This is a genomic window from Stenotrophomonas sp. Ste96, from assembly GCF_024519495.1.
GTDB classification, from domain to species: domain Bacteria; phylum Pseudomonadota; class Gammaproteobacteria; order Xanthomonadales; family Xanthomonadaceae; genus Stenotrophomonas; species Stenotrophomonas bentonitica_A.
Map to the genome: position 1 here is coordinate 1047989 of NZ_JALJRX010000001.1, position 445804 is coordinate 1493792.

At 67.5% G+C, this 445804-nt stretch carries 372 protein-coding genes, 2 tRNA genes, 1 other RNA gene, 2 pseudogenes and 1 riboswitch; of the genes and pseudogenes, 156 read left to right on the plus strand and 221 right to left on the minus strand.

Annotation, left to right across the window (positions count from 1 at the left end; all coding sequences use genetic code 11):
- Positions 1-115 precede the first annotated feature (115 nt).
- Together OC373_RS04840 and OC373_RS04845 are read left to right on the plus strand one after the other, a co-directional pair.
- A complete protein-coding gene (locus OC373_RS04840) occupies positions 116-940 on the plus strand; it encodes a hypothetical protein (RefSeq protein WP_172838071.1) in 825 nt (274 codons plus the stop codon).
- Between the two features lie 351 nt (positions 941-1291).
- Positions 1292-4297, plus strand: a complete 3006-nt coding sequence (locus tag OC373_RS04845; protein WP_070425732.1) for a TonB-dependent receptor — start codon at positions 1292-1294, stop codon at positions 4295-4297.
- Positions 4298-4438: 141 nt separating this feature from the next.
- On the opposite strand, the gene OC373_RS04850 is transcribed toward OC373_RS04845, so the two are convergent.
- Positions 4439-5041, minus strand: a complete 603-nt coding sequence (locus OC373_RS04850; protein ID WP_019185113.1) for a TetR/AcrR family transcriptional regulator — start codon at positions 5039-5041, stop codon at positions 4439-4441.
- Positions 5042-5180: 139 nt separating this feature from the next.
- Here OC373_RS04850 and OC373_RS04855 point away from each other — a divergent pair, with 139 nt between their 5' ends.
- From OC373_RS04855 to OC373_RS04865, 3 genes are all read left to right on the plus strand, one after another.
- On the plus strand, positions 5181-6104 hold the full coding sequence (locus OC373_RS04855) for an alpha/beta hydrolase (RefSeq protein WP_261997169.1): 924 nt from the start codon (positions 5181-5183) through the stop codon (positions 6102-6104).
- Positions 6101-8578, plus strand: coding sequence for an acyl-CoA dehydrogenase (locus OC373_RS04860; RefSeq protein ID WP_019185115.1), 2478 nt, complete (start codon positions 6101-6103; stop codon positions 8576-8578). Before OC373_RS04855 ends, OC373_RS04860 begins: the two co-directional genes overlap by 4 nt.
- Before the next feature lie 63 nt (positions 8579-8641).
- Positions 8642-9112, plus strand: coding sequence for a hotdog fold domain-containing protein (locus OC373_RS04865; RefSeq protein WP_070425734.1), 471 nt, complete (start codon positions 8642-8644; stop codon positions 9110-9112).
- Positions 9113-9197: 85 nt separating this feature from the next.
- Here the strand turns inward: OC373_RS04865 and OC373_RS04870 are convergent, their stop codons facing one another.
- On the minus strand, positions 9198-9554 hold the full coding sequence (locus OC373_RS04870; protein ID WP_019185117.1) for a DUF1304 domain-containing protein: 357 nt from the start codon (positions 9552-9554) through the stop codon (positions 9198-9200).
- Positions 9555-9585: 31 nt separating this feature from the next.
- Positions 9586-10920: an MFS transporter gene (locus tag OC373_RS04875; RefSeq protein ID WP_070425735.1), complete on the minus strand. Its 1335-nt coding sequence runs from the start codon at positions 10918-10920 to the stop codon at positions 9586-9588.
- A gap of 200 nt (positions 10921-11120) precedes the next feature.
- Between OC373_RS04875 and OC373_RS04880 the strand changes: the two genes are divergently transcribed.
- The 4 genes and pseudogenes from OC373_RS04880 to OC373_RS04895 all read left to right on the plus strand — a co-directional run bounded on the left by OC373_RS04880 (position 11121) and on the right by OC373_RS04895 (position 15269).
- Complete coding sequence (locus tag OC373_RS04880; RefSeq protein WP_261997170.1) at positions 11121-12686, plus strand: choline dehydrogenase; 1566 nt, start codon at positions 11121-11123, stop codon at positions 12684-12686.
- 189 nt (positions 12687-12875) lie between these two features.
- On the plus strand, positions 12876-14270 hold the full coding sequence (locus tag OC373_RS04885; protein ID WP_019185120.1) for a serine hydrolase domain-containing protein: 1395 nt from the start codon (positions 12876-12878) through the stop codon (positions 14268-14270).
- Positions 14271-14532: 262 nt separating this feature from the next.
- A pseudogene (locus tag OC373_RS18875) lies at positions 14533-14988 on the plus strand (hypothetical protein); the annotation flags it as partial.
- Between the two features lie 89 nt (positions 14989-15077).
- Positions 15078-15269, plus strand: a complete 192-nt coding sequence (locus tag OC373_RS04895) for a hypothetical protein (RefSeq protein WP_070425738.1) — start codon at positions 15078-15080, stop codon at positions 15267-15269.
- A 643-nt stretch (positions 15270-15912) separates the two neighbouring features.
- On the opposite strand, the gene gcvH is transcribed toward OC373_RS04895, so the two are convergent.
- The 8 genes from gcvH to nudE form a co-directional block, all read right to left on the minus strand.
- Positions 15913-16308 (minus strand): glycine cleavage system protein GcvH, encoded by a 396-nt coding sequence (gene gcvH / locus OC373_RS04900; RefSeq protein WP_019185123.1) that lies wholly within the window; start codon positions 16306-16308, stop codon positions 15913-15915.
- Between the two features lie 97 nt (positions 16309-16405).
- Positions 16406-17518 carry a glycine cleavage system aminomethyltransferase GcvT gene (gene gcvT, locus OC373_RS04905; protein ID WP_070425739.1) on the minus strand — a complete coding sequence of 371 codons (1113 nt, stop codon included), beginning with the start codon at positions 17516-17518 and terminating at the stop codon, positions 16406-16408.
- Between the two features lie 86 nt (positions 17519-17604).
- Positions 17605-18036 carry an NfeD family protein gene (locus OC373_RS04910; RefSeq protein ID WP_070425740.1) on the minus strand — a complete coding sequence of 144 codons (432 nt, stop codon included), beginning with the start codon at positions 18034-18036 and terminating at the stop codon, positions 17605-17607.
- A gap of 1 nt (position 18037) precedes the next feature.
- Positions 18038-19000, minus strand: a complete 963-nt coding sequence (locus OC373_RS04915; protein WP_070425741.1) for an SPFH domain-containing protein — start codon at positions 18998-19000, stop codon at positions 18038-18040.
- 93 nt (positions 19001-19093) lie between these two features.
- On the minus strand, positions 19094-19417 hold the full coding sequence (locus OC373_RS04920; protein WP_070425742.1) for a YnfA family protein: 324 nt from the start codon (positions 19415-19417) through the stop codon (positions 19094-19096).
- The gene (mazG, locus tag OC373_RS04925) at positions 19414-20226 is read right to left on the minus strand and encodes a nucleoside triphosphate pyrophosphohydrolase (RefSeq protein WP_070425743.1); all 813 of its coding nucleotides are present in this window, start codon (positions 20224-20226) and stop codon (positions 19414-19416) included. The genes OC373_RS04920 and mazG overlap by 4 nt, the downstream gene beginning before the upstream one ends.
- A 16-nt stretch (positions 20227-20242) precedes the next feature.
- Positions 20243-21046 carry a 3'(2'),5'-bisphosphate nucleotidase CysQ gene (gene cysQ, locus OC373_RS04930; protein WP_070425744.1) on the minus strand — a complete coding sequence of 268 codons (804 nt, stop codon included), beginning with the start codon at positions 21044-21046 and terminating at the stop codon, positions 20243-20245.
- Positions 21043-21591 carry an ADP compounds hydrolase NudE gene (nudE, locus tag OC373_RS04935; RefSeq protein WP_070425745.1) on the minus strand — a complete coding sequence of 183 codons (549 nt, stop codon included), beginning with the start codon at positions 21589-21591 and terminating at the stop codon, positions 21043-21045. The genes cysQ and nudE overlap by 4 nt, the downstream gene beginning before the upstream one ends.
- A 50-nt stretch (positions 21592-21641) precedes the next feature.
- On the opposite strand from nudE, the gene bioA reads away from it, so the two are divergent.
- Both bioA and OC373_RS04945 read left to right on the plus strand, forming a co-directional pair.
- Positions 21642-23033 carry an adenosylmethionine--8-amino-7-oxononanoate transaminase gene (bioA, locus tag OC373_RS04940; RefSeq protein ID WP_070425746.1) on the plus strand — a complete coding sequence of 464 codons (1392 nt, stop codon included), beginning with the start codon at positions 21642-21644 and terminating at the stop codon, positions 23031-23033.
- Positions 23024-23758, plus strand: a complete 735-nt coding sequence (locus OC373_RS04945) for a 16S rRNA (uracil(1498)-N(3))-methyltransferase (protein WP_070425747.1) — start codon at positions 23024-23026, stop codon at positions 23756-23758. Before bioA ends, OC373_RS04945 begins: the two co-directional genes overlap by 10 nt.
- 94 nt (positions 23759-23852) lie before the next feature.
- Here the strand turns inward: OC373_RS04945 and OC373_RS04950 are convergent, their stop codons facing one another.
- The 7 genes from OC373_RS04950 to pilG all read right to left on the minus strand — a co-directional run bounded on the left by OC373_RS04950 (position 23853) and on the right by pilG (position 35830).
- Positions 23853-24326, minus strand: a complete 474-nt coding sequence (locus OC373_RS04950; protein WP_070425748.1) for a chemotaxis protein CheW — start codon at positions 24324-24326, stop codon at positions 23853-23855.
- Between the two features lie 30 nt (positions 24327-24356).
- Positions 24357-25664: a chemotaxis protein CheB gene (locus tag OC373_RS04955; RefSeq protein WP_070425749.1), complete on the minus strand. Its 1308-nt coding sequence runs from the start codon at positions 25662-25664 to the stop codon at positions 24357-24359.
- Entirely contained in the window at positions 25630-32343 is a 6714-nt protein-coding gene (locus OC373_RS04960; protein WP_261997171.1) for an Hpt domain-containing protein, read from the minus strand. Before OC373_RS04960 ends, OC373_RS04955 begins: the two co-directional genes overlap by 35 nt.
- Before the next feature lie 94 nt (positions 32344-32437).
- On the minus strand, positions 32438-34474 hold the full coding sequence (locus OC373_RS04965) for a methyl-accepting chemotaxis protein (RefSeq protein ID WP_019185136.1): 2037 nt from the start codon (positions 34472-34474) through the stop codon (positions 32438-32440).
- A 43-nt stretch (positions 34475-34517) separates the two neighbouring features.
- On the minus strand, positions 34518-35048 hold the full coding sequence (locus OC373_RS04970) for a chemotaxis protein CheW (RefSeq protein WP_019185137.1): 531 nt from the start codon (positions 35046-35048) through the stop codon (positions 34518-34520).
- Positions 35048-35410, minus strand: a complete 363-nt coding sequence (locus OC373_RS04975) for a response regulator (RefSeq protein WP_019185138.1) — start codon at positions 35408-35410, stop codon at positions 35048-35050. Before OC373_RS04975 ends, OC373_RS04970 begins: the two co-directional genes overlap by 1 nt.
- Positions 35411-35428: 18 nt before the next feature.
- A complete protein-coding gene (pilG, locus tag OC373_RS04980) occupies positions 35429-35830 on the minus strand; it encodes a twitching motility response regulator PilG (protein WP_019185139.1) in 402 nt (133 codons plus the stop codon).
- A 259-nt stretch (positions 35831-36089) separates the two neighbouring features.
- Here pilG and gshB point away from each other — a divergent pair, with 259 nt between their 5' ends.
- Both gshB and OC373_RS04990 read left to right on the plus strand, forming a co-directional pair.
- Entirely contained in the window at positions 36090-37040 is a 951-nt protein-coding gene (gene gshB, locus OC373_RS04985; protein ID WP_019185140.1) for a glutathione synthase, read from the plus strand.
- On the plus strand, positions 37037-37924 hold the full coding sequence (locus OC373_RS04990; protein WP_070425750.1) for an energy transducer TonB: 888 nt from the start codon (positions 37037-37039) through the stop codon (positions 37922-37924). The genes gshB and OC373_RS04990 overlap by 4 nt, the downstream gene beginning before the upstream one ends.
- A 106-nt stretch (positions 37925-38030) precedes the next feature.
- On the opposite strand, the gene tsaB is transcribed toward OC373_RS04990, so the two are convergent.
- The 4 genes from tsaB to mrcB all read right to left on the minus strand — a co-directional run bounded on the left by tsaB (position 38031) and on the right by mrcB (position 43858).
- Complete coding sequence (gene tsaB, locus OC373_RS04995) at positions 38031-38741, minus strand: tRNA (adenosine(37)-N6)-threonylcarbamoyltransferase complex dimerization subunit type 1 TsaB (protein WP_261997172.1); 711 nt, start codon at positions 38739-38741, stop codon at positions 38031-38033.
- A 5-nt stretch (positions 38742-38746) separates the two neighbouring features.
- The gene (locus OC373_RS05000; RefSeq protein ID WP_261997173.1) at positions 38747-40804 is read right to left on the minus strand and encodes an ATP-dependent DNA helicase; all 2058 of its coding nucleotides are present in this window, start codon (positions 40802-40804) and stop codon (positions 38747-38749) included.
- A 69-nt stretch (positions 40805-40873) separates the two neighbouring features.
- Positions 40874-41401 (minus strand): hypothetical protein, encoded by a 528-nt coding sequence (locus OC373_RS05005; protein ID WP_261997174.1) that lies wholly within the window; start codon positions 41399-41401, stop codon positions 40874-40876.
- A gap of 15 nt (positions 41402-41416) precedes the next feature.
- The gene (mrcB, locus tag OC373_RS05010) at positions 41417-43858 is read right to left on the minus strand and encodes a penicillin-binding protein 1B (RefSeq protein ID WP_261997175.1); all 2442 of its coding nucleotides are present in this window, start codon (positions 43856-43858) and stop codon (positions 41417-41419) included.
- A gap of 96 nt (positions 43859-43954) precedes the next feature.
- On the opposite strand from mrcB, the gene OC373_RS05015 reads away from it, so the two are divergent.
- Positions 43955-46054 carry a glycosyltransferase gene (locus tag OC373_RS05015; protein WP_261997176.1) on the plus strand — a complete coding sequence of 700 codons (2100 nt, stop codon included), beginning with the start codon at positions 43955-43957 and terminating at the stop codon, positions 46052-46054.
- On the opposite strand, the gene OC373_RS05020 is transcribed toward OC373_RS05015, so the two are convergent.
- Positions 46051-47616, minus strand: coding sequence for a hypothetical protein (locus tag OC373_RS05020; RefSeq protein WP_261997177.1), 1566 nt, complete (start codon positions 47614-47616; stop codon positions 46051-46053). The two genes, OC373_RS05015 and OC373_RS05020, sit on opposite strands and share 4 nt — an antisense overlap.
- A 29-nt stretch (positions 47617-47645) precedes the next feature.
- Positions 47646-49799, minus strand: a complete 2154-nt coding sequence (locus OC373_RS05025; RefSeq protein ID WP_261997178.1) for a bifunctional (p)ppGpp synthetase/guanosine-3',5'-bis(diphosphate) 3'-pyrophosphohydrolase — start codon at positions 49797-49799, stop codon at positions 47646-47648.
- A gap of 132 nt (positions 49800-49931) precedes the next feature.
- Here OC373_RS05025 and OC373_RS05030 point away from each other — a divergent pair, with 132 nt between their 5' ends.
- Entirely contained in the window at positions 49932-50444 is a 513-nt protein-coding gene (locus OC373_RS05030; protein ID WP_070425757.1) for a hypothetical protein, read from the plus strand.
- A gap of 45 nt (positions 50445-50489) precedes the next feature.
- Here OC373_RS05030 and hrpA read toward each other — a convergent pair whose 3' ends face one another.
- Positions 50490-54593: an ATP-dependent RNA helicase HrpA gene (gene hrpA / locus OC373_RS05035; RefSeq protein WP_261997179.1), complete on the minus strand. Its 4104-nt coding sequence runs from the start codon at positions 54591-54593 to the stop codon at positions 50490-50492.
- 96 nt (positions 54594-54689) lie between these two features.
- On the opposite strand from hrpA, the gene OC373_RS05040 reads away from it, so the two are divergent.
- The 6 genes from OC373_RS05040 (at position 54690) to OC373_RS05065 (ending at position 61265) form a co-directional block, all read left to right on the plus strand.
- The gene (locus OC373_RS05040; protein ID WP_019185151.1) at positions 54690-55241 is read left to right on the plus strand and encodes a Dps family protein; all 552 of its coding nucleotides are present in this window, start codon (positions 54690-54692) and stop codon (positions 55239-55241) included.
- Between the two features lie 159 nt (positions 55242-55400).
- Entirely contained in the window at positions 55401-57206 is a 1806-nt protein-coding gene (recQ, locus tag OC373_RS05045; RefSeq protein WP_070425759.1) for a DNA helicase RecQ, read from the plus strand.
- A 94-nt stretch (positions 57207-57300) separates the two neighbouring features.
- The gene (locus OC373_RS05050) at positions 57301-57696 is read left to right on the plus strand and encodes a CopL family metal-binding regulatory protein (RefSeq protein WP_261997180.1); all 396 of its coding nucleotides are present in this window, start codon (positions 57301-57303) and stop codon (positions 57694-57696) included.
- A 104-nt stretch (positions 57697-57800) separates the two neighbouring features.
- A complete protein-coding gene (locus OC373_RS05055; RefSeq protein ID WP_070425760.1) occupies positions 57801-59594 on the plus strand; it encodes a copper resistance system multicopper oxidase in 1794 nt (597 codons plus the stop codon).
- Complete coding sequence (locus OC373_RS05060) at positions 59591-60652, plus strand: copper resistance protein B (RefSeq protein WP_261997181.1); 1062 nt, start codon at positions 59591-59593, stop codon at positions 60650-60652. Before OC373_RS05055 ends, OC373_RS05060 begins: the two co-directional genes overlap by 4 nt.
- Before the next feature lie 100 nt (positions 60653-60752).
- Positions 60753-61265, plus strand: a complete 513-nt coding sequence (locus OC373_RS05065; protein ID WP_261997182.1) for a GNAT family N-acetyltransferase — start codon at positions 60753-60755, stop codon at positions 61263-61265.
- Between the two features lie 18 nt (positions 61266-61283).
- On the opposite strand, the gene OC373_RS05070 is transcribed toward OC373_RS05065, so the two are convergent.
- Complete coding sequence (locus OC373_RS05070; protein WP_070471280.1) at positions 61284-61580, minus strand: zf-TFIIB domain-containing protein; 297 nt, start codon at positions 61578-61580, stop codon at positions 61284-61286.
- A gap of 152 nt (positions 61581-61732) precedes the next feature.
- Here OC373_RS05070 and OC373_RS05075 point away from each other — a divergent pair, with 152 nt between their 5' ends.
- From OC373_RS05075 to OC373_RS05085, 3 genes are all read left to right on the plus strand, one after another.
- Positions 61733-62497 carry a CPBP family intramembrane glutamic endopeptidase gene (locus OC373_RS05075; RefSeq protein ID WP_261997183.1) on the plus strand — a complete coding sequence of 255 codons (765 nt, stop codon included), beginning with the start codon at positions 61733-61735 and terminating at the stop codon, positions 62495-62497.
- 122 nt (positions 62498-62619) lie between these two features.
- Entirely contained in the window at positions 62620-63018 is a 399-nt protein-coding gene (locus tag OC373_RS05080; RefSeq protein ID WP_019185159.1) for a response regulator, read from the plus strand.
- A 109-nt stretch (positions 63019-63127) separates the two neighbouring features.
- Entirely contained in the window at positions 63128-63793 is a 666-nt protein-coding gene (locus OC373_RS05085; protein ID WP_019185160.1) for a DUF3011 domain-containing protein, read from the plus strand.
- Positions 63794-63814: 21 nt separating this feature from the next.
- Here the strand turns inward: OC373_RS05085 and OC373_RS05090 are convergent, their stop codons facing one another.
- Positions 63815-64483: a lysozyme inhibitor LprI family protein gene (locus tag OC373_RS05090; RefSeq protein WP_261997184.1), complete on the minus strand. Its 669-nt coding sequence runs from the start codon at positions 64481-64483 to the stop codon at positions 63815-63817.
- A gap of 277 nt (positions 64484-64760) precedes the next feature.
- Here OC373_RS05090 and OC373_RS05095 point away from each other — a divergent pair, with 277 nt between their 5' ends.
- Positions 64761-66236 (plus strand): S41 family peptidase, encoded by a 1476-nt coding sequence (locus OC373_RS05095; RefSeq protein WP_261997185.1) that lies wholly within the window; start codon positions 64761-64763, stop codon positions 66234-66236.
- Between the two features lie 65 nt (positions 66237-66301).
- Here the strand turns inward: OC373_RS05095 and OC373_RS05100 are convergent, their stop codons facing one another.
- The 19 genes from OC373_RS05100 to aspS form a co-directional block, all read right to left on the minus strand.
- Entirely contained in the window at positions 66302-66904 is a 603-nt protein-coding gene (locus OC373_RS05100; RefSeq protein ID WP_261997186.1) for a DUF922 domain-containing Zn-dependent protease, read from the minus strand.
- 98 nt (positions 66905-67002) lie between these two features.
- Positions 67003-67078: transfer RNA gene (locus tag OC373_RS05105), tRNA-Lys, on the minus strand.
- A gap of 72 nt (positions 67079-67150) precedes the next feature.
- Positions 67151-67816 (minus strand): 7-cyano-7-deazaguanine synthase QueC, encoded by a 666-nt coding sequence (queC, locus tag OC373_RS05110; protein WP_261997187.1) that lies wholly within the window; start codon positions 67814-67816, stop codon positions 67151-67153.
- A 75-nt stretch (positions 67817-67891) separates the two neighbouring features.
- On the minus strand, positions 67892-68590 hold the full coding sequence (queE, locus tag OC373_RS05115; RefSeq protein ID WP_046272627.1) for a 7-carboxy-7-deazaguanine synthase QueE: 699 nt from the start codon (positions 68588-68590) through the stop codon (positions 67892-67894).
- Positions 68591-68722: 132 nt separating this feature from the next.
- A complete protein-coding gene (gene ybgF, locus OC373_RS05120; RefSeq protein ID WP_046272626.1) occupies positions 68723-69529 on the minus strand; it encodes a tol-pal system protein YbgF in 807 nt (268 codons plus the stop codon).
- A 3-nt stretch (positions 69530-69532) separates the two neighbouring features.
- Positions 69533-70048, minus strand: coding sequence for a peptidoglycan-associated lipoprotein Pal (pal, locus tag OC373_RS05125; protein ID WP_019185217.1), 516 nt, complete (start codon positions 70046-70048; stop codon positions 69533-69535).
- A 64-nt stretch (positions 70049-70112) separates the two neighbouring features.
- The gene (gene tolB / locus OC373_RS05130; protein WP_046272625.1) at positions 70113-71432 is read right to left on the minus strand and encodes a Tol-Pal system beta propeller repeat protein TolB; all 1320 of its coding nucleotides are present in this window, start codon (positions 71430-71432) and stop codon (positions 70113-70115) included.
- Between the two features lie 215 nt (positions 71433-71647).
- Positions 71648-72709, minus strand: a complete 1062-nt coding sequence (gene tolA, locus OC373_RS05135; RefSeq protein ID WP_019185219.1) for a cell envelope integrity protein TolA — start codon at positions 72707-72709, stop codon at positions 71648-71650.
- A complete protein-coding gene (gene tolR, locus OC373_RS05140; RefSeq protein ID WP_019185220.1) occupies positions 72699-73127 on the minus strand; it encodes a protein TolR in 429 nt (142 codons plus the stop codon). Before tolR ends, tolA begins: the two co-directional genes overlap by 11 nt.
- Positions 73128-73150: 23 nt before the next feature.
- Positions 73151-73930, minus strand: a complete 780-nt coding sequence (tolQ, locus tag OC373_RS05145) for a protein TolQ (RefSeq protein WP_019185221.1) — start codon at positions 73928-73930, stop codon at positions 73151-73153.
- Positions 73931-73940: 10 nt separating this feature from the next.
- Entirely contained in the window at positions 73941-74384 is a 444-nt protein-coding gene (gene ybgC, locus OC373_RS05150; RefSeq protein WP_070425772.1) for a tol-pal system-associated acyl-CoA thioesterase, read from the minus strand.
- Complete coding sequence (ruvB, locus tag OC373_RS05155) at positions 74374-75414, minus strand: Holliday junction branch migration DNA helicase RuvB (protein WP_261997188.1); 1041 nt, start codon at positions 75412-75414, stop codon at positions 74374-74376. The genes ybgC and ruvB overlap by 11 nt, the downstream gene beginning before the upstream one ends.
- 222 nt (positions 75415-75636) lie before the next feature.
- Positions 75637-77487: a potassium transporter Kup gene (locus tag OC373_RS05160; protein WP_167390318.1), complete on the minus strand. Its 1851-nt coding sequence runs from the start codon at positions 77485-77487 to the stop codon at positions 75637-75639.
- A 123-nt stretch (positions 77488-77610) separates the two neighbouring features.
- The gene (gene ruvA, locus OC373_RS05165; RefSeq protein WP_046274332.1) at positions 77611-78201 is read right to left on the minus strand and encodes a Holliday junction branch migration protein RuvA; all 591 of its coding nucleotides are present in this window, start codon (positions 78199-78201) and stop codon (positions 77611-77613) included.
- A 10-nt stretch (positions 78202-78211) separates the two neighbouring features.
- Positions 78212-78733, minus strand: coding sequence for a crossover junction endodeoxyribonuclease RuvC (ruvC, locus tag OC373_RS05170; RefSeq protein ID WP_019186142.1), 522 nt, complete (start codon positions 78731-78733; stop codon positions 78212-78214).
- Positions 78734-78862: 129 nt separating this feature from the next.
- On the minus strand, positions 78863-79594 hold the full coding sequence (locus OC373_RS05175) for a YebC/PmpR family DNA-binding transcriptional regulator (protein ID WP_019186141.1): 732 nt from the start codon (positions 79592-79594) through the stop codon (positions 78863-78865).
- Positions 79595-79677: 83 nt separating this feature from the next.
- Positions 79678-80310 (minus strand): alpha/beta fold hydrolase, encoded by a 633-nt coding sequence (locus tag OC373_RS05180; RefSeq protein WP_026070240.1) that lies wholly within the window; start codon positions 80308-80310, stop codon positions 79678-79680.
- Positions 80311-80420: 110 nt separating this feature from the next.
- Positions 80421-80954, minus strand: a complete 534-nt coding sequence (locus OC373_RS05185; protein WP_046274331.1) for a GNAT family N-acetyltransferase — start codon at positions 80952-80954, stop codon at positions 80421-80423.
- A 171-nt stretch (positions 80955-81125) separates the two neighbouring features.
- Complete coding sequence (gene aspS / locus OC373_RS05190) at positions 81126-82883, minus strand: aspartate--tRNA ligase (protein WP_070425774.1); 1758 nt, start codon at positions 82881-82883, stop codon at positions 81126-81128.
- A 219-nt stretch (positions 82884-83102) separates the two neighbouring features.
- Between aspS and OC373_RS05195 the strand changes: the two genes are divergently transcribed.
- Positions 83103-84005, plus strand: a complete 903-nt coding sequence (locus tag OC373_RS05195; protein ID WP_315985452.1) for a DUF3011 domain-containing protein — start codon at positions 83103-83105, stop codon at positions 84003-84005.
- Between the two features lie 83 nt (positions 84006-84088).
- On the opposite strand, the gene OC373_RS05200 is transcribed toward OC373_RS05195, so the two are convergent.
- On the minus strand, positions 84089-84724 hold the full coding sequence (locus OC373_RS05200) for a hypothetical protein (protein ID WP_261997190.1): 636 nt from the start codon (positions 84722-84724) through the stop codon (positions 84089-84091).
- 163 nt (positions 84725-84887) lie between these two features.
- Between OC373_RS05200 and OC373_RS05205 the strand changes: the two genes are divergently transcribed.
- Together OC373_RS05205 and ggpS are read left to right on the plus strand one after the other, a co-directional pair.
- Positions 84888-86156 carry an MFS transporter gene (locus OC373_RS05205; protein ID WP_019186136.1) on the plus strand — a complete coding sequence of 423 codons (1269 nt, stop codon included), beginning with the start codon at positions 84888-84890 and terminating at the stop codon, positions 86154-86156.
- Positions 86153-88465 (plus strand): glucosylglycerol-phosphate synthase, encoded by a 2313-nt coding sequence (ggpS, locus tag OC373_RS05210; RefSeq protein WP_019186135.1) that lies wholly within the window; start codon positions 86153-86155, stop codon positions 88463-88465. Before OC373_RS05205 ends, ggpS begins: the two co-directional genes overlap by 4 nt.
- A 173-nt stretch (positions 88466-88638) precedes the next feature.
- Here the strand turns inward: ggpS and blaL2 are convergent, their stop codons facing one another.
- Positions 88639-89541 carry a L2 family extended-spectrum class A beta-lactamase gene (gene blaL2 / locus OC373_RS05215; protein ID WP_261997191.1) on the minus strand — a complete coding sequence of 301 codons (903 nt, stop codon included), beginning with the start codon at positions 89539-89541 and terminating at the stop codon, positions 88639-88641.
- Between the two features lie 205 nt (positions 89542-89746).
- Here blaL2 and OC373_RS05220 point away from each other — a divergent pair, with 205 nt between their 5' ends.
- On the plus strand, positions 89747-90607 hold the full coding sequence (locus OC373_RS05220) for a LysR family transcriptional regulator (protein WP_261997192.1): 861 nt from the start codon (positions 89747-89749) through the stop codon (positions 90605-90607).
- A gap of 107 nt (positions 90608-90714) precedes the next feature.
- On the opposite strand, the gene OC373_RS05225 is transcribed toward OC373_RS05220, so the two are convergent.
- Positions 90715-92571, minus strand: a complete 1857-nt coding sequence (locus OC373_RS05225; protein WP_070425778.1) for an ABC-F family ATP-binding cassette domain-containing protein — start codon at positions 92569-92571, stop codon at positions 90715-90717.
- A gap of 344 nt (positions 92572-92915) precedes the next feature.
- On the opposite strand from OC373_RS05225, the gene OC373_RS05230 reads away from it, so the two are divergent.
- Positions 92916-95309, plus strand: coding sequence for a TonB-dependent receptor (locus OC373_RS05230; RefSeq protein ID WP_026070238.1), 2394 nt, complete (start codon positions 92916-92918; stop codon positions 95307-95309).
- Between the two features lie 261 nt (positions 95310-95570).
- Entirely contained in the window at positions 95571-97274 is a 1704-nt protein-coding gene (gene ybaL, locus OC373_RS05235) for a YbaL family putative K(+) efflux transporter (RefSeq protein ID WP_019186130.1), read from the plus strand.
- Positions 97275-97280: 6 nt separating this feature from the next.
- On the opposite strand, the gene OC373_RS05240 is transcribed toward ybaL, so the two are convergent.
- The 4 genes from OC373_RS05240 to OC373_RS05255 all read right to left on the minus strand — a co-directional run bounded on the left by OC373_RS05240 (position 97281) and on the right by OC373_RS05255 (position 103845).
- Positions 97281-98162 carry an AraC family transcriptional regulator gene (locus OC373_RS05240; protein WP_261997193.1) on the minus strand — a complete coding sequence of 294 codons (882 nt, stop codon included), beginning with the start codon at positions 98160-98162 and terminating at the stop codon, positions 97281-97283.
- Positions 98163-98411: 249 nt separating this feature from the next.
- Positions 98412-99713, minus strand: coding sequence for an aminotransferase class I/II-fold pyridoxal phosphate-dependent enzyme (locus OC373_RS05245; protein ID WP_261997194.1), 1302 nt, complete (start codon positions 99711-99713; stop codon positions 98412-98414).
- A gap of 124 nt (positions 99714-99837) precedes the next feature.
- Entirely contained in the window at positions 99838-102423 is a 2586-nt protein-coding gene (clpB, locus tag OC373_RS05250; RefSeq protein ID WP_261997195.1) for an ATP-dependent chaperone ClpB, read from the minus strand.
- A 105-nt stretch (positions 102424-102528) separates the two neighbouring features.
- Positions 102529-103845, minus strand: a complete 1317-nt coding sequence (locus tag OC373_RS05255) for a retropepsin-like aspartic protease (protein ID WP_261997196.1) — start codon at positions 103843-103845, stop codon at positions 102529-102531.
- A 114-nt stretch (positions 103846-103959) separates the two neighbouring features.
- Between OC373_RS05255 and OC373_RS05260 the strand changes: the two genes are divergently transcribed.
- The gene (locus OC373_RS05260) at positions 103960-104670 is read left to right on the plus strand and encodes a glutathione S-transferase (RefSeq protein ID WP_261997197.1); all 711 of its coding nucleotides are present in this window, start codon (positions 103960-103962) and stop codon (positions 104668-104670) included.
- Positions 104671-104830: 160 nt separating this feature from the next.
- On the opposite strand, the gene OC373_RS05265 is transcribed toward OC373_RS05260, so the two are convergent.
- The 4 genes from OC373_RS05265 to OC373_RS05280 all read right to left on the minus strand — a co-directional run bounded on the left by OC373_RS05265 (position 104831) and on the right by OC373_RS05280 (position 110001).
- Positions 104831-106429, minus strand: a complete 1599-nt coding sequence (locus OC373_RS05265) for a membrane protein (RefSeq protein WP_046273848.1) — start codon at positions 106427-106429, stop codon at positions 104831-104833.
- 204 nt (positions 106430-106633) lie between these two features.
- A complete protein-coding gene (locus OC373_RS05270; protein ID WP_261997198.1) occupies positions 106634-108355 on the minus strand; it encodes a thiamine pyrophosphate-dependent enzyme in 1722 nt (573 codons plus the stop codon).
- Between the two features lie 249 nt (positions 108356-108604).
- On the minus strand, positions 108605-109483 hold the full coding sequence (locus tag OC373_RS05275; protein ID WP_261997199.1) for an SH3 domain-containing protein: 879 nt from the start codon (positions 109481-109483) through the stop codon (positions 108605-108607).
- A 35-nt stretch (positions 109484-109518) separates the two neighbouring features.
- Positions 109519-110001 carry a DUF3574 domain-containing protein gene (locus tag OC373_RS05280; RefSeq protein WP_261997200.1) on the minus strand — a complete coding sequence of 161 codons (483 nt, stop codon included), beginning with the start codon at positions 109999-110001 and terminating at the stop codon, positions 109519-109521.
- A gap of 254 nt (positions 110002-110255) precedes the next feature.
- Here OC373_RS05280 and OC373_RS05285 point away from each other — a divergent pair, with 254 nt between their 5' ends.
- The 4 genes from OC373_RS05285 to otsA all read left to right on the plus strand — a co-directional run bounded on the left by OC373_RS05285 (position 110256) and on the right by otsA (position 116866).
- Positions 110256-112706 carry a TonB-dependent receptor gene (locus OC373_RS05285; protein ID WP_261997201.1) on the plus strand — a complete coding sequence of 817 codons (2451 nt, stop codon included), beginning with the start codon at positions 110256-110258 and terminating at the stop codon, positions 112704-112706.
- A 172-nt stretch (positions 112707-112878) separates the two neighbouring features.
- The gene (gene otsB / locus OC373_RS05290; RefSeq protein ID WP_261997336.1) at positions 112879-113637 is read left to right on the plus strand and encodes a trehalose-phosphatase; all 759 of its coding nucleotides are present in this window, start codon (positions 112879-112881) and stop codon (positions 113635-113637) included.
- An 86-nt stretch (positions 113638-113723) separates the two neighbouring features.
- On the plus strand, positions 113724-115505 hold the full coding sequence (locus tag OC373_RS05295; protein ID WP_261997202.1) for a glycoside hydrolase family 15 protein: 1782 nt from the start codon (positions 113724-113726) through the stop codon (positions 115503-115505).
- Positions 115502-116866 carry an alpha,alpha-trehalose-phosphate synthase (UDP-forming) gene (gene otsA / locus OC373_RS05300; protein WP_019183949.1) on the plus strand — a complete coding sequence of 455 codons (1365 nt, stop codon included), beginning with the start codon at positions 115502-115504 and terminating at the stop codon, positions 116864-116866. The genes OC373_RS05295 and otsA overlap by 4 nt, the downstream gene beginning before the upstream one ends.
- 71 nt (positions 116867-116937) lie before the next feature.
- On the opposite strand, the gene pgeF is transcribed toward otsA, so the two are convergent.
- Both pgeF and rluD read right to left on the minus strand, forming a co-directional pair.
- Positions 116938-117717, minus strand: a complete 780-nt coding sequence (pgeF, locus tag OC373_RS05305) for a peptidoglycan editing factor PgeF (protein ID WP_070425788.1) — start codon at positions 117715-117717, stop codon at positions 116938-116940.
- Entirely contained in the window at positions 117717-118712 is a 996-nt protein-coding gene (gene rluD, locus OC373_RS05310; protein WP_019183947.1) for a 23S rRNA pseudouridine(1911/1915/1917) synthase RluD, read from the minus strand. Before rluD ends, pgeF begins: the two co-directional genes overlap by 1 nt.
- Before the next feature lie 116 nt (positions 118713-118828).
- On the opposite strand from rluD, the gene OC373_RS05315 reads away from it, so the two are divergent.
- Positions 118829-119713 (plus strand): outer membrane protein assembly factor BamD, encoded by an 885-nt coding sequence (locus OC373_RS05315; protein ID WP_026069896.1) that lies wholly within the window; start codon positions 118829-118831, stop codon positions 119711-119713.
- A 140-nt stretch (positions 119714-119853) separates the two neighbouring features.
- Complete coding sequence (locus OC373_RS05320) at positions 119854-121065, plus strand: lipase family protein (protein ID WP_070425789.1); 1212 nt, start codon at positions 119854-119856, stop codon at positions 121063-121065.
- 26 nt (positions 121066-121091) lie between these two features.
- On the opposite strand, the gene OC373_RS05325 is transcribed toward OC373_RS05320, so the two are convergent.
- From OC373_RS05325 to sucC, 3 genes are all read right to left on the minus strand, one after another.
- Positions 121092-122726 (minus strand): NAD+ synthase, encoded by a 1635-nt coding sequence (locus OC373_RS05325; protein ID WP_019183944.1) that lies wholly within the window; start codon positions 122724-122726, stop codon positions 121092-121094.
- 310 nt (positions 122727-123036) lie between these two features.
- Positions 123037-123912 carry a succinate--CoA ligase subunit alpha gene (gene sucD, locus OC373_RS05330; protein ID WP_019183943.1) on the minus strand — a complete coding sequence of 292 codons (876 nt, stop codon included), beginning with the start codon at positions 123910-123912 and terminating at the stop codon, positions 123037-123039.
- Between the two features lie 21 nt (positions 123913-123933).
- Complete coding sequence (gene sucC / locus OC373_RS05335) at positions 123934-125103, minus strand: ADP-forming succinate--CoA ligase subunit beta (RefSeq protein WP_070425790.1); 1170 nt, start codon at positions 125101-125103, stop codon at positions 123934-123936.
- 333 nt (positions 125104-125436) lie between these two features.
- Here sucC and OC373_RS05340 point away from each other — a divergent pair, with 333 nt between their 5' ends.
- The gene (locus OC373_RS05340) at positions 125437-127050 is read left to right on the plus strand and encodes an ATP-binding protein (protein WP_070425791.1); all 1614 of its coding nucleotides are present in this window, start codon (positions 125437-125439) and stop codon (positions 127048-127050) included.
- A gap of 70 nt (positions 127051-127120) precedes the next feature.
- Positions 127121-128506 (plus strand): sigma-54 dependent transcriptional regulator, encoded by a 1386-nt coding sequence (locus tag OC373_RS05345; RefSeq protein ID WP_046273839.1) that lies wholly within the window; start codon positions 127121-127123, stop codon positions 128504-128506.
- Positions 128507-128598: 92 nt separating this feature from the next.
- Here the strand turns inward: OC373_RS05345 and pilB are convergent, their stop codons facing one another.
- Positions 128599-130329 (minus strand): type IV-A pilus assembly ATPase PilB, encoded by a 1731-nt coding sequence (gene pilB / locus OC373_RS05350; protein ID WP_019183939.1) that lies wholly within the window; start codon positions 130327-130329, stop codon positions 128599-128601.
- A 126-nt stretch (positions 130330-130455) separates the two neighbouring features.
- A complete protein-coding gene (locus tag OC373_RS18880) occupies positions 130456-130845 on the minus strand; it encodes a prepilin-type N-terminal cleavage/methylation domain-containing protein (protein WP_315985450.1) in 390 nt (129 codons plus the stop codon).
- 361 nt (positions 130846-131206) lie between these two features.
- On the opposite strand from OC373_RS18880, the gene OC373_RS05360 reads away from it, so the two are divergent.
- Genes OC373_RS05360 through coaE form a run of 3 tightly spaced genes read left to right on the plus strand, consistent with a single transcriptional unit; the run spans position 131207 to position 133959 of the window.
- Entirely contained in the window at positions 131207-132466 is a 1260-nt protein-coding gene (locus OC373_RS05360; protein ID WP_261997203.1) for a type II secretion system F family protein, read from the plus strand.
- A 7-nt stretch (positions 132467-132473) separates the two neighbouring features.
- Complete coding sequence (locus tag OC373_RS05365) at positions 132474-133337, plus strand: A24 family peptidase (RefSeq protein WP_046273837.1); 864 nt, start codon at positions 132474-132476, stop codon at positions 133335-133337.
- A 10-nt stretch (positions 133338-133347) separates the two neighbouring features.
- Positions 133348-133959, plus strand: coding sequence for a dephospho-CoA kinase (gene coaE, locus OC373_RS05370; RefSeq protein ID WP_261997204.1), 612 nt, complete (start codon positions 133348-133350; stop codon positions 133957-133959).
- Positions 133960-134062: 103 nt separating this feature from the next.
- Here the strand turns inward: coaE and OC373_RS05375 are convergent, their stop codons facing one another.
- The 4 genes from OC373_RS05375 to rimK all read right to left on the minus strand — a co-directional run bounded on the left by OC373_RS05375 (position 134063) and on the right by rimK (position 137853).
- Positions 134063-135385, minus strand: coding sequence for a HAMP domain-containing sensor histidine kinase (locus OC373_RS05375; protein WP_172838036.1), 1323 nt, complete (start codon positions 135383-135385; stop codon positions 134063-134065).
- Positions 135386-135389: 4 nt separating this feature from the next.
- Entirely contained in the window at positions 135390-136067 is a 678-nt protein-coding gene (locus OC373_RS05380) for a response regulator transcription factor (protein WP_019183933.1), read from the minus strand.
- 153 nt (positions 136068-136220) lie between these two features.
- Positions 136221-136709: a hypothetical protein gene (locus OC373_RS05385; protein ID WP_254427764.1), complete on the minus strand. Its 489-nt coding sequence runs from the start codon at positions 136707-136709 to the stop codon at positions 136221-136223.
- Positions 136710-136959: 250 nt separating this feature from the next.
- Positions 136960-137853, minus strand: coding sequence for a 30S ribosomal protein S6--L-glutamate ligase (gene rimK / locus OC373_RS05390; protein WP_019183931.1), 894 nt, complete (start codon positions 137851-137853; stop codon positions 136960-136962).
- 478 nt (positions 137854-138331) lie between these two features.
- Between rimK and OC373_RS05395 the strand changes: the two genes are divergently transcribed.
- From OC373_RS05395 to OC373_RS05415, 5 genes are all read left to right on the plus strand, one after another.
- On the plus strand, positions 138332-138478 hold the full coding sequence (locus OC373_RS05395; protein ID WP_261997205.1) for a hypothetical protein: 147 nt from the start codon (positions 138332-138334) through the stop codon (positions 138476-138478).
- Between the two features lie 266 nt (positions 138479-138744).
- Positions 138745-139902 carry an FtsX-like permease family protein gene (locus tag OC373_RS05400; RefSeq protein WP_261997206.1) on the plus strand — a complete coding sequence of 386 codons (1158 nt, stop codon included), beginning with the start codon at positions 138745-138747 and terminating at the stop codon, positions 139900-139902.
- A 37-nt stretch (positions 139903-139939) separates the two neighbouring features.
- Positions 139940-141118, plus strand: coding sequence for an FtsX-like permease family protein (locus OC373_RS05405; RefSeq protein WP_261997207.1), 1179 nt, complete (start codon positions 139940-139942; stop codon positions 141116-141118).
- Between the two features lie 136 nt (positions 141119-141254).
- The gene (locus OC373_RS05410; RefSeq protein WP_261997208.1) at positions 141255-142307 is read left to right on the plus strand and encodes an efflux RND transporter periplasmic adaptor subunit; all 1053 of its coding nucleotides are present in this window, start codon (positions 141255-141257) and stop codon (positions 142305-142307) included.
- Positions 142304-143005, plus strand: a complete 702-nt coding sequence (locus tag OC373_RS05415; protein WP_261997209.1) for an ABC transporter ATP-binding protein — start codon at positions 142304-142306, stop codon at positions 143003-143005. The genes OC373_RS05410 and OC373_RS05415 overlap by 4 nt, the downstream gene beginning before the upstream one ends.
- Before the next feature lie 122 nt (positions 143006-143127).
- Here OC373_RS05415 and OC373_RS05420 read toward each other — a convergent pair.
- A tRNA-Gly gene (locus OC373_RS05420) sits at positions 143128-143201 on the minus strand.
- Positions 143202-143325: 124 nt separating this feature from the next.
- Complete coding sequence (locus tag OC373_RS05425; protein WP_261997210.1) at positions 143326-145155, minus strand: autotransporter domain-containing protein; 1830 nt, start codon at positions 145153-145155, stop codon at positions 143326-143328.
- Between the two features lie 206 nt (positions 145156-145361).
- Here OC373_RS05425 and thiS point away from each other — a divergent pair, with 206 nt between their 5' ends.
- The 4 genes from thiS to OC373_RS05445 are packed head-to-tail and all read left to right on the plus strand — an operon-like array spanning position 145362 to position 149001.
- Positions 145362-145562, plus strand: a complete 201-nt coding sequence (gene thiS, locus OC373_RS05430; protein ID WP_019183928.1) for a sulfur carrier protein ThiS — start codon at positions 145362-145364, stop codon at positions 145560-145562.
- Positions 145563-145600: 38 nt separating this feature from the next.
- Positions 145601-146395 (plus strand): thiazole synthase, encoded by a 795-nt coding sequence (locus OC373_RS05435; protein ID WP_019183927.1) that lies wholly within the window; start codon positions 145601-145603, stop codon positions 146393-146395.
- A complete protein-coding gene (trmB, locus tag OC373_RS05440; RefSeq protein ID WP_019183926.1) occupies positions 146395-147129 on the plus strand; it encodes a tRNA (guanosine(46)-N7)-methyltransferase TrmB in 735 nt (244 codons plus the stop codon). The genes OC373_RS05435 and trmB overlap by 1 nt, the downstream gene beginning before the upstream one ends.
- 24 nt (positions 147130-147153) lie before the next feature.
- Positions 147154-149001: an SLC13 family permease gene (locus OC373_RS05445; protein ID WP_019183925.1), complete on the plus strand. Its 1848-nt coding sequence runs from the start codon at positions 147154-147156 to the stop codon at positions 148999-149001.
- A 42-nt stretch (positions 149002-149043) separates the two neighbouring features.
- On the opposite strand, the gene OC373_RS05450 is transcribed toward OC373_RS05445, so the two are convergent.
- Positions 149044-149391: a Rieske (2Fe-2S) protein gene (locus OC373_RS05450; RefSeq protein ID WP_261997211.1), complete on the minus strand. Its 348-nt coding sequence runs from the start codon at positions 149389-149391 to the stop codon at positions 149044-149046.
- Positions 149392-149570: 179 nt separating this feature from the next.
- On the opposite strand from OC373_RS05450, the gene OC373_RS05455 reads away from it, so the two are divergent.
- From OC373_RS05455 to OC373_RS05470, 4 genes are all read left to right on the plus strand, one after another.
- Entirely contained in the window at positions 149571-149846 is a 276-nt protein-coding gene (locus OC373_RS05455; protein ID WP_019183923.1) for a hypothetical protein, read from the plus strand.
- Positions 149847-149954: 108 nt separating this feature from the next.
- Positions 149955-150662 carry a fumarylacetoacetate hydrolase family protein gene (locus OC373_RS05460; RefSeq protein ID WP_261997212.1) on the plus strand — a complete coding sequence of 236 codons (708 nt, stop codon included), beginning with the start codon at positions 149955-149957 and terminating at the stop codon, positions 150660-150662.
- Between the two features lie 57 nt (positions 150663-150719).
- A complete protein-coding gene (gene mscL, locus OC373_RS05465) occupies positions 150720-151133 on the plus strand; it encodes a large-conductance mechanosensitive channel protein MscL (RefSeq protein ID WP_019183921.1) in 414 nt (137 codons plus the stop codon).
- Between the two features lie 216 nt (positions 151134-151349).
- Entirely contained in the window at positions 151350-152771 is a 1422-nt protein-coding gene (locus tag OC373_RS05470; protein ID WP_261997213.1) for a M28 family peptidase, read from the plus strand.
- A gap of 309 nt (positions 152772-153080) precedes the next feature.
- Here OC373_RS05470 and OC373_RS05475 read toward each other — a convergent pair whose 3' ends face one another.
- From OC373_RS05475 to OC373_RS05505, 7 genes are all read right to left on the minus strand, one after another.
- Positions 153081-153860 carry a TrmH family RNA methyltransferase gene (locus tag OC373_RS05475; protein ID WP_237740307.1) on the minus strand — a complete coding sequence of 260 codons (780 nt, stop codon included), beginning with the start codon at positions 153858-153860 and terminating at the stop codon, positions 153081-153083.
- A 52-nt stretch (positions 153861-153912) separates the two neighbouring features.
- A complete protein-coding gene (locus OC373_RS05480) occupies positions 153913-155430 on the minus strand; it encodes an alanine/glycine:cation symporter family protein (protein WP_019183918.1) in 1518 nt (505 codons plus the stop codon).
- 129 nt (positions 155431-155559) lie between these two features.
- Complete coding sequence (locus OC373_RS05485; protein ID WP_019183917.1) at positions 155560-158685, minus strand: efflux RND transporter permease subunit; 3126 nt, start codon at positions 158683-158685, stop codon at positions 155560-155562.
- Positions 158682-159770: an efflux RND transporter periplasmic adaptor subunit gene (locus tag OC373_RS05490; RefSeq protein ID WP_046273176.1), complete on the minus strand. Its 1089-nt coding sequence runs from the start codon at positions 159768-159770 to the stop codon at positions 158682-158684. Before OC373_RS05490 ends, OC373_RS05485 begins: the two co-directional genes overlap by 4 nt.
- A gap of 248 nt (positions 159771-160018) precedes the next feature.
- Positions 160019-162076 (minus strand): TonB-dependent copper receptor, encoded by a 2058-nt coding sequence (locus OC373_RS05495; RefSeq protein WP_261997214.1) that lies wholly within the window; start codon positions 162074-162076, stop codon positions 160019-160021.
- 70 nt (positions 162077-162146) lie between these two features.
- Entirely contained in the window at positions 162147-162680 is a 534-nt protein-coding gene (locus tag OC373_RS05500) for a hypothetical protein (protein WP_261997215.1), read from the minus strand.
- A 176-nt stretch (positions 162681-162856) separates the two neighbouring features.
- Positions 162857-163840 carry a LysR family transcriptional regulator gene (locus OC373_RS05505; RefSeq protein WP_261997216.1) on the minus strand — a complete coding sequence of 328 codons (984 nt, stop codon included), beginning with the start codon at positions 163838-163840 and terminating at the stop codon, positions 162857-162859.
- Positions 163841-164078: 238 nt separating this feature from the next.
- On the opposite strand from OC373_RS05505, the gene cysK reads away from it, so the two are divergent.
- Both cysK and OC373_RS05515 read left to right on the plus strand, forming a co-directional pair.
- Positions 164079-165038: a cysteine synthase A gene (cysK, locus tag OC373_RS05510; protein ID WP_019183911.1), complete on the plus strand. Its 960-nt coding sequence runs from the start codon at positions 164079-164081 to the stop codon at positions 165036-165038.
- A 238-nt stretch (positions 165039-165276) separates the two neighbouring features.
- The gene (locus OC373_RS05515; RefSeq protein WP_070425804.1) at positions 165277-165876 is read left to right on the plus strand and encodes an O-acetyl-ADP-ribose deacetylase; all 600 of its coding nucleotides are present in this window, start codon (positions 165277-165279) and stop codon (positions 165874-165876) included.
- Here the strand turns inward: OC373_RS05515 and OC373_RS05520 are convergent.
- From OC373_RS05520 to gap, 8 genes are all read right to left on the minus strand, one after another.
- Positions 165767-167197, minus strand: a complete 1431-nt coding sequence (locus OC373_RS05520) for a M1 family metallopeptidase (protein ID WP_261997217.1) — start codon at positions 167195-167197, stop codon at positions 165767-165769. The two genes, OC373_RS05515 and OC373_RS05520, sit on opposite strands and share 110 nt — an antisense overlap.
- Before the next feature lie 127 nt (positions 167198-167324).
- Positions 167325-168329, minus strand: coding sequence for a class I fructose-bisphosphate aldolase (locus OC373_RS05525; RefSeq protein WP_019183908.1), 1005 nt, complete (start codon positions 168327-168329; stop codon positions 167325-167327).
- Positions 168330-168480: 151 nt separating this feature from the next.
- Positions 168481-169947, minus strand: a complete 1467-nt coding sequence (pyk, locus tag OC373_RS05530) for a pyruvate kinase (protein ID WP_019183907.1) — start codon at positions 169945-169947, stop codon at positions 168481-168483.
- A 213-nt stretch (positions 169948-170160) separates the two neighbouring features.
- Complete coding sequence (locus tag OC373_RS05535) at positions 170161-170802, minus strand: HAD-IA family hydrolase (protein WP_019183906.1); 642 nt, start codon at positions 170800-170802, stop codon at positions 170161-170163.
- Positions 170799-171974, minus strand: a complete 1176-nt coding sequence (locus OC373_RS05540) for a phosphoglycerate kinase (protein ID WP_019183905.1) — start codon at positions 171972-171974, stop codon at positions 170799-170801. The genes OC373_RS05535 and OC373_RS05540 overlap by 4 nt, the downstream gene beginning before the upstream one ends.
- A 155-nt stretch (positions 171975-172129) precedes the next feature.
- Positions 172130-173485, minus strand: coding sequence for a DUF3999 domain-containing protein (locus OC373_RS05545; protein ID WP_261997218.1), 1356 nt, complete (start codon positions 173483-173485; stop codon positions 172130-172132).
- Entirely contained in the window at positions 173482-176151 is a 2670-nt protein-coding gene (locus tag OC373_RS05550; protein WP_261997219.1) for a DUF2339 domain-containing protein, read from the minus strand. The genes OC373_RS05545 and OC373_RS05550 overlap by 4 nt, the downstream gene beginning before the upstream one ends.
- Positions 176152-176330: 179 nt before the next feature.
- Positions 176331-177332 carry a type I glyceraldehyde-3-phosphate dehydrogenase gene (gene gap, locus OC373_RS05555; RefSeq protein WP_046273181.1) on the minus strand — a complete coding sequence of 334 codons (1002 nt, stop codon included), beginning with the start codon at positions 177330-177332 and terminating at the stop codon, positions 176331-176333.
- A gap of 200 nt (positions 177333-177532) precedes the next feature.
- Between gap and OC373_RS05560 the strand changes: the two genes are divergently transcribed.
- Positions 177533-178162 (plus strand): OmpW family outer membrane protein, encoded by a 630-nt coding sequence (locus tag OC373_RS05560; RefSeq protein WP_070471189.1) that lies wholly within the window; start codon positions 177533-177535, stop codon positions 178160-178162.
- A gap of 123 nt (positions 178163-178285) precedes the next feature.
- Here the strand turns inward: OC373_RS05560 and OC373_RS05565 are convergent, their stop codons facing one another.
- Positions 178286-178987, minus strand: coding sequence for an aspartate/glutamate racemase family protein (locus OC373_RS05565; protein ID WP_261997220.1), 702 nt, complete (start codon positions 178985-178987; stop codon positions 178286-178288).
- Between the two features lie 121 nt (positions 178988-179108).
- Here OC373_RS05565 and OC373_RS05570 point away from each other — a divergent pair, with 121 nt between their 5' ends.
- Together OC373_RS05570 and OC373_RS05575 are read left to right on the plus strand one after the other, a co-directional pair.
- Positions 179109-179924 carry a S1/P1 nuclease gene (locus tag OC373_RS05570; RefSeq protein WP_261997221.1) on the plus strand — a complete coding sequence of 272 codons (816 nt, stop codon included), beginning with the start codon at positions 179109-179111 and terminating at the stop codon, positions 179922-179924.
- Between the two features lie 10 nt (positions 179925-179934).
- Entirely contained in the window at positions 179935-180747 is an 813-nt protein-coding gene (locus tag OC373_RS05575) for an MBL fold metallo-hydrolase (protein WP_261997222.1), read from the plus strand.
- Between the two features lie 32 nt (positions 180748-180779).
- On the opposite strand, the gene OC373_RS05580 is transcribed toward OC373_RS05575, so the two are convergent.
- The 3 genes from OC373_RS05580 to OC373_RS05590 are packed head-to-tail and all read right to left on the minus strand — an operon-like array spanning position 180780 to position 182885.
- On the minus strand, positions 180780-181352 hold the full coding sequence (locus OC373_RS05580; RefSeq protein ID WP_261997223.1) for a hypothetical protein: 573 nt from the start codon (positions 181350-181352) through the stop codon (positions 180780-180782).
- Complete coding sequence (locus tag OC373_RS05585) at positions 181349-182527, minus strand: TonB family protein (protein WP_261997224.1); 1179 nt, start codon at positions 182525-182527, stop codon at positions 181349-181351. Before OC373_RS05585 ends, OC373_RS05580 begins: the two co-directional genes overlap by 4 nt.
- Positions 182520-182885, minus strand: a complete 366-nt coding sequence (locus tag OC373_RS05590) for a BlaI/MecI/CopY family transcriptional regulator (RefSeq protein WP_026069888.1) — start codon at positions 182883-182885, stop codon at positions 182520-182522. The genes OC373_RS05585 and OC373_RS05590 overlap by 8 nt, the downstream gene beginning before the upstream one ends.
- Positions 182886-183002: 117 nt before the next feature.
- Between OC373_RS05590 and OC373_RS05595 the strand changes: the two genes are divergently transcribed.
- Both OC373_RS05595 and OC373_RS05600 read left to right on the plus strand, forming a co-directional pair.
- On the plus strand, positions 183003-183560 hold the full coding sequence (locus tag OC373_RS05595; RefSeq protein WP_046274000.1) for a flavin reductase family protein: 558 nt from the start codon (positions 183003-183005) through the stop codon (positions 183558-183560).
- Between the two features lie 31 nt (positions 183561-183591).
- Positions 183592-185544, plus strand: coding sequence for an acetyl-CoA hydrolase/transferase C-terminal domain-containing protein (locus OC373_RS05600; RefSeq protein ID WP_261997225.1), 1953 nt, complete (start codon positions 183592-183594; stop codon positions 185542-185544).
- A gap of 198 nt (positions 185545-185742) precedes the next feature.
- Here the strand turns inward: OC373_RS05600 and tkt are convergent, their stop codons facing one another.
- The 13 genes from tkt to OC373_RS05665 all read right to left on the minus strand — a co-directional run bounded on the left by tkt (position 185743) and on the right by OC373_RS05665 (position 201425).
- The gene (gene tkt / locus OC373_RS05605; protein ID WP_261997226.1) at positions 185743-187752 is read right to left on the minus strand and encodes a transketolase; all 2010 of its coding nucleotides are present in this window, start codon (positions 187750-187752) and stop codon (positions 185743-185745) included.
- Positions 187753-187903: 151 nt separating this feature from the next.
- On the minus strand, positions 187904-189247 hold the full coding sequence (locus OC373_RS05610; protein ID WP_070425818.1) for a dicarboxylate/amino acid:cation symporter: 1344 nt from the start codon (positions 189245-189247) through the stop codon (positions 187904-187906).
- 67 nt (positions 189248-189314) lie between these two features.
- On the minus strand, positions 189315-191018 hold the full coding sequence (locus OC373_RS05615; RefSeq protein ID WP_261997227.1) for a BatD family protein: 1704 nt from the start codon (positions 191016-191018) through the stop codon (positions 189315-189317).
- On the minus strand, positions 191015-192769 hold the full coding sequence (locus OC373_RS05620) for a tetratricopeptide repeat protein (protein ID WP_261997228.1): 1755 nt from the start codon (positions 192767-192769) through the stop codon (positions 191015-191017). The genes OC373_RS05615 and OC373_RS05620 overlap by 4 nt, the downstream gene beginning before the upstream one ends.
- Positions 192766-193773, minus strand: a complete 1008-nt coding sequence (locus OC373_RS05625; protein WP_261997229.1) for a VWA domain-containing protein — start codon at positions 193771-193773, stop codon at positions 192766-192768. The genes OC373_RS05620 and OC373_RS05625 overlap by 4 nt, the downstream gene beginning before the upstream one ends.
- Entirely contained in the window at positions 193770-194231 is a 462-nt protein-coding gene (locus tag OC373_RS05630; protein ID WP_261997230.1) for a DUF4381 domain-containing protein, read from the minus strand. Before OC373_RS05630 ends, OC373_RS05625 begins: the two co-directional genes overlap by 4 nt.
- A complete protein-coding gene (locus OC373_RS05635; RefSeq protein ID WP_261997231.1) occupies positions 194228-195151 on the minus strand; it encodes a DUF58 domain-containing protein in 924 nt (307 codons plus the stop codon). The genes OC373_RS05630 and OC373_RS05635 overlap by 4 nt, the downstream gene beginning before the upstream one ends.
- Positions 195152-195156: 5 nt before the next feature.
- The gene (locus tag OC373_RS05640) at positions 195157-196179 is read right to left on the minus strand and encodes a MoxR family ATPase (RefSeq protein ID WP_026069886.1); all 1023 of its coding nucleotides are present in this window, start codon (positions 196177-196179) and stop codon (positions 195157-195159) included.
- Positions 196180-196317: 138 nt separating this feature from the next.
- Positions 196318-198306, minus strand: coding sequence for a type IV pilus secretin PilQ family protein (locus tag OC373_RS05645; RefSeq protein ID WP_261997232.1), 1989 nt, complete (start codon positions 198304-198306; stop codon positions 196318-196320).
- Between the two features lie 20 nt (positions 198307-198326).
- Positions 198327-198863 (minus strand): pilus assembly protein PilP, encoded by a 537-nt coding sequence (locus tag OC373_RS05650; RefSeq protein WP_019183883.1) that lies wholly within the window; start codon positions 198861-198863, stop codon positions 198327-198329.
- Complete coding sequence (locus OC373_RS05655; protein WP_019183882.1) at positions 198860-199534, minus strand: type 4a pilus biogenesis protein PilO; 675 nt, start codon at positions 199532-199534, stop codon at positions 198860-198862. The genes OC373_RS05650 and OC373_RS05655 overlap by 4 nt, the downstream gene beginning before the upstream one ends.
- Complete coding sequence (locus OC373_RS05660; protein ID WP_261997233.1) at positions 199531-200367, minus strand: PilN domain-containing protein; 837 nt, start codon at positions 200365-200367, stop codon at positions 199531-199533. The genes OC373_RS05655 and OC373_RS05660 overlap by 4 nt, the downstream gene beginning before the upstream one ends.
- Positions 200367-201425 (minus strand): pilus assembly protein PilM, encoded by a 1059-nt coding sequence (locus OC373_RS05665; protein ID WP_019183880.1) that lies wholly within the window; start codon positions 201423-201425, stop codon positions 200367-200369. The genes OC373_RS05660 and OC373_RS05665 overlap by 1 nt, the downstream gene beginning before the upstream one ends.
- Before the next feature lie 223 nt (positions 201426-201648).
- Between OC373_RS05665 and OC373_RS05670 the strand changes: the two genes are divergently transcribed.
- Entirely contained in the window at positions 201649-204078 is a 2430-nt protein-coding gene (locus OC373_RS05670; protein ID WP_261997234.1) for a penicillin-binding protein 1A, read from the plus strand.
- A gap of 186 nt (positions 204079-204264) precedes the next feature.
- Positions 204265-204912: a hypothetical protein gene (locus tag OC373_RS05675; RefSeq protein ID WP_019183878.1), complete on the plus strand. Its 648-nt coding sequence runs from the start codon at positions 204265-204267 to the stop codon at positions 204910-204912.
- 25 nt (positions 204913-204937) lie between these two features.
- On the opposite strand, the gene OC373_RS05680 is transcribed toward OC373_RS05675, so the two are convergent.
- Entirely contained in the window at positions 204938-205702 is a 765-nt protein-coding gene (locus tag OC373_RS05680; RefSeq protein WP_261997235.1) for an alpha/beta hydrolase, read from the minus strand.
- Positions 205703-205797: 95 nt separating this feature from the next.
- On the opposite strand from OC373_RS05680, the gene OC373_RS05685 reads away from it, so the two are divergent.
- Positions 205798-206574 (plus strand): helix-turn-helix transcriptional regulator, encoded by a 777-nt coding sequence (locus OC373_RS05685; protein ID WP_070425828.1) that lies wholly within the window; start codon positions 205798-205800, stop codon positions 206572-206574.
- A gap of 65 nt (positions 206575-206639) precedes the next feature.
- Here the strand turns inward: OC373_RS05685 and OC373_RS05690 are convergent, their stop codons facing one another.
- The 10 genes from OC373_RS05690 to OC373_RS05735 all read right to left on the minus strand — a co-directional run bounded on the left by OC373_RS05690 (position 206640) and on the right by OC373_RS05735 (position 217263).
- Positions 206640-207005 (minus strand): NirD/YgiW/YdeI family stress tolerance protein, encoded by a 366-nt coding sequence (locus OC373_RS05690; RefSeq protein ID WP_261997236.1) that lies wholly within the window; start codon positions 207003-207005, stop codon positions 206640-206642.
- 202 nt (positions 207006-207207) lie between these two features.
- A complete protein-coding gene (locus tag OC373_RS05695) occupies positions 207208-208485 on the minus strand; it encodes a citrate synthase (protein WP_019183874.1) in 1278 nt (425 codons plus the stop codon).
- Positions 208486-208801: 316 nt separating this feature from the next.
- On the minus strand, positions 208802-209062 hold the full coding sequence (locus OC373_RS05700) for a type B 50S ribosomal protein L31 (protein WP_019183873.1): 261 nt from the start codon (positions 209060-209062) through the stop codon (positions 208802-208804).
- 112 nt (positions 209063-209174) lie between these two features.
- The gene (locus OC373_RS05705) at positions 209175-210110 is read right to left on the minus strand and encodes a nucleoside hydrolase (protein WP_019183872.1); all 936 of its coding nucleotides are present in this window, start codon (positions 210108-210110) and stop codon (positions 209175-209177) included.
- Positions 210111-210276: 166 nt separating this feature from the next.
- The gene (recG, locus tag OC373_RS05710; protein ID WP_261997237.1) at positions 210277-212388 is read right to left on the minus strand and encodes an ATP-dependent DNA helicase RecG; all 2112 of its coding nucleotides are present in this window, start codon (positions 212386-212388) and stop codon (positions 210277-210279) included.
- Between the two features lies 1 nt (position 212389).
- Complete coding sequence (locus OC373_RS05715) at positions 212390-212782, minus strand: RidA family protein (RefSeq protein WP_019183870.1); 393 nt, start codon at positions 212780-212782, stop codon at positions 212390-212392.
- Between the two features lie 229 nt (positions 212783-213011).
- Positions 213012-215171, minus strand: coding sequence for a bifunctional (p)ppGpp synthetase/guanosine-3',5'-bis(diphosphate) 3'-pyrophosphohydrolase (locus OC373_RS05720; RefSeq protein ID WP_070425831.1), 2160 nt, complete (start codon positions 215169-215171; stop codon positions 213012-213014).
- A 157-nt stretch (positions 215172-215328) separates the two neighbouring features.
- On the minus strand, positions 215329-215628 hold the full coding sequence (gene rpoZ / locus OC373_RS05725) for a DNA-directed RNA polymerase subunit omega (RefSeq protein ID WP_005410877.1): 300 nt from the start codon (positions 215626-215628) through the stop codon (positions 215329-215331).
- Between the two features lie 112 nt (positions 215629-215740).
- The gene (gene gmk, locus OC373_RS05730; protein ID WP_046274013.1) at positions 215741-216406 is read right to left on the minus strand and encodes a guanylate kinase; all 666 of its coding nucleotides are present in this window, start codon (positions 216404-216406) and stop codon (positions 215741-215743) included.
- A complete protein-coding gene (locus tag OC373_RS05735) occupies positions 216403-217263 on the minus strand; it encodes a YicC/YloC family endoribonuclease (protein ID WP_019183867.1) in 861 nt (286 codons plus the stop codon). The genes gmk and OC373_RS05735 overlap by 4 nt, the downstream gene beginning before the upstream one ends.
- Positions 217264-217383: 120 nt before the next feature.
- Between OC373_RS05735 and rph the strand changes: the two genes are divergently transcribed.
- From rph to pepQ, 7 genes are all read left to right on the plus strand, one after another.
- On the plus strand, positions 217384-218112 hold the full coding sequence (gene rph / locus OC373_RS05740) for a ribonuclease PH (protein WP_261997238.1): 729 nt from the start codon (positions 217384-217386) through the stop codon (positions 218110-218112).
- Positions 218109-218498, plus strand: coding sequence for a VOC family protein (locus OC373_RS05745; protein WP_261997239.1), 390 nt, complete (start codon positions 218109-218111; stop codon positions 218496-218498). The genes rph and OC373_RS05745 overlap by 4 nt, the downstream gene beginning before the upstream one ends.
- Positions 218495-219088, plus strand: a complete 594-nt coding sequence (gene rdgB / locus OC373_RS05750; protein WP_261997240.1) for an RdgB/HAM1 family non-canonical purine NTP pyrophosphatase — start codon at positions 218495-218497, stop codon at positions 219086-219088. The genes OC373_RS05745 and rdgB overlap by 4 nt, the downstream gene beginning before the upstream one ends.
- Entirely contained in the window at positions 219088-220305 is a 1218-nt protein-coding gene (hemW, locus tag OC373_RS05755; RefSeq protein ID WP_261997241.1) for a radical SAM family heme chaperone HemW, read from the plus strand. The genes rdgB and hemW overlap by 1 nt, the downstream gene beginning before the upstream one ends.
- Positions 220306-220539: 234 nt before the next feature.
- Positions 220540-222978 carry a DUF1631 domain-containing protein gene (locus OC373_RS05760; RefSeq protein WP_070425834.1) on the plus strand — a complete coding sequence of 813 codons (2439 nt, stop codon included), beginning with the start codon at positions 220540-220542 and terminating at the stop codon, positions 222976-222978.
- Positions 222975-223325, plus strand: a complete 351-nt coding sequence (locus OC373_RS05765; protein WP_019183861.1) for a PilZ domain-containing protein — start codon at positions 222975-222977, stop codon at positions 223323-223325. Before OC373_RS05760 ends, OC373_RS05765 begins: the two co-directional genes overlap by 4 nt.
- An 82-nt stretch (positions 223326-223407) precedes the next feature.
- On the plus strand, positions 223408-224736 hold the full coding sequence (gene pepQ / locus OC373_RS05770) for a Xaa-Pro dipeptidase (protein WP_261997242.1): 1329 nt from the start codon (positions 223408-223410) through the stop codon (positions 224734-224736).
- A 71-nt stretch (positions 224737-224807) separates the two neighbouring features.
- Here pepQ and OC373_RS05775 read toward each other — a convergent pair whose 3' ends face one another.
- Together OC373_RS05775 and OC373_RS05780 are read right to left on the minus strand one after the other, a co-directional pair.
- Complete coding sequence (locus OC373_RS05775; RefSeq protein ID WP_261997337.1) at positions 224808-226133, minus strand: aminopeptidase P N-terminal domain-containing protein; 1326 nt, start codon at positions 226131-226133, stop codon at positions 224808-224810.
- Positions 226134-226140: 7 nt separating this feature from the next.
- On the minus strand, positions 226141-226689 hold the full coding sequence (locus tag OC373_RS05780) for a UPF0149 family protein (RefSeq protein WP_019183858.1): 549 nt from the start codon (positions 226687-226689) through the stop codon (positions 226141-226143).
- A 165-nt stretch (positions 226690-226854) separates the two neighbouring features.
- On the opposite strand from OC373_RS05780, the gene OC373_RS05785 reads away from it, so the two are divergent.
- The 8 genes from OC373_RS05785 (at position 226855) to OC373_RS05820 (ending at position 230939) form a co-directional block, all read left to right on the plus strand.
- Positions 226855-227076, plus strand: coding sequence for a TIGR02449 family protein (locus OC373_RS05785; protein ID WP_019183857.1), 222 nt, complete (start codon positions 226855-226857; stop codon positions 227074-227076).
- Positions 227073-227372 (plus strand): cell division protein ZapA, encoded by a 300-nt coding sequence (locus tag OC373_RS05790; protein ID WP_019183856.1) that lies wholly within the window; start codon positions 227073-227075, stop codon positions 227370-227372. Before OC373_RS05785 ends, OC373_RS05790 begins: the two co-directional genes overlap by 4 nt.
- A gap of 130 nt (positions 227373-227502) precedes the next feature.
- A non-coding RNA gene (gene ssrS / locus OC373_RS05795) (6S RNA) lies at positions 227503-227687 on the plus strand.
- A gap of 79 nt (positions 227688-227766) precedes the next feature.
- A complete protein-coding gene (locus tag OC373_RS05800) occupies positions 227767-228366 on the plus strand; it encodes a 5-formyltetrahydrofolate cyclo-ligase (protein ID WP_070425836.1) in 600 nt (199 codons plus the stop codon).
- A gap of 13 nt (positions 228367-228379) precedes the next feature.
- On the plus strand, positions 228380-228856 hold the full coding sequence (locus OC373_RS05805) for an EVE domain-containing protein (RefSeq protein WP_261997243.1): 477 nt from the start codon (positions 228380-228382) through the stop codon (positions 228854-228856).
- A 27-nt stretch (positions 228857-228883) separates the two neighbouring features.
- Positions 228884-229531 carry a ribose-5-phosphate isomerase RpiA gene (gene rpiA, locus OC373_RS05810; RefSeq protein WP_261997244.1) on the plus strand — a complete coding sequence of 216 codons (648 nt, stop codon included), beginning with the start codon at positions 228884-228886 and terminating at the stop codon, positions 229529-229531.
- Positions 229532-229578: 47 nt separating this feature from the next.
- Positions 229579-230031: a DUF192 domain-containing protein gene (locus OC373_RS05815; RefSeq protein ID WP_070425839.1), complete on the plus strand. Its 453-nt coding sequence runs from the start codon at positions 229579-229581 to the stop codon at positions 230029-230031.
- 62 nt (positions 230032-230093) lie between these two features.
- Positions 230094-230939 carry a tetratricopeptide repeat protein gene (locus OC373_RS05820; protein ID WP_019183851.1) on the plus strand — a complete coding sequence of 282 codons (846 nt, stop codon included), beginning with the start codon at positions 230094-230096 and terminating at the stop codon, positions 230937-230939.
- 29 nt (positions 230940-230968) lie between these two features.
- Here OC373_RS05820 and OC373_RS05825 read toward each other — a convergent pair whose 3' ends face one another.
- Complete coding sequence (locus tag OC373_RS05825; protein WP_037553342.1) at positions 230969-231160, minus strand: rubredoxin; 192 nt, start codon at positions 231158-231160, stop codon at positions 230969-230971.
- 72 nt (positions 231161-231232) lie between these two features.
- Between OC373_RS05825 and thiE the strand changes: the two genes are divergently transcribed.
- Both thiE and hemL read left to right on the plus strand, forming a co-directional pair.
- Positions 231233-231865 (plus strand): thiamine phosphate synthase, encoded by a 633-nt coding sequence (gene thiE, locus OC373_RS05830; protein WP_261997245.1) that lies wholly within the window; start codon positions 231233-231235, stop codon positions 231863-231865.
- Positions 231866-231880: 15 nt separating this feature from the next.
- Positions 231881-233170, plus strand: coding sequence for a glutamate-1-semialdehyde 2,1-aminomutase (gene hemL, locus OC373_RS05835; protein ID WP_261997246.1), 1290 nt, complete (start codon positions 231881-231883; stop codon positions 233168-233170).
- A gap of 59 nt (positions 233171-233229) precedes the next feature.
- Here hemL and azu read toward each other — a convergent pair whose 3' ends face one another.
- Entirely contained in the window at positions 233230-233688 is a 459-nt protein-coding gene (gene azu, locus OC373_RS05840) for an azurin (protein WP_070425842.1), read from the minus strand.
- A 113-nt stretch (positions 233689-233801) separates the two neighbouring features.
- Here azu and OC373_RS05845 point away from each other — a divergent pair, with 113 nt between their 5' ends.
- On the plus strand, positions 233802-234413 hold the full coding sequence (locus tag OC373_RS05845; protein ID WP_261997247.1) for an HAD-IA family hydrolase: 612 nt from the start codon (positions 233802-233804) through the stop codon (positions 234411-234413).
- Positions 234414-234445: 32 nt separating this feature from the next.
- On the opposite strand, the gene OC373_RS05850 is transcribed toward OC373_RS05845, so the two are convergent.
- A complete protein-coding gene (locus tag OC373_RS05850) occupies positions 234446-235675 on the minus strand; it encodes an acetylornithine transaminase (RefSeq protein WP_261997248.1) in 1230 nt (409 codons plus the stop codon).
- 65 nt (positions 235676-235740) lie between these two features.
- Between OC373_RS05850 and OC373_RS05855 the strand changes: the two genes are divergently transcribed.
- Positions 235741-236613, plus strand: a complete 873-nt coding sequence (locus OC373_RS05855) for an ion transporter (RefSeq protein WP_019183844.1) — start codon at positions 235741-235743, stop codon at positions 236611-236613.
- Positions 236614-236653: 40 nt separating this feature from the next.
- Here OC373_RS05855 and OC373_RS05860 read toward each other — a convergent pair whose 3' ends face one another.
- Both OC373_RS05860 and OC373_RS05865 read right to left on the minus strand, forming a co-directional pair.
- Positions 236654-237619, minus strand: coding sequence for a YiiG family protein (locus OC373_RS05860; protein ID WP_261997249.1), 966 nt, complete (start codon positions 237617-237619; stop codon positions 236654-236656).
- A 90-nt stretch (positions 237620-237709) separates the two neighbouring features.
- Positions 237710-238528 (minus strand): NAD(P)-dependent oxidoreductase, encoded by an 819-nt coding sequence (locus OC373_RS05865; RefSeq protein ID WP_070425847.1) that lies wholly within the window; start codon positions 238526-238528, stop codon positions 237710-237712.
- A gap of 116 nt (positions 238529-238644) precedes the next feature.
- On the opposite strand from OC373_RS05865, the gene OC373_RS05870 reads away from it, so the two are divergent.
- Entirely contained in the window at positions 238645-239316 is a 672-nt protein-coding gene (locus tag OC373_RS05870) for a hypothetical protein (protein WP_070425848.1), read from the plus strand.
- Positions 239317-239336: 20 nt separating this feature from the next.
- Here the strand turns inward: OC373_RS05870 and OC373_RS05875 are convergent, their stop codons facing one another.
- Positions 239337-239999, minus strand: a complete 663-nt coding sequence (locus OC373_RS05875; protein WP_070425849.1) for a phosphotransferase — start codon at positions 239997-239999, stop codon at positions 239337-239339.
- Between the two features lie 102 nt (positions 240000-240101).
- On the opposite strand from OC373_RS05875, the gene OC373_RS05880 reads away from it, so the two are divergent.
- Positions 240102-242105 carry a bifunctional DedA family/phosphatase PAP2 family protein gene (locus tag OC373_RS05880; RefSeq protein WP_261997250.1) on the plus strand — a complete coding sequence of 668 codons (2004 nt, stop codon included), beginning with the start codon at positions 240102-240104 and terminating at the stop codon, positions 242103-242105.
- 51 nt (positions 242106-242156) lie between these two features.
- Here the strand turns inward: OC373_RS05880 and OC373_RS05885 are convergent, their stop codons facing one another.
- The 3 genes from OC373_RS05885 to OC373_RS05895 all read right to left on the minus strand — a co-directional run bounded on the left by OC373_RS05885 (position 242157) and on the right by OC373_RS05895 (position 245009).
- Positions 242157-242735: an LON peptidase substrate-binding domain-containing protein gene (locus OC373_RS05885; RefSeq protein WP_261997251.1), complete on the minus strand. Its 579-nt coding sequence runs from the start codon at positions 242733-242735 to the stop codon at positions 242157-242159.
- Positions 242736-242747: 12 nt separating this feature from the next.
- On the minus strand, positions 242748-244112 hold the full coding sequence (gene mpl, locus OC373_RS05890) for a UDP-N-acetylmuramate:L-alanyl-gamma-D-glutamyl-meso-diaminopimelate ligase (protein WP_261997252.1): 1365 nt from the start codon (positions 244110-244112) through the stop codon (positions 242748-242750).
- Positions 244113-244445: 333 nt separating this feature from the next.
- Complete coding sequence (locus OC373_RS05895; protein WP_261997253.1) at positions 244446-245009, minus strand: adenylate kinase; 564 nt, start codon at positions 245007-245009, stop codon at positions 244446-244448.
- A gap of 141 nt (positions 245010-245150) precedes the next feature.
- On the opposite strand from OC373_RS05895, the gene OC373_RS05900 reads away from it, so the two are divergent.
- Positions 245151-246407, plus strand: a complete 1257-nt coding sequence (locus tag OC373_RS05900) for a 6-phosphofructokinase (protein ID WP_261997254.1) — start codon at positions 245151-245153, stop codon at positions 246405-246407.
- 96 nt (positions 246408-246503) lie between these two features.
- Here the strand turns inward: OC373_RS05900 and OC373_RS05905 are convergent, their stop codons facing one another.
- The gene (locus OC373_RS05905) at positions 246504-247007 is read right to left on the minus strand and encodes a hypothetical protein (protein ID WP_070425853.1); all 504 of its coding nucleotides are present in this window, start codon (positions 247005-247007) and stop codon (positions 246504-246506) included.
- 341 nt (positions 247008-247348) lie between these two features.
- Between OC373_RS05905 and OC373_RS05910 the strand changes: the two genes are divergently transcribed.
- Positions 247349-249376 carry a sodium-translocating pyrophosphatase gene (locus tag OC373_RS05910; protein WP_019183833.1) on the plus strand — a complete coding sequence of 676 codons (2028 nt, stop codon included), beginning with the start codon at positions 247349-247351 and terminating at the stop codon, positions 249374-249376.
- 69 nt (positions 249377-249445) lie between these two features.
- Here the strand turns inward: OC373_RS05910 and OC373_RS05915 are convergent, their stop codons facing one another.
- The 6 genes from OC373_RS05915 to OC373_RS05940 all read right to left on the minus strand — a co-directional run bounded on the left by OC373_RS05915 (position 249446) and on the right by OC373_RS05940 (position 253440).
- Complete coding sequence (locus OC373_RS05915; RefSeq protein ID WP_261997255.1) at positions 249446-250264, minus strand: DUF5694 domain-containing protein; 819 nt, start codon at positions 250262-250264, stop codon at positions 249446-249448.
- A 141-nt stretch (positions 250265-250405) separates the two neighbouring features.
- Positions 250406-251134 carry an energy transducer TonB gene (locus OC373_RS05920; protein WP_070425855.1) on the minus strand — a complete coding sequence of 243 codons (729 nt, stop codon included), beginning with the start codon at positions 251132-251134 and terminating at the stop codon, positions 250406-250408.
- Positions 251131-251556: a TonB system transport protein ExbD gene (gene exbD / locus OC373_RS05925; protein ID WP_019183831.1), complete on the minus strand. Its 426-nt coding sequence runs from the start codon at positions 251554-251556 to the stop codon at positions 251131-251133. Before exbD ends, OC373_RS05920 begins: the two co-directional genes overlap by 4 nt.
- Before the next feature lie 9 nt (positions 251557-251565).
- A complete protein-coding gene (gene exbB / locus OC373_RS05930; protein WP_261997256.1) occupies positions 251566-252297 on the minus strand; it encodes a tonB-system energizer ExbB in 732 nt (243 codons plus the stop codon).
- A 113-nt stretch (positions 252298-252410) separates the two neighbouring features.
- Positions 252411-252803, minus strand: a complete 393-nt coding sequence (locus OC373_RS05935) for a YbaN family protein (RefSeq protein ID WP_046274323.1) — start codon at positions 252801-252803, stop codon at positions 252411-252413.
- Between the two features lie 49 nt (positions 252804-252852).
- Positions 252853-253440: a biliverdin-producing heme oxygenase gene (locus OC373_RS05940; protein WP_070425856.1), complete on the minus strand. Its 588-nt coding sequence runs from the start codon at positions 253438-253440 to the stop codon at positions 252853-252855.
- A 165-nt stretch (positions 253441-253605) separates the two neighbouring features.
- On the opposite strand from OC373_RS05940, the gene OC373_RS05945 reads away from it, so the two are divergent.
- Positions 253606-253863 carry a DUF2789 domain-containing protein gene (locus tag OC373_RS05945; protein WP_019183827.1) on the plus strand — a complete coding sequence of 86 codons (258 nt, stop codon included), beginning with the start codon at positions 253606-253608 and terminating at the stop codon, positions 253861-253863.
- Positions 253864-253956: 93 nt separating this feature from the next.
- On the opposite strand, the gene OC373_RS05950 is transcribed toward OC373_RS05945, so the two are convergent.
- From OC373_RS05950 to OC373_RS05970, 5 genes are all read right to left on the minus strand, one after another.
- Positions 253957-256872, minus strand: a complete 2916-nt coding sequence (locus tag OC373_RS05950; RefSeq protein ID WP_261997257.1) for a TonB-dependent receptor — start codon at positions 256870-256872, stop codon at positions 253957-253959.
- Positions 256873-257062: 190 nt separating this feature from the next.
- On the minus strand, positions 257063-258007 hold the full coding sequence (locus OC373_RS05955) for a FecR domain-containing protein (protein WP_261997258.1): 945 nt from the start codon (positions 258005-258007) through the stop codon (positions 257063-257065).
- Between the two features lie 135 nt (positions 258008-258142).
- Positions 258143-258643, minus strand: a complete 501-nt coding sequence (locus OC373_RS05960; RefSeq protein WP_046274129.1) for a sigma-70 family RNA polymerase sigma factor — start codon at positions 258641-258643, stop codon at positions 258143-258145.
- Positions 258644-258747: 104 nt separating this feature from the next.
- A complete protein-coding gene (locus OC373_RS05965) occupies positions 258748-259224 on the minus strand; it encodes a hypothetical protein (RefSeq protein WP_261997259.1) in 477 nt (158 codons plus the stop codon).
- Positions 259221-259754: a hypothetical protein gene (locus OC373_RS05970; protein WP_261997260.1), complete on the minus strand. Its 534-nt coding sequence runs from the start codon at positions 259752-259754 to the stop codon at positions 259221-259223. Before OC373_RS05970 ends, OC373_RS05965 begins: the two co-directional genes overlap by 4 nt.
- Positions 259755-259980: 226 nt before the next feature.
- Between OC373_RS05970 and ppa the strand changes: the two genes are divergently transcribed.
- Both ppa and OC373_RS05980 read left to right on the plus strand, forming a co-directional pair.
- Entirely contained in the window at positions 259981-260517 is a 537-nt protein-coding gene (gene ppa / locus OC373_RS05975; protein WP_019183821.1) for an inorganic diphosphatase, read from the plus strand.
- A 153-nt stretch (positions 260518-260670) separates the two neighbouring features.
- A complete protein-coding gene (locus OC373_RS05980; protein ID WP_070425860.1) occupies positions 260671-261789 on the plus strand; it encodes an HDOD domain-containing protein in 1119 nt (372 codons plus the stop codon).
- A gap of 56 nt (positions 261790-261845) precedes the next feature.
- Here the strand turns inward: OC373_RS05980 and OC373_RS05985 are convergent, their stop codons facing one another.
- The 6 genes from OC373_RS05985 to thiC all read right to left on the minus strand — a co-directional run bounded on the left by OC373_RS05985 (position 261846) and on the right by thiC (position 271391).
- Positions 261846-262046, minus strand: coding sequence for a hypothetical protein (locus OC373_RS05985; protein ID WP_237393565.1), 201 nt, complete (start codon positions 262044-262046; stop codon positions 261846-261848).
- Between the two features lie 178 nt (positions 262047-262224).
- On the minus strand, positions 262225-265083 hold the full coding sequence (locus tag OC373_RS05990) for a TonB-dependent receptor (protein WP_026069877.1): 2859 nt from the start codon (positions 265081-265083) through the stop codon (positions 262225-262227).
- Between the two features lie 69 nt (positions 265084-265152).
- Entirely contained in the window at positions 265153-266034 is an 882-nt protein-coding gene (locus OC373_RS05995) for a helix-turn-helix transcriptional regulator (protein ID WP_019183817.1), read from the minus strand.
- Positions 266035-266147: 113 nt separating this feature from the next.
- Positions 266148-268487 carry a winged helix-turn-helix domain-containing protein gene (locus tag OC373_RS06000; protein WP_261997261.1) on the minus strand — a complete coding sequence of 780 codons (2340 nt, stop codon included), beginning with the start codon at positions 268485-268487 and terminating at the stop codon, positions 266148-266150.
- A 251-nt stretch (positions 268488-268738) separates the two neighbouring features.
- Positions 268739-269416 carry an ion channel gene (locus tag OC373_RS06005; protein WP_019183815.1) on the minus strand — a complete coding sequence of 226 codons (678 nt, stop codon included), beginning with the start codon at positions 269414-269416 and terminating at the stop codon, positions 268739-268741.
- 97 nt (positions 269417-269513) lie between these two features.
- Complete coding sequence (gene thiC / locus OC373_RS06010; protein WP_261997262.1) at positions 269514-271391, minus strand: phosphomethylpyrimidine synthase ThiC; 1878 nt, start codon at positions 271389-271391, stop codon at positions 269514-269516.
- 113 nt (positions 271392-271504) lie between these two features.
- Positions 271505-271606: riboswitch (TPP riboswitch) on the minus strand.
- Between the two features lie 287 nt (positions 271607-271893).
- Here thiC and OC373_RS06015 point away from each other — a divergent pair.
- A complete protein-coding gene (locus OC373_RS06015) occupies positions 271894-273462 on the plus strand; it encodes a BCCT family transporter (protein ID WP_019183813.1) in 1569 nt (522 codons plus the stop codon).
- 212 nt (positions 273463-273674) lie between these two features.
- Here the strand turns inward: OC373_RS06015 and ggt are convergent, their stop codons facing one another.
- A complete protein-coding gene (gene ggt / locus OC373_RS06020; RefSeq protein ID WP_261997263.1) occupies positions 273675-275393 on the minus strand; it encodes a gamma-glutamyltransferase in 1719 nt (572 codons plus the stop codon).
- Between the two features lie 658 nt (positions 275394-276051).
- On the opposite strand from ggt, the gene ilvC reads away from it, so the two are divergent.
- From ilvC to gdhA, 9 genes are all read left to right on the plus strand, one after another.
- On the plus strand, positions 276052-277026 hold the full coding sequence (gene ilvC / locus OC373_RS06025) for a ketol-acid reductoisomerase (protein WP_261997264.1): 975 nt from the start codon (positions 276052-276054) through the stop codon (positions 277024-277026).
- Positions 277027-277065: 39 nt separating this feature from the next.
- A complete protein-coding gene (gene ilvG, locus OC373_RS06030; RefSeq protein ID WP_046273524.1) occupies positions 277066-278799 on the plus strand; it encodes an acetolactate synthase 2 catalytic subunit in 1734 nt (577 codons plus the stop codon).
- Positions 278783-279037 carry an ACT domain-containing protein gene (locus OC373_RS06035; protein ID WP_019183810.1) on the plus strand — a complete coding sequence of 85 codons (255 nt, stop codon included), beginning with the start codon at positions 278783-278785 and terminating at the stop codon, positions 279035-279037. Before ilvG ends, OC373_RS06035 begins: the two co-directional genes overlap by 17 nt.
- Positions 279038-279151: 114 nt before the next feature.
- Positions 279152-280249, plus strand: coding sequence for a threonine dehydratase (locus OC373_RS06040; RefSeq protein ID WP_070427460.1), 1098 nt, complete (start codon positions 279152-279154; stop codon positions 280247-280249).
- A 2-nt stretch (positions 280250-280251) separates the two neighbouring features.
- Complete coding sequence (locus OC373_RS06045) at positions 280252-281799, plus strand: 2-isopropylmalate synthase (protein ID WP_037553334.1); 1548 nt, start codon at positions 280252-280254, stop codon at positions 281797-281799.
- 40 nt (positions 281800-281839) lie between these two features.
- Positions 281840-283261: a 3-isopropylmalate dehydratase large subunit gene (gene leuC / locus OC373_RS06050; protein WP_026069872.1), complete on the plus strand. Its 1422-nt coding sequence runs from the start codon at positions 281840-281842 to the stop codon at positions 283259-283261.
- Entirely contained in the window at positions 283261-283839 is a 579-nt protein-coding gene (gene leuD, locus OC373_RS06055) for a 3-isopropylmalate dehydratase small subunit (RefSeq protein WP_019183806.1), read from the plus strand. The genes leuC and leuD overlap by 1 nt, the downstream gene beginning before the upstream one ends.
- Positions 283829-284890, plus strand: coding sequence for a 3-isopropylmalate dehydrogenase (gene leuB / locus OC373_RS06060; RefSeq protein ID WP_070425867.1), 1062 nt, complete (start codon positions 283829-283831; stop codon positions 284888-284890). The genes leuD and leuB overlap by 11 nt, the downstream gene beginning before the upstream one ends.
- Before the next feature lie 110 nt (positions 284891-285000).
- Complete coding sequence (gene gdhA / locus OC373_RS06065; RefSeq protein ID WP_070425868.1) at positions 285001-286344, plus strand: NADP-specific glutamate dehydrogenase; 1344 nt, start codon at positions 285001-285003, stop codon at positions 286342-286344.
- An 11-nt stretch (positions 286345-286355) separates the two neighbouring features.
- On the opposite strand, the gene OC373_RS06070 is transcribed toward gdhA, so the two are convergent.
- From OC373_RS06070 to OC373_RS06080, 3 genes are all read right to left on the minus strand, one after another.
- Positions 286356-287432: a hypothetical protein gene (locus OC373_RS06070; protein ID WP_156785694.1), complete on the minus strand. Its 1077-nt coding sequence runs from the start codon at positions 287430-287432 to the stop codon at positions 286356-286358.
- A 202-nt stretch (positions 287433-287634) separates the two neighbouring features.
- Entirely contained in the window at positions 287635-290799 is a 3165-nt protein-coding gene (locus OC373_RS06075; protein ID WP_070425870.1) for an efflux RND transporter permease subunit, read from the minus strand.
- Positions 290800-290803: 4 nt separating this feature from the next.
- Entirely contained in the window at positions 290804-291949 is a 1146-nt protein-coding gene (locus OC373_RS06080) for an efflux RND transporter periplasmic adaptor subunit (RefSeq protein WP_261997265.1), read from the minus strand.
- A 121-nt stretch (positions 291950-292070) separates the two neighbouring features.
- On the opposite strand from OC373_RS06080, the gene OC373_RS06085 reads away from it, so the two are divergent.
- The 5 genes from OC373_RS06085 to mgtE all read left to right on the plus strand — a co-directional run bounded on the left by OC373_RS06085 (position 292071) and on the right by mgtE (position 297578).
- On the plus strand, positions 292071-292736 hold the full coding sequence (locus OC373_RS06085; protein WP_261997266.1) for a TetR/AcrR family transcriptional regulator: 666 nt from the start codon (positions 292071-292073) through the stop codon (positions 292734-292736).
- 131 nt (positions 292737-292867) lie between these two features.
- Positions 292868-293515 carry a protein-L-isoaspartate O-methyltransferase gene (locus OC373_RS06090; RefSeq protein WP_261997267.1) on the plus strand — a complete coding sequence of 216 codons (648 nt, stop codon included), beginning with the start codon at positions 292868-292870 and terminating at the stop codon, positions 293513-293515.
- 16 nt (positions 293516-293531) lie between these two features.
- Positions 293532-294893: a TolC family outer membrane protein gene (locus OC373_RS06095; protein WP_070425874.1), complete on the plus strand. Its 1362-nt coding sequence runs from the start codon at positions 293532-293534 to the stop codon at positions 294891-294893.
- A 458-nt stretch (positions 294894-295351) separates the two neighbouring features.
- Positions 295352-296020: a hypothetical protein gene (locus OC373_RS06100; RefSeq protein ID WP_070425875.1), complete on the plus strand. Its 669-nt coding sequence runs from the start codon at positions 295352-295354 to the stop codon at positions 296018-296020.
- 175 nt (positions 296021-296195) lie between these two features.
- Complete coding sequence (gene mgtE, locus OC373_RS06105) at positions 296196-297578, plus strand: magnesium transporter (protein ID WP_070425876.1); 1383 nt, start codon at positions 296196-296198, stop codon at positions 297576-297578.
- A gap of 57 nt (positions 297579-297635) precedes the next feature.
- On the opposite strand, the gene waaA is transcribed toward mgtE, so the two are convergent.
- Positions 297636-298934 carry a lipid IV(A) 3-deoxy-D-manno-octulosonic acid transferase gene (gene waaA, locus OC373_RS06110; RefSeq protein WP_070425877.1) on the minus strand — a complete coding sequence of 433 codons (1299 nt, stop codon included), beginning with the start codon at positions 298932-298934 and terminating at the stop codon, positions 297636-297638.
- 95 nt (positions 298935-299029) lie between these two features.
- Between waaA and OC373_RS06115 the strand changes: the two genes are divergently transcribed.
- Positions 299030-299953, plus strand: coding sequence for an LpxL/LpxP family Kdo(2)-lipid IV(A) lauroyl/palmitoleoyl acyltransferase (locus OC373_RS06115; RefSeq protein WP_070425878.1), 924 nt, complete (start codon positions 299030-299032; stop codon positions 299951-299953).
- Positions 299954-300009: 56 nt separating this feature from the next.
- On the opposite strand, the gene OC373_RS06120 is transcribed toward OC373_RS06115, so the two are convergent.
- From OC373_RS06120 to OC373_RS06130, 3 genes are read right to left on the minus strand one after another with little or no spacing between them, the layout of a single operon-like run.
- Positions 300010-301332: an O-antigen ligase gene (locus tag OC373_RS06120; protein ID WP_070425879.1), complete on the minus strand. Its 1323-nt coding sequence runs from the start codon at positions 301330-301332 to the stop codon at positions 300010-300012.
- Positions 301313-302425 (minus strand): glycosyltransferase, encoded by a 1113-nt coding sequence (locus OC373_RS06125; RefSeq protein ID WP_070425880.1) that lies wholly within the window; start codon positions 302423-302425, stop codon positions 301313-301315. Before OC373_RS06125 ends, OC373_RS06120 begins: the two co-directional genes overlap by 20 nt.
- 15 nt (positions 302426-302440) lie before the next feature.
- Positions 302441-302638, minus strand: coding sequence for a zinc-finger domain-containing protein (locus OC373_RS06130; protein ID WP_019183790.1), 198 nt, complete (start codon positions 302636-302638; stop codon positions 302441-302443).
- 387 nt (positions 302639-303025) lie between these two features.
- On the opposite strand from OC373_RS06130, the gene OC373_RS06135 reads away from it, so the two are divergent.
- Positions 303026-306382 carry a GH92 family glycosyl hydrolase gene (locus tag OC373_RS06135; RefSeq protein WP_070425881.1) on the plus strand — a complete coding sequence of 1119 codons (3357 nt, stop codon included), beginning with the start codon at positions 303026-303028 and terminating at the stop codon, positions 306380-306382.
- 8 nt (positions 306383-306390) lie between these two features.
- Positions 306391-307077 carry a basic secretory family protein gene (locus tag OC373_RS06140; RefSeq protein WP_237393566.1) on the plus strand — a complete coding sequence of 229 codons (687 nt, stop codon included), beginning with the start codon at positions 306391-306393 and terminating at the stop codon, positions 307075-307077.
- A gap of 424 nt (positions 307078-307501) precedes the next feature.
- On the opposite strand, the gene OC373_RS06145 is transcribed toward OC373_RS06140, so the two are convergent.
- Positions 307502-309796 (minus strand): NADP-dependent malic enzyme, encoded by a 2295-nt coding sequence (locus OC373_RS06145; protein WP_019183787.1) that lies wholly within the window; start codon positions 309794-309796, stop codon positions 307502-307504.
- Between the two features lie 199 nt (positions 309797-309995).
- Positions 309996-311345, minus strand: a complete 1350-nt coding sequence (locus tag OC373_RS06150) for a dicarboxylate/amino acid:cation symporter (protein ID WP_070425883.1) — start codon at positions 311343-311345, stop codon at positions 309996-309998.
- Positions 311346-311609: 264 nt separating this feature from the next.
- Here OC373_RS06150 and OC373_RS06155 point away from each other — a divergent pair, with 264 nt between their 5' ends.
- Together OC373_RS06155 and OC373_RS06160 are read left to right on the plus strand one after the other, a co-directional pair.
- Complete coding sequence (locus OC373_RS06155) at positions 311610-312776, plus strand: porin (protein ID WP_261997268.1); 1167 nt, start codon at positions 311610-311612, stop codon at positions 312774-312776.
- A 56-nt stretch (positions 312777-312832) separates the two neighbouring features.
- A complete protein-coding gene (locus OC373_RS06160; protein WP_261997269.1) occupies positions 312833-315496 on the plus strand; it encodes a PAS-domain containing protein in 2664 nt (887 codons plus the stop codon).
- On the opposite strand, the gene OC373_RS06165 is transcribed toward OC373_RS06160, so the two are convergent.
- Positions 315493-316143 (minus strand): response regulator transcription factor, encoded by a 651-nt coding sequence (locus tag OC373_RS06165; RefSeq protein WP_070425885.1) that lies wholly within the window; start codon positions 316141-316143, stop codon positions 315493-315495. The genes OC373_RS06160 and OC373_RS06165 overlap by 4 nt on opposite strands.
- 111 nt (positions 316144-316254) lie before the next feature.
- On the opposite strand from OC373_RS06165, the gene OC373_RS06170 reads away from it, so the two are divergent.
- Entirely contained in the window at positions 316255-317556 is a 1302-nt protein-coding gene (locus tag OC373_RS06170) for a citrate:proton symporter (protein ID WP_070425886.1), read from the plus strand.
- On the opposite strand, the gene OC373_RS06175 is transcribed toward OC373_RS06170, so the two are convergent.
- From OC373_RS06175 to OC373_RS06185, 3 genes are read right to left on the minus strand one after another with little or no spacing between them, the layout of a single operon-like run.
- Positions 317484-318623: an ABC transporter substrate-binding protein gene (locus OC373_RS06175; protein ID WP_261997270.1), complete on the minus strand. Its 1140-nt coding sequence runs from the start codon at positions 318621-318623 to the stop codon at positions 317484-317486. The genes OC373_RS06170 and OC373_RS06175 overlap by 73 nt on opposite strands.
- On the minus strand, positions 318620-320017 hold the full coding sequence (locus OC373_RS06180) for a sensor histidine kinase (RefSeq protein WP_235318946.1): 1398 nt from the start codon (positions 320015-320017) through the stop codon (positions 318620-318622). Before OC373_RS06180 ends, OC373_RS06175 begins: the two co-directional genes overlap by 4 nt.
- Entirely contained in the window at positions 319992-320693 is a 702-nt protein-coding gene (locus OC373_RS06185; RefSeq protein ID WP_261997271.1) for a response regulator transcription factor, read from the minus strand. Before OC373_RS06185 ends, OC373_RS06180 begins: the two co-directional genes overlap by 26 nt.
- 156 nt (positions 320694-320849) lie before the next feature.
- On the opposite strand from OC373_RS06185, the gene OC373_RS06190 reads away from it, so the two are divergent.
- Genes OC373_RS06190 through phbB form a run of 3 tightly spaced genes read left to right on the plus strand, consistent with a single transcriptional unit; the run spans position 320850 to position 324166 of the window.
- Positions 320850-322031 carry a porin gene (locus tag OC373_RS06190; RefSeq protein ID WP_261997272.1) on the plus strand — a complete coding sequence of 394 codons (1182 nt, stop codon included), beginning with the start codon at positions 320850-320852 and terminating at the stop codon, positions 322029-322031.
- Between the two features lie 40 nt (positions 322032-322071).
- On the plus strand, positions 322072-323400 hold the full coding sequence (locus OC373_RS06195) for a CitMHS family transporter (protein ID WP_070427462.1): 1329 nt from the start codon (positions 322072-322074) through the stop codon (positions 323398-323400).
- Between the two features lie 25 nt (positions 323401-323425).
- Complete coding sequence (gene phbB / locus OC373_RS06200) at positions 323426-324166, plus strand: acetoacetyl-CoA reductase (protein ID WP_019183776.1); 741 nt, start codon at positions 323426-323428, stop codon at positions 324164-324166.
- Positions 324167-324387: 221 nt separating this feature from the next.
- On the opposite strand, the gene OC373_RS06205 is transcribed toward phbB, so the two are convergent.
- From OC373_RS06205 to rsgA, 3 genes are all read right to left on the minus strand, one after another.
- Complete coding sequence (locus tag OC373_RS06205; RefSeq protein WP_261997273.1) at positions 324388-326679, minus strand: TonB-dependent receptor; 2292 nt, start codon at positions 326677-326679, stop codon at positions 324388-324390.
- 177 nt (positions 326680-326856) lie between these two features.
- Positions 326857-328110, minus strand: coding sequence for a flavohemoglobin expression-modulating QEGLA motif protein (locus OC373_RS06210; RefSeq protein ID WP_026069868.1), 1254 nt, complete (start codon positions 328108-328110; stop codon positions 326857-326859).
- Between the two features lie 19 nt (positions 328111-328129).
- Positions 328130-329236 (minus strand): ribosome small subunit-dependent GTPase A, encoded by a 1107-nt coding sequence (gene rsgA / locus OC373_RS06215; protein ID WP_019183772.1) that lies wholly within the window; start codon positions 329234-329236, stop codon positions 328130-328132.
- Between the two features lie 176 nt (positions 329237-329412).
- Here rsgA and OC373_RS06220 point away from each other — a divergent pair, with 176 nt between their 5' ends.
- The 5 genes from OC373_RS06220 to OC373_RS06240 all read left to right on the plus strand — a co-directional run bounded on the left by OC373_RS06220 (position 329413) and on the right by OC373_RS06240 (position 332807).
- A complete protein-coding gene (locus tag OC373_RS06220; RefSeq protein ID WP_019183771.1) occupies positions 329413-330687 on the plus strand; it encodes a pyridoxal phosphate-dependent aminotransferase in 1275 nt (424 codons plus the stop codon).
- Entirely contained in the window at positions 330687-331307 is a 621-nt protein-coding gene (locus OC373_RS06225) for a GDSL-type esterase/lipase family protein (protein WP_261997274.1), read from the plus strand. The genes OC373_RS06220 and OC373_RS06225 overlap by 1 nt, the downstream gene beginning before the upstream one ends.
- 17 nt (positions 331308-331324) lie before the next feature.
- The gene (locus OC373_RS06230; protein WP_261997338.1) at positions 331325-332008 is read left to right on the plus strand and encodes a class I SAM-dependent methyltransferase; all 684 of its coding nucleotides are present in this window, start codon (positions 331325-331327) and stop codon (positions 332006-332008) included.
- A gap of 68 nt (positions 332009-332076) precedes the next feature.
- Positions 332077-332448, plus strand: a complete 372-nt coding sequence (locus OC373_RS06235) for a hypothetical protein (protein ID WP_046273503.1) — start codon at positions 332077-332079, stop codon at positions 332446-332448.
- Positions 332449-332483: 35 nt separating this feature from the next.
- On the plus strand, positions 332484-332807 hold the full coding sequence (locus OC373_RS06240) for a hypothetical protein (protein WP_046273502.1): 324 nt from the start codon (positions 332484-332486) through the stop codon (positions 332805-332807).
- A gap of 30 nt (positions 332808-332837) precedes the next feature.
- On the opposite strand, the gene OC373_RS06245 is transcribed toward OC373_RS06240, so the two are convergent.
- Entirely contained in the window at positions 332838-333614 is a 777-nt protein-coding gene (locus tag OC373_RS06245) for a polysaccharide deacetylase family protein (RefSeq protein ID WP_261997275.1), read from the minus strand.
- A 58-nt stretch (positions 333615-333672) separates the two neighbouring features.
- On the opposite strand from OC373_RS06245, the gene grxD reads away from it, so the two are divergent.
- A complete protein-coding gene (gene grxD / locus OC373_RS06250; RefSeq protein ID WP_261997276.1) occupies positions 333673-334599 on the plus strand; it encodes a Grx4 family monothiol glutaredoxin in 927 nt (308 codons plus the stop codon).
- Positions 334600-334675: 76 nt separating this feature from the next.
- Here the strand turns inward: grxD and OC373_RS06255 are convergent, their stop codons facing one another.
- The 4 genes from OC373_RS06255 to OC373_RS06270 all read right to left on the minus strand — a co-directional run bounded on the left by OC373_RS06255 (position 334676) and on the right by OC373_RS06270 (position 340233).
- Positions 334676-335215, minus strand: coding sequence for a DUF924 family protein (locus OC373_RS06255; protein ID WP_019183764.1), 540 nt, complete (start codon positions 335213-335215; stop codon positions 334676-334678).
- Between the two features lie 52 nt (positions 335216-335267).
- The gene (locus OC373_RS06260) at positions 335268-336044 is read right to left on the minus strand and encodes an AMP nucleosidase (protein WP_019183763.1); all 777 of its coding nucleotides are present in this window, start codon (positions 336042-336044) and stop codon (positions 335268-335270) included.
- A gap of 66 nt (positions 336045-336110) precedes the next feature.
- Complete coding sequence (locus tag OC373_RS06265) at positions 336111-336485, minus strand: hypothetical protein (protein WP_261997277.1); 375 nt, start codon at positions 336483-336485, stop codon at positions 336111-336113.
- Positions 336486-336651: 166 nt separating this feature from the next.
- A complete protein-coding gene (locus tag OC373_RS06270) occupies positions 336652-340233 on the minus strand; it encodes an autotransporter serine protease (RefSeq protein ID WP_261997278.1) in 3582 nt (1193 codons plus the stop codon).
- Between the two features lie 252 nt (positions 340234-340485).
- On the opposite strand from OC373_RS06270, the gene OC373_RS06275 reads away from it, so the two are divergent.
- The 5 genes from OC373_RS06275 to OC373_RS06295 all read left to right on the plus strand — a co-directional run bounded on the left by OC373_RS06275 (position 340486) and on the right by OC373_RS06295 (position 345360).
- The gene (locus tag OC373_RS06275) at positions 340486-341892 is read left to right on the plus strand and encodes an amidohydrolase (protein WP_070425916.1); all 1407 of its coding nucleotides are present in this window, start codon (positions 340486-340488) and stop codon (positions 341890-341892) included.
- Positions 341889-343169 (plus strand): amidohydrolase family protein, encoded by a 1281-nt coding sequence (locus tag OC373_RS06280; protein WP_261997279.1) that lies wholly within the window; start codon positions 341889-341891, stop codon positions 343167-343169. The genes OC373_RS06275 and OC373_RS06280 overlap by 4 nt, the downstream gene beginning before the upstream one ends.
- 72 nt (positions 343170-343241) lie before the next feature.
- Positions 343242-343874, plus strand: coding sequence for a DsbA family protein (locus OC373_RS06285; protein WP_156785804.1), 633 nt, complete (start codon positions 343242-343244; stop codon positions 343872-343874).
- A gap of 90 nt (positions 343875-343964) precedes the next feature.
- On the plus strand, positions 343965-344909 hold the full coding sequence (locus tag OC373_RS06290; protein WP_046273496.1) for a DegV family protein: 945 nt from the start codon (positions 343965-343967) through the stop codon (positions 344907-344909).
- Between the two features lie 112 nt (positions 344910-345021).
- Entirely contained in the window at positions 345022-345360 is a 339-nt protein-coding gene (locus tag OC373_RS06295; protein ID WP_026069862.1) for a hypothetical protein, read from the plus strand.
- On the opposite strand, the gene OC373_RS06300 is transcribed toward OC373_RS06295, so the two are convergent.
- The 4 genes from OC373_RS06300 to OC373_RS06315 form a co-directional block, all read right to left on the minus strand.
- Positions 345333-346838: an efflux transporter outer membrane subunit gene (locus tag OC373_RS06300; protein ID WP_261997280.1), complete on the minus strand. Its 1506-nt coding sequence runs from the start codon at positions 346836-346838 to the stop codon at positions 345333-345335. The genes OC373_RS06295 and OC373_RS06300 overlap by 28 nt on opposite strands.
- Complete coding sequence (locus OC373_RS06305) at positions 346835-347890, minus strand: HlyD family secretion protein (protein WP_261997281.1); 1056 nt, start codon at positions 347888-347890, stop codon at positions 346835-346837. The genes OC373_RS06300 and OC373_RS06305 overlap by 4 nt, the downstream gene beginning before the upstream one ends.
- Before the next feature lie 17 nt (positions 347891-347907).
- A complete protein-coding gene (locus OC373_RS06310; protein WP_315985453.1) occupies positions 347908-349422 on the minus strand; it encodes an MFS transporter in 1515 nt (504 codons plus the stop codon).
- A gap of 207 nt (positions 349423-349629) precedes the next feature.
- Positions 349630-350544 (minus strand): LysR family transcriptional regulator, encoded by a 915-nt coding sequence (locus OC373_RS06315; protein ID WP_261997283.1) that lies wholly within the window; start codon positions 350542-350544, stop codon positions 349630-349632.
- Between the two features lie 148 nt (positions 350545-350692).
- On the opposite strand from OC373_RS06315, the gene OC373_RS06320 reads away from it, so the two are divergent.
- Positions 350693-351139 (plus strand): universal stress protein, encoded by a 447-nt coding sequence (locus OC373_RS06320; protein WP_261997284.1) that lies wholly within the window; start codon positions 350693-350695, stop codon positions 351137-351139.
- Positions 351140-351259: 120 nt separating this feature from the next.
- On the opposite strand, the gene fghA is transcribed toward OC373_RS06320, so the two are convergent.
- The 5 genes from fghA to OC373_RS06345 all read right to left on the minus strand — a co-directional run bounded on the left by fghA (position 351260) and on the right by OC373_RS06345 (position 355079).
- A complete protein-coding gene (gene fghA / locus OC373_RS06325; protein WP_070425922.1) occupies positions 351260-352090 on the minus strand; it encodes an S-formylglutathione hydrolase in 831 nt (276 codons plus the stop codon).
- Between the two features lie 48 nt (positions 352091-352138).
- Positions 352139-353248, minus strand: coding sequence for an S-(hydroxymethyl)glutathione dehydrogenase/class III alcohol dehydrogenase (locus tag OC373_RS06330; protein WP_019183748.1), 1110 nt, complete (start codon positions 353246-353248; stop codon positions 352139-352141).
- Between the two features lie 55 nt (positions 353249-353303).
- The gene (locus OC373_RS06335; RefSeq protein WP_019183747.1) at positions 353304-353579 is read right to left on the minus strand and encodes a metal/formaldehyde-sensitive transcriptional repressor; all 276 of its coding nucleotides are present in this window, start codon (positions 353577-353579) and stop codon (positions 353304-353306) included.
- A gap of 95 nt (positions 353580-353674) precedes the next feature.
- Positions 353675-354091: a hypothetical protein gene (locus tag OC373_RS06340; protein ID WP_261997285.1), complete on the minus strand. Its 417-nt coding sequence runs from the start codon at positions 354089-354091 to the stop codon at positions 353675-353677.
- A 103-nt stretch (positions 354092-354194) separates the two neighbouring features.
- On the minus strand, positions 354195-355079 hold the full coding sequence (locus OC373_RS06345) for a LysR family transcriptional regulator (RefSeq protein ID WP_019183745.1): 885 nt from the start codon (positions 355077-355079) through the stop codon (positions 354195-354197).
- Positions 355080-355185: 106 nt separating this feature from the next.
- Here OC373_RS06345 and OC373_RS06350 point away from each other — a divergent pair, with 106 nt between their 5' ends.
- Entirely contained in the window at positions 355186-356244 is a 1059-nt protein-coding gene (locus OC373_RS06350) for an NAD(P)-dependent alcohol dehydrogenase (protein WP_019183744.1), read from the plus strand.
- 63 nt (positions 356245-356307) lie between these two features.
- On the opposite strand, the gene OC373_RS06355 is transcribed toward OC373_RS06350, so the two are convergent.
- Complete coding sequence (locus OC373_RS06355) at positions 356308-357672, minus strand: glutamate--cysteine ligase (protein WP_046273486.1); 1365 nt, start codon at positions 357670-357672, stop codon at positions 356308-356310.
- Between the two features lie 207 nt (positions 357673-357879).
- On the opposite strand from OC373_RS06355, the gene OC373_RS06360 reads away from it, so the two are divergent.
- The 3 genes from OC373_RS06360 (at position 357880) to OC373_RS06370 (ending at position 360488) form a co-directional block, all read left to right on the plus strand.
- A complete protein-coding gene (locus OC373_RS06360) occupies positions 357880-358578 on the plus strand; it encodes a VIT family protein (protein WP_261997286.1) in 699 nt (232 codons plus the stop codon).
- Between the two features lie 3 nt (positions 358579-358581).
- The gene (locus OC373_RS06365) at positions 358582-359415 is read left to right on the plus strand and encodes a helix-turn-helix transcriptional regulator (RefSeq protein ID WP_019183741.1); all 834 of its coding nucleotides are present in this window, start codon (positions 358582-358584) and stop codon (positions 359413-359415) included.
- A 95-nt stretch (positions 359416-359510) separates the two neighbouring features.
- Positions 359511-360488 (plus strand): MBL fold metallo-hydrolase, encoded by a 978-nt coding sequence (locus tag OC373_RS06370; RefSeq protein ID WP_261997287.1) that lies wholly within the window; start codon positions 359511-359513, stop codon positions 360486-360488.
- Between the two features lie 153 nt (positions 360489-360641).
- Here OC373_RS06370 and yihA read toward each other — a convergent pair whose 3' ends face one another.
- Positions 360642-361265, minus strand: a complete 624-nt coding sequence (yihA, locus tag OC373_RS06375; protein WP_019183739.1) for a ribosome biogenesis GTP-binding protein YihA/YsxC — start codon at positions 361263-361265, stop codon at positions 360642-360644.
- Positions 361266-361420: 155 nt separating this feature from the next.
- Between yihA and OC373_RS06380 the strand changes: the two genes are divergently transcribed.
- The 7 genes from OC373_RS06380 to betA all read left to right on the plus strand — a co-directional run bounded on the left by OC373_RS06380 (position 361421) and on the right by betA (position 370035).
- Entirely contained in the window at positions 361421-362218 is a 798-nt protein-coding gene (locus OC373_RS06380) for a c-type cytochrome (protein ID WP_261997288.1), read from the plus strand.
- Positions 362219-362347: 129 nt separating this feature from the next.
- Positions 362348-362992 (plus strand): thiol:disulfide interchange protein DsbA/DsbL, encoded by a 645-nt coding sequence (locus OC373_RS06385; protein WP_019183737.1) that lies wholly within the window; start codon positions 362348-362350, stop codon positions 362990-362992.
- Between the two features lie 122 nt (positions 362993-363114).
- Positions 363115-363942: a thiol:disulfide interchange protein DsbA/DsbL gene (locus OC373_RS06390; protein WP_070425927.1), complete on the plus strand. Its 828-nt coding sequence runs from the start codon at positions 363115-363117 to the stop codon at positions 363940-363942.
- Between the two features lie 50 nt (positions 363943-363992).
- Positions 363993-364730, plus strand: a complete 738-nt coding sequence (locus OC373_RS06395) for an endonuclease/exonuclease/phosphatase family protein (RefSeq protein WP_172838073.1) — start codon at positions 363993-363995, stop codon at positions 364728-364730.
- Between the two features lie 122 nt (positions 364731-364852).
- Positions 364853-366832 (plus strand): choline BCCT transporter BetT, encoded by a 1980-nt coding sequence (gene betT, locus OC373_RS06400; RefSeq protein ID WP_019183734.1) that lies wholly within the window; start codon positions 364853-364855, stop codon positions 366830-366832.
- Positions 366833-366866: 34 nt separating this feature from the next.
- Positions 366867-368339: a betaine-aldehyde dehydrogenase gene (gene betB, locus OC373_RS06405; RefSeq protein WP_261997289.1), complete on the plus strand. Its 1473-nt coding sequence runs from the start codon at positions 366867-366869 to the stop codon at positions 368337-368339.
- A 25-nt stretch (positions 368340-368364) separates the two neighbouring features.
- Positions 368365-370035: a choline dehydrogenase gene (gene betA / locus OC373_RS06410; protein WP_019183732.1), complete on the plus strand. Its 1671-nt coding sequence runs from the start codon at positions 368365-368367 to the stop codon at positions 370033-370035.
- Positions 370036-370199: 164 nt separating this feature from the next.
- Here the strand turns inward: betA and OC373_RS06415 are convergent, their stop codons facing one another.
- On the minus strand, positions 370200-371078 hold the full coding sequence (locus OC373_RS06415; protein WP_261997290.1) for an EamA family transporter: 879 nt from the start codon (positions 371076-371078) through the stop codon (positions 370200-370202).
- A 72-nt stretch (positions 371079-371150) separates the two neighbouring features.
- Between OC373_RS06415 and OC373_RS06420 the strand changes: the two genes are divergently transcribed.
- Positions 371151-371630, plus strand: a complete 480-nt coding sequence (locus OC373_RS06420; protein WP_261997291.1) for an Lrp/AsnC family transcriptional regulator — start codon at positions 371151-371153, stop codon at positions 371628-371630.
- Positions 371631-371636: 6 nt separating this feature from the next.
- Here the strand turns inward: OC373_RS06420 and OC373_RS06425 are convergent, their stop codons facing one another.
- The 3 genes from OC373_RS06425 to OC373_RS06435 form a co-directional block, all read right to left on the minus strand.
- Positions 371637-372674 carry an alpha/beta fold hydrolase gene (locus OC373_RS06425; protein WP_261997339.1) on the minus strand — a complete coding sequence of 346 codons (1038 nt, stop codon included), beginning with the start codon at positions 372672-372674 and terminating at the stop codon, positions 371637-371639.
- 41 nt (positions 372675-372715) lie between these two features.
- Positions 372716-373567, minus strand: a complete 852-nt coding sequence (locus OC373_RS06430; protein WP_070425932.1) for an AraC family transcriptional regulator — start codon at positions 373565-373567, stop codon at positions 372716-372718.
- 96 nt (positions 373568-373663) lie between these two features.
- Positions 373664-374143: a VOC family protein gene (locus OC373_RS06435; RefSeq protein ID WP_261997292.1), complete on the minus strand. Its 480-nt coding sequence runs from the start codon at positions 374141-374143 to the stop codon at positions 373664-373666.
- A gap of 372 nt (positions 374144-374515) precedes the next feature.
- On the opposite strand from OC373_RS06435, the gene fhuE reads away from it, so the two are divergent.
- On the plus strand, positions 374516-376681 hold the full coding sequence (gene fhuE / locus OC373_RS06440; RefSeq protein WP_261997293.1) for a ferric-rhodotorulic acid/ferric-coprogen receptor FhuE: 2166 nt from the start codon (positions 374516-374518) through the stop codon (positions 376679-376681).
- A gap of 261 nt (positions 376682-376942) precedes the next feature.
- Here the strand turns inward: fhuE and OC373_RS06445 are convergent, their stop codons facing one another.
- From OC373_RS06445 to OC373_RS06455, 3 genes are all read right to left on the minus strand, one after another.
- Entirely contained in the window at positions 376943-377569 is a 627-nt protein-coding gene (locus tag OC373_RS06445) for a LysE family translocator (protein ID WP_261997294.1), read from the minus strand.
- Positions 377570-377783: 214 nt separating this feature from the next.
- Positions 377784-380657 (minus strand): TonB-dependent receptor, encoded by a 2874-nt coding sequence (locus OC373_RS06450; RefSeq protein WP_261997295.1) that lies wholly within the window; start codon positions 380655-380657, stop codon positions 377784-377786.
- Between the two features lie 112 nt (positions 380658-380769).
- Positions 380770-381006 (minus strand): hypothetical protein, encoded by a 237-nt coding sequence (locus OC373_RS06455; protein ID WP_261997296.1) that lies wholly within the window; start codon positions 381004-381006, stop codon positions 380770-380772.
- A 66-nt stretch (positions 381007-381072) separates the two neighbouring features.
- On the opposite strand from OC373_RS06455, the gene OC373_RS06460 reads away from it, so the two are divergent.
- Both OC373_RS06460 and OC373_RS06465 read left to right on the plus strand, forming a co-directional pair.
- Positions 381073-383049 carry a transglycosylase SLT domain-containing protein gene (locus OC373_RS06460; protein WP_261997297.1) on the plus strand — a complete coding sequence of 659 codons (1977 nt, stop codon included), beginning with the start codon at positions 381073-381075 and terminating at the stop codon, positions 383047-383049.
- Between the two features lie 59 nt (positions 383050-383108).
- Positions 383109-384329, plus strand: coding sequence for a multifunctional CCA addition/repair protein (locus OC373_RS06465; RefSeq protein ID WP_261997298.1), 1221 nt, complete (start codon positions 383109-383111; stop codon positions 384327-384329).
- 56 nt (positions 384330-384385) lie between these two features.
- On the opposite strand, the gene OC373_RS06470 is transcribed toward OC373_RS06465, so the two are convergent.
- The 7 genes from OC373_RS06470 to OC373_RS06500 form a co-directional block, all read right to left on the minus strand.
- On the minus strand, positions 384386-385429 hold the full coding sequence (locus tag OC373_RS06470) for a S41 family peptidase (RefSeq protein WP_261997299.1): 1044 nt from the start codon (positions 385427-385429) through the stop codon (positions 384386-384388).
- Positions 385430-385588: 159 nt separating this feature from the next.
- On the minus strand, positions 385589-388420 hold the full coding sequence (locus OC373_RS06475; RefSeq protein ID WP_261997300.1) for an autotransporter domain-containing protein: 2832 nt from the start codon (positions 388418-388420) through the stop codon (positions 385589-385591).
- A 279-nt stretch (positions 388421-388699) separates the two neighbouring features.
- A complete protein-coding gene (locus OC373_RS06480) occupies positions 388700-389767 on the minus strand; it encodes a heparan-alpha-glucosaminide N-acetyltransferase domain-containing protein (protein ID WP_261997301.1) in 1068 nt (355 codons plus the stop codon).
- A complete protein-coding gene (gene nagA / locus OC373_RS06485; protein WP_046274269.1) occupies positions 389764-390912 on the minus strand; it encodes an N-acetylglucosamine-6-phosphate deacetylase in 1149 nt (382 codons plus the stop codon). The genes OC373_RS06480 and nagA overlap by 4 nt, the downstream gene beginning before the upstream one ends.
- On the minus strand, positions 390912-391940 hold the full coding sequence (locus tag OC373_RS06490) for an SIS domain-containing protein (RefSeq protein ID WP_046274268.1): 1029 nt from the start codon (positions 391938-391940) through the stop codon (positions 390912-390914). Before OC373_RS06490 ends, nagA begins: the two co-directional genes overlap by 1 nt.
- A gap of 6 nt (positions 391941-391946) precedes the next feature.
- The gene (locus tag OC373_RS06495; RefSeq protein ID WP_261997302.1) at positions 391947-393014 is read right to left on the minus strand and encodes a LacI family DNA-binding transcriptional regulator; all 1068 of its coding nucleotides are present in this window, start codon (positions 393012-393014) and stop codon (positions 391947-391949) included.
- 42 nt (positions 393015-393056) lie between these two features.
- Positions 393057-394349 carry a sugar MFS transporter gene (locus tag OC373_RS06500; RefSeq protein WP_261997303.1) on the minus strand — a complete coding sequence of 431 codons (1293 nt, stop codon included), beginning with the start codon at positions 394347-394349 and terminating at the stop codon, positions 393057-393059.
- Between the two features lie 414 nt (positions 394350-394763).
- On the opposite strand from OC373_RS06500, the gene OC373_RS06505 reads away from it, so the two are divergent.
- From OC373_RS06505 to OC373_RS06515, 3 genes are all read left to right on the plus strand, one after another.
- The gene (locus tag OC373_RS06505; protein WP_019186015.1) at positions 394764-395735 is read left to right on the plus strand and encodes a glucokinase family protein; all 972 of its coding nucleotides are present in this window, start codon (positions 394764-394766) and stop codon (positions 395733-395735) included.
- Positions 395736-395890: 155 nt separating this feature from the next.
- Positions 395891-398596, plus strand: a complete 2706-nt coding sequence (locus OC373_RS06510; protein WP_261997304.1) for a TonB-dependent receptor — start codon at positions 395891-395893, stop codon at positions 398594-398596.
- A 93-nt stretch (positions 398597-398689) separates the two neighbouring features.
- The gene (locus OC373_RS06515; protein WP_261997305.1) at positions 398690-401026 is read left to right on the plus strand and encodes a family 20 glycosylhydrolase; all 2337 of its coding nucleotides are present in this window, start codon (positions 398690-398692) and stop codon (positions 401024-401026) included.
- A gap of 138 nt (positions 401027-401164) precedes the next feature.
- Here OC373_RS06515 and OC373_RS06520 read toward each other — a convergent pair whose 3' ends face one another.
- Together OC373_RS06520 and OC373_RS06525 are read right to left on the minus strand one after the other, a co-directional pair.
- Positions 401165-401554, minus strand: a complete 390-nt coding sequence (locus OC373_RS06520; protein ID WP_102789397.1) for a hypothetical protein — start codon at positions 401552-401554, stop codon at positions 401165-401167.
- 1 nt (position 401555) lies between these two features.
- Positions 401556-402740 carry a class I SAM-dependent methyltransferase gene (locus OC373_RS06525; RefSeq protein WP_070427469.1) on the minus strand — a complete coding sequence of 395 codons (1185 nt, stop codon included), beginning with the start codon at positions 402738-402740 and terminating at the stop codon, positions 401556-401558.
- Positions 402741-402796: 56 nt separating this feature from the next.
- Here OC373_RS06525 and OC373_RS06530 point away from each other — a divergent pair, with 56 nt between their 5' ends.
- Positions 402797-403534, plus strand: coding sequence for a pteridine reductase (locus tag OC373_RS06530; RefSeq protein WP_019186020.1), 738 nt, complete (start codon positions 402797-402799; stop codon positions 403532-403534).
- A gap of 102 nt (positions 403535-403636) precedes the next feature.
- Here the strand turns inward: OC373_RS06530 and folK are convergent, their stop codons facing one another.
- On the minus strand, positions 403637-404128 hold the full coding sequence (folK, locus tag OC373_RS06535; RefSeq protein WP_070425947.1) for a 2-amino-4-hydroxy-6-hydroxymethyldihydropteridine diphosphokinase: 492 nt from the start codon (positions 404126-404128) through the stop codon (positions 403637-403639).
- Positions 404129-404212: 84 nt separating this feature from the next.
- Between folK and OC373_RS06540 the strand changes: the two genes are divergently transcribed.
- A complete protein-coding gene (locus tag OC373_RS06540) occupies positions 404213-404947 on the plus strand; it encodes a 20S proteasome subunits A/B (RefSeq protein WP_046274261.1) in 735 nt (244 codons plus the stop codon).
- On the opposite strand, the gene OC373_RS06545 is transcribed toward OC373_RS06540, so the two are convergent.
- The 4 genes from OC373_RS06545 to OC373_RS06560 form a co-directional block, all read right to left on the minus strand.
- On the minus strand, positions 404948-406462 hold the full coding sequence (locus OC373_RS06545) for an ATP-binding protein (RefSeq protein WP_019186023.1): 1515 nt from the start codon (positions 406460-406462) through the stop codon (positions 404948-404950).
- A 4-nt stretch (positions 406463-406466) separates the two neighbouring features.
- Positions 406467-406907, minus strand: a complete 441-nt coding sequence (locus OC373_RS06550) for a response regulator (protein WP_019186024.1) — start codon at positions 406905-406907, stop codon at positions 406467-406469.
- Positions 406904-408724: an ATP-binding protein gene (locus OC373_RS06555; protein WP_261997306.1), complete on the minus strand. Its 1821-nt coding sequence runs from the start codon at positions 408722-408724 to the stop codon at positions 406904-406906. The genes OC373_RS06550 and OC373_RS06555 overlap by 4 nt, the downstream gene beginning before the upstream one ends.
- Before the next feature lie 207 nt (positions 408725-408931).
- The gene (locus tag OC373_RS06560; RefSeq protein WP_019186026.1) at positions 408932-409309 is read right to left on the minus strand and encodes a BON domain-containing protein; all 378 of its coding nucleotides are present in this window, start codon (positions 409307-409309) and stop codon (positions 408932-408934) included.
- 170 nt (positions 409310-409479) lie between these two features.
- On the opposite strand from OC373_RS06560, the gene OC373_RS06565 reads away from it, so the two are divergent.
- Entirely contained in the window at positions 409480-410520 is a 1041-nt protein-coding gene (locus OC373_RS06565; protein WP_070427470.1) for an oxidoreductase, read from the plus strand.
- A gap of 94 nt (positions 410521-410614) precedes the next feature.
- On the opposite strand, the gene gnd is transcribed toward OC373_RS06565, so the two are convergent.
- The 7 genes from gnd to OC373_RS06600 all read right to left on the minus strand — a co-directional run bounded on the left by gnd (position 410615) and on the right by OC373_RS06600 (position 418003).
- Complete coding sequence (gene gnd, locus OC373_RS06570) at positions 410615-411517, minus strand: phosphogluconate dehydrogenase (NAD(+)-dependent, decarboxylating) (RefSeq protein WP_070425949.1); 903 nt, start codon at positions 411515-411517, stop codon at positions 410615-410617.
- Positions 411518-411520: 3 nt separating this feature from the next.
- Positions 411521-412804, minus strand: a complete 1284-nt coding sequence (locus tag OC373_RS06575) for a hypothetical protein (RefSeq protein ID WP_070425950.1) — start codon at positions 412802-412804, stop codon at positions 411521-411523.
- A 22-nt stretch (positions 412805-412826) separates the two neighbouring features.
- Entirely contained in the window at positions 412827-413453 is a 627-nt protein-coding gene (locus OC373_RS06580) for a DUF2242 domain-containing protein (protein WP_261997307.1), read from the minus strand.
- Between the two features lie 128 nt (positions 413454-413581).
- On the minus strand, positions 413582-415759 hold the full coding sequence (locus tag OC373_RS06585; RefSeq protein WP_046274257.1) for a carboxy terminal-processing peptidase: 2178 nt from the start codon (positions 415757-415759) through the stop codon (positions 413582-413584).
- A 238-nt stretch (positions 415760-415997) separates the two neighbouring features.
- On the minus strand, positions 415998-417011 hold the full coding sequence (gene lipA / locus OC373_RS06590; RefSeq protein ID WP_261997308.1) for a lipoyl synthase: 1014 nt from the start codon (positions 417009-417011) through the stop codon (positions 415998-416000).
- Between the two features lie 18 nt (positions 417012-417029).
- Entirely contained in the window at positions 417030-417737 is a 708-nt protein-coding gene (gene lipB / locus OC373_RS06595) for a lipoyl(octanoyl) transferase LipB (protein WP_046274256.1), read from the minus strand.
- Positions 417725-418003: a DUF493 family protein gene (locus OC373_RS06600; RefSeq protein WP_019186034.1), complete on the minus strand. Its 279-nt coding sequence runs from the start codon at positions 418001-418003 to the stop codon at positions 417725-417727. Before OC373_RS06600 ends, lipB begins: the two co-directional genes overlap by 13 nt.
- 193 nt (positions 418004-418196) lie before the next feature.
- Between OC373_RS06600 and OC373_RS06605 the strand changes: the two genes are divergently transcribed.
- Complete coding sequence (locus tag OC373_RS06605) at positions 418197-419261, plus strand: lipid A deacylase LpxR family protein (protein ID WP_019186035.1); 1065 nt, start codon at positions 418197-418199, stop codon at positions 419259-419261.
- Between the two features lie 109 nt (positions 419262-419370).
- On the opposite strand, the gene OC373_RS06610 is transcribed toward OC373_RS06605, so the two are convergent.
- The 9 genes from OC373_RS06610 to OC373_RS06650 form a co-directional block, all read right to left on the minus strand.
- Positions 419371-420585 carry a D-alanyl-D-alanine carboxypeptidase family protein gene (locus tag OC373_RS06610; protein WP_046274253.1) on the minus strand — a complete coding sequence of 405 codons (1215 nt, stop codon included), beginning with the start codon at positions 420583-420585 and terminating at the stop codon, positions 419371-419373.
- A 106-nt stretch (positions 420586-420691) separates the two neighbouring features.
- Positions 420692-422014, minus strand: a complete 1323-nt coding sequence (locus tag OC373_RS06615) for a septal ring lytic transglycosylase RlpA family protein (RefSeq protein WP_070425953.1) — start codon at positions 422012-422014, stop codon at positions 420692-420694.
- A complete protein-coding gene (gene mltB / locus OC373_RS06620; RefSeq protein ID WP_261997309.1) occupies positions 422011-423156 on the minus strand; it encodes a lytic murein transglycosylase B in 1146 nt (381 codons plus the stop codon). Before mltB ends, OC373_RS06615 begins: the two co-directional genes overlap by 4 nt.
- A gap of 598 nt (positions 423157-423754) precedes the next feature.
- Entirely contained in the window at positions 423755-424855 is a 1101-nt protein-coding gene (gene rodA, locus OC373_RS06625) for a rod shape-determining protein RodA (protein WP_019186039.1), read from the minus strand.
- A 166-nt stretch (positions 424856-425021) separates the two neighbouring features.
- Positions 425022-426134, minus strand: coding sequence for a rod shape-determining protein RodA (gene rodA, locus OC373_RS06630; RefSeq protein ID WP_019186040.1), 1113 nt, complete (start codon positions 426132-426134; stop codon positions 425022-425024).
- Positions 426131-428185, minus strand: coding sequence for a penicillin-binding protein 2 (gene mrdA / locus OC373_RS06635; RefSeq protein WP_261997310.1), 2055 nt, complete (start codon positions 428183-428185; stop codon positions 426131-426133). Before mrdA ends, rodA (OC373_RS06630) begins: the two co-directional genes overlap by 4 nt.
- A gap of 1 nt (position 428186) precedes the next feature.
- Positions 428187-428672 carry a rod shape-determining protein MreD gene (gene mreD / locus OC373_RS06640; RefSeq protein WP_261997311.1) on the minus strand — a complete coding sequence of 162 codons (486 nt, stop codon included), beginning with the start codon at positions 428670-428672 and terminating at the stop codon, positions 428187-428189.
- Entirely contained in the window at positions 428669-429796 is a 1128-nt protein-coding gene (mreC, locus tag OC373_RS06645; protein WP_261997312.1) for a rod shape-determining protein MreC, read from the minus strand. Before mreC ends, mreD begins: the two co-directional genes overlap by 4 nt.
- Positions 429797-429949: 153 nt before the next feature.
- A complete protein-coding gene (locus tag OC373_RS06650; RefSeq protein WP_019186044.1) occupies positions 429950-430996 on the minus strand; it encodes a rod shape-determining protein in 1047 nt (348 codons plus the stop codon).
- A 275-nt stretch (positions 430997-431271) separates the two neighbouring features.
- Here OC373_RS06650 and OC373_RS06655 point away from each other — a divergent pair, with 275 nt between their 5' ends.
- Entirely contained in the window at positions 431272-432210 is a 939-nt protein-coding gene (locus OC373_RS06655) for a carbohydrate kinase family protein (protein WP_070425958.1), read from the plus strand.
- 217 nt (positions 432211-432427) lie between these two features.
- On the opposite strand, the gene OC373_RS06660 is transcribed toward OC373_RS06655, so the two are convergent.
- From OC373_RS06660 to OC373_RS06670, 3 genes are all read right to left on the minus strand, one after another.
- Positions 432428-433000 (minus strand): HAD family hydrolase, encoded by a 573-nt coding sequence (locus OC373_RS06660; protein WP_083279925.1) that lies wholly within the window; start codon positions 432998-433000, stop codon positions 432428-432430.
- A gap of 35 nt (positions 433001-433035) precedes the next feature.
- Positions 433036-433767 (minus strand): hypothetical protein, encoded by a 732-nt coding sequence (locus tag OC373_RS06665; protein ID WP_046274248.1) that lies wholly within the window; start codon positions 433765-433767, stop codon positions 433036-433038.
- Positions 433768-433861: 94 nt separating this feature from the next.
- A complete protein-coding gene (locus tag OC373_RS06670; RefSeq protein WP_261997313.1) occupies positions 433862-434908 on the minus strand; it encodes an MBL fold metallo-hydrolase in 1047 nt (348 codons plus the stop codon).
- A 131-nt stretch (positions 434909-435039) separates the two neighbouring features.
- On the opposite strand from OC373_RS06670, the gene OC373_RS06675 reads away from it, so the two are divergent.
- Positions 435040-435660, plus strand: a complete 621-nt coding sequence (locus OC373_RS06675; RefSeq protein WP_261997314.1) for a TetR/AcrR family transcriptional regulator — start codon at positions 435040-435042, stop codon at positions 435658-435660.
- 71 nt (positions 435661-435731) lie between these two features.
- Here OC373_RS06675 and OC373_RS06680 read toward each other — a convergent pair whose 3' ends face one another.
- The 3 genes from OC373_RS06680 to ubiE all read right to left on the minus strand — a co-directional run bounded on the left by OC373_RS06680 (position 435732) and on the right by ubiE (position 439452).
- The gene (locus OC373_RS06680) at positions 435732-437672 is read right to left on the minus strand and encodes a M1 family metallopeptidase (RefSeq protein WP_261997315.1); all 1941 of its coding nucleotides are present in this window, start codon (positions 437670-437672) and stop codon (positions 435732-435734) included.
- A gap of 83 nt (positions 437673-437755) precedes the next feature.
- Positions 437756-438622 carry a GGDEF domain-containing protein gene (locus tag OC373_RS06685; RefSeq protein ID WP_070425963.1) on the minus strand — a complete coding sequence of 289 codons (867 nt, stop codon included), beginning with the start codon at positions 438620-438622 and terminating at the stop codon, positions 437756-437758.
- Positions 438623-438690: 68 nt separating this feature from the next.
- Positions 438691-439452 (minus strand): bifunctional demethylmenaquinone methyltransferase/2-methoxy-6-polyprenyl-1,4-benzoquinol methylase UbiE, encoded by a 762-nt coding sequence (gene ubiE / locus OC373_RS06690; protein ID WP_261997316.1) that lies wholly within the window; start codon positions 439450-439452, stop codon positions 438691-438693.
- A gap of 79 nt (positions 439453-439531) precedes the next feature.
- Between ubiE and OC373_RS06695 the strand changes: the two genes are divergently transcribed.
- From OC373_RS06695 to OC373_RS06710, 4 genes and pseudogenes are all read left to right on the plus strand, one after another.
- Entirely contained in the window at positions 439532-439984 is a 453-nt protein-coding gene (locus tag OC373_RS06695) for a nucleoside deaminase (RefSeq protein ID WP_019186053.1), read from the plus strand.
- Positions 439985-440238: 254 nt separating this feature from the next.
- On the plus strand, positions 440239-440517 hold the full coding sequence (locus OC373_RS06700) for a hypothetical protein (protein ID WP_261997317.1): 279 nt from the start codon (positions 440239-440241) through the stop codon (positions 440515-440517).
- 62 nt (positions 440518-440579) lie between these two features.
- Positions 440580-440912 (plus strand): hypothetical protein, encoded by a 333-nt coding sequence (locus tag OC373_RS06705; protein WP_019186055.1) that lies wholly within the window; start codon positions 440580-440582, stop codon positions 440910-440912.
- Positions 440913-440988: 76 nt separating this feature from the next.
- Positions 440989-441286, plus strand: a pseudogene (locus OC373_RS06710) (low affinity iron permease family protein).
- Between the two features lie 39 nt (positions 441287-441325).
- Here the strand turns inward: OC373_RS06710 and OC373_RS06715 are convergent.
- Together OC373_RS06715 and smeE are read right to left on the minus strand one after the other, a co-directional pair.
- Positions 441326-442726 (minus strand): efflux transporter outer membrane subunit, encoded by a 1401-nt coding sequence (locus OC373_RS06715; RefSeq protein ID WP_261997319.1) that lies wholly within the window; start codon positions 442724-442726, stop codon positions 441326-441328.
- A partial coding sequence (gene smeE / locus OC373_RS06720) for a multidrug efflux RND transporter permease subunit SmeE (RefSeq protein WP_261997320.1) occupies positions 442719-445804 on the minus strand: 3086 nt, incomplete at its 5' end. The genes smeE and OC373_RS06715, both read right to left, overlap by 8 nt.

Consider the following 445804-nt stretch of genomic DNA (forward strand, 5'->3'; position numbering starts at 1 on the left):
TGTTAAGAAATCATAAACGCCCTAGGATCAATGTCCCGCTTCGGCGGGAACTTGTGTTCACTGCGCTTGTCTGAGAGTTCCCATGCATCCCCTTCTGCGTCTACCGCTGGCCCTGATGATCGCCCTAGGCGCGATCCCGGGCGCGCATGCGCAGGCCAAGGGCAAGCAGGACGGCACGGTGCTGCCGGTCTGGAACAAAGGCAGTGGCAAGGTCGAAGCGCTGCTCTACCTGGAACCGACCGGCGAACAGGCCGCAGGGGCCCGCTGGCATTTCGGCCGCAGTTCGCTGGACGCGGCCTTCGGCCTGTCCTCGGGTGACTCGCTGGGCCTGCTGTGCAACAGCAGCCGCGGCACCAGCATCAGCGGATTGGCCAGCCATTGCATGCTGGCCACCTTGGGCGATGAAGAAGACAACACGCTCAGCCGTCGGGTCAGCGGCACCGCCGCGTTCAACCGCCCCGGCGGCCGCGTGGGCATCACCGCCGGCAGCGGCCGTGACACCCTGCCGGCCTGGCTGGCCGGCCCGAACAAATCGCCCTCGCTGCGCGCCGAACAGAACGATCTGACCGTCTTCGGGCAGAAGAACATCGGCCGCGAAGGCTTCGTCTCCATCGGTGGCACCTATGCCAAGGCGCGTCTGGTGCCCATCGCGGACGCTTCGCCGGCGATCGTCGACCGCTGGGACAGCAAAAGCCTCACCATCGGTGCCGGCTATGGCAACTTCAGCGGCAACATCATTGGCCGCGTGGTCGATGTTCCCGGCCAGCCGGGCAAGTGGGAAGGGCTGGGGGTCGGCCTGACCTGGCGCACGCCGTGGAGCGGTCAGCTCACCGTGGGCGCCGAGAACGTGGTCACCCGCGGCAAGAACCCGTTCGCCCCCCGCAACGAGAGCACTGACGAGGGCACCGTGCCCTATGTGCGGTACGAGCAGGATCTCTGACCTGTCTTTGCGACGACCCGTCAATACACGTCACCCGAAGGGCGCCTCCATGAGGCGCCTTTTTTCGTTTGGGCTGGGTGTCAAGGGCACGCACGGCCCATTCAGGGTGAATTTTTTTTAACAAAAATCTTAACAAATGAGACGTTTTAGGCTGTAGATATCGCTTAGAGCCTTACGCTGCAAAGGCTTTGCCGAATTTCACCTAAATCACATGGAACATTAACGGCTCTTTAATTTTTAGTTGCACGTGGTTACTATCGAGTCAGCTTCACGGATTGGGAACGCCTTTCGTCCCCGCGCTGAAGCCCATCCCAACACGTTGCACCCAAGTCAACTTGGAGAGAGAGCCCAATGAACCGCAACAGCAACAAACTGCGCGACGCCGTCGTCCTCGCGCTGATCGCCAGCGCTGCCGGCACCGGCAGCGCCGTCGCTCAGGAAGCCACTGGCACCACCAATCTGGACCGCATCTCGGTCACCGGTTCGCGCATCCGCCAGGTTGACGTGGAAACCGCCCAGCCGGTGCTGACCATCTCGCGTGCGGATATCCAGAACCAGGGCTTCAGCTCGGTCGGCGACATCCTGCAGAACATCTCCGCCGCCGGTAGCCCGAACTTCAGCCGCTCCTCGCCGCTGACCTCCAACCAGGAAGCCGGTGGTCAGTACATCGACCTGCGCAACCTCGGCGCACAGCGCACGCTGGTGCTGGTCAATGGCAAGCGCCTGGGCATCAGCCCGGATGGTTACCAGGACATCTCGATCATCCCGACCTCGATGGTCGAGCGCATCGACGTGCTGAAGGACGGCGCCTCGTCGATCTACGGCTCGGACGCAATGGCCGGCGTGATCAACATCATCACCCGCAAGAACTTCGATGGCCTGGAAGCCAACGTCTACAAGGGCCAGTACAGCCAGGGCGACGGCGAGAAGGAAACCTACGACTTCGTCATGGGCTTCTCCGGTGACCGCGGCTCGCTGACCGTCGGCGCCGAGTACCACAAGGAAGAAGGCGTGTGGGCCAAGGATCGTCCGTTCACGGCCGACACCTACCCGGATTGGGATCCGGCTTCCTCGCTGACCCCGGTCGGCCAGTACGGTAACTACAACCGCTTTGCCAACCAGTTCAACCGCAACGCCGCGGGCGCACTGGTGCTCAACGCCCAGGGTAACCCGGTCCGTCGCAGCGCCGCCTGGTCGGTCGCCAACCAGGGCAGCGATGCCATCGGTGCCAACGACTTCCACCCGCAGACCGCTGCGGACCAGAGCCGTTCGTCCGATCAGATGCACCTGCTGACCCCGCTGGAGCGTCGTTCGCTGTTCGTCAGCGGCAACTACGACATCACCGACAACGTCCGCTTCACCACGGACCTGTCCTACACCAAGCGTCAGTCGCAGCGTCAGATCGCCGGTTATCCGCTGCAGTCGTCCGCCTTCGGCGTGCCGATGGCCGGCGCGGTCTACCAGACCAACCCGGATGGCAGCCGCACCCTGGTCAGCAACGGCAGCTACTTCAACCCGAACGGCAATCGTGACTTCTACCAGGCCGACGTTGCGAGCTACGTCGATGCCAATGGCGACCCGCTGTTCCTGCAGACCAACGACGTCGACTTCCGTCGCCGTGGCTGGGAAGTTCCGCGTACCACCGATTCGACCCTGACCACCTGGCGTTTCGCCGCGGCACTGGAAGGCTCCTTCGAAATCGGTGACCGCTTCTTCAACTGGGATGTCGGTGCGCTGTACAACGAAAACGACAGCCTGCTGATCAACAACGGCAACTTCTACATCCCGGCCGTCGCCGCGGCTGTGGGCCCGTCGTTCCTGAACGCCGCCGGCCAGGTCGTCTGCGGTACCCCGGGCAACGAGATCGCCGGCTGCGTGCCGTGGAACCCGTATGCCGGTTACGGCGCAGGCAGCGAACAGTACTCGCTGGGCGATCCGAACGTGCAGAACTACCTGTTCCGCGAAGAGCACGCCACGGGCAAGACCAGCACCCACAACTACTTCGCCAACCTGTCCGGCACCATCGTGCCGCTGCCGGCCGGCGATCTGGGCTTCGCGATCGGTTACGAATACCGCAAGGAAAGCGGCGCCTTCAACCCGGATGCGATCGCCCAGTCGGGTGACTCGACCAACCTGGCGTCCGGTCCGACCAAGGGTTCCTATGCCCTGGATGAGTTCTACCTGGAATTGAACATCCCGATCCTGGCGGATCTGGCGTTCGCCAAGGAACTGACCCTGGACGTGGCCACCCGTTACTCGGACTTCACCAGCTTCGGTGACACCACCAACAACAAGTTCGGCCTGAAGTGGCGTCCGATCGACGACCTGCTGGTCCGTGCCACCTATGCCGAGGGCTTCCGCGCCCCGACCATCGGTGACCTGTACGGCGGCACCTCGCAGACCTTCCCGACCAACTTCGTCGATCCGTGCGACAGCGTCTACGGCGACGTCCGCGGCAGCGCACGCTGCGTCCAGGATGTCGGCCAGGGCTACCGCCAGCTGTCGCAGGGCTTTGTCCCGACGACCGGCCGTGCCGCACAGAGCCCGGTGCCGTTCAACTCCGGCTCGAACCCGAACCTGACCCCGGAAACCTCCGAGTCCAAGACGGTCGGCTTCGTGTACAGCCCGAGCTACGTCACCGGCCTGAGCGTGGGTGTGGATTGGTGGAGCATCCGCATCGACAACACGATCGTCAGCGACAGCCCGAACCTGATCATGGAAGACTGCTATGTCCGCCTGATCGAATCGCGCTGCTCGATGTTCAGCCGTGACCCGAACAACGGCAACATCGTGGGCACCCTGAACTACGGCAACCGCAACGCCGGTTACACCGAAACCGAAGGCTTCGACTTCGACATCAGCTACAGCCGTGATACCGATTTCGGCCGCTTCTCGGCCAAGTCGGCCACCACGTACGTGGGCAAGTACGAAGAGAAGTCCACGGACGATGCCGACGCCGTGCCGGCACAGAACAATGGCTTCGGTGCATTCTTCCGCGTGCGCTCGAACCTGGGCCTGGGCTGGAGCATGAACGACCTGTCGGTCAACTGGAACCTGCGTTACTACTCCGGTACCAAGGAAAACTGCCGCTTCGCCACCCGTTGCACGCTGCCCAACTACAGCGCACCGGACACCTTGGGCGTGATCTCGCCGAAGACCGAGCTGGGTGCAGTGACCTTCCACGACGTGCAGGTGTCCTATGCCACCCCGTGGAACGCCACCGTCGCCGTGGGTGCCAACAACGTGTTCAACAAGGTCGGCCCGATGATGACCTCGCAGCCGAGCTCGAACTTCTCGTACTACGGCGGCTACGACATCGGTCGCTTCCTGTACATGAAGTACTCGCAGAAGTTCTGATCGATCCACTGATCAACAACGTCTGATCCAACGGCCCCGAAAGGGGCCGTTGTTTTTTTGTGGCGGTGCCCGCGTCCGGCAAACGGCGCGCACAGAAAAGGCCGCGTTTCCGCGGCCTTCTGCATGCCTGTCACGGGCCGGTCAACCGAGCGGAATCAACGTCTCGATCACGTGCTCCACATAGGCTTCGAAATCCTCGCGGGCCTGCTTGGGCTGCTGCAGCTGCAGCGACAGCTGCAGGAAACCCACATAGGCCGCGTAGGCCAACCGCGCACGGTGCTGCGCATCGGTACGGCTCAGGCCGGCCTGGCGGAACGAGGCGACCAGATACTCCAGGCGCCGGTGCGAAACACGGTCGATGACCGGGCGCACCATCGGGTGATCGAGCGCCTTGAGCAGTTCGCTGTAGATGATGTGCGGCTGCACTTCATGCGCGACCACCTGGAACAGCTGGCGCAGGCGTACGCGCGGATCGGTGACATCGGCCAGGCTACCGAAGACCTGCTCCTGCTCGAACAGTTCCCAACGCTCCAGCGCCGCCTGCAGCAACGCGTCGCGCGAGGGGAAGTGCCAGTAGAAGCTGCCCTTGGTGACACCCAGACGCCGCGCCAGCGGCTCCACCGCGACCGCGCCCACGCCTTGTTCGGCAATCAGATCCAGTGCGGCCTGGGCCCAGTCTTCGGCACTGAGGCGGCTGTTGCGGCCGGCACGTGGCTCGCCGGCGGAAGCTTCGGGTTCATTCATAGGTGGATTTAACCATACGCCGGGGTTGGTTGCAGTATGTGAATCGGTGAAACGCCGCTTCACGCCTGCTGGCACAAGGGATACACACACCATACTCCTAAGTATTGACATCGCACAGGGCAGGTCCATACTAGCGAGTATGGTCACTCCTTCTTCTTCTACCCTGCCGCGTTTTGACGATGAGCGACTGACCGGCGCACATGACACCGTGCTCGCCGCGACCCGCTCACCCCCGGGACGTCGCGGCACCGTGATGTTCGCCCACGGCTTCGGCCAGACCCGGCACGCCTGGAATGCCACCGCGAGCGCCCTGGTCGAGGCCGGTTACCAGACCCTGGCCTACGACGCACGCGGCCACGGCGATTCGGACTGGAACCCGGCCGACCTTGCCTACCACGGCGAACAGTTCGCCGATGATCTGATCGTGCTGGCCGGCGAACAGCCGCAGCCGCCGATCCTGATCGCCGCGTCGATGGGCGGCCTGTTCGGCCTGCTCGCCGAGTCACGCTGGCCCGGCCTGTTCTCGGCGATGGTCCTGGTTGATATCACCCCGCGCTGGGATACCGCCGGGGTCGAAAAGATCCTGATGTTCATGACCGCGCACCCGGACGGCTTCGCCTCGCTGTCGCAGGCGGCCGATGTGATTTCCGCCTACGTGCCACACCGTCCGCGCAAGTCCGAAGATTCGCTGCGCGCATTGCTGCCCGAGGACGGCCACGGCCGTTGGCGCTGGCACTGGGATCCGCGCCTGGTCGCCGAGCTGGCGCGTGACAGCGAACGACACCAGGACGCGCTTGCCGATGCGGCGCGCCAGGTGAAATGCCCCCTGCTGCTGGTCAGCGGTGGCCGCAGCACCCTGGTCACCCCGCAGACGGTGGCCGAGTTCCTGGCGTTGGTGCCACATGCACGCCACGTGCAGCTGCCGGAGGCCACGCATATGGTCGCCGGTGATGACAACAACGCCTTTACCGCTACTGTGTTGGACTATCTGGACGTGTTGCCCTCGGCCTCCGCCGTCGCATCGTCCGCCATTACCGAGCACGTCACCGGAGCACGCTCATGAGCATTGTCGTTCCCTTCCTCGTCGTCCTGTTGGCAGGTGCGTTCGTCGCCTACCACCGGATGCGCCTGATCACCTGGACGATCATCAGTGTGGTGCTGCTGGCCGCCTGCTGGTTCATCCCGTACGTCAACCAGACCGCCACGATCGTGGCTGCGGCCATCGTCGCGGTGATCGCCGTCCCGCTGCTGCTGCCCTTCATCCGCAAGCCGCTGCTGACCGCACCGATGATGAAGGTGTTCCGCAAGGTGCTGCCGCCGCTGTCGCAGACCGAGCGCATCGCGCTGGAAACCGGCTCGGTCGGTTTCGAAGGCGAGCTGTTCACCGGTGACCCGGACTGGAACATCCTGCTGAACTACCCCAAGCCGCAGCTCACCGCCGAGGAACAGGCCTTCCTGGATGGCCCGGTCGAAGAGCTGTGCAGGATGGTCAACGACTGGGAAATCACCCACGTTTACGCCGACTTGCCGCCGGAACTGTGGAGCTTCATCAAGAAGAACAAGTTCTTCGGCATGATCATTCCGAAGGAATACGGCGGCCTGGGCTTCAGCGCGCTGGCCCACCACAAGGTGATCCAGAAGCTGGCCTCGGTGTCGAGCGTGGTCAGCTCCACCGTCGGCGTGCCGAACTCGCTGGGCCCGGGCGAACTGCTCAACCATTACGGTACCCAGGAGCAGAAGGACCAGTACCTGCCGCGCCTGGCCGATGGCCGTGAAGTGCCGTGCTTCGGCCTGACCGGTCCGTTCGCCGGTTCGGATGCGACCTCGATTCCCGATTACGGCATCGTCTGCAAGGGCGAGTGGAACGGCGAGCAGGTGCTCGGCGTCAAGCTCACCTTTGACAAGCGCTACATCACCCTGGCCCCGGTGGCCACGCTGATCGGCCTGGCCTTCCGCATGTACGACCCGGATGGCCTGATCGGCAGCACCCGGGACATCGGCATCACCCTGGCGCTGCTGCCGCGTGACACGGCCGGTGTGGAAATCGGCCGTCGCCATTTCCCGCTCAACTCGACCTTCCAGAACGGCCCGATCCGCGGCAAGGATGTCTTCATCCCGCTGACCCAGCTGATCGGTGGCGCCGAGAAGGCCGGCAAGGGCTGGAACATGCTCAACGAGTGCCTGGCCGTGGGCCGCTCGATCACCCTGCCCTCCACCGCCAGCGGTGGTGCCAAGGCCGGTGCGGTGGTGACCGGTGCCTATGCCCGCATCCGCAAGCAGTTCGGCCTGTCGGTCGGCCGCTTCGAGGGCGTGGAAGAGGCGCTGGCCCGCATTGGCGGCAAGGCCTATGCGATCAGCGCGCTGTGCCAGGCCACGGCCGCTGCGGTGGACCGCGGCGACGTGCCGTCGGTGCCGTCGGCGATCGCCAAGTACCACTGCACGACCATGAGCCGTGAAGTGATCTCCGATGTGATGGACGTGATCGGCGGCAAGGGCATCATCCTGGGGCCGCGCAACTTCGCCGGCCGCAGCTGGCAGGCCGCGCCGATCGCGATCACGGTCGAAGGCGCCAACATCATGACCCGCAGCCTGCTGATCTTCGGCCAGGGTGCGATCCTGTGCCACCCCTGGGTGCTGAAGGAAATGAAGGCCGCGCAGGATCCGGACACCCGTGCCGGCCTGCAGGAATTCGACCGCAGCCTGTTCGGCCACATCCGCTACGGCATCTCCAACGCCGTGCGTTCGTTCTGGTTCGGGCTCACCGGCGCCCGCTTCGGTGCCGCCCCGGGCGATGCCTACACCCGCCGTTACTTCCGCAAGCTGGACCGCTACTCGGCCAACCTGGCGCTGATGGCCGACATTTCGATGATGACCCTCGGCGGCAAGCTGAAGTTCAAGGAGTCGCTGTCCGGCCGCCTGGGCGATGTGCTGAGCCACATCTACATGACCAGCGCCATGCTCAAGCGTTACCACGACGAGGGCGCGCCGGCGGCCGACCAGCCGCTGCTGGCCTGGGCCTTCCATGACAGCGTGCACAAGATCGAAGAATCGCTGTCGGCGGCGCTGCGCAACTTCCCGATCCGTCCGATCGGTTGGCTGATGTGGGCGCTGATCTTCCCGTTCGGCCGCCGTGCCGAGGCCCCGGGCGACCGCCTGGGCCACCGCGTGGCCGCGCTGCTGATGGCGCCCAACGAAGCCCGTGACCGCCTGGCCAGTGGTGTGTTCCTGACGCCGTGCGAGAACAACCCGGGTGGCCGCATCAACAGCTACCTGTCCAAGGCGATCATGGCCGAGCCGGTCGAGCGCAAGTTCATCAAGGCGCTCAAGACCAAGGGCATCGAAGCGCTGGACTTCGCTACCCAGCTGGACGAGGCCGTGGCCGAAGGCGTGATCACCCAGGATGAGCGCACCCTGCTCGAAGAGCTGCGCACGCTCACCCTGGAAACCATCACGGTGGACGACTTCGATCCGGAAGAACTGCGCTCGGCGGGCTACTACAAGCGCCAGCAGACGGACGCGCAATCCCAGGCCGCGTGATCCCGGCCACCAGGTAAACGACAACGGCGGACTTCGGTCCGCCGTTTTTTTAGGAGACTCCCGATGTCCGCTCCCCTGCTCACGCTTTACCGCCGCATGCAGCGCTGGCCTGCCGGCGGCTGGCTGTTCTCGCGCGCGGTGTGCTTCAAGGCGCCCTACTTCGCCAGCATCGCCCCGCGCATCACCGCGCTCGAGCCGGGCCGCTGCGAAGGGCGCATCGCGCACCGGCGCAAGGTCGCCAACCACCTCGGCACGGTGCATGCGATCGCGCTGTGCAACCTGGCCGAACTCACTGCGGGCCTGATGGTGGACGCTTCGCTGCCCAAGGGCATGCGCTGGATCCCGAAGGGCATGGAGGTGCAGTACCTGGCCAAGGCGACCGGCACGCAGCATGCCATCGCCACGCCGGAGCAGCCGATCGTGGCGGCCGAGGCGGGGTACGCGCTGCCGGTGAAGGTGCAGGTGCGCGATGACGCCGGCACGGTGGTGTTCCAGGCGCGGATCGCGATGTGGGTGTCGCCGGTCAGGCGATGAGCATTGGCGCAGCCACCCACGGGGTGGCGCTACGTTCGATCCGTCTGTCGCAGGGTAGCGCCACGCCGTGCGTGGCTGGCGCCTGTCAGGCCGGCACCATCCACCATGCCGCCACGGCCAGGATCGCCGGCACGGCCTGGATGAAGAAGATCCGCTTGTTGACGCTGTAGGCGCCGTAGCAGCCGGCCACGATCACGCAGCCGAGCATGAAGTTCACCAGCATCGGCAGGTGATCGAACAGCCCCCACAACAGGCCGGCAGCGAGGAAGCCGTTGTACAGGCCCTGGTTGGCCGCCAGCACGCGCGTGGTCTCGGCCTTCTCCGGCGTGTTGCGGAAGGTCTTCAGGCCCAGCGGCCGGGTCCACAGGAACATTTCCAGGACCAGGAAGTACACGTGCAGCAGGGCGACCAGCAAGGTCAATGACAGCGCGATCCAATACATGGGTCAAGGTTCCTGGAAGACTCCGGAGAGCTTACTCCGGTCGCTCGCCGGGCAGCTTCTTTTCTTCGCGCAGCAGGCCCAGCGCGGCAATCGTCATCGCCCCGGCCACCACCAGCCCACCGACGAAGACAATGTGCGAACCGAACAGGGACAGCCCCTTGTGCACCCAGGCGAACGTCAGGTCGCCGCCACGGTAGACCACGGTGTCGATCGCCGCGCCGGCCTTGTAGCGCCACTGGCGGTCCACACGGGTGTAGATGGTCTCGCGCGCGGGCTTGGCCAGCGAGAATTCGCTGGCGCGGGTCATCACCTGCACCATCGCCACCATCAGCGGCAGCGGCGAGGCGGCCAGTATCGAAAACCCGATGATGATGGCGACACCCGGGATCAGCAGCGCCGGGGCGATGCCGTACCGCGACAGCAACCAGCGGGTGAAGCCGAGCTGCACGATCAGGGTCAGCGTGTTCACCGCCAGGTCCACCCGCGAGAAGAAGGCCGTGCTGGACGCGGCGTCGGGATACAGGCGGCGCACGATCGAGGCCTGCTCGTTGTAGAGCATCGTGCCCACGCCCACGCCGAACAGCACCAGCACAGCCAGCCAGCGCAACAGCGGCTCACGCACGATCAGCTTCAGACCGTCGAGCACGCTGCCGCCCATCGGGGTTTCACCCGACACCAACTTCTGCTCCTGCTCCCGTGCCACCGCCCACAACCGCAGCCGCCAGATGCAGACCAGGCAGGCACTCAGAAAGCCGGCCGAGACCAGCATCAGGTTGGCAATACCCACCCGCTCCACCAGCGCCGCCGTGATGATCGGCCCCAGGAACGCACCGAGCGTGCCTGCCGCGCCGATGTAGCCGTATACCTCGCGTGCCTGTGCGTTGGAGAACACGTCCGCCATGAAGCTCCAGAACACCGCCACCGCAAAGAGGTTGAACACGGCGGCCCAGAAGAAGAACGCCATGCCGCGCCCAGGCACGCCACTGTCGAACAGCAGGTAGAAACCCAGCAGGGAAATGATGAAGAAGACATACACCGCGGGCAGGAATACCCGCCGCGCATAGCGGCTGACCAGCGCGCCGTACAGCGGCTGCAACACCAGCATGATGAAGAACACCCCGGTGAACAGAAACTGCAGCACGAAGTCCTGCACCGCAATGCCATGCGCGCTGAACCAGTCGATCAGCACGGGCGGGAACACCGCCTTGGCGTCGGCCGAGGCAGCCATTGCCTCGCGCACCGGGCGCAGTACGTAGTAGCCGCTCAGCAGGCAGAAGAAGTACAGGCACGCCCAGATCAGGGGCGGCGACTGCCGCAGCGCCCCGCGCAGGCCCGATTGCACCGGTGCTGTCGCGGCAGCACTCATCGCACCCACTCCCGGTTTGGGCGGCGTGACAACGGCGGCATCGTGGAAACTCCGGGCAGGGAAGCGCGCAAGGTAAACGATGCACCGCAACATCGCCAGCGTTGGGCGCGGCCACCTGCGCAACGCTGCGTGGCCGATGCTGCAGCCCCTGCGCGGGGCAACCTGCCTTATGCTCGGCGGGCACCCCGTCCAGGAGCGGCATGTACGACTACATCGTCATTGGTGCCGGCTCGGCCGGCTGCGTGCTGGCCAACCGGCTCAGCGTAGACCCTGCCTGCCGGGTGCTGCTGCTGGAAGCCGGCCCGCGCGACACCAACCCGTTCATCCACATGCCGGCCGGGTTGGCGCGGCTGGTCAACAACCGCCGCATCAACTGGAACCTGGACACCGAGCCCGAGCCCGCGCTCGGCGGCCGTCGCCTGTGGTGGCCACGCGGCAAGGTGCTGGGCGGCTCCAGCTCGATCAATGCGATGTGCTACGTGCGTGGCGTACCAGCCGACTACGATGGCTGGGAGGCCGCCGGTGCCACCGGCTGGGGCTGGGAGCAGGTGCTGCCCTGGTTCGTGCAGGGCGAGCGCAACAGCCGCGGTGCCAGCGCGCTGCACGGCGATGCCGGTCCGCTGTCGGTGTCCGACCTGCGCCACCACAACCCTCTCTCGGCTGCCTTCATCGCGGCCGCGCAGCAGGCCGGCCACGCCCATAACCCCGACTTCAATGGCCACCAGCAGCTCGGTGTGGGGCTGTACCAGGTCACCCAGCGCGAAGGCGCGCGCTGCTCGAGCGCGGACGCCTACCTGCGCCCGGCGCGCCACCGGCGCAATCTGACGGTGCTGACCGGTGCCCACGCCGTCGCGCTGAGCTTCGACGGCACCACCGCCACCGGCGTGCACTATCGGCGTGGCGGGCAGCACCTGCATGCACGCGCAGGGACCGAGGTGATCCTCAGCGCCGGCGCCATCCATTCCCCGCACCTGCTGATGCTGTCCGGCATCGGCGAGGCGGACACGTTGCGCTGCCACGGCATCACGCCGCGGGTGGACCTGCCCGGGGTCGGCCGCAACCTGCAGGACCACCTGGACATCTGCACCGTCGTGCACACCGGACCAGGCGTCAGCTACGACCGCAGCAGCGAACTGCGCATCGCCATCGACTACTTCCTGCGTGGCCATCGCGGCGCCGGCACCAGCAACCTGGCCGAGGCCGGTGGTTTCGTGCGCTCATCGCTGGCCACCGATGCCCGCGCCGACGTGCAGTTCCATTTCGTCCCGGCAATGCTCGACAACCACGGCCGCCACCGCCTTCCCGGCGACGGCTACACCCTGCATGCATGCCCGCTGCACCCCCGCAGCCGCGGCCGCTTGCGGCTGCGCGACGCCGACGCACGCTCAGCGCCCCGCATCCATGCCAACTACCTGGGCGATACGGGTGGCCATGACCTGAAGATGATGCTCGAATGCGCGCGCCTGGCGCGCACGATCCTGGCCCAGCCCGCCTTCGACCGTTGGCGCGGCACGCCCGTGTTTCCGTCGCACAGCAATCTCGATGACACCGCGCTCGAGGCGTTCATCCGGGCCAAGGCCGAGACCGTCTATCACCCGGTCGGCACCTGCGCGATGGGGCAGCATGCCCAGGCCGTGGTCGACCCGACCCTGCGCGTGCACGGCACCCGGCGACTGCGGGTAGTGGACGCTTCGGTGATGCCCACCCTGATCAGCGGCAATACCAACGCGCCGACGATGATGATCGCCGAGCGGGCCGCCCACTAGATCCGGACCGCCGCGGCAGGCTGAACAGGGGTGCGCTGGCCGCCCTCCCGTGCCCGCGACCGATCGGCACCGGGATCGGCAAAACCCGCACGTTTTCAATGCGATACGCATTCATCTTCGATTCGTTTGTGCAATCACGAAAAGCGGCGCTAGAATCGGTCACAGCAGTCGCGCACGGGCACCCATACGATGAACCAGAACAACAGGCGCCGACCGATCCGTTCGGCGGCAACCGGGTTGTTGGGCATGTTGATGCCCATCGCCATGTCTTCCACCGCGCAGACCCCTGTCGCCTCGCCCGCCGCATTGCCGGTCAACATCGAGGAGTCGGCGCCGACCGCGGCACCGCACACCCAGCCTGCAGCGTACCGCACGACCCCGGCCGGCCTGAAGGTGCAGCCGCCCGCGCCGGGCTTCAACGTCGCTTCGATCGAATCGATGGCGCAGCAGCTCACCTACGGCGAGCGCGTGCCCGGGATGGCCGTGGCCATCGTCCAGGGCGGCCGCGTGCTGAGCGCGCGCGGCTACGGCGTCACCGACGTCAACAACCCGCAGCAGGTCGATGCCCACACCGTGTTCCGCCTGGCCTCGCTGTCCAAGGCCTTCGCCGGCACGATGGCCGGGCTGCTGGTCAACGACGGCACGCTGCGCTGGGACAGCAAGGTCACCGACTACGTGCCCGGCTTCCAGCTCAGCACGCCCGAGGCGACCGAGCGCCTGACCGTGGCCGATCTGCTCAGCCATCGCGTTGGCCTGCCGTACAACGCCTACGACCGCGACGTTGAAGCCAACGCCGAGTACTACACCCTCACCCACAAGCTGGCCGCCACCTCGCTCAAGTGCCTGCCCGGCGACTGCTATGCGTACCAGAACGTGGCCTTCAGCCTGATCGGCGATGTCGTCTACGCCGCCTCCGGCAGCTTCTACGAACAGTCCGTCGAGCGCCGCCTGTTCAAGCCGCTCGGCATGGACGATGCCAGCCTCGGCCTGGCCGGCATCCAGGCCAGCTCGCGCTGGGCCCGCCCGCACGTGCGCAGCCGCAACGGCTGGGTCGCGCTCACGCCCAAGCCGACGTATTACCGCCTTGCTCCGGCCGCCGGCGTCAACGCCAGTGCCAGCGACATGGCGCAGTGGTTGCTGGCCCACACCGGCCACCGCCCTGACGTGCTGCCGGCCCCCTTGCTGGCCACGCTGCACGCCAGCCTGATCAGCACCCCCGGCGAAATGCGCTCGGGCTGGCGCCGCGAGCGCCTCAACTCGGCCGGCTACGCCCTCGGCTGGCGCACCTTCGATTACGCCGGCCACGAGGTGATCTTCCATGCCGGTGCCGTCCAGGGCTATCGCGGCCTGGTCGCCCTCGTGCCCGAACGTGACCTCGGCATCGCCATCATGTGGAACGGCGAGAGCAGCCTGCCCAGCGGCCTGCTGCCGACCGTGCTCGACCAGGCGATGGGCCTGCCGACCCAGCGTTGGCTGGACGTGGACACCGATTTCGGCAGCGACAACCTCATGGCCGAAGACGCCGCCCCGCAGGGCAAGCGCAAGGGCGTCTCGTCGAACCGCGCCGTCGCCTCCCCGCGCTGATCCGCGCGCACAGTGGCATCGAGAAAGGCGGCCGGATGGCCGCCTTTTTCATTGTTTCCGTTTGCCTTGCCCATAAAAAAACTCCTTCCCCGCTGGGCTGCCAGGGAAGGAGTCTCAGGTACGGCTATCGGGAAAAACTCAGATCAGCGGTGCCGGGGTTGCCGGCAGAGCGACCGGTGCGGCCTTCTTCTTGCGAACGGCCGGCTTGCGCTTTGCAACCTTCTTCACCGCCTTCTTCGCCGATGCCTTCTTGGCCGGAGCCTTGCGGGCAGTCGCCTTCTTGGCGGTGGCCTTCTTGGCTACCTTGCGGGTGGCCTTCTTGGCAGTCTTCTTGGCAGCCTTCTTCGGAGCGGCTTTCTTGGCTACCTTGCGGGTCGCCTTCTTGGCCGTCTTCTTTACCGCCTTTTTCGCGGTCTTCTTGGTGGCTGCCTTCTTTGCAGTCTTCTTGGCGGCCTTCTTCGCCGTCTTCTTCACTGCCTTCTTCGCGGTCTTCTTGGTCGCAGCCTTCTTTGCCGTCTTCTTCACGGCCTTCTTCGCCGTCTTCTTCACGGCTGCCTTGCGGGCGGTCGCCTTCTTGGCCGCCTTCTTCACCGTCTTCTTGGCAGCAGCTTTCTTGGCTACCTTCTTGACGGCCTTCTTGGCAGTGGCCTTCTTAGCGACCTTCTTGGCTGCCTTTTTGGCGGCCGGCTTTTTCTTCGCAGCTTTCTTGGTTGCCATGGGATGGCTCCTCGTCAGTGATCTATGGAGTGGAAACGCCCAGGTAAAGCAAACCCGCCGTTGCTGCGTTGCGGGGACCGCCGTCGCGTCATGCGCGTCGTGACGGATACGGTGACACCCGCCGCATCTGGCCAGGCAGGTATCGAAGAGGAAAGGAACTTGCGGTTCGCCGGAGGAAGCGAAGCCATCTCCACCGTCATGGGACGCGAGGTGGATGTCCAGGTTGTGCTTCGCGACTTGATGTCGATTCTGCTCACTCTGTTCGCAGGCAAGGTCTGCTGAGGCGAAACCTAATCACGCTTTTTTTGACTGTCAACAACCCCGGCGAAAAATTTTCACACCGGCGCCTTGCCTCGCCCCCCTCGCTGCGCCCGCGTGCGACCTGCCAAACGCACGATGCCGCCGCCGGCGCGAACGCCCTGCGCCCGCACACGCTGACAACACTGAAAAGAAAAACACTTAAAAGAAGCACTTTCGTGTCGCGACATCGCAACATCGCGGTGCATGCCATTGCGTGCCCGCGCGTGCAGCCTGCTCGACCACGCACCTCGCCAGCCTCCCCGTGCGCCCCTTAAACGGACCGGAAAACTTTTCACATCTGCGCGCACTTTTTTCGACCCGATTCGCGCAACTGCGCAAACTTTTGACCGCCCTGGCACCGGCGCGTCCGTCCGCGATGATCGACTTCGAGCGTCCGTGCGCGTCCATATCGATGCCACATCGGTGCGCGATCGGGTGCGCGGCGCGGACCCGATCACCGGCTGCATCGGCACCGAACCGATCGTCATGAGCCCGTGGTCGCGATCGCGTGCCGCCGCGCGCGCACTGCAATCCTCACGTACTGCTAACGCCGTTCGCGTGCGCCCGGCGAACGGGCAAAAAAAAACGGCCGCACCAGGCGGCCGTTCTTCAGCGGCGGCGACGATCAGTGATCGTCGTTTTCCAGCAGCTCGGCGTAGTCGTCCGGACCCAACAGGTCGTTGACTTCTTCCAGGCCGGCCACTTCGACGACATAGATCCAGCCGTCGCCGTAGGCGTCTTCGTTGATGGTTTCCGGCTTGTCGCTCAGGGCCGAATTGACCTCGACCACCGTGCCGGTGATCGGGCTGTACACGTCCGAGGCGGCCTTGACCGACTCGACCACGGCAGCCTGCTCGCCGGCCTTGACCTCCTGGCCAACCTCCGGCAGTTCAACGTAGACCAGGTCGCCGAGCAGGCCCTGGGCGTGGTCGGAAATACCGACGGTGACGCGGCCATTGCCTTCAACGCGCGCCCACTCGTGGGACTTGAGGAATTTGAGGTCGCCGGGGATCTCGCTCATGGGACTGCTCCGAGGAATATCAGGGGGGTCAAGAAACGGGGGTAGTGTAACCAACCGGCGCGGATGCGGAGGCATCCGCGCCGGGTAAAGCACGGCATCAGCCGTCGATCAGCACACCGGGCTGGGGCTGGCCTTCGCGCACGAACGGGAACTTCACCACGCGCACCGGAACCTGCTTGCCGCGGATATCCACGCGGACCTCGCCCAGTTCGCCGCCCGGCACGCGGGCGAACGCGATGCCCTTGCCCAGGGTCGGCGAGAAGGTGCCGGACAGGATCTCGCCCTCGCCGCCGGCGGTGAGTACCACCTGGCCGTGGCGCAGTACGCCCTTCTCGTCCATCACCAGGCCGATCAGCTGGCGGGCGTTGCCGGCCGCCTTCTGCGCTTCGAGCACGTCGCGACCGATGAAGTGGCGACCTTCGTCCAGCGCCACGGTCCAGGCCAGGCCGGCTTCGTACGGGGTGATCTCTTCGTCCATGTCCTGGCCGTAGAGGTTCATGCCGGCTTCCAGGCGCAGCGTGTCGCGCGCACCCAGGCCAGCCGGACGCACGCCGGCGGCGCTCAGGGCATTCCAGAAGGCGACCACGGCGCTCTGCGGCAACAGGATCTCGAAACCGTCCTCACCGGTGTACCCGGTGCGGGCCACGAACAGCGCGGTGCCATCGGCGGTGGTGGTTTCCAGCGCGGCGAAACGGCCCAACTTCTCCAGCGCGGCGCGGTCGCCCTCGCCGAGCAGGCTGATCACGCGCTCGCGCGCGGTCGGCCCCTGCACCGCGATGATGGCCAGGTCTTCGCGCTCGATCACCTCCACGTTGAAGGCCGCGGCCTGCTGGCGGATCCAGGCCAGGTCCTTTTCGCGGGTGGAGGCGTTGACCACCATGCGGAAGAAATCGTCGGCCATGTAGTAGACGATCAGGTCGTCGATCACGCCGCCGCGGGCATTGAGCATGCACGAGTACAGTGCCTTGCCGGTGGCCTTGAGCTTGTCCACCGAGTTGGCCAGCAGCGTGCGCAGGAACGGCTTGACCTGGTCACCGCGCAGGTCGACCACGGTCATGTGGCTGACGTCGAACATGCCGGCGTCGCTGCGCACCAGATGGTGCTCGTCCAGCTGCGAACCGTAATGAATGGGCATGTCCCAGCCACCGAAATCGACCATCTTGGCGCCGAGTGCGCGGTGGGTATCGTTGAGAAGCGTCTTCTGGGTCATGACCGGTTCCGGGGGAATGAAGGCAAGACATCCATTATCCCAGAACCGTCTTCACAACGCCTGCGGCGGTGCGGGAAAACCGCGGATCAGGCCTGCTGCACCTTCAGCGTCATCCCTTCCACCGCCACCACCCGTACCGGGCTGCCGGCGGGCAGGTCGGGACCTGCGACAACCCAGAAGGCATCGTCCACCTTGGCCCGGCCCTTGCCGGCGGTGATGGCCTGGTCGAGCACGACCACCCGCCCGATCAGCTGTTCGGCGCGGCGGTTCAACAGCGGCTGGTCGCTCCGGCGATCGTGCGACCGGCCCCAGCGGCGGTAGCACTGGATCGAGACCACGCTGAGCACCACGAACGCGACCACCTGCCACAGCAGCGGGATCTCGGCGAACACCGCCACCAGCACGAACACCGCAGCCGCACCGATCCCGATCCACAACATGAAGGCACCGGGCGCGAGCGCCTCGGCGGCGAACAGCACCAGTGCCAGCGCGCCCCAGGCCACCACTTCCCAGCGCATGTCAGCCTCCGATCCGCGGCGGGACGCCGCGCGTGGTTTTCTTCTCTTCCTGCTTGGCGAACGCTTCGCGTGCCAGCTCGGCGACGCCGGCGATCGAGCCGATCACCCCGCTGGCCTCCATCGGCATCAGCACCAGCTTCTGGTTCGGCGAGGTCGCCAGTTCCTTGAATGCTTCCACGTACTTCTGCGCGATGAAGTAGTTGATCGCCTGCACGTCGCCCTGGGCGATCGCCTCGGACACCATCGTGGTGGCCTTGGCTTCGGCCTCGGCCAGGCGTTCGCGCGCTTCAGCGTCGCGGAAGGCGGCCTCCTTGCGTCCCTCGGCCTCGAGCACCGTGGCCTGCTTTTCGCCCTCGGCGCGCAGGATCTCGGACTGGCGCGAGCCCTCGGCTTCCAGGATCTGCGCGCGCTTCTCGCGTTCGGCCTTCATCTGCCGCGCCATCGCATCAAGCAGGTCGCGCGGCGGCTGGATGTCGCGGATTTCGATGCGGTTGACCTTCACGCCCCACGGGTTGGTGGCATGGTCGACCACGCTCAGCAGCTGGGCGTTGATCACTTCGCGCTGGCTGAGCGATTCATCCAGGTCCATCGAGCCGATCACGGTACGGATGTTGGTCTGCACCAGGGCGATCATCGCCACTTCCAGGTTGGCGACCTCGTAGGCGGCCTTGGCGGCATCGAGCACCTGGAAGAACACCACGCCATCCACGCGCACGGCAGCGTTGTCCTTGGTGATCACTTCCTGGCTGGGCACATCCAGCACCTGCTCCATCATGTTCACCTTGCGCCCCACGCCGTAGACGATCGGGATCAGGAAATGCAGGCCCGGCGACATGGTGTGGGTGTAGCGGCCGAAGCGCTCCACGGTCCATTCGTAGCCCTGCGGCACCATGCGCACGGCCTTGAACAGGATGACAACGGCCACGAAGGCCAGCACAAGCGAGAACAGCATGGTCGGAAACATCAGGTCACTCCCTTTCCCCGGATTCGTAGCACCGAGTATAGCCACGCTGCCTTCACGCCCGCATCGGGGTGCCTGACGCGCCGCAGGTCGGGATCAGGCGCTGCGCGGGGCGAACATGATCACCATCATCCCGGCCAGGCACAGGCCGACGCCCAGCAGGTCCCAGCGGCTGGGGCGGATGCCGTCCACCAGCCACAACCACATCAGCGCGGTGCCGATGTAGACCCCGCCATAGGCCGCATAGACACGGCCGCTGGCGGCCGGGTGCAGGGTCAGCAGCCAGGCGAACACTGCCAGGCTGGCAGCGGCCGGCAACAGCAGCCACGCGCTGCCCTCCCTGCGCAGCCACAGCCAGGGCAGGTAACACCCGACAATCTCGGCCACGGCGGTCAGCACGAACAGCAGCAGCGTTTTCACGGCTTGGGCTCGTCCGCCTTGGCCTGCTGCCAGAGGGCTTCCTGCGCGTCCAGATCGAGCGCGGCCATGGTCTGCCCGGCTGCGTGGGCCTGGGCTTCCATCGCGCGGAAGCGGCGCTCGAACTTCTGGTTGGCCTGGCGCAGTGCGGCGCCGACATCGACCTTGGCGTGGCGGGCCAGATTGGCACAGACGAACAGCAGGTCGCCGAGTTCTTCCTGCAGGCGCGCGTGGTTTTCCTCGACCGGGCCGCGCGCGAATTCAGCGGCGACCTCGTCCAGTTCCTCGCGTACTTTATCCATCACCGGCGCCGGGCCCGGCCAGTCGAAACCCACCCGCGCCGCGCGCGCCTGCAGCTTCACCGCCCGCTGCCATTCCGGCAGGCCGCGCGAGATCCCGGCCAGCGCCGAGGTATCGGTCTGGCCCTTGGCGGCGCGCTCGGCGCGTTTGATCGCCTCCCAGTTGCTGTTGACGTCCTCCGCACCGTTCACCTGGACCTGGGAGAACACATGCGGGTGGCGACGCTCCATCTTGTCGCTGATCGCGCGGGCGACGTCGGCAAACCCGAACGCGCCCTGCTCCTGCGCCATCTGCGCATGGAAGACCACCTGGAGCAGCAGGTCGCCGAGTTCATCCTTCAGGTCATCCAGGTCACCCCGGTCGATCGCATCGGCGACCTCGTAGGCTTCCTCGATGGTGTACGGGGCGATGCTGGCGAAATCCTGCTGCAGGTCCCAGGGGCAGCCCTGCTGCGGGTCGCGCAGGCGCGCCATGATGCCCAGCAGGCGGTCCAGTTCGGGGGTGGCAGGCATCGTTGCTCCAGTCAGGTCAGGCGGGCAGCCACTCGCGCCACGGCAGGCGGGTATCGCCCAGCGCGATGAAGTCACCGTTCAAGAGGGTCTCGCGGCGGTTGTAGCGGAACGGCTTGCCGGTCTCGGCCGAGAGCACCGCGCCACCGGCGGCATGCAGTACGCACTGACCGGCGGCGGTGTCCCATTCGGACGTCGGGCCCAGACGCGGGTAGACGTCCAGCGTGCCCTCGGCCAGCCGGCAGAATTTGAGCGAGGAGCCCTGTGCGAGCACCTCGATATCGCCCATGCGGTCCAGCAGCGCCTGGGTCTGCTCGCTGCGATGCGAGCGGCTGGCGGCGACCCGCAGCGGCGCCGAGGCCGGCGTGCGGGTGCGCAGTACCGAATCGCGCATGCCGTCGCGGCGATAGGCCAGCTCGCCGCGCATGGCGTGCCAGACCTGGCCGGTGGCCGGGGCCAGCACCACGCCGAAGGCCGGTGCGCCCTGGTAGATCAGCGCGATGTTGACGCTGAACTCGTCGTTGCGCTTGACGAATTCGCGGGTGCCGTCGAGCGGATCGACCAGCCAGTACGCCCCCCAGTGCTGGCGGACCTCCCACGGTACCTGCGCCGATTCTTCAGACAGGATCGGCAGGTCCGGGGTCAGCTGCGCCAGCCCGCGCTCGATCACCTGGTTGGCGCCGAGGTCGGCGGCGGTGACCGGGCTGTGGTCGGACTTGATCTCCACATCGAACGGGGTGGCGTAGACGGCCATGATGGCAGCGGCCGCGTCCTGGGCGATGGCGATGACGGTTTCGCGCAGATCCGTCGTGAGTTTGATCATTCCTTCCGTCCCAGCCACTCGCGCGCGATGAACAGCGCCGCCAGCGATCGGCCCTCGGAGAAGTCCTCGCGCAGCATCAGCTGGTCCAGGTCGGCCAGCTTCCACGGCACGACGTCCAGTTCCTCCGGCTCGTCGCCGGCCAGGCGCTCGGGGTATAGATCGCGCGCCACCACCAGCCACGACTGGTGGCTCATGTAGGTCGGCGCCAGGGTCATTGCGCGCAGCACATCGACCCGACGGGCACCGTAGCCGGCCTCCTCCTTCAATTCGCGGTCGGCCGCCTGTTCGGGCGTCTCGCCGGCATCGATGCGCCCTTTCACCAGGCCCAGCTCGTAGCGATGCATGCCGGCGGCGTATTCACGCACCAGCAGCACGGTCTCGTCGTCGAGCATCGGCACCACCACCACGGCGCCATGGCCGCGGGTCACCAGCCGTTCGAAGCGGCGGCGTTCGCCATTGGAGAATTCCAGATCCAGATGCTGGCGCTGGAACGGCCCGCTTTCCTCGTCCGTGATCTGGTGGATGATGGGCAGGCGACGGCTCATGCGAGCATCTCTAGAATGGGTACTGGTGAAAACGTGTTCATGAGCCCGAAATGCTAGCAGACCCAGCCCCCCTCACGCTGGCCGATCAGTGGCGGCAACGCGATCTGGCCGTGCTGTGGCACCCGTGCACGCAGATGCGCGAGCACCCCGACACCCTGCCCTTGCTGCCGATCGCCCGTGGCGAAGGCCCGTGGTTGATCGACCACGACGGCCATCGCTATCTGGACGCGGTGAGCAGTTGGTGGACCAATCTGTTCGGCCATGCGCAGCCGCGCATCGGCGCGGCCATCGCCCAGCAGGCCACGCAGCTGGAACAGGTGATGCTGGCCGGCTTCAGCCATGCGCCGGCGGTGCGGCTGGCCGAGCGCCTGCTGGCGATCGCGCCACGCCAGGCCGGGCGTGATCCGCTGGCCAAGGTGTTCTATGCCGACAACGGTTCGGCCGGGGTGGAAGTGGCGCTGAAGATGGCCTTCCACTATTTCCGCAACCGCGGGGAGAACCACCGCACGCGCTTCGTGGCATTGGAGAACGGCTACCACGGCGAAACCCTGGGTGCGCTGTCGGTCGGCGACATCCCGCTGTACCGGCGGGTATACGCGCCGCTGCTGACCGAGGCACTGTTCGCGCCCTCGCCCGACGCCTACCTGGCCGAACCCGGCCAGAGCGCGGCGCAGCGTGCGCACCAGGCGGCCGATGCGCTGGCCACGCTGTTCGACCAGCACCCGGGCGAGATCTGCGCGGTGATCCTGGAGCCGCGCCTGCAGTGCGCCGGCGGCATGCGCATGCATGACCCGGTCTATCTGCAGCGTGCGCGTGCGTTGTGCGATGCCAACGGTGCGTTCCTGATCGCCGATGAAATCGCCACCGGTTTCGGCCGCACCGGCACGATGTTCGCCTGCGAACAGGCCGGGGTGATGCCCGACCTGCTGTGCCTGTCCAAGGGCCTGACCGGCGGCTTCCTGCCACTCTCGGCGGTGCTGGCCACGCAGGCGCTGTACGACGCCTTCCTGGACGATTCGCGCGAGCGCGCGTTCCTGCATTCGCACAGTTACACCGGCAATCCGCTGGCCTGCGCCGCTGCGCTGGCGACGCTGGACATCTTCGCCGACGAGGACGTGATCGCCCGCAACCGCAGCACCGCTGAAGTGATGCGCACCCTGGCCGCACCGTTCGCCGACCACGCGCATGTCGCCGATGTGCGCCAGGCCGGGATGGTGGTGGCGTTCGAACTGACCCGCAACGGCGACAAGCGTACGCCGTTCCCGGCCGAGGCCAGAATCGGGCTGCACGCCTACAAGGCCGCGCTCAAGCGCGGCGTGGTGCTGCGCCCACTGGGCAATGTGCTGTATTGGATGCCGCCGTACTGCGTGGAGGACGACCATCTGGATCTGCTTGCACTGACCACCCTGGCTGCCATCGACGAGGCCGTCGCATGCGCGTGACCCGGAGCTACATCGATCATCCGCTGACTGTCGGCCAGACCCTGTCGCTGCCCGAGGATGCGGCCAACCATCTGGTCCGCGTGATGCGCCTGCGCGAAGGCGATGGCTGCGTGCTGTTCAACGGCGATGGCCAGGACTACAGCGCGACCCTGGTGGTGGTGGGCAAGCGCGATGCGCAGGTGCGCATCGAGGCCGCCACCGCGCTGGACAACGAATCGCCGTTGCACATCACCCTGCTGCAGGGCATCGCCCGTGGCGAGAAGATGGACCTGATCCTGCAGAAGGCCACCGAACTGGGCGTGCAGGCCTTCGTGCCGGTCAATGCCGAGCGCACGGAAGTGAAGCTTGACGCGGCCCGCGCCGAGAAGCGCCTGGCGCACTGGCACAGCGTGGTGGTCTCGGCCTGTGGCCAATCCGGCCGCGCGCGCGTGCCAAGCGTGGTCGCGCCGCGATCGCTGCAGGACGCCGCCAACGCGATGCCGGCCGAGGCGTTGAAGCTGACCCTGGATCCACAGGGCGAGCATCGCTTGTCGACGCTCTCGGCCGCACCGGGCGGCGTGGTGATCGCGATCGGCCCGGAAGGCGGCTGGTCGCCGCGCGACCGCCAGGCGCTGGCCGCGGCGGGCTTCCAGGGATTGCAGTTGGGCCCGCGCGTGCTGCGTACCGAGACCGCAGGGCTGGCGGCGATTGCGGCGGTGCAGGCACGCCTGGGCGATCTGGGCTGACGATCGCGCTTGCCTGACGCCTCAGCCCCCTTGATTCATCGGGAGCGATTGCCCCCTTGAGTCCAGGGAGCGCGCCGACAGGCGCGGGGACACTTCACCCCGCGACCGGGAAAGCGTCGTCCAGCGCCGCTTCCAGGGCGTCCAGGTCCGGCAGCAGCGCACTCTGCTCACCCAGCAGCACGCGCATGTGCACGCCCTGAGGCAGGGTTTCTTCGGACGCGTCGGCGAGCAGGCCGTCGCGCGGCACCGCGATCAGCTGCGGGAACGTCTGGGTCAGCAGGGCGAAGTACGGGCGGCGCGGATTGCCGCCCAGTGCCTTGAGCACGACCACCTTGTTGTTGGTCACCACCGGCTCGTCGCCCTGCCCGGACAACCGGGCAAAGGACAGCAGCGGCACGTCCCAGCCGTGCCAGGCGATCTGCCCGACCAGCCAGGCCGGCGCGTCGGGCACGGTTTCGACCGGCACCTTGGACATCATTTCGGCGACGGTGGCATTGGGCAGCAGCACGCGTTCGTGCCCGGCCTGGATCAGGACACCGCGGATTTCGTCGTTGCTGGCGTAGCTCATGGAGATTCCTTCAAGGGTGCGTCGGCGCGCCTACGCGTCCACGCCCCAGCGTTCGGCGATGGTGGCGGCCAACTGCGGCGGTTCACCGGCCTGCTGGCCGGCAGCGACCACGGTACTGGCCGCCGTCGGGTCATAGCAGCCCTCGCCGATCTGACCGCCCACCCAGGCCCCGGCGGCCGCCAGGGCGAGCACGGCGTCCACCTGGGCGGCATCGGCGCCGCTGAGCAGGACCACGCCGCTGTGCAAGGCCGGCAGTGTCGCGATCTGGATGCCGGTGGGCTCGGCGATGAAATGCAGCGTGCCCTGGCGCACGACGATGCCGATGTCATCGGGCAGGATGTAGGCCTGCCCGGCTTCCACCGGCTGGGCGTCTTCGGCCAGCAGCACCGGCAGGGCGGACACCCGTGCCATCTGCTTGACCAGATTGCCGTAGCGTCCCCCGTCCAGGCGCATATGCACCAGCACCGCGGTGCTCAGCGATTCGGGCAGCGCGGCCAGCAGGCGGCGCAATGCATCCGGCCCGCCGATCCCGGCCAGGACCAGCACCGCGCCCGTGCAGCCACCGGCGGCTCCCGGCTCGGGCTCGAGCTCGACCAGCGACAGACGTTCGATGTCGAAGCGCTCCGGCGCCGGGCCCGTGTCGCTGCTCGATGGTGAGCCCGTGACCACGGCGTCATCTTCGACCAGCGACCAGCGGCTGTGGTCCCCGATCGCGGTGATCGGGTCCACCGGCGCACTGCTCGCCGCATCGTCCACCTCCAGCGCGGCCAATGCCTCTTCCAGCGACACCGGCTCGCTCAGCTCCGCGGGCACCTGGTACAGGCCATCGGCAGGCACGTCGGACGCCGCATCCTCCGCTTCGCGCAGGTGGAACTCCAGCGGCGCATCGGCATGCAACTGCGCCGGGGTGACCGGCAGGCCCGGTTCGGGCTGCAGTTGCTGGTCCTGTTCCGAGCCCGGCGGCAGCACGTCCTGGTGACCGTGCAGCTTGGCCACCAGATGCCGCGCCCAGCGCTGCGCTTCCCAGCCCTCGCGGCGCGCGGCCAGCTCGGCCTCGTCGAAGATCAGGGTCAGTGACGGCGAGCCCAGCACCGGCTCCAGCCGTTCCAGTGCGTCTTCGATCGCCGGCTCCAGCGCGATCAGCACCGCGCCGGGGTCGGCATCACGCAGGGCCTGGAGCTCGAGCGTGTTGGGGTCGTCCTCCAGCACCACGCGGGCGCCGGCATGGTCGAGCGCCTCGCGCAGCCGCTCACGCGCCGGCCCGGACCGGGCCAGCAGCGCCACCGACAACAGGGCGTGGACATCACTCGCGTGCACGGGCGATCCCCAGCAGGTCATACACGTTGCGCATCAGATCCAGCTCCTGGTAGGGCTTGCCCAGGTAGCGCTGGACACCGAGTTCGAAGGCGCGCTGACGGTGCTTGTCGCCGCTGCGCGAGGTGATCATCACGATCGGCACGCCCTGGTAGCGTGGGTCGGCGCGCATGACACTGGCCAGCTCGTAGCCGTCCATGCGCGGCATTTCGATATCCAGCAGCATCAGGTCGGGCACGCGCTCGTCCAGCCGCTCCAGTGCTTCGATGCCGTCACGGGCAACCGTGACCTCGAAGTTGTGGCGCTCCAGGATGCGGCCGGTGACCTTGCGCATGGTCAGTGAATCGTCGACCACCATCACCAGCGGCACATCGCGGTCGCTGACCTTGGCGGTGGCGGTGATCGGCTTGTGCGGATTGGCCAGGTAACGACGCACCAGTGGCGCGACGTCCAGGATGACGACCACGCGGCCATCGCCGGTGATCGTCGCACCGTAGATGCCCGGTACCGAGGCGATCTGCAGGCCGACCGGCTTGACCACGATTTCGCGGTTGCCCAGCACCTGGTCGATCGCCACGGCCACGCGCAGGTCACCGGCGCGGACCAGCAGCAGCGGCACCTGGGCCTGGCCTTCGGCACGGGCCTGGGCCTGGCCGATCAGGGTGCCCAGATCGTGCAGCGCGAATTCCTCGCCACCGTAGTGGTAGCCGCCGTTGGCGGTTTCGAAACGCTCGCGCGAGATCCGGCCGATACCGCTGACCGAGGCCACCGGCACCGCGAAGGTGGTCTCGCCGATCTGCACGAACACCGCCTGGGTGACCGCCAGCGTCTGCGGCAGGCGCAGGGTGAACGTCACGCCCTGGCCGCTGACCGAGTGGATGTCCACCGAGCCGCCGAGCTGGCGCACTTCGTTGTGGACCACGTCCATGCCCACGCCACGGCCGGCCAGCTGGCTGACCTGGTCGGCGGTGCTGAAGCCGGGCGAGAAGATCATCGCGTCCAGCTCGGCATCGCCCAGTACCGCATCGGCGGCGATCAGGCCACGCTGTTCGGCACGGCGACGGATCGCCCCGCGATCCAGGCCGGCGCCGTCGTCGGCCACTTCCAGCACGATTTCCGAGCCTTCACGGCGCAGGCGGATGGCGATCTCGCCCTCTTCCGGCTTGCCGGCGGCACGGCGCTGTTCCGGGGTTTCCAGACCGTGCGCCACCGAGTTGCGCAGCATGTGCTCCAGCGGCGCGACCATGCGGTCGAGCACGTTGCGGTCCAGTTCGCCGTGGGTCCCTTCCAGGGTGACGTGGACCTGCTTGCCGGTGTCCTGTCCGGCCTGGCGAACCACCCGGCGCAGACGCGGCACCAGCCCATCGAAGGGCACCATGCGCGCGCGCATCAGGCCGTCCTGCAGTTCCGAGCTGACCCGCGACTGCTGCTGGAGCAGCACGTCGTACTGGCGCGACAGATCGTCCAGCACGCCCTGCAGGCCGCCCAAGTCGGCGGCCGATTCGTTCAGCGCGCGGCTGAGCTGCTGCAGCGTGGAGAAGCGGTCCAGTTCCAGCGGATCGAACGTGTGGTGGGCCTGGTCCTGTTCGCGCTGGTAACGGGCCACGATCTGCGCTTCGGTTTCCAGGTCCAGCCGGCGCAGCTGATCGCGCAGACGGGCATTGGTGCGGTCCAGCTCGCCCATGGCGCCGCGGAAGGCCCCGAGCTGCTGTTCCAGCCGCGAACGGTAGATCGCCACTTCACCGGCGTGGTTGACCAGGCGGTCGAGCAGATCGGCGCGTACGCGCACCTGTTCCTGCTGCGGCCGCGGCAGGCCATCCTCTTCGCTGACGGTTTCCAGCGGGACCGGTGCCGACAGCGGCGCTGCGACAAGCGCGGCGATCGCCGCCTCGACCCTGGCATCGCCGGAGGGCAGCGCATCGTTGGCGGTGTCGGCCGGCGCCGGCGCGATGCGGCCCTGGGTGCGCTGCTCGAAGGCGGCAATCAGGTCGTCGGGCATGGCCACGGTGCGGTGCTGCCCGGTACGGGTCAGCAGCTGGTGCAGGCGATCGAACCCGCGTTCCAGCAGATGCACGTCGCTGCGATCGATATCGGTGCGGTTGGCGGCCACGGCTTCCAGCAGCGACTCGATGCCGTGGCCCAGGTCGCCGATGGGATTGATCCCGGCCATGCGCGCGCCACCCTTCAGGGTGTGCAGATCGCGCTGCAGGCCAGCGATCACGTCGCGGTCCTGGGGCGCAGCGCGCAGCTCGCTGATCAGACCATCGCAGTGGTCAAGCAGGTCCTTGCCCTCCTCCACGAAGATATCGACCAGCTCCTGGTCGAGCTGGGTGAAGTCGAGTGCATCGCCCGGCCCGAGGTCGTCGCTGTCGGCCGATGCCGCCGCGAGGACGTCGGCCGGTTCCGGATCGTGGGTGAGGCTGGCCGCAGGCGCGTCTTCCAGTTCGAAGAAGCGGGCCGGGGTGGTCGCGTCGGCCGAGGTATCCGGCGCTGTGGTCTCGATCACGTCGGCGAACGCGTCGGCTTCACCCGTGTTCTCGTCGGTGGCGTCCAGACCCAGCACCCGGGTGTCCAGCGCATCCGGCGCATCGACGACGGTCAGGCCGTCGTCCATCGCCTGCTGCGCGTCCACCACCTCGCCAAAGGCCGGCGGCGGTGGCAGGACGTCGGACAGTGCCTGCGCGTCCTCGTCGCTGTCCTCGTCGCTGCTCTCGTCGCTGCTCTGCTCGCCGTGCTGCTCGCCGTGCTGCTCGCTGTCCTGCTCGCCATAGCTCCAGTTGTCGTTGGCCGCGTCATCCACGGAGGCCGCGTAGACGCTGCCCGGCACAGGAGCATCGGCAGAGGTGTCGGCAGCCGGACCGTCGGGGCCGACCGGGCGCGCCGCTGCCGGATCGGCCTGGGTGTCGGCCTGGGCGTCGGCCGGAGCGTCGGCGTCGGCCTTGGTTTCAGCCTCGGCGTCGTCCTGGCTTGCCGGGGGGGTCGGCTCGGCGAGCTGATCGAAGTAGCGCGAGAGATCCTCGGCCGCGGTCAATTCGGCCGATTCCAGGCCCGCATGCATAGCGGCCGGATCGGTGTCCTCGGCCACCGCATCGGATGCTGCCTGCGCATCGGCGGCATGCGTGCTGTCGGGCAGCTCCGCGTCGAAGTAGGCGGACAGGTCGTCCGTGCCGGTCAGCTCCATGGCGATGAGCGCATCATCGTCGTTGGCCGGCGCGACCGCGTGACTGGACCCGATCACGCTCAGGCCATCGGCGTCGATCTCGGCCTCCAGCTCGTCGATGCCGGTGGTGTCGTCGGCGCGCGCCAACACCGGTGCGGCATCGTCCTCAACCTCATCGCCAATCACTTCGACCGCATCCGTCTGCGCATCGGCGACCGGGGCGAACTGCCCAGGCTCGGCGGCATACGCTTCAGCTGTTTCGCCGGCGTCGGTCGCTTCGTCCAATGCATCCGTGCCGGCGGCGTCAGCCGCCTGGACGGGCAGTTCGTCGTGCTCCAGGTCCAGATCGTCCTCGGCCAGGGCCGGCCAGCGCGCTTCGGGCAACGTATCGGCCAGGGCGACCAGACGGGCCGCCAAGGCAGTCTGCACGGGCACCCGCGGGGCCTCGTCCTGCAGGGCCGCCATGGTGGTGGTGATGGCGGCGCAGGTCTCGGCGAGCGCGTCCATGCCTGCCGCAGCCGGCAGCGCATCGGCCGCAAGCGAACGCTTGAGGTAACTTTCCGCCGCGCCGGTGACGGCCGTGATCTCCGGCACATCGGTCATGGCGAAAGCACCGTTCATCGTGTGCACGGCGCGCAGCAGGCCGTCGGTCACCGGCTGCGGGGCATCGGCAGCCGCATCCAGCCACGCCTGCAGCGTCGCCTGGTGCACCTCGACCTCGGCTTCCAGGATCTCGCGCAGCACGCTGTCGATGTTGGCCGGCGTACTCTCGATCACCGGTGCAGCCTCGGCCGCAACGATCTCCATGACCGTCCGCACCGCGGTGCTCACCGCCCGCTGCAGTGGCACGTGGAAGGTCTCTTCGCCCGCGGCCACGCGATCGGCGATGGCCTGAATGGCCTGCAGATCGGCGGTGACACGGCTGCCATCGCGCAGTGCCGCATTGAGCTGCGGCAGCGCGTCGTAGGCCTGGCCGACCAGCGCAACCACGGCCGGCGAGGCCGGGCGGCTGCCATCGAGCACGCGGTTGAGCATGCCCTCGATCTTCCAGCTGAACTCGCCCAGGGTGCGCGCACCCACCAGCCGGCCACTGCCCTTGAGGGTATGGAACACGCGACGGATCGGGCGCAGGCGGTCCAGGTTGTCCGGCGCGGCGCGCCAGGCCGGAAGCAGGTTGCCCAGGTTCACCAGCTCTTCGTCGAACTCTTCGATGAACACCTCGCGGATGTCCTGGTCGATGTTCTCGCCATCGTCTTCGAAGCCCGCCTCGATGCTGATGTCATCGGCGGACGCGACCATCGCCGGGCTCTCCGCTGCGGCGGCCGTCGGCACGGTCCCGGTGTCGGGGCCTTCCGGGCGGAACTGCGCCGCGGCGGCATCCAGCTCGGCCAGGAAGCGGGTAGCGGCATCGTCCAGCTCGATACGGCCGATCACCGCATCGCGCACCGTGGCGTTCGGCTGCGCTGCATCGGCTGCGGCCTCGGCCGTGTCGACATCGTCGGCGAACGGGTCGAGCGGCGGCGCGGCGCTGTCCTGCGCCGATGCGACGGGAATCTCCTGCAGGAACGTCGGCAGCGCTTGCACATCCACCTCGCCCGGCGTGACGCTGGACGAAGCCGCGGCCCCTGCATCAATGTTGTCGCTGTCGCTGTCGATATCAGTATCGGTATCGGTATCGGTATCGGTATCGATGCCAGTGCCAGTGCCAGTGCCAGTGTCAGTGTCATCGACCTGCAGCGAGAGCACGTCATCGGCGTTGCGCAGGCCGTCATCGAAGGTGAATTCGATCGGCTCGTCGCTCAGCGCCAGCAGCTCGTGCTCGGCGGCCACCGGATCGAACCCGGCGCCGGTGGCCACGAAGGCCGGCATCTCCAGCGTGGCGTCGGCGACGTCGTCGCCCATGCGATCGGCCTGCAGCGCGGGCGGCAGCGAGGCCACCCCCCACGCAGCACCGGGCGGCAGGTCGGCAATGACCGGATCGAGATGGGCAAACGTCAGCCCTTCATCGGCATCGTCCTGCTGGCCCAGCGTCCACTGCGGCGCATCGGCGCTGACCGGCGCGGTGGAGGCATCGAACACCAGCGCCACCGGCGGCGGTGTCACGGGCGCGGCGGCCGCCGGCGGCGGATCGAAGGTGAAGTCCGGCAGCGGCGGCGGCAGGTTGGCCGGGCGCGGTACCTCGGCGGTCACCGCCAGCTCGATCGGCTCGGGGGCCGGCGCGTCCCACGGCGTCAGTTCGATGGGTTCGGGCGCAACCGGCAGCGATTCCGGTCCGGTGTCGGCGGTTGGCTGGTTCGCATCCGGCAGCGGCCAGTAACGCAGCGTTTCCAGGCTGTTGCGGGTGATGTCCAAGATGTCGTCGCGGCCCGGCCGGCGTTCGCGCAGGGCTTCCAGGTAGTACTCCAGGCTGGCCATGGCATCGGCCAGGGTATCCAGCTGGCGCCCACTGGGCACGCGCTGCTTGCCGAGCAGTTCCACCGCGATGTACTGGCGCACGCCCTGCAGGTAGTCGGCCGGGGCCGACAGATCGAGCATGCGCAGCGCGCCGGCCACCTCGCCGAGCAGGCGCGGCACTTCCTGCAGCTGCTGGTGATTCCAGTTGGTTTCGATGAAGGCGACGAAATGCTCACGCGCGGCGGCGAAGTTGGCAATGGCTTCATGGGCCAGCACTTCCACCGTGCGGCGGTTCTCCACCGCGCTGGGATCGTCCTCGCCACTGCCACCGGCGCCCAGATGGGCGACCTGGTCGTCCAGCGAGGCATCCACGTACAGCAGCGCGCCGGCGATATCCAGCAACAGCGTTTCATCGATCTGCTGCACGCCCTCGACCACCTCGCGCAGCGCATCGCGCTGCTGCACGACCACGCCACGGGCCACGCCCAGGCCCATCATGCCCAGCGTATCGGCGACCGCGCCCAGCTCGTTGACCTGGGTCTGCAGCTGCACCGGCGCGCCGCCGGTACGCAGGTGCAGGTCCAGCGCGTCCTTGATCCGCAGCAGCTCTTCCTTGACCGCGTTGCCGACCGTATCGAGCAGCTCGCGGTTGCGGCCGCTCAGGCTGCCGCGCGCGTGGTCCAGCTCGGCTTCGGTGGCACTCGCGCTGTCCGGCGCGAAGGCGAACAGCACGCTCTCATTGATGCCCGGTGCCGCGCGCGCGGAGCGGATGTCGTTGAGCAGCGGCAGCAGCACGATCGGGATGTCGCGGTGGCCGTTCTGCAGGCGCTCCAGGTAATCGGGCAGCAGCACGCTGCCACGCATCAGCGTGGCGCAGGCTTCATCGCGGTCGGGTACGTCGCCGGCGCCGATCGCGTTGGCCAGCTGTTCCAGCTCCTCGGCGACCATCGCCGGGGCGTACAGCTCGACCATGCGCAGGGTGCCCTGCACCTGGTGCAGGTAGCCGGCGCAGAAGCGCATCCGGCTGCCGTCGGCAGGGTCTTCCACGTAGTACTCGACCTCGTTGCGCACCTGGCGCAGGGTCTCGTCCAGCTCCGGCTTGACCCAGCCCAGCGCAGCGTGGCTCATGGCATCGCGCAGCGTGCTCATGCCAGGTCTCCCGGCAGCTCGGCGCACATGGCGTGCGGTGATTTCTCGCGATGCATCATCTGCTTGTTCCTTCCCTCTCCGCCCTGCCCGTGGCTCACGCCGGCAGCTTGAAGTCGGCAACCGAGCGGCGCAGGTCGGCCGCCAGCTGTGCCAGGTGGCCGATCGACTCGGCGGTCTGTCCCGCGCCCTGCGAGGTCTGGCCGGTAATCTGACGGATCACGCCCATGGTGCGGGTGATGTCCGATGCCGCGGCCGACTGCTGCTGGGCAGCGATCGAGATGTTCTTGATGAGGTTGTTCAATGCGTTGGAGACGCGCTCGATTTCGGTCAGCGCGGTACCGGCATCTTCGGCCAGGCGCGCGCCGGAGACCACTTCGGCGGTGGTCTGCTCCATCGAACTGACCGCTTCGTTGGTATCGGCCTGAATGGCCTGGACCAGATTCTCGATCCGTCGGGTCGCACCGGAGGTACGCTCTGCCAGGCGCTGCACTTCGTCGGCCACCACGGCGAAACCGCGACCGGCCTCGCCGGCCGAAGCGGCCTGCACGGCCGCGTTCAACGCCAGGATGTTGGTCTGCTCGGAAATGTCGTTGATCAGTTCCACGATCGAGCCGATTTCCTGCGAGGACTCACCCAGTCGCTTGATGCGTTTGGAGGTTTCCTGGATCTGGTCGCGGATCTGGTCCATGCCCTGGATCGTCTCGCGCACCACGCCGGCACCTTCGGCGGCGATGATCACCGAGCGCTGCGCCACGTCGGCAGACTCGGCCGAGTTGCGCGACACCTGCTCGATGCTCGATGCGATTTCGCCGATCCGGTCCGAGGCGGAGGTGATCTGGTTGGCCTGGTGGCCCGCTGCTTCGGCCAGCTGCATCGCAGTGGCCTGGGTTTCCTGGGTCGACACGGCGACCTTGGCCGAAGTGTCGTTGATCGTGGTCACCAGATGGCGCAGCTCATCCACGGCGTAGTTGATGGCGTCGGCGATGGCGCCGGTCATGTCCTCGGTCACCGAGGCCTTCACCGTCAGGTCGCCTTCACCCAGCGAGCTGATTTCATCCAGCAGCCGCATGATGGCCTGCTGGTTGCGGCTGTTGTATTCCACCTGGGTCTGGTAACGCAGTTCCTGCTCGCGCGAGCGGCTGCGCACGGTGCTGCCGACGAACCCGACGATGGCGATCAGCGAGAACGCGCCGGAGGCCACGCCCAGCCAGAAGTTCGGGAACAGGCGGGTATCGCGCAGCGAGCCGAACGAGGAGAACGCTTCGAACAGCTTCTTGCTGTCGCGCAGCATGTCCGCCGAACCGCCGGTCAGGGCAGCGGCCGACGACTGCGCGGCGAACAGCTGGCGGGAGCTGGCCAGGATCGCGTCGGCGTCCTGCTTCATGGTGTCCCACTGCTTCTGCGACTGCTCCAGCGCGGCCAGTGCCGGGCCGTTGCGGACCGCGGCGATGCCCAGTTCCTCGTTGCCATTGCGCAGTGCGTCGAGCACCTGGGTAAACACGACCGAGTCGCGGGCGAGCGCATCGCCGGCGGCCGCGGCATTGGCGCCGCCGGCGCGCATTTCCGTCACCCGGCGGGCCATCGAGCCGACCACCACCACCTGCTGCAGCGCGTTGTAGACCTGCGAGGACGGGGCGCCGCTGGCCGACATCGCGCGGACCACTTCGTTCAGCTGCGCCTGCAGTGCGGGCACGCCGTTGACGAAGTTGTTGGCGTTGCCAGCCAGGGCCAGCACGGCCGGTTCGCTGGCGACCAGCTGGCCGGCGCTCTTGCCGAGCGGCTCCCAGGTCTGGATCAGCGTGTTCAGCGGCCCGGCGACATTGGTTTCGGTCCCGTAGCGGCCCTTCAGGCCACTGACGGTGCTTTCGATGTCGCTCTTGGTCAGCTTGAACGCGGTGAATGCCTGGGCGTTGCCCGACACCGCTTCACGGCCCTGGTTGGCCAGCTGCTGCGAGAGCACCTGCAGGTTCGCGGCATCGGTACTGGCACTGGCCAGGCGACTGCCCTGCCAGGTCGCCACGCCGGTGTTGACGCCGAACACGATCATCGACACGGCCAGCAGGCCGAGCCAGAAATTGGTGCCCACCGAACCGAACTTGCCGGCCTTGGCGGATTCCGAAGCAGTACTCATCGTTCAACCTCGATCTTCAATACGGAGAGACAGGCGCCTGCGGTCAGGCCGCGGCCTGCCTGAATTCGGGGGTACGCGACAGCAGCGACAGCGAGAACACGCCCCAGTCATGGCCATCGCCATGGAAGGCGCGATCGATGAAATGTGCGTAGCGGCCGGTGGCCAGATCGCCGGCGACGATGTCCTGGTCCAGCTCGAAGCTGCGCTGGCCGAACAGTTCATCGATGGTCAGCGCCACGTCACCGCCGGCCTGGCGCATGATCAGCACGCGCTGGCCTTCCTGCTGCACGGTGCGCTCGCCTTCCAGGAAAAACTTCAGGTCGACCACCGGGAACAGGTTGCCGCGCAGGTTGCCCACGCCCAGCAGCCACGGCTGCGCGCCGGGCACCGGGGTGACCGGCGGCATCGGCACGATTTCCACCACTTCGCGGAAATCCGACACCAGCCGGCGCTTGCCGACCCGGTAACCGACGCCACGCCACAGGTCCTGCGAGAACTGCCGCTCGGGCAGCTGCACCGCATGGGCCAGGCTGCGCCGCTCATAGCCCTGGAGGATGTCGAAAGGAGAACGCATCAGACCACCAACTGGTTGATCCGCGCGATCAGTTCCTCCTCGCGCGGCGGCTTGACGATGTAGTCGGCCGCCCCCTGGCGCAGCCCCCACGCCTTGTCGGTTTCCATCGCCTTGGTGCTGACGATGACCACCGGGATATGTTTGGTGGCCGCGTCGCGCGCCATCGCACGGGTGGCCTGGAAGCCACTCATGCCCGGCAGGACCACGTCCATCAGCACCAGCTGCGGGGACTGCTCGCGCACGAGCTTGAGCCCGTCCTCGGCGTTGTCCGCTTCCAGGACTTCATGACCGGCCTTGGTCAACCATTGCGTGAACACCGCACGGTCGGTCGGTGAATCCTCGATCAGTACGATTCGAGCCATTGTGCCTTTCCCCCCTGGTCAGGCGTTGACGTATGTGCGGATGGCACCCAGCAGTTCTTCACGCGTGAATGGCTTGGTCAGGTACTGCTCCGAGCCGACGATGCGGCCGCGCGCCTTGTCGAACAGGCCGTCCTTGGAGGACAGCATGATCACCGGCGTGGCTTTGAACAGCTGGTTGCCCTTGATCAGCGCACAGGTCTGATACCCGTCCAGCCGCGGCATCATGATGTCCACGAAGATGATCTGCGGCTGTTGGTCGGCGATCTTGGCCAACGCCTCGAAACCATCGGTCGCGGTCACCACCTCGCAGCCTTCCCGCTTCAACAGGGTTTCCGCGGTCCTGCGGATGGTCTTCGAATCATCGATGACCATCACGCGCAGCCCTGCGAGTTCCCCACCCGCAGCCATGTATTCAGTCATTACCTTTCCCCAAGCTCGCGACGCTTGCGCTGATCCCCGGCGCCGCTGCGAAAGCGTATCTATATCCCAATACCGGCGCGCGCTTCAAGCACACCCACCGCGGCCCCGCCGCGAGCGGCCCAGCCGGTGCGCGGCACGCCGCTTTTGCGCAAACCCGGCCCGTTCCCCGGCCGGGCCGGACACTGCGTTCCGGCCCCCGGGGCAGGCATTGCCGGGCCATTGTCGCTACCATCATCGGCCTGCCCGCCAGGTTGCGACCATGCCGTTGAATGTCATCGTGGTGATGGACCCCATCGCCCATATCAAGATTGCCAAGGACACCACCTTCGCGATGCTGCTGGAAGCCCAGCGCCGCGGCCATGCCCTGCACTACGTCAGCCCCGGTGGGCTGGCCCTGCGCGACGGCCAGGCCATCGCCCGCACCGCCCCGCTGCAGGTGCGCGAGGACAAGAACGACTGGTTCACCCTGGGCGACTTCAGCCAGACCGTGTTCGGCCCCGGCCAGGTCGTGCTGATGCGAAAGGACCCGCCGGTCGATGCCGAATTCATCTACGACACCCACGTGCTCAGCGTCGCCCAGCAGGCCGGTGCGATGGTGGTCAACGACCCGCAGGGACTGCGCGACTACAACGAGAAACTGGCCGCCCTGCTGTTCCCGCAGTGCTGCCCGCCGACCCTGGTCAGCCGCCGCAACGCCGACCTGAAGGCCTTCGTGCTCGAACACGGCCAGGCCGTGCTCAAGCCGCTGGACGGCATGGGCGGCCGCTCGATCTTCCGCAGTGGCACCGGCGACCCCAACCTCAACGTGATCCTGGAAACCCTGACCGACGGCGAGCGCACGCTGGCCCTGGCGCAGAAGTTCATCCCGGACATCACCGCCGGCGACAAGCGCATCCTGCTGGTGGATGGCGAGCCGGTGGATTACTGCCTGGCGCGGATTCCGCAGGGCGACGAATTCCGCGGCAACCTGGCCGCCGGCGGCCGCGGCGAAGGCCGCCCGCTGAGCGAGCGCGACCGCTGGATCGCCGCCCAGGTCGGGCCGGAAATGAAGCGCCGCGGCATGCGCTTCGTCGGCCTGGACGTGATCGGCGACTACCTGACCGAAGTCAACGTCACCAGCCCGACCTGCGTGCGCGAGCTCGACGCCCAGTTCGGGCTGAACATCGCCGGCACCCTGTTCGACGCGATCGAGGCCGGCCTGCCGCGATGAGCGCCAGCGTCGCCCCGGTGCCGACGTGGCAGGCGCGCGAATCCCAGCGGCTGGGCGCGACCCTGACGCTGTCGGTGCTCGTGCACGCCCTGCTGATCCTCGGGGTCGGCTTCGCGGTGAGTGACAGCGCCCCGCTGGTACCGACCCTGGATGTGATCTTCAGCCAGACCCAGACCCCGCTGACGCCCAGGCAGGCCGACTTCCTGGCCCAGGCCAACCAGCAGGGCGGTGGCGACCACGACAAGGTGCAACGCCCGCGCGACAACCAGGCCGGGATCGTGCCGCAGGCGCAGGCCGGGCTGTCGCCGGTTCCGCAGCAGCGCCAGGAGGCGGCCAGCGTGCCGCCGCCGCAGACCCGCGTGGTCAACAGCCGCAATGGCACCGACACGGTTGCGGCAGCCCAGCCACAGCCGCTGCCCGAGCAGCCCCGCCCGGATGCGCCGATGACCGCGCGCGAGCAGCGTGACGTGGAGATGGCACGGCTGGCCGCCGAAGTGCACCTGCGCTCGGCGCAGTACGCCAAGCGCCCGAACCGCAAGTTCGTTTCGGCCAGTACCCGCGAATACGCCTATGCCAACTATCTGCGTGCCTGGGTCGACCGCGCCGAGCGTGTCGGCAATCTGAATTACCCCGACGAGGCGCGCGCGCGCCGGCTCGGCGGGCAGGTAGTGATCACCGTCGGGGTGCGCCGCGACGGCACGGTGGAAAGTGCCCGCATCCTGCAGTCCAGCGGCACCCCGCTGCTCGATGAAACCGCGCTGCGCGTGATCACGCTCGCCCAGCCGTTCCCGCCACTGCCCAAGACCGAGGATGCGATCGACATCCTGCAGGTCACCCGCACCTGGGTGTTCCTGCCCGGCGGGGAGCTGCGCGACGACCGCTGATCGCGCGCAAGGTCCAGCCACGCATGGCGTGGCTCTACAAGAACGCCGCGCAGGTCGTGCCACGCCATGCGTGGCTGGGGCTTACGATGCGATGCGCAGCTGGACGCTACGAGGCCGCCTGCTTCGCCGCCCGCGCGGCCTGCTGCTCCACCAGGGTCAGGGCCACGTTGTCGCGCAGATACGCCGGCTCCACCAGCTCCGGGGCCACGCCTTCGCCGCGCTGGAACGCCGGCACCGCCAGCGCAAGCACATCCGACGCACGCGGCAATGCCTGCGCGTCCACGCCGGTCAGCTGATCGGCCAGCCGCGTGGCCAGCACGCCTTCGGCCGCACCAAAGCCAGTCCCCACGCCGAACCAGCGCGAGCCCCCGGGCAACACCACCTGCTCGGGCGCGCAGACGATTTCCTCGCCCTGCAACTGCCACTGCCCGTCGATCCGGACATGGCGCGCGGCATAGACCTCGCCCATGCGCGCATCAATGCTGGCCAGCACTTGATCGGCGTCCGCCGGCGCACGCAGCGCCAGCGCCTGCAGGGTGGAGACCGCGATCAGCGGGCGGTCCAGCGCCAGGGCGATGCCCTGGGCGATGGCGATCGCCAGCCGCACCCCCGTGAACGCGCCCGGGCCGCGGCCCAGTGCGATCGCATCCAGCTGCGAACGGGCCACCCCCGCCTCGGCCAGCAGCGCCTCGGCCCAGGGCAGGCTGAGTTCGGCGTGGCGGCGCGGCGCGATCTCGAAGCGCTCAGCGACCTGCCCATCCACATACAGGGCGACGGAGCAGGCTTCGGTGGCGGTTTCAAAGGCGAGCAGTTTCATGGCGGTCAGAACAGGGAAGTAGGAAAGTCATCGGTCGGCGGTACAGCCCGCGCGGGCGGCGCAGCGACGGGCGCCGGTGCAGGCGGAGCGCCGAGGACGGGCCATTGTGGCGCAAAGAAGGCCTGCACATCGGCCAGCGAGCGGGTGCGACGGAATGGCGGCAGGGAATCCAGGAAGATCCGGCCGTAGCCGCGGCTGAGCAGGCGCGGGTCGCACAGCACCAGCACCCCGCGATCGGTCTCGCTGCGGATCAGACGACCCACGCCCTGCTTGAGCGCGATCACCGCCTGCGGCAACTGCTCGTCGCGGAAGGGATTGCCGCCATCGCGGCGGATCGCGTCCAGTCGCGCCTCGAACACGGGATCATCCGGCGCGGCGAACGGCAGTTTGTCGATCACCACCACGCTCAGCGCATCGCCCACCACGTCCACGCCCTCGCGGAAACTGGCCGAGCCCAGCAGCACCCCATTGCCCGACTCGCGGAACCGCTGCAGCAAGGTCGCGCGCGGCGCCTCGCCCTGCACGAACAGTGGCCACGGTGCATCGCGCAGCGCCTCGGCGGCTTCGCGCAGCGCGCGGTGCGAGGCGAACAGCAGGAACGCGCGCCCGTGCGAGGCCTCCAGCACCGGGGTCAATGCGCGAATCAACGCGGTGCCGAAGCCACGCGCGGCTGGATCGGGCAGATCGGTCGGCAGGTAGCACAGCGCCTGATGGGCCCAATCAAACGGGCTGGGCTGCAGCAGGCTGACCGGATCATCCAGGCCCAGCCGTTGGGAAATATGCGCGAAACCGCCGTCCACGGTCAGCGTGGCCGAGGTGAACACCCAGGCTGCCATCGAGCGTTGCCGATGCTCGCGCAGCGGGCCGGACACATCCATCGGCGTGCGCTGGCAGCGGAAGCCACGCGGGGTCAGCTCGTACCAGAGCACCTCGGCCGGTGGCGGCGCCTGCTCAGGGTCGGTGTCGAAATCCAGCATCGGCGCGTCCTCACCGAGCCAGCGCGACAAGCGGGAGACGGCGTCCATCGCCCGCGCATGGCAGGCATCCAGGCCGGGCGATGCTTCACGCACGCCCGCCAGCGCATCGCGCAGCTGCACCAGTGTGCTCATCGCCGTGTCGAAGCCATCGCGCACCTGCGGCACGGTCAGCGCACGCCACTGGGTGCCGCGCGGCGGCAGCCCATCCATCGCCACGCGCAGGTCGCGCAGGGTCTGCTCGAGTGCGGCAGCCGGCACCTGCAACGCCGCCTGGGCACCGGCCACGCTGCGGCTCTCGGCCAGGCAGTCGCGCGCCAGTTCCTGCCACGGGCGCATGCCGAAGCCTTCACCGAAGAAGTTGGCGGCCAGTTCCGGCAGCTGGTGCGCCTCGTCGATCACGAACGCCTGCGCGCCGGGCAGGATTTCGCCGAAGCCTTCCTGCTTGAGCGCCAGATCGGCCAGCAGCAGATGGTGGTTGACCACCACGACGTCGGCGGCCTGCGCCCGCTGCCGTGCCTGCACGACGAAGCAGTCGTCCCAGAACGGGCATTCTGTGCCCAGGCAGTTGTCGACGGTGGAGGTCACCATCGGGTACAGCGGCGAGTCTTCCGGCAGCGCGTCCAGCTCGGCCATGTCGCCGAATTTCGTGCGTCCGGACCATGCGAGGATCCGCTGGAACTGTGCGACCTGCTCGGGGGAGCTGAAGCGGGGTTCGCCGCGGGCCTGCTGCAACCGATAGCGGCACAGGTAGTTGGCACGCCCTTTCAACAGCGCGCTGCTGTGCCCTACGCCGAGCGCGGCACGCACCCGCGGCAGATCGCGGTGGTACAGCTGGTCCTGCAGCGCGCGGGTGCCGGTGGAGATGATGGTCTTCAGCCCCGACAGCAGCGCGGGCACCAGATACGCGTAGGTCTTGCCGGTGCCGGTACCGGCTTCGGCCAGCAGCACGTCGCGCTGGTCGAACGCTTCGGCGATCGCCGCGGTCAGGCGCAGCTGGGCCGGACGCGGTACGAAGGCATCGAGCTGGCTGGCGAGCGCCCCGCCCTCACTGAGGGCATCGCGGCTGGCGTGGGCAAGTTGGGACATGACGCAATGATAAAGGGTGCCGGTCGATGCCCGGCGCTACGCCGTCACGCATCCGCTTTCGCGCTGCCCTCAGTAACGCATGATCCCCGGCACCGTGCAGCCTTCCAGCTGGGCATGCGCCGAGGCGGCATTCTCTTTTTCCCCCCGGGCCAGGCGAGACTGTTCGATCGTCGCCCAATGGCGACGGCACAGCGGGCCGGTCTTGGAGCCCAGCTCGACCGACTTGCGGGCGAAGGTTTCGGCAGCCGCCCACTCACCCTGCAGCAGCGCGATTTCGGCGCGGTCCTGCAGCACCGATGGATCCGAGGCCATGATCGCCAGCGCCTGGTCGAGCGCGGCCGCGGCCCCGGCAAGATCATTGGCCTGGCGGCGGGCCAGCGCGGTCTGGCGCAGATCTTCCACTTCACTGTCGCGCAGTGGCTGCACGGCCAGTTCCTTGTCATCGTTGCCGGCGGCGGCATCCACGGCCGCCAGGCGCTGGGCCGGCGTAGTGGTATCGACGGGCGCCTTCACCACCGGCGGCGGGGTGACGCAGGCGGCCAGGGCCAGGCAGAGCGTGGCCAGCGAAGCGGAACGGATCAGGAGTCGGGTGGTCATGCAGGCTGGCCTTGATCAGGGTTGACGGGCGGGGGGGGTGGCCGGTGCATTCTGCGCCGGTTCGGGGGCGGGCTCGGGCTTCTTCTCCAGGCCGAACCAGCTGCGCCAGCCACCGCCTTCGCTCTGCTCGCCGCCCTCGCCTTCGGGCAACGCGCTCGGCGCGGCGCACGGTACATAGGCAGGGGTATACCCCACCACGAACGGGAAACGACGCGCGCCCGGGCAGCCTTCATCGGTGGTGGCGGTACCGCCGGCCTCCACGTACTGCCAGTCCAGGCCCTTGTTGCTCACCTTCAGGGGCGCGCTCGGCAGGCGCTGGAAGATCCCCGACCAGACCCGCATCGAGCCGGTCGCGCCATACAGCCCGGCCTGCTGATTCTGGTCATTGCCCATCCAGATCACCGCCAGGTGGTCGCCGGTGTAGCCGGCGTACCAGCTGTCGCGACCATCATTGGTGGTGCCGGTCTTGCCCGCCGGCTGCAGGCGGCCCAGCCCATCGGCGTTGAGGCGCTGCGCGGTACCGCTGGCCACGACCTGCTGCAGGCCGATGCTGATCAGGTTCGCGGCGATCGAGTCGCCCTCCTGCGCCGGCGCCGGGGTCTTGTCGTAGCGCTTCATCAGCTTGCCCTGCGGATCGAGCACGCCACGCACCGCATGCAGCGGCTGGATTTCACCGCCGGAGGCCAGGAACTGGTACAGCTGGGCCATCGCATACGGGCTCTGATCGGTGGAGCCCAGGATCACCGCTGGATTGGGGTCGGCCTTGATCCCGGCCAGGACGTGGATCAACTGCGTAACCCGCTCCGGGCCGACCTGCATGCCCACCCGCACCGTGGCCTGGTTGTAGGAATGGGCGAGTGCGTCGATCAGGCGGACCGTGCCGTGACTGCGGTTGTCCGCGTTGCCCGGCGACCATTGCTTGCCGCGGCTGAGCTGTACCGTCACCGGGGAATCGTCGACCCAGCTGGACAGCGAGTAGCGGTCCGGCTGCGCCAGCGCCAGCAGGTACACGAATGGCTTGAGCAGCGAACCCACCGGACGCTGCGCCTCGATGGCGCGGTTGAAGCCCGGCTCGGACACTTCGCGGCTGCCGACCACGGCCAGCACATCGCCGTTGTGGACGTCGGTCAGGACCAGGCCGGCCTGCAGCTCGGGGCGACGCTTGCTCTCCAGCGATTTGATCGTCTTGGTGACCGCACCTTCGGCATACGCCTGGGCAGACGGTGCCATGCCGGTCATCACGCTCAGCCCGGCGCCCTGCAACACGGACTCGGGATAGTCGTGGCCAAGCTGGCGGCGGACCAGATCCACATAGGCCGGGAAGCGGTTGGCCGCGATCAGCCCCGGCGTCTTGGGCACGCCCAGCGGCGCTTCGACGGCACGCTTGTACTCGGCATCGTCGATCAGATTGGCTTCGCGCAGCTTGCCCAGCACGAAGTTGCGGCGGTCCAGCGCGCGTTCGGGATTGCGGCGCGGGTCGTAATAGGACGGGCCCTTGACCAGGCCGATCAGCAGCGCGACGTGCTCGGTGTTGAGCGAAGCCAGATCACGGCCGAACCAGAATTCCGCACCCGAGGACATGCCATGGATGGCCTGGCTGCCGCGCTGGCCCAGGTAGACCTGGTTGAGGTAGGCCTCCAGGATGGTGCGCTTGTCGTAGCGCGCCTCCATGATCAGCGCGTACAGCACCTCGTTGAATTTGCGGGTGACGGTCTGCTCTTTGCCGATCCCGAGCAGGCCGCTGCGGGCCAGCTGCTGGGTCAGCGTCGAGGCACCCTGGCGGCTCTGGCCGCCGGAGCGCACGGTCACCCACACCGCGCGGGCGATACCGCTCAGATCGATACCGTGGTGGCGGCTGAAATCCTTGTCCTCCACCGCCTGCAGGCCGGTGACCAGCAGCTCGGGGGTTTCCTCGATGCGAACCAGCCGGCGCTCTTCCTGCTTCTGGCCGTACAGCGTGGCAATACGGGCCGGATCCAGGCGCGCGGCCTTGAGGGCCTTGCGGCTGTCGGGATCGCGCAGCGAGGCGATCGACCCGCCGGACAGGCTCAGCTCGACGCGGCGCGGGGCGACCCGGCCATCCACATCGTTGTAGCCACGGCTGGAAATGACGAAGCGCCCGCCTTCCTGCGTGTAAGTGGCCGGCGACTTGCCGATCCCGTCATCGCGGTAGGCCGACGCCGCCAGCTCGGTCTTGAGCGTGGCCGCATCCATGGCCACACCCGGCGCCAACGCCAGTGGGCGCGCATAGACACGGGTGGGAATCTGCCAGCGCAGCTCGCCGAAGCGCTGGGTGACCTGTTGGTTCAGGTACACCGTATAGGGGATCAGGAAGCCCAGCCCCAGCGCGACAGCCGCCATGCCCCAGGTGATCAACCGGCGCCGCCACAGCGGGCCGCGGCTTTCGGTGTCGTCGTCGAACTCGTCGATGTCGTCGGAATCGTAGCGTCGGGGCACGGGGATGCGAGAATATGAAGTCCGGCGAGTCTAACGCAGCCACCGCGAGCGGCGCGTTCTCCCGGGTTCCCCCGCTTAAGCTGGAGTTGCAACGGGATGTCGATGTCCTTGGCCGATGCTCGCTATTTCCTGAACCGCATGCTCGGCCTGTTCCGTCGCAGTCTGGCCAGCCTGCGCACCCGGGGCTGGCGCGCCACCTGGCAGCGCATCCGGGTCCATACCCAGGCCGTGCCCGCCCCGCGCGGCGCACCGCTGTTCCTGCCGGAGGCCACACCGTTCGCGCCGTTCACGGTGCCGGCCAGCGAGCGCCCGGTGGTCAGCATCATCATTCCGGTCTACAACCACGCCGGCCACACGCTGGCCTGCCTGCGGGCGCTGGCGGCCCACCCGCCGCAGGTCGACTGCGAGATCCTGGTGGTGGACGACGGCAGCAGCGACGAAACCACCGCCTGGATGCCGCAGGTCAGCGGGCTGCGCTATGAGGTGCGGCCAACCAACGGCGGTTTCATCGAGGCCTGCAACGATGGCGTGGCCCGCTCGCGTGGCCAGTACGTGGTGCTGCTCAACAACGACACCGTGCCGCAGCCAGGCTGGCTGGATGCCCTGCTCGCCACCTTCGCCCGCGTGCCGCGTGCCGGCCTGGTCGGTGCGCAGCTGCTCTACCCCGATGGCCGCCTGCAGGAATCCGGTGGCGTGATCTTCCAGGACGGCAGCGGCTGGAGCTATGGCCGCTTCGAGTCACCCGAGGATCCGCGCTACAGCGCGCTGCGCGATGCCGACTACTGCTCCGGCGCGGCGTTGATGATCCCCCGCGCCTTGTGGGACCAGCTTGGCGGCTTCGATCTGCGTTACAAGCCCGCCTACTACGAAGATACCGACCTGGCCTTCGCCGTCCGCGAAAGTGGCCACCGCGTGCTGGTGCAGCCGGCCAGCCGCGTGGTGCATGACGAGGGCACCAGCAACGGCACCGATACCGGCAGCGGGGTCAAGGCCTACCAGGTCCGCAACCGCGGGGTGTTCGCGGCGAAGTGGGCCAAGGCGCTGCAAGCGCAGCCGAGCGTCGGCAGCGTGCCCTCGCCGGCCCTGCTCCATCGCGCCCAGCGCCAGGTCCTGATCCTGGATGAAGAAGTGCCGCAGCCGGACCGCGACTCGGCCTCGCTACGCCAGTACAACCTGATCCGGATGCTGCTCGACGAGGGCGTCCATGTGGTGTTCGTGCCGACACGTCGCGAGCATGCCGGCGCCGCCACCGAGGCGCTGCAGGCGCTGGGCGTGGAGGTCTGGTACGCGCCCTACCTCGACGGCGTGGCATCGTGGCTGCGGGCCAACGGCGCCCGCTTCGGGGTGGTGATGATGGTGCGCTATCACGTCGCCCACGAATGCCTGCCGCTGCTGCGCAGCTTCGCGCCGCAGGCGCGCACCGTGTTCGACACCGTCGACCTGCATTACCTGCGCGAGCGCCGTGGTGCGGAGATCGCCGGCGATGCAGGCCTGCTGCGCAATGCCGAGCGCACCCGCGCACGCGAGCTGGCGGTGATGGATCAGGTCGATGTGACCGTGCTGGTCAGCGCAGCCGAACGCGAGCAGCTGCGCATCGATGCGCCGGGCGCGACGGTGGAACTGATCTCCAACCTGCATGAAGTTGCAGGCGCGGGCCCCGACTGGGCCGAGCGCCGCGACCTGGTGTTCGTTGGCGGCTTCCGTCATCCGCCAAACCTGGATGCCATGCAGTGGTTCATCGGCGAGGTCTTCGCGCGCATCCGCGCGCAGCTGCCCGATATCCGGTTCCACTGCATCGGCGCAGCCGTGCCCGATGCGCTGCGCGAGCTGGCCGCGACCCAGCCCGGTGTGGACATCCATGGCTTCGTGCCGGACGTGGTGCCGTACATGGACGGCGTGCGCATCGCCGTGGCGCCGCTGCGCTTCGGCGCGGGGGTCAAGGGCAAGGTGAATCTCAGCATGGCGCACGGCCAGCCCGTGGTCGCCACCACCTGCGGCGTGGAAGGCATGCACCTGCGCGATGGCGAGGATGTACTGGTGGCCGATGATGCCGAGGCGTTCGCCCAGGCCGTGGTCCGGCTGTACCAGGATGAGGCCCTGTGGCGCCGGCTCTCCACCGCCGGGCTGCAGAACATCGTGGACCACTTCTCGCTGGATGCCGCCCGCGCCACCGTACAGCGGGTGTTCCTGGCCTAGGCTCCCGCGCCGCCACCGGCACTGCGCAGGCGTTCGGCAAATGCCGGCAGCTCGGGCAGGTCCGGCTGCCAGCGGCGCGCCTGCACCAGCGCCTGTTGCGCGAAGGTGATATCGCCCGAGCCAAGCCGCTCACTGCCGATCGCCAACCAGCGCTGCGCCAGCCGGCGCCTTGCCGCAGCCTGGCCTGCGTCGCTGGAGGACAGGGTCTGCCAGGCCTCGAGACAGGCTCCGGCCCCTAGTACCCGGTTCTCGCGCAGGCGATCCTCGAAACACTGCCGGCTCGCTGGCAACAACCGCTGCGCCGCCGCGCGAACACGCGGGTCCTGCGGCGCAACCCCCTGGGCCTCACGCAGCGCGTCGTAGGCACTGCGGCCGGGGGGATCCAGGAAATTGCCACGGCCCTCGGCCTCTTCCAGGCGCGTGAGCAGGCCCTGCAGCGTGCGTTCGCGCTGCGCCCGCGGCACCGCCGGGGTCTTCAACGCGGCCTGCGAACGACGCGCCTGCTCGATGGCATGCCGCGCCGTCTCCAGCGCGCGCGTGGAAGCGCCCAGCGTTTCAGCCTGCTGCACCGCCTGGGCCGCTTCGTCGAAGCGGAAATTGCCGGCCAGCCGCGTCGCACGCAAGAGCTGCGCATCAGCTACCTGCTGCTGGCCGCGGTGTGCGGCAGGATCGTCGGGCAAGGCGGCAAGCACCGCGGCGAAGGCCTCCGCCGCAGCCTCCAGTTTCTGTCGGCGCAGCGCGGCTTCGCCTTCGCGCTGGCGCCGCTCCAGTGCGTTGTTCAGTGCCTCCTGGGTGGCCGGCAGATCGACATGTCCGGCGTCGAAGCCCCGGGCACTGCGCACGCGTTCGGCCGCGCGTGCAACATCGCCGCGGCCGGCCGCCGTGCGCGCCTGCTGGAGGAGGTCGGACAGCGCATCCTCACGCCCTTCCAGCGCACGCACCTGGTTGGGCAAGAGCGTGAGCACCTGCTGGAACAGCGGCAGCGCGCTGTCCGGGCTGCCATCGAGCCGTTGCGCCTGCAGGGCCGCTTCGGCGCGGCCGAGCAAGGCGCCGATCCCCGCGCGTGCCTGGTCGTGCGCGCGCAGCTGCTGCGCCACCGCGTCGGCTTCGCGCTGCGGTACCTGCAGCTCGCGCGCCAGGGCCAGCGCTGTTGTCGCGGCCGCCGGGTCGCCGCGTTCCAGTGCAGCACGCGCCTGCTGCAGTGCCGCCTGGCCGGTACGGGCCAGGCCGGTGCGTGCCTGCAGCCGGTCGTTGTCCAGCGCCAGCGCTGCTTGATAGGACTCACGTGCGCCGCTGCCGTCGGGCAGGGTCAGGCGGCCTGCGGCCAGCGCGCGATCACCCTGGTCGAGCAGCTGCTCGATCTGCGGTTCATTCCAGAACCAGTTCGCCAGCGGCCGGCGCAACAGCGCCAGGGCCACGAACAGCAGCACGGCGATCAGCAACGCCCAGCGCCAGATGCGCTTGGCGTGGCGCGCCTGCACCCACCACCAGCGCCCCTCGCGGCGCACCCGCCGCAGCGCCTCATGCGCGGCATCATGCCTGTCATCGTCGTCCCGGCTCATGCCGCGAGCCTAGCGTGGGGCACGTGAGCTCAGCCTAGACGCCGGGCTTCGCTGACGCCGGGCAGTGCGTCCAGCTTGCCCAGCAGGGTGGAAAGCTGCCCGTAGTCGCTGACCTTCAGCCGCAGCCGCAGGTGCGCCCGGCCGCTGTTGCGGACGTTGTCGCTGTGGATGTCCAGGACGTAGGCATCCTCCTGCGCGATCAGGTTGGTGATGTCCTTGAGCAGCCAGCGCCGGTCGACCGCATCGACCACCACGTCCACTTCATAGCCACCGCCGGCCTGGCCCCACTCCACGGGAAGAATGCGCTGCGGGCTGGCTGCGGCCAGCCGGGCCAGCGCCGCACAGTCGGTGCGGTGCACGGTGACGCCACGCGCCCGCGTGAGGTAGCCGACGATCGGTTCGCCGGCCACCGGCTGGCAGCAGCGGGCCAGCTGCACCAGCAGGTTGCCCACGCCCTGCACGGTGAAGTTGGCACTGCGCACGCTGTCGCGCCGCGCCGTGGGCCGCGGCATCGCCGGCACCGCCGGCTGGCTGGCGGCCCGTTCGGCTTCCAGCAGCGCGCGGCTGACCTGGTTCGGCCCCGTGTCGCCCAGCGCGACCTGGATATAGAGATCGTCGACGCTGTCGGCGTGGAATTTCTTCACCGCGATGGCAAGGTCGGCATGCTGCAGGCCGAGCCGCTTCAGCTCGCGCTCGAGCAGTTCGCGGCCGGCCTGCACATTGCGTGCGCGGTCCAGCTTGTGGAACCAGCCGCGCACCTTTTCACGCGAGCGGTTGCTGGCCAGGAAGCCACTGGAGGCCAGCAGCCAGTCCCGCCGGGGGTCGGCCTCCTTGCCGGTCAGGATCTCGACGCGGTCGCCGCTGCGCAGCCGGTAGGTCAACGGCACGATGCGGCCATTGACCTTCGCGCCGCGGCAACGGTGCCCGACCATGGTGTGCACGTGGTAGGCAAAATCCAGCGGCGTGGCGCCCTGCGGCAGGTCCATCACCTCGTCCTTGGGGCTGAGCGCGTAGACCCGGTCCTCGGTCAGCTCGGCATCCAGCGCGCCGGCCAGCTCACCGCCGTGCCCCTCCTGGGATTGCTCCAGCAACTGGCGCATCCAGGTGATCTTGCGGTCGAAGGCCTTCTCCGCGCCCTTGCTGCCTTCCTTGTAGCGCCAGTGCGCGGCCACGCCGAGCTCGGCCTGGGCGTGCATGTCGTGGGTCCGGATCTGCACTTCGATGGTGCGACCTTCCGGGCCGACCACGGCGGTATGCAGCGAGCGGTAATCATTGGCCTTCGGGCGCGCGATGTAATCGTCGAACTCGCTCGGCACCGGCGCCCACAGCGCGTGCACCACGCCCAATGCGGCGTAGCAGGCGGCCACGTCGTCCACCATCACGCGTACCGCACGGATGTCGTAGAGCTGCTCGAACGCCAGCCGCTTCTTCTGCATCTTCCGCCAGATGCTGTAGATGTGCTTCGGCCGGCCGCTGACCTCGGCGCGGATGCCCTGCGCCAGCAACTCGCGCGACAGCGCCTTTTTGACGGCCTCGACATAGCGCTCGCGCGCCAACCGGGTTTCGTCGACCTCGCGGGCGATGCGGCGGTAGGTCTCCGGTTCGAGGTGGCGGAACGCCAGGTCTTCCAGCTCCCACTTCAACTGCCAGATGCCGAGCCGGTTCGCCAGCGGCGCGTGGATGTCGCGGGTGAGCTGGGCCAACGCGCGCCGTTCCTCCTCGGGCAGGCGATCGGCACCGCGCATGCGGGCCAGCTGGCGGGCGAGCAGGATCGGCACCACGCGCAGATCGCGGATGATCGACAGCAGCAGGCGACGCAGCCCCTCGCTGTTGCGACCGGCCTCTCGCCCGGCGTGCAGCGCCCAGACCTGGTCGGCCGCGTCCAGCCCGTCCAGCAGGCCGACCACCACCGGCTTGAGCGCACCGACCGGCAACGCGTCCAGCCCGGCGCGCAGCCACGGCAGATCGAACAGCAGGGTGGCCAGCAGCGCCGACTCGTCGGCCGACAGCAGCGACAGCGCATCAAGCGTGTCGGCCAGCACCGGCCAGCCCGCGCGCATTTCCAGATCGGCCTCGGGCTGCTGCCAGCGCTGCAGCAACGCCTCGCGCAGTTCGGTCGGCAGCGAAGCCACCGAGGGTCGGTTCAACAAGGCATCCAGGCCGGGGGCAGAAGCGCGGTTCACAGCATCGTACAGACAAGACAGAGGCCATCTACACTAGCGCCGCAGCGCCCCCCCGACAATCGCCGTCGCCTGCATGTGCACATGCCCGGGCGCTGGCACTACACTGCGGCCATCCCTAGGAGAGACCCTGCCATGCGCTTTTCCCGTCTGCGGTTGTTGGCCTGCGCGGCCATTGTGATGAGTGTGTCGCTGCCGGCGCTGGCCCAGCGCGTGGTGGAAGGCGATCTGCAGCAGCAGATGTCGCCGGCCGAGTTCAAGGCGGCCGGGCTGGAGAAACTCACACCGCAGGAACTGACCGAGCTCAACAACTGGCTGCAGGGCAAAGTGGCCGCCCTGGCGGCCGACGCACGCGAGCAGGCCCGCGAAGAGGGGCGCCAGGAAGTCATCGTGAAGAACCACGGTTTCTTCGATTTCGGCACCAAGGAGCCGATCAAAAGCACCTTGACCGGTGCGTTCCGCGGCTTCGGCAAGGGCCAGCGTTACGTGCTCGCCAACGCGCAGGAGTGGGAGCAGATCGACGACGCCCAGGTCGGTGGCGTCCGCCGCCAATCGCCCGAGGTCAGCATCGCTCCCGGCCTGGGCGGCGTGTGGTACATGCAGGTGCAGGGCGTCAACACCCGCGCCAAGGTCCGCCGCGTCAAGTAATCCGTACCTGGTTCCCCGTGCCGCACCGGCACGGGGCTTGCCGGATCAGGCCTTCTGCAGCGCGGCCACGCGCTGGGCCAGTTTCTTGGCCGAAATGCCGGTACGCGCCCCGAGCTCCTGGGCGAACAGCGACACCCGCAGCTCCTCCAGGTCCCAGCGCAGGTCCTGCCACTGCGGCCGCTGGCGCAGGCCGCGCGCGTCGGCCTGCGCCAGCGCCTCCACGAACGGACGCAGCTCGAGCATGCGGGCCTGATCACGCGGTGGATCACGCTTGGCACGCTCGGTGCGCAGGATCATCGCGCGCAGATAGCGCGGGTACTGCGCCAACGCGTCGGCCGGCGTGTCACGCAGGAACCCGGGATGGACCAGCGCGGCAAGCTGCTGCTCCATGTCATCGAGATTGCCACGCGCCCACCCCATCAGCGGCGCTTCCAGCTGTGGTTTGAGCTCGGCCACGTGGGCGAGGATGTTCTCGGCCAGCTTCAGGCGCGCCATCGCCTCACCGAACAACGCCTTGCCCGCCTCGGCACTGCGTTTGGCGAACGCGGCAGGGTCGCGGATATCACCCAGCCCGTCGGCCAGCACGGCATTCATCGCCGCGTCGACCAGATCGCCCCGCAGCCGCTCCTGCGATTCGATCGCGGCGTACAGCAGCCCGGTCTTGGGCGGCACCGGCAATTGCTTGCGCGCCTGCTTGGCCTTGTCGGCCAGCGCGATCTCCATCAATCGACGAACCCCGAGCGGATGCTGCTCGAGCGCTTCGTTGCGGTCGGCGAAGATCTTCAGCGCTGCGGTCTCACCCTGATCGACCAGCGCCGGATACGCCGGCACGCCGGCTTCGCCGGGCACCTGCAGCGGGATCGGGGTGGCCGGGAAATCGCGTAGCCCTTCCGCGGCCAGCGCACGCCCTGCGCGTGCGGCGAAGGCCTCACCGGCCTTGTCGCCGAAGCGCGCGCGCAGCGCCTCCAGATCGCGCGAGGTCGCCAGCACCTTGCCGTCCGCATCGCGCAGGCGCAGGTTCATGCGCAGGTGCGGCTCCAGCGAGGCTTCGTCGAAATCGGTCGCGGCCAGCTTGGCACCCGTCGCGCGCGAGAGGAACCGCGCCAGTTCGCCCCGGATGTCATCGGCGGTCGGTTCGGCGAAGGCCTCGGCAAACGCGCGGCCAAAGTCCGGTGCCGGCACATAGTTGCGGCGCATCGCCTTGGGGAGGCTGCGGATCAATGCGGCGGCCTTGTCAGCGACGAAACCCGGCGCCAGCCACGACAGCCGCGCCGGATCCAGCGCGTTGAGCAGGTGCAGCGGCACCTCCAGCGTCACACCATCGTCCTCGGCACCGGGTTCGAAGGTGTAATGCAGCGCCAGCCGCGCATCGCCCAGCGGCAGGTACCTGGGATAGCGCTCGGCATCGCTGCCTTCGCCCGGCAGCAGATCGGCCAGCGTCCACGACAGCGCCCGGCGCTTCTCCGGCGCCAGTGCTTTCCACCAGGTATCCAGGCCCATCGCCGAATGGATCTCGGCCGGAATCCGGTCCAGGTACCAGCGCGCCTGCCAGCCTTCATCGGCGACGATACCGGCGCGGCGCAGCTTGGCTTCTTCTTCGCGCGCCTGTTCCAGCACCTTGAGGTTGTCGGCGACGAAGCCGGCCCGGGTGTTGATCTCGCCGGTCACCAGGCCCTGGCGCACGAAGATGTCATGCGCCTCGCCCGGCGCGATGCGGCCGTAATGCACCGGTTTTTTCGGGGCCAGCACCAGCCCGAACAGGCTGATCTGCTCCGAGGCCAGCACCTGGCCCTGCGCACGCGACCAGTGCGGATCGAAGTGCTTGCGCAGCAGCAGATGCGGCAGTTCGTTGATGACCCAGTCCGGCTCGATCGCCGCGTTGGTCAGACCCCAGATCTTCTGGGTGTCAAGCAGTGTTGCAGTGAGCAGCCACGGCGGCGGCCGCTTGGCCAGGGCCGAGCCCGGGAACGGCAGGAAGCGACGCTGGCGCGGCGCCAGGAAATCGCCCTTGTCGCTGCGATGGCCGATCTGCGTGGGCAGGCCGGCGATCAGCGCGCGGTGCAGGGTCTGGTACGCCGCGGCGCGCACCTTGTCGCTGAACGCGCTGCGTGCCTCGGGATCGGCACCGTTGCCGGGCGCGGCCTTGTCCTCGGCAGGCGACGGTTCGGATTTCCCTTCGCGGGCCAGGCGCGCGGCACGGTGCTGCTGGCCACGCGTCGCCTTGATCCTGGCCTCGTCATCGCGCGCCGGCGCCGGTGCAGAGGAACCGGCCAGCAGCGGCGCCAACGAGGTCTCGGCCGGCTCTTCATTCCAGCCCAGTTCTTCGCACAGCACGCGCAGTTGGCGATGCAGCTCCCGCCATTCGCGCATGCGCAGGAAACCAAGAAAATGTCGCCCACACCAGTCGCGCAGCTTGGACTGGGTGAGATCTTCGTGGGCCTGGCGGTAGCCGTCCCACAGTCGCAGCACGCCGACGAATTCCGAGCGCCCATCGGCGAACAGCGCATGTGCGTTGTCCGCGGCGGCGCGCGCTTCCGGTGGGCGCTCACGCGGGTCCTGGATGCCCAGGAACGAGGCGATCACCAGCATCGGCCGCAGGCAGCCCTGTGCCTGCGCGGCGACCAGCATGCGAGCCAGTTTCACGTCCACCGGCAGGCGCGCCATCTGGCGCCCGATCGGGGTCAGGCGGCGCTCGGCATCGACCGCACCCAGCTCACCCAGCTGCTGCCAGCCATCGGCGATGGCGCGTTCATCCGGTGCTTCCAGGAACGGGAAATCCTCGATCCTGCCCAGGCCCAGCTGCAGCATCCGCAGGATCACCCCGGACAGGCTGGAGCGACGGATTTCCGGATCGGTGAACTCCGGGCGCGACTGGAAATCCGCTTCGGAATAAAGCCGGTAGCAGATGCCTTCGGAGACACGACCGCACCGGCCCTTGCGCTGGTTGGCGCTGGCCTGCGAGACCGCTTCGATATGCAGCCGGTCCAGTTTCTGGCGCGGGCTGTAACGCTTGATGCGGGCGAAGCCGGGGTCGATCACATAGCGGATGCGCGGCACCGTCAGCGAGGTTTCCGCGACGTTGGTGGCCAGCACGATACGCCGGTTGCTGCCCGGGTTGAACACCAGGTCCTGGTCCTTGACCGACAGCCGCGCATACAGCGGCAGCACGTCGGTGCCGCGGTACTTGCGCCGCTCCAGTGCCTGGTGCGCATCGCGGATTTCGCGCTCGCCCGGGAAGAACAGCAGGATGTCGCCACGCGGATCGATGCGGGTGATTTCATCCACCGCCGCGACCACCGCGTCATTCACGGTGCGCTCGCCATCGCGGCCACCGTCGGCGTCGCCGCCGCCCTCGCCTTCCAGCGGGCGGTAGCGCACGTCCACCGGGAAGGTGCGGCCTTCCACGCTGATCACCGGCGCATCATCGAAGTGCTGGGCGAAGCGCGAGGTATCGATGGTCGCCGAGGTGACGATCAGTTTGAGATCCGGGCGCTTCTTCAGCAGCTGCTTCAGATAGCCCAGCAGGAAATCGATGTTGAGGCTGCGTTCGTGCGCCTCGTCGACGATGATCGTGTCGTAGTTGGACAGCCAGCGGTCACTGCTGATCTCGGCCAGCAGGATGCCGTCGGTCATGAACTTGATGCGGGTATCGTCACCGACACGGTCGGTGAAGCGCACCTGGTAACCCACGGTGGTGCCCAGTTCGGACTGCAGCTCCTGCGCGACACGCGTGGCCACCGCACGTGCGGCAATCCGCCGCGGCTGCGTGCAGCCGATCATGCCGGCGGTGCCACGGCCGGCGGCCAGGCACAGCTTGGGCAGCTGGGTGGTCTTGCCCGAGCCGGTCTCACCGGCGATCACCACGACCTGATGGTCGCGGATCAGCGCGGTGATGGCCTCGGCTTCACGCGCAATCGGCAGCTGCTCGTCCAGAGTGATGGCCGGCTGATTCAGCGCACGCGCTTCACGGCGCTGCACGGACGCCTGCAAGGCCTGCTCGAACGCCGCCGCCAGCCCCGCATCCGCCGGTTTGGCCCGCCAACGCGAGAGCATCCCCAGCAAACGACCGCGGTCGCGGCTCATGGCCCCGTTGATCGCGGCCTGCTGCTGGACCAGGCGTGCTGCATGTGGTTTTTCGATAGCGCTCATCAATCGATTCGTTTAGAACTTTTGTTTACTACTGAAAGGGTAGTTTGATCTATTGTGAAGGCCATCCGATTCATCCCATCCATAAGGAGTTCTCCCATGGCGAAGACGACCAAGACCCCGGCAAAGCCCAAGACGGCCAAGCAGAAACTCGGCGCGGCGGCCCCGTCGGCCCCGAACATTGATATCGGGATCAAGGAGGGCGATCGCAAGAAGATCGCCGATGGACTGTCGGCCTTCCAGGCAGATGCGTTCACGCTTTACCTGAAGACCCACAACTTCCATTGGAACGTGACCGGGTCGATGTTCAACTCGCTGCACACCATGTTCGAGACCCAGTACACCGAACAGTGGGCCGCCCTGGACGACGTCGCTGAACGCATCCGTGCACTGGGCTTCAACGCCCCGGGCTCCTACCGCGAGTTCGCGGCCCTGACCTCGATCGCCGAGGAGCCGGGCCTGACCGACAGCGCGGACTGGCGTGAAATGGTACGCCAGTTGGTCACCGCCAACGAGGCCGTGTGCCGCACTGCCCGGAAAGTGCTGGATGTGGCCGACGATGCCGATGACGCACCGACCGAAGATCTGATGACCCAGCGCCTGCAGACCCACGAAAAGTACGCCTGGATGCTGCGTTCGCTGCTGCAGTAATCCCCCTGGGGGCCTTGCCCCCGCGGGAGTTCCAAGGTTGCGCTGCGGCGCGCCCCCCTTGACTCAAGGGGGGCTGCCTGGTCGAAGGGTGTCCCGCTTACGTTCACATCCGGAATGGGATGACCCGCCTCGGGGCGCCCAGCCCTGTAAACTACGGCGATGTCTTCCCGCCCCGCGCACGACCTGCTCAGCCGCATCTTTGGTTACGACGAATTCCGCGGTCCGCAGCAGGCGATCGTCGAGCATGTCGCCGCCGGCAATGACGCGCTTGTCCTCATGCCCACCGGCGGCGGCAAGTCGCTGTGCTACCAGGTCCCCTCCCTGCTCCGCGACGGCACCGGCATCGTCATTTCGCCGCTGATCGCGCTCATGCAGGACCAGGTCGAAGCCCTGCGCCAGCTCGGCGTCCGCGCCGAATACCTCAACTCCACCCTCGATGGCGAAACCAGTGCGCGCGTCGAACGCGAACTGCTCGCCGGCGAACTGGACATGCTCTACGTCGCGCCTGAGCGCCTGCTCACCGGTCGCTTCCTGTCGCTGCTCTCGCGCAGCCGGATCGCCCTGTTCGCCATCGACGAAGCCCACTGCGTCTCCCAGTGGGGCCACGACTTCCGCCCCGAATACCGCCAGCTCACCGTCCTGCACGAACGCTGGCCCGACGTGCCGCGCATCGCGCTGACCGCCACCGCCGATCCGCCCACCCAGCGCGAGATCGCCGAACGCCTGGACCTCACCAACGCCCAGCACTTCGTCAGCTCCTTCGACCGGCCCAACATCCGCTACACGGTCGTCCAGAAGGACAACGCCAAAAGGCAGCTGCTGGACTTCCTCAAGGTCCACCGCGGGGCCGCCGGCATCGTCTACTGCATGTCGCGGCGCAAGGTCGAGGAAACCGCCGAGTTCCTCTGCAAGGAGGGCCTGAACGCCCTGCCCTACCACGCCGGCCTGCCGCCCGAGGTCCGCGCCGCCAACCAGCGTCGCTTCCTGCGCGAGGATGGCATCGTCATGTGCGCCACCATCGCCTTCGGCATGGGCATCGACAAACCGGACGTGCGTTTCGTCGCGCATACCGACCTGCCCAAATCGATGGAAGGCTATTACCAGGAAACCGGCCGCGCCGGTCGCGATGGCGAGCCCGCCGAGGCCTGGCTCTGCTACGGCCTGGGCGACGTGGTGCTACTCAAACAGATGATCGAGCAGTCCGAGGCGGGCGAAGAGCGCAAAGCGCTGGAACGCTCCAAGCTGGACCACCTGCTCGGCTACTGCGAATCCATGCAGTGCCGCCGCCAGGTCCTGCTGGCCGGCTTCGGCGAGACCTACCCCCAGCCCTGCGGCAACTGCGACAACTGCCTGCTGCCGCCCGATGCCTGGGATGCCAGCGTCGCCGCCCAGAAGGCATTGAGCTGCGTCTACCGCAGTGGCCAGCGCTTCGGCGTGGGCCATCTGATCGACATCCTGCGCGGGGGCGAGAACGAGAAGGTCCGCCAGTTCGGGCATACCGAACTGAGCACCTATGGCATCGGCAAGGATCTGGACGCGCGTACCTGGCGCAGCGTGTTCCGCCAGCTGGTCGCCTCCAGCCTGCTCGAGGTGGACAGCAGCGCCTACGGCGGGCTGCGCCTGACCGATGGCAGCCGCGAGGTGCTCAAGGGCCAGCGCAAGGTCATGATGCGCCGCGAGACGCCCAAGGCGGCCCGCGAGCGCGATCGCAGCGGCCAGCGCACCGGCCTGTCGGTGCTGCCTCAGGACCTGGCGCTGTTCAATGCGCTGCGGGGCCTGCGCGCCGAACTCGCGCGCGAGCAGAACGTGCCGGCCTTCGTGATCTTCCACGACAGCACCCTGCGCAACATTGCCGAACAGCGCCCCACCAGCGTCGATGCGCTGGGCCGGGTCGGGGGCATCGGTGGCACCAAGCTGGCCCGTTACGGCGACCGCCTGGTCGAGATCGTGCGCGAGGAAGGCTGATGCGCCGGGGCGGCCAGACAGACCTTGCTCCAGAGTTGAACCGCGTGTTCAGCCATAGGTGCGACCGTGCGGATTTGGCAGTAAGGTGAGCCCCATGTCCGCCAGTGGCCTGCTCCTGCGAGTCGTCCTGATGCTCAGCCTGTTGCTCAACGGGCTGAACGTGGCCATGGCCGGCCCGATGGCGCTCGCCCTGGCCGAGCCGGCCACCGCAAGCCGTGCCGCACCGCCCTGCCATGATGCACCGGCGGCCGCTCTCCCGCATGACCATCACGCCGTGCCCGGTGCCGCCAGCGGCGTGCAGGCGCCTCACGATGGCGACCACTGCAAGATCAAGGACTGCCTGCGCAGCTGCGCGCAGCAACCCAGCCTGACCGCCCAGGTCGCCTGGCTGGCCACGCCCCCGCCGCTGTCGCTGGCCCCGCTGCCGGCCCCGCATCCGTCGCAACCGACACCGCCGCTGGACCGCATCACCCGCCCTCCGATCGCCTGATCCGCAGCGCTCTGCGAGCGCCTGCCTGATGCCCTGCCCGCATGGCCCCGCCTGCGGGCGTTGCCGGCACCCCGCGTGCCATTCGAATCGGATCCGGAGTTGCAATGTCTTTCCTTAAAACACCCGGCACGGGCACCCCGCCCATGCCGTCACGCCGCCTGTTCGTGCAGGGCGTGGCTGCCGGCGGCGTGGTCGCCGGTCTGGCCGCCACCGGCCTGAGCCCACGCGCCTTCGCGGCCGCCGGCCCCGGCCTGGCCGGTGCCCCGCAGGTGCTCAGCAGCCATGACGTGCAGCTGAGCATCGGCGAATCGCTGGCCAACTTCACCGGGCGCACCCGCCCGGCGATCACCGTCAACGGCAGCCTGCCGGCGCCGATCCTTCGCTGGCGCGAAGGCCAGACGGTCAACATCCGGGTGGCCAACACGCTGCAGGGGCACCCCACCTCCATCCACTGGCACGGCCTGCTGCTGCCGGCCAACATGGACGGCGTGCCCGGCCTGAGCTTCAACGGCATCGCCCCCGGCGAGGCCTACCAGTACCGGTTCACCCTCAAACAGTCGGGCACGTACTGGTACCACAGCCATTCGATGTTCCAGGAACAGGCCGGCCTGTACGGCGCGCTGATCATCGACCCGCTCGAGCCGGCGCCTTACCGCTTCGACCGCGAGCACGTGATCGTGCTCTCGGACTGGACCGATATGGACCCTGGCGCGCTGTTCCGGCGCATGAAGAAGCTCGCCGAGCACGACAACTACTACAAGCGCACCCTGCCCGACTTCCTCCGTGATGTGCGCCGGGATGGCTGGGCCGCAGCCACCGCCGACCGCGGCATGTGGGGCCGGATGCGGATGACGCCGACCGACATCTCCGACATCAACGCCCACACCTATACCTACCTGCTCAACGGCACCGCCCCGGCGGGCAACTGGACCGGGCTGTTCCGCAGTGGCGAGAAGGTGCTGCTGCGCTTCATCAACGGGGGCTCGATGACCTACTTCGATGTGCGCATCCCCGGCCTGAAAATGACCGTGGTCGCCGCCGATGGCCAGTACATCCACCCGGTCAGCATCGATGAGTTCCGCATCGCACCGGCCGAGACCTTCGATGTGATCGTCGAACCCAGTGGACAGGATGCCTACACGATCTTCTGCCAGGACATGGGCCGCACCGGCCATGCCGCCGGCACGCTGGCGGTCCGCCACGGCCTGCAGGCGCCGGTTCCCGAGCGCGACCCGCGCCCATTGCTGACCATGAGCGACATGGGCCATGACATGGGCCATGCCGGAAACGGTATGGCGGGGCACGACATGAAGGGCATGGAAGGTGGCTGCGGCGCGAGCATGGGCCATGGCGCGCACGGCGCTGATTCCAAGGCGCCGCGCCACCCGGCCAGCGAAAAAGGCAATCCGCTGGTGGACATGCAGAGCATGGCCACCGACCCCAAGCTCGATGATCCCGGCATCGGCCTGCGCGACAACGGTCGTCACGTGCTGACCTACGGTGCGATGCGCAGCCTGTTCGACGATCCCGATGGCCGCGATCCCGGCCGCGAGGTCGAGCTGCACCTGACCGGCCACATGGAGAAATTCAGCTGGTCCTTTGATGGCATTCCCTTCGCCAGCGCCGAACCGCTGCGCCTGAACTACGGTGAACGCATGCGCATCGTGCTGGTCAACGACACGATGATGCAGCACCCGATCCATCTGCACGGCGTGTGGAGCGATCTGGAAAACGCCGATGGCCAGTTCCACCTGCGCAAGCACACCATCGACATGCCACCGGGCACCCGCCGCACCTATCGCGTGCGCGCCGACGCGCTCGGCCGCTGGGCCTACCACTGCCATCTGCTGTACCACATGGAAGCGGGCATGATGCGCGAAGTGAGGATCGAAGAATGAGCCGCGCTCCGCTTACCGCGATGTCCACCCTCAGCGCTGCCCTGCTGCTGGCCTTGTCCGCCCCGGCATGGGCGCAGTCGCATGCCGGCCATGCCACGGCACCGATCACGGCCGATGCGCCACCGGCAGATGGCGGGAGCGTCGATCACAGCCAGATGGATCACTCGACGATGGACCATGGCAGCGCCGATCACAGCCAGATGGACCATTCGACGATGGACCATGGCAGCGCAGATCACAGCCAGATGGATCACTCGACGATGGACCACGGCAGCGCCGATCACAGCCAGATGGACCACTCGACGATGGACCATGGCATGCAGAAGCCACCCGCGCTCATCGAGCCGCGCGAACCGATTCCGGTGGTGACACCCGCCGACCGCCTCGCCGCGTTCCCTGCGATCGACCACGGTGCGATGGAGCATGCACCGGAGATCCACAGCATGCTGCTGGTCAATCGCCTGGAACACTGGGACGGCCAGCACGGTACCGGCCAGGCCTGGGAGGCCAGCGGCTGGGTCGGTGGCAACATCAACCGGCTATGGCTGCGCAGCGAAGGCGAGCGCGGTGACGGCCGCACCCAGTCGGCCAATCTCGAGGTGATGTACGGCCGCAGCGTCTCGCCGTGGTGGGACGTACTGGTCGGCGTGAAGCAGGATTTCCGCCCGGCGGATTCGCGCACGTGGGCGGCGTTCGGCATCCAGGGCCTGGCGCCGTACAAGTTCGAGACCTCGGCCACGGCCTACATCGGCGAAGGCGGACAGTTTGCTGCGACGGTGGAAGTGGAGTACGAGCTGCTGCTGACCAACCGCCTGATCCTGCAGCCGCTGGTGGAGGCCACGTTCTCGGCCAAGGACGAGCCGGCGTACGGCAACGGTTCGGGACTCAACAAGGTCGAGGCCGGGCTGCGCCTGCGCTACGAGTTCAGCCGCCGCTTCGCGCCTTACATCGGCATCAGCCACGAGCGGCTGTTCGGCGATACCGCTGATTACCACGAGGCGGCCGGTGAGCGCGCGCGCGATACCCGCTGGGTGGCGGGCGTGCGCGTCTGGTTCTGATCCAGCGGCCGTGACAGGTTCCGGGTGCCCCTGGTACCCGGAACCCCTGCCAGTTGAAGCGATGCCGTAAGCTGCCGGCCCGCTCTGCCTGCCTTGCGCCATGACGTTGACCCTCCGCCGCGCCACCCTTGCCGATGCCGATGCGCTCTCGGCGATCGCCATCGCCACCTACACCGAGACCTTTGGCGATTCGTACCCGCCGCAGGATCTGCGCGATTTTCTGGACAGCCACTACGCGGTCGAGCCACAACGCCGCGAGCTCGCCGACCCACGCAATGCGGCGTGGCTGCTGGAAGACGGCGCACGTGTGGTGGGCTATCTCGCCGCAGGGCCGAACAGCCTGCCGCATGCCGATGCCGCCGAGGGCGATATCGAACTCAAACGTCTCTACCTGCTCGCCAGCCACCAGGGCGGTGGTCACGGCGCGCGCCTGATGGACGCGTTCCTGGCGTGGCTCGATCAACCGCAGCGGCGCACGCTGTGGGTCGGCGTATGGTCGGAAAATCCGGGTGCGCAGCGCTTCTATGCGCGCTATGGCTGCAGCAAGGTCGGCGAATACGATTTTCCGGTCGGCGACAGTGTCGACCGGGAATTCATCCTGCGCCGCGCCTGAGCACGGCACAGGCGCCTGTCAGAAGTCGAACAGGTCCGACAGGAAGCTTTCTTTTTTCTTCTTGCGGTAGCCGTGCTGGTCGCCGTACGGCTGCTGGCCCAGATGGCGGGTGTCACGGTGCTGCACGGCGGCCGGCGGCGGCGGAGCAGCCGCGCGTACCGGGGCCGGTGCTGCGGCACCGGCCGAGCGCTCGATGATCTTGTCCAGCTCGCCACGGTCCAGCCACACGCCACGGCACTGCGGGCAGTAATCGATCTCGATGCCCTGGCGCTCGGACATCTGCAGCGCTTGGGTCTTGCATACGGGGCATTGCATGGGCAGTTATCCAAGGGGCAAAGCCGCACTCTAGCCGGTCCCACCTGACCGTGGTGCAACGCGGCCATGACCGATGGCCCCCCGACCAATGCCCCATGCTGCCCGGCCTGTCCTCGCCAACACTCCACGCATCCCTGGATATGGAGCGTCCCATGCCGTCCTTCCGCCTGCCCACCTGGCTGGCCACCTGCGTGGTCGTGCTGACCCTGGCCGTGTCGATCAATCTGCGCGACCTCGCCGCGTGGCTGGGCACCCCGATCCCGAAGCTGCCGATCCCCTATGGCGGCGCCATCCTCGACAACGGCTTGGGCGTGCTGCTGGTGCTGCTCGTGGCCGCGCTGCTGGTGCGGCCGGGGCAGCGCCTGCACGCGCTGCTCGGGTTGCGCTGGAATGGCTGGCAGGGGCCGGCCCTGGCGCTGCTGGCGACGTTGCCGTGCTGGCTGGGTCTGTGGTGGCTGGGGGGATTCAATCCGACCCAGGATGTGCTCGCCCTGCTGATGCTCGGCGTGCTGTTTCCACTCGCCGAAGAGATCATCTTCCGCGGTTTCGGTTTCATCTTCGCGCACCGCCAGCAGCGTTGGCCGTGGCTGGCTGCCGCGCTGGTCCAGGCCGTGATCTTCGGTGCCATCCACTGGTGGTCGTTCGGCGGTGGCGGCGGCATGGCCCTGCAGGTGTTCGCCATCACCGGCATCGGTGGGCTGGTGTTCGCCTGGCTTAATACTCTGGACGATTACACCCTGTGGAGCGGGCTGGCCCTGCATGTCTCGCTCAACCTGGCCTGGAACGTGTTCGTGATCACCGAGGCCACGGCCGTCGGTTGGCCGGCTACCGTGCTGCGCCTGTCAGCGGCAGGGCTGGCGGTGGCGCTGGTCTGGGCCTGGCACCGTCGCAGGCCCCGGTCCCTCACACCGGCATGAACTACCCGAAGGCAGGCCACGCGGGGGGTTCACCCGGCATTTCGGCGCCGTCCACGGCCTCCTCACCGGCGGCCCGCGATACTTGCGCGCCCCTGTCCGGGGGTAAGCAGGAACCACGCTCCATGTTGTTGTCCAAGCACCATCCCGAACCCCGCGTGCTGTTGATCGAAGACACCGAAGACACCCGCGAACTGAGCCGCATGGCACTGGAAAGCCAGGCCTGCGAAGTTGTTGCGGTCAGTTCGGCGGAAGCCGCGCTGGGGCTGCTCCAGGCCGGCGAGCGCTTCGATCTGGTGTTCACCGATGTCTGCCTGGGTGCGGTCAGCGGCATCGAGGCCGCCCATCGGGTCAAGCAGGAACGGCCCGGGCTGCCGGTGCTGGTCACCTCGGGCCTGGAGCCTTCCGTCGTGGTGCCGCAGCTCGGCCCTGGCATGCATTTCCTGCCCAAGCCGTACAGCATGAGCGAACTGCTCGACGCGATCCGGGCCTGTTTCCAGCAACCGCTGGCCGCCTGCGCCTGAGGCGGCTGATCGGGTTGAATGGCGGGTGATCTTCATCCGGATTTCATGCCCGCGTGCCCATCGTCGGCGTCAGTGAAACGCGCTTCCTTTCCCTGCCGGAATCGACGTCATGCTTTTTCGTACGCTGCTGGCCACGCCCCTGCTGTTGCTGCTTCCGTTCGAGAACGCGCGTGCGGATGATTTCGTCACCTGCGAGAGCCGCGACAACCGCTATCAATCCTGCACCCTGCCCCGCGCCGGCTACGTCACCCTGGACCGCAAGCTGTCCGGTGCGGACTGCCGGCAAGGCCGCACCTGGGACTACGACCGCCGCGAGGTCTGGGTGGATGATGGCTGCCGGGCCTCGTTCCGGGTTCACGGCGGCAGCGACCGTGATGATCGCCACGATGATGACAACCATGACGCCAAGGTCGCCGCCGGCGTGCTGATCGGCGCGGCCATCCTCGGCGCGCTGGCGCACAACGCCAACAAGGATGACGCGCGCTACGACGACGACACCTACCAGGGCGCCCGGCATACGTCCTACGTGCCCGGCTGGATGATCGGAGAATTCGAGGGCTACAACCCGACCTTCAATGCCGACATCCGCATGCGCATCGACAGCGATGGCCGGATGAGCGCGCAGACCCGCGGCCAGACGTTGAATGGCTGGATCAACGGCGGCCAGCTCAACGTCGGCAGCAGCGTGTTCGATATCAGCCAGAGCCGCGACGGGTTCGTCACGACCGAGGTCGGCGACCGGCAGAACGAGGTGCGCTACCGCCGCGTGCGCTGAGCGACGCGGCGGTGGCCGGCATCACCGGGCGATCTGGCACTGCAGCGTGGTGCCGTAGAAGTCCAGGGTGGTCTGGTCGTCGTGGATACGCAGATCGACGCCCTCCCGGCCCCAGCGGCCGCCATTGTTCTCGTCCTTGCTCACGGGCATCGGGAAGACGATCGCCTGATCGTTGCCCCAGCTGACCACGGCCGCGGTCGGGTCGATGTCGTTGTAGAACACCGCCGTCACCGGCTTGCTGTTGTCGTCACAGCGGTACTCGACCTTCGCCGGCACCTGGATGCCGCCGCCGTTGATGGTCAGCTCGACCAGACGGGTCTGATAGGACTCCACCAGGCAGCGCTGGGGATCCACCGCGCGCGAACAGGCATCGCGCCCTTTGATCCAGCCACGCTGTTCGGCCGCGATGTCCAGCTCGTCCGGGCTGGTCTGCACGCGCTTGTAGAGCGCGGCCAGCTGACGGTCCAACGCGGCCAGCCGGGGATCGACGCACACCAGCTTCTCGGCCTCGGACTGTGCCTTGGCGCAATCGAACGATGGAGACTGGGTCGCGGCAGCGGCAGGGTCGGCGGGCTTGGCCGCGGTGGGGGCCTCGGCGGTGGCCGACGGGCCCGCCTGATCGGCGGATTCAGGTTTGGAGCACGCCGCGAGCGCAAGCGCCCCCAGGCTCAGCAGGACGACACGTTTCATGGCACCTCCAACAGCAATCAGCTCAAAGACGGCCTATTGTGCGCGATCGCGTGCGTAGCGGGTGTATGCGGCGCCTCCTCCAGCCGACACGGTCCGCCCGGCGCAAGGATGGGCCCGTGGCGTCCTTCCCTGCGATGCTCGTGGCGCTTCTCCGCCTCGACGTGCAGGTGTGCGCACGGCACCACTGCCACTACCTGCGAGGCGTTCCCTTGACTAAGATCGAGGGTGGACAGTCACGCGGAAGCCGGATGTGCCGGCCCGACTCAGGGAGGATGTGATGGCAATCATGCGATGGATGGCGGGCCTGTTGGCGGCGATGGGCACGCTCTCGGCCAGTGGCGTGAGCGCGGCCGCGGCAGTGGATCGGGATGCCTGGCGGGCAGATTACGCGGTGCTCAAAGCAGCATTGCAGAGCGACTACGCGCACCTGGCCTGGATGGCCTCGCCCGAGAGCGGCGTCGATCTGCCGACCCTTGATGCCCGGGCACAGCGCCACCTCGCCGAGGCACGCAATGACGCCCAGGCCACCCAGGCGCTGCGCAGTTTTCTGGCCGGCTTCCATGATGGCCACCTTGCGCTGCTCGACCGGCTGGATGCAGGCGGCACGTCCCAGCCACCACGGGCTGTCGATCCGCGCACGCTGGGCCCGAGTGCCGGTTGCGCCGCGCTCGGGGTCGCCGATGAAGGCCGGCAGGATTTCAGCCTTCCGCTGGAAACACTGCCCGGCTACACACCCCTGGACGGCCAGGCAGACCCTGCGCTGCGCGCCGGCATCCTCGCGTTGCCCGAGGGACGCAAGGTGGGCGTGCTTCGGCTGCACGAGTTCGATGCGCTGCGCTATCCCGGTCTATGCCACGCGCTGTGGCCACAGCTGCGCCATGCCGATTCCATCGGCGACATGCGCAGCGCGCTGGTGAACGGCTGGGTGGCCATGATCGCCGACAGCCTGCGCCGGTTCCAGCACGATGGCGTCGATGCCGTGCTGGTCGATGTCGGCGACAACCCGGGCGGGGATGACAGTGGCGACACGCTTGCGCGGTTGTTCAGCCCGCGGCCGGTCACGTCGGCCACGCTGCTGGTCAGTCAGTCCGCCGCAGGCAAGCCCTATCTCGACGAACAGTACGAGCGACTCGACGATGCCCTGCGCCGCCATCATCCGGCCGCCACCGCCCGCCGCCTGCTGACGGCGGAGCGCGCCAGCTTCGATGCTTCGCGGCGTGCACTGAGCCTTCCGGCCTGCGACCTGTCCTGGGTGTGGCGGACCCAGCAGCCATGGAACGGCGGCCAGTGCCGCCGCCTGGTCGCGGCAGGCACCTCCGGTGGCCCGCTGCCAAGCCAGGCGGTGGATACGCTGGACGATTTCCTGATCGCCCACCGTCTCGACTGGGCACAGGACCTGCGCGCCCACTGGGGTGCGTGGGACGGGCCGGTCTACGTCATCACCAATGGCAAGACCGTGTCCTCGGCGGAGATGTTTGCCGCGCGCATGCAGGACAACCGCATCGCGCGCATCGTCGGCACCGGTAGTGGTGGCTACGGCTGCGGTTTCATGAGCGGCGCCCCATCGCGCGAGCTGCCCCACTCACACCTGCGCATGCGCATTCCGGACTGTGTCCGGTTGCGCGCCGACGGCACCGATGAGGTGGCCGGCATCGCGCCCGATCTACCGATCACGCCCCGCGCTGGCGAAGGGGCACGCGCACGCGCGCAACGACTGCTGGAGACCGTTGCCGAGGACATCACGCGGCACTGAGCCGCTCGCTGCAGTGCCTCCTGCGCGTTGCGGAAACCCGCAGGACACGGCGGGAATCCTGCGCGCTAGAGACGCGCGCCCTGCGTGGCACCATGCTCGGTGGTCTCGTCGTACTGTTTGTCGCGCGCGGCGTACTCATCGAGAACCGCTTTCCCGATGCGGTTGAGTTCCTCACCGAGCTGCGGGCAGCGCATCCCGCCACCGACGGCGGCGAACCGCCGCTGGATCTCCTCGGCAGCCTGATCGGCATGCGCTGCATGGCCGTCTTCATGTACCCGCAGCGCCTGGCTGTAGCGCGCCCATTCCTGTTGCAACGAGGCGGGCGCCGTGTCCGCGCCGGTCCAGCGCGGCAGCACCATGGTGGCCCTCACCTGCATGCGCACCTTGCCGAGTCTGCAACCTGCACCTCGTGGGGCATAGTCGAAGTTCCACCCCACGTACCAGTCCACGTGGCCGTGATGGCGCACGCCGTCCTTGCCGACGGGCCCGTGCGCGTTCAGTGAGGCGCGCAGTTCCTGCAGGGTGTCGCCCTGCACGTCGTAGTAGGTGATCGTCAGATCCTGCGCGGCGCCCGCATCCAGGGCAATCAGGGCAAGGACCAGTGCAGTGCCAGGCAGCAGCGCGCGGGGACGGAAGGTAGACCGGGGATGTGGGAGCTGGTTGTTCACGACGCGTTCCATGCAGAAGGGACGGGGCCTGATGCGATCCGGGGCGAACCGGAGGCATGAAAAAGGCGACCTCGCGGTCGCCTTGATCATGGATGCAATGGTGGGCCGTGATGGATTCGAACCATCGACCAAAAGATTAAAAGTCTTCTGCTCTACCAACTGAGCTAACGGCCCATTGCATCCCCGACATGACGCCGGGGGTGCGCATTCTAACGCATCTTCGCGCTCATGCGTACCCGTCCGGCATCACACGTAGTGGGTGGGATCCGGTACGCCGGCATCCGTGAAACCCTGCGCGCGCAGGCGGCAGGCGTCGCAGTGCCCGCAGGCGCGGCCCTGGTCATCGGCGTTGTAGCAGGACACGGTCAGGCCGAAGTCCACGCCGAGGCGAACGCCTTCACGCACGATGTCGGCCTTGCTCAGGAACTGCAGCGGCGCGTGGACCTGGATGCCCGCCCCTGCCACGCCCGCCTTGGTCGCCAGGTTGGCCAGCGCCTGGAAGGCCTGGATGAACTCCGGGCGGCAATCGGGGTAGCCGGAGTAATCCACGGCGTTGACGCCACAGAAGATGTCGTTGGCGCCCAGCACCTCGGCCCAGCCCAGCGCGACGGACAGCATGATGGTGTTGCGGGCCGGCACGTAGGTGACCGGGATGCCCTCACCGCCCGCTTCGGGCACGTCGATATCGTCGGTCAGGGCCGAGCCGCCGATGCTGCGCAGGTCGACGTTGACGGTTTTGTGGGCCACCGCGCCCAGCGCGCTGGCGACCGCCGCGGCGGCGTCGAGTTCGGAGGTGTGGCGCTGGCCGTAGCGCACGCTCAGGGCGTGGACGGCGAAACCCTGCTCGCGGGCGATGGCGACGACGGCGGCGGAGTCCATGCCGCCGGACAGGAGGACGACTGCTTTCTTCATGGGGGTGTTTCCGGTGGTTTGCAGGGAACCAGCACGCTGTCCCGCGCCGGGTACATCAGGGAATGCCGAGGCGGCTTACCGGCCCGGCTCGTCATTCCACAGAAGCTTGTGCAGCTGCATCTGGAAGCGCACCGGCAGGCGGTCGGCGACGATCCAGTCGGCCAGCTCGCGCGGGCTGACCTCGCTCTTGCTCGGCGAGAACAACACCATGCTGCGCTCGTTGAGGCGATGCTCACGGACCATGCCACGGGCCCATTCGTAATCTTCGCGGCTGCACAGGACGAACTTGATCTGGTCGCGCTTGGTCAGCAGCGGCAGGTTCTCCAGGCGGTTGCGGGCCATTTCGCCGGAGCCGGGGGTCTTCAGATCGACCACCCGCGAGACGCGCGGATCGACGGCGCTGACATCCAGCGCACCGGAGGTTTCCAGCGAGACGTCCAGGCCGGCATCGCAGAGCTTCTCCAGCAGCACCAGGCAGCGCTTCTGCGCCAGCGGCTCGCCACCGGTCACGCAGACGTGGTGCACGCCCTGGGCCAGCACCTCTTCCACGATCGCGTCGATGTCCCACCAAGTGCCGCCATGGAAGGCGTAGGCGGTATCGCAGTACGTGCAGCGCAGCGGGCAGCCGGTCAGGCGCACGAACACGGTCGGCCAGCCGGCGGTATCGGCTTCGCCCTGCAGGGACAGGAAGATCTCGGTGATCTTCAGTCGCGGCAGCGGGGACTGCACGATCTCACTGGGGAGTGCGGCGGCAGCGGACAGGGTCGTGGTCATGGCGGTGATTCTTGGGGGACGGCTTCGGAAACGACAACAGCCGGGCATGGCCCGGCACGGAAGACCGGGCAACGCCCGGTTGGCGATCAATCATTATACCGGGCCCGGCCGCCTCAGCGGCCCGGGGCGGGTTCAGCGGATCTGCTGACCCAGCCGGATCGACTGCAGACGGTCCTGCGCGGTGCGCGCGGCGTCGGAGCCGGGGTACGTGGACACGACCTGTTCCAAGGTCGCCTGGGCCTGGTCGACCTTGCCTTCGCCATACTGCGACAGGCCGATCTTGAGCAGGCCACCGGACGCCTTGTCATGGGTCGGGTAGCGCGAGATGAGGTCGCGGAACTGCGCCTCAGCCAGCGGGAAATTGCGGGTGGCGTAATAGCTTTCGCCCAACCAGTACAGCGCGTTGGGGGTATAGACACCGTTGGGGTACAGCTCGAGGAAGCTCATGAACAGCTGCGCCGAGTCGTCGTACTTGCCGGCCTTGAGCGAATCGAAGGCGACATTGTAGGCCGTGCGCTCGTCGCCACTGGCAGCCAGGCTTCCGGCATCGCCGTGCACGGAGGGCGGCCGCTCGGAAGCGGCCGTTGCCGGTTTCGGGGGTGCAGCGGGGGCAGTCGCGGCTGCGGCCGGGGCGGCGGGAAGCACGGGGGCTCCACCTTCCAGGCGGTTCAGGCGGCTGTCCAGGTCCAGGTACTGGTCCTTGCCGGTCTGCTTGAGCTGCTCATTGTCGTGCTGCAGCTGCTCGACCTGCGACTGCAGGGCCTGCAACTGGGTACGCAGCTGGTTCAGCTGGTTGAGCATGTCCATGTTGGACTGGTTGTTGTTCGCCTGCTGCTCAAGCGCGCCGACGCGGTCGGCCAGACTCTGGCGCTGCGCATTGGCCGGTGCGGCAGCCACGAGGGCTGCCGCAACGATCATCGATAGAAATCGAAAGCGCATCTATTACTGAGCCGTGTACACGATCTCGACGCGACGGTTCTGCGACCAGCAGGACTCGCCCGACTCGGTGCAGACCGGACGCTCTTCACCGTAGGACACGACGGTCAGCTGCGAAGCCGAACCACCGTTGGCCTGCAGTGCCGAGGACACGCCGTTGCCACGACGCTCGCCCAGGGCCTGGTTGTACGCGCGCGAACCGCGCTCGTCGGTGTGGCCCTGCAGGGTCATGCGCGAGGACGGACGGTCACGCAGGTACTTGGCGTGGCAAGCCATGATGGCCTGGAATTCCGGCTTCACGTCTTCCTTGTCCAGGTCGAAGTACACCACGCGCTGGCGCAGGCAGGAGTCGGTATCCAGATCGCCCGGGCCGTACAGGCCCGAGGTGGACGGGCCGGTCGGAGCGGTGGTGCTGCCGGTATCGACCGGGGCAACAGGCGCTTCCTTGACCTTCTTGGAACAACCGGCCAGGGCGGCCACGGACAACAGGGAGACAAGCAGAACGCGGGTGGTCTTGTTCATGGCGATACCTTTGAGGCTCCTAAAGCCGGATGAGGGATGAATACGGCGAAATCTTAACACTCTGTTAGCGCTTTGTACGGTATGGCGACCAAGAAGGCTCACGAACATCACCGTCGGCCAGAACCAGCCGCTGGCGCACGCGCGCATCGGCCGAAACGGCATACAACACTCCACGACCACCCTCGCGGGCGGCGTACAACACCATGCTCGCGTTGGGCGCAAAGCTCGGCGATTCATCCAGCGATCCTGGCGACAGCGTGTTCCAGCGGGCCGAGCCCGTGCTGCTGTCCATCATCGCGATCTTGTAGGTGTTGCCACTGCCCTGGGCGACCACCAGCTTCTTGCCGTCGTAGGACAGGCTCGGGGTGGCGTTGTAGTTGCCCTGGAAGGTCACGCGCGAAGCACTGCCGCCGCTGGAGGCCACCTGGTAGATCTGCGGGCGGCCACCACGGTCGGAGGTGAAGTAGACGCTGCTGCCGTCCGGGCTCCAGGTCGGCTCGGTATCGATGGCGAAGTGGTTGGTCAGCTGGGTCAGCTGCTTGCTGCCCAGGTCCATCACGTAGATCTCCGGGTTGCCGCTGCGCGACAGCGACAGGGCCAGGCGACGGCCGTCCGGGGAGAACGACGGGGCGCTGTTGATGCCGCGGAAGCTGGTGACCAGCTCACGGGCGCCACTGGAGATGTTCTGGATGTAGATCGCCGAGTTGCCGCGTTCGAAGCTGACGTAGGCCAGCTTGTTGCCGTCCGGGCTCCAGCTGGGCGAGAGCAGCGGCTCGGCCGAGCGCACGATGGTCTGCGGGTTGAAGCCGTCCGAATCGGCCACCATCAGCGCATAGCGCATGGCATCGCCCTTGCCGCTGGCGGTGACGTAGGCGATGCGGGTCCAGAAGGCGCCGCGGACACCGGTGATCTTCTCGTAGATGGCATCGGCCATCTGGTGGGCGACATCGCGCATGGCGTTGCCGCGGGCGGTCATCGCCAGGCCGAGCAGGCGCTCACCCTTGGGCACGTCGTAGAGCTCGTACTCCACGCGGTAGGCACCGGCGCCGGCGTCCATGACCCGGCCGACGACGATGTAGTTCTGCTTCAGCGCGCGCCAGGTGGCGAACTGGATCTCGCTGCCACGGGTCGGTTTTTCGACGATCTGGGCTTCCGGCAGGTTGCGGAACTGGCCGGAACGGTCCAGATCGGCGCGTACCACGGCGGCCACGTCGGTCTGCGGGGCACCGGCCGAACCCTGGTAGGGCATCGGGACGACGGTGATCGGCGTGGCGGAGGCATTGCCGCCAATGATGTCGATATCCAGCCCCTTCTGCTGCGCCATGGCAGCAAAGGGCAACAACAGGGCCGCAACAACGGCAAGCCAGCGAGGCATTTTTTTCATGGAGCGCTCAATAGGGGGGAAACCAGAACGAGGGATAACAGGACCGCGGTGAACAGTTTCGCAATCATGAACCAAGGCAGTGTGAATTCCGAGTCACCGAGCGCACAAATCTCACGGCCCGTTAACCAACCGGCCGGATTCGGCGCGCTCCGCCCCCAACTTGGCCATGAGCCTCTGTACAGCGTGCCGGCGGAACTTCACCGGACCGCCCGGGATCAATCCTGGGCGGTGAAGGTGAAGTTGATCGTGCGCGCGAACACCGATTCGAAACCGCGGTACGGCAACGGCTGGGCATTCAATACGGCGGCCTCGATCGAGCGGCGGCCGGCTTCGTCGAACGGGCAGCTGCCGCTGACCTTGGCCTGGATGACCTGCCCGCCCGGAATCTGGGTGATCGAGACCTGGCAGCGCTGGCCCAATGGCACCGAATCCGGACGCGTCCACTGCGCGGAGACCTTCTGCTGGATCGCGGCGGCGTACTTGGCGCTCAGATCGTCGCTGGTCCCGCCCGCACCGGCCGCCGGCTTGGCGGCACCGGTGGCACCGGCGGTGGAGGCCGAGGCATTGGCGGCACGCGCGGCGGTGACCTGGCGCAGCTTCTGCTCGGCCAGCTTGGCTTCGTTCTCGGCCTGGGCGCGCTTGCGCCGGATCTCGGCCAGTTTCTTGTCGCGCTCGGCCTCGGCCTTGGCGTCGTTGGCTTTCTGTTCCTGCTCGGCCAGCTTCTTCTTCAGCTCCGCCTCTTCCTGCTGCTTGGCCAGGCGCAGCTTCTGCTCGGCCTGTTCCTGGCGCTTGCGCTCGGTCAGGTCGATCTGTTCCTGGCGGCGCTTGGCTTCCTGCTCCTGTTTGGCCTTTTCAGCCGAGATCGCCAGCGCGTTGACCGCTTCCTGGTCGACCGTGTCGGGCTGGGCGATGCGCTCCTGCGCCTGCGACTGCTGCGGCGTCGGCGCGTCCTGCGGGCGCGGCTCGGGCAACGGCTGCGGCGGCGGCACGGTGTCTTCGGGAATGGGCTCGGGCTCGGCGACCGGTTCGGGCAGGTCCGGCAGCGTCTCGGAGGCGCGCAGGGCCTGGCGCGCGGCCGAGGCTTCGGAGGCGGACAGCTGCAGGCTGGCCTCGATGGCCGGATCGCCGGCGGCCGCTTCGGTGGTGCGTTGCGGCGACCACAACCAGGCGGCGATGAAGATCAGGGCCAGCAGCAGGTGCACGCCGAGCGCCAGCGCGATCGGCAGACCCCACTTCTCTTCAGGCTGACGCTGCGGTGGCAGGGCTTCAGCGTGCATCGGTCGCCAGGCCCACCTTTTCCACGTTGGCGCGCTTGATCACGTCCATGGCCGCGACCACCTTCTCATAGGCCACGGCCTTGTCGGCGGCAACGATCACGCGCAGGTTCTTGTCCTGCGAGGAAAGCGCGGACAGCTGGGCCTGCAGGCGGGCGGCATCCATCGGTTCCGGATCCTTGGCCTCGGGCAGCTTCAGGCTGAGCTGGCCATCCAGGCGGACGGAGACGATCACCGGATCCTGCTTGCTCTCCAGCGCCTTGGCCTGGGAGGTCGGCAGATCCACTTCAAAGCTCAGCGTGAGCAGCGGCGCGGTCACCATGAAGATGATGAGCAGCACCAGCATGACGTCGATGTAGGGCACGACGTTGATTTCGGATTTGAGCTTTCGGCGCTTGCGGCGGCCAATGGCTGCGGTCATGGCAGGACTCCTGTGCTGGGCGCTTACTCGTCGCCCGCGGTCTGACGCTGCAGGATCGAGCTGAACTCTTCTGCGAAGGTTTCAAAGCGCACCGACATGCGCTCCACGCGGGTGGTGAAGCGGTTGTAGGCCCACACCGCCGGGATCGCCACGAACAGGCCGATGGCGGTGGCGAACAGGGCTTCGGAGATACCCGGGGCGACCGAGGCGATACCGGCCTGTTCGCCGCTGTTGATCATGTCGTGCATGGTCACCATGATGCCGAACACGGTGCCGACCAGACCCACGTACGGGGCGGTCGAGCCGATGTTGGCCAGCAGCTCGAGGCTGCGCTCCATCTGGTCCACTTCGCGGGTATAGGTGGTGCGCATGGCGCGCTGGGCACCTTCCAGCTGGGCGCGGCCATCCAGGCGGCGCTTGTCGCGCAGGCGGGTGAACTCGCGGAAGCCCGATTCGAAGATCGCTTCCAGGCCACCGACCTGGCGGTTGCGGTCGGTCGCCGAGCTGTACAGCTTGCCCAGGTCCGCACCGGACCAGAAGCGGCTTTCGAACTCATCGGCAGCGCGGTTGGCGGCGTTGAACACGCGCGCCTTGCGGAAGATGATCACCCAGCTGATGAACGAGCCGGCCAGCAGCAGCAGCACGATGATCTTCACCGGGATGCTGGCCTTGACCATCAGGTCCAGGTAGTTGATGCCACCGCCGTGCGCGGCTTGGGCGACAGTCTGCGCCGCGGCGCTGGTGACTTCCTGCGGCAGCGCTTCGGTCACCGTGGCCTGCAGGGCCAGGAGCATTGCGATCATCCGTTGTTCCTCAGTATGCGGATTCTGGAAATTCGAGGTGTTTCAGCGCGGCATGCAGTGCATCGTCCATGCCACGCGGTTTGAAGGTGGCTGCATCGAGCGCGGCGATCTTCACCTGCGCGGTCAGCAGTGTTTCCCCGCCCCGGCACACGGCCTGGGCGAACACCATGCTGGCACGCTTGCACTGCACCAGCGTGGCGGTAACCGCCAGCGCATCGTCCAGCCGCGCCGGCTTGAGGAAATCCATGGTCATGCTGCGCACCGCGAACACCAGGCCATGGTCGCAGCGCATGCGCTCCTGACCATACCCCAATGCGCGCATCCATTCGGTCCGCGCCCGTTCCATGAAGGCCACGTAGCGGGCGTGGTACACGACCCCGCCAGCGTCGGTATCTTCCCAGTAAATGCGTGTCGGCCAACTGAATCGGGGCTCAACCCGGGGATCAACCGACATCCGGGACCTCCGCGAACAGGTCAGCCGGCGGATTCTTCGGCTTCAGGCCCATGTGCCGGTAAGCCTTGTGCGTGCACATGCGGCCCCGGGCGGTGCGGATCAGGAAGCCCTGCTGGATCAGATAGGGTTCGACCACGTCTTCCAGCGTGCCACGCTCTTCGGAGAGCGCGGCGGCCAGCGATTCGATCCCGACCGGACCGCCGTCGAAGTAATCGACCATGGTCCGCAGCAGGCGCCGATCGAGCTCGTCGAAGCCTTCCGGGTCGACCTTGAGCATCTGCATGGCGGCCTGGGCGACGCCCTGGTCGATGTGGCCGGCCGCCTTCACCTGCGCGAAGTCGCGTACCCGGCGCAGCAGCCGGTTGGCGATACGCGGCGTGCCGCGCGAGCGCCGGGCGATCTCGGCCGCCCCTTCGGCGGTGCAGTCGATGTTGAGGATGCTGGCCGAGCGCCGGACGATCTTCGTCAGTTCCTCGGGCGTATAGAACTCCAGCCGATGCACGATGCCGAAGCGGTCGCGCAGCGGCGCGGTCAGCAGGCCTGCACGCGTGGTGGCGCCGATCAGGGTGAACGGCGGCAGATCGATCTTGATCGAGCGGGCCGCAGGGCCTTCGCCGATCATGATGTCGATCTGGAAATCTTCCATCGCCGGGTACAGCACTTCTTCGACGACCGGCGAAAGGCGATGGATTTCATCGATGAACAGCACATCGTGCGGCTGCAGGTTGGTCAGCAGCGCGGCCAGGTCACCGGCCTTCTCGATCACCGGCCCGGAGGTGACGCGCAGCGCGACCCCCAGCTCGTTGGCGATCACGTGGCTCAAGGTGGTCTTGCCCAGGCCCGGCGGCCCGAAGATCAGCACGTGGTCGAGCGCATCGCCACGGGCCTTGGTCGCTTCGATGTAGATCGACAGCTGCTCGCGCACCGGCGCCTGGCCCAGGTAATCGGCCATGCGCTTGGGGCGGATGCTGGCGTCGGTGCCCTCGTCTTCGCGGGTGGCACCGGCACCGATGATGCGGTCGTCTGTCATGCGGCAATTATGCGGCAAAAGGAGCGCGATCCGCGCTCCAGGTAATGCCGGCCGCTGGCCGGCTCCACGCGATGCAGGGGTCATGGGGAGCCGGCCAGCGGCCGGCACTACCGGTTACGCATCGGAGGGGTACACCGAAGGTGCGGGGGTTTTAAGTGGAAGGCGCCCGGGCCCCAAGGTCTGCGCAGCAACCCTTGGGCCGCAAGGGGCGATCCGGCGCAGTCAGATCTCCACCTGCGCGCCCAGTTCCACCAGCCGATTCCCCGGAATCCGGAAGAACCCGGTCGCCGGCGCCGCGTTGCGGTGCATCAGCGCGAACAGCTTGTCGCGCCAGATCGGCATGCCGCGGTTGGCCGTGGCCACGATGGTCTCGCGGCTGGCGAAGAAGGTGGTGTCCATCGGGTCGAAGTAGATCCCGCCGTGGTCGCACGAGCGCATCAGCGCCAGCGGTACGTCCGGGGTCTCCATGAAGCCGAAGCGCACGTAGATCCGATAGAACTCATCGCCCACCGACTCGATCTTCAGGCGCTGGCCCGAAGGCGCGTACGGCACCGGCAGGGTCACCACGTGCAGGAACACGTTGCGCTCGTGCAGCACCTTGTTGTGCTTGAGGTTGTGCATCAGCGCGTGCGGGGCCACCGAGGGGTCGGCGGTCAGGAACACGGCGGTACCCGGCACCCGCACCGGCGGGGCCAGCATCAGGCCCGGCAGGAAGGTGTCGATCCGGATGCCGTCCTTGCGGATCTCATCGCGCAGCAGCTCGCGGCCCCGGCGCCAGGTGCGCATCATGGTGAACAGCACGATGCCCAGCACCACCGGGAACCACGCGCCCTGCAGCAGCTTGGCGCCGTTGGCGATCACGAAGCCCAGGTCGATCACGAAGAAGATCACGCACAGCGGCAGGATCCAGTTGCGCGCCTTCGGCCACAGCGCGCGGGCGACCAGTGCCAGCAGCAGGGTATCGATCAGCATGGTGGCCGACACCGAAATGCCGTAGGCCACGGCCAGGTTGGAGGAGCTGCGGAAGGCCAGCACCAGCCCGATCACCATCACCGCGATGCCCCAGTTGATGCCCGGGATGTAAATCTGGCCGATGGTGTCGTGCGAGGTGTGGGTGATGCGCATGCGCGGGATGTAGCCAAGCTGCATGGCCTGGCGCGAAACCGAGAACGCCCCGGTGATCACCGACTGCGAAGCGATCACCGCCGCCATCGTGGCCAGCACGATCATCGGGTACAGGCCCCACTCCGGCACCGCCTCGAAGAACGGATTCTTCACCGCTTCGGGGTGCTTGAGCACCAACGCGCCCTGCCCCAGGTAGTTCAGCACCAGGCACGGCAGCACGAAGTAATACCAGGCGTGGCGGATCGGCCTGGCGCCGAAGTGGCCCATGTCGGCATATAGCGCCTCGCCACCGGTCACCGCCAGCACCACCGCGCCGAGGATGAAGATGCCGTGCCAGCCGTGCTCCATGAAGAAGCGCAGCGCCCACATCGGGTTGAAGGCCTTGAGCACTTCCGGCGCATCGACGATGTTCCAGATGCCGATCGCCGCCAGGGAGATGAACCAGATCGAGGTGATCGGGCCGAACAGCTTGCCGATCTTGGCCGTGCCGAAGCGCTGTACGGCAAACACCGCCAGCAGCACCACCACGGTGATCGGCACGATGAAGTTGTGCAGCCCCGGGGCCGCGACCTCCAGGCCTTCGACCGCACCCAGCACGGAGATGGCCGGGGTGATCACGCCGTCGCCGAAGAACAGCGAGGCGCCGAAGATGCCCAGGATGCCCACCACGTACGCCGAGCGCGAGCCGTTCCGCAGCGTGCGCTGGGTCAGCGCCATCAGCGCCATGATGCCGCCCTCGCCGTCGTTGTCAGCGCGCATGATGATGGTGACGTACTTGAGCGTCACCACGATGTTCAGTGCCCAGAACGCCAGGGACAGCACGCCCAGCACGGTGTCATGGTCGCTGTTGAGGCCGTAGTGCGGGGAGAACGCTTCTTTGAGCGTGTACAGCGGGCTGGTGCCGATGTCGCCGAACACCACGCCGATGGCGCCGATCATCAGCGCCATGCCGCCGGCCGCCGGCGCGTGGCCGTGCGGGGCCTGGCCGTCACTGTGCTGGGGGGAAGTGGTGGACATGAGGCTCCGGGCGGACGCGGTCGGTATCGGATCAGGAACAGGCGGGCGCGCGGCTCAGCGCAGCGCAGCCTGCAGGGCTTTGCGGATGACCGTGGCGACATCGTCGCCTTCGGCGTTGGCGTCGCGCGCCATGCGTGCAGCCTCGACCGGCTTGTAACCCAGCTGCTGCAGGGCCACGGTCGCCTCGGAGACCGGATCGGTGGCCGGTGCCGCGCCGGCGATGGGTGCCCCGCCGCCGCCGAAGTTGGCCGCGCGGTCGCGCAGCTCCAGCACCATGCGCTCGGCGGTCTTCTTGCCGATGCCCGGGATGCGGGTCAGCGCGGTGATGTCACCGGCCTGCAGCATGCGCGCGAACTCGTCCACGCTGACGCCGGAGAGCACCGCCAGCGCGATCTTGGCGCCGATCCCGCTGACCTTCTGCACATCGCGGAACAGGCGGCGCTCACCCTCACGCAGGAAACCGTACAGCGAGACGCTGTCTTCCTTCTGCGCGTAATGGGTGAACAGGGTGACCTCGCGGCCCAGCTCGGGCAGGTCGTAGAAGGTGCTCATCGGCGCCTCCAGTTCGTAACCGACGCCATTGACGTCGACCATGAGCCACGGCGGCGCCTTGTAGGCCACGATCCCGCGCAGACGACCAATCATGCAGTTTTCCTCATTTCCGGCTCCAGGCCTGGCGCGCATTGACGCCCAGGCGCAGCGCCGTGGCCCGGACATGGGCGTGGGTGATCGCCACGGCCAACGCGTCGGCGGCGTCGGCCTGCAGCTTGGTTTTCAGGTTGAGCATGAGCCCGACCATGTGTTGGACCTGTTGTTTTTCCGCGCCACCGCGACCGACCACGGCCAGCTTGATCTCGGTGGCCGCGTATTCGCTGACCGGCAGGTCGCGCATCACCACGGCCGAGATGGCCGCGCCGCGGGCCTGGCCCAGCTTCAGGGCCGAATCCGGGTTGCGTGCCATGAACACCTTTTCGATGGCCACTTCGTCGGGGCGGTACTCCTCGACCAGGGCGGTCAGGCCCACCACCAGCAGCTTCATCCGCTGCGGGAAGTCGTCCGCGCCCAGCAGCACCAGTGGCAGGTGGTGGACATGCACCACCCTGCCGGCGGCGTCCACATCAATGATGCCCACCCCGGTGCGCTGCGAACCGGGGTCGATGCCGAGGATGCGTGTCATGCGGCACGCACACGGCCGCCCGCGGCCCGGAAGGGACACATGCGGCGGGGATAACAGGGAACGGCTGGAGTCATCATGGTCCGCATTGTCCGCTCACCGGTCGCGCAAAGCGACCGGTGAAGGGCCCGCTCAGGCGTAGGCGTCCGCGCCGAGATCGGCGTTGGAGAACACGTCCTGCACGTCGTCCAGGTCTTCGAGCATGTCCAGCAGCTTCTTGACCTGCAGGGCGGTGTCGCCCTCGACCTTGATGTCGTTGTCGGCACGGAAGGTGATTTCGGCATGGTCCGGCTTGAAACCGGCTGCTTCCATCGCGTCCTTGACGGCGTGATAGCTGTCGGCCGCGGTGAGCACATCGATCGCCCCATCTTCCGGGTAGACCACGATGTCGTCCGCACCGGCCTCGATCGCCGCTTCGGTGACGGCTTCTTCGTCCGCACCGGCGGCGAAGTGCAGCACGCCCAGGCGCTTGAACATGAAGGCCACCGAGCCTTCGGTGCCCATGTTGCCGCCGCACTTGCTGAACGCATGGCGGACATCGGCCACGGTGCGCACGCGGTTGTCGGTCAGGCAGTCCACGATCACGGCCACGCCACCGGGGGCATAGCCCTCGTAGCGGATCTCTTCGTACTCCACGCCTTCCAGCTCACCGGTCGCCTTCTTGATGGCGCGCTCGATCACATCCTTGGACATGTTCGAGGACAGGCCCTTGTCCATGGCAACGCGCAGGCGCGGGTTGTTGTTGGGGTCGCCTCCACCGCCGCGCGCGGCAACGCCGATCTCGCGGATGATCTTGGTGAAAATCTTGCCGCGCTTCGCGTCAGACGCGTTTTTGCGGTTCTCGATGGAGGGGCCTCTACCCATGGGGTGACTCTCGTGCTTCTGTCAGGAACAGGGCGCGAATTCTACCTGATCCGCCGCCCCGCCCGTGTCACCACCCCGCCCGCTCAGGCGGCGTGGGCCGCATCATCGCGCCGGAACCGGCCATCGCGCAGGAAGGCGGCGGTCTGCCGCGCGGCATCGGGCGAGAACACCAGCCCGCTGTGGCTGGCCGGGATCACACAGTGGTCGGCGAGCCCCGGCAGCTGGGTCTCATCCAGCGCCACGGTGCCATCGGAGGCCTCGCCACAGGCGCCCAGCAGGCTGCCCAGCCCATGCGGGACCGAGCCGGCGATCAGCCCGACCTGGGCCCTGCCCTCCCAGGCCGGCAGCCCATCGAGCAGCAGTTCCGAGCTGCGCCCCAGCGCCAGCGACCAGCCGTGATCGCTCAGGGAGCGGGCGGTCACGCTGCCGCGCAGTGGCGAGCCCAGGCAGACCACGCGCGACACTGGCAGCTCCGGGGCGCGCCGCAGGGCCTCAAGGGCGACCAGTCCGCCCAGGCTGTGGCCGACCAGCGAGACCGGACCACTGTCCTTGAGCCGCTCCAGCAGCTGCGGCACTGCCACCTCGGGGCCACCGAACACGCTCGAATACCCGAAGGTATCCACGGTGAAGCCACGGGCGCGCAGGCGCCAGGCCAACGGGCCGACCCAGGCGCGTGCGTTCCAGATGCCATGCAGCAGTAAAACGGGGGGATTCATGATGTCAGCCTCGCCCATTGGGCGGGGCGCCTGCAGAAGGAAACAGCGTCATTAGACAAATGGGCCAGCCAACGGCAGGTGAAGCCGCTGCGGCCATGACGATGTCGTGCTCAGCCCGCCGTGGGCGGGCGGCGCAGGATGAACTCCAGGTCGCGCACGCTGCCGACCGGGAACTCGTAGGTGCCGACCTTGCTGAAGCCATAGCGGGCATAGAACCGTTGCGCGCCGAAGTTCTCCGACCAGACGCCCAGCCACAGCGTGCGCGGGCCTTCCCGTTCCAGCCAGGCCAGCGCCGTTTCGAACAGACGGCTGCCCCAGCCGCAGCTCTGCTGGTCCTTGATCAGGTACAGCCGCTTGAGTTCGCCATCGCCGGGCTGCACCTCGGCATGCGGCAGGCCACAGGGGCCGGCGGCGGCATGGCCCACGGCGACGCCATCGAGCTCCAGCAGCCAGACCGCGTAATCGGGGTGCTCAAGGATGATGCGCTGGCGCTGCGCCGGGTACGCCTCATCCAGGAAGGCCTGCAGGTCTTCGGGCGGGTACAGGGAGCCGAAGGTTTCCACGAACGTGCGCGTGGCCAGCACCGACAGGGTCTGGGCGTCGTCCGGGGTAGCGCGGCGGATGGTATAGCGGCCTGGAGTCACGGCGGGAGCATCGGCATCGGCAAGAACCGCCAATTTACCTGAACGTGGCGGCGATGGCGCCCCACGACCCGCGAACCTGTCGATCCGGGCGGGCTGGATCCGCAGCAGGCACCGACCATCGGTCGGTACCTGCCACGTGTCGACGCCGACCGGGGGCCGGCGCGTCCCGGCTTATTCCTTGGCGGCGCGCGGGCGGACCTGCACGTGCACTTCGGCCAACTGCTCGTCCGGGATCGGCGACGGGGCGCCGGTCATCAGGCACTGCGCGCCGGTGGTCTTCGGGAACGGGATGACGTCGCGGATCGACTCGGTACCGGCCATCAGCGCGGCGATACGGTCGATGCCGAAGGCGATGCCACCGTGCGGCGGCGCGCCGAAACGCAGCGCATCGAGCAGGAAGCCGAACTTGCCCTCGGCCTCTTCGGCACCGATGCCCAGCAGTTCGAACACCGCACTCTGCATGTCCGAGCGGTGGATACGGATCGAGCCACCGCCGATCTCGTTGCCGTTGAGCACCATGTCATAGCCACGCGACACGGCGGTCTTCGCATTCGCGCGCAGGTCGGCGATGTCGTCCACCGCCGGGGCGGTGAAGGGGTGATGCAGGGCGACGTAGCGCTGGGCTTCGTCGTCGTACTCGAACATCGGGAAATCGGTGACCCACAGCGGTGCCCAGCCGGCGGCGACCAGGTTGAAGTCCTTGCCGGCCTTCAGGCGCAGGGCGCCCATGAAGTCGGAGACCTTGTTGTAGCCACCGGCGCCGAAGAACACGATGTCCCCGTTACCGGCGCCGACATGGGCGACCAGCGCGGCGAAGGCTTCTTCGCTGAAGAACTTGGCGATCGGCGAGCTGACTTCGCCGCTCTCGCTGATCTTGATGTAGGCCAGGCCCTTGGCGCCGTACTTGGCGGCGTGCGCGGCGTATTCGTCGATCTGCTTGCGCGACAGGCTGGCGCCGCCCGGGATGCGCAGCGCAGCCACGCGGCCGTCGGCATCGTTGGCGGCCGCGGTGAACACCGGGAACTCGCTGGTCTTGACCAGTTCGGCCACGTCCACCAGCTCCAGCGCGATGCGCAGGTCCGGCTTGTCCGAGCCATAGCGACGCATCGCCTCGGCCCAGGTCATGCGCGGGAAGCTGGCGGCCAGCTCCACGTCCACCACTTCCTTGAAGATGGCGCGGATCATGGTTTCCACGAAGTCCTGCACGTCGCGCTCGCGCACGAAGGCGAATTCCATGTCCAGCTGGGTGAATTCCAGCTGGCGGTCGGCACGCAGGGCCTCATCGCGGAAGCAGCGCGCGATCTGGTAGTAGCGGTCGAAGCCAGCCACCATCAGGATCTGCTTGAACAGCTGCGGGCTCTGCGGCAGGGCGTAGAACTCGCCCGGGTGCATGCGCGCCGGCACCAGGAAGTCGCGGGCGCCTTCCGGGGTGGCCTTGGTCAGGATCGGGGTTTCGATGTCCTGGAAACCGGTGGCGTCCAGGTGACGGCGCAGGGCCTGCACCAGCTTGATGCGGGTGCGCTGCATGCGCTGCATTTCCGGGCGGCGCAGGTCCAGGTAACGGTACTTCAGGCGGGTTTCCTCGCCCGGGTTCTCGTGCGCGTGGAACGGCAGCGGCTCGGCCTTGTTGAGGATGGTGATGGCCGTGGCGATCACTTCCACGCTGCCGGTGCGGAGTTTGTCATTGGCCGCATGCCGCGCACGCACCACGCCTTCGACCTGCAGCACGTCCTCGTAGCCCAGGCTGGCGGCCACGGCGAACACGGCTGCGTTGTCGACTTCCACCGTCACCTGCACGATGCCTTCATGATCGCGCAGATCGATGAAGACCACGCCGCCCTGGTTGCGGGCAACGTCGGTCCAGCCGGCGAGGGTAACGGTTTGGCCAATCAGGGTCTCGTCGACCAGTCCACAGAAGTGGGTACGCATGGGGGTAAAGCTCCGCAGGAGAGTGCCGGCGCCAAGCTGCGCCGGAAAGCCCGTTATTCTGCGGCCGCCAGCCCGGCGGGGCAAATCCGGGCGCCGCGGCCCGGCATCACACGCTCTGAACCGGGGGCATTCCTATAGTCCGCGCACCAACGACCGCACGGGGATGTCGCCATGCAACGCCGTCTGAGCACCGCCTGCCTCACCCTTGCCCTGGCCTGTATGGCCCCGGCCCTGCACGCCCAGATCAGCACCCGGGCCTATGCCCCGGAGAATCTGTCGCAGTTGTCTTCCTCCGACCGCAGCCGGGTCATCACCCAGGAATACGCCGACCAGTCCAATGGCCGCCGGATCCCGGATGACCAGCTGCGCTTCTACCTGGCCCAGGTCAACTCGGGCTGGAGCTTCTCACGCATCAAGCAGGACATCGCCACCTCGCTGCGCGGCAACGGCAACGGCGGCGGCTGGAATGGCGGCGGCAACGGATCCGGCAACAACGGCACGGTCCGCTGCGAAAGCCAGGACAACCGCGAGCGGGTCTGCAACACCGGCTGGCGCAGCGCCCGGCTGTCCCGGCAGATTTCAGGCACGACCTGTACCGAGGGCCGCAACTGGGGCTCGCGCAATGGCACCGTCTGGGTCAGCGGCGGCTGCCGGGCCGAATTCGTCGAGGGACGCGGCAATGGCGGCAACTGGGGCGGCGGTAGCGGCACCGGGGCGACCATCCGCTGCGAGAGCCAGGACAACCGCGAGCGGACCTGCAACACCGGTTGGCGCAACGCGACCCTGGTCCGCCAGATCTCCGGTACGGCCTGCGTCGAAGGCCAGACCTGGGGCGTGCGCAATGGCGCGGTGTGGGTCAACCGCGGGTGCCGCGGCGAGTTCGCCGAGGCGCGTGGCAACAGTGGCGGCAACTGGGGCGGCGGTGGCAACAGCAACTACAGCGTGACCTGCAGCAGCAACGACAAACGCCAGCAGACCTGCGCGTGGGATGACCGCCAGGGGCGCCCGGCACTGGTCCAGCAGCTGTCCGGCACGGCCTGCGTGGAGGGCCGCAGCTGGGGCTACAGCAATGGCAGCCTGTGGGTCAGCGGCGGCTGCCGCGCCCGCTTCGGGGCGCGCTGAGCGGCCCAGCCCTGCACCCGGTGCCGACCGTGGGTCGGCACCTTGCGGCGCCGGCCACCTGCGGCCGGCGTCGGGAGACCGGGTTACGGTGCCGGCGTCTCACTGCCCCACGGCGCCGGCGGCAACGCCACCGGCTTGGTCAGGTCGAACACCACCTGGAAGTGGCGCCCGCCCGGCCGGGTGAGCTCGTAGACGAAGCGCTGGTCGGGGTCCACTTCCATCGCCCAGGTGTTCTGCACGGAGGCCAGCATGTCGGCCTTGCGGAACATCGCCACCGAATCCGAATCCACCGGGAACGACTGGCGCTGCGCGGTCCCCGGCGGCTTGCTGTCACCCCCGTACATCGTGACCGCATCCGGGCTGCCATCCTCGTGGCGGTGATCATGCTTCAGGCGCAGGCCGTTCTCGGTGCGGCTCAGCACCCAGGTGCGCGAGTGGTCGTCGCCGACATGGAACGGGATCCGCAGCTCGTGTGCCGGATCCTCGCAGCCACGCACATGCATGACCAGGCGCTTGCCCTCGAAAGGATCAGGCGCATCGGTGCGCGGTTCGTTGACCGCGATGCGGCCTTCGAACGCCTTGCCGCAATGCGCGGCCACGGCGGACATGAAGGCATCGGACGGTGCCATCGACACCTCGTGCCCGACGGTGTCATTAGAGCCGCTGCAGGCGGTGATCGCCAGCGCAGCGACCAAGGGAAGAAGTTTGACTGCGTTCATGCCCCCCACCCTAACGGGCGCGACCGGGCAGCGCAAACCGCGCGCTTGATGCGACAGAAAGGGTTGCCAACGCATCCGCGCCGCTGCAACCAGCGCTTCATTGCCCCTGTGTTATGGTCGGTCACGTGATTCGTTCGCCTTCTTCCCCACGAAGGACGCACGCGTGTTGCGGCTGACCGCCCTGCTCACCGGTGTGGCGCTGTTGCTGACCGGCAGCGGCCTGCTCGGGACATTGCTGGCGGTGCGCGGTGGTGAAGCCGGCTTCGGTGCCGGCACGTTGGGGTTGGTGATGTCCGGCTATTTCGCCGGGTTTTTCATCGGCACCTTCTTCGCCCCCTCGCTGATCGGCCGCATCGGCCATATCCGTGCGTTTGCCTTCTTTGCCGCCCTCGCCGCCATCGCGGTGCTGCTGCACCCGCTGTGGATCAACCCGGTGGGCTGGGGTGTACTGCGCATCCTCACCGGCATCGCTCTGGTCGGCCTGTACACGGTGATCGAGAGCTGGCTCAACGCCGAGCCCGACCCCCGGCTGCGCAGCCGCGCCTTCTCGCTCTACATGGTGGTCAATCTCTCGGCACTGGCCCTGGGCCAGGTGCTGCTGATGCTCGGCGACGCCGGCGCGACCTCGATGTTCATGCTCACCGCCATCCTGGTCTGCGCGGCGGTGTTGCCGGTCACCGCCACGCGGCTGCGCCCGCCGGAGATTCCCTCGGTGCCGCGCCTGAAACTGGCGCGCCTGTACGCGATGGCGCCGGTGGCGACCGTTGCCGCCGGCCTGTCCGGGCTGGCGATGGGCGCGTTCTGGGGCCTGCTGCCGGTGTACGCCGGCGAGGTCGGCCTGGATGGCAATGGCGTAGCCCTGTTCATGCTGACCGCCATCGCCGGTGGCGCGTTGCTGCAGTGGCCGCTGGGCCATATCAGCGACGGGCATGACCGCCGCACTGGGCTGGTCGCCCTCAGCCTGGCTGCGGCCGGCATCGCCGTCGTGGCGTCGCTGCCGATGATCCAGCTGCAGACCCATCTGCTGTTCGGCCTGTTCTTCTTCTACGGCGGGCTGGCCTTCGCCCTGTATCCCTTCGCCGTGGCGCACATGCTCGATTACCTGCCACGCGAAGACCTGCTGTCCGGGTGCTCCAGCCTGCTGCTGGTGCATGGCGTGGGCGCTGCGCTTGGCCCGGCACTGGCCGGTGCGGCCATGCAACGCTTTGGCGCGCCTGCGCTGCCGTTGTACTTCGCGGTGGTGCTGATGCTGCTGGCGTTATTCACCACCGCGCGCCTGCTCAGTTTCCAGCGCCTGCGCACGCATCCGGTCGGGTTCCGGCTGATGCTGCGCACCACGCCCTCGGCCCTTGAGCTCATGCCCGAGACCGACACCGCACCGCCGGATCCCGATACCCCCCTCCCCTCTGACTCCGATAAGGAAGTGCATTGACTGTTTCGACACCGACCTCCCTCACTCCAACCCGTACACCGCCGGCGCCGCCGGCACCGCAACTGATCCTTGCCACCGATCTGGATGGCACCTTCCTCGCCGGCGATGCCGCCGCGCGCCATCGGCTCTACCGGCTGGTCGACCAGCACCCCGGCATCCGCCTGATCTTCATCACCGGCCGCGGCCTGGAAGCGGTGATGCCCCTGCTCTCCGATCCGGCCATTCCGCGCCCGGACTACGTGGTCTGCGATGTCGGCGCCACCGTCGTCGATGGCCACACCCTGCAGCCGCTGCAGCCCCTGCAATCGATGATCGACGCGCACTGGCCGGGTGAGCAGGTGGTCGCCGCGGCGATGCGTCCGTTCACCGCGCTGCAGCGCCAGGACGTGCCGCAGGAACGCCGCTGCTCGTATTTCTGTGATCCGGACACGCTGGCGCCACTGCGCTCGCAGATCCAGGCGGCCGCACAGGCGCTGGGCTGCGATGTGCTGTATTCGGCCGACCGCTATCTGGACATCCTGCCGCCGGATACCGACAAGGGCCGCACCCTGGCCGCGCTTGCGCGCCTGCTGGAACTGCCGCGCGACCGCATCCTGGTGGCCGGTGACACCCTCAACGACCTGTCGATGTACACCTCAGGTTTCCGCGGGGTGTGCGTCGGCGATTCCGAGCCGGCACTGACCGCCGCCACCGCCGACCTGGACCACACCTTCCACGCGCAGGCACCGGGGTGTGGCGGCATTCTCGAAGCGATCGAACATTTCCACCTGCTTGCCGATGACGATCCCTTCCTGCGCCCGCCGGCGCAGGCACGCGCAGACGGGGCGGACCTGGTGATGGTCTACCACCGCCTGCCCTTCGATGAAGTCATGGAAGACGGCGTGCTGGTGCAGCGTCCGCCGCGCTCGCCGAACGGCATCATTCCCTCGCTGCTGAGCTTCTTCGAAGGCGGCCAGAAAGGCTCCTGGGTGGCCTGGGGCATCGATGAGCCCAAGCGCGGCCCGTTCCAGACCCACCTGCCGGTGGATGCCGAGCGCTACCCGACCCTGACCGCCGCGCGCGTGCCGCTGAGCAAGCAGGAAGTGGACATCTTCTACAAGCGCTTTTCCAAGGAAGCGTTCTGGCCGATGCTGCATGTGTTCTGGGAGCGCGCCAAGTTCCGCGAGGAAGATTGGCAGGTGTTCCTGAAGGTCAACCGCAAGTTCGCCGAGGCCACTGCCGCAGAGGCCGCGCATGGCGCGACGGTGTGGATCCACGACTACAACCTGTGGATGGTGCCGGCCACGCTGCGCGAGCTGCGCCCGGACCTGAAGATCGCTTTCTTCCACCACACCTACTTCCCCTCGGCCGATGTGTTCAACGTGGTGCCGTGGCGCCGCGAGATCATCGGCAGCCTGCTCAGCTGCGATTACATCGGCTTCCACATTCCGCGCCAGGTGGAGAACTTCGTGGACGTGGTCCGCGGTGCGATGCCGGCCGAGCGCCTGGCGTGGGAAAGCTGCGCCCCGCGCTTCCTCACCTACGGGTGCGCGGTTGGCCTGGACACGATGACCACGCGCCTGCGTGTGGGCGATCGCGAAGTCGCTCTGGGTGCACATCCGGTGGGCACCGACCTGCGCCGCATCCACAACGTGCTCGCACGCAGCGACGTGCGCAACGACATCTTCAAGCTGCGCCGCGAGATCGGCGCGCGCAAGCTGGTGCTCTCGGTGGAGCGCCTGGATTACACCAAGGGGACGCTGGCCAAGCTGGAGGCGTTCGAGCGCCTGCTGGAACAGCACCCGGACCGCCAGGGCAAGGTCACCCTGCTGATGATCTGCGTGCCGGCCGCGCGCGAGATGACCATCTACCGCACGCTGCAGAACCAGATCGAGCAGGCGGTGGGGCGGATCAACGGGCGCTTCTCGCGGCTGGACTGGACCCCGGTGCGGTTCTTCGCCCAGGCGCTGCCGTTCGAAGAAGTGGTGGCCCATTACGCCGCCGCGCAGGTGATGTGGATCACCCCGCTGCGTGATGGCTTGAACCTGGTGTCCAAGGAGTTCGTGGCCACGCAGGGGATCGAGGGCAGCAACGGCGTGCTGGTGCTCAGTGAATTCGCCGGTGCGGCGGCCGAGTTGAAGGGCGCGGTGCTGACCAATCCGCATGACCCGGCCGACCTCACCGCCGGCCTGCTGCAGGCGTTGTCGATGCCCGACGAGGAAGCCACCGGACGCATGCGCCAGCTGTTCGGCAGCGTGGAGTACTACGACGTGGATCGCTGGGGCCGGGAGTTCCTGGAGGCCGTGCGCACCAGCCAATCCGAAGGCTGACGCGGGAACGGTAGTGCCGGCCGCTGGCCGGCTCCAAGCGGTGCCGGCTGCGGGCGATGCCGGTTTCATGGGTTGCCGGCCAGCGGCCGGCACTACGGCGTGCGCACCGACCAACGGTCGGTGCCTACCCTGTTCGCGCCGACCAACGGTCGGTGCCTACCGGGCGGTATCGCCTACCCGGCCTGCTGCATGATGCCTTCGGCGATCACGGCCACCTGCCGCAGCACATCGTTGCGGCCGGCATCGTCCACCGTCGCGCCCTGCAGGTAGCTGGTCAGCACCCACGGCGCACCGCCGGCGAGCGGCCACAGGATGGCGATGTCGTTGGTGGTGTCCTCCCCGTTGCTGCCGGTCTTGTCGCCCACCCGCCACGCCTTGGACAACCCGGCGCGCAGCCGCGCATCGCCGGTTTCGTTGTCGATCAACCAATCCGCCAGCTGCTGCCGCGAGGCAGGCTTCAGCACATCCCCGAGCACGAAGCGCTGCAGGCTCGCCGCCATCGCGGCCGGGCTGGTGGTATCGCGCGGGTCGCCGGGAGTGAAGCGGTTCATCTCCGGCTCGAGCCGATCATTGCGGGTCACCGCATCGCCATTGGCACGCAGGAACGCCGTCACCCCGGCCGGTCCGCCGACCACCCCGAGCAGCAGGTTCGCGGCAGGGTTGTCGCTGGTGATCATCGTTGCCCGGCACAGGTCGCGCACGGTGACATCCTTGCCGATGTGTCGCGTCGTCACCGGCGCATGCGAGAGCATGTCCTGCTGGCGCACGGGGATGCGCCGGTCCAGCGGGAGCGTGCCCTGGTCGGCCAGATGCAGGACCGCCGCGGACAACACGAATTTGAACGTACTGCACATCGGGAAACGCTCGTCCTGCCGGTTGCCGGTACGCCATCCGGTGGCGGTGTTGAGCAGGGTCACGCCCAGGCGGCCCCCGCTCGCCACTTCCAGCGCCGCGAAGTCCTTCGCCGCGACGGCGGGTTTCGGCGAGGGCAGCGCGGTCTTGGCCAAGGCGGTGGCGGCCAGCGCCGAGGCGGCGGCCGCGCCGGTCCATTGCAGGAACTGTCGTCGAGCGATCATGGGGTTCTCCTTGGCGAAGGCCCGAGTATTGGCAGGTTGCGCGCCGGCCACCAGCGAGGATTTTCATCGGGAGCCATCAGCTCACCTAATACCATCGTCTGAAGCACGCCTCCCAACCCCACGAAATCCGGTGTATCCGTGGTGATTGGCGTGCCGGCACCGCCCCGCGGTGCGATGATGCATCATCCCTGCTCACGGCTCGCCCATGCTCCGCCCCCAGCTGCCGCTCAATGCCCTGCGCGCCTTCGAGGCCGCCGCCCGGCACCAGAACTTCACCCGCGCCGCGCTGGAGCTGTGCGTCAGCCAGGCTGCGCTGAGCCATCAGATCCGGGCACTGGAGGACCGGCTCGGGGTGTCGCTTTTCACCCGGTTGCCACGCGGGGTCGCCCTGACCGATGAAGGGGCCCGCCTGTATCCGGTGCTCAACGAGGCCTTCGACCGTATCGCGGTGAGCCTGGACCGGTTCGTCGGCGGGCATTTCCGCGAGGTGCTGAGCGTGGGGGTGGTCGGCACCTTCGCCACCGGCTGGCTGCTGCCGCGCCTGGGGGATTTCAATGCGCGCCATCCGGATATCGAGCTGCGCCTGCAGACCCACAACAACCGCATCGATCTGGCCGGTGAAGGGCTGGACCTGGCGATCCGGTTCGGTGATGGCGATTGGCAGGGGCAGGTCAGCGATGCCGTGCTGGATGCTCCTTTCGCGCCGCTATGCGCGCCGGCGCTGGCACGTACGCTGCGGCACCCCCGCGATCTGGCCACGGTGCCGTTGTTGCGCTCCTATCGCAGCGACGAATGGCCGCGCTGGTTGCAGGCGGCAGGCGCGCCGGAACTGGACGCCCGCGGCCCGGTGTTTGATTCGTCACTGACGCTGGCCAGTGCCGCCGCCGCAGGCGCCGGCGTGGCGCTGTTGCCGTTGAAGATGTTCGAGCAGGATCTGGCCCACGGCCGTCTGATCCAGCCCTTCGCGCAGACGCTGGAGCTGGGGCGGTACTGGCTGACGCGGCTTCGCTCGCGCGCCGAGAGTGATGCGGCGCGGCGGTTCCGGGAATGGCTGGACGCCGGGTAGATCCACGCCATGCGCGGATGGCCGAACGTCCGAACGCACCTCATCCACGCATGGCGTGGATCCATACGGGATGCGGCACGACCAGCGTGCCGCATCGCCCGCCCCGATCAGGCGTCCAGCAACTCCATCCACGTCTGCTCGGCCTTGCTGAGCAGGGTGGCAGTGGCTTCGCGATCACGCCCGAGCACGGCCATGCGGGTCGCATCGGCGTAGTTCGACGGATCGGCCAGCTGGCGGTCCAGGTCGGCCAACAGCGCCTCCAGTTCGCCGACCTTGGCTTCAGCGGCGGCCAGCTTGTGCGGGTTGGCGGGCTTGCGCGCGGGCAGCGGCGGGGTCGGCGGTGCCGGCTCCGGAGCCGCCGCGGCCATCTTCTGCTTGGTGCCCTGCGCGGCGGGACGCGACCGCAGCCAGGCCGCGTACGCATCCAGGTCGCCGTCGAACGGCTCCACCACGCCATCGGCCACGCGCCAGAAGGTATCGCAGACCAGGCCGATCAGATGGCGGTCATGGGAGACCATCACGATCGCGCCTTCGAAGTCGGCCAGCGCTTCAGCCAGCGCTTCGCGCATTTCCAGGTCCAGGTGGTTGGTCGGTTCGTCGAGCAGCAGCACGTTGGGCTGCTGGTAGGCGATCAATGCCAACGCCAGGCGCGCGCGTTCGCCACCGGAGAAGCCATCCACCGGTTCGAAGGCGCGGTCACCGGCGAAGTTCCACTTGCCGAGGAAATCGCGGAAGGACTGGTTCGGCGCGTCCGGGGCAAGGTCGCGGAAGTGCTCCATCGGCGACTGCCCTTCGTGCAGCGATTCCACCGTGTGCTGGGCGAAGTAACCGATGCGCAGGTCCGGATGCGCGGCACGCTCACCACTGATCGGGTCCAGCTCACCCACCAGGGTCTTCACCAGCGTGGTCTTGCCGGCGCCGTTCGGGCCGAGCAGACCGATACGCTGGCCGGCCTCCAGGCCGAAGCCCACGTTGTGCAGGATCACCGAATCGGCGCCGTAACCGGCCTCGACATGGTTCAGGCGGATCAGCGAGAACGGCAGCTTGGCCGGCGGGGCGAATTCGATGCGGAATTCGCGCTCGGCGCGCACGGCCTCGGTGCCGGCCAGCTTGGCCAGGCGCTTCATGCGGCTCTGCGCCTGGGCGGCCTTGCTGGCCTGCGCCTTGAAGCGGTCGATGAAGCTCTGCAGATGCGCGCGCTCGGCCTGTTCCTTCTCGTGGGCGAGCTGCTGCTGGCGCAGCTGTTCGGCGCGCTGGCGCTCGAAATCGGTGTAACCGCCAACGTACAGCTTGGCGCCGCCACCGTGCAGGTGCAGGGTGTGGGTGGCCACGTTGTCCAGGAACTCGCGGTCATGCGAGATCAGCAGCAGGGTGCCCGGGTACTTGAGCAGCCACTGCTCCAGCCAGAACACCGCGTCCAGATCCAGATGGTTGGTCGGTTCGTCCAGCAGCAGCAGGTCGCTGGGCATCATCAGCGCGCGTGCCAGGTTCAGGCGCACGCGCCAGCCGCCGGAGAACGAGGAGACCGCACGCGAGTGCGTCTCGGCCGGGAAGCCCAGGCCATGCAGCAGCTTGCCGGCGCGCGCTTCGGCGTCATAGGCGCCGATCTCGGCCATGCGCTGGTGGGCGGTGGCAACGGCTTCCCAGTCTTCACGTGCCGCGGCCGCAGCCTCTTCACGCATGACGGCGGCCACCTCGGTGTCGCCTTCCAGCACGAACTGCAGCGCCGGGTCGGGCAGCGACGGGGTTTCCTGGGCCACGCTGGCGATGCGGATCTTGCCGGGCAGATCGACGTCGCCCTTGTCCGCCTCCAGCTCACCCTTCACGGCGGCGAACAGGCTGGACTTGCCGGCCCCGTTGCGGCCGACCACGCCCACGCGGTACCCCGCGTGCAGGGTCAGGTCGACATTGGACAACAGCAGCCGCTCGCCACGGCGCAAGGCGAAGTTACGAAGGGAAATCATCTTGGGGGTCCATATAACGGAATGGAATGTGCTCGTGAGCACCTTTCCTGCGACGTAATTCTAGCGTTAACGAATACTTGACGGGCCCCGGGATGCGCGGCAGGCCTCGTTTCTCTCTCCCACGATCCTGCCCGCGCTTCCCCGGGACCCTCCTGTCGAATCCCCCGCCTCACGTAAATGGTTGCTGCTGCAACGTTTTTTGCGAAAACGGCAAACATTTGACAAGCGATGAATATCCCGTTAATCCGTCTATTGCGCACCGCAACAACCGCCTTCGCAGACCCGATCCTCGATGTCGTGATGTCGCTTTGGTGCAGCACCGCCACTACCGGAGCCACATCCTGATGAACCGCAAGACCAGTACGCTCGCCGCCGCCGTAGCTGTCGCGCTCGGTATGTCCAGCTTCGCCGCTACCGCCCAGGATGCGCCCGCCCGCACGGCGGCCAACACCTTGGACACCATCATCGTCACCGGCACCCGCGTGGCCGACCGCACCGTGGCCGAGTCGCAGTCGCCGATCGACATCATCACCCCCGAGGCGCTGCAGTCCACCGGCACCACCGAACTGGCCACGGCCCTGGCCCGCGCCCTGCCCTCGCTGAACTTCCCGCGCCCGGCCCTGACCGACGGCACCAGCGGCATCCGGCCGGCGCAGCTGCGCGGCCTCTCCCCGGACCAGGTGCTGGTGCTGGTCAACGGCAAGCGCCGCCACACCTCGGCCCAGATCAACGTCAACGGCAGCATCGGCCGCGGCTCCTCGGCGGTGGACATCAACGCGATTCCGATCGCCTCGATCGAGCGCGTGGAAGTGCTGCGCGACGGCGCCTCGGCGCAGTACGGCTCGGACGCCATCGCCGGCGTGATCAACATCGTGCTCAAGGGCTCGTCCTCCGGCGGCAGTCTGGCGCTGGATGCCGGCCAGTACTCGGCCGGTGACGGCAACAAGTACCAGCTCTCCGGCGATACCGGCATCGGCTTCGCCGACGGCCGTGGCAGCGTGCACGTGGCCGGCCAGATCATCCAGCAGGACGAAAGCAACCGCGCCGGTCCCTACCAGGGCACCACGCCGAACACGAGCAACTTCCCCAGCATCGGCCAGACCACCTTCGTGGTCGGCGATCCGCAGGTGGATGCGACCGCCGCCTCGGCCAACGCCAGCTTCCAGTTCAGCGACCACGTCTCGGCCTACGCCACGGCGATGGCCAGCAACCGTGACATCACCTCGTTCGCGTTCTACCGCTCGCGCAACCACCTCAGCCAGGGCGCGCTGCTGGCGCAGACCTACCCGGACGGGTTCGTGCCGGAGATCAACCAGTACTCCAAGGACCGCTCGCTGGTCGCTGGCGTCAAGGGCGATACGGACAGCGGCTGGAACTGGGATGTCAGCTACAACTACGGCGCCAACAAGATCGATTTCCACACCCGCAACAGCATCAACTACGCGCTCGGCGTAAACAGCCCGCGCTCGTTCTACGACGGCGCGCTGGAGTACACCCAGAACATCGTCAATGCCGATGTGACCAAGACCCTGGACTGGGGCCTGGCCTACCCGGTCACGCTGTCCTTCGGCGGTGAGTACCGCAAGGAGAAGTGGGAGCAATCGGCCGGTGAACTGAATTCCTACACCGGCAGCGGTGCGCAGGGCTTCGGCGGCTTCACCCCGCTCAACGCCGTGGACGCCGACCGCGACAACTACGCCGTCTACGCTGGCCTGGAAGCCGACCTCAGCGACAAGTTCTCCGCCGGTGTCACCGGCCGCTACGAGGACTACTCGGACTTCGGCGACAAGTTCTCCGGCAAGCTCTCCGCCCGCTATGCCTTCACCGACAAGGTTGCCCTGCGCGCCACGGCGTCCAGCGGCTTCCGCGCGCCGTCGCTGGCCCAGCAGAGCTACCAGGCGGTGACCAGCACGATCGTCAACGGCGTGTTCGTCGAACGCGGCACCTTCCCGACCACCAGCCCGGCCGCGCAGGCGCTGGGCGCCAGCCCGCTGAAGGCCGAGAGCTCGACCTCCTACAGCCTGGGCCTGGTGCTGCAGCCGGTGGACCGGCTGTACCTGACCGTGGATGCGTACCAGATCGACATCGATGACCGCATCGTGCTGTCCACCAACATCACCACCAATGACGCCGCCAATGCGCTGCTGTCCAACCTGGGGCTGCCGGGCGTCACGGCGTTCTCCTACTTCACCAACGGCGTGGACACCCGCACCCGCGGCGTGGATGCGGTCTCCAGCTACACCATCCCCTTCGCCGCCAGTTCGCTGGAACTGACCGCGGCCTACAGCTACAACGAGACCGAGGTGAAGAAGTTCATCGCCTCGCCGGCGGTGTTCGGCGCGCTGGGCATCACCCAGTCGCTGATCGGCCGCGATGAGATCGGCCGCATCGAAGACAGCTACCCGCGCGACAAGACCATCCTCAGCGGCACGTGGCGTTCGGACCGCTGGGACCTCAACCTGGCCGCCACGCGCTACGGCTCGTTCACCGTGCGCAACTCGGCCACCGCCCTGCGTGACCAGACCTACGACGCCTCGTGGGTGCTCGATGCCTCGGCCAGCTACAAGCCCAGCGAGAACTGGACCCTGACCCTGGGTGCGGACAACATCCTGGACGAGTACCCCGACCGCACCGTGGACCTGCAGAACTCCACCTGGGGCATGCTGCCGTACAGCAACTACTCGCCGTACGGGTTCAATGGTGCCTACGTGTACGGGCGCGTGACCTACAAGTGGTAACAAGGGGGACTGCCGGCCGCTGGCCGGCACCACCGAACATCGCGGTCACCGCCTGAAAAACGCACATGCCCCGGTCCCCCGGGGCATGTGCGCTTGGGCCACCGAAATGCCGGGATCTGCGCATTCATCGCAGCGCGCCTTCGCTGTCCCGGACAGCACATGACCTGACCACGGGGACATAGCAGCATTGCGAGCAAGGATGTTTGCCCGGACCGGCCGCATCGGTGAAAATCGGGGCACCCCCCATCTTTGCGAGCCCCGATGCACCATGACACCGACCTGATCAACATCGTTGCCGTTGGCCTTGGGCTCGCCTTCATCTTTGGCGCGCTGGCCAACAAGCTGCGTTTGTCTCCCCTGGTCGGTTATCTGATTGCAGGCATCTGCGTAGGCCCGTTCACCCCCGGCTTCGTTGCCGACCAGGCACTGGCCAACCAGCTGGCCGAGATCGGCGTGATGCTGCTGATGTTCGGGGTCGGCCTGCATTTCTCGCTGAAGGACCTGATGGAGGTCAAAGCGATCGCCATCCCGGGTGCGATCGGCCAGATCCTGGTCGCCACGCTGCTCGGCTGGGGCCTGGCCGCGTTGATGGGCTGGCCGGTGATCTACGGCGTGGTGTTCGGTTTCTCGCTGGCCACCGCCAGTACCGTGGTGCTGCTGCGCGCGATGGAAGAACGGCGCCTGCTGGAAACCACGCGCGGCAAGATCGCGATCGGCTGGCTGATCGTGGAAGACCTGGCCTGCGTCCTGGCCCTGGTGATGATGCCGGTGCTGGCCGGCGTGTTCGGCCCCGATGCGGCCAATGAAACCCATACCGTCGGCAGCGTGCTGGCCAGCATCGGCTGGACCTTCGTGCAGCTGGGCCTGTTCGTGGCGGTGATGCTGGTGGTCGGGCGCCGGGTGATCCCATGGATCCTGGAGCGCATCGCCGGTACCGGCTCGCGCGAGCTGTTCACCCTGGCCGTGCTGGCGATCGCGCTGGGCGTGGCGTTCGGCTCGGCGATGCTGTTCGGCGTCTCCTTCGCGCTGGGCGCGTTCTTCGCCGGCATGCTGCTCAACGAATCGGAGCTGAGCCACAAGGCCGCCAACGATTCCCTGCCGCTGCGCGATGCGTTCGCGGTGCTGTTCTTCGTTTCGGTCGGCATGCTGTTCAACCCGGCCATCCTGATCGAGCACCCGTGGCAGGTGCTGGCCACCGCCGCGATCATCATGTTCGGCAAGTCTGCCGCCGCGTTCGTGATCGTGCGTGCCTTCGGCCATCCCACGGGTACCGCGCTGACCATCTCGGCCAGCCTGGCGCAGATCGGCGAGTTCGCCTTCATCATCGCCGGCCTCGGCGTGACCCTGAAGATCCTGCCGCCGACCGGCCAGGCCCTGGTACTGGCCGGCGCGCTGATCTCGATCATGCTCAACCCGCTGGTGTTCGGCCTGCTCGACCGCTGGCTGCTGAAGAACCAGGAAACCACCCCCACTGCGGTGGAGACCGAGCTGCCGCCCGGCCCCTCGCTGGACCTGCACGACCATGCCATCGTGATCGGCTACGGCCGCGTCGGCAGCGCCCTGGCGCAGGTCCTGCGCGACCGTGGCGTGCCGGTGATGATCATCGACGACAACAAGGAGCACGTTGCCGAGGCGCATGCGGCCGGCCTGCCGGGCATCCGTGGCAGCGCGGCCTCTGATCGCGTGCTGGCCGAAGCACACCCCGAGCGCGCAAAGATCGCCGTGCTGGCGATTCCGCAGCCGCTGGAAGCCGGTGAGACCCTGGCCAAGCTGCGCGCGCTCAATCCGGGCCTGACCCTGCTGGCGCGCGCACACAGCGATGCCGAGGTGAAGCACCTGCTCGCCCACGGCGCCGATGGCACGGTCATGGCCGAGCGCGAGCTGGCCTATTCGCTGGCCGAGATGGTGATGTCCACCCCGCCGTACCGCACGATGGGGCAGCAGCACAGCATTCCGGTGGTCTGACCGCCGCTACCCCACCGGCACGCAGATATCGGCGCGCAGGATGGCCTCGGGCACCTGTTCGGGGTCATCCAGGTAGTGGTAGTACAGCTCTGCATCGCGCAGCGTGTGACCACTGTCGGGCAGCCAGTCGCGTAGCAGGGCATCAGTGGCCGCTTCCAGGCCCGCGTAACTGCCCACATGGCGCAGCACGGCATACGTGCCGCCGCCCAGCGTCAACGCACGCAGCGGGGTCGGTAGCGCCTGCGGCGTGCGCCCGAAGCCCATTGCGCAATCGAATACGCATTCCTGCGCCGGCGCATCGCGGTGGTCCGTCCGGGCGATGCCGATCAGCTGCTGCAGCTGCTCGGCCCAGCCCTGCTCGGCGGCCCAGGTGAAGATCTCGCCGAACGCCTGATCCAGATCATCGAAGGCCCCTTGCGTGCGCAGCGCCACCACATCGAAGGGGTCCAGTGTGGTCACCGTAACCTGCAACGGCACCGTCGCGTCTGCGTGATCGCCCGCCGGCAGCGCCAGCCGCTGCTGCCAGTGGCTGCGCAGCCCGGCATTCTCGCGCAGGCTGCTCGGCGTGGCATCCAGCGCCTGGCGACAGGCGCGGGCCAGCGCCTGTGGGCTTTCATAACCGACGTTCAAGGCCACCTCGGTCACCCGGCTGTCCGCCTGGCCGAGCAGCTGCAGCGCCTGCAGCAAGCGCAGGCGCGCCACGGTGCGCCCGGGCGTTTCGCCGGTCAGCGCGCGGTACAGGCGATGGAAATGGAACGGTGACTGGTGCGCGATCGCGGCCAGCGCTTCCAGATCCGGCAAGGGATCGCCAGCACGCAGGCAGGCCTGCAGATGGGCGATGACGCGATCGATACCGTGGCGCTGGCGGACCTGGGCAATGCGGCGCATGGCGGGCTCCCTCTCTAGGTGACGCTCAGCGTGCGTCGTGTCCCACCTTGGCGCGTGGCCGATCTTGCGCAGTTGGGCGATCGTCAGCCGATCCTAACCCTGCAGGTAGAGCCACGCCATGCGTGGCTGCGGCGCCGGAAGAAGAAGCAGCCACGCATGGCGTGGCTCTACCCCATGGCGGAGAATCCCATGGCCGCATGGAAAAACCCCACGGCGGCCGGCCCGCACCGGCCGCCATGGGTCCTGCCCTTACGCCTTGGCCAACGCCTGCTCCAGATCGGCGAGCAGGTCGTCGATGTGTTCGATGCCCACCGACAGCCGCACCGTGTCTTCGCTGACGCCCGCCTTCTCCAGCTCGGCCGCATCCAGCTGCCGGTGCGTGGTCGAGGCCGGATGCGTGGCCAGGGATTTGGCATCGCCCAGGTTCACCAGGCGAGTGAACAGCTGCAGCGCGTCCAGGAAGCGCGCGCCGGCCGCGCGGCCACCGGGCAGGCCGAAGGTCAGCACGCCGGAACCGTAGCCGCGCAGGTACTTCTGCACCAACGCGTGCTCGGGATGGTCGGGCAGCGCGGCGTAGTTGACCCACGCCACCTTGGGATGGCGCTGAAGGTGTTCGGCCACCGCCAGCGTGTTGGCGTTGATCCGGTCCAGGCGCAGCGCCAGGGTCTCGATACCCTGCAGGATCAGGAAGGAATTGAACGGTGAGATGGCCGCGCCGGTATTGCGCAGCGGGACCACCCGCGCGCGGCCGATGTAGGCGGCCGGCCCGAGGGCGTCGGTGTAGACCACGCCGTGGTAGCTCACGTCCGGCTCGTTCAAGCGGCGGAAGCGCTGCTTGTGCTCCGCCCAGGGGAAGCGCCCGGAATCCACGATCGCCCCGCCCAGGCTGGTGCCATGACCACCGAGGTACTTGGTCAACGAATGCACCACGATGTCCGCGCCGAAATCGAACGAGCGCTGCAGGTAGGGCGTGGCGACCGTGTTGTCCACGATCAGCGGCACGCCATGCGCATGCGCGATCTTTGCCACCGCCTCGATGTCGGTGATGTTGCCGCGCGGGTTGCCGATGGATTCGACGAACACCGCCTTGGTGCGCTCATCGATCAGCGCGCCGAACGCCTGCGGATCGCGGTAGTCGGCAAAGCGCGTTTCGATCCCGAACTGCGGCAGCGTGTGCGCGAACAGGTTGTAGGTGCCGCCGTACAGGGCACTGGCCGAGACGATGTTGTCGCCCGCCTCGGCGATGGTCTGGACCGCGTAGGTGATCGCGGCCTGGCCCGAAGCCAGTGCCAGTGCACCGATCCCGCCCTCCAGCGCGGCGATGCGCTGCTCGAGCACGTCCGTGGTCGGGTTCATGATGCGGGTGTAGATGTTGCCCGGCACTTTCAGGTCGAACAGGTCCGCGCCGTGCTGGGTGTCATCGAAGGCGTAGGCCACGGTCTGGTAGATCGGCACCGCCACCGCGCGCGTGGTGGGGTCGGGGCGGTAACCGCCATGCACCGCGATGGTCTCCGCGCGCCACTGTGATTCGGGACTGCCGTGTTCGGACATAGCGCATCGCCTCCAGGTGAGTGCCGACGATACCGAACAAAAAACCCCCGCCGAGGCGGGGGTTCATGCCGAACATGCATGGTGTGAGGCCCAGCGGTTATCAGGCCGCCGGTGCGCGCGGGGCTCAGCCCTTCACGAACACCAGCTTGCCCTCGGCCGCATCGACCCGGATCACATCGCCGTTGAGGAACTCGCCGGACAGGATCTTCTGCGCCAGCGGGTTCTCCAGCTGCGACTGGATCGCACGCTTGAGCGGACGCGCACCATAGACCGGATCGAAGCCGACGTTGCCCAGCAGCTGGAAGGCCTCGTCGCTGACCTCGATGCGCAGGCCGCGTTCGGCCAGGCGCTTTTCCAGGCCCTGCATCTGGATGCGGGCGATCTGCTTGATCTGCACCTTGTCCAGCGGGTGGAACACCACGATGTCGTCCAGGCGGTTGATGAATTCCGGGCGGAAGTGCGCCTGCACCACGCCCATCACCGCGGCCTTCATCTGCGTGTAGGCCTCCGGGCTGTCATCGCTGCTCATGTCCTGGATCTGGTGCGAGCCCAGGTTGGAGGTCATCACGATGACGGTATTGCGGAAGTCCACCGTGCGGCCCTGGCCATCGGTCAGGCGGCCATCGTCCAGCACCTGCAGCAGGATGTTGAACACGTCCGGATGCGCCTTCTCCACCTCATCGAGCAGGATCAGCGAATACGGGCGGCGACGCACCGCTTCGGTCAGGTAGCCACCTTCTTCGTAGCCCACGTAGCCCGGGGGCGCACCGATCAGCCGCGCGACGCTGTGCTTCTCCATGAACTCGCTCATGTCGATGCGGATCATCGCGTCGGCGCTGTCGAACAGGAACTCGGCCAACGACTTGCACAGCTCGGTCTTGCCCACGCCGGTCGGCCCCAGGAACAGGAACGAGCCGCTGGGACGGTCCAGATCGGACAGGCCCGCACGCGAACGCCGCACCGCATCGGAGACCACCTTGATCGCCTCTTCCTGGCCGACCACGCGGTTGTGCAGCACCTCTTCCATGCGCAGCAGCTTGTCGCGCTCGCCTTCGAGCATGCGGTTGACCGGGATGCCGGTCCAGCGCGAGACCACTTCGGCGATCTCCTCGGCGGTCACCCGGTCCTGGACCAGCTTGAACTCACTGGTTTCCACTTCCTGCGCGGCGGCCAGCTGCTTTTCCAGCTGCGGCAGCTGCCCGTACTGGATCTCGCTCATGCGGCCGAAGTCCTGGCGCCGCTGCGCCGATTCCAGTTCCAGCTTGGCCTGTTCGATCTGCTCCTTGATCCGGGTGGCACCCTGCAGCGTCGCCTTCTCCGACTTCCAGATTTCATTGAGGTCGGAGAATTCGCGCTCCAGTGCATCGATATCGGTTTCCAGATCGGCCAGGCGCTGGCGCGAGGCGTCGTCCTTCTCCTTCTTGAGCATTTCGCGCTGGATCTTGAGCTGGATCACGCGGCGTTCCAGGCGATCCAGTTCCTCCGGCTTGGAGTCGATCTCCATCCGGATGCGCGAGGCGGCCTCGTCCATCAGGTCGATGGCCTTGTCCGGCAGCTGGCGGTCGGCGATGTAGCGGTGCGACAGCGTGGCCGCCGCGACGATCGCCGGGTCGGTGATTTCCACGCCATGGTGCACGGCGTACTTTTCCTTCAGCCCGCGCAGGATCGCGATGGTGTCTTCCACGCTCGGCTCGCCCACCAGCACCTTCTGGAAGCGGCGCTCCAGCGCGGCATCCTTCTCGATGTACTTGCGGTATTCGTCCAGCGTGGTCGCACCGACGCAGTGCAGCTCACCGCGCGCCAGCGCGGGCTTGAGCATGTTGCCCGCGTCCATCGCGCCATCGGCCTTGCCCGCACCAACCATGGTGTGCAGCTCGTCGATGAACAGGATCACCTGCCCTTCGCTCTTGGCAAGGTCGTTGAGCACGCCCTTCAGGCGCTCTTCGAACTCGCCGCGGAACTTGGCACCGGCGATCAGCGCGCCCATGTCCAGCGACAGCACGCGCTTGCCGCGCAGGCCCTCGGGCACTTCGTCGTTGATGATGCGCTGGGCCAGGCCCTCCACGATGGCGGTCTTGCCCACGCCGGGTTCACCGATCAGCACCGGGTTGTTCTTGGTGCGGCGCTGCAGGACCTGGATGGTGCGACGGATCTCCTCATCGCGGCCGATCACCGGATCCAGCTTGCCGCTCTCTGCGCGCGCGGTCAGGTCGATGGTGTATTTCTCCAGCGCCTGGCGCTGGTCTTCCGCATTTTCCGACTGCACGGTCTCGCCGCCGCGCACCTTGTCGATGGCGGTTTCGATCTTCTTCCTGTCGGCACCGGCGGCGCGCAGCGCCATGCCCAGGGTGCCGCCGTCGTCGACCGCGGCCAGCACGAACCACTCACTGGCGATGAAGGCATCGCCGTGCTGCTGAGCCAGCTTGTCGGTGTTGTTGAGCAGCCGGTTCAGATCGTTGCCGATCGACAGGTTGCCTTCCTGCCCCGAGACCTTGGGCAGGGCCTCCAGGGTTTCATTCAAACGTTCGCGCAGTACCGGCACGTTGACGCCGGCCTGGGCCAGCAGCGGGCGGGTGCTGCCACCCTGCTGGTCCAGCAGCGCGCTGAACACATGTACCGGTTCGATGATGTTGTGGTCGCGGCCCACGGCCAACGACTGCGCGTCGGCCAGCGCCTGCTGGAAACGCGAGGTGAGCTTGTCCATCCGCATGTTCTTGTCCTCGATGTAAACGGGGCTGGCCGTGCCAGCACTGTCCCTGAGATGCGGTTACGGGGGCGTGTTTCAAGGGTGGATGAGATGCCGATTCAGGCTTCGTCAGGCCCCTGGCGGGCGGCCCAGCAGGGGCGGTTCGGGCGGCAATGGCACCAGGCAGCCGATGCCGGCCGGCAGGTCCAGGGCCACGTCGTAGCCGCCGGTGACGCCGTAGCCGACCCGCCACGACGAGGGAAACAGATCCGGCAACTGGAAGGCGATATCCACCGGAATGTTCGCCAAGGTATCGGCCACCTGCAATGGCGTGCTGGCCGGCGCGTACTCGATGTCCTCCGCGCCGCGCGTGGTGATGACATTCTTGCGCTGGATTGCGGCGGCCGGCACCGACGAGCGTGGCGCACCACGCATCTGGAATGCCCCATTGAAGCCGGTGTCGACCAGCATGAGCATGTTTTCGCGACCGCGGATCGGGTAGCGGGCCTGCTGGAACGGCCCCCACAACGAAGAGGTGAACACCATCCGCCGTGTGCAGGCGGCTGGAGTCTGCGTCCCGAGCAGGGTCAGCGTGTCACGGGAAAGGCGGATCCGTCCCAGCGCGCGCAGCACATCCAGGCCGATCAGGTTGAGCTCGCGCGTGGCTTCGCTGTTGAACGAGACATCGCGCACCCGCTGCCCGCCCAGCTCGATATCGATCGGTGCAGCCAGCCCCGCCTGCTGGATGTCGCCGTCGATGATGCGTGAGACCACGAAGTTTTCGGTCACCGTCAGGCCCAGCGATTTGGCCAGCGCGCGCGTGATGTGCGAACGCGGGGCGCCGGTATCGACGATGAAGGCCGCCTCCTGGCTGACGGGATGGCCGTCGCGCGTGCCGTGCAGGGTAAGCGTGACCGAGGGCAGCTCGTTGCTGAACTGGATCGGCACCGCCACCTCCTGCTCGCGCTCGGCAACGGGCGGCGCACTGCGCGGCCAGGCGGTGAACGCCGCGAATGCCGGGCGGGTGACATCGGGCACTTCGTCGCCGGGCTTGAGCATCGTCACGATGGTGCGCTGGTAGTCCTCGCGCACGCGCAGCATCAGGCTCGCCCATCCAGCGATATCGCCCTCGATCAGCGCATTGCCGGCCAAGGTGGATTCACACAGGAAGGCCAGCCCCTGCAGCGCAGGCGGCGCATCACGGGTTTCGTCCAGGCACTGGCGTGCAGCCCGATTGGAGGCGGCCAGCTCACCACGGACGCGGTGATAGCCTGCCGCACCCAGGTGCCGGCGTGCACCGGATACCCCGCTCATCTCGCGCAGCGTCGTCAGTTCCGCACGCAGCACTGCATCGCTGTAGCCGAAGCCATCGTGCAGGGCCACCGGGTCGGCCGCTACGGCAGCCGGCAACATCGCCACGCACACGCCCATCGCCCACATCCGCATCGCCTGCTCCCATCGACATCCCCGCTCGACCCTAGCACGGGAACCACGCTGCGCTCACGCCTGCTTTCGGCTGCGCGGGCCATGCTGGCCACCGGTTCCGCACGGAGTGGCTGCATGCATTACGAACTGTATTACTGGACCGGCATCCAGGGCCGCGGCGAGTTCGTGCGGCTGGCGCTGGAGGATGCGGGCGCGGGCTACACGGACATGGCGCGGGTCCACGGCGATGCCGTGATGCAGCCGTATCTGGACGGCAAGGTCGAGGGCCTGCAGCCGTTTGCCCCACCATTCCTGCGCACCGGCCGGCAGGTGATCGCCCAGGTCGGCGCGATCCTGGATCATCTGGGACCGGAGCTCGGCCTGGTGCCCGATGCCAGTTCACGGCGGCAGCAGGCCCTGCAGTTGCAGCTGACTATCGCCGATCTGGTGGCCGAGGTGCATGACACCCACCACCCGATCGCGGCCTCGAAGTACTACGACGACCAGAAACACGAAGCCAAGGCGCGCGCGGCGTCGATGCGCGGCGAGCGCATGCCCAAGTTCCTCGGTTACTTCGAAAACGTGCTCAAGCACAACGGTGGGCGTCATCCGCTGCGCGAGCACTCCTATGTCGATCTGTCGCTGTTCCAGCTGCTGAGCGGGCTGGAGTACATGTTCCCGCGCCGCATGCAGGCGCTTTGGCCGACGCTGCCGCAGCTGCGCGCCCTGAAGGACCGGGTGGAAGCCCGGCCCAACATCGCCGCCTATCTCGCCTCGGAACGACGCCTGGCGTTCAACACCAACGGCATCTTCCGGCATTACCCGGAGCTGGATGGCGAGCAATGATGCCGAGGGGCGTGCAGCGGTAGCTCACGACCGCTGGTCGTGAGCAGGTAGTGCCGGCCGCTGGCCGGCTCCCCAGCAGACCTGCCCCATTCGGTAGCTCACGACCGTTGGTCGTGAGCACAATGAAACGAGCCGGCCAGCGGCCGGCACTACGAGAGCGCTACGCGCGTTCCGAAGGCTGCTTCTGCAGCGACAACAGCGCCAGCAATCCGGCCAGCGCCACGTACGCGCCGGTGAACTGCCAGCTGATGATCTTCGGCAGGCCCTCCAGCTGCCACGGCAGATAGATGCCACCGCGCGGATCCACCGAGTGGATCAGGCCGAACAGGGTCAGCACCGCCGCCACCAGCAGGAACCCGGAGGCGCGCAGCAGCTTCCCATCGATCATCGCCACCACCGCCGCGATCCATAGCATCGAGGTGATGATGAAGCCGTTGCCCAGGGTGAAGATCACCGCCAGCTCCGGCAGGCCATGCCCGTCCAGCGTAGTGGTCATCGCCGCGAGCTGTTCCGGGGCTATCCAGCCCGGGGCCTTGATCGCCAGCAGATAGGCCACCGAAGGCAGGAAACCGAGCACCATCGCGCCGGCGTGCTCGCGCGGCGTGGCCTGGAAGGCCTGGGTGGTGATGTCGATCGCCACGTACACGATGATCGGCGCCAGCACGGCCAGCGGCAGCCACTGCACCAGCCCGGAAATCACCCCCAGCATGCCGCCGATGCCCACGAACAGGCCGGTCAGCAGCGTGTAACCGCTGCGCGCGCCCATGTGCTTGTAGGCCGGCTGGCCGATGTACGGCGTGGTCTGCGCGACGCCGCCGCAGAACCCGGCCACCAGCGTGGCGACGGCCTCCACCAGCAGGATGTCGCGGGTGCGGTAATCATCACCGGCCGCACGCGCGCTTTCGGAAACGTTGATGCCACCGACCACCATCAGCAGGCCGAACGGCAGCAGCAGCGGCAGGTAGGTGATCGCGGTCGGCAGGCCATCGATGAACCCCAGTGTCGGCCAGGGCAGCACCACCTGCGGCGGTACCCACTCAGGCACCTTGAAGCCCGGCGCACCCAGGCCGGCCAGGCCGAGTCCGTAGTACAGGATCGTGCCGAACACGAAGGCGACCAGCACGCCGGGCGCGCGGATCGGCAGTTTGCGCTTGGCGATCAGCACGTACAGCAGCAGGCCGAGGGTGACGAAGCCGACGACCGGCGAGCGCAGCGTTTCCAGCAGCGGCAGGAAGCCCATCAGCACGATCGCGATGCCGGCGATCGAGCCGAGCAGCGAGGCGCGCGGCAGCGCGCGGGTCACCGCCTCGCCAAAGAACGACAGGATCACCTTGAGCACGCCCATAATCACCAGCGAGGCCATGCCCAGCTGCCAGGTGGCGATGGCCGCATCGTGCGGGGCCAGGCCCTGGCCCTTGAAGGCGAGGAAGGCCGGGCCGAGCACCAGCAGCGCCATGCCGATGCTGGTCGGCGCGTCCAGGCCAAGCGGCATCGCGGTGACATCATCGCGACCGGTGCGCGCGGCCAGCCGGCGCGCCATCCAGGTGTAGAGCACGTTGCCAACCAGCACGCCGAAGGCGGTACCCGGGAACATGCGGCCGAACACCACATCCGCGGGGAACTGGAAAATGCCGACCAGGGCCATCGCGATGAAGCCGAGGATGGACAGGTTGTCGACCACCAGGCCGAAGAAACCGTTGAGATCGCCGGCGACGAACCAGCGGGGGCGTCCGGTGGGGACGGGAGCGGAGGCGGACATGCGCGGGGGCGGCCATGGGGAGGGGGTAGCCGATGGTAGGGCCTCGCCGCCCCCAGTAACAGGCACACCGATGGAACGCCGGGATGTATGGGTCATCGCATACGCGATTGCCTCCGGGCAGAGCCGGCCGCTGGCCGGCTCCTTCAGAATGCGTCGGGCAATGGCGGGAGCCGGCCAGCGGCCGGCACTACCGGAGCGCGGGGATCAGGGCTTGTTGAGGAAGTTGTTCGCCAGCAGGTCCCGTACATCCCCGACCCGCCCGCTCAGCAGCGCCTTGGCCGCGTACAGGGCAGTACCGGCCACCTGCTTGGCTTCCACCTGCGGCGGCATCACCAGCTCGGTCGGGCTGGTGTGCACGTCCAGCAGCGCCGGGCCAGGGTGCGCCAGGAAATCCTTCACCGCCTGCTCCAGGTCCTCCGAGCGGGTCACGGTGCGGCCGTAGAACCCGATCACCTCGGCCAGGCGGCCGAAGTCGGGGTTCTTCAGGTCGGTGTAGTTGTCCAGCAGGCCTTCGACCTTCTGCTCCAGCTCGACGAAATTCAGCGAGCTGTTGTTGTAGACCACCACCTTGATCGGCAGGTTCTCCTGCACGGCGGTGAGCAGGTCGCCCAGCAGCATCGCCAGGCCACCGTCGCCGGAGAGCGAAATTACCTGGCGGCCCGGGTAGGCCTTCTGCAGGCCCAGCGCCTGCGGCATCGCATTGGCCATCGTGCCGTGCAGCAGGCTGGTCAGCGTGCGGCGGCGCCCATTGACGCGGATATGGCGCAGGATCCAGACCATCGGCGAGCCGCCATCTGCGGTAAAAAGCGCGTCGTCGGCAGCGTGGCGGTCGATCAGGGCGGTGAGATGCTGCGGGTGGATCAGCTCGCCCTCGCCCGGCTGCTCTTCCTTAGCGCGCGTGGCCAGCGCCTTCTCGCGGTGCTCCATGCACTCATCCAGGAAGCTGCGGTCCTCGCGTTCGGGCAGCAGTGGCAGCAGTGCTTCCAGGGTCGGGCCGATATCCCCTACCACGCCCAGATTCACCGGATGCCGGCGGCCCAGATGGCTGCCATCGCGGTCCACCTGGATCAGCGTGGCCTTGTCCGGGTAGTACTGGCCCCACGCGAAATCCGCGCCGAGCAGCAGCAGCGTGTCGCAGGCCATCAGCGTGTGATACCCGGACTCGATGCCGAAGATGCCAGTCATGCCCATGTTGTACGGGTTGTCGTACTCCACGAAGTCCTTCGCGCGCGAGGTATGCGCGATCGGTGCCTTGAGCCGGGCACCCAGCGCGACCAGGGCATCATGCGCATGTTCGCAGCCCGCACCTGCGTAGATGCCGATGCGCTTGCCCTCGCCGATCAGCGCGGCGATGCGCTGCAGTTCATCGTCCGACGGGCGCAGCACCGGCTGGGTGTGATGCACCGAGAATGGCATATCGTGCTTGACCTCCGCTTCGCTGATGTCGGCCGGCAGGATCACCACCGCCACCCCGCGGCGGCTGATCGCCGCCTGGCACGCCAACGTCACCACGCGGCGCGCCTGCTCGGCGCTCTGCACCTGCTCGCAGAACACGCTGCAGCTGCCGTACACCGCCTTGAAATCGACTTCCTGCGGGAACTCCATGCCCAGCTCGGCGGTGACCACCTGGCTGGCGATCAGCACCATCGGCGCGCGGTTGCGGTTGGTCTCGAACACGCCGTTGATGAAATGCAGCCCGCCCGGGCCACACGAGCCGGCGCAGGCGGTGAGCTGCCCGCTGATCAGCGACTCGGCACCGGCGGCAAACGCAGCCACTTCCTCATGCCGCATGTGTACCCACTCGATCTCGCTGTGATGGATGGCATCGGTGACGTAGTTGAGGGTATCGCCGACGATGCCGTAACAGTGACGGACACCGGCGGCCTGGAGGGTCTCAACCACGATCTCGGCAACGCGCTTGCTCATGGGAAACAGCCTTTGGACGGGGGGCTGCAGCGTAGCCATCCAGAGGTGATCGTCCTGTAGGCGCGGGCCTGAATCCCTCACATTGACGGGCCCTTTCAATGGCTTTCAGGCGCAAGCAACCGCGCTGCGCCACCGTGCAGCCGCTCCCTTTCTTCGTAAGAGGCAACATCGAGTTGCGCCTCATTCTCTTGTTGGCGGCCGGCGATCCCCACGGGCCGTGCATCCAGTGCAGGTCAGACCGATAAGCGCTCAGGGATTCGCGTTTACCCAGCCGAGAATGTCGCCCTGGGTCGGGTTGGCGTAGCGCACCTTCACCCAGCCGTCGATTTCATCCAGCAGTTCCACCCGGTCATCGCGCACCAGATAGCGGCGGGTGGCGGTGTCGCCGGGCCGGGCATACAACGGCAGCCGTGCCGGCACCACCTGGCCACTGAAGGCCAGCAGCCGCCGGTCACTGCGTGGGGCCACCAGCCCGTCGGAGATGGCCGTTTCCAGCACCTTGCCGGCAGGATCAAACGTGCTCCAGACCGCCATCGGGCCACTCTCGGCAGTCTGCTTGACGAAGATCGTCGCCTCCAGTGCGTCGCCCAGCATCAGCGCGCGCTCGGCGCGGTACAGATACAGCCGTCCGTCGTGGTAACGGTACAAGTCCACGTACCACATCGAGCCGCTGCGACAGCTGCTGCTCAAGGTGCGGTTGGCGGCGTCCACATCCAGGCCCATCAGCCCGCCGCAACGCGAACGTTGATGCGAGGCCGGTTCCAGCGCCACCAGCTTCTCCTGTCCAGGATTGTAGCGATACACCGCCACCGCTTCGTTGACCATGCCCACTGGCCCACTGACGACCAATTCGGGGTGCCCATCGAAATCGACATCCTCGGCCCTCAGACGCGGTGCGGAATCTTCGTTCACAATCTCGAGCCGAGGGATCGTCTGGCGTTTCCCCGAAGAATTGAACAGCACGGCAATGCTCTGATCGGGCTGAATCTGCACGGTGGCAGCCTGACCTGGTGCGAAGGTGATGCGCAGCGCGGTATCGGGCTCCGCACCATGCGCAGCCACCGGCACGCACGCCGGTAGCATCAGGCCACACAGCTGCGCATAGCGCAGCCAACCATTCCGTTTCATACCCATTTCCTGCCGCGCCACGCGGGCGCCCTGGTTCAGAACGATACTTCAACCGCCTGCTGCGCCCACAGCACCGACTGGTGGCCAGTGGCCTGCTTCCACGCCAGGCGGATCGCCTCGATGTCGGCGCGGCGCTGCGGGGTGTTCTCGTGCAGCACCACCAGCACCTTGGTGCGCAGGCGGTTCGGCTCGGCGGCGCCACGGAACAGCCACTGGCCGTAGGCATCGAACACGGTCAGGCCGTCCGGGAAGCGCGGGGTGACTTCCTTGTCGAGGAAGGCGCGCCACTGCGCTTCACTGATGCCCTCGGTCTGCGGGCGGTCGGCCACGCCGGTTTCTTCGCCTACGCCGAAATAGAGCTCGCTGCGGACCCAGCCGGCCGCAGCGTCCGGGCGCGCGGCGTCGCCCTGCAGGGTCGCCGTGGCGGCGGCTGGCGGGGTGGATTTGGCGGCCGGGGCGGCGGTGGCACAGCCGCTGGTGGCCAGGACCAGGGCAATCAGGATGGCGCGGAACGACATGGACAACTCTCCGGAACTCGGGGACAGGCAGGGGGAAGGAGCGTGCCGGACATCCCGGTCCGGCGCAGATCGCCAATCGCTATCTGCTGATAACCACCCCGATGGGACTTGCGTCACACAGGGACATCACGCGAAGATAATATATCGCTTCATCCGGATGGATTGGTAGTGCCGACCTTGGATCGGCGATGCCGGCTCCTTCCACCACCCCTCCCCCGCCCCTCCCTCCCCCTCGTCGTCCCGCTGGAGTCCGCATGTCCCGTCCGTCCGCGTCGCGCCTTGGCCTTGCCATCGCGCTCGTCCTTTCCTCCCCCCTGCTGGCCCAGGACGTACTTGCGCAGGACGCGCCGAACACCGCCAAAACGCTGGACACCGTGATCGTCACCGGCACCCGTGCCGTTGACCGGGCCGTGCTGGAATCCACCTCGCCGGTGGATGTGCTCACCGCCGAGGACATTCGCAAGGCCGGCGTGGTCAATGGCGAGCTGGGCAGCGCCCTGCAGGCGCTGCTGCCCTCGTTCAACTTCCCGCGCCAGTCCAACTCCGGCGGTGCCGACCACATCCGGGCCGCCCAGCTGCGCGGCCTCTCGCCCGATCAGGTGCTGGTGCTGGTCAACGGCAAGCGCCGCCACAGCAGCGCCCTGGTCAACACCGACAGCAAGATCGGCAAGGGCACCACCCCGGTCGATTTCAACGCCATCCCGGTCAGCGCGATCAAGCGCATCGAAGTGCTGCGCGATGGCGCCGGTGCGCTGTACGGCTCCGATGCGGTGGCCGGCGTGATCAACGTGATCCTGGATGACGCGCCGGAAGGCGGCGCATTCGAAGCGAGCTTCGGCGCCAACCACACCGACCTCAAGCCGATCGACCGCACCCTCACCGACGGCCAGACCAGCTACGCCAGTGCCAAGGTCGGCACCCGGCTGGGTGATGAGGGCGGCTTCCTGCGCGTGGGCCTGGAGCTGAAAAATCACGAAGGCACCAATCGCGCCGGCTTCGACCAGATCCCGCCGTGGGACCAGACCCCGACCAACCTTGCCCTGCAGGGCAAGCGCAACTACGTGCTCGGCGATGGCAAGACCAAGGACCTGAACGCCTGGTACAACGCGCAGCTGCCGTTCGGTGAAACCTCCACGTTCTACAGCTTCGCCACCTTCAACCAGCGCGACAGCGAAGGCGCGAACTACTTCCGCTACCCGGACAGCGACGCCAACTGGGCGCAGGTCTACACGAACGGCTACCGTCCGATCTCCGAGGGCGAAAACCGCGACGTACAGGCCGTGGCCGGCGCGAAGGGCCAGTGGGGCGAGTGGAACTACGATGCGAGCCTGGATTACGGCATCAACACGTTCACTTACCGCCTGCGCAACTCGCTCAACGCCTCGCTGGGCCCGACCAGCCCGACCCGGTTCAAGACCGGTGATTACCGCAATGAGCTGACGGTCGCGAACGTCGACCTCGGCCGTGTGTTCTCGCAGGGCGAGAGCATCACCCACAGCCTTGGCCTGGGCCTGGAAGCGCGCCGCGACCATTACCAGACCCGCCCGGGCGATCCGACCAGCTATGCCGCGGGTTCGTTCACGGATCGCCCGACCGGCTCGCAGGCCGGTGGTGGCCTGACCCCGCAGGATGCGACCTCGCTCTCGCGCGATGTCGCCAGCGCCTACGCCAGCCTGTCCAGCCAGTTCGGTGAGCATTTCTCAAGCGATCTGGCCGCACGCTACGAGCACAGCGATGATTTCGGTGGCGAGCTCACCGGCAAGCTGGGCCTGCGCTACGAATTCACGCCGGCCTTCGCGCTGCGCGGTGCGATCTCAAACAACTTCCGTGCCCCGTCGCTGGCGCAGATCGGCTACGAATCCACGTCCACCGGCTACAACGCGGCCGGCCAGCTGGTGCAGGGCCGCGTGCTGTCGGTGAACAATCCGATCGCGCGTGGCCTGGGCGCCACCGACCTGAAGCCGGAGAAGTCGCTCAACACCAGCCTGGGTTTCACCAGCCGTATCGGCGAGCACTTCGATGTCTCGCTGGACTTCTTCCAGATCGACATCGATGACCGCATCGCACTGTCGGAAAGCATCACCGGTGATGCGCTGACCGACTACGTGCAGCAGCAGTTCGGCGTGGCCGGCCTGCAGAGCGCCAGCTTCTTCGTCAACGCCGCCGATACCCGCACCCGCGGCGCGGAACTGGTGAGCAACTGGCGGCAGTCGCTGGGCGATGGCGAGCTGGTGCTGACCGGCACCTACGCCTACACCAAGACCACGCTGAAGAACGTGCTCGCCACCCCGCCGGGCCTGCTCGCGCTGGATCCGGACTACGTGCTGTTCGGCGTGGAAGAGACCAATACGCTGACCGATGCGACCCCGCGCACCCGCGCCGCGCTGGCCGCCAGCTGGGCCGATGATCGCTGGTCGCTGAGCAGCCGCCTGAGCCGCTATGGCAGCGTCACCCGCGTGTTCAACTTCGGTGATGGCTATATTCCGCGCCAGACCTACGGGGCCGAGTGGCAGCTGGATGCCGAGGTGGAATACAAGATCACCCCGCAGTGGAGCGTGGCGCTGGGCGGGCAGAACCTGACCGACAACTACTCGGATCTGTCCAACGACGATATCTACTACTTCGGCAACCTGCCGTATGACGTGCTGTCACCGATCGGTAGCAATGGTGCGTATTACTACGGGCGCGTGCGGTATACGTTCTGACGGGGTGCAGCCGACCAACGGTCGGCTCTACCGGGTTTGGTGCAGCCGACCGACGGTCGGCTCTACCGGGTTGCTGCAGCCGACCAACCGGCTCTACCGGTGGTGAACGGGGAGGCGGCATGGGGTGATGCCATGACCTGGCAATCACATCCACGCTGGCATGTTGGTCACCATGGCCAACGACTTCCCCCAACGTCCGCCGCCGCCGCTGCTGGACGATGCCTGTGCGCTGTTCCTGGACGTGGATGGCACCCTTATCGAATTCGCGGACGACCCCGAGTCGGTCGCGCTGCTGCCGGATGTGCGTGAAGCGATCGGGCGCATCAGCGACCGCCTGGATGGCGCGGTCGCGCTGATCAGCGGCCGGCCGCTGGCCCAGCTGGACAAACTCTTCGCTCCCCTGAGCCTGCCCGCCGCCGGCCTGCATGGCCATGAGCTGCGCAACCACGAGCAGCGCGCGCAGAGCAGCCATCCCTCCGCCGATACCAGTGAGTGGCTGCACGCCCTGCACCAGCAGGCGATGCGGTTCGCGCATGGCTATCCCGGCGTGCTCGTTGAAGACAAGGGCCGCAGCCTGGCCCTGCATTGGCGTGGTGCTCCGCATGCCGCCAATGACGTGCGTGCGTTTGCCGAACGGCATATCCGCGGGCATGGCGGCTACCGGCTGCAGCCCGGCGACCATGTGATCGAATTCCTGCCTGAAGGCAGCGACAAGGGGCGTGCGATGCGGCAGCTGATGCTGCAGCCGCCGTTCCGTGATCGCATGCCGGTGTTCGTCGGCGATGACCTCACCGATGAATTCGGCTTCGGCGCAGCCAATGATCTGCATGGCTGGAGCGTGCTGGTCGGTGCGCGCGAGCCGAGCGATGCGGTGTTCTCGCTGCCGACGATACGCAGCGTCCACGCCTGGCTTCGCGAGAATGCCTACTGATGCCTTGACCCCAAGGCCCCCTGACGCCGCGCGCAGGTCTCCCCCACCGGTGTGCCGCCGCGGCATGACACGAGACTTCCTGCATCATGAGCGAACCCGATCTGAATCTGGGCGTGGTCGGCAATGGCAGCTTCGGCGCGCTGATCGACAAGCACGCGCGCGTCGTCTGGAGCTGCCTGCCGACCTTCGACGGCGACCCCACCTTCTGCGCCCTGCTTGGCCCCCATCAACAACAGGGCGGTGACTTCGGCATCGAGCTGGAGGACATGGTCGAGAGCGAACAGAGCTACCTGACCAACACCGCCATCCTGCGCACCGTGCTGCGCGACAAGCATGGCGGCGCGCTGGAAATCATCGATTTCGCGCCGCGCTGGCGCCAGAACGACCGCTTCTACCGGCCGGTCAGCCTGATCCGCCAGGTCCGCCCGCTGTCCGGCAACCCGCGCATCATCGTGCGCGCCCGGCCACTAGCCGACTGGGGCGCGCGTGTTCCCGATTCGACCTGGGGCAGCAACCACATCCGCTGGGTGCTGCCCGACCACGTGCTGCGCCTGACCACGGATGTGCCGCTGCGCTTCGTGCGCGACGGCCTGCCGTTCGTGCTCAACCACCCGGTGCACCTGGTACTGGGCGTGGACGAGTCGCTCAACCGTTCGCTCAGCGGCTACGTACAGGAGTCCTTCCAGCGCACGCGCGACTACTGGCGCGAATGGGTGCGCTATCTGTCCATCCCGCTGGAATGGCAGGACGCGGTGATCCGCAGCGCGATCACCCTGAAACTGTGCCAGTACGAAGACAGCGGCGCGATCATCGCCGCGATGACGACCTCCATTCCCGAAGCGCCCGGCAGCATCCGCAACTGGGATTACCGCTATTGCTGGTTGCGCGATGCCGCCTTCGTGGTGCGTACGCTCAACCGCCTCGGCGCCACGCGCACGATGGAGCAGTTCCTGGGCTACATCTTCAACCTGGCCACCGCCGATGGCAGCCTGCAGCCACTGTACGGCATCAGCTTCGAGGCCAAGCTGGAAGAAAGCGAAGTCCCCTCGCTGTCCGGCTACCGCGGCATGGGGCCGGTGCGTCGCGGCAACCTGGCCTGGGTGCAGCGCCAGCACGATGTCTATGGCAGCGTGGTGCTCGCCTCCACGCAGCTGTTCTTCGATCGCCGCCTGCAGGACCCGGGCGATGCACACACCTTCGCGCGGCTGGAGCCGCTCGGCGAGCAGGCCTTCACCCTGCATGACGTGCCCGATGCCGGGCTGTGGGAGTTCCGTGGCCGCACCGAAGTGCATACCTACACCAGCGCGATGTGCTGGGCCGCCTGCGACCGCCTGTGCAAGATCGCGGTGCGGCTGAAGCTGGATGACCGCGCCACCTACTGGCGCGAGCGAGCCGACATCATCCATGCGCGGATCATGCGCGACTCGTGGAGCGAAGCGCTCGGGCACTTCACTGATACCTTCGGTGGCCACCGCCTGGATGCCTCGTTGCTGCTGCTGGCCGACATCGGGTTCATCGATGCCACCGACGCACGCTTTGTCGCCACCGTCGAGGCGATCGGCCGCGATCTCAAACATGGCAACGCGCTGTACCGTTACGTGGCACCGGATGACTTCGGCGAACCGGAAACCAGCTTCACCATCTGCACCTTCTGGTACATCGATGCGCTTGCCGCGATCGGTCGCCTGGACGAAGCGCGCGAGATGTTCGAGATGCTGCTGGAGCGCCGCAATCACCTGGGCCTGCTCTCCGAAGACCTGGCCTTCGACAATGGCGAGGCCTGGGGCAACTTCCCGCAGACCTATTCGCACGTGGGCCTGATCACCGCCGCCATGCGCCTGTCGCGCAGCTGGCAGGAGGCATCATGAGCCGCCTGGTCGTCGTGTCCAACCGGGTCGCCGTTCCCGGTGAATCCCGCGCCGGCGGCCTGGCGGTCGGCCTGCTCGCCGCGCTCAAGGAACGTGGCGGGCTGTGGTTCGGCTGGAGCGGCAAGTCGGTACGCGACAACAGCGGCACGCTGCATGAGCAGGTGGACGGTGACATCCGCTACGTCACCATGGACCTCAACAAGCGCGATGTGGACGGCTACTACAACGGCTTCGCCAATCGCACGCTGTGGCCATTGCTGCACTTCCGGCTGGACCTGGTCGACTACGACCGCGGGACGCGCGAAACGTACCGCCGGGTCAACGCGCTGTTCGCCGAGAAGCTCGCCCCGCTGCTGCGCGAAGACGACATCGTCTGGATCCACGATTACCACCTGATCCCGCTCGCCTCGCTGCTGCGCGAGCGTGGCATCGGCTGCCGGATCGGCTTCTTCCTGCATGTGCCGATGCCCTCGGCGGACCTGCTGCAGGCCATGCCCGACCACCTGCGGTTGTTCTCCAGCCTGTACGCCTATGACCTGGTCGGCTTCCAGACCCAGCGCGATGCGGACCGTTTCCAGTCCTACGTGCGCCTGTTCGGTGGCGGCCGGGTGCTGCCCGATGGCGAGCTGGAAGCACCCGGCGGCCGACGCTTCCGCGCCGCGGCCTTCCCGATCGGCATCGATACCGAGTTCATCGCGCGGCAGGCCAAGGCCGGGGCGAACAAGCCAGCGGTCAAGGACCTGCGCGGCAGCCTGCGCAATCGCCAGCTGGCGATCGGCGTGGACCGGCTGGACTACTCCAAGGGCCTGCCCGAACGCTTCCAGGGCTTCGAGCGCTATCTGGAACGCCACCCGGACCAGCATGGCTCGCTCACGTATCTGCAGATCGCCCCGGTATCCCGTGGCGATGTCACCGAGTACCGGCAGCTGCGCGGCCAGCTGGAACAGATCGCCGGGCACATCAACGGCGGGCATGCCGCGCCGGACTGGACCCCGCTGCGCTACGTCAACCAGAACTTCACCCATGCCACCCTGACCGGCTTCTACCGGGCGGCGGCGGTGGGCCTGGTGACCCCGTTGCGCGACGGCATGAACCTGGTCGCCAAGGAATACGTCGCCTCGCAGGATCCGGAGAATCCGGGCGTACTGGTGCTGTCACTGCTGGCCGGCGCTGCCGATGAACTCAAGCAGGCACTGCTGGTCAATCCACATGACCTCGATGGCGTGGCCGATGCGATCGCCACGGCCGCGACGATGCCGCTGAAGAAGCGCGTGGAGCGCTGGCAGGCGATGATGGACCACCTGCGCACCTACGACATCAATCATTGGCGGCAGACGTATCTTCAAGCCCTGGAAGGGTGACGTCGCCGGGCTACGGGACGCGCGTACGGTAGTGCCGGCCGCTGGCCGGCTCGTCACGATCGTTCAGACGGTCACGGCGCGATCCACGCCAGGGTCGCCATGCGCCCGGTGCGGCGGTCGCGCCGGTGCGAGTAGAACCGCTGCGGATCGGCCAGCGTGCAGTACTGCCCGCCACTGATTCTGGCCGGGTCCAGCCCGGCGGCCTGCAGGCGCCGGCGGGCCAACGCGTACAGGTCGACCTTCCAGTGCCCCGGCCGTGTCGCCACGAATGCCGCCGCAGCGCGCTCGTCGCGCTCCACGAAGGCCTCGAACACGTCCTCGCCGATCTCGTACAGCGCCGGCCCGGCGGCCGGCCCCAGCCACGCCTGCAGCTGCGCGGGCGGGGTCTGCAGGGCGGCCACGGTGGCCTCCAGCATCCCATCGGCCAGCCCGCGCCACCCGGCATGGGCGGCGCCGATCTCACCGCCATCGCGCGCGGCGAACACCACCGGCAGGCAGTCGGCGGTGAGAATCGCCAGCACCACGCCCGGCACCGAGGTCACGGCGGCATCGGCAGTCGGTTCAGCCTCCACACCCGTGGCCGTCGGCGGCGCGGTGAAGCGTCGCACGCCGGTGCCATGCACCTGGCGCAGCCAATGCGGCGCCGAGGGCAGGCCCAGCCCGGGCACCAGCAGGTCACGGTTGCGCTGCACCTGCGCCGGGTCGTCGCCATCGGCCGAGTACCGGTTGCCCATGTTGAACTGGTCGAACGGCGCCACCGAACCGCCCGCGCCGAAACGCAGGGTGGTCAGCGCATGGACCCCGGTCGGGGCCTGCCAGTCGGCGCGCAGCACGGGCACGGTGGCGTCCATCAGCGGCGGTTGCGTTCCTGCTCGGCGAAGCGCTTGCTGTCTTCGCGCAGGGCGTGCAGCAGGGCCTGCATGTCAGCCGGCGGCGGCGCGCTGTTGGTGATCTTCTCACCGGTGATCGGGTGCACGAACTCCAGCGTTTCAGCGTGCAGCGCCTGGCGCTTGAAGCCGCGCAGCTCGGCGACCAGTTCATCGCTGGCGCCCTTGGGCAGCTTCAGCGCACCGCCATACAGCTGATCGCCGATGATCGGGTGACGCAGGTGCGCCATGTGCACGCGGATCTGGTGAGTACGGCCGGTTTCCAGGCGGCACTCCAGCGCGGTGTGCGCACGGAAACGCTCGCGCAGGCGGTAGTGCGTGATCGCTTCCTTGCCGTCTTCGCGCACGGCCATGCGGATGCGGTCGCGCGGGTGGCGGTCGATGCCGGCGGTCGCGGTGCCGCCGGAGACCAGCGCACCCACCACCACGGCCAGGTACTGGCGGTGCACTTCACGGGCGGAGAGCTGCTCCACCAGTGCGGTCTGCGCCTGGATCGTGCGGGCGATCACCATCACGCCGCTGGTGTCCTTGTCCAGGCGGTGCACGATGCCCGCGCGCGGTAGCACCGACAGCGAGGGATCGCGGAACAGCAGCGCATTGACCAGAGTACCGGTCGGGTTGCCCGCGCCGGGATGGACCACCAGGCCGACCGGCTTGTTGATCACGAACACGTGCTCGTCCTCGTACAGGACCTCCAGCGGGATGTCCTCCGGCTCGGCATGGGTCTGGGTGTCGAGCACGACATGCAGGCTGGCCACCTCGCCGCCGCGCACCGGGTCGCGCCCGCGCACGGTGTCGCCGTCCAGCAGGACGTCCCCGGACTTGATCCACTCGGTCAGCTTGGACCGGGAGAATTCGGGGAACAGCTCGGCCAGGACCGCGTCGAAACGCCGGCCGGCGGCGGTATCGGGCACGATGGCCTGGCGGGGGGAATCGGAATCAGCAGGGGTATCGGACATGGGGGAACACCGCAATAGGGACAATTTTGGGGTCCGGCCGACCAGTTTCAGTCGCGGGACAGGCCACTAGGCTATCATCGACCCTTCGTATTCCAGCCGCGTCCCGCCCTGACCCCATGATCCGACGCTCCGTTATGCTGTCCGCGCCCGTCCGCCTCGCCGCCCTGATGCTGGTGCTGCTCTTCGTCGCCACCGGCTGTCACCGCGGCACCAAGGGCAAGAATCCGGATGAAGGCCTGCCGGTCGAAACGCTCTATGAGAAGAGCCACAAGCTCATGGAAGGGGGGAACTGGAGCGGCGCCGAAGCCAGCTTCCGCCGCCTGGTAGCCCAGTACCCGTATGGCCCGTACACCGAGCAGGCCATGATCGAAAGCGCCTACGCGCAGTACAAGGCCGGCAAGCACGATGACGCGGTGTCCAGCGTGGACCGCTTCATCCGTACCTACCCGACCCACCGCAACATCGCCTACATGTACTACCTGCGCGGCCTGGCCAATGGCAACCGCGACACGGTCTTCCTGCGCCGCGTCTGGTCGCTGGACCCGAGCCGCCGCGACCTGTCGAGCCCGCGCCAGGCCTATGCCGATTTCACCATCGTCACCGAGCGCTACCCCAACAGCCGCTACGCCGCCGATGCGCGCCAGCGGATGATCGCCCTGCGCGACGTGTTCGCCCAGTACGAGCTGGACAACGCCCTGTACTACCTGCGCCGCGAGGCCTACGTCTCGGCCGCCGGCCGCGCCAACTTCCTGCTGGAAAACTACCCGCAGAGCGCGTTCCAGTACGACGCCGTGGCCGCGCTGGGCGAGGCCTACACCCGCCTGGGCAACAAGACCCTGGCCGACGATGCCCGCCGCGTCCTCGAGCTGAACCAGCCCGACCACCCGTGGCTGCAGGGCAACTGGCCGAAGTACCCGTGGATGGTCCGCAAGCTGAACCCGTTTGCCGGCGAGAAGTCCGCCAGTACCGGTGAACGCAACGCCACGATGAATCGCAAGTAAGAAAAAAAGGCCCCGAAAGGGGCCTTTTCCGTCAAGGGACGTTTCCCAAGCCGCTCCTTTTGGGACTGGCATCTCAGCGCCAACGATCCGCGCTATTCAGACTGACACCTCACGGCCACACCCGCCCGCAAGGAGTCTGCATGATGCTCAAGATCGTCCATCTGCGCGCCGCATCCCTCGTGTTCGTCTCCGCCACCCTCGGCCTCGCCGCCGGTGCAGCCGGTTCCACTGCGCCGTCGCAGGCAGGCGATCTCATCTCGGCCGAGTCCTATCAGGCCAGTTGGGTGCCTTCCCGTGCCGCCCACGCCTACAAGCTGAGCTATCGCACGCCCGACCACCACGGCCACCTGGCCCAGGGCACGGGGCTTCTGTACCTCCCAGCGGGCACTGCACCCCCCGGTGGCTGGCCGGTCGTCTCCTGGGCGCATGGCACCCAGGGCGTTGCCGATCACTGTGCGCCATCGGTTTCCGGTCCCTTCCAGCCCGAGCGCGATGGCCGCTTCCTCGACCAGTTCCTGGCCCGGGGCTACGCCGTGGCAGCCGCGGACTACCAGGGGCTGGGCAGCCCCGGCGAGCATGCTTATCTCCACGTCGGGACCGCTGCGCGCAACACCATCGACATGATCAAGGCCAGCCGTCAGTACCTCGGCCCGGCGACCCTCGCCCCGCGCTGGGTCTCGGTGGGCCACTCCCAGGGAGGGGCGGCCGCGCTCGCCGCCGGCCATATCGGGCCTGGCTACGGCGGCCCGTCGCTGGAGTACCGGGGTAGTTTCACCACCGGCACCCCCACTGCCGTGGAACTGACCGCACTGGTGATGAAACCTGACAACCTCACAGCCAATCCCGGCGCGCTCAATGCGTACCACGCCTACCTGCTGGACGGTCTGCTGCAGCTTGCGCCACACATCGACCAGGTACTGTCCGAACACGGGCGCGCACGCGTCGCGCTGGCCCGCCAGCACTGCCTGGGTGCCCTGAGCACGCTGCTGGAAGGCGCCAATACCGGCGAGATGTTCAGCGCGCCGCTGTACACCGTGCCTGGCATCTGGACGCTGCTGCACGATTATCTGGGCGTGCCACGGCGCGGCTTCAGCCAGCCATTGATGCTCGGCCACGGGCGCCAGGACCGCGATGTGCCCTATGTCACCACGCTTCTGTATGCCGCTGGCCTGGCGCTGCGCGGGGAACCGGTCGCGTTCCGCGCCTACCCGGTCGATCACCGCGGCACGCTGGACGCAGCGGCAGCCGATGGCCTCGCCTTCGTGCGCGCGCGCCTGGAGGCCGGCGCGCCGGCCTACGACGCGTTGGAAGAAATCACCGCACTGGAAGCGTTGCTGGATACGTCACCGTAGCCGGCAATCGCTCCTCGCCAGGCAGCTCAGCCCTTGTACCCGTTACTGATCGGGTACCGCCGCTCACGCCCGAACGCCCGGCGCGAGACCTTCGGCCCCGGGGCTGCCTGGTGGCGCTTCCACTCGCTGGTGCGCACCAGGCGCAGCACACGGTCCACCACCTCGGCGGCGTAGCCGGCGGCCACGATCTCCTCGCGTGACTGCTCCTGGTCCACGTAGCGGTACAGGATGCCGTCCAGCACGTCATAGGCCGGCAGCGAATCCTGGTCTGTCTGGTTGGCGCGCAACTCGGCCGAGGGCGGGCGGGAAATCACCGCCGGTGGGATCACCGGCGCACCGCCTACGGTGTTGCGCCACTTGGACAGGCCGAACACCTCGGTCTTGTACAGGTCCTTCAGCGGCGCATAGCCACCGCACATGTCGCCGTAGATGGTGGCGTAGCCGACCGCATACTCGCTCTTGTTGCCGGTGGTCAGCAGCAGCCCGCCGAACTTGTTGGACAGCGCCATCAGGATCACGCCGCGGCTGCGCGACTGCAGGTTCTCTTCGGTCACATCCGCCGCCTGCCCCTCGAACATCGGGCCCAGCGCGGCCATCAGGCCTTCGAACACCGGCTCGATCGAGACCGCTTCCAGCGTCACGCCCAGCGCGCGGCACTGTTCGGCCGCCAGGTCGTTGGACATATCCGCCGTGTAGCGCGACGGCAGCCGCACCGCGGTGACGTTGGCCGCGCCCAGCGCGTCCACCGCCATCGCCAGCACCAGCGCCGAATCGATGCCGCCGGACAGGCCCAGCCAGACCTTCTTGAAACCGTTCTTGCGGCAGTAATCCTGGATACCGCGGGTCACCGCACGCCAGGCCAGCGCGTCCATGCTCTCGTCGCCATCGTCGATCCACTCGCGCGGCAGGAAGCGGCGCGCACCCGCGTCGTAATCCACGACCAGCCACTGGTCGGTGAAGGCCGCGGCGGCCGGGTGCACCGTGCCATCCCCATCGGCGACCACCGAGGCGCCATCGAACACCAGCGCGTCCTGGCCGCCCACCACGTTGAGGTAGGCGATCGCGGCCCCGCTCTCACGGGTACGCTCGGCCAGCAGCGCGTCACGCTGGGCGTGCTTGCCGCGCTCGTAGGGGGAGGCATTGGGCACCACCACCAGCTGCGCGCCGGCACGGACGGTGTCTGCCAGCGGTTCGGCGAACCACAGGTCTTCGCAGACCAGCACGCCGACCGGCACGCCCTTCAGCTCGAACACGCAGCTGCCGCCGTCCGGGTCGACATCGAAATAACGGCGCTCATCGAACACCGCGTAGTTGGGCAGCTCGCGCTTGCGGTAGGTGTGTTCGACCTTGCCGTCGCGCAGCACGCTGGCCGCGTTGTAGACCACCGCGCCGGCTGCCTGGGGCCAACCGACCACGGCGGCGATCCCCGTGGTGGCCGCCGCGATGCGCTCCAGCGCCTGCTGGCAGTCGTACAGGAAGCCCGGGCGCAGCAGCAGATCCTCCGGCGGGTAGCCGCTGATCGCCAGCTCGGGGAACACCACCAGCTCGGCACCGTACTCATCGCGCGCCTCGGCGATCATCGCGATGATGTTGTCGGTGTTCTGCGCCACCGCGCCAACCGGGAAATCGAACTGCGCCAGGGCAATGCGGAGCGACGTCATGGGGTTCCAGCCTGTAGGTGTACTGCGCTCATTGTAGTGCCGGCCGCTGGCCGGCAACCACGCATTCGGCGGCAGCACGATGCGGCGCCGGCCAGCGGCCGGGACTACGTGGCGTGCGTATCGAACAACCGTGGGGACCTATCGGTCCGGGTGTCGCCTTGAACGCAGAAAGGCCGCCCGGAGGCGGCCTTTCTGTTTGATGCAGCCGACCAACGGTCGGCTCTACCGGCGGCTGACCAACGGTCGGCTCTACCGGCGGCTGACCAACGGTCAGCTCTACCTACGCGTCGGCCGCGGTGCGGCCGGCGGTTTATTTCACCAGCTTGGCGATGGCAGCGCCCAGGTCGCCCGGCGAACGGACGGTCACGACACCGGCAGCTTCCATGGCGGCGAACTTGCCTTCGGCGGTGCCCTTGCCGCCCGATGCGATCGCACCGGCGTGGCCCATGCGCTTGCCGGCCGGAGCCGAGGCGCCCGCGATGAAACCGACGACCGGCTTCTTCACGTGGTTCTTGATGTACTCGGCACCGGCTTCTTCAGCGTCACCGCCGATTTCGCCGACCATGATGATGCCTTCGGTCTGCGGATCTTCGTTGAACAGCTTCAGGCAGTCGACGAAGTTCAGGCCGTTGATCGGGTCACCACCGATGCCGATGCAGGTGGACTGGCCCAGGCCGACTTCCGTGGTCTGCTTGACCGCTTCATAGGTCAGGGTGCCCGAACGCGACACGATGCCGATCTTGCCCGGCTGGTGGATGTGGCCCGGCATGATGCCGATCTTGCACTCACCCGGGGTGATGACGCCCGGGCAGTTCGGCCCGATCAGCACGGTGTCCGGATGCGAACGGGTCAGCACGTTCTTGACGCGCAGCATGTCCAGCACCGGGATGCCTTCGGTGATGCACACGATGACCTGGATGCCGGCAGCAGCGGCTTCCAGGATCGCATCAGCCGCGTACGGCGGCGGCACGTAGATGACCGAGGCGTTCGCGCCGGTGCTCTGCACGGCGTCGGCAACGGTGTTGAAGACCGGCAGGTCGATGTGGGTGGTGCCGCCCTTGCCGGGGGTCACGCCGCCAACAACCTGGGTGCCGTACTCGATCATCTGAGTGGCGTGGAAGGTGCCCTGCTGGCCGGTGAAGCCCTGCACGATCACCTTGGTGTTCTTGTTAATCAAAACAGACATGGGAATTCCTTGGTGTCGGGATCAGGCGGCGTTCTTGACAGCTTCAACGATCTTCTTGGCGCCATCGTTGATGTTGTCAGCCGGGATGATGGCCATGCCGCTGTCGCGCAGCAGCTGCTTGCCTTCTTCCACGTTGGTGCCTTCCAGGCGCACCACGACCGGAACCTTGACGCCCACTTCCTTCACGGCGGCGATGATGCCTTCGGCAATCATGTCGCAGCGGACGATGCCGCCGAAGATGTTGACGAAGATGCCTTCGACCTTGTCCGAGGACAGGATCAGCTTGAAGGCTTCGATGACACGCTGCTTGTTCGCACCGCCGCCCACGTCCAGGAAGTTCGCCGGCTCGCCGCCGTTGAGCTTGATGACGTCCATGGTGGCCATGGCCAGGCCGGCGCCGTTGACCATGCAGCCGATGTTGCCGTCCATGGTGACGTAGTTGATGTCCAGCTCCGAAGCGATCACTTCGGTCGGATCTTCCTGGGTCTTGTCGCGCATGGCGACCAGGGCCTTCTGGCGGAAGGCGGCGTTGTCGTCGCTGTCGAACTTGCCGTCCAGCGCGTACAGGTTGCCGTCGTCCAGGATGGCCAGCGGGTTGATTTCAACCAGGGCCAGGTCCTTTTCGTTGAACAGCTTGTACAGGTTCACCATGATGTTGGCGAACTGGCCGGCCTGCTTGGCGGTCAGGCCCAGCTTGAAGCCGAAATCACGGCCGTGGTAACCCTGCACGCCTTCAACGAAATCAACGTTGAGCGAGTGGATCAGCTCGGGGGTTTCAGCGGCGACCTGCTCGATCTCCACGCCGCCTTCCGAAGAAGCGATGTAGGTGATGGTCTTGGTGCCACGGTCAACCAGCACCGACAGGTACAGTTCCTTGACGATCTCGCCGGCGGTGGTCACCAGCACCAGGTTGACCGGCAGTTCAACGCCGGCGGTCTGGTAGGTGGCCATCTTGGTGCCGAGCATCTTGGCCGCAGCGGCCTTCACGTCGTCGGTGGTCTTGCAGAACTTGACGCCGCCAGCCTTGCCGCGGCCGCCAGCGTGGATCTGCGCCTTGACCATCCAGGGGCCCTGGCCCAGGGCGTTGGCAGCGTCAACCGCTTCGTCCGGGGTAGCCGCGACCTTGCCGGCCGGAACGGGAATGCCGTACTCGGCAAGCAGCTGTTTTGACTGGTATTCGTGGAAATTCATGCGTCACCGTGGGAATAGGAACGACCGCACGCATCTCCAAGGCTCCCTCACGGGGGCGCCGGTAAGGACCGCGGCGGGCCCACTATTGTGGACGACCCGGCGCGCAGGCGCAAAGAAGTCAGTGGCGAGACACCGGCCAGGCACCGTTTCCGGCGCAATTTCAGACAGTTGCGGCAGGTGCCGGAAACAGCCACCCGGGTCGCCCGCGGCACGCCCGCGCAGCGTGCGGGCACCCGCACGCGGTCCGGCCTTCACACACCCCGCCCCGGCCACCGGCCCCCAAACCCGGCCGGACCCCCTACACTGCCCCCATGCCAGAAGGGGAGTTCCGGCGTGTCACCCAGTGCTTCATTGATCGACCGCATCGAATCGATACCGCGGCGCGAGCTGTATTTCTTCGCGCTGTACCGCCTGCTGATGGCCACCGTCATCGGCGCGCTGCTGTTCAGCCCGCTGAGCGGCCTGGTGGGAACCGCCGACCACCCCCGGCTGGCGACGTTCGTGGCCAGCGGCTATCTGGCGGTGGCCGTGCTGGTGCTGCTGTTCGGCCGCAACGAGCGCTGGCTGCGCACCATCGTGGTGTGGAGCGTGGCCGCCGACATCATCGCCGCCACCCTGCTCGCCCATGCCCTGCCCGGGGCCAGCGCGGGCATCTCGATGTCGTTGCTGTTCAATATCGCCGCCGCCGCGACGCTGCTCCCATTGAGCATGGGGCTGGGCCTGGCCGCGGCCGCCAGTGCCGCCACCGCCGGCGAGTATCTCTGGAAACAGATCGAAGGCGGCGACCCGACCCGCACGCTGGCCGAACTGGCCATGTTCGTCACCAGCTACCTGGCCATCGCCTTCATCAGTTACCAGGTCGGCAACCGCGCCCGCATGAACCAGCAACTGGCCAACCAGCGCGGCGATGAAGTGGCCAACCTGTTCCAGATCAACGAACTGATCATCCGCCGCATGCGCACCGGCGTGATCGTGGTGGACGGGGCCAACCGCATCACGCTGGCCAACGAAGCGGCCTCCACCCTGCTTGGCGATGCCGACGGCAACAGTGGCAGCGGCCGGCTGGAACTGGGCAGTGCCGCGCCCGAGCTGAGCCGCCGGCTGCTGCGCTGGCGCAATGGCTGGACCAATGAAGAGATGCCCCTGCAGCTCTCGCCGGACCAACCCGAAGTGCAGCCACGCTTCGCCCGCCTGCTGGCCGGCAGCGACCTCACCCTGGTGTTCCTGGATGACTCGACCGTGGTCTCGCGGCGTGCCGAGTCCTTGACGCTCTCGGCGATGGGACGCTTCTCGGCCAGCCTGGCCCATGAGATCCGCAACCCGCTGGCAGCGATCAACTACGCCGCGCAGCTGCTGGAAGAATCCACCGATATCGGCGACACCGACCGCCGCCTGCTGCAGATCATCAACCAGCAATGCCAGCGCACCAACGGCATCGTCGAAAGCGTGCTCGGGCTGGCGCGGCGCGAACGCGCCAACCCGGAGAACGTGGACCTGGCCGCATTCGTGCGCCGCTTCGTACTGGAGTACAAGCAGGGCCTGTCGCTGGAAACCGACAGCGTGGAACCGATCATCAGCGAGACCTCGGTGCACGCGCTGGTCGACCCGCGCCACCTGCACCAGATCCTCACCGTGCTGGTCCACAACGCGCTCAAGTACGGCCGCGTGGCCGATGAGCCGGCCCGCGTGCGGCTGCGCGTGGCGCGCCAGGAGCGCACCGCCATCATCGATGTGATGGACCGTGGCCCGGGCATTCCCGAGACGGTCGCCAGCCAGTTGTTCCGTCCCTTCTTCACCACCTCCGAGCACGGCACCGGGCTGGGCCTGTATATCGCCCGCGAGCTGTGCCGCGCCAACCAGGCACGGCTGGAGTACGTCTCGGTGCCTGCCGGTGGCGCCTGTTTCCGGCTCGTGCTGGCCGGCCCGCACACGATGATGGCCGGATGAGCGGCGCATACCTGGTCGCCTCCGTCAAACATTTGTCGCCAATGACCGCCCTCGGCTATCTTCCTTCCTTATGAATGACACCCGCAGCGCCCTCGTCGTCGATGACGAGCGTGACATCCGCGAACTGCTGGTACTGACCCTGGGCCGCATGGGCCTGCGCATCAGCACCGCGGCCAACCTCGCCGAAGCCCGTGAACTGCTGGCCAGCAACCCGTACGACCTGTGCATCACCGACATGCGCCTGCCCGACGGCAACGGCATCGAGCTGGTCACCGAGATCGCGCAGCACTACCCGCGCACGCCGGTGGCGATGATCACCGCCTTCGGCAGCATGGACCTGGCGGTGGAAGCCCTGAAGGCCGGCGCCTTCGATTTCGTCAGCAAGCCGGTCGACATCTCGGTGCTGCGCGGCCTGGTCAAGCACGCGCTGGAACTCAACAACACCGAGCGCCCCGCCCCTGCACCGCTCGCGCCGGAACAGGCCGCACGCCTGCTCGGCGACTCACCTTCGATGGATGTGCTGCGCGCCACCATCGGCAAGGTCGCGCGCAGCCAGGCGCCGGTCTACATCCTTGGCGAATCCGGCGTCGGCAAGGAACTGGTCGCACGCACGATCCACGCGCAGAGCGCCCGCGCGCCCGGCGCCTTCGTGCCGGTCAACTGCGGCGCCATTCCTTCAGAGCTGATGGAAAGCGAGTTCTTTGGCCACAAGAAGGGCAGCTTCAGTGGCGCGCATGCCGACAAGCCCGGCCTGTTCCAGGCGGCGCATGGCGGCACCCTGTTCCTGGATGAAGTGGCCGAACTGCCGCTGCAGATGCAGGTCAAGCTGCTGCGCGCGATCCAGGAGAAATCGATCCGTCCGGTCGGTGCCGCCACCGAGGTACCGGTGGACGTGCGCATCCTCTCGGCCACGCACAAGGACCTGGGCGAACTGGTCGAAGATGGGCGCTTCCGCCACGACCTGTACTACCGCATCAACGTGATCGAACTGCGCGTGCCGCCACTGCGCGAGCGCCGCAGCGACCTGCCCGCACTCGCCGCCTCGATCCTGGCCCGGCTGGCCCGGACCCACGGCCGCCCGACCCCGCTGCTGGCGCCCTCGGCGCTGGACGCGCTGGCCCAGTACCACTTCCCCGGCAACGTGCGCGAACTGGAGAACATCCTCGAGCGTGCGCTGGCGCTTGCCGAGGAAGACCGCATCGGTGCCAGCGACCTGCGCCTGCCCCAGCACGCCCCGCGCTTCGGGGCCGGCAGCGCGCCCGCCACCCAGGAAGAAGCCGTGGTCGACCTGCCGGCCGGCAACGGCGCCCTGCCCTCCTATATCGAACAGATGGAGCGCACCGCGATCCAGAAGGCGCTGGAGGAAAACCGCTGGAACAAGACCCGCACCGCGGCCCAGCTGGGCATCACCTTCCGGGCGCTGCGCTACAAGCTGAAAAAGCTCGGCATGGAGTAGCGCCACCCCATGGGTGGCGGCCCAGCATCCACCAGCCCAGAACCGGAAAGGCCCGCTTGCGCGGGCCTTTCCGTATCAGCCAACCGCGCTGATCAATCCTTGGTGACCCGGTTGATCTCCGCCAGCCCGGTCACCCCGGCGGCGGCCTTGGCCAACGCGGACTGGCGCAGATCGTTCACCCCGGCCTGCTGCGCGGCCTCGGCGATCTGCAGCGCATTGCCACCGGCCAGCACGATCGTGGAGATCTCGTCGGTCATCGGCATCACCTGGTAGATACCGGTACGGCCCTTGTAGCCTTCGGTGCACTCATCGCAGCCGACCGGCTCGAACAGCTTGATGCCCGCGTCCAGCTGGGCCTGGGTGAAGCCCTCGGCCAGCAGCGCGTTGGCCGGCAGCTCCACCGGGCGCTTGCAGTGGTTGCACAGCCGGCGCGCCAGGCGCTGGGCGATCACCAGGGTCACCGAGCTGGTGATGTTGTACGGGGCGATGCCCATGTTCATCAGGCGCGCGATGGTCTGGGGCGCATCGTTGGTATGCAGCGTAGAGAGCACCATGTGGCCCGTCTGCGCCGCCTTGATCGCGATTTCGGCCGTTTCCAGGTCGCGGATTTCGCCGACCATGATGATGTCCGGATCCTGGCGCAGGAACGAGCGCAGCGCCGCGGCAAACGTCATGCCGCGCTTGACGTTCTGCTGCACCTGGTTGACGCCGGGCAGGCGGATTTCGACCGGGTCTTCGGCGGTGGAAATGTTGCGCGTCTCATCGTTGAGGATGCCCAGCGCGGTATACAGCGAAACGGTCTTGCCCGAGCCGGTCGGGCCGGTGACCAGCACCATGCCATACGGCTTGTGGATCGCATCCAGGAACAGCTTCTGCTGCGCCGGCTCATACCCGAGCTTGTCGATGCCCAGTTTGGCGGCGCTGCCATCGAGGATACGCAGCACCACCTTCTCGCCGAACAGGGTCGGCAACGTACTGACGCGGAAGTCGATCTGGCGGGTCTTGGAGAGGTTGAGCTTGATGCGCCCATCCTGCGGCACGCGCTTCTCGGCGATATCCAGCTGCGCCATCACCTTCAGGCGCGCGGCGATGCGCTGGTTGAGCTTGACCGGGGCCTTGGCCACGTTCTTGAGCAGACCATCGATGCGCAGGCGCACGCGATAGTCGTCTTCGTAGGGTTCGAAATGGATGTCCGAGGCGCCCTTGCGGATGGCGTCGATCAGGACCTTGTTGATGAATTTCACGACCGGGGTGTCATCGCCCTTGGCGTCGATCCCCGCATCGGTGGTACCGCCTTCCTCGTCGCCGGCCGAGACATCCAGGTCGCCCATGTCATCGTCGCCGCCGCCCAGCGCCGAGCCCAGGGTGTCCTGGCTGGTCTGCCACTGCTCCAGCGTGCGGCGGATCTGTTCCTCGTCCACCAGGATCGGCTCGACCACCAGGTTGGTGTGGAACTTGATCTCATCCAGCGAATGGGTCGGGTTGCTGGTGCCCACGAACAGCCTGCCACCGCGCTTGAACAGCGGCAGCACGTGGTGCTTGCGCAGCAACTCCTCGCTCACCAGCTTCATGGCGTTGTGGCTGCTGTCGAACGCGGACACGTCCAGCAGCGGCATGCCGAACTCCAGCGCGTTGGCCGCAGCCAGCTGCGCGGCGGTAACGAGCTTCTTCTCCGCGAACCACTGCGGCAGCGGCTGCCGGGCGGCGGTGGCGTCGGCCATGGCGGTGCGGGCGGCGGCCTCGTCCAGCGCGCCGTCCTGGACCAGGCGGCGGGCAATGCCGGTGATGCCGACGAGGTTGGCGGTGGCGGCGACAGTGTTCATGGGGTGGGCTCGATCAGGTCGGATCTAGAGTAGCAACAGGGCGGCATTGTTTGGCCAAAACAGAGATGCCCGCGATTTCTCGCGGGCATCTCTTGAAACTCACTGCACAACATGAAGCCCAATCAATTACGGAGCATTCAAGTTGTCGCAGTCCTTGCCCTTGTACGACTCAGCGCCGGATTCAGCCACGACGCAAGCCCAGGTGATCGGCGCTTCGCCATTGTCATCGATGTTGGGGGTGATGGTCACGGTGGCAGTTTCATCGTTCGAAGCACCAGCCAGTACACCCCGACCACTGCACTTGCCAGTGACGATGCCGGTGCACAGGTCGGCAACTTCGGAGCTGTGGTTCTCGCCAACCTTGATCTTCTCCCCAGCAACGCTGGCAACAGCCTGGGCGATCTTGGCGCGCGCGGTGTAGTTCTTGTACTGCGGCAGCGCGATGGCGGCCAGGATCGCGATGATCGCCACGACGATCATCAGTTCGATCAGGGTAAAGCCCTTCTGGTTCTTCATGTGTACATCCCCTAGAGATAGATAAGGTGTAGGGCACTGGGCCGTCGCCATGCCGGCAAGCCGGTTGAGCGGGGCGGGCGCCCTGTGCGGGTGGATCGAAGCAGGTTGCATGCCAACTGGGCCGGCAATGCTCCCCAGCATTCCCCGGCGCAATGATGGCAGCAATCTTCCGGATTGGAACCCCCCGCGCAACAAATTGCGACGGACCCGGCAATGTGACCGGCCGCGTCACCTTCTGACCCACCCGGTCCCGCCAGCCCATCGCTTCGGGGCACCCCGAAGGACTGCCCAGCGCCAACGGAACCGGCTACCATGCCGCGAGATAGCCCGCCTGGGGATGGCGTGGCTGGGGAGCCAGAAAATGTCTGTCAGCCGTAGTGCGATCAAGAAAGAGCCCGTGGTCCGCAACACCATGGAGCTGCAACCGTTTGTCTGGGTGGGGACCGACAAACGCGGCGTCAAGATGAAAGGCGAGACGCCGGCCAAGAATGCCAATCTGCTGCGCGCCGAGCTGCGCCGCCAGGGCATCACGCCCAACGTGGTCAAGCCCAAGCCCAAGCCCCTGTTCGGGGCGGCCGGCAGTGCGATCAGCACCAAGGACATCGCCTTCTTCAGCCGCCAGATGGCGACGATGATGAAGTCCGGCGTGCCGATCGTCAGCTCGCTGGAGATCATCGGCAGCGGGCACAAGAACCCGCGCATGCGCAAGATGGTGGAGAGCGTCCGCACCGACATCGAGGGCGGCTCCTCGCTGTACGAGGCGATCAGCAAGCACCCGGTGCAGTTCGACGAGCTCTACCGAAACCTGGTCCGGGCCGGCGAAGGCGCCGGTGTGCTGGAAACCGTGCTCGACACGGTGGCCAACTACAAAGAGAACATCGAGGCCCTGAAGGGCAAGATCAAGAAGGCCCTGTTCTACCCGACCATGGTCATCGCGGTGGCCCTGATCGTCAGCGCGATCCTGCTGATCTTCGTGGTGCCGCAGTTCGAAGACGTGTTCAAAAGCTTCGGCGCGGACCTGCCCGCCTTCACCCAGCTGATCGTGGCGGCGTCGCGCTTCATGGTGGCTTGGTGGTGGTTGATTCTCTTCATCGTCATCGGCGCGGTGCTTGGCTTCATCTTCGCCTACAGGCGATCGCCATCCATGCAGCACGGCATGGACCGCTTCATCCTGAAGGTGCCGGTGATCGGCCAGATCATGCACAACAGCTCGATCGCCCGGTTCGCCCGGACCACGGCGGTGACCTTCAAGGCCGGCGTGCCGCTGGTGGAGGCGCTGGGCATCGTGGCCGGCGCCACCGGCAACAAGGTCTACGAGGAGGCCGTGCTGCGCATGCGTGACGATGTCTCGGTCGGCTACCCGGTCAACATGGCCATGAAGCAGGTCAACATCTTCCCGCACATGGTGGTGCAGATGACCGCCATCGGCGAAGAGGCCGGCGCGCTGGACACCATGCTGTTCAAGGTGGCCGAGTACTTCGAGCAGGAGGTCAACAATGCGGTCGATGCCTTGAGCAGCCTGCTCGAACCGATGATCATGGTCTTCATCGGTGTGGTCGTCGGCGGTATGGTGGTCGGCATGTACCTGCCCATCTTCAAACTCGCCTCCGTGGTTGGATAATCAATAAATGGCATTTCTCGACCAGCATCCCGGCCTCGGCTACCCCGCCGCGGTCGGACTGGGGCTGCTCCTTGGCAGCTTCCTCAACGTCGTCATCCTGCGCCTGCCCAAGCGGCTGGAGTGGGAGTGGAAGCGCGATGCGCGCGAAGTGCTGGAAGAGCCGGACATCTACGAGCCACCACCACCGGGCATCGTGGTGGAGCCTTCGCACTGCCCGCACTGCAAGCACAAGCTGTCCTGGTACGAGAACATCCCGCTGTTCAGCTGGCTGGTCCTGCGCGGCAAGTGTCGCCATTGCCATGCCCCGATCTCGATCCAGTACCCGCTGGTGGAGCTGCTGACCGCCGTGCTGGTCGCCGCCAGCGTCTGGCAGTTCGGGTTCGGCTGGCAGGGCTTCGGCGCGATCGTACTGAGCTGCTTCCTGGTGGCGCTGTCCGGTATCGACCTGCGCACCCAGCTGTTACCGGATCAATTGACCCTGCCCCTGATGTGGCTGGGCCTGATCGCGGCCAGCGACAACCTGTACATGCCCGCCAAACCGGCCCTGCTGGGTGCCTTGGCGGGGTATCTGTCGCTGTGGTCGGTGTGGTGGCTGTTCAAGCAGCTCACCGGCAAGGAGGGCATGGGCCACGGCGATTTCAAGCTGCTGGCCGCGCTGGGCGCCTGGTGTGGGCTCAAGGGCATCCTGCCGATCATCCTGCTGTCGTCCATCGTGGGCGCCATCGTCGGCTCGATCTGGCTGTACTCGCGCGGCCGCGACCGGGCCACGCCGATTCCGTTCGGGCCCTATCTGGCCATTGCCGGCTGGATCGTCTTCATGTGGGGCGAGCCGTTGATCAATGGCTACCTGAGCTACGCCGGCCTGCGTTGAGGGCCGCGCGATGAGCCGCTTCGTGATCGGGCTGACCGGCGGCATTGCCGCCGGCAAGAGCGAGGTCAGCCGCCGCTTCGAGGCGCTGGGCATCACCGTGGCCGACGCCGATCTGGCCGCACGCACGGTGGTGGCGCCGGGCAGCGAGGGGTTGGCGCGGATCGCCGCCCACTTCGGGGACGCCATCCTGCAGGCCGACGGCCAGTTGGACCGTGCCGCGCTGCGGGCCCGCATCTTCGATTCGGCGCAGGCGCGCCAGGCGCTGGAGGCGATCACCCACCCGGCGATCCGCCAGCTGCTGCGCGAGAGCTGCGAGCAGGCCAAGGGACCGTACGCGATTGCCGCCATTCCCCTGCTCACCGAGGCCGGCGGCCGCCAGCAGTACCCCTGGCTGGACCGCATCCTGGTGGTGGACGTGCCGGTGGCCGTGCAGCACGCGCGGCTGATGCAGCGCGACGGCATCGATGCCGCGCTGGCCGATCGGATGATTGCCGCCCAGGCCAGCCGCGAGGCGCGCCTGGCGCTGGCCGACGACGTGGTGGTCAATGATGGGCACCCGGACCACCTGCAGGCACATGTGGAGCGGCTGGATCGGGCCTATCGGGAGTTGGCGGCGCGGTAGAACTGGGGGAGCCTACCAACTCGGTGAGAGGAGCCTACCAACTCGGTGAGAGGAGCCGACCAACGTCGGTGGCAGGAGCCGACCAACGGTCGGCTCTACCGTTTCAGGCGGGGGAGAAGGTCAGCGTGGCGATGACGCCGCGCCCGGCGCCCGGCCGCACGTTGACCTGCCAGCCGTAGAGATCGCACAGGCGGCTGACGATGGACAGGCCGATACCCCCACCCTGCGAATGACCCGCATGCGTGCCGCGGTAACCGCGCTGGAACAGCTTGGCGGCATCTTCCTCGCTCAGGCCGGGGCCGCTGTCGATCACCTCGACCGCGTTGTTGCCCACCCGCACGCGCACCGCGCCTTCCTTCGAATACTTCACGGCATTGCCGATCAGGTTGCCCAACGCGACCGAGAGCGCCGATTCCGGTGCATCGATCACCAGATCGTGGTTGCCTTCCAGGATCAGTTCGAGCGGCTTGCCGCCGAGCTGGGCACGGTGCGAATCCAGCAACTGCTCGGAGACCCGCGCGACATTGCTGCTGCCCTGCCCGCGCTCGTTGCGCGAGAGCAGCAGCAGCGCGCCAATCAGATCGGTACATTGCTGCTCGGCACGCTGGATGCGCTGCAGGCGCTGCAACACCTTGGGATCGAGATCCGGGCGGGTCAGCAGCAGCTCCGTAGCACCGCGGATCACGGCCAGCGGCGTGCGCAGCTCATGGCTGACGTCGGCGTTGAACTCGCGGTCGCGCTGCACTACTTCGGTCAGCCGCGCGGAGTAGTCATCCAGCGCTTGGGCCAGCTGGCCCACTTCATCGTCCGGGAAGCGCGGTGCCAGCGGTTCGGGCTCACTGGTGCCACCGCGATACGCACGCAGGCGGGCGGCCAGATCGGAGACCGGCTTCATCACCTTGGAGGCGGACCACCAGCCCAGCACCAGGGACAGGGCGCTGAACACCAGCACGGAGAAGAACAGCGCGCGCTTGAGCTGCTCCTCGCCGCGGATGCTCTCGGTCATGTCATAGGCGAGGAAGAACCATGCATCCGGCGCTTTGCGGACGGCCAGCTTGTAGGAGAACGGTTCGTTGTGCTCGTCCACGCCGCTGAGCTTGTAGTTGCCTGTGGCAAACGCCGCCCACTCCGGACGCTCTTCGCGCACGCGGTCGAACTTGTCGCTGGGGTAGGCGAAAGCACGGATCTGCTGCACGGGGACGGCGGGATTGCGCCCCGGGCTCTCGTAGAACCGGCGCGCGAACTCATCGATGTTGCGGTTCATCACGTCTTCGACGAGCTGATTCTCCACCCGGGCCCGCGCCCAGTTGGTGGCAAACGCAAACAGCGTGGTCAGGCAGAAGCCCAACAGCACGAACGAGACGATGATGCGGCTGCGAAGCCGCCGCCGGTATGGCGCGCGGCGACGCTCCCCCTTCCCCGTCACCGGATCAGGCTTCCGGCGCGGCGATGCGGTATCCGATGCCATGGCGGGTCTGGATCATCGGGACTTCGAAGGGCTTGTCGACCACGGCGCGCAGGCCGTGGATGTGCACGCGCAGGGAATCCGAATCCGGCAGCTCTTCGCCCCAGACCCGGGTTTCCAGTTCCTGGCGGGTGACGACGGCCGGGGAGGCCTCCATCAGCGCCTGCAGGATCTTCAGCGCGGTCGGGTTGAGCTGCAGCAGCTTGCCCTGGCGGCGCACTTCCAGCGTGTCCAGGTTGTATTCCAGATCGCCGGTTTCCAGCACGCGGGTCTGCACGCCCTTGCCGCGACGCGACAGGGCGTTAAGACGCACCTCGACTTCCTGCAGCGCGAACGGCTTGATCAGGTAGTCGTCGGCGCCGGAGTCGAAGCCGGCCAGCTTGTTGTCCAGCGAATCGCGGGCCGTCAGCATCAGCACCGGGGTCTGCTTGCGCGCCTCGTTGCGGAGCTTGCGACAGACCTCGATCCCATCCATGCCGGGCAGGTTGAGGTCCAGCACGATCGCGTCGAACTCATGGACGACCGCCAGGTGCAGGCCGGTGACGCCATCGGCGGCGAAGTCGACGGTGTGACCGCGGTCTTCGAGGTAATCGCCGAGGTTGGCGGCAATGTCGCTGTTGTCTTCGATGACGAGAATTCGCACTGGGACCTCTGATTCGTGGGGGTTCAACGGAAAGAACGGAGCCGCAGGGCAGCGATGGGAACGGGACTGCGCGACCTCACGCTGACCATACAGCGTCGATTCTTAACATTAGACACCGTCGAATGCTGGCGCAGCGTCAAAACACAGCGGTGATCACCTGTCATCTTTGGGTTCGGAAATCCGAAGCTCACGCTTCATCTGCCGGGCGTCTTCCGTCGCCTGGCGGCGCTGGGCCACCGTCATGCAGGTGCGCTGGGGGCGGTTGCTGCCGATCGGACGTTCGCTGCGGCAGACCATGCGACTGTCTTCCTTGGCGTTGGTCATCAAGGTATTGACCACTTCCTGGTCGTTGAAGACCTCTACTTTCTGCGGCGGGGTGAGCTGATCGAATCGCTCACGGCCCGCCATCCTGGTGCGGATACGGTCCAGAGCGGCCTGGACGCGGCTCTTGTCGGCCACGCTCAGCTCACTGTAATCCTCACTGTGCAGCGCGCGCTCGACCTTGGCCAGCTGCTCGGCAACCGGCGCATCGTCGGCAAGCGCCATCGCGGCCTCATCGGGGTTCGCCGGCGGCTTGGCATGGGCACCCAGCGAAAGACAGCCGAGCAGCGCGACAGCGATGATTCGATGCATCTGTGACATCTGCGACTTCCTTATCCACATGAATGAACACCAACTCTACGAGGATGCACTGGGCCCGACAAGTTACTCATGGCAGGGGCCGCAGGCCCTGCGCGGGCAGAAAAAGGCCCGGACAGACGAAGCTGGCCGGGCCTGAAGGTGTTTCCCGATTACCGATCCTGCTGAGGAGGGCAGAGCTGCGGTTCGACAGAGCCTACGCCGGGGTCGATTAAACCGATGTTAAGACCTCGAGCGGCATTGAAATACCCAATCAACCCTTTGTATTTGAAGGCTTTTTCAACGAAGCAACGTGGTCGATGATGCGCCCGGCCAAGTCGGCCTGGCAGATCGCCTCGATCCCCTCCAGGCCGGGGGTGGAGTTGACCTCCAGCACCAGCGGGCCGCGGCTGGAGCGGATCAGATCCACGCCGGCCACGCCCAGCCCGAGCGCCTTGGCCGAGCGCACCGCCACCAGCTGCTCGGCCCGGCTGGCCTTGGCGGCGCGGGCACTGCCGCCGGCATGCAGGTTGGAGCGGAAGTCTCCCTCCGGCGCCTGCCGTTGCATCGCCCCGACCACCTGGTCACCCACCACCAGGCAGCGCAGGTCGGCGCCCTGCGCCTCGCCGATGAACTCCTGCATCAGGAAGTTGGCGTAGAGCCCGCGCAGCGCCTCCACGATGCCGCGTGAGGCGCTGGCCTTCTCGGTCAGGATCACGCCACGGCCCTGGGTGCCCTCGTTGAGCTTCACCACGTGCGGCGGCGGGCCGAGCATCGAGAGCAGATCGACGGTGTCGTCCGGGTTGTCGCCGAACACCGTGACCGGCATGTCGATGCCCTTGGAGGCCAGGATCTGGTGCGCGCGCAGCTTGTCGCGGGCACGCAGGATCGCATCGGAGGGGTTGGGCGTGCGGGCGCCCATCATCTCGAACTGGCGCAGCACGGCCGTCCCGTAGCGGGTGACCGAAGCACCGATGCGCGGGATCACCGCGTCCACCCCGGTGATCGGCCGGCCCTTGTAATGCATGGTGAAGCCATCCGCGGCGATGCGCATGTAACAGCGCAACGGATCGAGGATGCGCACGGTATGGCCCCGCGCACGGGCGGCCTCCACCAGGCGACGCGTGGAGTACAGCTTGCTGTTGCGGGACAGGATGGCGAGTTTCATCGCGGCGCAGGGGCTGGAAAGCGCGAAGCATAGCGCGTGGCGTGTAGGCCGCGATGACGGTGATCAGGTGGCCGCTGGAGGCAGCCAATCGGCGAATGGTTTGGGCCAAACGGTCAGGCGATCCAGGGCATCAGGTCTCACCGCCACGCCCAGCAGTGTGGCGCCTTGTTTTCGACTTTACCTCGCCCATTCGATTTGCAAACGACACGACAAACCTAGTGGAATGATAGCGGAGATGTTTTTTTTGGGAAAAGCCGAGGGTCGAAACAGATCAAAACCGGCTTTATAGCGCCATTGGCACGCCCTGAGAACATCATGAACTCTGCGCCTTGGCGTAGGAAAAATCCTGTTTTTAACCTGTTCCTAAAAATTTGACATTCGTCCTTGTTCCTACATTTTTCTGTGAATACCTTGTGATCGCCGGTCGATCAGGCGGGCAAGTCAGACTCACATCTGCAATACAAAAAGGGGAACAAAAATGAGCAGCAAAATCCGAGCATCTCTGCTGAGCCTTGCCGTTGCTGGTACAGCTGTCTTTGGTTCAACCGCGTCGTTCGGGGCACACGCGGCCGATCTCGTCATCATCATCTGCGATAAATCGGGCTGCATCGTTGTTGAGCGGTAAAACGTAACGCCTGGGGCATCTGCGAACAGATGCCCCAGCCTTTCAGAGACGGCGTCTAGTCAAGGCTTCGGCATTCAATGGCATGAACTAGCAGTCGGTGTTCCGAGCATCCGACAATCACCAAGCCATCTCGACGCTTAATTTTTCGACCCATGCAGCAAAGAATATCGATAACCGCCAAAGCACATTATCGGCATGTATTCACCAACGAACAAAATACCGGCCAATGAAGGATGAGAGTGCGTTCACCATTAGGAAAGCACCCCATGTTGTCAGATTTCCACACGATGTCATGCATTGCCGGAATGCGCGCCGCTGAACAACCCCAGCGCCTGCTTTACCTTGCGGCAACGCTTGCTGTGTGCACGCTCGCGTGGGTGGTTCTCTCCGCATTTTCCTCTCCATTTCTCGCATCGCGTGTTGGAACGGCGGTCAATGCCGAGTTGGCCGTCGCCAATGCACAGACTCAGAACGGCTCGTTTCCGTTGCGTCATGCCCTTCGTATCGAGGAGGTGCCCGGCGTTTCCACAGTGTCCTACTTTGGCCTAGCCAGCCTACCCTGCGGTGATGGGCGCAGCAGTCTGAGCATCAATGCGTATGGCGGATCCGGGGTGGACAGTTTGCTGCGTGGGAGGGGAGCCAGCCAGGAGGTACTGGATCGATGGAGATCCACGCGCAATGGATTGCTTGTGGGTGCCGACGCCGCAGCGCGATGCAATCTGGCGCCAGGAATGTCGCTGAGCCCAAGAGATCACCTGTCCGGCGTGGACGTTCCCGTCACCATCGTCGCCATCCTACCTGGCGGACACGGCGTCCTGGATGATCGCATCGCCTATGGTCACTACGACTACCTTAATCGCCTGATGCCGGACGAGCGAAGCGATCAGGTCCTGCGGGCACGCGTGGTTGGTGGGAACGCCGCAACGTTGGGTGAACTAGCGCAATCAATCGATCTTGCGTTTGCCAGCAGTGATCCCCCATTGCACGCCACTCCCGCCAGCGGCACGGAGTCCGCATTGGGCAGATTTGGACAGGTGCAGGCGTTGCTCGGGCTGATCATGGGGGCCATGGCCACCTGCGCGTTGCTTGTCTGGGTAACCGTGCTGGCACATCTGGTCACCCAGCGACGCCCGGCCATGGCAGTTCTCCAGAGCATGGGATTCGGTCGCGGGCTCCAGTTTGGGGCACTGGTCCTCGAAATGGTTGCAGTGATCACGGCCGGCGCGGTGCTGGGCGTACTGGGCGGCCAGGGCGCGATAGCGCTGCTCAACCCTCGGATTTCCTGGCTGCTCGGACCGTTGCGCGTACCGGATTGGGCCTTTGCATCACTACTGCCTGCACTACTTTTACTCGCAGCCATCGCCCTCGTCTGGCCTGCACTTCAAGTCAGGCGCCTGAGACCCATTGATCACCTCCTAACCTGAGGTCGGGCGTTTCCTTCAACTGCGAGCGAGCTAGACCATGAATACCCTCATGCAGATTGGGCCCTTGTGGACTTTTCTACTCTCCATGCATCGCCGTCGCCCCCGGGACACCCTGCTCATGGGGGCTGGCTTCGCGATCGCGACGGCTGCGCTGGCAGTGATGCTGGCCATTCCGGCCGGCATTGACCGCATTGCCGGACGGACGGGGCAGCCGGATATCGCGCTGGCGCTCTCTAACGGGGCGCTCGACGAGGCCGGCAGCAGCCTGTCGCCGGAACAGGTCGCATTGGTTTCCCACCTGCCGCATGTAGAGCGTGACGCGAGCGGCCGCCCTCTCGTCGCGCCTCAGTTTCTTGCCAACGCCAAACTATCGCGGATAGACGGGCAAACGACCTCGGTACTGATGCGCGGCATCTCCGCCGACACATGGGCGATCATTGAGCCCGCCCGAATCAATGTCCCCGTTAAACCCCGCGAAGGGGCCCGCGAGATGGCGGCCAGCGCCACGCTGGCGGCCCAGTTCCCGGAACTCGGGCGCTCCCACGTCGATATCCAAGGTTCATCCTGGCAGCGGATCGGCGAGTTCAGCGCCGCGGGAAATCTCTGGGAGTCGGAGATCTGGACCGACCTGTCCGCCCTGCAAGCCGCCTACAATCGCGCCGGCCGGGTGTCCTCCGTATGGTTGAAGCTGGACTCGCCGGAGGTGCTGCCCGCATTGCGGGCCGCCGCAACAGATGATCCGCGCCTGCAAGGCGTCCGAATCCTGGGGCAGATCGAGTACTACGAACAGCAGGTCGGATTTCTGACACAGCTGGCCCGCAGCGCAGCGCTGGGCGTGTCCCTGTTGCTGGGCGCAGGTGCCATCCTGGCCACTTCCACCACGCTGGGCATGGTCCTGGAACGACGCCGCAAGGAAATGGCTACGCTCCGGGCGCTCGGCTTCAGCGACACCGCGGTGGGCACTGCGCTGCTGCTCGACCTGCTGGCCATTGGAGCGCTGGCCTCGTCGACTACATTCGGAATTGTCCATGTCTTCCTTGATGGCGCGAGCTTTGGCACGTCCAGTGTCAACCAGGCCTTATACGCCCGCTTTGTCGTCGATGCCGAGGTGATGACCGCGGTGCTTGGCTACGCCTTGCTGGTCGGTTTGGCCAGCGCGGCGATGCCGCTGCGCAAGGTCATGTCAGGCCGACTGGTGGATGCCCTCAGGGAATGAGTCCGCCGCCGTCCGCCATTGTTGCCGCCCGTCAAGGAATTACCGACATGACCACGCCTCCAAAACCACCTCTGGCGATCTGCTGCAGGAGCTCCACATCGAACGGGCAACCCACCCTGCCGCAACACGGCCCCGCTTGGATCGTCGACCTGTCTTCGTCGGCTTTGCCGTGGCTGTAGGCGCCAGCCTTTGCCTCTGGTTCTGGGGACGCACCAGTACGGTTGCGGACGCCGACGTCGTCGCCATCGCTGGAGCGGCTGTTCCTGCGACGCCCACGATCACAAGTGGATCCACGCTAGACGCAAGCGGGTATGTCGTGGCCAGACGGACGGCGACCGTTTCCTCGCAGCTCACCGGAGTTGTCACCGACGTCCTGTTTGAAGAGGGCGACCACGTCGAGCAGGGGCAGATACTTGCCCGACTCGATGCGCGATCAGCCATGGCCGGCCTGGAATCGGCGCAGCGGCAAGTCGCCGCGGCAGGGCAACTCGCGCGCCAGCATGAGATCCTGTTTGCCCAGGCATTGCGCGATAGCCAACGTGCGCTGGAACTTTCACAGAGCGGGCTGGTGTCTCGTCAGGATGCCGAGCAGGCGTCCGCAAAGGCCAATGAGCTGCAGGCCCAAATGCTCTCGCAACGGCGCAACGCGCAGGCGGCACGCGCCTTGGCCGATGTCGCACAGGTGAATATGGACCACGCCGTAATCCGCGCGCCCTTTGCGGGCGTCATTACCTCCAAGGCTGCGCAGGTCGGCGAGATCATCTCTCCGAGCGCTGCCAGCGGCTATACGCGCACCGGTGTCGCGACCATCGTAGACATGAACTCCCTGGAAGTGGAAGTCGATGTCGGCGAGGCCTACATCGGCCGCGTGCGCATCGGCATGGCGGCCGACGTGCGTCTCAATGCCTATCCGGAGCTGTCCCTGCCAGGCAAGGTGATCGCGATCATTCCTACGGCGGATCGCGGTAAGGCTACGGTCAAAGCCCGTATTGGCCTGCAACTTAAAGACCCACGCATCCTGCCCGACATGGGCGCCCGTGTGAGTTTTCTGGTTGCAGCATCAAACTCGTCAGACGTCCCGAACGCACGCAGGCAAGGGGACAGCAATTCCGCAGAACGTATGGCACATGGAGGCCCGCACATCAAAGGTTTGACAAGCACCCCCATCCCCCCCCAGGAGCAGCAATGACGTGTTCGATTTCGCTTAGCGACGTCTCTAAAACCTACCAACGCGGACAACAGCACGTCGACGTGCTCCGTTCGGTGGACCTGCAGGTGGGCAGCGGGGAGTTTCTGGCTCTGATGGGCCCATCGGGGTCCGGCAAGACAACCCTGCTCAATCTTATCGGCGGACTGGATACACCTACGTCTGGCACCATCAAGGTCAATCAACAACGCATTGATCAGTTGACGCGCAGGCAGCTGGCGGCATGGCGAAGCCAGAGCGTGGGATTCATTTTCCAGTTCTACAACCTGATGCCGACCCTGACCGCGTTGCAGAACGTGGCACTGCCTCTGCTGTTGTCGCCCTCAGCCAAAGCCGAGCGCAACCGGCGGGCGGAAATCGCCCTGCAGCTGGTCGGGCTGGCCGAACGCGTCAGCCATCGCCCCACCGAGCTTTCAGGTGGACAGCAGCAGCGTGTCGCAATCGCACGCGCCATCGTGGCTGATCCTGCCTTCCTGATCTGCGACGAGCCCACGGGCGATCTGGACCGTGAGTCCGCCACCGGGGTAATGGACCTGCTGCAACGGCTGAACCGTGAACATGGAAAAACGATCGTCATGGTGACGCACGATCCCAAAGCAGCCGGATATGCGACACGCGTGATGCACCTGGACAAAGGAGAGTTGCTCGAGCCCGCAGGTGCCGATGCCGCGCTGAGCTGACTCTGCGTCGAGGAAATCAAACGGCAGGCTGATGACAGCAACTCGCGCCAAGGCAGACGCGATATCACGGGGATATGGAGCGGGTGAGGAGTAGCCGAAATCCCCCAAATCACAGGAGGATATGGAGCGGGTGAAGGGAATCGAACCCTCGTCAGTAGCTTGGGAAGCTACAGCTCTACCATTGAGCTACACCCGCAAGGCGCAGCGTAAGTTTATTCGGGCGGGGCCCTCAAACGCAACGGGCGGCACTGGGCCGCCCGTTGTTTCACGCTTTCCGGCGCCGTGCGCGGCGCCCGCGAACGGGCACTGCGCACGTTGGATCAGAAGCTGCCGCCGAAGCTGGCGAACAGCGACACGTCACGTGCACGCTTCTGCATCGTGGTGGTGCTCATGCCGATGTTGCTGCTCAGGCCCCACAGGTTCAGGCGCGCACCCAGCACGGCGGTGGCGTAGTTCTTGTCGAACTCCAGGCCCGGCACCTTGTACATGCCCACGTCCGGCATGGACTGCAGCCAGGCGCTGGCCTGCTTGGTGTCCTCAAACTCATGGTCGTAGGTGACCTGCACATACGGCTTGACGTTGCCGCCGTCGAAGCGGGCCTGCCAGCCGACGCGGCCGACGGTGGAATCCGTGTCCTGGTCGCCATAGCCCAGCGCCGAGGCGCTCGGGTTGGACTCGGTGTAGCCGTCCAGCTTGACCTTCTGCCAGATCACGGCGGCGACCGGACCGTGGCGGAAGCCGCCCTCGGTGCCGAACTCGTAGCCGGCGTTCAACGCGGCGGTCAGGTTGCTGCCTTCCGGCGAGCCCTTGTGGATGCGCGTGGCCGGGCCGAGCTGCAGCTTGCGGGTCACGTCGTAATCCAGCCAGCTGTAGCTGAGCTGGCCGTTGACCCAGGCGCGCTCGCCGTACCAGCCGGCGAACAGGCCCAGGGTGGTGTCGGACTGGGTGAAGTCACCCTTGTTGTTGCCGAAATCGGCGTCCATGCGGCCATAGCCGGCGAAGCCGCCGACCACCATGCCGTCACGCGCCCAATCCACGCCGAACAGGCCGGCCGGGGCCATGCCGTCGTACAGATCGGCGTGGGCGTAGCGCTGCATGTCGCCGCGCAGGTTGCCCCACCAGCTCAGGCCGTCGGCCGGACGGCCATCGACGTGCCAGCTGACCTGGTCGGCGCGCGAGCGACCGATGGTCTGCGCCGAGTGGGTCAGGACCTGCTGGTTGCGCGGGGCCTCCAGGATCGACAGGGTGTACTGGCCCAGCATCTCGTGGGTGGCGGTGGTCGGGTGCACGCCGTCGGCGAACACATAGCTGTTGGCCGCGTTGGGGGTGACGTAGCTGGTCGGGTTGCAGGTCAGCGAGGCGGCCGTGGTGCAGGCCGGGCTGGTCGCGTTGACGAAGCCGTACTGGCCCGGGTTGGCGACGATTTCCTGCAGGATGTGGAAGGTATCGACCGGGATCACCTGCAGGCCGGCGGCCTTCAGGCCACCGAACAGGGCGTCGTTGTACGCCTTGGCCAGCGCGGTGCCGGCCGCCATGCCTGCCGGGCCACCGGCGCGGGCGCCCGGAGTCAGGCCGACGTCGGGGATGGTCGGCACCACGATGTACTCGGCGCCGGCCGCCTTCAGCGTGCCGACGATGCCGACCTGGTCGGTGACGGCACCGGTCAGGGTCGGGACCAGCGGTGCGCCGGCCTGGATTGCGAACAGGTCGTTGGCGCCGCCCCACACGGTGTACAGCGCCTTCGGGTCGGCCTTGCCGCCGTTGGCCGCCAGGTACTGCGCGGTCTGGGTCTTGAGCGAGTACACCGGCACGGCCGGGGTACCCGGGATGAGCACCTGGCTGGTGTCCACGCCGACACGGGCGCCTCCGATGGCGTAGTTGTCACCGTTCTGGCCGTTGCCGTGGGCACCGGCGTTGGTGCCGTAGTAGTTGGCGACATGCTCGGCCCAGGTCCAGCCGGGGTTGGTGGTGGACTTGCCGGTCACCGCCTGCACCGCCGCCGGCAGCAGCGGGCGGAAGTAGCCGGAGTCGGTCAGGCTGTCGCCGATGAAGACGGTCTTGGTATACGGCGACTGCGCCATGGCCGGCGCTGCCGCCAGGGCGATGGCCACGGCCATGAGGGAACGGATCGGGCGTTTGCTGAGCAACATGGAAACTCCTTGCAGGTGGGGAAGACGGCGGGACGTACGCCGGCGCACGGTGCCATGTTTCCACTGCACCCGGCCCGCATCACGCTGCGCTGCGGCATGAACGCCCCAGCCCCGCCGCCCGGCCATCGTTGGCCTGGCGCTCGCGGCACTGTTGCCGCGCGGCGCACAGGGTACGCACTGACGGGTGATTGAAGGACAATAGCGTCATGAACATCCAGCTCAACGGCGAAAACCGCCAGCTTCCGCACACCGCGACCGTCCATGACCTGCTGCTCAGCGAGCAGCTGCTCGAGCGCCGCGTGGCGGTCGAGGTCAACGGCGAGATCGTGACCCGCAGCCAGCACGCCAGCCATGGGCTGTGCGATGGCGACGTGGTGGAGATCGTGCATGCGCTGGGCGGTGGCTGAGGCAGCATCGTGACGCGCGATAGGCGATAATTCGGGGCATGAACGCACCTGTCCCCACTGATTCGCTGGTGATCGCCGGCAAGACCTATGCTTCCCGCCTGCTCACCGGCACCGGCAAGTTCAAGGATCTGGAAGAAACCCGCCTGGCCACCGAGGCCGCGGGCGCCCGGATCGTCACCGTGGCGATCCGCCGCACCAACATCGGGCAGAACCCGGGCGAGCCGAACCTGCTCGACGTGCTGCCGCCGGACCGTTACACCATCCTGCCCAACACCGCCGGCTGCTACACCGCCGAGGACGCCGTGCGCACCTGCCGGCTGGCCCGCGAGCTGCTGGACGGCCACAACCTGACCAAGCTGGAAGTGCTGGGCGACCAGAAGAGCCTGTACCCGGATGTGGTGCAGACGCTCAAGGCGGCCGAGCAGCTGGTCAAGGATGGCTTCGAGGTGATGGTCTATACCTCCGATGATCCGATCCTGGCCAAGCGCCTGGAAGAGATCGGCTGCGCCGCGGTGATGCCGCTGGCCGCGCCGATCGGCTCGGGCCTGGGCATCCAGAACAAGTACAACCTGCTGCAGATCATCGAAGACGCCAAGGTGCCGATCATCGTCGATGCCGGCGTGGGCACGGCCTCCGATGCGGCGATCGCGATGGAGCTGGGCTGCGATGGCGTGCTGATGAACACCGCCATCGCCGGTGCACGCAACCCGGTGCTGATGGCCAGCGCGATGCGCAAGGCCGTGGAAGCTGGCCGCGAGGCTTTCCTGGCCGGCCGCATTCCGCGCAAGCGCTACGCCAGTGCGTCCTCGCCGATCGACGGGTTGATCGGCTGATGACCAATCCTTTTGACAGCGCCGGTGCCAAGGCACCGCCCAAGCCCTTCACCATCACCGAAGGCCGCCGCGAGGTCCGCAGTTTCGTGCTGCGCCAGGGCCGCTTCACCCCCGCCCAGCAGCGTGCGTTCGACGACCGCTGGCCGCGTTTCGGGCTGGACTTCACCGGTGAGCCGCGCGATCTGGATGCCACCTTCGGGCGCGATGCGCACAAGGTGCTGGAGATCGGTTTCGGCAACGGCGCGGCGCTGCGTTTCGCCGCCCAGCAGGACCCGAGCCGCGATTACATCGGCCTGGAGGTCCACGCGCCCGGCGTCGGCCGCCTGCTCAACGCGCTGGCCGACGACAACGCCGACCACGTGCGCCTGTACCACCACGATGCCGTGGAAGTACTGGAGAAGGAAATCGCCGATGGCGCGCTGGATGAAGTGCGCATCTATTTCCCGGACCCGTGGCACAAGAAGCGCCACAACAAACGCCGCCTGATCCAGCCCGGCTTTGCCGCGCTGCTGGTACGCAAGCTGCGCGTCGGTGGCCGCCTGCACTGCGCCACGGATTGGGAAGACTATGCCGAGCAGATGTGGGAGGTGCTCGACGCCACCGCCGGGCTGACCAACCGTGCCGGCCCGCGTGGGCAGGTAGAGCGGCCGGAATGGCGCCCGCAGACCCATTTCGAGACCCGTGGCCAGAAGCTCGGCCATGGTGTGTGGGACCTGTTGTACGACCGCACCTGATCCGACTAGGAACCGCGCCACCCCATGGATACCGCGCTGACGCTGACTACCGACATGAAGCTCGTCCTCGGGCTGGTCGGCTTCACGATGGCGATGTTCCTGTTCGAGCGCATCCGCGCCGACGTGGTGGCGCTGGTGGTGCTGGTGGTGCTCGGCGTCACCGGCCTGATCGCCCCGGAAGAAATCTTCGGGGGCTTCTCCGGTAACGCGGTGATGAGCATCATCGCCACCACCATCCTCGGCGCAGGCCTGGACCGCACCGGGGCGTTGAACCGGTTGGCGGCGTGGCTGCTGCGGCGCGGGCATGGCGTGGAGACGCGCCTGCTGATGATGACCACCGCGATCGCCGGCTTGAACTCCTCGTTCATGCAGAACCCCTCGGTGATGGCGCTGTACCTGCCGGTCGCCTCGCGCCTGGCCGCGCGCACCGGGCTGACCCTGCAGCGCCTGCTGCTGCCGATCGCCGCGGCCATCGTGATGGGCGGCGCACTGACCATGGTCGGCAACTCGCCGCTGATCCTGCTCAACGATCTGCTGGCCTCGGCCAACAACAACCTGCCCTCCGGCCTGGCCACCATCGAACCGCTGCGCATGTTCGCCCCGCTGCCGATCGGCGTGGCGCTGCTGATCGCCTCGCTGCTGTACTTCCGCTACTTCGGCGACCGCAAGCTGGTGGAGGAAGAGACGCTGGCCAACGATGGCGTCACCCCCTCGCGCACCGAAAGCTACTTCGCCAAGACCTACGGCATCGAAGGCGATGTGTTCGAGCTGGTGGTCACTGCCGAAAGCCCGCTGGTCGGCATGACCCTGGGCGAAGCGGAGAACGTGCACGACGCGCCGCTGCTGCTGGCACTCAAGACCGGCAATGACACCCGTCTGGCGCCGCCGGCCGAGATGCGGATCTGGGTCGGCAGCGTGCTCGGCGTGATGGGCGCGCGCCAGCAGGTCAGCGATTTCGCGCAGAACCAGTTCCTGCGGATGTCCTCGCGGCTCAAGCACCTGGGCGATCTGTTCAACCCGAGCCGCGCCGGCATTTCCGAAGCGGTGGTGCCGCCGACCTCCGATGTGATCGGCAAGAGCGCCTCGGACCTTCGCCTGCGCAAGCAGCGCGGCATCAGCCTGCTGGCGATCAACCGCGACAAGCAGGTGATCCGCGAGGACGTGCGCAACGTGGCGCTGCGCGCCGGTGACATGCTGGTCTTCCACAGCATCTGGACCGACCTGGCGCAGGCGGCCAAGAGCCGCGACTTCGTGGTGGTCACCGACTACCCCAAGGGCGAGCAGCGCCCGCACAAGTTCAAGATCGCGATGAGCATTTTCGCCATCACCATCCTGATCGCGCTGACCTCCAAGCTGCCGGTGGCGCTGACCCTGATGACCGGCGTGGCCGGCATGCTGCTGACCGGCGTGCTGCGCATGGACGAGGCCTATGCCTCGATCAACTGGAAGACGGTGTTCATGATGGCCGGGCTGATTCCGCTCGGCTGGGCGATGGACAGCAGTGGCGCGGCGGCGTGGATCGCCGGCCACACCATCGACCGCCTGCCCACGGGCATCCCGGTCTGGGTGCTGGAAATCGCGCTGGCGTTGTTGACCACGATGTTCTCGCTGGTGATCAGCCATGTAGGCGCGACGATCGTGATGGTGCCCATCGCGGTGAACCTGGCGCTGGCGGCCGGTGGCAGCCCGACCGCGTTCGCGCTGATCGTGGCGTTGTCAGCCTCCAACAATCTGATGACGGCCTCCAACCCGGTGATTTCGATGATCACCGGCCCGGCCAATTACACCCCGCGCGAGCTGTGGCGCGTCGGCGCCCCGCTGTCGTTGATCTATACGGTGGTCGTGGTGCTGATGATCAACCTGATGTTCTAGGGAGTGCCGGCCGTCAGATAATGAGTGGCCGGCCGTTCGTCGTCATCCCAACCAGACCTGCCCATCGCGCACCTGCACGGGCACCGCGCGCAGGCGATCACCGCGGCACGGTCCAGCTACGCAGTCGCCGTTGTCCAGGGAGAACGAGGCCCCGTGCGCCGCGCAGACGAGGTGGCCTTCCTTGCTCTTCAGGAACTGGCCCGGGGCCCAGTCCAGCCGGCGACCGGCGTGCGGGCAGATGTTCAGCCACGCACGCACCTGGTCGCCCTGGCGGTACAGCACCACCGACTCGCTGTCGCCCTCGATGCTGGCGTCGACCTCGGCGAAGCCCCCGTCGGCAATGGCCTGCAGGGTGATCAGGGCGGTGGCGGTGGTCTCGGGCAGGGACATGGCATCCAGCAGCAGGCAACGGAAACCGTAGTGTCTCACGCGCTCATGTCACTGGCTCCCGGATGAATACAAGTCATTGATTTGCAATGTGTGCGGGGTACGTTTAACGCTTTTTTCACTCAGTCACAAAGGCCAGCACGGATACTCATCCACTGCTGACCTCAGCCAAAAAGAGTGCCATGTACAGCCGTATCTTCCAGTTCAACCAGTTCCGCACCCTGTTCGCGCCGCGCAAGCCGCGCCACCCGCTGGTGCGCGTCGCGGTCGGTCTGTTGGGCCTGGCGATCCTGGCCGCGCTGGTGTTCGTTGGTGTATTCGTGGGCGCGGCGATGATCATCGCCGGCCTGGCATGGAAGCTGCTCGCCCAGCGCAAGAATGCGCGCACCGCTCCGTCGCAGGTCGTGGACGGTGAATACCGCGTGGTCCGCAAGCAGGCCTTGCCGATGTCGCGTTGATCGACGCGCCTCCCTCCTGATGACGGCCGCGCCCTGCGCGGCCGTTTCTGTTTGTGGGAGCGGAAAAACGCTCTAGACTGCGGCGAAACCTCTCCACAGGACGCGCGCATGACCGATGTAATCCCCACGCCCGAGCAGCCCCGCATTCCGGTCGCCGGTGGCGGTACTTTCCCGGTGCGCCGGATCTACTGTGTGGGCCGCAACTTCGCCGATCACGCGCGCGAAATGGGCGCGGCCGTGCCCGCCGCCGATGATCGCGGCCGCCCGATGTTCTTCAGCAAGCCGGCCGATGCGATCGTGGTCGGGCATGACGATGTGATCCCCTACCCGCTCGCCACCCAGGACCTGCACCACGAAGTGGAGCTGGTGGTGGCGATCGGCAGGGACGCGCCTGCCGGTGAACTGCCGGTCGACCAGGCCGAAGCGCTGGTGTTCGGTTACGGCGTCGGCCTGGACCTGACCCGCCGCGATCTGCAGGCGCAGGCCAAGGCCAAGGGCCACCCGTGGGACCCGGCCAAGGGCTTCGATCAGTCCGCCCCGGTGAGCGAGCTGGTGCCGGCCGGCGAAGTCGGCGATCTGGCCGCGCTCAACCTCTCGCTGGAGATCAATGGCGAAGTGCGCCAGCAGTCGCTGCTGGACCAGATGATCTGGAACGTGCCGGAAATCCTGCACGAGCTCTCCAAGCTGTGGGCGCTGCGCGCGGGCGATCTGGTCTTCATGGGGACGCCGTCGGGCGTGGCCGCATTGAAGCCGGGCGACCGTTTCAGCGCACGTCTGGAAAACGTGGCCGAGCGCCACGGCATCATCGCCGGATGACAATCGCTGCGTTACGCTGCGGCGTCATTTGATTCCCCACTACGACAGGAGAGCCCGATGGGTGTACTGACTGAGTTCAAAGAATTCGCCATGCGTGGCAACGTCATCGACCTGGCGGTCGGTGTGGTCATCGGTGCGGCGTTCGGCAAGATCGTCACCGCGCTGGTGGACAAGATCATCATGCCGCCGCTGGGCTGGGTGATCGGCCGCGTGGACTTCTCCGAACTGGCGTGGACCCTGGCCCCGGCGCGCATTGCGCCCGATGGCAAGGAGATCCCGGCGGTGGTGATCGGCTACGGCGACTTCCTCAATACCGTGGTGCAGTTCGTGATCGTGGCCTTTGCGATCTTCATGGTCGTGAAGTTCATCAACCGCCTGGCCCGCAAGAAGCAGGCCGAGCCGGCCGCCCCGGCGGCACCGAGCGAAGAAGTGCTGCTGCTGCGCGAGATCCGCGACAACCTCAAGCAGTAAGACCCCACCCCCAGTAGTGCCGGCCGCTGGCCGGCTCACCCGACACCCTGCATCGCGCGGAGCCGGCCAGCGGCCGGCACTACCTGAAAACCCCGCTTCGGCGGGGTTTTCGCGTTTGGAAAACAGCATTCGCCGGAGCATGACCTCCCGCCCATGTACGCGCCGGACAGACTGGTAAGCTCGGACGCTTCCGCCCCGTTTCCCGGAGTTCGTCCCATGCGTCGCCGCGTCCTTGCCATCGCATCTTCCCTCGCCCTGCTGGCCGCGCCCGCGTTCGCGGCGACCGGTATCACCACGCTGCCCCCCACATCGCTGGCCACCGCCGCCGAGCTGCGCGAGCAGGCCCTGAAGGATGACACCGGCTGGAAGGTCGTCGAGTCGCTGACCACCGAGATCGGCCCGCGCATCGCCGGCAGTGAAGCCGACGCGCGCGCCGTCGCGTGGGCGGTGGCCAAGTTCAAGTCCCTGGGCTTTGACAAGGTCTGGACCGAGCCGGTCACCTTCCCCAAGTGGGAGCGCCGCAGTGAGCACGCCGAAGTGATCGGCAAGCATGCCCAGCCGCTGACCATCACCGCGCTCGGCGGCAGCCCCGCTGGCACGGTGGAGGCGGAAGTGGTGCGCTTCGCCGATCTGGCCGCGCTGCAGGCCGCGCCCGAGGGGTCGCTGAAGGGCAAGATCGCCTTCGTCGATTACCAGATGACCGCCTACCGCGATGGCCGCGACTACGGCAACGGCGGCGCGGTGCGCAGCAAAGGCCCCTCCGAGGCCATCCGCAAGGGCGCGATCGGCTTCGTGATGCGCTCGGCCGGCACCGATTCGCACCGCGTGCCGCATACCGGCATCACCCGCTTCGATGACGGCCTGACCCCGGTACCCGCCGCGGCGCTGTCGGTGCCCGATGCCAACCAGCTGGCGCGCCTGGTTGCGCTCGGCAGCACCACGCTCAAGCTCAGCCTGGATTGCGGCTGGGACGGCAAGGCAACCTCGTACAACGTGATCGGCGAGATCACCGGGCGCAGCCTGCCCAAGGAAGTGGTGGTGATCGGCGGTCACCTGGACTCCTGGGACCTGGGCACCGGCGCGGTGGATGATGGGGCCGGCGTTGGCATCACCATGGCCGCCGGCCACCTGATCGGCCAGCTCAAGCAGGCGCCCAAGCGCACCATCCGCGTGGTCGCCTTCGCCAATGAAGAGCAGGGCCTGTATGGCGGCAAGGCATATGCCGAGGCGCACGCCAAGGACGTGGTGCTGCACCAGCTCGCGGCCGAGAGCGATTTCGGCGCCGGCCGCATCTACGCCTTCAATACCGGCTCGCCGAATCCGGCCAGTTCGCGCGAGGCGACCCGCCAGATCGCCGAGGTGCTCAAGCCGCTCGGCATCGAGTACGCCGCCGACAAGGGTGGCCCGGGCCCGGACGTGGGCCCGCTGGCCGCCAAGGGCGGCGCGTGGGCGTGGTTGGCGCAGGACGGCAGTGACTACTTCCACCTGCACCACACCGCCGACGACACCCTGGACAAGATCGACCCCGCCGCCCTGGCGCAGAACGTGGCCGCTTATACGGTGTTCGCTTACCTGGCGGCCGAGGCCGATGGCAGCTTCGGCAGCGAAGCCAAGCCGACCACGCCGCCGAGCGAGTAATCCCGACACACATGCGGCAGGTACAAAAAAAAGCCCGGTCGCAATGCGACCGGGCTACCGGGATAACGTCACACCCCACGCGGTGAGCGCCGCTAGACCTTCGCGGTCCGGACAAGCGGATCGCCGCGCTGCGGGGGTGTCTCTCCTCATCCACGCAGCACAGCGTCCACCCCGCACTGTGCGCAGTTTTCACTGCATGCACTATGCGATTAATCCGAAAGCGTTGTAGTCACGACGATTTCGGTGAAACCGATCACACCGTGGGTGGCGCGAATGACGCCGCGCTCCCCCCGAAATTGCACGCTGTGGTCAAACGCGACTGCGTCCGTACCACTGCGCCAACAGGACTGCCGTCGCCGAAGCGACGTTGAGGCTTTCCACGACACCGGTACCCGGGATCGAGACCTGATGGTCACAGTCCTGGGCCAGCGCGCGGTCCATGCCTTCGCCTTCGGCGCCCATCACATACACCAGCCGCGATGGCAGCGCCGTGGCGAACAGATCATCGCCGCCCTCCACCAGCGTGGCCGCCAGGCTCAAACCGGCGGCACGCAACTGGGCCATCGCCTCGGGCAGCGCCGGCAGGCGCACCAGCGGCACGGCCTCGGCACCGCCTTCGGCCACGCGCGCGGCCGCACCGGACAGCGCCAGCGTCGAGTCCGGCGGCAACAGCAGCCCGGCCACACCGAAGTGCGCCGCCGAGCGCAGGATCGCGCCGAAGTTGTGCGGGTTGCCCACGCCATCCAGCCACAGGGCCAGCACCGGCTTCCCGGCCGGCAGCGTGGCCAGCCATTCATCCAGCGCCAGCATCGGCGCGCGCAGCACGTCGGCCACCAGGCCTTCGTGATGCGTGGTGGCGGCGAGCTTGTTCAGATCGCCGTCTTCCACCACGCGGTAGCCGACGCGGTTGGCCACGCACCACTTCAGCACCGGCTGCATGCGCGGAATCAGCGCCTCGGTCAGGTACAGCTTGCGCAGCGCCTGCGGGCGATGCTCGAACAACGCCTGCACGGCGTTCCAGCCATACAGGCGCAGCTCGTCGCTGCCACGGCCGGGCGGCGGCGGGGTGCCACCTTCGCGGGGCGGCAGCGGCGTGGCGCGCGGCGGCCGCGAGGACGGACGGCGCGCATTCTTCCAGGGATCATTCACTACGGGACAGCTCCAGCTTGCGGGTACGCCAGAAATCGGCGTTCTTGATGCCCAGGGCATCGGGGTCGAAAATCGGATCCAGGCCGAGCTTCTTCTGACGCTCATAGTCGCGCAGCGCCAGCATCGCCGGCTTCTGCACGATCAGGATCGCGATGATGTTCAACCACGCCATCAGGCCCACGCCGATGTCGCCCAGCGCCCAGGCCAGGCCGGCATTGTGGAAGGCACCGAAGATCACCATGCCGATGATGCCCAGGCGCAGCAGCAGCACGGTCAGCGGGCGCTTGGCGTTGTGGTTGATGTAGCTCAGGTTGGTTTCGGCCATGTAGTAATAGGCCATGATCGTGGTGAAGGCGAAGAAGAAGATCGCGATCGCCACGAAGCCTGCGCCCCAGCCCGGCAGCACGGTTTCCACCGCGGCCTGCGCGTAGCCGGCACCTTCAGCCACGCCGGCCAGGCCGGCGAACACGGGCGCGCCGCCGGCCACCGGCGAGTACACGTTGTAGGTGCCTGCGGCCAGGATCAGGAAGGCGGTGGCGGTGCACACCATCATGGTGTCGAAATAGATCGCGAAGGCCTGCACATAACCCTGCTTGGCCGGGTGCGAGACCTCCGAGGCGGCTGCCGCGTGGGGGCCGGTACCCTGGCCGGCCTCGTTGGCATAGATGCCGCGCTTGACGCCCCACTCCACCGCCAGGCCCATCATGGCGCCGAACGCGGCGTGCGCGCCGAAGGCGCTGCTGAAGATGATGTTGAACATCTCCGGCACGCGCTCGTAGTTGAGGATCATGATGACGATGGCCATCAGGATGAAGCCGGCGGCCATGAACGGCACCACCACTTCGGCAAAGCTGGCGATGCGCTTGACCCCGCCGAAGATGACCACGCCCAGCAGTAGCGCGACCACGATGCCGATGCCCAGCTTGAGCGCCTGCACCGATTCCAGGCCCATGACCTGGCCATCCAGCGGCCCGCACAGGGCGCCACCACGGCAGGCGTTGATGATGCTGTCGGCGATGGCATTGGCCTGCACGCCCGGCATCAGGAAGCCGGCGGCGATGATGGTGGCCACGGCGAAGGCCAGCGCGTACCACTTCAGGCCCATGGCCTTTTCGATGTAGTACGCCGGACCACCACGGTAGCGGCCTTCGGCATCCTTGGTCTTGTAGATCTGCGCCAGGGTGCACTCCACATACGACGTCGAGGCGCCGAGGAAGCCCATCACCCACATCCAGAAGATCGCGCCGGGGCCGCCGAAGGCGATCGCGGTGGCCACGCCGGCGATGTTGCCGATACCCATGCGGCCGGCCATGGACATGGCCAGTGCCTGGAACGAGGACACACCCGCCTCGGATTTTTCACCCTGTACGGTCAGGCGGCACATCTCCACGAACCCGCGGATCTGCATGAACCGGGTGCGGGCACTGAAATACAGGCCTGCGGCAAGGCACAGGAAAATCAGAGCCTTGCTCCAGATGATCCCATTGATGAAATGGACTACTTCTTCCACGCGCTCTCTCCAGTCGGCGGAAACAAAAGGAACGTCCCCGTCGGCTGGGACCCGGTCGATTCTCCACGATCCGCGCCGGGCTGCGTAGTGGCAATTTCGATGAATGGGCGGCAATGCCGCCCATTCCGGTCAGGCATGGCCGCCCACGGAGGGGGTTTCCGCTTCCTGGCGGGCCAGTTCGCGCGCCACCGCTTCGGGCGAACGCGTGTACGGGGCCAGCAGCGAGTAGAAGGCGGGCACCACGAACAACGACAGGAAGGTGGACACGGTCACGCCGAAGATCACCACCACGCCGATCGTGCCGCGGCTGGCCGAACCGGGGCCACCGGCCACCACCAGCGGGATCGCACCGACCACGGTGGCGATGGAGGTCATCAGGATCGGGCGCAGGCGGACCATGGCCGATTCGACGATGGCCTGGTGGACGTTGCGGCCTTCATCGCGCAGCTGGTTGGCGAACTCCACGATCAGGATGCCGTTCTTGGCCGCCAGGCCGACCAGCATCACGATGCCGATCTGGCTGAACAGATTGATCGTGCCGCCGCTGACATACAGCCCCAGCAGCGCGCCGAGCACGCCCAGCGGCACGGTCAGCATGATCACCAGCGGATGGATGAAGCTCTCGAACTGCGCGGCCAGCACCAGGAACACCACCAGCAGGGCCATGGCGAAGGTCAGCAGCACGGCGCTGCCGGCGTTCTGGTACTCGCGTGATTCGCCCTTCCAGCTGATCTGCGCGTGCTGCGGCAGCTCTTCGCTGGCCACCTGCTGGGCCCAGGCGATGGCTTCACCCAGCGGATAGCCCGGGGCCAGGCCGGCATTGATGGTGATCGAGCGCAGCCGGTTGAAGCGGTTGAGGCTGCCGGCCTCGGCCACTTCGCTGAGCGTGACCAGGTTGGACAGCGGCACCAGTTCGCCGCCACTGGCGCGCACGCGGATCGCAGCCAGATCCGACGGCGAGGCGCGGCCTTCGCGACCGGCCTGGACCAGCACGTCGTACTCCTCGCCGTTGTCGACGAAGGTGGTGACGCGGCGCGAGCCCATCATGGTTTCCAGCGCGCTGCCGATCGCGGTGACCGACACGCCCAGATCGGCCGCACGCTGGCGGTCGATGTTCACGCGCATCTGCGGGCGCGTTTCCTTGTAGTCCGAATCCGTGCCGACCAGGCCGGGGTTGTCGGCCATGCGCAGCAGCATGCGGTCACGCCACTGCGCGATTTCCGCGTATTCCGGGCCACCGAGCACGATCTGGAACGGTTGCCCCTGGCTGCGGACCAGGCCGCCACCGACCTGGGTGCGCACGCGCACGCCACGCAGATCATTGAGGTGGGTCTGCAGTTCGGCGGCCACGTCCGGGGTGGAGACATCGCGCTGGCGCCACGGCTGCAGGAACACGCTGATCCGGCCGGTATGCATTTCTTCGCTGGAGCCCCAGCCACCGGGAACGCGCGGGTTGGCACGCACGATCGGCTCGTCCTCGCCGACGAAACCGGAGACGATCTTCTCGACCTGCTGGACCTGGCCGACGGTGTAGTCGAAGCCGGCGCCTTCCGGGCCGTCGATCATGATCTGGAACGAGCCGCGGTCTTCGGCCGGGGCCAGTTCGGAGGGCAGCACCTTGAGCAGCAGCGCGCTGGCCAGCAATGAGAGGATCATCACCACGATGTAGACCCAGGTGCGGGTCACGTGCGCTTCCAGGAAGCGGCCGTACGCGCCCGACAGGCGATCCAGGTTGCGGTTGATGACCCCGTGCAGGCCCTTCGGCGCCTGGCCGGTGTGCGGCTTGAGCAGCTTGGAGGCCATCATCGGGGTGAGCGTCAGCGAGACGAACGCGGACAACGCCACCGCCGCGGCCAGCGCGACGGCCAGCTCACGGAACAGGCGGCCGGTGTTGCCTTCCAGGAAGCCGACCGGCAGGAACACCGCGACCAGCACGGCGGTGGTGGCGATCACCGCGAACGCCACCTGGGTGGTACCGCGTTTGGAGGCGACCAGCGGCGGCTCGCCCAGATCGATGCGGCGCTGGACGTTTTCCACGACCACGATGGCGTCATCCACCACCAGGCCGATACACAGCACCAGCGCGAGCAGGGTCAGCAGGTTGATCGAGAAACCGAAGGCATACAGGGCGATGAAGGCGGCGATCAGACAGACCGGAACCGTGACCGCGGGAATCAAGGCGGCACGGAAACTGCCCAGGAACAGCCAGATCACTGCCAGCACCAGCAGCATCGCTTCGACCAGCGTGGCGTAGACGCGATCGACAGCCGCCTCGATGAAGGTGGTGTTGTCGAAGGCGACGAAGATGCGCGTACCTTCCGGCAGCGTGCTGCTGATCCGGTCGGCTTCGGCGCGCGCTTCGCGGGCGACATCCAGCGCGTTGGCGGTGGAGGTCTTGACGATGCCCAGGCCGATGTTGGGCTCGCCGTTGCTTCGGTAGTAGGCGCGGCGCTCGGAGGAGGCCAGTTCGATCTTGGCCACATCGCCCATGCGCACCACGTAGCCGTCGGCGCCCTTGCCGAGCGGGATACCGGCGAAGTCTTCGGGTTTGACGTAGTTGCGCTCCACGCGCAGGGTGAAATCGCGATCGGTGGATTCGATGCGGCCGGCGGGCAGCTCGACGTTCTCGTTGCGCAGCGCGGTTTCCACATCGCCCACGGTCAAACCACGCGCGGCGAGCTGGTCGCGGTCCAGCCAGATCCGCATCGCATAGCGCTGGCGGCCACCGATGCGCACCTGGGCCACGCCATCCAGGCTGGAGAAGCGATCGACGATGTAGCGGTCGGCGTAATCGCTCAGCTCCAGCGTATCCATCGAGGTCGAGCTCATGTTGAGCCAGATGATGGGATCGGCGTCGCTCTCGACCTTGGCGATTTCCGGCGGCCGGGCCTCTTCGGGCATGCGGTCGGCCACGCGGCTGACCGCATCGCGCACGTCGTTGGCGGCCGCTTCGATATCGCGGTTGGAGGTGAATTCGATGCTGACCTGCGAGCGCCCGTTGGAGCTGCGCGCGTTGATGGTATCGATGCCTTCGATGCCGGCCAGGGCATCTTCCAGCACCTGGGTGATGCGGCTTTCGATGACCGCCGCCGAGGCACCCGTGTAATCAACCGAGACCGAGACGATCGGCGGATCGATCGCCGGCAGTTCGCGCAGGGTCAGGCGGGTGAACGACATGAAGCCCAGCACCACCAGCAACAGGCTCATCACCACGGCGAAGACCGGCCGCTGGATGGAAATATCGGAAAGTTTCATCCGGCGGCGTCCGGTTCCGCGGTGGCAGCGGCGGCCGGCGTGGCCGGTGCAGCCTCTTCGGCCTGGATCTTCAGGCCCGGGCGCAGCTTGCCGGTGCCGTCCACGACGATGCGGTCACCGGCGGCGAGACCATCGCGGATTTCGACCACGCCGCTGCGGCGCGCGCCGGCGGTGATGTCCACGCGCTCCACCACCTGGTCCGGTTTGACCCGGAACACATACGAATCGCGCCCGACCTGCACCACGGCGATTTCAGGAATCACCAGCGCCTGGCGCTCGGGGCGGAACATGCGCACATCCAGCAGCATGCCCGGGCGCAGGGCGTGGTCGGCGTTGATGAAATCGGCGCGCACGGTCACCGCACGCGTGCCCGGATCCACGCGGGTATCGATGGTGGCGACCTGGCCTTCAAAGTTGCGGCCCGGGTAGGCCACGCTGGTCGCGTTGACCTTGTCGCCGGTGCTCAGCGAGGCCAGCTCGGCTTCGGGCACCTGGAAGTCCACGTGCATGCGCTCGATGTCGTCCAGCGTGGTGATCGCGGTGCTGGGCGTGACCAGCGAACCGGCGCTGACCTGGCGGATGCCGAGCACGCCGGCGAACGGCGCGCGCACGCGGCGATCACCGATATCCGACTGCATCTCACGCACGCGTGCATCGGCGGCATCGCGGATGGCGCGCTGGGTATCGAGCGTGGAGCTGGCCACCAGCTGCTGGGCGGCGAGTTCGCGCTGGCGCTTGTACAGCTGGTCCGCTTCCAGGAAGGTGGCCTGGGCCTGCAGCAGCGCCGCTTCCTGGGCCTGCCCGCGCAGGGTCACCAGCGGCGTGCCGGCACTGACCTGCTGCCCGCTTTCGAAGTGCACCGTCTCGATGATTTCGCTCACCTTGGCGGTGACCGTGACCGATTCACGCGCCTTGGCCGTGCCCAGTGCCTGCAGGGTGTCGCTCCATGCCGAGGTCTGCACCACCTGGGTGGTGACCGGTACGGCGTCTGCCTGCCGGCGAGCGGCCTCGTCTTTGCTGCCACACCCAGCCAACGCGACCAGGGTGATGCCAGCGGCGAAGCGCGCTGCGATGCGTCCCAACATGTAATCCATTCCCGGTTGTTTCTCGACCGCCGAGTGTATAGAGGGGTCGAGCCGGGGCATATGTGCCAAGCGTTTACCGGCCTCTTCACATCCGCCGGTGACGGGCGAAAGCCTTTCCGTGCTGGGGCCTGCACCGGATGTATCGCCATGTATCGACGCATGTCGAAATGCGCGGGCGGCGCCGGGTGGTCGCGCCCGGCAGCGCCAGAGGCCGGGCGGGAGGCTTGGCCCCCGCCCGGCCGTGAGGCTCAGTAACGATAGTTCACTTTCAGCCAGGCGGTGCGGCCGGGCTCGTTGATCCGCACCGGGTCGGCCGGGAAGCCGAAATCGGCGCTGCCGGCCAGGTTCAGGTGCTCGCTGTAGGTGCGGTCGAACAGGTTGTCCACGCCGGCACTGACCAGCAGCGCTTCGTTGACCCGGTAGCTGGCGTTCAAGGCCAGGGTAGCGAAGCCGGCGCTGGGGCCCAGGTCGCGGGCGACCACGTTGCCCTGCCCGGCCGCGACCCGCCCCTGGCGGGACACTGCACGCGCCAGCGCCCCCACGCTCCAGCGCTCGCCTTCCCAGGCCGTGCTGAACCGGGCTTCCAGCGGCGGCATCTGCGGCAGCGCGCCGCCGTCGCTGCGGTTCTCGCCCCAGGCGTAGGCCAGTGTGCCGCCGAGCTTCCACTGCCTGGCCAGCTGCCATTCCGCACCCGCCTCGGCACCGGCGATGCGCGCGTCGACGTTGGTGGCCTGGCTGCTGCTGCCCATCATGCCGCCGTCGCGGTAGGTGAACAGGATGTAGTCCTGGAGGCGCCCGGCATACGCCGAGACCCAAGCGTTGAGGCGATCGGTGCGGTACTGCAGGCCCAGATCGAGCTGGGTGGTCTTCTCCGGCTGCACACCGGTGAAGGCGTTGATCGCGCCCACCGGGCCGAGATCCGGCGAGAACAGTTCCCAGTAGTCGGGCATGCGCTCGCTGTGGCCAACGCCGGCGTACCAGGTCAACGCGGGCGCGATGTCGCGCTCGAACCGGACGAAGCCGCTGCCCAGGTTCTCGCGACGGGTCTGCCCGGCGGTCGGATTCGGCATCGCCATCATGCCGGCGGTGGCGCGCTCGTCCTTCACTTCGGCGCGGTCGATGCGCAGGCCACCAACCCAGCGTTGCGCGGTGCCCTCGCCCAGGGTGATCTCGGTGAACGCCCCGAGGTTCTCCAAGCGTGCATCGGTACGCCACGGCTGCTGGCGGTACACGTTGCGACCCATCGCGCTGCGGCTGCGATGACGGCTGTCCTGCGCATCCACGCCGGCCACGATGGCGATGTCCTGCCAGCGCCATTCCGAGGCGATACGGCCACCGGTGGTGCGGCGATCAACGTTGGAGCCCATCGGCATCGGCATGCTGCTGGCCGGGTTCGGCGTGCGCAGCGTGTAGTTGTCCATCACGTGGTCGGCGTCGTTGTAGTACAGGTTGGCCTGCAGCTTGTCCCACGCACCGGGCAGGTTGTCCTTCTCGAAGCGGGCGGCGTAGCTGGTGCGCTTGAACGCGGCACCGTCCATGCCGCGGCCGGCGTAGCGCGCGATCGCATCGCCGGTGCCGGCCGACAGCTCCAGCACGGTATCGGCATCGGGTGTCCAGCCGACCGCGACGTCGCTGTTCCACTTGCGCCACCTGGAGGGCACCACGTCGCCGTTGCCGTCCTTGTAGTCATCCGATTCGGAGCGGTTGCCGTTGACGCGCACATAGCCCGGCGATGCGCCGGCGGTGAGATCGAGCACCTGGTCGTTGCGGTTGCGCGAGCCGACCAGCGCACTGGCGTTGATGTCCATGCCCGGTTGATCGAAACGCGGCGTATCGCGCTCGAAGCGCACCGTGCCGGCCGAGGCACCGGCGCCCCAGCGCACGCTCTGCGGCCCCTTGATGATGGTCAGCCGGTCGAAGGTTTCCGGGGCGATGTAGGACAAGGGGTTGTCCATCCGCGAGGGACACGCGCCGATCAGGTTGCCCTCGTTGCTGACGATGTTCAGGCGCGAGCCGAACATGCCGCGCAGCACCGGATCGCCGTTGGTGCCGCCGTTGCGGACCGCGGCGAAGCCGGGAACCGTCTTCAGGAAATCGGCGCCATCGCTGGCCGGCACCGGCTGCCGCGGCAGGCGCGGATCGGTGACCCAGTGCAGCGGTGAGGACGGCGCGGTGGCGGTGACCACCAGCGTATCGAGGGTGCGGGCATCGTCATTGGCCGCATGCAGCGGTAGCGCGACCAGGGCCAGCGAGAGAGAAACAGACAGGCGCGTCAGTGCGCCCGCGCTGCGGGAAGAAACCGTCATGGTGGAACTCCAGAAAAACACGCAGGCACGCGCCGCCATCACGGCGACACGGGCAGGAAGGGCGGTGGTTTCAGGAGAGTGCGGGCGGGCCGCGCGCGGCGTGGGCCGGCCAGCGCAGGCTGCGAGGCGTGGGGACTGCGCGCAGCACGCGCGGTGCGATCACCGGCATCGCCGGCAACAGCAGGATCAGCACCGCCAGCCACGGCATCAGCCGCGAGGCCATCATGCAGTACTCGCAGGCGTCGCCATGCCCGGCATGCTCGCTCATCGGTGGCGACGATGCGGGGGTGTCGTGGGCGCTTGGCAGGGCGTGCGTCGGCATGGGCTGCATCGCCATGTCATGGCGCGCCATGTCGTGCTGCTGCATGTCGTGGTGGTGCACGTCGCGCTGCGCGATGTCGTGCTGCATGCGGTGCCCCGCGTGCGCATCCGGCGGCGCAGGCAGCGCGTGGGTCATGCCGGTCGGCATCAGCATCACCGGCGCCCCGGCATGCGCCTGCTGCCAGCGGCTGAGCAGCGGCGCCAGCGCCATCAGCAGCGTCGCCACGAAGGCAAGCTGCAGAAAGACGGCATACGGGCGGCGGCGGACGTTCACCCCCGTCATGGTAGCGCCCGACCATGGGCCGGGCAGCTCGAAACCCTGCGACCAACCGTCGCAGTGGCCTTCTCGAAGCACCCCACCGGCCCCCTCAACCCTCTGGAGAAAAGCCCCTTTCTGTTGAAGGGGGCGCGCCAACGGCGCGGGTAGAGGGGGAATGCGCGGGCAGACCATCACCGTCGTCAGACGGTGATGGTCTGCGTCAGCGATTCCCAGGTGGGCGGCAGCGGCCAGTTGGCCTCCTGGTTGCCGTCGATCACCCGGCGCAGGTCGCGGGTGTCGATCTGCGGGGCCAGCACGTGCACCAGTTCCAGCGCGTAGTCGCGCAGTACGCGGTCGCGCGGCAGCACCGCCCAGGCGATGCACTCGTCGATCGGGGCCGGGGCCGGCCAGGCGCGCAGGTCTTCGTCGCTGGCGTTGACCGCCATTTCCGCGAGCAGGCCCACGCCCAGCCCGGTACGCACATAGGTCTTGATCAGGTCCGCATCGAGCGCGGTCAGCGCGATATCCGGGGTCAGCCCGGCGCTGGCGAAGGCGCGCTGCAGCGAGGAGCTCCCGCGGGTGGAGGATTCGTAGCTGATCAGCGGATGGCTGGCGAGCGCCTGCAGATCCGGCGCGGCACCTGGGCGGTCCAGCGCGTGCCCACGTGGCACCAGCACCAGCCGGCGCCAGCGGTACAGCGGAATGGCCAGGCCGGCAGTGGGCTCACCACCGGCGGTGCTGATGATGGCGATGTCCACATCGCCCTGGCTGAGCAGGTCCAGCGCATCGCTTTCGGCGGCCTGCTGCAGGTGCACGCTGACCTGCGGGTAGGCCTGCTTGATCCGCGCCACCGCCGGCGGCAGCACGAAGCGCGCCTGGGTATGGGTGGTGGTGAGCACCAGCTGGCCCTGGCTCTCGCGGCGCTGGTTGGCCGCATAGGTCCGGATATTGTTCGCTTCGCCGAGGACGGCGCGGGCGCGGCCGATCACTTCCACCCCGGCCGGGGTCACCGCTTCCAGGCTGCGGCCCTTGCGTACGAACAGCAGAAAGCCCAGTTCATCCTCCAGCTGCTTGAGCTGCTTGGACAGGCCGGGCTGGGTGGCGTGCACACGGGACGCCGCCAGCGTGATGTTCAGCTCGGCGTCGGCGATGGCGACCAGATAACGAAGTTGGGTCAGCGTCATGGGCGGGCGATACAACGCATGGAGAGGGGGCCATCCGACTGTAGGGCAAATGCCGTCACCAGCTTATAACCAAACGTTGTTTAAGAAGGTAATCAGGTCATTTCGCGCGGTCATATGCCGGCGGTACGGTCTGACCGACCCCGGCCCGGCCGCGAGCGGGCGCCCTGCGCCGCCACCGGCCCGAGCCTCCCCCTGCCGCTCGGCCTCCGGGCGGCAACGACTTTTCCGGAGCATCCCCATGGCCCTGTACGACTCCATCCTGGACACCATCGGCAACACCCCGGTGGTGCGCCTGCACCGTCTCGCCCCCGAGCACGTCACCCTGTATGCCAAGGTCGAGTCGTTCAACCCCGGCGGCTCGGTCAAGGACCGGCTGGCGCTGGCGATCATTCTCGACGCCGAGGCCAAGGGCCTGCTCAAGCCGGGCGACACCATCGTGGAGGCGACCTCGGGCAACACCGGCGTGGCCCTGGCCATGGTGGCCGCCGCGCGCGGCTACAAGTTCGTGGCCACCATGGTGGAGACCTTCTCCATCGAGCGCCGCAAGCTGATGCGCGCCTATGGCGCCAAGGTGATCCTGACCCCGGCCGCCGAGCGCGGCTCGGGCATGGTGCGCCGGGCGAAGGAACTGGCCGAGGAACATGGCTGGTTCCTGGCCAGCCAGTTCGCCAACCCGGCCAACCCGGCCTATCACCGCAACACGACCGCCCCGGAAATCCTGCGCGATTTCGCCGGCAAGCGGCTGGATTACTTCGTGACCGGCTGGGGCACCGGTGGCACCCTGACCGGGGTCGGCGAGGTGCTCAAGGTCGCCCGCCCGGAAACCCGCATCGTCGCCACCGAGCCCGAAGGCGCCGCCCTGCTCAAGGGCGATGAGTGGAAGCCGCACAAGATCCAGGGCTGGACCCCGGACTTCGTGCCGGAGGTGCTCAACCGCGGCGTCTACGACGAACTGCTGACCATCGACGATGCACGGGCGATCGAGACCTCGCGCCGGCTGGCGGCCGAGGAAGGCATTTTCGTCGGCATCTCGGCCGGCGCCACCGTTGCCAGCGCGCTGGACATCGCGGCCAAGGCCGCGCCGGGGTCGGTGATCCTGGCGATGCTGCCCGACACCGGCGAGCGCTACTTCTCCACCCCGCTGTTTGCCGATATCAATGAAGGCTCCGACGACGACTGGCTGGCCGGTCTGCCCTGATCCCGCCGTTGGTCCGGAAGAACGCAACGCCCGCCCTGACCGGCGGGCGTTTTGCATGCGGCGCTTCATCTGCGGTGAAGCGATCCGGCGGCATCGTGTGAAGGTCAGCCAGCGCTCGGGCGGGTCGCACTGCCTGAGACGATGATGACGCAGCCTAGATGTCCTGCCCGGTACCGTGCAGGTCAGGCACGTCATTCCGTTGTATGGACCCGGTAACAGTGAGTAAGGAGCGGTACGCATGAAGATCGAAGTGTGGCAGGGCGACATCACGACCCTGGCGGTGGATGCGATCGTCAATGCGGCCAACGAATCCCTGCTGGGCGGCGGCGGCGTGGACGGCGCGATCCATCGCGCGGCCGGCCCGCAGCTGCTCGACGCCTGCCGTGCCCTGCCGGAGATCCGCCCGGGCATGCGCTGCCCGACCGGCGAGGTCCGCCAGACACCCGCCTTCAACCTGCCGGCAAAGTATGTGTTCCACACCGTCGGCCCGGTCTGGCAGGACGGCCTGCGCGATGAGCCGGCACTGCTGGCCAACTGTTATTGGAAGTCGCTGCAGCTGGCCGAGAAGCTGGACGTGGAATCGATCGCGTTCCCGGCCATCAGCTGCGGGGTGTTCGGCTATCCGCTGCACCAGGCTGCGCACATCGCCGCCACCGAGACCCTGACCTGGCAGCGCTCGCACCGCCAGCCGCGCCGGATCATCCTGGTGGCCTACAACGCGGCGACGTTCAAGGCGTACCAGTCGGCGCTGGCCGCACTGGGGCAGCCGGTGGAACCCTCGACCTCGGCGATCTTCGCGCCGCTGGCGTTGGGGCTGCCGCCGGCGGCGGCGCACTGACACCTTCGCCCACGCCATAGACCCACTGGGCGAAGAACGGCTGCAATGAGCGGCCGGCCGCTGCTTCCATCGCCCGCTGGAAATCGACGGTCGCCACCGAGCGTCCATCGTTGGCCTGCGTGTAGTCACGGATGCCGCGCCAGAACGCGGCCTCGCCCATTTCCACGCGCAGCAGGTGCAGGACGTAGGCGCTCTTCTGGTACACGACCGCGCGGTCATCGCCGCTCGGCGCGCTCCAGTCGGCATACACCAGCGCGTGATCCGCCCCCTTGGCACGCAGCGCCTCCAGCCGCGTGCGCCAGATCGTCACCTGCGCCTGGTAGGCCGCCTCTCCCTGCGCGTGCTGGAGGTAGGCGGCGGTCATGAAGTTGGCCATGCCCTCGTTGAGCCAGAAATGCTCCCAGCCGGCGCAGGTCACCCGGTTGCCCCACCACTGATGCGCGGCTTCGTGCGCCATCAAGGCGGTCTGGGTGGGATCCTCCAGCAGTTGCTGGCCATAGCGCTCGGACATCAGCGACAACCCGGCCATCTCCTGTCCGATCGTGCGGGCCACCAGCGCCTGCTGGTAGTCACCGCGATACGGCAGGCCGGCGCGGTCGGCGAAGAAGTCGAGCATCTCGCCCGTAGCGGTGAACACGCGCTGCAGCTGCTCGGGCGACCGCTGCATGGACAGGAACCGCAAGCCGGTCGCGCCATGGCGCTGCGTCGCTTCCTGATAGCGGCCGGCCGTGAAGCCATAGACATACCCCGGCATCGGCGTCTTGAGCTGCCAGCGATGTTCGATGCGCCCATCGGGAAGGGAGCGCAGCGGCAGCGTGCGGCCGGTGCCGGCGGCCAACAGGCCCGCCGGCAGGGTCACGGACAGGTCCAGCGTGGCGCGCTCGTCGGGGGCATCCACCGAGGGCATCCACTGGCTGGTCGAGAAAATCGTGTAGACCTCATCGCGCTCGGGCGCGAATTCCAGGCCATACGGCGGTTCGCCGTGATAGCGGATCGTCACGCTGGCGGTGGCTCCCCGCGCGAGCGGTTCGGCCAGCGTGATCTGCACCTTCGCCGCGTGCTGCTCGAAGGCCAGCGCGCGATCCCCCTGCATCACGGCTGTCACCGTGAGCGAACCGCTGTCCAGGGTCACTGCGCGCAGTTCCTGCTCGGCTCTGAACCGCAGCGTCTGCTGCCCGGTGACGCGCTTGTTGGCGATGTCGGGCACCAGCGCGACGTCGTAATGCAGTACATCAAAGCCGCGCGGCGCCACTGCGTACGCTGGTGCGCTCCCCAGCAGCCATGGCACTACGCACAGCGAGACACAGAGACGTACGACCATGGGATCCATCCACGCGAAGATGGATCGCATCGTGCCAGAGCACGCGTGCATGTGCGCACCACTGCCCCGCCCAAACAAAAACGCCGGCACAAGGCCGGCGTTTTCGTTGACGGTGGTCAGGCGTGCATCAGCCGTTCCACTTGCCCAGGGCGGCCTGGCCGTTTTCCTTGGCGCGATCGTAGATCGTCTGCTGCGCCTTGGCGACGTTGGCCTTGGTGTCCTTGGCCCACAGCTTCAGCGCGGCCTGCTGCATGGCGCGGCCGTAGGAGAAGCTCAGCGGCCACGGCAGGTTGCCCATCTGGTTCATGGCGTTCAGATGCGCGGTGGACTGCTCATCGCTCTGGCCACCAGACAGGAACACCACGCCCGGCAGGATCGCCGGCACGGTGCTCTTGAGGCACATCACGGTCGACTCGGCCACTTCCTCGACGTCGGCCTGCTCTTCGCAGCCCTTGCCGGAGATGACCATCGAGGCCTTCAGGATGGTGCCTTCCAGCAGCACGTTCTGCTGGTACAGCGCGTCGAACAGCGAACGCAGGGTGGCTTCGGTGACTTCGTAGCAGGTCTCGATGTCGTGGTCGCCGTCCATGATCACTTCCGGCTCGACCATCGGCACCAGGCCACATTCCTGGCACAGCGCGGCGTAACGGGCCAGCGCGTGGGCGTTGGACTCGATGCAGGTACCCGAGGGGATGCTTTCACCGATGTTGATGACCGCACGCCACTTGGCGAAGCGCGCACCCAGCTTGTAGTACTCCTGCAGGCGCTCGCGCAGGCCGTCCAGGCCTTCGGTGACCAGCTCGCCCGGGCAACCGGCCAGGGCATGGGCGCCCTTGTCGACCTTGATGCCCGGGATGATGCCCTGGGCGGCCATGTACTTGGCGAACGGGACGCCGTCCTTGGTGGACTGACGGATGGTCTCGTCGTACAGGATCGCGCCGGAGATGTGCTCGTTCAGCTTGGGCGTGGTGAGCAGCAGTTCGCGGTAGGCGCGACGGTTCTCCTCGGTGTTCTCCAGGCCGACGCTGGCGAAGCGCTTGCCGATGGTGCCGGTGGATTCGTCGATCGCGATGATGCCCTTGCCCGGGGCGACCATGGCCTGTGCGGTTTCAGCCAGCTGTTCGATGCTCATGTACTTCCTGTGGCGGGTGCGGGAAAACGCCAATTATAGACCCCGCCTCCCGTGAACTGACCGTCCACGGAATCTGGAAACGATTCCATCTGAAACGACGAACCCGCGCGGCCGTAAAGCCACGCGGGTCCGGGTGTTGCGCGGGGGGCGGTTAGAGCTCGCCCAGGCCGCTGGCACGGCCGTCTTCGCCCACTTCCAGCAGGCGCAGCGTGTTGGTGGCGCCATGGGTTTCCATGTGCTCGCCACTGGTGAAGACCACGCGGTCGCCGCCCTGCAGCTGGTTCGCTTCGAACAGCAGGCGGATGCTGCCGCGTGCGGCTTCGCGCGGGGTCAGGCCGCGGCTGTCGAAGTTGATCGGGAACACATCGCGCATCAGCGCCATCTGGCGGCGCGCGCCGTCATGGCGGGTCACCGCGAACACCGGGGCCGAGGCACGGAAGCGCGACAGGTAACGCGCGGTGCCACCGGATTCGGTCATCGCCACGATCGCGCGCACGCCCACGTGCTGGGACAGGAACATGGTGGCCATGGCGATTGCCTGGTCGGCACGTTCCAGGTTGCGCGGCGAGGCGCCGAAGTCCGTCTCGGTCTGGAACTGGCGTTCGGCACCCAGGCAGATGCGGGCCATCGCTTCGACCGCCTTGACCGGGTACATGCCGGCGGCGGTTTCGGCCGACAGCATCACCGCATCGGTACCGTCGATGACCGAGTTGGCCACGTCCAGCACTTCGGCGCGGGTCGGGATCGGGCTTTCCACCATCGACTGCAGCATCTGGGTGGCGGTGATCACCACCTTGTTCTGCGCCAGCGAGGCCTTGATGATCTTCTTCTGCAGGCCCGGGAGTTCGGCATCGCCGATTTCCACGCCCAGATCACCACGCGCCACCATCACCACGTCACTGGCGTCGACGATCTCTTCCAGGTTGTCGATCGCTTCGGTGCGCTCGATCTTGGAGACCAGCGCGGCGTAGCAGCCGTGCGACTCGGCGATCTCGCGCGCATCGTTCATGTCCTGCGCGTTGCGGCAGAACGAGACGGCGATGAAGTCCACGCCGATCTTGGCCACGATGCCGATCAGTTCCTTGTCACGCTCGGTCAGCGCGCCCAGCGACAGGCCACCGCCCTGCTTGTTCAGGCCCTTGCGGTCGGACAGCACGCCATCGTTGAGCACGGTGTTGATGATGCGCTCGCCCTGCACTTCGGTGACCTGCAGCTGCATCAGGCCATCGTCGAGCAGCAGGATGTCACCGGCGGTCACGTCCTGCGGCAGGCCCAGGTAGCTCACGCCGACCTGGGTGGTGTCGCCGGCCGGCGCATTCGGCGAGGCGACCAGGTCGAAGCGGTCACCGGCCTTGAGCTTGATCTTGCCTTCGGCGAAACGCTCGATGCGGATCTTCGGGCCCGGCAGGTCGGCCAGGATGCCCACTTCCACGCCCACGCGGGCGGCCGCGGCACGCACATCGGCGGCGCGCTTGGCCTGGCCGGACGGGTCACCGTGGCTGAAGTTGAGGCGAACCACGTTCACGCCGGCGCGGAAGAGATCCTCCAGCACGCCCGGCGGGTCGGTGGCCGGTCCGAGGGTGGCGAGGATCTTGGTGCGACGCTGACGCTCAATCATGGTTAATGGGCTCCCGTTAAAGGAGCGAAATTAGCACACCCTTCATGTCCCATGAATACGTTTACAGCATTGGCGCAGTTGGGTTTCGCTGTTGTCCTGCAGACAGCGCGAGACGACCGGGCGGACAGCGCATTGGCTGCCCGCCGGCCAGCGCCAGCCCCGGCGGGGCTTTGCGCAGGACATGCGGCGGCGTACGGGACGCCGCCGGATGCTTCAATCGATCAGCGTGAGCAGCTCATCGGGGGCCTGCGCCAGGTGCGCCGCACCGGCCGCCGTGAGTTCTTCGGCACCGCCAAAGCCCCACAACACGCCGATATTGCGCAAGCCGTGATGACGCGCGCCTTCGATATCCATGCGCCGGTCGCCGATCATCCAGCACTGGGCCGGGGTCAACGACAGCCGGTGCAGGGCCTCGGCGACCAGCTGCGGCTTCTCGCTGCGGCTGCCGTCCGGGGTGGCCCCGATCACGTCCTCGAAGCAGTCGCCGAACGGCAGGTGCTCGACGATGCGCCGCGCGTGCGGCTCGTTCTTGGCGGTGACGATCGCCAGCCGGTGGCCGCGATCCTTCAACGCCTGCACGACCTGGCCGATCCGCGGGTAGACCTCATGCTCGCGCCAGCCGACCACGTCGAAGCGCTCGCGGTAGTACGTCACCGCCTGCTCGACCTGGGCCGGGTCAGTGAACAACGGCGCGAAGCTGGTCCGCAGCGACGGCCCGATCCAGCGCCGCAGCTCGGCCTGCGGCGGGACCGGCTGGCCCATCTGCGTGAGCGCATGCGCCACGCACTGGGTGATCCCGACGGCCGAATCGATCAGCGTGCCGTCGAGGTCGAAGAACAGCACATCGCGGCTCACGAGCCGCGGGCCTCCAGCGCGGCGACGGCCGGCAGGGTCTTGCCTTCCAGGAACTCCAGGAAGGCGCCGCCACCAGTGGAGATGTAGCTCACCTCGCCCGCGATGTCGTACTTGTCCACTGCGGCCAGGGTGTCGCCACCGCCCGCGATCGAGAACGCCGGCGAGGCGGCGATGGCACGGGCCAGCGCTTCGGTGCCATGGCTGAAGGCCTCGAACTCGAACACGCCGACCGGGCCGTTCCAGACCACGGTGCCGGCCTTGGCGATCAGGCCCGCATAGTGCTGGGCGGTATCCGGGCCGATATCCAGGATCAGGTCATCCTCGGCCACGTCGGCGACGGCCTTCACCGTGGCTTCGGCGTCGGGCAGGAACTGCTTGGCCACGACCACGTCGGTCGGCAGCGGGATGTCGGCGCCACGCGCCTTGGCATCGGCCACGATCTTCTTCGCGGTGTCCAGCAGGTCCGGCTCATACAGCGATTTGCCGACCGAATGACCGGCGGCCGCGATGAAGGTGTTGGCGATGCCTCCGCCGACGATCAGCTGGTCGACCTTGCCGACCAGGCTGGAGAGCAGCTCCAGCTTGGTGCTGACCTTGCTGCCGGCCACGATCGCCAGCAGCGGCTGGGCCGGGGCAAGCAGCGCCTTGGCCAGCGCGTCCAGTTCGGCCATCAGCAGCGGGCCGCCGGCAGCGACCGGAGCGAAGCGGATCACGCCATGGGTGGAGGCCTGTGCACGGTGCGCGGTGCCGAAGGCATCCATCACGAACACATCGCAGAGCGCGGCGTACTTCTTCGCCAGCGCTTCATCGTCCTTGCCCTCGCCCACATTCATGCGGCAGTTTTCCAGCAGCACGATCGAGCCCGGCGCGACCTGCACGCCGTCCACCCAATCGCGCACCAGCGGTACCTCGACACCCAGCAGCTGCGACAGGCGCAGCGCCACCGGCGCCAGGGATTCGGCCTCGCTCCACACGCCTTCCTTGGGACGCCCCAGGTGCGAGGTCACCATCACGGCAGCGCCCTTCTCCAGGGCCAGCTTCAGCGTCGGCAGCGAGGCGGTGATGCGCTGCTCGGAGGTGATCTGGCCGTTGTCGATCGGCACGTTCAGATCCTGGCGGATCAGCACGCGCTTGCCGGAGAGATCGAGGTCGGTCATGCGAACAATGGACATAAGCAACTCTTTGGCTCTGAAGAAGGAAAGGCGCCGCGCGGCGCAGACCGTCATTGTCCCGGCTGGCGCGGTGCATCGCAAATCCAGTGAGAAAGGCGCAGTAGCGAGTGTTGGTCGTCGCGCGCGCGCAGGCCGTACCGACCAATGATCGGTCCCTACCCGTTCCGGTGTGGCTGGCGCAGCAGGCTGAGCGCGAACCCGCCGACGATCAGCACGCCGATCACCAGCAGGGCCCACAGCAGCCACTGCTTCCAGTCGCGCTGCGGGGCCAGCGCAGCATCGCCGGCGAGCACTTCCGGTGCGCCGTGCACGGTGGCCTGTGCCGGCTGCCACTGTGCGCCATGCTGTTGGCGCAGTTGGGCGATCACGGTGGCGACCGGCGCGTCCTGGCGCTCGGCGCGCACGCTGCCGGCGGCCACCGCATACGGCGGCTCGCCCTGGCTGAGGAACACCAGCGTTTCGGGCTGGTAACCGAGCTTGAGCGTTGGCGCCGGCATCGACTGCGGCTGGCCCGCGATCAGTTTCCAGTAACGATCGCGCGTGCTGCGCGTCAGCGGCTGGGTCTGGGATTGGCGGCGGTCGGCGGCGTCCTGCAGCTGATAGGCCACCCACGGGCCTGCGCGCACCTGCCATGGCTGGTCGGCGTCATCGCGGCTCAACAGCGTCCACTGCACCACGCTGTTGTCGGCGGTGGCGATGTCGGCCTGCGCGATCGGGAAGCGCCCATCGAGTTGATATTCAAACTCGCCCGGCTTGCCGGCGGTACCGCTCAACGATTGCCAGCGCCAGGCGATCGCCTGCGCGGTCGGCACCAGCTCGGCCTGCACGGTGGACAGCGCCGGCAACGCATCCGCGCCGATCGGCAGGATCCGGAAATACTTGGCCTGGCGCGCGATCTCGATGCGGCGCTGCTGCAGGCGGCGGCCTTCGTGCTGCAGGTCGACCAGCGGCACATCGTCGGCGATGCGCAGCCAGTCGCGCAGGTCGTTGCTCATTTCCACCCGCACGCGCGCCTGCAGGGGCGCCTGGGCCTGCCAATCCAGGCGCAGTGCCTGCACCCCGGTCTTGAGCGCACTGGCATCGATCAGCCAGCCCGCCGGTTGCCCGGCCGCCCCACCCGGTCCCAGGCGCGCTTCCACCCGGCGCACGCTGCCATCGGTGTTGCGCTCGGTGAGCAACTGCAGGTCATCGCCTGAGGTGCCCGCCATGGGGGGCAACGGGAACCAGGACAGCGTCTGCCATTGCGGTGCCTGGGCCAGCGGCTGGTCGGCCGCGAGCAACGCCGAGGGCAGTGCCTGACCTTGTGCATTGAACACCTGCACATCGGCCAGGCGTGGCGACACCGCGGTGCGGTACACCCCGTCATCCAGGGTCAACCGATATGCACCAGCCTGGGGTTGCGCGAGCTGCAGCGGCCATTGCTGGCGGTACGCCTGGCGGTCATCGGCCGTCTGCGCCAGCGCCGGCAGTGCGAATACGGCAAGGAGGATCAGCGGGCGGAAGGTCTTCAAGGGTGCGGCTCCACGGCAGGGTCCGGCGCGCGGGGCGGCGCCGGTGCCAGATAGCCCACGACCGTGCATAGCAGGCCGTAGGCGATGAAGGAAGAAATGCCGAGCAGGTTGCCCAGATGCTGCCGGTCGATCAGCACCAGCTTGGCCAGCACCACGCCCATCAGCACCGCACCGACCAGCCACAGCGCGCGCTGCCCGCGGCGCGAGCCCCATACCCAGCTGATCACGCCGAGCACGCTCCACACCACGGTCAGGCTGGTCTGGGCAAGGGTGGAGGACCACAGGCGTTCGTTCCACGGCACCCCGCCCCAGTGATGCACGGCGTGCAGGGTGATGCTGGTCAGCGCGACGAAGCCGGCAATGGCCAGCAGCGGAATGCGGAGGGCGCGCAGGCTATCGGGCGCGTGCGCGGACCACAGCCAGCGCGCGGCCAGCACCAGCACCGCCAGCTGCGCCAGCTCCACCGGGTTGAGCAGCGGCAGCCACGGCAACGGCGCGGCGCTGGCCGGAACCAGCAACAGGCCGGCCCAGCTCACGCCCAGCACGGCGAACAAGGTGATCTGCAGCGGGGTGCGCATCGGGTCGAAGCGCTCGCCCAGCGGCACCGTCAGCCAGCGCCAGCGCAACAACGCGACCGCGGTGACCAGCAGCCACGGCAACAGCATCAGGGCCAGGCCCCAGCCCTGCGCCAGCGCAAAGCGATCGGCCAGCCACAGGGTGGCCAGCGACACCACCGAGGGCCACAGCAGCCACCATAGAAACTGCGCCGCCAGCGAGGTGCGGTCGTCGCCCCCGCGCAGGCACCACAGGCTGCGCACGCCCAGCAGCGCGAATACCGCCCAGGCCAGCGCGCCATAGCCGGCGAACGGTTGGTCATGTACATCGGCCTGCCACAGCGCCAACGGGAAGGCGGCCAGCACCATCGCCAGCGTGGTCAGCACCAGCGCACGCGCCGGCCAGCGGCGATGCATCTCGGCGGCCAGCCAACCGGTCACGGCTGCGGCGATCAGCAGCGCATCGGGCTCGGCGCGGTGGGTGACGAAGCGCAGGATCTCGTGACTGAGGCTGCCCAGCCACCACAGCAGGCCCCACAGGTAGTACACGATGGCCGGCGCATCGCGCTGCGCGCGGCGGTAACTGAAGGCAGCGGCAAAACCGGCCAGCGCCAGCAGCAAGCCACTCATGAAGGTCGGGTTGGCGATGGCGGTGGCATCCAGGTGCCAGTAGTCCGCGCCCACGACGAAGCCGAACGCGGCCCCCAGGGTCAGCACTGCCCCGGTGACCTGCGGCAGCCAGCGTTGCTGGCGCAGGCCCAGCCAGGCCAGCGCGGCACCTTCCAGTGCGAACACACTGGCGGTGGCCCGTGCAGACAGCGCCAGCGGCACCGCCAACGTGGCGAAGCCGACCGCGAGTACCGCGTGCGACTGGCCGAGCGCAGCGTAGCGCTCACGCTTGATCAACGCCCACGCCAGGCCTGCATACAACGCAGCCAGTGCCAGCGAACACAACGCCAGCAGCAGGCGGTCGTCATGCAGCAGGCCGGCCTGCAGCGAGAAGGCGATCAGCGGCGTGCCGAACACCAGGCTGCCATCGATCAGGTCGCGCTTTTCCGCACTCTGCCGGCGCGCATAGAGGATCGGGATCAGCAGATAGAAGGCGAAGAACAGCAGCAGGAACGGCTCGGTGCTGGCGAACTTGTCGGCGCTGTACTGGAGCACGCCCCAGGCCGTCCCGATGCCGAAGGTGAAGGCGAAACCGAGCAGGTTCAGGGCGCGCCACGGGCGCCACCAGGCAATCGCCAGGATCGCTGCATTGAGCACGGCGTAATACGAGAACAGCGCGACATGGTTGCCGCTGCCGGTGGACAGCCAGATCGGCGCCATGAAGCCGGCCAGGATGCCGAGCACGGCCAGCGTGCGCGAGTTCTGCACCACCGCCAGCACGCCCATGCCGGCGATCAGCAGCACGCTGAGCACGAAAGCGGGCGCGGCAGGCATCAGGTCATAGCGTTTGAACGCGGCGAAAATGGTCAGCAACAGGATGCCGATCGCCCCGCCCTGCAATGCCAGCGCGAACATGCGCCGGGTATCGCGCTGCACCCAGCCGAACACCAGCCCGGCCAGCGCCGCCACGGCGATGGCGGCCAGCCGCAGCTCGATCGGTGCATTCAACCAGCCCTGGTCGCTGGCGTACTTGAGCAGTGCGGCCACGCCGGCCAGCAGCACCAGCATGCCGATCTTGACCGGCACATTGCCTTCGGTGAACCACTGTTTGAGGGTGCCGACGAGCCGCTCGCCGATGCCGGGGCCCTGCGGTTCGGGCGGGGCGACCGGCTGCGCGGGCGGGGGCGGCAATGGCGGTGGTTGCGCCACGTCGATCACCGGTTCGCTCCTCGGCTCCAGCGCCTCGGCGGCCGTCGTGGAGACAGGCGCAGAGGTGGCCCTCGCGGCGCCGACGGTGTCGACCGATGCCAGGTCGGTCCAGTGCAGCGACGTTTCCCGCTCCGCCGGCGCCGGCGCCGGTGAAGCCTCCCAGGCGGACCCGGCGGCGCGCTGCTCCAGCGCGGCGACGCGTCGGCGCAGCCCGGCGATCATCACCAGCGCCACGATCAGCAGCAGCGGGATCGCCAGCAGTACCAGCACCAGCAGGACAATCAGAGCTTCCATTCCAGGCCATCCTCAAGAGGTCGCCACGGCTGTACCCGGTAGGCACAGTGCCGGCGGCACGCGGGCCATGCTAATGGATCGGCGGCAGGCGCGGGATCAACGCCCCGCAGCGCCTGCCTGAAACGACAGACCCCGGCACGGGGCCGGGGTCTGTGGATTGACGCAGGGGACGCGCGGGCTTACGCCGCGACGACCTTGACCATTTCCAGGCACTTGTTGGAGTAGCCCCACTCGTTGTCGTACCAGGACACCAGCTTGACGAAGGTGCCGTCCAGCGCGATACCGGCATCGGCATCGAACACCGAGGTGTGGGTCTCACCGCGGAAGTCGGTCGCCACGACCTTGTCTTCGGTGTAGCCCAGGATGCCCTTCAGCGCGCCTTCGCTCTGTGCCTTCACTTCAGCGCAGATCTCGGCGTAGGTGGCTTCCTTCTCCAGCTCGACGGTCAGATCGACCACCGACACGTCCGAGGTCGGCACGCGGAAGCTCATGCCGGTCAGCTTCTTGTTCAATTCCGGGATCACCACGCCGACGGCCTTGGCCGCACCGGTGGAGGACGGAATGATGTTTTCCAGGATGCCACGGCCACCGCGCCAGTCCTTGTTGGACGGGCCATCGACGGTCTTCTGGGTGGCGGTCGCGGCGTGCACGGTGGTCATCAGGCCACGCTTGATGCCCCACTTGTCGTTGATGACCTTGGCCAGCGGAGCCAGGCAGTTGGTGGTGCACGAGGCGTTGGAGACGATCGCCTGGCCGGCGTAGGTCTTGTCGTTCACACCGAACACGAACATCGGGGTGTCGTCCTTCGACGGTGCCGACAGGATGACCTTCTTTGCGCCCGCGTCGATGTGCTTCTGCGCGGTTTCCTTGGTCAGGAACAGGCCGGTGGATTCGATGACGACGTCCACGCCGACCTCGTCCCACTTCAGGTTGGCCGGATCGCGCTCCTGGGTCAGGCGGATCTTCTTGCCGTTGACCAGCAGGTCGTTGCCGGAGACTGCCACGTCAGCCTTGAAGCGGCCATGCACGGAGTCGTACTTCAGCATGTACGCCAGGTAATCCGGCTCCAGCAGATCGTTGATGGCGACGATTTCGATGTCATTGCCGAAGTTCAGCACGGCCGAACGCAGCACGTTGCGCCCGATGCGACCGAAACCGTTGATGCCAACCTTGATTGCCATGTTCACAAGCTCCTGCAGCCGCGACGGTGCGGCGCCGATGGAAAGGGGTGTTCATTCTAGCAGGGCCGGACCCGGGCAGGCCCGCGCAAGCCGAATGGGAACCGGTTACAACGGCAAATACCCGGATTGATCCGGATCAAGGCGCGCAACCGCGCGGGCGGCAAAACTGGCCCCATTCCAACCCGCCACGAGACCGTCTCATGCGCAAGACCTCCCCCCTCCTGCTCACCAGCCTGGCCGCCGCCCTGGCGCTGGCCGCCGCCCCGGCCATGGCCCAGTCCAAGGGCGACTGGACGATCGGTGCCGGCGTGCACCAGGTCGCCCCGAAGTCCAACAACGGTTCGCTGGCCGGCGGCACCCTGAAGGTCGATGTCGACAACGACATCAAGCCGACCATCACCGGTGAGTACTTCATCGCCGACAACCTCGGCATCGAGATCCTGGCCGCGCTGCCGTTCAAGCACGACATCAACATCGCCGGCCTGGGCAACGTGGGCAGCACCAAGCACCTGCCGCCGGTGGTGTCGCTGCAGTATCACTTCAACAGCGCGGGCAAGGTCTCCCCGTTCCTGGGTGCCGGCATCAACTACACCACGTTCTTCAGCGAGAAGACCGGCGGCGCGCTGGCCGGCAGCAAGCTGAAGATGGAGGATTCCTGGGGCCTGGCCGCCCATGCCGGCCTGGACTTCGCGATCAATGACAAGGGCTCGCTGCGCGTCGATGTGCGCTGGATGGACATCGACAGCAAGGTCAAGCTCGATGGCGAAAAGATCGGCACCGTCAACATCGACCCGCTCGCCTACGGCGTGTCGTACGTGTTCAAGTTCTGATCGGCGGATCAGAACCCAACCAGGCAACACCCTCGCAGCAAGACAGTTTCCCCGGCTTCGGCCGGGGTTTTTTTTGGACAGGCGCGGCGGTCTGGGGGTCACTGCGGGGCGTGACGCTCGCCGTTACGCTGCGGAAAGCAGATGCCGGGCCGCGGCCTGCGCATGCAGCGTGGTCGTATCGAACACCGGCACGGTTGCATCCTGCGCGCCGACCAGCAGCATGATCTCCGTGCAGCCCAGGATGATGCCCTGCGCGCCGCGATCCACCAGCCGCTGCATGACCGCGCGATACCTCTGGCGCGATGCCGGCAGCACCTGCCCCTGCACCAGCTCCTCATAGATGATCCGGTGCACTGCCGCGCGGTCGTCGGGCTCCGGGACCAGTACCTCCAGGCCATGCGCGTGCGTGAGCCGACCCTTGTAGAAATCGTGTTCCATCGTGAACGCGGTGCCGAGCAGGCCAATGCGCCGCAACCCGGCGCCCTTGATCGCTTCGGCCGTCGGGTCGGCGATGTGCAGCAGCGGAATCGCGATCGCCGCCTGCACCGCATCCGCCATGCGGTGCATGGTGTTGGTGCAGATCACGATGGCAGTGGCTCCGGCGCCCTGCAGGCGTTGGGCCGCATCGATCATCCGCTGCGTGGCACTGTCCCAGTCGCCGGCATGCTGCAGCGCCTCGATCTCGGCGAAATCGAACGACCACAGCAGGATCCGCCCGGAATGCAGCCCGCCCAGCGTGTCGCGCACCTGCTCGTTGATCAGGCGGTAATAGTGGGCCGAGCTTTCCCAGCTCATGCCGCCGATCAGGCCAACGATGTGGGCCATGGGGTCGCTCCTGCGTCCGCCCGATGCCGGGCACCCGCCGAGCCTAGCCGAACCCGAGCGGCACTGCAGCCGGCCAGATCGCGGCAAGCCCGCGCGTGGCCAGCCCGCTAGAATGCCGCGGATGAAAATGCCTTCCCTGCTCCCGGCCACCGCGCTCGCGCTGGCCCTCACCCTTGTTTCCACCGATGCCCTGGCCTGGGGCGCGCAAGGCCACCGCCTGGTGGCGCGGATCGCCGAGACCCGGCTGACCCCGCAGGCCCAGGCCGAGGTGGACCGTCTGCTCGCCGCCGAGCCGGATCCGACACTGCATGGCATCGCCCCGTGGGCCGATCAGCTGCGCGCCAAGGACCCCGGCCTGGGCAAGCGCTCGGCCGGCTGGCACTACGTCAACATCGGCGAAGACGATTGCCACTACGAAGTGCAGAAGCACTGCAGGAACGGCAACTGTGTGGTCGAGGCGCTGAAAGCACAGACCGCGATCCTCGTCGACCGCAGCAGGTCCGATGCCGAACGCGCGCAGGCACTGAAGTTCGTGGTGCACTTCGCCGGTGACATCCACCAGCCGATGCATGCCGGCTACGGCCATGACAAGGGCGGCAACGATTTCCAGGTGCAGTTCAACAACCGCGGTACCAACCTGCATTCACTGTGGGACAGCGGCATGCTGAATGAGCAGACGCTGGACGACGACCAGTACCTCAAGCGCCTGCTGGCCCTGCCCAAGCCGGTGTTCGCAACGCGCTCCAACATCGATGCCGATGCCGTGCAGTGGGCCGAGGCCAGTTGCCGGATCGCGATTGCACCTGGCGTTTACCCGAACAAGCGTACGCTGGCCCCGAGCTATGCGGCGACCTATCGCCCGGTCGCCGAGCGCGAGCTGCGCCTGGCCGGTGAACGCCTGGCGGTGCTGCTCAACGACACCCTGGGCAATCGCTGAGGCCATCACCATGTCACTGCACGTCGCCAGTTTCTTCCATCCGGACAGCCACACTTTCAGCTACGTGGTGCATGACCCGGCGACGTTGCAGGCGGCGGTGATCGATCCCGTGCTGGATTACGACCCGGACACCGATGCATTCGGTGCCGGGCCGCTTCAGCCGCTGCTGGCCCACGTAAGCGCGCACGGCCTGCAGGTACGCTGGCTGCTGGACACCCATGCCCACGCCGACCACGTCAGCGCCGGGCGCTGGCTCAAGCGCCAGTGGCCGGACGCGACCCTGGCCATGGGTGCGGGCATCGTGCAGGTGCAGCGCACCTTCGCACCCCGTTACGCGCTGGAGGTGCCGACCGACGGCTCGCAGTTCGATCATCTGTTCGCCGATGGCGAACGCTTCACGCTCGGTGATATCGACGCCGAGGTGATCGCGGTGCCGGGCCATACCAGTGACAGCGTGGCGTATCGGATCGGCGATGCGCTGTTCACCGGTGATTCGCTGTTCATGCCTGACGGCGGCACCGCCCGCTGCGATTTCCCGGGCGGTGACGCGGCGCAGCTGTACCGCTCGATCCAGCGGCTGCTGGCCTTGCCGGACGCGACCCGTGTGTTCATCTGCCACGACTACGGCCCCGGTGGCCGCGAGGTCGCCAACGAGACCACCATCGGCGCGCAGCGCGCGCACAACATCCACCTGCATGACGGCATCAGCGAAGCCGAGTTCGTGGCCACCCGCCAGGCCCGGGATGCCACGCTGGCCGAGCCTAAATTGATGGAACCCTCGGTGAAAGCGAACATCCAGGGCGGTGCCGTTCGCGGCGGATAGGCATCTCACCGCGTCGTGGGCGCACTGCTTCGCTATTTCGCCGGCGTCCCGCTGCGCACGGTCGCCTTGCCTTTCACGATTTCGAAGGTGAAGGCATACAGCAGGCTCACCGCGACAGGTTCGATGCGCGCGGCACCCTTGCAATCGCCCTGATCCGCTGGAACCTTCCCCTCCGCGAAGTGACACACCGCTGCGGGCACGTACTGCCAGGCCGCCACCGCATCCTGCGCGGACTGCAGCAACGGCGCATTCTCAGGGGCATTGCCAGCGGCGCATTCGTCGCGGTCCTGCACCGGCAGACTTCGCTCCACGCGACCCTGCGCATCGATGACCAACTGCAGGCACACCGTCGTGGGCGCAAGCTCACTGCGCGGATCGCGAGCGCCCAGCACGGGGTCCGGACCTGCATTCAGTTGCGGCATCCGGTAACCCTCTGCAGCCTTCAGCTGATAGCTCGCGACCTGTGCAGCCCCCGTGCCGGTGGTCGGATCCAAGCGCTGGTGACCCACGTTCTCCGCCCGCGTGTCCACTGACGTAAGCGTCTCATGGGTGGCACAGCCAGCCATCAACAGCGCCGCCACTGCCAGGACGGATGACTGCCTCATGGCGTTGGCACCTCATCATCCATGGCGTAGGTGACCGGAATCTTCAGCGCCGAGGCCACCGCCTTGCCATTCCGGATCGCCGGTTCGAAGGTCCACTGTTTCGCGGCAGCGACCGTCGCGTCATCGAATACACCCGCCGGGCTCGCCTGAAGCACGCGCACATTGGTCGCCCTGCCTTCGGTATCCACGTCCACCCTGACCACGACCTTGCCGACGATGCGCTGCTCGGCCGCCGCTTTCGGGTAGGACGGCGGCGGCATCTTGTGCGCGATCGCATCGCGATCAGCGGCGACCGCGGTGCCCTGGCCCGCCCAGGCCACCGTGCCCAGACCCACGCACAACCCGACCACCAGCACCTGCCCGGTCAACCACGGCAATGTCTTCCGCTTGTGTTCCTTCAACATGGCAATCCGCTCCTTCAACATCGGTTGGCTGCGCCAGTGGCAGGCCATCGGGGCAACCGGGTGGACCAACTGCGCCTTGAGCAGCGCGTTGGCGTAGAGCCGGCGCAGTGCCGGATGCGGATCGACCGTGCGGGCGTCGCAGGCCAGTTCCTGGTCACGCAGGAAGCGGCGCGCCGCCCACGGCAGCAACGGGTGGAACCAGAACACGCACCGCAGCGCGGCCAGCGCGGCGTTTGCCCAGGGATCGCCATGACGACGATGGCTGTGTTCGTGGCGCAGGATCAGCTCCTGCTCGGCGGGGCTGAAGCGCTGCTCGAAGTCCGGGCTCACCACGATGCGCGGCCGCCACAAGCCGACCAGCGCCGGCAGGCCCGGATCGCCACTGGCCTGCCAGCTGCCATCCGCGCGCGGTTGCAGCGCGCCCAGGGCATGCTCGAAGCGGCGCTGCGCGCGCCAGCTGATGCCGACCATCGCCACCGCGCCCAGCAACCACACCGTCAACAGCAGTAGCGGCCACTGCGAGGCGTCGGTGGGCACGGCCGGCGCGCGCAGGGCCGAAGCCATGACCATGACCGGGTCCGTTTCAGTCATCGGCAGCCGTGGCAGTGGCAGGTAGGGCGCGACCAGCATCAACGGCAGCAACCACCAGCTGCGGTAAGCCAGCGCTGCGCCTCCGAGGCGCAGCAGCAGCGGCCTGGCCGCGGCCAGCACCAGCGTCGCCAGCGACAGCCACACGCTGGCCTGCAGCAGTCCATCAAGCAGCTCAGTCATGGCCCAGCTCCCGGATCAGCTGCTTCAGCTCGGCGATGTCCTGCGCGCTCAGCTCCCCGCGCTGGCTGAAGTGCGCCACCAGCGGCGCGACGCGACCGTCGAAGACCCGGTCCAGGAAGCCCTCGCTCTGCTCGGCCACCCAGGCCTGGCGCTGCAGCACCGGCGAGTACAGATAGCGGCGCCCATCACGGCTGGCGCTGATCGCGCCCTTGGTCAGCAGCCGGTTGAGCAGGGTCTTGATGGTGGGCTCGGCCCAGTCGCGGCTGGCCAGCGCGGTCACCACCTCGTCAGCGCCCAGCGGATGGCTGCGCCACAACACCTCCATCACCACCGCTTCGGCTTCACTGATCTGGCTCATCATTTACACCCGTAATCGACAAACCGATTACGCCCGTAATCAACCTGGGTGTCAACCCTTCGACAGCCGGTTCATGCAGCCGCTGCCAGCATCGGCGCACGCCCCACGGAGCCCTCGATGAGACGCTACCGAAAATTCGACTACCCGGTCGACGATGTGCGCCGCTTCCTGGAGCCGGGCCCGATCGTGCTGATCAGCTCGGCCTGGAAAGGCCAGCGCAACATCATGACCCTGGGCTGGCACATGGTGCTGGAGTTCACGCCCTCACGGCTGGCCACGATGATCTCCAGCGGCAACCACAGCTTCGAGCTGATCCGCCGCAGTGGCGAATGCGTCATCAATGTGCCCACCGCCGAGATGCTCGATACGGTGGTGGGCATCGGCAACAGCAGCGGCGCGGAGATCGACAAGTTCGACCACTTCGGCCTGGAGGCGGTGGCCGCCACGGAGGTCGCCGCCCCCCTGATCGCCCAGTGCCACGCCAGCTTCGAGTGCCGGCTGGCAGACCGCAGCCAGATCAAACGGCATGGCCTGTTCATCTGGGAGGTCGTCAAAGCGCACGTCGCGCGCTCCCCGAAAGTGCCGCGCACGGTGCATTACCGCGGCGATGGCCAGTTCATGCTTTCCGGCGATGAAGTCTCGCGTCGCCGTCTGTTCAAACCGGAAATGCTGTAATGACCCGCATGATTTCGCAGGATAGCGCCGCATGACCGAACACCTGACCGACCTGGACGCCGCCGTCGAGTGGCTGCTGCAGCGGGTCGATGGCCCCCTGCGCATTGGCGCCCCGCTCGCACTGGGCAAGCCGCACCGGCTGCTCAACGCGCTGTATGCCCGTGTTGAACACGATGCCTCGCGGCCGCTGCAGCTGTATACCGCGCTGTCGCTGAATCCACCGCGTGGCGGCGCCGGGCTGGAAGCGCGCTTCATGACGCCCTTCGCCGAGCGTCATTTCGGTGCGGAGTTCCCGCGCCTGGCCTACGCCGATGCCATGGTGCGCGACCAGCTGCCGGCGCATGTGCAGGTGGAAGAGTTCTACATGCAGTCCGGTGCGCTGCTCAATTCCTCGCAGGCGCAGCGCAGCTACACCAGCCTCAACTACACCCATGCCGCCGATGCGGTGGCGCAGCGCGCGCCGCATGCGATCGTGCAGAAAGTGGCGATGCGCGCGAACGACCGGCGCCTGTCGCTGTCGTGCAACAACGACATCACCCAGGACACGCTGGATGCGATGGTCGCGCGCGGGCTGCCACGCCCGTTGATGATCGCCGAGATCGATCCGCAGCTGCCCTACCTGGCCGGTTCGGCCACGGTGGATGTGTCGTTCTTCGATCTGGTGATCACGCCACCGGGGCCCTACCCGGACCTGTTCGGCCTGCCGCGCCAACCGGTGAGCGATGCCGACTATGCGATCGGCCTGTACGCCAGCACGCTGGTGCGCGATGGCGGCACGCTGCAGATCGGCATCGGTACGCTGGCCGATGCGCTCAGCCATGCGCTGGTGCTGCGGCATACCGACAACGCCCGCTACCGGCAGATCCTGCAGGCGCTCGATCCCGGCCTGGCCAGCAACCCCACCGTCCTTGAGTGCGGTGGCCTGGAGCCGTTCGAGATCGGCCTGTACGGTTGCAGTGAGATGCTCAACGAGGGCTTCCGCCGGCTGGTCCAGACCGGGGTGATCCGGCGCAAGGTGCACGACGATCTGGCGCTGCTGCAGCGGATCGAGAACGGCACCGCCTGGACCACCGACTACGCCACGCTCGAGGCCGAGGGCGAGTATCTGCACGGCGCGTTCTACCTGGGCTCGCCGGAGTTCTACCAGTGGCTGCGCGACCTGCCCGAGGAGGAGCGCAGCGCGATCGGCATGCGCCGCATCAGTGAGATCAACCAGCTCTACGGCGGCGATGAAACGCTGGAGCGGATGCAACGCCGCGATGCGCGCTTCTTCAACTCCTGCATGATGGCCACCGCGCTCGGCGCGGCCGTTTCCGATGCGCTGGAAGACGGCCGTGTGGTCTCCGGCGTGGGCGGCCAGTACAACTTCGTGGCGATGGCCCATGCTCTGCCCGGTGCACGCAGCGCGCTGATCTTCCGTGCCACCCGCGAGGACAAGGGCACGCTGCAGTCCAACGTGCGCTGGAACTACGGGCACACCACGATTCCGCGGCATCTGCGCGACCTCTACATCAACGAGTACGGCATTGCCGACCTGCGCAACATGACCGACGAGGACTGCGTGATCGCGATGGCCGCGATCACCGATGCGCAGTTCCAGGCCGCCTTGCTGGACAAGGCGAAAGCCTCGAAAAAGCTGGCCGCCGGGTTCACTGCGCCCGACGATGGGCGGCGCAACACCGCGGCCGAAGTCAGCGCGGCACTGGCGCCATTCCGCCAGTCCGGCCTGCTGCCGGACTATCCGCTGGGCAGTGATTTCACCGAAGTCGAGCAGCATCTGGTCAAGGCGCTGGGCTGGCTCAAGCAGAACACGCAGACACCGATGACCAAGCTGCGCACGGTGCTGTCTGCGCTGACGCAACCGGCCGGCGATGGCGACCAGGCCTATCTGCAGCGGATGGGGCTGGAAGCGCCGAAGTCGTTCGGCGAACGCATCGAAGCGCGGTTGGTGCGCTTGGGCTTGGCGCGCACCGCAGCCGGGTGATGGAGATCCACGCCCTGCGTGGATGCGTGGTGATCACGCGTCAGCCATGGTCGAGGGTTGCGCCGACAGCATCCACGCATGGCGGGGATCTACCCTCGATCAAGGATGGCGTGGTGTTTGCCCTTCAACAAACGAAAAGGCCGGGGAATCTCCCCGGCCTTTCGCGTTGCAGCTACCGGGCATCGCCCGGCGCCACGATCAGTTCGCCAGCTGCGCCTTGGCCGCGGCCACGACGTGCTCGGCGGTGATCCCGAAGTGCTTGTACAGCGCTTCGGCCGGGGCCGAGGCACCGAAGGTGTCGATACCGACCACCGCACCGTCCAGGCCTACGTACTGGCGCCAGAAACCGGTGACGCCGGCTTCCACGGCCACGCGGTTGCGCACGGCGTTGGGCAGCACGGACTCGCGGTAGGCGGCGTCCTGGCGCTCGAACACGTCGGTGGACGGCATCGACACCACGCGGGTCTTGATGCCGGCGGCATCCAGTTCCGCCTTGGCGGTCACGGCCAGGCCCACTTCCGAACCGGTGCCGATCAGGATCACGTCCGGCACGCCGCCTTCGGCGTCGGCCAGCACGTAGCCACCGCGCGCGATCTGCGCGACCTGTTCGGTGCTGCGCGGCTGGTGCGGCAGGTTCTGGCGGCTGAAGACCAGGCAGCTCGGACCATCCTTGCGGGTGATCGCCGACTTCCAGCTGACCGCCGATTCGACCGCATCGCACGGGCGCCACACATCGTTGTTGGGGATGTAGCGCAGCGAGGCCAGGTGCTCCACCGGCTGGTGGGTCGGGCCGTCTTCGCCGAGGCCGATCGAATCGTGCGTGTACACGTGGATGGCGTGGGCCGGGATCAGCGCGCTCATGCGCACGCCGTTGCGGGCGTAATCGCTGAACACCAGGAAGGTGGCGTCGAAGGGAATGAACCCGCCATGCAGGGCCAGGCCGTTGGCGATCGCGGTCATGCCGAACTCGCGCACGCCGTAATAGACGTAGTTGGCGTTCGGGTCATCGGTGGCGACCGACTTGCTGGCCTTCCACAGGGTCAGGTTGGAGTGCGCCAGATCGGCCGAACCACCCACCAGCTCCGGCAGCAGCGGCGCGAACGCTTCGATCGCCAGCTGCGAGGCCTTGCGCGAGGCGATGGTCTGGCCGTCGGCCTGGACCTGGGCGATGTAGGCATCGGCCTTGGCAATGAAATCGGCCGGCAGCTCGCCGTGTGAACGACGGATCAGCTCATCGGCTTCGGCCGGGTACTGCGCGGCGTACTTGTCGAACTGCTGCTCCCACTCGGCCTGGCGCAGGGTGCCGGTACCGCCGGCACGCCAGCCGGCGTAGATCTCTTCCGGGATCTCGAACGGGCCGTACGGCCAGCCCAGCTGCTTGCGGGTCGCTTCCAGCTCGTCCTTGCCCAGCGGGGCGCCGTGGCTGGATTCCTTGCCGGCCTTGCCCGGCGAACCGAAGCCGATGGTGGTGCGGCAGCAGATCAGGGTCGGCTTGTCGAACTGCGACAGCGCGCTGTCGATGGCGGACTTGATGCTCTCCGGGTCGTGGCCATCGACGCCGCGCACCACGTTCCAGCCATAGGCTTCGAAACGCTCGGGGGTGTTGTCGGTGAACCAGCCATCGGTGTTGCCGTCGATGGAGATGTGGTTGTCGTCCCAGAAGCAGACCAGCTTGGACAGGCCCCAGGTGCCGGCCAGCGAGGCGGCTTCATGCGAGATGCCTTCCATCAGGCAGCCGTCGCCCAGGAACACCCAGGTGCGGTGGTCGACGATCTCGTGTTCGGGGCGGTTGTAGCGCTGCGCCAGCAGCTTCTCGGCCAGGGCGAAGCCCACGGCGTTGGCCAGACCCTGACCCAGCGGACCGGTGGTCGTCTCCACGCCGGGGGTTTCATGGTGCTCGGGGTGGCCGGCGGTCTTGCTGCCCAGCTGGCGGAACTGCTTGAGCTGCTCGATCGGCAGGTCGTAGCCGCTCAGGTGCAGCAGCGCGTACTGCAGCATCGAGCCATGGCCGTTGGACAGCACGAAGCGGTCGCGGTTGAACCACTTGGGATTCTTCGGGTTGTGACGGAGATAGTCGTTCCAGAGCACTTCGGCGATGTCGGCCATGCCCATCGGCATGCCGGGATGACCGGACTTGGCGGTTTCGACCGCATCAGCGGCAAGGAAGCGGATGGCGTTGGCCAACTGGCGGCGGGTAGGCTGCGTCATGGTTCTGTCGGAGTCGGGAGGCTCCCGCGGAGCTGCGGGCAGCCCATTGTCCCACAGGTGATCGGCGGGGTCAGGCCGAAGACAGGCCAGGCCCTTAACGACGACGCCCCGCACAGGGCGGGGCGTCAGGGCAGCTCGGGCCTGTGCAGGCTCAGTCGCGCGGGGCCGGCGCAGGGGCCGGGGCCACCGTGGCCACGACCGGACCATCGTCCACCTCGCCCTTGGCCACCAGGGTGGTCAGGGCCAGATCGCCGGTGACGTTCAGCGCGGTACGGCACATGTCCAGGAAGTGGTTCACGCCCAGGATCAGGCCGATGCCCAGCGGGTTCACGCCCACCATCGCGCAGATCATGGCCACCACCGGCAGCGAGCCGGAGGGCACGCCGGCGGTGCCGATGCCGCCCAGGATGCAGACCGCCATCACCATGAACTGCTGGCCGATGCTCAGGTCCACGCCGAAGAACTGCGCCAGGAAGATCACCGTCACGCCCTCGAACAGCGCGGTGCCGTTCTGGTTGGCGGTGGCGCCCACGGTCAGCACGAAGCGCGAGACCTTCTGCGGCAGGCCCATCTGGTCGGCCACGCGCAGCGCGGTCGGCAGGGTGGCGTTGCTGGACGCGGTCGAGAAGGCCATCACGGTGGCCTCCTGGGTGTCGCGGAAGAACGCAAGCGGCGAGCGGCCGGACAGCCACACCGCGACGCCGTAGGTCACCACCATGTGCAGGCCCAGCGCCAGCACCACCACGCCGACGTAGGCGCCCAGGCGGATGATCAACTCGAAGCCGAACAGCGCGGCCAGGTTGAACATGAAGCAGGCCACCGCGTACGGGGCCAGGCGGATGACCAGGTTGATCAGGGTCATCGAGATTTCGAAGATGCCTTCGATGGCGCGACGCAGCGGGGCGACCTTTGCCTCGTCGGTCAGCACCATGCCGATGCCGAACATCAGCGCGAAGAACATCAGCGAGAGGATGGCGCCATTGCTGGAGGCCGCCTCGACCACGTTGCTCGGCACGATCGACAGCAGCATGTCCATGCCCTTGGGCGTGCCATGGATGCCAGCGACGATTTCCTTGCTGCGCTCGGCATTCTCGGTGAGCATCTGCGCGGCCACGACCGGGTCCACGCCTGCGCCGGGCTTGAGCACGTTGACCAGCACCAGGCCGATGCCCACGGCGATGCCGGAGAGCAGGATGGTGTAGGCCAGCGTCTTCCAGCCGATGCGGCCGAGGGCGCGGATGTCGCCCATCTCCGACACGCCCATGATCAGCGCCGAGAAGATCAGCGGCACGATCAGCATGAAGATCAGATTGAGGAACAGGCCCGAGGCCGGCGTGGTGATGTAGTCCATCACCCATTTGGCTGCGGCCTGCAGGCCGTCGATACTGCCACCGAGCGCATGGACGGTCAGCCCGAGGACCAGGCCGATGATGAAGCCAATGCCCATTTTCCAGTGCAAAGGCAGTTTCTGCCGGGTCGTTGCGGCCTCAGTCATGGAGCGGCGTTCCTCGAAAAAATGAAATCAGCTTAGCAAAGGCGGCCGCCCTGACCGACACGCCTTTTTATGAATGCGCAGATGGGTACAGCGGCGCCAGGCCATTGTTCTGCGTGGCCGCAGGGGGCCGCCAGTGCGGTCCGTCATGGAAGGCGCGGCGCAGATCCTGTCGGGCCTGGCCGACATCGCCGCCCTGCCCGCCCCAGCGGACCTGCTGCATCTGGACCAGCGCCGCCCGCTGCTGTGCGTCGTCGAGGCGCTCGAGCACCTGCTCGAACGTCTGCACACCGCCCATTCCCGCCAGCACCGCGATGATCTCGTCCAATCCGCCGGCTTCCATCGCCCGGCGCAGGTCGGCGCGGGTGTACGGACTCCCCGACGCGGTGATGGATACGACCCCCTCGGTGCCCCGCACGACCGCCGGCCGCCGCCGTCGGCGCCAGCCCCAGGCCAGGGTCAACAGCCACAGCACGGCCAGGCCGGCCGACAGGGCGATCCAGCCCCAGGGACGTGGCGCGGTCTGCGCAGGCGCCAACTGCAGATCGGTGGACGCCGTGGCCGGCTCACCCGGCAGGGCCGAGGTGGTGTCCACCGGCAGGGGCGCTGTCGCACTGCCGCCCACGCCGGCGGCGATATCCAGCTGCAGGTCCGGCAGGCTCGCGTTGCGCGGCTGACCGGCCGCCACGTCCCACCACGCCATGCGCAGCCCCGGCACCGTCAGCGCACCGGCCTGGCGCGGCACGATCGCGAAGCGCCGGGTCAGCGTGAGCTGCGGCGTGCTGCCGTTGAAGGTTTCATCGAACTGCGGCGGCTCGGCGAAGACCTGCGCACCTGGCCCGACATCGGGCACCGGCAGCTCCGGGAACTGCGCCTTGGTCGCGCCCTCGGCCACGGCCTCGACCACGATGGTGGCCGCTTCTCCGGCACGGCCGGTGGTGGGCGCGGCGGTGTAGCGCAGGCGCAGCCCATGCAGCGGCAGCCACGGCTGCGGGGCAGACGCGGGCTGCGCCTGGACCTGCAGCGTGCGCTCGGCCGACGCGGCGCGCAGGCGGCCATCGCCACCGAACATGTCGTTGAAAAAGCCGCCCGCGCTGCGCCCGTTGAACTGGGCCGCCGGCAGCACCAGCGCTCCGCTGCGCTCGGGGATCAGCAGGAAACGACGTTCCACCACGTTGTAGCGGCGGCCATTGACCTCGCGCACCAGGGTGCGGTCTTCGCCCACCCGCTGCAGCGATGCACCGGCCGGCGTATCGAGCACCAGTTCACCGCTGAGCAGTTGCGCGGCGTAGAACAGGCGCACCACCACGCCGACACTCTGCTGCACGTACGGCGTCGGATCATCGACCTCGGTTTCCAGGAACACGGCGGCATTGCCCGTGGCCGCGGCGGGGGCCGATGCGCTGCTCGCACCGACCTGCAGCGTCAGCGGCTGCGTACGGCTGCTGCCAACCTGCAGGGCAGGAACCTGCAGCGTGCCGCTCCGCTTCGGGCTGAGCGCCACCGCGTACAACGCGCGCGAGGTCATCGCGCCATTGCTCCACTGCACCTGGCGGCTGCTGGTCTGGCTGCTGAGATCGAAGTCGGTCCGCAGCGGTGCATAGTCCGGCGCACCACCGCCCGCATCGGATTCAATGTTGAGCGTGACGGTGTCGCTGTCGGTGATCTGGTCACGATCAAGCCATGCCCGGGTCTGTGCCTGCGCGGCCAGGCTCGCGCACAGCAGCAGGACGAGCCCGGCGCGCAACCAGCGCTGTATCGTGGAGTGTGTCATCGCCCTTCCCGTTTCCTGCGTTCGTTTTCCAGCTGGAACTTGGCCCGCAGCAGGCTGCCCGGATCATCCGGTACCCGCCGCATCCAGGCCTCGACCGCCTGCTGCTGCTCACGCTGCTGCGGGGTGCCACTGACCTGGCCCTCGGCCTTGTCGTTGCCGTCGTTGTTCCCTTGGCGCTGCATCGCCTGCTGCATGCGCTCGCGCTGGGCGGCGTCGGCCTCGGCCTGCGCCTGGCTGTCGGCGGCCTGCGGTGACTTCTCGCCCTGGGAGCGGCCATCCTTCGGATCACCGGACGAGGGCGGCGGTGACTGCCCCGGTTGGCCCTGGTTCTGCGGCGGCGAACCGTCACCCTCCTTGCCCTGTCCCTGCTGCCCCTGATTCGTGCCTGCGTCGGGCTTTTCGGGCGGGTTCTTTCCGTCCTTCTGATCGTTGTTCTGGTCGTTGTTCTGCGGCGGCTTGCGCTTCCGGGCGGCGTCGACCGCGGCGCGGTTGGCCACCGCATCGGCCATGCCGGGATGCTTCTTCAAGGCGCGGTCATAGGCTTCGATCGCCGCGTCGTACTGCCCCTGGCGCGCCAATGCGTTGCCGAGGTTGTACCAGCCGGCGTCGGTGTCGATGCCCTCGAACTGCTGCTGCGCGGCCTTGAAGTCGCCCTTGCGGTACGCATCCACGCCGCTGGACAAGCGTTGCTGATCGACCTGGTCGGCGCGTTGCCACCACGTTCCTTCGGCGGCGTGCGCCGTCGTGGGCAGCGCCATCGGCACTGCCGCCATCATCACCAGCACCGCCAGTGCGCCTCGCCGCCGGAACGCAAACAGGGCCAACACCATCAGCGGCGGCAGCAGCCAGAAACCTTCATCGCGCCAGGTGCGGCCCTGTCCTTCGCGGCTGTCATCGGCACTGACCCGCGGGATCAACACGTCCAGCGCGGCCAGATCCTTGTCGTCGGAGGCGATGCGGGCATAGCGACCGCCGCCGCGGCTGGCGACGCCGCGCAGGGTGCCCTCTTCCAGCCGCGCGGGCACGATCTGGCCTTCGCCATTGCGGTAGGCCGCGCCCTGCGGCGTACCCAGGCCGAGCACGGAGACCACGAAACCCTGCGCGCGTGCCGAGGCCGCCGCCTGTTCTGCATCGGCATCGGCGCGATCGGTCAGCAGCAGAATGTCGCCACCGCGTGCGCCGGATTGCTGCAGCAGCTTCACCGCCGTTTCCAGCGCACGGTCCGCGCGCTGGCCATCGCGTGGCATCACGTCCGGTGCCAAGGCATCCAGGTACAGGGCGACATTGGCCATGTCGTCGGTCAGCGGCGCCACCGTGTAGGCGTCATCGGCGTACACCAGCAGGGCGACTTCACCGCCCTGGCGTTCGCGCAGCAGTGTGGCCAGTTTGGCGCGTGCCTGGAGCAGGCGCGACGGTGGCAGATCGGTCGCGGTCACCCGAGAAGAGAGATCCAGCGCAACCACCAGCGGCGACGGCGTCTGCCACAACGGTTGGGCGACCTGCCGCCACGAGGGACCGGCCAGGGCCACGATCGCGATCACCGTACCGGACAGCAACAGCACCAACCCACCCCAGGCGCGACGGTCGCGGCCGACCAGCAGGTGGCGCAGCAGATGCGCATCCACGGTCTGCCGCCACACGTTGGCCCGGCGCCGGCGCAACCACCAGATCGCCACCAGCAGCGGCAGCGCGAGCAGCGCCCACAGGGCCTCGGGGCGCATGAAATGCAGGGCGTTCCAGCTCGCGCTCATATCCAGCGCCTCGGCAGCAGCCAGGCCAGGCCGGCCAGCAGCAACGCCAATGCCAGCGGCGGCGCGTAGCGCTCGATCCGCGGCCGCACCGCCGGGCCCGTCGATTTGACCGGTTCCAGCCGCTCCAGCTCGGCATAGATGCCGGCCAGCTCATCGGTATTGCGCGCGCGGAACGAGCGGCCACCGGTGAGCGCGGCAATCCTGTTCAAGGTCGCCTCGTCCACCGGGTCGTCGCCCGGCGCGATCTGCACGCCGAACAGACTGATGCCGCCATCGCCGCCGAAGGCCACGGTGTAGACGCGCACGCCTTCGGCCTGGGCGAGTTCGGCCGCGCGCAGCGGTTCGAGGACGCCGGCATTGCTGACGCCGTCGGTGAGCAGGATCAGCACGCGCTGGCCCTGGGGTTGTTCGCGCAGGCGTTTGACCGCCAGCGCGATCGCATCGCCGATCGCCGTCTCGCGCCCGGCCAGGCCGACCACGCTGTCGCGCAGCTGGTCACGCACGCTGGTGAGGTCGGCGGTCAACGGCGTGAGCGTGTAGGCGCGCTCGCCGAAGATCAGCAGGCCGACACGATCGCCGACGCGGCGGTCCAGGAAGTCGGCGAGCACCGCCTTGGCCGCGGTCAGCCGCTCGACCACCTGGTTGCCGAGCATCATGTCCGCCTCGCTCATGCTGCCGGACACATCCACTGCCAGCATCATCTGCCGGCCCTGCTGTGGCGGCGCCACTGCATCGCCGAGCTGCTGCGGCCGCGCGGCGGCCACGCACAGGCAGGCCCAGGCCAGCCACAGCAATGCACGCCCCAGCCGTGGCCCCGCACCGCCCGGGGCAGCACCGAGCGACTGCAGCTGGTCGGCGGCATAGGGCACCCGCAGCGCGGCGCCCGCGCCGGGGCGCGACGGCCACCAGCGCATGAGGATCGGCAACGGCAGCGCCAGCAGCATCCAGGGCCAGGCCAGGCTGTCGACCCAGCTCAACCACGTCGGCAGCGTGATCGCGATCATCGGCGCCGCTCCGTAAGCAGCGACAGATAACGGCGGCGCGCGAGCACGCGCAGCCGCTGCACCGCCTCGGCATCCACGCTTGGCCGATAGCCACCGTCCAGCAGCAGCGCGCCGTCGCCGTCGGAGAAGGCGCGGCTGTTGTTCTCATCCAGGAACGCCAGCCACGCCGGCCCCTGCAGACGCTCCGCGCCTGGCTGGTACCGGCGCGCCGCACGGCGCAGCAGGGAAGCGATCGCAGCAACCTGCAGTACCGGCGAGCCGGCGTGGTCGACCTCGGCATCGAACAGCTCCAGCCACCGCTGGCGCGCGCGCCGCGCACGCCACTGCCAGACCCAGATCGCGACCACCACCAGCACGAGCGCGGCGAACACCAGCCACCAGCCCGGTGCGGGCGGCCACCATGGCGGTGACGGCGGCAGCTGCACATCACGCAGCGGCAGCGACGCGGCCGCGCTCATGCCACCACCGCGGTCGGCAGCGGGCTCAACCAGCTGTCGCTGGCGTCATCGGTAGAGACCACGTGCACCTGGATCCGGCGTGCGGACAAGGTGGTCTGCAATGCATCCAGTGGCGCGACGAATCGTTCGCGCCAATGCTCGCGCACCGCCGCATTGCCCAGATCAAGCAGGACGCGACGTCCCTGCGAGAGGAAGGGCAGCGCATCGGCGGGAGGTGCCCGTTCCAGCGGATCGACCAGCAGCATCACCACCACTTCGTGGTGCATGGCCAGCGCAGCCCAGCGGGCAACGGTGATGGTGGAGGCGCGCGCCGGATCGGCCAGCACGACCACGCGTGCGCCAGGACGCAGCAACCGGGCCGCCTGCTCCAGCGCACGATCCAGCCCGGCATCTTCGGCAGGCGGTTCGGCATACCAGCGGGTCAGGGCATCCAGCACGCGCAGCACCCCGCGGGTGCCACCGGCCGGTGCGATCGGCGGTTCCTGGGTACTGCCCCGCACGGCGGCGAGGCGATCGCCCTGGCGCTGCGCCAGCCAAGCCGCGACCGCGCCGACGCGTGCGGCCTGCACGGATTTGAAGCGGACCCGGGTGCCGAAATACAGCACCGGATCGGTGTCGGCGACCAGCAGTGTCAAACGTTCGCGCTCGGCCTGGAACAGCTTGGTGTGGGCCCGCCCGGTGCGCGCGGTGACCCGCCAGTCGATATGCCGCGCATCATCTCCCGGCACGTAGTCGCGGGACTCGGCGTACTCCATGCCCCGGCCACGCGCCGGTGACGGCGCACTGCCGGCATGACCGAGGCGGCCACGGCGTGCCGGCGGTGCGCGATGCGCACTGCGGCGCAGCGCCACCAGCTCGGCCAGGCTCGGTCGCAGGCCATCGCCCTCCAGCGGCGTGGCCGTATGCACGGGGGTCTCCATCGCGCTCAGGGCGCCGGCACGCGGGCCAGCAGCTCGGCGACCAGGCGCTCGCCATCCCAGCCTTCGGCGGTGGCTTCATAGCTGGGCAGCACGCGGTGGCGCAGTACATCCGGCGCCACGTTGCGCACATCGTCCGGGGTGACGAAGTCACGCCCGGCCAGCCAGGCGCGCGCACGCGCACAGCGTTCCAGCGCGATCGAGCCACGCGGGCTGGCGCCCCAGGCGATGCGCCGGGCCAGCGCCGGGTCGTAGCGGGCGGCATCGCGCGAGGCCAGCACGATCTCGATCAGGTAACGCTCCAGCGCCGGTGCCACGTGCAGCGACAGCACCGCCTTGCGCGCGGCGAACACATCGCTCAGCGGCATGCGGGCCGGCGCGGCGGCCGGCGTGGACAGCGCCTCGCGGGCGCGCTCGCGGGCCAGGCGCAGGATTTCGGTCTCCGCATCCGAATCGGGATAGCCGATCCGCACATGCATCAGGAAGCGGTCCAGCTGGGCTTCGGGCAGCGGGAAGGTGCCTTCCTGCTCGATCGGGTTCTGCGTGGCCATCACCAGGAACAGCGAGGGCAGCGGATAGGTATGCCGGCCCACGGTGACCTGGCGCTCGCCCATGGCTTCGAGCAGCGCGGACTGCACCTTGGCCGGGGCGCGGTTGATTTCGTCGGCAAGCAGGATGGGATGGAAGATCGGGCCGGGCACGAACTCGAACCGCCCTTCCTGCGGGCGCCAGATTTCGGTACCGGTGAGGTCGGCCGGCAGCAGGTCCGGGGTGAACTGCACGCGCGAGAAATCCGCATCCAGCCGGGCGGCCAGGGCACGGATCGCGGTGGTCTTGGCCAGGCCCGGGGCGCCTTCAACCAGCAGGTGGCCATCCGCCAGCAGTGCGGTCAGCAGGCGCTCGACGAGCGCGCTCTGGCCGACGATTTCGGACGACAGACCATCGCGCAGCGCGCGGAAGGCATCGTGCAGGCGGTCGTGCTCCACCGGAGCGGGCGTGGGGGTATCGGGCATGGGGGGCGGCAGATTCATGGCATCCATGTGACCTCCACGGTGGGCAGAGGTTCCATCGCCATGATGGCAGGACAGCGCTGGTTACGACATCAAGATTGGCTGAACGCAGAAAGGGCCGCACGCGGCGGCCCTTTCGTCATTGCATGCGGGTGCGTATCAATTCACGGCCGGGGTGGTCCGGGACACGCGCAGCACCTTGGGGGTCACGAACACCAGCAGTTCGGCCTTGTCCTTGTTGCGGCTGCGCTTCTTGAACAGATTGCCCAGGAACGGCACGTCGCCCAGGAACGGTACCTTGTTGACGCTGTTGCGGTCGGTGAACTCATACACGCCACCGATCACCACGGTCTGGCCATCATCGACCAGCACGGCGGTGTTCACCTCCCGGCGGTTGATGGTCGGCACGGTGCCGTAGCCATCCAGGACGATGTAGCTGTCCACTTCATCCTTCTTGACCGCCATGTTCAGGAACACGCGGTTGTCGTTGGTGATGGTCGGGGTGACCTTCAACTCCAGCACCACTTCCTTGAACTGCACGTTGGCCTGGGCCACACCGCCGGCACCGCCACCGCTGATGGTGACGTAGCCGATTTCCTTACCCTGCTTGATCACCGCTTCGCGCTGGTTGGTGGTCACCACGCGCGGGTTGGAGATCACTTCGCCGCGGGATTCTTCCTGCATGGCCGACAGTTCGACGTCCAGCAGATAACCGGCATTGAGGATCGACAGCGCCAGCGAGCCGGGGCTCTTGAGCGCGTCCACCGGCAGGTTCCAGTTCAACCCGCTGTTGATGGTGGACGGTGCACGGACCGGGATCGCGCCGGTGCGGCCTCCGGCCACCCACTCGTTGATGGCCTTCTGGTACTCGAAATCCTTGGCCGCACGGTCGTTGATGTTCTTGCCGTTCTGTCCGAGGTCGCCGCTGAAGTACACGTTGTCGCGGCTGCCGCTGATGCCGAACTTCGCGCCGAGCTCGCGTGCGAAGGTATCGGTGGCGATCACGATCCGGCTTTCGATCAGCACCTGGTCCACCGGACGGTCGATCACGTTGATCAGCTCGCGCATCCGCGCGATCTTCTTCGGGATGTCGCTGATCATCAGCGTATTGGTGCGCTCGTCGGCCACGATCCGGCCACGCGAGGACAGGAAGCCACTTTCTTCCTGCGAATTGCTGCCGCTGCCACTGCCGCCGCTGCCGCTGTTGCCGCCGCCGATACCCTTGGCCTCGGTCAGCGCTTTGAAGATCACCGCAGCGTTGTGGTAGTTGATCTGGATGTAATCGGTGACCAGGTCCTCGCGATTCTCGATCGCGATGCGCGCGTCTTCCTTGTCCTGCTCGAACTTGGCCAGCTCCGGCTGCGGTGCAACCCAGATCACGCCGCCATCGCGGCGCTTGTCCAGGCCCTTGGCGCGCAGCACGATGTCCAGCGCCTGGTCCCACGGTACGTTGATCAGGCGCAGGGTCACGTTGCCCTGCACGCTGTCGGAGGCGACCACGTTGAGGTTGGATTCCTCGGCCACCAGCTGCAGCACGGTACGTACCGGCACGTCCTGGAAGTTGAAGGTCACCGGCTTGCCGCTGTAGCCGCGCTGGGCGACGGACGCCGCCGCCTGGCTGACCGTGGCGGCATTGACCGCACCGGTTGCCGGGGCCGCCTGGCGCGGGCTGATCTCCACCACGTACTCGTTGCCGCTCTGGTAGGCCAGCGATTCGAACGCGGTGTTGGTGTTGAGCACCAGCTGGGTGCCGCCGCCATACGGCTTGGCGTCGATACGCTGCACCGGGGTGGCGAAGTCGGTCACGTTGATCGGCTTCTGCAGGCTTTCCGGCAGGCGCACATTACCCACGTCGATGACGACGCTGTTGCCCTGGCTGCGCAGATCCGGGCTGGCGCCCTGACCGTCAAACTGCAGGATCAGCCGGCCGGCGCCATCGTCGCCGCGCTTGAAGTCGATCTTGGACACCGACAGCGAGGCCGGCGCAGTCGCCGGCGCGGTGGTGGCCGCCGGTTTGGGCACGGCGCCGCTGGGCGTGGCCGCCATCAGCGTGCCGTTGGCCACCATGAGCGCGACTCCCAGCGCGCACAGGTGGATCAGCTTCTGCCGCCGGACCGGACGCAGCCGCAGGGCGTTGGAAAAGGTCATCGTGCTATCCCCATAATCATTCATTGATCTTCAAGCGCGAGCGTTGCCGGCCGTTCCAGCCAGCCACCCGCGCCATCCGGCACCAGTTCAATCAGCTCAATCCGGTCCTCGAAGACCCCGGTCACCCGCCCGTCGCTCTGCCCCAGATAGACGCCCGGACGCACCCGATAGGTGACCTTGTCCGGTGCCATCACCAGCACGACGAGTCCGCCCCCACGGCCGATCGAACCCACCATGTCCAGGCTGTCCAGCGGGAAATCTTCCAGCGGCTCCTTGCGGCGGTTCGGATCCGGACGCAGCCCCGATCCCCCTTGCGGATTGGTCCAGGCGTCGGTGAACGGGTCGCGCATCCCCTGCGCGGAATACTCAAACGTCTCGAACTGCTGCATCACCGGCAACGGTTCAAGCGGCGGTGCCGGGCGTGCACGCACGTCGGCCACCCACTTTTCCAGGTTCGGTGCATCGCCGGGCGTGCTGGTCACGCCGCGGGCGCAGCCGGCCAGCAGCACCACGCCCAACAGGCCGCATACCCGTGCGGTCGGGTTCAAGCGGCTCATTTCCGGCCTCCCTTGGCGGCCTTTTCCTGCTCGGCAGCGGCTTTCTCCTGGGCTTCCATCTCCACGTCATCCAGGTAACGGTAGGTCTTGACCGTTCCGGACAACTCCAGCGCACCGCTGCGGGCGGTGATGCCGGTCTTGGGATCCTTGGGCTTCAGGTTGATGTCGTGCATGGTCAGGATGACCACGCGCGGCAGCGAGGCCACGCCACTGACGAAGGCACCGAACTGGTGGTAACTGCCCACCATGCGCAGGGCGATCGGCTTCTCGGCGTAGAACTCCTTGGGCTGCTCGGCACCGGGCTGGAACAGCTCGTTGGCCAGCCCGCTGGAGAGCGCCGTCTGCGAGATGTCGATGATCAGGTCCGGCATTTCGGTCTTGCTGGGCAACTGGCGCAGCATCTGCTGCAGCACCTGCTCCATCTGGGTCAGCTGCTGCTTGAGCGGCTCCAGATTGACGGCACGGCCCTGTTCTTTCTCGAACTCGGTGCGCAGCTCGGCTTCCTTGTTGACCAGGGCCGAGAGCTCGTCGCGCTTGCCGCTGATCAGCAGGAACCAGCCCATGACCACGATGAACAGCGCAAGGACGACGCAGAACACGACCTTGGCCTGCTGCGGCCAGTTGCCGATGTTGTTGAAGTCCAGCTCTTTGAGGTTGATCTTCTGGCTCATTGCTGGCTCCCCTCCGGCGCATTGGCAGGCGCCGGCGGAGGTGCGGGCGGCGTGGTCGGAACAATGCGGCTACCGGCCGGCTTGGCCGGTGCGGCTGCGTCCGGAGCGGCGGACCCTGCCGGTGCGGCGGCCGGATCCTGCGATGGCGCGGCCGGGGCGGCGGACAGCGGGGCGACCGGGGCAACCGGCGCGGCGGCGGATGGTTCTGTGGTATCGACCACCGGACCATCCGCGGACAGGGCGGCATCCCTCTGTGCGGGCAGGTTCACCTTGACCACGAACATGTACGGCAGGGACTTGATGTCCAGCAGCTGCCCGGGGGCGGTGGAGGTCTTCTCCTTGTCCGGCGCCTTGGCCTCGATGATCGACAGCTCCGGGTTGGTCATCCAGCCCGAGCTTTCCAGGTTGCGCATGTAGGCACTGACGCGCGCATTGGACTGCGTGCGCCCTTCCAGGGTCAGCACGTCGCCTTCCTGCTTGAGCGTGGTCAGCACCACCCCGTCCGGAATGGTCCGCACCAGCGCATCGAACAGATGCACCATCTGCGAGCGCTTGGCCTGCAGTTCCTCGATCACGCCCTTGCGGGCCAGCAGGCGGTCCTTCTGGCGGTCCAGGCGTTCGATTTCCTTGTTCTGCTCCTTGACCTTGTCGATCTCGGCCTGCAGGAAGGTGTTGCGATCCACCTGCCCGCTGACCTGGCGGTCGTAATAGAACCAGATCAACAGCGACAGCAGCAGACCGCCGATGGCGGCGGCACCGAGCATGGCGTAGAAGTCGCGCTGGCGTTGCTTGCGCCGCTCGGCGCGCCAGGGCAATAGATTGATGCGCGCCATCAGTCAAAGCTCCTCAGCGCCAGACCGGTGGCGATCATCAGCGCCGGGGCGTCCTGGGCCAGGGCGTGTGCCTGCACCTTCGGGCCCAGGGTCATCTGTGCCAGCGGGTTGGCCACCACGGTGGCCACGCCCAGCTGCTCTTCCACCATGTCCGGCAGGCCGGTCAGGGCCGCGCAGCCGCCGGCGAGCACGATGTGGTCGACCCGGTTGAACTCGCTGCCTGCATAGAAGAACTGCAGCAGGCGACTGATCTGCTGGACCGTGGCTTCCTTGAACGGCTCGAGCACTTCCATCTCGTAGCTTTCCGGCAGCCCGCCCTGGCGCTTGGCCAGGCCGGCCTCTTCATAGGTCAGCCCGTAACGGCGCATCACTTCGTCGGTCAGCTGCTTGCCGCCGAACACCTGTTCGCGGCTGTACAGGCTGCGGCCGCCACGCAGGACATTCAGGGTGGTCATGGTGGCGCCGATGTCCACCAGCGCGACCACGCCATCACTGGCCACCGGCAGCTCGCTGGCGACCAGGGCAAAGGCGTTCTCGACCGCGAAGGCCTCCACGTCCATGACCCGCGCCACCAGCCCGCCCAGCTCCAGTGCCGACTGGCGCAGCTCGACGTTCTCTGAACGCGAGGCGGCCAGCAGCACCTGGACCATTTCCGGGTTGTTCGGAATCGCACCCAGCACTTCGAAGTCGAGGTTCACTTCCTCGATCGGGTACGGGATGTAGTTGACCGCCTCGAGCTCGACCTGGGCTTCCATGTCGTTCTCGTCCAGGTCGGCGGGCATCGGGATCAGCTTGGTGATCACGGCCGAGCCGGCCACGGCTGCCGCCGCATGGCGTGCCTTGGTTCCGGAGCGGTTCACGGCACGTCGAATGGCCTCCCCGACCGCTTCGACCTCCACGATGTTCTTTTCCACGACCGCATTCGGCGGGAGTGGTTCCACAGCGTAATGTTCCACGCGGAAACGATTGCCGCTGCGGGATAACTGCAACAGCTTTACTGCAGTCGAGCTGATATCGACGCCGATAAGAGGCGACTGGCTTTTTGGGATAAGCCCCACGGTTTCTCCCCTGCCGATGGGCACTTGGACGCAGAACCTGCGACCGCGCATTAATAACGTTTTTTTTGCAAATCGCAACCGTCAAGCTGTAAAACGGGCATCACTGCTCGTTTCACGCGTCCCCAGACGGTGATCGACTGCTCTCCCCGGGAACACCCCCAGCCGTTCCCTTGCGTAATCTATACTCTGCGACCACGAAATTCGCAATCGGAATCTGTCACTGATGACACGTCTTCGCCGTTGGCTGCGCTGGATGCTGGTCGCGTTCCTGGTCCTGGCATTGATCGGCGCCGCGGTTGCCGGCGGCCTTTACTACGCCGTCTCCTCCAAGCTCCCGGACGTGCAGACCCTGCGCGACGTCGAGATGCAGGAGCCCATGTACGTCTATGCCAGCGATGGCAAGCTGATGGCGGTGTTCGGCGAGACCCGGCGCACCCCCATCACCATGAAGGACGTCCCCGAGCGCCTCAAGCAGGCCTTCCTGGCCACCGAGGACGCGCGCTTCTACGAGCACGGCGGCGTGGACTACAAGGGCATCGGCCGCGCGGTGTGGCTGCTGGCCACCACCAACGACAAGCGCGTGCCCGGTGGTTCGACCATCACCCAGCAGGTGGCCCGCCAGTTCTTCCTGAGCTCGGAGTACAGCTACACCCGCAAGCTGGCCGAGATCCTGCTGGCGCGGAAGATCGAGAGCGAGCTGAGCAAGGACGAGATCTTCGAGCTGTATCTCAACAAGAGCTTCTTCGGCAACCGCGCCTACGGCGTGGCCGCCGCGGCCGAGTTCTACTACGGCAAGAAGCTGGGTGAGCTGGACCTGGACGAAATGGCCTCGCTGGCCGGCATCCCCAAGTTCCCCTCCAGCGGCAACCCGCTGAGCAACCCCGAGCGCGCCCGCGAGCGCCGCGACTTCTATGTGCTGCAGCGCATGGCCAGCCTGGGCTTCATCTCCCAGGCCGAGGCGGACGCGGCCAAGGCCGTGCCGATGCACGCCACCGCGCATGAGCCGCCGCTGCAGGTGGAGGCCCCGTACGTGGCCGAGCTGGTCCGCCAGGAAATGATCGCCCGCTTCGGCGGCGACGTGGTCAACAAGGGTTACCACGTGACCACCACGATCAACGCCGAACTGCAGACCGCGGCCAACCTCTCGGTGCGCGACGGCCTGCTGGCCTACGACCACCGCCACGGTTGGCACGGCGTGGAGCAGCACGTGGAGGTCCCGGCCGACGCCGATGCCGCCGCGCTGGCCACCAAGCTGTCCGGCATTCCGGCGCAGACCGGCCTGCTGCCGGCGATCGTCGCCGCCACCGCGGCCGATGGCAGCGCCACCGTGGTGCTGGGCAACCGCAGCGAAGTGGTGCTGCCGGCCAACGCCGCGCGCTGGACCAGCAAGACCCCGGCCAAACTGGTCACCCGCGGCGACATCGTACGCGTGCGCGCCGGCGAGAAAGAAGGCGAGTGGCTGCTCGACCAGATCCCGCGCGGCCAGGCTGCGCTGGTCTCGCTGGATGCCGAAAACGGCGCACTGAAAGCGCTGGTCGGTGGCTTCAGCTTCTCGGGCAACAAGTTCAACCGCGCCACCCAGGCGCGCCGCCAGCCGGGCTCGAGCTTCAAGCCCTTCATCTACGCGGCGGCCTTCGACAAGGGCTTCAACCCGGCCTCGATCGTGCTCGACGCCCCGGTCGTGTTCCGCGACCGCCGCGGCAAGACCTGGTCGCCGCAGAACGATGGCGGCGGCTTCCGTGGCCCGATGCGCCTGCGTGAAGCGCTGGTGCAGTCGCGCAACCTGGTCTCGGTGCGCCTGCTCGACGGCATGGGCGTGGACTACGCGCGCAAGTACATCAGCGAATTCGGCTTCGCCGAGGCCGAGCTGCCGCCGAACCTGTCGATGTCGCTGGGCACCGCGTCGCTGACCCCGCTCTCGGTGGCCCGCGGTTACGCGGTGTTCGCCAACGGCGGCTCGCGGGTCGATACCTGGCTGATCGATCGGGTCACCGACCGTGATGGCGTGGAAGTGTTCAAGGAAAACCCGGCTGTTGCCTGCCGCGATTGCGCCGGCAACAGCGGCGTGCCGGTCAGCCAGGTGGTGGACGGGTTCAACTTCGGCTCCGCGCCGGCGGCAAACACCGCACCGGCCAAGCCCCAGCAGGCGACCGCCGCTGCCGAGGCACCGGCCCCGGTGCCGGTCAACCCGGATGCCAAGGTCGCGCCGCGCGCGATCGATGCGCGTACCGCCTACCAGCTGAACTCGATGATGCGCGACGTGGTCCAGCGCGGCACCGGCACCGCGGCCAAGGTGCTCGGCCGCGAGGACGTGGGCGGCAAGACCGGCTCGACCAACGATCACCGCGATGCCTGGTTCTCCGGTTTCGGTGGCCCGTACGCGACCACCGTGTGGGTCGGCCGCGACGACTTCCGCTCGCTCGGCTACCGCGAATACGGCGGCCGCGCCGCCCTGCCGATCTGGATCGAGTACATGCGCGTGGCGCTCAAGGACACGCCGATCGCGCAGAACGAGCCGCCGTCGGGCATGGTCCAGGCCACGCTCAACGGCGCCACCGAGTGGGTCAAGGTCGAAGACATGGAGAAGCTGGAGGAGTACGACTTCAACAGCCACACCCCGCAGGCCGACGACGCCGCATTCGATATCTTCTGACTGCGTGCGCCGGGTACGCCCGGCGCCCCCTCCTGCGTATCGTCCGCCCCATCGCCCCGGTAGAGCCACCCCATGGGTGGCTGCACGCAATCCCTGATCGCAGGCACAGCCACGCATGGCGTGGCTCTACCCGCCTGTCACATCGCCGGTGTACATTGCCGTGCAGGTCGCCAAGGAGTACCGGTCATGCATCGAGCCCGTCAGCATGCAGCCACGCAGACCCGTGAGCGCCGCCACCAGTTGGCGCATGAGGCCGCCCGCCTGATGGCCGAGGGCGGCATCCGCGATTACCACCAGGCCAAGCTCAAGGCCGCGACACGGCTCGGCATCCATGACGATGCCTCCCTGCCCCGCAACACCGAGATCGAAGACGCCCTGCGTGAGTACCAGCGCCTGTTTGCCGGTGCCGACCATGGTGCGCAGCTGCGCCAGCGCCGCGAGGCCGCCCTGCGCGCGATGGAGTTCCTCAAGGCGTTCTCGCCGCGCCTGTGCGGCCCGGTGCTCGACGGGACCGCCGATGCCAACAGTCCCGTGCAGCTGCAGGTGCACAGCGACGATGCCGATGCGGTGCAGCGCTTCTTCGACGAACACGGCATCCCGGCCGAATCGCGTACGCGCCGGCTGCGGCTGGACCGCGAGCGCAGCCTGGATGCACCGGTCTGGATCTTCAGTGCCGAAGCGCTGACGTTCGACATCGCCGTGCTGCCCTACGATGGCCTGCGCCAGCCGCCGCTCTCGGCCATCGATGAAAAGCCGATGCGGCGTGCCTCGGCGGCGCAACTGCGCGAGCTGCTGGCCGACAGTGAGATCGAGGGGTACCTCGGCAGCCGCTGAGGTCCCCCTGCTCCGGTGGGCCAGGTCAGGCATCGCCGAACGGGGCGAGAAACCGCTCGATGGCCGTGACCAGGGCCAGCGGGGTTTCATTCATCGGGTAATGCCCGGCGTTGCCCAGCACTTCGAGGGACGCGTGCGCATAGCGGCGCAGGTACGTCCGCTCCATCAGCGCAGCGTTGAACACCGGATCGTGCTCGCCGACCAGCACCTTCACTGGATGTCCGCCCACGATCCCGGCACTGAAATCGGTGTCGGCCCACGCCGGGAAATAGGCTGCGAACGCCTCCGCCGAGGCGCGCTGCATCGAGTACTGCGCCTTCCAGTCCAGCCATGTGCCGGGCAGCCGCCCGCCGGTGCTGCGATCGATGATGCCGCGACGGATCTGCGCACTGCCCGCTGCCGCCTCCAGCAGTCGTCGCGTCGGCGGCTCATGGGCGATGCCCCCACAGGGTACCGGTGCAACCGCGACCAGCGCACGCACACGGTCCGGTGCGAGCACCGCGATGCGCTCGATGGCCATGCCACCCATGGAATGGCCGATCACGCTGAAGGTGTCGATGCCCAGCGCATCGGCCAGGGTGAGCGCGTCCGTGGCGATCTCCTCGATCGTGAATTCGCCGCGCGCATCGTGCATGCCACCGTAGCCGCGGCAATCCATGAAGACGTAGCTGAACACATCGCCGGACAGCCACGGCTCGATCGGCGCGAACGCATGCGCGTCGCCGAACCAGCCATGCAGCACCAGGACAGGGTGCGCGCCGGTGCCGACGCGGTGAAAGGTATTGGCCATGGCTGCAGCATCAGGAAGGAAGCGGGGGGGTGATGCTAAGCCGGCCGCGCATGGCCCGCCTTCGATGCCAGGTCAATGACGATAGAATCCGGGCCATGCGCAACGCCCTGCTCGATCCCTACGAAGACCTCCCGCGCGCCGTGGTCGTTACCGCGAACGACCATGCCGCCGGATCGGTCTTCCCGGCACACGCGCACCGGCGCGGCCAGTTCGCTTTCGCCTCGCGCGGCACCATCAGCCTGAGCACGTCCGAGGGGCACTGGCTGGTACCGCCGCAGCGCGCATGCTGGGTACCCGCGGGCATCACGCATGCGATGACCATGCGCGGCCCGGTCACGATGCTCAATGTGTTCGTGGCCGCCGAGGAAGTCGCCGCGGTCCAGTTGCCTGCGCGCTGCGGCGTCTACGGCGTCTCGCCGCTCCTGCGGCATCTGCTGGACGATGCAATCGACCTGCCGGCGATGTACGACCAGCGCGGTCGCGCCGGCCGGCTGATGCAGCTGCTCGTCGCAGAAATGGCCGCCATGCCGCGCCTGTCCCTGCATGCACCGCTGCCCTGCGAGCCGCGCCTTGTCCGCGCCTGCCAGCAGGTATTGGACCGGCCTGCGATCACGACGGGCCTGGACCAGATCGCCGCCGACGCCGGCATGAGCCGGCGTACCTTCACGCGCCAGTTCCGCGTGGAAACCGGGGTGAGCTTTGCCGAATGGCGCCAACAGGTCTGCCTGCTCGCCGCGATTGAACGGCTGGGTCACGGCCAGCCGGTCACCCGGGTCGCACTGGACCTGGGCTACGCCAGCCCCAGTGCGTTTTCATCGGCGTTCCGGCGCGTGCTGGGGACATCGCCCAGCCGCTACGCTCACACCCGCTGACACGCGGGACTGCAGGCAGAACGCCCCGGGGTGCGGGGCGCCAGGCAGTCCGGCGGTTCAGCGGCTCAGCGCGGGCCGACGATGCTTACGTGCTCCACATCGATATCGGTGGGCTTGAAGCGATGCGTATCCACTTCGCCGTGCAGCTCCACCACCGTCGTCGCGCTCACCGCCTGGTGGGCGGGCAGATCCTTGTCATCGATCTCGACATCGATCTCGCCGGTGGCGTCCTTGAAGCGATAGCGCTCGTGCCCGATCTTGGCGATCAGCGCGCCGCGCAGCACGACGGGCTGGTCGTCACGCTGGCTGCGGGCTTCCGCCACCGTGGTGACGGCGCTGGTGGCGCCCGGGCCGGTGTACTGGGCATGCGCACCGGGACTGAACACACTCACCGGTACGGCGAGGGCAAAAAGGGCAATCAGACGGTTCATCTGGACTCCATGCTGTGGGGGTATGACCAAGGGTGTACCTCGACGGCCGTGACGCCCATGCAACATGTACGAAAAGAGGTGTTTGCGACGCGAAGAGTCAGAAGCGGTTCATGCCACTGATCCAGTGGTCACCGTCCGGCACCGCCGGGAAAAGAAAACGCCCCGCGATGCGGGGCGTTTTCATCATGACCTGCGGGGGCGATCAGCCCTGGTAGTCACGCACGTCGCTGCCGGTGTAGACCTGGCGCGGACGGCCGATCTTCATTTCCGGATCAACCTGCTGTTCCAGCCAATGGGCGACCCAGCCGGAGGTACGGCCCAGGGCGAACATGACGGTGAACATTTCGGTCGGGATCTGCAGCGCCTTGTAGATGATGCCGCTGTAGAAATCGACGTTCGGGTACAGCTTGCGGGCGACGAAGTAGTCATCCTGCAGCGCGGCCTGCTCCAGCTTGACGGCCACGTCCAGCAGCGGATCCTGCACGCCCAGCTGTTCCAGCACCTTGCCGGTCATCACGCCGATGACCTTGGCACGCGGGTCGAAGTTCTTGTACACGCGGTGGCCAAAGCCCATCAGGCGGAAGCCGGAGGTCTTGTCCTTGGCCTTGAGCACGGCCGACTCGACGTTGTCGGCGGTGCCGATTTCTTCGAGCATCTTCAGCACGGCTTCGTTGGCACCGCCGTGGGCCGGACCCCACAGCGCGGTGACGCCAGCGGCGACCGACGCATACGGGTTGGCACCGGTCGAACCGACCAGGCGCACGGTCGAGGTCGAGGCGTTCTGCTCGTGATCGGCGTGCAGGATGAACAGCAGATCCAGTGCCTTGACCACGTCCTGGTTCAGCTCGTAGGTGCCATCGGCCGACTCGAAGGTCTGCTTCAGGAAGCGGCTGACGTAATCCAGCGAGGTGTCCGGCTTGTTGGCCGGCAGGCCCTTGCCGTGGCGGTAGATCAGGGCCGACAGGGTCGGCACCTTGGCGATCAGGCGCACGGCGGCGTGGCGACGCTGTTCGGCGTCGGACAGATCCAGCGAGGCGTGGTAGATGCCCGACAGCTGCGCGATGGCGGCGGTCAGGATGGCCATCGGATGGGCATCCTTGGCGAAGCTGCCGATCAGCGTGTTGATCGACGGATCCACATCGGCCTCGGCGGCCAGCTCGTCGGTGAAGGCCTTCAGCTGCTCGGCGCTCGGACGCTCGCCGTTGATCAGCAGGTAGGCCACTTCGACGTAGCTCGACTTTTCCGAGAGCTGCTCGATGGGATAGCCGCGATACAGCAGCACGCCCTTGTCACCGTCGATGTAGGTGATGGCGGACTTGCAGCTGGCGGTGGCGGTGAAGCCGGAGTCGTACGTGAAGAGACCGGTTTCCTTGGTCAGCTTCGAGATATCGACGCAATCGTTGCCGAGCGTGGGTTTGATGACTGGCAGAACAACCGACTTGTCGCCGGCGTTGAGCGTGACCTGATCAAGATCGGACACTGTGTGCGCTCCTCGAGGGAAGGCGCCCGCCCAAGCGCATGGGTCAGGCACGTGAAGGAAGTCCACGATCGTTATCGTGGATCCCGCCATTATCGCACAGCAACATTTTCGACGCCCTAGGACGGAAGTCGTAGACGCAGGTTCCGGGTCGCGGCAAAGGCGCTGTTGCAGTCGTCCCAAGGCATGGCGCCCGATCACGGACACAGCGTTCCGTCGGCGGGGCACACGGGCCTCACCTGGCGTTCAGCAATCCGGAAACAACAAAAAACAACGGCCGCCAAGGCGACCGTTGTTTTCATGCAGCTGCGTTGACAGCTCAGGCCGCGGTCGGCGCCGGCTTGCCGAAACGCTTCTGGAACTTGTCGATACGGCCGCTGGTGTCGATCACCTTGTGCTTGCCCGTGTAGAACGGATGCGAAGCCGAGGAGATTTCAACCTTGACGAGCGGGTACTCGTTGCCGTCTTCCCACTTGATCGTGTCCTTGGTGGACATGGTCGAACGGGTCAGGATCTTGAAATCAGAGGTAACGTCGTGGAAAACCACGTCGCGGTAAGCAGGATGAATATCGGCCTTCATGGGCGCGCACCGTAATAAGGGCTGGTGGTCAAGAGCGGCATTATAGTCCCGGCCGCCGCAAAGGGCAAGCCGGGTCCATCAACCGTGCGAAAGGTCCGCCGCAGCGGCGTCGTCAGACGCCGAGTGCCGCCCTCACCTGGGCCTCGAAGCGACCCTGGTCGTAGGCCATCAGCAGCTGGGTGTTGTCAGGCTGCCCGGTCTGGCGGTTCCAGTCGACAATGGTAGCACCCCGGCTGTGCACGCCGGCCAGTTCCACGTTCAGGGGACGCGATTCGACCCGCAGGGCACCCTCGGGCTGCAGCGCCCAGGCCATGGCCAGGGCATCGGCAGCGAACCAGCGCTCGCCACGGCTGTCTTCGGACCACAGGCGGGTCTGGCGCGAGATCAACTCGTAGAAGCGGGCCTTGTCGGTATCGGCCGCCAGCCACTTCTCGACATCCGCATGCAGCAGGCCGTGGGCGACCGTGGCTTCCCAATCGGCCACTTCGATGTGCGGGAAGCCGGTGAACACCACGTGCGCCGCTTCGGGATCGAAGGCGATGTTGAACTCGGCCGCCGGGGTGATGTTGCCGTGGCAGGTCACCGCCCCGCCCATCACCAGGAAGCGCTTCACGCGCTGCGGCAGGGTCGGGTCGAGTTTCAGGGCCAGGGCCAGGTTGGTCAGCGGGCCGAGCGCGACCAGGAACAGTTCACCGGCGTATTCGTGCGACAGGCGCAGGATCGCCAGCGCGGCATGCTCGGCCTCGGCCTGGCGCTTGGCGGCCGGCAGGTTCACATCGCCAAAGCCGTCGGCGCCATGCACGTGGGCGGCATCAACGGAGGGGTGCAGCAGCGGATCGGCGGTACCGGCGTAGACCGGCACATCGTCGCGGCCAGCCACTTCGCACAGTTTCAGGGCATTGCGGACCGTGTGGTCCAGGCCAACGTTGCCGGCGGCGATGGTCAGGCCAACGATATCGTGGCGCTCATCGGCGAAGGCCATCAACAGGGCCAGGGCATCATCGACACCCGGGTCGGTGTCGATCAACAGCGGAATCTTCTTGCTCATCGTTGCCGTCTTGATAATCGGCAAGGGACTTTCGCACCCTGCCATGACAAATACAAGGCGGGGGGGGCTCGGGCGCAGGCAGGTACCGACCGTTGGTCGGTACAGGGTTCAATGGTGCCGCGTCGATCGGCCCGCCCACGACCGGATGGGCCGTTTCGGCGCTGCTTTACGCCGACGCGTAGCGCACGGCCGTGCCGATCCAGCGCCGCACCACCTGGTCGGCCACGTCAGGCGCCTCCGCCAGCAGCCGCTCGGCCAGATCATGCACGCCCGGCAGCAGGTCCGCATCGCGGGCCAGATCGGCCATGCGGAACCCGGCCAGGCCGGTCTGCCGCGTCCCCAGCAGTTCGCCGGGGCCACGCAGTTCCAGGTCCTTCTCCGCGATCAGGAAACCATCGTTGGTCTGCCGCATCGTCTCCAGCCGCTCGCGCGCCATGTTCGACAGCGGCGCCTGGTACAGCAGCACGCAGCGCGACACCGCCGAGCCGCGCCCTACCCGGCCGCGCAGCTGGTGCAGCTGGGCCAGCCCGAGGCGCTCGGCGTTCTCGATGATCATCAACGACGCATTGGGCACGTCCACGCCCACTTCGATGACGGTGGTGGCGACCAGCAGATCGATTTCGCCGGCCTTGAAGGCAACCATCGTGGCCAGCTTCTCGCTCGCCTTCAGCCGCCCGTGCACGAGCCCGACGCGCACACCGGGCAACAACGCCTGCAGCGATTCGAACGTGGCCTGGGCCGGCGTGGCATCGAGTTCTTCGCTTTCTTCGATCAGCGTGCAGACCCAGTACACCTGCTGGCCTTCGCGGCACGCCACCGCGATGCGTTCGATCAGCTCCGGGCGACGGTCGTTGTTGAGCGCCACGGTCTGCACCGGCGTGCGCCCGGGGGGCAGTTCGTCGATGGCCGACACGTCCAGATCGGCGTACTCGGACATCGCCAGGGTGCGGGGAATCGGCGTCGCCGTCATCACCAGCTGGTGCGGCACGCTGCGTCCGTCGGCGCCCTTGTCGCGCAGGGCCAGGCGTTGATGCACACCGAAGCGGTGCTGCTCATCGACGATCGCCAGCGCTAGGTCCTTGAACACCACGCTTTCCTGCATCAGCGCGTGCGTGCCGACCACCACCTGCGCCTCGCCCGAGGCGACCTCGGCCAGCACCTTGGCGCGCGCCTTGCCGGTGACCTTGCCGGCCAGCCATGCGGTGCGCACGCCCAGCGGTGCCAGCCAGGCGCGAAGATTGTTCATGTGCTGCTCGGCCAGCAGTTCGGTCGGCGCGGCCAGCGCGACCTGCTTGCCCCGCTCCACCGCCAGCATCGCCGCCAGGGCGGCGACCACGGTCTTGCCCGAGCCGACATCGCCCTGCACCAGCCGCAGCATCGGATGCGCCTTGGCCAGGTCCTTGCGGATCTGCTCGAACACGCGCTGCTGCGCACCGGTCAACTGGAACGGCAGGCTGTCGCGCAGCTGGGCCACCAACGCGCCCTGCCCGCGCAGCGACGGCGCGTGATGGGCCTGCAGCGCCATGCGCTGACGCCGCAGGCTGAGGTGATGTGCCAGCAGTTCTTCAATCGCCAGCCGGCGTTGCGCCGGATGCCGCCCCGCGGCCAGCGCCGCCAGATCCGCATCCGGCGGTGGCCGGTGCACCGTCAGCAACGCACTGCGCAGCGAGGGCAGGCCCAGCCCGGACAACCAGCCCGCCGGCAGCAGTTCCAGCGTGGATTCTTCCGGCAACCGGTCCAGCGCCAACCCGATGAACCGGCGCATCGTCGCCGGCCCGACCCCTTCGACCGCCGGATAGACCGGATCGAGGCTGTCACCGAGCTCGTCATCGTCATTGCTGCCCATCACCCGGTAGCTGGGGTGGACGATCTCCAGCCCGAGATGACCGGGCTTGGCGGTGCCGTAGCAGCGGATGCGCGTGCCCACGGCGAACTGCGAGACCTGCTGGGCGCGGAAGTGGAAGAACCGCAGCACCAGCGTGCCGTAGGAATCATCTTCGATGGCGACCTTGAGCACCGGCCGACCACGGAAACCGCGCTCGACCGCACTCACCCGCCCTTCCACCTGCGCCGCCACGCCCGGCTGCAACCGGGCGATGGTGGTCAGCCGGGTCCGATCTTCATAGCGCAGCGGCAGGTGCAGCCACAGATCCTGCAGCGAGGACAGGCCACGGGCAGCCAGCTTGGTCGCCACCGCCGGCCCGATGCCGGAGAGCATCGACAACGATGCCTCCCCGGCCGCGGCCAGCGCCGGTGCGGGAGCCCGTGACCGCGCCACGTCAGGCCTGGTCGAGCACCATCACCGCATCGACTTCGAAGTTGGCCGCCTTCGGCAGGCCCGACACTTCGATGGTCGAACGCGCCGGGAACGGCGCCTTGAAGTAGTCCTGCATCACCGCATTGACCTTGGCGAACTCGCCCAGATCGGTCAGGTACAGGCCCAGGCGGACGATCTGGTCCAGCGAACCGCCGGCTTCTTCGGCCACGGCCTTCAGATTGTCGAACGCACGGCGGGCCTGCGCCTCGATGTCGCCGGCACCAACGATGTCACCGGTGGCCGGGTCCAGCGGGATCTGGCCGGAGAAGTACACGGTATTGCCGGCGCGCACGGCCTGCGAATACGGACCGATCGCGGCCGGGGCGTTGGCGCTGGTGATGATCTGGCGGGACATGGGAGCTCCAGGGAACAAAAGTGGGCCCACCATTGTACCGCCGAAGCCGAGGCCCGAAGCCGCAATCCCTGGTAGAGCCGACCGTTGGTCGGCTGGCCGGAGAATGACGAAGACGATTGGTCGGCTGGCCGGAGAATGACGAAGACGATCGGTCGGCAGGCCGACCATATCGATCATCGCCGCATGGCGTGCAGGCAGCCGACCAACGGTCGGCTCTACGGAACGCGGCTTATTGCCTGCGGACCGATTGCACGACCGACAACCGCCGCAACCTGCGCATCACTTCCGCCAGATGGTTCCGGTCACGTACCTGCACGTTGAAACACAGCACCGCCGCATTGAAATCGCGATCCAGGTAATCGACCCGTTCGATGTTCGAATGGCTCTGCGCGATCGCCGCCGCCAACTGGGCCAGCACGCCGGTCCCGTTCTCCACTTCCACGATCAAGGACGTGTCGTAATCACCCGACACCGTCGTATCCCACCCGATCGGCACCCAGCGCTCCGGCGACTTGCGCAGCTCGGCCAGGTTCGGGCAATCCAGACGGTGCACCACGATGCCCTTGCCGGCGGTGTGGTAGCCCATGATGTCGTCACCCGGGATCGGCTGGCAGCAGTTGGCGAAGCTGACCACGCCGCGCTCGCTGCCATTGATCAGGATCTTCTCCTGCGAATGCTTCGAATGCGCCCCACCGCGCAGCTCGGCATACGCCATCAGCGCCTGCGCGGCCTGGTTGGGCATCCAGTTGCCCAGCGCCACTTCGGCCAGCAGGGCCTCCAGGCGGGGGTAGCGGTGTTCGGCCAGGAATGCATCCAGGCGCCCCTTCGGCAGGCGCTCCAGCGAGCTGTCCATCGCCTCCAGCGCGCGGTCGAGCATGCGGTGGCCCAGCTGGACCGCGTCTTCGTGCTCCAGCTGTTTGAGCTGGTGGCGGATGGCGGTGCGCGCCTTGGAACTGACCACGAATTCCAGCCACTGCGGCTTGGGCGTGGCCGAGCGCGCGGTGATCACTTCCACCGTCTGGCCACTGACCAGCTTGGTGCGCAGCGGGACCAGCTTCTTGTCCACGCGCGAGGCCACGGCCATGTTGCCCACATCGGTGTGCACCGCGTAGGCGAAATCGAGCGCGGTGGAGTTGCGCGGCAGGGCCAGGATCTTGCCCTTCGGGGTAAACAGGTAGACCTCGTCCGGGAACAGGTCCACCTTGACGTTGTCCAGGAACTCCAGCGACGAACCGGCGGCGCGCTGGGAATCGATCAGTTCCACGATCCAGGCATGCGCACGGCTCTGCGCGCTGTTGGGCGAATCGCCACCGAACTTGTACGTCCAGTGCGCCGCCACACCGCGCTCGGCGATCAGGTCCATCTCTTCGGTGCGGATCTGCACCTCGATCGGCGAACCATATGGCCCGAACAACACCGTGTGCAATGACTGGTAGCCGTTGGCCTTGGGGATGGCGATGAAATCGCGGAAGCGACCGTCCAGCGGCTTGAAGGTGGCATGCACCGAGCCCAGCGCGTGATAACAGTTGGGCACGTTGCGCACCACCAACCGGAACCCGAACACATCCATCACCTGATCGAAGGATTTGTTCTCGTCGCGCATCTTGTTGTAGATGCTCCACGGCGTCTTGATGCGGCTGACCAGGCGGTGCTCCAGCCCTTCCTTGGCCAGGCGCTGGCTCAACTGCACCTCCACCTGCGCCATCGCCTCGCGGCGGACCACCGGCTGGCTGCGGATGTGCTTTTCCAGGATGGCGTGGCGCCACGGATACAGCGCCTTGAAGCCCAGGTTCTGCAGCTCGCTCTTGACCAGGCTCATGCCCAGCCGCTGCGCGATGGGCGCGTAGATTTCCAGCGTCTCGCGCGCGATCCGGCCACGCGCCTCGCGGCTCTGCGCGCCGAGGGTACGCATGTTGTGCAGGCGGTCGGCGAGCTTGATCATGATCACGCGCAGGTCGCGCGACATCGCCAGCAGCATTTTGCGGAAGCTCTCGGCGGCCGCTTCCTGGCGGTCGCGGAACTTCAGCTTGTCCAGCTTGGTGACACCGTCGACCAGCTCGGCCACGGCCTCGCCGAACTCGGCGGCCAGCTCTTCGCGGGTCAGCGGGGTGTCTTCGATGGTGTCGTGCAGGATCGCCGCGATCAGCGCCTCCACGTCCAGGCCGAGCTCGGCCAGGACCTGGGCCACGGCGACCGGATGGGTGATGTAGGGCTCGCCCGACTTGCGGGTCTGGCCGGCATGCGCGGCGGCGCCTACTTCCCAGGCGCGGCGCAGCAGCGGCAGTTGGTCGGGCGGCAGATAGTGCGCTGCGCGCTCAAGCTGGAGGACATAATCGGGTACGGCCGCGCCGGCGGGCGTGGCGACCTTGGCAGTGGGGCCTGGGTTCATGCTCAAAGACTATGCCAGCGGCGTGATATCGGCAAACCCCTGAACAGGGAGTTTCACCTGCAACAACACGCCTGCACCGGATCCACCGGCGGCCCAAACGAAACAGCCCGCCAAACGGCGGGCTGTTCGCAGCAACAACAACGAACGCGCGGGGCGATCAGTCGTCGTTCTTGGACATGTCTTCGTCGGCGACGACTTCGGCAGCGGCCCATTCCAGTGCTTCACGCTCGGCACGCTCGCGCTCGGCCTTCTCGACTTCGTCGATCAGGGCGTTGTCGATCTTGCGGGCGGCAATTTCGCGCAGCGCCAGCACGGTCGGCTTGTCTTCGGTTTCGCTGTTGTCCAGGGTGGCCTGGACGCCATTGGCCAGCTGACGGGCGCGCTTGGACGCCATCATGACCAGTTCGAAACGGTTGTTCACGACTTCCAGACAATCTTCTACGGTGATGCGGGCCATGCGGGCTCCCGGCAGCCGGTGAGGGCTGCTCAATCGAATGAGGGAAAGGGGACGGATTGTACCGGCCGGGACTGGACAAAATCAAGCCAACCGGCTAGCACCCCGTCGAGAATCAGTCGGTTGTGGCCGGGTCCTGGGTCAGCAGGGCCTGGATGAGGCCCGCGTGGCGGACCTTCTGGGCCTCCCGGCGCAGGCGGCTGGCCGTGAAGATCGCGCACAGCTCGTCCACCGCGGTCTCAAAGACCTCGTTGACGATCACGTAGTCGAAGTCGTTGAAGTGCAGCATCTCTTCACGCGCGGCGGCCAGGCGCTGGGCGATCACCGCCTCGCTGTCCTGCCCGCGCTTGCGCATCCGGTCCTGCAGCGCCTGCCTGGAGGGCGGCAGGATGAACACGGTGACCGTGCCCGGCACCAGCTGGCGGACCTGCTGGGCGCCCTGCCAGTCGATCTCCAGCAGCACGTCCTGGCCAGCCGCCAGCTGCGGCTCGACCGACTGCCGCGCGGTGCCCTTCCAGTCGCCATGCACCCAAGCATGCTCGAAGAAGTCACCGGCGGCGATCATCTTTTCGAACTCGGCGGCGCTGACGAAGTGGTAGTGCTCGCCGTTGATCTCACCCGGGCGGGTAGCGCGCGAGGTGAACGAGATCGACAGCGCGATCTGCGGGTCACGGGCCAGGGTGGCGTTGACGATGCTGCTCTTGCCGGCCCCGGAGGGCGCGGCCACGATGTACAGGGTGCCGCGCGCGGGCTCGGCGGCCGGAGGGGTTTGGCTGCTCATTCGATGTTCTGCACCTGTTCGCGGATCTGGTCGATCAGCACCTTCAGCTCGACGGCGGCATTGGAGGTACGGCTGTCCACCGATTTGGAGCCCAGCGTGTTGGCCTCGCGGTTGAATTCCTGCAGCAGGAAATCCAGGCGGCGGCCGACCGGCTCGCGCTGCTTGAAGACCCGGCGGATCTCGGCGATGTGGCTGCCCAGGCGGTCCAGTTCCTCATCCACGTCCAGCTTCTGCAGCCACATCACCAGCTCCTGCTCGGCACGGCCGGGATCGACCGGGTGCGGCAGATCGGCCAGGCGGGCCGACAGCTTGGTGCGCTGGCCTTCACGGATCAGCGGAATCAGCGTGGTGACCTCCGCGGCGATGCGCTCGATGCTGTCCACGCGCTCCTGGATCGCGGTGGCCAGCTTGTCGCCTTCACGCTCGCGCGCGGCCACGAAGCCATCCAGGGCGGTATCCAGCAGGGCCAGGGCCTCGGCATGCAGGGCGGCCGCATCCACTGCCTCGCCCTGCATCACGCCCGGCATCTGCAGCAGTTCGGTGAAGCTCACCTGCAGGCTGGGGAAGCCGGAGGACAACCGGGTGGCCAGCTCACCGAGCTGGCCCAGCAGCGCATCGTTGACCACCAGGGCACCGGTGACGTCCGGCGCACGCAGGCGCATGACCAGATCGATCTTGCCGCGGCTGCAGCGCGAAGCGACGCGCTCGCGCAGTTGCGGCTCCAACGCACGCAGTTCTTCAGGCAGGCGCACGCCGACCTCCAGGAACCGGTGGTTGACCGAGCGCAGCTCACAGGCCAGCGTCCCCCAGCGGGTGGCGCGCTCGCCGTTGGCGTAGGCGGTCATGCTTCGAATCATGCGGGTTTCCGGTGCTCTCAAAGTGCAAATGGTACCCTAGCGGTCTCCTTAGAGCCTCCTCGCCCGCCGGTCTCCGGCCCGGGCGTGGCCCCGCATCCCCCGTCTTACCGGAACTTGAGCATGACTGATTCCCGTCCCAGCGGCCGCCAGGCCGACCAGCTGCGCGAAGTGCGCATCGAGCGCGCCTTCACCCGTCACGCCGAGGGCTCGGTCCTGGTCAGCTTCGGGCAGACCCGCGTGCTGTGCACGGCCAGCGTGGAAAACCGCGTGCCGGGCTTCCTGCGTGGCAAGGGCGAAGGCTGGGTGACCGCCGAGTACGGCATGCTGCCGCGTTCGACCCACACCCGTAACGACCGCGAAGCCGCCCGCGGCAAGCAGGGTGGCCGCACGCTGGAGATCCAGCGCCTGATCGGCCGTACCCTGCGTGCCTGCATCGACCGCGGCGCGCTCGGCGAGCGCACCATCACGCTCGATTGCGACGTGCTGCAGGCCGATGGCGGCACCCGTACCGCGGCCATCACCGGTGCCTACGTGGCCCTGGTGGATGCGGTGAACTTCCTGATCAAGCGCGGCGACATCAAGCGCAACCCGATCTTCGGCGCGGTGGCGGCGGTGTCGGTCGGCGTGTACCGCGGCACCCCGGTGCTGGACCTGGACTACGCCGAAGACAGCGATTGCGATACCGACATGAACGTCGTGATGAACGACGGCGGCGGCTTCATCGAACTGCAGGGCACCGCCGAAGGCCATGCCTTCCGCCGCGATGAGCTGGATGCGCTGCTGGTGCTTGCTGAAAAGGGCATCAAGGATCTGTTCGCCGCCCAGCAGGCGGCCCTGGCCCAGGCATGAACCGTCGCATCGCCCTGACCACCCTGGTGGTGGCCGACTACGACGAGGCGATCGCCTGGTACACCGGCGCGCTGGGCTTCAGCCTGCTCCAGGACATCGACCAGGGCGACAAGCGCTGGGTGGTGGTCGGTCCGACCGACGGCAACGCGGCAGCCCTGCTGCTGGCACGCGCCAGCAACGACGAACAGCGCGCGCGGATCGGCAACCAGACCGGCGGCCGGGTCGGTTTCTTCCTGAACACCGATGATTTCTGGCGCGATCACGCGGCAATGACCGCGCGTGGCGTGGTCTTCCTCGAAACCCCACGCGAAGAGGTCTACGCGACGGTCGCGGTGTTCCGCGATCTGTACGGCAACACGTGGGACCTGCTGGAGCCCAAGCAATGAAACTGGTACTGGCCAGCGGCAACGCCGGCAAACTGAAGGAACTGCAGGCCATGCTCGGCGGCCTGCCGCTGGAGATCGTGGCGCAGGGTGAACTGGGCGTCAGCGACGTGCCGGAAACCGGCCTGACGTTCGTCGAGAACGCGCTGATCAAGGCACGCCACGCCTGCCAGAGCACCGGCCTGCCGGCGCTGGCCGACGACTCCGGCCTGATCGTGGACGCGCTCGACGGCGCGCCCGGCCTGTACAGCGCGCGCTATGCCGGCAGCCCGACCAACGATGCGGCCAACAACGCCAAACTGCTCGAGGCGATGCGCGAGGTGCCGGCCGAACGCCGCACGGCCCGCTTCTACGCCGTGATCGTGCTGCTGCGCCATGCCGATGATCCGCAGCCGCTGATCTGCGAAGGCAGCTGGGAAGGCGTGATCCTCGACGGACTGCGTGGCAGCCACGGCTTCGGCTACAACCCGCTGTTCCTGGACCCGGTGCTGGCCCAGACCGCGGCCGAAATGGCGCCGGACCTGAAGAACGCGATGAGCCACCGCGCCAAGGCCCTGCAGCTGCTCAAGCAGAAACTGCCCGCCCTGCTCTGATGTCACACGACCACTGCTCCCACCTGCCCGGCGAAGCCTGCGCCGGCGATCACGATCACGCCCCGCGGCTGGTGACGCCGCCGCTGGCGCTGTACGTGCATCTGCCGTGGTGCGTGCGCAAATGCCCGTACTGCGATTTCAACTCGCACGCGGCCAAGGGCGAACTTCCGTTCGATGCCTACATCGACGCACTGATCCGCGACCTGGACCAGGATCTGCCGCTGGTCTGGGGACGGGTGGTGAGCAGCGTGTTCTTCGGTGGCGGGACGCCGAGCCTGTTCCCGCCCGAAGCGATCGACCGCTTCCTGCAGGCCGCCTCGGCCCGGCTGCGCTTCGCGCCGAACCTGGAAGTGACCCTGGAGACCAACCCGGGCACCGCCGAGCATGGCCGTTTCGATCGTTACCGCGCCGCCGGGGTGAACCGGATCAGCTTCGGGATCCAGACGTTCAACGACGAGGCGCTCAAGCGCCTGGGCCGCATCCACGACAGTGGCGAGGCCGAGCGCGCAGTGAAACTGGCGCAGGACGCCGGCTACGACAACTTCAACATCGACCTGATGTACGCGCTGCCGCAGCAGACGCTGGCCCAGGCCGAGCATGATCTGGAGCGCGCCTTCGCGCTGAAGCCCACGCACCTGTCGCATTACCAGCTCACGCTGGAGCCGAACACCGTGTTCTTCGCGCGGCCGCCGCAGGGGATTCCCGACGAAGATTCAGCGTGGGACATCCAGGAGCACTGCCAGCGCCTGCTGGCCGAGGCCGGCTACGCGCAGTACGAAGTCAGCGCCTACGCCAAGCCGGGCCGGCAGAGCCAGCACAACCTCAACTACTGGCGCTTCGGCGATTACCTGGGCATCGGCGCCGGTGCGCACGGCAAGATCAGCAGCGGTGCCGAACAGCACGTGCTGCGCCGATGGAAGCACAAGCATCCGCAGGCCTTCATGGACACTGCCGGCACCCTGGCCTCGATCGGTGGCGACGATGTGATCAGCGCCGAACGCCTGCCGTTCGAGTACATGCTCAACCTGCTGCGCCTGCACGAGGGTTTCGGGCTGAAGGATTTCGAATCGCGCACCGGCCTGGACCGCGCGCAGATCGCCGCGCCGCTGGGCGTGGCCGTGGCCAACGGCTGGATGACCGTCAGCGGCGATCGCGCCACCCCGACCGAACTGGGCCGGCGCTTCACCAACGATGTCGTCGAGCTGTTCCTGCCCTGAAGGCACGACACCCCCCTGCAGTGCCGGCCGCTGGCCGGCTCCCCACATCCCCCTGTAATGCCGGCTGCTGGCCGGCTCCCCACACGCCCCGGTAGTGCCGGCCGTTGGCCGGCGCCAGACCTCCCGACGGGCCGTTATGGCAGGCATCCGGCGAAACCGTTAGATTCCGTGTTCTCAGGGGAGCTGGAAGCACATTGGATGTCTGCGCCCGCACTTTCGTCGTCCCAGCCCGACATGACGCGCTTTACGGACGTGGCCGCACCACCGCGCGTGCGCCGCCTGCTGGCCGCGTTGCACGCGCTGGCGGTACAGACCCTCACCACACCGCTCAGACTGACCATCGTGGAACTGGAGCGCGAGCTGTTCCGCGACGCCGAGCGCGCGCGCAACAGCCAGATCCAGGCCGACATCTTCGCCCAGGCCCGCCAGCTGCACGAGGTCAACGCGCAGTTCGGCCCGCGCTTCCTGGACGCCCTCGGTGACCGCCTGGCCACCCTGCGCGGGCCGCGCCATACCCAGCGCATCGTGCCAACCGAGGTGTCCGTGTCGGCGACCGCGCTGACCCTGGTCAACGACACCGACGTGGACCGCGACATCGTGCTGGTGGACATCATCCGCCGCGAGGCCCAGCGCTCGGCCACCGCCCTGCAGCTGTTGGGCCAGCGCTTCGGCGTGCTTGCCGCCGGCCCGGCCTTCGATGTCGATGACCTGCCGTTCGGCCCGCAGGCCTTGTGCCGGATCGTGCGCGAGCTGGGCGAGCAGTTCGCGCTCGGGCTGGAAACACAGCTGGCGCTGTACCGCGTGTTCGACCGCCAACTGCTGGAGCGGCTGGGCGAACTGCTGGAGCGCGCCAACATCCTGCTCGCGCACGAAGGCGTGCTGCCCGGGCTGGTCTACACCCCGTACCTGGCGCGCTCGGCCACCACCCGCCGGATCATCACCGGGCCCGAGCGCGGCCTGCCTGGCGCGCGCGGCGGCGCCGCTGCCGCGCGGCCCTTGACCGCCTGGAACGGCAGCGCCCCCAGCGCGGGCTGGGCGGCGATGACCCAGGCGGCAATGGCGCCGCCGGCCGCGGGGCCGGCCCATGGCATGTCCAACGGCGACGCAGCAGCGCCAGGTCCAGCAGCCGCCGCGTCTGCATCGGCGCCAGCCACCAGTGCCCCGCCTGCGGCGACCGATCTCGGCGCACCGGCTATGTCAGCCCTGCACCAGATGCTCGGTGCCGCCCGCCAGGCGCACGCCGCAGGCACCGTGCCGGGCGGCGATGCCATGGCCGCTCAGGCTGTCGCCGCGACGACCGGCGCGCCCACGCCCGCCGCCGACAACGCGTTTCTCGCCCCGGACGCCCCCCCGGCATTGGCGGTTCCCGCCGAAGCGGTGCATGCCACGCTGGCGCGCCTGCAGAGCCAGGCCATTCCCCCCGGCGGCGGCCGCCGCAGCATGGCCGACCTGCACAACGCCCTGCTCGCCCAGGTCCGCGCCGACCATGGCGCGCACGCGGCCCTGACCGTCAAGGACAGCGACACCTTCGACCTGCTCGACATGCTGTACGGGCAGATCCAGCGCGAGGTGCGGCCCGAGGCCGTGGCCGCCGACCTGCTGACCCGCCTGCAGGTACCGGTCGCCCGCGCGGCCCTGACCGATCCGGCCTTCTTCGTGCGCGACCAGCACCCGGCGCGGGAACTGCTCAACGCCGTGGCCGAGGCCGGTGCCAACTGGCTGGGCGAGGAGGATGTGGACCCGCTGCTGGTGCAGAAGCTCGGCCACGCGGTCGATCAGGTGGTGAACGACTATGACGGCGATGTGGCGGTGTTCGACACCGCCAACGAAGAGATCCAGCAACACTTTCGCGCGCTGGCCCACAAGGCCGAACTGGCCGAGCGTCGTCATGTCGAAGCCGCCCGCGGCAAGGAGCGACTGGAGGCGGCCAAACAGCAGGCCAGCGCCAGCATCGAGCAGCTGTGCACGCAGGCCGCGCCCCCGCGCTTCGTGCAGGCGCTGCTCAAGCAGGCGTGGTCGGATGTGCTGACCTTGACCCTGCTGCGCAACGGCGAAACCTCGCCGCAGTGGCAACAGCGCCAGCAGGAAACCACCCGGATCGCCGAGGTCACCTGCCTGGCCCCGGGCGCAGGCGCGCGCGATGACGCGCTGGGCAACGAGGTCGAGGCCGCCCTGCTGCAGGTCGGCTATCACCAGGATGAAGCAGCCGCGATCGCGCGTCGCCTGTCCACGCCGGGCGGCGAGGACGACAGCAGCTCGCGCACCGAACTCACCGCGCGCCTGCGCGCGCGCACCCGGCTGGGCGAACAGGCCGACGCCGGCGACCCGCGCAAGGTCGCCCCGCTCGCGCGCAGCACCGCAGAAGACGATTGTTACCGCCAGTTGCGCACACTGCCGTTCGGTACCTGGTTCGAGTTCACCACCAACCAGCAGGGCGACGTCCGCCGCCAGCGGCTCTCGTGGTACAGCCTGATCACCGACAACGCCCTGTTCGTCAATCAGCGCGGGCAGAAGGTTGGCGAGCATTCGCTGGACGCACTGGCCCGGCTGATGGCACACGGCCAGGTGCGGATCGTCACCGAAGACAAGGGCCGGCTGATCGACCGCGCCTGGCAGGCCACCCTGCGCACGTTGCGCTCGCTGGCCGGCAGCCCCGTGGAGAACGCTGGATGACCACGCCCGATACCCGCCGCGCACCGCGCCGCCAGGTGACCGAGCTGGTGCCCGTCACCGACCTGATGGCCGAGACCGTGATCGGCCGGCTCGGCAATGTCTCCGAAACCGGGATGTTGATGCTGGCCTCGGTGCCGATGCACGAGGACGCGCTGTACCAGCTGCACTTCGCCATTCCCGGCCCGCAGGGAGAGCCACTGCGGATCGACGTGGGCGTGCACCTGCTGTGGAGCGAGCAGACCCATGCGCCGGGCCAGGCCTGGGTGGGTTTCCGCTTCCTGACCCTGGCACGCGACGCACGCGAACAGCTGCGCCACTGGATCGCCGAGGAAACTTCGGCAGTCTGAGCGCCGGTTCCGGCACAGCGCCCGCGGGCGGATTGCGGCAGAATCCAAGGCTGCATTCCGCACTGCCAGCGAGCTTCATGCCATGAACCAGCCAGACCTCGGCGCCCTGTATTCCCACCACGCCAGCGTCATGCGCCAGCGCGCCGACGAAGCGCTCGCGCGTGGCGGCTTCGATCATCTGGTGATTCCCAGCGGCACCCAGCATTACCAGGCCTTCGATGATCGCGACTACCCGTACGCGGTGAATCCGAACTTCAAGGCGTGGCTGCCGCTGACCAAGCTGCCCAACAGCTGGCTGGTGTACACCCCGGGCCAGCGCCCGAAAGTGATCTTCTACCAGCCGTTCGACTACTGGCACGTAGTGCCGGATGCGCCGAACGGCTGGTGGGTCGAGCATGTCGATATCGAGATCATCCGCAAACCCGACGATGCGCTGGCACTGCTGCCCAAGGACGCGGCCCGCTGCGCGATTCTCGGCGAGCCGCAGAGCGCGCTGGGCGCGTTCGTGCCGAACAACCCGGCGCCGGTCATCGATTACCTGGACTGGCAGCGCGGCTACAAGACCCCCTATGAAATCGCCTTGATGCGCGAAGCGCAGCGGTTGGGCGTGCGCGGTCATCGTGCCGCCGAGGCGGCCTTCCGCGCCGGCGCCAGCGAATTCGAGATCCACATGGCCTACTGCCGGGCGGTCGGCCAGGATGCCAATGAGCTGCCGTACGGCAACATCATCGGCCTCAACGAGCATGCCGCAGTGCTGCACTACACCGACCTGGGCCGCAGCGCGCCGACCCCGCTGCGCAGCTTCCTGATCGACGCCGGCGCCAGTGCCTACGGGTACGCCAGTGACATCACCCGCACCTATGCGGCCAGCGGCCACGACGAATTCCAGGCCCTCATCGACGCGGTGGACGCGGCCCAGCAGACGATGGGCGCGGGCGTACGCGCCGGGGTGGATTACAAGCAGCTGCACATCGATGCGCACCTGTCGCTGATGGGCATCCTCAAGGACTTCGGGGTGCTCAACGTCTCGCCGGAAGCAGCGTTGGCCACCGGCGTGAGCGCGGCCTTCTTCCCGCACGGCCTGGGCCATCTGATCGGCCTGCAGGTGCACGACGTGGCGGGTTTCGCGGCCAGCGACCGCGGTGGCCGAATCGAGCGCCCGCAGGGTCACCCGTACCTGCGCATGACCCGCGCGCTGGAGCCGGGCATGGTGGTCACCATCGAACCGGGCGTGTATTTCATCGACATGCTGCTGGACGAAGTGAAGCAGGCCGGCCACGGGGCCAGCATCAACTGGGACCGCGTGGACTTCTTCCGCCCGTACGGCGGCGTGCGCATCGAGGATGAAGTGCTGTGCACCGAAGGCGATGCCGACAACCTGACCCGCCCGGTGTTCGCGGCCGCCAGCTGATCCGACATGCAGGTGCCGACCCACGGTCGGCACCTGCGCGACATCGCGGTAGTGCCGGCCCCTGAAGCGGATCAGCGCTTGGCCATTTCGTCTTCAATCTCATCGGCACTGCGCGCCAACGCAGCGGTGAGCACCTGATGGCCGTCCTCGGTGATCAGCACATCATCTTCGGTACGAATGCCGATACCGCGCCAGCGCGCTTCCACGCTGCGGTCGTCCGGTGAGACATACAGCCCCGGCTCGATGGTGAACACCATGCCCGGCTCCAACATCCGCGAATCGCCCGCCAACCGGTAATCGCCGACGTCGTGCACGTCCAGGCCGAGCCAGTGCCCGGTCTTGTGCCGATAGAAACGCTGGTAATGCGCTTCGGCGATGTTTTCTTCCAGCGTGCCCTTGAGCAGGCCCAGCCGCAGCAGCCCCTCGGTCAGGGTTTCCACCGCAGCCAGATGACCGGCCTCATAGGCATTGCCCGGGCGCGCCTGCGCCAGTGCCGCGGCCTGCGCGGCGCCGACCAGGTCATGCAGCGCGCGCTGCTCGGCACTGAAACGGCCGTTGACCGGGAAGGTACGGGTGATGTCGCTGGCGTACCCGCGGTACTCGGCACCGGCATCGATCAGGACCAGCTCGCCGTCCTGCGCGCGCGCGTTGTTGTCGCGGTAATGCAGGATGCAGCCGTTGGCACCGGCACCGACGATGCTGCTGTACGCCGCACACGCATCATTGGCGCGGAACACCCGCTCCAGGTCGGCCTGCAGCTCGTACTCGTGGATGCCCGGCCGCGCCGCGTGCATCGCGGCGCGATGCGCCTGCACGCTGATATCGGCAGCGCGCTGCATCACGGCGATTTCCGCCGTGGATTTGAACAGCCGCTGTTCGTGCAGCAGGTGGCCCAGTTCCAGGAATTCATGCGGCGGCTGCGCGCCATGCCGCACCTGCGAACGCACGCGGTTGACCCAGCCGATCAGCTTGAGATCGAACTCGGCATCGCGGCCGAAGTGGTAGTACACCCGCGAGCGCCCTTCCAGCAGGCCGGGCAGGATGTCGTCCAGATCGTCGATCGGGTACGCATCGTCCATGCCGTAGTGTGAGACCGCCCCTTCCTGGCCGGCGCGCGCGCCATCCCAGGCTTCACGGTCGGCGTCGCGCTCGCGGCAGAACAGGATCACCTCGCCATGGCGACGGCCCGGGATCAGCACCAGCACGGCCTCCGGTTCCGGGAAGCCGCTCAGGTACCAGAAATCGGAGTCCTGCCGGAACGGGTAATGCGTATCCAGGCTGCGCACCCGCTCGGCGGCGGCCGGCAGCACCAGGATCGCGTCGTCGCCGGCCATCTCCATCAACTGCTGGCGGCGACGCGTGTATTCGGCGGCGGAGATGCCGGTCAGCTGCCGGATATCCATCTCAGTTCAGGCGCTGCCGATGGCGCGCCGCCATGACGCAGTCGCCGTGCAGGAGCAACACCGCCACGCGGATGAACTCCTCGATCTCGGCCAGCGCGTCTTCGTCATCGTCGTTGCCGCTTTCGAAGTCTTCGCTGGAGGCCTGCGCCAGTTTGGCCAGATCGGTCAGCGCCTCGTCACCCTCTTCGGACAACGCCGGGCGGTTCTGCCCGGAGCCCAGCCCGAACCCGCCCAGGAACGCACGCGCCCAGGTGAACAGGGCATCGGCCTGGGTGGCGGTATCGCTGGCATCGCTGAGCAGCAGTTCGAACGCGAAATCGCGGTCTTCCAGCTGCGCCACGCTGGCATCGAGCAGGCGTGCCAAGGCATCGCCCTCGGCCGGGGTCGGCAGGTTGTCATCGGCCAGCACGCGGGCGGGCCATTCACGCACCGGCGCACCGCCGGCAGACAGCCAGCCGCACAGGCCACCGTGCAGTTCAGCGGCGCTGGCGCCCAGGCCCAGGGCCTGGCTGGCCTGGTTTACGTCGTCGACACTCGGGAGTTCGGTCATCTTGGGGCTACGGTTTGTGAGCGCCACAGTGTACCAATCCACCCGTGTCCGCCGGGTTGCGATGGCCGTCCCCGCGGCCGGCCCCGGCACCCTGGGGGCGACCGCCCCCAGGCCCCGTCATTATTCGCTTGACCGCCCCGTCCGCCCTTGCCTATCGTGCCGGTCATGGAACCCGCCGACGCCATCGCCCAGTTGCAGGCCTTCGCTGCCCGCGTGGAGGCGTTGCTTGAGCGCAACCAGCGCCTGGCCGACGAGAACCGCAGCCTGCGCCATCAGCAGGAACAACTGGTGGCCGAGCGCTCCCAGCTGCTGGCCAAGAACGAGCAGGCCCGCTCCCGGGTCGAAGCGATGATCACCCGCCTCAAATCCCTGGAGCAGCACACATGAGCCAGACCGAACCGGTCAGTGTCCGCATCCTGGACCGTGAATACACGGTGGGCGTGGGCGCGGAGGAACGGGAGAGCCTGACCGCCGCCGCCCGGCTGCTGGACGCCAAGATGCGCGAGATCCGGGGCAGCAACAGGATGGCCGCGGTGGACCGCGTCGCGGTGCTGGCCGCGCTGAACCTGGCCCACGAGCTGCAGCAGCTGCGCGATGAGCACGCCCGCCAGGCGATCGCGCTGCAGCAGACGCTGAGCGATCTCAACCGCCGCCTGGATCGGGCGTTCGACAGCGCCGGGTGATCCACGGGCGTGGTTCCACGCCATTCGATTGCACACCTGCATCGCGTGGTCTTCATCGATCTGAATTGATGTGCAATTCGACCGACGAACGGACTGGTCGAATTGCCCAGGAAGGCTATAATCCTCGTCGCGTTCTCTGCTGTGAACGACGGCGTGTGCAAACATTCGCCTTGTCCCTTAATTACGACCACGGGTGCGCGACGGCGCCGGGAGTGCAAGTCCGCCTTGTAGCGGGAAGCCCGATGGAACCCCAGCGTACCCACTTGAACCCCGGGTTCAAGGTCGTTTCGCATGCATCGTCACGGCGGAGAATGCAATATTCCAGCAAGAGCGGCGTTCCCCTGGGACGTCGCTCTTGTTTTATCCGCTTCCCCCGCACGCTCCGGACCCAGGCATGACCGACCCGCGCTCCGCACTGCGCCAGCAGCTGCGCCAACGCCGCCGCGATCTCCCCGCCGCCGTGCGCCTGGCCGCCGCCGAGCAGTTGGCCGATGCCCTGCTCGCCCTGCCGTTCGCGCCTGCCCAGGGGCATGTTGCCGGGTACTGGGCGATGGATGGCGAGATCGCACTGCACCGCTGGCAGATGCAGTTGCCCGCCGGCCTGACCTACTGCCTGCCGGTGCTGCACGAGCAGACGCTGCGCTTCGCGCCATGGCGCCCGGGGCAGGCGCTGACCGCCAACCGCTTCGGCATTCCCGAACCCGACCTTTCGCTGGACGACACCCTCGCGCCGGAACAGATGGCGCTGGTCGTCGCGCCGCTGGTCGGTTTCGACGCGCAGGGCCGCCGGCTGGGGATGGGAGGCGGCTGGTATGATCGCAGCTTCGCATTCCGCCACCAGCGCCCGGCGCCGCCGTGGCTGGTCGGGGTCGGCTTCTCGGTCCAGCAGGTCGATGACCTGCCGGTACAACCGTGGGACGTCGCGGTGGATGCGATCTGCACCGACGTCTCCACCCTTGTCTGCGTACCGACCAACGGTCGGCACCGACCGTAATCAAAGACTCCGCATGACCGCACGCAAGCGCTACTGGCTGATGAAGTCCGAACCGGACGCCTTTTCCATCGATGATCTGCAGCGCGTGGGCCGCGAGCCCTGGAACGGCGTCCGCAACTACCAGGCGCGCAATTTCATGCGCGATGGCATGAAGGTCGGCGACGGGGTGATGTTCTACCACTCCAACACCAAGGTGCCGGGCATTGTCGGGCTGGCCACGGTAGCCAGCGAGGCCTACCCGGACGACACCCAGTTCGACCCCGGATCCGATTACTACGACCCCAAGGCGACCCGCGAAGAACCGCGCTGGATGCTGGTGGACGTGGCGTTCGAGCGCAAGCTGCGCGACACCATTTCGCTGGACGAGATCAAGCTGCACGCCGATGCGCTGGGCGAAGGGTTCCCGCTGACCGCGCGCGGCAACCGCCTCTCCATCCTCCCGGTGACCGCCGCGCAGTGGAAGCTGCTGCTGTCGCTGGAAAAGCACTGATTCCCTTTCCTCCAAGAGTTGCCCGCCATGTCCGAAGCCAAACGCCTGGCCGCTGAAAAAGCCATCGAATACGTCGAAGACGGCATGATCGTCGGCGTCGGTACCGGCTCCACCGTTGCCTACTTCATCGACGCCCTGGCCAGGATCCAGCACCGCATCAAGGGCGCCGTCTCCAGCTCGGACCAGAGCACCGCGCGCCTGAAGCAGCACGGCATCGAGGTGCTCGAGCTCAACCACACCGGCAACCTCTCGCTGTACGTGGACGGTGCCGACGAATGCGACGGAAACAAGAACCTGATCAAGGGCGGCGGCGCCGCGCTGACGCGCGAGAAGATCATCGCCGAGGCCAGCGAGCGCTTCGTGTGCATCATCGACCCGAGCAAGCAGGTCAAGGTGCTGGGCAGGTTCCCGCTGCCGGTGGAGGTGATCCCGATGGCACGCAGCCTGGTCGCCCGCCGCATCCTGGACATGACCGGCGGCCAGCCGGCCTGGCGTGAGGGCGTGGTCACCGACAACGGCAACGTGATCCTGGACATCCACCACCTGGAGATCACCGATCCGGTCAAGCTGGAGCGCGAGCTCAACCAGCTGCCCGGCGTGGTCAGCGTCGGCCTGTTCGCGCGCCGCCCGGCCGATGTGGTGATCATCGGCGGCGAGCCGCCGGTCGTGATCTGACCCCCGTGGCCGGCGCCCGCGCCGGCTGCCCCCAACGAGGCAATCCCATGTCCCTGTCGCGCCTGCTGCCCCTGCTTCTGCTGCTCACCCTGGCCGGCTGTGCCAGCACCAACGCCCGTCACTGGGTGGAGCTGGACGGCAACCGCTACCACGTTGAACTGGCCACCAATGACGACACCCGCGCCCGCGGGCTGATGTTCCGCGACCAGATGCCGGAGGACCACGGCATGCTGTTCATCCATGAACGCGAAGAGCTGCAGGCGTACTGGATGAAGAACACCAAGATCGCCCTGGACATCCTGTACTTCGATGCACAGCGCCGCCTGGTCAGCCAGCAGCGTGACGTGCCACCGTGCTCGGCCGGTGACCGTTGCCCGCCCTACCCCAGCAGCGAGCCGGCCCGTTACGTGCTGGAACTCAATGCCGGGCAGGCCGAAAAGATGAAGCTCAAGGACGGTACCGAACTGAAGTTCGGCCCCGGCATCGCCGACGGTAAATAAAAGGGACCCGATAAACGCGCCGCGCCCTTGAATCGCGGCGCGTTTGTCGCCAGTCTTGTCCCATGCAGGGGCAGATCACATTGCCGACGTGGGAATCGCTGGCCGAGCTGGATGACGAGGCGCTGCCTTTGTTGCCGACCGCGCTGCTGATCGCCCGGGACGAATACCCGGACCTGGACCCTGCCGTCTACGACGCGGTCCTGCAGAGCCACGCCGACCACCTGCGCACCGAGATCGCCACGATCGACATGTGGCCGCTGAAGATCGCCGCGGTCAACCGCCATCTGTTCGACGAGCTGGGCTACAGCGGCGACCATGGCGAATACTACGACCCGCGCAACAGCTATCTGAACCAGGTCTTCGAGCGCCGCCTGGGCAACCCGATTTCACTGGCGCTGGTGCAGATGGAAGTCTCGCGCCGGCTCGGCATCCCGCTGGACGGGGTGTCCTTCCCCGGCCATTTCCTGGTGCGCCTGCCGCTCAACGACGGCGTGCTGGTGATGGACCCGTTCAACGGCGGCCGCCCGCTTGGCGTGGAAGAACTGCGCGAACGCGCCCGCTCGCACCTGGGCGGTGAAGTGCCCGACGACGATGTGCTGGCACAGATTCTGGACCCGGCCCCGGCGCGCGCGATCCTGATGCGGATGCTGCGCAACCTGCATGGCGTCTATGTGGAACGCGGTGAATGGGACCGTGCCGCGCGCAGTGCCGACCGCCTGCTGAAGCTCGCTCCGGAACAGGACGATGCCCTGCGCGACCGCGGCATGGCCTACCTGCAGCTGGACTACGAGGCGGGCGCGCGCAACGACCTGGGGCTGTACCTCAAGCGCAATGCCAAGGCCAGCGACGCCCAGTACGTGCGCGAGAAGCTGGTCAGCCTGGGTGGCGCGGTGCCGCGCCTGCATTAAAGGCGCCATGACACGGCGCCGGCCCGGCCTCAGTCGACTTCGACCATCTCGAAATCGTCCTTGGTCACGCCGCAATCCGGGCACGTCCAGGTATCGGGAATGTCTTCCCAGCGCGTGCCCGGGGCGATGCCCTCTTCCGGCAACCCGTCTTCTTCCCGGTACAGGAAGCCGCAGACAACGCACATCCAGGTGCGGAAGGTGGTGGCGGTAGCGTCGGTCATCGGATAATCACGGCAGGACAAGAGCTGACAGCGCTCATTGTCCCACTCCCGTTGCGCTACCGGTAGCCATTGATGAATCACGCTTCAGCCCCCACGCCGCCCCGCGGCGTCTACCTCATCACCCCCGACGAACCCGATACCGCACGATTGCTGGCGCGCACCGCGCCGCTGTTGGCGGCCGGCGCCACCTGGCTGCAGTACCGCAACAAGACCGCCGATGCCGCCCTGCGCCTGGAGCAGGCGACCGCGCTGCAGGCGCTGTGCGCGCCGCACGGCGTGCCATTGATCATCAATGACGACCCGGCGCTGGCCCATGCCGTGGGCGCCGCTGGCGTGCACCTGGGCGGCACCGACGGCGACATCGGCGCGGCGCGCGCCCTGCTGGGCCCCGACGCCATCATCGGCGCGTCCTGCTACGACCAGCTGGCCAATGCCGCGCGTGCCGTGGCCGAAGGGGCCAGTTATGTGGCCTTCGGCGCGTTCTTCCCCACCACCACCAAGGTCACCGCCAGCCGTGCCACGCCGGACCTGCTGCGGCAAAGCGCCGCACTGGGCGTGCCGCGGGTGGCGATCGGCGGGCTCAGCCCGGACAATGTGGGTCCCATCATCGCGGCCGGCGCCGACCTGGTGGCCGTGGTCAGCGGCATTTTCGCCGTCCCCGACCCGGTTGCCACCCAGCGCGCCTTCCTCGCCCAGTTTCCGTAAGACCCAGGACACCCCATGAACCACGACCAGTCCCACGCCCTGTTCACCCGCGCCCAGAAACTGCTGCCGGGCGGCGTCAACTCGCCCGTGCGCGCGTTCAAGTCGGTCGGCGGCGAGCCGTTCTTCGTGCAGCGTGCCGACGGCGCGTACCTGTACGACGTGGACGGCAACCGCTACATCGATTACGTCGGCTCCTGGGGCCCGATGATCGTCGGCCACAACCACACCGCGGTGCGCCAGGCGGTCAAGCAGGCGATCGGCAACGGCCTGTCCTTCGGTGCGCCGTGCGAAGCGGAAGTGACCATGGCCGAAACGCTGACCCGGCTGGTGCCGTCCTGCGAGATGGTGCGCATGGTCAACTCCGGTACCGAGGCCACGCTGTCGGCGATCCGGCTGGCGCGCGGCGCCACCGGCCGCACCCGCATCGTCAAGTTCGAAGGCTGCTATCACGGCCACGGCGATTCGTTCCTGGTCAAGGCCGGCAGCGGCATGCTGACCCTGGGCGTGCCGACCTCGCCGGGTGTCCCGGCTGGCCTGAGCGAACTCACCCTGACCCTGCCCTACAACGATTTCGAGGCCGCCACCGCGCTGTTCGCCGAACAGGGCGAGCACATCGCCGGCCTGATCATCGAGCCGGTGGTCGGCAACGCCAACTGCATCCCGCCGCGCGAGGGCTACCTGCAGCACCTGCGCGCGCTGTGCACGCAGTACGGCACGGTGCTGATCTTCGATGAAGTGATGACCGGCTTCCGCGTGGCCCTCGGCGGCGCGCAGGCGCATTACGGCGTCACTCCGGACCTGACCACCTTCGGCAAGATCATCGGCGGCGGCATGCCGGTGGGTGCCTATGGCGGCCGCCGCGAGCTGATGTCGCAGATTTCCCCGGCTGGCCCGATCTACCAGGCGGGCACGCTCAGCGGCAATCCGGTGGCGATGGCCGCGGGCCTGGCGATGCTGGAACTGGTGCAGGAACCGGGCTTCCATGATCGCCTGAGTGCCACCGCTGCGCGCCTCTGCGCCGGGCTGGAAGCCGCGGCGGCCGAGGCCGGCGTGGCGGTGACGACCACCCAGGTCGGCGCCATGTTCGGCCTGTTCTTCACCGACCAGAAGGTGGAAACCTACGCCCAGGCGACGGCGTGCGACATCACCGCGTTCAACACCTTCTTCCACGCGATGCTGGAGCGCGGTGTGTTCCTGGCCCCCTCGGCCTACGAGGCCGGCTTCCTGTCCAGCGCCCACGACGACAGCATCATCGATGCGACCATCGAGGCCGCGCGCGAAGCCTTCAAGCTCGTCAAAGGCTGATGGGAGGCGGTAGGTGACGACCGTTGGTCGTCACGCCGTCCACCGGCCGGCATCGGCGCTCAGCCGAACAGAAAACGGCCTTTCATCATCGCGAAGTGCCCCGGGAACGAGCAGAAGAACGTGTAGTCGCCGCCCTTGGCCAGCTTCGCGGTCGAGAAGGTGACGCTGGTGGTCTGCCCGCCCCCGATCACCGGGGTATGCGCCAGCACACGCGCATCGCCCTTGGGCAGGTAGCTGTCGGCCAGGGTCGTGCGCATGCCGGCCATCGCCACCGGCTGGTAATCCGCGGTGCGGGTCAGCACCCAGTTGTGGCCCATCGCGGTCGCGGCAAGCTTGCCGGTGTGGCGCAGGGTCAGCTTCACCTGGGTGCAGTCCGCCGCAACCTTGATCTCCTTCTGGCTGAAGCTCATCTGGTCGGTGCTGTCGATGGCGATCGCGCAGACGCGCGCATGGGCGGCCGGGGCCAGCATCAGGCCGGCAAGCAACACGGGGGCAAGCAGTTTCACGGCGATCTCCATCGAACAGTCCACGCGATTCTAGAGTCCGTGCCCACGCCCGGCCTGCGACGCGATGTCGCAGCAAGCGCCCCGACTGCGGTACGGTCAGCGTTGGACCCGGACAAGAGTGCGCGATGACCGATGCCGTGGAGGAGCTGCTGCTGGATTTCGATGGCGTGCTGGTGCGCCATGCGCGGCATTTGCGCGTGCGTCACCTGGCCGCCAGCACCGGCTGCAGCGTCGCACAGGTGCACGCCGCCCTGTTCGACAGCGGCCTGGAGCAGCAGCATGACGCCGGCCTGGACAGCACGCTGTACCTGCAACAGTTGGGCGCGGCATTGGGCGGCACGGTGAGCATCACGCAGTGGCAGGACGCCCGCATCGCCGCGTCCATGCCACAGGCCGGGGTCATCGAACGCATCGAACAGGTTGCACGCCGCATGCCGATCGCGATCCTGACCAACAACGGCGCGCTGATGGTGGACACCATCCCGCGCATCCTGCCCACCCTGGCCGCTGCGCTGCGCGGGCGCATCCTGTGCAGCGGCGCGCTGGGCGCTCGCAAGCCGGACCCGGCCGTATTCGTGCAGGCGATGGCGCTGTTGGGCGCACGCGCCGGGCGCACGTTGTTCGTCGATGACCTGTTCACCAACGTGCGCGGTGCGCGTCAGGCAGGATTGCGGGCGGAAACCGCCACCGACAGTCGCAGCATCGGCAAGGTGTTGAAGCGGTACGGCCTGACGTAGGGCCGACCAACGGTCGGCTCTACCGCTGTTGGTTATCGCGAGGCGATGAAGGATTGCACCGCCGCGCGCAGGCGCTTGAGGCCTTCGGCGATTTCTTCATCGGTGATGTTCAGCGACGGCACGAAACGCAGCACGGCCGGGCCGGCCTGCAGGGTCAGCAGGCCGTGTTCGGCGGCGTGGTCGAGGATGGGACCGGCCTGGCCGGCAAAATCCTTGTCCAGCACCGCGCCCAGCATCAGGCCGCGGCCGCGGACCTGGCTGAACACCTTGAACTCGTCGTTGATCCTGCCCAGCCCATCGCGCAGCGCCTGCGACTGACGGCTGACGTTGTGTGCGATCTCCGGCGAGGACAGCTTGCGCAGCGCCACGCGCGCGACGGCCGCGGCCAGCGGGTTGCCGCCGAAGGTGGTGCCGTGGGCACCGAACTGCATCACCTCGGCCACCTTCGGGCCGGCCAGCATCGCGCCGATCGGGAAGCCGCCGCCCAGCGCCTTGGCCAGGGTGACGATGTCCGGCTTGATGTTGTCCTGCCAATGCGCGAACAACGTGCCGGTACGGCCCATGCCCGCCTGGATCTCATCGAGCACCACCAGCGCGTTGTGCTGGTCGCACAGCTCGCGCACGCGCTGCAGGAAGCCCGGCTTGGCCGGCATCACGCCACCCTCGCCCTGGATCGGCTCGAGCATCACCGCGGCCACATCGCCGGCGGCCATCGCGGTTTCCAGCTGGACCTCGTCGTTGAAGTCGACATAGCGGAAGCCACCGGGCAGCGGCTCGTAGCCTTCCTGGTACTTCGGCTGGGCGGTGGCGGTGACCGCGGCCAGCGTGCGGCCGTGGAAGCTGCCGCGGAAGGTCACGATCACGCGCTGGTGCGCCGGGCGGCCCAGCGAAGAGGCCCACTTGCGGACCAGCTTGATCGCCACCTCATTGGCTTCGGCGCCGGAGTTGCACAGGAACACGCGCTCGGCGAAGCGCGAGGCGGTGACCAGCTCCTCGGCCAGGCGCAGCGGCGGCTCGCTGTAGAACACGTTGCTGGTGTGCCAGAGCTTGCCGGCCTGCTCGATCAGCGCCGCCTTCAGGTCCGGATCGTTGTGGCCCAGGCCGCACACGGCGATGCCGGCGGCCAGATCGATGAACTCGCGGCCCTGGTTGTCCCAGACGCGCGCGCCCTGGCCGCGCTCGAGCACCACCTGGCGCGGTTTGTAGACCGGCAGGTAGTAATGCGACAGGGACAACAGCGGATCGGTGGCAGCGGCGGTCATGGCAGTCAGGGGCTCAGGAAAGATCCCATTCTCGCGCTTTGGGCCGGTGGGGCACAATGCGGCCCATGCGACCGTTCACCGCCCCCCAGCTCAACCCCGCCACCGAGACCGGCTGGCGCCGCCAGTGGTTCGACATCATCTACCGCCACGACACCCGGCCCTCGCGCAATTTCGACCTGCTGCTGGTCTACGCGATCATCGCCAGCGTGGTGGTGGTCATGTTCGACAGCGTGCAGCGCTTCCATGCGGCCTACGCCGACTGGCTGTACGTGCTGGAATGGGGCTTCACGATCGTATTCACCGCCGAGTACCTGCTGCGGCTGGTGGTGGTCAAACGCCCACTGCGCTACGCATTCAGCATCTGGGGCATCATCGATCTGGCCTCGATCCTGCCCACCTACCTGTCGCTGTTCATCCCCGGCGCGCAGAGCCTGCTGGTGGTGCGCGCGCTGCGCATCCTGCGGGTGTTCCGGATCCTCAAGCTGACCCGCTACATCGAAGAAAGCGGCGTGCTGATGGAATCGCTGTGGCGCAGCCGCCGCAAGGTGCTGCTGTTCCTGTTCACGGTGATCACCATCACCATCATCGCCGGCACGATGATGTACGTGATCGAAGGCCCCAACCACGGCTTCACCAGCATCCCCAGCAGCATGTACTGGGCGGTGGTGACCATGGCCACGGTGGGCTTCGGCGACATCGTGCCGCAGACCGTGCTCGGCCGCTTCGTCACCTCGGTGCTGATCCTGATCGGCTACAGCATCATCGCCGTGCCGACCGGCATCTACACCGCCGAACTGGCCAACACCATGCGCGATGCCGAGCATGCCGCGCGCCGTGATGCGCGCGGCTGCCCGCATTGCGGGCTGGAAGGCCACGAACCGGACGCCGTGCATTGCCGCCATTGCGGCGAAAAACTGCCACCGGTCTTCAACGTCTGATGCGTGCGGCGGGCCGCCTCGCAGCCCGCCGCGCGATCACTCAACGCGCGCCGCTGGTCCGCGCCAGGCGGTTGCTCATGTCGACCAGGTCGTTGTAACTGACCAGCAAGGCTTCGGCCGAGCCCTGCGGGTTGCTGATCCGCCCACCGCTCTCCATCAGCATCTGCTCGCTGCGGGTATACGGCTTCTTTGACTCGACGCGCTCGATGCGGCGGCCGGCATCGCGGGCCAGTGCATCGGCGGCGCGCTCCACGTGGCCCCACATCGCATCGCCCTTGCCGATCTTGTCATCCTGCGCCTGCTGCAGCAGCGCCTGGAACGCCGCGAGCTGGGTGCGTGCCACCGCCAGATCGGGCGTCTCGCTGTTGAGCAGCTGCGTGAGCTGCTTGCCATCACCGAGAATCTTGATCTGGTAGTACGCCATCGAGCGGCCTTCGGAAGCTTCAATCTCCTTGAGCTGTTCCGCACGCCGTTCGTCTTCGCGCTTTTCCAGCGCGGCATCCAGCGCGGTGCCTGCGTCGAAGAAGGCCATGTAGGCCTTCATCAGCGGGGCATGCTGGCTGCGCATCCCGGCATGGTCATCGCGCAGGTAGTCCTCGCGGCTGTAGTAACGGTCGGCCTGCTCGATCAGCGCGTACAGGTCGACGAACGTCTTCTGGTAAGCGCTCGCCGCCGGATCCAGCTCGGGCTCGGCCGGCGTTATCGCCAGCGCGGCGACCATCGGCGCATTGCACGCTTCCACGCGATGCGAGAGCACCGTGCCCGGCCCACGCACCTGCTTCTCATTGCCGGTCGGGCCAGCCTCCGGATCCTGCATCCAGCCGATGTACTGCTGGAAGCCTTCGTGGATCGGCTGTTCAACGGCGTTGAAGCAGGCGATGTAGGCGTTCACCTTTTCCACGCCCTGGGTATCGGCAACGCTGCCCGGGCCCTTGCTGCAGGCGCCGAGCAGGCTGATCAAGGCGATGGCGGCGGCGAGCGGTGCGGTCCGTGTGCGGAATGACATGCATGTGTCCATACGATTTGGGGCCCGCACCATAGCAGCCCGGCCTGTGCAGCGTTTGTCATCGCGCACGCGACGCGCACCGCGCACGCGTCAATCCAGGAACAGATCGGGCATCAACGGACGCGACGGATCGACGGCATAGCCACTCAGATCGGTAATGCCGGCCTGCGCCAGCACCTCGTCATCAAGCAGGAACTGCCCACTGAAGCCGGCCGCCTCGCGCGTCAGCACTGCGTGTGCGGCATCGGCAAGGATGGCAGGCGTGCGGCAGCCGCCGATGTCCACGCCGGGAATCATGTTGATCGCGTCAGTGGCGATCACGGTACGCGGCCACAACGCATTGACCGCCACGCCCTGTGGGCCGAACTCCGCGGCCAGGCCAAGCGTGACGAAGCTCATGCCCATCTTCGCCAGCGTGTAGCCGGTATGCGGCGCCCACCACTTCGGGTCCAGGCTTGGCGGCGGCGCGAGGGTGAGAATGTGTGGATTGGGTGCCTGCAGCAGGTGCGGCAGGCAGGCCTGCGCGCACAGGAAGCTGCCGCGTGCGTTGACCTGCTGCATCAGGTCGAAACGTTTCATCGGCGTGTCCAGCGTGCCGCGTAGCCAGATCGCGCTCGCGTTGTTGACCAGGATGTCGATGCCACCGAAGGTATCCACGGTGGCGGCGACGGCCGCACGCACCTGGTCTTCCTCGCGGATGTCGCACTTCAGCGCCAGTCCCTGGCCGCCGGCGGCGGTGACCGCCTCCGCTGCGCTGTGAATGGTGCCGGGCAGCTTGGGGTTGGGCACCGAGGACTTGGCCGCGATGGCGATGTTGGCCCCGTCCCGTGCAGCACGCAGTGCGATGGCCAGGCCGATGCCGCGCGAGGCGCCGGTGATGAACAGGGTCTTGCCTTGCAGACTGGCCATGCGCGGATTCCTTCGATGCGATTGCAGTGAACCGGCATTATGCCGCCCCGGCGCACACACCGGATTCATGCGCCGCGTCGATACTGGGCGTTCACGTTCTGCATGGAATGAGCGACATGACGGCGATCCGCCTTCCCCTGACCGCGCTGGCGCTGGTACTGGCCATGGCTGCCTGCCAGCCCGCCGGCGACCCGTCCACCGCCCCTGTGCAGGCGGCCGCCACCGTTCCCGGTACGGCCGGCGGCACCTCCCCCTTCAGCGAAGCGGCGATCTGGGACGGCGAGGTGGACGCCTGCCGTGGCCAGGCGCCGGTTGCCGATGATTGCCTGTCCAAGGCGATGCAGGCGGCCAAGGCCAGCCCGCAGGCGATCGCCGCGGCCCATCAGCTGGGCGCGCAGGGGAATCCCGGCTACGTCAGCGCATGGCGCGAGCAGGACGGCGTGGGCATTGCCACCATCGAGTACCCGTTCCGTGCCAATACCAATGAAGGCACGCTGCTGGTCGACAGTGCCGGGCATACCGTGGATGTGGATGCGGATGTCCTGCCGGAGATGTCGCGCGCCGATGCAACGGTCAAACCCTTCCTTGATGCGCACCCGGACGCCTCACCGTTCGCCCCCGCCGAGGCCAGCGGCAGTGAAGCGCTGCCCAACGGCGGGCTGCGCCTGATCTACAGCACGCCGCTGCGCACCTGCCATGCCTGCGCGGACGAGGGCATGCTGCGGGTCGCCTACGAGTTCGACGCGCAACGCCGCTTCACCGGCAAGCAGATCCTCGACCTGCGCTGAGCGCCAGGCATCGGCCCCTGCTACGGCTTGGGGCCCTGCCCTTCGTTGTCTTCCCAGTGCAGGATCCTGCGGGTGACGAAGCGGTAGACCGGCTTGCCGGTGCGGAACCAGAGGTCACGCACCCACGAGGTGCGCTTGAGCAGCCGCTTCTCCACCGGCGTCAGCGACGGCCGGCAGTACATGCGCTTGTGCTTGAGCAGGTGGCGCAGGTCCTCGCGGGCCAGCAGGCGCATCCAGCGTGAGCGCGGATTGCCGATCACCGCCAGCTGGAAATCGATCAGGGCCGGCGAGCCGTCTTCGCGCACCAGCCAGTTGGCTTCCTTGGCCAGGTCGTTGTGCGCGATGCCGTGGCGATGGACCTGCTGCAGCAGACGGCGCGCCGCACGGAAGTAGGCCACGTCGCCATGCGGCGGACGCTGGTACATCGCATCGCCGGCCATGAAACTGCGGTCCAGCCAGCGCCCGTTCCAGCCCAGCAACCGCGGCGTGGCGGGCATCCCATCCAGATGCGCCAGCGCGCGCGCCTCGCGCCGGGCCAGCCACCATGCCGGCAGGCGCAGCCACCACGGGGTGGCCTCCAGATCACGGCGCACGAAGCGCTGGCCGTCCTGCTCCATCAGCAGGATGCGGCCGAAGCTGTCGGCTTTGAGGGCGGTCGGGGCGGGATCGGCAGGGCGTGTCATGGCGCCATTCTAGGCGGCTGATCGCGTTCATTCACTGCAGATGCCGCACATTGCCCGCCGCTGGCCGGCAGTCAGTCACTTTGCCCCCCCTATAATCCTCCGATGGACTCGTCATGGATCGATGCCACGCTTGCGTGGATCTCAGCTCACCCCGTGCTTGCCGGTGCGGTCATTTTCCTCATTGCCTTCTGCGATGCGGTCATCGTGCTGGGCGCAATCGTGCCCGCGTTGCCGCTGCTGTTCGCCGTGGGTGTGTTCATCGGCCTGGGCCAGATCTCCGGGCCGTACGCGGTGGCCTGCGCAGCGCTGGGCGCGTTTGCCGGCGACGGCATCAGCTACTGGGTAGGCCGGCGCTGGGGGGATCGCCTGCGCGGCTTCTGGCCCTTCAGCAAGTATCCGCAGCTGCTCGACCGCGGCGAGACGATGTTCCGCCGCAACGCGTTCAAGAGCATCCTGGTGGCGCGCTATGTCGGCGCGATCCGCCCGTTCGTGCCGGCCATCGCCGGCATGATGAAGATGCCGCTCTCGCGCTACTTCCAGGCCAGTGGCATCGCCAGCCTGTCCTGGGCGGTGCTGTTCCTGGCCCCCGGCTGGGTGCTCGGCGAGGCGTATGACGCGGTCGCCGCCGTCGCCGGCCGGCTGGTGATGGTGCTGGGCCTGCTCGGCGTGATCATGGGCCTGGTCTGGGCGATCGTGCTGTACGGCTACCGCTGGTCGGCCTCGCGCATGGACAGCTGGCTGGCCATGCTGTTGAACTGGTCGCAGCGCCATCCAACGCTGGGCCGTTACTCGGTGGCGGTGTTCGATCCCCAGCGGCGTGAATCGGTGCCGCTGGCGATGCTGGCGGTGATGCTGCTGCTGCTTGGCTGGGGCTGGTTCGCCCTGTTGATGGCGGTGGTCGCGCATGGCGAACCGCTGCGGGTCGATCTGGCCGTGCACCACGCCATGCTGGCGCTGCGCAATCCGCTGGCCGATTACCCGATGGCCGCGCTGGCCTCGCTGGGCGCCTGGCAGGTCCTGTTGCCGGCCACGGCCGCCGGCATGGGCTACCTGGTCTGGCGCCGGCGCTGGATGGCGGCCGGTCACTGGCTGGCCGCGCTGGCCTTCGGCCTGGCCCTGTGCAAGCTGCTCGGCGCAACCGTGGATGTGGTCCGGCCGCCGGATGCGAGCAGCGGCTTCGGCTTCCCGTCGGTCTCGGTAACGATGGCCACGATCACCTTCGGCTTCTTCGCCGTGCTGATCGCGCGCGAACTGCCCGGCCGCACCCGCGTGTGGCCCTACCTGCTGTCGGGCATCATCGTCAGCCTGATCGGCTTCGCCCGCATCTACCTCGGCGCCCATTGGCTGAGCGATGTGATCGGCGGCATGCTGTTCGGCCTGTTCTGGCTGCTGGTGCTCGGCATTGCGTACCGCCGCCGCTTCAACCGCTCGTTCTGGGTCAAGCCGGTGGCGTGGCTGTTCTACGGTACCTTCGCCGTGGCCGCGCTCTGGTACGCCCCGCGCAACATCCCGGTGAAACTGGCGCGCTTCGAACCGGCGCAGACGAGCCCGGCGCCGCTGGATGCCCAGGCCTGGTGGACGACCGAGTGGCAGCACCTGCCCTCGCGCCGCAATGAATTCGATGACGACCAGCGCTGGCCGCTGGATGTGCAGGTGGCCGGCCCGCTGGCACCGCTGCAGCGCCGCCTGGAGAGCCAGGGCTGGCGCGTACAGCCGCAGGCCGGCTGGGAGCAGGCGCTGTTGATGCTCGACAAGTCATCGGACAAGGACAAGGTGCCGGTCCTGCCAGCCACCCTGGACACGCAGGTCGAATCGCTGCTGATGCTGCGGGCCGGCAATGCCCCCAACGAGATGTTCGCATTGCGCCTGTGGCCGGCGCCGGCGCGTCTGTCAGCGCCGGTGGATGAGCCGTTGTGGCTCGGCAGTGCGCAGACCCTGCACTACCAGCAGCACTTCAATCTGATCGGGATGTGGCGCCCGATGCGTGGCATCGACCCCTCGCTCAATGCGGTGCGCCAGGCACTGGATGGCCTGCCACAGCAGGTCGACACCCATCCGGATACGCAGATGCCGGTGCTGCGCTTGCGCATTCCCGCGGCCGAATGAGGCAGCGCCGGGATCATCCCGGCCGTTCGTGCAGCGGGGCCTCGCCCCGCGTTACGGCATCCAGTCCAGCAACGCCTGCAGGCGCTGGTGCGGGTCATCGTGCTGCAGCAGCTGCAGGCGCTGCGCATCCTGCAGGGGCAGCAGCTCAGCCAGGCGCCAGCCGACCCAGCTGGCCTGCTCCATCTGCGCCGGGCTGACCGGAGCAAACGCGGCACCGGCCTGTTCGATGATGTGCTCAAGCACGGTCGCCATCAGGGCATGTTCGGGCTGCAGCTCATCGTCGCTGTCGGCCGCACACCAGGTCACCTCGGCAATGATCAGCCCATTGTCGCGCACGCGCGTGCGATCGACATGGAAGCGACGCTGGCCACGCAGGCGCAGCACCAGCACGCCATCGGCGCCCACGTCGAAATCCTCGATCCGCGCCTCCACGCCGTAGGCGGCCGGCACCGCAGGGGCGCCGGTTTCCTCACCGTCCAGGATCATGCAGACACCGAACGCGGTACCGGCGCGGCTGCATTCGCGCAGCATGTCCAGGTAGCGCCGCTCGAACACGCGCAGGCCCAGCGCGGCGCCGGGCAGCAGCACGGTGTGCAGCGGGAACAGGGGCAGTGACGCGGTGTCGGTCATGGCCAGGCCCGCTCAGGACGGCTGCAGCTGTGCCAGGAAGCGCCGCGGCGCGCCGTCGAAGCCACCATTGGACATGAACACCACGTGGTCGCCGGGCATGGCGATCGCGTCCAGGCGCGACAGCAGCGCATCGGTATCCGGCACGGCATACGCGTCGCCTCGCACGGCGGCGATCACGCCGGCCGCATCCCAGGCCAACTCCGGGCGGTGCAGGAACACCACGGCATCGGCACCGTCCAGCGACGGGGCCAGCGCCTGCGCATGCGCGCCCAGCCGCATGGAATTGCTGCGCGGTTCCATCGCCACCACGATGCGGGCTTCACCAACCCTCGCACGCAGGCCCTCGAGGGTGGTGCGGATCGCGGTGGGGTGATGCGCGAAGTCATCGTAGACGGTGACATCGCGCGCCTGGCCGATCACTTCCAGCCGGCGCTTGACGCTGCGGAACGCGGCCAGCGCCGGCATCACCGTGGCCAGTTCGACACCTACCGCATGCGCGGCGGCCAGCGCCGCGAGCCCGTTGAGCACGTTATGGCGACCGAGCAGCGACCAGCGCACTTCACCGATGCGCGCGCCGCGATGGTGCACCACGAACACGCTGCCGTCGGCCTCCACCAGCTCGGCGTGCCATTCCAGCGCAGGATCGAAACCGAAGCGCTCCACCGGCGTCCAGCACCCCATCGCCAGCACCTCGGCGAGATAGGCATCTTCGCCGTTGACGATCAGGCGCCCGCGCGCGGGCACGGTGCGGATCAGGTGATGGAACTGGCGCTGGATCGCGGCCACGTCCGGGAAGATGTCGGCGTGGTCGTATTCGAGGTTGTTGAGGATCGCCACCAGCGGCCGGTAGTGCACGAACTTGCTGCGCTTGTCGAAGAACGCGGTGTCGTACTCGTCGGCCTCGACCACGAACTCGCGGCCGCTGCCGATGCGCGCGGAGACGCCGAAATCCTCCGCCACGCCGCCGATCAGAAAGCCCGGCTCACGCCCGGCGCTGTGCAGCAGCCAGGTCAGGATGGTGGTGGTGGTGGTCTTGCCGTGCGTGCCGGCCACAGCCAGGGTGTCGCGGCCCGGCAGCACCTGCTCGGACAGCCACTGGGCCCCGGAGATATAGCGCTGGCCTGCATCCAGCACGGCTTCCACGGCAGGGTTGCCGCGCGAGAGCGCATTGCCGATCACCACCTCGTCGCAGTCCGGTGCCACGCTGTCGGCGCGGTAGCCCGGATCCAGGGCGATGCCCAGGCGTTCGAGCTGGGTGGACATCGGCGGGTAGATCGCCTGGTCGCTGCCGCGGACCGTATGGCCCTTCTCGCGTGCCAGCGCGGCCACGCCGCCCATGAAAGTGCCTGCAATACCAAGAATGTGGATCGTGCTCATGCCTGCGATTGTCGCCGATCATCACCGTCGATGGACATCGCCGTCAGATAACTCCTAGTCGAGTATCAGAGAAGTCCATCACGGTGTCAGGGAAATCCCGATAGCGCCGTACTGTGAAGACGGACACAATTCCATGGGCCAGCCGCAGCACCCCATTGGTCCTACTCCCCAAGAGGCCATCCCCAGGGGGGCTCATGCTGCGGGGCTCTGAGCAAGCCCGCTCGCTGGCACCTTCAAACCACACGCCTGGTCCCTTCGGGGGCCGGGCGTGTGTGTTTCAGGCACTGGGCAGCGCACTGCCCGTGCGGTGCCGCCGTAGCGGCACCGACCGGATCAGGCCTGGATCGCGGCGCGGATGCGCGCTTCCACGTCGTTCAGTTCACCCACGCCATCAACGCGTGCGAGCGTGCCACGGCCGGCATAGAAATCCACCACGGGCGCGGTCTGGTCGTTGTAGACCTGCAGGCGCTGACGCACCGATTCGGGGTTGTCATCGGCACGGCCCTGCTCGGCGGCGCGGCCGGCGATGCGCTCGACCAGCAGTTCGGTCGGCACGTCCAGCTGCACGACCGCATCCAGCGGCTGGCCGATCTTGGCCAGCAGGCTGTCCAGCGCATTGGCCTGGGCCACGTTGCGCGGGTAACCATCCAGGATGAAGCCCTTGGCCACATCGTCCTGGCCCAGGCGCGTCTCGAGCATGCCCAGCAGGATGTCATCGGACACCAGGTTGCCGGCATCCATCACGGCCTTGGCCTGCTTGCCCAGCTCGGTCCCCGCCGCCACTTCGGCACGCAGCAGGTCGCCGGTGGAAATGTGCGCAATCGAAAGATGTTCCTTCAGGCGCGTCGCCTGCGTCCCCTTGCCCGAACCGGGCGGTCCCAACAGAACCAATCGCATCAACCTGACTCCAACGTGGTAAGAAAATGGAAGGGCGCGCGCCCCGGGATTGTCCACAATCACGCTGCACCGCAATACGCGCACTTTACCCCATACCGGTAATGTCTCTGCAATGTCCTTCCCCCAGACCAAGGTCGCACCATGCCCAACGGTACCCTGCTCTACGCCCAGTCAGGCGGCGTCACCGCCGTCATCAATGCCACGGCCTCGGCGGTCATCAGCACGGCAAGGGCCAAAGGAATCAAGGTCTTGGCCGCACGCAACGGCATTCTCGGCGCGCTCCGCGAGGACCTGATCGACACCTCGAAGGAAACCGCTGCCGCGATCGCCGCCCTCGCCCATACCCCCGGCGGCGCGTTCGGCTCGTGCCGCTACAAGCTCAAATCGCTGGAGGCCGACCGCGGCAGGTACGAGCGGCTGCTCCAGGTGCTGCGCGCGCACGATGTGCGCTGGTTCCTCTACAACGGCGGCAACGATTCGGCCGATACCGCCTGGAAGGTTTCCCAGCTGGCCAAGGCCTTCGACTACGACCTGACCTGCATCGGCGTGCCCAAGACCATCGACAACGATCTGGCCGTGACCGATACCTGCCCGGGCTTCGGCTCGGCGGCCAAGTACACGGCCGTCTCGGTGCGCGAAGCGGCGCTGGACGTGGCCGCGATGGCCGAGACCTCGACCAAGGTGTTCGTGTACGAAGCGATGGGCCGCCATGCCGGCTGGCTTGCGGCGGCCGCGGGCCTGGCCGGCCAGGGCGCCGATGACGCCCCGCACATCATCCTGCTGCCCGAGCGCGCCTACGACGAGGACGCGTTCCTGGCCAAAGTGAAACAGGTGGTCGAGCGCGTGGGTTACTGCGTGGTGGTGGCCTCCGAGGGCATCCAGACGGCCGATGGCCGTTTCGTCGCCGATGCGGGCGGTGGCACCGATTCGTTCGGGCATACCCAGCTCGGCGGCGTGGCCTCGCAGCTGGCGGCCCGGGTCAAGGATGGACTGGGCTACAAGGTCCACTGGACCCTGCCCGACTACCTGCAGCGCTCGGCGCGCCATCTGGCCTCCAAAACGGACTGGGAGCAGGCACAGGCGGTGGGCAAGGCGGCGGTGCAGTTCGCGTTGAAGGGCCAGAACGCGGTGATGCCGGTGATCGTGCGCACCAGCGATAAACCCTATCGCTGGAAAATCGAGGCCGCCCCGCTGCACAAGGTGGCCAACCACGAGAAGAAGATGCCGGCCGGCTTCATCCGCCGCGATGGCTTCGGCATCACCGACAAGGCCCGCGCCTATCTCGCCCCGCTGATCAAGGGGGAAGCCCCGTTGCCCTACGGGCCTGATGGGCTGCCGAAGTACGTGACGCTGAAGAACGTGGCAGTGAAGAAGAAGCTGCCTGCCTTCGAAGCATGAGCAATCCGTCGGTGCCGGCCGCTGGCCGGCACCGCGGTGTCCCCGGCAGCGTCCAGGAAGCCGGCCAGCGGTCGGCACTAGCGGTGCGTGGTCAGCTCAGTTGCAGGCCTTGCCCTCGACCTTCATCTGCGCGGCGAACATCGGCACCTGCGCGATCTTGCCGGCGGCGGCCTGCTTCTTGGCGTCTTCCAGGTAGATGCGCGACTGGCCCTGGCCATCGCGTTCGGGCGTGGTGGTGACCGGCATGCGCCACACGCGCACCACCGCCTGCTGGGCCGGGCAGCCCGCATTCGGCACACGGATCACATCATTGAGTTTCCAGCCCTTGGCCTCGCTGGGCTGCGCCTTGTCGTAGTCCACAAAGCGGGCGCGCGGCTGGCACTGCTCGCTGGTGCGGACCACGGCGAACTTGTACGGCTGCGCGGCCTCGCCCGTGAACACGCCTTCCAGCCGTGCACAGGCTTCGGGAATCTGGCGCAGGGTGTGGGCCGCGCCCACCGCCTGCGGGGTGCCCGCAGCGCGCTGCAGTTCGGGGGTCTCGGCGGCGAAAGAGGACACGGCGGGCAACAGGGCCAGCCACAACAGATGACGGGGGGACATGGCAGGACTCCAACGGCTGGGGATGGGCCGAGGCTGCCAGTGGGTGGCTGAACGGCGTGGCAAAGGCGGCCCGTCGTCCGGATCTGCGTGGTTGCCGGCCAGCGGCCGGCACTACACATCCCACTGACCGTTCGGCTGCACAGACTCAGTTTTTTAATCCTTGCTGGCTTGCATCGAGGATTTGCCCGCATACTCGGGCCACCAGGGATTGCTGAACACCGCCACACGCTTGACGACCGGGCACGGTCTGAACGGGTTGGTTCATGGTTGCAGCCCGTTGTGCCCCCGCGTGGAGAAGTTCATCCGTTCACTGGATGTCATTCCATCACCCGGGAGGGGACATGCTGGAACGTTATGGGCTTTCTCTGGCGCTGTTCTGCGCCATCCTCGCGATTCTCTACGGCATCGTGTCGGCACGCTGGATCCTCCGGCAGCCGGCTGGCAATGCGCGCATGCAGGAAATCGCCGCCGCCATCCAGGAAGGCGCGCGCGCCTACCTCAACCGCCAATACCTGACCATCGCCATCGCCGGTGCCGTGCTGTTCGTGCTGGTCGGCATCTTCCTCAGCTGGTACACCGCGATCGGCTTCGCGATCGGCGCCGTGCTCTCCGGCGCGGCCGGCTACATCGGCATGAACGTCTCCGTCCGCGCCAACGTGCGCACCGCCGAGGCGGCCCGCAACGGCCTGAGCGCGGCCATGGACGTGGCCTTCCGCGGCGGTGCGATCACCGGCATGCTGGTGGTCGGGCTGGGCCTGCTGGGCGTGGCCGGGTACTACGCGCTGCTGTTGAAGCTCGGGCTGGATGTCGCGCAGACGCTGCACGCGCTGGTCGGGCTGGCGTTCGGTTCGTCGCTGATCTCGATCTTCGCGCGGCTGGGCGGCGGCATCTTCACCAAGGGCGCCGACGTCGGCGCGGACCTGGTCGGCAAGGTCGAAGCCGGCATTCCCGAGGACGACCCGCGCAACCCGGCGGTGATCGCCGACAACGTGGGTGACAACGTCGGCGACTGCGCCGGCATGGCAGCGGACCTGTTCGAAACCTACGCCGTCACCGTGATCGCCACGATGCTGCTCGGCAACCTGATGATCGCCGAGGCCGGTGCCAATGCGGTGCTGTATCCCCTGGTGCTGGGCGGTGTCTCGATCATCGCCTCGATCGTGGGCGCGCTGTTCGTCAAAGTAAAACCGGGCGGCTCGATCATGGGCGCGCTGTACAAGGGCGTGATCGTATCCGGGGTGCTGGCGGCGATCGCGTTCTACCCGATCACCACGCAGTTGATGCCGGACAACGCGCATGGCGCGCTGAACCTGTATTTCTGCGCGTTGATCGGGCTGGTGCTGACCGGGTTGATCGTGTGGATCACCGAGTACTACACCGGCACCCAGTACAAACCGGTGCAGCACGTGGCGCAGGCCTCCACCACCGGGCATGGCACCAACATCATCGCTGGGCTCGGTGTCTCGATGAAGTCCACCGCCCTGCCGGTGATCGCGGTGTGCGTGGCGATCTGGCTGGCACACTATTTCGGCGGCCTGTACGGCATCGCCATCGCCGCCACGGCGATGCTCTCGATGGCCGGGATGATCGTCGCACTCGATGCCTACGGCCCGATCACCGACAACGCCGGCGGTATCGCCGAGATGGCCGAACTGCCGCCGGAGATCCGCGACATCACCGACCCGCTGGATGCGGTCGGCAACACCACAAAGGCGGTGACCAAGGGCTACGCCATCGGCTCAGCGGCCCTGGCCGCGCTGGTGCTGTTCGCTGATTACACGCACAACCTGCAGGCCGCCAATCCCGGCGAGACCTTCGCCTTCGATCTGTCCAACCATGAAGTGATCATCGGCCTGCTGATCGGTGGCCTGATCCCCTACCTGTTCGGTGCGATGGCGATGGAAGCGGTGGGTCGCGCGGCGGGTGCGGTGGTGGAGGAAGTGCGCCGCCAGTTCCGCGAAATTCCCGGGATCATGGAAGGCACCGGCAAACCGCAGTACGACCGCGCGGTGGACATGCTGACCCGCTCGGCGATCCGCGAAATGATCATCCCCTCGCTGTTGCCGGTCGCCGTGCCGGTGGTGGTCGGCCTGCTGCTCGGGCCGCGTGCGCTCGGTGGCCTGCTGATCGGCACCATCGTCACCGGTCTGTTCGTGGCGATCTCGATGACCACCGGCGGCGGCGCCTGGGACAACGCCAAGAAGTACATCGAAGATGGCCATTTCGGCGGCAAGGGCAGTGAGGCGCACAAGGCCGCGGTGACCGGCGATACCGTCGGTGATCCGTACAAGGACACGGCCGGCCCGGCGATCAACCCGCTCATCAAGATCATCAACATCGTGGCACTGCTGCTGGTGCCACTGCTCTGAGGCAGAACGGGCGCGCTGGCCTCGTTGGCCGGCGCGCCCAAGGGGTGCGTGCGTGCCGTGCAGTCAGTGCTATGCAACCGGGCTCGTGTCCACCAGCCATCTGGCAGGATCGTGGATACGGTAAAGGCCCGAATCCTCCGCCAACTGGCGAAGCAGGTTGCCATGCCCCGCTCCATAGATCACCAACACGCGATCACCGGCGCGGGTGGCACGCGCGATCGCATTGAAGATCATCAGGTTGCGTCCGTACCACGACTGCACCCAGTTGGCGCCGACCGGGTCTTCCGGCGTGCCCAGCAGGCCCAGACGGTAGTAGGTGGCGGCGTTCCAATGCAGCCACTGCGCGCCATTGAAGTGGCGCAGCGCCTCCGCCACGGTCCCGTTGTCGAGCAGCCGTTGATCCTCGTCGACCTGCGCCTTCACCATTGCCGTGAAGGCCGCGTACTGCGCCTGCTGGCCGTACGTCTCGACGGCGGCGGTGTAATCGATGCGCGCCTTGTCGGTGATGGGCCCCTGGCCGTTCCAGTCCACGGCGTACACCTTGCCAAGGTCCAGCGCGCAGGCGATACGAAAGCCGAGCTGTTCGGATTCGCTGCGCGACAGCGCGCGCTTGCCTGCACAGGAAGCGACGAAGTTCTCCTGGAGCGTAGCTTGTCGAGCCGAGTCGACCTCGACCATGATCTTGGTGGGTCGATAGCGTTCCAACAGCTGGGCGACGTCGGCTATTTCCTGTTGGCGCTTTTCGCCCAACACATCATCGGCCGTCATGTTCTGCAGATCACGGCCAGGATTGTTCATGTGGTAACTGCCAATCAGCAGGTAGTCGGCAATCGGACCGCCGTCAGTGCTCCGCGCGTGAGCGACGCCGCTCAGGAGGGCGGCAACCATGCAGAGGGATACGACGGTGGGCCTGCATGCCATACGAGGTGCTCCTCAGCTGTTGACCGGACGTACCGGTGTTGCTGGAGTGTTGCAACGCGATCACGGCATGCACGCGGGTCGAAAGTCACTGCGAGCGTGATGCACGCCTCAACGCCGCCGGATGAAGAACGTCACCGGTACCATCACCTCCACCGGATCACCGGCCACCTCGGCGGGCGGCGGCGGCAGCGGGCTGCCGCGGCGCACCGTGGCCAGGGTTTCCTCATCCAGCAGCGGATGGCCGCTGCTCTGGCCCAGGCGGATGTTGGAGGCGTTGCCCTGGCGGTCGACCGAGAAGCGCACATAGGCCACGCCCTGCTGGCGCAGGCGCTCGGCCTGGCGCGGATAGCGGCGGTACTGTTCCAGATGGCCGAGCAGCAGCCCCTGCCAGGTGACCGCCGCGTTGCCCTGGTGGCCGGCCACGGTCTGCGTGGCAGCGTAGCGTTCGGACGGGCGTGCGGAGACATCCGGCGGTGCCAGCGTCTGATCGACGTTGTGCGGGTCGGTCGGCTCCTCTTCGCGCGGCGTCTGCCGACGCAGCACGTCCTGCGCGTCCGGGGTGTCGGCCGGCGGCAGGTCGATCTTCGGCACCGGCGTGGGCTCGGGCCGATGCTGTTCGTGCTGCAGCGGCCCGGGCGGCATCTCCTTCGGTGGCGCGGATGGCGCCTCAGGCACCGGCGCCAGCTCCACCATCACCGCTTCCACGGGCGTGTCGCTGGCCAGCACCGGCGCACGGTGCTGCCACCACAGCGCGCCGCCGATCAGCGCGCCATGCACGGCCAACACGAGGGCCAGGCTGCCCACCCAGCGCAGCGTCGCGGCGGGGTCGCGGCTCATTCGCGGCGCTGCTCCAGCCCGACCAGCGCGATCCTGCGATACCCCGCCGTGCGCAGGGCATTCATGGTCTGCATCAGATCGCCATAGGGCACCGCCTGGTCGGCGCGCAGGTAGATGCGCTGCTCGTGGTCACCGGCGGTCAGCCGCTCCAGCGCAGCTTTCAGGCCATCACGGCCCACAGGCACGTCGTTGATGCTCAGTGACAGATCGGCCTGCACCGAGAGGAACACCGGTTCGCCATCGCGTGGCTGCGGCTGCGCAGTGCTGGCCGGCAGGTCCACCGGCGTGTCCACGGTGGCCAGCGGCGCGGCGACCATGAAGATGATCAGCAGCACCAGCATGACGTCGATGAAGGGCGTGACATTGATCTCGTGGCTTTCTTCCAGCGCGTCGTCGTCGTGGCGGGCGGTCTTGATGGGCATGGCCGGTCCTCAGCGCGCGTCGTGCACGGCCGGCGCCTTGCCAAGCCGGTCCAGATCGCGCGAGACCAGTTGCTGCACGCCCGCGGACAGATCCCCCAGCAGGCCGCGGATACCGGCCAGCACGCGGGTGAAGTGGTTGTAGATCACCACGGCGGGAATCGCCGCGACCAGGCCCAGTGCGGTGGCAAGCAGCGCCTCGGCGATGCCCGGTGCGACGACGGCAAGATTGGTGGTGTTGGCATGGGCGATGCCGATGAAACTGTTCATGATTCCCCAGACCGTGCCGAACAGGCCGACGAACGGCGCGATCGCGCCGATGCTGGCGAGCAGGCCCACGCCGGTGCGCAGCTGGCGCGCATGCGCCAGTTCGATGCGTTCCAGGCGCGACGCGACGCGCTCCTTGATCCCGACGGGATCATGCGCGTCATGCGAGAGGCGCAGCTCGGTGCGGGCGGCATCGATCAACGCATGCGCGACGCCCTCGTCCAGCAACGGCTGCGTCTGCGGCGCCGGCAGGTGCGCGGCCTGCAGCAGCAGCGCACGGGCCGCGCGCAACGTCGTGCGCTGCCGCGCCAGCTCCCAGGTCTTGGCGACCAGCACGGTCCAGGTGGCGATCGAGGCGAGCGCCAGCCCGATCATCACGGCCTGCACCACGCCATCGGCGGCCTGGTACATGCCCCAGGGAGTCAGGTCATGCGGCAGCGCCGCCACGGTGGCAGGAAGAGCGATGGGCAGGGTCATGGGCGGAGTCGTCGGTCAGGGCATCGCGGCGCGTGACAGGGCCGGAGGCAGGCAAAGGGGGGAGGAATATCGGGGGCGAAGCGGTGGAAATCAGTGCGGGGCGGACAGCACGTTCAGCGCTCCGACGGGCGATCCGGCGTGGCCGATGGCCGCGGCGCGGGCCGTGACAGCACATAGGCCGCGCTGGCGGCGAAGAACAGGCCGACGCCGAGCAGCAGCGGCCAGGACGGATGCGCGCCCCAGCAGAACATGACGAAGCCGAACGCCATGCCTGCGCCGGCAAAGGCCTTGCCCTTGCGGCTGATCGCGCCCTGCTCGCGCCACAGGCGCAGCGGTGGGCCGTAACGAGGATGCTCGAGCAGCCGACGCTCGAACTTCGGCGAGCTGCGCGCGAAGCAGCCGACGGCCAGGATCAGGAAGATGGTGGTCGGCATCACCGGCAGCAGGGCGCCGATGACGCCCAGCGCCACCATGATCCAGCCCAGGCCGAACCAGAGCCAGCGCATCACGGGTGGCCGTGGCGGTCCGGCACGGCGGAGCTGTGCCGAACGGTGCTCATGCGAATTCTTCCTCGACGTGACCGTGCACGCTGCGGAAAGCGGCATCGGCGGCATCGATCACCTGTTGTTCCTGCGCCTGGGTGAGCGCGACGCCGTCGAGCGCGGCGGTGAACGCGCGCCAATGGCGGGCCGCGCCATCGGGATGTGCGGCCAGGTGGCGCGCGCCGAAGTCACTGTCCAGGCCGAGCCTGGCGGCCATCTTGTACAACACGGTGCCCCCCAGGTTGGAGCCTTCGGCCACATACAGCCAGCCGAGCGCGGCCGGCAGCGGCAGGTCGCCATCCAGGCCGGTGGATGCCGACAGTGGCAGGGTCTGTTCCAGATCGGCCAGGTCGCGGGCGATCAGCGGCAGCCGGCGGCGCTCGTCCAGGTCGGGCAGCAGCGCGTCCAGCGCGGGGTTGCCATACAGCGCGTCGATGTCGCGGTGAAAGCGGAACTGCACGCGCACGAATTTCGCGAACAGGTCGCGGCTGGCGAAGATGTCGCCGGCCATGATGCGCTTGTCCAGCGCGCCGTGGCTGTCACGGGTGGCGGCCTTGAGGCGTTGGCTGCGGGTGGCTTGGGGAGTATCGATGACGATCATGGCACTGCTTGGATGGGGAAGTGGGGCGCGGTTCTCTGTTGAAGACGTCTGTCACGGCTGCAACCCCAAGCCCATTGTCGCGTGGGAAGCGTTGCGTCCGTCACATGCCACCGTCACGGCCTTGCCCCGATAATACGGGCCACGCCCTGCCACTGGAATGACACGATGATCACCACCGAACCGCGCATGACCAATCTGTTCCTGCAGCTCGGGCTGGAGGCCAGCGAGGAGGCGATCGCCGCCTTCATCCGCGACCACCAGCTCTCCAACGATATCCGCCTGATCGAAGCGCCGTACTGGAACGACGGGCAGCGCCAGTTCCTGACCGAGCAGCTGCGCTCGGATGCCGAGTGGGCGATCGTGGTCGATGAGCTCAGCGAAGCCCTGCACGCCGATGCGACCGCGCAGGCCAACGCCGGCTGAGCGATTACGGGCATCTGATGCCGGCCGGCCCCGGATGGGCAGGCTGGATGCACGACAGGGGCCGGCCATGCCGGCCCCTGTCGAGTCCAGATATCAGTAGCGGTAGGTCAGCGCCATCCGCACCGTCCGGCCCGGTGCGGGCATCACGCCCAGCGCCAGCGGATCGAGATAGTAGCGGTCGGTCAGGTTGTCTACGTTGAGGTCGACCGCGAACTGCTCGCTGGCCTGCCAGCTGGCGAACAGATCCACGATGGTCGCCGGGCGGTACAGCTGCTGGATCGCCGACAGGCCCACGTTCCATTCCTTGTCCAGCGTGCTGATCGGGCCGGCGTTGTGGATCACCCGGGTGCCGAAGCTCAGGCGCTGGTCGAACAGGCGCGAGCCCAGGGTCAGGTTGACGTTGTAGCGCGGCGGGTTCTGGGTGTTGCTGTAGGACCCTTCGAAGCCACCATCCACGCAGTCCGGCGTGTTCTTCAGTTCCTCGATCTTCCGCTGGATGCCGTAGGCACGACGCTCGGCGGCGATGTCCGGCGCGCAGGTCTTGGCCTGAATGTAGTAGTGCGCGGACAGATCGGCGAACACCATGCCGCTGTCATAGCTGGACTGGAACTCCACGCCGGAGACCTTGAAGCGGTCCACGTTGCGGATCAGCCCGGCCGACAGGGTGCGGTAGTCGCGGGTGATCAGATCAGCGATGCGCGTGTTGAAGTAGGCCAGCTTGAAGCCGGCGTGGTCGCCCTCGGTGAACAGGCTGTGGCGCACCGTGCTTGCACCCACTTCCCAGGTCCCTGCCCGTTCCGGCTTGAGCTCACCGGTCGGCTTGGCCGCGGTGAACAGGCCCAGCGTGGTCTCGAACAGGCTCGGCAGCTTCACGCCCTCGGCGTACTTCACGTACACCATCGTGTCTTCGTCGAAACGGTAGGCGACGCTGGCACTGGGCATGAAGGCGCTGTCGCGCCGACGGATCGGCTGCGACCAGGTCCAGCTGACCGGCACGCTCAGATCTTCGGCATCATCGGCGTCGTAGAAGTTCCAGCCGGTGATGTCAGCCACCGTGCCCTTCTCATACGGTGATGCCAGCAGCGAGGCTTCGGTGAACTGGCCGTTGGCATCCGGATACCAGTTGAGCATGGCGATGCGCTTGGCGCGCCATGCCGGCAGAGCGGGGTTGCCGTCCAGCAGCTGGGTGTAGCGGTACTGACCGATCACCCCGTACGTTTCCGGCGTGGCCAGGCGATTGCGGTCGTGCACGTTGACGCGGTTGTAGCGGCCACCGACCACCACTTCCCAATGCTCGTCCGGCTGCCATTTGACCGAGGCCACCGCGCTGTATTCCTTGCGCTCGGCGTTGCGCAGGAAGCGGTTGTTGACCAGGTCGTCGTGCATGACCGGCGAGTGCGGGCCCGGGCCGACATCCTCGTCGCTGAAGGACAGGCCGTAGTCCAGCGTGAACAACCCGGCGCGACCGTCCAGATGCGTGGTGTTGCCCACATCGAAACCGAGCCGGGTCTGGGTCAGCTCATTGCGGTAGGCATCCTTGTAGCCCGGGTCGGTGTTGAACGAGGGGCCGTCGTACCACTCGGTGCGGCGATCGAAGTACCACGGGGTGATGCCGGTCAGGCCGTTGTACATCAGGCTGTCGGCATCGGTGTACCAGAGGTTGGCCTTCAGATCGATCCGCTCGTTGTCCGGGTTGAAGCGGTAGCGCAGGTTGTAGGCATCCATGTCGACATGGCCCGGGTCCCACTGCGGCACGCGGTCGCGGTCCACGCGGATGATCTGCGAGGCCATGATCTCGCCGGCGGTGCCTTCATAACGGCGGTAGCCCGCTTCCAGCGTCTGGTCATCGTCGATGCGCCAGGTGCCTTTGAGCAGGAAGGACTCCGAGCGCGAGGAGGTGTTGAACACCTCGGTATCCGGCGGATTCAACGGTGCCAGCGTGCGCCGGGTCTGTGGGAAGTCGTCGTAGCCGTGCTTGCCCGAGAAGTAGTTGCCGTTCTCCCGCCATGCGTAGGCGGCGACCAGGTCGAAGCGATCCCAATGCTTGGCGGTGGCGATGTTGAAGAACTGGCTGCCCAGCGCGCTGCGGTCGGTGCGCGGTGCGGCGTCGTAGGCGGGCACGTTGTTGGCGCTGGCATTGGCCATGCCGGTGCGCACGCGCAGCCCGGCGTCACGGCCATCGCGCAGCACGTCCTCGATCTTCAGCGTTTCCATCTCCACCACGCCGCCGATGCCGCCGGAGGCATTGACGCCCAGGCTCGGCCCCTTGGTGATGGTGATGTTGGAGATCAGGTCCGGATCCAGATAGGTGCGTTGCGACTGGCCTGCGTAACCCCGGTAGGTATCCATGGTCGACTGCCCGCCGTCGATGATCACCGGAATGCGGCTCTGGCCCTGGATGCCGCGGATGTTCACGTCCAGCGCGTTGGCGGTGCGCGGATCGCCGGCGGTCACACCGGCCACGCCCTTGACGATGTCCGAGGTGGAGGTGCCGCGAAAGCGCTCGATGGTGGTGCGGTCGATGTAGGCGCTGGAACCGGCGGTACGGTACACGTCCAGCGCGCGCTCGGCGTCGCTGCCGCCCTCGATGCGATCACCTGCCACGCTGAGCGCATCGGTGACGATCAGGCCGTCGTCGTTGCCGGCCACCCGTGCGCGCTCCAGCGTTACCGCTTCCGGCCCGACCTGGCGCATGTTCAACCCACTGCCCTGCAGCAGGCGCAGCAAGGCCGACGGTGCATCCATCTGCCCGGCCACCGCCGTGGAGGTCAGGCCTTCGGCCAGTGTTGCCGGATAGGCGACCTGGACACCGGATTGCCGCATGTAGGTGCGCAGCGCGTCGGCCAGCGGCTGGGCGGGAATGTCGAAACGCAGCGTGGCCGCAGCGGAGGCCGGGCTGGACTGGGCCAGGGCCGGCAGTGCCGGCGCGGTGGCCAGGCCGGCGCTGAGCAGGGCGATGCAGAGACGTGACGGGCGCAGGCGATGCCCCGCGCGGGTGGAAGTACGCATGAAAAAACCTGTCGAAAGATCAGTGCCGCAGAGGCGGGTCATCCGCACGCAGGTGCGGATGCAGCGGACGTACGTGGCGGCGGCGGGTACGTTATGCCGGGTAAGACGAACGAACAGGTCGCTGCCCCAAGACCAATGCGCCGCCCCCGACTGGACGCACGCCACGCCGCCTCCGCAGCAGGCCGCCGCGCTACGGGTGGGTGGCCGGCGCCACGATCGCCACGCCCATCGGCAGGCGGGTCACGCTCAACCCGGCGCTGACCGCCAGGGCGTCCAGGGCCTGCTCCGGCCGGTCGATGCGGAAGGCCGCATTGATCGCGGGCAGACTGGCCAGATCCCCGCGCACGAAGGTGGGCCCGGACCGATAGCGCGCGATGCGCCGCACCGCCTCTTCCACCCCGGTTGCGTCGAGCAGCAGTTCGCCCTCACGCCAGTCCGCGATCCTGTCCAGCGCGACGTCTTCCTGCCGTGTGACCCGCCCACCCGGTGCGAAGCGCGCACGCTGGCCCGCGTCCAGATAGGTCCAGCCACCCCGATCGGCCGCTGCGACCCGGACCCGGCCCTGCGCCACGACGGTGTCCACGTGGTCGCCTTCGCGTGCGACCGCGAACGCCGTTGAAATGTCCTCGATCACCCCGCCCTGCGCATCCACCTGGAATGGGCGCGCCGCGTCGGGTGTCACCTGGAACCACGCTTGGCCGCGCAGCAGCGCGATGCGCCGCACCTGCCCGTCGTAGCGGATGGCGATGGCGCTGTCGGCGTCAAGCACGGCGCGGCTGCCATCGGGAAGCACCACGGAGTGGATGGCCGTGCCGCTGCGGTGATCGGCCTGCAGCCGCAACCAGGCCTCCGGCGCCACCCAGGCCAACGCCAGCAAGGCGGCCGTGGCCGCGCCAACGGCGGGCCAGCGCAGGCGGCGCGGCGGCCGGCTGGCCACCACCGCCGGGGCCGGTTGCGGCCCGAGACTGCGCCACAGCTGGCGTTCGTATTCGAAGGTGCGCCGGTTGTCCGGCTCGGCCAGCCACTGCTCGAAGGCCTGCATCTGCCCGGGCTCGACCGCACCGGAGGCCAGCCAGGCAATCCAGGCGCGGGCCTGGACGGCAGCAGGGTCGGACGGTGGCAAGGGTCGGGACATCGGAGGCTGTTCGTGCGGGCTCATGGCTGGCAGATGGGTGCGCAGGCGCGCGCGGACGAAGAAGAGGCCGGAAGGGTCGGCATTATGATCAAGACGGATGGGAAACGGGCTTCCCCAAGCCCGGATGCGTGCCGCTCAGCGCCCGCTGCGCGCCCAGGCCAGGCGCTGCAAGGCGCTGCGCACGTGGTTTTCGACGGTCGTCACCGACACGCCCTGGCGCTTGGCGACCTCGACCTGGGTCATGCCCTGCAGGCGGTTGAGGCGGAAGATCGTGCGGGTCGGCTCGGGAAGATGTTCGGCCGCCGCCAGCACGCGCTGCAGTTCGTCCTGCGCCATCGCCTGCTCTTCGGTGGAGAGCACCTCGTCCGGCCCCCACAGGTAATGCTCGGCCAACAGGCGCGTGCGTCGCGTGCGCTCACGGCCGTGGTCGGTGGCCAGATTCGCCGCCAGCCGATACAGGTACGCCCGGGGGTTGCTGATCGGCTGGCCGCCGTCGACACCCCGGGCCTTGAACCAGATTGACTGGATCACATCCTCCGCGCCGCCATCACTGCCCAGAATGCGCTGCACCAGGCGCAGCAGCGCCGGGCGTTCGCGTATCAACAGCTCGGTGAGAGTGGTGGCGTTGGAGGACATGGGCCAGTGCACAAAGCGGGACCGCAGGGAGACGGCAATCCGTAAGGCGCGGCATGTTACTCCGCAAATGAGAATGAGTCACGTTTGGCCATGCCTCATGCCGGTCACAGGCATCCGGTCAGCCCTTCGTAGAGATTGGTCGTGGTGCCGGGCAGCCGCACGTGCAGTGGATCGTCCTGTTCCAGGGCCTGGAGCAGTATCGGCAGGGGCGTCCTGGCGGCCAGCGGGACGGGGCAGGCCCAGCTGCGCGCATCGACGATGATCCGCCCGCTCGATCCATCCACCTGCGCGGTGCTGCCGGTGAACGTCCATACGCACTCCTCCACGCCGCCATCGGCGGCGTTGACCGAACAGCGGAAACGCAGTGACTGCAGGTTGTGATACTCCCCTTCGCAGAAGGTATCGCCGCAGACCTCATCGAAGCCGCGGACCAGTCGCGTTTCCAGCGCGAGGAAGCGCTCCCGGCCGGTGGCCGGGGTCGGATAGCTGCGCGCATCGATGAAGGTCTCCGCAGTGGCGCCCCCTGCCGGGAAGCTGGCGGCTGCAAGTACAAGCGCGACGCTCGCGAGGAAGCGGTTCATGGGTGTCTCCTGTGGGACGCGGCAAGCGAACCGCCTTCGCCGAGGCAGCCGAGAAGCGCGTCATGGACCGACCGGCCGGTACCCGGCAGCGGCAGGATCAACGCGTCACGACGCCCCAGGGCGGCATGCAGGGCCTCCACCGGCGTGTGCGGGGCCAGTGGCACGGCGCACGCCCAGGTGCGGTTGTCGGGCATGACCTTGCCGGTGACGGCGTCCACCTCCAGGTTGCCGGCCGCAATGACCAGCGCGCATTCCGTCACGGTGCCCGTGGCCGCGTGCACCGAACAGCGGAACTGCAGCAGGACATGGTTGGCATGCGTTCCCTGGCAATACGTGGCGCCGCACAGGTCATGAAACTCCCGCATCAAATGGCCCTGGAGGGCGTAGAAACGGTCCCAGTTCGCCTCCTTGTAAGGAAAGTCGACCAGGTCCACGTACGGTCTGGACGAGGCATGGGCCGCGGCGGCCGGGGCCACCAGGCAGAGTGCCGCCGCCATCGAAAGGCCGGCCATCGGGGTCATCTTGGGCATCGCCAGGCTCGGAGTGGGTTCCACGCCATGATCGCCAGCGGCGCCGGCCCCGGCCATCAGGCCTCAACCGAGCGCCGTGTCGGGATGAAAGGGGCAGCTGTGTGGCGATTCTTCCCTGCCTGGCGGACCGATTCGGCGCCCCGGCGGCCAGGCCGCTGCACGTTGGCCGGCAAAGGCATAAAATGGCGGACTTTGCGCCCTACCCCCTCTCAGCTGGAGCACACCCATGGGTCTGGAACTCGTTTCGCCGGGCAAGAACCCGCCGGAAGAAATCAACGTCATCATCGAGATCCCGAAGGATTCCGAGCCGGTGAAGTACGAAGTGGACAAGGAAACCGGCGCGATCTTCGTCGACCGCATCCTCTCCACCCCGATGCGCTACCCCTGCAACTACGGCTACGTGCCGAGCACCCTGTGCGGCGACGGCGATCCGGCCGACGTGCTGGTGGTGCTGCCGCTGCCGCTGGTCCCGGGCTCGGTGGTGCGTTGCCGTCCGGTCGGCGTGCTCAAGATGAGCGATGAGGCCGGCAGCGACGAAAAGATCCTGGCCGTGCCGATCTCCAAGGTCTTCAGTGGCTATGCCCACGTGGAAGACATCGAGCAGGTGTCCAGCCACTGGCTGGAGCGCATCGGCCACTTCTTCGAGCATTACAAGGACCTGGAAAAGGGCAAGTGGGTCAAGCTCGATGGCTGGGGCGGCGCCGCCGAAGCCAAGAAGATCCTGGTCGAAGCGCACCAGCGCTACCTCGGCAACATCGCCTGAGACTGACCGGCATCGCTCCGGCACCGCCTGCCGGAGCGATGTGCATCACGTTTTTCCAATGCGGCACATCACTATTCGTGCCGGATTGGGTACATTGCGTCTCTTCACACCGTCCACGGTGCGTTTCACCGTGGTCAGCCAGGGGACCGTGTCGTGCGCATTCTGCTTGTTGGGGACGAAGCCAGCCTGTCGGCTGAGCTGTTGGAATTCATTGCCGATCTTGGGGAAGAGTGGCAACCGCTGACCGCCGCCGATGGCCAGAGCGCCATGGGCATCGTTGCCGGCTCGCCGGTGGATGCGGTGATCGTGTGCCCGCAGTTGCCCGATCTCAACGCCACCACGCTGCTCGGCCAGATCCGCACGCTGCGCCCTGAGACCATCCGCATCGCACTGGTGGATGCCGAGCACGGCAACCGCCCGCCGCCGGCGCGCCTGATCGGTGTCGCCCACCGCTTCCTGCCGATGCCGCTGGCCCCGGAAGTGCTGCTCGAAGCGCTGACCAGCCTGGAAGAGCTGCGCGAACTGCTCGACAGCGCGCGCCTGCGCAGTGCCATCGGCCGGATCGAGAAGCTGCCCTCGCCACCGCACCTGTATCTGTCCCTCACCCAGGCGCTGGAACACGACGACGACACCAATACCGCCGACGTGGCCAAGCTGGTCGCGGCCGACCCGGCCATCGCGGCCAAGGTGCTGCAGTTGTCCAACTCGGCGTTCTTCAACAGCGGCCGGATCATTTCCGACCTGCGCACCGCCGTGACCCGACTGGGACTGTCGACCCTGCGCGACCTGGTGCTGGCCAGCGAAGTGTTCTCGGCCCAACCGCTGTCCGGTGCCGAGCGCAACTCGCTGCAGCAGCGCGCACTGCTGGCCTCGCGCCTGGCCGCCAAACTGCTGCCCGATTCCAGCGCCGAACTGGGCGCCACCGCGGCCCTGCTGGCCGACATCGGCCTGCTGCTGCCGGGCGTGCGCAACGAGCGCACCCCGGAAGACGTGGCCGACAATCGCCCCGGCCATGCCGAGGCGGGCGCCTACCTGCTGGGGCTGTGGGGCCTGCCGATGCCGATCATCGAAGCCGTGGCGTTTCACCTGCAGCCGCATCGCTCCACCACCCGCAGCTTCTGGGTGACCGGTGCGGTCCACGTGGCCCTGGCGCTGATCAACGGCGACCCGGTCGACGAGGAGTATCTGCAGCGGGCCGGCGTGCTCAACAAGCTCCCGCAGTGGCGCGATCACGCCAACGCACTGATGGGGCTGGTGGCCAGCGACGCCTGAGTGTACGGCGGAGCATGCTCAAAGGATGGCGCGCCCCGTGGCGCGCCATCGTCGTTTCAGCGCTGCGGACAGGCGTCCAGCACGCACAGGCGCCACAGGCGCTCGCACATGGCGGCCGAGCCACCGTCGGCGAGGCATTCGATGCGGACGTCTTCGCAGTAGCGCCCTCCCGCGCAGATGATCAGGCCGGGCGACGCACTGGCCGCGGTCGCCAGGGAGGCAAGCAGTACAGCGGAAATCTTCTGAGCGAGCGTCATTTTCATATCGATCTCTCAATCGTCCACGATTGGACCGATTGACAGTATCAACCGCATTTCCGCTCGAATTGTGAGGCGGATCACCTTTCGCTGAAACTCAGACTTTCCCTACCCCACAACGCAAGGAGGGCGGACCTTGCGGCCCGCCCTCCTTTTTTTACGCCATTGCTTCGATGGATCAGAAGCGCTGGGTGTACTTCAGGTAGTAGAACCGACCGATGTCGAAGCCGCCGTAGTAGGAGAAGCTCGAGTTCGGCTGGCTGTACATCACCGGGCCTTCGTGGTTGAACACGTTGTTCGCGCCAGCCGAGATGGTGGCATCCCACGGGGTGTTGTAACGCACCTGCAGGTCATGGAACGTGTTCGAGCCGGTGTTGCGCACCGGGATCGCCAGCGTGTAGGCCGAGGAGTAGCTCGGGTTGTTGCACTCCGGACCGCCTTCGCGATCGTAGGCGCACTCTTCCTTCAGACCGGAGTAGTAACGCATGCCCCAGTTGACGCCGAAGTTGCCCAGGCTCCAATCGATGTTCAGGTTGGAACGGACGCGGAAGTTGCCGCCCCAGTCGCCCGTGCCCCAGCCGGTGTGCTGCTCGACGGCGGTTTCAGCTTCGTTGTCGCGCTTGTACTCGAGGTAGTCCACATAGGTGGTCTTCCAGTCGATGACGATGTTGCCGAAGGACAGTTCCGGCAGACGGTAACGGATACCCAGGTCGTAACCTGCGGTTTCCTGGTAGCCGCCGTTGATCAGCGTACGGGTCACGTCGACGACCTGGCCCGAATCGGTGTCACGGGTGACACGGTCACAGGCGTTGGCGTTGTTCAGCACGTAGCACTGGTTGAGGATCGAGGTGACCGACTCGGCCGCGATGACGTTGTCGATGCGGATCTTCCACCAGTCCAGGCTGACGTCCAGGCCCTGCACGAAGTTCGGGCTGTACACCAGGCCGACGGTCCAGGTCTTGGAAGTTTCCGGCAGCAGGCCGTCATTGGAACCGGACAGGTACGGGTAGTTCGACTGTGCGCCCGGGCCGGTGGCATCGATGCCACCGGACGCTTCCTGACGGAAGTTGGCCGGCACGGCGCCGCCGCAACGGGCAGCGACGTCGGGGTTGCGCACGGCAGCACCGAAGAAGGTGTCGCACGGGTCGGTGTACTTGTCGAAGCTCTGCGAGGTGCCACCGTACAGGTTGGCAACGGTCGGCGCACGGAAGCCGGTGGCATAGGTGCCACGGACCAGCAGGTCGTCGATCGGCTTCCACTTCAGGCCGAACTTGGAGTTCACCGTGTCGCCGAAGGTGTTGTAGTCCGAGTAACGGCCGGCCATATCGACCGACAGTTCCTTGGCGAACGGCAGATCGGCGAGGATCGGCACGTTCAGTTCCAGGTAGAACTCGTCCAGCTTGTAGCCACCGGCGGTCGGCGCACCGGCCAGGTCGGTGCTCAGGCCCGACTGCAGCAGTGCATCCGGGTTGTACTCGGCGTCTTCTTCGCGGTGCTCGTAGCCGGTCGCGAAGGACAGGTCACCGGCCGGCAGGGTCACGATGGCGCCGCTCAGGTTGGCGCTGTAGACCTTGCTGGTGGTCAGCGAGGTATCGTGGGTCGGCAGGAACAGGTACTTCTGCAGGTCCGGGTTGGACAGCGAACCGTCCGCGGTGGAGCCGTACGGCAGCAGCGGGTTCCACGGGGTGCAGCCGGCGATCGGAGCAGCGGCGGTACCGCACTGGGCGATACCGTTGGCATCCAGGTACGACGGGCCCACGGCATTCTTCACGTTCGGAATGAACAGGTTGCCGGTGCCGGTCTTGACGCCCTTGTTGCGGTTGTAGACGTAGCCCACATCCCAGTCGAAGTACTTGTCGGCGAACTCGAACGAGCCTTCCAGACCACCGCTGAAGCGGAAGGTGTTGAGCTCGGACTTGGTCTGGCGCGGCACTTCCCACGTACGACGCATGAAATCAACGTCGGTATCGAGCGGGTTGAAGACGCTGTCGCCGGACATCTGGGTGTCGTAGGCGGCCGAACGGTACGGGTAGCCGGCGATCTGCTGCAGCGCTTCGCGTTCGGTGTACAGGACGCTGGCGGTACCGCGGATGTTGTCGGTGAAGTCGAACTGACCGTTGGAGAAGACCGAACGACGCTTGATGCCGGTCGACAGGTACATCTGCTGCGACGGGTTGGACAGATCGGCGTTGCCCAGCTCGTGGTAGTCGCCGAAGTTGTTCGAGGCGCCGCCCGGGTTCAGGACGTAGTTGCCATCATCGGTAACCAGCACGCCCTTTTCGGTGATCGCGCTCCAGCCGTTGGTGTCGTCGTCGGTCGGAACCGGATGACGATAGCCGTTGGCAGAGGCGCTGTAGCGACGGTTCTTGGCCAGAACCGGCTCTTCTTCGCTGTACTCGGCGCCAAGGGTGATCGAACCGCGATCGCCGGTCTGGCCGTAGACGAAGTTGTAGGTGGTCTTGTCGCCGTCGCCCTGGCCGTACTGGCCCTTGTAGACGCTGGCTTCCAGGCCGTCGAAATTCTTGCGGGTGATGATGTTCACCACGCCGGCGATCGCGTCGGAACCGTAGATCGCCGAGGCGCCGTCGGTCAGCACTTCGATGCGCTCCACGACCGAGGTCGGGATCGAGGCCAGGTCGGTGTAGCCGCCGGAGCTGACGCCCATGCGCTTGCCGTCGAGCAGCACCAGGGTGCGCTCCGGACCGAGGTTGCGCAGGTCGACGTACTGGCCGCCGACTTCTTCGCCCGAGGACAGCGCATCGGCGCGGCTGATCGCCGGCGAGCCGGTGGCCGACAGGTTCTGCACGATGTCGGCGACGCTGGTGAAGCCCTGCTTCTCGATGTCGGCGCGCTGCAGCGCGATCACCGGCTGCGCGGTTTCAGTGCTGGCCTGACGGATACGCGAACCGGTGACCTGGATGCGGTCCAGGTCGGTCGTGCCGCTTGCTTCCTGAGCCGAAGCAAAGGCCGGCGTCAGGGCAAGCGCAATGCCGGCGGGCAGAAGGCCCAGCCGCACTGCGGGAGTACGAAAATTCATTTATCTCTCCGAGGTACGTTAGTAGCGTGTTAAAAACGCCTCGGAAAGTTACGATTGCGTTGCAGTGAATTATTTGCGGGAGACAACCGAAGACTTTGCCGAATCTGGCGAGAGATTCGCACCGGCCTCACGATAGCGTGACGCAGACAACCCGAAGCGGGCCCGAAACGCCCGTGCGAAGCTGCAGCAGTTGTCAAATCCGCTGGCGGCCGCCACTTCGCCCACCATCATGTCCGTATCGCGCAGCAGATCGGCGGCCCGCTCCAGGCGCAGGCGCGCGGACAGCGATTGCGGACTCTCGGCATACAGGCTCTGGAACGTCTTGGACAGGTACCAGCTGGAGAAGTTGGTCAGCTCGGCCAGCTCCCCGATGCGCACCACCCGGTGGCTGTTGCCCTCCAGGTACAGGCGCGCGCGCTGCATGCGTCCAAACACCTGGCGCTTGCGGCTGCGGGAGCGGCCCGGGCAACGCTGCACGCCGGTCGCCATGCCCTGCTGCAGGGCCGCCAGGTGCAACAGCACCGGGCGCAGCGCCTGGGTCGGGTGGCCGCTGGCCAGCACATCACGCCACAGGCGCAGGGCGACACGGGCATCGCTGCGGCTCATGCTGCCGCGGCCGGCGTAGAGGCTGCAGTCGGTAAGCTCACCCAGCGCGCGCAGTGCGTCCGGGGCCAGGCTCAGGCCGATGCACAGGCCATCGCGACCGGCCTGGACCATCGGGCGGGATTCCTTTTCGAAGGCGATCCACTCACGCTGGCGCAGCCGGAAGCGCCCCTCTTTGGATTCCACCCATGCGCTGCCGCGCAGCTGGATCCACACCGTGAAGGTCGTGCCAGGGCTCTGCAGGCTGCCCAGGCGGGCCACGCCCAGGCAGGTTGGCAGGGGACCGTCATCGACGACCTTGTCCAGAGAGAGCGCTTGACCGCGATCGGCCAGGGAGAGCTGACGCATGACGACACCGTGAGTTTGCCTTTGCTGGCCTGCAGTGTTGCCAAATCAGGCCACTGCCTCAGGAAGTCCTGGCGAGATTGATCCGAATTCGAGGCGAGAACCTTACGAAGAACTTACGAAGGGTCTTTCGTCTTGAAAATCATGGACTTGACGAAGCCGGGGAACAGCGACGGGACGCGTTCGGGAAGCGACATCACGCCAATGTCCGTGCCGTCGGCCACGGCCAGCGCCAGGTACAGCGCTTCGCCGCCCGGGCCCGCGCTGAATCCATTGCTGGCACTCAGCCGCTGTGCGTCCAGGCAGTGCTCCTGGTCGGCGACCGGCTGTGCGATGCGCGTGAACACGGTCGCGCAATCGGCACGGTTGGACAGGTAGTCGATGCTGCCCTGCGCCGATACGGTCCAGGTGCGATAGCGCCAGCGCGTGGGCCGGTCTTCACTGATCTGGCGGATGCTGCCCGGCGTCAGGGCGGCATCGGCCTGCCACAGCCCCCCGGCCGAGAGGCGGGTGAACAGCACACGTTCGCCGGCGATGTCATAGCGTGCCTGCGAGACGCCCTCGATGCTGCCGAGCAGGCGCCATGGCGTCACGCTGCGATCGAACAGGGACAAGCGCATGCGTTCGTCACGGTCGCGCTCCACCACCAGCAACTGCTGCCCATCCCTGCCGTACAGCGCCTGCAGCGGCTGCCGTACCGGCACGGGCAGGCGCACGGTCTGCTCATCGCGCGGAGACACCTCATAGATGCCGGGGTTGGCATGTTCATCGCGGCCCAGCACCAGTACGCGTTTACCGTCGTGCGACCAGTCGGAGGACTGGCGTGCCTCAGGCCGCAGCCCTTCGATCGGACGCAGCGAATCCGGCCGCTGCATGTCGGCCCACCACAGCGCGTAGCTGCCCGAACGGTCCGACGAAAACACGATCTGCTGGCCATCCGGCGACACCATCGGCTGCGCATCGCGTCCACTGGAGGGGAACAAGCGCTCCGGTGCGCCCAGCCCCCCGGCCGTCACCGGAACCCGGAACAGGCCGAACTGCGGGCGGCGGTGCACGAAGGCGAGCATGTCGCCGGTGCGCGAAACGGTCGGCGACTGCGCATCGTCCAGGCCGACATCACGCAGCACGCGGGTGTCGGTGTCCAGTTCATACAGGCGCGATTCGCTGTCGACGCGGCGGCCGAACACGAGGTGGCGGCTGTCGCTGCGCCAGGCCCAGCCACGGATCTCCGCCGAATCGTCGGTCAGCTGCTCCGGGGTGCCTCCTTCGGCAGGCATCCGCCACAGATCGCCGATCTGGGGATTGCGGACGAACACGATCCAGCGACCGTCCGGCGAATAGCGTGGCGCGTATTCGAAGTTGTCACGGCCGAGATCGTAATCAAGCGACTGCCATCGTCCGCTGGCGATATCCAGGGTGCGGATACCGCGCTGCGCATACCGGCCGGACAGCGAGCCGAACACCAGACCCCGCCCATCGGGCGTCCAATCGAAGCTGAGCAGTTCGGTACCGTCGCACCGGGTGACATGGCGCACTGCGCCGCCGGTCGCGCTGGCGATCAGCACTTCGCAACTCTCGGCAGGGCCGAACCGGGCGAACGCAATCTCACGACCGTCGGGCGACCAGCTCGGGAACCGGTCGGACATTCCCTTGGGAGGGTCGACCAACAGGCGTGCAGGCGTATTGCCGGAGGTCTGCACTTTGATGACGCTGCCCGGGCGGCTGGGCACATCGGCCTCATAGGCGATCTGCGATCCATCCGGGGACAATGTGGGATACGTCTCGAACCCTGCCGTTGCGGTGATCAGCCGGTAAGGCCGCTGCGGGCTGCCGATCACCCGCGTGCCATCTTCCACCGCCGCGTCCACCGCCGAGGCGGGCGGATCGCGCTGCATCAGCATTCCCGCCATCACCAGCAGCGCCACCAGCATCGCCATGCCGACCGCCACCACCGCATAGCGACGCAGGCGACGCCGACGGCGTTTGATCGGGTCCAGCTCGGTCAGCACCGGCGGCAATGCCGCAGGCACTTCCGCCACGGTGAGCACGCTTGCGGTCGGCTGCTGGAGGTCAGGCTCGATCAGCAGCGCGGGCGCGGCATCCTCGACCACGCTGACGGCCACCAGAAGCCGGTAACCGGTCTTGGCGATGGTTTCGATATAGGGCGAGGCCGCGTCATCATCGCTGGCGAACGCTTTGCGCAGCTGGGTCACCGCCTGGGTCAGCACGTCGTTGGTCGGCAGGGTATCGGGCCAGACCTCCGCGAACAGTTCATCCCGGGTCACGACCGCCCCCGGCGATCGCAGCAGCATCCTGAGCACGCCCAGCGCCTTGGGTGTGAGCCGACGTGGGCGACGCATGCCTTCGCTCATCACTTCCCGCGAGGAGAAAGTGACGATGAAGTCGCCGATTCGAATCACATCGGCGGAGGGGCGCTCACTGTCGTTGCTGATCATCCAGAACACGTGGAAATGCAAAAAAACCACTGGAATTCACGCGATCGTCACAATCAATACAGCCAGACGAACCGCCAGATTCCGCACACGCCATCGGCGCAAACCGCAAAAACACCAAGGCGCGCGAATACTAGCCTATGCCGGTTAACCACGCCTATGCGCGCGGGTGACGACAGGCTCTCTCTCGCCGATGAATTCACATAAATCGCCTCACCATTCGCGCCTTCTGGCGCGAATTTTTTATCCTGGATTCAGTTTCGTGCACGCGCCAACATGGTCAGCCCGACGAGCCGCGAGACCACCAGGGCGACGTACATCACGCCTGAAAACTGCTCCAGCATTACCAATGCACGCGCTTGGGAATGGATCGGCACGACGTCGCTCAACCCCACCCCGGACAACAAGCTGAAGCTGAGATAAAGCAGCTCCATCCAGGTCCTCAATTCGCTCTCGCTGGTCGCCACGAAACTGCCCGGGTACCACTGCTGGCAGACCGCGAACGCGAAGGCGAAGGCCCAGGCCAAAAGCGTGAACGTGGCGCCCGCAGCGAACAGTTCGTCACGGGTCACCTTGTGGTCCTGCAGCATGTAGGCGATCAGGCTGCCGGCCGTATAGAAATACAGCAGGCATTCGAGCAGCTGTGCGGTGGTCACCAGTGCCGGGCGCTCCAGCAGGGCGCCTGCAATGGAGAAGACCACCGAGGGAATCGCCAGCACCAGCGCCACCCACATTCCAAGCGGACTGCGCCGCACCACCCACAGCGCCAGGCCGAGCACGGCGATGCCGAACGCGCCGAACAGCGCGCGGCTGGCGCCGGCCTCGTCCATCGCGGGGTAAAGCAGCACGCCCAGCAGCTGCACGGCCAACAACCAGGCCGAGGGATGCCGGCGCGCGATGGCCAGCCATTTGGTGCTGCGTGCTATCGCCATTGTGGTCCCCCACCCCTGCCTGGTCGCGCCGAGCTTAGCCGGAATCGTGCGCGCGCCGGATGATGGCCGGGACGGCGTGCCCGCCCCGGCCTATACGTTACTCCTGGCGATACACCTCTGCGCCCAGATCGCGAAACTGTGCGGACTTTTCGGCCATGCCGGCCTCCAGCGCCGTGCGCTCATCCAGGCCCTGCCCCGCTGCATAGTCACGCACGTCCTGGGTGATTTTCATCGAGCAGAAGTGCGGGCCGCACATCGAGCAGAAGTGGGCCAGCTTGTGCGCGTCCTTGGGCAGCGTTTCGTCGTGGAACTCCTTGGCTTTCTCCGGATCCAGCCCGAGATGGAACTGGTCTTCCCAGCGGAATTCGAAGCGTGCCTTGCTCAGCGCGTTGTCACGCACCTGCGCGCCGGGATGGCCCTTGGCCAGGTCCGAGGCGTGCGCGGCAATGCGGTAGGCCATGATGCCGTCGCGCACGTCCTGGCGGTTGGGCAGCCCCAGGTGCTCTTTAGGCGTGACGTAACAGAGCATCGCCGTGCCGTACCAGCCGATCATGGCCGCGCCGATCGCACTGGTGATGTGGTCGTAGCCCGGGGCGATATCGGTGGTCAGCGGGCCGAGTGTGTAGAACGGCGCCTCACCGCACTCACGCAGCTGCTTGTCCATGTTTTCCTTGATCAGCTGCATCGGCACGTGGCCGGGGCCTTCGATCATGGTCTGCACATCGTGCTTCCAGGCGATCTTGGTCAACTCACCCAGCGTTTCCAGCTCACCGAACTGCGCCGCGTCGTTGGCGTCGGCGATGCACCCCGGGCGCAGGCCGTCGCCAAGCGAGAAGGTCACGTCGTAGGCCTTCATGATCTCGCAGATGTCTTCGAAGTGGGTGTACAGGAAGTTTTCCTTGTGGTGTGCCAGGCACCACTTGGCCATGATCGAGCCGCCCCGCGAGACGATCCCGGTCACGCGCCCGGCGGTCAACGGCACATAGCGCAGCAGCACACCGGCATGGATGGTGAAGTAGTCCACGCCCTGCTCGGCCTGCTCGATCAGCGTGTCGCGGAAGATGTCCCAGGTCAGTTCCTCCGCGCGGCCATCGACCTTTTCCAGTGCCTGGTAGATCGGCACGGTGCCAATGGCCACCGGCGAGTTGCGCAGGATCCATTCGCGGGTCTCGTGGATGTGCTTGCCGGTGGACAGGTCCATCACGGTGTCACCGCCCCAGCGGATCGCCCAGACCAGCTTTTCCACTTCCTCGGCGATGCCCGAGGAAACCGCGCTGTTGCCGATGTTGGCGTTGATCTTGGTGAGGAAGTTGCGGCCGATGATCATCGGCTCGCTTTCCGGATGGTTGATGTTGTTGGGCAGCACCGCACGGCCGCGGGCGATTTCATCGCGGACGAATTCCGGCGTGATGCGCGCCGGGATGGATGCGCCGAAGGCTTCGCCGGGATGCTGCCTGAGCAGCGCGGCATCGACAATGGCCTCGATGCGCTGGTTCTCTCGGATGGCGACGAATTCCATTTCCGGGGTGATGATGCCGCGGCGTGCGTAGTGCATCTGGGTGACGTTGGCACCGGACCGCGCGCGCCGTGGCTGCAGCCGCGACGGGAAGCGCACCGCATCCAGGCGCGCATCGGTTTCGCGGGAGCGGCCAAATGCCGAGCTCAGGCCATCGAGCACATCAGTATCGCCCCGCTCGGCCACCCAGCCGGCACGCAAGGGCGGCAGCCCCACGGAGAGGTCGATCCGCGCATTCGGATCGGTATACGGGCCAGACGTGTCATACACGGTGACCGGCGCGTTCTCTTCCCCACCAAACAGGGTCGGCGTGCGGGTCAGCACGATCTCGCGCATCGGCACCTGCAGGTCGCTGCGTGAACCCGGCACATGGATCTTGCGTGAGCCGGGAATCGGGCGCGTGACCGATTCGGACAATTGCTGGGCCTGCTGCTGCAGGGAGGAAAGCGCTGCGTTCATGACGTCGTCCTGGATCGGGTTCCGCCCGGGAATGGGCGGAACGGACGAAGCGGCGGCGCACGGCAGACGCAACACGGGCGGTCTTCGGGCGGGGCAGCCCTACGGCGCAGTGCATCAGCAATTGCGAAGCTTCCCTACGCCGGTATCAACCGGATCAGGTTCGAAGGGACTGTCTCAACCTTGGCCACTGGGCCGCGGTACCCCCGCTTCGGGGCGAATTAGAGCACAAAGCGAAGACCGTCAGCGCGCTGGGGCGGACCAACCAAGCTGCTTGGCCCTGGGTGTGAACAAGGCGCCGACATCTGATGCACTACGATGCTGCAGCGCGGTATGCGGTGCGATCAGGGGTAGCGTCCCGATCACGCGCGCATTGCGCATTGTTCGACGCCATTGACGTCCGTACTGACCGGCCTCGACCGGCTTGATCCGCCCCAGTCGTTGCCGCCGTGCCGCTGGAGATTGCAAGCCTCGGCTCGCCCCTACTGATCGGAGACACGCCTGCATGGTGTTCCGCATTTCCATCGCACTGGTCGCACTGCTGGTGCTGATCGCCGGCCTCGCGCCGGGCCCCTTCAACGAGGTCGTCCAGAGCGGCCTGTCCACCATCATCCGCAGTACCGGCTGGCTGTACCTGCTGGTGGTGTTCATCACCCTGTCGTTCCTGATGTACCTGGCCTTCGGCCGCTTCGGTTCGCTGCGCATCGGCGGCGAAGACGCCGAACCCGACTTCTCCAACGCGAGCTGGATGTCGATGCTGTTCGCGGCCGGCATGGGTATCGGCCTGGTGTTCTGGGGCGCGGCCGAGCCGATCTCGCATTTCGTGAAGCCACCGGAAGGGTTGGCCCCGCAAAGCATGGAGGCGGCGCGCGCATCGATGCGCTATGCGTTCTTCCATTGGGGCCTGCATCCCTGGGCGATCTACGCCCTGATCGGCCTGGCGATGGCGTGGTTCCAGTTCAACCGCAACGGCCGCGGGCTGATCAGTGATCTGCTGCAGCCGATCATCGGTGCGCACCACCGGGGCTGGATGGGCACTGTCGTCAACGTCGCTGCGGTGGTCGCCACGGCGATCGGTGTGGCAACGACGCTGGGCTTCGGCACGATCCAGATCGCCGCCGGTCTCGAGCGCGTGTTCGGCATCCAGGCCTCGGTGCCGGTGCAGCTGACCATCATCGCGGTGGCGTTCGTGCTGTACATGGCCTCCACCACCAGCGGCGTCAACCGTGGCATCAAGTGGCTCTCCAACTTCAACCTGGGTCTGGCGGCGGTACTGCTGGCGCTGGTGATGGTGCTGGGGCCCACCGGTTTCATCTTCGATACGTTCACTACCACGATCGGCTCCTACCTCAACTCGCTGGTCACCATGAGCCTGCGCATGTCGCCGTTCTCGGGCAGCACCTGGGTGGCGGACTGGACGATCTTCTACTGGGCCTGGTGGATCGCGTGGGCGCCGTTCGTGGGCTCGTTCATCGCCCGCGTCTCGCGTGGGCGCAGCATCCGCGAGTTCGTGCTGGGCGTGGTGATCGCACCGAGCGTGCTGGGCTTCCTGTGGTTCTCGGTATTCGGCGGCACCGCGCTGTGGTCGCAGATCTTCGGCCACGTGGACCTGGCGCAGGCGCTGGGCAATGGCTACGAGACGGTGCTGTTCACGATGTTCGACAGCCTGCCGATGCCGATGGTGTTGTCGGCGATCGCGCTGGTGCTGTTGATGATCTTCTTCGTGACCTCGGCTGATTCGGCGGTGCTGGTGCTGGCGACGATGTCGACCGAGGAATCCGGTGATCCGCCGCTGGCACGCCGGATGGTGTGGGGCGTGGCGATTGCGTTGATCGCGGGCGTGCTGCTGTTGGCCGGCGGCCTCAATGCGCTGCAGGGGATGATCACGATCGCGGCGCTGCCGTTTGCGTTGTTGATGTTGGCGGTGATGTGGTCGTTGTACCGGGTGCTGGACATGGAGCATGCGCTGCAGCGGCGCCGTGCGCAGCGTGCGCGGCGGTTGATGGATGAGTGGATCGAGCGGGAAATCGCGGCGCAGGAAGAAACGCGCGATGAGGCAGCTCGGGCGCCTTGAGCTGAACGCTTGAAGCATCCCGCCTTCCGGGCTATCGGTGGGCGGGGCGGGTGGGTTGCAGTGAGAGGAGCCACGCATGGCGTGGCTCTACCGCTTCGGCCATGTGCGCATTTGCCATGCGCACGCCCCCCCCGAAGCCCCGAAGCGTCCTGCTCTACGCTCTGCTCTGCGCTAGTGCCGACCAACGGTCGGCACTACGGAGTGCGAGAAAATCAGTAACCCGCCGCCTGCCCATCCTTGCGGCTTTCCGACGCCCCGTAATACACCCCGGTCTCCGGATCACGCAGGATCGCCTGATACCCGCCATACGGGCCATCCGCAAAAACAACACGGTGGCCCTTGCGCATCAGCGCCCGCACCGTCTCATACGGGAAGCCCGTTTCCAGATTCACTTCGCCGCCATCGCTCATCGCCGTCGCCTGGCCGGTCGGCTCGGTCGAGCCCTCGTGCTGGATGCGCGGCGCATCGCCGGCCTCCTGCAGATTCATCCCGAAGTCGACCATGTTCATCACGATCTGCGCATGGCCCTGCGGCTGCATCGCACCGCCCATCACCCCGAAGCTCATCCACGGCTTGCCATCCTTGGTGACGAACCCTGGAATGATCGTCTGGAACGGACGCTTGCCCGGTGCATACCCGTTCGGGTGATCCTTGCGCAGCACGAACATCTCGCCACGGTCCTGCAGGATGAAGCCCAGGCCCGGAGGCGCCATGCCGCTGCCCATGCCGCGGTAGTTGGACTGGATCAGCGAGACCATCATGCCGTCGGCATCGGCCACGGTCATGTAGATCGTGTCGCCTTCCTGCAGCTGCTTGGGCGTGCCCGGCTGCACTTCGCTCAGCGCCTTGTCCATCGAGATCAGCTTGCGGCGCTCGGCGGCGTAACCCTTGGAAATCAGCCGGTCGACCGGGGCCGGATGGAACGCCGGGTCGGTGTAGAAGCGCGCGCGGTCGGCGAAGGCCAGCTTCTTGGCCTCCACGAACAGGTGCACGTGTTCGGGTGAGCCAAAGGGAATCCTGGAGAAGTCGTAGCCTTCGAGCACATTGAGGATCTGCAGCGCCGCGATGCCCTGGCTGTTCGGGGGCAGTTCCCACACGTCATAGCCACGGTAGTTGCTGCTGACCGGCTCCACCCACTCGCCATGGTGGCTGGCCATGTCGTCATAGCTCAGGTAGCCGCCGTTGGCCTTGAAGTAGGTGCCGATGGTGCGGGCGATGTCGCCCTTGTAGAAGGCATCGCGCCCGCCTTGGGCGATCTGCTCAAAGGTGTGGGCCAGGTTCGGGTTCTTCCACATCTCGCCCTTGCGCGGGGCATGGCCGTTGATCGTGAACTGCTCGGTGAAGCCAGGATACTTGGACAGTCGCGGCACCGAGCGGTCCCAGTAGTAGGCGATGACCTCGGCGACCGGGTGGCCTTCGCGGGCGTAGCGGATCGCCGGGGCCAGGTTGTCGGCCATCGGCTTGCGGCCGAAACGGTCATGCAGGGCGAACCAGCCGTCCACCGCGCCGGGCACCGAGACCGGCAGCGGCCCGGTGGCGGGGATTTCCTTCAGGCCGCGGCGCTGGAACTCGGCCAGGGTCAGCGACTTCGGCGAGCGGCCCGAGCCGTTGTAGCCATACAGCTTCTCGGTTTTGGGGTCCCAGACGATCGCGAACAGGTCGCCACCCACGCCATTGCCGGTCGGCTCCATCAGGCCGAGGGCAGCATTGGCGGCGATCGCGGCATCCACGGCCGAGCCACCGGACTTCATCACGTCCAGGGCGATCTGCGTGGCCAGGGGCTGGGAGGTGGCGGCCATCGCGTGCGGGGCGATCACCTCCGAGCGGGTGGCAAAGGTATGGCCGGTGATCCGGTCTGCGGCGATCGCCGCGGCGGGCAGCGTGGACAGCAGGGCGGCGGCGAGCAGGCCGCGGGCGAGGCGTGGGGACACGGGGGAATTCCTGAAGGGTGGTAGCGACATCGATGGTGGCGGCAGATGCCCTGTGATGACATCCCACAATGGTCATGTACCGGGGTGGAAATCGGCCCCGGATCCGCGCAATCGACAGCGCCAAAATACTGAATTCCGGTTCACCGGAACGCTTTCAGCCGCAACCATCCTTGTCTGGCGGGGCATTGCGGTGGATGCAGACGAAACCGATGGAAATTGTCCTGCCAGGGTTGACACCGCCAAAACCCGTGTGGTTTTCTCGATCTCATGTTGCAGCGCACAGCCACCCGCGAATCCATCCAGCACGCCGACCCCGGCGCGGCCGCGATCCATTCGCTTCTCGTCCTCGTACTTATTACCCAACCAACAGGTGCGGGACGGACCGGCGTGTAAGCAAGACTGCCAGGTATCCATCAAAACCCGCACCCGACCAGGTGCGGGTTTTTTCGTTTCAGAACCCTTTGTTTTCCATCCTCCCCTCCGAGTTGCCTTCCACCATGACCCGCCAGCCCGCCCCGAGCCAGCCGACGCCCACCGCCCCCACGGCGGGTGCGTTCGCGTGTGGTCGCGGCCAGGCCGGTGCCACCCCTTCCCCTGATGGGCCGACGCGTCGCTGACCGTCGGCCCTCTTTTTTCTTGCCTCCAAAGGACCTCCCCCATGAGCACCAACGACCTGCCCCAGATCAAGATCGCTGTTGTCGGCTACGGCAGCCAGGGCCGCGCGCACGCGCTGAATCTGCGTGAATCCGGTTTCGATGTCGTCGTCGGGCTGCGCCCGGGCGGTCCGACCGAGGTCAAGGCACAGGCCGACGGCTTCACCGTCAAAGCCCCGTCCGAAGCGGTGAAGGATGCCGATCTGGTCGCGGTGCTGACCCCGGACATGGTGCAGAAAAAGCTCTACGAAGACGTGCTCGCACCGAACATGAAACAGGGCGCGGTGCTGCTGTTCGCGCACGGCCTGAACGTGCATTTCGACATGATCAAACCGCGCGAGGATCTGGACGTGGTGCTGGTCGCGCCGAAGGGCCCGGGCGCACTGGTGCGTCGCGAGTATGAAATCGGCCGCGGCGTGCCGTGCATCTGGGCGGTCTACCAGGACAAGAGCGGCAAGGCCGCCGAGTTCGCGCTGGCTTACGCCGGTGGTCTGGGCGGCGCGCGCGCCAACCTGATCCAGACCACCTTCAAGGAAGAGACCGAGACCGATCTGTTCGGCGAACAGGCCGTGCTGTGCGGCGGTGCTTCGGCACTGGTCCAGGCCGGGTTCGAAACCCTGGTCGAAGCCGGCTATCAGCCGGAAATCGCCTATTACGAAGTACTGCACGAATTGAAGCTGATCGTGGATCTGTTCTACGAAGGTGGCATCACCCGCATGCTGGAATTCATCTCCGAGACCGCGCAGTACGGCGACTACGTCAGCGGCCCGCGCGTCATCGATGCCGGTACCAAGGCGCGCATGAAGGACGTGCTGACCGACATCCAGAACGGCACCTTCACCAAGAACTGGGTGGCCGAGTACGAAGCGGGCCTGCCGAACTACAACAAGTTCAAGCAGGCCGACCTGGAGCACCCGATCGAGAAGGTAGGCAAGGAACTGCGCGCCAAGATGGTCTGGTTGCAAAGTCAAGCCGCGTAAACGCGCGGCTCCCCCACCCGCTTTCGTAAAGGTCACCGCATGAACACCTCCGCACACAGCACCGCGCCCCGCAACGGCGCACGCTGGTTGACGCAGGCCCTGGAAGCCGAGGGCGTGCATACGCTGTTCGGCTATCCGGGCGGCACCATCATGCCGTTCTACGACGCCCTGGTGGATTCCGGGCTGAAGCACATCCTGGTCCGCCACGAACAGGGCGCCGCCCTGGCTGCCAACGGCTTCGCCCGCGCCAGTGGCCGGGTCGGCGTCTGCGTCGCCACCTCCGGCCCGGGCGCCTCCAACCTGGTCACCGGCATCGCCGATGCGATGCTGGATTCGGTGCCGATGGTCTGCATCACCGGCCAGGTCGCCACCCCGCTGCTGGGCACCGACGCGTTCCAGGAACTGGACGTGTTCGGGCTGACCCTGCCGATCGTCAAGCACAGCTGGCTGGTGCGCTCGGTCGATGACCTGCCGCAGGTGGTCGCCGATGCGTTCCGGATCGCCCGCGAGGGTCGCCCGGGTCCGGTGCTGATCGATCTGCCCAAGGACGTGCAGGTCGCCGATGCGTCGCATCTGCCCGACCACGTCCCCTCCACCGTGGTGGCACCGCCTGCGCCGCAGGACGAGGCCATCGCGCACGCCATCGCCGCCATCGCCGAGGCCGAGAAGCCGGTGATCTATGCCGGTGGTGGCGTGGCGCTGGGCGATGCGGTGGAGGACTTCCGTGCCTTCGTCGAGGCAACGGCGATCCCGACCGTGCTGACCCTGCGCGGGCTGGGTGCGCTGCCGCCGCAGCATCCTCACTACCTGGGCATGCTGGGCATGCACGGTACCCGCGCGGCCAACATGGCGGTGCAGGAAAGCGATCTGCTGGTGGTGGTCGGCGCCCGTTTCGATGACCGCGCCACCGGCAAGTTGAACGAGTTCGCTCCGTTTGCGCGCGTCGTGCATATCGATGCCGACGCGTACGAGATCTCCAAGCTGCGCACCGCCGACATCGCGGTGCCGGGCAACGTGGGTACGGCGCTGCGCGCGCTGACCGCCGCGGCCACCGCCCCGGCCACGCAGGAGGCCTGGGCGAAGCGCTGCCAGGGCCATCGTGAACGCTTCGCGCCGCGCTACGACGCACCGGGCAAGCACATCTATGCACCGGCGCTGCTGAAGCGCCTGAGCGAACTGGCCCCGAGCGACGCGATCATCGCCTGCGATGTCGGCCAGCATCAGATGTGGGTCGCCCAGCACTGCCGCTTCAACCACCCACGCAACCACCTGACCAGCGGCGCGCTGGGCACCATGGGCTTCGGCCTGCCGGCAGCGATGGGCGCGCAGTTCGCCTGCCCCGACCGCACCGTGGTGCTGGTCTCCGGCGATGGCAGTTTCATGATGAACGTGCAGGAGCTGGTCACCATCGCCCGCTGCCGCCTACCGGTGAAGATCGTGCTGCTGGACAACAGCTCGCTGGGCATGGTCCGCCAGTGGCAGGAGCTGTTCTTCGCCGAGCGCTACAGCGAGATCGATCTGTCCGACAACCCGGACTTCGCTGCGCTGGCGCAGGTGTTCGGTATTCCGGCCACGCGCATCGAAGCGCGTGACGATGTCGAGGGTGGCCTGGCCGCGATGCTGGCCCAGCCCGGCCCGGCGCTGCTGCATGTGGCCATCGATGCCCGTGCCAACGTGTGGCCGCTGGTGCCGCCCAACAACGCCAACAGCACGATGCTGGAAAGCAACCCCGCCCATCAGTCCCAGGAGTTCCCCAATGCAATACCGGCTTGACCTGGTGCTGACCCCGGCCGAAGGCGCGCTGCTGCGCGTGATCGGCATGGCCGAACGCCGCGGCTTCGCACCGCGCGCGATCGCCGGCGCGCCCAATGCCGCCGACGATGGCCGCTGGCACCTGCAGCTGGTGGTGGACAGCACCCGTCCACCGGAAACGCTGCGCCGCCAGATCGAGAAGATCTACGACTGTGTTTCGGTGCGCATCAGCGCACTGGAACCCGGAGTATCCGCATGAACGCCCGCACCGCTGCATCGGTGCCGGTACGGAGGTGCCTTCTCGGTCGTGCGCCGCACCGTGCGCCGTCGCAGCGCGTACCGCATGGCGACGATCACCGTGGCCGGGTGCACGATGCCGGCTAGCCGCGCCCCGCAGGAACCGGATGTAGGCGACGTAAGCGTCGCCGACGTGCTGGCCGCGCAGGCGCGGCTGCGCCGCTTCCTGCCGCCCACGCCGCTGCATTACGCCGAACGTTTCGGCGTGTGGCTGAAGCTGGAGAACCTGCAGCGCACCGGGTCGTACAAGGTGCGCGGCGCCCTGAACGCACTGCTGGCCGGGCGTGAACGCGGCGATGACCGCCCGGTCATCTGCGCCTCGGCCGGCAACCACGCCCAGGGCGTGGCCTGGGCCGCCTACCGTCTGAACATCCCCGCGATCACCGTGATGCCCCACGGTGCGCCCGCCACCAAGATTGCCGGTGTCGCCCACTGGGGCGCCACGGTCCGCCAGCACGGCGAGAGCTACGACGAGGCCTATGCCTTCGCCCGCGCCCTGGCCGACCAGCACGGCTACCGGTTCCTGTCCGCCTTCGACGATCCCGATGTGATCGCCGGCCAGGGCACCCTGGGCATCGAACTGGCCCCGCATGCGCCCGACGTGGTGATCGTGCCGATCGGCGGCGGTGGCCTGGCCTCGGGCGTCGCGCTGGCGCTGAAATCGCAGGGCGTACGCATCGTCGGCGCGCAGGTCGAGGGCGTCGATTCGATGGCCCGTGCGATCCGCGGCGACGTGCGTGAGATCGCCCCGGTCGCCACCCTGGCCGACGGCGTCAAGGTGAAGATCCCCGGTTTCCTGACCCGCAGGCTGTGCAGCGCGTTGCTGGATGATGTCGTCATCGTCCGCGAAGCCGAGTTGCGCGAAACCCTGGTGCGGCTGGCGCTGGAAGAACACGTCATCGCCGAAGGCGCCGGCGCGCTGGCGCTGGCGGCCGGCCGCCGCGTGGCCGGCAAGCGCAAGTGCGCGGTGGTCTCCGGCGGCAACATCGATGCGCTGGTCCTGGCCCAGCTGCTGGCCGACATCCGTCCCCGCCCCCCGCGCAAACCGCGCCGCCGCGCCAGCGAGCGAACACGCCCGCCCCTACCAACCGTGCTCGCGACACCCCCGATTTCCGTTTCGATTCCTACCTCTGCCATCCCATCCGACATTGCCGTCGAGGAGACCTCCTGGTGACCATGCCCAACTCCCCCCGAATCAGAATTTTCGACACCACCCTGCGCGACGGCGAACAATCGCCCGGCTGCAGCATGAGCCCGCAGCAGAAGCTGGTGATGGCCCGCGCGCTGGACGAGCTGGGCGTGGATGTCATGGAAACCGGCTTCCCGGCCAGTTCCCAGTCCGACCGCGAAGCGATGGCGATGATCGCCCGTGAGGTCCGTCGCCCGACCCTGGCCGTGCTGTCGCGCTGCCTGGCCGCCGATATCGAAACCTCGGCCAAGGCGCTGGAAGCCGCCGCGAACCCGCGCCTGCATGTGTTCCTGTCGACCAGCCCGCTGCATCGCGAGCACAAGCTGCGCATGAGCCGCGAGCAGGTGCTGGAGTCGGTGCACAAGCACGTCAGCCTGGCCCGCAGCTACGTGGGCGATGTGGAGTTCTCCGCTGAAGATGCCACGCGCACCGAGGAAGATTTCCTGATCGAGGTTGCCCGCGTGGCCGTGGCCGCCGGCGCCACCACCATCAACCTGCCCGACACCGTGGGGTTCACCACGCCCGAAGAGATCCGCGGCATGTTCCAGCGGGTGATCGCCGGCGTGCCCGACAGCGACCGGATCATCTTCAGCGCGCACTGCCACAACGATCTGGGCCTGGCCGTGGCCAACTCGCTGGCCGCCATCGAAGGTGGCGCACGCCAGGTCGAGTGCACGATCAACGGCATCGGGGAGCGCGCGGGCAACTGCTCGCTGGAAGAGATCGCGATGGTGCTGAAGGTACGCAACGCCTTCTACGACGAAGACACGCGCATCAACACCCAGCGCATCGTGGCCACCTCGCAGCTGCTGCAGCGCCTGGTCGGCATGCCGGTCCAGCGCAACAAGGCGATCGTCGGCGCCAACGCCTTCGCGCACGAGTCGGGCATCCACCAGCACGGCATGCTGCGCCACCGCGGCACCTACGAAATCATGCGACCGGAAGACGTGGGCTGGGAGTCCTCGCAGATGGTGCTGGGCCGCCACAGTGGCCGCGCCGCGGTCGACCAGCGCCTGCGTGCGTTGGGCTTCTGGCTGGAAGAAGAAGAGCTGAAGCTGGTCTTCGAGCAGTTCAAGGCGCTGTGCGAGCAGCAGCGCGTGGTCACCGATGCCGACCTGCAGACCCTGATGCAGGGCAGTGCCACCCAGAACGGCTACCGCCTGGCGTCGATGACGATCAGCGACGTCGGCAGCCGCGCCAATGCGCTGGTGGAGCTGTCCGATCCTGAAGGCAACCGGGTTGCCGAGACCGCCCAGGGCGATGGCCCGGTGGATGCGTTGTTCGGCGCGCTGTCGGCCGCCACCGGCGTGCAGTTGATGCTGGACAGCTACCACGTGCACAGTGTGGGCATCGGCGCCGATGCGCGCGGCGAAGCCAACCTGAGCGTGCGCCACGAAGGCGTGGAGTACGAAGGCACCGGCACCAGCCGCGACATCATCGAAGCCTCCGCATTGGCGTGGCTGGAGGTGGCCAACCGTCTGCTGCGCCAGCGCAGCGCGACGACCGAGCAGCCCACGGCCACCGCCGCGGCCTGAGCACCCCATGACGTACCCCGAACCGCAGCAAGGCCAGTCCATGACCCCAGCTCCCCGCACCCTGTACGACAAACTGTGGGACGCCCACGTCGTCGTGCCCGAAACCGACAGCGCCCCCGCCGTGCTGTACATCGACCTGCACCTGATCCACGAAGTGACCTCGCCGCAGGCCTTCACCGAACTGCGCGAGCGCGGCCTCTCCCCGCGCCGGCCGGACCGGACCAAGGCGACGATGGACCACTCCACCCCCACCCTGCCGGCCGCTGCCGACGGCAAGCTGCCGTATGCCAGCGCCGCCTCCGAAGCCCAGGTGGCGATGCTGGCCGACAACTGCGCCACGCACGGCATCGAGCTGTTCGACCTGCAATCGGCCAGCCGCGGCATCGTGCACGTGATCGCCCCCGAGCAGGGCTTTACCCAGCCGGGGATGACCATCGTCTGCGGTGACAGCCACACCTCCACCCACGGCGCGTTCGGCGCGCTGGCCTTCGGCATCGGCACCAGCGAGGTCGGCCACGTGCTGGCCACCCAGTGCCTGCTGCAGCGCAAGGCCAAAACGATGGCGATCACCGTGGATGGCACGCTGGCGCAGGGCGTCGGCGCCAAGGACGTGGTGCTGCATATCATCGGTGTGATCGGCGTCAACGGTGGCACCGGCCATGTGCTGGAGTTCCGTGGCAGCGCGATCGAAGCGATGGACATGGAGCAGCGCATGACCTTGTGCAACATGTCCATCGAAGCCGGGGCACGTGCCGGCATGGTCGCCCCCGACCAGGTCACCTTCGACTGGGTGGCCGCCACCCCGCGTGGCCCCAAGGGCACCGACTTCGATGCCGCGGTCAGCGCGTGGTCGCAGCTGCGCAGCGATCCCGGTGCGCGCTTCGACGTGGAGGTCCACATCGACGCCGCCGACATCCGGCCGACCCTGACCTGGGGCACCCACCCCGGCACCGCCATCGCCGTGGACCAGCCGATTCCGGCGGCCAACGATGCGGCCGACCAGAAGGGGCTGGATTACATGCACTTCCACGCCGGGCAGACGCTGGCCGGCACCCCGGTGGATGTGGTCTTCGTCGGCTCCTGCACCAACGGCCGGCTGAGCGACATGCGCGAAGTGGCGCAGGTACTCCAGGGCCGCCGCGTCGCCCCGAGCGTGCGCATGCTGGTGGTGCCGGGCTCGGAAATCGTCAAGCGCCAGGCCGAAGCCGAAGGCATCGATGTGGTGGTGCGCGCTGCCGGTGCCGAATGGCGCGAGCCCGGCTGTTCGATGTGCATCGCCATGAACGGCGACCTGGTTGCCCCGGGGCAGCTGGCGGTCAGCACCAGCAACCGCAACTTCGAAGGCCGCCAGGGCCCCGGCTCGCGCACCCTGCTGGCCTCGCCGATGACGGCCGCCTGGGCGGCGGTGAACGGCCGCGTTGCCGACCCACGTGAACTGTATGCCACGCTGGAGGTGGCCTGATGAGCGGCTTCCGTACCCTGACCTCGACCAGCGTGGTGCTGCGCGAGACCAACATCGATACCGACCAGATCATCCCCGCGCGCTTCCTGTCCACCACCGAGCGTGTCGGCCTGGGCAAGCATGCGTTCAATGATTGGCGCTGGCAGAGCGAAGGCGTGCCGAACCCGGCGTTCGCCTTCAACCAGCCGCACAACGCCGGCCGCAGCATCCTGCTGGCCGGCCGCAACTTCGGCTGCGGCTCTTCGCGCGAGCATGCGCCGTGGGCGCTGACCGACCTGGGCCTGCGTGCCATCGTCAGCAGCGAGATCGCCGATATCTTCCGCGGCAATTCGCTGAAGAACGGCCTGCTGCCGATCGTGCTGGACGAAGCCGACGTGCAGACGCTGATGCAGCGGCCGGATGACGCACTGACCATCGACGTGGCCGCACGCGAACTGCGCACGCCCGATGGGCGTGTGTATACCTTCCCGCTGGACGGCTTCTCGCAGACCTGCCTGCTGGAAGGCGTGGACCAATTGGGGTATCTGTTGGGCCGTACCCCTGATATCGAACGTTACGAGAGTGAACATGCACGCTGAGATTGTCGTATTGCCGGGTGACGGCATCGGTCCGGAAGTCGCCACCGCCGCCGTGGCGGTGCTGGAGGCCGTCGCCACCCGTTTCGGGCACACCTTCGGGTTCCAGGAGCACGACATCGGTGGTATCGCCATCGATCGCCACGGCGAACCACTGCCGGCCAGCACGCTGGAGGCCTGCCGGAAGGCGGACGCCATCCTGCTCGGTGCGGTGGGCGGGCCGAAGTGGTCCGATCCCAACGCCAAGGTGCGCCCGGAACAGGGCCTGCTGGCGATCCGCAAGGCACTGGGGCTGTATGCCAACCTGCGCCCGGTGCGCACGCATGCCGCCGCGCTCGGCGCTTCGCCGATCAAGGCCGAACTGCTGGAGGGCGTGGACTTCGTCGTCGTGCGCGAACTGACCGGCGGCATCTACTTCGGTGAGAAGACCCGCACCGCCGACACCGCCAGCGACCTGTGCAGTTACAGCGTGGGCGAGATCGAGCGCGTCATGCGCACCGCGTTCCGGCTCGCGCAGACCCGCCGCGGCAAGGTCACCTCGGTGGACAAGGCCAACGTCCTGGAGACCTCGCGCCTGTGGCGCGACGTCGCGGCACGGATCGGCCGCGAGGAATTCCCGGAGATCGCCTTGGAGCACCAGCTGGTCGATTCGATGGCCATGCATCTGCTGGCCAAGCCACGCGAGTACGACGTGATCGTGACCGAGAACATGTTCGGCGACATCCTCACCGACGAAGCCTCGATGCTGGCCGGCTCGCTCGGCCTGCTGCCCTCGGCCTCGCTGGGCGAGCCCGGCGCGGTCGGCATCTACGAGCCGATCCACGGCTCGGCGCCGGACATCGCCGGCAAAGGCATCGCCAATCCCTACGCCACGATCTTCAGCGCTGCGATGCTGCTGCGGCATTCACTGGGGCTGGACGAAGAGGCTGCTACGGTCGAGGCAGCGGTGTACGCCGTGCTCGATGACGGCGTGTTCACCGCCGACCTCGCCGCCAAGGGTTTCGCGGTGAGTACTGCCGCCGCAACCGACGCGGTCCTTGCCAAGCTGCAATGATCGCAACGAGCGCGGCCTGAGGGCCGCGTTCGTGTTTCTACATCCCGCACGGCCTCCCTGTCCCGTCGGCCACGTCGCAGTCAGCGGCCGGCCCCCAACAAGGAAAGCCCTTGAACCATCGTTCCTCTGACGACTTTCTCAACCACGTGGCCCAGCGTGATCCGCACCAGCCGGAATTCCTGCAGGCCGTCAAAGAAGTGATCCAGAGCCTGTGGCCGTTCCTGCAGCGCCACCCCCGCTACCTGGAACAGGGCCTGCTGGAGCGGCTGGTGGAGCCGGAGCGGGTGATCCAGTTCCGCGTTGCCTGGGCCGATGATGCCGGCAAGACCCATGTCAACCGTGGCTGGCGCGTGCAGCACAGCTCGGCGATCGGCCCGTTCAAGGGCGGCATGCGCTTTCATCCCTCGGTGAACCAGTCGATCCTGAAGTTCCTGGCGTTCGAGCAGACACTGAAGAACGCGCTGACCACCCTGCCGATGGGCGGTGGCAAGGGCGGTTCGGATTTCAATCCCAAGGGCCGCAGCGACAGCGAGGTGATGCGCTTCTGCCAGGCGCTGATGCTGGAACTGCATCGCCACCTGGGGGCAGACACCGATGTACCGGCTGGCGATATCGGCGTGGGCGCCCGCGAGGTCGGGTACATGGCCGGCATGATGAAGAAGCTCACCAACAATGCCGCCTGCGTGTTCACCGGCAAAGGCCTCTCCTATGGTGGCAGCCTGATGCGCCCGGAAGCGACGGGCTTCGGCACGGTCTACTTCGTCGAGCAGATGCTGCACCATGCGCGGCGCGATACCGATGGCGCGAAAGTGCTGATTTCCGGCGCTGGCAACGTGGCCCAGCATGCGGCGATCAAAGCCATCGAACTCGGCGCGAAAGTCCTCACGCTTTCCGATTCCGGCGGCACGCTGTACGCCCGGGAGGGCTTCGACGAAGCGGGCCTGCAGGAGGTGATGGAACTGCGCAACGAACGTCGCGGCTGCCTGTCGGAACTGGCCGACGACACACGCTTCGAGTACCTGGACGGCAAGCGCCCCTGGCACATCCCGGCTGAGATCGCCCTGCCCTGCGCCACCCAGAACGAACTGGACGAGAACGACGCCCGCGCCTTGGTGGACAACGATGTGCTGTGCGTGGCTGAAGGCGCCAACATGCCGTCGACACTGGAGGCCATGGAGGTCTTCCTCAAGGCAGGCACCCTGTATGCGCCGGGCAAGGCCAGCAACGCCGGCGGCGTGGCCACCTCGGGGCTGGAAATGAGCCAGAACGCGCAGCGCCTGTCGTGGCACCACGCCGATGTCGATGAGCGCCTGCACGGCATCATGAAGGATATCCACGCCAACTGCGTGCGCCATGGCAAGCGGGCCGATGGCAGCGTGAACTACGTGGATGGCGCCAATATCGCCGGCTTCGTCAAAGTGGCCGATGCGATGCTGGCGCAGGGCGTTTACTGATCCTGCCGGCTCTACCGGCGCGGGGCGACGAGGGTGCCATCCATCCTGTCGCCCGGCCACCAGCCGAACTCGCTGACGCGCTCTTCGTAGCCACACCCCACCAGGGTTGCGCCGTCTTCTTCGTCCAGTACCCACAGACGGCGTTGCTCTTCCCAACCATCCGGCGCGACCCGTACCGGCATATCCTTCAGATAGACCGGCTCGCCAAAATCGTTCTCCGCTGACGATAGACCCCAACGCCGCGCCAACTCAGCGGCGGGCACATCCTCTACGGCGCCAAATGCAATCGAATCCACGAGCCGCAGGCTGCGCACGGTCACATCGCGCAGCGGCAACGGGCGCGGCAGTATCCATTGGAAGCGCTCCGCATCGGATTCATCTCCCCACGTCGCGAACGGTGGGCTGGGCGGTCCATTCATCAACAAAGAGGTCGCCAGCGTCACCGAAGCCCGCCGGTCGGCCTTGCACTCCAGTATGTTTCCCACCAGCGGCATCACGTCCGTGCCGGCGGGATACGTCATGGGTGCCACGTCGCCCGCTCGCTCCTGCTGCTGCCGGCGGCTGTCGATGACCTCTGCGCACGCCACCCGCAGATCGCCCGGGCGCTGCGGATCCACATCCACCTCGATCACACGCTGCCGGATCCATCCGTCGCCGTCATTGCGCACCGCCACGGGGGTGAGCCACCTACCCTGGCGCTGCGGATAGTGGTGCGGCGTCAGGGCAGCGGTACCAGTGAGGTTGCCGATCGGGGTGTCGGCCAGGATGGCGTGGATGCCATCGCCGCCAACCGCGATCAGGTCCGTAGGCGTGCCAAGCACCGTGACCGCGGCGGGGAGGCGAAAGCGTTGGGCTGCACCGGGAAGATCCTCCGCACGCGTGCCAGCGCGCTGCAGCAGCTCGGCGGCGAGCGCCGCCTCGGTATACGTCGTAGGTTGGCAGGACACCAGGGCGGTTACGGCGGCCATCGCGCGCGCATCGGCCGGAAGTGCGACGGGCGCCAACGCCGCTTCGCTGGCAGCCGCTGACGCTACAAGCGAGCCCAGCAACGTCGAACCCATCAGCAGCATGGGGTGCAGAAACTTCATGGAGAACCTGTGGCAGTTGGGCAGACAACTGCCTACGCTGACCACTGCGCGCACAGGAGGCAATGCAACTTCTACGAAAATTGCGCGTGATGCACCACTGCGGGGAAACAACTGCCCCCGGCCAGGCAACCGCCCAGATGCCCCGTCGCGGCACCGGTGGCGCCGACCAGCGGTCGGCCCCACCCATTGGCATGGCCGCAGGTCAGCCAGCGCCCGCCTCATCCGGCTTCACCCGGAACCACGCCGCATACAGTGCGGGCAGGAATACCAGGGTCAGCACGGTGCCGACGATCAGGCCACCCATGATCGAGATCGCCATCGAACCGTAGAACGCACTGCGCGACAGCGGGATCATCGCCAGCACCGCGGCCAGCGCGGTCAGCACGATCGGGCGGAAGCGACGCACGGTGGCATCGATGATTGCGTGCCAGCGGTCGTGGCCGGCGTCGATGTCCTGCTGGATCTGGTCGATCAGGATCACCGAATTGCGCATGATCATGCCGGCCAGCGCGATCGTGCCCAGCAGGGCCACGAAGCCGAACGGTGCACGGAACAGCAACAGGAACAGGGTCGCGCCGATGATGCCCAGCGGCGCGGTGACCAGCACCATCGCCGCACGCGAGAAGCTGCGCAGCTGCAGCATCAGCAACGTGGCCACCACGATCAGGAACAGCGGCATGCCGGCCTTGATCGAATCCTGGCCACGCGTGGAATCCTCCACGGTGCCGCCGGTTTCAAGCAGGTAACCGGACGGCAGCCCGGCACGGATTTCCTCCAGTGTCGGCAGGATCTGCTGCACCACGTCCAGCGGCTGCTTCGCATCGGCGATGTCGGCGCGCACCGTCACCGTCGGCAGGCGGTTGCGGTGCCAGATGATGCCGTCCTCGAACACGTACTCCAGGCGCGCCACCTGCGACAGCGTCACCGAGGTGCCGCTGCTGGTCGGGATCGCCAGGCTGCCCAGCATGTCCAGCCGCACGCGTTCGTTGTCCGGCCCACGCAGCAGCATTTCGATCAGGCGGTTGCCTTCCCGGTAGGTGCTCACACTCATGCCCGACAACGAGGTGCCCAGCAGCTGGCTCACCTGCGCGCTGCTCACACCCAGTGCGCGTGCCCGGTCCTGGTCGATCACCAGCCGTACCACTTTGCTCGGCTCGCTCCAGTCCAGGTTGACGTTCATCACGTGCGGGTTCGCACGCACCTTGGCTTCCACCTGCCGGGCGATGGCCTGCACCTGCTCGATATGCTCGCCGGAGATGCGCATCTGCACCGGGTAGCCGACCGGCGGGCCGTTTTCCAGGCGGGTCACGCGCATCTGCACGTCCGGGAACTGCGGAATCACGTCCTTGAGCAGCCAGTCGCGGGTCGCCTCACGTGCCTTGGTGTTCTCGGTCAGCACCACGAACTGCGAGAAGTTGGTGGCGGGCAGCTGCTGGTCCAACGGCAGGTAGAAGCGCGGCGAGCCGGTGCCCACGTAAGCGACATAGTTGCTGATGCCCTCGCGGTCCTTGAGCAGTTTTTCCAGCTTGGCCGCCTGGGCCTGGGTCGCCTGCAGCGAGGCCCCCTCGGCCAGTTCGATGTCCACCATCAGTTCCGGGCGGGTCGAATCCGGGAAGAACTGCTGGGGCACGAAGCGGAAGATCAGCAGCGAGAACACGAACAGCGCGGCGGTGGCGGCGATCACCCACCAGCGGTGGCGCAGGCAGACATCGAGGAACCTGCGGAAGCGCACGTAGAACGGACGCTGGTACGGATCGTGGTCGTGCGCATGCACCTTCGGTGCGATCCAGCGCGCGAACGCGGGATGGCGGTCGGCCCACTGCAGGCGACGCGCGTGCCAGCGCCCGGCCAGGCTCTCCGGCCTGGGCGGCTGCGGGTTGAACAGGTCCGGCAACATCTTGTCGCCCAGGTACGGAATGAACAGCACCGCGGCGATCCACGACACCACCAGTGCGATGGTCACCACCTGGAACAACGAGCGGGTGTACTCGCCCGTGCTGGAGGCGGCCGTAGCGATCGGCAGGAAGCCGGCCGCGGTGATCAGCGTGCCGGTCAGCATCGGGAACGCGGTCGACTCCCAGGCGAAGCTGGCCGCGCGCAGGCGGTCGTACCCCTGCTCCATCTTGGTGGCCATCATCTCCACGGCGATGATCGCATCGTCCACCAGCAGGCCCAGCGCCAGCACCAGCGCGCCCAGGGAAATCTTGTGCAGGCCGATGCCGAAGTAATGCATGACGAAGAACGTCATCGCCAGCACCAGCGGAATGGTCACACCCACCACCAGGCCGGTGCGCAGGCCGAGCGAGAAGAAGCTCACCAGCAGCACGATCACCACCGCTTCAGTCAGCACCTGCACGAACTCGCCGACCGACTCTTCCACCGCATGCGGCTGGTCGGAGACCTTGCGCAGCTGCATGCCGGCGGGCAGTGTCTTCTGCAGCCGTTCGAACTCGGCGTCCAGCGTGCTGCCCAGCTTGAGGATGTCGCCGCCGTCTTTCATCGCCACGGCGATGCCGATCGCGTCTTCCCCCATGAAGCGCATCTTCGGCGAGGCCGGATCGGCAAAACCGCGTTTGATCTCGGCGATGTCGCCCAGGTGCACGGTGCGGTCGCCAGCCTGGATCGGGAAGCTGCGGATGTCCTCCACGCTCTGGAACTGGCCGGTAACGCGCAGCTGCACGCGATCGGTCGGGGTTTCAAAGAAGCTGGTGGCGGCAATCGCGTTCTGGTCGGCCAAGGCCTGCTGCACCTGCTGCAGCGATACGCCCAGCGTGGCCAGCTTGGTGTTGGACAGCTCGATCCAGACCTTTTCGTCCTGCAGGCCTTCCAGCTCGATCTTGCCCACATCGGGCACGCGCTGCAGTTCCAGCTGGATGCGGTCGGCGTAGTCGCGCATCACGGCGTAGTCGAAGCCCTGCCCGGTCAACGCGTAGATGTTGCCGAAGGTGTCGCCGAATTCGTCGTTGAAGAACGGCCCGACGATCTCGCGCGGCAGGGTCGGCTTGATGTCGCCCACGCGCTTGCGCACCTGGTACCACAGGTCGGGAATCGCCTTGGAGCGCAGGCTGTCGCGCGCCACGAAGATCACCTGCGACTCGCCCGGGCGCGAGTAGGAGCGGATGAACTCGTACTGCCCGGTGTTCAGCAGGGCTTTCTCGATCGGCTCGGTGACCTGGCGGGAGACCTGTTCGGCGGTCGCGCCGGGCCAGTTCGTGCGCACCACCATCACCTTGAAGGTGAACGGGGGATCTTCGGACTGGCCCAGGTGCTTGTACGACCACGCGCCGATGATCGCGAAGGCCAGCATCGCAAACAGCACCAGGGGCCGGTTGCCCAGCGCCCATTCGGAAAGATTGAAGCGGCGCACGGGATCAGTTCCCCTTGCCGGCAGCAGGCGCGTCGGCCGCGGCAGGCTTGGCCGCCGGTGCCAGCACCGGGCGGTTCTGGCGGTCCACCGCCGTCACCGGCTGGCCCTCGCGCAGCAGATGGCCGCCGGCGGCGACCACCCAGTCGTTCGCGTTCACCCCGCTCAGCACCGGAACCGATTCAACGGCGTACGCCCCGACCGTCACCGGCGTGGCCTTCAAGGTGTGCTTGGCCGGATCGACCACCCACACGCTGCTGCGGCCGTCGGCGCCGCGCTGTACGGCGGCCAGCGGCAACTGCAGCGTGCCTTGGCGTCCTGCGGCGGCGAACACGCGCGCGCTCTGGCCCAGTTCCACTTCGGTCAACGCTTCCGGTGCCAGGCTGACGCGGGTGGCATAGGTGCGCCCCTGTGCATCGGCGGCCGGGGCGATCTCACGGATCGTGCCCGGCAGCATCTGGCCGGGGCGGATCCACAGTTCCACCTGCACCGGCTGGCCGACCTGGTAATCGCGGATGTTGCTCTCCGGCAGGGCGATCACGACTTCGCGGCCACCGTCGGCGGCCAGGGTGAACACGGTCTGCCCAGCGCTGACCACCTGCCCGGCTTCGGCCTGGCGACTGGCGATCACGCCATCGGCCGGCGCGCGCAGCTGCGCGTACTCGGCCTGGTTGCGCGCCACGGCCAGATTGGCGCGGGCAGCATTGGCCTGGCCCTGCGCGGCCTTGAAGGCAGCAGTCTGGCTGTCCAGCGCGGACTGGCTGACCAGTTGCTGCTCGGCCAGGGTGGCGTAGCGCTTCTGGTCGTCACGGGCACGGATCAGGTCGGCTTCGGCAGCGGCCAGCTGCGCCTGTGAGGCGCTGGCCTGGGAGGCGTAGTCGGCGGCGTCCAGCTCGGCCAGCAACTGGCCCTTGCGCACGCGCTGGCCGGCATCGACATGGCGCTTGATCAGATTGCCGCCGACGCGGAAGGAGAGCGGGCTTTCCTCGCGGGCCCGGATCTCACCGGGGTAGGCGGCCACTTCCTGGCCGGCCACGGTGCCCGGGTGGACAACCAGCACCGGCATCGGCGCGGCCGGTTCGGCATCCTGCTTGCCACATGCTGCCAACGCCAGCGCCAGCAACCCACCACCCATCCATCGCATGTTTTTCATGAGGTCCTGGACCTGAAAGTAACCCGGGGAAAGCCACTGGAAACGCTCTGTTCCAATCGCTTCAATATTGAACCAGCCGGTATAGTATAAATATCGAACCGATTGGTCTAGTATTGATTGGATGACTGATCCGACCTCCTCCAAATCGCCCTCCAAGCCGGTCGCCAAGGCCGCCGGGCCGGGGCGCCCGAAGGATCTGGGCAAGCGCGCGGCCATCCTGGAAGCGGCCAAGTCGCTGTTCGTCGACCAAGGCTACAACGGGGTGAGCATGGACAGCATCGCCGCCCAGGCGGGCGTATCGAAGCTGACCGTTTACAGCCATTTCGGCGACAAAGAGACGCTTTTCACCGAAGCAGTGCAGTCCAAATGCGTCGAGATGCTGCCTGACGAACTGTTCGTCACCGACGTCGAAGGCCCGCTGCGCGACCAGCTGATGGGCATCGGCCACGCCTTCTTCACCCTGATCACCTCCGATGCGGCCGTCGCCGTGCAGCGGGTGATGATGTCGCCGGATACCGATGACCGGATCCGCGAGATGTTCTGGCTGGCCGGCCCGCAGCGGACCACCGATGCGCTGGCCGACTTCCTGCGTTCCCGTACGGCCCGCGGCGAGCTGGAGATCACCGATTTCCCGACCGCCGCCATCCAGTTCCTTACCTTGATCAAGGGCGAGCTGCATACGCATATGATGTGCGGGCTGCGGCCGGCCCCGGCCGAGTGCGATGCCAACGCTCATGTGAGCGCCAGCGTCGACTTTTTCCTGCGGGCGTATGCCCGGCGGCACTAAACTGAATGGACCGGAGGTCGCGGTGACTTCCGGCACTGCGACCCCGGCGCGACGGCAGCGATGCTCTCAGCGCGCCGCCGGCTCCCGGCACCGGTAAAATGGCCGGCCCACTGCGCTGGATATAGAACCTCATGACGATCGATTACTCCCACGCCCGCGAACTGATGGTCGAACAGCAGATCCGCCCCTGGGATGTGCTGGAAATCCGCGTGCTCGATGTACTGGCACGCTTGCCGCGGGAGGCGTTCGTCGCTGAATCGCACCGGGCCCTGGCCTATGCCGACATCGAGCTGCCGCTGGGCAACGGGCAGAAGATGATGAAGCCGGTCATCGAAGGCCGCACCCTGCAGGCGCTGGATCTGCAGCCGGGCGATGAAGTGCTGGAAATCGGCACCGGCAGCGGCTACCTGAGCGCGTGCATGGGCGAGCTGGCCCGCGAAGTGCTGAGCCTGGAGATCGATGCCGAGCTGGCCACCATCGCGCGCGCGCGTCTGGACGCCGCCGGCCTGGGCAACAACGTCCGCATCGAAACCGCCGACGCGCTGAGCTGGGATACCGAGCGCCGCTTCGATGCGATCTGCGTCACCGGCGCGGTGGATGTCATCCCGTCACGTTTCGCCCAGTGGCTGCGTCCGGGCGGTCGACTGTTCGTGATCCGTGGCCGGTCCCCGGTCATGGAAGCGGTGCTGGTCAAGGCGGACGGCACCACTGAATCGCTGTTCGAAACCGATATCGACTACCTGCGCGGTGCCGCCCCGGCACCCCAGTTCCAACTCTGAGTCCAAGGAAGCCGCAATGATCCGCCGATCCCTCGCCCTTGCGCTGGCCGCCGCCCTGCTGCCGATGACCGCCTCTGCCGCCGACCTGCTGCAGGTCTACGAAATGGCGCGCAATGGCGATCCGCAGCTCTCGGCTGCCGAGTCGACCCGCCTGTATGACAAGGAAGGCGCCGTGCAGGCGCGTGCCGCATTGCTGCCGCAGCTCAACGGCGAGGCCTCGCTCAACCGCAGCCGCACCAACCCGAACCATGATCTGACCTCCAGCTCGTTCACCACCAAGAGCCGGAACTACACGATCAACGGCAGCCAGACGGTCTTCAACTTCACCCAGTTCGCCAACCTGCGTTCGCAGCGCGAACTGAGCCGCGCAGCGGATTTCACCCTGGATTCGGCCAACGACGACCTGATCGTGCGCACCTCGGCGGCGTACTTCAACGTGCTGGTGGGCATTGAATCGCTGTCGGCCGCGCAGACCAACGAAGCCGCTGCCAAGAAGCAGTTCGACTTCGCCGACAAGCGCCTGGAAGTGGGCCTGGCCCCGATCACCGACGTGCACGAAGCCCGCGCCCAGTACGACCAGGCGCGCGCCAACACGATCATCGCGCAGAACACCCTGGCCGACGCCTACCAGGCGCTGACCGAACTGACCGGCCAGCCGGTCACCGACCTGCGCGCCCTGCCGGCCGATTTCCGTCCGGAGCTGCCGGCCAAGTACGCCACCATCGATACGCTGGTGAACGAGGCCGTTGCGCAGAATCCGGCGCTGAAGGCGCAGGAACTGAAGGTCAACGCCGCCGAAGCCGGCGTCTCGGCCGCCCGCGGCGCGCACTACCCGACCCTGTCGATCGGTGCCACGGCCGGCAAGTCGGCCAGCTGGGGTGATGTGGTCGGCGACAGCGGCAGCTTCAGCCCGGACCGCCGCACCAACAGCGTCGGCCTGACCCTGAACGTGCCGATCTTCTCCGGCGGCGCCACCCAGTCCGGCGTGCGCCAGGCGCTGGCCCAGCGTGACATCGCCCAGGACGGTTACGAGCAGCAGAAGCGCGCCCTGGACCGCAACACCCGCAACGCCTACCAGACCCTGGTGGCGGGCATCAGCGAAGTGGAAGCGCGTCGCCTGGCGGTCGTGTCGGCACAGAGTGCCTATGACGCTTCGCAGGTCGGCCTGGAAGTCGGCACGCGTACCGTGCTGGACGTGATCCAGAACCAGCGCATCCTGTTCTCCGCGCAGCTGGACTACGCCAACGCCCGCTACACCTTCCTGCAGAACCGCCTGCAGCTGGGCCAGGCCGTCGGCACGCTGGACATCGCCGAACTGCAGGACATCAACCGCCTGCTGACCCAGAAGGCGGCCACGCCGAGCACCACCGTCAACTGATCGACGGCGCACGGCGAGATAAAAAACCACCCGCCTGCGGGTGGTTTTTTTTTGCGTGCAAGGTGGTGATCGCGACATGCCACAGATGCTGCCCATGTGGCGGCCGCCATCGCGACCGCTTCGTGCGATGCCTACCCGCGCACACTCTCCACCGTGAAGCGGTCCACAGTCCGGCACGTGCCGTGAAAAAGGGCTTGACCCTCCGGCAGCGGCCGACTAAGGTCCGCCCCGCACCACCTTCCCTTTCCCTCCAGAGGCCCCCTCCTTGGACAGTCATAGTCGATCTCGTTGCTGCTCCTGAGCCGACGGACCCACTGACCCCAAGGTCGGTTCCGTCCGCACAGGACGGGGCCCACCGGCGCAGCTGACACGCTCGCCCGCCTCGCAACATCCGTATCGCCGTTCCACCGACCCCAAGAAGGGTGCCGCTGGCGTTTCCGTTTGCCTGGAGATTGCCCATGCACGTTTCCCGTGTGTTCGCCCTGCCCCTCGTGGCCGTGGCGATGCTTCCGCTCGACACCCGCGCCGCCGCCAGCCTGATGGTGGACGACGCCTCCATCACCGATGCCGGTCGCTGCCAGTTGGAAAGCTGGGGCCGCCATACCGATGCCGGCAATGACTGGACGGCCGTACCGGCCTGCACGTTCGCCGATACCGAATGGTCGCTCGGCGCCAGCCATCAACACGCCACCTCGACGACGCAGTGGGCCGTGGGCGCCAAGCGGGTACTGCGTGATCTGGATCAGCGCCGCTGGGGCGTGGCGATCAGTGCCGGCCTCGGCAGCGACTGGCACCGCCCGCGCGCCGACGACTGGAGCCTCAATGCACCGCTGACGGTGGTGCTCGGCGCGTCGGATCGCACCCTGCTGCACCTCAACCTGGGCTGGGCACGCACGGGCGATGCACGTGGCCGCACCGATGGCATCGGCGTGGAAGTCGTGGCTGCACCGCAGTGGTCACTGCTGGCCGAAACCGCCCGCGATGCGGCGCGCCAGCGCAGCAGCCAGTTCGGCGTGCGCCACGAACTCTGGCGTGGCGCCAGCGTGGATCTGCTCGCGGGACGTGCCCACCACCGGCGCGACGGGCAGTGGATCACGCTCGGCCTCAATCTCGCCGCCGCGCCGTAATGCCCCGCGTGCCGACTGAGCGCACCGACTGATCCCGCCGGCCGCCTGCGCTGCGTACGCGGCGCGCACGCACACCCCTGCCTGCCTCGCCCGGGCGCACGCCGATGCGTGCCACGCCTGCACCTCATCACTGCGCGTTGCCACCCCACGCGCCGCTTTCTGCTGGAGAACCACCATGAACCGCGAAGACCTCCTGTTCTCGATCCGCACCCTCTCGCTCTCCCTCGACGCCGCTGGCTTTGCCAGCATCGCCGCGACCACCCATCCGTCCGATCTGGTCGATGCGCTCGACGCGCTGAGCGTGGACAGGTCGCTGCCGTTGCTGATGACGCTCGCGCCACCGGCGCGCGCGGATCTGTTCGCGCACTTCGCCGAGCTCCGCCAGGATCAACTGCTGGCCGCGATGCCGCGCGAGGCGGTAGTGCAGCTGTTCGAACACATGCCATCGGATGATCGTGCCGATCTGTTCAACCGCCTTGGCGATGACGCCAAGCAGACACTGCTGCCGGCGCTGACCAAGGTGGAACGCGACGACATCCTCAAGATGGCGTCCTATCCCGAGGGCACGGTCGGTTCGGCGACGACGTCCGACTATGTCTGGGTCTCGCCGGAAATGACGGTCGCGCAGGCGCTTTCACACATCCGCGCCACCGCGCTGCACAGCGAGACGGTGAACATCCTGTTCGTGCTCGACCACACCCTGCGCCTGCGCGGCACCGTGGCGCTGCGCGATCTGGTCCTGGCCAACGAGAACCGCACGGTCGCCTCGATCATGCATGAGCAGCCGATCGCCGCGAAGGCACATTGGCCGCGACTGCAGGCCGCCGAGCTGATCCGTCGCTACGATCTGCTCGCGCTGCCAGTCACCAACGGCGGAGACCGCATGATCGGCATCGTCACCGTCGACGATGCGATGGACATCGACAAGGAACAGGACGCCTCGCAGCTGGCGCGCTTCGGCGGTACGGTGAGCGCGCACGGCAACGACCTGGACGTTCGCAGCACGCCACTGAAGCAGATGTTCCGCGTGCGGGTGTTCTGGCTGGCGATCCTGACCTGCTTCGGCATCGTCACCAGCACCTTCGTGGCCGCGCAGGAAGAGCTGCTGTCGCAGGTGATCGTGCTGGCCGCCTTCATCGCCCCGATCGTGGACATGGGCGGCAACACCGGCAGCCAGTCGGCCACGCTGGTGATCCGCAGCATGGCACTGGGCGAATTGAAGCTGAGCTGGCGCGATGTGGCGTTCGTGATCAAACGCGAACTGCCGGTGGCCGCCGCGCTGGGCATCAGCATCGCCGTGCTGGAAGCGGTCCTGGCCTATTTCAGCAAGGGCGTTGGCATGGACGTGCTGCTGGTGGTGGGCTCGAGCATGCTGGTGTGCACCGCACTGGGCGGCATCATCGGCGCATTGCTGCCGTTCGCCGCACGCCGCATCGGGGCGGATCCAGCCACGCTGTCGGCCCCGATGATCACCTCGGTGATGGACCTGGTCGGCGTGTTCATCTACTTCGGCTTTGCCTACGCCTTTTTGGGCGACCTGCTGGTCGCCGCTGCCTGACGCACGCGCGGGCCTGGTCGTCGCATCGCGCGATCAGGCCTGCAACCAGGCCTGTAATCAGGCCACCGGCGGCGGCAACTGCGGGGCGATCAGGGCCACGGTGCGCTTCAGTGCGCCGCGCCCGTTGCTCACCAGCGCGCAGCCCGCCCGGGCCATGTCCTCGCGGGCCTGCGGATCACGCAGCAGGGTCAGCAGTGCATCGCCGACCCCGTTGGCATCCTCGGCAATGACCACCGCACCGGCCTCGCGCATGCGCCGGGAAATCTCGGCGAAGTTGTGCAGGTGCGGGCCAGTGACCGCTGCGGTGCCCATTGCCGCCGGCTCCAGCAGGTTGTGCCCCCCGATGGCCTGCAGGCTGCCACCGACGAAGGCCACCTGGGCGCACCCGTAGAACGACATCAACTCGCCAAGCGTATCGATCACGAACACATCGGTATCGGCCTGCGGCCACTGCTGCTGGCGGCGCGTGGCCACCTTCCAGCCCTGCTCGCGGGCCAGCGCTTCCACCCTTGGGAAGCGCTCGGGATGCCGCGGCGCCCACAACAGCAACAGGCCCGGCACCGCCTCGCGCAGGCGGCGGTGCAGATCGATGGTGGCCTGCTCTTCGCCCTCGTGCGTACTGGCGGCGATCCAGACCGGATGCTGGGCGGGCACCAGCTCATGGAAGCGCGCGATGAAGTCCTGCACGTTCGGCGTGGCGATATCGAATTTCAGATTGCCCAGCGGCTGCACCTGGTCCGGGCGGGCGCCGAGCTGGATGAAGCGCTCGGCATCGTCGGCCGATTGCGCCGCCACACAGGTCACGGTACGCAGCGCGCGGCCGATCAGCGGCCGCAGCAGGCGGTAACCGCGCAGCGAGCGCGCCGACAACCGCGCATTGAGGATGTAGACCGGGATGCTGCGGTCGCGGCACCCGAACAGCAGGTTCGGCCACAGCTCGGTTTCCAGGATCAGCGCCAGGCTCGGCTTGAAGTGGCCGAGGAAGCGACCGACGCTGCCCGGCACGTCGTAGGGCAGGTACACGTGGTCGACCGCATCGCCCCACAACGCGCGGACCCGTTCGGAGCCGGTCGGGGTGATGGTGGTGATCACCCAGCGGATGTCCGGACGCAGCGCACGCAAGGCGTTCACCAGTGGCGCTGCGGCGTTCACCTCACCCACCGAGACCGCGTGCAGCCAGACCCGCGGCTGGCCGCTGGAGTGCGGATAGGAGGCATAGCGCTCATCCCAGCGCTGGAAGTACTCGCGCACCCGGAAGCCCCGCCACACCAGGTGGTACACGGTGATCGGCAACAGCAGGTAGAGCACGGCCGAGTACAGGCCGCGCAGGATCCATTCGACAGGGCTTTTACGCATGGGCAAAGGATACGGGAGCGGCGCGGGGAAGACACGCCGCGGCGCCGTGATGGCCCTGCCGGGACGCATCCGGGCGCATCCATTAGAATCGAGGCATGTCCGATAACGCTTCCACCGCCACCCGGCCGTCCCTGCGCAATCCGCGCCACTGGCCGACCTTCGCTTTCATGCTGGTCGCCTTCGCGATCGCCCGCCTGCCGTGGATGCTGCAGCGTGCGCTTGGCCGCGGTGTCGGCACGGTCGCCTACCGGCTGGCCAGCAGCCGCCGGCGCGCCGCCGAGGTCAACCTGAAGCTGTGCTTCCCCGAGAAGGACGATGCCTGGCGCCAGCGCCTGCTGCGCGACAGCTTCGACGCGCTGGGCGTGGGCATCTTCGAATTCGCCCGGGCCTGGTGGGGCAGCATCGACAGCATCCGCCCGCAGGTGCAGATCGAGGGGCTGGAGCACCTGCACCGCATGCAGGCCGAGGGCCGTGGGGTGCTGCTGGTGTCCGGCCACTTCATGACGCTGGAGATGTGTGGCCGCCTGCTGTGCGACCACGTCGAGCTCTCCGGCATGTACCGCAAGCATCGCAACCCGGTGTACGAGTGGGCGGTGAAGTTCGGCCGCCTGCGCTACGCCAAGGCGATGTACGCCAACGAGGACATCCGCGCGACGGTGCGGCATCTGAAGAAGGGCGGCTTCCTCTGGTACGCGCCGGACCAGGACATGCGCGGCAAGGACACGGTGTTCGTGCCGTTCTTCGGCCACACCGCTTCGACCATCACCGCCACGCACCAGCTGGCCCGGATGACCGGCTGCGCGGTGATCCCGTATTTCCACCGTCGCGAAGGCGGCAAGTACTTCCTGAAGATCGGCGCGCCGCTGGAGAATTTCCCCAGCGAGGATGTCGAGGCCGATACCGCGCGCGTCAACCAGGCCATCGAAGCGATGGTGCGCGAGGCCCCTGACCAGTACCTGTGGATCCACCGCCGCTTCAAGCGCCAGCCCGGCGGCCGCAGCGATTATTACCGGTCGTAGCGCCACCCCGGCATGTCCCCATACCCGGGCCACAAGCAGCCACGCATGGCGTGGCCCTACCCGTCCTCGCGTGCCAACAGACTGCCGGCATACAGCGCGGCCAACAACAGCGTGAGGCCTCCCCAGAAGGTGGAATAGAACGCCAGATGCGTGTTGAGCGGGAACACGGTCACCGCCAGCGCCAGCATCGCCGGGCGTGCGCGCTCACGGGCCTGGGCCGGCGCGAAGCGCCACGCGCGCCACGCCTGTGCGACCGCCGCCAGCCACAGCAGCAGGCCGAGGATGCCGGTTTCAGACAGTATCTCGAGCACGATCTGGTGCGCGTGCAGTGCCGGACCCGCGCCCCAGACTTCCTGGGCGGCAGGGTCCGGGTTGCAGGCCGGGTAGGCGTCGCGGAAGCCACGTGCGCCGACGCCGTTGATGGGGTGCGCTTCGATCATGCAGGCAGCCGCCGCCCAGATCTGCGCGCGGCCGGACAGGGCTTGATTGACGCCATCGCTCTCACCCTCCCAGGCCATGGCGGTACGCGCAACGCGGTCACCGACCTGGGGCACGGTCACGGCCAGGACGACCGCTGCCACCGCACCGAAGGCGACGCAGGCCAGCAGCCCGCGCACGCCGATCAGGCGCCAGCCGGAGAACACCAGCACCAGCGCATAGGTCAGCCAGGCCGCGCGCGAACCGGCCAGCACCAGCACCACCCCCACCGCAGCCGCTCCCAGCGACCAGCCGAGAATGCCGGCGCGGCGGGAGGCCGCGAACAGCAGGAACGGCGAGAGGCTGGCCAGCACCTGGCCGAACTTGAGATTGCAGGGGCCGAGCACCCCGCTGAGCCGGTCCACCAGTGCCATCTCTTCAGGCGAGCACAGGCCGTGGCCACTGACGGCCCACTTGAGCTGGTCCATCGACCAGAACAACGGACTGCTGCCGATGAGGGCCTGGGCCAATGCATCGGCGGTCCACAGGCCGGTGATCGCGGCCAGGCCGCCCAGGGTCAGCGCGCGCCGCTGCGGGGTGGCCACGGCTATCGCCACCAGCCACATGAAGGGCAGGTAGCGTAGGCCGGCGGCGGTTTTGCGCCACGCGGTGCCGGGGTCGATCGCATCGAAGGCGGACACTGCCTGTGGCAGCCAATAGCCCAGGAACAGGATGCTGGTCAGCGCCCACGCCGGGCTGCTGAGCAGCCGCTGATTGCCCTGCAGCCGCAGCTGCACCATGCGCACTGCCGCATACAGCGCGCCGAGTACCAGCACGCCTTCGGCGATGCCCGGCAACGGCCACAGCGCAACGAACGCGATGACCCACCACGGCGCCCAGCGGCCAGCGCGGGAGGCCGGCGACCCGGGCACGAGGGTCGTCTCAGCCGACGAGGGAGGCATAGAGCTGGAGCGTGTCACGCTGCATCGCCTGCAAGGTAAACGGGATCCGCGACGGCAAGGCCGGCGGCTGCAGCAACAGCTGCTGCGCGCGCGCCAACAGCGCATCGGCGTCGCCCAAGGGTACCGCGCCGGAGGGTTGCAGCTGAGTCAACAACTCGCCCACGCCGCCGTGGTTCCAGCCCAGCACGGGGCGCCCCACCGACAGCGCTTCGACCACGGTGCGGCCGAACGCTTCGGCCTTGTCCGAGAGCTGAAGCACCAGATCGCTGGCCGCATAGGCCTGCGCGATGCGCGAGGTCGGCGCGGTCATCAGCACCGCATCGAACACACCCAGGCTGCGTGCCTGGGCGTCCAGTTCGGCGACATAGGATTCGCGGCCCGGCTCGCGCGTGCCCGGCATCCACAGTCTGGCCGGCACGCCGGCAGCATGCAGCCCGGCCAGCAGGGTCAGGGCGTGGCGATGCCCTTTCAGGCGGGTGCCGCGGCCCGGCAGCAACAGCAGCGGCGCATCGCCGGCCAGCGCCGGATGCTGCCCGGCCACGGCCAGGCGCGCGCGCCTGTCCTGGCGGCCCACGCGCGGGAACTGCGCGACATCGACACCGCGGGGGATCACCTGCAGCCGCTCGGCCGGGACACTGGGGTAATGCGTCTGCACGAACTCGCGCACGCTGTTGGACACGCAGATCACGCGCTCGCCGCTGGTCATCACCGCGCTGTAGCGGCCCGGGGAATTGAGGCCGTGCACGGTGGTGACCCAATGTGGGCGGGTCGCCGCCGGCAGATTGCGCACCGCGTACAGGCCCAGCCACGCCGGCAGCCGCGAGCGCGCGTGCACGATGTCCGCGCCCACCTCATTGAAGAGATTGCGCAGGGTCAGCACGTGACGCAGCGTCAGCAGCGATTTGCGGCCGATATCCAGGGTCAGGTGTTCGGCGCCACTGGCCAGCAGCGGCTCGACCAGGCGCCCACCGGCGGACACGACGATGGCCCGGTGGCCGGCGGCAACCAGGGCGGAGGCGATCTCAAGGGTGGAGCGTTCGACCCCGCCGGAGTGCAGCGCCGGCAGCAGCTGCACCACGGTCAGTCGGCGCACAGTGTGGTCCGCGGATCAGTCGGCGAGCACGAACACGGCGCCGCAGTACGGGCACGCGGCCTCGCAGTTGGGCTCGTCTTCGATCGGCAGGTACACGCGCGGGTGCGAGTTCCACAGCGCCATTTCCGGCGTCGGGCAGCTCAGCGGCAGGTCGCTGCGGTGCACGGTGTAACGCTTCTCGGCGTTGGCGGGCGCAGTGGCGGTATGGCTCATGGCGTGGACACACAAAGGGGGTTGCGAGACCGTGGATTCTAGCATCTGGTGGCCGCGTCAGGCCGCAGGGGCCCTGCGGGTGCCTGGCGCCGCCGCGGGTGGCCCGGCGACGCATCATCGGTCCTTTTAAATCGATCCAAATTGATTGTCAACAATTCGATATGAAACGGATTTGCCGGATTTAGATCGAACTAATTGCACTTGTCAGGGCCAGTTGCGGTGATGCAGGATCGACCGGTACCGATCATCGACCCGATCGCCTGCCCGCCCCCACCGGACATGCATCGCCTCTTTACCTGCCGTCTGCCGATGGCTGGGGCGACGCCGTCCGCCGTGGCCATCGATGCGGGTCCTGCCTGCCGCCTGCCCTTCTCGGGAGACCCTTGCATGACCCTGTCCGACCTGCGCCCCGCCCGCCGCGCCCTTCCCCTCGCTCTGGCCTTGGCCTGCGCCTCGATCGCTCTGCCGGCCGCTGCGCAGGACCTGCAGACCTCGTTCGAGCCCGGCCAGCCGGCCCCGGCCGCGGCGGCCGGCGACGGCGCCCTGCAGGTCCGGATCGGCAATGGCCCCGCCGCGCCCTACGCAGCCAAGCCCGGCGTCGGTTACAGCGGCCTGCATGCGCTGCATTACGCCAGCACCGGCGGCCAGGCGCGCCGCCAGCTCTTCGAAACCGATCTGACCATCGACGCCGACACCACCCTGTCCTGGCTCGTGCTGCCCGAGATCGTCGGCAAGGACACCGTGGCCTCGACCTACGTCTCGCTTGACCTGGTCCTGGACGACGGCACGCGCGTTTCGGCCAGTGCCGCGCGCGATCACCATGGCGTGGCGCTGGGCGCGCGCGCGCAGGGCGATTCGAAGACGCTGTACCCGCAGCAGTGGGCGCGCAAAGCCGTGCGCCTGGGCGACACCCCGGCCCTGCGCGGGCGGCGCGTGGTCGCACTGGAGCTGGAGGTGGCCAGCGCCGACGGCGCCCCGGTCGCCGGTTGGATCGACGACGTCCGCCTGCAGGCGCAGCCGCGCGGCACGCCGCAGCGTCCCTCGGACTGGGTGCTGACCACCCGCGGCACGCAGGCCAACGGCACCTTCTCGCGCGGCAACAATTTCCCGGCCACCGCCGTGCCGCACGGCTTCAACTTCTGGACGCCGGTGACCGATGCCGGCTCGCTGACCTGGCTGTACCGCTGGAACGAACAGAACGACGCGGCCAACCGGCCGCGCCTGCAGGCGCTGGCACTGAGCCACCAGCCCAGCCCGTGGATGGGCGACCGCCAGACCTTCCAGGTGATGCCGTCGGCCACGCGCGGGGTGCCCGACGCCGATCGCAGCAAGCGCGCGCTCACCTTCTCGCGCGAGAACGAACAGGCCCGTCCGTACCGCTATGACGTGCGCTTCGACAACGGCATCGCGGCATCGATCGCGCCAACCGACCACGCCGCGGTGTTCCGCTTCGTATTCCCGGAAGGGGGCGATGCCAACCTGCTGTTCGACAATGTCGATGCCCGCGGCGGGCTGACCCTGGATGCGGCGACCCAGACGCTCTCCGGCTACACCGACACCCGCAGCGGCCTGTCCACCGGCGCCACCCGCATGTACGTGGTGGCCAGCTTCGACCGGCCGTGGCGCAGCAGCGGCACCGTGGAGACCGGCCGCCCGACCGGCTACATCAAGTTCGATGCCGGTGCCGACCGCCGCGTCTCGATGCGCATCGCCACCTCGCTGATCTCGGTCGAGCAGGCGCGCCACAACCTCGCGCTGGAGCTGTCGGCCGCTGACGATGTCGACCGCGTGGCCGCACGCGCGCAGGATGCCTGGGACCAGCGCCTGGGCCGCTTCGACGTGGGCGACGCCACCGACGACCAGAAGACCACGCTGTATTCCAACCTGTACCGCCTTTACCTCTATCCCAACTCCGGGCACGAGAACGCCGGTACTGCGGCGGCACCTGACTGGCGCTATGCCAGCCAGGCCAGCGCCTCGGATGAGAACACCGACGGTAGCGCCACGCGCAGCTTCGCGCCGGTGCGCGACGGCAAGGTCTACGTCAACAACGGCTTCTGGGACACCTTCCGCACCACCTGGCCGGCGTATGCGCTGTTCACCAAGGACGATGCCGGTGCGCTGGTGCAGGGCTTCCTGGAGCAGTACCGCGCCGGCGGCTGGGTCGCCCGCTGGTCCTCGCCCGGCTATGCCGACCTGATGGTGGGCACCAGTTCGGACGTGGCCTTCGCCGATGCATGGCTGAAGGGGATCGGCGGTTTCGACGCGCAGGAGGCCTATGCCGCCGCGCTGAAGAATGCGACCGTGGTTCCGCCGGACCGCCATGTCGGGCGCAAGGGCATGGACCGTTCCACCTTCCGCGGCTACGCCACCGCCGATGTGCATGAAGGCATGTCGTGGACGATGGAAGGCGCGCTCAACGATTTCGGCGTGGCCAACATGGCAGAGGCGCTGGCCAGACAGGCCGATACCCCGGCCGCCCGCGAACGCTATGCCACTGAAGCCGATTATTTCCGTCACCGCGCTGGCACCTACGCCACGCTGTTCGATCCGGCCGCGGGCTTCTTCCAGGGGCGCAAACCGGATGGCAGCTGGCGGCTGGATGCCAAGGACTACGACCCGCGCGTGTGGGGCCATGACTACACCGAATCCAACGGCTGGACCTTCGCCTTCACCGCCGCGCACGACGGCGAAGGGCTGGCCGCGCTGTACGGTGGCCGCGAGCAGCTGGCGGCCAAGCTGGACACGTTCTTCGCCACCCCGGAAACCGCCGATGCCGCGTTCTCGGGTTCCTACGGCGGCACCATCCATGAAATGACCGAGGCGCGCGATGTGCGCATGGGCATGTACGCGCACAGCAACCAGCCGGCGCACCACATCCCGTGGATGTACCTGTATGCCGGGCAGCCGTGGAAGACCCAGCAGCATGTGCGCGAGATCCTGTCGCGCCTGTACCTGGGCAGTGAGATCGGCCAGGGCTACCCGGGCGATGAGGACAACGGCGAGACCTCGGCGTGGTACCTGTTCGCGTCGCTGGGCATCTATCCGCTGCGCATGGGCGCGCCGGAGTACGTGATCGGTTCGCCGCTGTTCCGCCACGCCCGTGTCGAGCTGCAGGGCGGCGCGGTGCTGACCGTCAACGCGCCGGAGAACTCGGCCACCAACATCTACGTGCAGTCGTTGAAGGTGAACGGCACGCCGTGGACCAGGACCTGGCTGCCGCACGAGCTGCTCGCCAAGGGCGCCACGCTGGACTTCGTCATGGGCCCGGAACCTTCGCGCTGGGGCACCGGCCCGGATGATGCACCGCGCTCGCTCACCGCGCGCGGCCAGCAGCCGGCCCTGCTGCACGACCTGCTTGGCAGCGGCGCCACCGCCCAGCTCGGCGACGGGCGGGCGGCCACGTCGCTGATCGATGACGACGCGGCCACGGCGCTGCCGCTGGGCGGCTCCAGCACGATCACCTTCAGCAACGTCGCCGCGGGTACACCCTCGATGTACACCCTGACCAGCGGCAATGGCCCGATCCGCGGCGGCGAATGGACGCTGGAGGCACGCACCACCGGGGGCCGCTGGGTGCAGGTCGACCAGCGCCGGGGCGAAGCCTTCGCCTGGGCCATGCAGACCCGTCCGTTCCGCATCGCCCAGCCGGGCCGCTATGCCGAGTACCGCCTGCGCATTGCGGCACCCGGCCGCCTGCAGCTGGCCGAAGTCGAACTGCTCGCCCCGGCCACCACCCGATGAGGCCCCGCATGCCGATCTCCCGTTGCCTGTTGGCCGCCCTGCTGGTCGGCGCCGGGCTGGCCGATGCCCACGCGTTCGAGACCACACAGACCCGCGAGGATGTGACCCTGCACTACCGCGACCCCAGCGATGCGCTGGCCGCGCCGGTGCGCGAGCGCATCATCGAGACGTTTTTCGGCGCCTACCTGCGCGAGCGCGCCGATTTCCATCCTGCCGCGCCGACCCAGGTCGGCATCGTGATCGACCCCGGTTACGACGGCATCGCCTTTGTCGGTGAGAAGGCGCAGGCGGCGACGATCACGATCAACCCGGCCTGGCTGTCCAAGCACCCGGGCGACATCGACCTGGTTACCCATGAGGCCATGCACATCGTGCAGGGCTACCCGGAGTACGCCAACGCGCGCGTGCCGGGCTGGCTGGTGGAAGGCATCGCCGATTACGCCCGCGACCGCTACGGCAAGGACAATGCCGGGGCCGGCTGGGCGTTGCCCACGCAGGTCAAGCCGGAGCAGAACTTCGATACCGGCTACCGGGTGACCGGTGCGTTTCTCGCCTGGAGCGAGGCGCAACATCCCGGGCTGGTGAAGGCGCTTGATGGCGCCCTGCGCGAGGGGCGCTACACGCCGGCGTTGTGGGAAACGCTCAGCGGCGTGGCGTTGCCGGCGTTGTGGGAACAGTACGTGCGGGCACGCTGATTGCTCCAAGTGCCCGATCGGCGTCTGCGGGGCGCCGGCCAGCGGCCGGCACTACCGGTGCCATCGGTGCCCACGGTTGTTGGTAGGCACCGACCGTTGGTCGGTACGCTTTCGTGGGTCAGCGCGCGCCCACCAACCCGGCGTAGAGCGCGAACAACTGCTGGAAATACCGCTTCGTGCGTGGATCGCGCATGACACCGTTCCCGTGGCTGGCCGTGGAGGATATGGTCGGGCCCAGGGTGGCGACGCCCCCACCGGAGCGCCACCACGGCCGGGCCGCGTGGTGCTATTGGGCGCCTGGGAGGTTGCAGGGCGGTGACGTCTGTGCGGCGCGCGTGTGGCAGAGCCACCGGTTTCGCTGCCTGAAACGAGAACGCGCCCCGAAGGGCGCGTTCTGGCAACTGAGATCAAAAAGACCGGCAGGTTACGCGCCGTTCTTTTCGGCCTCCAGCTGCTTGCGGATCTGCGCATCCACGGCCGCGATCGCGGTCATGTTGAGCACGCGGCGCGAGGTCGCGCTGGTGGTCAGGATGTGCACCGGCTTGGCCACGCCCATCAGGATCGGGCCGATCGCCACGCCGTCGGTGAACACGCGCACCAGGTTGTAGGCGATGTTGGCCGCTTCCAGGTTGGGCAGCACGAACAGGTTGGCGCGGCCCTTCAGCGTGCTGTTGGGCAGCAGCTTCTGGCGCAGGGCTTCATCCCATGCGGTGTCGCCCTGCATCTCGCCATCCACGTTCAAGCGCGGGTTGCGCTTGAGCAGCATCTCGCGGACCGCACGCATCTTCAGCGCGTCCCTGGAATCGTGGCTGCCGAAGTTGGAGTGCGACAGCAGCGCCACCTTCGGCTCGATGCCGAACAGCTTCATTCGGTACGCCGCCTGCAGCGTGGCTTCGGTGATCTGCTCGGCGGTCGGGTCTTCCTGCACGTGGGTATCCACGAAGAAGAACACGCCCTGCTGGTTGATCACGCCGGTCATCGCCGAGGTGGAGGTCACCTTGGCTTCCAGCGGCAGCACGCTGCGCACGTAGCCCAGCTTCTTGTGGAAGCGGCCGACCACGCCGGTCAGCATCGCGTCGGCTTCGCCGCGCGCCACCATCACGGCCGCGATCAGGGTCGGGCGCGAGCGCATCAGGTTCTTGGCCGCGGCCACGGTCACACCGCGGCGGCCGGTGAGGTTGTGGTAGTACTGCCAGTAATCGTTGAAGCGCGGGTCGTCGTTGATGTTGGTGATGTCGAAGTCGACACCGGCCTTCATGCGCAGGCCCAGGCGCTCGATACGCGATTCGATCACGTCCGGGCGGCCGATCAGGATCGGCTGCGCCAGGCCTTCATCGACCACGTTCTGCACCGCGCGCAGCACCACTTCTTCTTCGCCTTCGGCGTACACCACACGCTGCTTGTCCGAGCGGGCGCGGTCGTAGACCGGCTTCATCATCAGGCTGGTGCGGTAAACGAACTGGGCCAGCTTCTCGCGGTAGGCGCCCATGTCGGCGACCGGACGGGTGGCCACGCCCGAATCCATCGCGGCCTGGGCCACGGCGGCCGACAGCTCCACCAGCAGGCGGCGGTCGAACGGACGCGGAATCAGGTAGTCACGGCCGAAGCTCGGGGTCTCATCGCCATAGGCCGAGCCCAGGTCGCTGGCCTCGCGGCGTGCCATCGCGGCGATCGCGTGCACGCAGGCGATCTTCATTTCCTCGTTGATCGCGGTCGCGCCGACGTCCAGCGCACCACGGAACAGGTACGGGAAGCACAGCACGTTGTTGATCTGGTTCGGGTAGTCCGAACGACCGGTACCGATCAGCGCGTCCGGACGCACCGAACGGGCCACTTCCGGCATGATTTCCGGGGTCGGGTTGGCCAGGGCGAAGATCACCGGATCCTTGGCCATGGTCTTGACCATGTCCGCGGTCAGGATGCCCGGCGCCGACAGGCCCAGGAAGATGTCCGCCCCATCGACGATCTCGGCCAGCGTGCGCTTGTCGGTATCACGCGCGTAACGCGCCTTCTCCGGGTCCAGATCGCTGCGGCCGGTGTGGATCACGCCGTCGCGGTCGAAAGCGAGGATGTTCTCTTTCTTCAGGCCCAGCGAGACCAGCATGTTGACGCAGGAGATGCCCGCCGCACCCATGCCGGTGGTGGCCAGCTTCACCTCTTCGATCTTCTTGCCGGTCACCAGCATGGCGTTGAGCACGGCCGCACCGACGATGATCGCAGTGCCGTGCTGATCGTCGTGGAACACCGGGATGTTCATGCGCTCGCGCAGCTTGCGCTCGACGATGAAGCACTCCGGTGCCTTGATGTCTTCCAGGTTGATGCCACCGAAGGTCGGTTCCAGCGAGGCGATGATGTCGACCAGCTTGTCCGGGTCGTTTTCATCGATCTCGATGTCGAACACATCGATGCCGGCGAACTTCTGGAACAGCACGCCCTTGCCTTCCATGACCGGCTTGCCGGCCAGCGGGCCGATGTTGCCCAGGCCCAGCACGGCGGTGCCATTGGAGATCACGGCGACCAGGTTGCCGCGCGCGGTGAGCTCGCTGGCCTGCTGCGGGTCGGCCATGATCGCCTCGCAGGCGTGTGCCACGCCCGGGGAGTACGCCAACGACAGATCGCGCTGGGTCAACATCGGCTTGGTCGCGGTGACCTTGATCTTGCCGGGCGGCGAGAGCCGGTGATAGTCGAGGGCTGCCTGTTTGAAATCTTCGTTGGACATCGCTTTCTGCAGATGAATGGGCGAGAGGAACAGGGGATCATACCCCCGTTGGCGTGGACGGACCTGTCGCTACGCTGTCGCGGTCATGCTGCAACCGCACATAATCCAGCAGCGCGCACCGGGCCTTCAAAACAAAACATGGCCGTGCCGCCCCGGCAGGAACGGCACGACCATGCACCACACAATCAGCTCATCGGGCTCAATGCGCCGGGGCCGGGAGCGTCGCCGGCAGGTCATCGACCACCAGCGGCGGCAGCTCGGCTTCACGGCCATCGAGCACCATCGCCAGGCGGTCACGATCCAGCGCGTTTTCCCAGCGCGAGACCACCACCGTGGCCACGGCATTGCCGATGAAGTTGGTCAGCGAGCGGCATTCGCTCATGAAGCGGTCCACGCCCAGGATCAGCGCCATGCCGGCCACCGGCACTTCCGGCACCACGGCCAGGGTGGCGGCCAGGGTGATGAAGCCGGCACCGGTCACGCCGGCGGCGCCCTTGGAGCTGAGCATCGCCACCAGCAGCAGGGCGATCTGGTGGCCCAGGGTCAGCTCGGTGTTGGTGGCCTGGGCGATGAACAGCGCTGCCAGGGTCATGTAGATGTTGGTGCCGTCCAGGTTGAACGAGTAACCGGTCGGGACCACCAGGCCCACCACGGACTTGCTGCAGCCAGCCTTTTCCATCTTCTCCATCAGCGAGGGCAGCGCCGATTCCGAGGATGAGGTGCCCAGCACCAGCAGCAGCTCGGCCTTGAGGTAACGGGCCAGCTTGAACACCGAGAACCCGCACAGGCGGCAGACCACGCCCAGGATCACCGCCACGAACAGGAAGGCGGTCAGGTAGAACGAGCCGACCAGCCAGGCCAGGTTGACCAGCGAGCCGACCCCGTACTTGCCGATGGTGAAGGCGATCGCGCCGAACGCGCCGATCGGGGCGGCCTTCATCAGGATGTGGACCAGGCGGAACACCGGCGCGGTCAGCGCCTCCAGGAAGGTCAGCACCGGGCGGCCCTTCTCGCCGGTCAGGGCCAGCGCGATGCCGAACAGCACCGCCACGAACAGCACCTGCAGGATGTTGCCCTCGACGAAGGCACTGACCAGGGTGGCCGGGATGATGTCCATCGCGAAGCCGACCAGGGTCAGCTCATGGGATTTCTGTACATAGCCGTTGACCGCAGTCTGGTCCAGGTCGGCCGGGTTGATGTTCATCCCCGCGCCCGGCTGCACCACGTGCGCCACCACCATGCCGACCACCAGGGCCAGCGTGGAGAAGAACAGGAAGTAGGCCATCGATTTGGCGAACACCCGGCCCACGGTGCGCAGGTGGGTCATGCCGGCGATGCCGGTGACGATGGTCAGGAAGATCACCGGGGCGATGATCATCTTCACCAGCTTGATGAAGGCGTCGCCCAGCGGCTTGAGCGATTCGGCGAAGGCCGGCTCGTAATGGCCGAGGATGGCACCGAGGACGATCGCCACCACCACCTGGAAATACAGTTGGCGGTAGAACGGCAGCGGCTTGGCCGCCAGCGGGGCGGTGGTGGGAACGTGCATGGGAAAGCTCCGGCAGTGTCACGAAGGATGCCGGCCGCGTTGGGCGGCATCTGGCGTGGCCTTTTTACGCCCGCATCTCGCCAACGCAGATAACCTATTGGTACTAGCCCCCCGGTTCAGCTGGCCGGACTGCCTACACTGCCCCGGCACCGCGCCCCCACGGCGGCGGGTGGCCCGGCAGCGGATCAAGGGGGACAGACCCACAGATTTGCCGTCCGCGGCCGTTGTTGTTCTGCCCCACCCTTATTCAAGCAGCTACCGCCCATGCGCCCTACGCCCCTGTTCATCGCCCTGGCCCTGACCACCGCCCCGCTCGCCGCCACCGCGGCCGACTGGGACAACTGGCCGACCAAGACCACTTTCAGTGACGGTACCGAGCTGGCAGCGACTGCCAACATCGCCTATGACCTCAACGACTTCTCCGACGGCAGCGGCATCGAAGACGCCGACGCCGTGCGCCGCAAGGAATTCGGCGCGACCCTGAAGAAGAAGGGCGTGTACGACGCCATGGTCTATTACGACTTCCAGGCCGACACCTGGCTGGACGTGTTCGTCCGCTTCGAGAGCAAGGCCTTCTTCGGCAGCGACATCGGCCGCTTCCGCTTCGGCTACATGAAGACCCCGGTCGGCCTGGACGCCGGCACCTCCTCGCGCGCCGGCAGCTTCCTGGAAACCGCCCTGCCCGTGCAGGCGTTCTACGAAGGCCGCCGCACCGGTGCCGAATGGGTGCTGGAGCGCCCGCAGTACCTGCTGCAGGCTGGCGCCTACGGCGGCAAGGACCTGCAGGGCGACAACCCCGGCACCACCCAGGCCGTGCGCGGCGTGTGGACCCCGGTCAAGGCCGCAGGCGACGTAGTCCACCTGGGCCTGGCGTATTCGCAGGAAAACCCGCGCGGTTACCGCGATGGCCGTGACGTCTCGCACGCCGCCAGCGCGCGCCTGCGTGCGCGTCCGGAAGCCGGCCTGACCGACATCCGCCTGGTCGACTCCGGTGCCCTGACCACCGCCGACAAGATCGTGCGCACCGGGCTGGAAGGCATCTGGATCCGCGGCCCGTTCTCGCTGCAGGGCGAAGCGCTGCAGACCACGGTCAGCCGTGACGGCAAGCCGGATTACACCGGCAGCGGCCAGTACGCGATGGCGAGCTGGATCCTGACCGGCGAATCGCGCCCGTACAGCGCCGGCGCGGTGGCCAACGTCAAGCCGGCCCACGGCTACGGCGCGGTCGAGCTGGTCACCCGCTACAGCCGCATCGATCTGGACGATGCCGACGTGTTCGGCGGCCGCCAGCACGATTGGACCCTTGGCGCCAACTGGTACCTGACCTCGCACTTCAAGTTCCAGGCGAACTACGTCAAGGTCGACGCCAGCCGTCGCGGCGTGCGCAGCCAGCCGGAGATCTTCGAACTGCGCGCGCAGATGCATTTCTGAGCCCGCCCGGCGGACGCGTTGACGCGCGTCCGCCCTGCCCTGCCTAGACTGGCGCCATGTACCGCGTCTCCCGCTATCGCCCCTGGTGGCTGCTCATCGTCCTGATGCTCGGCGGCACGGCGCTGTGTGCGCTGCTGGCCGGGCGCTATGCGCAACAGCGGGCGCTGGATGACGAAAGCCTGCAGGTGCGGCGTCAGCTCGGCCTGTATGCGCAGACCCTGCAGCAGCGCATCGATCGCTTCGGCACGCTGCCGCAGGTGCTGGCGCTGGACCCGGACCTGCACCAGGCGGTGTCCCATCCGCTCACCGCCGCCGAGCGGCAGCGGCTGAACCTCAAGCTGGCCCAGGCCAACAGCGTCACCCGTGCCTCGACCCTGACCCTGATCGACCGGCACGGCATCGCCGTGGCCGCCAGCAACTGGGACCAGCCGACCAGCAATGTCGGCGAGGACTACAGCTACCGCCCCTACTACCAGCAGGCGATGGCGCGCGGCAGCGGGCATTTCTACGGCATCGGCATGACCACGGCCGTGCCGGGCTACTTCCTCTCGCAGGCGATCTACGACGATCGCGGCACCGTGCTGGGCGTGGTGGCGATCAAGATCGAGCTGCGCGCACTCGAACAGGAATGGCTGCAGAGCCCGGACATCGTGCTGGCCACCGACGCGCATGACGTGGTGTTCCTGGCCAACGGCGATGCCTGGCGTTACCGCCTGCTGCGCCCGCTCGGCCCGCAGGAGCGCAGCGAGATGCTGGCAACCCGCCAGTACGCCGACCGCTCGCTGCAGCCGCTGCAGGCCCGCACCGCGGAGGTGCTCGCCGATGGCGGGCGCATGGTGCGTGTGGAGCAGCCCGCCCTGCCACGGCCGGTGCTGTGGCAGACCCTGGCGCTGAACGAACCGCAGTGGAAACTGCACCTGCTGCATGACGCCAGCGCCAGCACGGCCGTCGGCCGCAGCGCCGCGCTGGCCGCTGGCGGGATCTGGTTGGCGCTGTGTTTCCTGGGCCTGTTCGTGCAGCAGCGCCGACGCCTGGCCGCGCACCGCCAGCGCAGCCGGCGCGAGCTGGAAAGCGTGCTCAAGCAGCATGCACAGGAGCTGCGCACCGCCCAGGACGGCGTGCTGCAGGCCGCGCAGCAGGCCGACAGCGGTCTCAGCCGCAGCCTGGCCCACCTGCCACAGGGCGTGGTGGTGATCGACAACGAGCAGAAGCTGGTGGCGTGGAACGCACGCTACCTGGAGCTGTTCCGCTTTCCGACCGGGCTGATCCGGGTCGGACGCCCGATCGAGGAGATCTTCCGCTACAACGCGCGCCGTGGTCTGCTTGGCCCCGGGCCGATCGATGAAGCCATCGAACGCCGGTTGAACCATCTGCGCAGCGGGCGCCCGCACATGCGCGAGAGCGAGAAAGACGACGGCACGGTGCTGGAGATCCGCGGCAACCCGCTGCCCGACGGTGGCTTCGTCACCAGCTACGCCGACATCACCGCCTACAAGAACACCGCGCGCGAACTGCGCTCGCTCGCCGATGCGCTGGAGCACCGCGTCGCCGAGCGCACCCGGGATCTGGATGAAGCGCGCCGCGAAGCCGAACGGGCCAACCGCTACAAGTCGCGCTTCGTGGCCTCGGCCGTACACGATCTGCTGCAGCCGTTGAACGCCGCGCGGATGTTCGTCTCGGTGCTGCGCGGCAAGCTGCAGGGCGACGCGCGCGAGCTCAGCGAGCACGTGGATGCCGCGCTCGCGGCGCAGGACGCCATCCTCAACAGCCTGCTCGATATCTCGCGGCTGGAATCGGGGGCGCTGCAGACCCATGTGCGCGCCTTCGCGCTGTCGCCGCTGCTGGAAACGCTGGCGCGCGAGTTCGGCCTGGCTGCCGAAAGCCGCGGCCTGCAGCTGCGCTGGGTGGATACGAGGGCGGTGGTGGTCAGCGACGAGGCGTTGCTGCGCCGAATCCTGCAGAACTTCCTGTCCAATGCGCTGCGCTACACCCCGCGTGGCCGGGTACTGATCGGCTGCCGCCGCGACGGTGCCCAGCTGCGCATCGAAGTGCATGACCAGGGGCCGGGCATTCCCGAGAGCCTGCAGGGCGAGATCTTCGAAGAGTTCCGGCGGCTGGACGATGGCGTGGACCAGGAACGCGGGGCCGGGCTGGGCCTGGCGATCGTGGAGCGCATCGGCCGCCTGCTCGGCCACCCGATCCGCCTGCGCTCGACGCTGGGGCGTGGCAGTGTGTTTTCGGTAAGCCTGCCCATGGGCGAGGCGGCAGACGTGGTGCCCGCATCGGCGCCCGCGGCTGCCCCGGTGGTGGACACCGGCGATGACAGCCCGCTACGCCATTGCCGGGTATGGAGCATCGATGATGATCCGCGGGTCTGCGCCGCCACCCGCGCGCTGTTGGAACGCTGGGGCTGTTCGGTGGAACTGGCCGATGGCCCGCAGGCCGCGCTGGACCTGGCCGCGCCCGCCACGGTGCCGCAGCTGCTGCTGCTCGATGTGCGCATGGGCGAGTTCCATGGCCCCGATCTTTACGAGGCGCTGTGCGTGCAATGGCAGGCGCGGCCCCCGGTGATCCTGGTCACGGCCGAACGCGACGATGCACTGCGCGCACAAGCGGCCGAAAACGGGTGGGGATTTCTGTCCAAACCGGTGCGTCCGCCGGCCTTGCGCGCGCTGATGACGCAGGTGCTGCTGCGCCATCGCGGTGATGCCACGCGCTAGATGCCGGCGCCTGCGTCCCCTTCCGGCTCCAGCGCCTTCACCAGCACCGCCGCCTGCGTGCGGCTGTGGCACTCGAGCTTCTTCAGGATCGCGGTCACGTGCACCTTGACCGTATTTTCGGCCAAGCCCAGTTCATAGGCGATCTGCTTGTTGAGCAGGCCGTCGGCCAGGCACAACAGCACCCGGAACTGCTGCGGGGTCAGTTGCGCCAGCCGCGTGGCCAGCAGCGCATCGGATTCGGACCGCTCTGCCGCCATCGCCGGGAACCACACGCCGCCATCGAGCACCGCCGCCACCGCCTGGCCGAGCGTTTCGGCCGGCGCTGATTTGGGAATGAACCCCGCCGCGCCGAACTGCTGCGCCCGCCGGATCACGCGCGGGTGGTCGTTGGAGGACACGATCACCACCGGTATGTCCGGATGCGCACCGCGTACGTGCAGCAGCGAGGAGAATCCGCGCGCACCGGGCATGGTCAGGTCGAGCAGGACCAGTTCGATTTCGGCGTGCTGATCGAGCGCGCTTTCCAGCGTGGCGGCACTGGCCACTTCGATCACGTGGACCTGGGGCAGCGCCTGACGCAGGGAATGCACGACCGCAGCGCGGAGCAGCGGGTGGTCATCGGCGACCAGGACGGTGATGTCACTCATGCACGAAGTGTGGCATGCCACCCGGCGCACTGTCGCATTCGGCCGCTGACAGCTGGATGACAGCTCACCGGTGACAGGGTCGGATCGACATTTCCTTGTACTGGAGGCTGCATGCTGACACTCATCGGGCTATTGACCATTGCTGCACTGGTGGCTCTGCTGATCACCGGGCGAACGACGGCCATCATCGCCCTCGTGTTGGTCCCGCTGGTGGCTGCGCTGATTGTCGGAACCGGCACGGATGCGCTTGCTGGCTACTTCAATGACGGCCTGAGGCGGGTCGCCCCAATCGCTGCGATGTTCATGTTCGCGATCACCTTCTTCGGGGTGCTGCAGGATGCGGGGCTGTTCCGCCCCCTGGTTGACGGGCTGGTGCGGATGACTGCGGGCAATGTCGTCGCGGTCGCCATGATGACCGCACTGCTGGGGATGGTGGCGCATCTGGACGGTGCCGGTGCCACCACCTTCCTGCTCACCGTGCCGGCGCTGCTGCCGCTGTACCGGCGCCTGCACATGAGTCCGTACCTGATGCTGCTCCTGCTGGCGACCGGTGCAGGCATCTTCAACATGCTTCCGTGGGCGGGTCCGCTCGGGCGCGCTGCCGCCGTGACCGGCATCGACGTCGGCGTGCTGTGGCAGCCGCTGCTGCCGGTGCAGGTGGTCGGTGCGGTGTTGCTGCTGGCGATGGCGGCCGTGCTGGGGCTGCGCGAACGCGGGCGTGCTGCCCGCCTTGCCGCCAGCGGTGGCGACCTGGCGCCTGCCGGGACCGCTGCGCCGCTGCCCCGCGCAGCGGCGCCGGTGCCCGTCCGCCATGCGGGGCTGAACGCGCTGCTGTTCGTCGCGGTCCTGGGTGCGCTGGTCGGTAGTCTGTTGCCCTCGGCCTACATCTTCATGATCGGCCTGGCGCTGGCCCTGCTGATCAACTACCGCCGCCCCGCGCAGCAGATGGAGGCGATCGCCGCGCATGCGCCGGCGGCGCTGAAGATGGGTGCGATCATCCTGGCCGCGGGCTCGTTCCTGGGGGTGATGGACGGCAGCGGGATGCTGCGCTCCATCGCGGCGGACCTGGCCCATGTGCTTCCCGATTCCATGCTGCCATGGCTGCATGTGCTGCTCGGCGTGGTCGGCTTGCCGATGGAACTGCTGCTCAGTACCGATGCCTACTATTTCGGACTGCTGCCGGTGGTACTGGAGATCACTACGCCGCTCGGCGTGGACCCCGCGCACAGCGTGTATGCGCTGACCATCGGAAACATCGTGGGGACCTTCATCAGCCCGTTCTCACCGGCGCTATGGCTGGCGCTGGGGCTGGCCGGAGCGGACATCGGACGCCACATCCGCTACTCGCTGGGGTGGATGTGGGGCTTCTCTCTGCTTCTGCTGGGGGCCGCCTGGTTGCTGGGCGTGTTCTGATCTTCGCGCGGCGTGCTGTCACTGCCTGCGGGCAGCACGCTGGCGCGCCAGGCTTCCAGGAACTGGCGACGCTTGAGTGCGTCCAGATACACCAGCAGGCCGGGGCCGAGCTGGATCGGGCGAAGGTTGCTGGATGGCCCGCCGCCAGTAGTAGCCGCGGGCAGGATCGAGGTCAGGCGTGCCTCCCGTGAGAGGACCTGCTGCCCGCGCGGAGACAGCAGGTAATCCAGGAATCGGCCCGCTTCCTCGGGGTGCCGGCTGCTGCGCGGTATGACCGCCGTACGCAGCACCACCAGGGTGTAGTCCTCCGGCTCGACGATGGCCAACGGCGCGCCGGCCTCGATCCGTGCGCGTGCATACGACCCCAGCACGTTGTAGACAAGCGCCAGTTCGCCCCGGCTGACCCGGTCCAGCAGCACGCCGGTCCGTTCCTCCAACTGCACCGCGTTGTCGCCCAGTGCACCCAGCAGCGCGCCGGCAATGCTGCCGCGCTGGCTGTCCTGGGTGGCCATGAGGTAACCCACGTTGCTGCGCTCGATATCGTAGGTGCCCACCCGCCCTTTCAACGGTGCATCGGCAGCGTGCAGCAGATCGAGCAGTTGCCGGCGCGTGCGCGGCACCCGGTTCGCCGCCAGGCGGCGGGTGTTGTAGACCATGACCACCGGCTCGTAGCTGATCCCGAACGCCTCGTGCCGCCACTGCGCCCAGGAGGGCAAGGCATCGGTCTGCGCCGAGCGGTGCGGCAGCGCGTGTCCATCGTTGACGAGCTTGGTCTGCAGGTCCATGCCGCTGCTGATGAGCAGATCCGGTGCCGCACCAGGCCCCGGCACGTGCAGGTAACGGCTGTAGATATCCTGGGTGATGATGTCTTCGTAGATCACCTCCGTCCCCGGATGCAGCCGCTGGTAGTCGGCGATCACCGTGGCGAACACCTCGATGTCGGTCGAGCCATGGATGCGCAGCTGCGCGGTGGGCGTGCTCTGCGCGGGAAAGCGCTGCACGTCGCCGGGGTCGGCCGCTGCAGTGAAAGCCACCAGCATCAACCACAGACCAGACAGAACCTTCATGCGTGCCTCCTCGGCAGCCGGATCGTGGCGATCAGGCCGCCGCCCACCCGGTTGGACAGATCGATATGGCCGCCATGGCTGTCAACCACGCGCTTGACGATCGCCAGCCCGAGCCCGGCGCCACCGGCGGCCGCACCTTCGCCACGCGCGAAACGCTCGAAGACCCGCTCCGCATCGGCCGGCGCGATGCCCGGGCCGTGATCGGCGATGGTCAGTACGCAGTGGGTGTCATCGGTGGTCAACGCGAGCTGCAACGCGCCGTCCCCACCGTACTTGAGCGCGTTGTCGATCAGGTTCTTGATCGCTTCGCGCAGCAGCAGTGCATCGCCGTTGACCCAGGCCGGCTCGCGGGTCACCGCCAACTGCACGCGGGGTGCGGGCAATGCCTGCGGGAGCGCCTCATGCAGGGCCTGGTGCACGGTCTCGGCCAGGTCCACCGGCGCGAACCGCTGCAGGTTCGCGCGATGGATCACGCTGGCATCGCTGAGCAGCTGGTTGAGCAGGCGGCTCATGTGGGTGGCGTTGCGCTCGATCGCCTGCAGGCTGCGGCGCATGTCCTCCGGATCATCATCATCCAGTGCCAGCTGCGCCTGCGCGCGCAGCGCAGCCAGCGGCGTACGCATCTGGTGCGCGGCCTCGGCCATGAACGCGCGCAGGGTTTCATTGCTGGTCGACAGCCGCCCCATGAAGCGGTTCAGCGCACCGACCATCTGGTCCATCTCCTGCGGCGTGGCCGCATCCAGTGGCCGCAGATCGGAGGGCTCGCGCCGGGACAGCTCGCGTTCGACCCGCACCAGCGGCCGCAGCGCCCGGTGCACGCCGAGCGCGACCAGGGCCAGCGACAACAGCGAGAGCACCACGATCGCGACCAGGGCGCGGGTCACCATGTCCTGGGCCAGCGCCTCGCGTGCGCGCCGGGTCTGCCCGACCTGCACACGGACTTCCGCCTGCGCGGACGGGGAGGAGACCCGCCGCGACACCACGACGAAGCGCACGGTCTCGCCGCTGTAGGGCGCATCGAACAACTGCGGACGATCGGTCGGCGTGCGCGGCGGTGCCGGCAGGTCGTCGTAGCCGGTCACGGTCTGGTTGCGTGCATCGGAGACGCGATAGAACACGCGGTCTTCCGGCGCCATCGCCAGCAGGTCGAGCGCGGCGTAGGGCAGATCGACCTGCCACTGCGCCTCCACCAGCGCCACCGAATCGATGATCGACAGTGCCGAGGACACCAGCAGGTGATCGTAGGAACGATTGGCCGCGCGCTGGCCATAGTCGCGTGCACCGAAGAACAGCGCCACGGCGAACAGCGCCATCAAGCCGCCGAGATAGAGCCACAGCGTGCGCCGGATCGAGCTCGGCGCGCGGGCATCACCCGCCATCGGGACGGCTGCCATCGGGCGTGGCGTCGTGTGCTTCGAGCAGATAGCCGCTGCCGCGTACGGTGACGATGCGCAGCGGTGCATCGGCCAGCTTGCGCCGCAGGCGACCGACGTAGAGTTCGATCGCGTTCGGGCCGGCCTCGTCATCGAAGCCGAACAGGCCGTTGCCGATCTCGTCCTTGCCCACCACTTGCCCCAGCCGACCCATCAGGATCTCAAGCAGGCGGTACTCGCGGTTGGGCAGCTCGATCGGCTGGCCCTCCAGGCTGACCCGGTGCGCGGCGTTGTCGAACTGGAAGCCACCAATCTGCACCACCTCGCTGGCCTGCCCGCGGGTGCGGCGCAGCAGCACGCGGCAGCGCGCCTCGAACTCGCGGAAATCGAACGGTTTGCCGAGGTAATCATCCGCGCCGACATCCAGCGCCTGCACGCGATCTTCGATCCCGTCACGCGCGGTGAGCATCAGCACCGGCGTGCTGTCGCCGCGCTCGCGCATGCCGGCCAGCACGCGCAGACCGTCCAGCTTGGGCAGGCCGATATCGAGCACGACCAGATCGAAGCTCTGGTAGCGCAGCACGCTCGCCGCGGCCAGCCCGTCGCTCTGCCAGTCCACGGCATGCCCACTGCGGCGCATGCGGCGGACGATCGCGTCGGCCAGGTCCGGGTTGTCTTCCACCAGCAGGATGCGCATCGGTCGGGATCGGGAAAGGTGCGGGAATGCTAGCGCGTGCGGCCGCCTCCGTGCGCTTCGCTGCGGTGCAGCAATGACTGACAGGTAGATGACAGCATCCCGGCACTAGGCTGCGCCCTCGCATCACCACCGAACATCCGGCACCTGGGAGGGTCCATGGAACTGAACGCATTGCGCTGCTGTCTGCCGGCTGCCTGCACGCTGTTGTTGGCCGCGCCGGCCTGGGCCGCCGACGACCGTGATGACGAGCGCCCGGTGACCGCCAGCCTCGGCGGCCGCCTGCACCTGGATTTCGCCGATTTCCACAACGACCGCCGCGGCACCCCGAACAAGGACGACACCGAGATCCGCCGCGCGTGGCTTGACGTATCCGGCAAGTTCTTCGTGGTCGACTACAAGATGGAAGCGGATTTCTCCGGCGACCGGGTCGAGGCCAAGGACGTGTTCGTCAGCCGCAGCTTCGGCGAAGCGGGCAAGCTGACCGTGGGCCAGTTCAAGCAGTTCTTCTCGCTGGATGACCGCACCAGCTCCAACTACGGCTCCTTCCTGGAGCGCGGCAACGCCGGCACCACGCTGGCCCCGCTGTATCGCCTCGGCGCGTCCTGGCAGGCCGCACGCGGCGACATGACGTGGGCGGCCAGCGCCTACAGCCTGGAGAGCATCGACGCATGGCAGGTCAAAGGCCGTGCCGCCGGTGGCCGCGCTACCTGGGCGCCGGGCGCCACCGCCGGCGACGTGCTGCACCTGGGCCTCTCGCTGGCCCATGAGCGCTACGACAACCCCGGCACGGACGGCGTGCCTGCCCTGCGCATCCGCCCGCGCCCGGCCGGCCACCTCTCCGATAACAGCCGCCTGACCCTGGTCGATTTCTCGGCCGGGCGCGATACCGACGTCAACAAGTGGTCGCTGGAATACGCACAGGTGAGCGGGCCGCTGTCCTGGCAGGGCGAGTTCAGCGGCGCCACCTTCGACGATGGCAGCCAGCGCGGCAAGGTGCTGGCCGGCTACGGCCTGGTCAGCTGGTTCGTCACCGGCGAATCGCGCGTGTACGACCGCAAGACCGGGCGCTTTGGGCGGGTCAAGGATTTCCAGCACCGAGCCGGCGCGTTCGAACTGGCCCTGCGCTACGACCAGATGCGCGGCGACCAGCACCTGATCGGCCAGCCCGACCTGCGCGACGGCCAGACCGAAGCCTGGACGCTGGGCGGCAACTGGTACATGCGCCCGAACCTGCGCTTCATGCTCAACCTGATCCAAAGCCGCAACCGCGACCGTCTGGCCGACGCCACCGTGGACCGCACCCGTGCCGTGACCGGCCGCCTGCAGTACGACTTCTGATCCCCTCCTTCCCCTCTGTTGCTTCTGGAGAATGCAGATGATGCTGAGCATCCTCGGCTTTGGCATGGTCATTACATTCATGTACTTGATCATGAGCAAGCGGCTCTCGCCGCTGGTTGCCCTCATCACCATTCCGATCCTGTTCGCGCTGATCGGCGGCTTCGCAGCCGGTATCGACGACATGATGCTGGAAGGCATCAAGAAGATCGCGCCGACCGGCGTGATGTTGATGTTCGCCATCCTGTACTTCGGGGTGATGATCGATGCCGGGCTGTTCGATCCGCTGGTGCGGATCATCCTGCGCTTCGTCAAGGGCGACCCGATGAAGATCGTGCTCGGCACCGCCATCCTGGCGATGCTGATCTCGCTCGACGGCGATGGCTCGACCACCTACATGATCACCGTGTCGGCGATGCTTCCGCTGTATCAGCGGCTGGGCATGAACGCGTTGAACATGACCTGCGTGACCATCCTCGCCGGCGGCGTGATGAACCTCACCCCGTGGGGTGGCCCGACCGCGCGTGCCGCCACCGCGCTGCACGTGGACCCGGCCGACGTGTTCGTGCCGCTGATCCCCTCGATGGTGATTGCCTGCGCCGGCGTGCTGGTCCTGGCCTGGTACCTGGGCATGAAGGAGCGCCGCCGCCTGGGCGTGGTCACCCTGCCGCAGGGCGGCAGCTGGATGGACAACAGCGTCTCCGATGATGGCAACACCCTGCCGACCGTGGAAGACGCCGAAGACATCAAGCGCCCGAAGCTGCTGTGGGTCAATCTGGGCCTGACCATCGCCCTGATGACCGCGCTGATCATGGGCCTGCTGCCGATGCCGGTGCTGTTCATGGTCGGCTTCGCGATCGCCCTGGTCATCAACTACCCGAACCTGGCCGAGCAGCGCCGCCGCGTGGTCAACCACGCCGGCAACGTGCTGTCGGTGGTGTCGCTGATCTTCGCGGCCGGCATCTTCACCGGCATCCTCAACAACACCGGCATGGTCGAGGCGATGTCGCACAGCTTCCTGGCGGTCATTCCCGACAGCTGGGGTCCGTACCTGGCGGTGATCACCGCGTTGGCCTCGATGCCCTTCACCTTCTTCATGTCCAACGACGCCTTCTATTTCGGCGTGCTGCCGATCCTGTCCGAGGCGGCCGGCAACTACGGCATCACCCCGGTGGAAATGGCGCGTGCCTCGCTGGCCGGCCAACCGGTGCATCTGCTCAGCCCGCTGGTGCCCTCGACCTACCTGCTGGTCGGCCTGGCCAAGGTGGAGTTCGCCGACCACCAGAAGTTCACCCTGAAATGGGCCATCGGCATTTCGCTGCTGCTGATGTTCGGTGGGCTGCTGTTCGGTCTGTATCCGCTTGCGTCCTGACCCGTTTACCAAGGAGCGTTCCGCCATGACTCTTCGCATCGCCTACGTCACCAGCGCCATGGGCAGTGTCGGCACTGCCATCTGCCAGAAGCTGGCCCGCAACGGCCACACCGTGGTGGCCGGCTGCGCACCCAATTCGCCGCGCAAGGCTGCCTGGCTGCGCGAACAGCGCGAGCTCGGGTTCGATTTCATCGCCTCGGAGGGCAACGCAGCGGACTGGGCCTCCACGGTGGCGGCGTTTGCGAAAGTGAAGGCCGAGGTGGGCGAGATCGACGTGCTGGTCAACAATGCCGGGGGCAGCCGCGACGTCTTGTTCCGCCAGATGAGCCCGGACGACTGGAATGCAGTGATGGGGTCCAACCTGCACGCGCTGTTCAACATCACCAAGCAGGTGATCGATGGCATGAGCACGCGCGGCTGGGGCCGGATCGTGAACATCGGCTCGGTCAGTGCGCACAAGGGCCAGATCGGCCAGGTGAACTTCGCGACGGCAAAGGCGGCGATGCATGGTTTCAGCCGGGCGCTGGCCAATGAGGTGGCAACGCGCGGGGTGACGGTGAATACGATTTCGCCCGGGTACATCGCGAGCCAGTCGATCAGCAGTTTCCCGCCGGATGTACTGGATCGCCTGGCGGGGTCGGTGCCGATCCGTCGTCTGGGCAAGCCGGAGGAGGTGGCCAGTCTGTGCGCGTGGTTGGCGTCGGATGACGCGGCGTATGTGACGGGTGCGGATTATGCGGTGAATGGTGGTCTGCACATGTTCTGAGGATTTTGCGCGTCCTGCTTGATGCGTGACCTCCCCCACGAGGTGAGCCGCGATGCTGATAGGCGTCGCGGCTTTTTTTTGGCTGGTTTGCGTTGTGTGGGCGTCGTTTCGGCAGTGCCGGCCGCTGGCCGGCACCTCGCGATGGCGGGTTCATGGGGTTGCCGGCCAGCGGCCGGCACTACCGGCACCACCGACCGACGGTCGGTGGCTACCCCACCGGATCAGAACTCCGCGGCGACCGTCATGAACAGCTGGCGCGGCGCGCTGGCGTGGATCGCGTAGCGGGTGCCGGTCGGGTCGGTCGGGGCGAACGAACTGAGCTGGCCGGCGTAGCGCTTGTTGGTCAGGTTGGTTGCGTTGAGCGAGACCTTGATGTCGCGCAGGCCCATGCCCGGCCCGAACGAGTACCCCATGCCCGCATCGAAGGTGGTCACACCCGGCACCGACTGGTCGTTGGTGTAGGTGTAATACCGCTTGCCCGTGTACTTCGCGCGCAGGCTGGCGAAGAAGCCATCGCGGTTCCAGCTGATTTCACTGGAGGCCATGCGCTCGGGCGTATCGACCGTGATCTTCCCGGCCACCGGCACGATCGCACCGCCCGAGGTGTAGTTGTCCTCGTAGGTGGTCTTGTTCCACGAGAGCGCGTTGTACCACTGCAGGCCGTCCATCGGCTTGAGGATGAAGGTCAGTTCCGCACCGCGGCTTTTCACCGAACCGACGTTGATGAAGCGCGTGATGCACTCCGGTCGCGTGCCCACTTCGATGCTGGTGCAGGGGTTGAGCGAGAGCAGGCGGTTGTCGAACGTCACGTGGTAGGCCGCGATCGAGGCCTGGTACTTCTCGCCGAAGGTGCGGAAGCCCGCTTCCAGCGTCTTGGACTTTTCCGGCTCCAGCCCGGCGCTGGCGGCGAAGGATTCCGGCGAGACCTGCAGCGGGCCACCGCTGCCGCCACCGACGAAGGCGGCGATGTTCTCCGAGTACGAGGCGAATACTTCCTGGTTCGGGCTCAGCTTGAAGCCGATACCGGCCTGCGGCAGCACCGATTCCTTGGCGGTCAGGGTGCCGGAGGCGTAGCTGGCTTCGGTGCCCGGCTTCGCGTTGGCGGTCATGCGGGTGTTCGGGCTCTTGATGCCCACATCCACGGTCAAGCGGTCGTCCAGGAAGCGCATGCGGTCCTGCACGTAGAACTGGCGCGTGCGGATGTCGAAGTCCTGGTCGAACAGGCGGCGGTCCGGGTGGTTGAGGTAGCCGTCATCCAGGAACGGGCCGGTGATGTAGTAGAAGTTGCGCTCCACGTTGTGGTCGTTGCGCTCGTACCACAGCCCTGCTTCCAGCGAATGGATGCCCCACTGCCAGCTCAGCGCGGCGGTGATGCCCTGGCGGTTGATGGTGTAGTTGGTGCTGCGGATGGAGATCGGCAGCATCTCCGGCGTGCCCGGGTTGGACGGCTGGCCCGGTGCCCACCAGTGGCCCTGGCCGCGGTTCTCGTGGTGATAGCCGAGCAGCTTCAGGCGGGCGCTGTCGCCCAGGGCGAGGTCGGCATCGAGCGAATACAGGTTGTCATCACGCAGGGCGCGGCTCTGGTAGTACGCATCATCGATGCTGTTGACGCCACCGGTGAACGCACACTTCTGGGCGTTGTAGGTGCCTGGTGCGCAATAGGCGGCGGCGACGGCGCGATCCCAGTCCGGCGCGTAGATGTTCCAGTCCCAGCCCAGGCCGCGTGCCAACATGCTCTTGGAGAGGTAGGCGTAGTTGGCCTGGCTCACGCGCGAGGTCGCGGCGAACGCGCCGAAGCGGTTGTCACCCACGTTCCAGATCGCCTTGGCATTGAACTGGCGGGTGGTCTGGTTCTGGTTCGGCTCGGCCCACATATCCGCGTCCTGGTGCACGCCGGAGACGTAGGCAGAGAAGCCATTGATATCGCCGGTGTCCACGCGCAGGTAGCCACGGCGCTGGTTGTCATCGCCCACGGTGACACTGGCCTTGCCGCCGAACTCGGTGGACGGGTCCTGCGAGAAGTACTGGATGGTGCCACCGAGGTTGCTGGTGGAGGCCACGCCCAGCGAGCCGATGCCCTGCGACAGCTCGGCGCCGGCCAGGTTCTCGGCGATCAGCGCACGCGCGATGCTCAGGCCGTTGTAGTTGCCGTAGCTGTTGTCACCCAGCGGGATGCCGTCCAGCGTGTAGCCCAGGCGGCTCTTGTCGAAGCCACGCAGGCTGATCGTCTGCGATTCTTCATTGGCGCCGAAGGCATCGTTGGACTGCACGGAGACGCCCGGCAGGCGGTCGAGGATCTTCTGGCCGCTGGTACCCGGCGGCAGCACTTCCTTGTCCACGGCGGTAATGCGCTGCACCTGGCGGGTCTCGCCCTGGCCGATCACCGAAACGGTGTCCAGGGTCTGCGCGCTGAGCGCGACGTTGGCAGCGGCGGTGGCATCTACATCGGCAGCGTGGGCGTTGGCGGCGCACAGCGCGAGCGCCACCGCGATCGTCAGGGGTCGGGTAAGCATGGTCGTCCGTTACATGGGGGAAGATGACCTGCGCAATGCAGGTGCATGACCAGCATGCGAGCGGAACATGAAAGGATGTTTACGGTGCGGGTCATCGCAGATGAATTGCGATGCAGTGCTCATTAACGCACTGAGTGCATGTGGAAGGCGCGCCAGCTTGCCGGCCAGCGGCCGGCCCTACTCGGGGGCGAGCTGATCCATGCGGATGCGGTTGGCGAACAGCGAGAACGCCAGCATGCCGGCCAACCCATTCGCGCGGCTGACCCAGTGCGGGAGCCAGCGCGGCGGGCGCAGGATGCCCTCTTCGAACAGCGGCGCGAACGCGATCGCATCGGTGAGCGACATTTTGCCGGCAAACAACCAGCGGCAGACCTGCAGGCGGTCTTCGGCCAGCATGTGGCGGAAGAAGGTGTGCACCGAGACCAGCCCACGCAGGTACACGGTGTCCTTGGTGAAGGCTGCGCCGCCGCTCGGCGGCACGCCGCGGAACACGCGCTGGGCCGAGGCAAAGCTCTCTTCGTTGTTCTGCCCCGCCGCGCAGAAATAGCGGAACACCTCGATGAAATCGGCGCCCTCGCGTGCCATCGCGATGGCTTCGGTACGCAGGCTGATGCGCTTGAGGCGCTCGATGTCGATGCTGCCGGTGATCTGTTCGGCGAACGTGGCCAGCCCCTCCTGGGTGGCGGTGACCCGCGGCGAGGACAGCGCCAGGCTGGGCAGGTGCGGCTGCTCGCGTCCGTTGAGTGCGGTCAGCGAGTGCACCAGTGCTTCATGGTGGAACAGCTGCGCGCGGTCGTAGGCGCTGAAGCGGGCACTGGTGCGCAGGCGGATCCGGTTGGGGCCGGCGGCGGCCTTGGAGATCAGCTCCGGATCCAGCTGCACGGTGATGATGCGCGACTCGAAGAACGCATCCAGATCGCTCTGCAACTGCAGCTGCAGCGCAGTGGCCGAGACCGGCACCTGCTCTTCGGGTGCGAGCAGTTCGTGGTCCAGCTCCTGCGCGATCTGGATGAAGTGGCGGGCAGCATCGCGGGTACTGGGTCCATTGCCTGGCAATGGCTGCTCCGGCGCGCCGAACAACTCCACCGAATAACGGTCGACCTCGGCGGTCCCCAGCGATTCGAGCAGGCCGGCGGCCTGGTCCCAGCTGTGCGCCGAGCGCTGCACGTACAGGCCGATGGGATGGTCGGGATCGCATTGGGCGCTGATCGCGGCCAGCCGGTGGCGGGTATCGCTGAAATCGAGCCGGGGGTAATCGACCTGCGGCAGCACCGGCTGGCCGCGGGCGACGCTGGCCAGGAACGGGGCCTGCAGTGCGGCCGGCCAGCTGGTCAATCCCAGCAGTTTGATCCCGCCCACCGCCTCGACCAGTTGGGCATCGAGCGCGGTGTGGTGGGCAACGTCACGATCCACGGTCATTGGCGTGTCCATGGACGGACAGTAGCAAAAGCTATCGCCGGCCGCCCTTACCGCCCGGGCGCCACTGGGCGCCCTTGCCTACGTGCTTGCGTTCGATCGCCTGCTGCGCCTGGCGCACGGCCAGCTTGGCAGCGGCGGCGGCCACTTCTTCTTTCAGCTTGAAGTAGTTGAGCAGGCGCTCTTCATCCAGCGTGCCGTCCTCGATGGCCGCGCGGATCGCGCAGCCCGGCTCACGCTGGTGGGCGCAGTCGCGGAAACGGCATTGCGCCGACAGGGCTTCCACGTCGGAGAAGCCACCTTCGCTCAGGGCCTCCTCACCGGTTGGCTTGAGTTCGCGCATGCCGGGGGTATCGATCAGGCAGGCGCCGGCCGGCAGCGGGATCAGCGCGCGGTGGGTGGTGGTGTGGCGCCCGCGCGAGTCGTTGACGCGCACATCGGCGGTCTTCATCCGCTCCTCGCCCAGCAGCGTATTGGTCAGGGTCGACTTGCCGGCCCCGGAAGATCCCACCAGCACCACGGTCTGGCCGGCGGCCAGCCACGGCAGCAGGGCCGAGGCACTGGCCGGGTCCTTGCCGTTGATGGCCAGCAGCGGGATGTTCTGCGCGGCCAGTTCTTCCAGCACGTCCAGGGCGTCCTGGCTGTACTCTGTCTGGTCGGCCTTGGTCAGCACCACTACCGGCTGCGCGCCGCCCCCGCCGACCAGCAGCAGGTAGCGTTCGATCCGGCGCGGATTGAAGTCCGCATCCAGGCCGCAGACGATGAACACCGTATCGATGTTGGCCGCGATCACCTGCTGGTGGTAATGCTCGCCGGCCGCGCCACGCTTGATCGCGGTGCGCCGCGGCAGCAGGGCCACGATCTTGATCCCCTCCAGCAGCACCCAGTCGCCCACCGCCGCGCGCTCGTGGCTGGGGAAGCGCGGGCGCTGCCACTCCGGCGGCGACTCGGTCTTGATCGCCGCGTCCGGCGCATCGGACACGATGTAGCCGGTGCGATGCTGCTCGATCACCCGGCCCGGACGCGCCTGCGGGAACTGCTCGAACAGGGCCTGCCAGGCCGGCAGTTCAGGGCCGCCCGGCCAGGGCCAGCCGATGGTCTGCAGGGCACGGTAATCAGTGGGTTCGCTCATCGTGCCCATTCTAAAGGGTGTGGCGGCCGGGCGTCGCCGCGATGGGCCGGCGCCGCGGTGGAGCGGTGGAAATCCTTTCACTTGAAACCGCCTTGCCAGCGCAGGGAATGCGGCCGGAAACGCTTGCCCTGCAACGCAACAATTCCGCTACCATGCGGTTTCCATGCCTGAATGACGGCCCGTTCATGTCCACGCCCCCGCTGAAGCCGCTCGCCACCCGCGAGCGCCTGTCCGAAGTCCGCTACGAGATCCGGGGCGAACTGGCGCGACGAGCGCGGGAGCTGGAGGCCCAGGGCCGCAAGCTGATCAAGCTCAACATCGGCAACCCGGGCAATTTCGGGTTCCGTGCGCCGGAGCACCTGCAGCGCGCGATCGCCGACGACATGGGCCGCACCGATCCCTATACCCACCAGCAGGGCCTGCCGGAGGCGCGCGAAGCCATCGCCGCCGCGTACGCCCGGCGCGGCGCACCCGATGCGCACCCGGACCGGGTATTCATCGGCAACGGCGTCAGCGAGTTGATCGACCTGTCATTGCGCGCCCTGCTCAACCCGGGCGACGAAGTGCTGGTGCCCTCGCCCGATTACCCGCTGTGGTCGGCGGCGACCATCCTCAACGATGGCCGCCCGGTCTATTACCGCTGCGCGCCGGAGAACGGCTTCCAGCCCGACCCGGTCGAGATCGAGGCCCTGGTCTCCTCGCGCACCCGCGCGATCGTGCTGATCAACCCGAACAACCCCAGCGGCGCCAGCTACTCGCGCGAGCTGCTTGAGCGCATCGTCGCCATCGCGGCCAAGCACAACCTGCTGCTGATGGTCGATGAAATCTACGATCAGATCCTCTACGACGATGCGCAGTTCCATGCCGTCGCGCCGCTGGCCGGCGAGCACCCGTGCATCACCTTCAGCGGCCTGAGCAAGGTGCATCGCGCCTGCGGATGGCGGGTGGGCTGGGCGATGCTGTCCGGCGCGGCCGAGCGGCTGGGCGAGTTCCGCGCGGCGATGGACCTGCTCAGCGCGCTGCGCCTGTGCGCCAACGTGCCCGGCCAGTACGCCATCGACGCGGCGGTGAACGGGCCGGACACCATCTCGCCGCTGTGCGCGCCCGGTGGCCGCCTGTATGAAACCCGCCGCGCGGTGATCGAGGCCTGCGATGCCAGTGAGCATCTGTCGCTGGTGGCGCCGGCCGGCGCGCTGTATGCGTTCCCGGCGGTGGTCGGTGCGGCGGCACGCAGCTTCGACGACCATGATTTCGCGCTGGAACTGATGAACGAGGAAGGCGTGCTGGTGGTGCCGGGTTCGAGCTTCAACGTGCCCTACCGCCACCACTTCCGCGTGACCCTGCTGCCCGAGCCGGAGGTGATGCGCGATGTGTTCGCACGCATCGACCGCGCCCTGGCACGCCGTGCCGAGGCCAACACCAAGGTGGTGCCGCTCAAGCCGCGCAGCGCGGTAGCCTGATGGGCCTGCCGTATCTGGCGCTGGGTGACTCCTACACGATCGGCGAAGGCGTCGCGCCGGCCGGGCGCTGGCCGACGCAGCTGGCGGCAGCGCTTCGCGACATCGGCGTTGCGGTGGATGATCCGACGATCATCGCCACCACCGGCTGGACCACCGACGAACTTGAAGCCGGCATCGATGCAGGCGCATCGCAGGGGCCGTTCGAGCTGGTGAGCCTGCTGATCGGGGTCAATGATCAATACCGTGGGCGCAGCGTGGACGAGTACCGCCCGCGCTTCACCGCGCTGCTGCAGCGCGCGCTCGCCTTCGCCGGTGACCGTGCCGCGCGGGTGCTGGTGCTCTCGATCCCCGACTGGGGCGTGACCCCGTATGCCGTGGCATCCGGCCGCGACCGCGTGCGGATCGGGCAGGAACTGGATGCCTACAACGCGGCGGCGGCAGCGATCTGCGCCGAGCACGATGTAGCGTTTGTCGACATCACCGACCTGAGCCGCCAATGGGGGGGCGAGACGGTGATGCTGGCCGACGATGGCCTGCACCCCTCCGCGGCGATGTACACGCTGTGGCACCAGCGCGCGTTTGAAGTCACGCGCGTGCTGTGGGCGGAGCCGAGCCGCTGAGCGAGGCCACGCTGCCGCTGGCCAGGGAGCAGGCCCGCCGGATCGCCACGGCGTTCCTGCCGGCACAGCGCTTCGGCAACCGCCGCGATTATTACTACAGCCGCGGCAAACTTGGCAGCGATCCGCTGTATCCCGGGGTGCTCGCCGCGCTGGAGGATGCACCTGCCGCGCCCTTGCTGGATATCGGCTGCGGTTTGGGCCTGCTGGCCCACGTGCTGCACCAGCACGGCAGTGCGCTGGCGTACCACGGCCTGGATATCGACGCCGACAAAGTTGCCCGCGCCGAGCGGGCCAGCGCACGCGCCGCGCTGCCGCACGCCCGGTTCACCTGCGTGGATGCCAGCGCCGCCCTGCCCGCACACCACGGCAACGTCGCGCTGCTGGACGTGTTGCAGTACCTGCCTGCCCCGGCCCAGACCCGGTTGCTGCACGAGGCCGCCGCACGCGTGGCGCCCGGTGCGCGGCTGGTGGTCCGCACTGTGCTGGCCGACAACAGTGGCCGCGATCGCACCACGCGCATCACCGACATGCTCGCGCACCTGGTTGGCTGGATGGGCACGCGGCCACGCCATTACCCCGATGCCGGGAGCCTGCGCGCCCCCCTGGAGCGGGCCGGGCTGCAGCTGCGGATGACACCGCTGTATGGCAACACCCCGTTCAACAACTGGCTGATCGTCGGCGATCGGGCGCGCGTCGCTTGACCGACGTGGCTCGCGCCACCGGCCGCACGCGCGCATACTCGCGCCCCCCTTCCGGCACGGAGCCGCCCATGCCTCGACAGACCCGACATTCCGCGCTTGGCATCGCCGCGCTGATCGTCAGTGGCGTGGGCCTGGTGATGCTGCTGCTGAGCATGCATTACGCCCATGCGCCCGAACACGCGGCGATGCGCGAGCTGCCATGGTCGCTGGCCGCACTGCTGGGCAGCAGCGTCGGCCTGGCGATCCTGGCCCTGCTGCTCGGCCTGGGCAGCGTGCTGCAACCCCGCCGGCGCCGCCTGTTCGGCATCATCGCGCTGCTGGTGACTCTGGGCCTGCTGATCGCCCAGCTCTCGCTCGGGGGCTGGATCAGCGACCAGTGGCATGCGTCGCACCCGCCCGCAGGCGCCACGACCCCGACCACGCCCGCCCTGGCCCACTGACACCGTCCGTTCCACCGCATCGACAAGGAGCCCTGATGCACACCCCTCATTCCGGCATGGGTATTGCCGCGTTCATTACCGCCGTGTGCGGCGCCGTGTTGATGCTGGGCCTGGTCGTCATCGCCGGCATCATCGAGACCACGACGCCGGGCGGCATGGAAGAAACCTCGATGTCGGCGATCCTGGTCGGTCTTGGCCTGATGCTCACCGCCCTGATGCAGCTGGTGGCCTTCGGCCTGGGCGTGGCCGGTGCATTGCAGGCGGACCGCCGCCGCGTGTTCGCCGTGCTCGGCCTGGTGTTCTCGATCGGCAGCATGCTCGGCGTGGTGCTGCTGATGGTCATCGGCTCGCTGAGCTGAGCCCGGCCTGCGCCGGTCCCCGGTCTGGCGTCAGTCCGGCAGGCCGGCATGCAGGCCACGCGCCTGCACCGCCTGCAGCACCGCTTCGATGATGGCCAGGTTGTGGCCATGCGCGGCGCCCTCATGCAGCAGCACGATGCTGCCGGGCGCCAGATCACGGGTGATCCGCTCGACCACCTGGCCGGGCGTGCAATCGACACCGTCGAAACCACGGGCGCTCCAGCCGACCCGGGTCAGCTGCCACTGCTTCAATGCAGGGGCCACGAACGGATTGGTCATCCCCACCACCGAGCGGTACCAGCGCGGCGGCGTGCCGGCGATCGCGGTGAGGGCCTGCTGGCACAGCGCGATTTCCTCCGCCATGGCCTGCCGCCCCAGCCGCCAGAAGCGGGTCTGGGGGTGGCGGTGGCTGTGGTTGCCCAGGCTGTGCCCGCGGGCCAGCATCGCCTGCACCAGCTCCGGCCGCGCCTGCGCGCGTTCACCGACCAGGAAGAAGGTCGCCTTGGCCTCGTAACGGTCCAGCAGGTCGAGCACCGCCGGGGTTTCTTCCGACGGCCCATCATCGATGGTCAGCCAGACCTTGCGCGCCTGGCCAGGCAGGCGGCTGAGCACCGGTGCATAGAAGCGGCTGTTGGGCAGGAACACCGGCACCATGAACAGGGCATGGGACGCCACCATCAGCGGCAGCCCGCAGCGCCAGCCCCAGGCGACCCAGGCCAGCACCACCAGCACCTGCGACAGCACCAGCCACGGCAGCCAGCGCCAGGGGCGCCGGGGAATGCGATACAACGTTTCCGGTACGGTCATGCCCCATGATGCCATGCCGCGTAGAATAGGCGGTTCGCATATCCGGACCCCGACCGTCATGTCCCTTGATCCCGCCCTGCGCTCGCGCATCGAATCCATTCTCAACGCCAACCGCGTCGTGCTGTTCATGAAGGGTCAGCCGAGCATGCCGCAGTGCGGTTTCTCGGCCAAGGCCGTCGGCGCCCTGCAGGACCTCGGCGTGGAGTTCGACCACGTCAACGTGCTGGCCGACGCGGAGATCCGCGAAGGCATCAAGGCCTACGGCGAGTGGCCGACCATCCCGCAGCTGTACATCGATGGCGAGCTGATCGGTGGCAGCGACATCATCCTGCAGATGGCCGGCAGCGGTGAGCTGAGCAGCGTGCTTGGGCTTGCCGCCCCGGACCGCACCCCGCCGCGCATCACCGTGACCCCGGCCGCGGTGGAAATGCTGCGTGGCGCGCTGGCCGATTCCCCGGGTGCTGCGCTGCAGCTGGGCATCGACGCGCGCTTCCAGCCGAACTTCCAGCTGGCCCCGCACGACGACAACGCGATCGCCGCCGAGTCCAACGGCCTGCGCGTGCAGTTCGACCTGGCCAGCGCCCGTCGCGCCGAAGGCATCACCATCGACTGGGTGGACGACATCCGCGGCAAGGGCCTGGCGATCGACAACCCGAACGCCCCCAAGGCGGTGCAGGAACTGAGCGTGCGCGACGCCGACGACCAGCTGCGTGCCGGCAGCATCACCGTGGTCGACGTGCGCCCGGCCGACGAGCGTGCGATCGCGGCGATCAACGCCCCGTTCGAAACGTTCGACGGCGACAACCGCGCCCGCCTGGAAGCCCTGCCCAAGGACACCGCGCTGGCCTTCCTGTGCCATCACGGTGGCCGCAGCGCACAGGCCGCCGAGCAGTTCCGTGCCCTGGGCTTCACCAAGGTGTCCAACATCACCGGCGGCATCGATGCCTGGTCGAACGATGTGGACAACGGCGTGCCGAAGTACTGATCTTCAGCACGTCACTGCACAGAAAAACGCCGGCAATGCCGGCGTTTTTTGTGCGTGGCGCCCGGGCGTCCATCGGTTATCCCGCAAACCCGCCTTCGGCCAGGTAATCCAGTTCCTCCGGCGTCGGCATCCGGCCCAGCACCGCATTGCGGTGCGGAAAGCGGCCGAACCGGCGGATGATGTCGCGGTGCAGTTCGGCGTACTGCAGGTATTCCTTGTCGCCGAGCGCATCGAACATCGCCACCGAGCGTTCCTGGTCCTGCGGATCCTCGGAGTGCTCGAACGGCAGATAGATGAAGGCCCGCAGCTTGGGCACCAGCTGCAGGTCCAGGCCTTCTTCCACCGCGCGCATGGCGTAATGACGCGCCAGGCCATCGGTGGCGTAGGAATGGGCCGTATCGCGGAAGCAGTTGCGCGGGAACTGGTCGAGCAGGATCATCAGCGCCAGTGCGCCATCGGCACTGCTGAGCCAATGCTCGCGGGCACGCCGGGCGGCGGCGAAATGCGCGTCCTGGAACTGCTGGCGAAACCGCGCATCGAACGCGTCATCGCGCGCGAACCACTTCTGCGGTCCTGCGTCGCGCCAGAACTCCACTACTTGTGCCGCCACGTCCATTCACTACCCCTGTGGATGGCCCGCCCCAAGACGCCCATCCGTTCCATTGCCGTTACTCGTCAAAACGCAGGTGGCGGACCGACTTGCCGTTGCGCCGTATCAGCTTAAGTGCCTCGATACCGATCTGGATATGGTTCTCGACGAACTGTGAGCTGACCTTGGCATCGGAGACCTCGGTCTTCACGCCGTCGGGAATCATCGGCTGGTCGGACACCAACAGCAAGGCCCCGATCGGGATGTGGTTGGCAAAGCCGGCGGCGAACAGGGTTGCCGTCTCCATGTCGATGGCCATGCAGCGCATCACCCGCAGCTTTTCCTTGAAGGCTTCATCGTGCTCCCAGACCCGGCGGTTGGTCGTGTAGACGGTCCCGGTCCAGTAGTCGTGGCCGAGGTCGCGGACCATGGTCGAGACCGCCCGTTGGAGGGCAAAGGCCGGCAGGGCCGGGACTTCCGGTGGCAGGTAATCGCTGGAGGTGCCCTCGCCACGGATCGCGGCGATCGGCAGGATCAGGTCACCCAGCTGGTTCTTGCGCTTGAGCCCGCCGCACTTGCCCAGGAACAATACGGCCTTGGGCATCACCGCCGACAGCAGGTCCATGATGATGGCCGCGTTGGGGCTGCCCATGCCGAAGTTGATCAGGGTGATGTCGTCACTGGTGACGCTGGCCATCGGCCGGTCCGCGCCCTGGATGGGCGCCCCGGTGAGCTGGGAAAAAGTATGCAGGTAGCCACCGAAGTTGGTCAGCAGGATGTGCTGGCCGAAGTGTTCCAACGGCACGCCGGTGTAGCGCGGCAGCCAGTTTTCAACGATGTCCTGCTTGGTTTTCATGATGGATCCAACGAACGACAGGCGACAATTCTGCGAGACCCGCCGCGTGGCGTCGAGGGTGGGCACTCAATCCGGGTGGTCGATCCCATCGGCCTTGCCGTGGAGGATGAGCGAGGCCAGCGAAAGAAGGGCGGCGGGTATGGCCAGCAGCAGGACCAGCGCCATGGGCGCACCAAAGCCCCACAGCGACGCCGCAAAGGCGATGGAGGACATGCCAACCAGCAGAAAGGGGTACTGGATCCGCTTGATGGCCAGGTAGCTGGCAGTGCACGACAACAGGGAGAGGGCGGCGAGGACGATGCGCACCTCGTTGGGTAGCCCGCTGGGCGAATGCTCCACGAAGCCGGCCACCAGCATCAGGCCAGACGCGAAGGCCAGCAGGACCAGCACCAGGTAGTAGTGCCTGGCATGCCTGCGATCAAAGCCTTCGGTTACCTTCATCGGCACCTCCTTGTGACTGTCCGGTTCTCTGCGGGCGCGGGTTGCCCGCCTGCTTGAACCTTCCACCTTGGATGACAGCGGCGCAAGTGGCGATCGCGACCTGGCGGCCGTGGGCAAGAAAAAGGCGGCCCATGGCCGCCTTTTCCCGTTTACCGGTACCGCTAGGTCAGAACTGCACGGACCAGCGCGCGGTGACGCTGCGGTCGCGGGCGTCGTCACCGAAGGTGCCGTTGTAGCCCAGCTCCAGCTGGTTGCGCGGGCTCAACCAGGCCGACAGGCCCAGCTCGGCGACCACGGCGTTGTCGGCAATCGCCGCACCGCTGACCGCGAAGCTGCTGCCGCCGGTCCAGGCCAGATCGGCGACCTGGCTGCGGTCGCCGGAGGCACGGCGGTAGCCGACGCCACCGCGGACATGCAGCCAGCTTTCCTGCTGCCACGAGGTCTTCAGGCCCTTGTCGAACCGAACGCCGGCGGTCGCCACGTTGGTGCGGGTGTCGGCGACCTGGCCGTGCAGTGCCGCAGCCCCCCCCTGCTCGGTGATGCCGTCCACATCCACCTCGACCCGGGCGAACTGCAGGTACGGCTCCAGTCCGGCCTCGCGACCACCGAAGCGGTACGCGCCCTCGATGAAGCCCTGGCGGGTGGTGGCGTCGTACTTGGCCGACAGCGCGTCCTGGTAGCCGGCAAACGTCAGCTGACGCTTGCTGTCCACGTCATGACGGGAATAGCCCAGACCGGCGCGCAGGCCAAATGCCCCCCACTGGTTGCCCACGTAGGCACCGAAGTGGGTGTTGTCGATCTCCGACCGGGCGCCGCGACCCGCGGCCTGCTTGATGTCGGTACGGCCGGTACCGACCAGCCCACCGACCTGCCAGCCACCACCGAACACATGATCGGCACCGACCAGCAGCCCGTTGCTGTTGGAATCGGTGCGCGCAGCGTTGGCATCGCCGTCGAGCTTGCCGCTGCCCCCGATCGCCTGCACCCACGCACCACCGGCAGCCTCATCCGCGGCACCCGGCGAACGCACGCCGACCGCACGGCTCAGGGCCGCATCACGCAGGTAGCGGCTGCTTTCCACCAGCGCCATCGGCGTGGCGGCGTGGAGTTCACCACTCAGCGCATCCAATGCTGCACCGACCTGGGCCGGGAACAGCTGGGTCAGCGGCCTGGGCAGGCCCTGGTTGATGGCCAGGCCATCGGCGCTGGTGGCCACGGCGATCTGGTTCGGCGTGACCGCAGCGCTGGCCAGCGCGTTGCCGCGGGCGACGTCGATGCGCAGCCCATTGGCGCTGTAGCCCAGGCTGAACTTCAGGAACGGCGAGAAGGCCGAGAAGTCGGTCGTGGCGAACTGACCGTTGATGCCACCGGCGGCCTGCAGGAAGTTGAACTGCTCGCCGAGGTAGTACACGCCGGCCTCCGGCAGCGCCTTCAGCGTGCCGCCCAGCGTAGCCGTACCGGTGACACGCAGCAGATCGCTGCGGCTGCCCGGCGCCAGCTCGGCCTGGTAGATGCCGGTGGCGGTCTGCACGTAATCGCCGTTGACGGTCAGCGTGCCGATCGAGTTGCCCGGGGCGATGATGCCTTCCACGCGGGTGCTGCCCAGCGTGCCGACGCCCTTCAAGGTGCCCTTGGCACCGACCACCGTCGCGCCATCCTGCTGCACACCGTTGAAGGACACGGTGCCGGCGGTGACGAACAGATCCGAGCCGTCCAGCAGGGCCCCGGCATTGACGCGGGTGGCACCCGCCGAGGTCAGCGAGCTGTCGACCAGCCGGCCATTGAGCACGAAGCTGCCGCCGCTGCCGACGCTGGTGGCGCCGGCCTGCTGCAGACCGTTGAACGTGACCGAGCCGCCGGTCACGTTGAGCGCCGAGCCCTCGAGCACGCCCGTGGTGGAGATCACGCTGCTGCCCCCCAGGCTGTTGAGCGTGGTGGACACCAGGCTGCCGTTGAGCAGGAACTGGCCGCCCTGCACATCGACCGAAGCGGTCAGTGCATTGGCACCGTCCAGTTCCAGCACGCCGTCGCGCACGATGGCGCCGTTGAAGCTGTTGTCACCGCTCAGGCGCAGCCAGCCGATGCCGGACTTGGTCAGCTTGCCCGGGCCGCCGATGTCATTGGTCCAGTCGTCCCACGCATCGCCTTCCCACACCTTCAGGCCACCGGCCTTCTGGTTCATGACCACGTCGGTGTCCACGCGCAGCAGGCCGTAGCCTTCGATGGCGGTCTTCAGATCGACCATGCCCCAGCCGTAGATCGCGTCGACGCCGGGCGCGCCCAGGTCGCGTGCCGTGGTCAACAACACATCGCGTACCTGTGCGTTGTCCAGGTACGGGAAGCGCTCCATCAGCAGACCGAGCGCACCGGTGATGTGCGGTGCCGCCATCGATGTGCCGGTCTTGTAGCCGTAGGTGTATTCAGGACTTTCGCTTTCGATGAGAAAACGCAGGTAATCCTCGGTCAGCTCCATGCGACCGTTGATCTCGCCGGCCACGATCGTGCTGGCGATGTTGGTGCCCGGTGCGGACAGGCACCAGTTGGCCGAAGCACCGCAGATGCTGGAACTGGCATCAATGACGTAGTCCGTTTCCCCTGCGGTGGGGAGGCGGACATTCGCGACGGCCAGCCAGTACGGCTCGATCTCCGGGTTCCAGCGCGGCAATGCCGCCGTGATGCCGGCCATCCCCCCGGCCGAGTTGCCTGCCGACCACACCTGGATCAGCTTGGAACCCGGTGCACCCTCGGTATCACCGTAAATGCTGCCGTAAACACCATAGTCCGCGCCGATCGCTGCGTACTGCGCGTCCAGACTGGCCACCGTGGCATGGCGGGTCGAGATACCCCAACTGTGATTGAGCACGCGCACGCCCTGTGCCTCGGCCTGTGCATACATGTCCAGCGTTGCTGCATCGTCCGGGTCAGTGCGATACAGCGCACGCGGCCGGTAGAAGTTGTCAGGATCCAGGCGCCACTCGTAATACGTGTCGCCAAAGACGCGGGCAGCGGTCAGGTTGGCGCCAAAGGCCACGCCATGCATCCCGGTGCCATCGCGGTTGGCGCCAACGGTACCCAACACGTGCGTGCCATGGTCGGCGTAGCTGAAACCGTACGGCTGGCCCGCCGCGATCAGTCGATCAGCAAGCGCGGGAGGCACACCGGGACCCAGACCGTAGTAGTTGTACCCGGGCTGGTCGCCGCGGGTACTGCCGCAGGCGCCTTCGCCCGCCACGATGCTCGGGTCGGCGCAGCCGCCGTTGCCGATGGAGATGCTGGAGGTGTTGCGTCCGGCGAATTCGTCGTGGGCAAGGGCAGAGCCCGAATCGAACACGCCCAAGCGCACGCCCTGACCGGTAAGGCCGCGCGCATACGCGTAATCGGCCCCCATCGCGGCCAGACCCCAGTCGGCATTGAACTCATCGCTATGCCAGCTTTCCACATCACCCGGCTTGCCCAGAATGGGGCCGGCGGCCTCGGCGCTGGTGCGCGGGCTCGTGAAGGAAACGGTCTGGTCGTTGGCGCCGATCGGCGCAACAAAGGTCGCCGCCAGCGAAGCGCTGTGCAGGTCACGCGCGAACGCGACGGACTGCTCTGCGCGCTGCTGCTGGTAACGCTGCAGGACATCGGTGGTGGGGCTGGCCAGCGCCGGAACGGCGATGGCGGCAAGCAGGGTGCCGGTGATGGCCGAGGCCAGCAGGGACGGCGAAGGACGGCGGGACGCCGCGCGGGACAGGGAGTGCAGGGTCATGTACTGAGAACTTCCTTGATCTGGTTCGAGTGTCGGAATCTGGAACGGGAGGATCAGCAATGCTTCTGGAACCGGCATCGATCACGCCGATGCCGACCTGAGCGTAACCGAAAAATTCATGGAAAGTTCACAATTGTTTCTGATAACGATGCTAGATCCCATTTGATAAAAATATGCAAAAGGTCACTTGGCAAGGCGCCCCGCTCCCGGCTAGCGTCGGGTCATTGTGTCCATGCGGCTTCGGGGAGAACCATGCAGAAGTTGTTGAGCGTCGGCGTTGGCCTGGCGTTGATGTCGATCGTGTCCGCGCCGGCGCCCGCCGCGTCGCGTTTCCTCCAGGATCCCTACCCCAGCACCTATGCGCCGATCGCCTCGGCGCCGGTGTTGATCAGCAATGCCACCGTGCTCACCGGCACCGGCGTGCGCCTGGACAACGCCGATGTGCTGCTGCGCGACGGCCGCATCGCGGCGGTGGGTACCGGCCTGACGGCACCGGCCGATGCGGTGCGTGTCGATGGCCAGGGCAAGTGGGTCACGCCGGGCATCATCGATGTGCACTCGCACCTGGGCGTGTATCCCAGCCCGGGCGTCAGCGCGCACAGCGACGGCAACGAGATGACTGCCCCGGTCACCGCCAATGTCTGGGCCGAGCACTCGGTGTGGCCGCAGGATCCGGGCTTCGCCGCGGCGCTGGCCGGTGGCGTGACCTCGATGCAGGTACTGCCCGGCTCGGCCAACCTGGTCGGCGGCCGCGGCGTGACCTTGAAGAACGTACCCGCGACGACCTACCAGTCCATGAAGTTCCCCGGTGCGCCGTGGGGCCTGAAGATGGCCTGCGGCGAAAACCCCAAGCGCGTCTACGGTGGCAAGGGCACCGCCCCGGGCACGCGCATGGGCAATGTCGCCGGTTACCGTGCGGCCTTCATCGATGCCAGCGAGTACATCGCCAAGAACACCCCGAAACAGCCGAAGAAGAAGCGCTGGTTCAGCGGTGACGACAAGGGCGACAGTGCCGGCGACAGCGGCGGCAAGCGCGACCTCAAGCTGGATACGCTGGCCGGCGCGATCCAGGGCGATATCCGCGTGCACATCCACTGCTACCGCGCCGATGAGATGGCCACGATGCTGGATCTCTCCAAGGAGTTCGGCTTCAAGATCGCCGCCTTCCATCACGCGGTGGAGGCCTACAAGCTGGCCGACCGGCTCGCCGAGGAAGGCGTGTGCGGTGCGCTGTGGGCCGACTGGTGGGGCTTCAAGATGGAAGCCTTCGATGGCATCCAGGAGAACATCGCGCTGGTCGACCGCCCGGCCAACAGCTGCGCGATCGTGCATTCGGATTCGCCCGAGGGCATCCAGCGCTTGAACCAGGAGGCGGCCAAGGTGATCGCCAACGCACGTCGTGCCGGCATCGAGATCGCCCCGGAGCGGGCCATGATGTGGCTGACCTCCAACGCAGCGCGCTCGCTCGGCGTGGAGACGCAGACCGGCAGCCTGGAGGCCGGCAAAATGGGCGATGTGGTGGTGTGGAACGGCAGTCCTTTCAGCTCCTATGCGCTGGCCGAGAAAGTCTACGTGGATGGCCACCAGGTCTATGACCGCCAGGACGTGAGGCGGCAGCCGCTGTCGGACTTCATGCTTGGCCAGGAGGCGCGCCCATGAGCCGCCGCGTCCCGATGCGCCTGCTGCCGCGCGCACTGCTGTTGCTTGCCGGTGCCTGCGCCGCCCCCGCATTGTTCGCGCAGGATCTGCTGATCCGCAATGCCACCGTGCATACCGCCGCCGCACGCGGCAGCCTGGAGCACAGCGACGTGCTGGTCCAGGGCGGCGTGATCCGCGCCGTCGGTCCGGGCCTGTCGGCGCCGGCCGGCGTGGCCGTGGTCGAAGCGGCAGGCAGGCCGCTCACTCCGGCGCTGTTCGGCGGCATCACCGATGTCGGCATCGAAGAAGTCTCCGGCGAGTCAGCCACGGTGGACAGCACACTGAAACTGGACGACCAGCCGCTGCGCCCCGAATTCGACGTGACCCTGGCCTTCAATCCGGACTCGGTGCTGATCCCGGTCGCGCGGCTGGACGGCATCGGCTTCACCCTGCTCGGGGCGAATACCGGCGGCGGCTTCATCGCCGGCCAGGGCGGGGTGGTGCGGCTGGACGGCAGTGCCGATCCGGTCGGCCCGCAGGCGTTGTTCATTCGTCTCGGCGCGTCCGGTGCGGAGCTGACCGGCACCTCGCGCGCCGCGCAGTGGATGCTGCTGGAGCAGATGGTCAGCGAAGCACGGGGCCGCGTTCCGGCCGATTCGCCGCATGCCCTGCTGACACCGGCCGGGCGCGCCACGCTGGCGCGTTACCTGGCCGGCCAGGGGCGGATCGTGGTGCAGGTCGACCGCGCCGCCGACATCCGCCAGCTGCTGCGCTGGGCCGGCCGCGAGAAGGTCAGGATCGCCATCGCCGGCGGGGCCGAGGCGTGGCGCCTGGCCCCGCAGCTGGCCCAGGCCGGCGTGCCGGTGTTCGTGGATGGGCTGGGCAACCTGCCGACCAGCTTCGACCAACTCGGCGCGACCCTGCAGAACGCCGCACGCCTGCAGGCGGCCGGCGTGCCGGTCAGCTTCGCCCAGCGCGACGATGCCTCGCACAACGCGCGCAAGATGCGCCAGCTGGCCGGCAATGCGGTCGCCAACGGGCTGCCCTGGGGGGATGGCCTGGCCGGCCTGACCCGGGTCCCGGCACAGGCGCTGGGCGTCGGCGACCGCCTCGGCACCATCGAGCCCGGCAAGCTGGCCGACCTGGTGCTGTGGGAGGGCGATCCGCTGGATGTCGGCCACTATGCCGAGCAGGTCTGGCTGGGGGGCCGCGCGATGCCGATGCGTTCACGCCAGACAGAACTGCGCGACCGCTACCAGGCCCCGGCGTCGAGCGAACCACGCGCATACTCGCGCTGAGCCCCTGCACAGGGCCGCTGCCTGCGGCGGCCCTGTTTGCGCACCCCTGTCGTCCTGCAACGTGAGCACCCGATCATGGCCCTGCGCTGGTACTTCGATTTCGTCTCACCGTTCGCCTATCTGCACTGGCAACAGCTCAAGGCGTTGCCGCAGTTCAAGAGCATCGCCCCGGTGCCGATCGCCTTGGGCGCGGTACTGCATCACCTGGGCAACCTGGGCCCGGCCGAGATTCCGGCCAAGCGGGTGTTCACCTACCGGCAGGCGTTGTGGCAGGCGCGCAGCGCCGGGGTGACACTGCGCTTTCCGCCGGGCCATCCGTTCAATCCGCTGGCGGCGCTGCGTCTGTGCCTGGCCGCCGGTGCCAGCCACGAGGCGGTCGAGATCCTGTTCAACTGGATCTGGCGCGATGGCCACGCCGGCGACAGTGCCGCCGCGCTCGCCCTGCCCGGCGCGATGCTGGACATCGCCGATGTCGCCGCGGCGATCGGCGCACCGTCGGTCAAAGAGGAACTGCGGCGCAACACGGATGCCGCGCTGGCCGCGGGGGTGTTCGGCGTGCCGACGCTGGCGATCGGCAGCGAACTGTTCTGGGGCAACGACGCCCACCCGCTGATGCAGGCGGTGCTGGCCGACCCGGGCCTGCTTGAGCAGGGGGAGTGGGCCCGGATCAAGGACCTGCCGGTAGCGGTGGAACGCAGCCGCTGACGCCCGGCCCCTCTCCCCGGTCAGGCAAGTCGAGCCGTTTTGCGATAGCGTTCACGTTTCCGAACCTACAACCTGCCGGAGGGGCACAGGATGCGCATCGGAATCGTGGTCGACTCTGCGTGCGATCTGCCGCAGGATTTCATTGAACAACACAACATCGTGCTGCTGCCGATCACCGTCCGCATCGGCGAAGCCATGCTGGCCGACCATCGCGACGAACAGGCCACGCTGAGTTTCCTGCATGCCCACGTGGCCGAGCACGGCGCCGAGGCGGAGACCATTCCGTTCACCGTCAACCAGATCCGGGACCTGTTCCTGGGCAAGCTGGTGATCGACTACGACCATGTCTTCTGCATGACGATCACCAAGACCCGCAGCCCGATCCACGACAACGCGATGCAGGCGAGCTTCGCGATCCTCAACGACTACAAGCCGGTACGGCAGGCGGCAGGGTTCAACTCACCGTTCGCGCTGCGCGTGCTCGATACCCAGAACCTGTTCGCCGCCCAGGGCGTGACCGCGGTGGAAGCGGTGCGGCTGCGCGACAGCGGCGCGAGCGTGCAGCAGATCCGCGAACGGCTGGAACTGCTGGCGCACAACGTGCACGGCTACATGATCACCCGCGATCTGTACTACATGCGCGCCCGCGCACGTCACAAGGGCGATCGCAGCGTGGGGCTGATCAGCGCCGCGCTGGGCAGTGCGCTGGACATCAAGCCGGTGCTGCATGGCTACCGCGGCGAGACCGGGCCGGTGGCCAAGATCAAGGGCTTCGACAACGCCGTGCAGAAGCTGTTCGATTTCGTCGGGCAACGGGTCAAGGCCGGCCTGATGACGCCCACGGTGTGCATCAGCTACGGCGGCGAGCTGGCCGACCTGCGGGCCCTGCCCGGTTATGCCGCGCTGCGTGAGACCTGCCAGGCGCAGGGCGTGGATGTGTTCGAGGCGGTCATGAGCCTGACCGGGATGGTCAACGTGGGCAAGGGCGCGGTAACGATCGGCTTCGCCGACGGCCCGCATGTCTTCAGCGGCTGAGCACACTGGCCAGCCCTGCAGCGGCCATGCCACGATCCGGGCACGGCCGCCGGTTCTGCACGCGGATTCCACCGCGTCTCTGCCAGCCTTGCCGCATTCAATGGAGGTCACCATGCCAGTTAGTTACGACATCAGCCTGCCGGATCCGGCCAAGGCGCGCGGCAACGATCCGGACCTGTCCTTCCGCGCCCAGGGTGCGGCCGGGCTGGCCGAAGAACTCGAGAACGCCCTGCGCACCACGGTGCTGTTCGACCGTTGGCGCGCCAAGCAGGACGATCCCGATGCGGTCGATCCGCAGTGGGGCGCGACCGATCCGGCCGCGACCGTGACCGGCGCGCAGGATGATCTGCGCATCAACCTGTGCGCCACCACCAGCATCGACAGCGAGGTGTTCAAGCAGCGCCTGCGCATGCTGGCCGGCAGTCACTGGGAACTGCGCAACGTGCGTTGATCGGCGTTGCCTGCCCCGCTGGCAGCCGACGCGCTGCCAGCGCGGGTCACGCCTTCCCCCACATCGCGCCAGCCGCCACCCAGCGCGCGATACAGATCCACCCGTGCGATCGCAGCCGCCGCCTGGCTGTCAGCCAGCGCTGCCTGGTTGTCCAGCGCGATGCGCTGGGTGGTCAGCACGTCGAGCATATCGATCACCCCCGCCTGGTACTGGCGGCGCGCCGCCGCCAACGCACGCTCACTTTCCTGCACGGCCACCTGCAGCGCCTGCCCACGCTGCTGCGCTGCGCCGTAGCCGCCGATCGCATCATCCACCTCGTGCCAGGCCTGCAGCACGGTCTTCTGGAACTGCAGCCCGGCCTGGCGTTCCTGCAACCGGCTCAGGGCCAGGTTCGCCTTGAGCCGGCCGCCCTGGAAGATCGGCAGACTGATCGCCGGGCCGATGCTGAAGCGATGTGCATTCCACCCGTCCAGGTCGTCGAGCTGCCTGGCCTGGAAACCGGCATCGCCAGTGAGGGTGATGCGTGGCAGGAAGCTGGTCTTGGCCACGCCGATGCCAGCCGTCGCCGCGTGCAGGGCCGCTTCGGCGCGGCGGATGTCCGGGCGGCGTTCGACCAGATCGCTGGGCAGGCCGGTTGCCAGCGCCGGCAGCGCCGGCCAGTCATGCCGCGCCGCGTCCAACTGTTCATCCAAGGTCCGTGGCGAACGTGCCAACAGCATGGCCAACGCATTGCGCAGCTGCGATTGCCGGTGCTGCAGCGGTGCCAGCCGCGCCTCCAGCGCGGCCACCTGCGCGGCCGCGCTGGCGACCTGCAGCGTGGTCGCCACGCCCTGCTGCTGGCGGGCCAGGGTCAGCCGCTGCACGTCGCGTGCGATGTGCAGATTGTCCTCGGTGATGGTCAGCAACTGTCGCGTGGCACGCAGTTGCAGGTACGTATGGGCGGTTTCGGCCATCACCGCGGTCTGCACCGCGTGCCAGTCTTCGTTGGCGATCTGCACGCGGGCATCGGCGATCTCGACCTGGCGGCGCACACGCCCCCATAGATCCAGTTCCCACCCAAGGCCGATACCGGCCTGGAACAGCCCGTAGTCCTCGCGCCCGGCATTGCCGGACGGATCGTTCAGGCCGACCTCGCTGTTGCGGGCACGGGTGGCACCGACCGTCGCACTGACGGCCGGCGCACGGTCGGCGGCACTGATACCGCGCAGCGCGCGGCTCTGGGCGACCCGGTTGGCGGCCAGCTGCACATCCAGATTGGCCTGCATGGCCTGGCCTGCCAGCGCCGCCAGCAGCGGATCCTCGAAGCCGTTCCACCACGCCGCGTCATCGGCAAAGGCCGCCGAGGTGATCACGCTGCCCTCCCATTGCATCGGCAGGCTCGCCTCGGGCCGCACGAAATCCGGGCCGAGGGTGCAGGCGGCCAGTGCGGTACACAGCGCGCTGCCCGCCATCACACGCAACGTCTGCCGGATCATCATGCGCCCTCCCCCGGCAGCCCACGCCCGCCGCTGTCCAGGTCCACGCGCGCTTCCACCGACATGCCCGCGCGCAGCTTGTTCGCCAGCGGCTGGCCTTCGTCGAGCACGATCTTGACCGGAATCCGCTGCACCACCTTGGTGAAGTTGCCGGTGGCGTTCTCCGGCGCGATCGCGGCGAAGGTCACGCCGGTGGCCGGGGCGATGCTGTCGATCCGGCCGTGCAGCGGCTGGCCGGGGAACACATCCACCTGCACATCCACACGTTGCCCGGCATACATGCGGGTCATCTGCGTTTCCTGGAAGTTGGCGACCACGAACGCCTGCTGCAGCGGCACCACCGCGAGCACCGGCGTGCCCGGGGTGAGGTAAGCGCCCACGCGTACGGCGCGGCGGCCGACCATGCCATCGATCGGCGCACGCAGCTCGGTGTGCGACAGATCCAGTTCGGCTCGGGCCTGCGCGGCTTCAGCCCGCTGCACGGCGGCCTGCGCGGACTGCACGCTGGCGCTCAGCAGCGCGATGCGTTGGCGCGCATTGAGTACGGCAGCGGTGCCCTGCTGCAGGTGCGCACCGGCCACGGCCTGGCGCGACTGCGCCTGCTGCGCGTTCTGCACGGTGCCTGCGCCATCACTGGCCAAGGCCTGGTAACGACGTTGATCGGCCTGGGCGAGACGGAGTTCGGCGCGACTGACATCCACACCGGCCTGGGCCTGGTCGATCACCGAGCCCTGCTGCGCCAGTGCGGCCTGCGCGCTGGCCAGTTGCGCCCGCGCATTGGCAAGATCCGCCCGGGCCGTGGCCAGCGCGACCTGGTAGTCGCGGTCATCGATGCGTGCGAGCACATCGCCCGCCTTGACTCTCTGGTTGTCCTGCACGCGCACCTCGCTGACGAAGCCAGCGATCTTCGGCGCGACCACGGTGAAGTCCGCGGTGACATAGGCATTGTTGGTGGTTTGATGGCGGCCGTCGCGCAGCAGCCACCAGGCACCGCCAGCGAACAGCAGCAGGCCGGCGGCGATGACGAAGGGAACGGAGTTGCGATGCAGGGACACAGGGGAGTTCCTTGGATTCAAGCCACGGCACGTGGCGGATGGATGCGTGTGGGCAACCACGGAATCAGCGCGATCAGCGCCACCGCCACCCACGCCACGATGAGATAGAGATCGGCCGAGGTCAGCGCCACCACCTGCGCATGCAGGCGAGCACCCAGCCCTGGCGCGGTGCTGGCGTCGAGCCAGGGCGCGTTGCCGATCCGGTCGACCAGCACGGTCGAATGCAGGTGGCTGCGCACGGTGGTGACCGCCTCGAGTACGCCACCGGCAAGCACCGCGGCAAACCCTTTGACCGTGTTGAACCACGCCGAGGCGAACGGGCCATCGGTCGGCGCCAGGCTGCCGGTGGCCAGCAGCAGCAACGGCAGCACCGCCATCGGCTGGGCGATGATCTGGATCACCTGCAGCCATGCGAAGTTGTCGCGGTGCCACTCGGTGGTCAGCTGCGCACCGAGGCCGCAGGCCAGTGCCAGCAGGCCCAGGCCGATCGCCTGCACCCAGCGGCTGTCCACCCGGCGCTGGTTGAGCAGGGTGGCCACCAGCGGCAATGCAATCAGCTGCGGCAGCGCGACCCACAGCAGCATCGGCGCGGTCTGCAGCGGTCGGTACCCCTGTACTTTGGCAAGGAAGCTGGAGGGAATCATGATCACCGCCAGCAGCACGAACAGCACGCCACCCAGCGTGATCAGGGCGTAGCTCAGATTGCGGTTGGCCAGCAACTGCAGCTTGAAGAACGGCAGCGGGTGCGACCATTCGTTGTAGAGGAACAACGCCAGCAGTGCGCTGCCGCCACCGAGCAGCAGGCAGATCAACGGCGAGGCGAACCACTCCAGGCGCGGGCCCTGCACCAGCCCGATCACCAGCATCACAAGCGCCGGAAACCCGAGTGCCAGGCCGACACCGTTGAACTGCGCGAACCGTTCAAGACGCAGTGGATCCTGTGGCAGCCCCCAGGCCACCATGCCCAGCGCGGCCAGGCACCACGGCACGATCTGCCAGAACGCCCACTGCCAGCCCACGTACTCCACCCACAGGGCCGCCATCGGCGTGCCCAGGCTCGGCCCGAAGGTCGCGGTCAGCGCGTAACCGGCCAGGCCGTACAACTTGATGCCCGGCGGCAGGAAACGCAGCGCCACGCTCATCAGCAGCGGCGGCAGCGCCCCACCGGCCAGGCCCTGCAGCGCACGCAGGATCAGGAACGAGGGCAGGTCCGGCGCGAACGGGCACACCACGCCCAGCACCATGAAGGCGCCGATCATCACCATCGCAAAGCGGCGCAGCGAGAAGGTCACCGCACACCACGGTGCGAACGCCATCGCACTGACCGACATCGCCGTGTACAGCGCGATGATCCAGCTGCCGTCATCGACGCTGAAGCCCATCGCACCCCGGATGTCGGCCAGCGCTACCTTGGTGACGTTTTCGTTGATGCCCGAGATCAGCACGGCCAACAACACACCGCACAGGCCGACCACCAGGCGCAGGCCGAACGCCGTCTGCGCCGGCGGTGCAGCCGGTGCAGCAGGCGCCATCGGCAGCGGCGCGGGCACGGCAGTCATCGTGCACCGCCGGCGGGCGGATGGGGCAGTGGGAACAACAGGGACATGGGGCCACTCCACGACGGGGAGCGGCAGTCTAGGCAGGGCCGATGTTGCGAAAAATGCTGCGTCGGCCATCGCTGGCGTGCGTCACGCGCACGCCTCGCCGGTCGCCTTGCGGGTGGACCTGGCCGTTGCCGGTCAGGCCTGCGTGGGCTCCGCGTCGCACATCGCCTTGATGCTGCGGCGCAGCCAGCGATGCGCCAGGTCGCTGTCCAGGCGGGGATGCCATGCCTGCACGACAATCGCGCTACGCACCGGAATCGGCAGCTCGAACAGGCGCAGCGGCACCCCGAGGCGTTCCAGCCGGGCCAGCATCACGCTGGGCATCTGCGGCAGGATCAGGTCCGAATCGGCTGCGGCGAAGATCGCCGAGTGGAAGGTCGGCATGATCTGCGCGACCCGCCGGCTAAGGCCCAGCGCCTCCAGATCCTCATCGATCGGGCCATACCAACGGCCACGACGCGATACCGCAATGTGGTCGAAGGCCACGAAGCGCTCGGCGGTGATCTCCCCGGCGAAGATCGGGTGGGCCTCGTGCGCGGCACCGAAGAACGAGGTGCTGAACAGGTTCTGCACCTTGGTATCGGCACTGGGTTTGCCGGCGGCGCTGATGTGCAGATCGATCCGGCCCTGCTCCATTGCGTCGTCATCGCCATCGCCCTCGGGAACGAAGCGCAGCACCGAACACGGTGCCTGCGCCTTGAACAGTTCGCGCATCCGCCCACCGTAGGTGCCGACGAACACATCATTGGCGCGGATGCTGAAGGTGCGCTCCAGCGTCATCATGTCGACCTCGCGGCCGGCGTTGAACACCAGGTGTGCCTGCTCGATCACCCCGCGCACCTGCTCGCGCAGCTGCAGCGCGCGCGGGGTCGGGGCCAGCCCGCGGCCGGCACGGACCAGCACTGGATCGCCGAGCGCCTCGCGGATGCGGCCCAGGGTGCGGCTCATCGCCGGGGCACTGAGGTTCATCCGCCGCGCCGCCCCCACGACGCTGCCCTCCTCGATCAGGGCATCCAGGGCGATGAGCAGGTTCAGATCGGGCATGGTCACGGCAGTATCACCTTCAACGTGTGGCGGTGACTTTACTGCAATCCAAAACCCCTATTCGTGCGTTGCACGCACTACTCGCCTGCGGCACACGGCATGGGTCCAGTGCGGGCAGTAGGCGACCCTGGCGGCCCCTCTTCCGAGAATGCCGATGTTCACCAAGATCCTCGTTGCCCTGGATGGCGGCCCCCAGCATGCGCAGGTACTGGAGCTGGCGGCCTCATTGGCCGGCCCTGCCTCGCGCCTGCACCTGCTGTGCGTGCTGGACCCGGCCTTCGCGCTGGGCGACGACGCGCCCCGTGCCGAGCACGCCGAGTATCCGGCCGCCGACGCCCAGGTCCACCAGGCCGAACAGCTGCTTGCCACCGCGTTGGGCCGCCTGCGCGAGCGCGGCATCGATGGCCTCGGGCATCACCCGGCCGGCGAACCGGCGCAGGTGATCTGCGACCATGCCCGCCAGCACGGCTGCGACCTGATCGTCATCGGCCACCGCCACCTGTCGCGGCTGGAGCGCCTGCTGGATCGCTCGGTCGGGCAATGGACGGTGGACCATGCGCCCTGCCCGGTGCTGGTGGAAGTGCGCGGTGGCGAGACCTGAGCGGAGCACGCCGAGTGAGGTGCCAGGCCCAGGCGCGCGCTCCCGGGCCGTGCCGGGCCCCTTGCCCGGCCCGGTTCGGCGCGCGTTGCCGCCGCCCAGCGGCGGGTCCACCGGTGTGCCTCAGGCGTACAGCGCCTTTGCGTGGTGCGCGATGTGCTCGCCGATGAAGCTGCTGATGAAGTAATAGCTGTGGTCGTAACCGGGCTGCAGGCGCAGCGTCAGCGGATGACCGGTGGCGGTGCAGGCGGCCTGCAGCCATTGCGGCTGCAGCTGGTTGTCGAGGAACTCATCGCCACCGCCCTGGTCGACCAGCAATGGCAGGCGCTCGGTGGCCGTGGCCACCAGCTCGCTGGCATCCCAGGCCGCCCAGCTGGCGCGGTCCTCGCCCAGGTAGGCCGTGAACGCTTTCTGGCCCCACGGCACGCGCGTCGGCGCGACGATCGGCGAAAACGCCGACACGCTCTTGTAGCGACCCGGGTTCTTCAATGCGATCACCAGCGCACCGTGGCCCCCCATCGAGTGGCCGCTGATGCTGCGCGCGCCAGTGGTCGGGAAATGCGCGTCGATCAGGGCCGGCAGTTCCTCCACCACGTAGTCGTACATGCGGTAGTGCGCCGCCCACGGCTGCTCGGTGGCGTTCAGATAGAAACCAGCGCCCTTGCCCAGGTCGTAGCCTTCGGCATCGGCGACGTCATCGCCGCGCGGGCTGGTGTCCGGCGCGACCAGGATCACGCCGTGCTCGGCGGCATAGCGCTGCGCGCCGGCCTTGGTGATGAAGTTCTGTTCGTTGCAGGTCAGCCCGCTCAGCCAGTACAGCACCGGCAGCTTCTGCGTGGCCGCCTGCGGCGGCAGGTAGACGGCGACATTCATCTCGCAGCCCAGCACCTGCGAGGCATGGCGGTACACGTCCTGCCAACCGCCGGACGCGGCGCGGTGTTCGATGCGTTCCATGGGGATTCTCCGTAGGGGCGGCGCGGATCGCGCGCCGCCCGTGGTAGCTCAGAAATGCACGACCGAGCGGATCGACTTGCCTTCGTGCATCAGGTCGAACGCATCGTTGATCTCGTCCAGGCCCATCGTGTGGGTCACGAACGGCGCCAGTTCGATATCGCCCTTCATGGCGTCTTCGACCATGCCCGGCAGCTGGCTGCGGCCCTTGACGCCACCGAAGGCGGTGCCCTTCCACGAGCGGCCGGTGACCAGCTGGAACGGACGGGTCGAGATTTCCTGGCCCGAGCCGGCCACACCGATCACCACCGACTGGCCCCAGCCACGGTGCGCGCATTCCAGCGCCGCGCGCATCACGTTGACGTTGCCGATGCATTCAAAGGTATGGTCCACGCCCCACGTGGTCATCTCCACGATGACCTGCTGGATCGGCTTGTCATGGTCCTTCGGGTTGATGCAATCGGTCGCGCCGAACTGCTTGGCCAGTTCGAACTTGGAGGGGTTGGTATCGATCGCGAAGATGCGGCCGGCCTTGGCCTGGCGCGCGCCCTGGATCACCGCCAGGCCGATGCCGCCCAGCCCGAACACCGCCACCGAATCGCCTTCCTGCACCTTGGCGGTGTTGTGCACCGCGCCGATGCCGGTGGTCACGCCGCAGCCGAGCAGGCAGACGTGTTCCGGGTTGGCTTCCGGATTGATCTTGGCCAGCGAGACTTCGGCCACCACGGTGTACTCACTGAAAGTGGAGCAGCCCATGTAGTGGTAGATCGGCTCGCCGTTGTAGCTGAAGCGGGTAGTGCCATCGGGCATCACGCCCTTGCCCTGGGTGGCGCGCACGGCCACGCACAGGTTGGTCTTTCCGCTCTGGCAGAACAAGCACTCACCACACTCGGCGGTGTACAGCGGGATCACGTGGTCGCCCGGCTTGACGCTGGTGACGCCCTCGCCCACTTCGACCACGATGCCCGCGCCTTCATGGCCGAGCACCGCCGGGAACAGACCTTCCGGATCATCGCCCGACAGCGTGAACGCATCGGTGTGGCAGACACCGGTGTGGGTGATCTTGACCAGCACTTCGCCCTTCTGCGGCGGCGCGACATCGATCTCGACGATCTTCAACGGTTCGCCAGCGGCGAAGGCAACGGCGGCACGGGATTTCATGGGAAGCACTCCAAGGCAGGGAACAAAGATGGGCAGTACGCGGGCACCCGCGCACTCATTTCAGATAGGAACGGATCAGCATGCTCATCTCGCGCACGCGCTCATCGCGCTGCGCATCGGATTGGGCCGGTTGCCCGAACTCTTCGCGCAGATGCGCCTCCATCACTTCGGACATCAGCCCGTTGACGGCACCACGGATCGCGGCGATCTGCTGCAGCACCGGCCCGCACTCGGCCCCGGCTTCCAGCGCGCGGTCGAGTGCATCGCACTGGCCGCGGATCCGACGGACCCGGGCGAGAACGCGCTTTTTTTCCTGCGGTGAATGGGGCATGGAGGCAAGGCCGGTTAACTATACTGGGGGTGAGTATACAGCATCCACGGAATTCCCTTCGCGGTGGGTTCCGCAGCAGGGCTGATCAGGGCTTATCAGGGCTGATGACCCGAGGGTCGGCGGCGGCGTGCCAGATAGATGCGACCAGCAACCAACACCGCAAACACCACTACCGCCGTCCTAACGAGCGGATCAGGCGAGATGCTCGGCTGGGGCCAGAACGCGAGCCAGCCCGCGAGCACTGCGAAACTGACCAACGCCAGCAGCGCGAGCGCCCTTGCTAAACGCGGGAAGAATGGCAGGGCCAGCAACGGCGCCGCGACAAGCAGCAGCCCTGCCCCGCCACACGCCAGTGCTGCGCGACCCTGCGTAACATTTCCCGTCGTTGCGATCGTCAGGATCAGCACCGCGTACAGCGCAAGGACGGCACCGCCGACCATCGCCAGAATGTTCACAAATCGTCGGTTACGCATCCATTTCACCGTTGATGAGGACAGGCCGTGGGTCTGCACTACTCGACGCCAGATACGTCCCAGCAGATGCGAGGTGCATGCGCAGAATGCAGGATCTGCGTTTGAAGAACGAGCATCCAGGGCAGATGCCGCCCGCGCCCCGCTACCCCCGCAGCAGATCAATGAACGCCCGCAGCGCAGACGACATCTGCCGCTGCCGTGGGTAATACACCGCAAAGCCGGCGAACGGCTCGCTCCAGTCCTCCAGCACGGCAACCAGCCGGCCGTCGTCGAGATACGGGCGTGCGGAATCTTCCAGCACGTAGGCCAGCCCCAACCCGTCCACCACCGCCTGCAGGATCGTGTTCTGATCACCCAACGTGAGGCGCCCGGGCACGTCGATCTCCAGTGCCTGGCCATCGCGTTCGAACTGCCACTTATAGAGATGGCCACTGGCGAAGCGGAACCGCACACACTCGTGCCGATGCAGATCACGGGGGTGCTGCGGTATCTCCCGCCCCGCCAGATAGGAGGGCGCACCCACGATCAGGCCGCGCAGCGCCGGCCCCAGTGGCACGGCCACCATGTCTTCCGGCACCGATTCGTGCAGGCGCACGCCAGCGTCGTAACCGCCGGCGACGATATCCACCAGGCCATCGTCCTGGGCCAACTCCAAACGCACATCCGGGTGCGCAAGCAGGAACTTCGCCAGGCGTGGGCCGAGCTGGGTCTGGACGGCGGCGCGGGTGGCGTTGATGCGCAGCAGGCCGGCCGGTGCCGCGCGGAAGTGGTTCATCTCTTCCAATGCGTCATGCACCTGCCCCAGCGCGGGCTGCAGGCGCTCGAGCAGGCGCTGGCCGGCTTCGGTGAGGGCGACGCTGCGGGTCGTGCGATGGAACAGACCCACGCCCAGGCGTTCTTCCAGCGCGCGGATCGCGTAGCTGACCGCCGAGGTGGACAGCGCCAGCTCCGCCCCGGCCTTGCGGAAGCTGCGGTGGCGGGCCACGGCGGCGAAGGCGGCGAGGTGGGTCAGGTTGTCAGTGGCCATGATTATCCCGTTTCACTTGATGAATCATGCCGATATCCTGACTTTTTGTGCACGGGATCGGGGCGTATTGTAAAGCGCCTTTCTACAAACCTGCCAAGGATTCCCCATGTCCCTCGCCCATGGTTATGCGGTGCACGACCAGACCGCGCCGCTGGTGCCGTTCTCCTTCGAACGTCGCCCGGCCGGTCCCGATGACGTCCGCATCGAGATTCTCTTCAGCGGCATCTGCCACTCCGACCTGCACCAGGCCCGCGACGATTGGGGTGGTTCCAAGTTCCCGATGGTGCCCGGCCACGAGATCATCGGCCGCGTGACCGAGGTCGGCGCCAACGTCACCCGCTTCAAGGTGGGTGACTTCGCCGGCGTCGGCTGCATGGTCGATTCCTGCCGCCACTGCGCCGCCTGCGACGAAGATCTGGAGCAGTACTGCGAGAAGGGCGCCACCTTCACCTACAACAGCACCGAGCGCGAGAGCGGCCAGCCGACCTTCGGCGGTTACTCGGACCACATCGTGGTCGAGCAGCGCTTCGTGGTGAAGGTGTCCGAGACGCTCGACCTCAAGGCCGCCGCACCGCTGCTGTGCGCAGGCATCACCACCTACTCCCCGCTGCGCCACTGGAAGGTCGGCCCCGGCCAGAAGGTCGGCGTCATCGGCCTGGGCGGCCTGGGCCACATGGGCGTGAAGTTCGCCAAGGCGATGGGCGCCACCGTGGTGATGATCACCACCACCCCGGAAAAGGGTGCCGATGCCAAGCGCCTGGGCGCCGATGAAGTACTGGTCTCGCGTGATCCGGCGCAGATGAAGGCCCACGCCGGCAGCTTCGATTTCCTGCTCAACACCATCCCGGTCAGCCACGACACCAACCCGTACATGGGCCTGCTCAAGCGCGATGCGACGATGTGCCTGGTCGGCGTGTTGACCGAGCTGGATCCGCCGCTGATGGGCGCTGCGATGATGTTCGGCCGCAAGCACATCACCGGCTCGGCGATCGGCGGCATGGCCGAAACGCAGGAGATGATGGACTTCTGTGCCGAGCACAACATCGTCAGCGATGTGGAAGTGATCGACATCAAGACCGTCAACGAGGCCTGGGAGCGCATGGCGAAGAACGACGTTCGCTACCGCTTCGTGATCGACATGGGCACGCTGGAAAAGGCCGCCTGATCTTTACGCACAGGCATGAAAAAACCCCGGCAATGCCGGGGTTTTTTGTTGATCGATGCGAACTCAGTACGCAAATTCCTTGAACACCGGATCGATGTTGCCGCCCCACTCGCCGTGGAAGAGCGCCAGCTTGCGGTCGGCCGGAGTCAACCCGGAATCGACGATCTCCTGCAGCACTTCCAGGAACTTGCTTTCGTCCTGGCCATCGGCGTTGCGCGCAGCGCGGCGCTTGAGGCCGGCCACGGCGATCTTCAGGGCCTCGCGCGACAGGTCCAGCACGGTGCCGTTGCGGAACGGCAGCTTCAGCCCATGGCGCGGCACGCCATCACGCAGGACGTTGCGTTCGACCAGGCTGAAATCACGCACCAGATCCCAGGCGGCATCCAGCGCGGCGTCGTCGTACAGCAGGCCCACCCAGAACGCGGGCAGCGCGCACAGGCGGCTCCACGGGCCGGCATCGGCGCCGCGCATTTCCAGGTACTTCTTCAACCGCACCTCGGGGAAGGCGGTGGTCATGTGGTCGGACCAGTCGCGCAGCGTGGGCAGCTGGCCCGGCAGCACCGGCAGCTTGCCGACCATGAAATCGCGGAAGCTCTGGCCGCTGGCATCGTGGTACCTGCCATCGCGGTAGGAGAAGTACATCGGCACATCAAGCAGATAATCCACGTAACGCTCGTAACCGAAGCCGTCTTCGAAGACGAAGTCGAGCATGCCGGTGCGATCGTTGTCGGTGTCGGTCCAGATGTGCGAGCGGTAGCTCTGGTAGCCGTTCGGCGCGCCTTCGGTGAACGGCGAATCGGCGAACAGCGCGGTGGCGATCGGCTGCAGCGCCAGCGACACCCGGAACTTCTTCACCATGTCCGCTTCGGTGGCGTAGTCCAGGTTGACCTGCACCGTGCAGGTGCGGGTCATCATGTCCAGGCCGAGCGTGCCCACCTTGGGCATGTACTCGCGCATGATCTTGTAGCGCCCCTTGGGCATCCACGGCATCTCATCGCGCGTCCACTTCGGCTGGAAGCCCATGCCGAGGAAGCCCAGCTGCAGTTCGCCGGCCACCTGCGCCACCTCGTTGAGGTGGGTGCCGGTTTCCACGCAGGTCTGGTGGATGGTTTCCAGCGCCGCGCCGGAGAGCTCCAGCTGGCCCGCCGGTTCCAGCGTCACCGAGGCGTTGTCGCGCAGCAGTGCGATGGTGCGTCCGTCTTCCTGCACCGGGTCCCAGCCGAAGCGGGTCAGGCCGTTGAGCAGCGCTTCGATGCCGCGGTCGCCGTCGAAGGTGGGCGGGCGCAGATCGTCCAGGCGGAAGCCGAACTTCTCGTGCTCGGTGCCGATGCGCCACTGCGCCTGGGGCTTTTCGCCGGAGGCCAACGTGGCGACCAGTTCATTACGGTCGGTGATCGGCGTCTCGGCGACGTGGCTGGGGCTCGACAAGGGGAGGCTCGCAGAATTCTGGTCAGGGCGGGGATGTGGGGTTCGCGCCCCCGCATCGCAAGGGCGCACTATATCGTGGCGTCCCCTGCCGTCGTGTCACCGTGACGGTTTTCAGCATCCTACTGGCATGGGCTTGACGCTGCGTCGCCCCCGCCGCGGCTGCGAGTCATTCCGCCGCGGGCCGTCGCGACCCCCTAAACTGATCCAATGAGTCGATCCCGACATCCGGAAGTCCATCGCTCCGACCGCGTCGGCTGGCTGCGTGCCGCCGTGCTTGGCGCCAATGACGGCATCGTCTCGGTGGCCGGGCTGGTGGTCGGCATCGCGGCCAGTGGTACCACGGCGTCGACCATCCTGGCCACCGGCATCGCCGGGACCGTGGCCGGTGCGATGTCGATGGCGGCTGGCGAGTATGTTTCGGTGCAGTCGCAGGCCGATACCGAGCTGGCCGACCTGGCGGTGGAAAAGCGCGAGCTGCACGAAGACCCGCACAGCGAGCTGGAAGAGCTGGCGGCCATCTACCGGCAGCGTGGGCTGAGCCCCGCGCTGGCGCACGAGGTAGCCACCCAGCTGACGGCGCACGACGCGCTGGGCGCCCACGCCCGCGATGAGCTGGGCATCACCGAAGAGCTGCGCGCGCGCCCGATGCAGGCAGCGATGGCCTCGGCCGGCGCCTTCGTCAGCGGCGCGGCGTTGCCGGTGCTGACCGCCCTGCTCGCCCCGCATGCCTACGTCGGCCAGGCAACCACCATGGTGACGCTGCTGGGGCTGTGCCTGACCGGCACGCTGGCCGCGCACGCCGGCGGTGCCCCGCGCCTGCGCGGTGCGTTGCGCGTGACGTTCTGGGGCGCCATTGCGATGGCTGCGGCGGCGCTGGTCGGACACCTGTTCAACGTGGCAGGCTGAGCCATGTCCATCCCGATCGACACCACCGCTTCGCTGCTGGCGAGACTGGCCAGCCTGGCCGACTGCCAGCGCGCCGATGGCTACGCCTGCATCACCGCACGCCGCGAGCATGGCGCCTCCTCGGTGGACATCCCGCAGCCACAGTTCGCCATCCTCCTGCAGGGACGCAAGCAGGTTCGCACCGCGCAGCAATCCCTGGAATTCGCCCCGGGCGATCTGTTCCTGATCACCCGTCGCTGCCGCATCGATGTGGTCAACATTCCCGATCCGCACAGCGGCCTGTACCTCAGCGCGATCGTGCCGCTGTGCGCCGAAGCGCTCACGGCCGCCCGGGCGCTGTGGAACGAGCCCCTGCCCGACGCCGGCGACGCGCTGGCACGGCTGCCGCTGGCCGAGCATGGCGCGACGCTGCTGCAATGGCGGCAGGCGCTGGAGCAGGGCCACTACACCGAAGCGCGGTTGGCGCTGGCCGGGCTGGCCGTGGCGTTCTGCCGGCGCGGACATGGCAGCCTGCTGATTCCACCCGAGCCCAGCGTGGCTGATCGCATCCGCGATCTGATCGCGGCCCAGCCCGAGCGCGACTGGCAGTCACGCGATTTCGAAGCGCAGCTCGGGCTCAGCGGTGCGACCCTGCGGCGGCGCTTGGCCAGCGAGCAGTCCAGCGTGCGCGAGCTGATCACCGATGCGCGGCTGGCGCATGCCATGAGCCTGCTCTACACCACCCGGTTGCCGCTGAAAACGGTGGCCGCGCGCGTGGGCTACCGCTCGCTGGGCAGCTTCAACAAGCGCTTCGCCGAACGTTACGGGTTGGAACCGGCGGCGATCGGCAACAGCTGAGGCGAGCGGATCGCGCGGCATTCTGAGCGGAACGCAGCAGGCGGCACGCGCAGCATGGAGACACCGCGGTACTGCCGCTCCGTTCGGATCCTGACATGTCGTTTCCCCGCATTCGCACGCTCGCCACGGCGCTGCTGCTGGCCGTTGCCGCCAGCCCGGCACTGGCCACCACCACGCACACCCCGCGCGGGCAGGTGCCCGGCGTCTACCACCAGCAGATCGGCACGTTGCAGGTCACTGCCCTGTTCGACGGCACGGTCGCACTGGGCCGACAGGAACTCGTCGGGATCGCTCCCGGCGCGGTCACCCGCCTGCTCGATCACCGCTACGTGCCCGAGGATGGCAAAGGCCTGCAGACCGCGGTCAACGCCTACCTGGTGCAGCAGGGCGATCATCTGACGTTGGTCGATACCGGCACCGCGCAGTGCTTCGGCCCCGGGCTGGGCCAGGTGCTGGGCAACCTGCGCAAGGCCGGCTATGACCCGGCCGAGGTGGATGATGTCGTGCTGACCCACGCCCACCCCGACCACCTGTGTGGCCTGCTGGATGGGCAGGACACGCTGGCCTACCCGAATGCCACGGTGTGGCTGTCCGCCGCCGATGCGGCGTTCTGGCTGGATCCGGCCAGTGAAGCCACCGCGCCGCAGGGCGTCCGGTTTGCCTTCGCATTGGCACGCAAGGCGGTGGCACCGTATGAAGCGAGCGGGAAATTGAAGCGCTTTGCCCCTGGCGACACGTTGCCGACCGGGATCACCGCATTGGACAGCCACGGCCACACGGTCGGGCATGTGTCTTACCGGATCGATGGTGGCGCCGGCCAGCAGCTGCTGGTGTGGGGCGACATCGTGCATTTCCATGCCGTGCAGTTCGCCCAGCCGCAGGCCTCCTATGAAGCCGACAGCGACCGCACGGCTGCGATCGCCAGTCGGCGCCGGATGATGGCGCAGGCTGCGGATCAGGGCTGGTGGGTGGCCGGCGCGCACCTGCCGTTCCCAGGGCTGGGCCATGTCCGGCGTGAAGGAGAGGCGTTCGCCTGGGTGCCGGGCGAATTCGCGCCGTTACCGGCGAAATGAGGGGACACGACCGCGCCGTGCACGAGGCGTCAGGCGCACTCGGGTAGTGCCGGCCGCTGGCCGGCTCCCGATACATCTGATGGAAAGAGCAGCCGGCCAGCGGCCGGCACTACCCGGCGCCGCGCGGCCCGTTGGACCGCGGCAACGCCCGGATCAGGCCGCTTCGGGCGCCGGCTTGTTCAGGCCCAGCCAGCCGCCGATGATCCCGCGGGCTTCATCCACGCCCTGACGGGCGGGGCCGGAGAAGGTCTGCACGCTGACGGTGTCGCCGAACGAGGAATGCAGTTCCTTGCGCACCTTCTGCAGGGCGATGCCCTGCTGGCCACGGCCAAGCTTGTCGGCCTTGGTCAGCAGCGCGTGCGCGGGCAGGCCGCGCTGCACCGCATACGCCAGCATCTGGCGATCGTAGTCCTTCAGCGGGTGACGGATGTCCATCACCACCACCAGGCCACGCAGGGCCTCGCGGGTACGGAAGTACTGGTCGATGAAGGCCTGCCAGTGCGCCTGCAGGTCCAGCGGGACCTTGGCGTAGCCGTAACCGGGCAGATCGACCAGCTTGGCCTCCGGGGTGACCTCGAAGAACACCAGCTGCTGGGTGCGGCCGGGGGTCTTGGAGACCCGGGCCAGGCTGTTCTGGCGGGTGAGGGCGTTGAGGGCACTGGATTTGCCGGCGTTGGAGCGACCGGCAAAGGCGACTTCCGCGCCCACGTCTTCCGGCAATTGCCGAGTGTTGTGGGCCGAAAGCAGGTATTGGGCGCGTTCGAGGAGCAATGACATGGGCATAGGATCGCATGTCCGGGGCTCCTCCGCGCTGTCTGCCCCCGGTTTTGCTGCACCCTGCGTTGACCGTGGCGTGAAACGGCGTTGATAATCGGGCGATCCCCGTGGTTGCGGTCCCGCAACCGCCAGGCCGGTCCACACGGAGCTTCCGCATGCGCCATGCTCGCGTTCTTGCCGTTTCCGCACTTGCTGTCTCGCTGCTCGCCGCCGTTGCCGTTGCCCAGACCTCGATCACCCCGTTGCCGGACAACGGGCCGATCAGGACCGCCTCGCTGGAGGTCGATTTCAGCAAAACCACCTGGGGCGATCCCAAGGCCGGGCAGGCCAAGGCCGCGGCCTGCGCAGCCTGCCACTCGGCCGATGGCAACTCCACGGTGGAGATGTACCCGAGCATCGCCGGCCAGAGCGAGCGCTACAGCGCCCAGCAGATGGCCCTGATCGCCAATGGCCAGCGCACCTCCGGCGCCTCGGCGGCAATGGTGCCGTTCGTGCAGGACCTCACCCCGCAGGACATGCGCGACATCGGCGCCTATTTCGCCACGCAGAAGGCCACGGCCGGCATCGCCGACGATGGCGCGGTCACCGAAGGCCCGTATGCCGGCAGGAAGTTCTATGAGATCGGCCAGCAGCTGTATCGCGGCGGCGATGCCGAGCGTGGCATCCCGGCCTGCATGGCCTGCCATGGCCCCACCGGCGCCGGCAACCCGGGCCCGGCCTACCCGCATATCAGTGGCCAGCACGCGGCCTATGTCGCGCGTCGCCTGCAGGAGTACCAGGCCGGGACCACCCAGGAGACCGACAAGGCCCACTTCCAGATCATGGCCACGATCGCCAAGTCGTTGACCGAGCAGGAAATCCAGGCCTTGGCCAGTTACCTGCAGGGCCTGCACAACCGCGCCGATGACGTGGCCGCGGCAACGCCGGTCGCGGGGGGCGCGCAGGCACCCTGACCACCGCCCACACCGCAGCGCATCCCCTTGGTCGGATGACAGATGCGGCCGCCTTGGCTGGCGGGGTATGTTCACTGCCACGCCGGCGACTGGGCCGGCGTCGTTTTTTCTGTATGGAGATGGATGTAGATGACGTTGATGCCCCGCCTGATGCTGTTGCTGCTGGCCCTGAGCCCGTTGAGCACCCTCGCTGCCCCCCCGGCCCCGCTGGTGGAGGGCAAGGATTACGACCGCATCGCCGACGCCGGACCGTTCGCGCCGCTGGCCGGCAAGATCGAAGTCGTGGAGATGTTCGGCTACACCTGCCCGCACTGCGCGCATTTCGAGCCGCAGTTGGAAGCCTGGGCCGCCAAGCTGCCCAAGGACGTCCGTTTCACCCCGGTGCCGGCCGCCTTCGGCGGTGTGTGGGATTCGTTTGCCCGCGCCTACTACGCTGCCGATCAGCTGGGCGTGGCCAAGCGCAGCCACCGCGCGATGTTCGATGCCCTGCATGAGAAGGGCTCGCTGCCGATGCAGAACGTCTCGCCGGACGAACTGGCCGCGTTCTACCAAGGCTTCGGCGTGGCGCCGCCGCAGTACATCGCCGCGCTCAGGAGCGATGCGGTGGATGCCAAGGTCAAGGCCGCCCGCGCCTTCGCCCTGCGCACCAAGGTGCCGGGTACGCCGACGCTGATCGTCAACGGCGTGTACCTGGTCAAAGGCGACTCGTTCGAGTCCATGCTGCGCAATGCAGATGCCCTGATCGCCCGCGCGCGCAGCGGCAAGGCGCTCTGACAGCGCTCGCTGAACCATCACGCACCGTGCACGCGGGACGCTCGTTTCCGCGTGTCATCATGCTTCCCTGGCCGACGCTCCCAGCGTCGGCCCCAACATGCTCATCCGCTGGAGATGCTTCGATGAAGACCCGTTTCGCCATTACGCTCATGGCCCTGCTGCCGATCCTGGCCGCCTGCAAGGCCCAGGACGGTACCGCCAACACCACCGCCCCGGCCGAACCGGCCGCCCCGAGCAGCACCCCGGCTACCGAAACGGCCACGCCGACCGAGCAGGCCCCGGCCGCCAGCGGTGAAACCGCCGCCGCCGAGACCGCCGCTGCCGAAGCCACCACCCCGGCGCCCGCCCCCGCCTCCTCGCGCCCGACCGGCCCGGAACCGGTCGCCGGCACCGACTACGTGGTGATCGAAAACGGCCAGCCGTTCCAGCCGGCCACCGGCAAGATCGAAGTCGCCGAGATCTTCGGTTACGTGTGCCCGGCCTGCGCCGCGTTCCAGCCGCTGATCGGACCGTGGAAGGCCGGCCTGCCGAGCGACGTCAGCTTCGTCTACGTGCCGGCCATGTTCGGTGGTACCTGGGATGACTACGGCCGTGCGTTCTATGCCGCGCAGGCCATGGGCCTGCAGGAAAAGACCCACGAAGCCATGTACGCGGCGATCCACGCCGAGCAGAGCCTGAAGGGCGAGCGCGGCCGTGATTCGGTCGAAGACATCGCCAACTTCTACGGCAAGCACGGCGCCGACCCGAAGCAGTTCGCCGCGATGATGGGCAGCTTCGCCATCAACGCCAAGACCAACTCGGCCAAGCAGTTCGCCCAGCGCAGCAAGATCAGCGGCACCCCGTCGGTGATCGTCAATGGCAAGTACCTGGTCAAGGGCAAGGGCTTCCCGGACATGCTGCGCATCGCCGATCACCTGATCGCGCGCGAACGCGCGGCCAAGGCCAACTGATCCTGCGATAGCCAACCGTCGTGACCTCCCCCCACACGCGGACCCTGCGCCTGCTGACGGCCAACATCCAGGCCGGTTCGAGCACCCGCCGTTACAGTGATTACGTGACCCGCAGCTGGTCGCACGCACTGCCGGCCGGGCGCAAGCGAACCAGCCTGGATGCCATCGCGCAGATGGCCCGCGAACACGACATCGTCGGCCTGCAGGAGGCCGACCCCGGCAGTCTGCGCTCGGGCTTCACCAACCAGACCCACTATCTGGCCGAGCGTGCCGGCTTCAATTACTGGAGCCACCAGCCCAACCGCCGCATGGGCGGGGTGGCCTCCAGCGCCAACGGCCTGCTCAGCAAGCTGGAGCCGGTCGAGGTGCAGGACCACGCCCTGCCCGGCCGGATCGGTGGGCGCGGCGTGTTGCTGGCCAAGTTCGGTGAAGGCAGCCAGGGCCTGGCGGTGGCGGTGGCGCATCTGTCCCTGGGGACCAATTCGCGAATGTCGCAATTGGCCTTCATTGCCGATCTGCTGTCCGACCACCCCAACGCCGTGCTGATGGGCGATTTCAACTGCCTGGCCGAGCGACCGGAAATGCAGGTGCTGTACCAGAAGACGACGCTGCAGCCGCCGGGCTGCGTGGTGCCGACCTTCCCCAGCTGGCGCCCGGACCGGGCGATCGACCACATCCTGCTCAGCGACGGCCTGCAGCAACGCAGTGCCGAAGCCGTGCCGGCCGCGTTCTCCGATCACCTCGCGCTGGCGATGTCGATCGATGTACCGAGCAGCGCGCTGCGCTGACCCCCTGGTCACCCGCCGCCCTTGCGCGGCGGGCATCGTGAGCGTGTAAACAGGCTGTCCACAGCGCCTGTGCGATAAATCCCGCCGTCTGCCGCTCCGGCACCGGGAGTATCCCCCACCCCATGAGTACCGTGGAGCCGCCTCTGTCCGAGGTGCGCACGCTTCGACCCGTGTTCCTGCTTGCCGCCACGATCGTGGCGGCATTCGCCATTCTGGTCACCGTGTTTCCCATCGATGCCGGCGTGATGCTGCTCGATGCCCAGACCTGGGCCTCGCGCAATGTCGGCTGGTATTACCTGCTGGCGATGACCGTGTACCTGGTGTTCGTGGTCGGCGTGGCGTTGTCCGGCTATGGCAGCGTCAAGCTGGGCGCGGACCATGACGAACCGGAGTTCAGCTATCTGTCCTGGGCCGGCATGCTGTTCGCCGCCGGCATCAGCATCACCCTGTTCTTCTTCTGCGTCTCCGAGCCGCTGACCCATTACCTGTTGCCGCCGCAGGGCGGCACCGGCAGTGGCGAGGCCAGCGCGCGCCAGGCGATGCAGCTGCTGTTCCTGCACTGGGGCCTGCATGGCTGGGGCGTGTTCGCGCTGGCGGCGATGGCGCTGGCCTACTTCGCCTACCGCCACAACCTGCCGCTGGCACTGCGCTCGGCGCTGTATCCGCTGATCGGCAAGCGCATCAACGGGCCGATCGGCTACACCGTGGATGCGCTGGGGATCGTGGCCACCGTATTCGGCCTCGGCGCGGACATGGGCTTTGGCGTGCTGCATCTCAACGCGGGCTTGAACACCCTGTTCCCGGTGCCGCATGCGGCCTGGGTGCAGGTCGGGCTGATCGTGCTGATGATGGGCGCGGCCATCACCGTGGCCGTCTCCGGGGTGGAGAAAGGCGTGCGCTGGATGTCCAACATCAACATGCTGCTGGCGATCTCGCTGCTGCTGTTCATGCTGTTCGCCGGACCCACCCAGTACCTGCTCAACGCCTTCATCCAGAACATGGGCGACTACCTGGGCAACGTGGTCGGCAAGAGTTTCGATGTCTACGCCTACGGCGGGCGCCCGGACTGGCTGGGCAACTGGACGGTGTTCTACTGGGCCTGGTGGATCGGCTGGGCGCCGTTCGTGGGCCTGTTCATCGCGCGCATCTCGCGCGGGCGCACCATCCGTGAGTTCGTGCTGGGCGTGCTGCTGATCCCGCTGGGGTTCACCCTGGCCTGGCTGTCGATCTTCGGCAACAGCGCGCTGGACCAGATCCTGCACCATGACCAGGTGCACCTGGCGCAGATGGCGGTGGAGAACCCACCGACCGTGCTGTACGCGCTGCTGGAAAGCTACCCGTGGAGCCGCGCCGTCATCGCCGTCACGGTGATCGTCAGCTTCATCTTCTTCGTCACCTCGGCCGATTCCGGCACGGTGGTGCTGTCCACGCTGTCCTCGCAGGGCGGCAATCCCGAAGACGACGGCCCGCGCTGGCTGCGCGTGTTCTGGGGCGTGATGACCGGTCTGGTCACCGCCGGGCTGCTGCTGGCCGGCAGCATGGACGCGCTCAAATCCGCCGTGGTGCTGGCTTCGCTGCCGTTCTCGGTGGTGCTGCTGCTGATGCTGTGGGGGCTGACCCGTGCGCTGGGCGAGGAGTCGCAGCGCAAGAAGGCCTCGCAGTACTCCCCGATCCCGTTGATCGGGCAATCGCGGCATCAGCGCGGCTGGCGCCAGCGCATCACCCAGGCGGTGCATTTCCCGGTACGCGACGAGGTGTACCGGTTCATGGATACCGATGTGAAGCCGGCGATCGAAGCGGTTGCCGCGCAGCTGCTCGAACAGGGCCTGGACGTGCAGACGAAGTTCGAGCCGGGCCACATGGAACTGCTGGTGGACCATGGCGAACAGCAGGTGTTCACCTACCAGGTGATCATGCGCGGCTACCTCACGCCTTCGTTCGCCGCGCAGCGCTTCCGCAACCAGCGTTACTACCGCGCCGAAGTGCACCTCTATGAAGGTGGACAGGACTACGAGCTGTTCGGCTACAGCCGCCAGCAGATCATCAACGACATCATCGATCAGTACGAGCGTCACCTGCAGTTCCTGCATCTCACGCGTTGACGCACTGATCTCCCGCTGCAAAGGAGTCATCGACATGCCTACCCTCCCCGACCAGCTGCTGTACATCGGCGGCCGCTACGTTCCCTCCCAGGGCGGAAAGACCTTCGAGGTCATCAACCCGGCCAATGGCGAGCTGCTCGCCAACGTCCACAGCGCCAACAGCGACGATCTCGACGCTGCCGTGGAGAGCGCCCAGGCCGGCCAGAAAGTGTGGGCCGCGCTGACCACGGTGGAGCGCTCACGCGTCCTGCTGCGTGCGGTGGCGCTGCTGCGCGAGCGCAACGATGCGCTGGCCGAGCTGGAATCGCGCAACACCGGCAAGGCCCTGAGCGAGACGCTCAGCGTGGACGTGGTCACCGGCGCGGACGTGCTGGAGTACTACGCCGGCGTCATGCACGGGCTGGAAGGCAGCCAGGTGCCGCTGCGCGAGAGCAGCTTCTTCTACACCCGCCAGGAGCCGCTGGGCGTGGTCGGTGCGATCGGCGCCTGGAACTACCCGATCCAGATCGCGCTGTGGAAGGCCGCCCCCGCGTTGGCCGCGGGCAATGCGATGATCTTCAAGCCCAGCGAAGTCACCCCGCTGACCGCGCTGAAGCTGGCGGAAATCTTCACCGAGGCCGGCCTGCCCGATGGCGTGTTCAACGTGTTGCCGGGCGATGGCGCCGGCGTCGGCTCGGCGCTGACCGAGCATCCCCTGATCGAGAAGATCTCCTTCACCGGCGGCACCGCCACCGGCCGCAAGGTGATGGCCAGCGCCTCCAGCTCCACGCTCAAGGACGTCACCATGGAGCTGGGGGGCAAGTCGCCACTGATCATCTGCGCCGACGCCGATCTGGACCTGGCCGCCGACGTGGCGATGATGGCCAACTTCTACAGCTCCGGCCAGGTGTGCACCAACGGCACCCGCGTGTTCGTGCCGCGCAGCACCCTGGCCGCGTTCGAAGCCAAGCTGTTGGAACGGGTCAAGCGCATCCGCATCGGCGACCCACTGGCCAAGGACACCAACTTCGGCCCGCTGGTCAGCGCCGCGCACATGCAGCGCGTGCTTGAGCACATCGCCAGCGGCAAGGCCGAGGGTGCACGGCTGGTCTGCGGCGGCGAACGGCTGACCGACGGCGCGCTGGGCAAGGGCTGCTATGTGGCACCGACGATCTTCAGCGATTGCCGCGATGACATGCGCATCGTGCGCGAAGAGATTTTCGGACCGGTGATGAGCCTGTTGGCGTACGACGACGAAGACGAGGCCGTGCGCCGCGCCAACGACACCGATTACGGTTTGGCCGCCGGTGTGGTGACGCCGGATCTGGCCCGTGCGCATCGGGTGATCCATCAGCTCGAGGCCGGCATCTGCTGGGTCAACAGCTGGGGCGAATCGCCTGCACAGATGCCGGTGGGCGGCTACAAGCAGTCCGGTGTCGGCCGCGAAAACGGGCTGGCCACGCTGCGTGCCTACACCCGCACCAAATCCATCCAGATCGAACTGGACCGCTACGCGTCGGTGTTCTGAACCGGCCTTACCAGGAGACACCGCGATGAAGCGCGAGTACGACTACATCATCATCGGCGCCGGGTCGGCCGGCAACACGCTGGCCGCGCGCCTGACCGAAGACGCCGGCGTCAGCGTGCTGCTGCTGGAAGCCGGTGGGCCGGATTACCGGATGGATTTCCGCACCCAGATGCCGGCCGCACTGGCTTATCCGCTGCAGGGCCGGCGCTACAACTGGGCGTATGAAACCGAGCCGGAACCCTACATGGACAACCGGCGCATGGAGTGCGGCCGCGGCAAGGGCCTGGGCGGTTCCTCGCTGATCAACGGCATGTGCTACATCCGCGGCAACGCGATGGACTTCGACCAGTGGGCCAGCTTCGACGGCCTGGAAGACTGGAGCTACCACGACGTGCTGCCCTACTTCCGCAAGGCGGAAACGCGCGACATCGGCGCCAACGATTATCACGGCGGCGACGGCCCGGTCAGCGTGGCCACGCCGAAGAACGGCAACAACGTGCTGTTCCACGCGATGGTCGAGGCCGGGGTGCAGGCGGGCTACCCGCGCACCGACGACCTCAACGGCTACCAGCAGGAAGGCTTCGGCCCGATGGACCGCACGGTGACCCCGCGCGGGCGCCGCTCCAGTACTGCGCGCGGTTACCTGGACATGGCCAAGGACCGCGAGGGGCTGGAGATCGTGGTGCACGCCACCACCGACCGCATCCTGTTCGCCGGCAAGCGCGCGGTCGGTGTGCGCTACCTGGCCGGCAACAGCGCCGAGCCGATCGACGCCACCGCCCGCCGCGAGGTGCTGCTGTGCGCCGGTGCGATCGCCTCGCCGCAGATCCTGCAGCGCTCCGGCGTGGGCGCGCCGGCGTTGCTGGCCGCCCTCGGCGTACCGCTGGTGCACGACCTGCCCGGCGTCGGCGAGAACCTGCAGGATCACCTCGAGGTGTACATGCAGTACGCCTGCAAGAAGCCGGTCTCGCTGTACCCGGCTTTGCAGTGGTGGAACCAGCCGGCGATCGGCGCGGAGTGGTTGTTCGCCGGCACCGGGATCGGTGCCAGCAACCAGTTCGAAGCCGGCGGCTTCATCCGTACCCGGGAGGAGTTCGACTGGCCGAACATCCAGTACCACTTCCTGCCGGTGGCGATCAATTACAACGGCACCAACGCGGTCAAGGAGCACGGCTTCCAGGCGCACGTCGGTTCGATGCGCACGCCCAGCCGCGGCCGCGTGCATGCGAAGTCGCTGGACCCGCGCGAGCACCCTTCCATCCTGTTCAACTACCAGTCCACCGACCAGGACTGGCAGGAGTTCCGCGACGCGATCCGCATCACCCGCGAGATCATCGCCCAGCCCGCGCTGGACGAATACCGTGGCCGCGAGATCAGCCCGAGCGCCGCGTGCCAGACCGATGCGGAACTTGACGCGTTCGTGCGCGCGCATGCCGAAACCGCCTACCACCCCTCCTGTTCGTGCGCGATGGGCACCGATGCGATGAGCGTGGTCGATGGCCAGGGCCGCGTACATGGCATGGAAAGCCTGCGCGTGGTGGATGCTTCGATCATGCCGCGCATCATCACCGGCAACCTCAACGCCACCACGATCATGATCGCCGAGAAGATCGCCGACCGGATCCGCGGGCGTGCCCCGCTGCCGCGCAGCACCGCGGCGTATTATGTCGCCGGGGATGCACCGGCACGGCGCTGAGGGCGCGGCGATCCATGGGTAGCGCCGACCGTTGGTCGGCGCGCGATTCCCGGCAATGCCGGCTCCTCGCATCCTGGTAGTGCCGGCCGCTGGCCGGCTCCTCACGATCCAACGGTAACCGCGGAGCCGGCCAGCGGCCGGCACTACCGGTCACGGCATCATGTTTACGCTGGCGCGCCCGGCACCACAGGCACGACCCGTTTCGCGGTCAACGTACTGCCCACCGACGCCACCACCGTGCAGCCGATCGCCGCCCATTGCAGCGGGGTCAGATGTTCGGCCAGCAGCCCCATCGCCAGCAGCGCGGCGACCGCCGGTTCCATGCTGATCAGGATGCCGAAGGTCTCTTTCGGCAGCCGCTTGAGCGCCATCATCTCCAGCGACATCGGGATCGCGCTGGAGACGATCGCCACCCCCAGGCCGAACAGCAGGATCCTCGGCTCCAGCAGCGCCATGCCCGCGTGCGCCACGCCGACCGGCACCACCACCAGCGCGGCCGCGCACAGCCCCAGCGAGACCGTATGCCCGGCCGGCAGATGCCCGGCGCGCTTGCCGAAGATGATGTACAGCGCCCAGCACACCGCCGCGCCCAGCGCGAACATCACCCCCACCGGGTCCAGCGGCTCGCCATGGCCCAGCGGCAGCAGCAGCAACAGACCGACCAGCGCGCAGCCGACCCACACAAAATCGACCGGCCGCCGCGACGACCACATCGCCACCGCCAGCGGCCCGCAGAATTCGATCGCCACGGCGATACCGAACGGGATCGTGCGCAGCGCCATGTAGAACAGCAGGTTCATTACCCCCAGCGTGATGCCATAGCGGAAGATCGCCCCCGCATCCGCTCGCGAGGTGGTCCAGCGCCACGGCCGGAACACCATCAGCAGCACCAGCGCTGAAAAGCCCACGCGCAACGCGCTGGTGCCCTGCGCGCCGATCAGCGGAAACAGCTGTTTGGCATACGAGGTGCCCACGGCCAGCGAGGTGACCGAGCCGAGCACGGCCAGGGCGGGAAAGAAGCTGGAGAGGCGGGAAGTCGACATCCGCACAGGATATTGCGCAACGACCGAAGGAGATGCTCAATTGCGGGGACCTTCCTGCATGTTTCACTCGCCATGTCCGCCACGCTTTACCTCCCCGACAGCTTCGACCGCGCGATCCTGGCGATCCTGCAGCGCGACAACGCCACCCCGCAGCGCGAGATTGCCGAGGCGGTCAGCCTGTCCGCCCCGGCCGTGCAACGGCGGATCAAGCGTCTGGAAGACACGGGCGTGATCCGCGCCAACGTCGCCGTGCTGGACCAGGCACGGCTGGGACGGCCACTGACGATCATGGTCGAGGTCCGCGTCGCCAGCGAGCAGCCGCACCGGGTCGCGCCGTTCCGCCGGCGCGTGCAGGAAGACCCGGCCGTGCAGCAGTGCTACGCGATTACCGGCGACGCCGATTTCCTGTTGATCCTCACCGCCGCCTCGATGGAGGAATACGAGGCGATCAGCGAGCGGCTGTTCGGCAACGACGACAACATCGAGCGTTTCCGCACCGCGGTGGCGCTGAGCACGCTCAAGCGTGGGCTGGACGTGCCCCTCGCGGAGTAATCCGCATCAGCGCGTGGCCGACAACGCCGCGTCGAACAGCGCTTTCGCTTCCGTGATCGCAGCGCCGTGCGTGGCCTGCTGGTCTGCCGCCACCTGGCACAGTGCACCGATGCGCTTGCGGCCCAGCGCGGTACAGCTGGACAGGAAGTCGTAGTGGCCGACGGCCGGCAGGGTGGTCAACGTCGCCTTGGGCAGGGCCGCCGCCGCGATGTCGCTGTTGGTGGCCGGCGAGGCCACCGTGTCGGCCGCACCAACGATGATCGATACCGGCTGCGCCACCTTCTCCAGCGCCTCCGGCGCGAAGGCCTGGATCATGGCCGGCGCGATCAGGAAGACGGCGCGCACCCCGGCAATGGCGCGGTCGTCACCGGCCTGTGCGACCCACGGTGCAAGTGCCGGCGTCTGCGCGGCGGTCATGCGCTGCGCCAGGGTCAGTGTCGGGTTCTCCGCCTGCGGGACGCAGACCCCATCCGCGGGATGCGCGCGGCAGAACGCCAGCAGGCGCTGCAGTTGCGGGCCGGCCCCGGCCGCGACCAGGGCCGTGAACCCGCCTGCCGAGTAGCCCGCCACACCCAGCCGCGTGGCATCCATCGCCTCGGCCAGCACGGGATCGGCCTGCACCGCGGCCAGCGCCGCCGCCAGATCGTCCGCGCGGTTCCACATCAGGATGCTGCCGGCCTCGGTCATCGGGTCCACGCCGTTGTTGCCCGGGTGATCCACCGCGATGACCACGTACCCGGCCCGCGCCATGGCGATGCCGAACCAGCCCATCATCCGCGCACTGCCGCCATTGCCATGCGAGAGCAGCAGCACCGGCCAGCGTCCCTCCGCGATGGCCGCATCGGCGGCGGCGGTGCCGACCTCGAACAGCGGCGCACCGGGTGGCCCGATCGTCAGCGCAGCTTCCCGTGCGCCGGCCTGGGCCGGATACCACACGGTGTACCGCACGCTGTCGCGGTGCCCGGCATCGCGCACGGCGGCACTGGGTGCGTGCGCAACGCCGTGCCGCTCGCCAACGGGCGGCACCGCCCCAACGGCAAACATCGGCAGGCACAGCGCGAGCAGCGCAGCACAACAACGGGCGGTCATTCGCATGGGTCAGTCTCCTTGAGGTGCAGCATGTCGGTCAGCGGCAGCCAGATCTCCACCCCACCGTGGCCGCTGCGGTCATCGAAGCGCGCATCGTAGCGCTCCAGGTCCGGCGCATCGGCCAGGGTCAGGCCGGAGGCCGGCAGATAGTCGTTCAACAACCAGAGCCAGGTGGAGCGGATCGCCGAGATGTGCCCGGCATGCCACGCCACCAGGTACTCGCGCGGCGGGATCGTGATCGCCTGCCAGCCTGGGGGCACGGGTGCGGAGGCACTGATCTCCACGCCGGCGATGTAATCAAAGCCTCCCTCGGCATCACTGTTGCCGCACACGCCATAGGCGATCTCCGCGCCGAGGCCATGCGCCTCCTCCAGGCGCTGCCATTGCGAGGGAATCGAGGCGACGCTCGCAGACGTGTGGCGCGCACCGATCCCGGCCACGCGCAGGCCGCCGCGGTGCTCGCGCCGGGGTTCGATCGTGCAGGGCGTCGAGGTGTCGATGAGTTTCAGCGCCTCGACCAGCACCACCCCCGCCAGCCCCCGCTCGCGCACCTGCTCGGGCGATCGCCCGAACTGCTCCGTGAACGCGCGGGTGAATGCGGCGTGCGATGCGTAGCCGGCGGACAGTGCGACACCGAGAATGTCACCGGCGCCGCCCGCCAGCTGGCGCGCGGCCTCGGTCAGCCGGCGGCCGCGCAGATAACGCACCACCGAGGTACCGGTGCTGAGCTGGAACAGCCGCGAGAGATGGAACGGCGAGAGCCCCACCACGCCGGCGATATCGGCCAGCGACGGATTCCCGGCGAAGTGGCTTTCGATGTACCAGAGCGCCCTGCGTGCCGCACCCATACCGCCAGATCCATGCCGAAGAACGGGTGCGCAGCGTAACCCAGCCTGCAGCACGTCATTTGATCGTTCTTGCTGTCCGCAGTCGCGCCCGGCGCCTCAGCCCTTCACCGCCGCCTCGATCGCGGCCACGTCGATCCTGCGCATGGTCATCATCGCCTCGAACGCGCGCCGGGCGACCGCGGGATCGGTGCTGGTCACCGCCTCGGTCAGCACCCGGGGGGTGATCTGCCAGGACAGGCCCCACTTGTCGCGACACCAGCCGCAGGCGCTTTCCTCGCCCCCATTGCCGACGATCGCATTCCACAGCCGGTCCGTTTCGGCCTGGTCTTCGGTGGCGATCTGGAAGGAAAACGCTTCGCTGTGATTGAACGCGGGGCCACCATTGAGCCCGATGCAGTCAATGCCGGCCACGGTGAAGTCCACCGTCAGCACATCGCCCTGCTTGCCGGAGGGGAAGTCACCAGGGGCATGATGGACGGCGCGTACCGCACTGTCGGGGAAGGTGGCGGCATAGAACGTTGCCGCGTCCAGTGCGGTGCCATTGAACCAGAGGCAGACCGTGTTTTTGCTGGCCATGAGCGTCTCCTGCAAGGGATGGATAGCGCCTGCTCACGGTAGGCGCGGAGGTGTTAAGCCTGCGCGCGGGCATCGCGAGCTGGCCGCGCGCCGCCGTGCGGCCACGCGCCGTCAGGTCCCAAAGCTGAATACGCAGTTGCCTTGCGCGGCATGGGGTACGGCCCGGACGCCTCGCAGAATGCGGTTGATGATGCGAATCATTGCCATTACCATAGTGTGATCCGGGTCGCGCAAGGGATGCGCACTCGTGAACAGTTATCGAGCCCGCGCCGGGTCACCGCCCCCGCCAGCCGCTTCCTGCCCCCACCCCCGCTCCGCCGCAGGCCACCCAGGACGCCGGCCATGCCCGTTGCCGCCCTTCTGGAAACGCCGATGACCCGCTCCGCCCACGTGCTGTCCCGCCCGTCGATGCTCCGTCGCCCGCTGCCGCAGGCATTGATGCTGGCGTTGTGCACCCTCGCCGCCGCCCCCGCATTCGCGCAGGACGCCGCCCCCGACGCCACCACCCTGGACAAGATCGTGGTCAAGGGCGAGCGCGCCGAAGGCTATTCGGTCCGCAAGACCTCGGCCGGTACCCGCTTCGATCTGGCCCCGCGCGAGATCCCGCAGTCGGTGAGCATCATCAGCCACCAGCGCATCGAGGATCAGAACCTGGATGACATCATCGACGTGCTGGGCAACACCACCGGCATCAGCAGCACCCAGTCCGATACCGAACGCACCGAGTTCTACGCGCGCGGCTTCTACATCGACAGCTATCAGTTCGACGGCCTGCCGACCCAGATGGTGCAGAACTGGAGCTACGGCGATTCCGGCCTGGACCTGGCCCTGTATGACCGCGTGGAAGTGGTGCGTGGCGCCACCGGCCTGCTCAGCGGCGCCGGCAACCCGTCCGCCTCGGTGAACCTGATCCGCAAGCATGCCGACAGTGCCGAACTGACCGGCAGCGTGTCGGTGAACGTGGGCAGCTGGGGCCGCACCCGCAGCACGGTGGATGTGACCACCCCGCTGAACGCCAGCGGCTCGGTGCGCGCGCGCGTGATCGGCAGCTACCTGGATACCGAATCACAGATGGACCGCTACGACCAGCACAAGACGCTGGGCTATGCGGTGATCGACGCCGACCTGACCCCGGACACGCAGCTGAGCGTGGGCTACGACTACCAGCAGAAGCGCGCCAACGGCGCGACCTGGGGTGGTTTCCCGATGCTGTTCTCCGATGGCAGCCCGACCCCGTTCGACGAATCGTTCAGCGCCAACCCGCGCTGGACCTACTGGGATACCACCAGCAAGCGCCTGTTCGCCACGCTGGAGCATGCGTTCGCCAACGACTGGAAGGTCAAGCTCGGCGCAACGCACGACACGACCAAGGCCGACGACAAGCTGTTCTACCCGGCCTTCAACGACTGGACCAGCGGCGCATCGCTGCTGGACAAGACCACCGGCGCCGGCGTTACGCCCTCGGCAGGGTTCTACAACACCGAGCGCAAGGTCAATGCGGTGGACGGCTTCGTGGAAGGTCCGTTCCAGCTGTTCGGTCGGCAGCACCAGTTCATGGCCGGCCTGAGCTACAACAAGCGCGAGTTCGCCAACTACGGCGACTACCAGATGGGCTGGGCGCCGCTGGACAACTATCTGGCCGGTGTGGCCGATTTCCCCGAACCGAACTGGGTCGGCACCCTGCCGCTGCAGAGCGAAGGCACCATCACCCAGAAGGCTGGCTACGTCGCCACCCGCCTGTCGCTGGCCGATCCGCTGAAGCTGATCCTCGGCGCGCGCTACACCGACTGGAAGAGTGAAGGCGAAGGCGCCGACCGTTCGCACAAGGTCACCACGCCGTATGCCGGCCTGGTGTTCGACCTCAACGACACCTACTCCACCTACGCCAGCTACACCGAGATCTTCCAGCCGCAGACGGCGCGCGACCGCAGCGGCAGCTACCTCGATCCGGTGGACGGCAAGAGCTACGAAATCGGCGTCAAGGGCGCATGGTTCGACAACCGCCTGAACGCCTCCGTCGCTGCGTTCCGCATCGAGCAGGACAACGTGGCACAGGTCACCAGCGAGCTGATCCCCAGCCGCCCGGGTGAGTTCGCCTACATCGCCGCACGCGGCACGGTGAGCCGTGGGTTCGAGTTCGAGCTCAACGGCGAACTGGCGCCAGGCTGGAACGCGACCTTCGGTGCCTCGCGCTACGTGGCCAAGGACATCAACGATGCGGACATCAACACCAACCTGCCGCAGACCACCATCAAGCTGTTCACCAGCTACACTCCGCAGTCGCTGAGCGCGCTGACGGTCGGTGGCGGTGCCAACTGGCAGAACGGCATCTACTATCCGGTGCCGGCCTATGGCCGTATCGAGCAGGGTGGCTATGCGCTGGTCAGCGCGTTCGTGCGCTACCGCATCTCGCCGGAGTTCAGCGTGCAGGCCAACCTCAACAACCTGCTGGACAAGACGTACTTCTCGCAGATCAACGGCTACGGCGCGTACGGTGACGGCCGCAATGGCTCGATCACCTTCAACTGGTCGTTCTGACCGGTCTTTGATCGTATCGCTTCAACAAGGGAGAGCCGGGCATTGCCCGGCTCTCTGCGTTCTGCACGCCGCGCATTGGACGCGCGGCGGCGCATCGCCGGGCCCCGGTAGTGCCGGCCGCTGGCCGGCAGCCTCATGAACGATGACGGTCCTGCCTGGTTGCCGGCCAGCGGCCGGCAGCCTCATGAACGGTGACGGTCCTGCCTGGTTGCCGGCCAGCGGCCGGCACTACCTCAACGCCGCGCACGCAGCGCCAGACCATCACGGCCTGGCGCGCAATAGCGCCAGTCCAAATCCGATGAAGATCGTGCCGACCACGCGGTCGAACACCTTGCGCAGCCCCGGCTTGGCCAGATAGCCGGCCAGCCCGCGGCCACCGGCGGCATACACCGTGTACCAGAACATCTCCATCACCGCGAAGGTCGCCACCAGGATCACGAACTGCGGCAGCTGCGGCTGGGTCAGATCGACGAACTGCGGCAGGAACGCCGAGGCGAACAGCAGCAGCTTGGGGTTGCTGATCCCGATGATGAAGCCGTCGCGGAACAATACGGTACGCGAGCTCGTGACCAGCGCTGTAGTACTGCCGACGTCGATCGGCGCATCGCCACCGCGCCATGCCTTGATCCCCAGGTACACCAGATACGCCACACCGGCGTAGCGCAGCACATCGAACACCATCGGCGACGCCTTGAGCACCGCACCCAGCCCGGCGGCGGAGATCGCCAGGGCCAGCACCAGCGCGGTGAGGCAGCCGGCCATCGCCGCGATGCTGCGCCGGAAGCCGACGCGCACGCTGCGGGTCATCACGTGCAGCATGTTCGGGCCGGGCGTGCCGCACAGGACGAACACGGTGACGGCGAAGATCCACCAGGTATGCAGGTTCATGGCAATGCAGTTCAGGAGAGGTCGTGCCGGCCGCTGGCCGGCTCCCCATGATGCCTGACGCAGACAGCACCGGCATGCCAGGCACGCGCGATGGCCGGTGTGCACAACGCATCTGTCCGTCCCCGCACGCAGCGGGGCCTGACCGGCGCGGCTGCAGGCTGCCACCGGGGCGCCTCACAGCGCCCCGGTGTGTCACCTCCTCATCAGCCTGCGATCAGAACCGCAGGTCCGCGCGCAGGTACCAGTAGCGCCCGCGCGGGATGTCGTAGGTCGAGGCGTCATACCCGTTGAGCGAGCACGACAGGCAGATCGGCGGATCCTTGTCGAACACGTTGTTCAGGCCGGCGCTGAGCTGCAGCCCCTTCATCCAGTCGAACCGGTAGCCCACCTGCATGTCGTGGAAGGTGGTCGCGGCCAGTTCGTTGGTGCCCTCGGCCTGGTTGCCGCAGATCGGGAAGGCGGCCACGTCGCCGCACTCTTCGGTGAGCTTGGAGATGTGGCGCACTGTCCAGGAGGCATTCCAGTTGGACAGGTTCCAGCTGAGCGTGGCATTGCTGGTCCACTCCGGAATCGAGCTGTCGGCCACCTCCACGCCGGGCCCCTGCGGCTGCTTCTGGCCCGCTGCACCAAGGGCCTCATAGCGGCCGACGAAGGTGTTCTGCCAGCCCAGCTTGAACTGGCCGATCTCCGTCTGCGGCAGGGTCCAGAACAGGTCCACGTCCCAGCCATCGGTCTTGATCGACCCCAGGTTGGTCAGCCGGTTGTTGAAGCCGCTGACCGCACCGGTGCCGGCACGGGTGATGCCGTCGCAGTACAGCGGGTCCAGCGTATCCACGCACAGGTCGAGCTGGGTCTGCGCGTTGATGGCCTGGATCGCACCTTCGATGTGGTGGCGGTAGAACGTCACCTCCACGTCGAATCGCTCCGACCAGGATGCATTGCTGCCGAACCACGGGCTCCACACGAAGCCGGCGCTGAAGCTGCGCGAACGCTCCGGATCCAGCTCTGCGTTGCCGCCGGTGGTGACCGAGATCTGCGAGTTGGCCTGCTGGAAACCGTCCGGCACGCCGAGTGCGGCGCAGTTGGCGGCACTGCCGCGCGGCGGCGTATCGCCGAGCCCGACCGAGCAGGGATCGAACAGCTGCAGGTCGGCGCGCGCGGCCGAGCCGTACAGCTCGCCGATGGAGGGTGCGCGGAAGCCTTCGGCGTAGCTGGTGCGCAGCACGAAGTCATTGGTCACCTGCCAGCGCAGGCCGTACTTGGGGGTGAACTCGCCGCCAAAGGTGGAGTAGTCCGAGTAGCGACCGGCCAGGCTCAGGTCGAGCTTCTCGCCGAGCGCGCTCTTGGCGAAGATCGGCACGCTCAGCTCCAGGTAGGCCTCGTTGACATCGTAGGAACCGGAGGTGGGCAACGACGGCACGCCGTTGTAGTGGCCGATCACGGTCAGCGGATCCGGATCGTAGCGGCCCTCGTACTTGCGGTATTCATAGCCGGTGGCGAAGGAGACCGGGCCGGCCGGCAGGGTGAACAGTTCGCTGCTCAGGTTGGCGGTGAACAGGCTCAACTCGTTCTGGCTGCGGTCGCGCACCACCGGCTGGATCCAGCGCAGCATCTCCGGGGTGATCGAGCCGACGCCACCGAAGATGTTCAACGGTACGCAGCCGGGCGTGGCCGCACACAACGCGGGATCACCCAGCGCCATGTTGACCTTGTAGATGTCGTAGCTGCCGTAGTTGGTCTGCTCGGCCTTGTTCTTGCTGTACATGCCGTTGAGGTCCCAGAACCAGCTGCGGTCGGCGGCCTGGAACTGGCCGACCAGGCCGGTGGCGAAGTACTGGGTATTGACCTCCTGCTCGAACACGCGCGCGCCGCCTTCGACCGGGCGACGGCCGATCAGGCTCATGTTGCCCGAGGCGACCAGATCGAAGCCGAACGGGTTGTAGGGATTCAGCCCGGAGACGACGATGTTGTCCGCCAGCGGATTACCGGTGGCGCCATCGGGCCCGAAGAACAGCGGCTCCGGTGCGGCCTGGTTGGTGGACTCGCGACGGTTGCCCAACGCCTTGATGTACCACTGGATGTCATCGGTGAGGTCGAAGCGGAACTGGCCGAAGATGCCCTTCCGCTCGGACGGGGTGAGCACCATGTTGTACTCGGCGAAGTTGAACCGGTCGGCCGAGGTGAAGCAGTGGTAGTCATCGCTGCGGGTGCAGCCGGCGCTGCCGTCGTAACGCGGGCTGCTTACGCCGGTATTGGGCACGATGTCCTGCTTCGCACCGGTGTTGGGGTCGACGAAAGAGAAGCGCCCCTGCGGAATACCACCGCTGCCGAAGGCCAGCCCGGTGCCGGGAATCGGGAAGCGCGACTGCTCGCGATCGCGCGCATACACCGGGTCCTGCTTGGTCCAGCTCGCCCCCAGGAACAGGGTGTAGCGGTCACCGCTGGTGCCCCAGGCCAGGTCCACGCCCTTCTGGGTGCCATCGCCCTTGGTGTACTCGCCGTAATTCATCGTCACCTGCGCGCCGTCGAATTCTCGGCGGGTGATGATGTTGACCACACCGGCGATGGCGTCGGAGCCGTACAGCGACGACGCGCCGTCTTCGAGTACTTCGATGCGCTCGACGATGGCCAGCGGGATGGTGTTCAGATCGGTCGCCGCGCCCACGCCGGAGGCGGAGGATTCGTTGACCCAGCGGATGCCATCGACCAGTACCAGCACCCGCTTGGCGCCCAGGTGACGCAGATCGACCTGGGCCGAGCCCGCACCCACACCGCTGCCATCGGGGGGGAAGCCGAAGTTGCCTGACGAGTTGAATTTCGCATTGAGCGCCGAACCGGAGCCGGTCAGCTGCTGCAGCACCTCGCCGATGGAGGTCAGGCCGGTACGTTCGATCTCGGTGCGGGTCAGGGTCTGGATCGGCACCTGCCCTTCCACTTCGGCCCGCTTGATGCGGCTGCCGGTCACTTCCACCCGGTCCAGATCGGTCGTGCTGCGTGGCGCGTCCTGCGCGCTGGCCAGGGCGGGTGCAGCCAGCAGCAGGCACAGCGATACGGCAACCGCCAATGGGCGGTGATGCAGGTTGTTCATTCGCTCTCTCTCCAAAGGAATGGTGGGCGGGGCTGCCGCGTCCCCCTGCATGGCGGCAGTGTCTCCTTTGTAAACAACCTGTAAATGTGAAGGAGTGACGCGCACCTCGCTTTCACACCGAATCGACAAAGCCGACTACGAAGCGGATGCCTTCCCATGAGGCCCACGCCGCGCTCCACATCGAGGAACGCGCCTGTGTTTCCAAGGCGTTGGACGCCGGCAAGGCGTTATCACACTGCGGGTGGAGGTAGGCGATCTGCGCCACGCCGGCGTCGGTCGCGGCCGCTGGAATTCTGGCCATGACGACACGATGCGCGTCGGGATCGGCCGCCATGCGCAGCATCGGCATGGATTCGTTCATCCTCGAGTCGGCTTGCCATCACCGTGTTTCACCCGCCCCCGTTATGCTTTCGGCATGACTCGACTTCCCCTGTATTTCTTCAGCGCGACCGTCCTGCTGGCCTGCACCGGGGTCAGCCCGGTGGCCGATGCCCAGAACCTGGACGCACAACGCGCGCAGCTCAAAGCCGTCATCGACAATGCCGAGCGTGGCCAGTTCGACCCCGCCCAGGCGGCGGCACTGAGCAGGCACCCGCTGTATGGCTGGGTCGAATTCGCCAACCTGCGGCGCAACATCGATACGGTCAGCAACGCGCAGGCGCAGGACTTCCTCAAGCGCTACAACGGCCAGGCCGTTGCTGCCAGCTTCCGCAGCGTATGGCTGCCGGCGGTGGCGCGGCGCCAGGACTGGCCGACGCTGCTGGCCAACTGGACCGACACGACCAACGTCGGCCTGCGCTGCGCGCAGCTCAACGCACGGCAGGCCACCGGCAAGGCCGACGCGCAGTGGGTCACCGAGGCACAGGCGATCTGGCGCAGCACCGGCAAGTCGTTGCCTGATGCCTGCGACCCGGTGTTCGCGGTCCTGGATGCCAAGGGCGGCATGAACGCCGAACTGCGCTGGGCACGCATCGACGCCGCTGCCGACGAGCAGCAGCCGGCGGTGATGCGCAGCGCCGCGCGCGGGCTGCCGGCCGCCGACCTCGCGCTGGCCAACACCTATGCCGCCTTCGTCGACAAACCCAACGCCAGCGCCTTGAACTGGCCGCGCAACGAGCGCAGCCGCCGCATCGCCACTGACGGCCTGGCCAAGCTGGCCAAGGCCGACCCGGGTGCGACCGAGCAGCAGCTGCCGCAGTACGCCGACGCCCTGCAGTTGAGCGCCGCCCAGCGCGCGCAGGTGCTGTATCAGATCGCCCTGTGGACGGTGGCTTCCTACGGTCCCGAATCCGCCCGCCGCCTCAATGCAGTGCCCGAGTCCGCCTACGACGAACGCCTGCACGAGTGGCGCGCGCGTGAGGCGCTGTCGCGCGGCGACTGGCCGGCGGCGCTGACCGCCATCCGCAAGATGGGCCCCACCCAGCGGGCCGACTCGCGCTGGCGCTATTTCGAAGCGCGCATGCTGGACAAGACCGGCAAGCGCAGCGAGGCGCAGGCCGCCTTCCGTGAGGCAGCCCGCGCGGCCACCTTCCATGGCTTCCTGGCGGCCGACCAGCTCGGCCAGAACTACACGCTGTGCCCGTGGGAACCCAATGACAGTGCCCAGGCGCAGGCGGCAGTCGCCCGTGACCCGGCGATCGTGCGGGCCATGGAACTGTTCAAGATCGAGCGTGCCGGCTGGGCCGTGGCCGAGTGGAACGACGCGCTGAGCCGCTACGACAACACGCAGCGTCGCCTTGCCGTGGAAGTGGCGCGCGACAACGGCTGGTTCGACCGTGCGGTGTTCTCGCTCGGCAAGACCCCGGACGAGCAGCGCCTGTATTCGCTGCGCTTCCCGCTGCACCACGATGACAGCATCCGCCGCGAATCGGCGCGCAACGCGATCGACCCGGCCTGGGTGGCCGCGGAGATCCGCGCCGAGAGCATCTTCAACCCGAAGGCGCGCTCGCCCGCCAACGCGATGGGCCTGATGCAGGTGCTGCCGGCGACCGGCGCGGCCGTGGCCAAGTCGATCGGCCTGACCAACTACGGTGGTGCCGCCAGCCTCTACGATCCGGACACCAACATCGCCATCGGCACCGCCTACCTGCGCCAGCTGATGAACAAGTACGAGGGCCTGCCCTACGTCACCATCGCCGCCTACAACGCCGGCCCGACCCCGACCGCCCGCTGGCAGTCGCAGCGCCCGGGGTTCGATCCGGACATCTGGATCGAGACCATCAGCTACAAGGAAACCCGCGAGTATGTCGCGCGCATTCTGGCCTTCAGCGTGATCTACGACTGGCGCTTGAACGGCGATGCGCTGCCGGTGACCGACCGCATGAACGGCCGCCTGCAGGTCAAGCGCAAGACCTTCGCCTGCGCGGCAAATGCCGACAAGGGTGGCGACTGACCGGCTCCGGTATGCCAACCGGTTGGCGTGGCCTTGGTCCACTGCGGCATCATGGGCACATGAAAATCTATCTGGTTGGCGGCGCCGTGCGCGACCGCCTCTTGCAGCGTTCCCCCGGCGACCGCGACTGGGTTGTCGTCGGGGCCACCCAGGCGCAGATGGAAGCGCAGGGCTACAAGGCCGTGGGCCGTGATTTCCCGGTGTTCCTGCATCCGGACAGCGGTGAGGAATATGCGCTGGCCCGCACCGAGCGCAAATCCGGACGCGGCTACCGCGGTTTCGTGGTCGATGCGGACCCGTCGGTGACGCTGGAAGAAGACCTGCAGCGCCGCGACTTCACCATCAACGCCATCGCCTGCGACGAGGCCACCGGCACGTTGGTGGATCCCTATGGCGGCGTGCGGGATATCGAGCAACGCGTGCTGCGCCACGTCGGCCCGGCCTTCATCGAAGATCCGCTGCGCGTGCTGCGTGCGGCCCGCTTCATGGCGCGCTTCGCCCCGCTCGGCTTCACCGTGGCCGAGGAAACGATGACCCTGATGCAGCAGATCGCCGCCAGCGGTGAGCTTGAGGCACTGGTGCCCGAACGTGTCTGGCAGGAGCTGCGACGCGCCCTCGCCTCCGCGCGGCCGTCCGCCTTCCTGCGCACGCTGCATGATGCCCATGCACTGGGCTCGATCCTGCCCGAGCTGGAAGCACTGTATGGGGTGCCGCAGCGCGCGGAGTTCCACCCCGAAGTGGATACCGGCGTGCACCAGGAAATGGTCAGCGACATGGCCGCGCAGCTGGCGCCGGGCGATGACCTGATCGGCTTCGCCGCGCTGACCCACGACCTCGGCAAGGGCCTGACCCCGCCAGAAGAATGGCCGCGCCACATCATGCATGAGCAGCGCGGGGTGGCCCCGCTGCGTGCCCTGGCCGAACGCTTGAAGGTGCCGGTCGATCACCGCCAGTTGGCCGAAGCGGTCTGCCGCGATCATCTCAACGTGCACCGCATCGACGAACTGCGCGATGCCACCGTGCTGGAGCTGCTGGCCCGCTGCGACGGCTTCCGCCGCCCGGAGCGGATCGCGCAGATCGCGCTGTGCTGCGAGGCCGACAAGCGGGGCCGGCTGGGCTTCGAGGACAGCGACTACCCGCAGGGTGAAACGCTCCAGCGGCTGCATCGCGCTGCGCTGGCGGTGCAGGCACGCGATCTGGACCTGACTCACCTCAAGGGCCCCGCGGTGGGGGAGCAGCTGGCCAAGGCACGCACGCAGGCGATTGCCGCGCTGCGCTGAACGTGTGGGCCCGTGCCGGCCCGCACAGTGTCGGGCCGGCACGGGCACACCCGCGGTCAGCGGGTATCGGCGATCGCAGCAGCCTGGTTGCAGGCCGGCTGCGCAAGCAGCCATTCGCGCGCCGCCGCGGCCGCGTCCTGCCCTGCGCCCACCGTGACGTCGGGCTGCAGGCGGTGGCCGTCGCCTACGCCGTTGCGGTCGGCGATCACGCTGGTGGTCAACAACAGCAGACTGCCATCGGGCAGACGCTGGGGGATATTGGCGGTGGAATAACCGGAAGTGGGCTGGCCGAAGCTGCGCGAGGCGGGCCGGCCGCGGAACGCCAGTACCGATGCCTCACCGGAACTGGCAGTACGCGGCCCCATCAGGACGGCCACCGGCGCGCCCGGGTTGCGCAGCGTGTACTGGGTGTGGCGCGATCCGACCACCGACCTGCTGTCCAGCCAGACCGCACCCTCGCGATACGCCCACGGCTGGCGTTTATCGGCCAGGAGGAACATCCCCACCGGATCCGCCGTCTTCGCATCGCCCAGCAATGGGCCCATCCCCAGCAGCATGGGCCACATGTTGCCGCCAGTGTTGCTGCGCAGGTCGACCACCCAGCCACAACGGTCGCCATCGTCCTGCTCCCGGATGCGCGTCTGCAGCGCAATGGCAGCCTGCTTGCGGGCTTCGTATTGCACGTCCTTGGGCTGGGAGGAATCGTCCATGTAGGCGCCCACCTTGATCCACCCCAGCCGCGCTGTCGGTCCGCTGCGGGCGTCATCTGTCTGCGGGGTCGCAGCACCCATCGCGGTTTGAGTCGCCTGTGCGCGCTGCGCCTGCACGCGCTGCTGGTTGGCCGATATCCACCGCCCGTGCCCACCGCTGCTGCGTCGGATCACATCGTCCAGCACCCGTCGCGTCTGCGCCGGGTCGCGCGCGGCCGCCAGCTCCGCGCGGGCCTTGGGCCACTCCACGCGGTCGCGATACAGCGACTGTTGCTGCAGCAGGTCCAGGATCCGCGCCTGCGCCTCGGCGCTGGGGACGTCCTGTGCGTTTGCAGCGCCACTTGCCGCTGCCAAGGCCACCATCAACCACCCGCAACGTCCTGCGATCATCGCGCTACATCCCTGTAGTGAAGAGGCTGCAGCTTACCGCTGCACGCGACAGTCGGAACAGTGCGCCGTTCGCATAACCCGCGATGCCTCGCGCTACAACGCGGTCGGCAGCGCCGGTTGCGCCCGGCGTGCCGCCGCGGATCCCTGCTGGCTGTCGCCCTACCAGTCCAACCGCAACCCGATATTGCCCTCGATCACCTTGCGCTCCTTCTGCGCACTGCTTTCCAGGTCGCGCGTGTAATCGGCCACCGCAAACGCGCTGACGGTGCTGTTGAAGCGTGCTACGACGCCCACGCCCACTTCCAGCGCGCGTGAATCCTGCTGGTTGAGGATGCGGTTGGTATCGAAATCGATGCGGTCTTCCCCGTCCAGGGTCTGCCAGTAGTTGAGCTTGACGTAAGGCTGCCAGCCGTTACCGGCGATGTCGTAGTCGGCGGCCAGGCGCAGGCCCACGCGTCCGGTCCAGGCGTTGTCGTTGTTGAAGCGCAGCGAGGACACCGCGTCGCCGGCGTCGTCGACCGAGGTGCGCTGCCAGATCACCTGCAGCTGCGGCTCCAGCCACCACGCACTCTGCCCGAACCGCAGCAGCGGCTTGCCTACTTCCAGCGAAGCGGTGGTGCCATCGCCGCGCACGTCGATGCCCAGCCCGCGCGAGGAGGTGGCGTCGCCGTCGTAGCGGCTCTGCATCACCACCGCGTCCAGGTAGCCGCCGGCACTGCCGGCGCGGGTCCAGTACACACCCACGTGCTTGTCATCCAGCCGGGTGCGGCCTACCGCCACGTTTTCCCAGCCGATCGCAAACCCGCTCACGTTGCCCTGTGCGCGGGTGCGGCCGACGAACACGCCGAACTGGTCGCGGTGCTCCTCTGCCACGTTGGCGTACAGGTCCAGGCCGGCCTGGATGCCCTGGATGTCGCCGTCGAAGCCCGGTTGCGCGTCGCCTTCCCAGTGCTGGTCGTGGCTCTGCCCGACCATCCGCGCCCATGCCGCGCGCACGCCGCCCTGCCCGGCCAACAGCCGCTGCTCGCCCTGGCGTTCGTGGAAGGTGCCCAGGCTGGCCAGGCTGGTCTCGCGCAGCAGCGGCGGCACCACGGAATACAGGCCGGTCTCGAAGCGGTACAGCGGAATGATGTCGCCCTGCGCCGGGCGCGCACCGGGCGTGGGCGGCACCGCCAGCGGCCCGGGCACCGCCGCCACGTCGGTGGGCACCGGCGGCGGGGTATCGATGGTGGGCGGCGCCACGTCGGCCGGATCGGCCGGCTCCGGCGGTGGCGCCGGCTCGGGCGCGGCCGGGTTGGGATCATCCGGCGGATTGACGTCCGGCGGCGGGGGCGGCGCCGGTGGCAGCTCCGCCGGCGGGGTCCCGGCGCCCTCCGGCGGCGGGGGCGGCGGCGTGGTGACTCCACCCGGCGGCGGGGTGGGCGCCGGGGTCACGCTGGCCACCAGGGTCGAGCGCAGATACCAGTTTTCGCTGGTGCCGCCGCTGACGCCGCCCTTGAACAGGAAATACTCGTAGGCACCAACAGCGACCGGGTTGTACAACGCGAACGCGGTGGGCGCGGTGGTCGCACCGTTGATCGCCTGCACCACCAGGATGCCATCGGCCACCGTGGACGCGCCGGTGCCGCCGGCGTTGAGGATGCCCACCCCGGTGGTGCCAGTGGCGCTGCCGGTGGAGATCACCAGTTTGTCCGACAGCGAACTGTCGTCGCCCAGCACCGTGTTGAGGTACAACGCGCCACCGTTGCCGACATAGTTGCCCACCACGGTGAAGGTATCGCCGACGCCGCCCCCATTGCTGAGGTCGATGCGGCCGGCATTGGTGAGCGTGGCCAGCTGCCCGGCCACGAACGGGGCGAGGACGCCGTTGCTGCCGCCCCCGAACACCGCGCTGGTGGCATCGATGTCCAGGCTGCCCGTGCCGCTGCCGCTGTCGCCCAGCACCCACGTGCCATCGAACGTCAGCTGGGTATCGTCGCGCAGGGCCACCTGTTCCCAGTTGGTGAAGCGCGCCACGCCACTGGTCTTGACGTTGTCCAGGCCGAGCACATCGTTGCCCAGCCCGCCATCGAAAGACGGCAGCGCGCCCAGGTGGGCGTTGTTGAGGTTGCTCAGCTGCGCGACATCATCGCCTTCGCCGAAGTCGATCGCCCCGTGCACCACGCCGCCGCCGTTCCACGTCAGGCTGTCGTTGCCGAAGCTCAGGCGGATCTCGCCGCGCACGGTGCCGCCGGTGATGGTGATCGCATCGTCGCCACCGCTGACGCTGATGTTGCCGCCGATGTATCCGTCCGACAGCACGATGGTGTCGCGGCCGAAACCGGTGACCAGGTTGCCGTCGATGGTGCCACCGGACATCAGGAAGGTGTTGTCGTCCAGCTTCATGTTGACCCGGCCGATGCGGCCGCCGGTCATCTCGGCGTAGTCGCCATCGTCGAATGCACCGACGATGCGCCCGCCGGTCATGCGGAAGCGATCCAGCGCGTCGCCCTGCAGCAGCGCGCCGATGCTGCCGCCGGTCATCAGGAAGGTGTCGATGCCCGAGCCCTGCTGCACCGTGCCGGTGACGCTGCCGCCGCTGATCTCCAGGCTGTCCTCGCCATCGCCCTGGTCGACGCTGTCGATCACGCCGTCGCGGATCACCAGCGCGTCGTTGCCCGCGCCCTGCAGCACGCCGCCCTGGATGCTGCCGCCAAGCATGTCGATGCGGTCGTTGCCCGCACCGGACACGACGCCGCCGGTACTGCCGCTGATCGTGCCGCGGTTGACCAGGTAAGTGGCGCCGTTGAGCTGCAGGGCGCGGCCGGCGTTGGCGATGATGCTGCCTGTGTTGTTGATGACGTGCCCGCTGCCGGCCTGCACGGTGATCGCGTTGCCGCTGGCGACCGCGAGCTGCGCGTTGGCCAGCACGTTGATGGTGGCGTTGGACGCACCGGCAGCGGTGACGATCGCGACCGGGTCCGGATTGGGCGCTGCGGCCGAGCAGGTCACTGTCTGGTCCTGGCCGGGAGCGGGGTTGTCGCACCCCGCCCAGGCTGGCGCGGCACCGGCCATCAGGACCGTGCCCAGTGCCCCTCCACAGCCTCGGCGCAACCACTGAGAAACACGGACGGCCAGCACAGTGCGTGACGGCGAAGCGGGCATGGGGCGCATACACCTTTCCTGTTCAACAAGAGGGGAGTAAGGCAACGGCCCAGTGCTTCTACGCAGACCGGCGACCGTACTCTTACTGCTGCAACGTGATGGCCGGGTAAAAGGTGAGCGTCGGCGCTAGATTTTCAGGTAGATGCGGCGGCTGTCCAATGCCCACACCACGAACCACCACACCGTCACGAACAACAGCGCGCACAGCAGCGAGGCCAGCGCGGGTGCGGCCGGCAGCAGCGCCGAAACGCCCTGGTACAACCACGCCCATGCCCCGCTGGCGATCAGCAGCAGGGCCATCACCGAGGACCCGACGTAGGCGGCGATGGCGTTGACACCGAAGCGCCGGCCCAGTGCCGGCAGGCCGGCACGATCGACCAGTTGATGCGCCAGCAGCAATGCCGCGACCGACAGCCCACCGCTCCACAGCACGAAGCTGGGGGTCCACAACTGCTTGTTCAACGGCAGCAACGGGGTGCAGAGCAGGCCCAGCAGCAGGCAGGCCAGCGCCAGGCCGCCCAGCGCGCGCAGCCTGCCGGCGCGCAGCCAGCCCCCCGCGATCAACCCCAGCAAGGTGGTGGCGATCGCCCCTGCGCTGCTGAGCAGCCCCTCGGGATCATGGCCCAGGCCGGTCAGCGGGTCGTACCGGTACAGGAACGGTGCGAACAGCACGGTATCCAGGCGACTGGCCGGGTTCTGCCACGGGGCCAGCGACCCGGCCCCCAGCAGGACCAGTGCATAGCCCGCCAACACGCCCAGCAGCACGATCCACTGCGTGCGTGCGCGGGTGCCGATGGCCAGCACGCCGACCACGGCCACGCACAGGGCGATCCGCTGCAGCACACCCCACAGGCGATACGCCGGCAGCTCGAACAGCCACCACGCCAGCAGGTGCAGCAACGCCCCGGCGATCAGGATGCGCAGCGCGCGCTGCAGCACGCCACGCACCAGCGCCGGGCGCGCGGCCGGGTTGGTCGCGCGTGGCGCCAGGCTGAAGGCCATCGAGACGCCGGCGATGAACAGGAACAACGGGAAGATCAGGTCGGTCGGGGTGAAGCCATGCCACTGCGCATGCAGCAGCGGCGCGTAGACGTGGCTCCAGTCACCGGGGTTGTTGACCAGCAGCATCGCTGCGACGGTCAGGCCGCGCAGCGCGTCGATCGAGCCCATCCGTCCCGGCGGCGCGGCACTCATGCGTCTTCGCGCTGCCCGGCGATCCAGGTGCTGCGCACCTGCAGGGCATCATCGAGCAGGACCAGATCGGCGTGATGACCCTCGGCGATGTGCCCGTAGCGGTCATCCAGATTCAGGAACTGCGCGGGATAGGTCGAGGCCATGCGCGCGGCTTCCGCCAGCGACACGCCCAGCAGCTGCACGCTGTTGCGCACCGCCGTGGCCATGTCCAGCGCCGAGCCGGCCAGCGAGCCGGCCGCATTGCGCACCACGCCGTCGATGGCGGTGATGACCTCGCCATACAGTTCGTAGCTCGGGTCTTCCGCACCCACCGGCGGCATCGCATCGGTGACCAGCATGACCTTGCCGCGGGGCTTGGTCGCCAGCGCCACGCGCAGGCTGGCCGGGTGCACGTGCACGCCGTCGGCGATGATGCCGACCCAGCTGTCGCGATCTTCCAGTGCCGCACCCACCGCGCCCGGCTCGCGACCGGTCAGCGGTGACATCGCGTTGTACAGATGGGTGAACCCACGGATGCCGGCCTCCAGGCCCGCACGCGCTTCTTCGTAACTGGCCGCGGTGTGGCCGGCCGCCACGACCACGCCACGCTCGACCAGCGCGCGGATGCTCTCCAGCGGCACGCGCTCGGGTGCCAGCGTCAGCAGGGTGACGCCGTTGTCCAGCGAGGCGGCCAGCGCGATCTCCGCAGCATCGGGCACGCGGAACTTGTTCGCATCGTGCGTGCCCTTGCGGGCCGGCGCGATGTACGGGCCTTCCAGATGGATACCGAGCACGCCCGGTACGCCTTCGCTGATGGCCTGGCGGGTCGCGGCGATCGCCGCACGCATCACCTGCACATCGTCGCTGATCAGGGTCGGCAGCAGGCCGGTGGTGCCGAAACGGCGGTGCGCCTGGGCCAGCGTGCGCAACGTGGCGACATCGGGGCTGTTGTTGAACAGCACGCCGCCGCCGCCGTTGACCTGGGCATCGATGAAGCCTGGCAGCAGCCAGCCACCGCCCAGGTCCACCTGCTCGTCGGCCTGGCCGAGCATCGGGGCGGCATCGGATACCAGTGCGGTGATCCTGCCACTTTCGATCACCACGGCCAGGTCGTCGCGGAAGTCGTCGCCGGCCAGGATGCGGGCGTTGCGCAGGACAGTTTTCATCAGACGGTTTCCGTCACCTTGTTCAGATGCGGCGGCAGGTCGGGGTTGTGGCCGCGGCGCAGCGCCAGCGCGTTGATCGCGCGGTAAAAGCTCTGGATGGTCAGCAGTGGCGCGCACGCCGGGTGCGGGGCGACCGGCAGCGGCAGATCGCCGCCGACATCGGCCAGCCACACCTGCGCATCGCGCGCGGCGAACTCGCTCAGCACCGCGCGGGTACCGGCGCCGGTTTCATCCGGCTGGGCAAAGGCCAGCACCGGGAAGCCCGGGCCGACCAGCGCCATCGGCCCGTGCTTGACCTCGGCCGAGCTGTAGGCCTCGGCGTGCAGGCCGCAGGTTTCCTTGAACTTCAGCGCTGCTTCCTGCGCGGCGGCCAGGCCCAGGCCACGCCCCAGCACGAACAGATTGTGGGCCGGCACCAGGCCCTCGGTCAGCGACGACCAATCGTTGTTCCAGGCCTCGCGCAGGGCATCGGGCAGCGCACGCAGCGAAGCGATCAGGCCCACGTCCTGGGTCCAGTACGCGACCAGTTGCAGAATGGCCGACAGCGAGGCCAGGTAGCTCTTGGTCGCTGCCACGCTGCGCTCGGCACCGGCGCCCAGCGGGATCACCGTCTCGGCCAGCTGCGCCAGCGGCGAATCTTCGACATTGACCAGTGCCACCACGCGCGCGCCGGCCGCACGTGCGGCTTCGGCATTGCGCAGCAGGTCCGGGCTCTTGCCCGACTGCGAAATCACGATGTACAGCGCGCCGCGCAGCTTCAACGGCGCTTCGTAGACCGAACCGACCGACGGCGACGCCGAAGCGGTCACCAGCCCGAGGCGCGTTTCCAGCAGGTACTTGGCGTAGGTGGCGGCGTGGTCGGAGCTGCCACGTGCGCAGGTCACCACGAACGGCGGCGGCGCCGCGCGCAGGCTGGCGGCCAGCGTCTCCACGGCCACCTGGTTGCGTGCGAACTGCGCGGCGATCACATCGGCAGCCTCGGCGGCTTCGCGGTACATCAGGGTGTCGTGGGGAGCAGGCAGGGACATGGGGACTCAGGTCGTTTGAGGAGAGGGAAGCCGTGCACCCTGCGGGCGCATCGGCGCGGTGGAGCCGCGCACCACCAGCTGCGGCACGAAGCCCTGGTTCTGCAGCTGCAGTGGCGCGTCGTCGTAGGCATCGCTGCGCAGCTGCGCGATCAGCAGGCGCGCGGCATGCCGGGCGATGTCTTCGGTGGCCTGCTTGGCGGTGGTCAGCGGCGGCCAGGACTGGCGAGAGAACGGACTGTCCTCGAAGCCGGCGATGGACAGGTCGTAGGGCACGTTCATGCCGGTGGACTTGGCGGCGGCCAGCACGCCGGCGGCGATTTCATCGTTGGAGCCGAAGATGGCGGTGGGCGGTTCGCGCAGCGCCAGCAGGCGGCGCGCCCCACGGAAGCCATCATCGAAGGTGTAATCGCCCTGCACCACCAGGTGCTTGTCGATGGTCATGCCGTAGTCGCGCAGCGCCGCTTCATAGCCGGCATAGCGCTCGCCACTGGAGCGGTGCGAAGTGCCGCCCCAGAGGAAACCGATGCGCTGGTGACCGAGCTGGATCAGGTGCTCGGTGATTTCATAGGCGGCCTCGCGGTCGTCAACGAACACGCAGGCACCATCTTCGGGATCGGCGGTGGCGGCGATGATGCGCACCAGCTTGATCCCGCGCGCGGTGAGCGCAGCCACCAGATCCTTGCGCTCGGACATCGGCGCGGTCAGCACCAGCCCGGCAAGGCGCGAGCGCTGCACCCAGTCGGCCAGCTCTTCGGCCAGCATCGGCGAGCTGGAGTCGCAGGGGTGGATCTGCAGCCCGAACCCGGTTTCACGGCACGCGGCGAGCACGCCGTTCTGCACGCCGATGATGTGGTACGGGTTGGGGTTGTCGTAGACCAGCCCGACCACCAGCGTAGTGCCGGTGCGCAGGTTGCGCGCGGCCGGATCGGGCTCGTAATCCAGCTCGGCGATCGCGCGCAGCACCCGGGCGCGGGTGGCCTGCATCACCGAGGGCTCGTTGTTGATCACCCGCGAGACCGTCTTCAGCGATACCTTGGCCCGTTCGGCGACATCCTTGATGGTCGCTCTGCGCATCGTTTTTTCCTGGCTGACCGGTTGAGCGTCCATGATCGCCGATCACTGCCCGTCGCGGGACAGCCCGACGCGGTGGCCGCGCATCGAATAGAACAGGATGTACAGGTAGCAGGGCACCATCAGGCCGGCGAATACCCACTGGAAGTCGAAGTGCTGCTTGAGCACGGCAAACAGCTGGGGAATGATCGCGCCACCGGCGATGGCCATCACCAGCAGGGCCGAGCCGGTCTCGGTGAAACGGCCCAGGCCGCGGATCGCCAGCGGGAAGATGGCCGGCCACATCATCGCGTTGGCAAAGCCCAGGGCCGCCACGAAGCCCACCGACACGTAGCCGTGGGTGAACAGCGCGCCGATGCAGAACACCACGCCGAGCACGGCGGAAATGCTCAGGTAGCGCGACTGCGACACCAGGTGCGGAATCAGCGCCAGGCCGGCCAGATAACCGATGAGCATCGCGCCCAGGGTGATCGAGGTGAACATCTTGGTCTGGTCCAGCGGCAGGTCGAAGCCATGGCCGTAAGTGCCGATCGCATCGCCAGCCATCACTTCCACGCCGACATAGACGAACAGGCACAGCACGCCCAGCCACAGGTGCGGGAAATGGAAGATGCTGGTGCGCTCGGCCACCCCCGGCGCGCGGGCCGGCGTGGCGTTGGCTTCGGAGGTCTTCAATTCGGGCAGCGGCGAGAACAGCACGCCCACCGCCAGCACCACCAGCAGCCCGGCCATGGCCATGTACGGCAGCTGGATCTTGGCGGCGAAGTCGTTGAGCAGGACGGTCTTGGCCGCTGCGTCGGCGACCTTCACCTGGGCATCCAGATCGCCGATGCCGTGCAGCACCAGCGTACCGATCAGCACCGGCGCGAGCATGCCGGCGATCTTGTTGCAGATACCCATCAGCGCGATGCGCCGGGCCGCGGTCTCGATCGGGCCAAGAATGCTGATGTACGGATTGACCGCCGTCTGCAGCAGGGCCAGGCCACTGCCGATGACGAACAGGCCGCTGAGTGCGCCTGGATACCAGCGCTGCTGCGCGAAGTGGGCGAACACCACCGCGCCGGCCGCCATCACCAGCAGGCTCAGGCTCAGGCCCTTCTTCATGCCGGTGCGCTTGAGGATCCACGAGGCCGGCAGCGCCAGGAAGAAGTACGACAGGTAGAAGACCATCAGCACCAGGAAGGCGCCGACCTCGTCCAGCTCGAAGGCCAGCTTGACGAAGGTGATCAAGGGCCCGTTGAGCCAGGTGAAGAAGCCGATCAGGAAGAACAGCACGCCGATGATCAGGATCGAGGTAAGCACGCTCGAACGCGCGGAGGCAGCAGGCACGGCAGACATCAGGGAGGCTCCTGCATCGACGGCACCGGAGCGGCGTCGGAAGAGTGACTGGGAACAACGTTGTCACATTTATTCGTTGCCGCCGCCGGGTTTGTCAACAACTGGTTCACGCCGGGACCGCGCATTTTCTTTTGCTGCACCTGCGCAATCTGGCGGCAGCGCTGGCCATTACCGGAGCCGAGGCCCTATTCACGGCAGTTTGCGAAAACATGACGGCAGTGTGATGAAAACGTTTTCCCGCGCAAACCCGCGTTGCGGCGCAGCATCGAAAGTGTGAGGTTATCGTTGACATCGTTGTCAGAACGATTACAGACTCCGCCTCAATCGCCGGGTCAGCCCTGGCCACGCCCAACCGATGGAGTCCGTGTGACCATAGCCGCCCACGCTGTTCCGGCCCATGCCCCGCCCGCCGCGATGCCACCGTTCCTGGCCGCCGACGTGGGTGGCACGCATGTGCGGGTTGGCCGGGTCCAGGCCAGTGCCGATCCGGCCCATCCGGTCCAGCTGCTGGACTACCGCAAATTCCGCAATGCCGATTACGCCGGCCTCAGCGCGATCCTGTCCGACTTCCTGGCCGATGGCCCGCGTCCGTCCCATTGCGTGGTCGCCACCGCCGGCTATGCCCGCGAAGACGGCACGGTGATCACCGCCAACCTGCCCTGGCCACTGTCGGCACGTCAGATCGAACGTGATGTCGGCCTGGACCAGGTCTACATCGTCAACGACTTCGAGGCCGTGGCCTACGCCGCCGCGCAGGTCGATGCCAGCGGCGTGCTGCAGCTGACCGGCCCGGCCACCGCACCGCGCGGCCCGACCCTGGTGGTCGGCCCCGGTACCGGCCTCGGCGCGGCCGTGTGGATCCCGACCGCCCACGGCGCCGTGGTCCTTGCGACCGAAGCCGGCCAGCCGACCCTGGCCACCACCACCGAACTGGAGATGGCGATCGTGCGGCAGATGCTGCGCGATCGCTCGCACGTCTCGGTCGAGCAGGCGCTGTCCGGCCCCGGCCTGATGAACCTGTACCGCGCGCTGTGCGCATTGAACGGCCAGACCCCCGCGCTGACCACCCCGGATGCGATCACCGCTGCTGCGATGGCCGACCAGGATCCGCTCGCACGGCAGAGCCTGGATGTGTTCTGCGGCCTGCTCGGCAGCACGATCGGCGACATGGCGCTGCAGTACGGCGTCACCGGCGGTGTCTACCTGGCCGGCGGCATCCTGCCGCAGATCCGCGACTTCCTGTTGAACAGCACCTTCGTCGAGCGGTACCTCAACAAGGGGCCGATGCGCGAGGCACTGGAACGTATTCCCGTGAAGGTGGTCGAGCACGGGCAGCTGGGCGTCATCGGCGCCGCCAGCTGGTACCTCGGCCGCTCGGAAACCTGACCTGCCACGGCGCCGGAATCGGCGCTGCGGACACCGCACCACGCAGTACGTAGCACCCAAGGCGCACCCGGACAACAGGCGCGCGGCACAGTCGTACCAGACGCAAGCAAACCGACGCCGTCGCCGGCGACCATCGAGTGATGAGGAGAGACATCATGAACACCCGCAAGACCCTGCTTTCCGCAGCCATCGTCAGCTGCCTGGCCTTCAGCGCCCACGCGCAGCAAGCCGCCCCCACCGCCACCGATCTGGACACCGTGCAGGTCACCGGCATCCGTGGCTCGATGGAAAAGTCGCTGGATACCAAGCGCGATGCCAATGCGCGCCTGGAAGTGGTCACCGCCGAAGACGTGGGCAAGCTGCCCGCACACAACGTCGCCGACACCCTGCAGCGCCTGCCCGGTGTGAACATCAGCTCGTCCAGCGCCGACGAAGGCGGCTTCGATGAAGCCGACCGTGTCAGCCTGCGCGGCACCAGCCCGAGCCTGACCCAGACCCTCATCAACGGCCACAGCGTCGGCTCGGCCGACTGGTTCGTGCTCAGCCAGGGCAACAACGTCGGCCGCAGCGTGAGCTATTCGCTGCTGCCGTCCGAGCTGGTCAGCTCGGTGGAAGTAAACAAGTCCTCGCAGGCCAAGCTGCAGGACGGCGGTACCACCGGCACCGTCAACATCATCACTCGCACCCCGCTGCAGTTCGCCAAGCAGTTCACGGCCGAGGCATCGGTGGGCGCCGTGCGTTCGGACCAGGCCGACTCGACCGATCCGCAGTACTCGGCGCTGTTCAACTACAAGAATGACGCCAACACGTTCGGTGTGCTGGTGCAGGGCTTCTACCAGGAGCGCGAACTGCGCCGTGAAGCGCAGGAAATCCCCGGCGGCTTCTTCGCACTCAAGGCAACCGATCCGGTCGTGGCCGGCATCCCCGACCCGGCCAATCCGGGCCAGTTCCTGCAGGCGCCGCGCCCGGACCTGGAAGGCCTGTCCATTCCCGGCCTGCTGGGTTCGACCCTGTTCGAGCAGACCCGCAAGCGCAAGGGTGGCATGGTCACCCTGCAGTGGAAGCCGATCGACACGCTGACCCTGGGCCTGAGCGGCTTCACCTCCGAACTGGAAGCGAACAACTACAACCGCAACTTCATGATGTTCGGCAGCGGCTTCGGCCGGAGCCAGGCCCCCGATCCGGGTTACACCGTGGTCGATGGCGTGATCACCAACGCGACGTACACCGGCGTTCCCGGAACGAACTACGGCGTGTACGACATGATCTACCGCGAGGCCACCGCCAAGAGCAGCTACGTCACCTTCGACGCGGACTGGCAGATCAACGACAACCTGAACGCAAAGTTCCAGGCCGGCACCACCAAGGGCACCGGCGAAACCCCGCGCCAGTTCATCGCCGAAGTCACCGTCGGCCAGGGTGGCGGCGCGTCCTACGCCAGCCACGGCGCCGGCTCCCCGGTCGACTGGAACATCGGCGGCGACCTGAGCGAAGCAGGCGTTACCAGCTTCGGCACCTGGGGCAACCAGCTGGTCAAGGCCGAAGACAAGGAAGACTGGGCGTCGGTGGATTTCAATCAGTACTTCAGCGACGGTGGCGCGCTGAGCTCGATCGACTTCGGCCTGCGTTTCGCCGACCACGAACGTGAGGCCCTGTCGCCGGAAGGCGCCTCCCCGGGCGACATCTGGTCGGCGCTGCGCGGCAGCGCCACCGGGCAGTACCCGGGCAACTTCGCCAGCGGCGTGGGCGGCACCTTCCCGCGCAACATCTGGTACTACACCCCGGATGCGCTGAAGAACGCCATCATCAACAACTCGACCTGGCTGGCCGGCAATGACGGTCCCGACGGCCGCCACAACTACGGCGCCGAGTGGAAGGTGAAGGAAAAGAACTTCGCCGGTTACGTGCAGGCCAACTTCGCCGGTGACTGGTGGAGCGGCAACCTCGGCCTGCGCTACGTCAACATCAAGCAGGACATCGATACCTACCTGGCCGTCAGCGACCCGGCCCGCGCCGACGTGCGCAGCCTGTTCGGCATGTGGCAGCGCCAGGCCTTCGAGAACAAGCACGACCGCGTGCTGCCCAGCGCCAACATCAAGTTCGACCTGGACGACGACCTCGTGCTGCGCGTGGCCGCATCGCAGACCCAGACGCTGCCGGACTACTCGGCACTGGGTGCGTCCTCGTGGGGTTCGGATCTGAACAAGACCGGCGGTGGCGGCAACCCCGACCTGAAGCCGACCCTGTCCAGCAACCTGGACGCCAACCTGGAGTGGTACTTCATGCCGCGCGGCCTGGTGTCGGTGGGCGCGTACCATATGCGCCTGAAGGACTACATCGCCTTCGACGTGGTCCAGCGCCAGCTGTTCAGCGAACTGACCAACCGGCTTGAAACCTACGACATCTCCACCCCGATCAATGCCGACGGGCAGGTCACCGGCGTGGAAGTGGCTTACGAGCAGCCGATCGGCGACTACTTCGGCGTCAATGCCAACTACACCTACGCCAACGGCAAGACCGACCACACCTGGGCCGATGGCACCAACAACCTGCTGGGCACGTCGAAGAACACCTACAACGTGGGTGCCTACTTCGAGAACGAGCGCTTCGGCGCCCGCGTCAGCTACCCCCGCCGCTCTTCGTTCCTGATCAGCCTGTCCGGTACCAACCCGTACTACCAGGATGACTTCGGCACGCTGTCGGCGTCGCTCAGCTACAAGGCGACGGACTGGCTGAGCATCAGCCTGGATGGCCTGAACCTCAACAACCCGACCTACAAGTACTACCAGAGCGCGTTGATTCCGACCTCGTTCTACTCCAACGGCCGCCAGTACTATCTGAACTTCCGCTTCAAGTACTGATCGCCGCGGTAACACGCTGCACACCTGAAACGGGCCCGGATTTCCGGGCCCGTTTCACAGGTGGAACCCGATTCGCTACAAAGGAATGACCCGATGCACACCCGCACCCGTCGTACCTCGCTGTCGCTGCTGTCCTTCGCACTGGCACTTTCCCTCGCCCCGCTGGCCCAGGCCACCGACGCACAGGCACCCAACGGGCCGCAGGCCCTGCCCGGCTCGCTGATGCTGATTCCGGCACCGGCCAGGGTCGACCGCCTCGACGGCGCCGGCTATACGGTGAGCGCGGCCACCCCGGTGCATGCGCAGGGCCAGGCCGCCGGCCGCGTTGCCGCCCAGTTCGCCACCCTGCTGCGCAACAGCGGTGGCCCGGCGGTGACGGTCAGCGAAGGACGCGGCAAGGACGGCATCCGCTTCGTACTCGACGCCACGCTCAAGACCGGCGCCGAGGGCTACCAGCTGCGTTCGGACGCGCGCGGCGCAACGGTGCAGGCCGCAACCGAAGCCGGACTGTTCTACGGTGCGGCCACGCTCTCGCAGCTGCTCACCGGTGGCAGCCAGGGGCAACTCCCGGCGCTGCGCATCGACGATGCCCCCCGTTTCAGCTGGCGCGGCCTGATGCTCGATTCGGCCCGCCATTTCCAGAGCCTGGATGAGATCAAGCAGGTCCTCGATGCGATGGCCGAGCAGAAGCTCAACACCTTCCATTGGCATCTCACCGATGACCAGGGCTGGCGCATGGAGATCAAGCGCTACCCGAAGCTGACCGGGGTCGGCAGCTGCCGCATTCCGGCCGGCGATGGCGGCCACGATCCGGTCACCGGCGCCGAGCGCCCGTACTGCGGCTTCTACACGCAGGCGCAGATCCGCGAGGTGATCGCGTATGCGGCTGAGCGCCACATCCAGGTCATTCCGGAGATCGACGTCCCGGGCCACGCGACCGCGGCGATCGCGGCCTATCCCGAGCTTGGCACCCTCGACACGCCGCTCAGGCCGTTGAGCGAATGGGGCGTGTTCCCGAACCTGTTCAACACCGAAGACAGTACCTTCGCGTTTCTCGAGAACGTGCTGGAAGAGGTCATCGCGCTGTTCCCGGCCAAGTACGTTCACGTGGGCGGCGACGAAGCGGTCAAGGACCAGTGGGAAGCCTCCGCGCGGGTGCAGGCGCGCATGCGCGAGCTGGGCGCCGGTGATGAGATGGAAATGCAGAGCCACATCATCAAACGCCTGGAGACCTTCCTGGAAAAGCACGACAGGCGGCTGATCGGTTGGGACGAGATCCTTGAGGGCGGTTTGCCGCCGGAGGCCACGGTGATGTCCTGGCGCGGCACCGAAGGCGGCCTCAAGGCGGCCAGCGAGGGCCATGACGTGGTGATGTCGCCGGTGACGGACATGTACATGGATTACCTGCAGACCAACTCGCCGAACGAGCCGCCGGGCCGCCCGGCGACGATTCCGCTGGCGCGCGTGTACGGCTTCGAGCCGGTGCCCGATGCACTGGCCAAGGACAAGCAGCACCACATCCTCGGCCTGCAGGCCAACATGTTCACCGAGCACACCCGCAGCTACGCCCGCCTGCAGCACAACCTGTTCCCGCGCCTGGCCGCCGTGGCCGAGACCGGCTGGTCGCCGCGCGAACGACGCGACTACGCCGATTTCCTGGCGCGCCTGCCGGCGCAGCTGCAGCGATACCAGGCCATGGGCATTGCGTACGCACAGACCCCGTTCCAGGTGGAGCTGGACAGCCGCGATGACCGTCGCGCCGGCACCGCGACGCTGGCCCTGCGCAGCCCCCTCGGTTACGACATCCACTACAGCGTGGACGGCAGCGCGGTCACCGCCCGCTCACCGCGCTACACCACCCCGCTGCAGCAGCCGCTGCCGGTGGCGCTGCAGGCGGCCACGTTCTTCAATGGCCAGGCACTGGCCAAGGCGGCCAGCCGCTTCGACATCACCGCTACCTCGCTGCTGTCGCGCACCGACGAGCAGCTCGCGCAGTGCCCGGGCGAAGGCCAGCTGCTGCTGCGCCTGGAAGACGACGGCCCGGCCGAGGGCGAGCGGGCGATCTTCAACGTGGACATCTTCAACCCGTGCTGGCTGTGGAAGGATGCAGACGTAGACGGCATCGCCAAGCTGCGCGTGCGTGCCGGACAGATTCCGTACTACTTCCAGCTGGCCCACGATGAGCCGAACCGCCGCTTCGCACCCAAGCGCAGCGCACACGGGGAGATGGACATCCTCGGCGGGCAGTGCGATGGCAAGCCGCTGGCCAGCGTGACGCTGCCGGCCGCGCCGGGCGCCGATGGCTTCATCACCCTGGAGGCTGCACTGCCGCGGTCGCTGAAGGGCACGCAGAACCTGTGCGTGCGCTTCACCGGCGATACCCGGCCGACGATGTGGGTGCTGGATGAGATGACCTTGTTGCCGCGGTGACGCCGCAGCCGCAGGCGGGACGGAAGAGGTCGTGCCGGCCGCTGGCCGGCACCTCATGAATCCGGCATTCGCCAGGTTGCCGGCCAGCGGCCGGCACTACCCGTCATGCGTCGCCCGGGCGGCAGTACCGGTGCCGCATTACCCGCGCAGGCGTACCAGCAGGTCGCGCAACGGGGTCAACACGATCGCCATGCCGGCCAGCACGCCAACGCTGTTGGCGAGCGCATCCATCGGGTCGGCCATGCGGTTGACGGTCAAGGCGCCCTGCGCGAATTCGATGCCAATACCCAGCGCGACCAGGCCGACCGCAGCCCAGATCAGGGCCGCGCGTCGCTGGTAGATCTGCACTGCCGACGAGGCCAGCAGGAAGTACGCGAGGAAGTGTTCGATCTTGTCGCTGTTCTCCGGCAACGTGAGCGGCGGCGGCGGGATCAGGCAGACCACGATCGTGCCCAACACCGCCCCCCACCACAGCGCCAGCCAGAACCGCGGCCAGCGCAGCGGCTTCAACAGGTTCGTGGCCGCCACGTTACAGGCGCCAGGTCAGATCGCCGAGCGCGAACGCCGGTTCGAAATCGACATCGCGCTGGAAGCCCATGACCTGGAAGCGCTCGCCCATCCCGGTCGGCAACGTCAGCTTTTTCACCTGGTCGCGCAGCCGCACACGGCCGATCTCGTCGGTGCGCGCATCGGCTTTTTCCAACAGCGCATCCAGCCCGTTGCCGAGCAGGAAACTGGCCTGGGTGCAGTAACCGGCCAGCTCGAAACCGGCGCCCGTACCGGCTTCGGCCAGCGCGGTGAAGTCCACCGAGGCGGTGAGGTCCTGCAGGCCCGGCCAGCGATACAGGTCGTTGTGCACGTGGTGGCGGTAGAACGCGCGCACGGTGCCGTCGTCGCGGTCGTCCTGGTAATACTCGTTGCGCGGGTAGCCGTAATCGACGAACAGCATCGCGCCGCGCTTCAAGCCGCCGGCAATGGCCTGGATCCAGTACGGCAGTTGCGGCAGCAGTTCGGAACGGTAGCCGTCGGCGAAGGGCTTTTCGCGGTAATGCTCGACGTGGCGGACCGCGGCACTGAGCATCGCATCGGCCGGCTGCGCGCCACGCACGAAGGCGCCGTCGGCATCCAGTTCGACGGTCTCTTCATAGACCATGCCGTCGCGCGCCAGGAAGCGCGGCGTCGGCAGCGCATCGATCACTTCGTTGGCGAAGACCATGCCGTCCCAGTCATCATCGAACGGGCCGTTCAGCCATTCCACCAGGGCGAACACCGGTGGAATCAACGCCTTTTCCAGGCGCTCGCGCTGGCGCTGCCGCAGGTCCGCGCTGGGTTCCAGGATCGCGTAGCGCTCGGGCAGCGCGTCCAGTTCCAGCATGCGCTTGAGCATCACTTCGGCAAAGGCGCCGCTGCCGCCACCGACCTCCATGAAGCGCGCCTGCGGCCCGAGCTGCTGCATCACCGGGGCGATCGCATTGGCCAGCGTGGCGGCGAACAGCGCGCCGATTTCCGGCGAGGTGGTGAAATCGCCGGCGGCCCCGAACTTGCTGGCACCGGCGCTGTAGTAGCCCCAACCGGGCGCGTACAGGCTCAGCTCCATGAAGCGGGAGAACGGCATCGCGCCGCCGTTGGCAAGGATTTCAGCGCGCAGCGCCGCAGCCAGCTCGTCGCTGTGGGCCAGGGCGTCGGTTTCGGGGAGGGGCAGTGGGGAATGCATGGCGCGGGCGATTGCGGTGACAATGCACAGCATAGCCTGAGCAGGGAGTACCCCCGATGACCGATACCGCGCCCGTGGCGCTGATCACCGGCAGCGCGCGCCGGATCGGCGCGGCCATCGCCCGCCAGTTCCACGCCTGTGGCTGGTCGGTGGTGCTGCACGCCCACACCTCCACCACCGAGCTGCAGCAGATGGCCTTCGACATGGACATGCTGCGCCCGGGCAGCGTGCTGGCGCTGCAGGCCGACCTGCGCGATGCCGAGGCCCTGCCCGATCTGATCGACCAGACCGTGGCCCAGTTCGGCCGGCTGGACACGCTGGTCAACAATGCCTCCAACTTCTACCCCACCCTGCTTGGCCAGATCACCGCCGCCCAGTGGGATGACCTGTTCGCGGTCAATGCGCGTGCCCCGCTGCTGCTGGCCCAGGCCGCCGCGCCGCACCTGCGCCGCCAGCAGGGCAGCATCGTCAACCTGACCGATCTGCATGGCACCCAGCCGATGCGCGACCACCCGGTGTACGCGGCCGCCAAGGCAGCGCTGGAAATGGTGACCCGCTCGCTGGCGCTGGAACTGGCGCCCAAGGTACGGGTCAACGCGGTCGCGCCCGGGGCGATCCTGTGGCCGGAACAGGGCAAGGATGATTTCGCCCAGCAGGCGTTGCTGGCGCGTACCCCGCTGGCCCGCACCGGCACCGTGGAGGAGATCGCCGAGGCGGTGTACTGGCTGGCCACGGATGCGGCGTTCGTGACCGGGCACACCCTGCGCGTGGATGGCGGGCGCACGTTGTCCTGAACACCCGTTGGACCGCCCCGGTAGTGCCGGCCGCTGGCCGGCTCTGCATGAACCCGATGTGGCCGCAGTGCCGGCCAGCGGCCGGCACTACTCGGTGCATGATTACGCGGGCAGCAGGTCCATCGTGTCGAACGGCTCGCCGAACTGCCGGTGGGCACGCCACAGCGCCTCCAGGCTCAACCCGCTGACCGGATCGCGGAACGCCGGGGCGATGTCGGCCAGCGGCTTGAGCACGAAAGCATGCTTGAGTTCGGGGCGCGGAATGCGCAGATGGCCGGGGCCCTCCACGATCAGGTCGCCGTAGAACACCACATCGATGTCCAGGGTGCGGTCGCTGAAGCGCGGGCCGCTGCGGTCGCGCCCGTGGGCGTCTTCCAGCGCATGCAGCCAATCATCCAGCGTCTGCAATGGCAGGTCGGTTTCGATCGCCACCGCATTGTTGAGGAAATCCGGACCATCGAAGCCCACCGCGGCGGTGCGGTAGGCCGGTGAGACCGCGATCGTGCCGAAGCGCGCGCGCAGGGCCTCCACCGCGGCGTGAAGGTGCTGTTGCGGCTGCAGGTTGCTGCCCAGGCTCAGGAGCGCAGTGGTCATGGTATTCAGCGTACGTGGGGCGATTCCACACCGGGCCAACAGGGCCAGCGCATAGAATCGGGGTGCACATCATAGGACACCGACATGACCTATTGCGTCGGCATCGAGGTGGACGAAGGCCTGGTCTTCGCCGCCGATACCCGTACCAACGCGTCGCTGGACGACGTGCGCGTGCACCGCAAGCTGCACGAGTTCGAGTTCCCCGGGGAGGCGGCCTTCGTGATCATGGCCGCCGGCAACCTGGCGACCACCCAGCTGCTGATCTCGCGGCTGCGCCGTGACGTGGAAGAGCAGCGGCCGGAAAACCTGCGCGCCTACCGGCATCTGTTCGAAGTAGCCGAGTACGTGGGCCGGGTCCTGCTCGACAGCCAGGTCAAATCCAGCACGCATGAGGCGGGCCAGGACGGCATCGTGACCCAGGCGACGCTGATCCTCGGTGGCCAGATCGGCGGCGAGCACCCCGGGCTGTACATGATCTATCCACTCGGCAATGCCATCGCGGCCTCGCCGGAAACCCCGTTCCTGCAGATCGGCGAATCCAAGTACGGCAAGCCGATCCTGGACAGGATCCTGCGCCCTCAGACCCGCCTGGAAGATGCCGCGCGCACCGCCATCGTCTCGCTGGACTCCACGATCCGGTCCAATCTCTCGGTGGGCTTGCCGGTGGATCTGGTGCTGATCCGCAAGGATGACCTGCGCATCACCCAGCGCATGCGCCTGGCCGGCGACAGTCCGCTGTATGCCGAGATCCACGGCAACTGGTCGTACAAACTCGAACAGGCCGTGGCCAGCCTCCCACGCTTTCCGTGGGAAGGCTGATCAGGCGGTTTCCAGCGCCTCGGCCACTGAACGGAATACCTGCTGCATTTCCAGCGGCTTGCGCAGTACGTGCACGTTGATGCCGGGCGGGAACACCGCCAGCGGCACGGTCACATCGGCTTCCTCCAGCACCAGCGCCGGGCCGCGATAGCCCAGCGTGGCCATCTCGCCCAGCAGGTGGCTGGCCGAGAGCAGCTTGGAGCCGGCATCGGCGATCACCAGCGCGGGCATGCTTTCCTGCTGCATCCAGCGCAGCGCGGCCGCGCCATCGGAGGCCAGCTGCAGGTGGTAACCCTGGCTGGAGAGCGCGTTGCCCAGCAGCGACAGGCGCGTCGCCTCACCATCCACGACCAGGATCGACTGGCCGGCACCGGCGGCGATCGGCCCATCCACGGCGTCGGCGGTGTCGGTGATCTCGCGCATGGGCAGCAGCAGATCGAAGCGCGTGCCCACACCGGGCTGGCTGTCGACGTGGATGCTGCCGTGCGCGCCCTCGATGATGCGCTTGCACGAGATCAGGCCCAGGCCGGTGCCGGTCGCCTTGGTGGTGAAGAAGGGATTGAACAGGTGCGAGAGCGTGTCCGCATCCATGCCGATGCCCTCGTCGGTCACCGAGATGCGCAGCCAGTCGTCGCCATGGGTATCGGCCGCAGGGGCGGCACGCAGGGTCAGACGGCCGCCATTGGGCATGGCCTGGATGGCATTCAGGGACAGGTTGAGCAGTACCTGCTGCAACTCGGTGTAGTTGGCGTCCACCGCCAGGCCGTCGGCCACCTCCAGGTGCAGGGTGACCTTGGCCGGCAGGTTGCTGCGCAGGAGCAGCTCGACGCCTTCGAACAGGTGGACCAGGCAGATGTGTTCGCTGGGCTTGCGCGACCCGCGCACGAAGGACAGCATCGACTCGGCCATCTCATGACCACGCCGGCCGCACTCGGCGATGATGTCGGCCAGGTGGTGCAGCTGCGGATCTTCGGTCCGCGCCTTCATCAGGTCGGGCATGATCAGCAGCGGCTGCAGGATGTTGCGCAGGTCGTGGCTGAGCCCGGCCGCCAGCAGCGACAGGCTTTCCAGCCGCTGGGCACGCATCAGCTCGGCTTCCACGCGCTGGCGGTCGATCGCGCTGCGCGCTTCGCGCACCGCACGGGCCACCGCCGAGGGCAGGCGCGCCGGCTGGTGCTTGATGATGTAGTCGTTGGCGCCCTGGTGCAGGGCCGCCACGGCGTTTTCCTCACCCATCGTGCCGGACACGAAGATGAAGGGCACCTCGGGCAAGGCAGCGCGCACGATCTGCAGCGCCTCGTTGCCGGAGAAGCCGGGCATGCTCAGGTCGGAGAGCACGATGTCCGGCGCGGCGCGCTCGAGCGCCTCACGCAGTTCCTGCGCGCTCTCCACCCGCTCGAAGCTGGCTTCCAGGCCAGCGTCGAGCATCTGTTCGCACATCAGTTCGGCGTCTTCCGGCGAATCCTCGATCAGCAGGATCCGCAGGGCACCCAACGCAGGGCCGGTCAGCGGCATGGGCTTACTCGATCTCCGGTGCCTGGTTGATCAGGCCCCAGAACTTGCCCAGGGTCTGCACGGCGCCGAAGAACTGGTCCACGTCCACCGGCTTGACCACGTACGCGTTCACGCCCATGTCCCAGCTGCGCGCCAGATCGCTTTCTTCGCGCGAGGAGGACAGGATCACCACCGGCAGCCGCTTGAGCTCCTCGGTGTTGCGGATTTCCTTGAGCACTTCCAGGCCGTCCATGCGCGGCATCTTGATGTCCAGCAGCAGCACCGCCGGCAGGCCTTCGTCGCGGTTGGCGAAGGCGCCACGGCGCAGCAGGTAGTCCATCGCTTCCACGCCGTCTTCGACGTGCACGATCGGGTTGGCCAGGCGGGCCTCCTTCAAGGCGTCGATGGCCATCTCGGCGTCGGCGGGGCTGTCCTCGGCAAGGAGGATGGTACGGAGAGCGGTCATACGGCGGAGCCCTTGTTGATTGCGTCGAGCGCGGGTGGAAGAACGAAGTGGAACGTGGCGCCTTGATCGACCGCCGATTCGGCCCAGATGCGGCCGCCGTGGCGGGTCAGCACCCGGCGGACACTGGCCAGGCCGATGCCCGTGCCCGGGTAGTCGCTGGCCTTGTGCAGCCGCTGGAACACCCCGAACAGCTTGCCGGCGTAGGCCATGTCGAACCCGGCGCCGTTGTCGCGGACCGTGAACAGATGGCTGCCGTCAGGCTGCAGCTTGTAGTCGACCTCGATCCGGGCCGGCTCGCGGTTGGAAGAATACTTGATCGCGTTGCCGAGCAGATTCAGCCAGACCTGGCGCATCATGTTTTCATCGGAAACGATGATCGGCAGCGGCGCGATCTTCCAGTCGACATGGTGCGGCACGCCGGTGCTCTCGGCCTCGCTCTGCTGGTTGGCATCGAGCATGGCGCGGGTATCGGCGACCAGCGACTGCATGTCCACCGCCTGCAGCCGCATCGCCGCCCGGCCCAGGCGCGAATAGACCAGCAGATCGTCGATCAGCGCGGCCATGCGCCGGGCGGAATTGGAAATCACGCCCAGGTAATGCAGGGACTTCTCGTCGGCCCCGTCGCCCAGGTGGCGGGTGAGCTTGTCGGAGAAGCCGGCCACGTGGCGCAACGGCGCGCGCAGGTCGTGCGAGACCGAGTAACTGAAGGCTTCCAGTTCGCGATTCACCTCCGAGACCTGCTCGACCTTGCCTTCCAGCTGGCGGTTCAGTTCCTCCACCCGCAGCTGTACGGCGCGCTGCACGGTGACATCGCTGACCGTCATCAGCACCACTTCATCGTCCTTGTCCGGCAGCGGCATGCGCCGCGCGTTGATCAGCATGATCCGCACCACGTCATCGGCGGTGCGCTGTTCGTGCTCGTAATCCCACAGCTCGCGGCCGCGCAGCAGCACGTCGGTCAGGCGCTGGCGGACCACTCCATCGGCCCAGGCCCCGTCGCCGATGCTGTCCAGCGGCAGGCCTTCGGCCGAGGTCTCCTCGTCCAGCCCGTACAGTTCGGCGAACGCGGGATTGTGCATCTGCACGCGCAGGCTGCGGTCCAGCAGCACGATCGGCTCGCGCACCGTGTGCAGCACCGACGCGGCACGTCCGGCCGCGCGCAGCGAGGCGCGTTCGGCGCTGAGACGATGGCGGATCTGGCGTTGCAGCAGCCACAGCACCAGGCCGAGCAGCAGCAGCTGCACCACCAGCGCCGACCAGGAAATGAACTCGCCCTGGCGCTGCTGGGCCGCGAACAGCGCCGAGCGCTTGGCGAGCAGCTGCTCTTCGGTGGCCTGCAGTTCTTCGACCAGGTTGCGGATGGGGTAGCGGGTGGTCAGGTCGGCCACCAGCTGCCGCTGGTCGGCATCGGGCGCCGAGCGGGCCAGCTGCTTGGCCAGCTCCATGCGGCGTTCGAGCATGGACTGGATGCGACCGATGCGGATCAGCTGATCCGGATTGTCACGGGTCAGCTCGGCCAGCCGGGCCAGCCGCCCGGGGATGTCGTTGGCCTGGGCCAGGCGTTCGCGCAGGCCAGGCGCATCGATGCCCTTGGACATGGTCAACGCGGCCGATTCGACATCGCGCACGTCGGCCTGCAATTGGTAGACGGCCACGCCGACATCCTGGGTGTGGGTGACCCAGTTCATCGCATCGATGTTGTCATCAGCCAGCTTGCGCAGGGTAAGCCACGGCACCACGATGATGGCTACCGCCGCCAGGGCCAGTGCCGGCAATCGCCAGCGGTCCCAGATTTGATCACTGAACACCAGCGCCATAGTCCCTCTTCAGCTCGGTGCCACACCCGGTCGCGCCCATGCGCGTACAGCCGGCATGCGCACCGCACGGCGATGGCGAAGCGCTGAATATACTCCACCCCTTTGTGAATACGCGGCCCCTCACCTGACTGAACCGCGCGCGGGCTCGGCAAGCGCGCACAAAAAAGCGCGCCCGAAGGCGCGCTCTCTTCAACGGTGCAGCAGGACTCAGCGCTTGGCGGCGGTCGCGGCGACCTTCAGGCCAGCGGCGTCGACACGCTTGACGCCCTTGATCTGCTGGGTCACACGGACGGCCTTGTCATGCTCGGCCTGGCTGGCCACGGTGCCGGTGAGGGTGACCACGCCATTGACGGTCTCCACCTTCACTTCGGTACCCGGGACGTTTTTGCTGGTCAGCAGGTCGGTCTTGACCTTGGTGGTGATCCAGCTGTCGGTGACCGGCTCAGCCGAATCGTGGGTATCGGCATGGGTCATCGCGGCATGATCGGTGGTCTTCGGCGGATCCTTGGCCATGGCGGAAGAGGTGCCCAGCACCATGCCCAGGGCCAGCGAAGCGGCAAGCAGATTACGGGTCGTGTTGGTCATGTTCGAATTCCTTTGCGGATGTGCAGCCAGTGTCCGTGCCGGGCCGTGGACGGGACGTGGGCGCCGCATAACGCTGCCGTGAACCACTCAGCTTGCGGCCAAACCGTTCAGATTTCCGCCGCGCGCGCCCAGCCGTTACGCTGTCCTGCCCCGTTATGTTGGAGCGCACCATGGCCGCCGTACTGCAGGTGGGATTGATCGGTTATGGCTTGGCCGGCAGCGTCTTCCATGCGCCGTTGATCCTGCACACGCCGGGCCTGGCGTTGCACAGCATCGTCAGCTCGCAGCGCGACCGGTTGCTGCGCAGCTTCACCGATGTGCGCATCTGCGCGGACCCGCAGCAGCTGTTCGACGACCCGGCGGTGGACGCGGTGGTGATCGCCACGCCGAACGATGCGCATGCCCCCCTGGCGCGCGCCGCACTCGCGGCGGGCAAGCATGTACTGGTCGACAAGCCGTTCGCGCTGTCCGTTGCGGAGGCCGAATCGGTGGTGCAGGCCGCGCAGGCGGCCGAACGCGTGGTCACCGTCTTCCAGAACCGCCGCCATGACGCCGACTTCCTCACCCTCAAGCAGGTGATCGACGAGGGCCGGATCGGTCGCGTCGCCGAATGCCATTCCCACTTCGACCGCTTCCGCCCGCAGGTGCGCGAGCGCTGGCGCGAAAGCGATGCGCCCGGCAGCGGCCTGTGGATGGATCTGGGCCCCCATCTGCTGGATCAGATGCTGCAGTTGTTCGGCTGGCCCGGCGCGATCAGCGTGGACCTGATGGCGCAGCGTGAGCACGCCCTGGGCAACGACTATTTCCACGCGGTGCTGCATTACCCGCGGCACCGCGCGATCCTGCACGCCGGCTCGCTGGTGGCCGCCTCCGGCCCGCGCTTCATCGTGCATGGCGATGCCGGCAGCTATCTCAAAGACGGGCTGGACGTGCAGGAAGACCAGCTGCGCCGCGGCATCGCACCGGGTGCGCCGGGCTGGGGCCTGGACCCGCAGCACGGGCATCTGGTGCGGGTCGACGCCGAGGGTCACACCCAGCGCAGCACCGTGGACAACGTGCCGGGTGATTACCGTGCGTTCTATGCGCAGTTCCGCGATGCGATGCTGGGCGTGGCAGAGGCACCGGTCAGCACCGCGCAGGCGCTGCAGCTGATGCGCCTGCTGGAGGCCGGTGCGGAAAGTACGCGCAGCGGGCGGCGGATGACGCTCTGAGGCAACGCCCTGGCTCACTCACTCTGGCCGGGGGATCTACACGCTGCCGCCCACGGGCCGGACGATCACCTTCGCCGGCCCGCATCGATCCGGCTTACGTGGTCTTGATCGCGTGACCACCGAACTCATTGCGCATCGCCGCCAGCAGGCGGTCGCTGAAGGAGTTCTTCTCGCGCGAGCGCAGGCGTTCGAGCAGGGACAGCGTGATCACCGGCGCCGGCACGTCCAGATCGATCGCCTCGGCCACGGTCCAGCGGCCCTCGCCGGAGTCTTCGACATACGGCGCGATGCCCTCCAGCTGCGGGTTGCGGCCCAGTGCATCGGCACTGAGGTCGAGCAGCCACGAGCGCACCACGCTGCCGTGCTGCCAGGCCTTGGCCACCTGCGCCAGATCGAGATTGAAGTCGGTCTTGTGCTGCATCAGCGCGAAGCCTTCAGCATAGGCCTGCATCATCCCGTACTCGATGCCGTTGTGGACCATCTTGCAGAAGTGCCCTGCCCCGCTCGGGCCGACGTGCGCCCAGCCACGGTCCTCGGCCGGTGCCAGCGTGCGGAAGATCGCCCCGATCCGCTCGACCGCGGCCTTGTCGCCGCCGATCATCAGGCTGTAGCCCTCCTGCAGGCCCCACACCCCGCCACTGGTGCCGCAGTCGATGTAGGTCACGTCCTCGCCCTGCAGCTGCTCGCTGCGGCGCATGGAATCCTTGTAATACGAGTTGCCGCCGTCGATCACCACGTCGCCTTCGGACAGATGCGGCGAGAGCGACGCCAGGGTCTGGTCAACCACGCCGGCCGGCACCATCAGCCACACCACGCGCGGCACCGGCAGCGCCGCAAGCGTCTCGGCGATCGAGGCACTGACCTCGAAACCGCGCTCGGCGGCCGCGGTACGCGCGGCCTCACCGGGATCGACACCGATCACGTGGTGCCCGCCGCGATGCAGGCGCTCGGCCATGTTGGCGCCCATGCGGCCCAGCCCAATCATTGCAATATCCATGACTCACCTTTGCTCAGCTTGCGAATGCGGTTGTGTAACAGGAGGTACCGGCGCTGCCGCGCATTGCCGCAGCTGCGCCTGGATCCAGCGCCGGTACAACGTGGTGTGCAGATTGTGCAGCCCCAGCTCGATCGCGAACGGCGTGCGCGGATTGCGATCGAGCAGGCGCGCGATGTGATATCCGATAGGACGTATACCGCGAGGATGCACGTAAATCAGGAACCCCTGGTAGAACGGATCGTCCAGCAACGCATCCAGTTCCTTCAGCAGCGGTTGCTGTTCGGCCGGCACCTCGCGCCTCCAGATCGGATCGCGCTCGATCAGCAGCCGCTCGAAGCGGCGCGGCCCCGGGCCCGGCATGCGCTGGGCCAGTGACCAGATGCGCCGGTTGACCTGGTCGTAATGGGCGAAGCCGTCGTGCTCGCGCAGCGCACGCGCCGCGGCATCGCTGACATCGACCACCACGAAGTTCTCGGCCTGGTTGTTGATGTCATCCAGGTACTTGCGCTCGAACACGTGCTCGATGAAACCGGGCGCACCCACGAACGCCTGCCGACCGCGTTGCGCGGTCTTGCTGGCTTTGCCGTCGGCCAGGAACTCCCCGGCATGCCGGCCCAGCAGGATGCTGTCGGTCTCGTGCAGGGTCAGGAACGTGCCGATGGAGAGTTCATCGGCGGAGAATTCGCGGTCGAAGGCGGCATCGCCGTACAGTTCGCGCTGGGTCGCCAGCTGCGCCACCTGGCGGCCGACCCCGCACTCGGCGCGTACGCGGCCATCGTAGAACGTCTGCAGCGCCGCACTGTTGGCTTCGGCCGGCTGATAGCCGCGGCCGAAGCTGCGGAAGCGCTCCCAACCCTTGGCCTGCGCGCCGCCGGCGCCGAAGCCGATCCAGCCCAGCTGCAAGGCCGAGAAGCGGAAGCCGTCGTTGTCCTGCAGGGCGGTGGTGGCCCGGCGCGTGGCCGCGCCCAGCTTGAATGCATAGGCACAGACCGTGCCCGGGTCATCGAACAGGGTCGGCAGCCAGGCCTGGCGCTGCTGCGCCGACCACTGCCGCGGCAGCTGTACGCGCAGGTCGCCTGCGGCCCGCGCCTGGCGCAGGTCGGGGCGCTCGCACACCGGTCCGGCATGGACCACCGGCGCAGCGACGTCCGCCTCACTGAACTGCCAGCCCAGCGCTTCCAGCACACTCTGCGCGCACGACGCCGCGCTCCACGCACTGGCCGCCGGGATCAGCCCCAGCAGCACCGCGAGCGCACAGCGGCGCCAGCGCCGCGATCCTGCTGCCATGACGCGCCGCACCCCCGCCCGCTCAGCGCAGAGAGGCCGGGGTATCGCTCACCACCGTGGCTGGCGTCGGCTCCACCGCCGCAGCGGGGGCGGTCGCCGGCGCGGCAGCCGGGCTGGGCTCGGGCACGGCTGCTGCCGGCAGGTACTGCTGCAGGCGCTCGAAGAAGCGGCGATAGAAGGTGGCGTCCTGCACGGTGCTGCTGGCCACTTTCACCAGCGAGTCGTCATTGCTGCCGAACGGCAGCGAGACCGAGCCCAGCGCGCCGACGCCGACGCTGGCCGAGGTCGGGCTTTTCTTCAACGCGTAGCGGTCCTGCACCGCGCTGACGAACACCAGCGCCTGGTCACCGCGCGGCGCGCACGAAATACGCAGCACCAGCTGCTCGTGCTCTTCATCCCTGGGCTGGAAGTTCTTGTTGCCTTCCACGGCATCATCGCCGGCGCGGGCGATCGCATAGCCCTGGCTGAGCAGGGTGCGGCGGGCGGCCTCGCAGGCGTGGGCCGGCGGGCCGGGCACGGTGCGCGAATAGGTATCGCCGGAGTCGAACGACTCACGGATCAGGGTGCTGTCGGCGGCGCGGCCGCCACAGGCGGTCAACGCGGCGAACACCGCCAGCAGCGGGATCGAACGTACACGACGAAAGCGCATGGCCGCTCCTGCGGAAATCCAGCCTCCAAGGATAGACCCGTGCGCGTTGGCAGGAGGTGGATACGCACAGGCCGCCCCGAAGGGCGGCCTGTGGAGTTGTCACCTGTTCAGCTGGTGGCGGCCGGCGTTCAGTCCGCCCAGCGGCCCACGGCAGTCGACTGCGGCAGGACCTGGGCCGACAGCGGGCGGTCGGCCTCAAGCAGGTTCACCGCATCGGCCAGGATCGCCGCCGACTCGCGCAGGAGCGGATCCGGGCGCTTTTCGGCGGCCTTCTCGCGGGCGGCATCCTTGACGATGTCGCGTTCGTTGCCGGTCAGGCCGTCGTCATTGCTGTCGTCGGCCAGCGGGTCCAGATCCAGGCCCAGCTGCTTGCGGATCGCCTGGCGATCGGTGCGCTGCTTGTCCTGCTTCTCGCGCTCGGCGCGGCGCTCGGCCTCGTTGAGCGAGATGTACTTCTTGGCCTTCTCCGCACGGAACTGCTCGACATCCTCGTTCCACCACTGGAACTCCTTGTCGGCGGCGATACGCGTGTCATGGCGGCTTTCCAGCTTGGGCAGCAGCGGGCCGAAGTTGCCGTACTGGGTGTGCGGCACCGCGGCGATGCGGGTCCACGGCAGCGCGTTGTCGTAGGTGCTTTCGCCGTACTCGCTGGCGTCCACGCTGGCCGGGAAGGCCAGATCGGGCACCACGCCCTTGTGCTGGGTGCTGCTGCCGCTGACGCGGAAGAACTGGGCGATGGTCAGCTTGACCTGGCCGAAGCGCTGGGTCTCGCCGCTCGGCCACCGGTCCAGATCGACGATGTTCTGCACGGTGCCCTTGCCGAAGGTGGTCTCACCGATCACCAGGCCACGGCCGTAATCCTGGATGGCGCCGGCGAAGATCTCCGAGGCCGAGGCCGAGCCGCGGTTGATCAGCACGGCCAGCGGGCCATCCCACGCGACCACTTCGCTGCGGTCGCTGTTGACGGTGACGCGGCCACCGGATTCACGGACCTGGACCACCGGGCCCTGTTCGATGAACAGACCGGTCAGTTCGATCGCTTCATCCAGCGAACCACCGCCGTTGTTGCGCAGGTCCAGCACCACGCCGTCGAGCTTGTCGGCCTTGAAGCCGGCCAGCAGCTTGGCCACGTCGCGGGTGGCCGAGGCGTAATCGGCAGCGTTGCGGCGGCGCCCTTCGAAGTCCTGGTAGAAGGTGGGCAGCTTGATCACGCCCACCTTGCGCTCGGGCTCTCCATCCTTGGCCGGAATGGTCAGGGTCTCGCCCTTGGCGGCCTGTTCGGCCAGGCGCACCTTCTGGCGGGTCAGCACCAGGGTGTGGTGCTTGCCGTCCACGCCTTCTTCGGCCGGGATGAACTCCAGGCGGACCTGGGTATCGCTCTTGCCGCGGATCTTGGCCACCACGTCATCGATGCGCCAGCCGATCACGTCTTCCAGCGGACCGGACTTGCCCTGGCCGACGCCGACGATGCGGTCGCCCGGCTTGAGCGTGCCATTGACCGCGGCCGGACCGCCGGCGATGACCTCGCGGATCACCACCATGTCGTCCTGGCGCTGCAGCTGCGCGCCGATGCCTTCCAGCGACAGCGACATCGCCTGGTTGAAGTTCTCGGCGGTGCGCGGGGTGAAGTAATCCGTGTGCGGGTCCACGGCGCTGGTGTAGGCGTTGAGGAAGAACTGGAACACGTCCTCGCCCTTCAACTCATTGACCGACTTTTCCAGCGTCGCGTAACGCTTGTCCAGCGTTTTGCGGATCTCGGCCGGCTGCTTGCCGGCCAGCTTCAGGCGCAGCCAGTCATTCTTGACCGACTTGCGCCACAGATCGTCCAGTTCAGCGCTGCTCGCGGCCCACGGCACGTCCTTGCGGTCGTACTCGAACTTTTCGTCGGTGCTGAAATCGAAGTCCTGCTTGAGCAGCTTGCGCGCATACCCGACGCGCTCGCCCACGCGCTGCTTGTAGACCGCGAACACCTGGAACGCCGGCTCCAGCTCGCCGCCGCGGATGGCGGTGGCGATGTTGGCCTCGAACGGGGCGAAGCGGGTGATGTCGGCCTGGGTGAAGAACTGCTTGCTGCTATCGAGCGATTCCAGATAGCGCTTGAAGACGTCCTTGGAGGTCGCGGCATCCAGCGCGCGCGGCCGGTAGGCGTAGCGGCTGTCCGACAGCAGCCCGTAGACCAGCTTGGAGGTGGTCACCTGGTCGGGTGTTGCCGCCGAAGGCAGCGCGGGCGAATCGGCGTAGGCGGCCAGTGCCATCGGCGCGGTGAGCGCCAGGGCCATCAGGAATGCGGGGGCTTTGAATTTCATGGACTAGCTCGTGGCACCTTGCCAAGGGAGAGACTGCGTGCATTACAGACACCACGACAGTGCCGAAAGTTGCCGCGTTTGTCACCGGGGCCTTCAGCCTACCGAGGCCGTTGGAGAAATTTGTGAATACCGGCGGGATCGGCAGGCAGGCACAGGCCTGCGGCCATCCGCGGTTCAGGGCCGCGGCCGGGGAAAGACGGAGTGGATTGGCAGAACGGGCCCCGAAGGGCCCGCTGGATCAACCGGCGACGCCGGCGTCGGCCGCCTGGCGGTCGGCATGGTAGGACGAGCGCACCATCGGACCGGAGGCGACGTGGCTGAAGCCCAGCGCATTGCCGTACTCCTCCAGCGCCTTGTACTCCTCGGGGGTCCAGTAACGCAGCACCGGGTGGTGATGCGCGGTCGGCTGCAGGTACTGGCCGATCGTGATCATGTCCACATCATGCTCGCGCAGGTCGCGCAGCGTGGCCTGGACCTGCTCCAGAGTCTCGCCGAGGCCGAGCATGATGCCGGACTTGGTGGCGATCTCCGGGTGCTGGGCCTTGAACTTCTTGAGCAGGGTCAGCGACCACTGGTAGTCCGCGCCCGGGCGCACATTGCGGTACAGGTCCGGCACGGTTTCGATGTTGTGGTTGAACACGTCCGGCGGGTTGGTCGCCAGGATCTCCAGCGCGCGCTCCATGCGGCCCTTGCCACGGAAGTCCGGGGTCAGCACCTCGATCCTGGTGTTGGGCGACTTGGCGCGGATGGCACCGATGCAGTCGGCGAAGTGCTGGGCACCGCCGTCGCGCAGGTCATCGCGGTCCACGCTGGTCACCACGACATACTTCAGCCCCATGTCCGCCACCGTCTGGGACAGGCTGGCCGGCTCGTTGGCATCCGGCGGCTTGGGCCGGCCGTGGGCGACGTCGCAGAACGAGCAACGGCGGGTGCAGACCTCGCCGAGGATCATGAAGGTCGCGGTGCCGTGGCTGAAGCACTCGTGGATGTTGGGGCAGCTGGCTTCCTCGCAAACCGTGACCAGGCGGTTTTCGCGCAGCTTGGCCTTGAGGTTCTGCACGGCGTTGCCGGAGGGAATCCGCACGCGGATCCACGACGGCTTGCGCAGCACCGGCACGTCGGCGAACTGCACCGGGGAGCGGCCGATCTTGTCACCGCCGATCTGTTTGACGCCCGTCTGCAACGGGGCGGCGGACGGCGTGTCGCCCTGCACGACCTGCAGGGGAATGATGCGAGCGGAGGTTTCAGTCATGGCCTTGGTCGGCGGCGTTCACGCCGCGTCAGTCAAATCGGGTAATTCAGCGGCCGGCTCGAGGGCCAGGCCGAACTGGCGGGCCAGATGGCCCAGCAGCACCGGCGTGACGGCCGCCATGCCGGACGGTCCCCCCAAGTCTACCACCGAGGTCACCTGCAGCCCTTGATAGCCACAGGGGTTGATCCGGCGGAACGGTTCCAGGTCCATGGCCACATTGAAGGACAGGCCATGGAAGGTGCAGCCACGGCGGACGCGGATGCCCAGGGCGGCGACCTTGGCCCCGCCCACGTAGACCCCGGGCGCGCCCTCCAGGCGCTCGGCGCCGATATTCCAGTCGCCGAGGGTGTCGATGATGGCCTGCTCGATGCGGCAGACGTAGTCGCGCACGCCGATCCCCAGCCGCCGCAGCTGCAGCAGCGGGTAGATCACCAGCTGGCCGGGGCCGTGGTAGGTCACCTGGCCGCCACGGTCGACATGCAGAACGGGAATATCGCCGGGGGCGAGCACGTGCTCGTCCTTGCCGGCCTGGCCCAGGGTGAACACCGGGTCGTGCTCGACCACCCACAGCTCGTCGGGGGTGTCCTCGGTGCGGGCATCGGTGAAGCGCTGCATCGCGTGCCAGACCGGGGCATAGGGCTGGCGGCCGAGGTCGCGCACAATGGCCGGTTGCGGCGCCCGGTCACCCGGGGCCGCAGCGGTGGCGCAGCTGGTTACAGCGTCCACTTCACTTCCGGGTGGTCGCGCAGGGCGTTGTGGGCGGCGTCGTACTGGTCGCGGTTATCCGCCTTGAACACCAGCCGCACCGACACATACTTGCCGTTGGACGAGTGTTTCCAGCTGATGCGCTCGCTCAGCACATCCACGCCGGCCAGCTCGAGCAGGCGCGGCAGTTCGCGTTCCAGGTCCTTGCCGGCCGCGCCCATGGCGCTGAGTTCGAACTGGCCGGGAAACTGGAAGCCGTGGTCGGGGTTGTCAGACTTGATCTCCATGACCGGGATTATGGGGATGCCTGCGCCCGAACCCAAGCGCTGCTTGATCGTGCGCACAGCGGCGCCGAACGGCCCGTGAAAACGCCTGTATCGCCACTGATACGCAGCAGTGCGTGCGCAGTGCTGTTCACGACATCACGCTCTGATTACGCTGTACCGGCTTAAGAAAGAATAAATCCCCGTCTGGTATCCCATGTCTCTGAAGCCCTTTGCGCTGCCGGCCGCACTCGCCGGTGTCCTGGCCCTGGCCGCGCCTGCCGCCCACGCCGCCACTCAATGCGGGCCCGATGCGATGCGCGAGCACCCGCCGCAGGTCAATTTCCGCGTCGACAACGACCTCTTCGGTGGCAAGGACCAGGACCAGGGCTATACCAACGGCGCCCAGATCACCTTCGTCTCGCCGAACCTGGTCGATTACACCGATGACCCGTGCCTGCCGCGCCTGGCGCGCTGGGTCAACAGCCACCTGGAGCGGCTGCATCCGGGCGAGTACGAACAGCAGAACATGATCTTCAGCCTGGCCCAGGGCATCTTCACCCCGACCGATTTCACCCGGAAGGACCTGATCGAGGACGACCGGCCGTATGCGGGCGTGCTGATCGGCAGCTTCGGTTACAACGCGCGTCGCGGCGACCGGTTGCAGACCACGCAGCTGGCGTTGGGCGTGGTGGGGCCGTGGGCCCAGGGCGAGGAAGTCCAGAACGCGGTGCACGAGCTGCTGGGCGATGAGAAGTTCCAGGGTTGGGACAACCAGCTGCACAACGAGCCGGTGATCATGCTCACGCACGAGCGGATGCGCCGGTGGCCGGCCGACGCCAGTGAGAACCTGGGCGGCTGGGGCTGGGATGCGATCAGCCACTACGGTGGCGCGGTGGGCAATCTGGCAACGCACCTCAATGCCGGTGGCGAGGTGCGATTTGGTTGGAAGTTGCCGGACGATTTCGGCAGCACGCCGCTGCGCCCGGCCGGTGAGAACACTGCGCCGACGCGCGGCGGCAAGCCGAGCGGCTGGTCGTGGCATCTGTTCGCCACCACGGATGCGGCGTGGGTGATCCGCGATATCACGCTGGACGGCAATACCTTCCGCAACAGCCACAGCGTGGACAAGCGCCACGTGGTGGGGACGGCCGGTTACGGGCTGGCGGTGATGCGCGGTCGCTGGAAGTTCGCGCTGGCCCGTTACCACAGCACGCGCGAGTTCGATGGGCAGCGTGAGGCGCCGGTGTTCGGCAGCTTCACGATCAGCCGGTCGCTGTAAGCGAGCGACTGATCCTGAAGCGGGTAGCTGCCGACCGTTGGTCGGCTCATCGCCCACCCCAAAAAAAGACCGGCGTTCGCCGGTCTTTTTTCAGTGCGGTCGAACCGGATTACTCCGATTCCCACCACATCCAGAAGCTGTCCCACAGGCGCTTGAAGAAGCCGGCTTCTTCGACGGCGGCCACGGCCACCAGCGGGGCCTGGGCGACGACCTGGTTGTCCAGCATCACCTTCAGGGTGCCGACCTGCTGGCCGGCGGTGAATGGCGCTTCGAGGGTCTTGGGCACATCGATGCTCGGCTTGAGATCGTTGTAGCGGCCGCGCGGGACGCTGACCAGCATCGGCTGGGCCACGCCCAGCTGCAGCTTGTCGGTCTTGCCCTTCCACACCTTGTGCTCGGCCACGACCTTGCCCGGCTCGTACATGCGGTGGGTTTCGAAGAAGCGGAAGCCCCAGTTGAGCAGCGCCAGGCTGTCATCGGCGCGCTGCTTTTCCGAGCCGCCACCGAGTACCACGGCGACCAGGCGCTGGTCACCTCGCTGGGCCGAGCTCATCAGGCAGTAGCCGGCTTCGGAGGTATGGCCGGTCTTGATGCCGTCCACGCTCTGGTCGCGCCACAGCAGCAGGTTGCGGTTGGGCTGGGTGATGTTGCCGACGGTGAATTCCTTCACCTTGTTGTAGGCGTAGGTTTCCGGATAGTCACGCACCATCGCGCGGCCCAGCAGGGCCAGGTCGTACGCGGTGGTGTGGTGGCCCGGGGCGCTCAGGCCATGGGCGTTGACGAAGTGGGAATCCTTCATGCCGATCTTGGCGGCGTAGCTGTTCATCAGCGAGGCGAAGGCCTCTTCGCTGCCGGCCACGTGTTCGGCCAGGGCGATCGCGGCATCGTTGCCGGACTGGATCGCCATGCCCTTTTCCATGTCTTCCAGGCGTGCGGTCTGGTTGACCGGGAAGCCGCTGTAGCTGCCGTCGGTGCCGGCGCCGCCCTCGCGCCACGCGCGCTCGCTCATCATCACCTGGTCATCGGTGCGGACCTTGCCGTTCTTGACCTCGGCGGCCACGACATACGACGTCATCACCTTGGTGATGCTGGCCGGGGCCAGTTGTTCGTGCACGTTTTCACCGGCCAGGACCTGCCCGGTGGCGTAGTCCATCAGGATCCAGGCCTTGGAGACGCTGGGCTTGGGGGCCGGCGGGGTCGCCACGGTGGCCGGAGCGGCGGCGGGAGCAGGCGCCGGAGCCGGGGTCGGCGCAGGGGTCTGGGCGGAAACCATGCCCACGAACAGGGTCGTGGCCATGGCAGCGGCGGCAAAGCGGAATTTCATCGGACAGCAAGCTCCTGGAGGGCGCCAAGGGGTGGATGAGGGATAACGGGCATTGTAGGCCCAAGGAGCGGCGGCACGCGCTGGCGTGCCGCGGGCAGTGGAAGGCTCAGTCCTTCACGATCTGCGGCGCCCCGAAGCCCAGACCGGCAATCCGGCCGGCAAGTTCCGAGGCGCTGGCATGGTCGGGGGCCGGCACGCGCAGGCGCCACAGGGTGCGCCCGCCACTGACGATGTCGCTGATGCTGGCCCCGGCGATGCCCGCCGAGGACAGCTGGCCGAGCGCGCGGGTGGCGTTGTCACGGCTGGCGAAGCTGGCGACCTGCAGCAGCACGCTGCCGAGCACCTGCTGGGAAAGCGTTGCACCGGGGGCCGGTGCCGGGCGTGCCGCGGGTGCGGCGGCGGGCAATGCGGCCACCGCCACCGGCGCACTGTTGACGCTGGCAGCCTGGGTGGTGGCGGGCTTGCCGGTGGCAACGCGCACACCGTTGTCGCGCATCCAGTGATCGAAGTTGTCGGCGTTGCCCGGCTTGGCCGAATCGGCCACGCGGTAGCGGTACTTCTCGCCGGCCGGTTTGGCGGCAGCGGTCGCCGTGGCGGCCGGCAGCTTGCCGACCAGCGCATCCATCTCGCTGGCACTGCGCACGGCAGCGGCGGGCGCGGAGGCGGAGGCGGCGGCAGCCGCAGCGGCGGCGACCTCGCGGCGCTCGCGGCGGCTGGGCTTGTCGACCATCAGGTTGTCATCCCCCGGTGCCAGCGCACGCACCTCCACGTTGCCGGTGCCGCGCTGGGTGATGCCCAGGCGCACGGCGGCGGCATAACTGAGATCGACCACGCGCCCATCGTGGAACGGGCCGCGATCGTTGACGCGCACGATCACCGATTCGCCGTTGTCCAGGTTGGTCACCCGGGCAAAGCTCGGCAGCGGCAGTGTCTTGTGCGCGGCGGTGAAGGCGTACATGTCGTACACCTCGCGGTTGGAAGTCAGGCGGCCGTGGAACTTGGCGCCATAGTAGGAAGCAGTGCCCTTCTCGGCGTAGCCGCGGGTCTTGTCCATCACCTGGTACTGCTTGCCCAGCACGACGTACGGCGATTTGTTGCCGATCGGCGAGCGCGGCAGATCGACCACTTCCGGCTCGGGGATGCAGGCCACGTTCGGGATGTAGGTGGGGGTGCTGTCATTCACGCCCGGCTTGTACAGACCGCCGGCGCGGTAATCGCCGCGCGTGCTGGGATCTTCAGCAGCCGCCTTGTAGGGAGAGCCTTCCGGACAATGCGCCGGACGCCCGCCCTTGCCCTGCACCACCGCGGCGGACGGCTTGCTGCTGCCGGCGCTGCTGGCACCGGGTTTCTTCGGCGCACTGCTGCAGGCGGCCAGTGCCAGTATCAACAGACCCGGGATCAGCCATCTGGAGCGTGCGATCGTGTTCATGCCGGCGGCAACTCCTGTCCAGCAATGGCCTGGGACAGCTGGTACACGGCCATCGCATACATTTTCGAGAGGTTGTAGCGGGTAATGGCGTAGTAGTTCTGGAAGCCCAGCCAGTACTGCTTGCCGGTGCTGCCTTCCAGCGTGATCGGGGTGGCGGTCAGGCCCGCGGCGACCGGCACGCTGGGCTGGTACCCGCGCTGGGCCAGCTGCGACAGCGTCCAGGTCGGCGCCCATTCGGTCGGATTGAATTCCTCGCGACCGGCCTGCAGCGTGGCCGGCACGGCCACCGGGCCACCACGGACCCAACCGCCCTTCTTGACGAAGTAATTGGCGATCGACGAGAACACGTCGTCGTAGCTGTTGAACAGATCGCGGCGGCCATCGCCGTTGCCGTCCACCGCATAGTCCAGATAGCTGGAGGGCATGAACTGGCCCATGCCCATCGCGCCGGCGTAGCTGCCCTTGATCGCGGTGATGTCCAGCTTTTCATCGCGGGTCAGCGCGAACAGGCGCGACAGCTCGTCGCGGAAGAACAGCTCGCGGCGCACTTCACGTTCAAGCTTGGCCGGGTCGCCGCTGCGCGGGTACTTGAAGGCCAGTGTGTACAGCGCATCGAGCACGCGGTAGTTGCCGGTATTACCGCCGTAACTGGTTTCCACGCCGATGATCGCCACGATCACCTCGGCCGGGACGCCGGTGCGCTGCTGCACGCGCATCAACTCGTCGCGGTGCTGGGCGAGGAATTTCTTTCCGCCCTCGATCCGCGCCTGGCTGATGAACATCGGCCGGTACTCGTTCCACGGTTTGACCCGCTCGGCCGGGCGCGACATCGCGGCGATGATCGGATCACGGATCTGCGCCTGGGCCAGTGTCGCCTCGATCTGCGCGGCCGGAATGCCGTAACGGGCGGCGGTATCGCGCACGAAGTTGGCGCGGGCCACCTCGAAGGGCACCGGGGTCAGATCCACCGGGGCGGCGTTGGCTCCGGCTGCCTCCGGGGCAGCTTCGGCCGGACCCTTGCTGCCGGGGGCCGGCGTGACGGGAACACCCGAGGCCTGCGGCGTCGGTGAAGGAGTCTGCGGCTGGGTCGCACAAGCGACCAAACCGAGCGTGAGCATGCAGGCCAGGGAGCGTCGAATCATCGCGGCAGGTTAGCAGGTCATGGATGAATTAAAACCCCTAAGACCATGAATCTCAACGGATTGCCCGAGTTTCTCCACTGCCGTTAAGGCCATGTGTAGACAGGCGCATGACCGGCGCCCATTCATGTATTGCTGCAGGGGGGCGCCACGATCGCGGCGGTACCGGTGTGCGGCACGGCCCGCCGCCGGGCGGCCGGGGCAGCCCAGCAAGGGCGGCCACGCAACGCACGTCTCACTTTTGGAAGTTGGTAGGGACGGCACAAGAGGTTCGCCGGTTGCGTCCCCATCCCCGCAGACGCAACCGGCCAAACCGGACCTGATCGGCAGCGGCGCGGCGCGCATCTCCCCAGCGCGCGCTTCGCCCCTCTGCCTGTGAGGTCAACTACTCCCCGCCAGACTCCCCCTCCGCGATGCTTGGCTCAGCGCGTCGTTGTTGGCGGGCCGCCATTGTGCAGGCCGTTTACGACAAGTCCATTGATCGAGATCAAGTCACTTCATATCTGTGCGCCACTTCTCACTTTTGCCCGCGCGCGTTGACAACGTGTGCACCTGAAACCGTTTCCCCATGGGTGCCCGCGCAGCGGCTGCGCAAACTCGCTCATGTGGCGTGCACCGGCTGGTGCTGTCGTGCGGCCATGACCAGCCCGAAACTGGCCAGCAGCGAGACCGCCGAGGTGCCGCCATAGCTGATCAGCGGCATCGGCACGCCCACCACCGGCAGCAGGCCGGAGATCATGCCGCCGTTGACCAGCACATAGACGAAGAACACCAGGCCGGTGGTGCCCACCAACAGGCGCGAGTAGCCACAGCGCGATTGGCTGGCGATCCACAGGCAGCGCGCGGTGACGAACAGGAACAGGCTGAGCACCACTGCCACGCCGACCCAGCCGAACTCCTCGGCCAGCACCGAAAAGGCGAAGTCGGTGGTGTACTCGGGCAGGAAATCCAGCGTGGCCTGGGTCCCCTGCCCCCAGCCTTTGCCGTGCATGCCGCCCGAGCCGATCGCGATCTTGGACTGGATGATGTTCCAGCCGGTGCCCAGTGGATCGTTCTCCGGGTACAGGAAGGTCAGCACACGATCCTTCTGGTACTGGCGCAGCAGCCCGAACCACGCCAGCGGCGCAGCGACCGACAGCCCGCCCAGAGCCACGGCCATCCACCACCAGCGCAGGCCCGCCAACAGCAGCGCGAACACCCCGCTGGCGGTCACCAGCGTGGCGGTGCCGAGGTTGGGCTGCAGCAGGATCAGCACGGCGGGGCCACCGATCAGCATCGCGGCGGTGAGTACCGCACGCGGCCGCGGCGGCAACGGCTGTTTGTGCAGGTACCAGGCCATCATCATCGGCAGGCTCAGCTTGAGCAGCTCGGAGGGCTGCAGGTAGAACACGCCCAGGTTCAACCAGCGCTGGCCGTATTTGCCGGTGCCCACCACATACACCGCCAGCAGCGGCAGCAGGGACAGGGTGTAGATCCACGGCGACCACGCGCGCAGTTCCACCACCGGCAGCCGCGACAGCCCCCACAGGGCGGCAAGCCCGGCGCCGTAGCGCATCGCCTGCGCATGCACGGGCCCGTCCACGCTGTGCAGCACGGCCAGGCCGGCCACCATCAGCAGGCACAAGGCGCCCAGCAGCGGCAGGTCCAGCGTGCGGAAGAAGAAATGGAACACGGCGCGTGCGCGCTGCAGTAGTTCAACCATGCGGACGACTCCTGTGGATGACGCGACGCACAGCAGGAGGCGACACGGCGAACAGAAAGCGGACCCGCGATGCGGGCCGGCGCGAGCGCAGGACCGTAACACGCGTGGGCACCCCAATCCTTAGCCGACACGTACCGCCGGTGCGCGGCGTACGCATCGCGCGCACTCAGCCGTAGCCGCCGTGCACCGGATTGTGGCGACGCACGGCCATCACCAGGCCGAAGCCGGCCAGCAGCGATACCGCCGAGGTGCCGCCGTAACTGATCAAGGGCATCGGCACGCCCACCACCGGCAACAAACCGGAAATCATGCCGCCGTTGACCAGCACATACACGAAGAACGCCAGCCCGGTCGCGCCGGCCAGCAGCCGTGAATAGGTATCGCGCGACTGCGAGGCGATCCACAGGCAGCGCCCGATCACCACCAGGTACAGGGCGAGCACGATGGCCACGCCGATCCAGCCGAACTCTTCACTGAGCACGGAGAAGGCGAAGTCGGTGGTCTGTTCGGGAATGAAGTTCAGGTGCGACTGCGAGCCCTGGCCCCAGCCCTTGCCATCGAAGCCGCCTGAGCCGATCGCGATCTTGGACTGGATGATGTTCCAGCCCGCACCGAGCGCATCGCTCTCCGGGTCCATGAACATCATGATGCGGTCCTTCTGGTACGGGCGCAGCAGCCAGAACCAGGCCACCGGCGCGGCCGCGGCAACCCCGCCGACCGCCACGCCCACCCACCACCACGGCAGCCCGGCCAGCAGCAGCACGAACGCGCCACTGGCGGCGATCAACACGCCGGTGCCGAAATCCGGCTGCAGCATCACCAGCCCGGTCGGCACGCCGATGATCACCGCACTGGTCAGCACCGTGGAGAAACGTGGCGGCAGCGGCATGCGATGCAGGTACCAGGCCACCATCATCGGCAGGCTGACCTTGAGCAGCTCGGCCGGCTGCAGGTAGAACAGCTTCAGATCCAGCCACTGCCGGCCGTACTTGCCGGTGCCCAGCACGAACACGGCCAGCAGCGGAATCATCGACACCGCGTAGATCAGGGGCGTGGCCGAGCGGATGCGCAGGATCGAGACCCGCGAAATCGCCCACATCGCGGCCAGGCCGACCGCGAAACGCGCGCCCTGCGCGAACACCAGGCCGTCGCCACCGGCGCTCTTGAGCACCGCCAGGCCGATCAGCATCAGCGCGCCCAATGCCAGGCAAAGCACCCAGTCCAGCGAGCTGCTGAAGCGGACGGCCATATCGACCGCCCAGCGCAGGAAGACCTTCATCGGGGCCGCTCCGGTGCGGTCGGGGGCGCGGTGGCACTGGGCACGGGCGCGCCGGGTTCCGGCGCAGGCGCAGGCACGCCCACCACGACCGGCAGCAGCTCCAGCGCAGCGACGGCGGCATCGCCGGCCTCGCGGGCCGCGCCATCACCACCATCGAAGGCGGTGATGCCGATCGCGGTCGTGCCGCGCTCGCTGTCCAGCGGTTCCAGGCCGTCGGGCATCTTGCCGAGCAGCCAGGCATCGAAAATCTTGCGTGCGATCGGTGCCGCCGCCGAGCCGCCGTAACCACCGCCCTCGACCGCGATCGCCACCGCGATGACCGGGTTGTCGGCCGGCGCGAAGCCCACGAACAGTGCGCGGTGGCGCAGGTGCAGTGGCAGGCTGCGCGGGTTGACCGCGGCCGTGCCACGGCGGCTGATCACCTGCGCGGTACCGGTCTTGCCGGCCATCACATACGGCGCGCCCGCAGCCGCACGCGCACCACTGCCGCCCGGCTGCATGGTGCCCATCATGCCCTCGCGCACCGCCTGCAGATTGCTCGGCGTGGGGCTGATCGGCTTGCTTTCGCCCGGCGGCGTTGCGGTCCAGTCCGCGTCGAAGCCGGCCCGCTGCTGCATCACCAGGTGCGGCTGGCGCAGGTGGCCATCGGCGATCCCGGCCACGCCATGCACCAGCTGCAGCGGAGTGACCTTCCAGTCGCCCTGGCCGATGCTGACGTTGACCGTGTCGCCGGGATACCAGCGTTCTTTTCTCGATTTGTACTTGGCCGCCGGCGAAGGCAGGATGCCGCCGATCTCGCCGGTCAGGTCGATGCCGGTCGGCGCACCGAACCCGTAATAGCCCATGTAGTGGTCAAAGCGTTCGATGCCCAGATCCAGCGCGAGCTTGTAGTAGTACGTGTTGACCGACTGGGTGATCGACTTGCGCAGATCGGTCCAGCCATGCCCGCCACGGTTGGCATCGCCCCAGCCGCGCGAGGTGCCCGGCAGATAGAACATGCCGGTGGAGAGGATCTTGTCCTCCGGCCGGCGCACGCCACTGTCCAGCCCGGCCAGGCCGATCAACGGCTTGATCGTGGAGCCCGGCGCGACGCCGCCCAGCACCAGGCGGTTGAACTGCGGCCGCGACGGGTTGTCGTTGAGCGCCTTGAAATCAGCGTGCGAGATGCCGTTGACGAACAGGTTGGGGTCGTACGAGGGCAGGCTGACCATCGCCAGTACCTCGCCGGTGCGCGGGTCCATCGCCACCGCTGCGCCCTCGAACTCGCCGAAGGCGGCGACCATCGCACGCTGCAGATCGGCATCGATGGACAGCCGCAGATCGCTGCCGGACTGCGCCGCGACCCGGCCGATGGTGCGGATCGCGCGGCCCTGCACGTTGGTCTCGACCTGCTCGTAACCGACCTTGCCGCGCAGCTGCTGCTCGTAATAGCGCTCCAGCCCGGACTTGCCGATGTGGGTCAGTGCGGCATTGCCCTCGCCCAGCATCTCCAGGTCTTTGTCATCCACCCGGCCCACGTAGCCGATGATGTGCGCGAACAGATCGCCATAGGGATAGCGACGGGTCAGGTACGGCTCCAGCTCCACGCCGGGAAAGCGCCAGCGGTCCACCGCGAAGCGCGCCATCTCCTCATCGGTGACGCGCAGCTTGAGCGTGACCGGCAGGAAACTGCGGCGTGCCTTGCGCGACTTGTTGAAGGTCTCGATGTCTTCCGGGCTGAGCGCGAGGATCCTGGACAGGCCGGCCAGGGTGGCGTCCATGTCCTTGACCTTGTCCGGGGTGATGTCCAGGCGGAACGCCGGCACGTTCTCGGCCAGCAGCCGGCCGTTGCGGTCGTAGATCATCCCGCGCCCGGGCACCACCGGCCGCGGCTTGATCCGGTTGGCCTCCGAGCGCGTGGCGTAGATGTCGTGGTCCATCACCTGCAGCTTGAAGTACCAGCCGCCCAGCCCGATCAGGCATACCAGCACGCCGAGGAAGCCCAGCGCGGCGCGGCGCCGGAACTGTTCTGCCTCGGCATGCGGATTCTTGGCCTGGCGGCGCATGTACATGTCAGCGCCCGCGTCGCCCGAAGCGCAGCGCGTCCAGCAGCACGAACACCAGCGGCCACAGCGCCATGCCCAGCAGCGGCGCCCACCAGTACGACCACGGCATGGTCGGCTCGCCCACCACGATGTGCACCACCGCGCTGACGATGCGGTCGTTGAACAGCAGCCCGCCGATCGCCAGGATTTGCTGGGACATCGGGAAGAAGCGGATCCGCGCGCGGAAGCGCTGCAGGATGAAGGTCAGGATCACCAGCCGCAGCGCCTGCTCGCCCAGCACGCCGCCATACAGCAGATCGGCGATCACGCCGCTGGCGAAGGCGATGCCCAGCCCGACCCGGTCCGGCGTTTCAATCACCCAGTAGGCCAGCACCAGCGCCAGCCAGTACGGCCGCAGCGGCTGCAGCAGGGCCGGCAACGGCAGCAGGCCGAGCAGCAGCGCTACCACCAGACTGACCGGCAGCACCCAGGGTTTGTCGCGCAGGCGGCTCATGGCCGGTTCTCCACGGGTTCGGCCTGCCGAGCATGGCTCGGCACTACCGTGGATTCGGCTGCGGCACGGCGCGGAACGGTCACCGGTACCGGTGCGGCCGGACCGGGCCGGTTGGCCTGTGGTGCATTGGCGGGCGCCGCCGCAGGTGCCGTCGTGGCCGGGGATGAACCCGCCGGAGTGGTACTGGCCGGCGCGGCGGTGCCGGCCGGCGTGCCCTCCTGCAGCGGCGCGGCGGCCGGTCCACCGGCTTCGCTGGCATCGCGGCGCAGGTTCGGCGGCAGGTGGATTGCTTCACCCGGGCGCAGCAGCAGCACGTCGCGGCCACGGTCCAGCTGGGCGGCCGGCTTCAGTTCGCCGACCAGGAAGGCATGGGTGTCATCCGGACGCAGGGCGGTGATGCTGCCGACCGGGAAGCCGGCCGGGAAACGACCGCCCAGCCCGGAGGTGACGATCTCATCGCCGACTTCCACCCCGGCACTGAGCGGGATGTCACGCAGTTCCAGCTTGTCGCCGCGGCCGTAGACGATCAGCCGCACGCCGTTGCGGGCCACGGTCACCGGCACGGCATGGTCGGGGTCGGTGAGCAGCAGCACGGTCGCGCTGTTGCCGGTGGTGGCGATCACCTGGCCCATCAGGCCGCCGGCGTCGATCACCGCCTGGCCGACATGCACGCCATCGCGGGTGCCGGCCGCCAACACCAGGCGCTGGCGCACCGGGTCCAGGTCGATATCCAGGATCGGCGCGAGCTGCACATCCAGGCCACTGCGCTCGGCCACGTTGAGCAGTTCGCGCAGCTGGGCGTTGTCCAGCGCGGCGGTCTGCAGCCGGGTCAGGCGCGCGTTGGCGATGAGCAGCTGGTTGCGCAGCTCGCGGTTCTCGCTGACCAGCTGGCCGTGGCTGGCCGCATTGTCCTTGACCTGGGTACCGAGCCGGCCCGGCAGGCCGGCCAGCGCCCACACCGGCTGCACCAGCACGTTGGCCTGCGCGCGCAGGCGCGACAGCCAGCCGGCCTGGTCATCGAGCACGATCAGGGTGATGGCCAGGGCCAGGTAAGCGAGCAGGCGCAGCGGACTGGCGGCATCGCCCTGGCGGGAGGCTACGGGAGGACCGGCGTAAGGCGGCACAGGCGTCGACTGGGAAAAGTGTGGGTGAAGCGCGTTGCAGCACAGCGCAGCGGGAACAGCATGCGAGAACGCCCCGGCGAGGCGATGCCCGGTGAGCGGGACCCACCGGCATCACGCCGCAGAGGCGCGTCCACGATACACGGCCGGTACGGCTTACTCCGGCGCAAAGAACTCGTTGCCGTGCATGTCCACCAGCTCCAGCGCACGACCGCCACCGCGGGCCACGCAGGTGAGCGGGTCATCGGCCACCTGCACGTGCAGGCCGGTCTCTTCGGAGATCAGGCGGTCCATGTCGCGCAGCAGGGCGCCACCACCGGTCAGTACGATGCCGCGCTCGGCGACGTCGGCACACAGTTCCGGCGGGGTCTGCTCCAGCGCCAGCTTGACCGCGCTGACGATGCCCGACAGCGGCTCGTGCAGGGCTTCCAGCACCTCGTTGGAGTTGATCTTGATCATCTTCGGCACGCCCTCGGCGAGGTTGCGGCCGGAGATTTCCATCTCGATCACTTCCGCCTGCGGGTAGGCGCAGCCCAGCTCGACCTTGATCCGTTCGGCGGTGGCTTCACCGATCAGCATGCCGTGGTTGCGGCGCACGTAGTTGGTGATCGACTCGTCGAAGCGGTCGCCACCGATGCGCACGGAGGCCGAGTAGACGATGCCGTTGAGCGAGATGACCGCCACTTCGGTGGTGCCGCCGCCGATGTCGATGACCATCGAGCCACGCGCCTCGGTGACCGGCATGCCGGCGCCGATCGCGGCAGCCATGGGCTCTTCGATCAGGAACACATCACGCGCACCGGCCTCCTCGGCCGATTCCTTGATGGCGCGGCGCTCGACCTGGGTCGAGCCGGCCGGCACGCAGACCAGCACGCGCGGGCTCGGGCGCAGGAAGCGCGACTTGTGGACCTTCTTGATGAAGTGCTTGAGCATCGCCTCGGTGTAGGTGAAGTCGGCGATGACGCCGTCCTTCATCGGGCGGATGGTGGTGATATGGCCCGGGGTACGGCCCAGCATCTGCTTGGCTTCGGCGCCTACGGCAGCCACGGAACGGGTACCACCGATGGCACGGTCCTGGCGCACGGCCACGACCGACGGCTCGTTCAGCACGATCCCCTGCCCACGCACGTAGATGAGGGTGTTGGCCGTGCCCAGGTCGATGGACAGGTCATTGGAGAACATGCCACGCAGTTTCTTGAACATCTGGGAGTTGATCCTGAGGGGTGTCGCGCCCAACGCGGGATGGCGAAAAAATGGGCAGAATTCGAGGCCGACAAGCCTAGCAATCCCCCTGTGCGCGAGCAAGGACAAATCTGGCCGAAAGCCAGCCTTCACGGCCATTCAGGCCAATCCGGACAGCCCGGGTTCTGGCCCAAAGCCGCCTCACCCGTTAACCTTTGCGCCGCAGGGCGCCGCAGGGCGCCGTTTCGTTGCCCGCCCGACGGGCCTCAAACCCCCTTCCGCATAGGCCTTACTCGATGTCCGCTTTGATCTGTGGTTCTCTTGCCTTCGACACCATCATGGTGTTTCCGGACCAGTTCAAGAATCACATCCTGCCGGACAAGGTGCACATCCTGAATGTGTCGTTCCTGGTGCCGCGCATGCGTCGTGAGTTCGGCGGGTGCGCCGGCAACATCGCCTACAACCTGTACCTGCTGGGCGGCGAGCCGATCCCGATGGGCACCGTGGGCTCGGACTTCGGCCCGTACCGCGAGTATTTCCAGGGCCTGGGCATCGACCTGAGCCGGGTCAAGGTGATCGATGAGCTGTTCACCCCGCAGGCGTTCATCACCACCGACCACGACAACAACCAGATCACCGCCTTCCACCCGGGCGCGATGATGCGCTCCTACGAGAACCACGTGAAGGATGTGCCGGGCGTGACCCTGGGCCTGGTCGGCCCGGACGGGCGCGAGGGCATGATCCAGAATTCGCAGGAGTTCTTCGACGGCGGCGTGCCGTTCATCTTCGACCCGGGCCAGGCCATGCCGCTGTTCAACGGCCCGGAGCTGCGCACCTTCATCGAGCAGGCCGACTATGTCGTGGTCAACGACTACGAGTCCAACCTGCTGCAGGAGCGCACCGGCTGGGATGAAAAGGAGATCGTGAGCCGGGTCAAGGCCTACATCACCACCCGCGGGCCGAAGGGCGCGGTCATCCACACCCCGGAAAAGACCTATGACATCCCGCCGGCGCACGAGCGCCGCGTGGTGGACCCGACCGGCTGTGGCGATGCGTTCCGCGCCGGGCTGATCTACGGCATCGAGAAGGGCTATGACTGGCTGACCATCGGCCGCATGGGCAACCTGATGGGCGCGCTGAAGGTCGAGCACCCGGGCACCCAGAACCAGCGCTTCACGTTCGATGAGTTCAATGAGCAGTTCAAGCAGCAATTCGGCTACGCGCTTAGCGTTTGATCGCATTGCGATCAAACGCGGCCCACGATTCGCCAAAGCGAATCGCGGGTCCCAATTGCATTCCACCTTATCCCCCCGCCTTCGGCGTGCCCCCTTGAACAACAAGGGGGCTCCTCTCCAGAGGGCCATCGGGGGGATTGGGTAGAGCCGGGCCATGCCTGGCTGCTTTCCGGCTCCGCCGCGCGCGGGTTGTGCGGCAGGTACTTGTCCGGGGCGATCAGGCCGGAACCTGCTTTCCTTCCCACGCCGCCAGCACCTGCCCGCAGTCGGCCAGGTGCCAGCAGGCCATGCCCGGCCAGGGGTTGTCCGGGGTGTTGACCAGCAAGGTGCGGGTGCCGGCGGCGCGGCCGCATTCCAGGTCGAAGCGATGGTCGCCGACCATCACCACCTGGGATGGAACGGCCTGCCAGCGCTCAACGAAGTACTGCAGCCCGACCGGCGACGGCTTGGGCTCGGCTTCGTCGCGGCCGATGATGTCCTCGCGGGCAAAGATGTCGCCGATACCGATCGCCTGCAGGGTCACATCGGCGAGTTCGCGCGCGTTGCGGGTGAGGATGCCCAGCCGGCAGCCCGCAGCGTGCAGCGCGCGGACCAGCGCGACGGCGCCGGGGGCGGCCTGCGCCTGCCTGGCCAGCGCGCGTTCGTGTGCGAGCAGCCAGGCATGCTTGGCCGCAGCCTCCTGCACCGGCAACGCAGCGAGGTGGGTCAGGATGTCGTCGTCCGCTGGAATCGCGAGCTCGCGTTTGATGCGCTGGAAATCATGCACCGCGATGGTCAGCGTGCCGTCCATGTCGAACACCCAGTGACGGATCGCCGCAAGCCCGCTCACTTCCACCACTGCGGCATCCTGCTCGTATCCACGCCACCGGTTTCGAACACGGCCGTGCGCGTGCCACCGGCCTTGACCGGGAACTCGATGCTGATCACCTTGGCCTTGCGCGCCAGGTTCCACAGCGCTTTCTGGTCGGTGATGAACATCGCGATCGCCTCATCGGTGTCCGGGCGCCAGGCGGCCATCGAGACCGGCTTGCCGTCATCGACGGTCACCTTGACCTGGCATTTCGGGCAGCGGAAATCGCCGGCCTGCAGCACCAGGTAGGCATGCCGCTTCCACTCGGGATGATCGCGGAACACCAGCTGCACCGGCTTGGCGCCGCTGCCATCCACGTCCACGCGTTCCTTGCTGTAGATCTGCGCAGAGGACTGGATGCCCTTGGTACCGACCGGGATCTGGTTGTACTGCCACAGGGCCTGCAGCCGGCGCGTTTCGCGCGCGGCCTCGGCCTTGGCCTTGACCTCGGCGTAGCCCGGTTCGATCCGCGCGGCGACATCGGTGTCCTTGTACTGGTCCAGCAGCGAGCCACCATGGATGCGGGCACGCTCCCAATCCTGCGCGGCGACGGCCATGTCGTACTGCTTGGCCACGCCTTCGGCCTTTTCTTCCTGCTGCGCCTTGGCGGCGGCCGCGGCGGCCTGCTGCGCCTGGCGTTCGGCTTCGGGGTTGCTGCAGGCGGCCAGCGCGAAGGCGCAGGCTGCTACCAGGATCAGTCGTTTCATCGCGTGCTCCGTGTTGGTCGATGGCGCACAAGGCGCCTGCGCCTACTTTATCGCCAAGCGGTGCATGCCAGCGTCGCCGCGATGGCGGCCTGCCTTACTTTGCGGTCGGCTGTCCTTCGCGCCACCAATGGGTGGACGGTGCCGGTGCGCGGATATCCAGGCGTTCTCCCATGTGTGGCGCGGTCAGCGGCACGCCCTGCGCCTGCGCCAGCGCGGTGATGCGCTCGAAGGGTTCGGTCCACGGGTGCAGCGCGAGGTCGAAGGTGCCGTTGTGGATCGGCATCAGCACCTTGCCGCGCACATCCAGATGCGCCTGCAGGCTCTGTTCGGGCTGCATGTGCACGTCCGGCCAATCCGCGCCGTAGGCACCGGTTTCAATCATGGTCAGGTCGAACGGGCCGTAACGTTCGCCGATCCGGGCAAAGCCATCGAAGTAGCCGGTGTCGCCGCTGAAGAAGATCCGGGTCTGCCCCGTATCGATCACCCACGAGGCCCACAGCGTGCGGTTGCCGTCGGCCAGGGTGCGTCCGGAGAAGTGCTGGGCCGGCGTCGCGACGATCTTCAGGCCTTCCACGCGGGTGTCCTGCCACCAGTCCAGCTGCACGACCTTCGCCGCCGGTACGCCCCAGGCGATCAGGCGGTCGCCCACGCCCAGCGCCGTGACGAAGTGCTGCACCTTGGGTGCCAGCGCCTGGATCGCGTCGTGGTCGAGATGGTCGTAATGGTCATGCGAGATGATCACGCCGGTGATCGGCGGCAGTTCGTCGATCGTGAGCGGCGGCGCATGGAAGCGCTTGGGGCCCATGAACGACATCGGCGAGGCACGCTCGGAAAATACCGGGTCGGTCAGCCAGAAGTGCCCGTCCAGCTTCATCAGCAGGGTCGAATGCCCCAGCCGCCACAGGCTGTCATCGGGCGCATCGAGCAGGGCCTGGCGGGTCAGGGCCTGCACCGGGATGGGCGCCAACGGGCTGGCGTCGGCCGGCTTGTTGAACAGGAAGCGCCACATCACCCCGACCGTGCGGAAGAAGCCGAGATCGGTCTTGCCGGTGGGGTTGTGGAAGCGCCCGTCGCCGAACTGGGGCGACTGGTCATAGGCGGCCGCCGGGCGGGCACCGCAGGTCAACAGGCCAATGGACATGGCGATCAACACCGTCAGAAGGAGGAGGATGCGAGGCAGGCGACGTTTCATGCGGGGCGTGCCCAGAAAAGTACACCGGCGAGTTTACTTGCCTTTTCCGAAAAGTAAACTGAACGGTGTAAAATGGCCGCATGAGCCCCTCCGACCGCCCCACCCGCCTGACCGACCGCAAGCGTGCGGCCATCCTGGAGGCAGCGGTGGCCGAGTTCCGCGCGTTCGGTTTCGCCGGCACCAGCATGGACCGCATCGCGGCCACGGCCGAGGTTTCCAAGCGCACCGTCTACAACCACTTCGCCAGCAAGGACGAGTTGTTCACCGCGATCCTGTGGCAGCTGTTCGAGGCCAGCCAGGCGCTGGATGTCGTGCCCTACGATCCGGCACGGCCGCTGCGCGATCAGTTGCTGGTCTTCGCGGCCCGGAAGATGCGCCTGCTCGACGACCCCGGCTTCATCGATCTGTCCCGGGTGGCGATGGCCGAACTGGTACACACGCCCGAACGGGCGCGCGCGATGATGGACAAGCTGGCCGAGAAGGAAGAAGGCCTGACGGGCTGGATCCGCGCCGCCCAGGCCGATGGCCGGCTGCGCGAGGAGATGCCGCCAGCCGAAGCTGCGCATCAGTTGCAGGCGATGCTCAAGGCCTTTGCATTCTGGCCGCAGATCACCTTCGGCCAGCCACCGCTCTCACCGACGCAGCAGCAGCAGGTCATGCACGACTGCGTGGACATGTTCCTGGCGGTGCGCGCGCTGTGAGCACTGCCGCCCAGGCATGAAAAAACGGCGGGTTTCCCCGCCGTTTTTTGTTCAACCGATACGTGTGGCGATTACGGCTTGGCCGTGCCCGCCTCGGCCTTGTCCAGCATGTCCTGGACCGAACCGGTGGTGATCGGGTGGTAGCCCGGCTTGGCCTTGGCGAAGGCCGCCTTGGCGAAGGCCAGGCCTTCCGGCGTCTTCACCAGTTCGGCGTAGATCGGCATGATCAGCTTGCGGCGACCGACGCGCTCGATGAACGCACCGGCGGCTTCGTTGGCCTCGCTGTAGCCACTGCGGATCGTCAGCGGGTACCAGCGCATCGCGATCTCGCCGTTGGCGGTGCCGGTGAAGTGGTACGCCTTGTCCAGCGCGGCGAGCTTCTCCACCGGCAGGGTCTTGCCCAGGCCGTCGATGAAGTGCACCCATTCCTGGGTGCCCCACTCGCCGGTGATCTGCGCGTTCGGCAGCGTGTTGCTGCCCTGCCAGGCGATGCGGGCGGTATCGACGATGGAGAAGTTGCGCGAGCGGGCCTTGGTCGCGAACGACGGAATGCCCGGCTCGTCCAGCCACGCCTTCAGCTCGGCATCGGTGACGGCGCCGGGCTTCTTGGACAGCAGGTTCTTCTTCAGGTACTCGATGAACTGGTCGGTGTTCGCGCTCTGGAAGGCATGGTCATCGAACCAGCCACGCAGGAACGGGTCGAAGGTCTCGCGGCCGAAGCGCTGTTCCAGGAACTGCAGGAACCACGCACCCTTGACGTAGGCGACCTGGCTCAACGCCTCGTCCGGGTCACGCTCGCTCAGCGGCGGCAGCGCCAGGGCCTGGTCGGCCGGGCTCATGTCCTTCACTTCGGCGAGCAGATCGTTCTGGTCGATCTCGCGCTCCATCTCGGCCATCTCCTGGCCATACAGCGCCTCGGTGATGCGGCCCTGCACGTAGGTGGTGAAGCCTTCGTTGAGCCAGATGTCCTTCCAGCTGGCGTTGGTCACCAGGTTGCCCGACCAGCTGTGCGCCAGTTCATGGGCGACCAGCGAAACCAGCGACTTGTCGCCGACGATCACGGTCGGGGTGGCGAAGGTCAGGCGCGGGTTTTCCATGCCACCGAACGGGAACGACGGCGGCAGCACCAGCATGTCGTAGCGGCCCCAGCGGTACTCGCCGTAAAGCTTCTCGGCGGCGCCGATCATCTTCTCGGTGTCTTCGAACTCCTTGGCGGCCTTGCCGACCATGGTCGGTTCGGCCCACACGCCGGAGCGGCCGGAGATCGGCTCGAACACCAGGTCGCCGGCGGCGATGGCCAGCAGGTAGGACGGGATCGGCTGCGGCATCTTGAAGGTGTAATCACCGTCACGCGCAGCCTTGGGATCGTTGTCGGCGCTCATCAGCACCATCACGTCCGGACGCGAGGCCACGTGCGCGCTGTAGGTGAAGCGCACGCTCGGGGTGTCCTGCAGCGGCACCCAGGAACGGGCGTGGATCGCCTGCGACTGGCTGAACATGAAGGGCAGCTTCTTGCCCTCGGTCATCGACGGCTCCAGCCACTGCAGGCCCGAGGCGGTCGGCGCGGTGTGATACGTGATCACGACCTTGGCCGGCTGGTCCGGCGTATCGATGCTCAGCTTGCTGCCGAACACCTTGTCGGCTGGCGCCAGTACGAACGGCAGCGGCGCAGTCTTGCCGTCGGCGGCGATCGCCTCGACCTTCTCCACGGTCAGCTCGCGGGTGTCCAGCACCAGCTGCTTGGCCGCCTTGTCCTTCCACTCCAGCGTGTAGGTCGCGGTGCCGCCGATCTGCTTGCTGTCGAAGTCCAGCTTCAGGTCCAGCGCGATGTCCTTGACGACGACCTTGTCCGGCTCGGCGTAGGAGCTTTCATCGTGGCTGCGGCTGTCGGCTTTCATGGCAGTGCTCGCCGGGGCGTTGGCAGTGGGATCGACGGTCGGAGCCGCCGGTTCTTTGGAGCAGCCGGACGCCAGGGCGACGGCGAGGGGAATCAACAGGAACGGAGATCGCATGAATCGGGACCGATCAGGGTGAAACGACCAGTTTACCCCCTGTCTCCGGCGCCCGCGCAGGCCATGCGTGGCGGTTCGCGCATTCAGTCCTCGGCGCGCAGCAGCCGCCCGCCCCCGGCGTACTTGGCCCGGTACATGGCCGCATCGGCGCGCCGGTAGGCCTCGCGCAGGTCATCACCGGGGCGATACCGGGCTGCGCCGGCACTGGCTTTGACCGGCGGCTCGCCAGCGCGCGCCGGTGCCGCCAGCTGTGCGAGCCAGCGGGTGACCCGCTCGCCGGCCTCGTTGCTGTCGGCGTGTACCGCCAGCAGGAACTCATCGCCGCCCCAACGCCCGATCCAGTCCGGGCCGCGCAGCCACTGCCGCGCGGTCTCCACCAGCCGCACCAGCACCTGGTCGCCGGCCAGGTGGCCGTGGGCGTCGTTGATCGGCTTGAGGTTGTCCAGGTCGACCACGAACAGGGTCAACGGGCGGGCCTGTGCGCTCGCCCACGCTGCCGAATCGGCCAGCGCCTGCTCGCAGCCGCGCCGGTTCAGGGCCTGGGTCAGCGGATCGAGCAACACGCTGCGGCGCAGATCGCGCAGGCCGGCGTCGACCCCATGCAGATTGCGGTTGATGCTGCGCAGCAGCCGGCCGATCTCGTCATGGCCCAGGTCGGGCAGGTGCGGCAGGCGCTGCTCGTCGTAGTAGGCCTCCAGCGCATCGGCCGCCTGCCGCAGCGGCGCCATCAGGCGGTACAGCGCCATCATCGCGATCGCGGTGCCGAGCAGCGTGGCCAGCAGCACCACGCCGACCACGGTCCACATCACCCCGCGCGCATAGTGGCCCGTCGCAGCCATCCACAGCAGCAGGACCAGCAGCGGGACGTGCAGGCCGAGGAACACCACCGCCATCAGCTTGGCGGTGAATGAGCGGGGAAATACGCGGGCAAGCCCGCGGTACAGGCGCATGGCAGGCCCTCTTCGACAGCCTGCCTGCAGTGTGGCCGAGCCCCCTCAGCGGGAACCGGACCGCTGTCTCAAAGTTTGTAGCCGGAGTGAATCGAAACGATGCCGCCGGTCAGGTTCTTGTAGTGGCAACGCTCGAACCCGGCTTCGGCCATCATGGCCTTGAGCTGTTCCTGCGGCGGATGCTTGCGGATGCTCTCGGCCAGGTACTGGTAGCTGTCGCCATCGCGGGCGAACAGCTGGCCCAGCCTGGGCAGGATCTTGAACGAGTGGAAATCGTAGATCGGCTTGAACCAGTCGGCGGTGACTTCGGAGAACTCCAGCACACGCGCCTGGCCGCCCACCTTGAGCACGCGGTGCATCTCGCGCAGGCCGGCTTCCTTGTCGGTGACGTTGCGCAGGCCGAAGGCGATCGTGACCAGATCGAAGCTCGCATCCGGGAACGGCAGCGCCTCGGCGTTGCACTGCACGTAGTTCAGGCCCGCGACCAGGCCGCGGTTGGTCAGCCGGTCACGGCCGACGGAGAGCATGCCGGCGTTGATGTCGCCCAGCACCACTTCACCCTCATCACCCACCCGCTCCTTGATCAGCGCGGCGATGTCGCCGGTGCCGCCGGCCAGGTCGAGCACGCGGTCGCCCGGCTTCACCTGCGCGGTGGCCACGTAGTAGCGCTTCCACGCCCGGTGGATGCCCAGGCTCATCAGATCGTTCATCAGGTCGTAGCTGCGCGCGACCGAGGTGAACACTTCGCCCACCAGCTTCTGCTTGTCCTTCGCAGCGACGTCGCGGAAGCCGAAATGGGTGGTGCCAGTCTTGTAGGGGGATTCGCTCATGGGGACGATTATCGCACCGCCGGCGCCGTTGCGGCAGGCCGACCACTATCATGAAGGCCTTCACGTCCCTGGATTGCGCATGATCACCACCCCCGACTACGCCGCCCTGCTCGAAACCGCCATCGCCGAAGCCCGCCAGGGCCTGGCCGAAGGCGGCATCCCGATCGGCGCCGCGCTGTACCACAACGACGGCCGGCTGCTCGGCTGCGGCCACAACCGCCGCGTGCAGGAAGGCGATCCGTCCGTGCACGGCGAGACCGACGCCTTCCGCAAGGCCGGCCGCCAGCGGCGCTACCAGGACACCATCATGGTGACCACCCTGGCCCCGTGCTGGTACTGCAGCGGGCTGGTGCGCCAGTTCAACATCGGCACCGTGGTGGTCGGCGAATCGGTCACCTTCCAGGGTGGCATCGAGTGGCTGCGCGAGAACGGCGTCAAGGTGATCGACATGCAGAGCCAGGCCTGCATCGACCTGCTCGGCGGCTTCATCAGCGCCCATCCCGAGGTCTGGAACGAAGACATCGGCGAGTAAGCGTCGCCGCATCCGCGCGCATATGCGTGGAAGATGCCCGCGCGGGGCCGAACGGTGGCGCGCGGGCACAGCTACGTTCTGAATGCTTCAGTGAGCAGGCCGGGCCGCAGGGCCCTGTGCCGTGGGTGTCTGCGCGTGATGCCCTCACGCACCGACGACGGTCGCCGGACACGGCGAACACGCCGCACTAACAACCGCGCTGCATGAACGGCTTAAGGTGGTTGCACAGGGGGCACCATCGTCGAGGAGACGTCATGCATGCCCGAACCCGCCGCACCTCCTCCATCGAACCCGAGCTGACCGATGCCTGGGAACGACTGCAGGTGCACTACGCACGCCACCAGAACGCCGCGCCTTTCTGGGATGCCTACCAGGCGATACAGGATGAGTTGACGCGGTCCCATCCCCAGCAACGTGTCGCCGTCTGCAACCGGCTGGCGACGCTGGCCGAGCGGCTCGGCGTGGTCCACCACGCTCATCTGCTGCGCGAGCAACGTGGCGAAAGCCGCCACACCAGCTCCACATCGCCATGACACCGCTTGCACCGCGCTCTACGCCATCATCCAGATTCCCTTCTTCCCAAACTGAAGTGACCATGTCCTCCGCCCAGATCTCCATCCCTGCCGTCATCGATGTCGACGCCGAAGTCAGCTACTGGCGCCAGCGTCATGCCGACGGCAACCTCGGGACGGGCTCGTTCGGCCATTACGTGCCGTGGATCAAATTCGCCTGCGATTCGCTGATCACGCAACCGCGTGCCAGCGATGAGCAGCGCGATGAAATGTTCCAGACCCACTATGCGCTGCAGATCATGCCGCGCCTGTCCGAAGAACAGGCACGCCAGTTCGTCGACCAGTGCTGGGAACACGTCTACCATGCCGGCCGCCAGGACCTGTCCTCGCGCCCGCGGTTGCATGCCCGGGTCTGACCCGCCCCGGCTGCACAGCGCCTGCACGGCGCCCCACCAGTGATACAGGCACCTCGGACCCGGTCTGCCGTGCCTCATGAAACTGCGCAGCCTCTTCATCCTGGTCGCCAAGAAGGCGTCCTATGCGGCGGGAACGCCGTGGACCTTCCTGGCGGCGGCCACTCAGAACGCGGATACCGCCGCGATCCAGATCAAGCTTGATGAGCTGATCCGCGCCACCAAGGGCGCCAACAACGAACTGCTCGATCTGGAAGGGCTGGACGAAGAGCGCCTGGAAGATCCGCCGCGAGTACGAACGCATGGCACGCGAGGCCGGCAATGCGCTGGACCGCGCGCGGCGCTGCCACGGCGATGGCCGCGCCGACGCCCCATGACCGACACGGGTGCGGCCGGCCGGACGCACCCGCGCAGACTTACCCGCGCTCGTGCCAGCCGCCGCCGAGCACCTTGTACAACGCCACCTGGTTGGACTGCTGCGCCAGCTGCGTGCTGACCAGCGACTGCCGCGCGGTGTAAGCGGTACGCCGTGCGTCCAGCAAGGTCAGGAAGCTGTCCAGGCCGGCGTCGTAACGCGCCTGGGACAATCGCTGCGCCTGCTCCGCCGCAGCCACCAGCGCCTGCTGCGAAGACAACTGCGCATCCAGGCTCTCGTTGAGCGCCAGTGCATCGGCCGCCTCGCGGAACCCCGACTGGATCGCCTTCTCGTACTGCGCCAGTGCGATATCGCGATCAGCGGTGGCCATGCCCAGATTCGCGCGCAGCTTGCCGCCCTGGAAGATCGGCAGGTTGAGCTTGGGAATGAAACTCCACACGCGCGTGCCGCTGTCGAACAGACCCGACAGCTCCGAGGAGGCCGAACCGATGTTGCCGGTCAGGCTGATCGACGGGAAGAACGCCGCGCGCGCGGCACCAATGTTGGCATTGGCCGAGAGCAGCACGTGCTCGGCGGCCATCACGTCCGGGCGGCGCAGCAGCACATCGCCCGGCATGCCGGCCGGCAGCGGCCGCACACTGGCCACATCGGTCACCTCGGCCTGCGGCAGCAGGGCGGCATCGACCGGCCCGCCTGCCAGCAGCACCAGTGCATTGCGGTCCTGGGCGACCTGGCCGGCAAAGCGCGCCACATCCGTGCGCGCGGTTTCCACCAGGGTGCGGGTCTGGCTGAGTTCCAGCGCCGAGGCGCCGCCAAGCTGACGGCGTGCCTCGGTCAGGCGCAGCGAATCTTCGTACGTCGCCAGCGTCGCCTGGGCGATCCGCAGCTGTTCGCTGTCCGCGCCCAGGGTCAGCCACGCATTGGCCACCTCGGCCACCAGCGACAGCTGCGCGCTGCGACGGTTGGCCGCTTCGGCGAAGTACTGCTGCAGCGCAGCCTGGCTGAGGTTGCGCACGCGGCCGAACAGATCCAGCTCGAACTCGACCACGCCGAGGTTGGCACTGAACTGCTCGGTCACCGGCGCATCACCGCCGCTGCGGGTCATCTGCCCCTGCACGCCGATCGCCGGCACGCGGTCGGCGCGCTGGATGCGGTACTGCGCCCGGGCACGCTCGACGTTGAGCACGGCCACGCGCAGGTCGCGGTTGTTCTCCAGCGACTGGCTGATCACCGCCTGCAGGCGCGGGTCGACGAAGAAATCGCGCCAGCCGATGTCGGCCACTTCCATCGGTGCAGCGGTCACTGCCCCCGTGGTGGCCGTTGCCGGCCACTGCGAGGGAATCGCCGGGGCGACTTCGGTGCTGCGTGGCTCCAGCGTCGAGCAGCCGGACAGCACCAGGCTCAAGGCCAGCGCCAGGCTGGCCATCATGGGCTTACGCATCGGAACCTCCAGCGTTCTTGCCGTACTTCTTGCGATTGAACACGCGCTGCACCACCACGAAGAACAGCGGGATGAAGAACACACCCAGCAGGGTGCCGACCACCATGCCGCCGAGCACGCCGGTACCGATGGCCTGCTGCGCGCCGGAACCGGCACCGGAGGCGATCGCCAGCGGCAGCACGCCCAGGCCGAAGGCCAGCGAGGTCATGATGATCGGGCGCAGACGGTCGCGCACGGCGTGCATCGTCGCTTCGATCAGGCCGGCGCCCTTCTCCAGGTTCTCCTTGGCGAACTCCACGATCAGGATCGCGTTCTTGCTGGTCAGGCCCACCGTGGTCAGCATCGCCACCTGGAAGTAGATGTCGCGCTCCATGCCGCGGAAGGTGTTGGCCAGCACCGCGCCGAGGATGCCCAACGGCGCCACCAGCAGCACCGAGGTCGGCACGCTCCAGCTTTCATACAGCGCAGCCAGGCACAGGAACACGATCAGCAGTGACAGCGTGTACAGCAGTGGCGTCTGCGAACCGGCCTGGCGTTCCTGGTAGGACAGCGCAGTCCACTCGATGTCGAAACCGGCCGGCAGCTGCTTGGCGAGCTTCTCCACTTCGTTCATCGCATCGCCCGAGGCCACGCCCGGGGCGGGCTCGCCCTGGATCTCCATCGCGGAGACGCCGTTGTAGCGCTCCAGGCGCGGCGAACCGTAATCCCAACGCTGGCTGGCGAAGGCCGAGAACGGCACCATCTCACCGGCGGTGTTCTTCACCGACCACAGGTTGAAGTCCTCCGGGTTCATGCGGAACGGCGCATCGGACTGCACGTACACGCGCTTGACCCGGCCACGGTCGATGAAGTCATCGATGTAGCTGCTGCCCCATGCCGCCGCCAGCGTCGTGTTGACCGCCTCCAGCGACAGGCCCAGCGCGCTGGCCTTGCCGACATCGATATCGATGCGCAGCTGCGGGGTGTCTTCCTGCCCGTTCGGGCGCACGTTGGCCAGCAGCTTGCTCTGCCCGGCCATGCCGAGCAGCTGGTTGCGTGCCTCCAGCAAGGCCTGGTGACCGGCACCGCTGGTGTCCTTCAGGAAGAAGGTATAGCCCGAGCCGATGCCCAGCTCCGGCATCGCCGGCGGCGGGAAGGCGAAGATGAAGGCGTCCTTGATCCCGCCCAGCGCGGCCATGGCCCGGCCGGTGATCGGCATCGCGCCCTGGTCGGCATCACGGTCCTTCCAGTCCTTGAGCTTGACGAAGGCCATGCCCGCGTTCTGCCCCATGCCGGCGAAGCTGAAGCCCTGCACGGAGAAGATCGACTCGATCGCGTCGGCCTCGTTCTCCATGAAGTGCTTTTCAAGCTTGTCGATCGATTCCAGGGTACGTTCCTGGGTGGCGCCGACCGGGGTCTGCACCAGCGCCATCAGGATGCCCTGGTCTTCATTGGGCAGGAACGAACTGGGCAGGCGCATGAACAGCAGGCCCATCACCAGCGCGAGCGCGGCGAACACGCCCATGAAACGCCACGGACGGCCGAGGATGCCGCGCACGCCACGCTGATACTTCGCGCTGGAGTTGTCGAAGCCGCGGTTGAACGCGTTGAAGAAACGGCCCGACCAGCCCTTGTGGGCCACGTGGTGCTCGCCCTTCTTGAGCGGCTTGAGCATGGTGGCGCACAGCGCCGGGGTCAGCACGATGGCGACCAGCACCGACAGCGCCATCGCCGAGACGATCGTGGCCGAGAACTGGCGGTAGATGACGCCGGTGGCACCGCTCATGAAGGCCATCGGCACGAACACCGCCGACAGCACCAGGCCGATGCCGACCAGCGCGCCGGTGATCTGGCTCATCGATTTGCGCGTGGCTTCCAGCGGCGAGAGGCCTTCCTCGGACATGATCCGCTCGACGTTCTCCACCACCACGATCGCGTCATCGACCAGCAGGCCGATCGCCAGCACCATCGCGAACATGGTCAACATGTTCACCGAGAAGCCCAGCGCGGCCAGGATGCCGAACGTGCCCAGCAGCACCACCGGCACCGCGATCGTCGGGATCAGGGTCGCGCGGAAGTTCTGCAGGAACAGGTACATCACCAGGAACACCAGCACGATGGCTTCGATCAGGGTCTTGATGACGCCCTTGATCGAGACCTGCACGAACGGGGTGGTGTCATACGGCACCACCGCCTTCAGGCCGGCCGGGAAGTTCGGGGCCATTTCATCCAGGGTGGCACGCACGCCGTTGGCGGTGGCCAGCGCGTTGGCGCCGGTGGCCAGGGTGATCGCGATACCCGACGACGGCTTGCCGTTGTAGCGGGTCACGAAGTCGTACGACTCGGCCCCCAGCTCCACGCGGGCCACGTCGGCCAGGCGCAGTTCGGCACCGTCCTGCGCGCTGCGCACGATGATGTTGCGGAACTGCTCCGGGGTCTGCAGGCGGTCCTGCGCGTTGATGGTGGCGTTGAGCTGCTGGCCCTTGATCGACGGCGCGCCACCGAGCTGGCCGATCGCGACCTGCGCGTTCTGCGCGGTGATCGCCGCGATCACTTCGGCGGTGGACAGCTTGTAGGTGTGCAGCTTGTTGGGGTCCAGCCAGATGCGCATGGCGTACTTGCCACCGAACACCTGGATGTTGCCCACGCCGGGCACGCGGCTCAGCGGATCGACGATGTTGGAGCCGACGTAATCGGAGATGTCGTTGGCATCCATGCTGCCGTCTTCAGACACGAAGCCGAGCACCTGCAGGAAGCCGCTGCTCGACTTGGCCACGTTGATGCCCTGGCGCTGCACTTCCTGCGGCAGCAGCGGCATGGCCAGCTGCAGCTTGTTCTGCACCTGCACCTGGGCGATGTCCGGGTCGGTGCCGCTCTGGAAGGTCAGCGTGATCGTGGCCTGGCCATTGGAGGAGCTGTTGGAGGAGAAGTAGATCAGGCCGTCCAGGCCCTTCATGTTCTGCTCGATGATCTGCGTTACCGAGTCCTCGACAACCTTGGCCGATGCACCCGGGTAGCTGGCGCTGATCTCGACGGCCGGCGGTGCCACTTCCGGGTACATCGACACCGGCAGCTTGAGCACCGCCAGGCCACCGGCGA

What these genes read in the sequence shown, in the direction of transcription:
- OC373_RS04840 (WP_172838071.1), top strand. Translation starts at nt 116, where the DNA reads ATGATCGCCCTAGGCGCGATCCCGGGCGCGCATGCGCAGGCCAAGGGC.
- OC373_RS04845 (WP_070425732.1), top strand. Translation starts at nt 1,292, where the DNA reads ATGAACCGCAACAGCAACAAACTGCGCGACGCCGTCGTCCTCGCGCTG.
- OC373_RS04850 (WP_019185113.1), bottom strand. Translation starts at nt 5,041, where the DNA reads ATGAATGAACCCGAAGCTTCCGCCGGCGAGCCACGTGCCGGCCGCAAC.
- OC373_RS04855 (WP_261997169.1), top strand. Translation starts at nt 5,181, where the DNA reads ATGGTCACTCCTTCTTCTTCTACCCTGCCGCGTTTTGACGATGAGCGA.
- OC373_RS04860 (WP_019185115.1), top strand. Translation starts at nt 6,101, where the DNA reads ATGAGCATTGTCGTTCCCTTCCTCGTCGTCCTGTTGGCAGGTGCGTTC.
- OC373_RS04865 (WP_070425734.1), top strand. Translation starts at nt 8,642, where the DNA reads ATGTCCGCTCCCCTGCTCACGCTTTACCGCCGCATGCAGCGCTGGCCT.
- OC373_RS04870 (WP_019185117.1), bottom strand. Translation starts at nt 9,554, where the DNA reads ATGTATTGGATCGCGCTGTCATTGACCTTGCTGGTCGCCCTGCTGCAC.
- OC373_RS04875 (WP_070425735.1), bottom strand. Translation starts at nt 10,920, where the DNA reads ATGAGTGCTGCCGCGACAGCACCGGTGCAATCGGGCCTGCGCGGGGCG.
- OC373_RS04880 (WP_261997170.1), top strand. Translation starts at nt 11,121, where the DNA reads ATGTACGACTACATCGTCATTGGTGCCGGCTCGGCCGGCTGCGTGCTG.
- OC373_RS04885 (WP_019185120.1), top strand. Translation starts at nt 12,876, where the DNA reads ATGAACCAGAACAACAGGCGCCGACCGATCCGTTCGGCGGCAACCGGG.
- OC373_RS04895 (WP_070425738.1), top strand. Translation starts at nt 15,078, where the DNA reads ATGCGCGTCGTGACGGATACGGTGACACCCGCCGCATCTGGCCAGGCA.
- gcvH (WP_019185123.1), bottom strand. Translation starts at nt 16,308, where the DNA reads ATGAGCGAGATCCCCGGCGACCTCAAATTCCTCAAGTCCCACGAGTGG.
- gcvT (WP_070425739.1), bottom strand. Translation starts at nt 17,518, where the DNA reads ATGACCCAGAAGACGCTTCTCAACGATACCCACCGCGCACTCGGCGCC.
- OC373_RS04910 (WP_070425740.1), bottom strand. Translation starts at nt 18,036, where the DNA reads ATGCGCTGGGAAGTGGTGGCCTGGGGCGCGCTGGCACTGGTGCTGTTC.
- OC373_RS04915 (WP_070425741.1), bottom strand. Translation starts at nt 19,000, where the DNA reads ATGTTTCCGACCATGCTGTTCTCGCTTGTGCTGGCCTTCGTGGCCGTT.
- mazG (WP_070425743.1), bottom strand. Translation starts at nt 20,226, where the DNA reads ATGCCTGCCACCCCCGAACTGGACCGCCTGCTGGGCATCATGGCGCGC.
- cysQ (WP_070425744.1), bottom strand. Translation starts at nt 21,046, where the DNA reads ATGATCAAACTCACGACGGATCTGCGCGAAACCGTCATCGCCATCGCC.
- nudE (WP_070425745.1), bottom strand. Translation starts at nt 21,591, where the DNA reads ATGAGCCGTCGCCTGCCCATCATCCACCAGATCACGGACGAGGAAAGC.
- bioA (WP_070425746.1), top strand. Translation starts at nt 21,642, where the DNA reads ATGCTAGCAGACCCAGCCCCCCTCACGCTGGCCGATCAGTGGCGGCAA.
- OC373_RS04945 (WP_070425747.1), top strand. Translation starts at nt 23,024, where the DNA reads ATGCGCGTGACCCGGAGCTACATCGATCATCCGCTGACTGTCGGCCAG.
- OC373_RS04950 (WP_070425748.1), bottom strand. Translation starts at nt 24,326, where the DNA reads ATGAGCTACGCCAGCAACGACGAAATCCGCGGTGTCCTGATCCAGGCC.
- OC373_RS04955 (WP_070425749.1), bottom strand. Translation starts at nt 25,664, where the DNA reads ATGACCTGCTGGGGATCGCCCGTGCACGCGAGTGATGTCCACGCCCTG.
- OC373_RS04960 (WP_261997171.1), bottom strand. Translation starts at nt 32,343, where the DNA reads ATGAGCACGCTGCGCGATGCCATGAGCCACGCTGCGCTGGGCTGGGTC.
- OC373_RS04965 (WP_019185136.1), bottom strand. Translation starts at nt 34,474, where the DNA reads ATGAGTACTGCTTCGGAATCCGCCAAGGCCGGCAAGTTCGGTTCGGTG.
- OC373_RS04970 (WP_019185137.1), bottom strand. Translation starts at nt 35,048, where the DNA reads ATGCGTTCTCCTTTCGACATCCTCCAGGGCTATGAGCGGCGCAGCCTG.
- OC373_RS04975 (WP_019185138.1), bottom strand. Translation starts at nt 35,410, where the DNA reads ATGGCTCGAATCGTACTGATCGAGGATTCACCGACCGACCGTGCGGTG.
- pilG (WP_019185139.1), bottom strand. Translation starts at nt 35,830, where the DNA reads ATGACTGAATACATGGCTGCGGGTGGGGAACTCGCAGGGCTGCGCGTG.
- gshB (WP_019185140.1), top strand. Translation starts at nt 36,090, where the DNA reads ATGCCGTTGAATGTCATCGTGGTGATGGACCCCATCGCCCATATCAAG.
- OC373_RS04990 (WP_070425750.1), top strand. Translation starts at nt 37,037, where the DNA reads ATGAGCGCCAGCGTCGCCCCGGTGCCGACGTGGCAGGCGCGCGAATCC.
- tsaB (WP_261997172.1), bottom strand. Translation starts at nt 38,741, where the DNA reads ATGAAACTGCTCGCCTTTGAAACCGCCACCGAAGCCTGCTCCGTCGCC.
- OC373_RS05000 (WP_261997173.1), bottom strand. Translation starts at nt 40,804, where the DNA reads ATGTCCCAACTTGCCCACGCCAGCCGCGATGCCCTCAGTGAGGGCGGG.
- OC373_RS05005 (WP_261997174.1), bottom strand. Translation starts at nt 41,401, where the DNA reads ATGACCACCCGACTCCTGATCCGTTCCGCTTCGCTGGCCACGCTCTGC.
- OC373_RS05015 (WP_261997176.1), top strand. Translation starts at nt 43,955, where the DNA reads ATGTCGATGTCCTTGGCCGATGCTCGCTATTTCCTGAACCGCATGCTC.
- OC373_RS05020 (WP_261997177.1), bottom strand. Translation starts at nt 47,616, where the DNA reads ATGAGCCGGGACGACGATGACAGGCATGATGCCGCGCATGAGGCGCTG.
- OC373_RS05030 (WP_070425757.1), top strand. Translation starts at nt 49,932, where the DNA reads ATGCGCTTTTCCCGTCTGCGGTTGTTGGCCTGCGCGGCCATTGTGATG.
- hrpA (WP_261997179.1), bottom strand. Translation starts at nt 54,593, where the DNA reads ATGAGCGCTATCGAAAAACCACATGCAGCACGCCTGGTCCAGCAGCAG.
- OC373_RS05040 (WP_019185151.1), top strand. Translation starts at nt 54,690, where the DNA reads ATGGCGAAGACGACCAAGACCCCGGCAAAGCCCAAGACGGCCAAGCAG.
- recQ (WP_070425759.1), top strand. Translation starts at nt 55,401, where the DNA reads ATGTCTTCCCGCCCCGCGCACGACCTGCTCAGCCGCATCTTTGGTTAC.
- OC373_RS05050 (WP_261997180.1), top strand. Translation starts at nt 57,301, where the DNA reads ATGTCCGCCAGTGGCCTGCTCCTGCGAGTCGTCCTGATGCTCAGCCTG.
- OC373_RS05055 (WP_070425760.1), top strand. Translation starts at nt 57,801, where the DNA reads ATGTCTTTCCTTAAAACACCCGGCACGGGCACCCCGCCCATGCCGTCA.
- OC373_RS05060 (WP_261997181.1), top strand. Translation starts at nt 59,591, where the DNA reads ATGAGCCGCGCTCCGCTTACCGCGATGTCCACCCTCAGCGCTGCCCTG.
- OC373_RS05065 (WP_261997182.1), top strand. Translation starts at nt 60,753, where the DNA reads ATGACGTTGACCCTCCGCCGCGCCACCCTTGCCGATGCCGATGCGCTC.
- OC373_RS05070 (WP_070471280.1), bottom strand. Translation starts at nt 61,580, where the DNA reads ATGCAATGCCCCGTATGCAAGACCCAAGCGCTGCAGATGTCCGAGCGC.
- OC373_RS05075 (WP_261997183.1), top strand. Translation starts at nt 61,733, where the DNA reads ATGCCGTCCTTCCGCCTGCCCACCTGGCTGGCCACCTGCGTGGTCGTG.
- OC373_RS05080 (WP_019185159.1), top strand. Translation starts at nt 62,620, where the DNA reads ATGTTGTTGTCCAAGCACCATCCCGAACCCCGCGTGCTGTTGATCGAA.
- OC373_RS05085 (WP_019185160.1), top strand. Translation starts at nt 63,128, where the DNA reads ATGCTTTTTCGTACGCTGCTGGCCACGCCCCTGCTGTTGCTGCTTCCG.
- OC373_RS05090 (WP_261997184.1), bottom strand. Translation starts at nt 64,483, where the DNA reads ATGAAACGTGTCGTCCTGCTGAGCCTGGGGGCGCTTGCGCTCGCGGCG.
- OC373_RS05095 (WP_261997185.1), top strand. Translation starts at nt 64,761, where the DNA reads ATGGCAATCATGCGATGGATGGCGGGCCTGTTGGCGGCGATGGGCACG.
- queC (WP_261997187.1), bottom strand. Translation starts at nt 67,816, where the DNA reads ATGAAGAAAGCAGTCGTCCTCCTGTCCGGCGGCATGGACTCCGCCGCC.
- queE (WP_046272627.1), bottom strand. Translation starts at nt 68,590, where the DNA reads ATGACCACGACCCTGTCCGCTGCCGCCGCACTCCCCAGTGAGATCGTG.
- ybgF (WP_046272626.1), bottom strand. Translation starts at nt 69,529, where the DNA reads ATGCGCTTTCGATTTCTATCGATGATCGTTGCGGCAGCCCTCGTGGCT.
- pal (WP_019185217.1), bottom strand. Translation starts at nt 70,048, where the DNA reads ATGAACAAGACCACCCGCGTTCTGCTTGTCTCCCTGTTGTCCGTGGCC.
- tolB (WP_046272625.1), bottom strand. Translation starts at nt 71,432, where the DNA reads ATGAAAAAAATGCCTCGCTGGCTTGCCGTTGTTGCGGCCCTGTTGTTG.
- tolA (WP_019185219.1), bottom strand. Translation starts at nt 72,709, where the DNA reads ATGCACGCTGAAGCCCTGCCACCGCAGCGTCAGCCTGAAGAGAAGTGG.
- tolR (WP_019185220.1), bottom strand. Translation starts at nt 73,127, where the DNA reads ATGACCGCAGCCATTGGCCGCCGCAAGCGCCGAAAGCTCAAATCCGAA.
- tolQ (WP_019185221.1), bottom strand. Translation starts at nt 73,930, where the DNA reads ATGATCGCAATGCTCCTGGCCCTGCAGGCCACGGTGACCGAAGCGCTG.
- ybgC (WP_070425772.1), bottom strand. Translation starts at nt 74,384, where the DNA reads ATGTCGGTTGATCCCCGGGTTGAGCCCCGATTCAGTTGGCCGACACGC.
- ruvB (WP_261997188.1), bottom strand. Translation starts at nt 75,414, where the DNA reads ATGACAGACGACCGCATCATCGGTGCCGGTGCCACCCGCGAAGACGAG.
- OC373_RS05160 (WP_167390318.1), bottom strand. Translation starts at nt 77,487, where the DNA reads ATGGCGCTGATGATCGGCGCCATCGGCGTGGTGTTCGGCGACATCGGC.
- ruvA (WP_046274332.1), bottom strand. Translation starts at nt 78,201, where the DNA reads ATGATTGGTCGTCTGCGCGGGATCGTGGCCTACAAGGCGCCGCCGTGG.
- ruvC (WP_019186142.1), bottom strand. Translation starts at nt 78,733, where the DNA reads ATGACACGCATCCTCGGCATCGACCCCGGTTCGCAGCGCACCGGGGTG.
- OC373_RS05175 (WP_019186141.1), bottom strand. Translation starts at nt 79,594, where the DNA reads ATGGGTAGAGGCCCCTCCATCGAGAACCGCAAAAACGCGTCTGACGCG.
- OC373_RS05180 (WP_026070240.1), bottom strand. Translation starts at nt 80,310, where the DNA reads ATGAATCCCCCCGTTTTACTGCTGCATGGCATCTGGAACGCACGCGCC.
- aspS (WP_070425774.1), bottom strand. Translation starts at nt 82,883, where the DNA reads ATGCGTACCCACTTCTGTGGACTGGTCGACGAGACCCTGATTGGCCAA.
- OC373_RS05195 (WP_315985452.1), top strand. Translation starts at nt 83,103, where the DNA reads ATGGCCCCGGCCCTGCACGCCCAGATCAGCACCCGGGCCTATGCCCCG.
- OC373_RS05200 (WP_261997190.1), bottom strand. Translation starts at nt 84,724, where the DNA reads ATGAACGCAGTCAAACTTCTTCCCTTGGTCGCTGCGCTGGCGATCACC.
- blaL2 (WP_261997191.1), bottom strand. Translation starts at nt 89,541, where the DNA reads ATGATCGCTCGACGACAGTTCCTGCAATGGACCGGCGCGGCCGCCGCC.
- OC373_RS05220 (WP_261997192.1), top strand. Translation starts at nt 89,747, where the DNA reads ATGCTCCGCCCCCAGCTGCCGCTCAATGCCCTGCGCGCCTTCGAGGCC.
- OC373_RS05225 (WP_070425778.1), bottom strand. Translation starts at nt 92,571, where the DNA reads ATGATTTCCCTTCGTAACTTCGCCTTGCGCCGTGGCGAGCGGCTGCTG.
- OC373_RS05230 (WP_026070238.1), top strand. Translation starts at nt 92,916, where the DNA reads ATGAACCGCAAGACCAGTACGCTCGCCGCCGCCGTAGCTGTCGCGCTC.
- ybaL (WP_019186130.1), top strand. Translation starts at nt 95,571, where the DNA reads ATGCACCATGACACCGACCTGATCAACATCGTTGCCGTTGGCCTTGGG.
- OC373_RS05240 (WP_261997193.1), bottom strand. Translation starts at nt 98,162, where the DNA reads ATGCGCCGCATTGCCCAGGTCCGCCAGCGCCACGGTATCGATCGCGTC.
- OC373_RS05245 (WP_261997194.1), bottom strand. Translation starts at nt 99,713, where the DNA reads ATGTCCGAACACGGCAGTCCCGAATCACAGTGGCGCGCGGAGACCATC.
- clpB (WP_261997195.1), bottom strand. Translation starts at nt 102,423, where the DNA reads ATGCGGATGGACAAGCTCACCTCGCGTTTCCAGCAGGCGCTGGCCGAC.
- OC373_RS05255 (WP_261997196.1), bottom strand. Translation starts at nt 103,845, where the DNA reads ATGCGGATGTGGGCGATGGGCGTGTGCGTGGCGATGTTGCCGGCTGCC.
- OC373_RS05260 (WP_261997197.1), top strand. Translation starts at nt 103,960, where the DNA reads ATGCATTACGAACTGTATTACTGGACCGGCATCCAGGGCCGCGGCGAG.
- OC373_RS05265 (WP_046273848.1), bottom strand. Translation starts at nt 106,429, where the DNA reads ATGTCCGCCTCCGCTCCCGTCCCCACCGGACGCCCCCGCTGGTTCGTC.
- OC373_RS05270 (WP_261997198.1), bottom strand. Translation starts at nt 108,355, where the DNA reads ATGAGCAAGCGCGTTGCCGAGATCGTGGTTGAGACCCTCCAGGCCGCC.
- OC373_RS05275 (WP_261997199.1), bottom strand. Translation starts at nt 109,483, where the DNA reads ATGAAACGGAATGGTTGGCTGCGCTATGCGCAGCTGTGTGGCCTGATG.
- OC373_RS05280 (WP_261997200.1), bottom strand. Translation starts at nt 110,001, where the DNA reads ATGTCGTTCCGCGCCATCCTGATTGCCCTGGTCCTGGCCACCAGCGGC.
- OC373_RS05285 (WP_261997201.1), top strand. Translation starts at nt 110,256, where the DNA reads ATGTCCCGTCCGTCCGCGTCGCGCCTTGGCCTTGCCATCGCGCTCGTC.
- otsB (WP_261997336.1), top strand. Translation starts at nt 112,879, where the DNA reads ATGGCCAACGACTTCCCCCAACGTCCGCCGCCGCCGCTGCTGGACGAT.
- OC373_RS05295 (WP_261997202.1), top strand. Translation starts at nt 113,724, where the DNA reads ATGAGCGAACCCGATCTGAATCTGGGCGTGGTCGGCAATGGCAGCTTC.
- otsA (WP_019183949.1), top strand. Translation starts at nt 115,502, where the DNA reads ATGAGCCGCCTGGTCGTCGTGTCCAACCGGGTCGCCGTTCCCGGTGAA.
- pgeF (WP_070425788.1), bottom strand. Translation starts at nt 117,717, where the DNA reads ATGGACGCCACCGTGCCCGTGCTGCGCGCCGACTGGCAGGCCCCGACC.
- rluD (WP_019183947.1), bottom strand. Translation starts at nt 118,712, where the DNA reads ATGTCCGATACCCCTGCTGATTCCGATTCCCCCCGCCAGGCCATCGTG.
- OC373_RS05315 (WP_026069896.1), top strand. Translation starts at nt 118,829, where the DNA reads ATGATCCGACGCTCCGTTATGCTGTCCGCGCCCGTCCGCCTCGCCGCC.
- OC373_RS05320 (WP_070425789.1), top strand. Translation starts at nt 119,854, where the DNA reads ATGATGCTCAAGATCGTCCATCTGCGCGCCGCATCCCTCGTGTTCGTC.
- OC373_RS05325 (WP_019183944.1), bottom strand. Translation starts at nt 122,726, where the DNA reads ATGACGTCGCTCCGCATTGCCCTGGCGCAGTTCGATTTCCCGGTTGGC.
- sucD (WP_019183943.1), bottom strand. Translation starts at nt 123,912, where the DNA reads ATGTCTGTTTTGATTAACAAGAACACCAAGGTGATCGTGCAGGGCTTC.
- sucC (WP_070425790.1), bottom strand. Translation starts at nt 125,103, where the DNA reads ATGAATTTCCACGAATACCAGTCAAAACAGCTGCTTGCCGAGTACGGC.
- OC373_RS05345 (WP_046273839.1), top strand. Translation starts at nt 127,121, where the DNA reads ATGAATGACACCCGCAGCGCCCTCGTCGTCGATGACGAGCGTGACATC.
- pilB (WP_019183939.1), bottom strand. Translation starts at nt 130,329, where the DNA reads ATGAACACTGTCGCCGCCACCGCCAACCTCGTCGGCATCACCGGCATT.
- OC373_RS18880 (WP_315985450.1), bottom strand. Translation starts at nt 130,845, where the DNA reads ATGAAGAACCAGAAGGGCTTTACCCTGATCGAACTGATGATCGTCGTG.
- OC373_RS05360 (WP_261997203.1), top strand. Translation starts at nt 131,207, where the DNA reads ATGTCTGTCAGCCGTAGTGCGATCAAGAAAGAGCCCGTGGTCCGCAAC.
- OC373_RS05365 (WP_046273837.1), top strand. Translation starts at nt 132,474, where the DNA reads ATGGCATTTCTCGACCAGCATCCCGGCCTCGGCTACCCCGCCGCGGTC.
- coaE (WP_261997204.1), top strand. Translation starts at nt 133,348, where the DNA reads ATGAGCCGCTTCGTGATCGGGCTGACCGGCGGCATTGCCGCCGGCAAG.
- OC373_RS05385 (WP_254427764.1), bottom strand. Translation starts at nt 136,709, where the DNA reads ATGTCACAGATGCATCGAATCATCGCTGTCGCGCTGCTCGGCTGTCTT.
- rimK (WP_019183931.1), bottom strand. Translation starts at nt 137,853, where the DNA reads ATGAAACTCGCCATCCTGTCCCGCAACAGCAAGCTGTACTCCACGCGT.
- OC373_RS05395 (WP_261997205.1), top strand. Translation starts at nt 138,332, where the DNA reads ATGAGCAGCAAAATCCGAGCATCTCTGCTGAGCCTTGCCGTTGCTGGT.
- OC373_RS05400 (WP_261997206.1), top strand. Translation starts at nt 138,745, where the DNA reads ATGTTGTCAGATTTCCACACGATGTCATGCATTGCCGGAATGCGCGCC.
- OC373_RS05405 (WP_261997207.1), top strand. Translation starts at nt 139,940, where the DNA reads ATGAATACCCTCATGCAGATTGGGCCCTTGTGGACTTTTCTACTCTCC.
- OC373_RS05415 (WP_261997209.1), top strand. Translation starts at nt 142,304, where the DNA reads ATGACGTGTTCGATTTCGCTTAGCGACGTCTCTAAAACCTACCAACGC.
- OC373_RS05425 (WP_261997210.1), bottom strand. Translation starts at nt 145,155, where the DNA reads ATGTTGCTCAGCAAACGCCCGATCCGTTCCCTCATGGCCGTGGCCATC.
- thiS (WP_019183928.1), top strand. Translation starts at nt 145,362, where the DNA reads ATGAACATCCAGCTCAACGGCGAAAACCGCCAGCTTCCGCACACCGCG.
- OC373_RS05435 (WP_019183927.1), top strand. Translation starts at nt 145,601, where the DNA reads ATGAACGCACCTGTCCCCACTGATTCGCTGGTGATCGCCGGCAAGACC.
- trmB (WP_019183926.1), top strand. Translation starts at nt 146,395, where the DNA reads ATGACCAATCCTTTTGACAGCGCCGGTGCCAAGGCACCGCCCAAGCCC.
- OC373_RS05445 (WP_019183925.1), top strand. Translation starts at nt 147,154, where the DNA reads ATGGATACCGCGCTGACGCTGACTACCGACATGAAGCTCGTCCTCGGG.
- OC373_RS05450 (WP_261997211.1), bottom strand. Translation starts at nt 149,391, where the DNA reads ATGTCCCTGCCCGAGACCACCGCCACCGCCCTGATCACCCTGCAGGCC.
- OC373_RS05455 (WP_019183923.1), top strand. Translation starts at nt 149,571, where the DNA reads ATGTACAGCCGTATCTTCCAGTTCAACCAGTTCCGCACCCTGTTCGCG.
- OC373_RS05460 (WP_261997212.1), top strand. Translation starts at nt 149,955, where the DNA reads ATGACCGATGTAATCCCCACGCCCGAGCAGCCCCGCATTCCGGTCGCC.
- mscL (WP_019183921.1), top strand. Translation starts at nt 150,720, where the DNA reads ATGGGTGTACTGACTGAGTTCAAAGAATTCGCCATGCGTGGCAACGTC.
- OC373_RS05470 (WP_261997213.1), top strand. Translation starts at nt 151,350, where the DNA reads ATGCGTCGCCGCGTCCTTGCCATCGCATCTTCCCTCGCCCTGCTGGCC.
- OC373_RS05485 (WP_019183917.1), bottom strand. Translation starts at nt 158,685, where the DNA reads ATGAAACTTTCCGATATTTCCATCCAGCGGCCGGTCTTCGCCGTGGTG.
- OC373_RS05490 (WP_046273176.1), bottom strand. Translation starts at nt 159,770, where the DNA reads ATGTTGGGACGCATCGCAGCGCGCTTCGCCGCTGGCATCACCCTGGTC.
- OC373_RS05495 (WP_261997214.1), bottom strand. Translation starts at nt 162,076, where the DNA reads ATGACGGTTTCTTCCCGCAGCGCGGGCGCACTGACGCGCCTGTCTGTT.
- OC373_RS05500 (WP_261997215.1), bottom strand. Translation starts at nt 162,680, where the DNA reads ATGACGGGGGTGAACGTCCGCCGCCGCCCGTATGCCGTCTTTCTGCAG.
- OC373_RS05505 (WP_261997216.1), bottom strand. Translation starts at nt 163,840, where the DNA reads ATGACGCTGACCCAACTTCGTTATCTGGTCGCCATCGCCGACGCCGAG.
- cysK (WP_019183911.1), top strand. Translation starts at nt 164,079, where the DNA reads ATGGCCCTGTACGACTCCATCCTGGACACCATCGGCAACACCCCGGTG.
- OC373_RS05515 (WP_070425804.1), top strand. Translation starts at nt 165,277, where the DNA reads ATGAAGATCGAAGTGTGGCAGGGCGACATCACGACCCTGGCGGTGGAT.
- OC373_RS05520 (WP_261997217.1), bottom strand. Translation starts at nt 167,197, where the DNA reads ATGGTCGTACGTCTCTGTGTCTCGCTGTGCGTAGTGCCATGGCTGCTG.
- OC373_RS05525 (WP_019183908.1), bottom strand. Translation starts at nt 168,329, where the DNA reads ATGAGCATCGAACAGCTGGCTGAAACCGCACAGGCCATGGTCGCCCCG.
- pyk (WP_019183907.1), bottom strand. Translation starts at nt 169,947, where the DNA reads ATGATTGAGCGTCAGCGTCGCACCAAGATCCTCGCCACCCTCGGACCG.
- OC373_RS05540 (WP_019183905.1), bottom strand. Translation starts at nt 171,974, where the DNA reads ATGTCCATTGTTCGCATGACCGACCTCGATCTCTCCGGCAAGCGCGTG.
- OC373_RS05550 (WP_261997219.1), bottom strand. Translation starts at nt 176,151, where the DNA reads ATGGAAGCTCTGATTGTCCTGCTGGTGCTGGTACTGCTGGCGATCCCG.
- gap (WP_046273181.1), bottom strand. Translation starts at nt 177,332, where the DNA reads ATGGCAATCAAGGTTGGCATCAACGGTTTCGGTCGCATCGGGCGCAAC.
- OC373_RS05560 (WP_070471189.1), top strand. Translation starts at nt 177,533, where the DNA reads ATGCGCAAGACCTCCCCCCTCCTGCTCACCAGCCTGGCCGCCGCCCTG.
- OC373_RS05565 (WP_261997220.1), bottom strand. Translation starts at nt 178,987, where the DNA reads ATGGCCCACATCGTTGGCCTGATCGGCGGCATGAGCTGGGAAAGCTCG.
- OC373_RS05570 (WP_261997221.1), top strand. Translation starts at nt 179,109, where the DNA reads ATGAAAATGCCTTCCCTGCTCCCGGCCACCGCGCTCGCGCTGGCCCTC.
- OC373_RS05575 (WP_261997222.1), top strand. Translation starts at nt 179,935, where the DNA reads ATGTCACTGCACGTCGCCAGTTTCTTCCATCCGGACAGCCACACTTTC.
- OC373_RS05580 (WP_261997223.1), bottom strand. Translation starts at nt 181,352, where the DNA reads ATGAGGCAGTCATCCGTCCTGGCAGTGGCGGCGCTGTTGATGGCTGGC.
- OC373_RS05585 (WP_261997224.1), bottom strand. Translation starts at nt 182,527, where the DNA reads ATGACTGAGCTGCTTGATGGACTGCTGCAGGCCAGCGTGTGGCTGTCG.
- OC373_RS05590 (WP_026069888.1), bottom strand. Translation starts at nt 182,885, where the DNA reads ATGAGCCAGATCAGTGAAGCCGAAGCGGTGGTGATGGAGGTGTTGTGG.
- OC373_RS05595 (WP_046274000.1), top strand. Translation starts at nt 183,003, where the DNA reads ATGAGACGCTACCGAAAATTCGACTACCCGGTCGACGATGTGCGCCGC.
- OC373_RS05600 (WP_261997225.1), top strand. Translation starts at nt 183,592, where the DNA reads ATGACCGAACACCTGACCGACCTGGACGCCGCCGTCGAGTGGCTGCTG.
- tkt (WP_261997226.1), bottom strand. Translation starts at nt 187,752, where the DNA reads ATGACGCAGCCTACCCGCCGCCAGTTGGCCAACGCCATCCGCTTCCTT.
- OC373_RS05610 (WP_070425818.1), bottom strand. Translation starts at nt 189,247, where the DNA reads ATGACTGAGGCCGCAACGACCCGGCAGAAACTGCCTTTGCACTGGAAA.
- OC373_RS05615 (WP_261997227.1), bottom strand. Translation starts at nt 191,018, where the DNA reads ATGACACACTCCACGATACAGCGCTGGTTGCGCGCCGGGCTCGTCCTG.
- OC373_RS05620 (WP_261997228.1), bottom strand. Translation starts at nt 192,769, where the DNA reads ATGAGCGCGAGCTGGAACGCCCTGCATTTCATGCGCCCCGAGGCCCTG.
- OC373_RS05625 (WP_261997229.1), bottom strand. Translation starts at nt 193,773, where the DNA reads ATGATCGCGATCACGCTGCCGACGTGGTTGAGCTGGGTCGACAGCCTG.
- OC373_RS05630 (WP_261997230.1), bottom strand. Translation starts at nt 194,231, where the DNA reads ATGAGCGCGGCCGCGTCGCTGCCGCTGCGTGATGTGCAGCTGCCGCCG.
- OC373_RS05635 (WP_261997231.1), bottom strand. Translation starts at nt 195,151, where the DNA reads ATGGAGACCCCCGTGCATACGGCCACGCCGCTGGAGGGCGATGGCCTG.
- OC373_RS05640 (WP_026069886.1), bottom strand. Translation starts at nt 196,179, where the DNA reads ATGAATCTGCCGCCCCCCATGCCCGATACCCCCACGCCCGCTCCGGTG.
- OC373_RS05645 (WP_261997232.1), bottom strand. Translation starts at nt 198,306, where the DNA reads ATGACCTTTTCCAACGCCCTGCGGCTGCGTCCGGTCCGGCGGCAGAAG.
- OC373_RS05650 (WP_019183883.1), bottom strand. Translation starts at nt 198,863, where the DNA reads ATGAGCCGCTTGAACCCGACCGCACGGGTATGCGGCCTGTTGGGCGTG.
- OC373_RS05655 (WP_019183882.1), bottom strand. Translation starts at nt 199,534, where the DNA reads ATGAGCCAGAAGATCAACCTCAAAGAGCTGGACTTCAACAACATCGGC.
- OC373_RS05660 (WP_261997233.1), bottom strand. Translation starts at nt 200,367, where the DNA reads ATGGCGCGCATCAATCTATTGCCCTGGCGCGCCGAGCGGCGCAAGCAA.
- OC373_RS05670 (WP_261997234.1), top strand. Translation starts at nt 201,649, where the DNA reads ATGACACGTCTTCGCCGTTGGCTGCGCTGGATGCTGGTCGCGTTCCTG.
- OC373_RS05675 (WP_019183878.1), top strand. Translation starts at nt 204,265, where the DNA reads ATGCATCGAGCCCGTCAGCATGCAGCCACGCAGACCCGTGAGCGCCGC.
- OC373_RS05680 (WP_261997235.1), bottom strand. Translation starts at nt 205,702, where the DNA reads ATGGCCAATACCTTTCACCGCGTCGGCACCGGCGCGCACCCTGTCCTG.
- OC373_RS05685 (WP_070425828.1), top strand. Translation starts at nt 205,798, where the DNA reads ATGCGCAACGCCCTGCTCGATCCCTACGAAGACCTCCCGCGCGCCGTG.
- OC373_RS05690 (WP_261997236.1), bottom strand. Translation starts at nt 207,005, where the DNA reads ATGAACCGTCTGATTGCCCTTTTTGCCCTCGCCGTACCGGTGAGTGTG.
- OC373_RS05700 (WP_019183873.1), bottom strand. Translation starts at nt 209,062, where the DNA reads ATGAAGGCCGATATTCATCCTGCTTACCGCGACGTGGTTTTCCACGAC.
- OC373_RS05705 (WP_019183872.1), bottom strand. Translation starts at nt 210,110, where the DNA reads ATGAGCAAGAAGATTCCGCTGTTGATCGACACCGACCCGGGTGTCGAT.
- OC373_RS05715 (WP_019183870.1), bottom strand. Translation starts at nt 212,782, where the DNA reads ATGTCCCGCCAGATCATCACCAGCGCCAACGCCCCGGCCGCGATCGGT.
- OC373_RS05720 (WP_070425831.1), bottom strand. Translation starts at nt 215,171, where the DNA reads ATGAACCCAGGCCCCACTGCCAAGGTCGCCACGCCCGCCGGCGCGGCC.
- rpoZ (WP_005410877.1), bottom strand. Translation starts at nt 215,628, where the DNA reads ATGGCCCGCATCACCGTAGAAGATTGTCTGGAAGTCGTGAACAACCGT.
- gmk (WP_046274013.1), bottom strand. Translation starts at nt 216,406, where the DNA reads ATGAGCAGCCAAACCCCTCCGGCCGCCGAGCCCGCGCGCGGCACCCTG.
- OC373_RS05735 (WP_019183867.1), bottom strand. Translation starts at nt 217,263, where the DNA reads ATGATTCGAAGCATGACCGCCTACGCCAACGGCGAGCGCGCCACCCGC.
- rph (WP_261997238.1), top strand. Translation starts at nt 217,384, where the DNA reads ATGACTGATTCCCGTCCCAGCGGCCGCCAGGCCGACCAGCTGCGCGAA.
- OC373_RS05745 (WP_261997239.1), top strand. Translation starts at nt 218,109, where the DNA reads ATGAACCGTCGCATCGCCCTGACCACCCTGGTGGTGGCCGACTACGAC.
- rdgB (WP_261997240.1), top strand. Translation starts at nt 218,495, where the DNA reads ATGAAACTGGTACTGGCCAGCGGCAACGCCGGCAAACTGAAGGAACTG.
- hemW (WP_261997241.1), top strand. Translation starts at nt 219,088, where the DNA reads ATGTCACACGACCACTGCTCCCACCTGCCCGGCGAAGCCTGCGCCGGC.
- OC373_RS05760 (WP_070425834.1), top strand. Translation starts at nt 220,540, where the DNA reads ATGACGCGCTTTACGGACGTGGCCGCACCACCGCGCGTGCGCCGCCTG.
- OC373_RS05765 (WP_019183861.1), top strand. Translation starts at nt 222,975, where the DNA reads ATGACCACGCCCGATACCCGCCGCGCACCGCGCCGCCAGGTGACCGAG.
- pepQ (WP_261997242.1), top strand. Translation starts at nt 223,408, where the DNA reads ATGAACCAGCCAGACCTCGGCGCCCTGTATTCCCACCACGCCAGCGTC.
- OC373_RS05780 (WP_019183858.1), bottom strand. Translation starts at nt 226,689, where the DNA reads ATGACCGAACTCCCGAGTGTCGACGACGTAAACCAGGCCAGCCAGGCC.
- OC373_RS05785 (WP_019183857.1), top strand. Translation starts at nt 226,855, where the DNA reads ATGGAACCCGCCGACGCCATCGCCCAGTTGCAGGCCTTCGCTGCCCGC.
- OC373_RS05790 (WP_019183856.1), top strand. Translation starts at nt 227,073, where the DNA reads ATGAGCCAGACCGAACCGGTCAGTGTCCGCATCCTGGACCGTGAATAC.
- OC373_RS05800 (WP_070425836.1), top strand. Translation starts at nt 227,767, where the DNA reads ATGACCGACCCGCGCTCCGCACTGCGCCAGCAGCTGCGCCAACGCCGC.
- OC373_RS05805 (WP_261997243.1), top strand. Translation starts at nt 228,380, where the DNA reads ATGACCGCACGCAAGCGCTACTGGCTGATGAAGTCCGAACCGGACGCC.
- rpiA (WP_261997244.1), top strand. Translation starts at nt 228,884, where the DNA reads ATGTCCGAAGCCAAACGCCTGGCCGCTGAAAAAGCCATCGAATACGTC.
- OC373_RS05815 (WP_070425839.1), top strand. Translation starts at nt 229,579, where the DNA reads ATGTCCCTGTCGCGCCTGCTGCCCCTGCTTCTGCTGCTCACCCTGGCC.
- OC373_RS05820 (WP_019183851.1), top strand. Translation starts at nt 230,094, where the DNA reads ATGCAGGGGCAGATCACATTGCCGACGTGGGAATCGCTGGCCGAGCTG.
- OC373_RS05825 (WP_037553342.1), bottom strand. Translation starts at nt 231,160, where the DNA reads ATGACCGACGCTACCGCCACCACCTTCCGCACCTGGATGTGCGTTGTC.
- thiE (WP_261997245.1), top strand. Translation starts at nt 231,233, where the DNA reads ATGAATCACGCTTCAGCCCCCACGCCGCCCCGCGGCGTCTACCTCATC.
- hemL (WP_261997246.1), top strand. Translation starts at nt 231,881, where the DNA reads ATGAACCACGACCAGTCCCACGCCCTGTTCACCCGCGCCCAGAAACTG.
- azu (WP_070425842.1), bottom strand. Translation starts at nt 233,688, where the DNA reads ATGGAGATCGCCGTGAAACTGCTTGCCCCCGTGTTGCTTGCCGGCCTG.
- OC373_RS05845 (WP_261997247.1), top strand. Translation starts at nt 233,802, where the DNA reads ATGACCGATGCCGTGGAGGAGCTGCTGCTGGATTTCGATGGCGTGCTG.
- OC373_RS05850 (WP_261997248.1), bottom strand. Translation starts at nt 235,675, where the DNA reads ATGACCGCCGCTGCCACCGATCCGCTGTTGTCCCTGTCGCATTACTAC.
- OC373_RS05855 (WP_019183844.1), top strand. Translation starts at nt 235,741, where the DNA reads ATGCGACCGTTCACCGCCCCCCAGCTCAACCCCGCCACCGAGACCGGC.
- OC373_RS05860 (WP_261997249.1), bottom strand. Translation starts at nt 237,619, where the DNA reads ATGTCATTCCGCACACGGACCGCACCGCTCGCCGCCGCCATCGCCTTG.
- OC373_RS05865 (WP_070425847.1), bottom strand. Translation starts at nt 238,528, where the DNA reads ATGGCCAGTCTGCAAGGCAAGACCCTGTTCATCACCGGCGCCTCGCGC.
- OC373_RS05870 (WP_070425848.1), top strand. Translation starts at nt 238,645, where the DNA reads ATGACGGCGATCCGCCTTCCCCTGACCGCGCTGGCGCTGGTACTGGCC.
- OC373_RS05875 (WP_070425849.1), bottom strand. Translation starts at nt 239,999, where the DNA reads ATGACACGCCCTGCCGATCCCGCCCCGACCGCCCTCAAAGCCGACAGC.
- OC373_RS05880 (WP_261997250.1), top strand. Translation starts at nt 240,102, where the DNA reads ATGGACTCGTCATGGATCGATGCCACGCTTGCGTGGATCTCAGCTCAC.
- OC373_RS05885 (WP_261997251.1), bottom strand. Translation starts at nt 242,735, where the DNA reads ATGACCGACACCGCGTCACTGCCCCTGTTCCCGCTGCACACCGTGCTG.
- mpl (WP_261997252.1), bottom strand. Translation starts at nt 244,112, where the DNA reads ATGAGCACGATCCACATTCTTGGTATTGCAGGCACTTTCATGGGCGGC.
- OC373_RS05895 (WP_261997253.1), bottom strand. Translation starts at nt 245,009, where the DNA reads ATGCGATTGGTTCTGTTGGGACCGCCCGGTTCGGGCAAGGGGACGCAG.
- OC373_RS05900 (WP_261997254.1), top strand. Translation starts at nt 245,151, where the DNA reads ATGCCCAACGGTACCCTGCTCTACGCCCAGTCAGGCGGCGTCACCGCC.
- OC373_RS05905 (WP_070425853.1), bottom strand. Translation starts at nt 247,007, where the DNA reads ATGTCCCCCCGTCATCTGTTGTGGCTGGCCCTGTTGCCCGCCGTGTCC.
- OC373_RS05910 (WP_019183833.1), top strand. Translation starts at nt 247,349, where the DNA reads ATGCTGGAACGTTATGGGCTTTCTCTGGCGCTGTTCTGCGCCATCCTC.
- OC373_RS05915 (WP_261997255.1), bottom strand. Translation starts at nt 250,264, where the DNA reads ATGGTTGCCGCCCTCCTGAGCGGCGTCGCTCACGCGCGGAGCACTGAC.
- OC373_RS05920 (WP_070425855.1), bottom strand. Translation starts at nt 251,134, where the DNA reads ATGAGCCGCGACCCCGCCGCGACGCTGCGCTGGGTGGGCAGCCTGGCC.
- exbD (WP_019183831.1), bottom strand. Translation starts at nt 251,556, where the DNA reads ATGCCCATCAAGACCGCCCGCCACGACGACGACGCGCTGGAAGAAAGC.
- exbB (WP_261997256.1), bottom strand. Translation starts at nt 252,297, where the DNA reads ATGACCCTGCCCATCGCTCTTCCTGCCACCGTGGCGGCGCTGCCGCAT.
- OC373_RS05935 (WP_046274323.1), bottom strand. Translation starts at nt 252,803, where the DNA reads ATGCGCTGGCTCTGGTTCGGCCTGGGCTGGATCATGGTGGCGCTGGGC.
- OC373_RS05940 (WP_070425856.1), bottom strand. Translation starts at nt 253,440, where the DNA reads ATGATCGTCATCGATACTCCCCAAGCCACCCGCAGCCAACGCCTCAAG.
- OC373_RS05945 (WP_019183827.1), top strand. Translation starts at nt 253,606, where the DNA reads ATGATCACCACCGAACCGCGCATGACCAATCTGTTCCTGCAGCTCGGG.
- OC373_RS05950 (WP_261997257.1), bottom strand. Translation starts at nt 256,872, where the DNA reads ATGCGTACTTCCACCCGCGCGGGGCATCGCCTGCGCCCGTCACGTCTC.
- OC373_RS05955 (WP_261997258.1), bottom strand. Translation starts at nt 258,007, where the DNA reads ATGTCCCGACCCTTGCCACCGTCCGACCCTGCTGCCGTCCAGGCCCGC.
- OC373_RS05960 (WP_046274129.1), bottom strand. Translation starts at nt 258,643, where the DNA reads ATGTCCTCCAACGCCACCACTCTCACCGAGCTGTTGATACGCGAACGC.
- OC373_RS05965 (WP_261997259.1), bottom strand. Translation starts at nt 259,224, where the DNA reads ATGAACCGCTTCCTCGCGAGCGTCGCGCTTGTACTTGCAGCCGCCAGC.
- OC373_RS05970 (WP_261997260.1), bottom strand. Translation starts at nt 259,754, where the DNA reads ATGCCCAAGATGACCCCGATGGCCGGCCTTTCGATGGCGGCGGCACTC.
- ppa (WP_019183821.1), top strand. Translation starts at nt 259,981, where the DNA reads ATGGGTCTGGAACTCGTTTCGCCGGGCAAGAACCCGCCGGAAGAAATC.
- OC373_RS05985 (WP_237393565.1), bottom strand. Translation starts at nt 262,046, where the DNA reads ATGACGCTCGCTCAGAAGATTTCCGCTGTACTGCTTGCCTCCCTGGCG.
- OC373_RS05990 (WP_026069877.1), bottom strand. Translation starts at nt 265,083, where the DNA reads ATGAATTTTCGTACTCCCGCAGTGCGGCTGGGCCTTCTGCCCGCCGGC.
- OC373_RS05995 (WP_019183817.1), bottom strand. Translation starts at nt 266,034, where the DNA reads ATGCGTCAGCTCTCCCTGGCCGATCGCGGTCAAGCGCTCTCTCTGGAC.
- OC373_RS06000 (WP_261997261.1), bottom strand. Translation starts at nt 268,487, where the DNA reads ATGATCAGCAACGACAGTGAGCGCCCCTCCGCCGATGTGATTCGAATC.
- OC373_RS06005 (WP_019183815.1), bottom strand. Translation starts at nt 269,416, where the DNA reads ATGGCGATAGCACGCAGCACCAAATGGCTGGCCATCGCGCGCCGGCAT.
- thiC (WP_261997262.1), bottom strand. Translation starts at nt 271,391, where the DNA reads ATGAACGCAGCGCTTTCCTCCCTGCAGCAGCAGGCCCAGCAATTGTCC.
- OC373_RS06015 (WP_019183813.1), top strand. Translation starts at nt 271,894, where the DNA reads ATGGTGTTCCGCATTTCCATCGCACTGGTCGCACTGCTGGTGCTGATC.
- ilvC (WP_261997264.1), top strand. Translation starts at nt 276,052, where the DNA reads ATGAGCACCAACGACCTGCCCCAGATCAAGATCGCTGTTGTCGGCTAC.
- ilvG (WP_046273524.1), top strand. Translation starts at nt 277,066, where the DNA reads ATGAACACCTCCGCACACAGCACCGCGCCCCGCAACGGCGCACGCTGG.
- OC373_RS06035 (WP_019183810.1), top strand. Translation starts at nt 278,783, where the DNA reads ATGCAATACCGGCTTGACCTGGTGCTGACCCCGGCCGAAGGCGCGCTG.
- OC373_RS06040 (WP_070427460.1), top strand. Translation starts at nt 279,152, where the DNA reads ATGCCGGCTAGCCGCGCCCCGCAGGAACCGGATGTAGGCGACGTAAGC.
- OC373_RS06045 (WP_037553334.1), top strand. Translation starts at nt 280,252, where the DNA reads ATGCCCAACTCCCCCCGAATCAGAATTTTCGACACCACCCTGCGCGAC.
- leuC (WP_026069872.1), top strand. Translation starts at nt 281,840, where the DNA reads ATGACCCCAGCTCCCCGCACCCTGTACGACAAACTGTGGGACGCCCAC.
- leuD (WP_019183806.1), top strand. Translation starts at nt 283,261, where the DNA reads ATGAGCGGCTTCCGTACCCTGACCTCGACCAGCGTGGTGCTGCGCGAG.
- leuB (WP_070425867.1), top strand. Translation starts at nt 283,829, where the DNA reads ATGCACGCTGAGATTGTCGTATTGCCGGGTGACGGCATCGGTCCGGAA.
- OC373_RS06070 (WP_156785694.1), bottom strand. Translation starts at nt 287,432, where the DNA reads ATGAAGTTTCTGCACCCCATGCTGCTGATGGGTTCGACGTTGCTGGGC.
- OC373_RS06080 (WP_261997265.1), bottom strand. Translation starts at nt 291,949, where the DNA reads ATGAAAAACATGCGATGGATGGGTGGTGGGTTGCTGGCGCTGGCGTTG.
- OC373_RS06085 (WP_261997266.1), top strand. Translation starts at nt 292,071, where the DNA reads ATGACTGATCCGACCTCCTCCAAATCGCCCTCCAAGCCGGTCGCCAAG.
- OC373_RS06090 (WP_261997267.1), top strand. Translation starts at nt 292,868, where the DNA reads ATGACGATCGATTACTCCCACGCCCGCGAACTGATGGTCGAACAGCAG.
- OC373_RS06095 (WP_070425874.1), top strand. Translation starts at nt 293,532, where the DNA reads ATGATCCGCCGATCCCTCGCCCTTGCGCTGGCCGCCGCCCTGCTGCCG.
- OC373_RS06100 (WP_070425875.1), top strand. Translation starts at nt 295,352, where the DNA reads ATGCACGTTTCCCGTGTGTTCGCCCTGCCCCTCGTGGCCGTGGCGATG.
- mgtE (WP_070425876.1), top strand. Translation starts at nt 296,196, where the DNA reads ATGAACCGCGAAGACCTCCTGTTCTCGATCCGCACCCTCTCGCTCTCC.
- waaA (WP_070425877.1), bottom strand. Translation starts at nt 298,934, where the DNA reads ATGCGTAAAAGCCCTGTCGAATGGATCCTGCGCGGCCTGTACTCGGCC.
- OC373_RS06115 (WP_070425878.1), top strand. Translation starts at nt 299,030, where the DNA reads ATGTCCGATAACGCTTCCACCGCCACCCGGCCGTCCCTGCGCAATCCG.
- OC373_RS06120 (WP_070425879.1), bottom strand. Translation starts at nt 301,332, where the DNA reads ATGCCTCCCTCGTCGGCTGAGACGACCCTCGTGCCCGGGTCGCCGGCC.
- OC373_RS06130 (WP_019183790.1), bottom strand. Translation starts at nt 302,638, where the DNA reads ATGAGCCATACCGCCACTGCGCCCGCCAACGCCGAGAAGCGTTACACC.
- OC373_RS06135 (WP_070425881.1), top strand. Translation starts at nt 303,026, where the DNA reads ATGACCCTGTCCGACCTGCGCCCCGCCCGCCGCGCCCTTCCCCTCGCT.
- OC373_RS06140 (WP_237393566.1), top strand. Translation starts at nt 306,391, where the DNA reads ATGCCGATCTCCCGTTGCCTGTTGGCCGCCCTGCTGGTCGGCGCCGGG.
- OC373_RS06145 (WP_019183787.1), bottom strand. Translation starts at nt 309,796, where the DNA reads ATGTCCAACGAAGATTTCAAACAGGCAGCCCTCGACTATCACCGGCTC.
- OC373_RS06150 (WP_070425883.1), bottom strand. Translation starts at nt 311,345, where the DNA reads ATGCACGTTCCCACCACCGCCCCGCTGGCGGCCAAGCCGCTGCCGTTC.
- OC373_RS06155 (WP_261997268.1), top strand. Translation starts at nt 311,610, where the DNA reads ATGCGCCCTACGCCCCTGTTCATCGCCCTGGCCCTGACCACCGCCCCG.
- OC373_RS06160 (WP_261997269.1), top strand. Translation starts at nt 312,833, where the DNA reads ATGTACCGCGTCTCCCGCTATCGCCCCTGGTGGCTGCTCATCGTCCTG.
- OC373_RS06165 (WP_070425885.1), bottom strand. Translation starts at nt 316,143, where the DNA reads ATGAGTGACATCACCGTCCTGGTCGCCGATGACCACCCGCTGCTCCGC.
- OC373_RS06170 (WP_070425886.1), top strand. Translation starts at nt 316,255, where the DNA reads ATGCTGACACTCATCGGGCTATTGACCATTGCTGCACTGGTGGCTCTG.
- OC373_RS06175 (WP_261997270.1), bottom strand. Translation starts at nt 318,623, where the DNA reads ATGAAGGTTCTGTCTGGTCTGTGGTTGATGCTGGTGGCTTTCACTGCA.
- OC373_RS06180 (WP_235318946.1), bottom strand. Translation starts at nt 320,017, where the DNA reads ATGGCAGCCGTCCCGATGGCGGGTGATGCCCGCGCGCCGAGCTCGATC.
- OC373_RS06185 (WP_261997271.1), bottom strand. Translation starts at nt 320,693, where the DNA reads ATGCGCATCCTGCTGGTGGAAGACAACCCGGACCTGGCCGACGCGATC.
- OC373_RS06190 (WP_261997272.1), top strand. Translation starts at nt 320,850, where the DNA reads ATGGAACTGAACGCATTGCGCTGCTGTCTGCCGGCTGCCTGCACGCTG.
- OC373_RS06195 (WP_070427462.1), top strand. Translation starts at nt 322,072, where the DNA reads ATGCTGAGCATCCTCGGCTTTGGCATGGTCATTACATTCATGTACTTG.
- phbB (WP_019183776.1), top strand. Translation starts at nt 323,426, where the DNA reads ATGACTCTTCGCATCGCCTACGTCACCAGCGCCATGGGCAGTGTCGGC.
- OC373_RS06205 (WP_261997273.1), bottom strand. Translation starts at nt 326,679, where the DNA reads ATGCTTACCCGACCCCTGACGATCGCGGTGGCGCTCGCGCTGTGCGCC.
- OC373_RS06210 (WP_026069868.1), bottom strand. Translation starts at nt 328,110, where the DNA reads ATGGACACGCCAATGACCGTGGATCGTGACGTTGCCCACCACACCGCG.
- rsgA (WP_019183772.1), bottom strand. Translation starts at nt 329,236, where the DNA reads ATGGGCACGATGAGCGAACCCACTGATTACCGTGCCCTGCAGACCATC.
- OC373_RS06220 (WP_019183771.1), top strand. Translation starts at nt 329,413, where the DNA reads ATGTCCACGCCCCCGCTGAAGCCGCTCGCCACCCGCGAGCGCCTGTCC.
- OC373_RS06225 (WP_261997274.1), top strand. Translation starts at nt 330,687, where the DNA reads ATGGGCCTGCCGTATCTGGCGCTGGGTGACTCCTACACGATCGGCGAA.
- OC373_RS06235 (WP_046273503.1), top strand. Translation starts at nt 332,077, where the DNA reads ATGCCTCGACAGACCCGACATTCCGCGCTTGGCATCGCCGCGCTGATC.
- OC373_RS06240 (WP_046273502.1), top strand. Translation starts at nt 332,484, where the DNA reads ATGCACACCCCTCATTCCGGCATGGGTATTGCCGCGTTCATTACCGCC.
- OC373_RS06245 (WP_261997275.1), bottom strand. Translation starts at nt 333,614, where the DNA reads ATGACCGTACCGGAAACGTTGTATCGCATTCCCCGGCGCCCCTGGCGC.
- grxD (WP_261997276.1), top strand. Translation starts at nt 333,673, where the DNA reads ATGTCCCTTGATCCCGCCCTGCGCTCGCGCATCGAATCCATTCTCAAC.
- OC373_RS06255 (WP_019183764.1), bottom strand. Translation starts at nt 335,215, where the DNA reads ATGGACGTGGCGGCACAAGTAGTGGAGTTCTGGCGCGACGCAGGACCG.
- OC373_RS06260 (WP_019183763.1), bottom strand. Translation starts at nt 336,044, where the DNA reads ATGAAAACCAAGCAGGACATCGTTGAAAACTGGCTGCCGCGCTACACC.
- OC373_RS06265 (WP_261997277.1), bottom strand. Translation starts at nt 336,485, where the DNA reads ATGAAGGTAACCGAAGGCTTTGATCGCAGGCATGCCAGGCACTACTAC.
- OC373_RS06270 (WP_261997278.1), bottom strand. Translation starts at nt 340,233, where the DNA reads ATGACCCTGCACTCCCTGTCCCGCGCGGCGTCCCGCCGTCCTTCGCCG.
- OC373_RS06275 (WP_070425916.1), top strand. Translation starts at nt 340,486, where the DNA reads ATGCAGAAGTTGTTGAGCGTCGGCGTTGGCCTGGCGTTGATGTCGATC.
- OC373_RS06280 (WP_261997279.1), top strand. Translation starts at nt 341,889, where the DNA reads ATGAGCCGCCGCGTCCCGATGCGCCTGCTGCCGCGCGCACTGCTGTTG.
- OC373_RS06290 (WP_046273496.1), top strand. Translation starts at nt 343,965, where the DNA reads ATGCGCATCGGAATCGTGGTCGACTCTGCGTGCGATCTGCCGCAGGAT.
- OC373_RS06295 (WP_026069862.1), top strand. Translation starts at nt 345,022, where the DNA reads ATGCCAGTTAGTTACGACATCAGCCTGCCGGATCCGGCCAAGGCGCGC.
- OC373_RS06300 (WP_261997280.1), bottom strand. Translation starts at nt 346,838, where the DNA reads ATGATGATCCGGCAGACGTTGCGTGTGATGGCGGGCAGCGCGCTGTGT.
- OC373_RS06310 (WP_315985453.1), bottom strand. Translation starts at nt 349,422, where the DNA reads ATGGCGCCTGCTGCACCGGCTGCACCGCCGGCGCAGACGGCGTTCGGC.
- OC373_RS06320 (WP_261997284.1), top strand. Translation starts at nt 350,693, where the DNA reads ATGTTCACCAAGATCCTCGTTGCCCTGGATGGCGGCCCCCAGCATGCG.
- fghA (WP_070425922.1), bottom strand. Translation starts at nt 352,090, where the DNA reads ATGGAACGCATCGAACACCGCGCCGCGTCCGGCGGTTGGCAGGACGTG.
- OC373_RS06330 (WP_019183748.1), bottom strand. Translation starts at nt 353,248, where the DNA reads ATGAAATCCCGTGCCGCCGTTGCCTTCGCCGCTGGCGAACCGTTGAAG.
- OC373_RS06335 (WP_019183747.1), bottom strand. Translation starts at nt 353,579, where the DNA reads ATGCCCCATTCACCGCAGGAAAAAAAGCGCGTTCTCGCCCGGGTCCGT.
- OC373_RS06345 (WP_019183745.1), bottom strand. Translation starts at nt 355,079, where the DNA reads ATGGCCACTGACAACCTGACCCACCTCGCCGCCTTCGCCGCCGTGGCC.
- OC373_RS06350 (WP_019183744.1), top strand. Translation starts at nt 355,186, where the DNA reads ATGTCCCTCGCCCATGGTTATGCGGTGCACGACCAGACCGCGCCGCTG.
- OC373_RS06360 (WP_261997286.1), top strand. Translation starts at nt 357,880, where the DNA reads ATGAGTCGATCCCGACATCCGGAAGTCCATCGCTCCGACCGCGTCGGC.
- OC373_RS06365 (WP_019183741.1), top strand. Translation starts at nt 358,582, where the DNA reads ATGTCCATCCCGATCGACACCACCGCTTCGCTGCTGGCGAGACTGGCC.
- OC373_RS06370 (WP_261997287.1), top strand. Translation starts at nt 359,511, where the DNA reads ATGTCGTTTCCCCGCATTCGCACGCTCGCCACGGCGCTGCTGCTGGCC.
- yihA (WP_019183739.1), bottom strand. Translation starts at nt 361,265, where the DNA reads ATGTCATTGCTCCTCGAACGCGCCCAATACCTGCTTTCGGCCCACAAC.
- OC373_RS06380 (WP_261997288.1), top strand. Translation starts at nt 361,421, where the DNA reads ATGCGCCATGCTCGCGTTCTTGCCGTTTCCGCACTTGCTGTCTCGCTG.
- OC373_RS06385 (WP_019183737.1), top strand. Translation starts at nt 362,348, where the DNA reads ATGACGTTGATGCCCCGCCTGATGCTGTTGCTGCTGGCCCTGAGCCCG.
- OC373_RS06390 (WP_070425927.1), top strand. Translation starts at nt 363,115, where the DNA reads ATGAAGACCCGTTTCGCCATTACGCTCATGGCCCTGCTGCCGATCCTG.
- betT (WP_019183734.1), top strand. Translation starts at nt 364,853, where the DNA reads ATGAGTACCGTGGAGCCGCCTCTGTCCGAGGTGCGCACGCTTCGACCC.
- betB (WP_261997289.1), top strand. Translation starts at nt 366,867, where the DNA reads ATGCCTACCCTCCCCGACCAGCTGCTGTACATCGGCGGCCGCTACGTT.
- betA (WP_019183732.1), top strand. Translation starts at nt 368,365, where the DNA reads ATGAAGCGCGAGTACGACTACATCATCATCGGCGCCGGGTCGGCCGGC.
- OC373_RS06415 (WP_261997290.1), bottom strand. Translation starts at nt 371,078, where the DNA reads ATGTCGACTTCCCGCCTCTCCAGCTTCTTTCCCGCCCTGGCCGTGCTC.
- OC373_RS06420 (WP_261997291.1), top strand. Translation starts at nt 371,151, where the DNA reads ATGTCCGCCACGCTTTACCTCCCCGACAGCTTCGACCGCGCGATCCTG.
- OC373_RS06425 (WP_261997339.1), bottom strand. Translation starts at nt 372,674, where the DNA reads ATGTTTGCCGTTGGGGCGGTGCCGCCCGTTGGCGAGCGGCACGGCGTT.
- OC373_RS06430 (WP_070425932.1), bottom strand. Translation starts at nt 373,567, where the DNA reads ATGGGTGCGGCACGCAGGGCGCTCTGGTACATCGAAAGCCACTTCGCC.
- OC373_RS06435 (WP_261997292.1), bottom strand. Translation starts at nt 374,143, where the DNA reads ATGGCCAGCAAAAACACGGTCTGCCTCTGGTTCAATGGCACCGCACTG.
- fhuE (WP_261997293.1), top strand. Translation starts at nt 374,516, where the DNA reads ATGACCCGCTCCGCCCACGTGCTGTCCCGCCCGTCGATGCTCCGTCGC.
- OC373_RS06445 (WP_261997294.1), bottom strand. Translation starts at nt 377,569, where the DNA reads ATGAACCTGCATACCTGGTGGATCTTCGCCGTCACCGTGTTCGTCCTG.
- OC373_RS06450 (WP_261997295.1), bottom strand. Translation starts at nt 380,657, where the DNA reads ATGAACAACCTGCATCACCGCCCATTGGCGGTTGCCGTATCGCTGTGC.
- OC373_RS06455 (WP_261997296.1), bottom strand. Translation starts at nt 381,006, where the DNA reads ATGCCGATGCTGCGCATGGCGGCCGATCCCGACGCGCATCGTGTCGTC.
- OC373_RS06460 (WP_261997297.1), top strand. Translation starts at nt 381,073, where the DNA reads ATGACTCGACTTCCCCTGTATTTCTTCAGCGCGACCGTCCTGCTGGCC.
- OC373_RS06465 (WP_261997298.1), top strand. Translation starts at nt 383,109, where the DNA reads ATGAAAATCTATCTGGTTGGCGGCGCCGTGCGCGACCGCCTCTTGCAG.
- OC373_RS06470 (WP_261997299.1), bottom strand. Translation starts at nt 385,429, where the DNA reads ATGATCGCAGGACGTTGCGGGTGGTTGATGGTGGCCTTGGCAGCGGCA.
- OC373_RS06480 (WP_261997301.1), bottom strand. Translation starts at nt 389,767, where the DNA reads ATGAGTGCCGCGCCGCCGGGACGGATGGGCTCGATCGACGCGCTGCGC.
- nagA (WP_046274269.1), bottom strand. Translation starts at nt 390,912, where the DNA reads ATGAAAACTGTCCTGCGCAACGCCCGCATCCTGGCCGGCGACGACTTC.
- OC373_RS06490 (WP_046274268.1), bottom strand. Translation starts at nt 391,940, where the DNA reads ATGTCCCTGCCTGCTCCCCACGACACCCTGATGTACCGCGAAGCCGCC.
- OC373_RS06495 (WP_261997302.1), bottom strand. Translation starts at nt 393,014, where the DNA reads ATGCGCAGAGCGACCATCAAGGATGTCGCCGAACGGGCCAAGGTATCG.
- OC373_RS06500 (WP_261997303.1), bottom strand. Translation starts at nt 394,349, where the DNA reads ATGTCTGCCGTGCCTGCTGCCTCCGCGCGTTCGAGCGTGCTTACCTCG.
- OC373_RS06505 (WP_019186015.1), top strand. Translation starts at nt 394,764, where the DNA reads ATGCCACCGTTCCTGGCCGCCGACGTGGGTGGCACGCATGTGCGGGTT.
- OC373_RS06510 (WP_261997304.1), top strand. Translation starts at nt 395,891, where the DNA reads ATGAACACCCGCAAGACCCTGCTTTCCGCAGCCATCGTCAGCTGCCTG.
- OC373_RS06515 (WP_261997305.1), top strand. Translation starts at nt 398,690, where the DNA reads ATGCACACCCGCACCCGTCGTACCTCGCTGTCGCTGCTGTCCTTCGCA.
- OC373_RS06525 (WP_070427469.1), bottom strand. Translation starts at nt 402,740, where the DNA reads ATGCATTCCCCACTGCCCCTCCCCGAAACCGACGCCCTGGCCCACAGC.
- OC373_RS06530 (WP_019186020.1), top strand. Translation starts at nt 402,797, where the DNA reads ATGACCGATACCGCGCCCGTGGCGCTGATCACCGGCAGCGCGCGCCGG.
- folK (WP_070425947.1), bottom strand. Translation starts at nt 404,128, where the DNA reads ATGACCACTGCGCTCCTGAGCCTGGGCAGCAACCTGCAGCCGCAACAG.
- OC373_RS06540 (WP_046274261.1), top strand. Translation starts at nt 404,213, where the DNA reads ATGACCTATTGCGTCGGCATCGAGGTGGACGAAGGCCTGGTCTTCGCC.
- OC373_RS06545 (WP_019186023.1), bottom strand. Translation starts at nt 406,462, where the DNA reads ATGCCGCTGACCGGCCCTGCGTTGGGTGCCCTGCGGATCCTGCTGATC.
- OC373_RS06550 (WP_019186024.1), bottom strand. Translation starts at nt 406,907, where the DNA reads ATGACCGCTCTCCGTACCATCCTCCTTGCCGAGGACAGCCCCGCCGAC.
- OC373_RS06555 (WP_261997306.1), bottom strand. Translation starts at nt 408,724, where the DNA reads ATGGCGCTGGTGTTCAGTGATCAAATCTGGGACCGCTGGCGATTGCCG.
- OC373_RS06560 (WP_019186026.1), bottom strand. Translation starts at nt 409,309, where the DNA reads ATGACCAACACGACCCGTAATCTGCTTGCCGCTTCGCTGGCCCTGGGC.
- OC373_RS06565 (WP_070427470.1), top strand. Translation starts at nt 409,480, where the DNA reads ATGGCCGCCGTACTGCAGGTGGGATTGATCGGTTATGGCTTGGCCGGC.
- gnd (WP_070425949.1), bottom strand. Translation starts at nt 411,517, where the DNA reads ATGGATATTGCAATGATTGGGCTGGGCCGCATGGGCGCCAACATGGCC.
- OC373_RS06575 (WP_070425950.1), bottom strand. Translation starts at nt 412,804, where the DNA reads ATGGCAGCAGGATCGCGGCGCTGGCGCCGCTGTGCGCTCGCGGTGCTG.
- OC373_RS06580 (WP_261997307.1), bottom strand. Translation starts at nt 413,453, where the DNA reads ATGCGCTTTCGTCGTGTACGTTCGATCCCGCTGCTGGCGGTGTTCGCC.
- OC373_RS06585 (WP_046274257.1), bottom strand. Translation starts at nt 415,759, where the DNA reads ATGAAATTCAAAGCCCCCGCATTCCTGATGGCCCTGGCGCTCACCGCG.
- lipA (WP_261997308.1), bottom strand. Translation starts at nt 417,011, where the DNA reads ATGACTGAAACCTCCGCTCGCATCATTCCCCTGCAGGTCGTGCAGGGC.
- OC373_RS06600 (WP_019186034.1), bottom strand. Translation starts at nt 418,003, where the DNA reads ATGGAGATCAAGTCTGACAACCCCGACCACGGCTTCCAGTTTCCCGGC.
- OC373_RS06605 (WP_019186035.1), top strand. Translation starts at nt 418,197, where the DNA reads ATGTCTCTGAAGCCCTTTGCGCTGCCGGCCGCACTCGCCGGTGTCCTG.
- OC373_RS06610 (WP_046274253.1), bottom strand. Translation starts at nt 420,585, where the DNA reads ATGAAATTCCGCTTTGCCGCCGCTGCCATGGCCACGACCCTGTTCGTG.
- OC373_RS06615 (WP_070425953.1), bottom strand. Translation starts at nt 422,014, where the DNA reads ATGAACACGATCGCACGCTCCAGATGGCTGATCCCGGGTCTGTTGATA.
- mltB (WP_261997309.1), bottom strand. Translation starts at nt 423,156, where the DNA reads ATGATTCGACGCTCCCTGGCCTGCATGCTCACGCTCGGTTTGGTCGCT.
- rodA (WP_019186039.1), bottom strand. Translation starts at nt 424,855, where the DNA reads ATGGTTGAACTACTGCAGCGCGCACGCGCCGTGTTCCATTTCTTCTTC.
- rodA (WP_019186040.1), bottom strand. Translation starts at nt 426,134, where the DNA reads ATGAAGGTCTTCCTGCGCTGGGCGGTCGATATGGCCGTCCGCTTCAGC.
- mrdA (WP_261997310.1), bottom strand. Translation starts at nt 428,185, where the DNA reads ATGTACATGCGCCGCCAGGCCAAGAATCCGCATGCCGAGGCAGAACAG.
- mreD (WP_261997311.1), bottom strand. Translation starts at nt 428,672, where the DNA reads ATGAGCCGCCTGCGCGACAAACCCTGGGTGCTGCCGGTCAGTCTGGTG.
- OC373_RS06650 (WP_019186044.1), bottom strand. Translation starts at nt 430,996, where the DNA reads ATGTTCAAGAAACTGCGTGGCATGTTCTCCAATGACCTGTCCATCGAC.
- OC373_RS06655 (WP_070425958.1), top strand. Translation starts at nt 431,272, where the DNA reads ATGTCCGCTTTGATCTGTGGTTCTCTTGCCTTCGACACCATCATGGTG.
- OC373_RS06660 (WP_083279925.1), bottom strand. Translation starts at nt 433,000, where the DNA reads ATGGACGGCACGCTGACCATCGCGGTGCATGATTTCCAGCGCATCAAA.
- OC373_RS06665 (WP_046274248.1), bottom strand. Translation starts at nt 433,767, where the DNA reads ATGAAACGACTGATCCTGGTAGCAGCCTGCGCCTTCGCGCTGGCCGCC.
- OC373_RS06670 (WP_261997313.1), bottom strand. Translation starts at nt 434,908, where the DNA reads ATGTCCATTGGCCTGTTGACCTGCGGTGCCCGCCCGGCGGCCGCCTAT.
- OC373_RS06675 (WP_261997314.1), top strand. Translation starts at nt 435,040, where the DNA reads ATGAGCCCCTCCGACCGCCCCACCCGCCTGACCGACCGCAAGCGTGCG.
- OC373_RS06680 (WP_261997315.1), bottom strand. Translation starts at nt 437,672, where the DNA reads ATGCGATCTCCGTTCCTGTTGATTCCCCTCGCCGTCGCCCTGGCGTCC.
- OC373_RS06685 (WP_070425963.1), bottom strand. Translation starts at nt 438,622, where the DNA reads ATGCGCCTGTACCGCGGGCTTGCCCGCGTATTTCCCCGCTCATTCACC.
- ubiE (WP_261997316.1), bottom strand. Translation starts at nt 439,452, where the DNA reads ATGAGCGAATCCCCCTACAAGACTGGCACCACCCATTTCGGCTTCCGC.
- OC373_RS06695 (WP_019186053.1), top strand. Translation starts at nt 439,532, where the DNA reads ATGATCACCACCCCCGACTACGCCGCCCTGCTCGAAACCGCCATCGCC.
- OC373_RS06700 (WP_261997317.1), top strand. Translation starts at nt 440,239, where the DNA reads ATGCATGCCCGAACCCGCCGCACCTCCTCCATCGAACCCGAGCTGACC.
- OC373_RS06705 (WP_019186055.1), top strand. Translation starts at nt 440,580, where the DNA reads ATGTCCTCCGCCCAGATCTCCATCCCTGCCGTCATCGATGTCGACGCC.
- OC373_RS06715 (WP_261997319.1), bottom strand. Translation starts at nt 442,726, where the DNA reads ATGCGTAAGCCCATGATGGCCAGCCTGGCGCTGGCCTTGAGCCTGGTG.